Source organism: Pseudomonas sp. S1_G07, assembly GCF_054668565.1.
This window is the reverse complement of the sequence record NZ_CP162778.1, coordinates 2342574-2803946: the sequence shown is the minus strand read 5'-3', so window position 1 is coordinate 2803946 and position 461373 is coordinate 2342574. Positions and strand designations below refer to the sequence as shown.

General features: G+C 60.0%; 427 protein-coding genes, 2 tRNA genes and 12 pseudogenes (1 of these 441 cut by a window edge). 186 read left to right on the top strand and 255 right to left on the bottom strand.

Annotation, left to right across the window (positions count from 1 at the left end; all coding sequences use genetic code 11):
• Positions 1-626 carry the final stretch of an ABC transporter permease gene (locus tag AB4O05_RS12875; RefSeq protein WP_460137180.1) on the top strand. The gene continues 1885 nt to the left of window position 1, outside the view, so 626 of the gene's 2511 nt are visible here — the last part of the coding sequence; its start codon lies off the left edge, out of view; its stop codon occupies positions 624-626.
• A 43-nt stretch (positions 627-669) separates the two neighbouring features.
• Here the strand turns inward: AB4O05_RS12875 and greB are convergent, their stop codons facing one another.
• Together greB and AB4O05_RS12865 are read right to left on the bottom strand one after the other, a co-directional pair.
• Entirely contained in the window at positions 670-1143 is a 474-nt protein-coding gene (gene greB / locus AB4O05_RS12870; RefSeq protein ID WP_460137181.1) for a transcription elongation factor GreB, read from the bottom strand.
• A 125-nt stretch (positions 1144-1268) separates the two neighbouring features.
• A complete protein-coding gene (locus tag AB4O05_RS12865; RefSeq protein ID WP_460137596.1) occupies positions 1269-2432 on the bottom strand; it encodes a hypothetical protein in 1164 nt (387 codons plus the stop codon).
• Positions 2433-2687: 255 nt separating this feature from the next.
• On the opposite strand from AB4O05_RS12865, the gene AB4O05_RS12860 reads away from it, so the two are divergent.
• The 3 genes from AB4O05_RS12860 to AB4O05_RS12850 are packed head-to-tail and all read left to right on the top strand — an operon-like array spanning position 2688 to position 6043.
• Complete coding sequence (locus AB4O05_RS12860) at positions 2688-3614, top strand: ABC transporter ATP-binding protein (protein WP_460137182.1); 927 nt, start codon at positions 2688-2690, stop codon at positions 3612-3614.
• A complete protein-coding gene (locus tag AB4O05_RS12855) occupies positions 3611-4336 on the top strand; it encodes an ABC transporter permease (protein ID WP_460137183.1) in 726 nt (241 codons plus the stop codon). Before AB4O05_RS12860 ends, AB4O05_RS12855 begins: the two co-directional genes overlap by 4 nt.
• A 15-nt stretch (positions 4337-4351) precedes the next feature.
• On the top strand, positions 4352-6043 hold the full coding sequence (locus AB4O05_RS12850) for a Gldg family protein (RefSeq protein ID WP_460137184.1): 1692 nt from the start codon (positions 4352-4354) through the stop codon (positions 6041-6043).
• Positions 6044-6047: 4 nt separating this feature from the next.
• Here AB4O05_RS12850 and AB4O05_RS12845 read toward each other — a convergent pair whose 3' ends face one another.
• The 3 genes from AB4O05_RS12845 to AB4O05_RS12835 form a co-directional block, all read right to left on the bottom strand.
• On the bottom strand, positions 6048-6356 hold the full coding sequence (locus AB4O05_RS12845) for a class I SAM-dependent methyltransferase (RefSeq protein ID WP_460137185.1): 309 nt from the start codon (positions 6354-6356) through the stop codon (positions 6048-6050).
• A 263-nt stretch (positions 6357-6619) separates the two neighbouring features.
• The gene (locus AB4O05_RS12840; protein ID WP_460137186.1) at positions 6620-7054 is read right to left on the bottom strand and encodes a DoxX family protein; all 435 of its coding nucleotides are present in this window, start codon (positions 7052-7054) and stop codon (positions 6620-6622) included.
• Positions 7055-7153: 99 nt separating this feature from the next.
• Entirely contained in the window at positions 7154-8575 is a 1422-nt protein-coding gene (locus tag AB4O05_RS12835; protein ID WP_460137187.1) for an MltF family protein, read from the bottom strand.
• 236 nt (positions 8576-8811) lie between these two features.
• On the opposite strand from AB4O05_RS12835, the gene AB4O05_RS12830 reads away from it, so the two are divergent.
• The 4 genes from AB4O05_RS12830 to AB4O05_RS12815 all read left to right on the top strand — a co-directional run bounded on the left by AB4O05_RS12830 (position 8812) and on the right by AB4O05_RS12815 (position 17123).
• The gene (locus tag AB4O05_RS12830) at positions 8812-9630 is read left to right on the top strand and encodes a TatD family hydrolase (RefSeq protein ID WP_460137188.1); all 819 of its coding nucleotides are present in this window, start codon (positions 8812-8814) and stop codon (positions 9628-9630) included.
• A gap of 83 nt (positions 9631-9713) precedes the next feature.
• The gene (locus AB4O05_RS12825; protein ID WP_460137189.1) at positions 9714-11195 is read left to right on the top strand and encodes a methyl-accepting chemotaxis protein; all 1482 of its coding nucleotides are present in this window, start codon (positions 9714-9716) and stop codon (positions 11193-11195) included.
• A gap of 237 nt (positions 11196-11432) precedes the next feature.
• Entirely contained in the window at positions 11433-16511 is a 5079-nt protein-coding gene (locus AB4O05_RS12820; RefSeq protein ID WP_460164907.1) for an RHS repeat-associated core domain-containing protein, read from the top strand.
• A 249-nt stretch (positions 16512-16760) separates the two neighbouring features.
• Positions 16761-17123, top strand: a complete 363-nt coding sequence (locus AB4O05_RS12815) for an Mpo1-like protein (RefSeq protein WP_460137191.1) — start codon at positions 16761-16763, stop codon at positions 17121-17123.
• 3 nt (positions 17124-17126) lie between these two features.
• Here the strand turns inward: AB4O05_RS12815 and AB4O05_RS12810 are convergent, their stop codons facing one another.
• From AB4O05_RS12810 to AB4O05_RS12800, 3 genes are all read right to left on the bottom strand, one after another.
• On the bottom strand, positions 17127-17924 hold the full coding sequence (locus AB4O05_RS12810) for an acyl-CoA thioesterase (RefSeq protein ID WP_460137192.1): 798 nt from the start codon (positions 17922-17924) through the stop codon (positions 17127-17129).
• A 91-nt stretch (positions 17925-18015) separates the two neighbouring features.
• The gene (locus tag AB4O05_RS12805; RefSeq protein WP_460137193.1) at positions 18016-18777 is read right to left on the bottom strand and encodes a CHAD domain-containing protein; all 762 of its coding nucleotides are present in this window, start codon (positions 18775-18777) and stop codon (positions 18016-18018) included.
• A gap of 45 nt (positions 18778-18822) precedes the next feature.
• Entirely contained in the window at positions 18823-19101 is a 279-nt protein-coding gene (locus AB4O05_RS12800; RefSeq protein WP_460137194.1) for a hypothetical protein, read from the bottom strand.
• A gap of 216 nt (positions 19102-19317) precedes the next feature.
• Between AB4O05_RS12800 and AB4O05_RS12795 the strand changes: the two genes are divergently transcribed.
• Positions 19318-20355, top strand: a complete 1038-nt coding sequence (locus tag AB4O05_RS12795; RefSeq protein WP_460137195.1) for a patatin-like phospholipase family protein — start codon at positions 19318-19320, stop codon at positions 20353-20355.
• Between the two features lie 346 nt (positions 20356-20701).
• Here the strand turns inward: AB4O05_RS12795 and AB4O05_RS12790 are convergent, their stop codons facing one another.
• The 6 genes from AB4O05_RS12790 to kdpF form a co-directional block, all read right to left on the bottom strand.
• Positions 20702-21391 carry a response regulator gene (locus AB4O05_RS12790; protein ID WP_460137598.1) on the bottom strand — a complete coding sequence of 230 codons (690 nt, stop codon included), beginning with the start codon at positions 21389-21391 and terminating at the stop codon, positions 20702-20704.
• A 37-nt stretch (positions 21392-21428) separates the two neighbouring features.
• A complete protein-coding gene (locus AB4O05_RS12785) occupies positions 21429-24080 on the bottom strand; it encodes an ATP-binding protein (protein ID WP_460137196.1) in 2652 nt (883 codons plus the stop codon).
• A gap of 126 nt (positions 24081-24206) precedes the next feature.
• Complete coding sequence (kdpC, locus tag AB4O05_RS12780) at positions 24207-24752, bottom strand: potassium-transporting ATPase subunit KdpC (protein WP_460137197.1); 546 nt, start codon at positions 24750-24752, stop codon at positions 24207-24209.
• 24 nt (positions 24753-24776) lie between these two features.
• On the bottom strand, positions 24777-26840 hold the full coding sequence (gene kdpB / locus AB4O05_RS12775) for a potassium-transporting ATPase subunit KdpB (RefSeq protein ID WP_460137198.1): 2064 nt from the start codon (positions 26838-26840) through the stop codon (positions 24777-24779).
• Between the two features lie 8 nt (positions 26841-26848).
• Entirely contained in the window at positions 26849-28543 is a 1695-nt protein-coding gene (gene kdpA / locus AB4O05_RS12770) for a potassium-transporting ATPase subunit KdpA (protein ID WP_460137199.1), read from the bottom strand.
• Between the two features lie 9 nt (positions 28544-28552).
• Positions 28553-28642, bottom strand: coding sequence for a K(+)-transporting ATPase subunit F (kdpF, locus tag AB4O05_RS12765; RefSeq protein WP_003218754.1), 90 nt, complete (start codon positions 28640-28642; stop codon positions 28553-28555).
• A 395-nt stretch (positions 28643-29037) separates the two neighbouring features.
• Between kdpF and eat the strand changes: the two genes are divergently transcribed.
• On the top strand, positions 29038-30402 hold the full coding sequence (gene eat / locus AB4O05_RS12760) for an ethanolamine permease (RefSeq protein WP_460137200.1): 1365 nt from the start codon (positions 29038-29040) through the stop codon (positions 30400-30402).
• Positions 30403-30513: 111 nt separating this feature from the next.
• Positions 30514-30681 carry a DUF2897 family protein gene (locus tag AB4O05_RS12755; protein ID WP_012722955.1) on the top strand — a complete coding sequence of 56 codons (168 nt, stop codon included), beginning with the start codon at positions 30514-30516 and terminating at the stop codon, positions 30679-30681.
• A 4-nt stretch (positions 30682-30685) separates the two neighbouring features.
• On the opposite strand, the gene AB4O05_RS12750 is transcribed toward AB4O05_RS12755, so the two are convergent.
• Both AB4O05_RS12750 and AB4O05_RS12745 read right to left on the bottom strand, forming a co-directional pair.
• Entirely contained in the window at positions 30686-31534 is an 849-nt protein-coding gene (locus AB4O05_RS12750) for an urea carboxylase-associated family protein (protein ID WP_460137201.1), read from the bottom strand.
• A 15-nt stretch (positions 31535-31549) separates the two neighbouring features.
• Positions 31550-32194, bottom strand: coding sequence for a GntR family transcriptional regulator (locus AB4O05_RS12745; RefSeq protein WP_460137202.1), 645 nt, complete (start codon positions 32192-32194; stop codon positions 31550-31552).
• Between the two features lie 122 nt (positions 32195-32316).
• Here AB4O05_RS12745 and AB4O05_RS12740 point away from each other — a divergent pair, with 122 nt between their 5' ends.
• Positions 32317-32877 (top strand): TetR/AcrR family transcriptional regulator, encoded by a 561-nt coding sequence (locus AB4O05_RS12740; protein WP_460137203.1) that lies wholly within the window; start codon positions 32317-32319, stop codon positions 32875-32877.
• Between the two features lie 35 nt (positions 32878-32912).
• Here AB4O05_RS12740 and AB4O05_RS12735 read toward each other — a convergent pair whose 3' ends face one another.
• The 30 genes and pseudogenes from AB4O05_RS12735 to mtnA all read right to left on the bottom strand — a co-directional run bounded on the left by AB4O05_RS12735 (position 32913) and on the right by mtnA (position 65242).
• Entirely contained in the window at positions 32913-33245 is a 333-nt protein-coding gene (locus tag AB4O05_RS12735) for a ComEA family DNA-binding protein (RefSeq protein WP_460137204.1), read from the bottom strand.
• 110 nt (positions 33246-33355) lie between these two features.
• Positions 33356-35353 carry a polysaccharide biosynthesis protein gene (locus tag AB4O05_RS12730; protein WP_460137599.1) on the bottom strand — a complete coding sequence of 666 codons (1998 nt, stop codon included), beginning with the start codon at positions 35351-35353 and terminating at the stop codon, positions 33356-33358.
• A 283-nt stretch (positions 35354-35636) separates the two neighbouring features.
• Positions 35637-36653 carry an MraY family glycosyltransferase gene (locus tag AB4O05_RS12725; RefSeq protein ID WP_460137205.1) on the bottom strand — a complete coding sequence of 339 codons (1017 nt, stop codon included), beginning with the start codon at positions 36651-36653 and terminating at the stop codon, positions 35637-35639.
• Positions 36654-36665: 12 nt separating this feature from the next.
• Positions 36666-37619: an NAD-dependent epimerase/dehydratase family protein gene (locus AB4O05_RS12720; RefSeq protein ID WP_460137206.1), complete on the bottom strand. Its 954-nt coding sequence runs from the start codon at positions 37617-37619 to the stop codon at positions 36666-36668.
• Positions 37616-37882, bottom strand: coding sequence for a hypothetical protein (locus tag AB4O05_RS12715; protein ID WP_460164887.1), 267 nt, complete (start codon positions 37880-37882; stop codon positions 37616-37618). Before AB4O05_RS12715 ends, AB4O05_RS12720 begins: the two co-directional genes overlap by 4 nt.
• Positions 37883-37889: 7 nt before the next feature.
• On the bottom strand, positions 37890-38612 hold the full coding sequence (locus tag AB4O05_RS12710) for a CgeB family protein (RefSeq protein ID WP_460164886.1): 723 nt from the start codon (positions 38610-38612) through the stop codon (positions 37890-37892).
• A gap of 1 nt (position 38613) precedes the next feature.
• Positions 38614-38934, bottom strand: a complete 321-nt coding sequence (locus tag AB4O05_RS12705) for a serine O-acetyltransferase (protein WP_460164885.1) — start codon at positions 38932-38934, stop codon at positions 38614-38616.
• A 250-nt stretch (positions 38935-39184) separates the two neighbouring features.
• Entirely contained in the window at positions 39185-40318 is a 1134-nt protein-coding gene (locus tag AB4O05_RS12700) for an NAD-dependent epimerase/dehydratase family protein (RefSeq protein ID WP_460137211.1), read from the bottom strand.
• A gap of 52 nt (positions 40319-40370) precedes the next feature.
• Positions 40371-41516, bottom strand: coding sequence for an O-antigen polymerase (locus AB4O05_RS12695; RefSeq protein WP_460164884.1), 1146 nt, complete (start codon positions 41514-41516; stop codon positions 40371-40373).
• Positions 41517-41534: 18 nt separating this feature from the next.
• The gene (locus AB4O05_RS12690; RefSeq protein WP_460137212.1) at positions 41535-42479 is read right to left on the bottom strand and encodes a glycosyltransferase; all 945 of its coding nucleotides are present in this window, start codon (positions 42477-42479) and stop codon (positions 41535-41537) included.
• 14 nt (positions 42480-42493) lie between these two features.
• Complete coding sequence (locus AB4O05_RS12685; protein ID WP_460164883.1) at positions 42494-43747, bottom strand: O-antigen translocase; 1254 nt, start codon at positions 43745-43747, stop codon at positions 42494-42496.
• 83 nt (positions 43748-43830) lie between these two features.
• A complete protein-coding gene (locus tag AB4O05_RS12680; protein ID WP_460137214.1) occupies positions 43831-44931 on the bottom strand; it encodes a DegT/DnrJ/EryC1/StrS family aminotransferase in 1101 nt (366 codons plus the stop codon).
• The gene (locus tag AB4O05_RS12675; RefSeq protein WP_460137215.1) at positions 44928-45767 is read right to left on the bottom strand and encodes a GNAT family N-acetyltransferase; all 840 of its coding nucleotides are present in this window, start codon (positions 45765-45767) and stop codon (positions 44928-44930) included. Before AB4O05_RS12675 ends, AB4O05_RS12680 begins: the two co-directional genes overlap by 4 nt.
• 91 nt (positions 45768-45858) lie before the next feature.
• Entirely contained in the window at positions 45859-46776 is a 918-nt protein-coding gene (locus AB4O05_RS12670) for a glycoside hydrolase family protein (protein ID WP_460137216.1), read from the bottom strand.
• Between the two features lie 11 nt (positions 46777-46787).
• Positions 46788-47462 carry an acetyltransferase gene (locus tag AB4O05_RS12665; RefSeq protein WP_460137217.1) on the bottom strand — a complete coding sequence of 225 codons (675 nt, stop codon included), beginning with the start codon at positions 47460-47462 and terminating at the stop codon, positions 46788-46790.
• Positions 47449-47895, bottom strand: a complete 447-nt coding sequence (locus AB4O05_RS12660) for a sugar 3,4-ketoisomerase (protein ID WP_460137602.1) — start codon at positions 47893-47895, stop codon at positions 47449-47451. Before AB4O05_RS12660 ends, AB4O05_RS12665 begins: the two co-directional genes overlap by 14 nt.
• A pseudogene (gene rfbC / locus AB4O05_RS12655) lies at positions 47881-48429 on the bottom strand (dTDP-4-dehydrorhamnose 3,5-epimerase); the annotation flags it as partial. The gene AB4O05_RS12660 and the pseudogene rfbC, both read right to left, overlap by 15 nt.
• Positions 48426-49319, bottom strand: a complete 894-nt coding sequence (gene rfbA / locus AB4O05_RS12650) for a glucose-1-phosphate thymidylyltransferase RfbA (protein WP_460137603.1) — start codon at positions 49317-49319, stop codon at positions 48426-48428. The gene rfbA and the pseudogene rfbC, both read right to left, overlap by 4 nt.
• A 550-nt stretch (positions 49320-49869) precedes the next feature.
• Complete coding sequence (locus AB4O05_RS12645) at positions 49870-51162, bottom strand: Wzz/FepE/Etk N-terminal domain-containing protein (RefSeq protein ID WP_460137218.1); 1293 nt, start codon at positions 51160-51162, stop codon at positions 49870-49872.
• A 430-nt stretch (positions 51163-51592) separates the two neighbouring features.
• A complete protein-coding gene (locus tag AB4O05_RS12640; RefSeq protein ID WP_460137219.1) occupies positions 51593-51835 on the bottom strand; it encodes a LapA family protein in 243 nt (80 codons plus the stop codon).
• A gap of 24 nt (positions 51836-51859) precedes the next feature.
• A complete protein-coding gene (gene ihfB / locus AB4O05_RS12635) occupies positions 51860-52156 on the bottom strand; it encodes an integration host factor subunit beta (RefSeq protein ID WP_003189779.1) in 297 nt (98 codons plus the stop codon).
• 132 nt (positions 52157-52288) lie between these two features.
• Entirely contained in the window at positions 52289-52573 is a 285-nt protein-coding gene (locus AB4O05_RS12630) for a hypothetical protein (protein ID WP_460137220.1), read from the bottom strand.
• A gap of 159 nt (positions 52574-52732) precedes the next feature.
• Positions 52733-54427 (bottom strand): 30S ribosomal protein S1, encoded by a 1695-nt coding sequence (gene rpsA / locus AB4O05_RS12625; protein ID WP_010566505.1) that lies wholly within the window; start codon positions 54425-54427, stop codon positions 52733-52735.
• Between the two features lie 119 nt (positions 54428-54546).
• Positions 54547-55236 carry a (d)CMP kinase gene (cmk, locus tag AB4O05_RS12620; RefSeq protein ID WP_016971485.1) on the bottom strand — a complete coding sequence of 230 codons (690 nt, stop codon included), beginning with the start codon at positions 55234-55236 and terminating at the stop codon, positions 54547-54549.
• Positions 55233-57443 carry a bifunctional prephenate dehydrogenase/3-phosphoshikimate 1-carboxyvinyltransferase gene (locus tag AB4O05_RS12615; RefSeq protein WP_460137604.1) on the bottom strand — a complete coding sequence of 737 codons (2211 nt, stop codon included), beginning with the start codon at positions 57441-57443 and terminating at the stop codon, positions 55233-55235. The genes cmk and AB4O05_RS12615 overlap by 4 nt, the downstream gene beginning before the upstream one ends.
• 28 nt (positions 57444-57471) lie before the next feature.
• Positions 57472-58584 carry a histidinol-phosphate transaminase gene (hisC, locus tag AB4O05_RS12610; RefSeq protein ID WP_460137221.1) on the bottom strand — a complete coding sequence of 371 codons (1113 nt, stop codon included), beginning with the start codon at positions 58582-58584 and terminating at the stop codon, positions 57472-57474.
• Positions 58585-58593: 9 nt separating this feature from the next.
• Positions 58594-59688, bottom strand: a complete 1095-nt coding sequence (gene pheA / locus AB4O05_RS12605) for a prephenate dehydratase (protein ID WP_460137222.1) — start codon at positions 59686-59688, stop codon at positions 58594-58596.
• On the bottom strand, positions 59688-60773 hold the full coding sequence (gene serC, locus AB4O05_RS12600) for a 3-phosphoserine/phosphohydroxythreonine transaminase (protein WP_460137224.1): 1086 nt from the start codon (positions 60771-60773) through the stop codon (positions 59688-59690). Before serC ends, pheA begins: the two co-directional genes overlap by 1 nt.
• A 212-nt stretch (positions 60774-60985) precedes the next feature.
• Positions 60986-63640: a DNA gyrase subunit A gene (gyrA, locus tag AB4O05_RS12595; RefSeq protein ID WP_057022133.1), complete on the bottom strand. Its 2655-nt coding sequence runs from the start codon at positions 63638-63640 to the stop codon at positions 60986-60988.
• Between the two features lie 525 nt (positions 63641-64165).
• Positions 64166-65242 carry an S-methyl-5-thioribose-1-phosphate isomerase gene (mtnA, locus tag AB4O05_RS12590; RefSeq protein ID WP_460137225.1) on the bottom strand — a complete coding sequence of 359 codons (1077 nt, stop codon included), beginning with the start codon at positions 65240-65242 and terminating at the stop codon, positions 64166-64168.
• A gap of 109 nt (positions 65243-65351) precedes the next feature.
• Here mtnA and AB4O05_RS12585 point away from each other — a divergent pair, with 109 nt between their 5' ends.
• The 4 genes from AB4O05_RS12585 to AB4O05_RS12570 all read left to right on the top strand — a co-directional run bounded on the left by AB4O05_RS12585 (position 65352) and on the right by AB4O05_RS12570 (position 69019).
• Positions 65352-66683 carry a TRZ/ATZ family hydrolase gene (locus tag AB4O05_RS12585; RefSeq protein WP_460137226.1) on the top strand — a complete coding sequence of 444 codons (1332 nt, stop codon included), beginning with the start codon at positions 65352-65354 and terminating at the stop codon, positions 66681-66683.
• Positions 66684-66746: 63 nt separating this feature from the next.
• Complete coding sequence (ubiG, locus tag AB4O05_RS12580) at positions 66747-67445, top strand: bifunctional 2-polyprenyl-6-hydroxyphenol methylase/3-demethylubiquinol 3-O-methyltransferase UbiG (protein ID WP_084378125.1); 699 nt, start codon at positions 66747-66749, stop codon at positions 67443-67445.
• 4 nt (positions 67446-67449) lie between these two features.
• Positions 67450-68121, top strand: coding sequence for an N-acetylmuramic acid 6-phosphate phosphatase MupP (gene mupP / locus AB4O05_RS12575; RefSeq protein WP_460137227.1), 672 nt, complete (start codon positions 67450-67452; stop codon positions 68119-68121).
• Positions 68122-68278: 157 nt separating this feature from the next.
• Positions 68279-69019 carry a YciK family oxidoreductase gene (locus AB4O05_RS12570; protein ID WP_460137228.1) on the top strand — a complete coding sequence of 247 codons (741 nt, stop codon included), beginning with the start codon at positions 68279-68281 and terminating at the stop codon, positions 69017-69019.
• 133 nt (positions 69020-69152) lie between these two features.
• Here AB4O05_RS12570 and AB4O05_RS12565 read toward each other — a convergent pair whose 3' ends face one another.
• Genes AB4O05_RS12565 through AB4O05_RS12540 form a run of 6 tightly spaced genes read right to left on the bottom strand, consistent with a single transcriptional unit; the run spans position 69153 to position 75316 of the window.
• Entirely contained in the window at positions 69153-70667 is a 1515-nt protein-coding gene (locus AB4O05_RS12565; RefSeq protein WP_460137229.1) for an ABC transporter substrate-binding protein, read from the bottom strand.
• Positions 70668-70702: 35 nt separating this feature from the next.
• Positions 70703-71674, bottom strand: coding sequence for an ABC transporter ATP-binding protein (locus AB4O05_RS12560; RefSeq protein WP_460137230.1), 972 nt, complete (start codon positions 71672-71674; stop codon positions 70703-70705).
• On the bottom strand, positions 71671-72627 hold the full coding sequence (locus AB4O05_RS12555; protein WP_460137231.1) for an ABC transporter ATP-binding protein: 957 nt from the start codon (positions 72625-72627) through the stop codon (positions 71671-71673). The genes AB4O05_RS12560 and AB4O05_RS12555 overlap by 4 nt, the downstream gene beginning before the upstream one ends.
• A complete protein-coding gene (locus AB4O05_RS12550; protein ID WP_460137232.1) occupies positions 72624-73481 on the bottom strand; it encodes an ABC transporter permease in 858 nt (285 codons plus the stop codon). The genes AB4O05_RS12555 and AB4O05_RS12550 overlap by 4 nt, the downstream gene beginning before the upstream one ends.
• On the bottom strand, positions 73478-74425 hold the full coding sequence (locus AB4O05_RS12545) for an ABC transporter permease (protein ID WP_460137233.1): 948 nt from the start codon (positions 74423-74425) through the stop codon (positions 73478-73480). Before AB4O05_RS12545 ends, AB4O05_RS12550 begins: the two co-directional genes overlap by 4 nt.
• 3 nt (positions 74426-74428) lie before the next feature.
• Positions 74429-75316: a proline iminopeptidase-family hydrolase gene (locus tag AB4O05_RS12540; protein ID WP_460137234.1), complete on the bottom strand. Its 888-nt coding sequence runs from the start codon at positions 75314-75316 to the stop codon at positions 74429-74431.
• 183 nt (positions 75317-75499) lie between these two features.
• Between AB4O05_RS12540 and AB4O05_RS12535 the strand changes: the two genes are divergently transcribed.
• The gene (locus tag AB4O05_RS12535) at positions 75500-76264 is read left to right on the top strand and encodes a LuxR family transcriptional regulator (RefSeq protein ID WP_460137235.1); all 765 of its coding nucleotides are present in this window, start codon (positions 75500-75502) and stop codon (positions 76262-76264) included.
• A 93-nt stretch (positions 76265-76357) separates the two neighbouring features.
• Positions 76358-77290, top strand: coding sequence for a proline iminopeptidase-family hydrolase (locus AB4O05_RS12530; RefSeq protein ID WP_460137236.1), 933 nt, complete (start codon positions 76358-76360; stop codon positions 77288-77290).
• Positions 77291-77383: 93 nt separating this feature from the next.
• On the opposite strand, the gene AB4O05_RS12525 is transcribed toward AB4O05_RS12530, so the two are convergent.
• A complete protein-coding gene (locus AB4O05_RS12525; RefSeq protein ID WP_460137237.1) occupies positions 77384-78886 on the bottom strand; it encodes a nucleobase:cation symporter-2 family protein in 1503 nt (500 codons plus the stop codon).
• 172 nt (positions 78887-79058) lie between these two features.
• Positions 79059-80237, bottom strand: a complete 1179-nt coding sequence (gene punC / locus AB4O05_RS12520; RefSeq protein ID WP_460137239.1) for a purine nucleoside transporter PunC — start codon at positions 80235-80237, stop codon at positions 79059-79061.
• 122 nt (positions 80238-80359) lie between these two features.
• Between punC and punR the strand changes: the two genes are divergently transcribed.
• The gene (gene punR, locus AB4O05_RS12515; protein WP_460137240.1) at positions 80360-81283 is read left to right on the top strand and encodes a DNA-binding transcriptional activator PunR; all 924 of its coding nucleotides are present in this window, start codon (positions 80360-80362) and stop codon (positions 81281-81283) included.
• Here the strand turns inward: punR and AB4O05_RS12510 are convergent.
• A complete protein-coding gene (locus AB4O05_RS12510; protein WP_460137241.1) occupies positions 81255-82433 on the bottom strand; it encodes an acetylornithine/succinylornithine family transaminase in 1179 nt (392 codons plus the stop codon). The genes punR and AB4O05_RS12510 overlap by 29 nt on opposite strands.
• A gap of 103 nt (positions 82434-82536) precedes the next feature.
• On the opposite strand from AB4O05_RS12510, the gene AB4O05_RS12505 reads away from it, so the two are divergent.
• Entirely contained in the window at positions 82537-83442 is a 906-nt protein-coding gene (locus tag AB4O05_RS12505) for a LysR family transcriptional regulator (RefSeq protein WP_460137242.1), read from the top strand.
• Here AB4O05_RS12505 and AB4O05_RS12500 read toward each other — a convergent pair.
• Positions 83439-84062, bottom strand: a complete 624-nt coding sequence (locus tag AB4O05_RS12500) for an HAD family hydrolase (RefSeq protein ID WP_460164882.1) — start codon at positions 84060-84062, stop codon at positions 83439-83441. The two genes, AB4O05_RS12505 and AB4O05_RS12500, sit on opposite strands and share 4 nt — an antisense overlap.
• Positions 84063-84266: 204 nt before the next feature.
• Positions 84267-85460 (bottom strand): enoyl-ACP reductase FabV, encoded by a 1194-nt coding sequence (gene fabV / locus AB4O05_RS12495; RefSeq protein WP_460137244.1) that lies wholly within the window; start codon positions 85458-85460, stop codon positions 84267-84269.
• A gap of 322 nt (positions 85461-85782) precedes the next feature.
• Between fabV and AB4O05_RS12490 the strand changes: the two genes are divergently transcribed.
• The 5 genes from AB4O05_RS12490 to AB4O05_RS12470 all read left to right on the top strand — a co-directional run bounded on the left by AB4O05_RS12490 (position 85783) and on the right by AB4O05_RS12470 (position 89425).
• Positions 85783-86607, top strand: a complete 825-nt coding sequence (locus tag AB4O05_RS12490) for an aspartyl/asparaginyl beta-hydroxylase domain-containing protein (RefSeq protein ID WP_460137245.1) — start codon at positions 85783-85785, stop codon at positions 86605-86607.
• A 150-nt stretch (positions 86608-86757) separates the two neighbouring features.
• Positions 86758-88131, top strand: a complete 1374-nt coding sequence (gene ppnN / locus AB4O05_RS12485; protein ID WP_460137246.1) for a nucleotide 5'-monophosphate nucleosidase PpnN — start codon at positions 86758-86760, stop codon at positions 88129-88131.
• A gap of 144 nt (positions 88132-88275) precedes the next feature.
• A complete protein-coding gene (locus AB4O05_RS12480) occupies positions 88276-88590 on the top strand; it encodes an AbrB/MazE/SpoVT family DNA-binding domain-containing protein (protein WP_460137247.1) in 315 nt (104 codons plus the stop codon).
• Positions 88587-88982 (top strand): PIN domain-containing protein, encoded by a 396-nt coding sequence (locus tag AB4O05_RS12475; protein ID WP_460137248.1) that lies wholly within the window; start codon positions 88587-88589, stop codon positions 88980-88982. The genes AB4O05_RS12480 and AB4O05_RS12475 overlap by 4 nt, the downstream gene beginning before the upstream one ends.
• Before the next feature lie 71 nt (positions 88983-89053).
• On the top strand, positions 89054-89425 hold the full coding sequence (locus tag AB4O05_RS12470; RefSeq protein WP_460137249.1) for a hypothetical protein: 372 nt from the start codon (positions 89054-89056) through the stop codon (positions 89423-89425).
• Between the two features lie 19 nt (positions 89426-89444).
• Here AB4O05_RS12470 and AB4O05_RS12465 read toward each other — a convergent pair.
• The 3 genes and pseudogenes from AB4O05_RS12465 to AB4O05_RS12455 all read right to left on the bottom strand — a co-directional run.
• Positions 89445-89762: pseudogene (locus AB4O05_RS12465) on the bottom strand (YXWGXW repeat-containing protein); the annotation flags it as partial.
• A gap of 131 nt (positions 89763-89893) precedes the next feature.
• Positions 89894-90808, bottom strand: a complete 915-nt coding sequence (locus AB4O05_RS12460; protein WP_460137251.1) for a DMT family transporter — start codon at positions 90806-90808, stop codon at positions 89894-89896.
• Positions 90808-91785: a 2OG-Fe(II) oxygenase gene (locus AB4O05_RS12455; protein WP_460164881.1), complete on the bottom strand. Its 978-nt coding sequence runs from the start codon at positions 91783-91785 to the stop codon at positions 90808-90810. The genes AB4O05_RS12460 and AB4O05_RS12455 overlap by 1 nt, the downstream gene beginning before the upstream one ends.
• Before the next feature lie 259 nt (positions 91786-92044).
• On the opposite strand from AB4O05_RS12455, the gene AB4O05_RS12450 reads away from it, so the two are divergent.
• The gene (locus AB4O05_RS12450) at positions 92045-92893 is read left to right on the top strand and encodes a LysR family transcriptional regulator (protein WP_460137253.1); all 849 of its coding nucleotides are present in this window, start codon (positions 92045-92047) and stop codon (positions 92891-92893) included.
• Positions 92894-93003: 110 nt separating this feature from the next.
• Here the strand turns inward: AB4O05_RS12450 and mqo are convergent, their stop codons facing one another.
• Entirely contained in the window at positions 93004-94650 is a 1647-nt protein-coding gene (gene mqo, locus AB4O05_RS12445; protein ID WP_460137254.1) for a malate dehydrogenase (quinone), read from the bottom strand.
• A gap of 427 nt (positions 94651-95077) precedes the next feature.
• On the opposite strand from mqo, the gene AB4O05_RS12440 reads away from it, so the two are divergent.
• A complete protein-coding gene (locus AB4O05_RS12440) occupies positions 95078-96265 on the top strand; it encodes an MFS transporter (protein WP_460137255.1) in 1188 nt (395 codons plus the stop codon).
• 149 nt (positions 96266-96414) lie between these two features.
• Here AB4O05_RS12440 and AB4O05_RS12435 read toward each other — a convergent pair whose 3' ends face one another.
• The 3 genes and pseudogenes from AB4O05_RS12435 to AB4O05_RS12425 all read right to left on the bottom strand — a co-directional run.
• On the bottom strand, positions 96415-96636 hold the full coding sequence (locus AB4O05_RS12435; RefSeq protein WP_460137256.1) for a hypothetical protein: 222 nt from the start codon (positions 96634-96636) through the stop codon (positions 96415-96417).
• A 1879-nt stretch (positions 96637-98515) separates the two neighbouring features.
• Positions 98516-99304: a methyl-accepting chemotaxis protein gene (locus AB4O05_RS12430; RefSeq protein WP_460164906.1), complete on the bottom strand. Its 789-nt coding sequence runs from the start codon at positions 99302-99304 to the stop codon at positions 98516-98518.
• A 66-nt stretch (positions 99305-99370) separates the two neighbouring features.
• Positions 99371-100126: pseudogene (locus AB4O05_RS12425) on the bottom strand (MCP four helix bundle domain-containing protein); the annotation flags it as partial.
• Between the two features lie 978 nt (positions 100127-101104).
• Between AB4O05_RS12425 and AB4O05_RS12420 the strand changes: the two are divergent.
• From AB4O05_RS12420 to AB4O05_RS12405, 4 genes are all read left to right on the top strand, one after another.
• On the top strand, positions 101105-102853 hold the full coding sequence (locus AB4O05_RS12420; protein ID WP_460164880.1) for an AAA family ATPase: 1749 nt from the start codon (positions 101105-101107) through the stop codon (positions 102851-102853).
• Positions 102816-103634 (top strand): hypothetical protein, encoded by an 819-nt coding sequence (locus tag AB4O05_RS12415; RefSeq protein ID WP_460137258.1) that lies wholly within the window; start codon positions 102816-102818, stop codon positions 103632-103634. Before AB4O05_RS12420 ends, AB4O05_RS12415 begins: the two co-directional genes overlap by 38 nt.
• A 338-nt stretch (positions 103635-103972) precedes the next feature.
• Positions 103973-104197, top strand: coding sequence for an IS66 family insertion sequence element accessory protein TnpB (tnpB, locus tag AB4O05_RS12410; RefSeq protein ID WP_460137259.1), 225 nt, complete (start codon positions 103973-103975; stop codon positions 104195-104197).
• An 859-nt stretch (positions 104198-105056) separates the two neighbouring features.
• Positions 105057-106130, top strand: a complete 1074-nt coding sequence (locus tag AB4O05_RS12405) for a RelA/SpoT domain-containing protein (protein ID WP_460137261.1) — start codon at positions 105057-105059, stop codon at positions 106128-106130.
• Positions 106131-106156: 26 nt separating this feature from the next.
• Here the strand turns inward: AB4O05_RS12405 and AB4O05_RS12400 are convergent, their stop codons facing one another.
• Together AB4O05_RS12400 and AB4O05_RS12395 are read right to left on the bottom strand one after the other, a co-directional pair.
• Entirely contained in the window at positions 106157-107206 is a 1050-nt protein-coding gene (locus AB4O05_RS12400; protein ID WP_460137262.1) for a phage portal protein, read from the bottom strand.
• Positions 107206-107490 (bottom strand): annotated as a pseudogene (locus tag AB4O05_RS12395) (phage terminase large subunit family protein); the annotation flags it as partial. The pseudogene AB4O05_RS12395 and the gene AB4O05_RS12400, both read right to left, overlap by 1 nt.
• Positions 107491-107651: 161 nt before the next feature.
• Between AB4O05_RS12395 and AB4O05_RS12390 the strand changes: the two are divergent.
• The 3 genes from AB4O05_RS12390 to dusA all read left to right on the top strand — a co-directional run bounded on the left by AB4O05_RS12390 (position 107652) and on the right by dusA (position 109238).
• Positions 107652-107894 carry a CopG family ribbon-helix-helix protein gene (locus AB4O05_RS12390; RefSeq protein ID WP_057013353.1) on the top strand — a complete coding sequence of 81 codons (243 nt, stop codon included), beginning with the start codon at positions 107652-107654 and terminating at the stop codon, positions 107892-107894.
• A complete protein-coding gene (locus AB4O05_RS12385) occupies positions 107884-108168 on the top strand; it encodes a type II toxin-antitoxin system RelE/ParE family toxin (RefSeq protein ID WP_034126662.1) in 285 nt (94 codons plus the stop codon). The genes AB4O05_RS12390 and AB4O05_RS12385 overlap by 11 nt, the downstream gene beginning before the upstream one ends.
• Before the next feature lie 83 nt (positions 108169-108251).
• On the top strand, positions 108252-109238 hold the full coding sequence (gene dusA, locus AB4O05_RS12380; protein WP_460137263.1) for a tRNA dihydrouridine(20/20a) synthase DusA: 987 nt from the start codon (positions 108252-108254) through the stop codon (positions 109236-109238).
• A gap of 144 nt (positions 109239-109382) precedes the next feature.
• On the opposite strand, the gene AB4O05_RS12375 is transcribed toward dusA, so the two are convergent.
• Positions 109383-110129, bottom strand: coding sequence for a hypothetical protein (locus tag AB4O05_RS12375; protein WP_460137265.1), 747 nt, complete (start codon positions 110127-110129; stop codon positions 109383-109385).
• Positions 110130-110546: 417 nt separating this feature from the next.
• On the opposite strand from AB4O05_RS12375, the gene tal reads away from it, so the two are divergent.
• Positions 110547-111473: a transaldolase gene (gene tal, locus AB4O05_RS12370; protein ID WP_460137267.1), complete on the top strand. Its 927-nt coding sequence runs from the start codon at positions 110547-110549 to the stop codon at positions 111471-111473.
• A gap of 132 nt (positions 111474-111605) precedes the next feature.
• Here tal and rssC read toward each other — a convergent pair whose 3' ends face one another.
• On the bottom strand, positions 111606-112088 hold the full coding sequence (gene rssC, locus AB4O05_RS12365; RefSeq protein WP_460137268.1) for an anti-sigma factor antagonist RssC: 483 nt from the start codon (positions 112086-112088) through the stop codon (positions 111606-111608).
• Positions 112088-113269 (bottom strand): two-component system response regulator RssB, encoded by a 1182-nt coding sequence (gene rssB / locus AB4O05_RS12360; protein WP_460137269.1) that lies wholly within the window; start codon positions 113267-113269, stop codon positions 112088-112090. The genes rssC and rssB overlap by 1 nt, the downstream gene beginning before the upstream one ends.
• 277 nt (positions 113270-113546) lie before the next feature.
• Between rssB and AB4O05_RS12355 the strand changes: the two genes are divergently transcribed.
• Positions 113547-113843, top strand: coding sequence for a PilZ domain-containing protein (locus AB4O05_RS12355; protein WP_460137270.1), 297 nt, complete (start codon positions 113547-113549; stop codon positions 113841-113843).
• Between the two features lie 62 nt (positions 113844-113905).
• Here AB4O05_RS12355 and AB4O05_RS12350 read toward each other — a convergent pair whose 3' ends face one another.
• Entirely contained in the window at positions 113906-114595 is a 690-nt protein-coding gene (locus AB4O05_RS12350; protein WP_460137271.1) for an MlaA family lipoprotein, read from the bottom strand.
• Between the two features lie 195 nt (positions 114596-114790).
• On the opposite strand from AB4O05_RS12350, the gene AB4O05_RS12345 reads away from it, so the two are divergent.
• On the top strand, positions 114791-115399 hold the full coding sequence (locus tag AB4O05_RS12345; protein ID WP_460137272.1) for an HAD family phosphatase: 609 nt from the start codon (positions 114791-114793) through the stop codon (positions 115397-115399).
• A 110-nt stretch (positions 115400-115509) separates the two neighbouring features.
• Entirely contained in the window at positions 115510-115776 is a 267-nt protein-coding gene (locus tag AB4O05_RS12340; RefSeq protein WP_460137273.1) for a DUF4404 family protein, read from the top strand.
• Positions 115777-115852: 76 nt separating this feature from the next.
• On the opposite strand, the gene queF is transcribed toward AB4O05_RS12340, so the two are convergent.
• Both queF and copI read right to left on the bottom strand, forming a co-directional pair.
• Complete coding sequence (gene queF, locus AB4O05_RS12335; protein WP_460137275.1) at positions 115853-116683, bottom strand: NADPH-dependent 7-cyano-7-deazaguanine reductase QueF; 831 nt, start codon at positions 116681-116683, stop codon at positions 115853-115855.
• A 66-nt stretch (positions 116684-116749) separates the two neighbouring features.
• Positions 116750-117271, bottom strand: coding sequence for a copper-resistant cuproprotein CopI (gene copI, locus AB4O05_RS12330; protein WP_460137277.1), 522 nt, complete (start codon positions 117269-117271; stop codon positions 116750-116752).
• 156 nt (positions 117272-117427) lie between these two features.
• Here copI and AB4O05_RS12325 point away from each other — a divergent pair, with 156 nt between their 5' ends.
• Positions 117428-118108 (top strand): heavy metal response regulator transcription factor, encoded by a 681-nt coding sequence (locus tag AB4O05_RS12325; RefSeq protein ID WP_460137279.1) that lies wholly within the window; start codon positions 117428-117430, stop codon positions 118106-118108.
• Entirely contained in the window at positions 118105-119460 is a 1356-nt protein-coding gene (locus AB4O05_RS12320) for a heavy metal sensor histidine kinase (protein WP_460137281.1), read from the top strand. Before AB4O05_RS12325 ends, AB4O05_RS12320 begins: the two co-directional genes overlap by 4 nt.
• Before the next feature lie 103 nt (positions 119461-119563).
• On the opposite strand, the gene AB4O05_RS12315 is transcribed toward AB4O05_RS12320, so the two are convergent.
• From AB4O05_RS12315 to AB4O05_RS12305, 3 genes are read right to left on the bottom strand one after another with little or no spacing between them, the layout of a single operon-like run.
• Complete coding sequence (locus AB4O05_RS12315) at positions 119564-120808, bottom strand: lipoprotein-releasing ABC transporter permease subunit (RefSeq protein ID WP_460137283.1); 1245 nt, start codon at positions 120806-120808, stop codon at positions 119564-119566.
• A 59-nt stretch (positions 120809-120867) separates the two neighbouring features.
• Complete coding sequence (gene lolD, locus AB4O05_RS12310) at positions 120868-121551, bottom strand: lipoprotein-releasing ABC transporter ATP-binding protein LolD (RefSeq protein ID WP_019818240.1); 684 nt, start codon at positions 121549-121551, stop codon at positions 120868-120870.
• Positions 121552-121558: 7 nt separating this feature from the next.
• Entirely contained in the window at positions 121559-122809 is a 1251-nt protein-coding gene (locus tag AB4O05_RS12305; protein WP_460137284.1) for a lipoprotein-releasing ABC transporter permease subunit, read from the bottom strand.
• Between the two features lie 95 nt (positions 122810-122904).
• Between AB4O05_RS12305 and AB4O05_RS12300 the strand changes: the two genes are divergently transcribed.
• Together AB4O05_RS12300 and AB4O05_RS12295 are read left to right on the top strand one after the other, a co-directional pair.
• Complete coding sequence (locus tag AB4O05_RS12300) at positions 122905-123489, top strand: PilZ domain-containing protein (protein WP_460137286.1); 585 nt, start codon at positions 122905-122907, stop codon at positions 123487-123489.
• A 44-nt stretch (positions 123490-123533) separates the two neighbouring features.
• Positions 123534-124256: a glycerophosphodiester phosphodiesterase gene (locus AB4O05_RS12295; protein WP_460137288.1), complete on the top strand. Its 723-nt coding sequence runs from the start codon at positions 123534-123536 to the stop codon at positions 124254-124256.
• 42 nt (positions 124257-124298) lie between these two features.
• On the opposite strand, the gene sthA is transcribed toward AB4O05_RS12295, so the two are convergent.
• Positions 124299-125693 (bottom strand): Si-specific NAD(P)(+) transhydrogenase, encoded by a 1395-nt coding sequence (sthA, locus tag AB4O05_RS12290; RefSeq protein WP_032888814.1) that lies wholly within the window; start codon positions 125691-125693, stop codon positions 124299-124301.
• A 214-nt stretch (positions 125694-125907) separates the two neighbouring features.
• On the opposite strand from sthA, the gene AB4O05_RS12285 reads away from it, so the two are divergent.
• Positions 125908-126441, top strand: a complete 534-nt coding sequence (locus AB4O05_RS12285; protein WP_460137291.1) for a chalcone isomerase family protein — start codon at positions 125908-125910, stop codon at positions 126439-126441.
• 190 nt (positions 126442-126631) lie between these two features.
• Here the strand turns inward: AB4O05_RS12285 and AB4O05_RS12280 are convergent, their stop codons facing one another.
• Positions 126632-128095, bottom strand: a complete 1464-nt coding sequence (locus AB4O05_RS12280; protein WP_460137293.1) for a glyceraldehyde-3-phosphate dehydrogenase — start codon at positions 128093-128095, stop codon at positions 126632-126634.
• A gap of 340 nt (positions 128096-128435) precedes the next feature.
• Here AB4O05_RS12280 and mfd point away from each other — a divergent pair, with 340 nt between their 5' ends.
• From mfd to AB4O05_RS12265, 3 genes and pseudogenes are all read left to right on the top strand, one after another.
• Positions 128436-131885, top strand: coding sequence for a transcription-repair coupling factor (mfd, locus tag AB4O05_RS12275; protein ID WP_460137295.1), 3450 nt, complete (start codon positions 128436-128438; stop codon positions 131883-131885).
• A gap of 11 nt (positions 131886-131896) precedes the next feature.
• Positions 131897-132463: a CsiV family protein gene (locus tag AB4O05_RS12270; RefSeq protein ID WP_460137296.1), complete on the top strand. Its 567-nt coding sequence runs from the start codon at positions 131897-131899 to the stop codon at positions 132461-132463.
• A gap of 9 nt (positions 132464-132472) precedes the next feature.
• Positions 132473-135165, top strand: a pseudogene (locus AB4O05_RS12265) (DEAD/DEAH box helicase).
• 49 nt (positions 135166-135214) lie between these two features.
• Here the strand turns inward: AB4O05_RS12265 and nagZ are convergent.
• Complete coding sequence (nagZ, locus tag AB4O05_RS12260) at positions 135215-136225, bottom strand: beta-N-acetylhexosaminidase (protein ID WP_460137300.1); 1011 nt, start codon at positions 136223-136225, stop codon at positions 135215-135217.
• 142 nt (positions 136226-136367) lie between these two features.
• Complete coding sequence (locus AB4O05_RS12255) at positions 136368-137075, bottom strand: TetR/AcrR family transcriptional regulator (protein ID WP_460137302.1); 708 nt, start codon at positions 137073-137075, stop codon at positions 136368-136370.
• A 263-nt stretch (positions 137076-137338) separates the two neighbouring features.
• On the opposite strand from AB4O05_RS12255, the gene lexA reads away from it, so the two are divergent.
• Together lexA and sulA are read left to right on the top strand one after the other, a co-directional pair.
• Positions 137339-137947 (top strand): transcriptional repressor LexA, encoded by a 609-nt coding sequence (gene lexA, locus AB4O05_RS12250; protein WP_003172575.1) that lies wholly within the window; start codon positions 137339-137341, stop codon positions 137945-137947.
• 10 nt (positions 137948-137957) lie between these two features.
• Positions 137958-138431 (top strand): SOS-induced cell division inhibitor SulA, encoded by a 474-nt coding sequence (sulA, locus tag AB4O05_RS12245; RefSeq protein WP_460137304.1) that lies wholly within the window; start codon positions 137958-137960, stop codon positions 138429-138431.
• Positions 138432-138474: 43 nt separating this feature from the next.
• On the opposite strand, the gene AB4O05_RS12240 is transcribed toward sulA, so the two are convergent.
• The 7 genes from AB4O05_RS12240 to AB4O05_RS12210 form a co-directional block, all read right to left on the bottom strand.
• Positions 138475-138708 (bottom strand): hypothetical protein, encoded by a 234-nt coding sequence (locus AB4O05_RS12240; protein WP_010212068.1) that lies wholly within the window; start codon positions 138706-138708, stop codon positions 138475-138477.
• Between the two features lie 118 nt (positions 138709-138826).
• Positions 138827-139348 carry a DUF6586 family protein gene (locus AB4O05_RS12235; RefSeq protein WP_460137306.1) on the bottom strand — a complete coding sequence of 174 codons (522 nt, stop codon included), beginning with the start codon at positions 139346-139348 and terminating at the stop codon, positions 138827-138829.
• A 156-nt stretch (positions 139349-139504) separates the two neighbouring features.
• Entirely contained in the window at positions 139505-142126 is a 2622-nt protein-coding gene (gene topA, locus AB4O05_RS12230) for a type I DNA topoisomerase (protein ID WP_460137308.1), read from the bottom strand.
• 114 nt (positions 142127-142240) lie between these two features.
• Positions 142241-142477, bottom strand: a complete 237-nt coding sequence (locus AB4O05_RS12225) for a DUF1653 domain-containing protein (protein WP_460137310.1) — start codon at positions 142475-142477, stop codon at positions 142241-142243.
• Positions 142478-142573: 96 nt separating this feature from the next.
• Positions 142574-143749 carry an acetyl-CoA C-acyltransferase FadA gene (gene fadA / locus AB4O05_RS12220; RefSeq protein ID WP_460137312.1) on the bottom strand — a complete coding sequence of 392 codons (1176 nt, stop codon included), beginning with the start codon at positions 143747-143749 and terminating at the stop codon, positions 142574-142576.
• A gap of 29 nt (positions 143750-143778) precedes the next feature.
• Positions 143779-145926, bottom strand: coding sequence for a fatty acid oxidation complex subunit alpha FadB (fadB, locus tag AB4O05_RS12215; RefSeq protein ID WP_460137314.1), 2148 nt, complete (start codon positions 145924-145926; stop codon positions 143779-143781).
• A gap of 493 nt (positions 145927-146419) precedes the next feature.
• The gene (locus AB4O05_RS12210; protein ID WP_460137316.1) at positions 146420-146857 is read right to left on the bottom strand and encodes a hypothetical protein; all 438 of its coding nucleotides are present in this window, start codon (positions 146855-146857) and stop codon (positions 146420-146422) included.
• 105 nt (positions 146858-146962) lie between these two features.
• On the opposite strand from AB4O05_RS12210, the gene AB4O05_RS12205 reads away from it, so the two are divergent.
• Positions 146963-147400, top strand: a complete 438-nt coding sequence (locus AB4O05_RS12205) for a universal stress protein (RefSeq protein WP_460137317.1) — start codon at positions 146963-146965, stop codon at positions 147398-147400.
• Between the two features lie 182 nt (positions 147401-147582).
• Here AB4O05_RS12205 and AB4O05_RS12200 read toward each other — a convergent pair whose 3' ends face one another.
• Complete coding sequence (locus AB4O05_RS12200; RefSeq protein ID WP_460137319.1) at positions 147583-149499, bottom strand: ATP-binding cassette domain-containing protein; 1917 nt, start codon at positions 149497-149499, stop codon at positions 147583-147585.
• 213 nt (positions 149500-149712) lie between these two features.
• Here AB4O05_RS12200 and AB4O05_RS12195 point away from each other — a divergent pair, with 213 nt between their 5' ends.
• On the top strand, positions 149713-151641 hold the full coding sequence (locus AB4O05_RS12195) for a transglycosylase SLT domain-containing protein (protein WP_460137321.1): 1929 nt from the start codon (positions 149713-149715) through the stop codon (positions 151639-151641).
• 88 nt (positions 151642-151729) lie between these two features.
• Here AB4O05_RS12195 and AB4O05_RS12190 read toward each other — a convergent pair.
• Positions 151730-152494, bottom strand: a pseudogene (locus tag AB4O05_RS12190) (Fic family protein); the annotation flags it as partial.
• Between the two features lie 62 nt (positions 152495-152556).
• Positions 152557-154359, bottom strand: coding sequence for an ABC transporter transmembrane domain-containing protein (locus AB4O05_RS12185; protein WP_460137322.1), 1803 nt, complete (start codon positions 154357-154359; stop codon positions 152557-152559).
• Between the two features lie 208 nt (positions 154360-154567).
• Here AB4O05_RS12185 and AB4O05_RS12180 point away from each other — a divergent pair, with 208 nt between their 5' ends.
• Positions 154568-154741, top strand: a complete 174-nt coding sequence (locus tag AB4O05_RS12180; RefSeq protein ID WP_460137324.1) for a PA1571 family protein — start codon at positions 154568-154570, stop codon at positions 154739-154741.
• Positions 154742-154794: 53 nt separating this feature from the next.
• Here AB4O05_RS12180 and pdxB read toward each other — a convergent pair whose 3' ends face one another.
• Positions 154795-155937 carry a 4-phosphoerythronate dehydrogenase PdxB gene (gene pdxB / locus AB4O05_RS12175; RefSeq protein WP_460137326.1) on the bottom strand — a complete coding sequence of 381 codons (1143 nt, stop codon included), beginning with the start codon at positions 155935-155937 and terminating at the stop codon, positions 154795-154797.
• 140 nt (positions 155938-156077) lie between these two features.
• On the opposite strand from pdxB, the gene AB4O05_RS12170 reads away from it, so the two are divergent.
• Positions 156078-157466: an MATE family efflux transporter gene (locus AB4O05_RS12170; protein WP_460137328.1), complete on the top strand. Its 1389-nt coding sequence runs from the start codon at positions 156078-156080 to the stop codon at positions 157464-157466.
• 38 nt (positions 157467-157504) lie between these two features.
• Here AB4O05_RS12170 and tusA read toward each other — a convergent pair whose 3' ends face one another.
• Both tusA and rlmM read right to left on the bottom strand, forming a co-directional pair.
• Positions 157505-157756 (bottom strand): sulfurtransferase TusA, encoded by a 252-nt coding sequence (tusA, locus tag AB4O05_RS12165; protein ID WP_065928166.1) that lies wholly within the window; start codon positions 157754-157756, stop codon positions 157505-157507.
• A gap of 27 nt (positions 157757-157783) precedes the next feature.
• Positions 157784-158860 (bottom strand): 23S rRNA (cytidine(2498)-2'-O)-methyltransferase RlmM, encoded by a 1077-nt coding sequence (gene rlmM, locus AB4O05_RS12160; protein WP_460137330.1) that lies wholly within the window; start codon positions 158858-158860, stop codon positions 157784-157786.
• A 190-nt stretch (positions 158861-159050) separates the two neighbouring features.
• Between rlmM and acnA the strand changes: the two genes are divergently transcribed.
• Positions 159051-161792, top strand: a complete 2742-nt coding sequence (gene acnA, locus AB4O05_RS12155; RefSeq protein WP_460137332.1) for an aconitate hydratase AcnA — start codon at positions 159051-159053, stop codon at positions 161790-161792.
• Positions 161793-161866: 74 nt separating this feature from the next.
• Here the strand turns inward: acnA and AB4O05_RS12150 are convergent, their stop codons facing one another.
• A complete protein-coding gene (locus tag AB4O05_RS12150; RefSeq protein ID WP_460137334.1) occupies positions 161867-162805 on the bottom strand; it encodes an aspartyl/asparaginyl beta-hydroxylase domain-containing protein in 939 nt (312 codons plus the stop codon).
• 145 nt (positions 162806-162950) lie between these two features.
• Positions 162951-163925 carry a cysteine synthase A gene (gene cysK, locus AB4O05_RS12145; RefSeq protein ID WP_460137336.1) on the bottom strand — a complete coding sequence of 325 codons (975 nt, stop codon included), beginning with the start codon at positions 163923-163925 and terminating at the stop codon, positions 162951-162953.
• 124 nt (positions 163926-164049) lie between these two features.
• On the opposite strand from cysK, the gene AB4O05_RS12140 reads away from it, so the two are divergent.
• From AB4O05_RS12140 to AB4O05_RS12130, 3 genes are all read left to right on the top strand, one after another.
• Complete coding sequence (locus AB4O05_RS12140; protein ID WP_460137338.1) at positions 164050-165126, top strand: DUF748 domain-containing protein; 1077 nt, start codon at positions 164050-164052, stop codon at positions 165124-165126.
• Between the two features lie 209 nt (positions 165127-165335).
• Positions 165336-166181, top strand: coding sequence for an AAA family ATPase (locus AB4O05_RS12135; RefSeq protein ID WP_460137340.1), 846 nt, complete (start codon positions 165336-165338; stop codon positions 166179-166181).
• The gene (locus AB4O05_RS12130; RefSeq protein ID WP_460137342.1) at positions 166181-167359 is read left to right on the top strand and encodes a vWA domain-containing protein; all 1179 of its coding nucleotides are present in this window, start codon (positions 166181-166183) and stop codon (positions 167357-167359) included. The genes AB4O05_RS12135 and AB4O05_RS12130 overlap by 1 nt, the downstream gene beginning before the upstream one ends.
• Positions 167360-167517: 158 nt before the next feature.
• Here AB4O05_RS12130 and AB4O05_RS12125 read toward each other — a convergent pair whose 3' ends face one another.
• Genes AB4O05_RS12125 through AB4O05_RS12115 form a run of 3 tightly spaced genes read right to left on the bottom strand, consistent with a single transcriptional unit; the run spans position 167518 to position 169870 of the window.
• On the bottom strand, positions 167518-168432 hold the full coding sequence (locus tag AB4O05_RS12125; RefSeq protein WP_460137344.1) for a 5-oxoprolinase subunit C family protein: 915 nt from the start codon (positions 168430-168432) through the stop codon (positions 167518-167520).
• Complete coding sequence (pxpB, locus tag AB4O05_RS12120; protein ID WP_460137346.1) at positions 168429-169133, bottom strand: 5-oxoprolinase subunit PxpB; 705 nt, start codon at positions 169131-169133, stop codon at positions 168429-168431. Before pxpB ends, AB4O05_RS12125 begins: the two co-directional genes overlap by 4 nt.
• On the bottom strand, positions 169130-169870 hold the full coding sequence (locus AB4O05_RS12115; RefSeq protein WP_460137347.1) for a 5-oxoprolinase subunit PxpA: 741 nt from the start codon (positions 169868-169870) through the stop codon (positions 169130-169132). The genes pxpB and AB4O05_RS12115 overlap by 4 nt, the downstream gene beginning before the upstream one ends.
• Positions 169871-170049: 179 nt before the next feature.
• On the opposite strand from AB4O05_RS12115, the gene AB4O05_RS12110 reads away from it, so the two are divergent.
• Entirely contained in the window at positions 170050-170964 is a 915-nt protein-coding gene (locus AB4O05_RS12110) for a LysR family transcriptional regulator (RefSeq protein ID WP_460137349.1), read from the top strand.
• Between the two features lie 35 nt (positions 170965-170999).
• Here the strand turns inward: AB4O05_RS12110 and AB4O05_RS12105 are convergent, their stop codons facing one another.
• Genes AB4O05_RS12105 through AB4O05_RS12095 form a run of 3 tightly spaced genes read right to left on the bottom strand, consistent with a single transcriptional unit; the run spans position 171000 to position 172819 of the window.
• On the bottom strand, positions 171000-171542 hold the full coding sequence (locus AB4O05_RS12105) for a DUF2937 family protein (RefSeq protein WP_460137351.1): 543 nt from the start codon (positions 171540-171542) through the stop codon (positions 171000-171002).
• Between the two features lie 11 nt (positions 171543-171553).
• A complete protein-coding gene (locus tag AB4O05_RS12100; protein WP_460137353.1) occupies positions 171554-172330 on the bottom strand; it encodes a class II glutamine amidotransferase in 777 nt (258 codons plus the stop codon).
• A gap of 30 nt (positions 172331-172360) precedes the next feature.
• Positions 172361-172819, bottom strand: coding sequence for an MFS transporter (locus AB4O05_RS12095; protein ID WP_460137607.1), 459 nt, complete (start codon positions 172817-172819; stop codon positions 172361-172363).
• A gap of 99 nt (positions 172820-172918) precedes the next feature.
• Here AB4O05_RS12095 and AB4O05_RS12090 point away from each other — a divergent pair, with 99 nt between their 5' ends.
• Both AB4O05_RS12090 and AB4O05_RS12085 read left to right on the top strand, forming a co-directional pair.
• On the top strand, positions 172919-174973 hold the full coding sequence (locus AB4O05_RS12090) for a S9 family peptidase (protein ID WP_460137355.1): 2055 nt from the start codon (positions 172919-172921) through the stop codon (positions 174971-174973).
• Positions 174974-175040: 67 nt separating this feature from the next.
• Positions 175041-175514: a cyclic nucleotide-binding domain-containing protein gene (locus AB4O05_RS12085; RefSeq protein ID WP_460137356.1), complete on the top strand. Its 474-nt coding sequence runs from the start codon at positions 175041-175043 to the stop codon at positions 175512-175514.
• Here AB4O05_RS12085 and AB4O05_RS12080 read toward each other — a convergent pair.
• Entirely contained in the window at positions 175511-175789 is a 279-nt protein-coding gene (locus tag AB4O05_RS12080; RefSeq protein ID WP_460137358.1) for a hypothetical protein, read from the bottom strand. The two genes, AB4O05_RS12085 and AB4O05_RS12080, sit on opposite strands and share 4 nt — an antisense overlap.
• A 78-nt stretch (positions 175790-175867) precedes the next feature.
• Between AB4O05_RS12080 and AB4O05_RS12075 the strand changes: the two genes are divergently transcribed.
• Complete coding sequence (locus tag AB4O05_RS12075; RefSeq protein ID WP_460137360.1) at positions 175868-176554, top strand: spermidine synthase; 687 nt, start codon at positions 175868-175870, stop codon at positions 176552-176554.
• 26 nt (positions 176555-176580) lie between these two features.
• Here AB4O05_RS12075 and AB4O05_RS12070 read toward each other — a convergent pair whose 3' ends face one another.
• The gene (locus AB4O05_RS12070) at positions 176581-177501 is read right to left on the bottom strand and encodes a ParB/Srx family N-terminal domain-containing protein (RefSeq protein WP_460137362.1); all 921 of its coding nucleotides are present in this window, start codon (positions 177499-177501) and stop codon (positions 176581-176583) included.
• Positions 177502-177599: 98 nt separating this feature from the next.
• On the opposite strand from AB4O05_RS12070, the gene AB4O05_RS12065 reads away from it, so the two are divergent.
• The 3 genes from AB4O05_RS12065 to AB4O05_RS12055 all read left to right on the top strand — a co-directional run bounded on the left by AB4O05_RS12065 (position 177600) and on the right by AB4O05_RS12055 (position 178968).
• A complete protein-coding gene (locus AB4O05_RS12065) occupies positions 177600-177974 on the top strand; it encodes a YajD family HNH nuclease (protein ID WP_003172528.1) in 375 nt (124 codons plus the stop codon).
• Between the two features lie 108 nt (positions 177975-178082).
• The gene (locus tag AB4O05_RS12060; RefSeq protein ID WP_460137364.1) at positions 178083-178550 is read left to right on the top strand and encodes an RNA methyltransferase; all 468 of its coding nucleotides are present in this window, start codon (positions 178083-178085) and stop codon (positions 178548-178550) included.
• 67 nt (positions 178551-178617) lie between these two features.
• Positions 178618-178968, top strand: a complete 351-nt coding sequence (locus AB4O05_RS12055; protein WP_460137365.1) for a YgaP family membrane protein — start codon at positions 178618-178620, stop codon at positions 178966-178968.
• A 139-nt stretch (positions 178969-179107) separates the two neighbouring features.
• Here the strand turns inward: AB4O05_RS12055 and AB4O05_RS12050 are convergent, their stop codons facing one another.
• The 8 genes and pseudogenes from AB4O05_RS12050 to AB4O05_RS12015 form a co-directional block, all read right to left on the bottom strand.
• A complete protein-coding gene (locus AB4O05_RS12050; RefSeq protein ID WP_460137366.1) occupies positions 179108-180328 on the bottom strand; it encodes a hypothetical protein in 1221 nt (406 codons plus the stop codon).
• Between the two features lie 13 nt (positions 180329-180341).
• Entirely contained in the window at positions 180342-180791 is a 450-nt protein-coding gene (locus AB4O05_RS12045; protein WP_124399843.1) for a YcgN family cysteine cluster protein, read from the bottom strand.
• Positions 180792-180948: 157 nt separating this feature from the next.
• Positions 180949-184182 (bottom strand): OspG family effector kinase, encoded by a 3234-nt coding sequence (locus AB4O05_RS12040; protein WP_460137368.1) that lies wholly within the window; start codon positions 184180-184182, stop codon positions 180949-180951.
• Between the two features lie 163 nt (positions 184183-184345).
• Positions 184346-185278, bottom strand: coding sequence for a D-2-hydroxyacid dehydrogenase (locus AB4O05_RS12035; protein ID WP_460137370.1), 933 nt, complete (start codon positions 185276-185278; stop codon positions 184346-184348).
• Positions 185279-185385: 107 nt separating this feature from the next.
• A pseudogene (locus tag AB4O05_RS12030) lies at positions 185386-185678 on the bottom strand (YcgL domain-containing protein).
• The gene (gene rnd / locus AB4O05_RS12025) at positions 185675-186808 is read right to left on the bottom strand and encodes a ribonuclease D (RefSeq protein ID WP_460137374.1); all 1134 of its coding nucleotides are present in this window, start codon (positions 186806-186808) and stop codon (positions 185675-185677) included. Before rnd ends, AB4O05_RS12030 begins: the two are co-directional and overlap by 4 nt.
• Before the next feature lie 122 nt (positions 186809-186930).
• Entirely contained in the window at positions 186931-187530 is a 600-nt protein-coding gene (locus AB4O05_RS12020) for a class I SAM-dependent methyltransferase (protein WP_460137375.1), read from the bottom strand.
• Between the two features lie 100 nt (positions 187531-187630).
• Complete coding sequence (locus AB4O05_RS12015; protein ID WP_460137377.1) at positions 187631-189001, bottom strand: glutamine synthetase family protein; 1371 nt, start codon at positions 188999-189001, stop codon at positions 187631-187633.
• 409 nt (positions 189002-189410) lie between these two features.
• On the opposite strand from AB4O05_RS12015, the gene AB4O05_RS12010 reads away from it, so the two are divergent.
• Together AB4O05_RS12010 and AB4O05_RS12005 are read left to right on the top strand one after the other, a co-directional pair.
• Positions 189411-190184 carry a transporter substrate-binding domain-containing protein gene (locus AB4O05_RS12010; RefSeq protein ID WP_460137378.1) on the top strand — a complete coding sequence of 258 codons (774 nt, stop codon included), beginning with the start codon at positions 189411-189413 and terminating at the stop codon, positions 190182-190184.
• A gap of 50 nt (positions 190185-190234) precedes the next feature.
• Positions 190235-191074: a cache domain-containing protein gene (locus AB4O05_RS12005; protein ID WP_460164879.1), complete on the top strand. Its 840-nt coding sequence runs from the start codon at positions 190235-190237 to the stop codon at positions 191072-191074.
• 367 nt (positions 191075-191441) lie between these two features.
• Here AB4O05_RS12005 and AB4O05_RS12000 read toward each other — a convergent pair whose 3' ends face one another.
• A complete protein-coding gene (locus AB4O05_RS12000; RefSeq protein ID WP_460137379.1) occupies positions 191442-192959 on the bottom strand; it encodes an MDR family MFS transporter in 1518 nt (505 codons plus the stop codon).
• Between the two features lie 67 nt (positions 192960-193026).
• Positions 193027-194211 (bottom strand): 4-hydroxybenzoate 3-monooxygenase, encoded by a 1185-nt coding sequence (pobA, locus tag AB4O05_RS11995; protein ID WP_460137608.1) that lies wholly within the window; start codon positions 194209-194211, stop codon positions 193027-193029.
• A gap of 189 nt (positions 194212-194400) precedes the next feature.
• Between pobA and AB4O05_RS11990 the strand changes: the two genes are divergently transcribed.
• Positions 194401-195276 carry a helix-turn-helix domain-containing protein gene (locus AB4O05_RS11990; RefSeq protein WP_460137381.1) on the top strand — a complete coding sequence of 292 codons (876 nt, stop codon included), beginning with the start codon at positions 194401-194403 and terminating at the stop codon, positions 195274-195276.
• Here AB4O05_RS11990 and AB4O05_RS11985 read toward each other — a convergent pair.
• Together AB4O05_RS11985 and AB4O05_RS11980 are read right to left on the bottom strand one after the other, a co-directional pair.
• Positions 195269-195445, bottom strand: coding sequence for a hypothetical protein (locus tag AB4O05_RS11985; protein ID WP_460137382.1), 177 nt, complete (start codon positions 195443-195445; stop codon positions 195269-195271). The two genes, AB4O05_RS11990 and AB4O05_RS11985, sit on opposite strands and share 8 nt — an antisense overlap.
• Positions 195446-195512: 67 nt before the next feature.
• Complete coding sequence (locus tag AB4O05_RS11980; RefSeq protein WP_460137383.1) at positions 195513-196451, bottom strand: LysR family transcriptional regulator; 939 nt, start codon at positions 196449-196451, stop codon at positions 195513-195515.
• 108 nt (positions 196452-196559) lie between these two features.
• Here AB4O05_RS11980 and AB4O05_RS11975 point away from each other — a divergent pair, with 108 nt between their 5' ends.
• The 4 genes from AB4O05_RS11975 to AB4O05_RS11960 all read left to right on the top strand — a co-directional run bounded on the left by AB4O05_RS11975 (position 196560) and on the right by AB4O05_RS11960 (position 200609).
• Positions 196560-197426 carry an MBL fold metallo-hydrolase gene (locus AB4O05_RS11975; protein WP_460137384.1) on the top strand — a complete coding sequence of 289 codons (867 nt, stop codon included), beginning with the start codon at positions 196560-196562 and terminating at the stop codon, positions 197424-197426.
• Between the two features lie 34 nt (positions 197427-197460).
• Complete coding sequence (locus AB4O05_RS11970) at positions 197461-198075, top strand: NAD(P)-dependent oxidoreductase (RefSeq protein WP_460137385.1); 615 nt, start codon at positions 197461-197463, stop codon at positions 198073-198075.
• 272 nt (positions 198076-198347) lie between these two features.
• Positions 198348-199535, top strand: a complete 1188-nt coding sequence (locus tag AB4O05_RS11965) for a cyanate transporter (protein WP_460137386.1) — start codon at positions 198348-198350, stop codon at positions 199533-199535.
• Between the two features lie 138 nt (positions 199536-199673).
• The gene (locus tag AB4O05_RS11960) at positions 199674-200609 is read left to right on the top strand and encodes a LysR family transcriptional regulator (RefSeq protein ID WP_460137388.1); all 936 of its coding nucleotides are present in this window, start codon (positions 199674-199676) and stop codon (positions 200607-200609) included.
• A 3-nt stretch (positions 200610-200612) separates the two neighbouring features.
• Here AB4O05_RS11960 and AB4O05_RS11955 read toward each other — a convergent pair whose 3' ends face one another.
• Positions 200613-200975 carry a 5-carboxymethyl-2-hydroxymuconate Delta-isomerase gene (locus AB4O05_RS11955; protein WP_460137389.1) on the bottom strand — a complete coding sequence of 121 codons (363 nt, stop codon included), beginning with the start codon at positions 200973-200975 and terminating at the stop codon, positions 200613-200615.
• Between the two features lie 55 nt (positions 200976-201030).
• Entirely contained in the window at positions 201031-201954 is a 924-nt protein-coding gene (locus AB4O05_RS11950) for a LysR substrate-binding domain-containing protein (protein WP_460137390.1), read from the bottom strand.
• Positions 201955-202148: 194 nt separating this feature from the next.
• Between AB4O05_RS11950 and AB4O05_RS11945 the strand changes: the two genes are divergently transcribed.
• Positions 202149-202541: a VOC family protein gene (locus tag AB4O05_RS11945; protein WP_460137391.1), complete on the top strand. Its 393-nt coding sequence runs from the start codon at positions 202149-202151 to the stop codon at positions 202539-202541.
• A 296-nt stretch (positions 202542-202837) separates the two neighbouring features.
• Here the strand turns inward: AB4O05_RS11945 and AB4O05_RS11940 are convergent, their stop codons facing one another.
• Positions 202838-202981 (bottom strand): hypothetical protein, encoded by a 144-nt coding sequence (locus AB4O05_RS11940; RefSeq protein ID WP_460137392.1) that lies wholly within the window; start codon positions 202979-202981, stop codon positions 202838-202840.
• A gap of 198 nt (positions 202982-203179) precedes the next feature.
• Here AB4O05_RS11940 and tcuC point away from each other — a divergent pair, with 198 nt between their 5' ends.
• From tcuC to AB4O05_RS11915, 5 genes are all read left to right on the top strand, one after another.
• A complete protein-coding gene (gene tcuC / locus AB4O05_RS11935) occupies positions 203180-204484 on the top strand; it encodes a tricarballylate/proton symporter TcuC (protein WP_460137393.1) in 1305 nt (434 codons plus the stop codon).
• Positions 204484-205242, top strand: coding sequence for a substrate-binding domain-containing protein (locus AB4O05_RS11930; RefSeq protein ID WP_460137394.1), 759 nt, complete (start codon positions 204484-204486; stop codon positions 205240-205242). The genes tcuC and AB4O05_RS11930 overlap by 1 nt, the downstream gene beginning before the upstream one ends.
• A 62-nt stretch (positions 205243-205304) precedes the next feature.
• Positions 205305-205460 carry a hypothetical protein gene (locus AB4O05_RS11925; protein ID WP_460137396.1) on the top strand — a complete coding sequence of 52 codons (156 nt, stop codon included), beginning with the start codon at positions 205305-205307 and terminating at the stop codon, positions 205458-205460.
• Between the two features lie 170 nt (positions 205461-205630).
• The gene (locus tag AB4O05_RS11920; protein ID WP_460137610.1) at positions 205631-205843 is read left to right on the top strand and encodes a cold-shock protein; all 213 of its coding nucleotides are present in this window, start codon (positions 205631-205633) and stop codon (positions 205841-205843) included.
• A gap of 67 nt (positions 205844-205910) precedes the next feature.
• Positions 205911-206120, top strand: a complete 210-nt coding sequence (locus tag AB4O05_RS11915) for a hypothetical protein (protein ID WP_460137397.1) — start codon at positions 205911-205913, stop codon at positions 206118-206120.
• Between the two features lie 45 nt (positions 206121-206165).
• On the opposite strand, the gene AB4O05_RS11910 is transcribed toward AB4O05_RS11915, so the two are convergent.
• Positions 206166-206975 carry a methyl-accepting chemotaxis protein gene (locus AB4O05_RS11910; protein WP_460164905.1) on the bottom strand — a complete coding sequence of 270 codons (810 nt, stop codon included), beginning with the start codon at positions 206973-206975 and terminating at the stop codon, positions 206166-206168.
• 48 nt (positions 206976-207023) lie between these two features.
• Positions 207024-207791, bottom strand: a pseudogene (locus tag AB4O05_RS11905) (MCP four helix bundle domain-containing protein); the annotation flags it as partial.
• 458 nt (positions 207792-208249) lie between these two features.
• On the opposite strand from AB4O05_RS11905, the gene AB4O05_RS11900 reads away from it, so the two are divergent.
• Positions 208250-209476, top strand: coding sequence for an MFS transporter (locus AB4O05_RS11900; RefSeq protein WP_460137398.1), 1227 nt, complete (start codon positions 208250-208252; stop codon positions 209474-209476).
• Positions 209477-209537: 61 nt separating this feature from the next.
• Here the strand turns inward: AB4O05_RS11900 and AB4O05_RS11895 are convergent.
• From AB4O05_RS11895 to dapA, 5 genes are all read right to left on the bottom strand, one after another.
• A tRNA-Ser gene (locus AB4O05_RS11895) sits at positions 209538-209627 on the bottom strand.
• 83 nt (positions 209628-209710) lie between these two features.
• Positions 209711-210424 carry a phosphoribosylaminoimidazolesuccinocarboxamide synthase gene (purC, locus tag AB4O05_RS11890; RefSeq protein ID WP_460137399.1) on the bottom strand — a complete coding sequence of 238 codons (714 nt, stop codon included), beginning with the start codon at positions 210422-210424 and terminating at the stop codon, positions 209711-209713.
• Between the two features lie 27 nt (positions 210425-210451).
• Entirely contained in the window at positions 210452-211210 is a 759-nt protein-coding gene (locus AB4O05_RS11885; protein ID WP_460137400.1) for an MBL fold metallo-hydrolase, read from the bottom strand.
• Positions 211211-211214: 4 nt separating this feature from the next.
• Positions 211215-212330 carry an outer membrane protein assembly factor BamC gene (gene bamC, locus AB4O05_RS11880; RefSeq protein ID WP_460137401.1) on the bottom strand — a complete coding sequence of 372 codons (1116 nt, stop codon included), beginning with the start codon at positions 212328-212330 and terminating at the stop codon, positions 211215-211217.
• A 17-nt stretch (positions 212331-212347) separates the two neighbouring features.
• Positions 212348-213226, bottom strand: a complete 879-nt coding sequence (gene dapA, locus AB4O05_RS11875; RefSeq protein WP_460137402.1) for a 4-hydroxy-tetrahydrodipicolinate synthase — start codon at positions 213224-213226, stop codon at positions 212348-212350.
• 273 nt (positions 213227-213499) lie between these two features.
• Between dapA and AB4O05_RS11870 the strand changes: the two genes are divergently transcribed.
• Entirely contained in the window at positions 213500-214060 is a 561-nt protein-coding gene (locus AB4O05_RS11870) for a glycine cleavage system transcriptional repressor (RefSeq protein ID WP_460137404.1), read from the top strand.
• An 11-nt stretch (positions 214061-214071) separates the two neighbouring features.
• Positions 214072-214545 carry a peroxiredoxin gene (locus AB4O05_RS11865; protein ID WP_460137405.1) on the top strand — a complete coding sequence of 158 codons (474 nt, stop codon included), beginning with the start codon at positions 214072-214074 and terminating at the stop codon, positions 214543-214545.
• A 55-nt stretch (positions 214546-214600) separates the two neighbouring features.
• Here the strand turns inward: AB4O05_RS11865 and AB4O05_RS11860 are convergent, their stop codons facing one another.
• Together AB4O05_RS11860 and AB4O05_RS11855 are read right to left on the bottom strand one after the other, a co-directional pair.
• Positions 214601-215671, bottom strand: a complete 1071-nt coding sequence (locus AB4O05_RS11860) for an AI-2E family transporter (protein ID WP_460137406.1) — start codon at positions 215669-215671, stop codon at positions 214601-214603.
• A 30-nt stretch (positions 215672-215701) separates the two neighbouring features.
• Positions 215702-215941 (bottom strand): sulfurtransferase TusA family protein, encoded by a 240-nt coding sequence (locus tag AB4O05_RS11855; protein ID WP_460137407.1) that lies wholly within the window; start codon positions 215939-215941, stop codon positions 215702-215704.
• A 95-nt stretch (positions 215942-216036) separates the two neighbouring features.
• Between AB4O05_RS11855 and AB4O05_RS11850 the strand changes: the two genes are divergently transcribed.
• Entirely contained in the window at positions 216037-217470 is a 1434-nt protein-coding gene (locus tag AB4O05_RS11850; RefSeq protein WP_460137408.1) for a M48 family metallopeptidase, read from the top strand.
• Between the two features lie 86 nt (positions 217471-217556).
• Here the strand turns inward: AB4O05_RS11850 and AB4O05_RS11845 are convergent, their stop codons facing one another.
• From AB4O05_RS11845 to rpoE, 4 genes are all read right to left on the bottom strand, one after another.
• Positions 217557-218993, bottom strand: a complete 1437-nt coding sequence (locus AB4O05_RS11845; protein ID WP_460137409.1) for a DegQ family serine endoprotease — start codon at positions 218991-218993, stop codon at positions 217557-217559.
• A 232-nt stretch (positions 218994-219225) separates the two neighbouring features.
• Positions 219226-220188 carry a MucB/RseB C-terminal domain-containing protein gene (locus tag AB4O05_RS11840; protein WP_460137410.1) on the bottom strand — a complete coding sequence of 321 codons (963 nt, stop codon included), beginning with the start codon at positions 220186-220188 and terminating at the stop codon, positions 219226-219228.
• A gap of 16 nt (positions 220189-220204) precedes the next feature.
• A complete protein-coding gene (locus AB4O05_RS11835) occupies positions 220205-220792 on the bottom strand; it encodes a sigma-E factor negative regulatory protein (RefSeq protein ID WP_003172479.1) in 588 nt (195 codons plus the stop codon).
• 32 nt (positions 220793-220824) lie between these two features.
• A complete protein-coding gene (gene rpoE / locus AB4O05_RS11830) occupies positions 220825-221406 on the bottom strand; it encodes an RNA polymerase sigma factor RpoE (RefSeq protein WP_003172477.1) in 582 nt (193 codons plus the stop codon).
• Positions 221407-221870: 464 nt separating this feature from the next.
• On the opposite strand from rpoE, the gene nadB reads away from it, so the two are divergent.
• Complete coding sequence (gene nadB / locus AB4O05_RS11825) at positions 221871-223487, top strand: L-aspartate oxidase (protein WP_460137411.1); 1617 nt, start codon at positions 221871-221873, stop codon at positions 223485-223487.
• Here the strand turns inward: nadB and AB4O05_RS11820 are convergent.
• Positions 223456-223902 carry a protein YgfX gene (locus AB4O05_RS11820; RefSeq protein WP_460137412.1) on the bottom strand — a complete coding sequence of 149 codons (447 nt, stop codon included), beginning with the start codon at positions 223900-223902 and terminating at the stop codon, positions 223456-223458. The genes nadB and AB4O05_RS11820 overlap by 32 nt on opposite strands.
• Positions 223886-224140 (bottom strand): FAD assembly factor SdhE, encoded by a 255-nt coding sequence (locus AB4O05_RS11815; protein WP_460137413.1) that lies wholly within the window; start codon positions 224138-224140, stop codon positions 223886-223888. The genes AB4O05_RS11820 and AB4O05_RS11815 overlap by 17 nt, the downstream gene beginning before the upstream one ends.
• Before the next feature lie 140 nt (positions 224141-224280).
• Between AB4O05_RS11815 and ygfZ the strand changes: the two genes are divergently transcribed.
• Positions 224281-225222: a CAF17-like 4Fe-4S cluster assembly/insertion protein YgfZ gene (ygfZ, locus tag AB4O05_RS11810; protein ID WP_460137414.1), complete on the top strand. Its 942-nt coding sequence runs from the start codon at positions 224281-224283 to the stop codon at positions 225220-225222.
• 36 nt (positions 225223-225258) lie between these two features.
• Complete coding sequence (locus tag AB4O05_RS11805) at positions 225259-226080, top strand: HDOD domain-containing protein (protein WP_460137415.1); 822 nt, start codon at positions 225259-225261, stop codon at positions 226078-226080.
• Here AB4O05_RS11805 and AB4O05_RS11800 read toward each other — a convergent pair whose 3' ends face one another.
• The gene (locus tag AB4O05_RS11800; protein ID WP_460164878.1) at positions 226081-227466 is read right to left on the bottom strand and encodes a sensor histidine kinase; all 1386 of its coding nucleotides are present in this window, start codon (positions 227464-227466) and stop codon (positions 226081-226083) included. It abuts the gene before it with no gap.
• Complete coding sequence (locus tag AB4O05_RS11795) at positions 227459-228130, bottom strand: response regulator (RefSeq protein ID WP_460137416.1); 672 nt, start codon at positions 228128-228130, stop codon at positions 227459-227461. The genes AB4O05_RS11800 and AB4O05_RS11795 overlap by 8 nt, the downstream gene beginning before the upstream one ends.
• A 486-nt stretch (positions 228131-228616) precedes the next feature.
• Between AB4O05_RS11795 and AB4O05_RS11790 the strand changes: the two genes are divergently transcribed.
• The 4 genes from AB4O05_RS11790 (at position 228617) to AB4O05_RS11775 (ending at position 232846) form a co-directional block, all read left to right on the top strand.
• Positions 228617-229606 (top strand): Bug family tripartite tricarboxylate transporter substrate binding protein, encoded by a 990-nt coding sequence (locus AB4O05_RS11790; protein WP_460137613.1) that lies wholly within the window; start codon positions 228617-228619, stop codon positions 229604-229606.
• A 235-nt stretch (positions 229607-229841) separates the two neighbouring features.
• A complete protein-coding gene (locus AB4O05_RS11785; RefSeq protein ID WP_460137417.1) occupies positions 229842-230300 on the top strand; it encodes a tripartite tricarboxylate transporter TctB family protein in 459 nt (152 codons plus the stop codon).
• 1 nt (position 230301) lies between these two features.
• A complete protein-coding gene (locus AB4O05_RS11780) occupies positions 230302-231816 on the top strand; it encodes a tripartite tricarboxylate transporter permease (RefSeq protein WP_460137418.1) in 1515 nt (504 codons plus the stop codon).
• Positions 231809-232846: an AbrB family transcriptional regulator gene (locus tag AB4O05_RS11775; RefSeq protein ID WP_460137615.1), complete on the top strand. Its 1038-nt coding sequence runs from the start codon at positions 231809-231811 to the stop codon at positions 232844-232846. Before AB4O05_RS11780 ends, AB4O05_RS11775 begins: the two co-directional genes overlap by 8 nt.
• 63 nt (positions 232847-232909) lie before the next feature.
• On the opposite strand, the gene ung is transcribed toward AB4O05_RS11775, so the two are convergent.
• Entirely contained in the window at positions 232910-233602 is a 693-nt protein-coding gene (ung, locus tag AB4O05_RS11770; protein ID WP_460137419.1) for a uracil-DNA glycosylase, read from the bottom strand.
• Between the two features lie 136 nt (positions 233603-233738).
• On the opposite strand from ung, the gene AB4O05_RS11765 reads away from it, so the two are divergent.
• Positions 233739-234851 carry an enoyl-CoA hydratase/isomerase family protein gene (locus AB4O05_RS11765; protein ID WP_460137420.1) on the top strand — a complete coding sequence of 371 codons (1113 nt, stop codon included), beginning with the start codon at positions 233739-233741 and terminating at the stop codon, positions 234849-234851.
• A 4-nt stretch (positions 234852-234855) separates the two neighbouring features.
• Here the strand turns inward: AB4O05_RS11765 and AB4O05_RS11760 are convergent, their stop codons facing one another.
• Together AB4O05_RS11760 and AB4O05_RS11755 are read right to left on the bottom strand one after the other, a co-directional pair.
• Complete coding sequence (locus tag AB4O05_RS11760; RefSeq protein ID WP_460137421.1) at positions 234856-235290, bottom strand: DUF3757 domain-containing protein; 435 nt, start codon at positions 235288-235290, stop codon at positions 234856-234858.
• A gap of 160 nt (positions 235291-235450) precedes the next feature.
• Positions 235451-235795 (bottom strand): hypothetical protein, encoded by a 345-nt coding sequence (locus AB4O05_RS11755; RefSeq protein ID WP_460137422.1) that lies wholly within the window; start codon positions 235793-235795, stop codon positions 235451-235453.
• Positions 235796-236112: 317 nt separating this feature from the next.
• Between AB4O05_RS11755 and AB4O05_RS11750 the strand changes: the two genes are divergently transcribed.
• From AB4O05_RS11750 to AB4O05_RS11710, 9 genes and pseudogenes are all read left to right on the top strand, one after another.
• Complete coding sequence (locus tag AB4O05_RS11750) at positions 236113-237735, top strand: methyl-accepting chemotaxis protein (RefSeq protein WP_460137423.1); 1623 nt, start codon at positions 236113-236115, stop codon at positions 237733-237735.
• Positions 237736-237805: 70 nt separating this feature from the next.
• Positions 237806-238018 (top strand): cysteine-rich CWC family protein, encoded by a 213-nt coding sequence (locus AB4O05_RS11745; RefSeq protein WP_460137424.1) that lies wholly within the window; start codon positions 237806-237808, stop codon positions 238016-238018.
• Positions 238008-238700: a pseudouridine synthase gene (locus tag AB4O05_RS11740; RefSeq protein WP_460137425.1), complete on the top strand. Its 693-nt coding sequence runs from the start codon at positions 238008-238010 to the stop codon at positions 238698-238700. The genes AB4O05_RS11745 and AB4O05_RS11740 overlap by 11 nt, the downstream gene beginning before the upstream one ends.
• 304 nt (positions 238701-239004) lie before the next feature.
• Positions 239005-239889: an alpha/beta fold hydrolase gene (locus AB4O05_RS11735; protein ID WP_460137426.1), complete on the top strand. Its 885-nt coding sequence runs from the start codon at positions 239005-239007 to the stop codon at positions 239887-239889.
• A gap of 156 nt (positions 239890-240045) precedes the next feature.
• Positions 240046-240119: transfer RNA gene (locus AB4O05_RS11730), tRNA-Gly, on the top strand.
• A gap of 229 nt (positions 240120-240348) precedes the next feature.
• Positions 240349-240873: a DUF3833 domain-containing protein gene (locus AB4O05_RS11725; RefSeq protein WP_460137427.1), complete on the top strand. Its 525-nt coding sequence runs from the start codon at positions 240349-240351 to the stop codon at positions 240871-240873.
• Positions 240874-240896: 23 nt separating this feature from the next.
• A pseudogene (locus AB4O05_RS11720) lies at positions 240897-241201 on the top strand (DUF6482 family protein).
• A 141-nt stretch (positions 241202-241342) separates the two neighbouring features.
• On the top strand, positions 241343-241843 hold the full coding sequence (locus AB4O05_RS11715; protein WP_460137429.1) for a methylated-DNA--[protein]-cysteine S-methyltransferase: 501 nt from the start codon (positions 241343-241345) through the stop codon (positions 241841-241843).
• Between the two features lie 113 nt (positions 241844-241956).
• Positions 241957-242382, top strand: a complete 426-nt coding sequence (locus AB4O05_RS11710) for a low affinity iron permease family protein (RefSeq protein WP_460137430.1) — start codon at positions 241957-241959, stop codon at positions 242380-242382.
• A gap of 54 nt (positions 242383-242436) precedes the next feature.
• Here AB4O05_RS11710 and AB4O05_RS11705 read toward each other — a convergent pair whose 3' ends face one another.
• The 9 genes from AB4O05_RS11705 to yiaY form a co-directional block, all read right to left on the bottom strand.
• Positions 242437-242964 (bottom strand): DUF4142 domain-containing protein, encoded by a 528-nt coding sequence (locus AB4O05_RS11705; protein WP_460137431.1) that lies wholly within the window; start codon positions 242962-242964, stop codon positions 242437-242439.
• Between the two features lie 119 nt (positions 242965-243083).
• On the bottom strand, positions 243084-243725 hold the full coding sequence (locus AB4O05_RS11700) for a LysE family translocator (RefSeq protein ID WP_460137433.1): 642 nt from the start codon (positions 243723-243725) through the stop codon (positions 243084-243086).
• 47 nt (positions 243726-243772) lie between these two features.
• A complete protein-coding gene (fos, locus tag AB4O05_RS11695; protein ID WP_460137434.1) occupies positions 243773-244189 on the bottom strand; it encodes a fosfomycin resistance glutathione transferase in 417 nt (138 codons plus the stop codon).
• An 88-nt stretch (positions 244190-244277) separates the two neighbouring features.
• Positions 244278-245606, bottom strand: coding sequence for an MFS transporter (locus AB4O05_RS11690; RefSeq protein ID WP_460137435.1), 1329 nt, complete (start codon positions 245604-245606; stop codon positions 244278-244280).
• A gap of 60 nt (positions 245607-245666) precedes the next feature.
• Complete coding sequence (locus AB4O05_RS11685; protein WP_460137436.1) at positions 245667-246608, bottom strand: hydroxymethylglutaryl-CoA lyase; 942 nt, start codon at positions 246606-246608, stop codon at positions 245667-245669.
• On the bottom strand, positions 246605-247798 hold the full coding sequence (locus AB4O05_RS11680) for a CaiB/BaiF CoA transferase family protein (protein ID WP_460137437.1): 1194 nt from the start codon (positions 247796-247798) through the stop codon (positions 246605-246607). Before AB4O05_RS11680 ends, AB4O05_RS11685 begins: the two co-directional genes overlap by 4 nt.
• A gap of 102 nt (positions 247799-247900) precedes the next feature.
• Entirely contained in the window at positions 247901-248854 is a 954-nt protein-coding gene (locus AB4O05_RS11675) for a LysR family transcriptional regulator (RefSeq protein WP_460137438.1), read from the bottom strand.
• On the bottom strand, positions 248854-249528 hold the full coding sequence (locus AB4O05_RS11670) for an NAD(P)H-binding protein (protein ID WP_460137439.1): 675 nt from the start codon (positions 249526-249528) through the stop codon (positions 248854-248856). The genes AB4O05_RS11675 and AB4O05_RS11670 overlap by 1 nt, the downstream gene beginning before the upstream one ends.
• 92 nt (positions 249529-249620) lie before the next feature.
• The gene (gene yiaY, locus AB4O05_RS11665) at positions 249621-250769 is read right to left on the bottom strand and encodes an L-threonine dehydrogenase (RefSeq protein WP_460137440.1); all 1149 of its coding nucleotides are present in this window, start codon (positions 250767-250769) and stop codon (positions 249621-249623) included.
• Between the two features lie 125 nt (positions 250770-250894).
• Here yiaY and AB4O05_RS11660 point away from each other — a divergent pair, with 125 nt between their 5' ends.
• The 5 genes from AB4O05_RS11660 to AB4O05_RS11640 all read left to right on the top strand — a co-directional run bounded on the left by AB4O05_RS11660 (position 250895) and on the right by AB4O05_RS11640 (position 257271).
• The gene (locus AB4O05_RS11660; RefSeq protein WP_460137441.1) at positions 250895-251911 is read left to right on the top strand and encodes a DUF4917 family protein; all 1017 of its coding nucleotides are present in this window, start codon (positions 250895-250897) and stop codon (positions 251909-251911) included.
• Between the two features lie 164 nt (positions 251912-252075).
• Entirely contained in the window at positions 252076-252615 is a 540-nt protein-coding gene (locus AB4O05_RS11655) for an RNA polymerase sigma factor (RefSeq protein ID WP_460137442.1), read from the top strand.
• On the top strand, positions 252612-253580 hold the full coding sequence (locus AB4O05_RS11650) for a FecR family protein (RefSeq protein WP_460137444.1): 969 nt from the start codon (positions 252612-252614) through the stop codon (positions 253578-253580). The genes AB4O05_RS11655 and AB4O05_RS11650 overlap by 4 nt, the downstream gene beginning before the upstream one ends.
• Before the next feature lie 128 nt (positions 253581-253708).
• On the top strand, positions 253709-256270 hold the full coding sequence (locus tag AB4O05_RS11645) for a TonB-dependent receptor (RefSeq protein ID WP_460137445.1): 2562 nt from the start codon (positions 253709-253711) through the stop codon (positions 256268-256270).
• Positions 256271-256371: 101 nt separating this feature from the next.
• Positions 256372-257271 carry a DMT family transporter gene (locus AB4O05_RS11640; protein ID WP_460137447.1) on the top strand — a complete coding sequence of 300 codons (900 nt, stop codon included), beginning with the start codon at positions 256372-256374 and terminating at the stop codon, positions 257269-257271.
• Positions 257272-257294: 23 nt separating this feature from the next.
• Here the strand turns inward: AB4O05_RS11640 and AB4O05_RS11635 are convergent, their stop codons facing one another.
• From AB4O05_RS11635 to AB4O05_RS11620, 4 genes are all read right to left on the bottom strand, one after another.
• Positions 257295-258497, bottom strand: coding sequence for a class I SAM-dependent methyltransferase (locus tag AB4O05_RS11635; protein ID WP_460137448.1), 1203 nt, complete (start codon positions 258495-258497; stop codon positions 257295-257297).
• Positions 258498-258725: 228 nt separating this feature from the next.
• The gene (locus tag AB4O05_RS11630; RefSeq protein ID WP_460137450.1) at positions 258726-259343 is read right to left on the bottom strand and encodes a TPM domain-containing protein; all 618 of its coding nucleotides are present in this window, start codon (positions 259341-259343) and stop codon (positions 258726-258728) included.
• Positions 259344-259374: 31 nt separating this feature from the next.
• Positions 259375-260103, bottom strand: coding sequence for a TPM domain-containing protein (locus AB4O05_RS11625; RefSeq protein WP_460137451.1), 729 nt, complete (start codon positions 260101-260103; stop codon positions 259375-259377).
• Between the two features lie 18 nt (positions 260104-260121).
• Positions 260122-260733 (bottom strand): LemA family protein, encoded by a 612-nt coding sequence (locus tag AB4O05_RS11620; protein ID WP_460137452.1) that lies wholly within the window; start codon positions 260731-260733, stop codon positions 260122-260124.
• A 242-nt stretch (positions 260734-260975) separates the two neighbouring features.
• On the opposite strand from AB4O05_RS11620, the gene bglX reads away from it, so the two are divergent.
• Positions 260976-263267, top strand: a complete 2292-nt coding sequence (bglX, locus tag AB4O05_RS11615) for a beta-glucosidase BglX (protein WP_460137453.1) — start codon at positions 260976-260978, stop codon at positions 263265-263267.
• A gap of 54 nt (positions 263268-263321) precedes the next feature.
• On the opposite strand, the gene AB4O05_RS11610 is transcribed toward bglX, so the two are convergent.
• The 4 genes from AB4O05_RS11610 to AB4O05_RS11595 form a co-directional block, all read right to left on the bottom strand.
• On the bottom strand, positions 263322-264479 hold the full coding sequence (locus AB4O05_RS11610; protein ID WP_460137455.1) for a phospholipase D-like domain-containing protein: 1158 nt from the start codon (positions 264477-264479) through the stop codon (positions 263322-263324).
• A gap of 1 nt (position 264480) precedes the next feature.
• Positions 264481-265062 carry a YceI family protein gene (locus AB4O05_RS11605; protein ID WP_460137456.1) on the bottom strand — a complete coding sequence of 194 codons (582 nt, stop codon included), beginning with the start codon at positions 265060-265062 and terminating at the stop codon, positions 264481-264483.
• Positions 265063-265232: 170 nt separating this feature from the next.
• Positions 265233-265547 carry an amidase gene (locus AB4O05_RS11600; RefSeq protein WP_460137457.1) on the bottom strand — a complete coding sequence of 105 codons (315 nt, stop codon included), beginning with the start codon at positions 265545-265547 and terminating at the stop codon, positions 265233-265235.
• Complete coding sequence (locus AB4O05_RS11595; protein WP_460137458.1) at positions 265544-266617, bottom strand: serine hydrolase domain-containing protein; 1074 nt, start codon at positions 266615-266617, stop codon at positions 265544-265546. The genes AB4O05_RS11600 and AB4O05_RS11595 overlap by 4 nt, the downstream gene beginning before the upstream one ends.
• Positions 266618-266801: 184 nt before the next feature.
• Here AB4O05_RS11595 and olsB point away from each other — a divergent pair, with 184 nt between their 5' ends.
• Together olsB and AB4O05_RS11585 are read left to right on the top strand one after the other, a co-directional pair.
• Positions 266802-267557: an L-ornithine N(alpha)-acyltransferase gene (gene olsB / locus AB4O05_RS11590; protein WP_460137459.1), complete on the top strand. Its 756-nt coding sequence runs from the start codon at positions 266802-266804 to the stop codon at positions 267555-267557.
• Positions 267557-268345: a lysophospholipid acyltransferase family protein gene (locus AB4O05_RS11585; RefSeq protein ID WP_460137460.1), complete on the top strand. Its 789-nt coding sequence runs from the start codon at positions 267557-267559 to the stop codon at positions 268343-268345. The genes olsB and AB4O05_RS11585 overlap by 1 nt, the downstream gene beginning before the upstream one ends.
• A gap of 78 nt (positions 268346-268423) precedes the next feature.
• Here the strand turns inward: AB4O05_RS11585 and AB4O05_RS11580 are convergent, their stop codons facing one another.
• On the bottom strand, positions 268424-269011 hold the full coding sequence (locus AB4O05_RS11580; RefSeq protein WP_460137461.1) for an acyl carrier protein phosphodiesterase: 588 nt from the start codon (positions 269009-269011) through the stop codon (positions 268424-268426).
• Between the two features lie 154 nt (positions 269012-269165).
• On the opposite strand from AB4O05_RS11580, the gene AB4O05_RS11575 reads away from it, so the two are divergent.
• Genes AB4O05_RS11575 through AB4O05_RS11565 form a run of 3 tightly spaced genes read left to right on the top strand, consistent with a single transcriptional unit; the run spans position 269166 to position 271755 of the window.
• Positions 269166-269492, top strand: coding sequence for an ArsR/SmtB family transcription factor (locus AB4O05_RS11575; RefSeq protein ID WP_460137462.1), 327 nt, complete (start codon positions 269166-269168; stop codon positions 269490-269492).
• A 13-nt stretch (positions 269493-269505) separates the two neighbouring features.
• The gene (locus AB4O05_RS11570; protein WP_460137464.1) at positions 269506-270672 is read left to right on the top strand and encodes an MFS transporter; all 1167 of its coding nucleotides are present in this window, start codon (positions 269506-269508) and stop codon (positions 270670-270672) included.
• A 27-nt stretch (positions 270673-270699) separates the two neighbouring features.
• Positions 270700-271755: an alkene reductase gene (locus AB4O05_RS11565; RefSeq protein WP_460137465.1), complete on the top strand. Its 1056-nt coding sequence runs from the start codon at positions 270700-270702 to the stop codon at positions 271753-271755.
• Between the two features lie 296 nt (positions 271756-272051).
• Here AB4O05_RS11565 and AB4O05_RS11560 read toward each other — a convergent pair whose 3' ends face one another.
• A complete protein-coding gene (locus tag AB4O05_RS11560; protein WP_460137466.1) occupies positions 272052-272684 on the bottom strand; it encodes a TetR family transcriptional regulator in 633 nt (210 codons plus the stop codon).
• 286 nt (positions 272685-272970) lie between these two features.
• Here AB4O05_RS11560 and AB4O05_RS11555 point away from each other — a divergent pair, with 286 nt between their 5' ends.
• From AB4O05_RS11555 to adeC, 3 genes are read left to right on the top strand one after another with little or no spacing between them, the layout of a single operon-like run.
• Positions 272971-274122 (top strand): efflux RND transporter periplasmic adaptor subunit, encoded by a 1152-nt coding sequence (locus tag AB4O05_RS11555; protein ID WP_460137467.1) that lies wholly within the window; start codon positions 272971-272973, stop codon positions 274120-274122.
• A gap of 3 nt (positions 274123-274125) precedes the next feature.
• Entirely contained in the window at positions 274126-277287 is a 3162-nt protein-coding gene (locus AB4O05_RS11550) for an efflux RND transporter permease subunit (protein ID WP_460137468.1), read from the top strand.
• Positions 277284-278741, top strand: a complete 1458-nt coding sequence (adeC, locus tag AB4O05_RS11545; protein ID WP_460137470.1) for an AdeC/AdeK/OprM family multidrug efflux complex outer membrane factor — start codon at positions 277284-277286, stop codon at positions 278739-278741. The genes AB4O05_RS11550 and adeC overlap by 4 nt, the downstream gene beginning before the upstream one ends.
• Before the next feature lie 78 nt (positions 278742-278819).
• On the opposite strand, the gene AB4O05_RS11540 is transcribed toward adeC, so the two are convergent.
• Positions 278820-279260 (bottom strand): hypothetical protein, encoded by a 441-nt coding sequence (locus AB4O05_RS11540; RefSeq protein WP_460137472.1) that lies wholly within the window; start codon positions 279258-279260, stop codon positions 278820-278822.
• 232 nt (positions 279261-279492) lie between these two features.
• Here AB4O05_RS11540 and AB4O05_RS11535 point away from each other — a divergent pair.
• From AB4O05_RS11535 to AB4O05_RS11525, 3 genes and pseudogenes are all read left to right on the top strand, one after another.
• A pseudogene (locus AB4O05_RS11535) lies at positions 279493-279585 on the top strand (hypothetical protein); the annotation flags it as partial.
• Between the two features lie 84 nt (positions 279586-279669).
• Positions 279670-280569 (top strand): polysaccharide deacetylase family protein, encoded by a 900-nt coding sequence (locus tag AB4O05_RS11530; RefSeq protein ID WP_460137473.1) that lies wholly within the window; start codon positions 279670-279672, stop codon positions 280567-280569.
• Between the two features lie 106 nt (positions 280570-280675).
• Positions 280676-282274, top strand: a complete 1599-nt coding sequence (locus tag AB4O05_RS11525) for a M91 family zinc metallopeptidase (RefSeq protein ID WP_460137475.1) — start codon at positions 280676-280678, stop codon at positions 282272-282274.
• Positions 282275-282347: 73 nt separating this feature from the next.
• Here the strand turns inward: AB4O05_RS11525 and pcaC are convergent, their stop codons facing one another.
• The 11 genes from pcaC to pcaR all read right to left on the bottom strand — a co-directional run bounded on the left by pcaC (position 282348) and on the right by pcaR (position 293000).
• The gene (gene pcaC / locus AB4O05_RS11520; RefSeq protein ID WP_460137476.1) at positions 282348-282740 is read right to left on the bottom strand and encodes a 4-carboxymuconolactone decarboxylase; all 393 of its coding nucleotides are present in this window, start codon (positions 282738-282740) and stop codon (positions 282348-282350) included.
• Positions 282741-282750: 10 nt separating this feature from the next.
• Positions 282751-283542, bottom strand: coding sequence for a 3-oxoadipate enol-lactonase (pcaD, locus tag AB4O05_RS11515; RefSeq protein WP_460137477.1), 792 nt, complete (start codon positions 283540-283542; stop codon positions 282751-282753).
• Positions 283543-283552: 10 nt separating this feature from the next.
• Entirely contained in the window at positions 283553-284917 is a 1365-nt protein-coding gene (locus AB4O05_RS11510) for a 3-carboxy-cis,cis-muconate cycloisomerase (RefSeq protein ID WP_460137479.1), read from the bottom strand.
• Positions 284918-284927: 10 nt separating this feature from the next.
• Entirely contained in the window at positions 284928-286223 is a 1296-nt protein-coding gene (locus AB4O05_RS11505) for an MFS family transporter (protein ID WP_460137480.1), read from the bottom strand.
• Between the two features lie 170 nt (positions 286224-286393).
• Complete coding sequence (gene pcaG, locus AB4O05_RS11500) at positions 286394-286960, bottom strand: protocatechuate 3,4-dioxygenase subunit alpha (protein ID WP_460137482.1); 567 nt, start codon at positions 286958-286960, stop codon at positions 286394-286396.
• Between the two features lie 2 nt (positions 286961-286962).
• Positions 286963-287667, bottom strand: a complete 705-nt coding sequence (pcaH, locus tag AB4O05_RS11495; protein ID WP_460137483.1) for a protocatechuate 3,4-dioxygenase subunit beta — start codon at positions 287665-287667, stop codon at positions 286963-286965.
• Positions 287668-287684: 17 nt separating this feature from the next.
• Positions 287685-288887, bottom strand: coding sequence for a 3-oxoadipyl-CoA thiolase (pcaF, locus tag AB4O05_RS11490; protein ID WP_460137616.1), 1203 nt, complete (start codon positions 288885-288887; stop codon positions 287685-287687).
• Positions 288884-289666 (bottom strand): CoA-transferase subunit beta, encoded by a 783-nt coding sequence (locus AB4O05_RS11485; RefSeq protein WP_460137484.1) that lies wholly within the window; start codon positions 289664-289666, stop codon positions 288884-288886. Before AB4O05_RS11485 ends, pcaF begins: the two co-directional genes overlap by 4 nt.
• Entirely contained in the window at positions 289663-290520 is an 858-nt protein-coding gene (locus AB4O05_RS11480) for a CoA transferase subunit A (RefSeq protein WP_460137485.1), read from the bottom strand. Before AB4O05_RS11480 ends, AB4O05_RS11485 begins: the two co-directional genes overlap by 4 nt.
• Positions 290521-290668: 148 nt before the next feature.
• Positions 290669-292009, bottom strand: a complete 1341-nt coding sequence (locus AB4O05_RS11475; RefSeq protein ID WP_460137486.1) for an aromatic acid/H+ symport family MFS transporter — start codon at positions 292007-292009, stop codon at positions 290669-290671.
• Positions 292010-292157: 148 nt separating this feature from the next.
• A complete protein-coding gene (pcaR, locus tag AB4O05_RS11470) occupies positions 292158-293000 on the bottom strand; it encodes a pca regulon transcriptional regulator PcaR (RefSeq protein ID WP_460137487.1) in 843 nt (280 codons plus the stop codon).
• A 555-nt stretch (positions 293001-293555) separates the two neighbouring features.
• On the opposite strand from pcaR, the gene AB4O05_RS11465 reads away from it, so the two are divergent.
• Positions 293556-293756: a hypothetical protein gene (locus AB4O05_RS11465; protein WP_460137488.1), complete on the top strand. Its 201-nt coding sequence runs from the start codon at positions 293556-293558 to the stop codon at positions 293754-293756.
• Positions 293757-294087: 331 nt separating this feature from the next.
• Positions 294088-295563 carry an inorganic phosphate transporter gene (locus AB4O05_RS11460; protein ID WP_460130834.1) on the top strand — a complete coding sequence of 492 codons (1476 nt, stop codon included), beginning with the start codon at positions 294088-294090 and terminating at the stop codon, positions 295561-295563.
• A 152-nt stretch (positions 295564-295715) separates the two neighbouring features.
• Here AB4O05_RS11460 and ccoM read toward each other — a convergent pair whose 3' ends face one another.
• The 3 genes from ccoM to AB4O05_RS11445 form a co-directional block, all read right to left on the bottom strand.
• Positions 295716-295832: a cytochrome c oxidase subunit CcoM gene (gene ccoM, locus AB4O05_RS11455; protein WP_460130837.1), complete on the bottom strand. Its 117-nt coding sequence runs from the start codon at positions 295830-295832 to the stop codon at positions 295716-295718.
• 143 nt (positions 295833-295975) lie between these two features.
• On the bottom strand, positions 295976-296137 hold the full coding sequence (locus tag AB4O05_RS11450) for a hypothetical protein (protein WP_460130839.1): 162 nt from the start codon (positions 296135-296137) through the stop codon (positions 295976-295978).
• Positions 296138-296243: 106 nt separating this feature from the next.
• Positions 296244-296585: an aspartate-semialdehyde dehydrogenase gene (locus AB4O05_RS11445; protein ID WP_460130842.1), complete on the bottom strand. Its 342-nt coding sequence runs from the start codon at positions 296583-296585 to the stop codon at positions 296244-296246.
• A gap of 218 nt (positions 296586-296803) precedes the next feature.
• Here AB4O05_RS11445 and rapA point away from each other — a divergent pair, with 218 nt between their 5' ends.
• Positions 296804-299650: an RNA polymerase-associated protein RapA gene (rapA, locus tag AB4O05_RS11440; RefSeq protein ID WP_460130843.1), complete on the top strand. Its 2847-nt coding sequence runs from the start codon at positions 296804-296806 to the stop codon at positions 299648-299650.
• 245 nt (positions 299651-299895) lie between these two features.
• Here rapA and AB4O05_RS11435 read toward each other — a convergent pair whose 3' ends face one another.
• The gene (locus AB4O05_RS11435) at positions 299896-301242 is read right to left on the bottom strand and encodes a spinster family MFS transporter (protein ID WP_460130846.1); all 1347 of its coding nucleotides are present in this window, start codon (positions 301240-301242) and stop codon (positions 299896-299898) included.
• A gap of 255 nt (positions 301243-301497) precedes the next feature.
• On the opposite strand from AB4O05_RS11435, the gene AB4O05_RS11430 reads away from it, so the two are divergent.
• Together AB4O05_RS11430 and AB4O05_RS11425 are read left to right on the top strand one after the other, a co-directional pair.
• On the top strand, positions 301498-301863 hold the full coding sequence (locus AB4O05_RS11430; RefSeq protein WP_460130849.1) for a YkgJ family cysteine cluster protein: 366 nt from the start codon (positions 301498-301500) through the stop codon (positions 301861-301863).
• Between the two features lie 321 nt (positions 301864-302184).
• Positions 302185-304362, top strand: a complete 2178-nt coding sequence (locus tag AB4O05_RS11425; RefSeq protein WP_460130852.1) for a hypothetical protein — start codon at positions 302185-302187, stop codon at positions 304360-304362.
• Between the two features lie 221 nt (positions 304363-304583).
• Here AB4O05_RS11425 and AB4O05_RS11420 read toward each other — a convergent pair whose 3' ends face one another.
• A complete protein-coding gene (locus tag AB4O05_RS11420; RefSeq protein ID WP_460130855.1) occupies positions 304584-304886 on the bottom strand; it encodes a DUF2288 domain-containing protein in 303 nt (100 codons plus the stop codon).
• 340 nt (positions 304887-305226) lie between these two features.
• Between AB4O05_RS11420 and AB4O05_RS11415 the strand changes: the two genes are divergently transcribed.
• The 9 genes from AB4O05_RS11415 (at position 305227) to AB4O05_RS11375 (ending at position 312939) form a co-directional block, all read left to right on the top strand.
• On the top strand, positions 305227-306354 hold the full coding sequence (locus tag AB4O05_RS11415) for a branched-chain amino acid ABC transporter substrate-binding protein (protein WP_460130857.1): 1128 nt from the start codon (positions 305227-305229) through the stop codon (positions 306352-306354).
• A gap of 228 nt (positions 306355-306582) precedes the next feature.
• Entirely contained in the window at positions 306583-307506 is a 924-nt protein-coding gene (gene livH, locus AB4O05_RS11410) for a high-affinity branched-chain amino acid ABC transporter permease LivH (protein WP_460130858.1), read from the top strand.
• Positions 307503-308756: a high-affinity branched-chain amino acid ABC transporter permease LivM gene (locus tag AB4O05_RS11405; protein WP_131697197.1), complete on the top strand. Its 1254-nt coding sequence runs from the start codon at positions 307503-307505 to the stop codon at positions 308754-308756. Before livH ends, AB4O05_RS11405 begins: the two co-directional genes overlap by 4 nt.
• On the top strand, positions 308753-309520 hold the full coding sequence (gene livG / locus AB4O05_RS11400; RefSeq protein ID WP_460130862.1) for a high-affinity branched-chain amino acid ABC transporter ATP-binding protein LivG: 768 nt from the start codon (positions 308753-308755) through the stop codon (positions 309518-309520). Before AB4O05_RS11405 ends, livG begins: the two co-directional genes overlap by 4 nt.
• A 1-nt stretch (position 309521) precedes the next feature.
• The gene (locus AB4O05_RS11395; RefSeq protein ID WP_460164877.1) at positions 309522-310298 is read left to right on the top strand and encodes an ABC transporter ATP-binding protein; all 777 of its coding nucleotides are present in this window, start codon (positions 309522-309524) and stop codon (positions 310296-310298) included.
• A gap of 179 nt (positions 310299-310477) precedes the next feature.
• On the top strand, positions 310478-310783 hold the full coding sequence (locus tag AB4O05_RS11390) for a BufA1 family periplasmic bufferin-type metallophore (protein WP_460130867.1): 306 nt from the start codon (positions 310478-310480) through the stop codon (positions 310781-310783).
• Between the two features lie 22 nt (positions 310784-310805).
• On the top strand, positions 310806-311684 hold the full coding sequence (gene bufB / locus AB4O05_RS11385; RefSeq protein ID WP_460130869.1) for an MNIO family bufferin maturase: 879 nt from the start codon (positions 310806-310808) through the stop codon (positions 311682-311684).
• Positions 311681-312457 carry an HvfC/BufC family peptide modification chaperone gene (locus AB4O05_RS11380; RefSeq protein WP_460130871.1) on the top strand — a complete coding sequence of 259 codons (777 nt, stop codon included), beginning with the start codon at positions 311681-311683 and terminating at the stop codon, positions 312455-312457. The genes bufB and AB4O05_RS11380 overlap by 4 nt, the downstream gene beginning before the upstream one ends.
• On the top strand, positions 312454-312939 hold the full coding sequence (locus tag AB4O05_RS11375) for a DoxX family protein (protein ID WP_460130874.1): 486 nt from the start codon (positions 312454-312456) through the stop codon (positions 312937-312939). The genes AB4O05_RS11380 and AB4O05_RS11375 overlap by 4 nt, the downstream gene beginning before the upstream one ends.
• On the opposite strand, the gene AB4O05_RS11370 is transcribed toward AB4O05_RS11375, so the two are convergent.
• Positions 312936-313844, bottom strand: a complete 909-nt coding sequence (locus tag AB4O05_RS11370; RefSeq protein ID WP_460130876.1) for a LysR family transcriptional regulator — start codon at positions 313842-313844, stop codon at positions 312936-312938. The genes AB4O05_RS11375 and AB4O05_RS11370 overlap by 4 nt on opposite strands.
• Before the next feature lie 104 nt (positions 313845-313948).
• On the opposite strand from AB4O05_RS11370, the gene AB4O05_RS11365 reads away from it, so the two are divergent.
• On the top strand, positions 313949-314548 hold the full coding sequence (locus tag AB4O05_RS11365) for a short chain dehydrogenase (protein ID WP_460130878.1): 600 nt from the start codon (positions 313949-313951) through the stop codon (positions 314546-314548).
• Between the two features lie 38 nt (positions 314549-314586).
• On the opposite strand, the gene AB4O05_RS11360 is transcribed toward AB4O05_RS11365, so the two are convergent.
• Positions 314587-315015, bottom strand: coding sequence for a hypothetical protein (locus AB4O05_RS11360; RefSeq protein ID WP_460130881.1), 429 nt, complete (start codon positions 315013-315015; stop codon positions 314587-314589).
• An 89-nt stretch (positions 315016-315104) separates the two neighbouring features.
• Between AB4O05_RS11360 and AB4O05_RS11355 the strand changes: the two genes are divergently transcribed.
• Together AB4O05_RS11355 and AB4O05_RS11350 are read left to right on the top strand one after the other, a co-directional pair.
• Positions 315105-315776, top strand: coding sequence for a COG3650 family protein (locus AB4O05_RS11355; RefSeq protein WP_460130883.1), 672 nt, complete (start codon positions 315105-315107; stop codon positions 315774-315776).
• Between the two features lie 107 nt (positions 315777-315883).
• Entirely contained in the window at positions 315884-317497 is a 1614-nt protein-coding gene (locus AB4O05_RS11350) for an NAD(P)/FAD-dependent oxidoreductase (protein WP_460130885.1), read from the top strand.
• A gap of 60 nt (positions 317498-317557) precedes the next feature.
• Here the strand turns inward: AB4O05_RS11350 and AB4O05_RS11345 are convergent, their stop codons facing one another.
• Positions 317558-318652, bottom strand: a complete 1095-nt coding sequence (locus AB4O05_RS11345; protein ID WP_460130888.1) for a PLP-dependent cysteine synthase family protein — start codon at positions 318650-318652, stop codon at positions 317558-317560.
• A 214-nt stretch (positions 318653-318866) separates the two neighbouring features.
• Between AB4O05_RS11345 and nhaA the strand changes: the two genes are divergently transcribed.
• On the top strand, positions 318867-320042 hold the full coding sequence (nhaA, locus tag AB4O05_RS11340) for a Na+/H+ antiporter NhaA (protein WP_460130890.1): 1176 nt from the start codon (positions 318867-318869) through the stop codon (positions 320040-320042).
• Between the two features lie 279 nt (positions 320043-320321).
• Here nhaA and AB4O05_RS11335 read toward each other — a convergent pair whose 3' ends face one another.
• Entirely contained in the window at positions 320322-320786 is a 465-nt protein-coding gene (locus tag AB4O05_RS11335; RefSeq protein ID WP_460130892.1) for an outer membrane lipoprotein, read from the bottom strand.
• A 157-nt stretch (positions 320787-320943) separates the two neighbouring features.
• Here AB4O05_RS11335 and AB4O05_RS11330 point away from each other — a divergent pair, with 157 nt between their 5' ends.
• Positions 320944-321204: a hypothetical protein gene (locus tag AB4O05_RS11330; RefSeq protein WP_460130894.1), complete on the top strand. Its 261-nt coding sequence runs from the start codon at positions 320944-320946 to the stop codon at positions 321202-321204.
• 36 nt (positions 321205-321240) lie between these two features.
• Here the strand turns inward: AB4O05_RS11330 and pdxH are convergent, their stop codons facing one another.
• From pdxH to dinG, 5 genes and pseudogenes are all read right to left on the bottom strand, one after another.
• A complete protein-coding gene (gene pdxH / locus AB4O05_RS11325; RefSeq protein ID WP_460130897.1) occupies positions 321241-321888 on the bottom strand; it encodes a pyridoxamine 5'-phosphate oxidase in 648 nt (215 codons plus the stop codon).
• Between the two features lie 24 nt (positions 321889-321912).
• Positions 321913-323067, bottom strand: coding sequence for an OmpA family protein (locus tag AB4O05_RS11320; RefSeq protein WP_460164876.1), 1155 nt, complete (start codon positions 323065-323067; stop codon positions 321913-321915).
• Between the two features lie 142 nt (positions 323068-323209).
• Complete coding sequence (locus AB4O05_RS11315; protein ID WP_460130898.1) at positions 323210-324355, bottom strand: serine hydrolase domain-containing protein; 1146 nt, start codon at positions 324353-324355, stop codon at positions 323210-323212.
• A gap of 83 nt (positions 324356-324438) precedes the next feature.
• Positions 324439-326736: pseudogene (locus tag AB4O05_RS11310) on the bottom strand (beta-galactosidase).
• Between the two features lie 88 nt (positions 326737-326824).
• Positions 326825-328969, bottom strand: coding sequence for an ATP-dependent DNA helicase DinG (gene dinG, locus AB4O05_RS11305; protein ID WP_460130900.1), 2145 nt, complete (start codon positions 328967-328969; stop codon positions 326825-326827).
• Positions 328970-329068: 99 nt separating this feature from the next.
• On the opposite strand from dinG, the gene AB4O05_RS11300 reads away from it, so the two are divergent.
• A complete protein-coding gene (locus AB4O05_RS11300) occupies positions 329069-329533 on the top strand; it encodes a CopD family protein (RefSeq protein WP_460130902.1) in 465 nt (154 codons plus the stop codon).
• A gap of 265 nt (positions 329534-329798) precedes the next feature.
• Here AB4O05_RS11300 and AB4O05_RS11295 read toward each other — a convergent pair whose 3' ends face one another.
• On the bottom strand, positions 329799-330557 hold the full coding sequence (locus AB4O05_RS11295) for a collagen-like protein (RefSeq protein ID WP_460130904.1): 759 nt from the start codon (positions 330555-330557) through the stop codon (positions 329799-329801).
• 257 nt (positions 330558-330814) lie between these two features.
• Here AB4O05_RS11295 and AB4O05_RS11290 point away from each other — a divergent pair, with 257 nt between their 5' ends.
• Positions 330815-331312 (top strand): DUF6231 family protein, encoded by a 498-nt coding sequence (locus AB4O05_RS11290; RefSeq protein WP_460130905.1) that lies wholly within the window; start codon positions 330815-330817, stop codon positions 331310-331312.
• A 53-nt stretch (positions 331313-331365) separates the two neighbouring features.
• On the opposite strand, the gene AB4O05_RS11285 is transcribed toward AB4O05_RS11290, so the two are convergent.
• Together AB4O05_RS11285 and AB4O05_RS11280 are read right to left on the bottom strand one after the other, a co-directional pair.
• Positions 331366-331767, bottom strand: coding sequence for a type II toxin-antitoxin system MqsA family antitoxin (locus tag AB4O05_RS11285; RefSeq protein WP_460130907.1), 402 nt, complete (start codon positions 331765-331767; stop codon positions 331366-331368).
• 2 nt (positions 331768-331769) lie between these two features.
• Positions 331770-332066 carry a type II toxin-antitoxin system MqsR family toxin gene (locus AB4O05_RS11280; protein WP_460137618.1) on the bottom strand — a complete coding sequence of 99 codons (297 nt, stop codon included), beginning with the start codon at positions 332064-332066 and terminating at the stop codon, positions 331770-331772.
• A 370-nt stretch (positions 332067-332436) separates the two neighbouring features.
• Here AB4O05_RS11280 and AB4O05_RS11275 point away from each other — a divergent pair, with 370 nt between their 5' ends.
• The 13 genes from AB4O05_RS11275 (at position 332437) to pdeM (ending at position 346701) form a co-directional block, all read left to right on the top strand.
• A complete protein-coding gene (locus AB4O05_RS11275; protein ID WP_460130910.1) occupies positions 332437-332907 on the top strand; it encodes a YchJ family protein in 471 nt (156 codons plus the stop codon).
• Between the two features lie 19 nt (positions 332908-332926).
• Positions 332927-333409 (top strand): LEA/WHy family protein, encoded by a 483-nt coding sequence (locus tag AB4O05_RS11270; protein ID WP_460130912.1) that lies wholly within the window; start codon positions 332927-332929, stop codon positions 333407-333409.
• Entirely contained in the window at positions 333406-333606 is a 201-nt protein-coding gene (locus tag AB4O05_RS11265) for an SEC-C metal-binding domain-containing protein (RefSeq protein WP_003189235.1), read from the top strand. Before AB4O05_RS11270 ends, AB4O05_RS11265 begins: the two co-directional genes overlap by 4 nt.
• Positions 333607-333740: 134 nt before the next feature.
• On the top strand, positions 333741-336182 hold the full coding sequence (locus tag AB4O05_RS11260) for a penicillin acylase family protein (protein ID WP_460130914.1): 2442 nt from the start codon (positions 333741-333743) through the stop codon (positions 336180-336182).
• A gap of 129 nt (positions 336183-336311) precedes the next feature.
• On the top strand, positions 336312-337316 hold the full coding sequence (locus tag AB4O05_RS11255) for a ligase-associated DNA damage response exonuclease (protein ID WP_460130916.1): 1005 nt from the start codon (positions 336312-336314) through the stop codon (positions 337314-337316).
• The gene (locus tag AB4O05_RS11250; RefSeq protein WP_460130919.1) at positions 337313-338947 is read left to right on the top strand and encodes an ATP-dependent DNA ligase; all 1635 of its coding nucleotides are present in this window, start codon (positions 337313-337315) and stop codon (positions 338945-338947) included. The genes AB4O05_RS11255 and AB4O05_RS11250 overlap by 4 nt, the downstream gene beginning before the upstream one ends.
• A gap of 385 nt (positions 338948-339332) precedes the next feature.
• A complete protein-coding gene (locus AB4O05_RS11245; protein WP_460130921.1) occupies positions 339333-340112 on the top strand; it encodes a transporter substrate-binding domain-containing protein in 780 nt (259 codons plus the stop codon).
• Positions 340113-340170: 58 nt separating this feature from the next.
• Entirely contained in the window at positions 340171-340899 is a 729-nt protein-coding gene (locus AB4O05_RS11240) for an ABC transporter permease (RefSeq protein ID WP_460130923.1), read from the top strand.
• Positions 340896-341606, top strand: a complete 711-nt coding sequence (locus AB4O05_RS11235; RefSeq protein ID WP_460130924.1) for an ABC transporter permease — start codon at positions 340896-340898, stop codon at positions 341604-341606. The genes AB4O05_RS11240 and AB4O05_RS11235 overlap by 4 nt, the downstream gene beginning before the upstream one ends.
• A 9-nt stretch (positions 341607-341615) precedes the next feature.
• Positions 341616-342734 (top strand): succinylglutamate desuccinylase/aspartoacylase family protein, encoded by a 1119-nt coding sequence (locus AB4O05_RS11230; protein WP_460130926.1) that lies wholly within the window; start codon positions 341616-341618, stop codon positions 342732-342734.
• 13 nt (positions 342735-342747) lie between these two features.
• Positions 342748-343512, top strand: a complete 765-nt coding sequence (locus AB4O05_RS11225; protein WP_460130928.1) for an ABC transporter ATP-binding protein — start codon at positions 342748-342750, stop codon at positions 343510-343512.
• A 58-nt stretch (positions 343513-343570) separates the two neighbouring features.
• A complete protein-coding gene (locus AB4O05_RS11220) occupies positions 343571-346051 on the top strand; it encodes a ligase-associated DNA damage response DEXH box helicase (RefSeq protein ID WP_460130930.1) in 2481 nt (826 codons plus the stop codon).
• A complete protein-coding gene (gene pdeM / locus AB4O05_RS11215) occupies positions 346051-346701 on the top strand; it encodes a ligase-associated DNA damage response endonuclease PdeM (protein WP_460130932.1) in 651 nt (216 codons plus the stop codon). Before AB4O05_RS11220 ends, pdeM begins: the two co-directional genes overlap by 1 nt.
• 15 nt (positions 346702-346716) lie before the next feature.
• Here pdeM and AB4O05_RS11210 read toward each other — a convergent pair whose 3' ends face one another.
• Both AB4O05_RS11210 and dcd read right to left on the bottom strand, forming a co-directional pair.
• A complete protein-coding gene (locus tag AB4O05_RS11210) occupies positions 346717-346917 on the bottom strand; it encodes a hypothetical protein (RefSeq protein ID WP_460130934.1) in 201 nt (66 codons plus the stop codon).
• A gap of 107 nt (positions 346918-347024) precedes the next feature.
• Positions 347025-347591, bottom strand: a complete 567-nt coding sequence (gene dcd / locus AB4O05_RS11205; RefSeq protein WP_003189215.1) for a dCTP deaminase — start codon at positions 347589-347591, stop codon at positions 347025-347027.
• A gap of 389 nt (positions 347592-347980) precedes the next feature.
• Here dcd and AB4O05_RS11200 point away from each other — a divergent pair, with 389 nt between their 5' ends.
• The gene (locus AB4O05_RS11200) at positions 347981-348190 is read left to right on the top strand and encodes a cold-shock protein (RefSeq protein WP_002554837.1); all 210 of its coding nucleotides are present in this window, start codon (positions 347981-347983) and stop codon (positions 348188-348190) included.
• Between the two features lie 142 nt (positions 348191-348332).
• On the opposite strand, the pseudogene rpoS reads toward AB4O05_RS11200, so the two are convergent.
• From rpoS to AB4O05_RS11160, 8 genes and pseudogenes are all read right to left on the bottom strand, one after another.
• A pseudogene (gene rpoS / locus AB4O05_RS11195) lies at positions 348333-349336 on the bottom strand (RNA polymerase sigma factor RpoS).
• Between the two features lie 105 nt (positions 349337-349441).
• Positions 349442-350278, bottom strand: a complete 837-nt coding sequence (locus AB4O05_RS11190) for a peptidoglycan DD-metalloendopeptidase family protein (RefSeq protein WP_460130939.1) — start codon at positions 350276-350278, stop codon at positions 349442-349444.
• Between the two features lie 207 nt (positions 350279-350485).
• Positions 350486-351121 carry a protein-L-isoaspartate(D-aspartate) O-methyltransferase gene (locus AB4O05_RS11185; RefSeq protein WP_169867554.1) on the bottom strand — a complete coding sequence of 212 codons (636 nt, stop codon included), beginning with the start codon at positions 351119-351121 and terminating at the stop codon, positions 350486-350488.
• 41 nt (positions 351122-351162) lie between these two features.
• The gene (gene surE / locus AB4O05_RS11180) at positions 351163-351912 is read right to left on the bottom strand and encodes a 5'/3'-nucleotidase SurE (RefSeq protein ID WP_460130941.1); all 750 of its coding nucleotides are present in this window, start codon (positions 351910-351912) and stop codon (positions 351163-351165) included.
• Positions 351900-352958, bottom strand: coding sequence for a tRNA pseudouridine(13) synthase TruD (truD, locus tag AB4O05_RS11175; protein ID WP_460130943.1), 1059 nt, complete (start codon positions 352956-352958; stop codon positions 351900-351902). The genes surE and truD overlap by 13 nt, the downstream gene beginning before the upstream one ends.
• Positions 352955-353428, bottom strand: coding sequence for a 2-C-methyl-D-erythritol 2,4-cyclodiphosphate synthase (gene ispF, locus AB4O05_RS11170; RefSeq protein WP_012722614.1), 474 nt, complete (start codon positions 353426-353428; stop codon positions 352955-352957). Before ispF ends, truD begins: the two co-directional genes overlap by 4 nt.
• Positions 353429-353482: 54 nt before the next feature.
• Complete coding sequence (gene fghA, locus AB4O05_RS11165) at positions 353483-354328, bottom strand: S-formylglutathione hydrolase (protein ID WP_460130945.1); 846 nt, start codon at positions 354326-354328, stop codon at positions 353483-353485.
• Positions 354329-354417: 89 nt separating this feature from the next.
• A complete protein-coding gene (locus AB4O05_RS11160) occupies positions 354418-355530 on the bottom strand; it encodes an S-(hydroxymethyl)glutathione dehydrogenase/class III alcohol dehydrogenase (RefSeq protein ID WP_017137160.1) in 1113 nt (370 codons plus the stop codon).
• Between the two features lie 108 nt (positions 355531-355638).
• Between AB4O05_RS11160 and AB4O05_RS11155 the strand changes: the two genes are divergently transcribed.
• Positions 355639-356541: a LysR substrate-binding domain-containing protein gene (locus AB4O05_RS11155; protein WP_460130948.1), complete on the top strand. Its 903-nt coding sequence runs from the start codon at positions 355639-355641 to the stop codon at positions 356539-356541.
• Positions 356542-356645: 104 nt separating this feature from the next.
• On the opposite strand, the gene ispD is transcribed toward AB4O05_RS11155, so the two are convergent.
• From ispD to rpsB, 23 genes are all read right to left on the bottom strand, one after another.
• Complete coding sequence (gene ispD, locus AB4O05_RS11150) at positions 356646-357353, bottom strand: 2-C-methyl-D-erythritol 4-phosphate cytidylyltransferase (RefSeq protein ID WP_460130950.1); 708 nt, start codon at positions 357351-357353, stop codon at positions 356646-356648.
• Positions 357350-357628 (bottom strand): cell division protein FtsB, encoded by a 279-nt coding sequence (gene ftsB / locus AB4O05_RS11145; RefSeq protein ID WP_131697248.1) that lies wholly within the window; start codon positions 357626-357628, stop codon positions 357350-357352. The genes ispD and ftsB overlap by 4 nt, the downstream gene beginning before the upstream one ends.
• A gap of 179 nt (positions 357629-357807) precedes the next feature.
• Complete coding sequence (eno, locus tag AB4O05_RS11140) at positions 357808-359097, bottom strand: phosphopyruvate hydratase (RefSeq protein ID WP_027604464.1); 1290 nt, start codon at positions 359095-359097, stop codon at positions 357808-357810.
• Between the two features lie 157 nt (positions 359098-359254).
• Entirely contained in the window at positions 359255-360100 is an 846-nt protein-coding gene (gene kdsA / locus AB4O05_RS11135) for a 3-deoxy-8-phosphooctulonate synthase (protein ID WP_003189190.1), read from the bottom strand.
• A 5-nt stretch (positions 360101-360105) separates the two neighbouring features.
• On the bottom strand, positions 360106-361737 hold the full coding sequence (locus AB4O05_RS11130) for a CTP synthase (RefSeq protein ID WP_460130954.1): 1632 nt from the start codon (positions 361735-361737) through the stop codon (positions 360106-360108).
• Positions 361738-362010: 273 nt separating this feature from the next.
• Positions 362011-363330 carry a tRNA lysidine(34) synthetase TilS gene (tilS, locus tag AB4O05_RS11125; RefSeq protein ID WP_460130957.1) on the bottom strand — a complete coding sequence of 440 codons (1320 nt, stop codon included), beginning with the start codon at positions 363328-363330 and terminating at the stop codon, positions 362011-362013.
• A 162-nt stretch (positions 363331-363492) separates the two neighbouring features.
• Positions 363493-364440: an acetyl-CoA carboxylase carboxyltransferase subunit alpha gene (locus AB4O05_RS11120; protein ID WP_016976871.1), complete on the bottom strand. Its 948-nt coding sequence runs from the start codon at positions 364438-364440 to the stop codon at positions 363493-363495.
• Between the two features lie 138 nt (positions 364441-364578).
• On the bottom strand, positions 364579-368100 hold the full coding sequence (gene dnaE, locus AB4O05_RS11115; RefSeq protein ID WP_460130959.1) for a DNA polymerase III subunit alpha: 3522 nt from the start codon (positions 368098-368100) through the stop codon (positions 364579-364581).
• A 77-nt stretch (positions 368101-368177) separates the two neighbouring features.
• Complete coding sequence (rnhB, locus tag AB4O05_RS11110; RefSeq protein ID WP_460130961.1) at positions 368178-368810, bottom strand: ribonuclease HII; 633 nt, start codon at positions 368808-368810, stop codon at positions 368178-368180.
• Positions 368807-369946 (bottom strand): lipid-A-disaccharide synthase, encoded by a 1140-nt coding sequence (gene lpxB, locus AB4O05_RS11105; RefSeq protein ID WP_460130964.1) that lies wholly within the window; start codon positions 369944-369946, stop codon positions 368807-368809. Before lpxB ends, rnhB begins: the two co-directional genes overlap by 4 nt.
• 2 nt (positions 369947-369948) lie before the next feature.
• Positions 369949-370725: an acyl-ACP--UDP-N-acetylglucosamine O-acyltransferase gene (gene lpxA, locus AB4O05_RS11100; RefSeq protein ID WP_460130965.1), complete on the bottom strand. Its 777-nt coding sequence runs from the start codon at positions 370723-370725 to the stop codon at positions 369949-369951.
• Positions 370722-371162: a 3-hydroxyacyl-ACP dehydratase FabZ gene (gene fabZ / locus AB4O05_RS11095; protein ID WP_003172281.1), complete on the bottom strand. Its 441-nt coding sequence runs from the start codon at positions 371160-371162 to the stop codon at positions 370722-370724. Before fabZ ends, lpxA begins: the two co-directional genes overlap by 4 nt.
• Before the next feature lie 110 nt (positions 371163-371272).
• Positions 371273-372328, bottom strand: coding sequence for a UDP-3-O-(3-hydroxymyristoyl)glucosamine N-acyltransferase (gene lpxD, locus AB4O05_RS11090; RefSeq protein ID WP_460130967.1), 1056 nt, complete (start codon positions 372326-372328; stop codon positions 371273-371275).
• A gap of 3 nt (positions 372329-372331) precedes the next feature.
• Positions 372332-372835, bottom strand: a complete 504-nt coding sequence (locus AB4O05_RS11085; protein ID WP_460130969.1) for an OmpH/Skp family outer membrane protein — start codon at positions 372833-372835, stop codon at positions 372332-372334.
• A 45-nt stretch (positions 372836-372880) separates the two neighbouring features.
• Positions 372881-375268: an outer membrane protein assembly factor BamA gene (bamA, locus tag AB4O05_RS11080; protein ID WP_460130972.1), complete on the bottom strand. Its 2388-nt coding sequence runs from the start codon at positions 375266-375268 to the stop codon at positions 372881-372883.
• Positions 375269-375342: 74 nt separating this feature from the next.
• Positions 375343-376695 carry a sigma E protease regulator RseP gene (gene rseP / locus AB4O05_RS11075; RefSeq protein ID WP_460130973.1) on the bottom strand — a complete coding sequence of 451 codons (1353 nt, stop codon included), beginning with the start codon at positions 376693-376695 and terminating at the stop codon, positions 375343-375345.
• A 53-nt stretch (positions 376696-376748) separates the two neighbouring features.
• The gene (ispC, locus tag AB4O05_RS11070; RefSeq protein WP_460130975.1) at positions 376749-377939 is read right to left on the bottom strand and encodes a 1-deoxy-D-xylulose-5-phosphate reductoisomerase; all 1191 of its coding nucleotides are present in this window, start codon (positions 377937-377939) and stop codon (positions 376749-376751) included.
• The gene (locus AB4O05_RS11065; RefSeq protein ID WP_460130978.1) at positions 377936-378742 is read right to left on the bottom strand and encodes a phosphatidate cytidylyltransferase; all 807 of its coding nucleotides are present in this window, start codon (positions 378740-378742) and stop codon (positions 377936-377938) included. The genes ispC and AB4O05_RS11065 overlap by 4 nt, the downstream gene beginning before the upstream one ends.
• Complete coding sequence (gene uppS, locus AB4O05_RS11060) at positions 378743-379498, bottom strand: polyprenyl diphosphate synthase (protein ID WP_460130980.1); 756 nt, start codon at positions 379496-379498, stop codon at positions 378743-378745.
• 17 nt (positions 379499-379515) lie between these two features.
• Positions 379516-380073 (bottom strand): ribosome recycling factor, encoded by a 558-nt coding sequence (gene frr, locus AB4O05_RS11055; RefSeq protein WP_043049618.1) that lies wholly within the window; start codon positions 380071-380073, stop codon positions 379516-379518.
• Entirely contained in the window at positions 380070-380813 is a 744-nt protein-coding gene (pyrH, locus tag AB4O05_RS11050; protein WP_003189161.1) for a UMP kinase, read from the bottom strand. The genes frr and pyrH overlap by 4 nt, the downstream gene beginning before the upstream one ends.
• A 211-nt stretch (positions 380814-381024) precedes the next feature.
• Entirely contained in the window at positions 381025-381888 is an 864-nt protein-coding gene (gene tsf / locus AB4O05_RS11045; protein ID WP_460137619.1) for a translation elongation factor Ts, read from the bottom strand.
• A 192-nt stretch (positions 381889-382080) separates the two neighbouring features.
• A complete protein-coding gene (gene rpsB / locus AB4O05_RS11040; protein ID WP_003189158.1) occupies positions 382081-382818 on the bottom strand; it encodes a 30S ribosomal protein S2 in 738 nt (245 codons plus the stop codon).
• A 387-nt stretch (positions 382819-383205) separates the two neighbouring features.
• Between rpsB and map the strand changes: the two genes are divergently transcribed.
• The 4 genes from map (at position 383206) to AB4O05_RS11020 (ending at position 388948) form a co-directional block, all read left to right on the top strand.
• Entirely contained in the window at positions 383206-383988 is a 783-nt protein-coding gene (map, locus tag AB4O05_RS11035) for a type I methionyl aminopeptidase (RefSeq protein ID WP_017529698.1), read from the top strand.
• Between the two features lie 63 nt (positions 383989-384051).
• Positions 384052-386754, top strand: a complete 2703-nt coding sequence (locus tag AB4O05_RS11030; protein ID WP_460130983.1) for a [protein-PII] uridylyltransferase — start codon at positions 384052-384054, stop codon at positions 386752-386754.
• A 147-nt stretch (positions 386755-386901) separates the two neighbouring features.
• Positions 386902-388101 carry a succinyldiaminopimelate transaminase gene (gene dapC, locus AB4O05_RS11025; protein WP_460130984.1) on the top strand — a complete coding sequence of 400 codons (1200 nt, stop codon included), beginning with the start codon at positions 386902-386904 and terminating at the stop codon, positions 388099-388101.
• The gene (locus AB4O05_RS11020; protein ID WP_460130985.1) at positions 388034-388948 is read left to right on the top strand and encodes a M12 family metallopeptidase; all 915 of its coding nucleotides are present in this window, start codon (positions 388034-388036) and stop codon (positions 388946-388948) included. The genes dapC and AB4O05_RS11020 overlap by 68 nt, the downstream gene beginning before the upstream one ends.
• 14 nt (positions 388949-388962) lie before the next feature.
• Here AB4O05_RS11020 and AB4O05_RS11015 read toward each other — a convergent pair whose 3' ends face one another.
• A complete protein-coding gene (locus tag AB4O05_RS11015; protein WP_460130987.1) occupies positions 388963-390612 on the bottom strand; it encodes a Na+/H+ antiporter in 1650 nt (549 codons plus the stop codon).
• A gap of 267 nt (positions 390613-390879) precedes the next feature.
• On the opposite strand from AB4O05_RS11015, the gene AB4O05_RS11010 reads away from it, so the two are divergent.
• The 4 genes from AB4O05_RS11010 (at position 390880) to AB4O05_RS10995 (ending at position 393940) form a co-directional block, all read left to right on the top strand.
• Positions 390880-391188: an arsenate reductase gene (locus AB4O05_RS11010; protein ID WP_241092152.1), complete on the top strand. Its 309-nt coding sequence runs from the start codon at positions 390880-390882 to the stop codon at positions 391186-391188.
• Positions 391189-391220: 32 nt separating this feature from the next.
• Positions 391221-392255, top strand: a complete 1035-nt coding sequence (gene dapD, locus AB4O05_RS11005; protein ID WP_460130989.1) for a 2,3,4,5-tetrahydropyridine-2,6-dicarboxylate N-succinyltransferase — start codon at positions 391221-391223, stop codon at positions 392253-392255.
• Positions 392256-392324: 69 nt separating this feature from the next.
• Positions 392325-393530 carry an aminotransferase class V-fold PLP-dependent enzyme gene (locus AB4O05_RS11000; RefSeq protein WP_460130991.1) on the top strand — a complete coding sequence of 402 codons (1206 nt, stop codon included), beginning with the start codon at positions 392325-392327 and terminating at the stop codon, positions 393528-393530.
• The gene (locus AB4O05_RS10995; protein ID WP_460130994.1) at positions 393527-393940 is read left to right on the top strand and encodes a SufE family protein; all 414 of its coding nucleotides are present in this window, start codon (positions 393527-393529) and stop codon (positions 393938-393940) included. Before AB4O05_RS11000 ends, AB4O05_RS10995 begins: the two co-directional genes overlap by 4 nt.
• Positions 393941-394053: 113 nt before the next feature.
• Here the strand turns inward: AB4O05_RS10995 and tcdA are convergent, their stop codons facing one another.
• Positions 394054-394866 carry a tRNA cyclic N6-threonylcarbamoyladenosine(37) synthase TcdA gene (tcdA, locus tag AB4O05_RS10990; protein WP_460130996.1) on the bottom strand — a complete coding sequence of 271 codons (813 nt, stop codon included), beginning with the start codon at positions 394864-394866 and terminating at the stop codon, positions 394054-394056.
• A 218-nt stretch (positions 394867-395084) separates the two neighbouring features.
• Between tcdA and AB4O05_RS10985 the strand changes: the two genes are divergently transcribed.
• The 4 genes from AB4O05_RS10985 (at position 395085) to AB4O05_RS10970 (ending at position 400297) form a co-directional block, all read left to right on the top strand.
• Positions 395085-397676, top strand: a complete 2592-nt coding sequence (locus AB4O05_RS10985; RefSeq protein ID WP_460130997.1) for a glycosyltransferase — start codon at positions 395085-395087, stop codon at positions 397674-397676.
• Positions 397677-397904: 228 nt separating this feature from the next.
• On the top strand, positions 397905-399056 hold the full coding sequence (dapE, locus tag AB4O05_RS10980; RefSeq protein WP_460130999.1) for a succinyl-diaminopimelate desuccinylase: 1152 nt from the start codon (positions 397905-397907) through the stop codon (positions 399054-399056).
• Positions 399056-399865 carry a putative RNA methyltransferase gene (locus tag AB4O05_RS10975; RefSeq protein WP_460131001.1) on the top strand — a complete coding sequence of 270 codons (810 nt, stop codon included), beginning with the start codon at positions 399056-399058 and terminating at the stop codon, positions 399863-399865. The genes dapE and AB4O05_RS10975 overlap by 1 nt, the downstream gene beginning before the upstream one ends.
• 54 nt (positions 399866-399919) lie before the next feature.
• Positions 399920-400297 (top strand): hypothetical protein, encoded by a 378-nt coding sequence (locus AB4O05_RS10970; protein WP_460131002.1) that lies wholly within the window; start codon positions 399920-399922, stop codon positions 400295-400297.
• A 69-nt stretch (positions 400298-400366) separates the two neighbouring features.
• On the opposite strand, the gene AB4O05_RS10965 is transcribed toward AB4O05_RS10970, so the two are convergent.
• Complete coding sequence (locus tag AB4O05_RS10965; protein WP_460131004.1) at positions 400367-400576, bottom strand: cold shock domain-containing protein; 210 nt, start codon at positions 400574-400576, stop codon at positions 400367-400369.
• Between the two features lie 184 nt (positions 400577-400760).
• Here AB4O05_RS10965 and plsB point away from each other — a divergent pair, with 184 nt between their 5' ends.
• From plsB to AB4O05_RS10950, 3 genes are read left to right on the top strand one after another with little or no spacing between them, the layout of a single operon-like run.
• Complete coding sequence (gene plsB / locus AB4O05_RS10960) at positions 400761-403265, top strand: glycerol-3-phosphate 1-O-acyltransferase PlsB (RefSeq protein ID WP_460131005.1); 2505 nt, start codon at positions 400761-400763, stop codon at positions 403263-403265.
• Between the two features lie 51 nt (positions 403266-403316).
• A complete protein-coding gene (locus tag AB4O05_RS10955) occupies positions 403317-403718 on the top strand; it encodes a YbaY family lipoprotein (RefSeq protein ID WP_460131008.1) in 402 nt (133 codons plus the stop codon).
• 25 nt (positions 403719-403743) lie between these two features.
• Positions 403744-404433, top strand: a complete 690-nt coding sequence (locus AB4O05_RS10950; RefSeq protein ID WP_460131011.1) for a DUF4197 domain-containing protein — start codon at positions 403744-403746, stop codon at positions 404431-404433.
• A 69-nt stretch (positions 404434-404502) separates the two neighbouring features.
• Here the strand turns inward: AB4O05_RS10950 and AB4O05_RS10945 are convergent, their stop codons facing one another.
• From AB4O05_RS10945 to AB4O05_RS10925, 5 genes are all read right to left on the bottom strand, one after another.
• Positions 404503-404688 carry a hypothetical protein gene (locus AB4O05_RS10945; protein ID WP_460131012.1) on the bottom strand — a complete coding sequence of 62 codons (186 nt, stop codon included), beginning with the start codon at positions 404686-404688 and terminating at the stop codon, positions 404503-404505.
• 123 nt (positions 404689-404811) lie between these two features.
• Positions 404812-405405, bottom strand: a complete 594-nt coding sequence (locus AB4O05_RS10940) for a LysE family translocator (RefSeq protein ID WP_460131015.1) — start codon at positions 405403-405405, stop codon at positions 404812-404814.
• 49 nt (positions 405406-405454) lie between these two features.
• Complete coding sequence (locus AB4O05_RS10935; protein WP_460131016.1) at positions 405455-406072, bottom strand: LysE family translocator; 618 nt, start codon at positions 406070-406072, stop codon at positions 405455-405457.
• Positions 406073-406104: 32 nt separating this feature from the next.
• Positions 406105-407421 (bottom strand): serine hydroxymethyltransferase, encoded by a 1317-nt coding sequence (locus AB4O05_RS10930; RefSeq protein WP_460131018.1) that lies wholly within the window; start codon positions 407419-407421, stop codon positions 406105-406107.
• Positions 407422-407465: 44 nt separating this feature from the next.
• On the bottom strand, positions 407466-408230 hold the full coding sequence (locus AB4O05_RS10925; RefSeq protein WP_460131019.1) for a HalD/BesD family halogenase: 765 nt from the start codon (positions 408228-408230) through the stop codon (positions 407466-407468).
• A gap of 107 nt (positions 408231-408337) precedes the next feature.
• Between AB4O05_RS10925 and AB4O05_RS10920 the strand changes: the two genes are divergently transcribed.
• The gene (locus tag AB4O05_RS10920) at positions 408338-408883 is read left to right on the top strand and encodes an Lrp/AsnC family transcriptional regulator (protein WP_460131020.1); all 546 of its coding nucleotides are present in this window, start codon (positions 408338-408340) and stop codon (positions 408881-408883) included.
• A gap of 135 nt (positions 408884-409018) precedes the next feature.
• Here the strand turns inward: AB4O05_RS10920 and AB4O05_RS10915 are convergent, their stop codons facing one another.
• Together AB4O05_RS10915 and AB4O05_RS10910 are read right to left on the bottom strand one after the other, a co-directional pair.
• A complete protein-coding gene (locus AB4O05_RS10915) occupies positions 409019-412084 on the bottom strand; it encodes an efflux RND transporter permease subunit (protein WP_460131022.1) in 3066 nt (1021 codons plus the stop codon).
• Positions 412085-412090: 6 nt separating this feature from the next.
• Complete coding sequence (locus AB4O05_RS10910; protein ID WP_460131024.1) at positions 412091-413191, bottom strand: efflux RND transporter periplasmic adaptor subunit; 1101 nt, start codon at positions 413189-413191, stop codon at positions 412091-412093.
• Positions 413192-413284: 93 nt separating this feature from the next.
• On the opposite strand from AB4O05_RS10910, the gene AB4O05_RS10905 reads away from it, so the two are divergent.
• Positions 413285-413938 (top strand): TetR/AcrR family transcriptional regulator, encoded by a 654-nt coding sequence (locus AB4O05_RS10905; protein ID WP_460131026.1) that lies wholly within the window; start codon positions 413285-413287, stop codon positions 413936-413938.
• A 50-nt stretch (positions 413939-413988) separates the two neighbouring features.
• Here AB4O05_RS10905 and AB4O05_RS10900 read toward each other — a convergent pair whose 3' ends face one another.
• Complete coding sequence (locus tag AB4O05_RS10900; protein ID WP_460131027.1) at positions 413989-414771, bottom strand: class I SAM-dependent methyltransferase; 783 nt, start codon at positions 414769-414771, stop codon at positions 413989-413991.
• A gap of 96 nt (positions 414772-414867) precedes the next feature.
• On the opposite strand from AB4O05_RS10900, the gene AB4O05_RS10895 reads away from it, so the two are divergent.
• Entirely contained in the window at positions 414868-415482 is a 615-nt protein-coding gene (locus AB4O05_RS10895) for an energy transducer TonB (protein ID WP_460131028.1), read from the top strand.
• On the opposite strand, the gene AB4O05_RS10890 is transcribed toward AB4O05_RS10895, so the two are convergent.
• The 7 genes from AB4O05_RS10890 to ppc all read right to left on the bottom strand — a co-directional run bounded on the left by AB4O05_RS10890 (position 415479) and on the right by ppc (position 422721).
• The gene (locus tag AB4O05_RS10890; protein WP_460131030.1) at positions 415479-416177 is read right to left on the bottom strand and encodes an extensin-like domain-containing protein; all 699 of its coding nucleotides are present in this window, start codon (positions 416175-416177) and stop codon (positions 415479-415481) included. The two genes, AB4O05_RS10895 and AB4O05_RS10890, sit on opposite strands and share 4 nt — an antisense overlap.
• Before the next feature lie 3 nt (positions 416178-416180).
• Positions 416181-417008, bottom strand: coding sequence for an isocitrate lyase/PEP mutase family protein (locus AB4O05_RS10885; protein ID WP_460131033.1), 828 nt, complete (start codon positions 417006-417008; stop codon positions 416181-416183).
• A gap of 27 nt (positions 417009-417035) precedes the next feature.
• Positions 417036-417896, bottom strand: a complete 861-nt coding sequence (locus tag AB4O05_RS10880; protein ID WP_460131036.1) for a DUF72 domain-containing protein — start codon at positions 417894-417896, stop codon at positions 417036-417038.
• Positions 417896-418195, bottom strand: a complete 300-nt coding sequence (locus AB4O05_RS10875) for a hypothetical protein (protein WP_460131039.1) — start codon at positions 418193-418195, stop codon at positions 417896-417898. The genes AB4O05_RS10880 and AB4O05_RS10875 overlap by 1 nt, the downstream gene beginning before the upstream one ends.
• A 160-nt stretch (positions 418196-418355) precedes the next feature.
• The gene (gene tsaB, locus AB4O05_RS10870; RefSeq protein ID WP_460131041.1) at positions 418356-419042 is read right to left on the bottom strand and encodes a tRNA (adenosine(37)-N6)-threonylcarbamoyltransferase complex dimerization subunit type 1 TsaB; all 687 of its coding nucleotides are present in this window, start codon (positions 419040-419042) and stop codon (positions 418356-418358) included.
• Between the two features lie 90 nt (positions 419043-419132).
• A complete protein-coding gene (gene adk / locus AB4O05_RS10865; RefSeq protein WP_460131043.1) occupies positions 419133-419780 on the bottom strand; it encodes an adenylate kinase in 648 nt (215 codons plus the stop codon).
• Between the two features lie 295 nt (positions 419781-420075).
• The gene (gene ppc, locus AB4O05_RS10860) at positions 420076-422721 is read right to left on the bottom strand and encodes a phosphoenolpyruvate carboxylase (protein ID WP_460131044.1); all 2646 of its coding nucleotides are present in this window, start codon (positions 422719-422721) and stop codon (positions 420076-420078) included.
• Between the two features lie 150 nt (positions 422722-422871).
• On the opposite strand from ppc, the gene AB4O05_RS10855 reads away from it, so the two are divergent.
• From AB4O05_RS10855 to AB4O05_RS10845, 3 genes are all read left to right on the top strand, one after another.
• Positions 422872-423216, top strand: coding sequence for a pilin assembly protein (locus tag AB4O05_RS10855; protein WP_460131046.1), 345 nt, complete (start codon positions 422872-422874; stop codon positions 423214-423216).
• A 299-nt stretch (positions 423217-423515) separates the two neighbouring features.
• A complete protein-coding gene (locus tag AB4O05_RS10850; protein ID WP_460131048.1) occupies positions 423516-423926 on the top strand; it encodes a DUF4398 domain-containing protein in 411 nt (136 codons plus the stop codon).
• 53 nt (positions 423927-423979) lie between these two features.
• Complete coding sequence (locus tag AB4O05_RS10845) at positions 423980-424765, top strand: OmpA family protein (protein ID WP_460137621.1); 786 nt, start codon at positions 423980-423982, stop codon at positions 424763-424765.
• Between the two features lie 62 nt (positions 424766-424827).
• On the opposite strand, the gene AB4O05_RS10840 is transcribed toward AB4O05_RS10845, so the two are convergent.
• The 16 genes from AB4O05_RS10840 to AB4O05_RS10765 form a co-directional block, all read right to left on the bottom strand.
• Positions 424828-425145, bottom strand: a complete 318-nt coding sequence (locus tag AB4O05_RS10840; protein ID WP_460131050.1) for a hypothetical protein — start codon at positions 425143-425145, stop codon at positions 424828-424830.
• 174 nt (positions 425146-425319) lie between these two features.
• Entirely contained in the window at positions 425320-425646 is a 327-nt protein-coding gene (locus AB4O05_RS10835) for a hypothetical protein (RefSeq protein WP_460131051.1), read from the bottom strand.
• Positions 425643-426548 (bottom strand): alpha/beta hydrolase, encoded by a 906-nt coding sequence (locus tag AB4O05_RS10830; protein ID WP_460131053.1) that lies wholly within the window; start codon positions 426546-426548, stop codon positions 425643-425645. The genes AB4O05_RS10835 and AB4O05_RS10830 overlap by 4 nt, the downstream gene beginning before the upstream one ends.
• A 105-nt stretch (positions 426549-426653) precedes the next feature.
• Positions 426654-427931: a flavohemoglobin expression-modulating QEGLA motif protein gene (locus AB4O05_RS10825; RefSeq protein ID WP_460131056.1), complete on the bottom strand. Its 1278-nt coding sequence runs from the start codon at positions 427929-427931 to the stop codon at positions 426654-426656.
• A gap of 21 nt (positions 427932-427952) precedes the next feature.
• Positions 427953-428501: a hypothetical protein gene (locus AB4O05_RS10820; RefSeq protein ID WP_460131059.1), complete on the bottom strand. Its 549-nt coding sequence runs from the start codon at positions 428499-428501 to the stop codon at positions 427953-427955.
• A gap of 124 nt (positions 428502-428625) precedes the next feature.
• Entirely contained in the window at positions 428626-429342 is a 717-nt protein-coding gene (locus AB4O05_RS10815; protein ID WP_460131062.1) for a TetR/AcrR family transcriptional regulator, read from the bottom strand.
• Between the two features lie 106 nt (positions 429343-429448).
• Positions 429449-430951: a lysine--tRNA ligase gene (gene lysS / locus AB4O05_RS10810; protein WP_460131064.1), complete on the bottom strand. Its 1503-nt coding sequence runs from the start codon at positions 430949-430951 to the stop codon at positions 429449-429451.
• A 78-nt stretch (positions 430952-431029) separates the two neighbouring features.
• Positions 431030-432125 (bottom strand): peptide chain release factor 2 gene (gene prfB / locus AB4O05_RS10805; protein WP_108240705.1). Its coding sequence is split into 2 segments (ribosomal slippage): positions 431030-432052 and positions 432054-432125, totalling 1095 coding nucleotides; the frame shifts between segments, so codons are not numbered across the junction.
• A gap of 220 nt (positions 432126-432345) precedes the next feature.
• Positions 432346-433347 (bottom strand): diguanylate cyclase domain-containing protein, encoded by a 1002-nt coding sequence (locus AB4O05_RS10800; RefSeq protein ID WP_460131066.1) that lies wholly within the window; start codon positions 433345-433347, stop codon positions 432346-432348.
• 48 nt (positions 433348-433395) lie between these two features.
• The gene (cheB, locus tag AB4O05_RS10795; RefSeq protein WP_460131068.1) at positions 433396-434406 is read right to left on the bottom strand and encodes a chemotaxis-specific protein-glutamate methyltransferase CheB; all 1011 of its coding nucleotides are present in this window, start codon (positions 434404-434406) and stop codon (positions 433396-433398) included.
• A complete protein-coding gene (locus tag AB4O05_RS10790) occupies positions 434403-436646 on the bottom strand; it encodes a response regulator (RefSeq protein ID WP_460164875.1) in 2244 nt (747 codons plus the stop codon). The genes cheB and AB4O05_RS10790 overlap by 4 nt, the downstream gene beginning before the upstream one ends.
• On the bottom strand, positions 436643-437341 hold the full coding sequence (locus AB4O05_RS10785; protein ID WP_460131071.1) for a chemotaxis protein CheW: 699 nt from the start codon (positions 437339-437341) through the stop codon (positions 436643-436645). The genes AB4O05_RS10790 and AB4O05_RS10785 overlap by 4 nt, the downstream gene beginning before the upstream one ends.
• Positions 437338-438603, bottom strand: coding sequence for a CheR family methyltransferase (locus tag AB4O05_RS10780; RefSeq protein ID WP_460131074.1), 1266 nt, complete (start codon positions 438601-438603; stop codon positions 437338-437340). Before AB4O05_RS10780 ends, AB4O05_RS10785 begins: the two co-directional genes overlap by 4 nt.
• Complete coding sequence (locus AB4O05_RS10775) at positions 438600-439112, bottom strand: chemotaxis protein CheW (protein WP_460131078.1); 513 nt, start codon at positions 439110-439112, stop codon at positions 438600-438602. The genes AB4O05_RS10780 and AB4O05_RS10775 overlap by 4 nt, the downstream gene beginning before the upstream one ends.
• Entirely contained in the window at positions 439112-440734 is a 1623-nt protein-coding gene (locus AB4O05_RS10770) for a methyl-accepting chemotaxis protein (RefSeq protein ID WP_460164874.1), read from the bottom strand. Before AB4O05_RS10770 ends, AB4O05_RS10775 begins: the two co-directional genes overlap by 1 nt.
• Positions 440735-440883: 149 nt before the next feature.
• Entirely contained in the window at positions 440884-441594 is a 711-nt protein-coding gene (locus AB4O05_RS10765) for a tellurite resistance TerB family protein (RefSeq protein WP_460131083.1), read from the bottom strand.
• A gap of 190 nt (positions 441595-441784) precedes the next feature.
• Here AB4O05_RS10765 and AB4O05_RS10760 point away from each other — a divergent pair, with 190 nt between their 5' ends.
• The 8 genes from AB4O05_RS10760 (at position 441785) to AB4O05_RS10725 (ending at position 452041) form a co-directional block, all read left to right on the top strand.
• Complete coding sequence (locus AB4O05_RS10760; protein ID WP_460131086.1) at positions 441785-442696, top strand: LysR family transcriptional regulator; 912 nt, start codon at positions 441785-441787, stop codon at positions 442694-442696.
• A gap of 102 nt (positions 442697-442798) precedes the next feature.
• The gene (locus AB4O05_RS10755) at positions 442799-444283 is read left to right on the top strand and encodes a gamma-aminobutyraldehyde dehydrogenase (RefSeq protein WP_460164873.1); all 1485 of its coding nucleotides are present in this window, start codon (positions 442799-442801) and stop codon (positions 444281-444283) included.
• A gap of 144 nt (positions 444284-444427) precedes the next feature.
• Positions 444428-445579: a putative ABC transporter substrate-binding protein YdcS gene (gene ydcS, locus AB4O05_RS10750; RefSeq protein ID WP_460131090.1), complete on the top strand. Its 1152-nt coding sequence runs from the start codon at positions 444428-444430 to the stop codon at positions 445577-445579.
• A 205-nt stretch (positions 445580-445784) separates the two neighbouring features.
• Entirely contained in the window at positions 445785-446819 is a 1035-nt protein-coding gene (locus AB4O05_RS10745) for an ABC transporter ATP-binding protein (RefSeq protein ID WP_460131093.1), read from the top strand.
• A 1-nt stretch (position 446820) separates the two neighbouring features.
• A complete protein-coding gene (locus tag AB4O05_RS10740) occupies positions 446821-447750 on the top strand; it encodes an ABC transporter permease (RefSeq protein WP_069075375.1) in 930 nt (309 codons plus the stop codon).
• Positions 447740-448549 carry an ABC transporter permease gene (locus AB4O05_RS10735; RefSeq protein WP_460131095.1) on the top strand — a complete coding sequence of 270 codons (810 nt, stop codon included), beginning with the start codon at positions 447740-447742 and terminating at the stop codon, positions 448547-448549. The genes AB4O05_RS10740 and AB4O05_RS10735 overlap by 11 nt, the downstream gene beginning before the upstream one ends.
• A 171-nt stretch (positions 448550-448720) precedes the next feature.
• Positions 448721-450145, top strand: coding sequence for a gamma-aminobutyraldehyde dehydrogenase (locus AB4O05_RS10730; protein WP_460131097.1), 1425 nt, complete (start codon positions 448721-448723; stop codon positions 450143-450145).
• A gap of 270 nt (positions 450146-450415) precedes the next feature.
• On the top strand, positions 450416-452041 hold the full coding sequence (locus AB4O05_RS10725) for a glucan biosynthesis protein D (protein ID WP_460131098.1): 1626 nt from the start codon (positions 450416-450418) through the stop codon (positions 452039-452041).
• A gap of 84 nt (positions 452042-452125) precedes the next feature.
• Here the strand turns inward: AB4O05_RS10725 and AB4O05_RS10720 are convergent, their stop codons facing one another.
• The 3 genes from AB4O05_RS10720 to AB4O05_RS10710 form a co-directional block, all read right to left on the bottom strand.
• Positions 452126-452311, bottom strand: a complete 186-nt coding sequence (locus AB4O05_RS10720; RefSeq protein ID WP_460131100.1) for a hypothetical protein — start codon at positions 452309-452311, stop codon at positions 452126-452128.
• Between the two features lie 269 nt (positions 452312-452580).
• Entirely contained in the window at positions 452581-453687 is a 1107-nt protein-coding gene (locus AB4O05_RS10715) for an NADH:flavin oxidoreductase/NADH oxidase (RefSeq protein ID WP_460131102.1), read from the bottom strand.
• Between the two features lie 225 nt (positions 453688-453912).
• Entirely contained in the window at positions 453913-455814 is a 1902-nt protein-coding gene (locus tag AB4O05_RS10710) for a potassium transporter Kup (protein ID WP_460131104.1), read from the bottom strand.
• A 411-nt stretch (positions 455815-456225) separates the two neighbouring features.
• Here AB4O05_RS10710 and AB4O05_RS10705 point away from each other — a divergent pair, with 411 nt between their 5' ends.
• From AB4O05_RS10705 to tsaA, 7 genes are all read left to right on the top strand, one after another.
• Positions 456226-456549 (top strand): type II toxin-antitoxin system RelE/ParE family toxin, encoded by a 324-nt coding sequence (locus AB4O05_RS10705; RefSeq protein WP_460131106.1) that lies wholly within the window; start codon positions 456226-456228, stop codon positions 456547-456549.
• On the top strand, positions 456546-456881 hold the full coding sequence (locus tag AB4O05_RS10700; protein ID WP_460131109.1) for an addiction module antidote protein: 336 nt from the start codon (positions 456546-456548) through the stop codon (positions 456879-456881). Before AB4O05_RS10705 ends, AB4O05_RS10700 begins: the two co-directional genes overlap by 4 nt.
• Before the next feature lie 182 nt (positions 456882-457063).
• On the top strand, positions 457064-458404 hold the full coding sequence (gene rimO, locus AB4O05_RS10695) for a 30S ribosomal protein S12 methylthiotransferase RimO (protein WP_005785474.1): 1341 nt from the start codon (positions 457064-457066) through the stop codon (positions 458402-458404).
• 103 nt (positions 458405-458507) lie between these two features.
• On the top strand, positions 458508-459041 hold the full coding sequence (locus tag AB4O05_RS10690; RefSeq protein WP_460131112.1) for a GNAT family N-acetyltransferase: 534 nt from the start codon (positions 458508-458510) through the stop codon (positions 459039-459041).
• Positions 459042-459068: 27 nt separating this feature from the next.
• On the top strand, positions 459069-459779 hold the full coding sequence (locus AB4O05_RS10685) for an rRNA pseudouridine synthase (RefSeq protein ID WP_460131114.1): 711 nt from the start codon (positions 459069-459071) through the stop codon (positions 459777-459779).
• A gap of 68 nt (positions 459780-459847) precedes the next feature.
• Positions 459848-460309 carry a YehS family protein gene (locus tag AB4O05_RS10680; protein WP_460131117.1) on the top strand — a complete coding sequence of 154 codons (462 nt, stop codon included), beginning with the start codon at positions 459848-459850 and terminating at the stop codon, positions 460307-460309.
• 176 nt (positions 460310-460485) lie between these two features.
• The gene (tsaA, locus tag AB4O05_RS10675; RefSeq protein ID WP_460131120.1) at positions 460486-461181 is read left to right on the top strand and encodes a tRNA (N6-threonylcarbamoyladenosine(37)-N6)-methyltransferase TrmO; all 696 of its coding nucleotides are present in this window, start codon (positions 460486-460488) and stop codon (positions 461179-461181) included.
• Positions 461182-461373: the final 192 nt, after the last annotated feature.

Genomic DNA, 461373 nt, shown 5'->3' with positions numbered 1-461373 from the left:
GGGAAAACCGTGAGGCCCGGGTCACCAGCCTGCGCACCATCAACTGGGATAACTTCCAACCCAACTTCTTCATGATTTTCCAGCCGGGCACCTTGAAGGACCTGCCGGCTACCTACCTCACCAGCTTCTACCTGGCGCCTGGGCATGATCAACAGATCGTCGATCTGTCGCGAGCGTTCCCGGCAGTCACGATCCTGCAGGTCGAGGCGCTGCTGGAGCAGTTGCGCAGCATCCTCGCCCAAGTGACCCTCGCGGTGGAATATGTGCTGTTGTTCGTGCTGGCGGCGGGGATGGCCGTGTTGTTCTCCGGCCTGCAGGCCACCCTGGACGAGCGCATCCGCCAAGGCGCCTTGCTGCGCGCGCTGGGGGCGGAACGCAAATTGTTGGTCAAGGCCCGACGCATCGAGTTCGGTTTGCTCGGCGCGGTGAGTGGCTTGCTCGCGGCCCTCGGCACTGAGCTGGTGACAGGGGTGTTGTACCGCTATGCCTTCGATCTGGCCTGGCACCCGCACCCATGGCTACTGCTGCTGCCGGTGATTGGCGCCCTATTGATCGGTGGTGCGGGAGTATTCGGAACGCGTCGCGCACTGAATGCCAGCCCGCTGACCGTACTGCGCGAAGGCTGAAAACACGCTGGCCCGCATTCTTCAATGAATGCGGGCCAGCTGCCTACTTCTGATACTCGATGGCCGTGATCCACCAGCACACCTCGCCACTCGGGGTCTGCACAATGGCCTCGTCGTCGACCTCCTTGCGCAGCAGGGCACGGGCCATCGGTGAGTCGATGGAGATATAGTCCATACGCTCATAAATCTCGTCATAACCGACAATGCGAAAACGCTTGGTCTCGCCCTGCTCGTTTTCAATAGCGACCCAGGCGCCGAAAAAAACCTTCCCTTCCTGCTCCGGCATGTATTCCACCACGCGCATGTCTTCCAGGCGCTTGCGCAAATAACGCACCCGCCGGTCGATCTCGCGCAGCAACTTCTTGTTGTACTGGTAGTCGGCGTTTTCGCTGCGATCCCCCAGGGAGGCGGCCCACGTCACCTTGCGCGTGGTATCCGGACGTTTTTCTCGCCACAGGTAGTCCAGTTCTTTTTTAAGCGCCTCATGACCTTCTTTGGTAATCAGCTTGGTACTCAAACGCGTACATCCCCACGAAATGTCCATTGATCCCAATACGCCGCGGCATCACAACCCCGCGTCGACGAACAGACGGTGATGATAAATGAACGCGGCAAAGTAGCCAGACCAGCGGACACATTGCGTCAAACCGGAGTCGTCCAAGGATCCTGGCTGGGCTCAGCCTGTTCAGGCTCGGCCAGGCTTTCCAAGGCCTGATCCAGTTCACTGAACATTGCCTGCACGTTCTGCCGCAGGCCCGAAAAATGCGTCAGCAAGGCCGCCAACTTCTCTTCTCTGCGGTGAGCCAACTGTGCCTGGCGCTGAACCTCTGCCTCTCGTGCATCAAGGGCGCGAGCGCGCTCATCCATGCGCTGCTGCTCGAGTTGCTGCGCGACCGAAGCGTTTTCCACCTGGGCTTCACGTCCCTCAAGTACCTGGGCTCGCAATTGCAGGACGGCTTCCTTTTCCCGAGTTCGATCAACCAGCTCCTGACGTTTCTGGTCAAGTTCGGTCTGGTTCTGCTGCAACTGGTTACGCCACAGTTCAAGCGCCTCCTCTTGCTTGAGCGCCGCCAGTTTTTGTTGCGCCAGCTCCTGGGAAACACGCGCCAGGTTGGTCAAGGTACTGTCCACCTCAAAAAAAGCGTCCTGCTCGGTCTGCACGCGCGACACCGGTCGCTCCTCGAATGCGACGGGAACAGACGGCTCCGCCGACACGGCCACGGATGCCGGTGGCTGGAACTGAGGCTCGACCGCCTGTTCCAGTAACGCGGGCTGGCTCGCCTCAGGTAAGTTTTTAACCTTGGGTGCTGAGATCATCCGCGAAGAAAAGCGAATGGACGGGACAATCAACCCGGCGCTTTCAATGGCGGTGGACGCGGGCGCGGAAGTTCCCAGGGTAATGACCTTCATCACCAACACTTTCTTAATGATCATGGAATGATGATCGGCGGGCCTGGCGGGAGGTAATTTACAGCCTTTCAAATCGACAAAGTGATAAGGAACCTGGCTATCGCTGACACTGGCGGATTTGGCACCGGAAGCGGCCAACATTAATATCTGTTTGAACACTCGCATGGCGACTTGCAAGTCCTCCTGCGACTCAACGCCACTCAAGAAGTAACGCTCAAGTTTTTTTTGCAATGCCGCGACATACACTCTGGAACTACCAGGTTCGGCTTCTTCATCAAGACTGTAGACAAGAAAGTTAGAGGCAATCTGAGGCACGGCAAAGCCACAGAGCAGCGCGCCGTTGACCGGAGCATCCTCCCCGGAGCGTTCGAGAACAAGGGTACGTAATAGCATCATGGTCATCAGGCCTCATAACGATAAGTAAACTTTATTTAAACGTCAGATAAAACCTGACCATTAACAAACACTCATCACCCTGCAATTGTTTCAGCGAGCCACAAAACTGACCGTAGGACTTATCCCATTAATAGACTTTTACGTTTTAAAAACTTTCCAAGCCTCGTACACTTTTTTAAGCCCGTGCCCAAGGCTGCCCTAAGAAGGCACAAGCTCTTCATTTATCTTTTGATACTAACCCAGCAGAAAATCCTAATGATCGAGATCAGTAATCTGACTAAATACCTGGGTAAAAAAAGCGTCATCAACAATTTCTCGTTTTCTGCGCAGTCGCAGGAATGCATCGCAATACTCGGCCTCGAGGGGGCCGGCAAATCCACCCTGCTCAAGATGATCGCCGGTTCGCTACGGCCTTCTTGCGGGCAGGTGAAGATCCTCGGCTTCGATACTCAAACCCACCGCCTGCAAGCCAGCAGGGCTTTAGGTTATCAACCCGAATCCGGCATCGACCATCCCACGATGTCCGTCAGGAGCCTGCTCAACTTTATCGCTGCCCTGCGTGGTTTCCATGGCGCGGAGAAACACAGCCGGGTGGAAAACGCCGCGATCCGGCTGGACCTGTGGCCGGTGCTCGATCATCCGATCCAAGCACTCCCCCTGAGCCTCAGGCGTAATGTCGCCCTTGCCCAGGCCATCCTGCATACCCCCAGCATCCTGCTGCTGGACGAACCCGGAGAAGGGCTCGCGCCGCATCAACAAGGCAAAATCAGGACACTGGTCAAGTCATTGAGCCAAGAGATGACCGTCCTCATCGCCGCTCGTGATTGCGACGCGCTGGCAGGGGTGTGCACACGCGCCTTGGTCATTGGCGAGGGGCGCCTGCTGGCGGATGCACCAATACTCGAACTGCAGCGCAGTTCCCGGCACTTCCAGGCCGTCACGCTGGCATCGGAAACTGCCCTGGATCTGCTGGCCCTCGCCGTACTGCCCGGTGTCGCCGGTATTGAAGAGAACCGCTATGGCGCCGGCACAGTGACCGTTCTGGCGATGCCAGGGCACAACATTTACCCCGCCATCAGCGCGTTGGTTGCCAACCGGCGATGGCCAATAAACTCATTGCATCTGGAGCCAGGTCGCCTGAGCGATGTCGTCCATCATCTGAGCCAAGAGGCGCCACATTGAAGCTGCTTTACCCGGTTTTCAAACGCCAACTCGCCACCTATTTATCCGCACCCGCCACTTACCTGAGCATTGCCGCTTTCCTGGTATTGTCCGCCGCGTTGGGGCTGCATGCGAGTCAGTGGCTGGAACGAAACAGCAGTGACTTATGGGCGTTCTTTGACTGGCACCCGTGGCTATATCTGATACTGGTTCCAGCCCTCTCCACCCAACTCTGGGCCCACGAGCACCAGAGCGGTTTCGGCGACTTCATGAAAACGTTGCCCATTACCCCGATGGAACTGGTATTCGGAAAATTTCTGGCCGCCTGGGTCGTAACCGCGCTGGCGCTCTTGCTGACGTTTCCCAATGTGGTGGCGGCCAATGTGCTCGGCACCGCAGATAACACACTGATCGCCTCACAACTTCTGAGTAGTTGGTTGTTAGCCGGCAGTTATCTCTCCGTGGGGGGCTTCATGTGTGCGCTGAGCCGTCAGCGACTCGTCATTTTCATCATGACCGCGAGCCTGCTGATAATGGCCAACGGATTACCCTCCATACTTGATACGCTCGAACACCAGGTACCAGGCTGGGTCATCGAGAACTTGATAACCCTCAATCCACTCCTGCGCTTCGGCATCATCGACCACGGCGTGATCACCCTGAGGGAGAGCCTGTATTTCATCAGTACGATGGCTGCCTTCCTGGCCGCGACCACTGTTGTCCTCAACTATAAAAACAGCTGAGAAGGAACATTTACAATGCGATACGCCCTGCGCGCCGCCATGACATTAAGTGTCATCCTGTTAGTGTTCCTGGCATTCAACCTGGTATGGGCGGTCAAACTTCCCGATCTGCGCTGGGACGTCTCGCAAGAAAAAATCAATACCTTATCGCCCGCAGTACTAAAGTTGCTCGCCCCACTGGAGAGTCCGCTGGCTTTATATTATTTCAACTCAAAAAAACCGACATTCAATAGTCATTCACTGAAGGATTACGGCAAGGATGTTGAAGAAAAACTGAAGGCATTCGAGCAAACGGCCAACGGCAGGATCACGCTGCACACGATCAACCCGGCCGCGTTTTCAGAAGAGTCCTACAAAGCTGGCCTGTACGGCCTTGACGACAAACCGGGATTCTTCGGCCTTATCGGCACCCGGGACGGCCAGGTGGCGCAACGTATAGCGTCATTCAGTCACGACAGGGAACCGCTGCTTGAATATGAAATCAGCCATCTGATTACCCGCTTGCTCCAACCCGCTCCCGCCGAGATCGGCCTGCTGTCCGGGCTGCCGACACAAGCGACCATGGAGCCACTGCTGCAGGAATTGCGCAGGCACTTCGACCTCACGGCATTGGAGCCGAACATTCTCGATGTCCCGGCGCACATCAAAACCCTGATGCTCATCCACCCACGCAGGCTACCCGAACGGGCCCTGTATGCGATTGATCAGTTTGTGCTGGGCGGAGGCAAGCTGATGATGTTCATCGACCCCGAGGATGCTGCAGACACGCAGGCAACACCCACTGTCTCGGCATTGGACGGACTGCTTGCCGGCTGGGGCGTCCAGATGCCCAGCGGTAAGGTACTGGTCGATAGTGCCTATGGCTCCCCGCAGCATCGTCCCACCCGGCTGACCCTGGGGCGGCAGGCCATGAATACAAACGATCTCAGCACTTGGAAGCTGGGGTCCGTGACCGTATCGAACAGCGGCGCCCTCTTCCCCCTGGAAAAAAGCCGGAACACTTTCACACCGCTGCTGCGCAGTTCGGCATACGCCACGCTGGCAGATCCAGGCACGCCGCCTCCCGCAACGTCCAAGCGCGGTGAACGCTATGTGATCGCGGCGCGCATTGAAGGGGCAGCGTATTCGGCATTCCCCGACGGCGTCGATGGGCAGCAGCCGCCACTGCAGAAGGCTGAGCAGATTCATGTGGTGGTGGTCGCCGACACGGATTTGCTCAGCGAAAGACCCGGCAGTTCGACGCACCACAGCAACAGCCTGTTTGTATTGAACACATTGGATAACCTGGCCGCTCCCGATGCGCTCGCCAATATTCGGCCGCGTGCAGCCACGAACTACTCGTTACACGTGCTCAGAAACATGCGCGAGGTGGCCGCGACAACCTATCAAGACCAGGCTGGCGATCTGGAACGCCAGTTGGCGCAGACCGAAAAGGAATGGCAGCGCTTGAACCCCACGCATACCGTTCTGGGCTCCGAAGGGGTGGATACCAGTACCCAGTTGCAAGTGCTGAACAAGGAACGCCTGCGCTTACCGATAGAATTGCACGCCTTGAGGGTCGAAGCCTACGCGCCGGTTCATCGCCTTGAGCTGGCCGTGACGTTGCTGATGATAGTCCCATTGCCGGCACTGCTCTGCGTGATTGCCTGGGCGCTATTTCGGTGGCGTCATCGTTGTCGACCGGTGCCGCCCGCCGCGTTTTACTGAGGGCTCAGCGGCGCGCAATCAGCCCTTGCCGCGCAATACGTGTCAGGTGGTGGATGACCTCGCCTGCATCACGGGCATTCGGAGCCTGGATAACCGCGAGGTCAAAGCTGTTGTTGGCAAAGCGCGCAAGGGAATCGCCATCTTCTACAAACTGAATCAGGAAGGCCGAAGGTCGCCCGGTGCGACGCGGCCAGCCGTCCAGGTAACGCAACAGCGTCGGCTGGTGCTTGCCGCCCAGGAGAATTTTCGGATTGCGTTGAGTGAGGTCCGCGGTGATCGGGGCCAGGCGTATCAGAGGGCGTATTGCATTCATCGTGTCGTGTCTCTGCCTCAAAAGTCTGCGGGCAGGTGAGAGGCAACACCGAACCAGCGCTTTAGCGGTATTTCGAAGCCGTCTCGGCAAGGGAGACCAGGCTTCTGTCGGGCTGAATGGAGTCCCGGTGGCGCCCCGCAATTAGCTGTTTAAATCGGCGCATGAGCAGCATCCTAGAGAAGCCGGTGGGCCGGTGTCAAGAATCCCGAGCAACGAAAAGGCCCCACGCAATGGTGGGGCCCTTTCAGTATTTCATGCCGCTGTCAGTTGGCGATGGCGCGGTCCGCAGACAGTTTGCCGGCGCCTTCCAGCAACACCGCCAGGGAACCGCCCAGCAACGCTAACGCGAACTCATAACCGTTGTTGGCCATGAACAAGCCATTGTGGATGTGCACCGAGAAGATCGCCACCAGCGTCAGGATGGTCAAGCCCAATGCCGCCGGGCGTACCAGCAAGCCAATGATCAGCGCCAGGCCGGCAAAGAATTCGGTGCCGCCCGACAGCAGCGCCATCAGGGTACCCGGTGCCAGGCCGATGCTTTCCATCCACTGCGCCGTACCCGCGAGGCCGTAGCCCCCAAACCAGCCGAAGAGCTTTTGTGAACCGTGGGCAGCGAAAATGATACCGACAACGATGCGCAGGGCAGTCAAGCCGTAGCCGGCGCGGGTGGACAGGATGTTCTTGATCAATGGGCTCATGGTGCGGATCCTTTTGAAGTAGGGGGTTGGCCGCTATATTAATCAGTTAATGGAATGATAAAAGCGCAAAAAATGCCTTATTAACATCGATAAAACCGATTATTTCCGCGATGCGATTTTAGATGCCGCCGGCTCCAGAGACTCCCGTTCCCGATCAAACGCCAAGTAGTATTTGTTGACGCTATTAACATAGCTGACACCGCTCATCCCCACTTGCTCCATGGCAATGCGTTCAACCTGGAAGAACCACTGGTTGGGGTTCAGCCCCCGCCGCTTGGCTTCGGTGCGCATCCCCTGCACTCGCTCCGGCCCCATGTTGTAGGCCGCCAGCACAAAGGCCATGCGCTCGCGCTCGTTGAGCTTGGGGCTGGCGAAAAACTTGCGGCGGATCAAGGCGAGGTAACGCGCGCCCGCCTGGACGTTGCTGTCGAGGCTTTCGATATTGTTGACGCCCACCCGCTGCGCCGCCGCGGGGGTGATCTGCATCAGGCCGGTAGGGCCGCCGCTGTTGCGCGCGCCTGGGTCGAAGGCCGATTCCTTGAAGGCCAGTGCCGCGAGGTTCAGCCAATCCATGCCCTGCTCGCGGGCGTGCTTTTGCAAGACCGGGCGCAGTTTTTCCAAGCGCTTGCGGTCAGCACGCGCCAACGGGTTACGTACCTGATAAAGGCGTCGATAAATACGCTGAAACGCCACGTCCTGGTCGGACGGGGTTCGATAGGTCTTGAGAAATCGATCAATACTGGCGCGCAGCATCGAGGCGTCCTGGCCCACAAACCAGTACTCATTACCCGGCTCGCTGATTGCCACCTGCTTGTCGAAACGCAACTTTGGCAGGATCTTCGCCCAGCGTTCGGCAATCGGCTTTTCGACAATGGTCAGGTGGAAAATGCCGGCTTGGACCATCTCCAGCACATCCTCCACAGCCAAGCTCGGATCGACCCATTCCACTTTGATCGGTGGCCGCTTGTGCAGGGCCAGCTTCTGGTTAACCTGACTGATGGCATCCGCCGCCACGCTGCCGGTGGTCAGTGCCAGAGTGCGCCCGGACAGCTGCTCCAGCTGGGTGAACCGCCGCTCGCCCTTCACCCCCACCAGCCACAACGCTACGTCGCTGGCGATAGGGTCACTGGCGCTGATCTTGTGCGTGGCTTTTACATCAATCAGTTCACCAGGCGCCACCAGGTCACCTTCGCCACGCGCCAGGGCGCCGAGCAGTTGGTCCTTGGCCTTGGGAATGATCTTGAGGTTGATTTCCTGGCCGTCCCGGGCATGTCCATTGAGGTATTGCTCGAAGGCGCGCAGGCGATGGTACTCGACACCGATGGCCTGGCCCTGCACCTCGCCGGAGCTGTTACGGCTCTGGTTGACCAGCACGCGCAGGGTACGACTGGCGCGAATCTGCGCCAGGTCACGCACTTTGCCGGGCTTGGTCACTTCCAGCGGGCCATCCAGACGCGCGACCGCCGCCATGGGCAGCAGTAACGTCAGGCATAACATCAGCAACGCCGAGGGTCGGATCATCCGCTCTCCGGAAAGAATACTGGCCAACGCCCTCGCTAAAAACGAGGCGGTTGGAGTCAGAAACAGAGCGCTTTAAGCGCGGGCTTTGCGCGCAACGGCGGCACAGGGCGAGACGTCGAGCCCACCACGATGTCGCTTGCGTCGTTCAAAGACAGCTATAACTCATTGTAGTTCTTGGTTTTTCTTATAAATCTACAGCTCTGATATGCTTTCCGGCCGAAGGCGGAGATAGCACCATGCAACTCATTGATATCGGCGTCAACCTGACTAACCCCAGTTTCGACGACAAGCACCAGGCCGTACTCGACCGTGCCTATGCCGCCGGCGTGCAACAATTGGTGCTCACCGGCACCAGCGTCGACGGCAGCGAACAGGCCTTGGAACTGTGCGTAAGACTCGATGAAAGCGGCCAACGCCTGTTCAGCACCGCCGGCATCCACCCTCATTCCGCCAGCGACTGGAACGCTGACAGCGCTCAGCGTTTGCGCGGTTTGCTCGGCCAACCTCGCGTGCGGGCCGTGGGCGAATGCGGCTTGGATTTCAATCGGGATTTCTCTCCGCGCCCACAGCAGGAAAAAGTCCTGGAGGAACACCTGGCTCTTGCCGTGAAACTGAAACGGCCGGTGTTTCTCCATGAGCGTGACGCCAACCAACGCCTGCTGGAGATCCTCAAAGACTACCGTGACCACCTCACCGCCGCCGTGGTGCATTGCTTCACCGGCGAACAGCAGGCGCTGTTCAGCTACCTCGACCTCGACTTGCACATTGGCATCACCGGCTGGATCTGCGACGAGCGCCGTGGGACACACCTGCACCCGCTGGTCAGGGAAATCCCCCGCGGCCGTCTGATGCTGGAAAGCGACGCACCCTACTTGCTGCCGCGTACCCTGCGCCCCAAACCGAAAAACGGTCGCAACGAGCCTGCCTACTTGCCGCAGGTACTGCGCGAAGTCGCCCTGCACCGTAACGAAAGCGTGGAAGACCTGGCCCGGCATAGCACGGCCTGCGCACGCGCGTTTTTCGGGCTACCGCCCGTGGATGATGCGGCGCATTGACCCATGTCAAAACCGTTTTTCTGAGTAGCGGCACAATAATGGCACCTTGCCAATGCTGTTTCCGCTATCAGAGAAAACCTTCCATGGGTGCCTGGCTTAGCAACATCTCACTGAAGTACAAATTCTGGGCCGTCAATGCGGTCGCCTTTATTACCACCCTGCTGTTGGTGCTGTACGCCGTACAGCTCGAACAGCAAGCGCGCAGCGTAGCGTCCCAAGCCTCGGCGCAGGCCCAGGCACGATTGCTCGGTGCCTGGCCAGCCGACAAGGCATTGCCCAAGGGCGACCAGTGGCTGACGTTTGCGCGCGGCCAAGTCCCACAACTGGCCGCTCAGGATCTGTCAGCCCTGAGCGACGCCAGCGGCTGGGTTGAGCTCAATCACATGCCCGTGTTTGGCGACAACCCGTTGTTGGGTGCCGAAGTGATCGCCCGCCCTGACGGCCAGCAACTCGCCGTCCTCGCCTATGCGCCAAGCTTGAGCCAAGTGTTCAGCGACCGTTTCACTCACTACGCTGTGGCGGTCCTGATCCTGATGCTGGCGATGCTCGGCGCTTCGCAATTGCTGATCCGCTTTCTGCTCAGCCAGCTCAACACCCTCAAGGACGTGATGCTGCATGTGGAGAAAACCGGCGACCTGTCGGCCCGCGTGCCATTGGCGTGCAAGGATGAAGTCGGCCAGATGGCCAGCGCCTTCAATGCCATGCAGGCCGGCTACCAGCGCGTGGTCAACACCGTGGCACGCACCGCCCGGCAACTCGACGAAGGGGCCGCACGCCTGGCCAGCAGCATGAATGAAGTGCAGCACGGCATGCTCGGCCAACAAAGCGAAACCGACCAGGCCGCGACCGCCATCAACGAGATGACCGCCACCGTCCACCACATCGCGCAACACGCCGGCGCCACCCGCGACTTGTCCCAGACCGCCGACACCCTCGCCGGCAGCGGCAAGGAAGTGGTGAGCCGCGTGCAGCAGTCGATCGCCGGCCTGTCCAGCGGCGTGCAACAGACCGCCGAGATGATCCAGAAACTCGCCGAAGACAGCCAGAAGATCAACAGCGTGGTCAGCGTGATCCACAGCATTGCCGAACAGACCAACCTGCTCGCCCTCAACGCGGCCATCGAAGCTGCCCGCGCGGGGGAAATGGGCCGTGGTTTTGCCGTGGTCGCCGACGAAGTTCGCAACCTGGCCAAACGCGTGCAAAGCTCCACCGACGAAATCACCCGCATGGTCTCGGCACTGCAAGCCGGCACCCGCGATGCGGTGGACTTCATGCAGGAGAGCTCGTTCAAGGCCGACGACTGCGTGCAACAAGCGCAGGAAGCCGGCGCCGCGCTTGCCGAAATCACCGGTGCCGTAGCGCAAATGCGTGAAAGCAACACCCAGATCGCCGTCGCCGCCGAACAACAGAGCCATGTGGCCGAAGAGATGAACCGCGCGGTGGTGAGTATTCGCGATGTGACCGAGAACACGGTGCAGCAGACTGTGGACTCGGCGACGACCAGCAATGAGCTGGCGACACTGGCGGGGGAACTGAGCAAGGCGATTGGGCAGTTGAAGCTGTAGGACTGCTCAACCTGTAATCCGGCTCCTACGACCGCCCCTCCATTTACCCGAAGCTTTGGCGAACCCTCCTAGCCGTCCTGGCGAATAGCGCCGACTTCTTTACCTCACAAACCACTCCAAAGTCTCTCGCCTGATCACACAGTGCGAGGGATTGCAGATGGTTATTGTCGTTATGGCCCTGGTTGTCGACGGGGCTGTGTCTTGAACCCGGCCATTGGCCGGCTGGCCCTGACTCCAATGGACGTAACGACGGTCGATATTGAAGCCGTCTTTCGTGATTTTCGTGAATGCCTGAATACGTTTGACGACTGGGCCGAGCGCTTTTGGAGCTTCTCGGCCCTGGACGTCGAACAGGTATTCAAGGTCGGCGATGAGGTGGCGCTAGTCGCGCCGCTCAGTCGCTCGATCTTTCCCAGCAGCACCGTCGCCACTTGCCGGGCCAATGGCACCTTGACCCTGGTGCATATGTTTCAAAGTACGCGGTTCGTGCCCATCGGCAATACGCCGGTGGTGCTGCAACGCGTCGATCCAAACGGTGGCCCGCTGGGCGAGCCGATCCACAAGACTATTGGCCCGAGCGGCGTCCTCGAAATCACCGAGTGTGATCGCAACCAGCAGTACCGAATCCATTTCTACCCCAACGTTTCCAGGGATCACGTCAAGGCGCTGTATGCGTCTTATCAGTCAGTCACCGTGGGGTTGGAGGTTCGCCTGCGTGAAGCGTGGACCGGCACCTTCCAAGACCGCTGGAAAGACTACGTCGATGCCAAGCCGCTTGATCAGCGTCGGACGCTGGAAGTGGCGTTTATCAGTGGGCTTGGAAAAGCCCTCTTCAACCTGTGGGACAACGTCACGCAGTTGTGGGACCTGCTGGCGGACATCCAGCCCAACAGCGAAAAGTTGCTGCAATACATCTCCCAGACCGAACTCGATGAACTGCTCAAGCTCGGTAGCGCCAAGATTGCCAACGGCTTGCTGCTGCTCAGCGATGAGCCGCTGCTGTTTATCTACCTGTCGGCGATGGTCAGTTGGATGCGTCTGCTGCCGCCGCCCCAGATGAATGAACTGTGGGGAGAGATCACCGGTGAGGTGCTGATCAATCTGCTGTTGATTCGTGCGTTGGGTGCGATGGGAGTAGCGGTGCGGCTGGGGCCCCAGGTGCTGAGCCATATCAAGTCCGCGCAGGCGCGGGAATTATTGGAGCTGCTGGCCAAGCAGATAGTGGCGCCGGATTTGGAACCGCATGTCGAAGCGGTTAAGCCATTGCTGCTGGGTAGCACCGCGACGCCGATCAAGGCAGTGCCGGTTGTGCCGTTGAAAACTGGCGAGAACGTCGTTTCAAATGCGGTGCCGGCGGTTCGTAAAAAGTCGCAGCGGACAGTGTTGGTTCGGCAGGAGGCTGTTGACGATGCGCCTGTTTCGGGGAAGAACCCGAACGGGGATGCGGCGGCCTCCTCGGAAAAAACCGTTACTAATGGCTGCCCGGTGTCGATGGTCACCGGCGAGGAACTGCTCACCCTCACCGAGGGTGTTTTAGACGGAATCTTGCCGTTTGAGTGGACGCGGTTGTATCGCACCAGTGCGGTGGAACTGGATGTTGGGCTCGGGTTTGGCTGGAGTCATTCGCTGGCGCAGCGGCTGGTGGCTTCAGGCGACTCAGTGGTGTGGACCGACCATGAAAACCGCTCGACTGAGTTTCCGCTGCCTAGCGCTGCTCGGCCGGCGATTACCAATAGCCTGGCTGAAGCGGCGATTTACTTGGGGACTTCGCCGGACGAGTTGGTGCTGGCCCAGGCGTCGCGGTTTTATCACTTTCGCGATGGTGTGCTGTTCTCGATCAGCGATGCGTATGACAACCGCCTGCGGATTTCCCGGGATTTTTCCGGGCGCATTGAGCGGCTGGATAACGGCGTGGGGCGTTCGCTGTGCTTGCGTTATGAGGCGGGTCGCATCGTCGCGGTGGATTACCAGGTTCAGCGGGCCGAAGGCCGTGAAGAGTATGCCTGGATCACCGAGCAGAACGTCGTTTCCTATGCCTATGACGACGCAGGCCGACTGGTTGGTGCGACCAATGCTGTAGGTGAGCGCGAGGTTTATCGCTACGACGAGCAGCACGTCATTCTGGAGCGTGGGCTGGCCGGTGGGGCGAGTTTCTTTTGGGAGTGGGAAAGGTCCGGCAAGGCGGCGCGATGCGTGCGGCACTGGGCCAGTTTTTCGCAGATGGACACGCGGTATGTGTGGGGTGACGACGGCAGCGTTGTCGTTCACAACGCCGATGGCAGTCAGGAGCTGTATGTCCATGACGACCGGGCGCGCTTGGTGCAGCGCGTCGATCCGGACGGTGCTCAGCATTTCAAATCCTACGATGAAAAAGGTCGGCTGACGGTCGAGCAGGATCCGCTTGGGGCGGTGACGGCGTATCAGTACGACGACGCCGGACGTTTGGTGGCGGTGTTTCCGGGGGACGATGAGCCGACGTCCTACGAGCATGACAACGGCTTCGTACGGGTGGTGCGACGGGGTGAGGCGGTTTGGAAGTATGCGCGTAACGATCAGGGCGACGTAACGCGTAAGACCGATCCCGATGGTCAGGTTACCGACTACAGCTACAACAAGTACGGGCAGTTGATTGGAGTTTGGTATCCGGATCGCGGCTGTCACCGCCTGGTGTGGAATGAGCGCGGCCAGCTCATTGAGGAGCAGCTGCCGAACGGTACTATCACGCGTTATCGCTATGACGATCTGGGCAGGCAAATTGCCCGCGAGGATGAACACGGCGCGCTGACCCAATATCAATGGGACAGTGTCAGCCGGTTAGTTCGTGTCGTAATGCCCGGCGGTGCAACCCGCGAATACACCTACAACCCCTACGGCAAAATCACCGCCGAACGCGACGAACTCGGCCACGTCACCCGCTACGAATACGCCGACGGCCTGCACCTGATCAGCCGCCGTATCAACGCCGATGGCACCCAGGTCAACTACCGCTACAACAACGCTCGCTTAATGCTGACCGAAATCGAAAACGAAGTCGGCGAAACCTACCGCCTGGACTACCACGCCAACGGCCTGATCCAGCAGGAAGTCGGCTTCGACGGCCAGCGCACCGCCTACGTCTACGACCTCAACGGCAACCTGCAGGAAAAAACCGAACACGGCGACGATGGCAGTCAGCTGATGACCCGCTACGAGCGCGACCATGCCGGCCGCCTCGTACGAAAAACCCTGCCAGACGGCAGCAAGGTTGATTACGCCTACGACCGCCAAGGCAATCTCCTCAGCGTCAACGACGGCCACTGGGCGTTGGCCTACGAGTACGACCACCAGAACCGCCTCACCGCCGAACATCAGGGCTGGGGCACCTTGCGTTATGGCTATGACGCCTGCGGTCAACTCAAACACCTGCGCCTGCCGGACAACAACCGCCTCAGCTTCAACCACGACAAAGGCGGCGAGCTCGCCACTGTTGAGTTGAATGGGGAAACACTCACATCGCACCTATTCAAATCAGGCCAGGAACACCAACGCCAACAAGGCCAACTCCTCAGCCATTACCACTACGACGATCAGCAGCGCCTGCACGCCCACACCATCACCCAGCAGGAAAACCACCTCTACCAACGTCACTACGACTACGACAAAACCGGCAACCTCACCCGCCTCCACGACACCCGCAAAGGCGAACACCGCTACCACTACGACCCCTTAGGCCGCCTGACCCGCGCCGACCACTCCCAAGACCTGCAGGAACGTTTCGGCCACACCCCCGCCGGCACCCCGCTCATGCAAGACCGCCCCGGCCCCGACATCGTCGCCGGCAACCGCCTGATGATCCAGGGCGACCGGCATTACGACTACGACGCCTTCGGCAATCTGATCCGCGAACGGCGTGGCAAAGGCCAGCAACTCGTCACCGAATACCGCTACGACTGCCAACACCGCCTGATCGGCATCACCCAACCCAACGGCCAAACCGCCAGCTACCGCTACGATCCATTTGGACGGCGCATCAGCAAAACCGTCGATGGCATCACCACCGAGTTTTTCTGGCAAGGCGACAAACTCATCGCCGAACACCATGCGGAGCGCCACCGCAGTTACCTCTACGAACCCGACAGCTTTCGCCCGTTGGCACTGCTGGAAGGCTTCGGTCCAAATGAAACCCAGCCCTATCACTACCAACTCGACCACCTCGGCACGCCGCAGGAACTGACCACCCCCGACGGCGAAATCGTCTGGTCCGCCCACTACCGCGCCTACGGCCAGATCAGCCGCCTCGACGTCGGAAAAGTCGACAACCCACTGCGCTTCCAAGGCCAATACTTCGACCCGGAAAGTGGGCTGCACTACAACCGCCATCGCTACTACAATCCGGATATCGGTGGTTACCTGACGCCGGACCCGGTGAAGTTGGCGGGTGGGATCAACAGCTACCAGTACGTGCCTAATCCTACGGGGTGGGTGGATCCTTTAGGGCTCAGCGCAAATTGCCCTGGGTCAAAAACAAAGGATCCCGCCTGCGTCACGCCCACTCAACCGGAGATCCCTAATGTTTCTCGCAAGGGGGCTTTCAGGCAAGCTAAAAGAGATGCTCATATACCGATGAATCAGAATCCAGACGTGATGACCCACCCAAAAACCGGACGGATGGCGCAGTACAAAAAAGAAAACATGACCGATTTGAACGATAAAAAAATATTGAGTACGACCGGTCACCCCATTGAGACGAGGGTATATCAATTTACAAGAGAAGATGGTTCACAAGTTCTTATTCAAGATCACTCGGCCGGGCATAAATATGGCAGACCTGATGGGCTTGGAGATCAAGTAACACATTTTAATTTGCGACCGATTGAACAACCCCGTAACGGTAAAGTCATCGGCGCAGAAGCGCACTATTTTTTCAGGAAAAAAATGAAATATTGGAATGAATTAGATAAGAATATATTTTTTGAAAAAATCTTCACACAGCCTGTCAAGATAGGAGAAATTACGCTATTTTCTTTGCAAATAGACAATGATCGGCCGTCCTTGGGTATTGGTTTCGACATACCTGAATTCCCAGACGCTCTACCGGAAAAATGGAAAAACAAAGGTTACAACGTTTGCAGACTTGGTATTGACTGCTATGACATTAGCGAACTAAAAATACTAAACATACCCATCCGAGATACTTTTAATTTAAGGATAACAAAGGAAAATGATCAGTTTTTATTTCAAGCCACCAACAAAAATTCTTTAGTCGAGTTCAAAGCTCAGAGTATCTCAATTTGCAACCCTAACGTGTATGCCAGAGGCAAAGATGAAGACTTTTAAATCAACAAAAGCCAGTAATAAAAAATAAAAAACTCATTAAAAAACCTGGAAACCAACTACAAAAATCTTGAATCAAACAAGATCCAAAATCGGTTTATATGAACAATCATATACGTGTTATTTAGGGACAAAGATGGTCATGTCACAAATTGCTGTCTATAGACCCCATAGCCAACCCCAATTCGCCGCCCCGCCCTCCCCCACCTAAACTCCATCCAAGTTGTTTCAACGGACAGAGGATTCACCATCATGGGCAAACGTCATCCCAATCTCCCCGCCTGGCAATGGCGTCACTACCCGCAGAACCATCAGCACCCGACCAACCTGGCGCTGCACCTGATTGCCGTGCCGCTGTTCATCATCGGTTTTCTGCTGATCGTGTCTGGCGTCTTCAGTCTGAGCCTGGCCAGTTTTGCCGTAGGCATTGTCGGCATCCTGGCTGGCCTGGCGTTGCAGCGTCATGGCCATCGCCTGGAAGCCGAGGCGAGTGAGCCGTTCAGTGATCGTAAAGATGCGGTTCAGCGCCTGGTGCTGGAGCAGTTCGTAACGTTCCCGCGCTTTGTGTTGAGCGGTGGTTGGTGGCGCGCCTGGCGGCAGCGCCCTCGGCACTGAGACTCAGGCGAAGACCACCACGGTCTGGCGGCTGAGGGCGATCAGCTCGCCGCTCGGGCTCCATAGCGCGGCGGCGGCATGGCCGTAACCGTCGCGGGCGTGTTCGATGTTGACGTGGTACTGGCACCAGTCGAGGGTGGTGAGGTGCGGCAGTGGCTGGATGAACTCGATGGTCCAGGTCAGGGTGCTACCCGGCGCCGGTTTTTTCAGGTGCGGCAACAGGGCCGGTGGCCACGCATCGACCAGGGCGAGGATATGCGCCTCGGTCAGGGGCTCTTCTTTCACCTCTCCACGTAATCGAACCCAGCCCCCCATCTCGCGGGATTTATTACCGGTAAACGGCAGGCCGCCAACACTCCAGCGCATTGCCAGATGGCGCATGAACTCAGGCGTGACGCCTTTGATATAGGGCAGCTCCTGGCATTCCTCCCAGTGCTTGAATGTCGGCGCAGGTTCGCTCGCCACATCAATTTCCGACGCCCGTGATGCGCCGAAACTGGCCTGCACCAGCGTCGCCACTTCACCGTTCTGCACTACCCGCCCCAGCAATTGGCTGACCGCCTTGCCTTCGCGCAACACTTCGACTTGATAGCTGGCTGGTACATCCGGCGCCACCGGACCGACGAAGGTGACGGCCAGCGAACGCAGTGGGCGATCCTCTGGCACTTGGGCGCGCAGGGCTTGGTATTGCAACGCGGCCACCAGGCCACCAAAGGTCGCGCGGCCCTGGGCCCATTCGGCTGGGATGGTGACATCCAAGGGGTTGCTGCGGGCAGCGTCGAGCAAATCACTAAAGCGCATGGCGACCTCACGTCAAGAAAACCGATGACGGGGATATTAACCATCGCGCCAAGCCGGTACAGCGCCTATTCCGGCCAAAAACCGGACCGCCTCAGAAACAATCGGCGCTGAGCTTGTCCAGCACCCGATCCGCCTGCCCTTGCGCCTTGGCCATGGTGCGATGCCATATTGCAACGCAAGGCTGCAGGTCGGCCTGATGTTCGGCCTGTGCCAGCCATTGCCAGCAGTCATGCCAATCCCCCAGGGCAGCTTGGGCACTCTTCAAGCGCGACAAGGCCTTGCCAGGAAGTTTGTCCAGTTCGGGATAGGCTTCGGCGGCGTAGCGTACGCGCTTGATCAACAATCGCAGGCGGTGGCGATCATGATCAGGGTTATTCAGCGCTTCATCGAGCTTGCGCCATTGCTTGGCCAGGCGTTTCTCGATGCGTGAGCGCAGGCCCTTGAGCAACTTCTGGTGTTGGGAGGCGCGAATAAAACGCGGGAATGCATCGAGGATCTGCAGCAACTGCGCCAGCTCGGGCCCTTGCGCCACGTGGCGATAGGCCTCGGGTTGCAGGCGCAGGCGTCGGTCCGCCGCTTCGTGGTGACCATGCTGATGCAAATAAGCCGCCAGCACTTCACGATCACGCAGTGGGGTGGTCAACTGACCGACGGCACTGGCGGCCGACTCCAGTTGTTCGACGCCGGGCAACCCCCGCAAGGGTCGCAATAGACTGCGCAGACGCCGCACGGTGGTGCGCAGGTCATGCAGTGCTTCATCATCGGTGACGGCGGCAAGGCGAGCCTGGCAGCTCAGTAACCCTACTTCCAGGCCAATGACCTGGGCGACTAGCTGATCGACCAACGCTGACATCTCGCCCTCACTCCCCAATGAAAGATCCTACGCGCAACGCACGACTCAACGCCCGGCGCGCGACTCACGAATATAGAAACGTGCCTTTTCGGCCTTGTTGGCACAGCCCTCAAACGCTTCGAATTGCTGTTGGGTCTTGGCCCCCGTCAACAGGGAAAGCGCCTTGGAGTAGCTGACGGTGCCGGCAAACCCTTCGGCCTTGGCCAGGTCCAGTTCTTTCCAGGCGGCATCCAGTTGCGAGCCACAGCTATCACGATAGGCAGTTTTCCCGGCACAGCCGGCAAGAGCCAACATCATCACAGGCACACACATCCAGGCTTTCATCGATGACACCTCAAAATAAAGAGAAACAGTCGTACCGTGTAGACGTTGCCTACAACAAAAAGTGCCTTGTCCTTAGCCTGAAATCGGTAGTACCTATTGCCAGAGCATACCCGAGACTAGTCGCTATTCTGGAAAAATATTGCGCAGTTCAACGAAGATTGAAGCGCCCCCCTCAATAGGTGCATTGTGGGCACCTGCCGATAAAGGACATGGACCATGAAGAAGCGTGTTGCCTTAGTGCTGGGCTCCGGTGGGGCCCGGGGCTATGCCCACATCGGGGTAATCGAGGAAATCGAACGGCGCGGCTACGACATTGCCTGTATCGCCGGGTGTTCCATGGGGGCCGTGGTGGGCGGGATCTACGCCGCCGGCAAACTGGAGGAGTATCGACGCTGGATTGAAAGCCTCGACTACCTCGACGTGCTGCGCCTGGTGGACGTGAGCTTTCGTCTGGGAGCGATTCGTGGCGAGAAGGTCTTCGGGCAGATCCGCAAGATCGTCGGCGAGATCAATATCGAAGAGCTGCGCATCCCCTACACCGCGGTGGCCACCGACCTCACCAACCAGCAGGAAATCTGGTTCCAGGAAGGCTGCCTGCACCAGGCCATGCGCGCCTCCGCGGCGATTCCCAGCCTGTTTACCCCGGTGATGCAAGGCAACCGCATGCTGGTCGATGGTGGCCTGCTCAACCCGTTGCCGATCGTGCCGGTGGTGTCGAGCCACTGCGACTTGATCATCGCGGTCAACCTCAATGCCACCAACCAGAAGCACTATCACTTGCCGGTAATCCAGCGGCCGCCGGCGTTCAAGAGCCGCTTCAACAGCCTGGCCAAATCACTGGGTTCGCATTTGCCGTTTCGCCGCAAGCAGGCCGAGCAATTAATGAAGCTTGAGCAGGAAGCCTTGCAGGCCCAGGCGGCCGAGATCAACCCATGGCTGGAGTCGGCCGAGCCCGAGTCCCAGCAACCCGCTGCCGCGCCGGAAAAACCCGGGGCACCGAAGTCGGCCACCGGGTCGTTCATCATCGACAACGTGGGGCCGGCGTCGTTATTGGACCTGATCAACCAGAGTTTCGAAGTGATGCAGACGTCACTGGCCCAGTACAAGATCGCCGGCTATCCGCCGGATGTGCTGATCAACGTGCCCAAGCGGGTGTGTCGGTTTTTCGAGTTCTACAAGGCACCGGAGCTGATCGCCCTGGGGCGGGAAATTGCCAGTGATACATTGGACCGCTATGAAAGTGAGCAGCCCTGAAACCGGGGGCGCCATCGCAGCCAAGCCCCAATGCCGATCAGTTAAGCGAACGCAATGCTCAAAGCAACGAAGATCAAATGTGGGAGCTGCGGTGCGACGATTCGACTTGCCCATGTGTCCCCGCTTGGCATGGGCACTGACCGGTAACCTTTGTAGGAGCGAGCTTGCTCGCGAAAAACCCGAGGACGCTGCGGGGAAACAGGTTTACCGCGTTATCGTTGACGTTCTTCGCGAGCAAGCTCGCTCCTACAGGGGTACATGGGCGGCCGCCCGGTTCCCACAGGGACATGCGTTCCAAAAGGGGAACTGGCTGGCCTGCGATGCCGTCGGAGCAGGCAATAGAAATCTAGGCCCCTAACAACCGATACCCCACCCCCGCCTCAGTCACGATAAACCGTGGCTGCATCGGGTCATCCGCCAGTTTCTGGCGCAGATGGCCGACCACGATGCGCAAGTAATGGCTGTCCTCGGTATGGGTCGGCCCCCAGATATCCTTGAGCAGTTGCTGCTGCGTGATCACCCGCCCTGGATGCCGCGCCAGCTGCGCCAGCACCGCGTACTCCTTGCGGGTCAACGCCACTTCCGCGCCGTCAAGCAACACGCGGCGGTAGGCCAGGTCTACCGTCAACGGGCCGAAATGCAACGCCGCTTCCTGCGCCTCGCCGGCGGGCGCCTGGCGCAGCAACGCGCGGACCCGGGCAAGGAACTCCTGGATGCCAAACGGTTTGGTCACGTAATCATTGGCGCCGGCGTCGAGCGCCTCGACCTTTTGCCCTTCGCTGGCCCGCACCGAGAGCACCAGCACCGGCACCGTCGACCACTCGCGAAACTCACGCAGCACCTGCTGGCCATCCATGTCCGGCAGGCCAAGGTCGAGCACCAGCAAGTCCGGTTTGCTCAGCGCCGCCTGGGCCAGCCCTTCGTTACCGGTGCCGGCCTCGATCACTTTGTAGCCCTGGGAGGCCAGGCTGATACGCAGGAACTTGCGGATCTGCGGTTCGTCATCAATGACCAAAATCGTCGCGGTCTGGCTCATGGTGTCCATTCAAAACCCGTGGAGCAAAGAGGGTAGCTCACGACTCGCGCTCCAGGCCAGGCTGGGTTGGCAACGGCAAGTACAAGGTGATGCAGGTGCCGCGCCCGTCGATGCCCTCGGTCACGCTGATATGCCCGCCGTGCGCCCCGACCATGCCCTGGCAGATCGCCAGGCCCAGGCCGGTGCCCTGCCCGCCTCGATCACCGCGTGCCGCGGTGTAGAACATATCGAAGATCTTCGCGCGCTCATCTTCGGGAATGCCCGGCCCTTCATCGGCCACGGCAAAGAACAGCTGGTTATCCGTCACCCCGGCGCTTACCTGCAAACGGCCCTGGGCTGGCGAAAAGCGCGCGGCGTTTTCCAGCACATTGACCAGCGCCTGTTCGATCAACGCCGCATGCACATACAGCAACGGCAACTCAGATGGCACATCTGTACTCACCTGTAGCGGCGCCAGCACCGCGCGCAAGCGGCCGAGGGCGCTGCCGACGATATCGCCCGGCGACACCCAGTCTCGCGCCAGCTTCAACGCGCCATGGCCCAGGCGCGTCATATCCAGCAGGTTCTGGATATAGCGGTCGAGGCGTTCGGCTTCATCGCGCGTGCCTTCGAGCAACTCACGGCGGTCCTCCAGGGGGATGGCTTCACCCAGCGCCAGGAGGCTGTCGATACTGCCGCGCATGGAGGTCAGCGGCGTGCGCAAATCGTGGGACACCGAGGCCAGCAAGGCGCTGCGCAGTTGCTCGGTTTCACCGTGCAGGCGTGCGGATTCCAGCTCCTGGGCCAACTGCGCACGGGCCAGGGCCTGGGCCAGCGGCTGGCTCAACGCGGTGAGCAAGCGCCGCCGCTGGCCGCTCAACTCCAGACCCGGTTTGGCGCTGACGCCAAGCAGGCCCAGGGGCCCTTCTTCACCCGAAAGCGGCCACCACCACCAACGCCCGAACGGCAAGGTGCCGGTGCCCTTGCCCGCTGGCTGATCATGTTGCCAGGCCCAATCGGCGGCAGCGCGTTCGGCGTCGGTGAGGGTCAGCGGGCCGCCGGTCTCGATCTTCCAGCCGCCCTGGCCGTCACGATTGACCAGGCACAGATCCAGGTCGTTCCAACCCTCCAGATGATGGGCCGCCGCGCTGATGACGGCCTGGCGATCGGTGGCGGCGGTGAGTTTGCGTGACAGATCCAGCAACTCGCCGGTTTCTTCCTGGGTGTCGCGCAGGGCCTGCAACTGCCGGCGCTGACGCGCGGCCAAGTTGCCGGTGAGGGCCGCCATCAGCAGGAAGAACAGCAGGGTCAGCACGTCCTCTTCACGCTGGATGGCGAAGGAAAAATTCGGCGGAATAAACAGAAAGTCATACGTGATAAACGATAACGCCGCACACACCAGCGACGGCCCCAGACTGCTGCGCACCGCCACCAGCAACACGGCGGCCAGGAACACCAGGGAAATGTTCGGCAGCGGCAACACGCTGGCCACCGCCCAAGCCACGGCCGCCGCGACAACCGTCGCCACCACCGCCAGGGCGTAATCGAACCACACCAGCCCACGCACCTCCGGCAGGCGTGGCGATGCCGGAAGGTCATCGCTGTCGAGCACATTGATTTCCAGGCCACGGGCGCTGCGCAACAGGCGCGCGGCCAAGCCTCCCCCGAATAACCGACGGCGCCAGCTCATCCGTGACTGCCCCACCAACAGCAGGCTGGCGCGGCGTTCGGCGGCATGCTGGATCAAGGTCTTGGCCACCTCTGCCGCGCGCAGCAGTACCACGTCTCCCCCCAGGCGTTCGGCCAATTGCTGGGCGTTTTGCAGGCGCAGGCGCGATTGCTCATCCCGCGCGCGACCGTTATCAATATGCACCAGGCTCCAGGGCAAATGCCGCCGCTGTGCCACGCGACTGGCATGGCGCACCAGGCGTTCGGCCTGCGCATCGCCATCCACTCCCACCAGCAAGCGACCGCGCACAGCCGGCGCGGCCTGGCCGAGTTGGCGATAGCCCTGGGCCAAATCATCGTCGACGTGAGCGGCGGCGGTCTGCATCGCCAGCTCGCGCAGGGCCATGAGGTTGGTCTGGGTGAAAAACGCGTCGATGGCCGCTCGGGCCTGTTCCGGCACATACACCTTACCGTCGCGCAGGCGCTCCAGCAGCTCGCGGGACGGCAGGTCGATCAGCAGCAGTTCATCGGCCTCCTGCAACACCCAATCCGGCAGGGTTTCGCGCACTTGCACCCCGGTGATGCCGCGCACCTGATCATTGAGGCTTTCCAGGTGCTGGACGTTGACCGTGGTGAACACGTCGATACCGGCGGCGAGCAATTCCTGGATATCTTGCCAGCGCTTTTCATGGCGACTGCCGGGGGCATTGCTATGGGCCAATTCATCCACCAGCACCAGCTTGGGCTTGGCAGCGAGCAGGCCATCGAGGTCCATTTCTTCGAGCATCACGCCGCGGTATTCGCTGCGCAGCAGAGGCTGCTGCGGCAGGCCACTGAGCAGGGCTTCGGTTTCGGCGCGGCCGTGGGTTTCGACCACACCCACGATCAGCTTGACGCCCTGTCGCAGTTGGGTGTGGGCGGCCTGGAGCATGGCAAAGGTCTTGCCCACCCCCGGTGCGGCGCCAAGGAAGACTTTGAGCCGGCCACGGCCGTCCCGGGGCAGATCGGCTAACAAGGCATCGGCGCGGCCGGAGTCGCTCATGCGCGGGGGTTCCTTCAGGTGTGGGTGGAGTGTCTTTCAGTGCGCTCTCGCGGGCAAGCGCGGCTCCCACAGGTGAGCGCATTCCCCTGTGGGAACCGGGTTCGCCCGCGATAGCGATATCAAGCGTTACAGCTTTTCCAGGGCCATGTTCAGCGCCAGCACATTCACCACCGGCGGGCCCACCAGCGGGCTTTCGATATGTTCATCGAGCAACCGCTGCAAGGTGGGCACCGGCACATTCCGCGCCGCCGCCACACGCGCCAGTTGATAGGCAATCGCCTCGGGTGGCAAGTGTGGATCAAGGCCGCTGCCGGAGGTAGTCAGCAATGCCAAAGGCACTGGGCCCTGGCTCGGTACCCACTGTTTATTGGCGTCATCGAACACGCGGGTGGCCAATGCCGGGTTGCTTGGGCCAAGGTTGCTGGCGCTGCTGGAAACCGTCGCGAAAGCGCCGGCGGAAGGACGCGGGTGGAACCAGCTGTCGCCGGTAAAATCCTGGGCGATCAGGCTGGAGCCGCGCACCTTGCCACTGGCATCGCGCACCAGGCTGCCATTGGCCTGGTCCGGGAACGCGACCTGGGCGACACCGGTGACGACCAATGGGTAGGCGACGCCGGTGATCAGCGTCATGAGCACCAGCAGGCTCAGGGCGGGGCGGATGATGTTGGACATTTCAGATTCCTCAACTCAGTGGGTTTACACCAGGTGCAGCGCGGTCAGCAGCATGTCGATCGCCTTGATGCCCACGAACGGCACCAGAATTCCGCCCACGCCGTAGATCAGCAGGTTGCGCCGCAGCAACGCCGCCGCACTCGCCGCCTGCACGCGCACACCACGCAGCGCCAGCGGGATCAACACCACGATGATCAGTGCGTTGAACACAATGGCCGAGAGGATCGCGCTTTGCGGGCTCTGCAGGTGCATCACGTTGAGCACGCCCAGTTGCGGGTAGATCGAGGCAAACAGCGCCGGCAAAATCGCGAAGTACTTGGCCACGTCGTTGGCGATGGAAAAGGTGGTCAACGCGCCACGGGTCACCAGCAATTCCTTGCCGATCTGCACCACGTCCAGCAGCTTGGTGGGGTCGCTGTCGAGGTCGACCATGTTGGCCGCTTCGCGCGCGGCCTGGGTGCCGTCGTTCATCGCCATGCCGACATCCGCCTGGGCCAGCGCCGGTGCATCGTTGGCACCGTCGCCGCACATCGCCACCAGGCGGCCGTCGTTCTGTTCATGGCGAATGCGTGCGAGTTTTTTCTCCGGGGTGGCTTCGGCCAGTACGTCATCCACGCCCGCTTCGGCGGCAATCGCAGCGGCGGTCAGCGGGTTGTCGCCGGTGACCATCACGGTCCGAATGCCCAGCTTGCGTAACTCGGCGAACCGTTCACGGATACCGGGCTTGACCACGTCCTTCAAATGAATCGCACCGAGCAATTTGCCATCGGCGCAGACCAGCAACGGCGTGCCGCCGCTTTGGGCGATCTTGTCGACTTCCCGCGAGAGTGCCGGCGGCAGGTCGCCGCGTGGCTGGCCGATAAACGCCAGCAGCGAATCGACGGCGCCTTTGCGGAACACACGGCCCTGGTAGTCGACACCGGACAAGCGGGTTTCGGCGGTAAATGGCACAGCGGTCAGCGCGTCCAGGGCCGGCTCGGCCTGCGGGTGCAGAGCGCGCAGGTATTCAACGATGGATTTGCCTTCCGCCGTATCGTCCGCCAGCGACGCCAACAGCGCGCCTTCGGCGACCTCGCGACCACTGACGCCAGGCGCCGCAACCACCGCCGCACAGCGACGGTTACCAAAGGTGATGGTGCCGGTCTTGTCCAGCAGCAGCACATGCACATCCCCCGCCGCTTCCACGGCGCGGCCGGATTTGGCGATCACGTTGAGGCGTACCAGGCGGTCCATGCCCGCGATGCCGATGGCCGACAGCAAACCGCCGATGGTGGTAGGAATCAGCGTCACCAGCAGTGCGACCAGGAACACCAGGGGCAAGCTGCCGTTAGCGAAGTGGGCGAACGGCTGCAGGGTCACCACCACCAGCAGGAAGATCAGCGTCAGGCCGATCAGCAGGATATCCAGCGCGACTTCGTTGGGGGTTTTCTGGCGTTTGGCGCCCTCCACCAATGCGATCATACGGTCCAGTGTCGACTCACCGGGGTTGGCGGTGATGCGGACCAACAGCCAGTCGGAGACCAGCCGGGTGTTGCCGGTGACCGCCGAACGGTCGCCGCCGGACTCGCGGATCACCGGCGCGGATTCGCCGGTAATTGCCGCTTCGTTGACCGCCGCGATACCTTCGATGACTTCGCCATCACCCGGAATCATCTCCCCAGCGGCGACGCGCACCACATCACCTTTGCGCAGGCTGGTGGCCGGTACGACCTTGAAGCTGCCGTCGGCCTCCTTACGCCGTGCGCTAAGGCCTTCGCTGCCGGCCTTGAGGCTGTCAGCACGGGCCTTGCCACGCCCTTCGGCCAAGGCTTCGGCGAAGTTGGCGAACAGCACGGTGAACCAAAGCCACACGGCGATTTGCACCGCGACAAACGTGGGCACGGTGGTGTCGGGCACGAAGCAGAGCACAGTGGTGAGGATCGCGGTCAGTTCGACCACCAGCATCACCGGCGAGCGTTGCAGTTGACGAGGGTCCAGCTTGACGAACGCCTGGACCAGCGCAGGGCGCCACAAAGCCGAGATGGCGGTTTTGGCGGGCTCCTGGGTTTTGACCGGGGCCGCATTTTTTGCAGGCATATTCATGTTCATATCGCCTCTTAGAAGCCCATGCTCAAGTGTTCAGCAATGGGGCCCAGCGCCAGCGTTGGCAGGAAAGTCAGGCCGCCCACCAGCAAAATGGTCACGGTCAACAGGGTCACGAACAACGGGCCATGGGTGGGGAAGCTGTTCTGGCCAATGGGTGCGGTCTTTTTCATCGCCAGGCTGCCGGCCAGGGCCAGTACCGGGAGGATGTAGCCAAAGCGGCCGATCAACATGCCCAGGCCCAGCATCAGGTTATGGAACGGCGTATTGGCGCTGAAGCCACCGAATGCCGAGCCGTTGTTGGCACCGGCCGAGGTGTAGGCATACAGCAACTGGCTGAAACCATGAGGGCCGGGGTTGCTGATGGCACCGGCCGGGCCCGGCAGGCTGGCGGCGATGGCGCCAAGCACGAGCACGGCTACCGGCATCACCAGCAGGGTCACCACCAGCAACTGCACTTCCTTGGCCTGGAGTTTCTTGCCCAGGTATTCCGGCGTGCGACCGATCATCAGGCCGGCCAGGAACACGGCGATCAACACGTTGAGCAACATGCCGTACATACCGGCGCCGACGCCGCCGAAGATCACTTCGCCGACCATCATGTTGACCAAGGCCACCATTCCACTGAGGGGGTTGAGGCTGTCCTGCATGCCGTTCACCGAACCGTTGGATGCCGCCGTGGTGGCCACCGACCACAGCACGGTGCCGGTAGTACCGAAGCGCGACTCTTTACCTTCCAGCGGCGCAGTCTGTTCCACGGCCGGGTTGTGCAGGGTTGGGTTGGGCTGGTATTCCGCCCACAGCGAGGTCGCGCCGCCGATCAGGAAGAGCGCCAGCATACAACCGAGGATCGCGCGGCTCTGACGCAGGTCTTTGACGTAGTGACCAAAGGTGAACACCAGCGCCACCGGGATCAGGATGATCGACGCCAGTTCGAACAGGTTGGCCCAGGCAGTCGGGTCTTCAAACGGATGCGCCGAGTTGACGCCGAAGAAACCACCGCCGTTGGTGCCCAGTTGCTTGATCGCAATCTGGCTGGCCGCCGGGCCGAGCGGGATCACTTGATCCACGCCCTGCATCGTCACGGCATCCACATAATGGGCGAAGGTTTGCGGCACGCCCTGCCACACCAGGAACAGTGCCAGCACCAGGCACAACGGCAACAGGCCGTAGAGCGTGGCGCGGGTCATGTCGACCCAGAAATTACCCAAGGTGTTGGTGGATTTGCGACCGATCCCACGGCACAACGCGACGAGGACTGCGAGACCGGTGGCCGCACTGACGAAGTTCTGCACAGTGAGGCCAGCCATCTGGCTGAGATAGCTCAGAGAGGCCTCGCCACTGTAGTTCTGCCAGTTGGTGTTGGTCATGAAACTGACGGCGGTGTTGAATGCCAGGGTCCATTCCTGGCCCGGCAATTTCTGCGGGTTCAGCGGGAGGGAGCCCTGGAATAACAGGATCGAGAACAACAGCAAGAAGCCTGCAAGGTTGAACGCGAGCAGCGCCAGCAGGTATTTCTGCCAGCTTTGCTCCTGCTGCGCGTCCACGCCCGAGAGGCGATAGCAGGCGTTTTCCACCGGCCCCAGCACCGGCGTCAACCAGGTGCGCTGGCCTTCCATCACCTTGTAGTAGAACCGCCCCAGGAACGGCGCTGGCACCAATACCACGGCAAAGAAGGCGATGATCAGCCAATAGTCATAACTGTGCATAGCCTGCTCCTAGTTCCGATCCGCGCGTAACAGCGCAACCAGCAGATAAATGAACAGCGCCACGGCCAATAGCAGTGACACCCCGTCCAGAACACTCATGGAAGTCTCTCCGTTTTGCGGCGAGTGCCGCGTGTAAGGCAATTGTCGGCAGGAGTGGCGTAAAGGAACGAGAGCGAGGGGGTGGGTGAGGCGTAAAGACGGCGTAAAGAGTGGGTTTATGCGCGGTTTACAGGGAGATTTGTAGCGCCTGGAATGGCCTCATCGCGGGCAAGCCCGGCTCCCGCAGTGAAGTGAGGTGACCTGTAGGAGCCGGGCTTGCCCGCGATGGCGGCAGATCCGGCGCCCCTGCACCTGCCTGGTGCAATGTCGTGAAATTTCAAACGCCAAACCATCCCCCACGCGACAGTTGCGCGCCTTTACGACAACGATTCTCAGGCTGGCATGGCCGCTGCAACACCTTGAATCATTCCAAACCGTTCAGGGAGCGCAGCACGATGAACACACAACTCAAACCCACCTTGGGCACCCTGCATTTATGGGGCATTGCCGTCGGGCTGGTGATTTCCGGGGAATACTTCGGCTGGAGCTATGGCTGGGGCGTGGCCGGGACCTTGGGCTTTCTGGTGACGTCGTTGATGGTCGCCGCGATGTACACCTGTTTTATCTTCAGCTTCACCGAACTGACTACCGCGATTCCTCATGCCGGCGGGCCGTTTGCCTACAGCCGTCGGGCCTTCGGCGAAAAAGGTGGATTGATCGCCGGGCTGGCCACGTTGATCGAATTTGTCTTTGCACCGCCCGCCATTGCATTGGCCATCGGTGCTTACCTGAATGTGCAGTTCCCGGCACTCGACCCGAAACACGCGGCCGTCGGCGCCTATATCGTGTTCATGGGCCTGAACATCCTCGGCGTGAAGCTTGCCGCCACCTTCGAGTTGGTGGTGTGCGTGCTCGCCGTCGCCGAACTGTTGGTGTTCATGGGGGTGGTCGCACCGGCCTTCAGCTTCAGCAACTTCGCCCTGAATGGCTGGGCCGGCTCCGATACCTTTGGCGCGCCGGCAATTGCCGGGATGTTTGCGGCGATTCCGTTTGCGATCTGGTTCTTCCTGGCGATCGAAGGCGCCGCCATGGCGGCTGAAGAAGCGAAAGATCCGAAGCGCACCATTCCAAAAGCCTACATCAGCGGCATCCTGACCCTGGTGATCCTCGCCATGGGCGTGATGTTCTTCGCCGGCGGCGTGGGCGACTGGCGCACCCTGTCGAACATCAACGACCCTCTGCCGCAAGCGATGAAAACCGTGGTGGGCGACAGCTCCGGCTGGTTGCACATGCTGGTGTGGATCGGCCTGTTCGGCCTGGTGGCGAGTTTCCACGGCATCATCCTCGGTTACTCGCGCCAGTTCTTCGCCCTGGCACGCGCCGGCTACCTGCCATCGTTCCTCGCCAAATTGTCGCGTTTTCAGACACCGCACCGCGCCATCATCGCCGGGGGCGTGGTCGGTATCGCAGCGATCTACAGCGACGGCCTGATCAACCTGGGTGGCATGACACTGACCGCAGCGATGATCACCATGGCCGTGTTCGGCGCCATCGTCATGTACATCATGAGCATGCTCAGCCTGTTCAAGCTGCGTAAGACCGAACCGCTGCTGGAGCGCACCTTTCGTGCACCGGGTTACCCGCTGGTCCCGGGCATTGCCTTGGTGCTGGCGGTGGTGTGCCTGGTGGCCATGGCCTGGTTCAACACGCTGATCGGCCTGATCTTCCTCGGCTTCATGGTGGTCGGTTTCATCTACTTCCAGATGACCGCGCAGGACCGCGCCGACGCACCGGCAGACGCGATGTTGACCGGGCTCTAAGGTTGACGAGGCAGAACAGGCCTACAATGAACTCCTGAGAAAGCCTGTTACTCAAAGCAGTTATTACCGTGGGAAAGTTCTCCCACGGCAATCTGCCTCAAGGAGAGCGTTATGCCGTGGTATGCATGGTTGATTTTAGTGGTCGCAATCGGGTCGATCGTCGGTGGCCTGATGATGCTGCGTGACAGCGCCAACAAGGTGGAACTGACCGACGAACAACGCAAGCGCGTGGCCGAGCGCAACGCCCAGGCAGATGCCAAGGATGCGCAGGACCGCTAGGTGTTCACTCCCACGCCGCCTTGGCAATATGCAACCCGTGCTGCCCCTTGTAGGCAGCACGTTCGGGCTGGCTCCAACCCTTCAGCAGCTCATCCTCCAACGTATAGATCTCAACCCCCAGCGGGCGGCATACCGTCAGCGGGTCCTGTGCATCCGGCCCCCACATCGGCAACGACAGATCCCCACCCGGGCACGTCGACAGCGCGCACAACAAATCAATCTCGGCAAAAAACTCCAGGTAGTCGCCCTTCTGCGCCGGGCAGGCTTTCATGAAGTACATGTCGTCGTGATTGAGGCCCGTGCACTGGAAAATATTCAGCACGTCATGCACGTCGAACTCCGTCAGCCCATGGGGCAGCACCGCGCGGGTCAGGTTTGAGTGACAGTGGTGATGGAAATCTTCACCAGTGAGCATGCGGTTCACATACGGATCGCAGCGCGTGCCGAGCAAATCATGGAGGCGCCCGCCGTGCTCATCGATGCCGTAGCTGGCCAGGCTGTCATCGGTGATCGTCACCAGAGGCCTTAGAAAGGGCAGGTTCGACCACAGGCGGTCATGGGTGCTGACATGGGCGCCTTGTAACTGCCGCGTGCGCGCCGCCCACAGGCGTTCGCGCGGGTCGTTGGCGTTCCATACGTTGAAGTCCCCCACTTGCGGCCCCACCGGCGTGGTCACACGGAACACATGCCCGGCCGGCACTTTCCACGCCCTGCCCGTGCGGATCGGCACTTCGAACTGCTCAATCAAGGTGCGTTGATCCTTGCGCTCACGAATACGCTCATAAAACGCCGTGTCGACCTGCAACGCCGAACCTTTGCTGACCTGATAAGCGGCCGGATAGTCTTTGTACATGATGCGAATCCTCACTCAGGGGTGGGTAAACAGGGCCAACGACAGACGCTCCGAATCATCCAGGTACACGCTCATCGCCTCCCCTGCTGCCGGTTTATCCTGCTGGATCAAGAGTTGGTAAATCTGCCGATCACGCTCCAACCACGGCGACTGGAAACGTTGTTCATCGGGCGCCGCGCAAAACACCAGGCGCAACTGGGCGATGACCTGGGCGAAAAACTCATCGAGCAAAGGGCTGCGCATCAGCCCGACAATCTGTTGGTGAAATACCAGGCTGTGAGTGGCCACGGCGCGCCAGTCTTCACGCTCCCGCGCCAAGGTGGTGGCGTCGATCGCGTTTTGCATGCGCTCGGATTGGTCCTTGCTGAGCGGGCTGCTCTGGGCAATGGCCTGCAACTCCAGCGTGCGACGGACCACAAACAAATCACGCACCTCGTCTCGCTCCAAGCGGCGGACCATCACGCCCTTGTTGCGCACATAACGGGCCAGCCCTTCCTGCCCCAAACGGTGCAACGCTTCGCGGATCGTATTGCGCGACGCGTTGTAGGCCTTGACCAGATCCGCCTCGACCAATGCCATCCCCGGCAACAGCCGACCGCCGATGATATCGGCGCGCAACTCCAAAGCGATCTGGTCGGCTAAAGACAAACTGAGCGTCATGAACACCTCATGATTGTTGAACAATCTCTTACTCAGGTGTAATCACTTTTCATGCCAATGCCCGCACATAGGTAAAAAGGCCCAAGTTGGTTAAACTGCCCGCCTGCCACCGAGGCCGCCCTATGCGCTACTCACAGCACCATAAAGCTCAGACTCGCCAACGCATCATCAAGGAAGCCTCCGCGCGCTTCCGCCGCGACGGCATCGGCGCCACAGGCTTACAGCCTTTGATGAAAGCACTGGACCTGACCCACGGCGGGTTTTACGCACACTTCAAGTCCAAGGACGAACTGGTAGAAACCGCCCTGCAGGCCGCGGCAACAGAACTGGACGCACATTGTGAAATGCTGTTCAGCCAGGAACGGCCCCTGGACGCGTTTATCGATAGCTACCTCTCGGAATGGCACCTGACCTCTCCGGACCAAGGATGCCCACTGCCCACCATGTCCTCCGAACTGGGCCTGAGAGGCCAGCCCAGCGCGACGACAGACGAAGTACTCGGCGCAAGACTCAAGCAAATCGAAACGGCGTTGGGGGATGGGCGAGGTGATGCGGAGAGTGTGGTCATGATGTCGACACTGGTCGGCGCACTGGTCCTGGCCAGAAGTGTCGAAGACCCACAATTGGCGGCGCGGATCCTGGATAAGGTGCGCCAAAGCCTGAAGACGCAGAGCCCTGAATGATAAAAGGCCGGTCAATGACCGGCCTCTCGCGTGGCTTAGTTGATGGCCAACCTATCGCGATTCTTCTCCAGCAACGCCTTGCCGATGCCCTTCACTTCCAACAGTTCATCTACAGCCGTAAACGGACCATTGCTTTCGCGGTAGGCGATAATCGCCCTGGCCTTCGCAGCACCGATCCCGAACAGATCCCGACGCAGGGTCTCGGCGTCAGCGGCGTTCAGGTTGACCTTGGCGGATTGTTCGACCTTGGCCATCTGCGCAGCGATCGGGGCCGGGGCTTCGGGTTTGATGGACGGGGCTGCGGTGGTGGTGACGGAGAGAGTGGTGAGGAAGGCGAAGATTAGGGAGGTAAGGTAGGTGTTTTGCATTGGTGACGCTCCATGACATCGGTAGAAGAAAAGCAGCTTTCCGAAGCTGCTTTTCAAAGTTAGGTGATGTTGGGCATTCGTCAAAAACGCTTGAGTTACAGAGTGTTAAATCATGGCTCCAGGCGGCGTTGCTGGTAGATCCAGTCGACTATTTCGCCATCCGGGGAGTAACCGCTGACGGTGTCGCGCAGGAGCTGGCGGACTCGGGTGTAGTCGTCCTCATCTACCGCAGCCAACAACTCTGTCAGTTTGGCTTTGAGGGTTTCCCAAGACAGGTGGTCTTCATTCGCACTCATAATCATCGGGTGCTGAGTGGCAACGACGTTATCGCCAATGAGTAACTCTTCGTACAGTTTTTCGCCAGGACGTAGACCCGTGAACTCGATGGCTATATCGCCGTGGGGGTTCTTATCAGAGCGCACACTCAGCCCCGACAGGTGAATCATCTTCTCAGCCAATTCCACGATCTTTACCGGCTCGCCCATGTCCAACACGAACACGTCGCCGCCCAGGCCCATGGATCCGGCTTGGATGACTAGCTGTGCGGCTTCGGGGATGGTCATGAAGTAGCGGGTTATTTTGGGGTGGGTAACCGTCAGCGGTCCACCGGACTTGATCTGCTTGTGGAATAGCGGGATCACTGAGCCGGACGATCCCAGTACGTTGCCAAATCGGACCATTGTAAAACGTGTTTTGTTAACCCTTGAGACATTCGACTTATCGCCAAACAGTACCGGCGCCAGCTCACGACTCAACGCTTGCAATGTCAACTCAGCCAGACGCTTGGTACTGCCCATTACATTAGTAGGACGCACTGCCTTATCCGTGGAAATAAGCACAAAGTTGCTCACACCCGCCTGAAGCGCCGCTTGGGCAGTATTGAGCGTACCGATCACGTTGTTCAATACACCTTCGGCGATATTGTGTTCAACCATAGGCACATGCTTGTAGGCAGCAGCATGATAAACAGTGTTCACATGCCAGGTCTTCATGACGTCCAGCAATTTGGAAGGATCACGAACAGAGCCTAAAATAGGCAGAATCCGGATCGACAACGACTCACGGCTCACTCGTTGTTCAAGTTCTGAAAGAATGCTGTATAGATTGAATTCGCTATGCTCGAACAACAGCAGCGTAGTCGGCTGCAGGGAAACTATTTGCCGGCAAAGCTCAGAACCAATCGATCCTCCGGCTCCGGTAACTAAAACGCTTTGCCCTTTGATGCAGTGTTCGAGCAATTCGCCTTGCGCGGGTACAGAGTCACGCCCGAGGAGATCAGCGATATCGACCTCCTGAATATCATCAACCTTGACCCGCCCACTCGCCAAGTCCATAAATCCAGGAACACTGCGCACGTGCAGGGGGAAACCCTCCAGAAGCCCAAGAATCTCCCGACGTCGGCCACGGTTCGAGGAAGGGATCGCTAAGAGTATCTCTTGAGCCCCTGTCACATCGATCATTCGCTGGATGTGCTTAGGTTTATACACCTGCAATCCTGCAATGACCCTATCTGCGATACCGCTGTCGTCGTCGATGAAGGCCACCGGTCGCATAACTCGGCCCATACGCAGTGCCGCTACCAACTGGTTGCCTGCTGCCCCGGCCCCATAAATCGCGACCTTCGGCAGCCCATCATCTCTGTTAGTGAAAGGTACATGCTGCGCGGCGGTAAACCAGTCTCCCAGGAAATATTGACGCATGGCTAACCGTAATCCTCCCACCATGATCAAACTCAACCACCAATAGTTGAAAATGATTGATCGCGGGATCACATTCGCATGATTGCTATACCAAAAAACAACCACACCAAGGATAAGCGCGGACAAACTTACTGCTTTTATAATAGCGATCAACGCATCATTGCCAAAATAGCGCATGACCGCCCGATACATACCAAATCTAATAAAAAGAGGAATAGTGATAATTGGCGCGGTAAAAAAAAGCCACGAATGCAAAACAACGGGATTCACAAGTTCGTCAATACCAAGCCGGACGACAAATGCCATCCATAATGAAAGCCAAACCAGAAAAATATCAGTGATCACTTGCAGAATACGTTTCTGCCGACGCGGAAGGCTCAGCAAATAGGCACGTAATTTATCCATAATATCTACAACGCCCTTTTCACTTAATTAATTTAAACTCTCATCATAAAACGTATCTTAGACTGCATGAAAACCTGCAACCTACGTGTAGCGCTAGCCTGCTGATGCACGCATAATGCAACAGTCTATACGCCTCACCGCCAGATAGGTAGTACGCCGAAAGACGCTCTCTATGACAATTCCATCCTTTAAAATGGTGAGGAGGCGCTAATTAACACCACATTCCAGCCTGATCGCGGCAAACTGGCCAAATATCAGACTCAACCAGCCCGTTCTTGCTCGGAGCCTACCCCCTGTGCTCTGGCTGTCCGGCATTGAACTTAAAGGCTAGCCATACCAGTGGAGTGTAGGCGATCAGCGTCATTGCCAACCCATCAAGTTGGAAATACATCATGCAAAATGCAATGGGCAACAACCAAAAAACGTTGATCAAAAACGCCGTTATTGTGACTGGCAGATGCTTGCCATAGTTCCGAGAAGCGAATTGATACGCGTGGCTTCGATGAGCCTCATACACCTTTTCACCGCGAATCAGACGCCGAAATAACGTCAGCGTGGCATCAACAATAAAGACGCCCAGTAAAATAATCCACACCCAGAGCAAGCGTGAATCGGTCCATGCAGCCTGTAGCGATAGCGTGGCCAGGATTATCCCCAAAAAGCCACTACCAGCATCTCCCATGAATATCTTTGCGGGAGGAAAGTTCCAGAAGAGAAAACCCAGTGACGCCATTGATAGAACCAACGGTGACCATATCAATTGATCAAAACCAAGGACTGAATAAATCAAACTTGCGCCCAAACAGACGCAAACGACCTCACCGGCTGCTAACCCGTCGATCCCATCCATGAAATTATATAGGTTGAGCATCCAGACTAGATAAAACGCACCAAGGACAGCACCGATGTAGCCATGCTCAAGAGTGAACCCCAGTATTTTTATGGAGGGTACTCCACCCAGCCAGTAGAGGGCCCAGGCGCCAGCGCTGAAATGGCCCAGCAAGCGCCAGCGCGCGGCAATGTGGCCGTGATCATCCATGAACCCGATCAACGCAGTCAAAGTCCCCGTACCTAAGAGGGCGACAGCAACAAGGGGGTCGATCCATTCCTCGACACAGGCAATCAACAATGCGCCCAGAAAACTGACCACAATCGCAACTCCGCCGCCTCGCGGAGTCGGTATGGAATGCGAGCTGCGCGCGTTCGGCACATCAATCAACTTGCGAGAAATCGCATAACGGCGCAAAAGGCCCGTGAGTAAAAGCGAGATCAGTAAAACGATGAGCAAAAACCAGAAGTTCATTAAAATAGCCTATTACAGTTTTACTGTTCGTTGCTGTTTGTAAAGCTTACCTGCGTTCACAAGCGCTTGCTCGGTTGAGATCACCGGCTCCCACCCAAGAAGAGCCTTAGCCTTTCCACAGTCCACGACGAGTGAGCCACACAGCTGAATATAGAGTGCCTCTCTACGTAATAAACGGGCGCCCAACTTCATGATGATCAAAGGAAACGGAAAAATTATTAAGCGCTTGTCCATCCCACGGGCCAGGTAGCGAAATATATCTGAAGTGGAAACCTCCACATTGTCACTGATCAAGAAGAGCTCGTTAGCCGCTGCTGGATGGATTGTGCACAAACGGATGAAATCAACCAAGTTCTCAAGGGCAATCATGCTGCGCCGATTTTTCAGTGTTGCAAATGGCATTGGGATACCCAACGACACCAGTTTCAAAAGGCGAGCAAAATTCCCAGGAGCATGCGCAGCATAAACTAATGGCGGCCTGATGATGACCACTTCAAAATTATCGCTCCTCAAGGGCAGCAAACCTTCTTCCGCTTCAAGCTTCGAGATCGCATAGTCAGCATGAGGGGCTGGTATAGCATTTTCAGAAAAAGGCACATCGGTAGTGGAAGAGCCGCTGACCCCGATCGAACTGATAAAAACGAACCTTTTTACCCCCGCTGCCTTCGCGCATTTAGCAAGCAATAAGGTTGTATCCCGGTTGACTGCACGAAATGCCGCTAGGGGATCGGTGGCATCGTCATTCAGTTGGTGAGCACGTCCCGCCAAGTGAACAACACAGTCAATTTCAATGAGAGCGGATGCAAGAGCTACTTCATCATCGAGCTCACCGACAACGACTTCCACGCTCTCCCACTTATGGTGGTCGGCGCGAACCAGGGCTCGCACTTTGTTTGTGCCGCAGGCCAACTGTGAACACAACGCGTTGCCGACAAATCCCGTCGCACCCGTGACCAAGATATTCATGCTGTGACTACCTCCAGGATTTCGTCTAGCCATCCTTCCAGGCGATAACGCTGATAAATCTCAGCCGGGATATCCACGTACTCTGACGCCAAGAAACCTGAAGGAATGGCCGGTGCCCGGCGATCAATCACACAGATATTTTCTTCGGAAAAAAAATCGTATTCGCGCACTGCAGCGTTGGTCGTGATCAGTTTTTTCTTCGCGCCCAGCGTCTCCAACGACCTCATCGTCAACCCCGTCTGCTGTGGGTGTTCAATATCCAATATCGTTTTAGAGGAAAAAAACTCGCTGCACGGTGCCTTTATCAAGCGGATCGTACTTAAAGTCTGAAATGCTTGCTCCTTTAAAACCTCTGTTCGTCAGCTTATAAGTTAAATAAACCCATTTGGCCTGAAGAAACAAATACCAATGTTTATTGATCGATGGCCCAAGTGCTTTATCAACTTTTTTCAAAACCTGATATCGATCAGTGTGGGCGGTGCCGATAAAACTGATATCAAATTCGGCCTGTACGGGAGCGACCACCTCAAAACCACGAGAGAAGAACAGCGCTCTGAAGTTAAGGCCATACTTAGCCGCGTCATTACGATCGAAGGTGAAGACGTGGTGAAAGTATTTTAAGTTTTCCAGCACCCAGCGACGGTTACCAAAAGAGTCCCACATATAAAGCACGAATACCGCGCTGGGAAACATTTTTTGCCAGCACTCGAGAATGGTCGTGGAAAGCGTCTGGCCATTCACGACAAAAATGTAATCGTATTCGCTGGATTTAATCTGTTCCATCTGGTGTGTGTAGTAACGATCAGCAGCCTTGATCACCCACTGACGACGTAAACGAGTGACAGCTTTCATCAAGGGTGAGGCGAAAGGCCGGTCAAGCAGGAAATCCACCTTGGCCCCACGACGTTTCAACTCATCGCAGATTTCCGTTTCATAGCCAAAGAACTGAGGTGCGACAACCAAGACCTTTTTTCCATCCAGTAGATATTTCATTCTAACCGTTCCGAGACTTGAGAATTTTGGCGGGGATTCCTCCCACCACTACATTGTCCGGGACGGACGACAACAGCACGGCATTGGCTGCCACCGTTACACGGTGACCCAATTCGATACCGCCGAGCACCTTGGCGCCTGCGCCAAGAAGGACATTGTCCCCTATACAAGGTCGATGAGCAGCGTCGTAGGTAAAATCCAGATCCTTGGCACCGACTGTGACTCCCTGATAGATCACGGCATTCTTCCCAATCGTGAAGGCCCCGATGACAGTGCCGTGAGTATGAGGGAAGAAAAGACCTGGCCCGATCTTGCATGCCACGGCAATTTCAATTCCAAAAAAAGGAAATTAATCAACGAGAAAATCTTCGCGAACAGCGCCAGAGGCCCCCGGTGGCAGCGATGCGCGAGACGATAGAGCATTACAGGCGCGAATCTTGGAGACAGCATGCCGGCCCATAATTTTAAGCCTGAACCAATGGTACTTCGCCCCAACAATTCGCGATGGCGTATAGCATCAGAGATCAGTAACTGTCGAAGACCTAATGGTCGCTCGGACATGGAGTAGCCCCTCAGTTCATCAGTTTCCGATCGCGAAGTTCCTTGTTGGCCTTCTCGAGTTGATCTTCAGGAAGAGGTTGTTCCAGCACCCAATTGGCGAAACGTTGCAAGCCTTCCTTGAGAGAAACTTTGGGTTCTAGACCAAGTAAATTTTTCAACCGGGTAATATCTGCATAGTTGTGGCGGATATCGCCTACGCGAAACTGGCCAGTCACGACAACATTAGGTTCCTTGCCAAATGCGCGAGTCAACTCCTGCGCCACAGTCCTGACGGAGGTGGCCACACCGCTACCGACGTTGATTGCCGTATTGGGTGCTGTATCGACCAAAAGCCCCTTCAACAAGGCGTCGGTCACATCATCGACATGCACAAAGTCTCGGCTTTCTTCCCCATCTTCGAAAAGTGGCAATTGGCTGTCCATACGAATTTTCGTCGAAAAGATCGATAAAATTCCGGTATAAGGATTATTAAGCGACTGACGTTCACCATAAACGTTTTGTAAGCGGAAAATGGCAAAACCGATCCCCATTGCCTGACAACCAATACGCACTAGATCTTCTTGAGCATACTTGGTCGCTGCATAAATCGAAGCCGGCGAGATCAGATCATTTTCCTTGGTAGCAACCAGCTTGAGCACTTCACCTGTCTCAGGGCATACCGGCTCCCATTGCGCATTCGACAGTGTCTCTGCGCTACGAGCAATTGGGTAGATTCTCTGGTTAGTTACCGGATGGACATAGGCGCCTTCACCATAGATCGAGCGACTGGAGGAAAGGACGATCCGCTTGACCTGATGACTCACTCTTCCCAACGCATCAAGCATCAGTGCCGTAGCCTGAGTATTGACTTCATTGTATTTAGCTACTTGATACATCGATTGCCCAGTGCCGGTTTCGGCCGCCAGATGCACGATACCATCCACACCGACGAGGGCACGCTCCCAGTCCGAATGTCTGGTGACATCGCCACGAATGAACTCAATGCCCTCGCTAGAAAGCCATTCAAGGTCGGCGGGGACTTGACCGTGAACTTGAGCAGAGAGGGAATCAAGAATGCGAACCTTAAAACCCGAGGCAAGCAGCTTAGGCACCAAATGCGAGCCAATGAAACCCGCACCACCCGTTACCAACACTAAACCAGACATTTTGACACTCCTATTAATACGTATTAACCAGCGGTTTCAAAACCCGCTCCACTCAAGATCTTTTGCGACTGAAAGCCCTGTAAAAAAAACAGAACATCATCGCCAGTACGAATTGAAACAAAATAGGCAAGAGAAAAAACATATCATAAAATATTGAAAAGATAAGAATCTGTAGGGCAACAGCATAAGCAAATATGCCCCAGGGCCGTCCCTTACGCGCTACCGCGTAGGTGAAACAGCAGCAAAACTGAATAAAGAAAACGATAAAAAAGGCACCTATGGGACCGAAATCAGACACAAAACCTGAATAGAAAGTCGCCGCGTTCAAATTCCCATCCACAAATACAAACAAATCGCTTCGTTGATCAAACCCGAACCATACCTTAAGTGCGCTGGGTATCAGATTGTAGAAAGAATAACCAAAGCTATAGGCTGGTTGCAATGTATCTACATTGTAAAAAAGGTTGCTCATGCCAGACGTCAAATAAACATAAAACCAAAGAAATCCACTTGGTAGTGCATTGAAGAACGTTACGTAATCTTTACTGACAAGATAAGAAAACGGGTTCAGAACCTGGCGTAAGTCGCCCACGTAACCGAAAAGAAAAATAGCAGTAATTGCTGAAAAAAATAGCGTCACCACTACTCTAAAACTCAGCGTGCGCATCAGGAAGAATACGGCGACCACTTGAATAATTGCACTCAATAAAATGCCACGCCCTAACATCATGATCGGCCAGCATAACAACAGTAAGACAAAGAGCACAATTCGAAATCTGGGTTTAATAAAGTATAAATATGCAAGCGCCGTAACAACCTGCAAATACATTGCATTCATTATCCCGTGAAAAGACGGGATACCAAAATCGGTATACAACCGACCATCTCCAACGTAATTCCAGTACAAAGGAAAGCCACGCTGTATATAAATTTCAAAGAAAGTACCTAACAACCAGATCCAAAACAAGATTTTTAGATAGACTCGCACACCGGCCTGATAATTCGCCAATGTTTCGGCATCGGGCCTTCGAAAAGCGCCACCTACCAATAGATAAATTAACAGCACGCTCATCATATTCATAATAATGAGCGTCAAACCAACAGAGTTTATAGGAACCAGATTAGTAGTGGCACCCAAGCAATAGAGGAAAAACACCCCCCCCCAGACTGAACAAAAGACAAATACAGGATTACCCATTAAATAATGACTCCCATACTACCCCATGAAGCGTTTAATAAAATATTTAAGACGCTCGCCTAAAAGCTTAATCACCGCATTTCCGCCAGGCACGTAACGATTACCCCATGCGAGCGCATACAGCCCAATATAACTGGGTGTCTTGGGCGCGTACCCCAAGGTCTGGGAAGCGAGCGAAAGTGCCAATGCACGATTCATATTCAGCTGTCGGAAACTCTCGCCAGCGATATAACGAGCTTTAGCTCGCGCTACCAGTGGTGGCAAATTTTGACTTTTATCGAACTTATCGAGGAAAAAATCGAGTGCCAACAGCGACTCAGATAGCAGACCGTAAGTTTGCATGCTCGCACCACCCGCATGCTTGCGGTATCGCGCCAACACCTCATCGATTTTATACAAGCGCCCACGCATGGAGATCTCTAGGAAGAACAGCCAGTCGCTCACAGTCTTGAGTCGACCGTCATAACCACCTTCGGGGATAACATCCCGACGAATCATGATTGAGCAACCACCTGGAATTCCACCTTTGAGCAGCAAATCCTCAGTGGAGTACACGTCCTCACGAGCCTGTTGATTCGTTGTAAAAATCGTCTTATCTGTTTCTGAGTCGAAAATCTCTACGGGGTGATATGACAACACAATATCAGGAGAGGAATCCATGACAGCAACTTGCTTACTGATTTTACCCGGCAACATAAGATCATCCCCAGCAAACAATGAGATATAGTCACCTTCACATAAGCTGAGTGCTTTGTTGCAATTGAGTGTTACACCAAGATTTACAGCATTGACAACTGCTTTTATTTTGTCCGGATGACGTAAGCTGTAAGCTGTAATAATTTCTGCTGTTTTATCTTGTGACGCATCGTCACAGACAACTATCTGAATATTATCATAATCTTGACTCAGAATAGACTCCAATGCCGCCGCCACATAACGCTCTGCGTTATAGGTCGGCATCATTACACTAACCTTTTTCATTTCATACCTCTAATAAACCGGTTCGCCACATATGCCGTAAATACAAAATAGAAAAAATAATTTACTACGAACGCATACATCGCACCAATCAAACCGAAGGTGAGAGTTAGGAAGTATACCCAAGCAACATACGTCATACCAAAAAATATCTCGGAAATAAGAAATGTCTTGGTCATCGCCTTGGCCAGCATGATGAACGACAGAATGAAAGAGGCTACTTTGACGACATCACCGATCAATTGGGGAGCATAGAGGTAAAGAGAGCCAGTGAACTCGTCAGAGAACAGAATCCATGTAATCAAATCACGAAAGCAATAAATACCTAACCCCAGCACGCTAACAATAGGAATTAAATACTTATAGGCTGTTGTAATTTCGCGAATGAAGGGCTTCTTCTCCGTAATTGCGGACAGCTTTGGCAAGTAATAAATACTGATGGCCATGGTCACAAATAACAGATAAGCCTCAGACACTTTGCTCACTGCCTGCCAATATCCTACCTGCTCCCAGGTAAACCTATCCGCAAGAATATTCCTTACCAGAATTTGTAATAGCGGTGCCAGTAACGCCGAGGTCAATGTCATCAATGAATAGTAAGAAAGCTTTTTAAGCATATCTCTATTCAGTGCGGGCTTTAAATATTCGGAATTGAAGTATGTACTCTTATAATAAAATGTGAAGCTGATGATCAGAAGGCAAGCCTGCGCAATCAAAAATGCAAGCAGCACCCCGAACAACTGATAAAAGTATCCCAATATCAGGGGTGCCAGAATCCCTATTACAGCACCACCGACATGAATATAGGCAAGGCGCTTTACGTCCATCATTCCATTAACAATGGCAATAATCAAATTATGCAAAGCGACGAAAATCTGAGCAAATGCAAGCACCACGATCAAGCTTTGGTATCGAAGATCACCGAGTAGCCAGTCGGTAATCTGCTCACTCAAGATCAGCACAGCCGCGCACATAATCACCGAAGATACCAAAGAAAAGCAGAATGCTGAATTTATCAGCACTTTTACGTAAGTCTCTTCTTCACGATGCTCCGCAAGGTATTTAATAACCCCTGGGCCCACCCCTCCTCCAGCAAACACTACAAGCAGGGCCGTCAAACTCATGAATTGGCCCAGCTGAGCAACCCCTTCAGGACCTGCCAGAACTGCAACCAGCTTCATCACCAGAAACCCGGAGAGCAGTCTCGCAATCGTGGCGATAGAAGTTAACGCTCCCGTCCGTAATATATTCAAGTTGTACTCAACCTAGCACCGCGTCGCCAACTACTAGTTGAGCGACGTGTACAGTAATTCACAAACCTGGAAAATAAAGTCACTTAGGAAAACCGATTCAAACTTTCAATAACGCAATCAACTTCCTCAACCGATGTAGCGGTACTGAGCGGTAAGCTCAACACTTGCTGATGAATGGCCTCGGTGATAGGGAATTGGTTACCGGAAAGCTCTTTATAGGCTTGCTGACGATGTGCAGGTATTGGGTAATGAATGAGGGTTTGTACACCTTGCGCATACAAATATTCCTTCAATTCGTCACGTTTTTTACTTTTTACAACAAATAGGTGCCATACATGTTGCTCTTGCCGAGTTACGGTAGGTAATAGCAATACATTACTGTCTACACCTTGGATGTATCGAGTTGCCAATTCACGCCTTACACTGATTTCGTGGCCGAGATGGCGCAACTTGATTCTAAGCATTGCAGCCTGGATTTCGTCCAAGCGGCTATTTACGCCTTTATATTGATTCTCATATTTTTTATAACTACCGTAGTTACCGAGAGCGCGTACCACAGACGCAAGTTCTTCATCATTGGTTGTGACCGCTCCACCATCACCGAGCGCGCCGAGATTTTTCCCAGGATAAAAGCTGAATCCCGAAGCATCCCCCCAATTTCCCGCTCGGCGACCATCAATACTCGCGCCATGGGACTGTGCCGAATCTTCAAGCACAAGCAAATTATGCTTTTTAGCAATAGCGCACAACGCAGGCATTTCAGCCAATAGGCCATAGAGGTGAACAGCCAATATAACCTTGGTGCGCGGTGTGATCGCTCGCTCTACACACTCGGGGGACAGGTTAAAACTTACCTCATCAGGCTCTACCAATATAGGTACCAAACGATTCTCAGTAATCGCAAGGATGCTGGCGATATAGGTGTTAGCCGGAACGATCACTTCATCGCCTTCAGCCAACTTGCCCATCTCTTTCCAAGCACGCAGCGTCAGAGTCAACGCGTCAAGACCGTTCGCTACTCCGATGCAATATTTAACGCCACAGTATTCAGCGAATTCGCGCTCAAAACTCGACAACTCCTCGCCACCGATATACCAGCCTGAATCAATAACCCGCGAGCAAGCCTGCTTCAACTCTTCGGAATACACATCGTTAATTTTCTTTAAGCTGAGAAAGTCTATCACTTTAATGCAACCTCATAAGAGTCGATGGCCATACCGCGAGCGCCGAAGCTTTCTTTTTGCGCTAAAAGACCAGGATTAACATATCGACCTTGATCTTCTGTAGAGATGCCGAAACTAAAATATTCGAACTCATCAACTTGACTTTTTTGAATACAGAACTCGATCAGATAGTCTAACGCACCTAACTCTTTGCCCTCTTCACTGGTCGCTAGATATTGTGTATGAACTACATTTTCAAACTTGAACAGCAGCGTTGCTGCCAGCATTTTACCTTCATGTTCCACCGCCATTAACGAAATCTGGCCGGGGAAAAGAGATTGCAGGCTAATAAGCTCTTGCGCCGTATGAACAGGCACCGCGTCGTGCCTTTCCAGCACGCCACTCAACAGCCCAATAAACCCGTCCCAATCATTAGAAGGCATTGCAGACAGGTTATTTTTCTTCGCCCGGGCGATTAACCACTTCCGCCCCTTAGACAGCTTTAATCTATCCTTAAGATAGATAACACTCGATAAATCCCGGCGAATTAATCTTGCATCCACTCGAAACAATGCGTAAAGATCTTCCTGTGCCCCCTGGCGAGCAAATACATAGGGGATTGCTTTATAGATTAGCTTTTCAAAACCATGCTGGACACTGAACTCTTTGAGCGTTTCGAAGCATTCCAAAGTGCTCACAGCCCTGACTTTTTGCGATAAGACCAAACCGCCATAAGTCAGCCCGCCGTGACTCGCCAAGACATCCGCTTTCTGTGATGCTGGCATTACCGCGATCAAAGTGTCATCTTCGTAAAACATGATCGAAGCATCCACAAACCGATCGGCATGGTACTCCATGAAATCTCTTTTAAACATAAATAACGGCGTTTTGGACTCCGTAATAAAACGGTCCCATATTTCTTTTTTTCCGCAGAGTAAAACTCACAAACTACCATTCAAGTAACTCCGCGACGCCAAACCCCTCCGCCCCCATATTATTGCCATTGTAAAAGCAAAACGTCTTCCCGTGAGCGTTGACCAAGCGAGGATAACAAAGATGAATAGAGTCAAATCCTTCCTCTGATAGGGTCAAGCCGAATTCTACATCTTTGCGAATCCAGTTTTTTCCATCATCCGAGACCGCGACGCCCGGGAAATAATCTTCACCTGAAGTACCGCCTTTCGTATAAAACATGTAGTATTTATCATAATGCTTATATACAGACGGCCGACCGATGCGATACTCATCACCTTCGACATCAATACATAGTTTCCCAAGCTTATCAAATACAACACCATCTGCCGACTCGGTATACCAAATATTGTAATTCGGAAAATACTTACCTTTGATCAGCTCCCAAGAGTCACCGACCGCATACCAAGCCTTCCATATACCATCTTCGAACAAAACAGAGTGAATAGCACGAATGGTCGTGCCGCCCTGAGCTCGATCCATTACTGGCGCTTCGGAGACGCGCTGAAAACTGTTACCGCCATCGGTGCTTTCTGCAAGGCCTGTAAACGCCAAAAATTTGGCCCGCTTGACCAATTGGAAACCAACGTAATACATGCGCAAAGTATCGCCAATCTTGACGATATCCCCCATGATCACGCCATTATCGTCAAAACACCCATCGCGCCCTCTGTCGAGAACCGGTTTTTCTGATACGCCCAGAATCCTTGTAGGATCTTTCGCGCAAACATCTACATAACCGATTCTACTGATGCCCTCTTTATCACGAAAACCGGCGTATATGCGAATGACGTTCTCATTAAGGAGAATCGGCATGGGCGTCAGCGCTGAGCTACTTTTCCAATCATCACCTCCTGACTGGGAAAATACGTGACCTAATTTATTCCATTTCATAGTATGCCCCCTCACAATTTAACCGAGAGCGAACTTTTTTTAGGCATTTCTTTTGCTGGTGCCCCGTAATAGATTCGCTCAGGCTCCTTCAAGCTTTTTGACACCAAGGAGCCTGATGCCACTATACAGTCACGTGCAACGGTAACGTGATCGTTAAACGTCGAATTGACACCAAGAAAGGATGAATTTCCTATACGGCAATATCCGGAGACAACAACATGTGAAGAGAGAAAACAGTTATCTTCGATAACTGAGCGATGACCGATATGGTTACCACTCCAAAGAATTACGTTATTACCGATCTCGACAAAAGGCTGCACAGTATTATTTTCAAATATAAAGCAGTTTTCACCAACAATCGCGTTTCGCCAGACAAATGCGCGAGAACTGATATAAGTTGCGCATGTATAACCCATTTCTTTAACTGCCAGGTACAGCCGAGTTCTCAAGCGATTCAGCTGCGAAGCGGGAATAGCAACAAAAACTTCATATTCAGCGACAGGAAAATGCTGTTGCAGATCTTCGAAAGGAACAATTGGCAAGTCATACATGACTTTACTGTCCAAATATTCTCGTTCAACAGCAAAGCCAGAAACTTCATAAGCGGAATCGTAGGTAAAGTACTCATAGGCAATCATCGCTAACTCGCCTGCCCCCACGATGACTATCTTCTTATGCTTTTCCATTTTTGACTTCCTTAATAAATTGATGGTAGCTTCGGATATAATCAGATTCATCATAGTGTTCACTGGCGAAAACCAGCAAAACACAATCCGGGCTAAATTCATGCATTTCACGCCAAATCATGTTTCTGATAATCAACGCCTTAGTACTTGAATCCAATAGAACAGACTCTTTAGTCTCACCATCATCAATTATCATTTTACAGCTACCAGAAACGCAAATTGCCATTTGCTCAAGGCGACGATGAGCATGGAACCCACGATTAACGTCCGGCAAAGTACCAAATATATAATAAGCACGTTTTATAGCGAACGGGATGTTCTGTCCTTGTTCAAGTGCTATCAGGCTTCCACGCTCATCACCAATAACGCGTAGATCTATCAGCTCGATTGTCCCAGGCAGAAACTCCGAGTGCCGACTAGCATCCTTCAACACGGGGGCAGCTGCGTCTTTGGCGCTGACCAGAACATTTGCGATCGCTGGCCAGGATATTCCAATTTCCGGGTCGTCCCAGCGGATGCTTCGCTCAGAAGCTTGATGGTACACATCTGTAGTTTTGTATAGAAAATGCGTGTCGTCTTCAAGCGCAACGAAGCCGTGCGCGAACCCTTCTGGAATCCACAGCATCCGCTGATTGACCGCACTAAGCTCCACGCCCACCCATTTACCGAATGTCGGGGAGTCAAGCCGTATGTCCACAACCACATCATAAGCAGAACCACGACTCACGCGCACCAGTTTGCCTTGAGCATGTGGAGGCAGCTGATAGTGCAATCCTCGAATTACGCCTTTTTTTGAGCAAGAGTGATTATCTTGAATAAAAGCGCGAGGTATTGGCAGGCCTATCGCCTTAAGCCCATCGTGGAACGCGGGCTCATTGAAGGTTTCCAAAAACCAACCGCGGTCATCGCTAAATATTTTTGGTTCGATGATCACAACGTCAGGTATTGATGTTTGTATTAAATTCATTCGCCTGGTGCCTCTTCCGAGAGCATTTTCAAATACTGACCATAGCTGGTTTTTTTCAACTTTTCTGCCTGCATGACAAGTTGCTCTCGGCTGATCCAGCCATTACAAAATGCAATCTCTTCCAAGCAGGCGACTTTAAGACCCTGGCGATTTTCGATGGTATGGACAAATTGACTGGCTTCTAACAACGACTCATGAGTACCTGTGTCCAGCCAAGCAAACCCACGGCCCAACATTTCTACGCTTAACGATTTATCATCCAAGTAGGCTCGATTCACATCAGTGATTTCAAGCTCTCCCCGCGGCGATGGCTTAATGCCCCTAGCAATCTCCACTACACGATTATCGTAGAAATACAATCCGGTCACTGCAAAATTTGACTTAGGTGTTTTTGGTTTTTCTTCAATACTTAAGGCTTTACCATTAGCATCAAACTCAACCACACCAAACCGCTCTGGATCGGAAACGTGATAACCGAAGATCGTGGCACCTATCTGCTGCGACATGGCCGACTTCAAATTATCCGAGAAATGCTGACCATAGAAAATATTATCCCCAAGGATCAAGCAGCATGGATCATTCCCAATGAACTTTTCACCGATCAAGAAAGCTTGAGCCAGTCCGTCAGGGCTTGGTTGTTCAGCGTAACTCAACTGAAGGCCGTACTGACTGCCATCGCCAAGCAGTTTTTTAAAACTTGGCAAATCATCAGGCGTGGAAATGATCAAAATTTCTCGCATCCCGGCAAGCATCAATACAGACAGCGGATAGAAAATCATCGGCTTATCGAAGACCGGTAGCATCTGCTTCGACACGCCCAGCGTAAGTGGGTGCAAGCGCGTGCCTGAGCCGCCAGCAAGGATAATTCCTTTGCGTTTGATGTCCATCATATCTTTACCGCTTCCTAAAATATCCAAAGTGCGCCACATGACCTACCGACCATGCGGATAAAAATATTATGTAGTTTCTCGGTATTGCTGCGGAAATTCAATGGCCGGTTTGGCCATATCGACGCAGTTGCGCAATCCGAAGTTCAACACGGCTCCGGAAAATCGCTGACATTGAGTTGAAATGGATAGAGAACCCAATACGCCCGTGATAAAGCTGTCACTTTTAACACCCCCCCCCATAAAACGTAGCGGTCTCGGGCCTTCACGCAGGTTTTTCCGGCACCCAACAAGATATAGCCCAAGATATATACAGTTCCTCAAGCAGTCCTTGAAAGCGACAAAGTCTGTATGCTGCATACTTAACAGGTCGCCCCATCGTCCTACCCATGATTAGCTCAGGATAGCAAATTATGCTCTGCCCAGAAGAGAATAGCTGCTAGATCTATAGAATATCCTGACTAGCGATGCCCACCTGTATTGACCAACATCTACTGAGTCCGTTACGTGCGCCCCCCCCCCCCATCGAGAACGAGGCGTTATATCTATAGGCCTATCTACCAACACCGGTCACTGCACGCTGCTTCCACTCTCTGAATAAGTGAAGCAGCGAGAAATAGAGGCAACTAGCCATCACCCCAAAGATAACGCCAAACAGAATAATCTTGAATTTCTGAGGTCTTATGGGCTGAGTTGGCTCCAACGCTCTCCTATCAATAGCAACCAGATTTAACCGGCTCATATCAATATTCAGATTACGAAGACGCGCTTCTTCAGCACGCAATGGCTGTACCCCTGCAAGAAAAAGATCATCCTTCTGACGAAACTTTAACACTTCAATTTCGCGGTTTGCTCGCAAGAGCTGCAACTCCTTGGCAATCTGGGCGATCCGGCTCTCCGTGAAGTCATCCGATTTACGTTGCATAAGTGCATTTTTTTCGGCTTCTAGGGCATCGACACCAAGGAAGTACAAAGGAACCTGCTGGCTATTGACCTCGGTGCGCATCACGCTGCCGGAGACAGAATGGTCGGGATCGCCAAACGAAGACGGCGTACTGGGTTTCTTGATCCCCAAAGCCTTGGCGATACCAATTGCCTCATTTAGTTGAGCCACACGATCACTGCGCAGTGTTTTCAACTGATTCCGCAAAGCCTTCAGCTCATCCTGCAACTGTGCGCGACGAAGGGTGTCCGACTCGTTCAGAGTTGCAATCTTGGCCTCTTTCTCTACGTCGTAACTTGAACGAGCAGCACTCAGCTTCCCCTCAATCTCTCTCAGTCGGTTTTTTACTATCACAGTCATGTCGGCTGCGATCTGGTCACGCTCTGTTGCGATTGCGTAATCGACAAATCCATTTAGAATCGCTACTCCATCAATCCCTGCTGGATAGCTCATACCAATTTTTATATAAGCACTCAGAGCGCTGGATTTCGAATCAGGAAGTGTGAGATTGATAGAGTTTCGATTGAACTCTTCGAAGCCTTGCTCTAGGGTCCGCCCAGGCTGCTCAAAAGCCTTGAATAGCTTTTGATTTGATCGAAAGAAACCCAGACGGGTGTCGTACGACTCCAGTGCTGCGCCGACCCTTGTAAGAGCTTCGCCAGGAGGAAGTTTATACACCTCAGAACGGTTCAACGCGTCGAGCTCATTGATAGCCGAAGGTCGCAATACGCTGCTGACCTCAAACTCAGGAGTCGCCAGAAATGCATAGGCGGTAGCGAGAAGACCTACCCCGGCAGTAATAAGCACAATCAGTTTTTTATGTCGCCAAACGCCATCAAAAAAAACGCTAACATCTACTTCTTTCGAAGATTGAGCCGGTGGAGCACGGAAGCTACTACTCACAACAAAAACCTGCCTTCAAAAAGAAACTGCGGGCTCGTTATGCAGACAAAATTGTGTCTTTTTTATTCTAATTAGATGACCGTCAAAACCCAGCGTCTCTGCCAAATTTTGAGCGCACAAAATGCCCGTTATCGAGAACAGATTTCATTCTGCCATCTCTCTGACATATTACAAGTCTTGACAGAGCCGTCAGATTTTTCACAAACAGGCAGGTTAACCCGCCAGAGGCCATGTCTGAGGAGGCTGAAAGCAGAAGGAAAATTCCGAATTGGTGGGTTAAGCTCAATGAATCCGGGAAAGGGACCTACTTGAGGAGGACCGCATCATTACAAGGCAGCGGCGAAATTAATGTGCGATGTTAGGGCGATTTTCTGACGAGTGGTGGTCTCAGCGTGTGCTAAATCGTTTTACTAAAAGAAAGAGCATCCCCCTAGGCACGCCCTGCAGGAACCGACTTATGACGCCTGGTGCGCGCCAACACACCTAACAACGGCCCTATCAGCATGCCGAAAATCAACGCCACGATTACAAATACCGACACCGGCAACTGCCCAGTCGCCATCCCCAGGAACGAGAGAGACACGCCCTGCTGATTCTCCAGCACAAACGCCAGCACCACTAGCGCAACCACCAGCACAGTCAGCACCACTACAACGCGCTTAACCCCACGCATAACCGTCTCCTACCCCAAAAATGATCAGACGCCTTCTTCCTCTTCTTCGTTCACCCGATCACGCAATTCTTTGCCCGGCTTGAAGTGAGGAACGAACTTTCCGTCGAGGCTGACGGACTGGCCTGTCTTTGGGTTACGGCCTACACGCGGAGCACGATAGTGCAGCGAAAAACTGCCAAAGCCACGGATCTCAATTCGATCCCCGGTCGCCAGGCATTGGGACATTTGCTCAAGCATGGTCTTGATAGCCAGCTCCACATCCTTGGATGAAAGCAGCCCTTGATGGGTGACAATTCGTTCGATCAACTCCGACTTCGTCATATTTTTCCCTTCTTTTTCAAGCAGCTAGGAAAAGCGCTTCGAAGGTTTTAGCATGACTTGATGAATTTGAACAGCCCACTCGTTAACTTATCTGCGGGATAGATGACAGGCAATTGAAGGCGCTTTCGCTCTTCAATTACAGATCACCAACATGGTGCGCGTTACGGCGCCAGCAGGGTTCCAACCGAACAGATAGTCACCCTCTTCGTCCTTGGCGTCGCTGGACCTGGTGATCACCTTATAGCCCTGCATCTTGCACTCACGGGCAGCGCGCTTCTCGCACTTCTCCCAGCGGTTGCCAAGGCCCGAGCAATCGATCTCAATGCCGCTGACGCCGCGCTTGGCGTGGGTTTTGGCGCTGGTGGAGGAGCAACCGGCGAGCACTATCATTGCGAGTATCACGATAAGCCTGTTCATTCAAACCCTTACTGAGACAACACACCGAAGCAGCTTTTATAAAACTATAGTCAGTTCTGACACGGAGCTGTACGCCTTGGTTCTCAATAGTTGAGTCAATGAATTTCAAGCACAAAAAAGGGCGACCGAAGTCGCCCTTTTTCTATGGTCTGACAGAACTTAGTTCTGCTTTTCCATTTGTGCACGCAGCAGGTCGCCCAGAGTGGTCGGACCCGAAGCGATGTCAGAGGTAGCTGGCTTGTCACGCAGGCTCTGGATAGCTTCTTTCTCTTCGATCTCGTCTTTCGACTTGATGGAGAGTTGGATCACGCGGCTCTTGCGGTCAACGCTGATGATCTTGGCTTCTACTTCCTGGCCTTCTTTCAGAACGTTGCGCGCGTCTTCAACGCGGTCACGGCTGATTTCGGAGGCTTTCAGAGTCGCTTCGATATCGTCGGCCAGAGTGATGATGGCGCCTTTGGCGTCAACTTCTTTCACAGTGCCTTTAACGATTGCGCCTTTGTCGTTCTCTTGAACGTACTCGGAGAACGGATCGCTTTCCAGTTGCTTGATACCCAGGGAAATGCGCTCGCGCTCTGGGTCAACCGACAGGATAACGGTGTCCAGCTCGTCGCCCTTCTTGAAACGACGAACAGCTTCTTCGCCAACTTCGTTCCAGGAGATGTCGGACAGGTGAACCAGGCCGTCGATGCCGCCGTCCAGACCAATGAAGATACCGAAATCGGTGATCGACTTGATGGTGCCGGAGATTTTATCGCCCTTGTTGAACTGGCCAGAGAAATCTTCCCATGGGTTAGATTTGCACTGCTTGATGCCCAGGGAGATACGACGACGCTCTTCGTCGATGTCCAGAACCATAACTTCCACTTCGTCGCCGACTTGTACGACTTTCGAAGGGTGGATGTTTTTGTTGGTCCAGTCCATTTCGGAAACGTGTACCAGGCCTTCAACGCCTTCTTCCAGCTCAGCGAAGCAGCCGTAGTCGGTCAGGTTGGTAACACGCGCGGTGACGCGAGTGCTTTCTGGGTAACGGGCTTTGATAGCGACCCATGGATCTTCACCCAGTTGCTTCAGGCCCAGGGAAACACGGTTGCGTTCGCGATCGTATTTCAGAACCTTGACATCGATCTCGTCGCCAACGTTGACGATTTCGGAAGGATGCTTGATACGCTTCCAAGCCATGTCGGTAATGTGCAGCAGGCCATCGACGCCACCCAGATCGACGAATGCGCCGTAATCGGTGAGGTTCTTGACGATACCTTTGACTTGTTGGCCTTCCTGCAGGGATTCCAGCAGAGCTTCACGCTCGGCGGAGTTCTCTGCTTCCAGGACGCTGCGACGGGAAACGACAACGTTGTTGCGCTTCTGGTCGAGCTTGATGACCTTGAATTCGAGTTCCTTGCCTTCCAGGTGCGTGGTGTCGCGCACAGGACGAACGTCGACCAAAGAACCTGGCAGGAACGCACGGATGCCGTTAACGTCGACAGTGAAGCCGCCTTTAACCTTACCGTTGATAACGCCCTTGACCACTTCTTCAGCTGCGAAGGCTGCTTCGAGAACAATCCAGCATTCAGCGCGCTTGGCTTTTTCACGGGACAGCTTGGTTTCACCGAAACCGTCTTCAACCGAGTCCAGAGCAACGTGAACTTCGTCACCGACATTGATTGTCAGATCACCAGCATCGTTGTAGAACTGTTCCAGCGGGATCAGAGCTTCAGACTTCAGACCAGCGTGAACGGTTACCCAGCGAGCTTGGTAATCGATATCAACGATAACACCGGTGATGATGGAGCCTGCCTGAAGGTTCAGGGTTTTTAGGCTTTCTTCAAAGAGTTCCGCAAAGCTTTCGCTCATTTTAATTCCTGTTGATAAGGGCGAAGAATACGCCCATCTCCACACCCCAGACGGTATGGGTCAGTTTCAATTAAAAGAAGCACCACAGGACTATGACTGGTCCCCTGCGGCCTTCTTGGTCACCCGGCGATATCGCGAATGGCGATCTCGCTCAAGATGCGTTCCAGCACCTGCTCGATGGACAACTCCGTGGAATCCAGCTGTATGGCATCAGCCGCCGGCTTGAGCGGGGCTACTGCACGCTGGGTATCACGCTCATCGCGTGCACGGATCTCATCTAGCAGACTCGACAGACTAACACCATCGACTTTGCCCTTCAACTGCAAGTAGCGGCGGCGAGCCCGCTCCTCGGCGCTGGCGGTCAGGAAAATCTTCAGCGGCGCATCGGGAAACACCACCGTGCCCATGTCGCGGCCATCAGCCACCAGCCCCGGTGGCTCCTGAAACGCCCGCTGGCGCTGCAGCAATGCATCGCGCACGGCCGGCAGCGCGGCGACCTGGGAAGCCCAGGAGCCGACCTGTTCGTTACGCAGATCATCCGTTACATCATCGCCTTCAAGGATGATGCGCTGGGGATGACCTTCCGTCGCGCCGACGAATTGAACGTCCAGATGCGCGGCCAGCAGCTTCAGGGATTCTTCGTTGGTGAGGTCCACGCCATGGTTGCGCGCAGCGAACGCCAGCAGGCGGTACAGCGCGCCGGAATCCAGCAGGCACCAGCCCAGGCGCTTGGCCAGGATGCCAGCGATCGTGCCTTTGCCCGAGCCGCTTGGCCCGTCGATGGTAATCACCGGTGCTTTGATATTCACAATTGAGCCTCTTGGGCAACACGGATGCCGACTTGGGCACACAGTGTAAGAAAGTTCGGAAAAGACGTAGCAACATTGGCACAGTCATGGATACGAATCGGCGTCATCGCCCGCAGGGATGCCACACTGAACGCCATGGCGATCCGGTGATCGCCATGGGCATGGACTTCACCGCCGCCGATCAAGCCGCCATCAATGATAATCCCATCGGGGGTGGGTTCACACTTCACGCCCAGCGCCAGCAGACCGTCGGCCATGACCTGGATACGGTCAGATTCCTTCACGCGCAGCTCGGCAGCACCCCGCAACACGGTTCGCCCCTCGGCACAGGCCGCGGCGACAAACAGCACGGGGAATTCATCGATCGCCAGTGGCACCAACGCCTCGGGAATCTCGATACCCTTCAACGGCGCCGCACGCACACGCAGGTCGGCGACAGGCTCGCCCCCCACTTCGCGGCGGTTTTCCAACGTGATATCGGCCCCCATCAACCGCAGGATATCGATGACCCCGGTACGCGTCGGGTTAACACCCACATGCTCCAGCAACAGCTCGGAGCCTTCGGCAATCGAAGCGGCCACCAGGAAAAACGCCGACGAGGAAATATCCCCCGGCACCTCGATATGGGTAGCGATCAGCTCATGCCCCGACTCAACCGACGCGGTAGCCCCCTTCACAACCACCGGGCAACCAAACCCGCGCAACATGCGCTCGGTATGGTCACGGGTCGGCGCAGGCTCGGTCACCACGGTCTTGCCTTCGGCATACAGACCGGCCAGCAACAGGCAGGATTTGACCTGGGCACTGGCCATCGGCAGCGCATAGTTCAAACCTTTGAGCTTTTGGCCACCACGAATGGTCAGCGGCGGACGCCCTTCCGGACCGGTCTCGATCACCGCCCCCATTTCCCGCAGCGGCTTGGCCACGCGGCTCATCGGGCGCCTGGACAGCGAGGCGTCACCAGTCAGCACACTGTCAAAGCGCTGCGCCGCCAGCAACCCGGACAACAAGCGCATCGACGTACCGGAGTTGCCCAGATAGATCGGCCCCGGCGCGGGCTTCAAGCCATGCAGCCCCACGCCATGAATGGTCACGCGCCCATGGTGCGGCCCTTCAATCACCACTCCCATGTCGCGGAACGCCTGCAGGGTCGCCAGGGCATCTTCGCCCTCAAGAAAACCTTCCACCTCGGTCACGCCCTCGGCCAACGAACCGAGCATGATCGAGCGATGGGAAATCGACTTATCACCCGGCACCCGAATACGCCCGCTCAAGCGGCCACCTGGGTTGGCGATAAAAGTCAGGTCATCGGCGTTCACAGCGGTTTCCACATAGGCCCGGCGCGCCAGGATCTTGCTGAAATGTTCACGCGCCACCCGCGCACGGGTGAACACGCCCAACAACTGATGGCCATCACCGGCATCTACCGCGTCGCGCAAGGCGTCGAGGTCACTGCGGAAGGTGTCCAGGGTGCGCAACACCGCTTCGCGATTGGCGAGAAAGATGTCATGCCACATCACCGGGTCACTGCCGGCAATCCGCGTGAAATCGCGGAAGCCGCCGGCGGCATAGCGGAAAATCTCAAGGTTTTCGTTGCGCTTGGCCAGCGAGTCCACCAACCCGAACGCCAGCAGATGGGGCAGATGACTGGTCGCCGCGAGCACTTCGTCGTGACGCTCGACCTGCATATGCTCCACATCCGCGCCCAGCTCTCGCCAAAGGCGATCCACCACCGCCAACGCGGCCGGATCGGTTTGCGCAAGCGGCGTCAAAATCACTTTATGCCGACGGAACAGCTGCGCATTCGACGCCTCCACCCCGCTCTGTTCGGAGCCGGCGATCGGATGCCCCGGCACAAAACGCGCGGGCATGCCGCCAAAGGCCTGTTGCGCCGCGCGCACCACATTGCCTTTGGCACTGCCGACATCGGTGAGAATCGCCTGGCCCAGGTCCATGCCGGCCAGCACCGCCAGCAACTTTTCCATGGCCAGGATCGGCACGGCGAGCTGGATCACATCCGCGCCCTGGCATGCAAGCGCCAGGTCCGCTTCACAGCGATCCACCACGCCCAACTCCACCGCCAGCTTGCGCGATTGCGGGTCCAGGTCCACGCCGACCACTTCGCCACACAGCCCGCTTTCGCGCAGGCCCTTGGCGAACGAGCCACCGATCAACCCCAGACCGACCACCACCAGGCGACCGATCATAGGCACAACAGGTTGCAATGCAGTGACATCAACCACGAGCCAGAACCTTGGCCAACGCCTCCAGGAAACGACTGTTTTCAGCCGGCAAACCAATGGTGATACGCAGGTGGTTCGGCATGCCGTAATTGGCCACCGGGCGCACGATCACGCCTTCGCGCAGCAGCCCCTGGAATACCGGAGCGGCTACCTGGCCGAGGTCGACGCAGATGAAGTTGCCCTTGGACGGAATCCAACCCAGGCCCAATGCACGAAAGCCTTCCTGCAACTGCAGCATGCCGCTTTCATTGATACGACGGCCCTCCTCCAGGTACTCGGCATCCTTCAGTGCCGCGCAGGCCGCCGCCAGGGCCAGGCTGTTGACGTTGAACGGTTGACGCACGCGGTTCAGCACGTCAGCCACAACCGCCGTCGACAAACCATAACCCACCCGCAGCGACGCCAGGCCGTAGGCCTTGGAGAAGGTACGCGACACCAGCAGGTTCGGGTACGCCGCCAGGAAGTCCAGGCCGTCCGGCAGGTCGCTGCCTTCGGCGTACTCGATGTAGGCTTCGTCCAGCACCACCAGCACGTGCTCCGGCACATCCTGCAGGAAGTCGTTCAACGCCTGCGCGTCGAACCAGGTGCCGGTCGGGTTATTCGGATTGGCGATAAACACCACACGCGTGTCAGCGTCGATGGCCGCCAGCATCGCCGGCAGGTCATGGCCCCAGTCCTTGGCAGGAATAACCCGCGCGTCGGCCCCTACCGCCTGGGTCACGATCGGGTAGACCGCAAAGGCATGCTCGCTGAACACTGCATTCAGGCCAGGCGCCAGATAGGCGCGCGCCACCAGCTCAAGAATGTCGTTGGAGCCATTACCCAGGGTTACCTGGTTCAGCTCGACACGGCACTGCTGCGCCAGCAGGGACTTGAGGGCAAAGCCGTTGCCATCCGGATAGCGAGTCAACTCGGCCAGTTCTTCACGAATCGCCGCCAGCACTTTGGGGCTCGGGCCCAGCGGGTTTTCGTTACTGGCCAGCTTGACGATCTTCGATGGGTCGAGGTTCAGCTCACGCGCCAACTCGTCCACGGGCTTGCCCGGAACGTATGGCGACAGTTGTTGCACGCCCGGTTGAGCCAGGGCGAGGAAATTGCCACTCATGTTAACGCCTCACAAAACCGCTTTCGGGTAAGAGCCCAGCACCTTGAGTGCCACCGCTTCCTGGCTGATCTTCTCGAGCACCCCCTTGACCAGTGGGTCGCGGTGATGGCCGATGAAGTCGATAAAGAACACGTACGTCCATTTACCGCTGCGCGAAGGCCGCGTCTCGATGCGCGTCAGGTCTATCCCGTTGTCGTGGAACGGCACCAGCAGCTCATGCAGCGCGCCGGGCTTGTTGCTCATGGAGACGATGATCGAGGTCTTGTCGTCGCCGGTCGGCGGCACTTCCTGGCTGCCGATCATCAAAAAGCGCGTGGAGTTGTCCGGGCGGTCCTCGATTTTCTCGGCCAGACGCGTCAGGCCATACAGGCCCGCAGCCATGTCACCGGCGATCGCCGCCGAGTTCCACTCGCCCTTGACCCGCTTGGCCGCTTCGGCGTTGCTGGAGACCGCCACGCGCTCGACATTCGGGTAATGGGCATCCAGCCATTTGCGGCACTGGGCCAGGGACTGGGCGTGAGAATAAATACGGCTGATGCTGTCGGTCTTGGTGTTTTCGCCCACCAGCAGGTGGTGGTGGATACGCAGCTCAACCTCGCCACAGATCACCATGTCGTGCTCGAGGAAGCTGTCCAGCGTGTGATTGACCGCGCCTTCGGTGGAATTTTCCACCGGCACCACGCCAAAATTCACCGCGCCGGCCGCCACTTCACGGAACACTTCGTCGATCGCCGCCATCGGCTTGCTGATCACCGCATGGCCGAAATGCTTCATGGCCGCCGCCTGGGTGAACGTGCCCTCGGGGCCGAGGTACGCCACTTTCAGCGGCTGCTCCAGGGCCAGGCACGAGGACATGATTTCACGGAACAACCGCGCCATTTCTTCGTTGCCCAACGGCCCCTTGTTGCGTTCCATCACGCGCTTGAGCACCTGGGCTTCACGCTCGGGACGATAGAACACCGGCACTTCGCCTTCGGCCAGGGAGGCCATCTTCACCCGTGCCACTTCCTGGGCACACCGCGCACGCTCGCTGATCAGCTCCAGGATTTTCTCATCCAGGCTGTCAATGCGTACGCGCAGGGCCTTGAGTTCTTGCTCAGACATTAGCCATGTTCCTTTTCGAACTCTGCCATGTAGGCCACCAGCGCGTTGATCGCGTTGATATCGACAGCGTTGTAGATGGAGGCGCGCATACCGCCCACCGAGCGGTGACCCTTGAGGTTCAGCAGGCCACGCGCGTCGGCGCCGGCCAGGAACGGCTTGTCCAGGCGGTCGTCAGCCAGACGGAACGGCACGTTCATCCACGAGCGATCGCTCAGGTTGATCGGGTTGCTGTACAAGCCGCTGGCGTCGATGAAGTCGTACAGGGTGCGCTTCTTCACTTCGTTGAGCTTGCCCATGGCCGCCACGCCGCCCTGCTCCTTGAGCCACTCGAACACCAGGCCCGACAGGTACCAGGCGAATGCCGGCGGGGTGTTGTACATCGAGCCGTTGTCGGCCGCGACCTTGTAGTTGAGCATGGTCGGGCACAGCGAGCGGGCGCGGCCCAGCAGGTCTTCACGGACGATGTTGACCACGATGCCGCTCGGGCCGATGTTCTTCTGTGCGCCGGCGTAGATCATGCCGTAGCGCGATACATCGATCGGCCGCGAGAGAATGTCCGAAGACATGTCGCATACCAGGGGAACGTCACCGACTTCCGGCACCCAGTCGAATTCCAGGCCGCCGATGGTTTCGTTGGCCACGTAGTGCACGTAGGCCGCGTCCTTCGACAGCTTCCATTCGTTCTGACCTGGAATAGCGAAGTAGTCGTAGGGCTTGGCGGTGCTGGCCACATTGACGTGACCGTAGCGCGAAGCTTCTTCAATGGCCTTCTGCCCCCAGATACCGGTGTCGATATAGTCGGCGGTGCCGTCTTCCGGCAGCAGGTTCAGCGGGATCTGCGCGAACTGCTGGCTGGCGCCGCCTTGCAGGAACAGCACTTTGTAGTTGGAGGGGATGTCCAGCAAGTCGCGCAGGTCCTGCTCGGCCTTGGTGGCAATGGATACGAACTCATCGCTGCGATGGCTCATTTCCATCACGGAGAGGCCTTTTCCATGCCAGTCGAGGAGTTCACCCTGCGCGCGCTGCAGGACTGCTTCAGGAAGCGCCGCGGGACCGGCACAGAAGTTATAGGCTCTCTTGCTCACATCCAATCTCTCTGATCTGGTGGGACTGAAATCAAACACGGTAGGAGCGAGCTTGCTCGCGAAAAACCCGAGAGCGCAAGGGCGCATCAGGCAGCTCGCGTTATCGTTGACGATTTTCGCGAGCAAGCTCGCTCCTACAGGGGGCGGCGTTGTTCTTTCAAAGGGGACAAACAACAAGGGGGCGAATCTTCATCCGCCCCCTGTGTGTCCGCTTATTCCTGCGGTTCTTCTTCGTCTGCGGCAGCATCGAGGGTTGGCTCGTCGACGTTGTCATCGCCGGCTGCGATCACCTCGCCATCGAACTCCTCGCCTTCCAGCTCTTCGCCTTCGACTTCCGATGGCTCCTGCACGCGCTCCAGGCCAACCAGTTTTTCGTCCTTGGCCAGCTTGATCAGGGTGACGCCCTGGGTGTTACGACCCAGGCTCGACACTTCAGCCACACGGGTACGTACCAGGGTGCCCTGGTCGGAAATCAGCATGATCTCCTCGCCGTCGAGCACCTGGACCGCGCCAACCAGGCGGCCGTTGCGATCGTTGCTGACCATGGCGATCACGCCCTGGCCACCACGTTTGTACTCAGGGAACTCGCTGATAGCGGTGCGCTTGCCATAACCACGCTCGGAAGCGGTAAGGATCTGGCTGCCTTCTTCCGGGATCAGCATCGAAATCAGCTTCTGCCCTTCCGGCAGGCGCATGCCGCGCACACCGCGGGCGGTACGGCCCATGGCGCGCACATCGGATTCCTTGAAGCGCGTCACCTTGCCGCCGTCGGAGAACAGCATGACTTCGCGCTCGCCATCGGTGATGGCCGCGCTGATCAATACGTCGCCTTCGTCCAGCTCCAGGGCGATCAGGCCCACGCTGCGCTGGCGGCTGAAGGATTCCAGCGGGGTCTTCTTCACGGTGCCTTTGGCGGTGGCCATGAAGATGAAGTGACCTTCGGTGTATTCCTCGACCGGCAGCATGGTGGTGATGTATTCATCACTGTCCAGCGGCAGCAGGTTGACCAGCGGACGACCACGGGCGGCACGGGAGGCTTCCGGGATTTCGTAGGTTTTGAGCCAGTACACCTTGCCCTTGCTGGAGAACAGCAGCAGGGTGGTGTGGCTGTTGGCGACCAGCAGGTGAGCAATGTAGTCCTCATCCTTCACGCCGGTAGCCGATTTACCTTTACCGCCACGACGCTGGGCCTGGTACGCAGCCAGTGGCTGGGTCTTGGCATAGCCACCGTGGGAGATGGTCACCACGCGCTCTTCTTCCGGGATCATGTCACCCAGGGTCAGGTCGAGACGGGCATCGAGGATTTCGGTGCGGCGCACATCGCCGTATTCGGCGCGGATCACTTCCAGTTCTTCGCGGATCACTTCCATCAGGCGCACGGCGCTGCTGAGGATGCGGATCAACTCGCCGATCTGGTTGAGGATCTCCTGGTACTCGGCCAGCAGCTTCTCGTGCTCCAGACCGGTCAGGCGGTGCAGGCGCAGTTCCAGGATGGCCTGGGCCTGCTCCGGCGACAGGAAGTACTTGCCTTCACGCAGGCCGTATTGCGGGTCCAGGGTCTCCGGACGGCACGAGTCGGCGCCGGCGCGTTCAACCATGGCCACCACGGCGCTGGACTCCCAAGGCGTGCTGATCAGCGCTTCCTTGGCTTCCGACGGGGTTGGCGAAGCCTTGATCAGGGCAATCACCGGGTCGATGTTCGACAACGCAACGGCCTGGCCTTCCAGGATGTGCCCACGCTCGCGGGCCTTGCGCAGTTCGAACACGGTACGGCGGGTGACCACTTCGCGACGGTGGCGGACGAAGGCTTCCAGCAGGTCCTTGAGGTTCAGGATGCGTGGGCGGCCATCGATCAGTGCAACCACGTTGATACCAAACACGCTTTGCAGCTGGGTCTGGGCATAGAGGTTGTTGAGGATCACCTCAGGCACTTCACCACGACGCAGCTCGATCACCACGCGCATACCGTCTTTGTCGGACTCGTCGCGCAGTTCGGTGATGCCTTCGAGCTTCTTCTCTTTAACCAGCTCGGCGATCTTCTCGATCAGACGCGCCTTGTTCAGCTGGTACGGGAGTTCGGTGATGACGATCTGCTGGCGACCACCGACCTTGTCGATGTCTTCGATCATCGAGCGGGCGCGCATGTAAATGCGGCCACGGCCGGTGCGGTAGGCTTCGATGATGCCGGCGCGACCGTTGATGATCGCGGCGGTCGGGAAGTCCGGGCCGGGGATGTATTGCATCAGCTCGTCGACGGTCAGCTCAGGGTTGTCGATGAGGGCCAGGCAACCGTCGATGACTTCACCGAGGTTGTGCGGCGGGATGTTGGTGGCCATGCCCACGGCGATACCGCTGGAGCCGTTGACCAGCAGGTTGGGAATGCGGGTCGGCATGACCGCCGGGATCATTTCGGTGCCGTCGTAGTTCGGCACCCAGTCCACGGTTTCTTTATGCAGGTCAGCCAGCAGCTCGTGCGCCAGCTTGGTCATGCGCACTTCGGTGTATCGCATGGCTGCGGCGTTGTCGCCGTCGACCGAACCGAAGTTGCCCTGGCCGTCTACCAGCAGGTAGCGCAGGGAAAACGGCTGGGCCATCCGAACGATGGTGTCGTACACCGCAGTGTCGCCGTGAGGGTGATACTTACCGATCACGTCACCGACAACACGGGCAGATTTCTTGTACGGCTTGTTCCAGTCGTTACCCAGCTCGCTCATCGCGAACAGTACACGCCGGTGCACGGGCTTCAAGCCATCGCGTGCATCAGGCAGTGCCCGACCGACAATAACGCTCATCGCGTAATCGAGGTAGGACTGTTTCAGCTCGTCTTCGATATTGACCGGGAGGATTTCTTTGGCCAGTTCGCCCATGAGAAGCCTGATTCCTTTTTCGGGTGAAACCTCGTCGCATCCATATGGGACGAACGAAGCTCGCCGCCGCCGGCACGGTGCCTGACAACGACTTACGACAAATCAACGAGTTATGACACGGATCTGCACGTTACAGGCAACCCCTCGGGGCAGCCCTGGAAACCGCCGGATGTTATCACAATCGCCGCCACGCACCTATCCCTCTGATGCGCATGGAGCATAGTAAGTTGACGGATGACAGGCTTGAGGAGGACGAGAGAGGCTCAGAGCCGGATGGAGACGATTTTTTGAGGGCAGATCCGAAGGTTTTATTGACTTGGGAGGTCAATCGAGGGCATACCCCCTGCTACCTCAATTTAATGCCGATCAGTTAAGCGAACGCAACGAAGATCAAATGTAGGAACTAGGCGCCCCCCCTCGCTCCTACAAAAATTACCGGTCAGTGCCCATACCGAGCGCGGGCACGTGGGCAAGCCAGCCCACAGGGGATCTGCGCTTAAAGCCATTTCACAGCCGCCACAACCCTCAATGCAAACGCTTACGGCACATCAATTTGGCCAGCTTTGCGGTGTCGGGGCGCTCGACGATGCCTTTTTCGGTCACGATCACATCGATAAGGTCGGCGGGAGTCACATCAAACACCGGGTTGTAGGCCTTTACATCAGCGGCAAAACGCTGGCCTGCGACTTCCAGCAACTCGCCGGCATCACGCTCTTCCAGCGCTACGTCGTCGCCCGTGGCCATCATCAAGTCAAGCGTCGAACTCGGCGCCACCACCATAAAGCGCACACCGTGGTGCATGGCACACACCGCCAGCTGGTACGTGCCGATCTTGCCGATCACATCGCCGTTGGCGGCAATGCAATCGGCACCGACGATCACCCAGGTCACGCCCTTGGTCTTGAGGATATGCGCGCCGGCCGAGTCGGCATTCACGGTAACCGGGATGCCCTCGCCCGCCAGCTCCCAGGCGGTCAGCCTTGAACCTTGCAGCCAGGGACGGGTTTCGTTGGCGTACACCTGCTCGACCATACCTTCCAGGAAGGCAGCACGAATGACGCCAAGGGCGGTGCCGACGCCGCCGGTGGCCAAGGCGCCCGCGTTGCCATGGGTGAGAATCGCCTGGGCATTCCCCTGATGCTTGCGGATCAGTTCCACGCCCAATTGCGCCATGGTGAGATTGGCTTCGCGATCACTTTCATGGATCGCAATGGCTTCGGCTTCCAGCATTGCCAGCGGGTCTGCGTGTTTCCTGAGGCGGTCCAGGCGGTCGCGCATGCACTTGAGGGCCCAGAACAGGTTCGACGCAGTCGGGCGGGTATCGGCCAGCAGTGCGTAGTCTTCTTCCCATGCCACCTGCCAGTCGCCCCCCTCGGCGATGCGCTCACGGGCGGCCAGCACCAGGCCATAGGCTGCACTGATGCCGATGGCCGACGCACCACGCACCACCATGGCGCGAATGGCTGCGGCCACTTCATCGACCGTGGAGCAGGCGACCCAGCTTTCCCGGGACGGCAAGGCACGCTGATCAAGCAGGTGCAGCGTACCGTCGCGCCAATCGATGGCCTTCACTTTCTCCACAGCCAACAGTCGATCGCGCATCCCTTACTCCGCACTCATGAACAAAAGCCGCCGATTATAGCGATCCGCCAGCCAGGACGCTCGGGTATACTTCGCCCTTCTTTGATTGCTGCCCGGGAAGAAGCCTGCGATGACCTCCACTGCCGCCCCGCTCGACGTGTTGCTGCTGCCAACCTGGCTGGTGCCTGTCGAACCCGCCGGCGTGGTGCTCAAGGAACATGGCCTGGGCATCCGCGATGGGCGCATCGCCTTTATCGGGCCACGAGCGGCGGCGTTGAAGCTTGCCGCCACCGAGGTGCGCGAACTGCCGGGCATGCTGCTCAGCCCCGGCCTGATCAACGCCCACGGGCACGCGGCGATGAGCCTGTTCCGCGGCCTGGCCGATGACCTGCCGCTGATGACCTGGCTGGAAAAACACATCTGGCCGGCCGAGGCCAAGTGGGTCGATGAAGCCTTCGTACGTGACGGCACCGACCTGGCTATCGCCGAGCAGCTCAAGGGTGGCATCACCTGTTTCTCGGACATGTACTTCTACCCCAAGGTCGCCAGCGACCGCGTACATAACAGCGGCATGCGCGCGCAGATCGCGATTCCGATCCTCGACTTCCCGATCCCCGGCGCCAGTACCGCCGATGAGGCCATTCGCCAGGGCATCGAGCTGTTCGGCGATCTCAAGTACCACCCGCGCATCAAAGTCGCCTTCGGCCCCCACGCGCCCTACACCGTGTGCGATGCCAACCTGGAAAAGATCCGGGTGATCGCCGAGGAGCTGGACGCCGCGATCCACATGCATGTGCACGAAACGGCCTTCGAGGTGCGGCAAGCCGTCGAACAGACTGACGAGCGCCCACTGGCGCGCCTGGGCCGTCTAGGATTGCTGGGCCCGCGCTTCCAGGCCGTTCACATGACCCAAATCAGCGAGGAAGACCTGGCTTTGCTGGTAGAAAGCAACACCAGCGTCATCCATTGCCCGGAATCCAACCTGAAGCTGGCCAGCGGCTTCTGCCCGGTGGAACGCTTGTGGCAGGCTGGCGTCAATGTGGCCATCGGCACCGACGGCGCCGCCAGCAATAATGACCTGGACCTGTTGGGCGAAACCCGCACCGGCGCGATGCTGGCCAAGGCCGTCGCCGGCTCGGCCACCGCCCTGGACGCTCACCGCGCCCTGCGCATGGCCACGCTCAATGGCGCCCGCGCCATGGGCCTGGAACGCGAGATTGGCTCGCTGGAGGTCGGCAAGGCCGCGGATATCGTGGCCTTCGATCTTTCCGGGCTGGCGCAACAACCGATCTACGATCCGGTCTCACAGCTTATATATGCCACCGGACGCGACTGTGTGAAACACCTTTGGGTCGCCGGCAAGCAGTTGCTCGACGACCGGCAACTCACCCGCATGGATGAACAACAGTTGACCGCCACGGCCATTGCCTGGGGCAAACGCATCAGCGGGCACACCGAATAACGTCGGCGTTGAAGCCACGCTTGAACACCGGCAAACCGATTTATCAGATTCAGAGGATGCACCATGAGCAACGTTGACCACGCCGAAATCGCCAAATTCGAAGCCCTGGCTCACCGCTGGTGGGACCGCGAAAGCGAGTTCAAGCCCCTGCACGACATCAACCCGCTGCGGGTCAACTGGATTGACGAGCGCGTCAACCTGGCCGGCAAAAAGGTCCTGGATGTGGGTTGCGGCGGCGGCATCCTCAGCGAAGCCATGGCCCTGCGCGGCGCCACGGTGATGGGCATCGACATGGGCGAAGCACCGCTGGCGGTGGCCCAGTTGCACCAGCTTGAATCCGGCGTAAGCGTGGAATACCGCCAGATCACCGCCGAAGCCCTGGCCGAAGAAATGCCCGAGCAGTTCGACGTGGTCACCTGCCTGGAAATGCTCGAGCACGTGCCGGACCCGTCCTCAGTGATCCGCGCCTGTTTCCGCATGGTCAAGCCCGGCGGCCAGGTGTTCTTCTCCACCATCAACCGCAACCCCAAGGCTTACCTGTTTGCGATCATCGGCGCCGAATACATCATGAAGCTGCTGCCGCGCGGCACCCATGACTTCAAGAAATTCATCCGCCCGTCCGAGCTGGGCGCGTGGAGCCGCCAGGCCGGGCTGACCGTCAAGGACATCATCGGCCTGACCTACAACCCGCTGACCAAGCACTACAAGCTGGCCAGCGACGTTGACGTCAACTACATGATCCAGACCCTGCGCGAGGAGTAAGCCTGTGAAGTTGCGAGCGGTTCTCTTCGACATGGACGGTACCCTGCTGGACACCGCGCCGGACTTTATCGCCATCTGCCAGGCCATGCGCGCCGACCGCGACCTGCCACCGATCAACGACCAACACATCCGCGATGAAATCTCCGGCGGTGCGCGGGCGATGGTGGCAGTGACCTTCTCGATGGACCCCGAGTCGCCGGGCTTTGAAGCGTTGCGCCTGGAGTTTCTGGAGCGCTACCTGAAAGGCTGCGCCGTTCACAGCAAATTGTTCGACGGCATGGCCGAGCTTCTGGCGGACATCGAGAAGGCCAAGCTGGTCTGGGGCGTCGTCACCAACAAACCCTTGCGGTTTGCCGAGCCGATCATGCAGCAGTTGGGCCTGGCCGAGCGTTCGGCCCTGCTGATTTGCCCGGACCACGTGAAAAACAGCAAGCCGGACCCGGAGCCGATGATCCTCGCCTGCAAGATGCTCGACCTGGACCCGGCCAGTGTGTTGTTCGTAGGCGATGACCTGCGCGACATCGAGTCCGGCCGCGATGCCGGCACACGCACGGCGGCGGTCACCTATGGCTACATCCACCCGGATGACAACCCACGCCACTGGGGCGCCGATGTGGTGGTGGACCACCCGCTGGAATTGCGCAAGGTGCTGGATCACGCACTGTGCAGTTGCTGATGGGCTGCCCTCCTCTGTAGGAGCGAGCTTGCTCGCGAAGAACCTGAGAACGCCGCGCCTATCCAGAAGCCCCGCGTTATCGTTGATGTTTTTCGCGAACAAGCTTGCTCCTACAACGGTTACATGGACTGTCATCTGAATTTTGTCGAGGCTATTTATGTTTGATTACTCTGCACGCCCGGAACTGCTCAAAGGCCGAATTATCCTGGTGACCGGCGCCGGTCGCGGGATTGGCGCGGCAGCGGCAAAAACCTATGCCGCCCATGGCGCCACCGTATTGTTGCTGGGCAAGACCGAAGCCAACCTGGCCCAGGTGTACGACGAAATCGAAGCCGCCGGTCACCCTCAACCGGTGGTGATCCCGTTCAACCTGGAAACCGCCCTGCCCCATCAATACGATGAGTTGGCCGCGATGATCGAAAAAGAATTCGGCCACCTCGACGGCCTGCTGCACAACGCCTCGATCATCGGCCCACGCACGCCGATCGAGCAGTTGTCCGGGGAAAATTTCATGCGGGTGATGCACATCAACGTCAATGCGATGTTCATGCTCACCAGCACCCTGCTGCCGCTGCTCAAGCTGTCCACGGATGCGTCGGTGGTGTTCACCTCCAGCAGCGTCGGGCGCAAGGGCCGGGCATATTGGGGCGCGTATGGCGTGTCGAAATTTGCCACTGAAGGCCTGATGCAGACCCTGGCCGACGAGCTCGAAGACGTGGCGGCGGTGCGGGCCAACAGCATCAACCCGGGCGGCACGCGCACCAGCATGCGAGCCCAGGCGTATCCGGGGGAAAACCCGATGGAAAGGCCGGCACCGGAGGAGATCATGCCGGTGTACCTGTACCTGATGGGGCCGGACAGTGCCGGGATCAATGGGCAGGCGTTCGACGCGCAATAAACCTCGACACACCGCAAAACAAATGTGGGAGCTGGCTTGCCTGCGATGCAGATACCTCGGTGCTTCAGTGGCACCCAGGTGATGCTATCGCAGGCAAGCCAGCTCCTACATTGCTTTGCGGTGGATTGAAGATTTAGTTTTTCACGACTTCCTCAAGGGTGAAGCGGCCCAGCGGGTTTTGCAGGAAGTTACTGACGTTCTTGCGTGAGATGTTGATATACGGGCTGTAGTACAAGTCGATCCAGTTCACATCCTGCTTCGCCAGTTTCTGCAGTTCAACGTACATCTGCTCACGTTTGACCGGGTCGGCCTCGATGCGGGCTGCCGCCACCAGATCCTTGACCTTGTCGTTCTTGTAGCGGGTCATGTAGTTCTGGTTGGTGTCGTGGCCGAGGACGAACGTGGTCTTCTGGTCCGGGTCGAGGATGTCGTTGGTCCAGTACATCACCGAAATATCGTAATCACCGTCCACCAGCATCTGCCAGCTTTGGGTCGGGTCGACTTTCTGCAGGTTGGCCGTTACGCCGACCTTGGCCAACTGATCCTTGATGATCACCGCAATCTGCTCGTCGGCCTCGTTGCCGGCGTTGACCACGTAGTTCAGCTTCAGGTCCTTGGCGCCGGCGGCGGCCAACAGTTTCTTGGCTTCGGCAGGGTCGTATGGACGTTGCAGGTTGTTGGCGTAGTGGTAGAGCGAACCTTTGGGAATGTAGGAATAAGCCACGGTGCCTTGACCGTAAGTGACGGCCTTCACCAGCGATTGTTTATCGATGGCCATGTCCAGCGCCTGACGGACTTCCGGCTTGGCCAGCAGGCCATGCGCGTGGTTGATCAGCAGGTGATCTTCACGGGTGGACGGGTCGGCATGAATCACCACGTTCTTGTCTTTCTTCAGTTCCTTGACCCGCGAGAACGGCACGAAGATCGCCGTGTCGAGTTCGTTGTTCTGCACCATGCGCATGCGCGTGTTGTCATCGGTCACCGAGACCCATTCCACGCCGTCGAGGCTGACGTTCTTGGCCTGCCAGAAGTTCGGGTTCTTCTTCAGGATCACCCGATCCCCCTTGCGCCACTCGTCCACGGTAAACGCGCCAGAGGTCACCGGGTTTTCCGAGTAGGCGTCTTCACCCATTTTGGTCATGGCCTTTTCCGACAGGATCGACACTGTCGGCGAAGCCAATTGCGATAGGAAGGCCACCGCCGGCGTCTTCAGGGTGACGACCAGGGTTCTCGCGTCGGCGGCCTTGGCCGTATCGATCAGGTTGAAAGGGTCTGCCCACAACGAGGCTTTGTTATCGCGAATGCGCAACAGGCTGAACGCGGCGTCGGCGGCAGTGATCCGCGTGCCGTCGGAGAACTTCGCCTTGCGCAGCTTGAAGGTGTAGGTCAGGCCGTCCTTGGAAATCTCCCAGCGTTCTGCCAGGCCCGGCTCCATTTTGGTGCCCAGGTTATCCACGCGGACCAGGGTGTCGTAGACGTTGGCGAAGACCCAGGTGTCGCGGTTTTGCGCGCTTTTGATCGGGTCGAACGTGGTGCTGTCTTCACGGCAACCGATGGTCAGGACGCCGGCGGCCTGGGCCAGCCCGGCGGTAAGGGACCAAGCGGTCAGCATGGCGGCGGCGAGTAACTTCAAGTGGCGCGATTGCATGTCATAACTCCTTGTCTATGAATGGCAGTGGTGGGTTAAAGCAAAGGTTCTTCAAGCACGCAACTGTACCGATGCTCGTGCAGGAAATGGGTCGGCGGCAACACCACGGAACACATGGCTTGCGCATACCGGCAACGCGGGTGAAACGCACAGCCCGCAGGCAAGTTCAGTGGGCTTGGTGGCTCGCCCGGCAACGGCTGCGCAGGCAAGGGCCGATGGGGGTCGATCTCTGGAATCGCCTGGATCAACGCCGCCGTATAAGGATGACGCGGCGCAGTGAACACGGCCTCCACCGGCCCTTCCTCGACGATCTTGCCCAGGTACATCACCGCCACGCGGTCGCACAGGCGCCGCACGATGGCCAGGTCATGGGCGATAAACAAGATCGCCAGGTTCATGCGCTGTTGCAACTCCAGCAGCAGGTTGATGATCTGGCCCTGGATCGACACATCCAGCGCCGCCACGCATTCATCGGCGATGATCAGCCGCGGCTCCACCGCCAGCGCCCGGGCAATGCCGACGCGCTGGCATTGGCCACCGCTGAGGGAGCCCGGTTTGCGGCTGGCCAATTCGGGGCGCAGGCCTACCAGTTCGAGCAGTTCATCGACACGACGCGACACCTGATCCGGCGCCACCTTGCGCTGAACCCGCAGCACTTCGGCGATGGTTTCGCCGATGGTGTGGCGCGGGTTCAGCGCCGCATATGGGTCCTGGAAAATCATCGCGGTTTCATGCCGCAGGCGGGTGATATCGACGGCGCTGCCATGGGCCATATCGATACCGTCGAACACCACCTGCCCGGCGCTGATCGGGTTCAGATGCAGGATCGCCCGGCCCAGGGTGCTTTTACCGCTGCCGGACTCGCCCACCAACCCCAGGGTTTCGCCCGCCGCCAGGTTCAACGACACACCGTTGACCGCCCTCACCCACTGCTTGTCGAGGCCGAACAGGCCACCGCCGGATGCCGCAAAGCGCACCTCCAGGTCCTTGATCTGCAACAGGCTCATGGTCGTGCTCCCAACGGATAGTGACAGGCCACGCGCGTACCTTGCGGCAAGCGCTCGGTACACAACGCACCGACCTGCGGGCAACGCGGGTTGAAGCGGCAGCCATCGGGCAAGGCGTCGAGCAAGGGGGGTTGACCGGGGATGGTGCGCAGCAAGGCGTGGCCGCTGCTGTGGGCCGGCTGGCAATCGATCAAGCCGGCGGTGTATGGATGTTGCGGATGCGCCAGCAACTCGTACTTGCTGCCGTGCTCGCACAGGCGCCCGGCGTACATCACCGCAATGGAGTCACAAGTTTGCGCAACCACGCCAAGGTCGTGGGTAATCATGATGATCGACAGGCCGCGCTGATCGCGCAGCTCCAGCAGCAACCGCAGGATTTGCGCCTGCACCGTCACATCGAGGGCGGTGGTCGGCTCGTCGGCGATCAGCACTGTCGGGTTGCAGCCCAGGGCCACGGCGATCATCGCGCGTTGGCGCATTCCGCCGGAAAATTCATGGGGATAATTGTCGACCCGCGCCAGGGGATCGGGAATGCCGACCTGGCGCAGCACGTCGATGGCCTGGCGGCGCGCGTCCTTCTTCGACGCACCCTGGTGCAGGCGAATGCCCTCGGCGATCTGCTCGCCAATGCGCATCAGGGGGTCGAGGTGGCTGCTGGGGTTCTGGAAAATCATGCCCAGTTGCCCGCCACGCACGGCACGCATGCCGGCCTCGTCCAGTTGCAGCAGGTCCTGGCCCGCCAGCCGTACCGCGCCGCCCTGCACACGCAGGTTGGGCGAAGGCAACAGGCGCATCAGGCCGCGACAGGCCATGGTCTTGCCCGAGCCACTCTCACCCACCAGCCCCAGGATCTCGCCTTCGGCCAGGTCGAAAGACACGCGGTCGACCAGGGTGACATCGCGCCCGGCGTTATGGGCGATCACACTCAGGTCCTGAACCTGCAACAGACTCATGAGCGTTCCCCCAACACTTGCGCCACGCCATCGGCCAGCAGGCTGAAGCCCATGGCCAGGGTCACGATGGCGACCCCAGGAAAGGTGCAGATCCACCAGGCCGTGGTAATGAACGCCTGGCCTTCGGCAACCATGGTGCCCCACTCGGCGGTCGGCGGCTGCACGCCCAAACCCAGGTAGCTCACGGCGGCGCCATTGAGCAGCACCAGCACCGCATCAGACATGGAAAACACAATCGAGCCAAACATGGCATTCGGCAGCAAATGCCGGAACAGAATGCGCCCATGGCCGAAGCCCAGGCTCTTGGCGGCCAGGGCAAAGTCGCTTTCCTTGAGCACCAGGATCTGCGAGCGGATCAGCCGCGCGTATGACACCCAGCCCACCAGTGCCATGGCAATGTAAAAGCTCTTCAAGCCAGGTCCGAGGATAGCCATGATTGCCAGCATCAACACCAGGAAGGGGAACGCCAGGATCACGTCGATCACGCGCATGCAGAAGCTGTCGAAACGCCCGCCGATATAACCGGAAACCGCGCCAATGAAAGTGCCGATCATGAACGGGAAGATCACCCCGACGACCGCCAATTGCAGGTCGATGCGCGCGCCCCATATCACCCTCGAAAGAATGTCACGACCGTAATTATCCGTGCCAAACGGATGGGCCAGGCTGGGGCCCAGCAGGCTGATATCGGTGTTCTGCGCAATCGGGTCATAGGGCGCGATCCACGGCGCAAACAGCGCCAGACCAAACCACGTCAGCAGGATCAGTAGCCCCCACGCCGCCGTCAGCCGGCCATTGCGAAAACCGAAACGCAGGCGCACGCGCCATGGAGAAATCAGCGGGCGACTGCTCATTGCATCTTCACCCGTGGGTCGAGCGCCACGGTCACCACGTCAGCGACGAAGTTGACCACCACCGTCGCGCAGGCCAGCACCATCGCCACACCCTGCACCACCATGTAATCGCGGGTGAAAATGCCGCGCACCAGTAACTGGCCAATCCCAGGAATGGCAAACAGGCTTTCGATCACCACCGTGCCGCTGATCAGCCAGCCGATATTCACTGCCAGCAGGTTCACCGCCGGCACCAGGGAATTGGGCAACACATGGCGACGAAACACCGCCGCTTCCGGCAACCCACGCGCCCGCGCAGCGGTGACGTGGTCGGCCTGCAGCTCCATCAACATGCTCGCGCGCAGGTTGCGCACCAGCACTGCCGACAGCGCCAGGGCAATGGTCAGGCACGGCAATACCATGTGGTGGGCCTTATCCAGCCAGGTACGCCCATACCCCGAGACCGGGAACAACCCCCAGCGCACGCTGAGCAACAGGATCAACATCAGGCCCAGCCAGAACGCCGGCATACCCAGGCCCAAGGTGGTGAACACGCGAATCAGGTTATCCGCCCAGCCGCCTTTGTGACGTGCGGCCAACGTCGCCAGTGGCACCGCGATCAGCAGCGCCAGCACCACGCTGCCCAGCACCAGCACCAGGGTCGGTTCGATACGGGTGGCGATCAGCTTCAGGGCGTCGACCTTGTACAACAGCGATTGACCGAGGTCGCCCTTGAGCAGGTTCTTCAGGAAATAGAAATACTGCAGCCACAGGGGCTGGTCGAGGCCGTACTGGGCGCGGATTTTCAACAAGGCGTCCGGTGTGCTGCGCGAGCCCAGCAGCGCGCGCGCCGGGTCACCCGGAATCGAGCGCACCAGCACAAAGGTGATCAGGCTGATGCCCAGCAGCACCGGCAGCAATTGCAGCGGCCGGGACAGGACAAAACGGTAACGCGTCAGGTTCATCCGTCAGCCTCGATGACGTGCGAGAAAGTCCAGCAACACCGGGAAATACGCCTGGGGCTCTTCATAGAACGGCATATGGCTGCTGTTGGGGAATACATGCAGTTCGGCGTGGCGAGCCGCCATCTTCATGCGCATGGCGCAGGCCGGGGTGAGTTCGTCGTGCTGGCCGGTGGTGATCAGGATGGGCATCTTGAAATCGGCCATCTCGGGGATGCGGTTCCAGTCCTTGAGGTTGCCAATGTAGAGGAATTCGTTGGGGCCCTGCATGGTTTCGTAGGGGCCCATGTTCCAGTCGCCGAGGGAGCGCTTGACCGGCTCGGGCCATTCATCCAGGCGGCAGACGTGGCGATAGTTGAGCAAGGTGATGGCAGCCTGGTACTGGGGGTGGTCCAAAGTGCCCATGGCTTCATGGCGCTGCATCATCGCCACGGTTTCACTGCCCAGGGCACCGCGCAGGCGCTCCAGCTCCCGGGACAGGTGCGGGATATCGCCGACCGTGTTCTCAAGGATCAGGCTTTTCAGCGCGCCGGGGTAATGAATGGCATATTCGATGCCCAGCCAGCCGCCCCAGGAATGCCCGAGCAGGTGCACGCGGCCCAGGCCCAGTGCCTGGCGCACGGTTTCGACTTCTTCGACATAACGGCGGATTTCCCACAGGGAAACATCGGTCGGTCTGGCTGATGCGCCCGTGCCAAGCTGGTCGAATGCAACCACTCGCAGGTTATGGTCCTTGAGCCAGCCATGGGCGTCGCGCAAGTAGTCACATGGCAGACCCGGCCCACCGTTGAGGCACAAGAGCACCTCATCGCCTTCGCCAAAGCTGTAGACCACGAGGTTGTGGCCGTCGACTTGCACGTTGTACCGCTGGTCGGGGGCAATTTCACGCCACATGCATACATTCCTTGTGTTGTATCGGCCTGGCGGGTAGCGGCCGTGTATCAGGCCAACACTACCGAGGATGCCGTGCGTCCATAACCTAGTATTTCTTATAGGTTTGGCCTGGCAGTCCTTCGCCGGGGCGTGGCATTCTACTTGCCGCAAGTCGAGATTCAAATGAAAACGGGAGCAGAACGGATGCTGGCCAAGCTAACTGCGTTCAATAATCGTCTGATGCCGGGCAGGAGCCTGGATGAGCAGATGGACAATACCTTTATCCTGGCCCAGCAATTGGGCTTCGATGCCTTGGTCTATGACTACACCCCAGTGCCCATCGACCTCAACGGCGCATTGATCACCCCTTCGGTGCTGGCATTGCGCAACACCCCGCCAGGCTGGCACGCCTTATGGTGCAGCGAAGGGTTTTACCAGATCGACCCTGTGCAACACCTGGCCCTGAGCACGGTATCGCCTTTTGTCTGGTCGTACGAGGCCAAGGCCGATACTCCCCTGCAAAAAATCATCGACCCGTGCCACGCGCCCGTCTCATCCTACTTGCATGATCAGCAACTGACCTGCGGCGTCAGCGTGCCGATCCACCTGCCCCGTGGCGGTTTTGCCTCGCTGACCGGCCTGCGCACAGGCAAAGCCCACAGCGTGCTGCCGGATTCACAACGGGCACTGTCGGATTTCAGCCTGATTTCCCATGCCTTGCAGGAAGCGGCCTACCCACTGTTCAGCAAGGAGCTGCGCACCTACCCGCATATCCACCTGACCAAACGCGAACGCGAGTGCCTGAAATGGGCCGCCGACGGCCTCACCGCCGCGCAAATCGCCACGCAGTTGAGCCGTTCTTTGGCAGTGGTCACCCTGCACCTGGCCTCGGCGATGCACAAATTGGGGGCAAAGAACCGCGTCCAAGCGGTGGTTCGCGCCACTCATTACCGCCTGCTCGAAGACTGACCCACCGACAAAAACCTAGCTGTTTTGCTAGTTACTTAAATTTCGCCTGCGACTTATCGTCTCCCTGATCCTTTTTTCAATGCAGGGTGCGAAATGGAATTCATCGACAACATACATGAAGGGTATGCGACCTTTGGCGACTACCAGACCTGGTACCGCGTCACGGGCGACCTGTCCAGTGGCCGCACGCCACTGGTGATCATTCACGGCGGCCCTGGCTGTACCCATGACTACGTCGACGCCTTCAAGGACGTCGCCGCCAGCGGTCACGCCGTGATCCACTACGACCAGTTGGGCAATGGCCGCTCCACCCACCTGCCCGACAAAGACCCGTCGTTCTGGACCGTCGAGCTGTTCCTCGCCGAGTTGAACAACCTGCTGGATCACCTGCGGATCAGCGACAATTACGCGATCCTCGGGCAATCCTGGGGCGGCATGCTCGGCAGTGAGCACGCGATCCTGCAACCCAAGGGCCTGCGCGCGTTCATCCCGGCCAACTCGCCGACGTGCATGCGCACCTGGGTCAGCGAAGCCAACCGCCTGCGCAAACTGCTGCCCGAAGGCGTGCACGAAACCTTGCTCAAGCATGAAGCCGCCGGTACCTACCAGGCCCCGGAATACCTCGCCGCTTCACGGGTGTTCTATGACCAGCATGTGTGCCGGGTCCACCCATGGCCGGAAGAGGTGGCGCGCACCTTTGCCCAGGTCGATTCAGACCCGACGGTGTACCACGCCATGAGCGGGCCGACAGAGTTCCATGTCATCGGCAGTTTGAAGGACTGGACATCCATTGGCCGCCTGTCGTCGATCAAGGTGCCGACCCTGGTGATCTCCGGTCGACATGACGAGGCCACGCCGCTGGTGGTCAAGCCGTTCCTGGATGAGATCGCGGACGTGCGCTGGGCGCTGTTTGAAGACTCCAGCCACATGCCCCACGTGGAAGAGCGCCAGGCATGCATGGGCACCGTGGTGAAGTTTTTGGACGAGGCGTGTTCTGTCCCGCACAAAACACTCAAGGCTGGCTAGATCCCAATGCGGGCTTGCTCGCGAAAGCAGTGGATCAGTTGAAACATTTGTACCTGACACACTGCATTCGCGAGCAAGCCCGCTTGCACATTTTTAGACTTCGGTGGTTTCCCGTTTCGAGGTTTGCCTTGGGGAGTCGGCCAGCAACGGAATCTCCTTGCCCTCGGCATCAAACAACTTGCCGCCCCTGAAATAATCCCCATCACGCAGCGCCGCCACGTCGTGGAAACACAGGCTGCGCTCGGTCCCCGCCACAAACACCGATTGCTGGTCCGAGTTACCTGTCGTGAAATGGTTGAATGCCAGGTTCAGCAGGATCGCCATGATCGCCGACGAGCTGATGCCCGAATGGAAAATGGTCGCAAACCCGCTGGGGAACTGGTCGTAAAAACTCGGCGCGGCGATAGGGATCATGCCAAAACCGATGGACGTGGCAACGATGATCAGGTTCATGTTGTTGCGATAATCCACTTTGGACAAGGTCCGAATACCGCTGGCCGCCACCGTACCGAACAACACAATCCCGGCTCCGCCCAGCACCGACGTCGGCACCGCCGCGATCACCCGCCCCATAAAGGGCAGCAGGCCAAGGATCACCAGGAACAGCCCGCCGGTAGCCACCACAAAGCGGCTCTTCACCCCGGTAACCGCCACCAGGCCGACGTTCTGCGCAAACGCGCTCTGGATGAACGAGCCGAAGATCGGCGCGAACAGGCTCGACAGCATATCGGCGCGCAGGCCGTTGCCCAGGCGTTTGGAGTCGACCTTGGTGTCGATGATCTCCCCCACCGCCAGGATGTCGGCCGAGGTTTCCACCAGGGTCACCATCACCACGATGCACATGGAGATGATCGCAGCGATGTGGAAGGTCGGCATGCCGAAATGGAATGGCGTAGGGAACCCGAACATCGGCCCTTGGGTCACGCCGGAAAAGTCCGCCATGCCGAGGAACACCGCGATCACCGTGCCGATCACCATCGCCAGCAGGATTGATAAGCGTGAGAGGGTCGCGCTGCCAATCTTGCTCAACAGCAGCACCAGCACCAGGGTCAACGCCGCCAGGCCGATATTGGACATGCTGCCGAAATCCGCCGCGCGGCTGTTGCCGCCCATGGCCCAGCGCGCCGCAACCGGCATCAAGGTCAGGCCAATGGTGGTAATCACGATACCGGTCACCAACGGTGGGAAGAACCGGGTGATCCGCGAGAACACCGGTGTGATCAGCAGCCCGATCAACGACGCGGCCATCACCGCCCCGAGGATCGCCGGCACCCCGCCGGCACCGTCGCTGCCGACAATCGCCACCATGGTGGCCACGCCAGCAAACGACACGCCCTGCACCAGCGGCAACTGACAACCAAAGAACGGCAGGCCAAGGGTTTGCAACAAGGTGGCCAGGCCACCGGCGAACAGCGACGCGGCGATCAGCAGGCCAATATCCGCTGGCGCCAACCCGGCCGCCTGGCCGACGATCAAAGGTACCGCGACGATGCCGCCGTACATGGTGAGCACATGTTGCAGGCCGTAAGCCATGTTGGCGACGACGCCAAGATTCTCATCTTCTGGCCGTTGCAATGACGCCTTCGGGATAGTCATGGTGAGGGGGTTCTCTGTTTTTGTTGTGCGAACACTGTATGCAATTAAAGGACTACATGTCCATATAGTTGTATACAATCAACAAAACAAGATGCACGCCGCGCGGATGGAGATAACGCTCAAGGATTGCCGCTCAATCAGTTGCGCAAACCCAGCGCCCACCGTTTTGAGTTCAAGCCTTTGCCAGTTCAGCCGGTTCAGGCTTCGGCCGCGCCAGCCAGTAGCCGAACACTGCCAGCGGCGCGGTCGCCAGCATCACGATCACGGTGATCAACAGCGGTTGATCGATCATAGCCGACACCAGCAGGCTGCTGAGAAAGCACAGGCCCAGTTGCAGGGTATTTTGCAGCGCCGCTGCCTTGCCGGAGTTTTCCGCAAACGGCATCAGTGCATTGGCCACCACGATCGGGTAGCTGGCGCCGTTGACCAGCGCCATCAGGCAGAACGGAATCAGCAAGGTGGTCAGGGTCGGCATGGTCAAGGTGGCGACCAGGTACAGCGCCACCATGCTGATGCAGTAAGCCGCCAGCAACCAGGGCAGCAATGTCTTGCCCTGCAAACGCTGCAAGGCACTGCGGCAACTGTAGCCGCCCACCAGGAACGCCAGGGTCGGCAGCACGTAACTCAGGCCAATGTCATTCGGGCTGTAGCCCATGTCGCCAAGGATGAACGGAGATGCCGTCAACCAGGCGAAGAAACTCGCGGAGCACGCAGCGAAGATCATCACATTGCCGGTGAACACGCGGGACGAGAGTAACTGCACATAACCCAGGCGCGAAGGCGCTTGCGTCGCCTTTTTTGGCACGTTGCGCAGGCACAACGTCGGCAGCAGCAACAACAGCGACACCCCCAGCAACACGCCGAAGATCGCCTGCCAGCCAACATGATTCAACACCAGCGCCCCCAATAGCGGGGCCAGGGCTGGCGACAGCGACATCAGCGGCATGATGCTGGCGAACACACGATGAGCTTTGTCGGCCGGGTAACGGTCAATCACCAGCGCCTGCCAGCTCACGGCTGCGGCACACACACCTATCGCCTGCATAAAGCGCAGGGCCAGCAGTTGCGGCGCGGTCTCAACCCAGAACATCCCGGCGCAGCCCAGCACGAACAAGCTGAGCCCCGCGAGCAGGATCGGTTTGCGCCCCAGGCAGTCCGACAACGGCCCCCACACCAACTGCCCCAGCGCAAAGCCCGCGAGGAAGATACTCAAGCTCGCCCCTACCGCACCCGCGCCAATATGCAACTGCTCGCCCATGGCGCCGAACGCCGGCAGGTACATGTCCATGGCGAGATAACCGAGCATGCTCAGCCCCGCCAGGTACCAGGTAAAACCAAAAGAATTTTTCATTGAAGCCTTGTTGATCTTGCCATCAAACTATTTGCTGACTGCCGCCTATTATGAAGCTGACATATCGTGTGTGAAGCGATAATAATTGGACGCTCATATCAATAATTTTGAAGGCAATACCTATGTGGTCGGAATACTCCCTTGATGTGGTCGACGCGGTGGCGCGCCATGGCAGCTTCAGCGCCGCCGCCCAGGAGTTGCACCGCGTACCGTCGGCCATCAGCTATACCGTGCGGCAGCTTGAGGAATGGCTGGCGGTGCCGCTGTTTGTGCGACGCCATCGTGATGTGGAACTGACCCCCGCCGGCCGCCTGTTTATCGACGAAGCCCGTGGTGTGATGAAAAAAATGCTCGGCACGCGGCGGTTGTGCCAACAGGTGGCCAATGGCTGGAGTGGCCAATTGAAGGTGGCGGTGGACTCCATCGTCAAACCCCAGCGTTGTCGGCAGTTGGTGCTGGATTTTTATCGGCAGTTTCCCGAGGTGGAACTGCTGTTGGAGTACGAGGTGTACAACGGTGTGTGGGATGCCTTGGCCGATGAACGCACCGACATTGTGATCGGCGCCACCAGCGCGGTGCCGGTGGCCAGTCATTTCACCTTTCGTGATATGGGGCTGTTGAACTGGTTATGCGTGGTCAGTGCGAAACATCCGTTGGCAACCATTGAAGGTTTGCTCAGTGATGACCAACTGCGCCCATTCGCTTCCCTGTGCATGACCGACACCTCGCGCAACCTGCCCAAGCGCGACACCTGGACCCTGGATAACCAACGCCGGCTGGTGGTGCCGAATTGGGCGTCCGCCATTGATTGCCTGCGTGACGGCCTGTGCGTCGGCATGGCGCCGGCGCATCAGGTGTGGCCATGGATCGAACGCGGTGAGCTGGTGGCACTGCAACTGACCCGGCCCTTCCCCGCCAGCCCCTCGTGCGTGGCCTGGGCACAGAGCAAACTGTCCCCGGCCATGGCGTGGTTGCTGGAGTACCTGGGCGACACCGAGACGATGAACCAGGAATGGCTCAATGGGCCTGACCCAATAACCGCGTGATCGCCCGCACGATCATCTCGACCTCCTTGGCATCCAGGGTCAGTGGCGGCAACAGGCGGATGACCTTGCCCCGCGTCACGTTGATCAGCAACCCGTGCTCCTGGGCGGCGCGCTGGGCCAGGTCGCGACAAGGGCTGGCCAGCTCGATGCCGATCATCAGGCCGTGCCCGCGAATCGCCAGCACCTGCGGGTGCTCATCCAATTCCACCCGTAACCGCGCCAGCAGGCGCTCGCCCTGTTGCGCCGCGTTCTGCAACAAGCCTTGCTCCTCGATGATGTCCAGCACAGTGCAGCCCACCCGGCAGGCCAGCGGGTTGCCGCCAAACGTGCTGCCGTGACTGCCCGGCGTGAACAGCTGGGCCACTCCGGCGCGGGCCAGGCAGGCGCCGATGGGTACGCCGTTGCCGAGGCCTTTGGCCAGGGTCATCACGTCCGGGACAATGCCTTCATGCTGGAAGGCGAACCAGGCCCCGGTACGGCCGATGCCGGTCTGGATTTCATCGAGCATCATCAGCCATCCGTGCCGCGTGCAATGATCGCGCAAGGCACGCAGATAACCAGGCGGCGCTGGCAAGACGCCGCTTTCGCCCTGGATCGGTTCCAGCAGGACCGCCGCGATACGCGCACCAAACGCCTGGGTGAGTGCCTCGATCGCCGCGATGTCACCAAACCGGACCTTGAGAAAATCCCCCGGTAACCGCTGGAAACCCAGGCGCACCGACGGCCCATCGCTGGCCGCCATGGTGCCGAGGGTACGACCGTGGAAGGCATTTTCCATCACCACCACCAACGGCTCTTCGATGCCTTTTTTCCAGCCATGCAAGCGCGCCAGTTTCAGCGCCGTCTCGTTGGCTTCGGCGCCGGAGTTGTTGAAGAAGGCGCGGTCCAGGCCGGACAACCGGGTCAGGCGCCGGGCCAACTGGTGCTGCCAGTCGATGCTGTAGAGGTTGGAGGTGTGCAGCAACAGACCGGCCTGTTCGCTGATGGCCGCCACCAGCCTGGGGTGGGAATGGCCGACATTGGTCACCGCCACACCGGCTACCGCATCAAGGTACTCGCGCCCCTGCTGATCCCACAGACGCGTGCCCAGGCCACGGGTGAAACTCAAGGCCAAGGGTTGGTAGGTGGTCATCAGGCAGGCGGCGGTCATGGTGGCGGGCTCCAGTGCATCGTTGGGTAGCCAGCAGTATCGTTAGCCACCTCAGCTGGATAAACTGTGCATTCCTGCAATGACTTTAAACCAGGACTTGATAATGGATCTGTTCCAGGCGATGTCGGTGTATGTGAAAGTGGTAGAGGCCGGCAGCATGACCGCCGCTGTCCACGCCTGCGGGATGTCGACCACCATGGTCGGCAATCATCTGCGCGCCCTGGAACAACGCCTGGGCGTCAGCCTGCTCAAACGCACCACGCGTAAACAAAGCCTCACGGAATTCTGTGGCCAGTATTACCAGCGTTGCCTGGAAGTACTGGGGCTGGTAGCCGCCTCCGAGCAACTGGCCGAACAGGCGCACAGTGACGTGCCCCAAGGCACACTGCGCATCACCGCCCCGCCGGCATTCGGCACCGAACGCCTGGCGCCGGCCTTGAGCGAGTTTTCCCAACGCTACCCCTTGGTCAAGCTGTACGTGGTACTCAGCAACCAGCGCGCGGACATGGTCGACAGCGGTTTTGACGTGGCGATCCGCCTGGGTGAACTGGAGCCGTCGAGCCTGATCGCCCGGCCAATGCAGGACTACACCATCACCCTGTGCGCCTCACCGCTCTACCTGGCTCGACGCGGGACACCGCATACACCCGAAGACCTGCAACAACATGACTGCCTGGCCTTCGCCTACCCCTCCACCGACGATTGGCGCAACGCCGACAAACTGTGGCGCATGACCGGCGCCGAGGGCGAAGTGGAAATCCCGGTGTCCGGCTCGATGACCATCAACAGCTCCCAGGCCCTGCGCCAGGCAGCGGTACAAGGCATGGGCATCGTCATGTTGCCCGATGCCCTGGTGCAGCCCGACCTGCAAAGCGGAAAGCTTGTCGCCCTGCTGACCACGTATCAAATGCCGAGCCGCCCCATGCATCTGCTGTACGGCCAGGACCGTTACCGCCTGCCGAAACTGCGCGCCTTCGTCGACTTCGCCATGGAAAAGTGGGCGCGCTAAAAGCCCACGCCCAACTCACGCAATCGCGCCGCGGTGCGCTCGGCCGACACGTGGTGAATACCCTGCCAACCGAGGGCGACGGCGGCCTCGATATTGCCGGCCACGTCATCGATAAACACCACTTCGGCGGGCTGGATATCCGGCAAATGCGCGCGCACCTGGCCAAGGCTGGCGTGGTAAATCGCCGGATCTGGCTTGATCAACTTCAATTCGCCCGACACGACAATCTCGCGCAGGCACTGGAGAAATGGGTAATTGGCCCGCGCATAGGGAAAGGTTTCGGCCGACCAGTTGGTGAGCCCGAACAATGGCATGTTGGCTGCGTGCAACGCCTTGAGAATCGCCACCCCTTCCGGCAGCGGGCCGCGCAGCATTTCATGCCAGCGCTCGTAGTACGCCGTGATCAAGGTTTTATGCTGCGGGTATTGGTCGATCAGGGTTTGCGTACCTTCGGCCAGGGGCCTGCCGGCATCCTGTTCGGTGTTCCAGGCCTGGGTACAGATGTTGTCGAGGAACCACTGGCGCTCGTGATCGTCGGCAATCAGCTCGCGGTACAGATGCTGCGGGTTCCAATCGAACAGGACACCGCCGAAATCAAAAACTACTGCACGAATTGTCATCGGATCCTCCGTTAGCGTGGGATAGCGGGAGGAGTCTGGCAGATTTGTAAGGAGGGAAGCGCGCGCCGAAGCGTAAGAAGGTTCTGAAAAAGACGACTACCAAATGTAGGAGCTGGCTTGCCTGCGATAGCATCACCTCGGTGCGTCAGGTGCACTGTGGTGATGCTATCGCAGGCCAGCCAGCTCCTACTTTTTTGACTGTGTTCAGGCCTGGATCAGGCCATTGATCTTCACGGTCGGGTTTACATCGGCGTCGTAGTCCACGCCGTCAATCTCGAAACCGAACAAGCGCAGAAATTCAGCCTTGTAGCCGGCAAAATCGCTGATCTCGTTAACGTTTTCGTCGGTCACCTGGTTCCACAGGGCTGCCACGGCGTCCTGGACTTTCGGTTCCAGCTCGGCCAGGTCGGCACGCAGGCGGCCATCGGCGTCAAGCCTGGGCGCCTTGCCGTACAGGCTGTCCTTGAACAGGCCGTAGACCTGCTCGATGCAACCTTCGTGGGTGCCCTGCTCTTTCATCACCTTGAACAGCAGCGACAGGTACAGCGGCATGATCGGGATCGCCGAGCTGGCCTGGGTGACCACCGCCTTGAGTACCGACACACGGGCGTCGCCCTTCAGTGCCGCGAGGTTGTCGCGCAGGGTCAGGACTTTCTTGTCCAGATCCTTCTTGGCTTCGCCGATGGAGCCGTTCCAGTAAATGTCCTGGGTCAGCTTCTCGCCGAGGTAGGTGAACGCGGTGGTCTTGGCGCCTTCGGCCAGTACGTCGGCGTCACGCAGGGCGTCGATCCACAGCTGCCAGTCTTCGCCGCCCATGACTTTCACGGTGCCGTCGATTTCTTCCTGGGTCGCAGGCTCAAGGGTGGTGTCGACCACTACGCCCTTGTCGGTGTTGATACCGCGCAGGGTCACGGCCTTGCCGATCGGCTTGAGGGTGGAGTTGTGCACCACGCCTTGTGGGTCGGTACGGCGTGGCGCGGCCAGGCTGTAGACCACCAGGTCGATCTTGCCCAGGTCTTTCTTGATGGTGTCGATGGTCAGGCGCTTGATTTCATCGGAAAACGCGTCGCCGTTGATGCTCTTGGCGTACAGGCCTTTTTCGACGGCAAACTTCTCGAACGCGGCGCTGTTGTACCAGCCGGCGGAGCTGAGCTTGCCTTCTTCGCCTTCTTTCTCAAAAAACACGCCCAGGGTGTCGGCGTTGCTGCCAAACGCGGCACTGATGCGCGCGGCCAGACCGTAGCCAGTGGACGCGCCGAGGACCAGCACCTTCTTCGGGCCGCCTTCGATGATGCCGTGTTGAGTCACGTAGTCGATCTGTTCCTTGACGTTCGCTTCACAGCCAACAGGGTGAGCGGTCACACAGATAAAGCCACGAACCCGCGGTTTGATGATCATAAAATTTCTGCCTCTTCCAAGGTGCCGAAGGCCAGTGGTGGCCATTCAACTTCAATCGTACCGGTCTATGACGCCCGAAAAACCGAAGCGTCACGATAGTCGTAAATCTTCCGTTTACAAAATCCGCCCCACAAAACCCGCACGACGCGCCGGCAACGGCTGAACATTGTGTAAAACCTGCGCGATTTCGCTGTATTTAAAACGCCTTTGTGGCGCATAACACTTTATTATGACGTAGTTGTTTCATTATGTTTCAAACACCCAACCACTCGCAGCCACGGATCCGGACCTGTCGAATGGCGTCCAGCTGGAGCTGAGTTGCATGAACAAGCCTGCTTTGCGTAAAAAAGCGGTATCGGTCGCCTGGGTACTCGGCGTCTTGCTGATTATTGATCTATTCCCCGAGACCACCCTGGTGTTCCTCTGCCTGGTCCTGGTCTGCGGTATCTACGACTTCCTGCGTAACGGCTTGTATGACAAGCCCACTTTCAAGAAGTATTTCATCGGCAGTGGTCGCAATACATGGCTGCTGGCGCCCTTCAACACGCTGTTCGACCTGCTGAGCTCGCCTAACCGTCACGTCTATACGCTGCCAGACCTGCCACCGGCCTGGCGTGCCGACCTGCAACAAGTGCTCGACGACGCCATGGCCCACAAGGACGAGATCATCACTTACCTGGATGAACGCATGGCCGAAAAGAAGCGCGGCATGTTGTTTTTCCAGTGGTATGGGCGGCCGATCGAGACCACCCTGGATATTCCCGAACTGCGCAAAAAGCTGCCATTCGTGAAGACCATCGGCGTATCGGTATTCAATGAAAACCGCTCCACCTCCTTTCACTTCGGCCCCTTGCGCATGATGTTCCGCGTGCTCTACAACATGGCGCCCGCGCGCCATCACGAGGGCGTGTACATCCAGGTCGGCAACCACAAGCATTACTGGCATGACGACCCGCTGTTTATCTTTGACGACACGCTGATGCATGCGTCCTTCAACAAGAACGACGCCAAGCGCTATTGCCTGTTCATCGACATCGTGCGGCCGACCCCATTGCCGTTGGTGCTCAACGCCGTGATCGCTGGGTTTGCCGGCCTGGTCTTTACCCTGCGTCGGGTTTTCTACAAAAACTGGAAGCTGATCCAGTAAGTTCTGCGGCATGATGGTGGCGGACGGTATTTGCGCTCGGCCTTGCGCCTGAGGTAAATAATCGGCTCGTGCGCCCTTACAATCGGCGCCCACCATTCTCAAGCCATCGCGCCTCACTGGGTGCGGTGGCTGTGCTTTCAAGGAATCAGAATGCCCCAACGTCAAGTCATCAATGCCTCGGTCAGCCCCAAAGGCAGCCTCGAAACCCTGTCCCAACGTGAAGTCCAGCAGTTGAGCGAAGCCGGTACCGGCAGCATCTACACCCTGTTTCGCCAATGCGCCCTGGCGATTCTCAACACCGGCGCGCACATCGACAACGCCAAGACCATCCTCGACGCCTACAAAGACTTTGAAGTCCGCATTCACCAGCAGGACCGTGGCGTACGCCTGGAGCTGTTGAACGCCCCGGCCGACGCGTTCGTCGATGGCGAAATGATCGCCAGCACCCGCGAGATGTTGTTCAGCGCCTTGCGTGACATCGTCTACACCGAGAACGAACTGGACAGCCAGCGCATCGACCTGAGCAATTCCCAAGGTATCACCGACTACGTGTTCCACCTGCTGCGCAACGCCCGTACGTTGCGCCCGGGTGTAGAGCCGAAGATCGTGGTGTGCTGGGGCGGACACTCGATCAATACCGAAGAATACAAATACACCAAGAAAGTCGGCCACGAACTCGGCCTGCGCAGCCTCGACGTGTGCACCGGTTGCGGCCCCGGCGTGATGAAAGGCCCGATGAAGGGCGCGACCATTTCCCACGCCAAGCAACGTATTACCGGCGGGCGCTACCTGGGCCTGACCGAGCCGGGCATCATCGCTGCCGAAGCGCCGAACCCGATCGTCAATGAGCTGGTGATCCTGCCGGACATCGAGAAGCGCCTGGAAGCCTTCGTACGCGTGGGCCACGGCATCATTATCTTCCCGGGCGGCGCCGGTACGGCCGAAGAGTTCCTGTACCTGCTGGGCATTCTGATGCACCCGGACAACCGTGACGTGCCCTTCCCCGTCATCCTTACCGGGCCGAAGCAGGCCGCGCCATACCTGCAACAACTGCACGCATTCGTGGGCGCTACCCTCGGTGAAGCAGCGCAAGCGCACTACCAGATCATCATCGACGACCCGGCCGAAGTGGCGCGCCAGATGACCACCGGCCTCAAGGCGGTGAAGCAGTTCCGCCGCGAGCGCAACGACGCCTTCCACTTCAACTGGCTGCTGAAGATCGACGAAGGTTTCCAGCGCCCGTTCGACCCGACCCACGACAACATGGCCAGCCTGCAACTGAACCACACGCTGGCGCCCCATGAGCTGGCGGCCAACCTGCGCCGGGCGTTCTCGGGCATCGTGGCGGGTAACGTCAAGGACAAGGGCATTCGCCTGATCGAACAGTACGGCCCTTACGAGATCCACGGCGACCCGGCCATCATGCAGCCGCTGGATGAGCTGCTGCAGGCGTTTGTCGCGCAGCACCGCATGAAGTTGCCAGGCGGCGCGGCGTACGTGCCGTGCTATCGCGTGGTGCAGTGAGTTAGCGTCGCCGTCTTACCGCCGCCAGCAGAAGTTGGCGGTCGGTCATCGTTTGTATCGCTTTGGTGCCTGGGCAAGGGTGCGGGTACGTAGCGTTCGGTCTAGGGTTTTGATTCCGACCTACTCATATCTGCGAGCCCCCCCATGGACCAACGGATCTTGTCCTCCATCACTCCTTACCCTAGGGTAAGGAGCATCATGTTGGAGAGACTTACTATGGCGACCGCTACACTGACCTCAAAAGGGCAAATCACCATCCCCGTCCAAGTCAGGACCGCACTGGGCCTGGAAACAGGCGACCGCGTCGAGTTTGTCGAAATGGAAGATGGAAAATTTTCCATCATCGCAGCGAGCAAGACCGTTCAGGACCTCAAGGGCCTGATCCGCAAGCCTGCCGAGACGGTTTCCATTGACGATATGAACCGCGCCATCGCTGCGCGGGGAGCGAACGCCGGATGATTGGGCTGGATACCAACGTATTGGTGCGCTATGTCACTCAGGATGATCCTGTCCAATCCCCGAAGGCGTCCGCCCTGATCGAGTCCCTCACCAACCTTTCACCAGGCTTTGTCAGCCTGGTGTCCGTGGTGGAACTGGTGTGGGTTTTACAAAGCTGCTACCAATCGACCAAGAACGAAGTAGTCACTGTGCTGGAAACGCTCTTGCGCACCCGTGAATTGACCGTCGAACATGCCGAAGTCATCTGGCAGGCGCTGCGAAGATTCGCGACCAACGGAGCCGATTTCGCCGATTGCCTGATAGAACGCTGCGCCCACGCAGCCGGCTGCGAATACACCGCCACCTTTGATCTCAATGCCGCCAAAGCGACGGGTATGAAACGACTGACCTGAGCCGCGGCGTTGCGGCGACTGGCAGGCTTTGATAGAAATCGCCTTCACCCACTGATCGAGAGAAAGCTCACGTGCGTACGCTTCTTCTTGCTGCCCTGGCCCTGTCGCCCTCCCTCGCCCTGGCCGACATCGTCTGGCCGGACCTGCCGAAAACCTGCTTCGTCAGCGGCCGCTCTGCCACCAGCGCGGATGTCGATACGGGCTGTGCGGCGTTTCTGATCAATGTGAAAGGCAAGGCAGCGGGCACGCCGATCAAGGTGGATATTCCCCAATACGCACTGCACGTCGACGAAGCCACTGGCCAGGAAACGCCGGTGTTCATTATCCAGGCGGAAGAAAACGGCGAGGTCAAGGCGGTGGGATACAAGGAGCTGGGCACCGATCAGCTCGGTGCCGCGCTGCTCCGGGAAGTTCGACTATTGGGAACGAAAAAGCCCTCTTGATACAAGACTCAGCGAATCCACCCCCTACCTGCCAGTGATACCCGTCATTGCGCTGCACCCAGTGCGGATGCACATAGCGATAACCTTCGCGCACCGGCTCCCAATGGCCATGCACCGCAACATAGCGCCCGCCTTCCCAGCGCCAGTAACCGCGTGACCATATATAACCTTCGCGCACAGGCGGCTCGACTTCAATCACCTGCACCGGGGGCGGTTGCGGCGCAACCACCTCGACATACTCACGTTGCATCGGCCGACGCTCATGCACAACACGCTCTTGCACACACCCGGATGCCGCGACGACAACCGCCGCCAATGCCGCATAACGTAGCAACATACAAAACCCTCGGGCGCTGACGCCCAACACTTGCACCAGTAAAAAATCCCCCCGTGTTTCAGCCGCGCTCCTGCTTGGCCTGGGTACTTTTTTAACAAGTGGTGTCTGTCAGATTGCTGAACCCAAGAGCATCAAGAAGTACAAGCGACGGTCGGTCGTTTGAACCGCACCAGCAGCAGCCCCGCGACCACCACCGCAATACCGGCGTAGGTCGAGGCGTGAATCACATCGCCAAACATCAGTGCTGCCCACACTAACGTCACAGGTGGCTCCAGGTAGACCAGTGCTGCCACGTGCGTCGCAGTCATGACGCGCAGCAGCATCCACAGGCTCAAATAGGCGACAAAGGTGGAGAAGACCGTCAGCCACACAATGGAGATCAGCACGTCAGGTTCATGGGGAACGCTCAGCGTATCGGTGTACAGCACGGCACCGGTGAAACCGATCAAGGTCAGCAGCGACTGAATGAACAACGGCAAAACCAAGTCGCCGCTCTGGGTTTGTACCGAGCGGCGCTCATATAAGGTGGCCAACGTGAGGCCCAACGCCGATACCAATGGCAGCAGGTACATGACCAGTCCAACACTTTGCCCGCCGCTGTTGTACTGCCCGAAGATAACAATCGATACCCCGCCAAAACCGATCATCAACCCCAGCCACTGCCAACCTCCGCTGCGCTCCCCCACGTTGCCTGTCGATAACGCCGCCGTCATCAAAGGCTGCAACGCCGCGATGATCGCTGCAATGCCGGGAGGCAAACCATTTTGGATCGCTACGTAGACACAACTCAGGTACAGGAACTGCGATAGAAAGCCGATCACGGCGTAGTGGCGAATCTGTACCCAGGAAACCTTCAACAACCGGACGTTCAAAAACAGCGCCAGGCAAACAGACACCAACAGGAAACGCCAAAACAACAGGTTGAAGGCCCCGGCACTCTGCGCACCCAACTTGGCGCCGATAAAGCCGGAACTCCACGAGAGGACAAACACGGCTTGAAGAAACAACAATTTCAAAAGCTTACCGGCTGAAGCGCTATGAAACATCATCGAGCCCCCTGCAAGGCTGCCAGGTCATCAAAGGTGATGGGCTCAATCCCTAAACGCCGATATTGATCACAGGCCGGGCGTGCCAAATCACGCTTGAGCTGGAGCCAAGGCCTGATGGTCGTCAGCACACCGTCATCGGATGCAAGGTGCCAGAACTTATTCACATCCTCTTTGCTGTAAGGGCAGTGGAATGAAAGCACCAGTGACATGCGCCGGCCATGGGTGAGCGGCCGGACGCCATGAAAAACCATGCTTCCATAGATGTACACCGCATCCCCGCTGGCCTTGACTGAACTGGTGCGCACACGGTCGCCCAAACCTTCGACATTGAACCGCTGTATGGGCCCATCGAAATAAACGAACTCGCCGCCGTCGTACTCACTGGGGTCGGACAGCAGGATATTCAGCACAAAGCTGGTCCCGTCGGTATGCCACATCCCGATCTGCGCCTTGGCATCCGGGATTTGGGGCGGATAGAAATAGTTGACCTGAGATCGCGCGCGCACATAGGGATGCGGCACCAGTGGAACACCCGCAACTCTCGACACAGCCAGCAAAAACGCTCGACTGCTCATCATCTCCCGAATAAGTGTCGACGACTCTGTCACCGCGCGGGTGCGGTTGGAAATAATCCAGTCGCTGACACTGGAGCCCGTCTCCAGTTGATAACACGCACGCTTTAACTCCACGATCCCCTGCTCACTGAAGAGCCCGGACACCTGAGCCACCGCCGCCAACTGCTGAGGCGTGGCGATGGGCTGCGGCGAGGTGGTGTAGCCAAAATCAGCGAGGCTGCGATAGACAGGTAAGTCCAGCCGCTCACTTTGCAGATAGCTGTCGCTCCAGTGCTGCAGTGTGTCCAGCAATGCTCCAGGGTGTTTACACCTGGATGCCGGTGAGAGTGACGCCTGCAAGGCTGACTTCAAGCGTGCCGCGCCCTGGGCAAATACGGGCAGTTCACTGTGTCGTCTCATGATGATGCACCTCAGTTGGCAACTCGGTCGTCCGCGCAATACTCCGCCAACCGATACAGGACGCTTCCACCGCCACTGCAATACTCGCCAATGACACGGCACGCACCGTAATCCTGGCGCACGCGGATAAACTGGACTCCCGCTTTTTATTGTTTGACGTCGACGTGCCTGCGCTCGCCTGTTTGACTCAAAGCCTAGGGTGGCCGCATGATTTTGTATATTTGAATAATCTGCACAACTAATTCCCAAAAGAGGAATCATGAGCAAGCAATTGAATATCGACTTGTTGCGTACCTTCCACGCGGTTGCACGCTTTCGGCGCTTCAACGAAGCGGCCAATCACGTGCATCGCAGCGCATCGACCGTCACTACACAGATCCAAAAACTGGAAGATCTGGTAGGCCAGCGCCTGTTCAGTCGCAGCAATCAGGGGGTTGAGTTGACCATGTATGGCAAAAAATTGCTCAGTGAAACGACAGATTTCCTCAAGAGCCACGATCGTTTACTGGCCTCCCTGACCCCACAACGCATGCAGGGAAAGATCCGCCTGGGACTGCCCGACTCCTACGCCCCAGCCTTTATGCGTGATTTTCTGCCGCAACTCATTGCCGAAAACCCAATGTTGGAACTGGAACTGGAAGCCCGCTCCAGTGGCGAGCTATTCACGATGTTCAGCCGGGAACAGATAGACCTGGCGCTGATCGTCAGCGCACACCCTTTGGAACAAGGAGAACATGTGGGCTCGATACTGCCGGTATGGGTGGTCTCTGAGCAGTTCAAAACCCCAGAGCAAGCCCCACTGCCTATCGCCGTGCAATTGACCGGTTGCCCTTATCGAGCCTCGGCCATCCGGGCGCTGAAAGACCACGGGGTCTACTATCGAATCCTGCTTGAAAGCGCCAGTTCGACCGCCGTAGAAGCAGCGATCATGTGCGGTATGGCTGTGGGCATGATTGAGGAAAGCCGAATCACTACTGGATTGACTAAAACCATTGCGGGCGTGCAGTTGCCGGAGTTGCCGCGACATCACCTCTACTTGCTTTCCGACAGCGCAAACCACTTGGCGCTGCATCTGCATGAACAACTGAAAAAAGGTTTCAATATTTGAATAACGTCCGGGTGGTCACGCAGGAACCCGGTAATCTCGTCCGTAAATACGACACCCACAGAAAAAGCCCGCTGACCGTCGCCGGTTCAGCGGGCTTTTACTCAGCTTTCTTACAGCGCCAGATCAGACGCCGGCTTGCTCGGCTGAGCCGCAGGCTTGGCAGCCTCGGTCGCCTTTGGAGCAGCCATCTGCGGGATCACAGGCGGTGGCATCAGTTGCAGGACGCCGGCGGTGTAGGCCCATTCCTTGGCAACCGCCTCAGGGCTGTCGTTCAGCTTGGTGCCGTAGCTCGGTACGATCTGGTGCAGTTTTGCCTGCCACTCAGGGGTCGCGACCTTGTCCTTGAACACTTTCTGCAGCACGGTCAGCATGATCGGAGCCGCGGTGGACGCGCCTGGCGATGCACCCAACAGGCCGGCAATGGTGTTGTCGGCGGAGCTGACCACTTCGGTGCCGAGCTTCAGGACGCCGCCCTGTTCTTCGTCACGCTTGATGATCTGCACGCGCTGCCCGGCCTGCCACAGACGCCAGTCGGATTGCTTGGCGTTCGGGAAGTACTCCTGCAGTGCCTTGAAGCGGTCGTCATCCGACAGCATCAGTTGGCCAGCGAGGTACTCGACCAGTGGGTATTCACGAATACCGACCTTGGTCATTGGCCAGATGTTGTGAGTGGTGGTGCTGGTCAGCAGGTCCAGGTACGACCCTTCCTTGAGGAACTTGGTCGAGAAGGTGGCGAATGGGCCAAACAGGATCACGCGCTTGCCATCCAGCACGCGGGTGTCCAGGTGCGGAACCGACATCGGCGGCGAACCTACCGAAGCTTTACCGTAGGCTTTGGCCAGGTGCTGCTCCGCGATTGTTGGGTTATCGGTGACCAGGAACGAGCCGCCAACCGGGAAGCCCGCGTACTCCTTGGCCTCAGGGATGCCCGACTTTTGCAGCAGGTGCAGGGCACCGCCGCCGGCACCGATGAACACGAACTTGGCGTCGGTTTCAGTCTTGGTGCCGTCTTTCAGGTTTTTGTAGCTGACACGCCACGAACCGTCGGCGTTCTTGGTGATGTCCTGCACTTCACTCGACAGTTTCAGGTCGAACTTGGGGGTGGTTTGCAGGTGAGCGACGAACTGGCGGGTGATCTCGCCGAAGTTCATGTCGGTACCCAGCGGGCTCCAGGTGGCCGCGATTTTCTGGTTCGGGTCACGCCCTTCCATCATCAGCGGAACCCACTTGGCGATCTGCGCCGGGTCTTCGGAGTACTGCATGCCGGCGAACAGCGGGCTGGCTTGCAGCGCCTCGTAACGCTTCTTGAGGAACTTGATGTTGTCATCGCCCCACACAAAGCTCATGTGCGGTGTGGAGTTGATGAACGAACGCGGGTTCTTCAGCACGCCCTGCTGGACCTGCCAGGACCAGAATTGACGGGAGATCTGGAACGCTTCGTTGATCTCGACCGCTTTGGGGATCTCAACGTTGCCGTTCTTGTCTTCCGGGGTGTAGTTCAGCTCAGCCAGCGCGGAGTGGCCGGTACCGGCGTTGTTCCAGCCGTTGGAGCTTTCTTCGGCCACGCCATCGAGGCGCTCGACCATCTCCATCGACCAGTCCGGCTCCAGCTCGTTAAGCCACACGCCCAGGGTCGCACTCATGATGCCGCCGCCGATCAGCAGCACATCGACTTTCTTTGCCTCTTGCGCTTGAGCGGAAGTGATCCCCATCGACAAAGCCAGCCCCAGCAGGGCAGTGTTTACTTTTTTAAACATCAGTAGCACCTATGATAAAACGCCATCCGCCCCGCTGCCCCTGACTCATTTCAGGGCCGCAGGGTGGGCACACAAGACCGACGTATCGACCTCACTTTTATGTCCCTTCTGCGCTGACTTCTTATCATTATTGGCTTCAGCTACCTGGGCGACAGCCAACCGCCGGGACGTATACAGATGTATGCACCGGGGAAAGGCCAGACCAAGATGGCGCGCAGAATATCACGCTAAACAGCGTTTATGCGCCGTTTGGCCAATTGACAGCTCTAAATCGCGGCTTTTAACGCATCGGTGTCAAGTGCAATGGGCGCGACGTGGCGTCACAGCCTCGGAACTCCCGTGCAAAACGCGGTTCTAGACACCTTCACCGTGGCTTGCGTAGCATCGACGGTTCTCCTTCGTGTCACCCTCCAACCCAGAGCGATCCATGTCTATCCACTCAAATCCCGGGCACCTCTTGCCCGCGCGCAGTGCCGCCAAAATGGAAGCTGCGATGGCCGTGGGCGCTTTCGCTATCGGTACTGGCGAATTCGCCATCATGGGCCTGATGCCCGACATCGCCCAGAACCTGGGTTTAAGCGAACCCCAGGTCGGCCACGCCATCAGCGCCTACGCGTTGGGCGTGATGGTCGGCGCACCGCTGCTGGCCATCCTCGGCGCCAAACTGCTGCGCAAACACATGCTGCTGTTGTTGATGGGGCTGTATGCCCTGGGCAACCTCGCCACGGCATTTACCCCAACCTTTGGCTCGCTGGTGGTGTTCCGCTTTATCAGCGGCCTGCCCCACGGCGCCTACTTCGGCATTGCCGCCGTGGTCGCCTCCAGCATGGTGCCCACCGACAAACGCGCCGGTGCCGTCGCGCGGGTGATGATGGGCCTCACCTTGGCGATGTTGCTCGGTAACCCCATTGCCACCTTCCTCGGCCAACACCTGGGCTGGCGCTCGGCATTCGGGCTGGTGAGCGTGATCGCTTTGTGCACCATCGCCCTGGTCTGGCAATTTGTCCCGCACCGCCACGACGAACAACGCAGCGACCCGCGCAAGGAAATGCGCGCCTTCACCAAACCCCAAGTGTGGATGGCCCTGTCCATCGGCGCGATCGGCTTTGCCGGAATGTTCTGCGTGTTCAGCTACCTGGCACCGACCATGCTGGAAGTGACCCACGTGTCACCGCAGTGGATTCCGTTTGGCCTCGCCGCGTTTGGCGTAGGCGGGATCATCGGCAACATCGCCGGCGGCAAGCTGTTTGATCGCATGCAGTTTCGTGCGGTGGGTTTGATATTGGTGTGGTCGATCGCCGTGTTGCTGTTCTTCCCCTTCGCGGCATCGTCGCTATGGGGCGTGCTGCTGAGCATGGGCCTGGTCGGCACCATGGTGGCCTTGGCCGCACCCTTGCAGATCCGCCTGATGGACATCGCCCACGAAGCGCCGAGCCTGGCGGCGGCGTCCAACCATGCAGCGTTCAATCTGGCGAACGCGCTGGGGCCGTGGTTTGGCGGGATGGCGATTACCGCAGGGCTAGGCTGGACCAGCACTGGCTACATCGGCGCGGCGACGGCGCTGATCGGACTGGGCATCTACCTGATTGCCCGGCGCATGAAAGGCGGCCATTAGCTTTATCTGTAGGAGCGAGCTTGCTCGCGAAAATCGCCAACGATAACGCGGGCCTCCTGATTTAACGCGCAGCCCTCGAGTTTTTCGCGAGCAAGCTCGCTCCTGCAAGTCATGCCCCCCGCTGGCCTGCACGGCAGACCAGCGGGGAATCAATCATCATGCAACAACCCCGACCCGTACTCCCCATAACTGCTCCCCAGCCCACTGCCACCAAAATTCATCTTGGCGGCTTTGCTGGGGCTGCGGTCGCCAAACGCCTGGCATCCGCCTGAAAAACATGGGTCGCTGCTCACGCCAGACGAACCGGACGAACAAGCGCTCAACAACAACGTGCCGGTGACCATCACGACTTTGACGAGGTTGGAGATCATTTTAATTCCCTATGGACTGGAGGCACGGGGGCCCTCTGTTGAAGAGGATCGTAGACCTCAACGGCACAGGGAATTATGAAACTTGGCTGGGTGACAGGAGGGATTCAGGTTATGAAGGTTTCCAAGCGACTGGACTTGATGGCGCCACCTGTTAACTATTCCTATCTGCGCCCTTGGTAGCACAAGACCTTATAACCTCTCTAACCCGCCCAACGACCTAAAAGATCAGACCTATAACTGACTTTCTGTTGCATCCACACCAAAATTCTTAATTACTAGAATTTAAAGTTATATAAAACATCTCGCATGATACCTCATTGACATCATGCGCGACGACAAAGTAAAAAAACCATTCAAAAAAACAATAAAAAAACCAAAGCCACCCAAACGAATTATTTTTAACAAAACCATTACAGGCAATCCAACTTATCACTACTTTAGGACCAATTGACGTATTAGTTTGCTAGCACTATCTTTAAGCAGGCCAGACAAAAAATATTTACGAGGACTCCTCCGACTCTATTTTTGCTGACGCTTTAAAGCCCAACCAAGCTAATACACCGTATCAAAAAGTAGAGGTACAACCAATCGCCCGTCTTGCTGATGCGAATCCCCCATCATAATTAACTACAATTCTCAGGAGCATAATTATGCTCAAAACATGTACGTGGATTCTGAAAAATGATGAAAGAATGCTCATAAGCAGCACACTTTCGATGAAGCTAACAAAAATGGAGCTAACGATACTGATGATATTTTTAGAAGGGCCTAGAAAACCTATGAGCCACGTCGCGATCACTGAGCGTATTGAAAAGAACCCTGACACATACAAAGGTATTTGCATGTGCATAAGCCGGTTAAACAAGAAATTCAAAAAACTCACTCGAGGAGACCGATTATTCATTTCCATAAGAAACAAAGGATTTTACCTTACACAAGTCATATTACCCTGTGGAGAAAATATCTCACTTCAAAATAAAATTTAGAAAACAGTAAAAACTCTATAAAATCAACAAGATATAAAACAATCGCTAAAACTAAATTTACACCTCCGCTCATTTTATATGGCAAAGGCTTAGATCCAGATGAATAAAACTGATGAATCCGACTTGATTTTGTCAGCATTATCGTCGGCCAGCAAAAATCAATAACTTATAATAATTTCACTTGAATACCTAACGCACTGGCTATTACAACTTTCAGATAAAGAAGCCGACCTTACGGCCTTTAGAATACAGACCACACTTGCCGACATCAATAAAAGCGTATTTCCGCTAATTCAATCAGCCATAAAGCTGAGAGAGTTAGAGAAGGCAAATTCCGACAACTTATAACCCCATATTAAAACTCATGGCATGGATGCCAAAAAAACCTGCACTGATGCATTAATACTTTTACCCCCCTCTACTTTCTAAATGATTACCCCCACCTAGCACACTATTTTTTCGACTATGCCGCATAGCCTCCGCTAATAGCCCACTTTTTATAACCATCCTTTTTACATCACATAAAACACAGCCATACTTAGCCGCATCGAACCAGTCAATACTGGACCGTCTTGTCGTCGAGACTTTTGGTCGTACCGCGGAGCCACCAACTTTCCCCACCAATGACGAAAGGTCAGTTCATTAGCCAGGCGATGTTGGTGGAGATGATGGGTAGCCAGAAATTAGAGGCCAACTATCCGACAAATCAATCTGTCCGAAAAGGCTATAGTCTAAAAAGGAAGTCGGCGATAAGCCTGGCCACTAGAGACGACAGCAAAACAGCCTGCCGTTTTTGATTCAGTTGCAAACAATGCGGCGGAGCCTGCGATCTGCTCCAGCATCCCGCTCAATGGATACGCTACCGCAAGCACACGCCATGACAACGATGTATGTCAGACCTTGAAGCGCGCCACCAGCCGATTCAGTTCAATCGCCAGGTTGGCCATTTCACCGCAGGCGCTAGCGGTCTGACTGGCGCCGGCCGAACTCTGGATTGACAGCTCGCGGATACTGGTCAGGTTCTGATCGGCCTCGCGGGCCACCTGCGCCTGCTCTTCGGAGGCGGTGGCGATCAGCAGGTTGCGCTCGTTGATCTGGGCGATGGCCTCGGCGATCTGCTTGAGCGACAGGTCGGCATTCTGCGCCACCGAGATTGAGCTGCTGGCCATCTGCGCACTGACGTTCATGGCGCTCACCGCGTGGGTCGAGTCGGCCTGAATCGCGCTGATCATCTGTTCGATTTCCTGGGTCGACTGCTGGGTGCGGTGGGCCAGGGCCCGCACTTCATCGGCCACCACCGCAAAGCCACGGCCTTGCTCCCCGGCACGGGCGGCTTCAATGGCTGCGTTCAACGCCAGCAGGTTGGTCTGCTCGGCAATCGCACGAATCACCTCGACCACCTTGCTGATGTCCTGGGCCTTGCCTGACAAGGCCTTGACCTGGTCCCCAGTGCTGGCCACATTGCTGGCCAGACCTTCGATGGCGTTAAGGGTCTTCGCCACGTTCTCGATACCCGAGCGGGTGAATTCCAAGGACTCACGGGAAGATTGAGCGGCGGCTTCGGCATTGCGTGCCACCTCGTCCACCGCAGCGCTCATTTCGGTCACCGCGGTGGCGGCCTGGTTGACCTCATCGTTCTGGCGTACCAGCCCGCGGCTGGCTTCTTCAGTGACCGCGGTCATTTCTTCAGAGGCTGACGCCAGTTGGGTTGATGAGTCGGCGATGCGGGCGATGGTTTCCCGCAGGTTACTCTGCATTTTCGCCAGGGCGGTCAGCAGGCGGCCGGCCTCGTCGCGGCCACTGACCCCGACCTCCTGGGACAGATCGCTGCTGGCAATTCGCTCGGCCACGGCCAAGGCATCGCTGATGGGCGACGTAATACTGCGGGTCAGTATCGCAGCCAGCACCACGGTGAGTATCACGGTCGCCACCAGCAGGCCGATAACCAGCGTTAGGCCACTACTGTAGGTGGACGCAGCATCCAGGCCTGCATGTTTGGCGCCCTCATCGTTAAAGTCCGAGAGTTTGTTCAGCTTTTCCTGTAAGGCATTGGTCATCGGGCTGATGCGGGTATTGATCAGGACAATGGCTGCGGGGTTATCACCACTTCGCAGCAACGGGTCCAACTCATCCAACAGCTTGAAATACTGCTGCACATCGCCGGCCACTGGCTGATAGAGCTCACGCTCTGCCGGACCGGTAAGCAAGTGTTCATAATGGCTGATGGTGTTCTGCAGCGTGCTGCGGTAACCGCTCAACGCGGCAATGCGGGTTTGGCGCTGTTGTTCGTCGGTAATGATGGTAATGCGGACGCTTTCAAGGCGCAGGCGCAAGATGTCTGTCTGCATCTTGCCGATCTCACGGATGCTCGCCATCCAATTTGTTTCGACATCCTGCTCCGACTCCCGAAGCTTGCCCATTTGCATCACGGCGACAACGCCCAGAGCAAAAACCACCAGAATAATGAGTGAGAAGAAGCTGGCAGACCTTGGAGCGAGGTTCATATTCCTGACGTTCATTTTTTTCTCTCTTAAAAAGGTCGGTACGTCATGGACGCTACTTCGGTAGCCAGCATCAGTAAAAGTTGAACAATCACCGCAAGGCGCGCGAGCTGGCTGGCAACCCTCACGGGAAACCGGGCCAAAGCGACAGAAGGGTTAGGGTGAGTTGGCTCACGGTTTATGGTTTATCTCCCACTCAAAACCTGTCGCCGCCGGTGGATCGGCAGCTACTAGATGTTCTGACGGGATAGTGGCGCAGTGATGGCATTACAACCATCAGATCATCCCTATTCTGGGGTAGGGATACTGGAAAACCGGATAGGAAAATCCCTACCCTAATGCGCGGGTCACAAAGTGACGAATGTCAGGGATATCGGGTCCAGACCACAATCTCCGACAATGATCGCCTGCAGGCCCTCAGCGCGTGCTCCACATGCGGCAACGTAGGTGCACGAGATGGTGATGAGCGCAATACAAGCCTCCCCTACACCCAGGATGCATCCCTGATAAACTGCGCACCATTCGCCTCGCTGACTCAGATTCCCAATGCCCCTACAAACCGCTGCACTCTCCCGCCGCTTCTCTGTTGCTCCGATGATGGATTGGAACGATTAACAACAAAGGTCTTTAAAACAAAGGCTTCTATCGACACCCAATTCCCGCCCGTACCAATTTTGTACCACCAGTATTATCAACTGAGCTTTGCACACCGGAAAACTGCGCTTAACGACATAAGCAACTCAGGACCGGCAGAGACGTTCGTAACTCCGAAATGCTGAAGCTAAAATAAAATGAGCCAGTGGTTGAATTGGTGCTTGGGAGCATGTGCTTGCACCAATTCGCGATTAACCCAGGGAGGCAAAGCGCCTCCCCTAACCAAAATGTGCTCAAGGAAGGTACCTAGCGTAGACGCTATGATGTCGCTCTGCTACCTTCCGCCTTGGATACCATAATCAAAGTATGCAAGGACGGTAAGATATTATGTGGGAAATTGGTTTCCATTTAGACGCGCCGGCTATTACCAACCCTAAAAAAGTGGGTATATTTGCCGTCGGTACAGGCTGGAATGATTTTGGATTTACTTTACAGGCAATTGTTAGATTAAGAATCAATGGTAAACATAAAGACATATCGATCAGACTCCTGCCATTTGTTGAGGACAAACCGCAAGGATCCGTTCAAGACTGGATTAAATATTTACATAGCGTCAAAGATGGGAAAATTGAATGGAAACCCGCCAACAAGATATTCCCACACTACATCATTGTGTTTGCTACCGAGGAGTCGTATCGAGAACTCGCAACTTCAATGCCCACCAAAGAGTATGAACAGCTACTAATCGAACTAAACGAAATTAATGCAATTCACAAATCAGAAAAAATCACTAACGACACCTTTAAAAAAATAATTGAAACCCCACAATTCTCAGTTAGTGTACTTCGTGAAACAGCACCTTACAGGTCTTTCCGCTTCGGTTACGCATCTGCGTTTCGGGCTCCGCCGTTATCGGATGCACGAATGGAATTTTCGTTTAGCACTCAACTCGACGGCTTCAAAAACAAACACTCAATCGACTTCACATACAAAGAAATGCAGCTCATCTCGGATCGAGTACATACTGTTATCGGAGTAAATGGAATCGGAAAAACGCGCTATTTAAATAGTTTAATCATTGCAGCCCTTCAGAAACTAAACTCTACCTATCCTGCCGAGCAAGTTTCAGAATTGTATGACAGCAAAGCAAAGTCGATGCAAGCGTCAGCATTTGGTGTACGCCAAGAAGATTGGGCAGAACTCCCCCTATATAGCAAAATAGCAGCATACTCTTCTGACCCGAATAATATTTTACCTAGGGCAGTGAGTTTACAAGGGCCTTTCGACTATAAGTATTTTGACATAGGAATTGAGAGCTCACAAAAACTCTCACAACTTATAGTAGATATAATGCGAAATGACGTAGACTTAATAGATAGTGAAAGTCGATTCATTTTATTAAAGAAAATACTTGCAAAAATAACACCTACTGCCTTATTACTTGTTCCGACTATCTCAACGTCCAAAGACCCTTCTCACATCGTCGACGCAGATGGCAACCGCTGGATTGCATTAAAGTCAATCTTAGGTGGAGAGATGAGAAGACTTGAGATTTTGAGCCAGATAGATTTCTCAAGGGATCTAGCTTTCCAGACGCACGAAGGTAAAGTCATTCCGCTTAGCAGCGGGCAAAAAATGTATTTCCGTTTTGCCACTCACTTTTTAACAGTCGCAAGCCAAGGCATGCTTGTAATAATCGATGAGCCGGAAACACATTTGCATCCAAATCTAATCACAGAATTCATGGATCTGCTTTACTTAGTATTGGAAGCAACGTCATCTGTGGCGATTATCGCTACGCACTCTGCTTATGTAGTACGAGAAGCGCCCTCGCATTGTGTTCATGTAATAAAATCTGATGAGACCCAAACCGTCCGAACTGAAACTGTTTACATGAACACATTAGGAGCAAGTGTCACATCGCTCTCAAACAACGTATTTGGTGACAGCCTAGTAGAATCCTTTCATAGCAAAATAGCGACCTATATTGCTGAATCCAACTTGCCTCTAGATGAAATCATAGATCGCTATAGCGACACATTAAGCATGGAGATGCTAGTAAAAATCAGAGAACTCATGAGAAAAAAGGAGAATAATTTTGCGAGCACTGAATTACAAAATTATCCCCGACCGTAAGTTACTACCAAAACTTACCTCTCACTACGCTAGCCTGGAAATCATACATGACTCGATTAAAACATCTTACAAAGAATACATACTAAAAAGAGCCTCCCCTTCCATTATACCAATAGCCGTTACTGACCAACAAAGAAATGACTTTGAAAACGCCTATCTAAATAAACCTGTAAAGGCTGGTTTGGATTGGATTCCTAGCATTTACATTAATGGATTGAGCAGCTGCCCATTTTGCGGCGGAGATGGTGGACGAACAATTGAACACTTTTTACCTCAAGCATCATATCCAGAGTTTGCAGTATACAGTTTAAATCTGATGCCATCGTGCGCAAACTGCAACAGCAAAAGAAACGCCTTAAACGCCTACGGAGCGAAAATTAAACTTCTACACCCATTTTTTGACAAGGTACTTCTCGAAAAACTAGACGTTTATACGCACATTAGCTTTGCTTCTGGAATAATTGGCTTCAATCTAATTTACGACCGAACACCTTTTAACGATGAGCAACAGGAAAGAATCGACCACCACCTTAATACTTCTATAGATGAAATATCCCATATAAATAAGTGCCTATCATCACTGGAGAGCTTAACGATAACCGCCGAACTGCATAAAGACTTACCTTCCTTTATGGAACACGTAATTAAAGAAGAGATTTATACATGCGTACGTAAAAAAGATTTTAACTCTTGGCATCATGCCTTATGCAAAGGAGTAACTCGACTTCCGGCCGCTCAGGTCCTCGCCATTTTCTCTCCGCATTTTGGTCGTCGGTGTTGATGCAACTTTGCAACATCTATAGATCGAGTTGGGACACCGTGCGAAACGGTGTCTTTTGGTTTATACCCGATCGGTATGGCTTATGGGCGGATCACAGGTCTTACGTCAGTCCAAAACCGATCCATTTTTTAATGAAGCAAAAACGAAAAACCGATGGTAATAATTGGACAATTGCGGGGGGGGGCGGCGGCGGGGCTTGCTTCTCCCCGCATTCGCGTCGAAAAAAAGGATACACATTCATGATGTGCGGGTACGTAACCGCTCCACGAACCTCACATTCAAAGCCGCGATTTGATGCCTGATGCTGTGCTCCCGATCTCTTTCAGAAGCCAGCGGCTATGATGCGTCCCGATACCAAAGTTGAAAAAGTGTACCTCTATCCTAAACCCGTAGACTTTCGAAAATCCATCGACGGCCTAGCCGCACTGGTGGAGCTGGATATCAAAGTGGCGATGTTCGATCCGGTGCTTTTCGTCTTTCTCAACAAACCCCGCAATCGGGTGAAGATTTTGTATTGGGAACGCAACGGCTTTTCGATTCCCTTCACCCGCTCCATTATTTAAAGCTTCCAGCGGTACCGATGTGACGTTGCGTAAAGCTGACGACAGTTTTGGTGACAGTTACTGAAATCCTAGAGTATTTGCGCACCAGCGTGCGCGCACAAAACTCTGATGGACCTGGACCAGCACCCTCCCAATCAGGACTTTCAGCTTTTCATGTTGACCCACGGAAAAGAGGTTAGGCAGGTTAGCTTTTTTCTGAACTCCCTGAAAGCCTTGTCTGATGCTGGCTTGCGGAAGATCTACAGGGTTAGTTCTGTGGTTATGTTTGGTTAATTACTAACCTTTGGTGATGTTAAACACTAAATATATTAAACCCTTTAAAAACATACACTTACAGAATTTCAACTTTCGACTTAACCTTTACTAACCCCTCAAAGTTAGCGCTCAAGCCCAACAAATACGGGCCTTCCAACTCAATACATCTCCGCTTCAAAAAAACTAACCCTTTTCCCGAGCCGACTCCTGAATACGTCTGCCTGCTCGTTCACATGAGCATCATTGAAAAGCACCCACCATCGCAGGGTTCCGATAACCTGAAAACGTTCCGACAGCCCCCAGCCGGCGTAATTTTGATGGGGGTGCAGAAGTGCAGAAAAAGAGCCCCATTTAGCCCGCAGGCGAGGTGGGGGGACGACGGCGCGCGCCGGGTGCAGAACTCTTGCCCGAGGCCAGCGCGGCCCTATATTGGTGCTCTCGAAAATATGCGCCCTTGTCGAAAATAGTCGTGAATGGTAGGTTTCACAGAATCGTACGAAAGACTTCATGTAAAGCCAATCTCACTCTCTAGCCCGCAGTGAATTCCACCTGCTGACCATCCACAGCTAGAAGCCTCATAAATCGTTCTGAAAGGAAGCAGGAAATGGCCCAAGAAGCAATTTATCCGGGTGGTTCAAGGAAGCGTGTCAGTCGGGCTGGGGATAACGTAAGAGCTGCAACTGCAAGTAAGGAAGACTTAGATACAATCGAAGAGTGGCGAGCAGCCCATCGTGGGGTGTTGAACACTTTTCAGGCCATTTTGCGAACCAGAACCAAGCTCACTCAAATTATCGTCGCTCAACGTCACAAGCGTAAGAATACGATTTTTGACAAATTAAGACGTCTTCCAGGAATGAAACTGGCTCGAATGGATGATGTAGCAGGTTGCCGACTTATCTTTCAAAGCATTGAAGAGCTTTACGCATTCCGAGATGAATTTCACAAAGCACGGTTTAAGCACAAGCGCCGAAATGACGAAAGTAAGTATCACTACATAAACTTCCCTAAAGATACGGGCTATCGGGGAATCCATGACGTTTATGAGTATGACGTAAATTCAGTAGCTGGGCAGAATCTTGCTGGATTATATATCGAAATTCAGTATCGAACTTTGGTTCAACACGCGTGGGCTACGGCCATTGAGGTAATCGGTTTTATCACCGAAAGCCAGCCAAAGTTCAAACAAGGGGATAGGCGATATGAGCACGCGATGGCGCTTGCGAGCGAAATACTTGCACGAGCACACGAGGATTTAAAAGGCCCGTTTCCTGAGCTTGCTGACCGGGAACTACTTGAAGAGTTTTTAACGCTAGATAAGGAACTATCACTACTGCAAACACTTCGCGGACTCAATGAAGCCAAAGGTGAGATCTCAGACAAACGCAATACAATTCTAATATTTTCTGAGACTGGCGAATTGGAAGTAAAGAGTTACCGAGACGCGCCTGATGCATTGCGAGCACTTTTTGATCTTGAAAAGCAAATGCCGAACAAGGACATCGTGCTGGTAAGGGCAGACTCAAGCGAGGAAGTTAGATTAGCGTTCCGAAACTACTTTTCTGATGCCCGTGAGTTTATCCGATTGCTGGACGATGCATGTGACAAACTCGGCGGACATCAGGGCGATCGACTCGCTGAGTTTGAAGATCTGATAGGAAAGTTTGATGAGGCGGATTGACAATCTGCCAATTACTTGAGGGAGGATTAAGCTACTCCATCAAGTCTATAACTTTTGAACCGCATCACTTCCTCACCAAGCCAATCATTTAATTGCGCCATACGCGCCTGAATCGGCTCCAGCTCATTGGCCGCATAGATCTGCGCGGCCTCCCTGATCGACCCAAACCCACCCGCGTTCTGCGGCACGATGCCCATCAGCTGCGGCGGAATGCGCAAGCTGGCCAGCACATCGTCGCGGGTCTGGTTTTTGATCGAGTTGAATTCGTCCTTGGCCGTCACCTCGCTAACCGGGATGATCTGCAACCCGTCCTTTTTGCCGTTCGGCGAGTACACGAACAGATTGCGGAAGTTGCCCGGCCCCTTGGAATCCTTGAGCGCCTTGCGCAGGGAGTCGACGTCCGCTTCGTTCTGCGCGGCGTCGGTCATGTAGAGGATGAAGCCGGCATGACTGCCGTTTTCGTAATATTTGCGACGAAACAGCGTGGCCGACTCGTTCAACAATGCCGACTGCAAGGCGCTGATCCACTCGGGCAGGCCGTACACTTCCTGGTGCAGATCCGCCTCCCGCAGATGGAAAACGGTGCCCGGCTCAAATTCGTGTTCTTCCTTCCAGCCCTGCACCATTAACTGCCGACCATCCTTGCCCGAGCGCATGTACTTCGCCAGCGGCGGTACCAGCTCGCGCACCGGGCCGAGCATCGAGCGCCGTCCTTCCAGATAGCCGTTACCCAGGCACAGGAAGTCCAAGGCAAACTGTTCGAACGCTGCCCGCGACAGTAGCCGGTGTGGAATGAAGGTTTTGCTCAGCAAATTGCGCTTGAACATCAGCCCCGAGTGAAGGTGCACGCTGGAACCCACAGACCGTGCCAAACCGTCTAGCGACAGCGGCGGTTCGTACCACCGCCCGTTAAACCAGCACTCCAGATAATCAAACACCTCCCGGCCACTCAGCACCGGTGACGGGTCGCCAAAACTGAACGCCTCCATCTTGGTGTCACTGCGCGGGATAAATTCCTGCGTTGCCACGATGGGCGCCTGGGTCAGCTGCTTGGTACTTCTGCGGCGGTTCGACATCAAAAAATCTCCATCCGCCCGGTGTTGGCAGAGGTCTGCCCCTCCAGCGGTTCGTTGTGCAATGCGTGAAAGAGCGCCCACGCCAGGTCGGCGTGGCCGGTGTTGTCGTTGCGGCCGGCGGTGTAGGTGAATTGGCGACCGCCTGCGGTGATAGTCTTGCGGATCGCCATCAACGACTGCGCCATGTCGGTCCAGCCAGCGTCGAACTCCAGCCGGCCCCGGTGGATCACGTCGTAGGCCTTCAGCACCAGGCGGGTCTTGACCTCGGGCGAATGAACAAAAGTGAACAAAAGGGGACAGATTTATTTATCCGCCATATCGGGTTTTGAGTTGGCAAAGGAAAAGCGAACGACTCACTCCCTGACACACCTCGCGACGGCCTGCTGCGTCAACCCGACGCTTCACGGTGTAAGATGCCTCACAACCGTCCACCATCGAGACCGCCATGACTGGGATATCCCTAAACCTGCCGGAAGACCTATCCAACTCTCTCGCCGACCTGGCCAAAACCAACGGTCAGACCGCAAGCTACCTGGCGATGGACGTTCTTCGAGACTACATCGAGCACGAAAAAACGCTAACCGCTCAGATCGAGCTGGCGGTAAAAGACGCCGACGAAGGCAAATTCGCCACTGATGACCAAGTGGCGGCCATGCGCGCTAGGCGCTGGAGCAGGAATGCGGGTTGAGTGGCTTGAAAAAGCCCTCAAGAATCTGGAAGACGAAGCGAACTATATCGCTCTTGAAAATCCAAAAGCCGCCGACGACTTCTCGGATGCCATTTTCACCAGTGTCGACAGGCTGGCTCAGTTTCCTTCCATGGGGCGCGAAGGTCGGGTGAAACATACCCGCGAATGGGCAGTTCCCAACTGGTCCTATCTGATCCCGTATAGAGTGCGAGGTGATCGACTGCAGATCCTTGGCGTATTCCACACACGGCAACGTCCTCGCTCGAAGTGGTAATGCGCGCAAAACTTGCCTCTCCGGCACCCGAGATCCGTTCCTGATAAACTGCGCCCCATTCGTCTCGCCAACTCAGATCCCCCATGCCCCTACAAATCGCTGCACTCTCCCGCCGCTTTTCCGTTGCTCCGATGATGGATTGGACCGACCACCACTGCCGGTTCTTCCTGCGCCTGCTCTCCAAACACGCTCTGCTCTACACCGAGATGGTCACCACTGGCGCGATCCTGCATGGTGATCACGAACGGTTCCTGCGCCACAACGAGGCCGAGCATCCGCTTGCGTTGCAGTTGGGCGGTAGCGTGCCGGCGGATTTGGCTGCTTGTGCGCGCATGGCCGAGGTTGCTGGGTATGACGAGGTGAACCTGAACGTCGGCTGCCCCAGTGATCGTGTGCAGAACAACATGATCGGCGCGTGCCTGATGGGCCATCCGGCCCTGGTGGCCGATTGTGTGAAGGCGATGCGCGATGCGGTGTCGGTTCCGGTCACGGTGAAGCATCGCATCGGGATCAACGGCCGGGACAGTTATGCCCAGCTGTGTGATTTCGTCGGGCAGGTGAAAGAGGCGGGTTGCACCAGTTTTACCGTGCATGCGCGGATTGCGATTCTGGAGGGATTGTCGCCGAAGGAGAACCGCGACATTCCCCCCTTGCGCTATGACGTGGCGGCGCAGTTGAAGCAGGACTTCCCTGAGTTGGAGATTATCCTCAACGGTGGGATCAAGACGCTGGAGCAGTGCCAGGAGCATTTGCTGACGTTTGATGGGGTGATGTTGGGTCGGGAGGCTTATCACAATCCGTATCTGCTGGCGGAAGTGGATCAGCAGTTGTTTGGCAGTGCGCAGCCGGTGATCAGCCGGGCTGAAGCGCTGGCGCAGTTGCGGCCTTATATTGCTGAGCATTTGGCTGCGGGCGGAGCGATGCATCATATAACTCGGCATGTGTTGGGGCTGGGGACTGGGTTCCCCGGGGCGCGCAGGTTCAGACAGTTGTTATCGGTGGATATTCATAAGGCTGCGGATCCGTTGGTTTTGTTGGATCAGGCGGCGGAGCTGCTGGAGGGGCGGTGAGTGTCAGTTGATGGTTTTGATAGCTGGTCTACCGCTATTCGGAGCAAGCCCCCACATTTTGCTCAGTGATCGGCCCATGCTTGGCGTGGCGGTGGTCAAGTGCAAGGGCGCGGCATAAGCTGCCGGCCCTTGCTACAGCGTTGCTTAGTTTTCCGGCACTGTTCCTTTGGGAACAGTTACCCATTGCTGGGTGTCGCGGTTATAGCGCTTCCAATCTTTCTCAGTTCTAACTTTTCGGTAAAGCGTGTTGAACGTTGTGCCACCAAGAATTTGAACTTGAACTTCACCACCTGGAGTTTTGCAGTTAACCAATCCCAGAATGGGTGAATTCGGGTTCACCTGAAGTGCATACACGGCTTCTCCAAAGGTCCCGGTTGTGGCGTAGTCCAGTGCAAAACTTACAAACTGACTTTGCGGAGTGTCGCTGGACTGTAACGCGAGCAGTCGCATTGTCGTGTAAGTAGCACTGCTAAAACCCGGCTCGTGCAGGTCAGGCCCATCGACCGCCCAGTACTCTTCAGGTGTACCGCCTCGTTTGATGTATTTCTCCAGGTCATTCTGGGCTTTGGCATAGATCACGCCCTCCTTCAGCTTCTGGACATGCCAATTGTTGGTGTCTGGCCCCTCATAGGCGCGGTAAACCCAGGTGGCAGGCGCGGTCACTCTGGAATCCGTGATCTTGCCGCCGTAGGTGGAGGTCAGTTCATTCTCCTTTTCAAGGGTACGGCGCCCTATCGGCTTGCCGGCCTTGGCGATGCCAATGATTTCACTCATCTCATGGTTATCGTAGCAACCGCCGCTAAGTGCCTGCTGCACTGTTACATCGGCAAATACCGCCGTTGAACATATAAAACCCATGGCAGCGAATAGCGTTGATATATTCCGTTTCATCACATCTCTCCTTTGCTTTTCCAACAAGCGAACAAGCAGATTTTTAATGGATAGGCAAACACGCGCTTCGCCGCGGACAGTTAAGTCATCAGAGTTTTTATCGGCCTACTTTAGCGTCTGCGACTCAGGTATAGCACAGGTAAAATCAGTAACAACCAAACTTATAAAAAATAAAGTTTTTCACAACTTCAATTTATTGAAATTGACTATATCAAATGGCTTAAAGACAGGAACGCCGACCGCATTCAATCAGGTTGAACCTACCACCGATTTTGCCCTCCTATTTACCAGCAAGGCTCGCCATTCAAACGGCTGTTTTCAGGTTGTTGCCCTCGCAAACGATCGAACGCATTTGCGCCCTTGAGCGCTTGTCGGCGCTCGGGTAATGTCATCAGACCCACAGGACAGAGCACGCCCATGACTTCCAAGCTGGAACAACTCAAGCAATTCACCACCGTCGTAGCCGATACCGGCGATTTTTCCACCCTCGCCAAGCTCAAGCCACAAGACGCCACCACCAACCCTTCCCTGCTGCTCAAGGCCGCGTCGATTGCAGGCTATGCCAAGCTGCTGGATGAGTGCGTGAAGGACTGCAACGGTGATGTGGGCCTGGCCAGCGACCGTTTTGCGGTAGCGGTGGGTCAAGAGATTCTGAAAGTCGTACCGGGGCGTATTTCCACCGAGGTGGACGCCCGCCTGTCGTTCGACACCGACGCCGTACTCAAGCGCGCGCACCGTCTGATCGACCTGTACGAAAAGGCCGGCGTAGGCCGTGACCGTGTGTTGATCAAGATCGCTTCCACCTGGGAAGGCATCCGCGCGGCAGAGACGCTGGAAAAAGAAGGCATCCAGACCAACCTGACCCTGCTCTTCTCTTTCGCCCAGGCCGTGGCGTGCGCCGAAGCCGGCGTGTTCCTGATTTCGCCGTTCGTGGGTCGTATCTACGACTGGTACAAGAAGGCCAACGGCAACGACTACACCGGTGCCGATGATCCAGGCGTGCAGTCGGTGACACGTATCTACAATTACTACAAGGCGAATGATTACAAGACGGTAGTGATGGGTGCGAGCTTCCGTAATCTGAGCCAGATTGAAGAGCTGGCTGGGTGTGATCGCTTGACCATCAGCCCGGACCTGCTGGAGAAACTGGCGGCGGATACTGGCAAGCTGGAGCGCAAGCTGGCCCCAGGCAATGCTGGCGAAGCCCGCGTGCACATGACTGAAGCGCAGTTCCGTTGGGAGTCCAACGAGGATGCGATGGCGACCGAGAAGCTGGCGGAGGGGATTCGTCAGTTTGCCCGGGACCAGGAGAAACTCGAAGCGTTGTTATCTGCCAAGTTGTAAAAACGGCGGTGGCAAAAAGGGCGGTCACCCTCACAGGTACCGCCCTTTTTGTCTTTCGCCTATCTGAAGCGTAACGCAGCTAACTGTGGGAGCAAGCCCGTTCACACATTTGGAATGCGTTTCAAGTCAGGATCAGTGGCGTTCGAGAGCGTTGACGAGGTCGTGGAAGGCTTCGCGGTTGGACTCGTTAAGGCCCATCAGGATCTTGTGCGCTTCCAGCACCTTGACCCGTACCACTTCCTCGGACTGATCCTGCGAGGGCAGGTCGGTCAGGCATTCCGGGCACGGTATCGGGCGATTAACAATGTTGAACACCTGATCGAAGCCCATGGACTGCAGCAAACGGGTGATGTCGTCATGGGTCGTCACGACCGTAGGCAACAGGCCGACCTTCTGCCGAGACAGAATGGACAGCTTGGCCAGCAGCCCCAGGGTGGTGCTGTCGATGCTGCGGGTTTCGGTCAGATCGATCACGATCGCCGAGAAATTCAGCGCAGTGAAGATCTTCTCAATCGTCGCATCCAGCGCCGAACACAAGGTCAGGCGCACTTCACCGACAAACTTCAGGACAAAGGTCCCGTTTTGCTCGGCGAATTGGATTCTTCCGGTACTCATCAAAGATTCCTGCTCAACACCAATAGGGCGATATCATCCGGCATCTCCCCTAGCGTGGCCAATCCAAAAACCTGCCGCAGGCCATCCAGGCTGCCGCCCGCCGCCTTGACCCGTTGGGGCAAGGCCGCTTCTTTCTCTTTGAGTGTAGGCTCTGAAAGAAGGTCCAGGATGCCGTCGGACATCAGCGTCAGGCTGAACGTCGGCGGCAACTCCAGGATGTGGTCTTCGTAGGTGGCTTCATTGAACAAGCCTACGGGCAGACCACGCCCTTCCAGGTAACGCACACTGTCGGGAGTGTATAAAACAGGCATCGGCAGGTGACCGCCAATACTGTAGGTCAAAAGACCGGTTTCTTCGTCAATCACGCCGCCGACCATCGTCACGTGCTTGCCCAGCTTGCAGCTGATCAGGCCCCGATTGATATGGCCCAGCACCTGGGACGGGGTGAACTCCGGCAAGGTACCGTTGCGCTTGGACTCGAACAACAGCCGCGTAGTCATGAACTTCAACAGCACGGTCACAAACGCGGAGGAAGCACCGTGGCCGGAAACGTCGGCCAGGTAGAACGCCACGCGGCGCTCGTCGACGCGGAAATAGTCGACAAAATCACCCGACAGGTACAACGATGGGATGATCTGGTGGGCAAACTTGAATTCGTCGATAGCCCACGGGCTGACCGGCAGCATGTTCATCTGCACCTGCCGACCGGCGTTCTGGTCTTCCTGAAGCAGGTTCAGGCTGGCTTCGAGTTCACGGTTGGCGGTTTCGAGCTTTTCGCGGTAGCGCTGGTTTTCCAGCAGCAGGCGTGCACGGTCCAGGGCACGGCGCACCGAATGCTCCAGCACCGCCAGGTCTTCCAAGGGCTTGATCAGGTAATCGGCGGCGCCCAGGCGCAAGGCTTCGACGGCATCGTTCATCACCCCGGCACCGGACACGACAATCACCGGCGTCTGCGGAGCAAGCTCGGTCACCTGCCGAATCAGCTCGAGGCCCCCCATCTGGGGCATGCGCAGATCGCAGATCACGAGGTCGGGCTTGTCGCGCTCGAATACCTGGAGACCCTGTTGACCATTGCTGGCCTGCAGGACGCTGAAGCCACTGTCTTCCAAATAGGCCGCAAGGCTTGCGCGCACTACTTCGTCGTCATCGATTATCAGCAGCGTGGCACTGGTTTTTTGCATGTGGGCAAACGGCGCCAGAATTAGGTTGGCGTAGGCGACTCGGCAAGGGCCGGGCTCACACTACTGGATTCGCTTTCTAGCCTCTCTGTCCTACAAAGCATAGGCGTTTTGCCCACGCACAACTGTAAAGCAGAGGTGCCCTTCTAAGGCGCAGACGGTACTCCCATCCGCCAGGTGTTTCAAGCTCATGCCGATGGTCGCCGGGCGTCTTTACATCGCAAATCACCGGGAGTTATAAGAACAGCGGCCACCACAACACAAAGTAAGGATGGAACCGATGAGCGAACATGAGCGCGACTACGCTGAAAAACGCGATTTCATCCGCATGCGCGTGGATGCCAATGTCTCGTTGATCCACGCTGGGCAAGAGATTACGGGGGTTTGCGTGGATCTCTCCAGCACGGGAATGCAAGTACAGACACCGCGCCAGTTCAGGGTGGGAGACCTGTTGACCGTACGCATCGATTCGGAGCACGCCACGCTTGATGGCCTGAAGGCGGACACTGAGGTGGTATGGGCCAAAGCCGAGGGCGAGGAACAGCGCCTGGGGCTCAAGATATTGAAAATGCACTGAATTCCGCACACAAAAAAGACGACCGCCAGGGATCGCCTTTTTTCATTTCAAAACGTCACAACTTAGAAGTCGTCGACAACCTTGCCATCCTTGACCTTGAACTCGCGGTTTTGCAGGTAGGCATTGCGAATGAAGGTGTACTTGTCGCCGGTGATCAGCTTCTCGCTGTCGAGCAGGCTGGCACGCGTGTCAACCACATTCAGGCCGAAGGTGCTGTTGCGCCAGCCGATATCGTTCATGTAGCGATACGGCTGGGTGTAGCTGTCTACGTATTTGGACGGCGCATCCCGCAGGGTGCTTGGCCCCAGCAGCGGGATCATCACGTACGGACCGCTGCCCACGCCCCAGTAACCCAGGGTCTGGCCAAAGTCTTCATCGCTGCGTTGCAGCCCCATTTTGGTGCCGACGTCGATAAAGCCCAGCACACCAAACGTGGTGTTGACCAGCAAACGGGCCGTGTCGACGCCTGCGTTATGAGGCTTGAGTTGCAGTACGTTGTTGGCCAGGTTGCCGACATCGCCGATATTGCGGAAGAAGTTATGGATACCGTCTTCGACAAACTGTGGCGTAATCCACTGATAACCCTGGGCCAACGGCTTGAGGGCATAGGTGTCAACGGTGTCGTTGAAGGTGAAGATCGGGCGGTTGATGCTTTCCCATGGATCGTCTTCCGTTGCAGCTTGTGCGGCGAACGGCGCCAGCATCACAGTGGCACACACCGACAGCTGAGCGAAGTAGTGGCTCCAGCGCATAGCTTTTGCTCCTTGAATGGTCTGTCATGGGCGCTACGCCCTGAATAAGGCCGTCAGTATATGATGGAAGTGTCCATTTAGGCAGCCAGTAGGAAACGTCATGCTATAAATGCACAAAATTCCTACAATTAACCTGCCTGTCATCTGCTTGTCATCCGACCCCGATAGCGTCACAGCTATTTCAGGGACGTCGATATGCCTCAAGCCGAGATAGCCATCGCCAGCGCCCCCGCGTTGACTGCCGTGTTGTTTGGCCTGAGTGGCTGCCTGGTGGATTTTGGTTCCCAAGCGCGTACCGATGTGCCGCCCCTCGTCTCCCAAGCCACGCCGGGCGCGCTGAACATCCTGCGCAGCCTCAGGGAGCAAGGCGTTCCCTGCGCCTGGCTGGATGAACTTCCCCCCTCGGTCACCACGCCACTGGCTGCCGCCCTGCCCGACTGGCTCAAAGCCGCCTCCCCCTCCTCCATCCGCTGGCCCGCGCCCCATGCATGCTGGCAAGCCTTGATGGAATTGAACATCGAACGCCTGGAAGGCTGCGTACTCGTCAGCGGCGAGCCGCGCCTGTTGCAATCGGGCCTGAACGCAGGGCTCTGGACGATCGGCCTGGCCTCCTGTGGTTCACTGTGCGGCCTGGCGCCCGAGCAGTGGCAGGCGCTGAGCGACAAGGAACGCGAGCACAAGCGCGGCAAGGCCACCGTGGCGCTGTATGGGCTGGGGGTGCACTCGGTGATCGATCACCTCGGTGAGCTCGGCAGCTGCCTGGCGGACATCCGCCTGCGTCAGCTCAAAGGCGAGAAGCCCTGATCGAGATCATGCACAGTTGACGGCGGTAGATTAATCTACAGATCAGTCCGTAGACCTTTCCCGGCGTGCCGTGGTCTATGCCAGTGCCTATCGATAAAAGGAAGAACGTCATGCCTGATCGCAAAAAACTGGAAGAACAGGTCGAGATCCTGCGCGGGCAGTTGGAACAGGAACCGCCGCTGTCGGCAGAAAAACGCGAAGCGCTGGAAGAGTTGATTGCCAGATTCGAAGTGCAGCTTGAATTGGAACCGGCCACCCAGACACCGAGCATCGCAGACGATGTGAAGCGGGCTGCTTTTAGGCTCGAATCCGAACATCCGCTCATCGCCGGGACGTTACGAGATATCGTGAATATCTTGGGCGGCATCGGGATCTAATCCGCCGCCAAGCCAAGACCAGAACCTGAATGTGGGAGTGAGGCGGCTCCCTCCCACATTTTAATTGGCGTGACGCTTACTGGCGCGCCAGACGCACGTTCTGGAACGCCACCTCCTCAGTACTGCGATACGGGTTGATATCCAGCCCACCCCGCCGCACATATCGCGCATACACCGTCAATTTTTCCGGTTTCAGCAGGCGCTGCAGGTCGAGGAAGACGCGCTCTACGCACTGCTCGTGGAAGTCCGAGTGCTGGCGAAAACTCACCAGATATTCCAGCAGGCTCGCGTGATCCAATGCCGAACCGCGATACTCCACCACCACACTGCCCCAGTCGGGCTGGCTGGTCACGGGGCAGTTGGATTTGAGCAGGTGGCTGTGCACGCTCTCCTCGACGATGCGCGCATCATCGCAGCGCAGCAACTCCGGGCGTGGGTGTTCGTAACTGCTGACGTTGATATCCAGGTCGTCAATACACACGCCCGGCAACGCCATCACACCTTCGGCCTCGACCTCGGCCAAGCTGCGGATACGCACGCTCACCGGTTTGCCCGCGGCAGCGCTGAGGTCGGTGCGCAGGGTGGCTTCCAGGCGTGCGGTATCGGAAAACGCAGTCTGGTTCAACGAATTGAGGTATAGCTTGAAAGACTTGGACTCGATGATATTCGGCGAATCGGCTGGAATGCTGAACTCACCGATCGCCACCACCGGCTTGCCCGACGGCAGCAACCAGGACAATTCAAAGCAGTTCCAGAAGTCCACCCCCTTGTAAGGCAGGGTTTCGGCGCTCAGGCCCAGCTCGGCCCACTTGGCGGCACGGGGAATCGGGAACAGCAACGAAGGGGTGTAAGTGGAGATGTATTCACTGGACTTGCCCAGCGGCGAATGTTCGGCTGCGGGATGCATGACGGAAACCTGACTGAATGAACCGCGCCAGTCTACCAGCCTTTGCACCCGCCCTTAAGAATGGACTCACTCAACAGTCAGTTTGCCGACCATACCCGCCTGGTAATGCCCGGGCAGGTTGCAGGCGAACTCCAGGCCCGTCGCCTTGCTGAAGGTCCACGTCAGTTCGGCTGTCTTGCCGGGCTCTACCAGTACGCTGTTGGGGTCATCGTGTTTCATCCCACCCATCGCTCCGTGGTCCATTGCACTATGATCCATCTTGCCCATGCCAGTGGCGGTAAGCATGCCGCTGGCCTGCATCTGCAGCATTTCCTTCTGGTGCGCGGCGTGCATTGCCGCGTTACCCAGGTTGAATTCGTGGAGCAACCGGCCTTTATTGACCAGCACAAAGCGCACGGTCTCACCGGCCTTTACCTCGATGGACTTGGGCGAAAAGGCAATATCCTGCAGCGTCACTTCCACGGTGCGCGTGGCTTTGTCAGCCGGGGCTGGCTGACCGAACGCGTAGGTAGAGGCCCCGTCGGCCATCGCATTGAAACTCAACGCCAACAGGCAACTCGCCAACAACAAGGGTGTACGCAATGCCATCGTTCTTCTCCAAAAATGTGTAACCCGCTTGGACAGCACTTTAAGATGGTGTCACTGCCAGCCAACTGACTGCCAGATTACAACTTTGTCAGGTTGCGCCCCTCGCCTGGCCCCCACGGTATAACGCCCGTTGTTACTCGCTGCCAAGAGCCGCCCATGAAACTGCTGATCGTCGAAGACCAACCGAAAACCGGCCACTACCTGCGCCAGGGCCTGGCCGAGGCAGGGTTTACCACCGAGCTGGTCGCCGACGGTATCACTGGCCAACACCTGGCATTGACCGGTGACTACGACCTGCTGATCCTCGATGTGATGCTGCCGGGCCGCGACGGCTGGCAAATCCTGCAAGCGGTGCGTAGCGCCGGACTGGATATTCCGGTGTTGTTCCTCACCGCCCGCGATGCGGTGGAAGACCGGGTGCATGGCCTGGAACTGGGCGCCGACGATTACCTGGTCAAGCCCTTCGCTTTTTCCGAACTGCTGGCGCGGGTGCGCAGCCTGTTGCGCCGTGGCAGCAGCACACCGCAGGAAACCACCCTGCAACTGGCGGACCTGCGCCTGGACCTGATCCGCCGCCGCGTCGAGCGCGACGGCCAGCGCATCGACCTGACCGCCAAGGAGTTCTGCCTGCTGGAACTGCTGCTGCGCCGCCAGGGCGAAGTGCTGCCCAAGTCACTCATCGCCTCCCAGGTATGGGACATGAACTTCGACAGCGACACCAACATCATCGAAGTGGCGATTCGCCGCCTGCGCCTGAAAATCGACGACAACTTCCCCAATAAACTGATCCACACCGTGCGCGGCATGGGTTATGTACTGGAGGAACGCTGCAATTGATCAAGCGCCTGTCCCTGGCCAGCCGTCTGGCACTGCTGTTCGCCGCCTGTACCGCAGTGGTGTCGTTGCTGGCCGGCGTGCTGTTCAACCAGGCCAGCGAGGCGCACTTTATCGAGCTGGACCAGCAACAGCTCGACAGCCAACTCGTGGCGCTGCGCAGCACCTTGCAAGGTGTCGATTCGGCGCAATCCTTTGCCCAGCGAGCAGCGCAACTGCGCGTCGAACTCAATCGCCAGCCCGACCTTGCGCTGCGCATCACCGCCGCTGGCCAGCGCTGGCTCGACGATGCGCCGAGCGTCACCCTGCCCACGGCACCTGGCCTGCACAGCCTGCGAAACGCCGGCACCGACTACCGGGTGTACAACGCGCCGCTGGTGGCGGGCCAACCCGACTCGCCGCAACTGAGCCTGATGCTCGACATCACCCACCACCAGCACTTCCTGCAACGCATGCAGCATTTGATCTGGCTCACCGTTGGCCTTTCGGCCCTGGCCACGGCGCTGCTCGGTGCCTGGGCCGCGCGCAGTGGGTTGCGGCCATTAAGGCGCATGAGCGACGTGGCGGCCGGCATCTGCGCGCATTCCCTGACCCAGCGCTTGCCCCAACAGCAGATGCCGGTGGAACTGGCCGAACTGGCCCAAGCCTTCAACGCCATGCTGGGCCGCCTGGACGACGCGTTCCAGCGCCTGTCGGCGTTCTCCGCCGATATCGCCCATGAACTGCGCACGCCGCTGTCGAACCTACTGACCCAGACCCAGGTCATCCTCACCCAGCCGCGCTCGCTGGAGGATTACCGCGAGGCGCTGCACAGCAACCTGGAAGAGTTGCAATGGATGGCGCAACTAGTCAACGACATGTTGTACCTGGCCAAGGCCGACCACGGCTTGCTGACACCCAAGCGCGAACCCTTGGCGTTGGCAGACGAAGTGGAGGCGGTGCTGGAGTTTTTCGCATTGCTGGCCGAAGACGCACAGGTCAGCCTGTTGCGCGAAGGCACCGCCTGCACCGAGGGTGATCGTGGCATGTTGCGCCGAGCATTTTCGAACCTGCTGGATAACGCACTGCGCTTTACCCCGCCGGGCGGCGAAGTGCGTGTACACATGAAGCAAGACGCACGAGGCGCGGTGCTGACCGTGGAGAACACGGGCGACGGCATTCCGCCAGCGTTGTTACCGAGGTTGTTCGACCGGTTCTACCGGGCAGACCCGGCACGGCATGAAGGCAGCAGCGAGCACGCGGGGCTGGGGTTGGCGATTACCCAGTCGATTGTGCGGGCGCACGGGGGGAGGATTTTTTGTGAGTCTGGGGCGGGTTGGACAAGGTTTGTGATTGAGTTGCCAAAGATAGACTGATGCCAGCTGTTGCTGCCTTTATCGCCCAAGCCAGCACCCATTTCGAGCGGTGAATACATTCAAAATGTGGGAGCTGGCTTGCCTGCGATAGCGGTCTCAACGACTACGAATATCTCAGCGCATGCGCCGGCTCAATCTTCGCCGCCCGATACGCCGGGTAAATCGTTGCCAGAAAGCTCAGCACAAACCCCGCCGTGCAAATCAGCAACACATCGCCACCTTGCAGCTCCGAAGGCAGGTTGCTGACGAAGTACACATCCGAACTGAAGATATGCTGCCCGGTCACCCGCTCAAGCCAGCCCACCAGTTCACTCACGTTCAGCGCGGCAATCACGCCCAACACGCCGCCGATCAAGGTACCGACAACCCCGATCACCGTGCCCTGCACCATGAAGATCGCCATGATCTGCCGTGGCGTGGCGCCGATGGTGCGCAGGATCGCGATGTCCGCACCCTTGTCGTTCACCACCATGATCAGCGTGGCGATGATGTTGAACGCAGCCACGGCGACAATCATCAGCAGCAACAGACCGATCATGGTCTTTTCCATCTTCATCGCACTGAACAGGCTGCCCTGGGTGTGGGTCCAGTCATCGGGCTTGTAACCCGCGCCCAGGCTGGCGGCAATGTCCGTCGAGACCTTGGGCGCTGCGTACAAGTCCTTCACCGCCAGGCGCACGCTTTGCACCTGGTTCGGCTGCCAATGCTGTATTTCTGCGGCGTCGGCCATGTGGATCAACGCCATGGAGCCATCCAGCTCGGCGCCGACCTTGAAGATCCCGACCACATTCAAACGCTGTATACGCGGGGTGATGCCACCCGGTGCGCTGCTGATTTCCGGCACGATCAGGGTCAGCTTGTCGCCCACGTTCAGGCGAAAACGCCGAGCCGTGATGTCGCCAACCACCACGCCGAACTCTCCGGGTTTCAAGTCATCCAGTTTGCCCCGCACGATGTGCTGGGCCACGATCGACACCTTGCCTTCCTGGGCCGGATCGATGCCACTGATCTCGATGGGCTGCATCGCGCCCTTATAGGAGAACATACCGTCCATTTGTGTGAACGGGACGGCGGCAGTCACTTGCGGATTCTTCATCGCGGCGGCGGCCACCGGCCGCCAATCATCGATCGGGTTGACGCCCACGATGGTGGCGTGGGGCACCATGCCGAGGATGCGCGAGCTCATTTCGCGCTGGAAGCCGTTCATCACCGACAGCACCACGATCATCGCCAGCACGCCCAGGGCGAGGCCGATCATCGAGGTCATCGAGATAAACGAGACAAAACGGTTGCGGCGCTTGGCGCGGGTATAGCGCGTGCCGATAAAAATCGATAACGGTCTGAACATTCGCGGACACCGTTGAAAAATTGAAAAAGCCCGACGCCTGGCGCCGGGCTTGAAACGGGTCAGATGGCGACCAGATGACCTTCCTGCAAGTGCAACACGCGGTCCATCTGCCGGGCCATGCTCATGTCATGGGTCACTACCAGGAACGCGGTGCGCATCTGGGTGCTCAGTTCCAGCATCAAGTCCTTGATACCCTGGGCGGTGTGGGAATCGAGGTTGCCGGTGGGCTCGTCGAGCATCACCAGCCCTGGGTTGTTCACCAGGGCACGGGCAATCGCCACACGCTGACGCTCGCCACCGGACAATTCCGCCGGTTTGTGCTCCAGGCGATGGCCGAGGCCCACACGCTCCAGCAGCGCCGTAGCGCGTTGACGCGCCTCCGGGATCGCGGTCTTGCCGATCAGCAGCGGCATACACACGTTTTCCAGGGCGGTGAATTCCGGCAGCAGATGGTGGAACTGGTACACAAAGCCCAGCGACCGGTTACGCAGCTGGCCACGGGCCTTTTCATTCAGGGCTGACAGCTCTTCGCCGGCCAGCCACACACTGCCTTGTGACGGCGTATCGAGGCCGCCCAGCAGGTTGAGCAAAGTGCTTTTGCCGGAACCGGAACTGCCGACGATCGCCACGCGCTCGCCCGGATGCAGTTCAAGCTGCAGGTTGGACAGCACCACCACCGATTCCGGGCCTTCCTCGTAGGATTTGCCCAGGTTGCGGCAGCTCAGGATTGCTTTTTCACTCATGCCCGATTCACTCATAACGTAAGGCCTGTGCTGGCTGGGTACGCGCCGCGCGCCAGGCTGGATACAGGGTGGCAAGGAAACTCAAGACCAACGCGGCACCGCCCACCATCAACACGTCCTGGGCCTGAACCTGGGACGGCAAGTAGTCGATGAAGTAGACGTCGGCGTTGAGGAACTTGTGGCCGATCACTTTTTCAAGCAAGGCAATGGCGGCGCTGACGTTCAGCGCGGCCAGAATCCCCACCGCGGTGCCGATCAGGGTGCCGACCACACCGATCACGGTGCCCTGCACCATGAAGATCGCCATGATCTGCCCCGGGGTGGCACCCAGGGTACGCAGGATAGCGATGTCGCCTTTCTTGTCATTCACCACCATCACCAGGGTGGAGATGATGTTGAACGCGGCGACAGCGACGATCAGCAGCAGCAGCAGGCCGATCATGGCTTTTTCCATGCGAATGGCCTGGTACAGGTTGCCGTGGGTGCGGGTCCAGTCGCGGGCGTAATACTGGCTTTCGCCCAGGTGCTGAGCGATTTCCCAGGCGCCGCGCGGCGCATCGAACAGGTCGTTGAACTTCAGGCGCAGGCCCTGCACCTGGTCCGGCTGCCAGCGATGCAGGCGCGCCAGGTCGGTGAGGTTGGTCAGGCCGAGGTAGCCGTCGATCTCGCCGGCGCCGACATGGAAGGTACCGACCACGGTAAAGCGCTTCATGCGCGGGAACATACCGGCCGGGGTCACGGTGACTTCCGGCGCGACGAAGGTCAGCTTGTCGCCGAGGCCCACGCCGAGCTTGGCCGCGGCCTTGTCACCGATCACGATGCCAAAGCTGCCGGGCGACAGGTCGTCCAGTTTGCCCTGCAACATGAACGTGTCGATGATCGAGACCTTGCGCTCCTGGGCCGGGTCGATGGCATTGAGCAAGATCTTCTGCACCTTGCCATCATGGGTCAGCAGCCCCTGCATCTGGGTAAACGGCGCAACGGCCAGCACCTCGGGGTTCTGCTTGACCTTGGCGGCCAGGCTTTGCCAGTCGCTGATCGGTTCACCCGACTCGATGGTCGCGTGGGGCACCATGCCCAGCACACGGGTACGCATCTCATGATCGAAGCCGTTCATCACCGACAGCACCACGATCATCACGACCACGCCGAGGGCGAGACCGATCATCGAGGTCAAGGAAATGAACGACACAAAATGATTGCGACGCTTCGCACGGGTATAACGCGTGCCAATAAATACGAAGAGAGGTCTGAACATGTCGGGGCTTGTTCGGAGGAAAAGAAGACGTCCCTGGTGGCGGGGTCTGGTAAGCAGCTTTACACTCAGACCATTACCGCCAGCTGGGGTTCGCCATGTCGACATTAGATGAAGAAGAACGCCGCGAATACTACCGTATCAACGACATGATCGCACTCCAAATCAAAAGCCTGTCTGCCTCCGAGGCGACGAGCAAGGAAGTGTTGCTGGATGATTCGCCACTGTTCAACCTGCTGAGTGAACTGCACCTCAGCGAATTCGAAGCCCAGCACCTGCTGCGCCAGCTCAGCGAGAAAGATCGCACCCTCGCGGCCTTCCTGCGCGTGCAGAACAAACGCGTGGATTTGCTCAGCCAGATCATGGCCCGCGGCCTGCTCGACGAAGTCGGCGCTCCGCAGCCGGTGATCATTTCCGAAGGCGGTATCGACTTCCAACACCCAGTCCCATTGGCCACCGACACCCACCTGGCCGTCAAGCTGGTACTGATGCCCCAGGCGCTTGGCCTGTTGCTGCGCGCCCGCGTCACCCATTGCGATCCCAAGGGCGACGGTTTTGACGTGGGTACTGAATTCGAAACCATGACCGATGCCCAACGCCAGCTGCTGGCGCGCTACATCCTGCAGAAACAAGCCCAGGAACGACGCCTGGCGCGGGAACAGAGCGATACCCAAGACACCTGATTTCGTATTGACCTGGCCAGAAGACCTGGCATTAAGGAGCAACTGTGACCCTGATTTACGGCCACCGCGGTGCCAAAGGCGAAGCACCGGAAAACACCCTGACCAGCTTCCAGGAGTGCCTCAAGCACGGTGTACGCCGTTGCGAACTGGATTTGCACCTGTCCATGGACGGCGAGCTGATGGTCATCCACGACCCCACCCTCAAGCGCACCACCGACCGGCGCGGCAAAGTCGTCGAGTATTCGGCGGCGGACCTGATGAAAATGGACGCGCGCAAAGGCGGCCCAGGCTGGGTCAAGCCGTGCCCGATTCCCCGCCTGGAAGACCTGTTTGAACACTGCGACTTCGACCACTGGCAACTCGAAGTCAAAAGCGCCTCGCGCACCCGCGCGGCGACCACCGTGCTGGCCATTCGTGAGATGGCGGTACGTTTCGGCCTGATGGACAAGGTCACCGTGACCTCGAGCTCGCGGGAAGTGTTGAAAGCGGCGGTTGAACTCACCCCGGACCTGTCACGCGGACTGGTTGCCGAATACGCCTGGCTTGACCCGCTGAAGGTCGCGCAAAACTACGGCTGTGAAATTCTGGCGCTGAATTGGACATTGTGCACCCCTGAACGCCTGGAAAAAGCCCAGCGCCAGGGCTTGCACGTGTCCGTGTGGACGGTCAACGAACCTGCGCTGATGCGCAGGCTCGCCGACTTCGGCGTAGATAGCCTGATTACAGACTTTCCCGGTTTGGCCACTGCCACCCTCGAGAATTACTGAAATCGGTCTCCCCGGCCGGCTCAGGCCACCGGCCGGAGCCGCTCAAAAAAGCCGGTTGAGGCCGTCGTAGGCTGCTACCCGATAGGCTTCGGCCATGGTCGGGTAGTTGAACGTGGTGTTCACAAAATACTTGAGGGTATTTTGCTCACCCGGCTGGTTCATGATCGCCTGGCCAATGTGCACGATCTCCGAGGCCTGGTAACCGAAGCAATGCACACCGAGCACTTCCAGGGTTTCGCGGTGGAACAGGATCTTCAGCATGCCTTGCGGCTCACCGGCGATCTGCGCACGCGCCATACTCTTGAAGAACGCCTTGCCCACTTCATAAGGCACCTTGGCCTTGGTCAGTTCGTGTTCGTTCTTGCCGATCGAGCTGATCTCGGGAATCGTGTAGATCCCGGTCGGCACGTCGTTCACATAACGCCAGCTGCCGTTGTCGACAATGCTGCCGGCGGCCGAACGGCCCTGGTCATGCGCGGCACTGGCCAGGCTTGGCCAGCCGATCACGTCACCGGCACCGTAGATGTTGGTCACGCAGGTACGGTAGTTCTCATCGACTTCGATCTGGCCACGGTTGTTGACCTTGACCCCGATGTTTTCCATGCCCAACTTGTCGGTGTTGCCGGTACGGCCGTTGCACCACAGCAAGGCGTCGGCCTTGATCTTCTTGCCGGACTTGAGGTGCAGGATCACCCCATTGTCCAGGCCTTCGACCCGCTCGTATTCTTCGTTATGGCGCACGGTGATGTTGTTGTTGCTGAAGTGGTAGCTCAACGCCTGGGAAATTTCCGAATCGAGGAAGCTCAGCAATTGGTCGCGGTTGTCCACCAGTTCCACCAGTACACCCAGGCCGCTGAAGATCGAGGCGTATTCACAGCCAATCACGCCGGCGCCATAGATGATCAGTTTGCGCGGGGTGTGGCCCAGGCTCAGGATGGTGTCGCTATCGTAGATACGCGGGTGGTGGAAATCGATATCCGCCGGGCGATACGGGCGCGAACCGGTGGCGATGATGATGTGCTTGGCCACCAGTTTCTCGACCACGCCATTGGCGCACACCACTTCGACAGTTTGCTCGTCGGCGAAGCTGCCGGTGCCGAAAAACAGGTCGACACGGTTGCGGGCGTAGTAACCGGTACGCGAGGCGACTTGCTTGGAGATAACTTTTTCTGCGCTTTTCAACACGTCCGGGAACGAGAACCAGCGCGGCTCGCCAATGGCCCGGAACATCGGGTTGGTGTTGAACTGCATGATCTGGCGCACCGAGTGACGCAGGGCCTTGGACGGGATGGTACCCAGGTGGGTGCAGTTACCGCCGACCTGGCGACGGCTATCGACCATCGCCACCTTGCGCCCTGCCTTCGCGGCGTTCATCGCCGCACCTTCTCCAGCCGGGCCGGAACCCAGTACCACCACGTCGTAGTTGTAGACAGCCATGCGTACTCCTCAGAACAGGCCAGGCGTACGGTAGGACGCCTGGCTAAATCATGCCGCGGCCAGCGGTCATGAAGGACAATTTGGCTCAAGTGTGTGAACCGGGGCACAGTCTATATAAGGCTCAACGCCGCGCACATTAACCCTTGGTCGCGTCGTAGGCCAGTATTGCCATACTACATGACGCAAATCAGCGTCGATTTCAGGATGAGCCATTATGCGACAACTATTTTTTTGTTTGATGCTGATGGTGTCGATCACAGCGCACGCCAATGAAGCGGAGCGACTCAAGCAAGCGGGCTTCCCGGCACAGGTTGAGGGACTGACGCTGAAAAACCAGGCGGTGCTCAACTATCTCTGGGCGGATGTGTATGCGGCGGCGCTGTATGCCCAAGCGGGGCTGAATGCAAGGCACGCCTGGGACCAGCAGACGGCGCTGCGTCTGACGCTGTATTACTTTCGCGACATCGACCGTAGTGACGTGATCAAGGCCGCCACGACCACCCTGGAGCGCCAACAAGCCAATGCTCGATTAAAGCCGGAACTGGATAAGTTGCATGCCAGCTTTCGCAACATCCGCAGCGGTGATCGTTATGCCCTGGATTTTCATCCGGGTCGTGGTTTGAAGCTGGAGATCAATGGGCAGGTGGTGTTCAGCAGTCGAGATGACGAACTGGCACGGGCCTACCTGGGTATCTGGCTGGCGCCCAAGGGGTTGTCGGACAGTTTGCGCGGCCGGTTGCTCAATTGAGGATTTGCGCTGGATGAACGATCGCCTTCGCGAGCAAGCCCGCTCCCACGATTGACCGAGTACATCCTGACGGAATGCGGCCAACTGTGGGAGCGGGCTTGCTCGCGAAGAGGCCCTCCCAGACAACACCATGCCACCAGGCATAAAAAAGCCCCGAACCAGTCGGGGCCTTTTCATTCAGCACTCAGGCTTAGCGCGGGAACGCCGGCGGGTTGACCCCAGCCATGTCTTCCATCACGCGAACCACCTGGCAGCTGTAGCCGAACTCGTTGTCGTACCACACGTACAGCACAACGCGGTTGTCCTGGCTGATGGTTGCTTCCGCATCCACCACGCCGGCGTGGCGCGAGCCAACGAAGTCGGTGGACACCACTTCCTGGGAATTGACGAAGTCGATTTGCTTATGCAGATCGGAGTGCAGCGCCATGTAGCGCAGGTACTCGTTCATCTCTTCACGGGTGGCCGCTTTCTCGAGGTTCAGGTTGAGAATGGCCATCGATACGTTAGGCGTCGGCACGCGGATCGCGTTACCGGTCAGCTTGCCGGCCAGTTCAGGCAGAGCCTTGGCAGCCGCGGTGGCGGCACCGGTCTCGGTGATCACCATGTTCAACGCGGCGCTACGGCCACGGCGATCGCCCTTGTGGAAGTTGTCGATCAGGTTCTGGTCGTTGGTGTACGAGTGAACGGTTTCAACGTGGCCGTTAACGATGCCGAACTTGTCGTTCACTGCCTTGAGCACCGGCACGATGGCGTTGGTGGTGCAGGAGGCGGCGGACACGATCTTGTCGTCAGCGGTGATTTCGCCGTGGTTGATGCCGTGCACGATGTTCTTCAGCTTGCCCTTGCCAGGCGCGGTCAGCACAACGCGGTCGATACCCGGGCAGGTCAGGTGCTGGCCCAGGCCTTCGGCATCACGCCATACGCCGGTGTTATCCACCAGCAGGGCGTCCTTGATGCCGTACTGGGTGTAATCCACCTCAGTCGGGTTGTTCGCGTAGATCACCTGGATCAGGTTACCGTTGGCGGTGATGGTGTTGTTTTCTTCATCGATGGTGATGGTGCCGTTGAACGAACCATGCACCGAGTCGCGGCGCAAGAGGCTCGCGCGCTTGGTCAGATCGTTGTCGGCGCCTTTGCGCACCACGATGGCACGCAGGCGCAGGCCGTCGCCGCCACCGGTTTTCTCGATCAGGATGCGCGCCAGCAGGCGGCCGATACGACCGAAGCCGTACAGCACCACGTCGGTGCCTTTGCGGGCAGCGGCGCTCTGCTGGCCAACCACGTCGGCCATTTCTTCACGCACGAACTGCTCGGCGGTGCGGCCGTTGCCTTCCTTGCGGAATTTGTAGGCCAGCTTGCCCAGGTCTACCGACGCCGCGCCGAGCTTGAGCTCGCTCATGGCCTTGAGCAGTGGGAATGTTTCGTGGACGGAGAGTTCGCTGTCGTCGGCGGAGCGATGGCGAGCAAAGCGATGCGCCTTGAGAATCGCGATGACTGACTGGTTGATCAGGCTGCGGCCATAGATCGAGCTCACCACATTGTTATTGCGGTACAGCTGACCGATAAGCGGGATCATCGCTTCTGCGAGTGCTTCACGGTCGATCCATTCACCAAGACACTGGTCGGGCTTCTGAGTCACGGGAACCTTCCACATGTAGGGGCTGAAAAAAGGGGCTACATTATGTCGTCCGACCGCCCGTTGAGCAATGCGCCAATCACAACAAAAAGCCCTTGCAAAAAAATACCACCCCGCTACAGGCCAGGAAACACGCGGGTTTCAGAAGGCCACCAATGGCGCCGTGCTGCCAACTTGTCCGTAACCCTCCGAAACATCCGTGCAAAACGGCACTACATAATGAGTCAAAAGGCTGCTTTGTTTGTCTTAGCCACTACATTTCCTACAAACCGTATTAGGCACAGTCAGCAACTGACAGGCGGCACCTTGCCCCGTTACAATTACCGACTTTGTCGCAACGCTTGGAGCTCAACCTTCCGTGCCCGTTCTGCGTCTACCGCTACTCCCTGCCGCGGCAGGTAAACAGCACTGGGGCAACCTGCCCGGTGCCGCCCTGAGCCTGGCCATTGCCGAGGCTGCCAGCGCAGCCAAGCGCTTTACCCTGCTGCTCACCGCCGACAGCCAAAGCGCCGAACGGCTGGAGCAGGAGCTGAGCTTCTTCGCCCCCGATTTGCCGGTGCTGCATTTTCCCGACTGGGAAACCCTGCCCTACGACCTGTTCTCGCCGCACCAGGACATCATTTCCCAGCGCATCGCCAGCCTGTACCGCCTGCCGGAACTGGCCCACGGCGTACTGGTGGTGCCGATTACCACGGCCTTGCACCGCCTGGCGCCGACCAAGTTCCTGCTGGGCAGCAGCCTGGTGCTGGATATCGGCCAGAAACTCGACGTGGAACAGATGCGCACCCGCCTGGAAGCCAGCGGCTACCGCTGCGTCGACACAGTGTACGAGCACGGTGAATTCGCGGTGCGCGGTGCACTGATCGACCTGTTCCCGATGGGCAGCAAGCTGCCGTATCGCATCGACCTGTTCGATGACGAAATCGAGACCCTGCGCACTTTCGACCCGGAAAACCAGCGCTCCATTGATAAAGTCGACTCGGTCAAGCTGCTGCCGGCGCGGGAATTCCCGCTGCAGAAAGATGCGGTCACGCGCTTCAAGGCGCGTTTCCGGGAACGCTTCGACGTGGACTTCCGCCGCTGCCCGATCTTCCAGGACCTGAGCAGCGGGATTACCCCGGCCGGTATCGAGTACTACCTGCCACTGTTCTTCGACGAAACCTCCACCCTGTTCGATTACCTGCCCCAGGACACTCAGGTGTTCTCACTGCCTGGCATCGAGCAGGCGGCGGAAAATTTCTGGAACGACGTGCGTAATCGCTACGAAGAACGCCGCGTCGACCCGTCCCGTCCTTTATTACCGCCCGCCGAGCTGTTCCTGCCGGTTGAAGACTGCTTCGCGCGCCTGAAAAACTGGCCGCGCGTGGTCGCCAGCCAGCAGGATGTGGATGCCGGCAGCGGCCGCGAGCGCTTCCCTGCGGGGACGCTGCCGGATCTGGCGATCCAGGCCAAAGCCACGCAGCCGCTGGAAGCGCTGTCCAACTTCCTCGGCGACTTCCCCGGCCGTGTGCTGTTCACCGCCGAATCCGCCGGGCGCCGCGAAGTGCTGTTGGAACTGCTCGAACGCCTGAAGCTGCGCCCGAAAACCGTCGACAGTTGGCCGGACTTCGTCGCCAGCAAAGAGCGCCTGGCGATCACCATTGCGCCGCTGGATGAAGGCTTGCTGCTGGATGATCCGGCCCTGGCCCTGATCGCCGAAAGCCCTCTGTTCGGGCAGCGCGTGATGCAGCGCCGTCGCCGTGAAAAACGCGCCGACGCCAACAACGATGCGGTGATCAAGAACCTTACCGAGCTGCGCGAAGGTGCGCCGGTGGTGCATATCGACCACGGCGTGGGCCGCTACCTGGGCCTGCAGACCCTGGAAATCGACAACCAGGCCGCCGAATTCCTCACCATGGAATACGCCGAGGGCGCCAAGCTCTATGTGCCGGTAGCCAACCTGCACCTGATCGCGCGCTACACCGGCAGCGACGACGCCCTGGCGCCGTTGCACCGCCTGGGTTCCGAGACCTGGCAGAAAGCCAAGCGCAAGGCCGCCGAACAGGTGCGCGATGTCGCCGCCGAGCTGCTCGACATCTATGCCCGCCGCGCCGCCCGCGAAGGTTACGCGTTCGCCGACCCGAAAGCCGATTACGCCACCTTCAGCGCCGGCTTCGCCTTCGAAGAAACCCCGGACCAGCAAACCACCATCGAAGCCGTGCGCGCCGACATGCTCGCGCCCAAGCCGATGGACCGCCTGGTGTGCGGCGACGTGGGTTTCGGCAAGACCGAAGTGGCCATGCGCGCAGCGTTCATCGCGGTACATGGCGGCAAGCAAGTGGCGATCCTGGTGCCCACCACCCTGCTCGCCCAGCAGCACTACAACAGCTTCCGCGACCGTTTTGCCGACTGGCCGGTGACCGTCGAAGTCATGAGCCGCTTCAAGTCCGCCAAGGAAGTCAACGCCGCCGTCGCCGAGCTGGCCGAAGGCAAGATCGACATTGTGATCGGCACCCACAAGCTGCTGTCGGACGACGTGAAGATCAAGAACCTGGGCCTGGTGATCATCGACGAAGAACACCGCTTTGGCGTGCGCCAAAAGGAACAGCTCAAGGCCCTGCGCAGCGAAGTCGACATTCTCACCCTCACCGCCACACCGATTCCGCGCACGCTGAACATGGCGGTGTCGGGCATGCGCGACCTGTCGATCATCGCCACGCCGCCGGCGCGGCGCTTGTCGGTGCGCACCTTCGTGATGGAGCAGAACAAAAGCACGGTCAAGGAAGCGCTGCTGCGCGAACTGCTGCGCGGCGGGCAGGTGTACTACCTGCACAACGACGTGAAAACCATCGAAAAATGCGCCGCCGACCTCGCCGAACTGGTGCCGGAAGCGCGTATTGCCATCGGCCACGGGCAGATGCGCGAGCGCGACCTCGAACAGGTGATGAGCGACTTCTACCACAAGCGCTTCAACGTGCTGATCGCCTCGACGATCATCGAAACCGGCATCGATGTGCCGAGCGCCAACACCATTATCATCGAGCGCGCGGACAAATTCGGCCTGGCCCAACTGCACCAACTGCGCGGTCGCGTCGGGCGCAGTCACCACCAAGCGTATGCGTACCTGCTGACGCCGCCACGCCAGCAGATCACCGGCGATGCCGAGAAGCGCCTGGAAGCCATTGCCAACACCCAGGACCTGGGCGCCGGTTTTGTGCTGGCCACCAACGACCTGGAAATCCGCGGCGCCGGCGAACTGCTGGGCGACGGCCAGAGCGGGCAGATCCAGGCCGTAGGCTTCACCCTGTACATGGAAATGCTCGAACGCGCGGTCAAAGCCATCCGCAAGGGCGAGCAACCGAACCTTGATCAACCCCTGGGCGGCGGCCCGGAAATCAACCTGCGCCTGCCGGCGTTGATTCCCGAAGACTACCTGCCGGATGTGCACGCGCGGCTGATCCTGTACAAGCGCATCGCCTCGGCCACCGACGAAGAAGGCCTCAAGGACCTGCAGGTGGAAATGATCGACCGCTTCGGCCTGCTGCCGGAACCCACCAAGAACCTGGTGCGCCTGACCCTGCTCAAATTGCAGGCCGAGCAACTGGGGATCAAGAAGGTCGACGCCGGACCGCAGGGCGGGCGCATCGAGTTTGAAGCGCAGACGCCGGTGGACCCGTTGGTGCTGATCAAGCTGATCCAGGGCCAACCCAACCGCTACAAGTTCGAAGGGGCTACGCTGTTCAAGTTCATGGTGCCGATGGAGCGCGCCGAAGAACGCTTCAACACCCTGGAGGCGCTGTTCGAGCGCCTCATTCCGAAATCTGTTTGAAGGACGCCCCGATGCGCGTGTTTCGCATGCTGAGCCTGTTGTTGGTCGTATTCGCGCCTTCGGCGTTTGCCGACAGCCTGTATCAGGTGGAAATGATCCTGGTGCGCCAAAACGCGGAGCCGGCACTCAATAGCCGCCCCGCGCCGGAAGACTGGGACGCCGGTGCCGTGCGCCTGGGCGACAACATGAGCCCGCCGCGCCTGAACAACATCGTCGACAAGCTCAGCGCCGATAACAGCTTTACCGTGCTGGCACACAAGGCCTGGGAGCAGAACCTGGGCGAGCAGCCGGTAAAGATTGCCATCACCGATGGCCAGGAGCAGTTCGGCCAGTACCCCATCGAAGGCGTGCTGAGCCTGCAACTGGGCCGCTTCACGGATATCGATGCGGACTTCTGGATCAACACGTTCGACAGCAACGGCAGCGTGGTCGCCAGCGAACACCTGGCCCAGAAAGACGTGCGCACCAAGAATAACCAGCTCAATTACCTGGACGGCGGCCACCTGGCGCTGCTGATCAAGATCACCTCGCTGACCGCCAAACCACCCAGCGCACCACCGCCCGACCTCCAGGACTGATCCAGCGCCATGCCCCTGACGTCGTCGTTGACTAAACCCCTGGCCCCTTCGTGGGCCAATCGCTTCAAAGAGCAAAGCCTGGAGCGCGGGCGACGTTATGCCTTGGAGAACCGCGTGCGCATCGTCGAATCAGGCGACAGCACCATTCTTGCCAGTTGCGAAGGCTCAGGCGGCAACGTTTACCGACAGACCATCTCGCTGCGTGAATCGGCCAAGGGCATGCTGATCCTGGTGGACAGTCGCTGTACCTGTCCGGTGCACACCAACTGCAAACACATCGCGGCGGTACTGCTCAAGGTCCAGGAAACCCTGGCCTACCCGGCCGCCGTACAGGATGCCGAACTGCTGGAAAAACTCCAGGCCGTGCTGGAAAACCGCGTGGCGCTGCCCCAGGTAGTGATGGAGGATGTGTTGCCAGTGCCACGCCTGTGGCTGGCCAGTGTCGAGTTCAGTGCGTTTGAACCGCGTAATGGCAAGATGCAACGCTATATCCAGCACCGGGCGGCACTGTCGTTCAACTACCTGGGTAATTATGTCAGCGGGCAGAAAAACGCCGACATCATTGTGCGCCAGGAAACCCAGAGCCTGCGCATCAAGCGACATCCCGAGCGGGAGCAACCGTACCGTGAACAGCTGCGCCTGCTGGGGTTCAAGATCGCCACGCGCCAGAGCAAGGCCCTGCCGGAAAGCGCTGGCGAATTGTTCGAAATGGTCAATGACAGTGCCTGGCTGAACTTCACCCTCAACGCTTCACCGACGCTGCGGGCCGAAGGCTGGGAATTGCAGATCGACGACGACTTCGGCTTCGACCTGAGCGCGATCGACGATTGGTACGCCACCGTCGATGAAGCCCCGGAACGCGATTGGTTTGACCTGGAGCTGGGGATCATCGTCAACGGTGAGCGGCTGAGCCTGTTGCCGATCCTGTTGAACCTGATGCGCTCCCACACCGAGCTCCTCAACCCGGAGAAACTCGCGCGGCGCCGCAACGATGAACTGATCCTGGTGAACATTCCCGGCCTGCCCAACGGCGGCCATGGCCCATTGCAAGTGGCACTGCCCTACGGTCGCCTGAAACCGGTGCTGGCCACCCTCGGCGAGTTTTACCTGCAGGAGCCCGGCACCACCACGCTGCGCCTGGCCAAGGCCGATGCGATTCGCCTCAACCCGCTGCAAGACCTGCCCCTGCAATGGGAAGGCGGCGAGAGGATCCGCACGTTCGCCCAGCGCCTGCGGGACATCAAGGACTTCACCTGCGCGGCGCCAGAAGGCTTGAACGCGACCTTGCGCCCCTATCAACTGGAAGGCTTGAGCTGGATGCAGTCGCTGCGCCAGCTCGAAGTCGGTGGCATTCTTGCCGATGACATGGGCCTGGGTAAAACCCTGCAAACCTTGGCGCATATCCTCAGCGAAAAGATCGCCGGGCGCCTGGACCGTCCGTGCATGGTGGTGATGCCCACCAGCCTGATCCCCAACTGGCTCGACGAAGCGGCCCACTTCGCCCCGCAACTCAACGTACTGGCGCTGTACGGTGCCACGCGCAAGAAACACTTCGAGCACTTGCAGGACTATGACCTGTTGCTCACCACCTACGCCCTGCTGCCCAAAGACATCGAGCGCCTCGCCGCCCAGCCCTTGCATGTACTGATCCTCGATGAGGCCCAGTACATCAAGAACCCGTCCAGCAAGGCCGCCCAGGCGGCGCGCGAACTGAATGCGCGGCAGCGCCTGTGCCTGAGCGGTACCCCCCTGGAAAACCATCTGGGTGAGCTGTGGTCGCTGTTCCACTTCCTGTTGCCGGGCTGGCTGGGCGACGTAAAAAGCTTCAACCGTGATTACCGCGTGCCCATCGAAAAACGCGCCAGTGATGTGCGACTGCAGCACCTCAACGGTCGGATCAAACCCTTCCTGTTGCGCCGCACCAAGGAACAGGTGGCCACCGAACTGCCGCCCAAGACCGAGATTATCCACTGGGTCGACCTCAACGAGGCCCAGCGCGACGTGTACGAAACCATGCGCCTGGCCATGGATAAAAAGGTCCGCGACGAGATCACGCGCAAAGGCGTGGCCCGCAGCCAGATCATCATTCTTGAGGCGCTGCTCAAGCTGCGCCAGGTGTGCTGCGATTTGCGCCTGGTCAATGATGCCCCCCGCCCACTCGGGGCAGCAGCTCGGGCAAGCTCGATAGCCTGTTGGAAATGCTCGATGAGCTGTTTGCCGAAGGTCGACGCATTCTGTTGTTTTCCCAGTTCACGTCGATGTTGAGCCTGATCGAAGCCGAGCTGAAAAAACGCGGAATTGCCTACGCGCTACTGACCGGCCAGACCCGCGACCGACGTACGCCGGTGAGGGATTTTCAAAGCGGCACGCTGCAGATTTTTCTGATCAGCCTGAAAGCGGGTGGCGTGGGGCTGAACCTGACCGAAGCCGACACCGTGATTCACTACGACCCGTGGTGGAACCCGGCCACGGAAAACCAGGCCACCGACCGTGCGTATCGCATCGGGCAAGAGAAGCCGGTATTCGTTTACAAGATGATTGCGCGGGGCACGGTGGAGGAAAAAATCCAGCACCTGCAAAAGGAAAAATCCGACCTGGCAGCGGGTGTGCTGGATGGGCGCACCACTGGGGATTGGCAATTGGGCAATGAGGAGATCGAGGCGTTGTTTGCGCCGTTGCCCAATAAGCAAGAGAAGCGCTGACTGTCGGAGAGCTATCGGGGGCTTGCCCCCGATGGGCGCGACTCAGTCTTCAGTCGATCAACTGAGCCTCCCGCAACGCGGCAAGCGCTGCCAACCAACGCGGATCCTGTTTGTACTCCGTCGAAGCAATCGCTTGCCCGCGCATCCGCGCAATACGAGCAGACGGTGTGACCTTCATGCGCTGCGCCGCACTCAGCGCCAACTCGGCCGCCGCGCGATCGTTGCACACCAGCCCCATGTCGCAACCGGCGGTCAGCGCCGCTTCAATCCGACTGGCCGCGTCGCCGACCACATGGGCACCGGCCATCGACAGATCGTCACTGAAAATCACCCCGTCAAATTGCAGCTCGCCGCGCAGGATGTCCTGCAACCAGCGGCGCGAGAAGCCGGCGGGCTGGTTATCGACATGCGGATAAATGACGTGCGCCGGCATCACCGCCGCCAGTTGCTTGCTCAGGCGTGCGAAAGGCACCAGGTCATTGGCGCGAATCTGTTCCAGGCTGCGTTCGTCATTGGGAATGGCGACGTGGGAATCGGCCTCAGCCCACCCGTGACCGGGAAAGTGCTTGCCGGTGGCGGCCATGCCGGCGCTGTTCATGCCACGGATAAATGCTCCGGCGAGCACGGCAGCGCGCTCAGGGTCGCCTTCGAAGGACCGGGTGCCGACCACGGCACTGCGCTGGTAATCCAGGTCCAGCACCGGGGCGAAGCTCAGGTCCAAGCCAACGGCCAGCACTTCGGTGGCCATGATCCAGCCGCACTGCTCGGCCAGGTATTCAGCGTTGGGGTTATCCGCCAGCGCGCGCATCTCCGGCAGGCGTACAAAGCCCTGGCGCAGGCGCTGTACGCGACCGCCCTCCTGATCAACGGCCAACAGCAGGTCCGGGCGCACCGCACGAATCGCCGCGCTCAACTCGCGCACCTGGCGCGGATGCTCGATATTGCGCGCAAAAATGATCAGGCCGCCCACTTCAGGTTGGCGCAGCAGGTGACGATCCTCGGCCGTCAGCCAGGTACCAGCCACATCGACCATCAAAGAACCTTGCAGGGCAGCAGTCATAAACCTTCCTTAAATAACGCACACAACCCGTCGGGCTCACGGCGTGCGATACGCACGGCAAGCACAACGGGTTGCGAGTAAATAGCTGAAATCGGCATGGCGGCTAGCTTAGCGGATGCAAGCGGCCGCGCACACCCAGCGGTCAAACCTTGGCGAGGGCTGGCGCGGTTTTGCTGCGCGGACGCAACTGGGCAGCCGCCATGGTCGGGTCGGTCACACCGGTTTCGGCACGCATGCCGGCGGCGAGGAACGGCACCATCAGGCGCATCACTTGTTCAATGGAGGTGTTGACGCCGAAATCGGTCTCGGCAATCGCGCGCAAGGCCTTGATGCCGGACATGCTGAACGCCGCCGCACCCAGCATGAAGTGCACGCGCCAGAACAGCTCGATAGGCGGGATACGCGGAGCGGCTTCGTTGACCAGCAGCATATAGCGGCGGAAGACCTTGCCGTACATGTCTTCCAGATAGCGGCGCAGGTGCCCCTGGCTCTGGCTGAACGCCAGGCCCAGCAGGCGCATGAAGATCGACAGGTCATTGCCGCTGCGTGGCTGCACCACCAGGGCTTGCTCAACGAGAATTTCCAGCAGTTCTTCCAGGGTCGGCTTATGGTCGGCCTTGGCCTGACGGCGCTCGAGCTCACGGTCGAGGCTGGCGCAGAACGGCCCCAGGAAGCGCGAGAACACTGCCTGGATCAGGGCTTTTTTCGAGCCGAAATGGTAATTCACCGCCGCGAGGTTCACCCCGGCCTTGCTGGTGATCAGCCGCAATGAAGTTTCGGCAAATCCTTTTTCCGCGAACAATTGCTCGGCAGCATCGAGGATGCGTTCAACGGTTTCCGACTGGGCCATGGCTACTCCGCCTGACAAACACTTGTTTGAAACATACGTTTCAGGGTGTGTCTTGTCAAGCCTGAGGGTTCGCTTTCCGGCCGGGCAGTCATCGGTGCGGGTGCTATTTAATCACATCCTTTCAACTCTGTAGGCAGCGCTATCTCTTCCCTGTAGGACGGTTGACGAATGACCGTCCAGCGGAGTCATGGAAAAGGATGATTGCCAAGCGCAGTCCACTGTATATAATCCCAGTCACTGTATAAAAAGACAGAGCGATCAACATGCTAAAACTGACGCCACGCCAAGCTGAGATTCTGGCTTTTATCAAGCGCTGCCTCGATGACAACGGCTACCCGCCGACACGAGCGGAAATTGCGCTGGAACTGGGGTTCAAATCTCCCAACGCCGCCGAAGAACACCTCAAGGCCCTCGCTCGCAAAGGTGCGATCGAAATGACCCCCGGTGCTTCGCGGGGCATTCGCATTCCTGGCTTCGAAGCCAAGGCCGACGAATCGACCCTGCCGATCATCGGCCGCGTCGCCGCCGGTGCGCCGATCCTGGCGCAGCAGCACGTCGAGGAATCCTGCAACATCAACCCGACGTTCTTCCACCCTCGCGCCGACTACCTGTTGCGGGTCCACGGTATGAGCATGAAGGACGTGGGCATCTTCGATGGCGACCTGCTGGCCGTGCACACCACCCGCGAAGCCCGCAATGGCCAGATTGTCGTCGCCCGTATCGGCGATGAAGTCACCGTCAAACGCTTCAAGCGCGAAGGCAGCAAGGTCTGGCTGCTGGCCGAGAACCCTGAGTTCGCACCGATTGAAGTGAACCTGAAAGATCAGGACCTGGTGATCGAAGGCTTGAGTGTCGGCGTTATTCGCCGCTAAAGGAGGCATCATGCAGCTCGTGCACACCCCGCCACACACCCAACTGTCGTTGTTCGAGGCCTTTATGGCCCAACCCCTTGCGCCCCTTCTCAAGGAAACGGTCGAGGCGCCTTGGAGCGCCGAGCCTGAGGCGTTCAGTGAACTGTCGTTGCGCGGTGCAGCAGGGAGCTGCCTGAGCCTGCTGGCACCGATCCTGCGTGAGTTGAGCGAAGAGCAGGACGCCCGCTGGCTGACGTTGATCGCCCCACCCGCCAGCCTGACCCAGGCCTGGCTACGGGACGCCGGCCTCAACCGCGAGCGCATCCTGCTGCTGCAACCGCGTGGCGCGCAAAGTGCCCAGCAACTGACCTGTGAAGCGTTGCGCCTGGGCCGTAGTCATACGGTGGTCAGTTGGTTGAACCCGCTGAATGCAACAGCCAAGCAGCAGTTAATCAGTGCCGCACGCACGGGTGATGCACAAAGCTTGAACATTCGATTGGGATAAGTGATGACCAGGCTTGCTGTTGCAGTGAGCCCGCCGCCTACACTCAGTGAAGCACCCGCGGCCCGTCTTCTTTTTCCGGCTCGCCTTCCGCCAGGCGGCCTGCCATCTGCACACCCACGCTCAACATGGCTTTTGCCACTTCCACGTGTTGGCCCTGCAGGAACACCTTGGCATCTTCGGAAAAATCCAGAATAACCAGAGAACCTTCGTCCTCAGCCCGGCGCAGCTCGATTCGGCCGTCAGGCAACTCAACAATTTCCAGAAAGGACGTCGGCATAAAAGTCTGTTCTCCACGAAAGGCGCGGATTATATCAGTCATCCACCCGGACTCGCTGAGGATCTGAACAGGTTTCTTTACCGCTTGATGAACGGTGCTGTCTGAATCCGAGCCGGTTTTAGCACTCGTTCAGGCCTTCGCGAAAGCGCAGTGCCATCTTCTTCAGCTCCTGGCGCCAGCCTTCCAGCTCTTCACGGCTCAACGGCTGCGGCTCTTCCTCCTGCACCGCAACCGCCACGATCAGTGGCTGGGTCACATCGCCCTTGGGCACGTGGGGAATGCGCGGAGGCTGGAACATATCTGCGTGAGCCTTAAGTAAGCGCGCCACCCAGCTGTCCGGGCTCTGGGCCATTTCCACCAGTTCGGCCAGCTCAGGGATTGCCATGGTGTCCAGCACTTCGCGGCTCATGATCATTTCCGCGCGGGGCGAACCGGCCTGGGGCAAACGATAAAACCCGGCGATTTCATGGCACAGCCCCAGCAAGGCGCCGTACAGATGGAACAACGCCGCTTCACGCCCCGCCTGGAGCAGTGCGATAGCATTCATCTCCCTGCCTTCCTCGGCACGGCCAAGGGCTTCCAGGGACAAACCCGCGAAGTAAATTTTCTGGTTGGTACGGGTATAGAGTTCGTTGGCCATAGGGGCAATCTCCACAACGACATAAACGTGATGCAGGCTTTGTAGGAGCGAGTTTACTCGCGAAAAACCCGAGAACAACGCAGTGCTTCGGGTTTATCGCGTTATCGTTAAGGACCTTCGCGAGCAAGAACCAGGCGTCCCCCTCGCTCCTGCAGATCAAGCGCCCTGACGCTTGTCCTCGACCTTCCACTTGCCGCCGTCGTAGAACGCTTTCCAGCCGGTAGGCTTGCCGTCCACTTCGGTCTGCACGTACTGCTCCTTGGTCTTGCGGCTGTAGCGGATCACGGCCGGGCGACCATCCGGGTCCTTTTTTGGTGCTTCGCACAGGAAGTGGTACTTAGGATCGATCTCGTCCTTGTGCGGCACGATCTCCAGCACCAGCGGTGCCCGGGTCTCGCGGTTTTTCGGGAACTGGCTGGCTGCCAGGAACAGGCCCGAGGCACCGTCACGCAGGATGTAGGTGTCGTTGACCTTCTCGCACTTGAGCTCCGGCATCTTCACCGGGTCCATCTTCGGCGGCGCCGCGTCACCGCTTTTCAGCAGTTTGCGGGTGTTCTTGCAGGTCGGGTTGGTGCAGCCGAAGAACTTGCCGAAACGGCCGGTCTTGAGTTGCATCTCGCTGCCGCACTTGTCGCATTCCAGGCTCGGACCTTCGTAGCCCTTGATGCGGTAGGTGCCCTCTTCAATCTCGTAGCCGTTGCAATCGGGGTTGTTACCGCAGATGTGCAGCTTGTGCTTCTCGTCCAGCAGGTAGGCGTCCATCGCCGTGCTGCAGATTGGACAACGGTGCTTGCCACGCAGCACCAGCGATTCGGACTCACCCTCGTCATCGGCGGCGATTTCGTCACCCGGCACCAGGTTGACGGTGGCCTTGCAGCGCTCTTTCGGCGGCAGGCTGTAGCCCGAGCAACCGAGAAACACGCCGGTGGACGCAGTACGAATCTGCATCGGGCGGCCGCAGGTCAGGCACGGGATGTCGGTCATCACCGGTTGGTTGGCACGCATGCCGCTGTCAGGGCTTTCGGCCACTTCGAGTTTTTTCTTGAAGTCGCCGTAGAACTCGTCCAGCACGTTTTTCCAGTCGCGCTCGCCCTGGGCCACGTCATCGAGATTCTCTTCCATGCCGGCGGTGAAGCCGTAATCCATGAGGTTGGAGAAGCTCTCGGACAGACGCTCGGTGACGATGTCGCCCATCTTTTCCGAATAGAAACGCCGGTTGTGCAGCGCTACGTAGCCACGATCCTGGATGGTGGAGATAATCGCCGCGTAGGTCGAAGGACGACCGATACCGCGCTTTTCCATCTCCTTGACCAGGCTGGCTTCCGAATAACGCGCCGGCGGCTTGGTGAAATGCTGGGACGGGTCGAGCTTGATCAGCTTCAACGTATCGCCCTGGGCCATGTCCGGCAGCACATCGTCGTCGCCTGGCTTGGCAATTTGCGGCATCACACGGGTGTAGCCGTCGAACTTGAGGATACGGCCCTTGGCGCGCAGCTCGAAGTCACCAGCGCCCACGCTGACGGTGGTGGACAGGTATTGCGCCGGCAGCATCTGGCAAGCCAGGAACTGGCGCCAGATCAGCTCGTAAAGGCGCTCAGCGTCGCGTTCCATGCCGCTCAGCTTGCTTGGCTCGGTGTTGGCATCGGAAGGACGGATCGCTTCGTGAGCCTCCTGGGCGCCTTCCTTGCTGCTGTAGACGTTGGGCTTCTCCGGCAGGTACTTCTTGCCGAATTCGCTTTCAATGTACGTGCGCGCCATCGCCACTGCGTCTTGCGACAGGTTGGTGGAGTCGGTACGCATGTAGGTGATGTAGCCAGCTTCGTACAGACGCTGGGCCATCATCATGGTTTTCTTCACACCGAAGCCCAGGCGGTTACTCGCGGCCTGCTGCAGGGTGGAGGTGATGAACGGTGCCGACGGCTTGCTGCTGGTCGGTTTGTCTTCGCGCTTGACGATGCTGTAGCTGGAAGCCTTGAGCTTCTCCAGCGCGGCCATGGCCTGGGCTTCGTTCAGCGGTTTGAACGCCTCGCCTTTCTCGCGGGCCACTTCAAAACGTACATTGGCGCCTTTGGCGGTGCCGAGGTCGGCGTGGACTTCCCAATACTCTTCGGGGTTGAACGCACGGATCTCGCGCTCACGCTCCACCACCAGCTTGACCGCTACCGATTGCACACGGCCGGCGGACAGGCCCCGGGCGATCTTCGCCCACAGCAACGGCGAGACCATGTAACCCACGACACGGTCGAGGAAACGACGGGCCTGCTGGGCGTTGACACGGTCGATATCCAGCTCGCCCGGCTTGGAGAAAGCTTCCTGGATGGCTTTCTTGGTGATTTCGTTGAACACCACGCGCTTGTAGCGGCTGTCGTCACCGCCGATGGCTTCCCGCAGGTGCCAGGCAATGGCTTCCCCTTCGCGGTCCAAGTCCGTTGCGAGATAGATGGTGTCGGCATCCTTGGCGAGCCGGCGCAGCTCTTCGATGACCTTTTCCTTGCCCGGAAGGATTTCGTACTTGGCCTTCCAGCCATGATCCGGGTCCACACCCATGCGCGAGACCAGCTGCTTGCGCGCTTTCTCTTTAGGCGTGAGCACCGGACCTTCGCCCGCAGCCGCCTTGCCGCGCTTGGCGGCAGGCTCCTTGCTGGCGCTAGCCGAACCGCTGGTGGGCAGGTCTCGGATATGGCCGATACTCGACTTCACCACGTACTCGTTGCCCAAGTACTTGTTGATGGTCTTGGCCTTAGCCGGGGATTCCACAATGACCAGCGATTTGCCCATGGATCGGAAAATTCCTGAATTCGAGAAGTGAAAGGCAGTTGGCGCCTGACGCGGCAACGCTATATATAGTGGCAACCGGGTGAGGTCAAGCGCAGTATTCTGCGCGACCTGCCGTTATTGCCCTTTAAAAAGACTGGGTTCGGCCTGGACCAAAGCAAAGCGCGGGACCTGCTCGCCGTCAACTTCGACGGTCTCCAGGAACATGCTCAAGGGGCGTACCCAAAAGCCGTAATCACCATACAGTGCTTGGTAGAACACCACTTGCTCTTCAGTCTCGGAGTGGCGCGCCACACTGAAAACGCGGTACTGCGGACCTTTATAATGCTGGTAGAGCCCCGGTTCGACTTTCATGCTCTGGCCCCCTTACAAAATTTGTTAAAAAAAAATATAAAATCGCCAAAAAACAAAAACCGGGGCACTAGGCCCCGGCTTCCGTCAAGCCAACGCTTAAACGCGTTCGAAGACGGTGGAAATGCCTTGGCCGAGACCAATGCACATGGTGGCTACCCCGAGGTTGCCGCCATTTTGCTTCATTACATTAAGCAAAGTACCGGAGATACGCGCGCCGGAGCAACCGAATGGGTGGCCCAGAGCGATTGCGCCGCCGTGCAGGTTAACCTTCTCATTCATCTTGTCGAGTACTTTCAAATCTTTCAGCACCGGCAGGGCCTGTGCGGCGAAAGCTTCGTTGAGCTCGAAGAAGTCGATATCGGCAATGGTCAGGCCCGCGCGCTTCAAGGCTTTCTGGGTGGCCGGGACAGGACCATAGCCCATGATCGCCGGGTCCACACCCGCCACGGCCATCGAACGAATCACCGCCAGCGGCTGGATACCCAGGTCCTGGGCGCGCTGCGCCGACATCACGATCATGCACGAGGCACCATCGGTGATTTGCGATGACGTACCGGCTGTCACGGTGCCGCCCTTTGGATTGAACGCCGGCTTGAGCGCCGCCAGGCTTTCCAGAGTGGTATCCGGACGAATGGTCTCGTCGTAGTCGAACAGTTTCAGGAAGCCGTTCTCGTCATAGCCGTTCATCGGGATGATTTCATCCTTGAACTTGCCTTCCACGGTCGCCTTGTGGGCGAGTTGGTGCGAACGCACGCCGAACGCGTCCTGGGCTTCACGGGTGATGCCGTGCATCTTGCCGAGCATTTCCGCGGTCAGGCCCATCATGCCCGAGGCTTTTGCCGCGTACAGCGACATGTGCGGGTTAGGATCGACGCCGTGCATCATGCTCACGTGGCCCATGTGTTCCACGCCACCGACCACGAACACATCGCCGTTACCGGTCATGATCGCCTGGGCGGCCGTGTGCAGCGCGCTCATGGACGAACCGCACAGGCGGCTGACGGTCTGGCCGGCCGCGGTGTGTGGAATCTGGGTCATCAGCGACGCCATGCGCGCGATGTTCCAGCCCTGCTCCAGGGTCTGGTTGACGCAACCCCAGATCACGTCCTCGACCTCATTGGGGTCGACCTTGACGTTGCGCTCCAGCACTTTGCTGATCAGGTGCGCCGACATGTCTTCGGCACGGGTGTTGCGGTGCATGCCGCCCTTGGAGCGGCCCATCGGCGTGCGACCGAAGTCGACAATCACCACGTCTCTTGGATTCAAGCTCATAAATATTCTCGCTCTAGTCGTTTGGGCGCTTAACCGAAGAAGCTCTGACCGTTCTTGGCCATTTCACGCAGCTTCGCGGTCGGGTGGTACAGCGGGCCCAAATCAGCGTATTGATCAGCCAGGGCAACGAATTCGGCCACACCGATCGAGTCGATGTAACGCAGCGCACCGCCACGGAATGGAGGGAAACCAATACCGTACACCAGGCCCATATCGGCTTCGGCGGCGGTCTCGACGATGCCGTCTTCCAGGCAACGCACAGTCTCCAGGCACAGGGCGATCATCATCCAGTTGATGATGTCCTCGTCGGACACCTCACGCTGTTCGTAGATGACCGGCGCGAGCACTTCGTGCACCGACGGGTCGGCCACTTTCTTCTGCTTGCCCTTCTTGTCGGCCTCGTAGGCGTAGAAGCCCTTGCCGTTCTTCTGGCCCAGGCGCTTGGCCTCGTAGAGCGCATCGATCGCCGAGCGGCGCTCGTCTTTCATGCGGTCCGGGAAGCCTTCAGCCATGACGTCGCGGCCGTGGTGGCCGGTGTCGATGCCGACCACGTCCATCAGGTACGCCGGGCCCATGGGCCAGCCGAATTTTTCCATGACTTTGTCGATGCGCACGAAGTCCACACCGGCGCTGACCAGCTTGGCGAAACCGCCGAAGTACGGGAACAACACACGGTTGACGAGGAAGCCCGGGCAGTCGTTGACCACGATCGGGTTCTTGCCCATTTTCTTGGCGTAGGCAACGGTGGTGGCAATCGCCAGTTCGCTGGACTTCTCGCCACGGATCACTTCCACCAGCGGCATCATGTGCACCGGGTTGAAGAAGTGCATGCCGACGAAGTTCTCCGGACGCTTGAGGGCCTTGGCCAGCAGCGAGATGGAAATGGTCGAGGTGTTGGAAGCCAGGATGGTGTCATCTTTGACCTGGGCTTCGACTTCAGCCAATACAGCCTGCTTGACCTTCGGGTTCTCGACAACGGCTTCGACCACCAGGTCGACGTGGCCAAAATCACCGTAGGACAGCGTAGGACGAATGCCGTTAAGCACTTCAGCCATTTTCGCTGCGGTCATGCGACCTTTATCCACGCGCCCCACCAGCAGCTTGGCGGCTTCCGCCAGGCCCTGCTCGATACCGTGTTCGTTGATGTCTTTCATCAGGATCGGCGTGCCTTTGGACGCCGACTGATAAGCGATGCCGCCGCCCATGATGCCGGCGCCGAGTACGGCAGCCTGTTTCACGTCCTTGGCGACTTCATCGTAGGCCTTGGCCTTTTTCTTCAGCTCCTGATCGTTCAGGAACAGGCCGATCAGGCTTTGGGCGGCCGAGGTTTTCGCCAGTTTGACGAAGCCTGCCGCTTCCACTTCCAGGGCTTTGTCGCGACCGAAGTTCGCGGCCTTCTGGATAGTCTTGATCGCTTCAACCGGCGCCGGGTAGTTCGGGCCGGCCTGGCCTGCCACGAAACCTTTGGCGGTTTCGAACGACATCATTTGCTCGATGGCGTTGAGCTTGAGTTTTTCCAGCTTCGGCTGACGCTTGGCCTTGTAGTCAAATTCGCCACTGATGGCGCCCTTGATCAGGTTCAGTGCAGCCTCGGCCAGTTTGTCCGGGGCAACCACGGCGTCGACGGCACCGACTTTCAGCGCGTCTTCGGCTTTGTTTTCCTTGCCGGCGGCAATCCACTCGATGGCGTTATCGGCCCCGATAATGCGCGGCAGGCGCACGGTGCCGCCAAAACCTGGGTAGATGCCCAGTTTGACTTCCGGCAGGCCGATTTTCGCGGTGGCCGACATGACGCGGAAATCCGCGGCCAGGCACATTTCCAGGCCGCCGCCCAGCGCAATACCGTTGATTGCAGCAACGGTCGGCACGTTGAGGTCTTCGAAATCGCTGAAAATCTTGTTGGCTTCGAGGTTGCCAGCCACCAGCTCGGCATCGGGCAGCTTGAAGTTGTCGACGAATTCGGTGATGTCAGCGCCGACGATAAACACGTCCTTGCCGCTGGAGACGATCACACCCTTGACCGAAGCATCTGCTTTGAGGGCGTCTACGGCCTGACGCAGTTCGTTCAGGGTTAGACGGTTGAACTTGTTGACGGACTCACCCTTGAGGTCGAATTTCAATTCGACGATGCCACTTTCAAGAGCCTTAACCGTGATGGCTTTACCTTCGTAAATCATCAACTGATCTCCACGATATGGAAGCTGAACAGTACACATCGGACGCTGGCCTCTGGTTGGGCATTGATAATTGCGTCAATGCTCACGCCAATCCGCCAGGCACACCCGCCAATGCGATAGTCGGGATTCTGTATGAGCGGTCTGACAGACAAACGCTCAATTCATACGCCCGTTTGATTCGGGTACGCCACCTTCATCCAATTCAGGGCAATTGTCAATCGCTCGAAAGGCCAGGAAAAAACCGACTTTCCAGTCATTTCAGAACCCCGCCCCCAGGCCGGCGCTTCGTCAATATTCCAACATTCACCCGATCAATAGAACCAACGCTGTGGGAAAAGGCTGTACAGATAAGGATATCCAGCTAGGCTAGCGGCACCTTTAACAGGATAGTCAATGCGCCGGATGAACATCCGGCGTGGGGAACCACAGATTTACCGGCCTGCCTGGCCAACTCCAGCCCGATGATGTTTTCGGGCTTTTTATTGCCTGCGGGTCAGGCCAGGGCCTTGAGCAATTTATCAATGGCCAGCAGGTCACGCGCCTCGCCCTTCTCGCCCCAATACAGGGCAATCATTTGCTTATCGGCCTCGACCTTGTAGACGTTGGCTGGCAACGTCGCAAAATGCGGCAACAACTTCTCGTCGACACACACTTCGCGCCATTGGTTGACCCACACCCCCGGTTCCAGCTGCCAGTAACTCCAGGCCGCCGGCACACTGCCGCGCCGTGGCCGGCAGTACTGCGCACACGGGCTTGGCGGTTCCTGCTTGAGCCAATGCGGCCAATCCTGGGGCGCCAGTTGCATGGCCAGGCCCATGCGACGCGCCTCCATGCGCAGCGCCATGCGTCCGCTCTGATGACGCGACGGGCGCAGCCATGCCAGGGGGCTCAGAACCACAACAAGGATTGACACCACTATCCAGACCGTCATATGTGTACTCCCGAATTTCTAGATGAGCGGATATGACCTGACGCAACTCCATCCGCTTGAAAGCAGCCATACTGAATTTATTGCAGCCCCCTGGAGGAACGCCCCATGTCATACGAACATATTCTGGTCGCCGTAGACTTGACCGAAGAGTGCGATCCAGTGATCAAGCGCGCCCGTGAGCTTGCCAAGGCCAGCGGCGCCAGACTGTCGCTGGTGCATATCGTCGAGCCCATGGCCATGGCCTTCGGTGGCGACGCCCCCATGGATTTTTCCCAGTTGTATGAGCAACAGGTTAAGCAGGCCGAAGAGCGCATCAAGAGCCTGACCATCAAATACCCAGTGATCGAAGGCAACTCCCACGTCAGCTACGGGCAACCACGCAAGGAAATCCACGAGCTGGCCAAGAAACAGAACTGCGACCTGATCGTGGTCGGCAGTCATGGCCGCCACGGCCTGGCACTGCTGCTGGGTTCTACCGCCAATGATGTGCTGCATGGTGCGCCATGCGACGTCCTGGCCGTGAGATTGATGAAGAACCCGTAAGGTTGATGGAGACCCAATGTGGGAGCGGGCTTGCTCGCGAATGCGGTGTGCCAGTCGCCAGATGCATCAGCCGATAGGCCGCATTCGCGAGCAAGCCCGCTCCCACATTTTGAATCGCATTTCATATAGAAAACCCGGTGTTCATCAGATGAACACCGGGTTTTTTAATGCCTTGGAATCAATCAGCCATCCAACTCGGCCCAACGCTCAACCAGCACTTCCAGCTCCTGGTTCAGCGTCTCCAGGGAGGCGATGACCTTGGCGGTTTCCGCCGCAGGACGCAGGTAGAAACCCGCGTCAGCCATTTCTGCTTCTACCGCCGCGATCTGCTGTTCCTTGGCGTCGATGTCGCCCGGCAAGGCTTCCAGCTCGCGCTGGAGCTTGTAGCTGAGTTTCTTCTTGGCCACCGGCGCAGCTTCCTGAGTAGGCTCCGCCACAACAGGAGTAACCACGGCCGAGGTCAAGTCAGCCTTGCCGGACTTACTCTCGGTGACGCCCAGCAGACGCGGCGAGCCGCCCTGGCGCAACCAGTCCTGATAACCACCGACGTACTCGCGCACCTTGCCTTCACCTTCGAAGACCAGGGTGCTGGTGACCACGTTGTCGAGGAATGCCCGGTCGTGGCTGACCATCAGTACGGTACCGTTGAAGGTCAACAGGACCTCTTCCAGCAGCTCCAGGGTTTCAACGTCGAGGTCGTTGGTCGGTTCGTCGAGCACCAGCAGGTTCGCCGGTTTGCTGAACAGCTTGGCCAGCAGCAAACGCGCACGCTCGCCACCGGACAGGGCTTTGACCGGTGTACGTGCACGCTGCGGGCTGAACAGGAAGTCGCCCAGGTAGCTCAGCACATGGCGGCTCTGGCCGTCGATATCGATAAAGTCGCGGCCTTCGGCGACGTTGTCGATCACGGTTTTTTCCAGGTCCAACTGGTGACGCAACTGGTCGAAGTAGGCCACGTCGATACGCGTGCCCTCTTCCACGGTGCCGCTGGTCGGTTGCAGGCCGCTGAGCATCAGCTTGAGCAAGGTGGTCTTGCCGGTACCGTTGGCGCCCAGCAGGCCGATACGGTCGCCGCGCTGCAGGACCATGGAGAAATCCTTGATCAGGAACGGGCCATCCGGGTGATGGAAGCTGACGTTCTCCAGCACCATCACCTGCTTGCCCGACTTGTCGGCGGTATCCAGCTGGATATTGGCCTTGCCGGTGCGCTCGCGACGCTCGCTGCGCTCGACACGCAGGGCCTTCAGCGCACGCACGCGGCCTTCGTTACGGGTGCGGCGCGCCTTGATGCCCTGGCGGATCCAGACTTCTTCCTGGGCCAGTTTTTTATCGAACAACGCGTTGGCGGTTTCTTCGGCGGCCAGGGCGGCTTCCTTGTGCACCAGGAAGCTGGCGTAGTCGCCGTTCCAGTCGATCAGGCCACCACGGTCCAGCTCAAGGATGCGAGTGGCCAGGTTCTGCAGGAAGGACCGGTCGTGCGTGATAAACAACACCGCGCCCTGGAAATCCTTGAGGGCTTCTTCAAGCCAGGCGATGGCGCCGATGTCCAGGTGGTTGGTCGGTTCGTCGAGCAGCAGCAGGTCCGGCTCGGACACCAGGGCCTGGGCCAGCAGCACGCGACGACGCCAGCCGCCGGACAACTCGGCGAGGGTCTTGTCGGCCGGCAGTTGCAGGCGGCTCAAGGTACTGTCGACCAATTGCTGCAGGCGCCAGCCGTCACGGGCTTCAAGGTCTTGCTGGACATGCATCAGCTTGTCCAGGTCTTCCTCGGTGACGCAGTTCTGCGCCAGGTGGTGGTATTGCGCAAGCAACTCACCCACACCATCCAGGCCTTCGGCGACCACGTCGAACACTGTCCGTCCGTCGGCCACCGGCAATTCCTGCGGCAATTCGCCGATCTTGAGGCCTGGAGCGCGCCAGACAGAGCCGTCATCGGGCTTCTGGTCGCCCTTGACCAGCTTCATCATGCTGGATTTGCCGGTGCCGTTGCGGCCGATGATGCACACCCGCTCACCACGGGCGATCTGCCAGGACACCTTGTCCAACAACGGCATAGCGCCGAAAGCAAGGGACACATCGCTGAATTTGAGCAGGGTCATACGCTTCTCCAAAAACTGGGCGCGCATTCTACCTGACTTGAGGGTGGGATGCGGCCAGCATTTTCGCTGCCGACACGTTCTGTAGGACATTTCCGGCGAACTTGAACGAACCCGCTGGCAAAGCTTTCGCCGGTCGCTGGCAAAAGGCTAAGCTAGGGGCAATCAGTGTCGGCGGTGCCGGTGCTAGTCGTGATTTCTCTGCACGGACGTATCATGCGCAGTCGCCTTTTCAACTTTTTATCTTGTCTGCTTCTCTCCGCCACCGCCGTTCAATCCGCCCAGGCCGTGGACCTCACCACCCAACGTCAATATTACGATGAGGCCAAACGCGCCCTGGCCAAGGGCGATACCGGCCCGTACATGCAATACAGCCAGGCCCTGGCCGACTACCCGCTCACACCGTACCTGGCGTACGACGAACTGACCGCCCGCCTGAAGACCGCGAGCAACCAGGAAATCGAACAGTTCCTCGCTAAGAACGGCGACCTGCCCCAGGCCAACTGGATGAAACTGCGCTGGTTGCGCTGGCTGGCCGAGCGTGGCGACTGGCAGACCTTTGAAAAGTACTACGACCCCAAGCTCAACTTCGTCGAACTGGACTGCCTGCATGGCCAATTCCAGTTGACCCACAACCTCAAGGCCGAAGGCTACAAGACCGCCGAAGCGCTGTGGTTGACCGGCAAGTCCCAACCGGCTGCCTGTGATGCCACCTTCGGCCAGTGGGCGGCGGATGGCCAACTCACCGAACAGAAAATCTGGGAGCGCACCAAACTGGCCGCCGAAGCGCGCAACTACGCGCTGGCCAACAGCCTGGTGAAGACCCTGCCGACCCTCGGCGCCCAAGGCCGCCTGATGGTGGACGTGGCGCAAAAGCCCGACATGCTCAGCGACCCGTCACGTTTCCTGCCTGCCACCGAGGCCATGTCGGACGCCGTGGGCCTGGGCCTGCGCCGCCTGGCGCGCCAGGACCCGGACAAGGCCATGGCCCTGCTCGATGGCTATGCCAGCAGCATGCACTTCTCCCGTGACGAAAAAGTGTCGATCGCCCGCGAGATCGGTCTGACCCAGGCCAAACGCTTCGACCCGCGCGCGCTAGAGGTGATGACCAAGTACGACCCCGAGTTGCGCGACAACACCGTTTCCGAGTGGCGCCTGCGCCTGCTGTTGCGCCTGGCGCGCTGGGAAGATGCCTACCAGTTGACCCGCAAACTCCCGCATGACCTGGCCATCACCAACCGTTGGCGCTACTGGCAGGCCCGCAGCCTGGAACTGGCCGAGCCGAAAAACCCGCAAGCGCTGGTGTTGTACAAGAACCTGTCGCGGGAGCGGGATTTCTACGGTTTCCTCGCCGCCGACCGCTCCAAGGCGCCGTACCAGTTGAACAACAAGCCGCTGGTGATGAGCCAGGCGCTGATCAATAAGGTACGCAACACCCCCGGCGTACGCCGTGCCCTGGAATTCTATGCACGTGGCCAAGTGGTGGATGGCCGCCGCGAGTGGTACCACGTCAGCCGTCACTTCAACCGTGACGAGATGGTCGCCCAGGCCAAACTGGCCTACGACATGAAGTGGTACTTCCCGGCGATCCGCACCATCAGCCAGGCGCAGTACTGGGATGACCTGGATATCCGCTTCCCGATGGCCCACCGCGACACCCTGGTGCGCGAAGCCAAGGTCCGCGGCCTGCATTCGAGCTGGGTATTCGCCATCACTCGCCAGGAAAGCGCCTTTATGGACGACGCCCGCTCCGGCGTCGGCGCCAGCGGCCTGATGCAACTGATGCCCGGCACCGCCAAGGACACGGCGCGCAAGTTCAGCATCCCCCTGGCCTCCCCGGCCCAAGTGCTGGACCCGGACAAAAACATCCAGCTCGGCGCCGCCTACCTGAGCCAGGTGCACAGCCAGTTCAACGGCAACCGCGTGCTCGCCTCCGCCGCCTACAACGCCGGTCCTGGCCGCGTACGCCAGTGGCTGCGGGGCGCCGACCACCTGAGTTTCGACGTATGGGTGGAAAGCATCCCGTTCGACGAAACCCGCCAGTATGTGCAGAACGTGCTGTCTTATTCGGTCATCTACGGGCAGAAGCTCAACTCGCCACAGCCGTTGGTGGATTGGCACGAGCGATATTTCGATGATCAGTAAGAGGGGCAGCTTCAAGCGGCAAGTTTGAAGCTTCAAGAGCAATGCCTGCATTGAAGGATGCGGGCATTTTTTATGAAACCGCCGGACGTTCGCTTTGCACCGCTTCGGCCAACGCCAGACTCAGCGCCTGCAACATGAACTCAACGAAGGGAGTCGCCTCGGCTCGCTGATCGGCCGCCGACAACGCGGCATAGTAGGCGTCCTGCTGTTCCCGAATCACCGCTTCCACCGGCAAGTAAGCCAATACAGGGCGCCACTGGCTAAGGATCAAGGTTTGCCATAGACGCCCCATCCGCCCATTACCGTCTGCAAATGGATGGATAAACTCAAACTCGTAGTGGAACACGCAGCTCGCGATAAGCGGATGCCAATCAGAAACAGATAGCCATTGCAGCAAGTCATCCATCAGATGCGTCACGCGACTGGCGGGCGGAGCCATATGAACTAACTGCTCGCCGCGATAAATGCCGACGCCCGACTGGCGAAACCGTCCGGCATCATCGATCAATCCAAACATCAGCAGTTCATGCGCCTTAAGCAGATCAGCACGATCACCCGCCGCCCACTGCGGCATCGCCTCGTAAGCAGAAAATGCATTACGCACTTCCTGGATTTCCCGAGGCAAACCCAACACCCGCTTACCCTCCAGCACAGCAGTCACTTGCTCGACGCTAAGGGTATTGTTCTCGATAGCCAGCGAGGCCTGGATGGTGCGGATTCGATTGCCACGTCTTAACTGAGGCGTCTGACGATTATCATCACCGACTGAAAGTTGACCAATCTGCTCACTGATGTCGGCAACCAGAGCCAGCATCTTTGTAGTCAGTGTCAACGGAGGTTGATAACGGCTCATGTCCTCATCCAGCTCAATAACGAAAGGTCACATGATGCCTTAGGAACAAGCTAACCGCAGCTTCATTCCGCCTCAGCTCCATCACTGAACTGCAACGCCGCCAGCCTCGCATATAGCGGATTACTCGCAATCAACTGCTGATGCGTACCCACCGCCACCAGCTTGCCTTGGTCCATCACCGCAATCCGGTCGGCATTCTTCACCGTAGCCAAGCGATGGGCGATGACCAACGTGGTGCGCCCTTGCATCAGTTGCGGCAAGGCTTGTTGTATCAAGTGCTCACTCTGGGCATCGAGGGCGCTGGTGGCTTCGTCCAGCAGCAGGATCGGCGCGTCCACCAGCAGCGCGCGGGCAATGGCCAGGCGTTGGCGCTGGCCGCCGGAAAGGCCCATGCCGCCATCGCCGAGGTGGGTCTGGTAGCCCTCGGGCATTTGCAGGATGAAGTCGTGGGCGTGGGCAATGCGCGCGGCAGCTTCGACCTGCTCGCGGGTAGCGCTCGGGTTGCCGTAGCGGATGTTTTCTTCGACGCTGCCGAAAAACAGCGCCGGGCTCTGGGACACCAGGGCGAAGTGGCGGCGCAGGTCCAGGGGGTCGAGCTCGGTCAGCGCATGGCCCTCAAGCAGGATTCGGCCTTGCTGGGGGTCGTAGAAGCGTAGCAGCAGGTCGAAGAGCGTCGATTTGCCCGCACCGGACGGTCCCACCAATGCCAGGGTTTCGCCGGGCTTGATGGTCAGGTTCAAGCCGTCGATGGCGTAGCTGTCTGGCCGTGAGGGGTAGGAAAAGCGCAGGTCTTGCAGTTCCATGCGGCCACTGACCCGCTCCGGCAAGCGCACGGCATCGGTTGCGGGTGCTTGAATTTCGTTGGTTGACTGCAACAGCTCACCGATCCGCTCGGCTGCACCCGCGGCGCGCTGCAGCTCGCCCAGCACTTCACTCAGGGTGCCGACGGCACTGCCGACGATCAGGCTGTAGAACACAAACGCGGCCAGTTCACCGCCGGAAATGCGCCCGCTGATCACGTCCATACCGCCGACCCACAACATTACGCCCACGGCGCCAAGCACCAGCATGATCACCAGGGTGATCAGCCAGGCGCGCTGCGCGATGCGTTTGCGCGCGGTGGCAAAGGCCTCTTCCACGGTCACGGCGAAGCGCTGCTCATCCTGGACCTGGTGGTTGTAGGCCTGCACGGTCTTGATCTGGCCGAGGGTCTCGGCCACATAGCTGCCCACATCGGCAATACGGTCCTGGCTCAGGCGCGACAAACTGCGCACGCGGCGACCGAAGATCAGAATCGGCGCCAGCACCAATGGCAGCGCCACCACCACGATGCTGGTGAGCTTGGGGTTGGTGATAAACAGCAGCACGATACCGCCGATGACCATCAGCGCATTGCGCAGGAACAGCGACAACGACGAGCCGATCACCGATTGCAGCAAGGTGGTGTCGGTGGTCAGGCGCGACTGGATCTCCGAGCTGCGATTGTTCTCGTAAAAGCCGGGGTGCAGGTAGATCAGGTGGTTGAACACCTGGCGACGAATATCCGCCACCACCCGTTCGCCGATCCACGACACCAGGTAAAACCGCGCAAACGTGCCCACCGCCAGGCCCAACACCAGCACCATGAACAGGCCGATGGACTGGTTGAGCAGGTGCGGCGACTGGGTCATGAACCCTTGGTCCACCAGCAGGCGAATACCCTGCCCCATGGACAAGGTGATGCCGGCGGTGACGATCAGCGCCAGCAAGGCACCCAACGCGTGCCAACGGTAGGGCGCGATAAAGCGGCTGGCCAGGCGAATCGCGCGGCGTTGACGGGTTGAGAACATAGGGGGATCACCGATGAGGAACCTGTACCTCAACATTGGGGGAACTTGGGCAAATAACAATGAGTCAGGTTAATTATGCCCACCGATGCAGGCGCCTAGAGGCTATCGGTCTAACGTCCGGCTGGAAATCCCTGGAGGTTTCTGATGGAGTGGGTGTTCGAACCGGTGACCCAGCAGGGAGTTGTAACAGCGTGGTCACGCGGGGGGTCTAAAGTAGGTACACAACCTGATGAGGAGACAGGCCATGACCTTGCAAAACAGCAGCGATGCCAAGATTGAAGTAATCCGCCAACCGCAGCACTTGCCTTGCTCCGTCATCGACGCCCAAGGCCGCGAAGTGCAGATTACCGAAGAGATGATCCAGCAAGCGTGCCGCGAACTGGAAGAAAAGCTGGTCAAGCCTGCCCGGCAAGGCTGAAGCACCCGGGATCTTTCAGAACCGGCCTTTGAGGGCCGGTTTTTTTATGCCGGTTAAACCAATTCGGCGCCCAACGCACAGACGATAGTCGACAACACCGCCGACTCCCCATTGATACGCACCTTCAAGCCATCAATCTCGCGGCGCTCTGGATAATGCTTGCGCAGCAGGTCGAACGCCTTGCGTTGCTCCTCGACAGTTCCCACAAGACTGCGGCGAAAATCCGCATCGTCACGGCGTGGGTCATACACGCTGCGGCACAAGGTTGCCAGCGCCCAGGCGGGGTCGGTCGAGGCATTCAAGTGCACCTCGGCCAGCCACGGTGGTGGCAAGAGGTCACTCAGTTGAATACTCGGCGCCTGGCCCAGGTGCGCGCAGAACGCCTGGTAAATCTGCGCCGTGCCGCGCTGTTTGCCGTCCAGGCTGTAACCGGCGATATGCGGAGTGGCCAGTACGCACAGGTCGGCCAGGTCAGCGTCCACCTCCGGCTCGCCTTCCCACACATCCAGCACCGCTTGCAGGTCTTCGCGCTCCAGCAGGGTGTCGCGCAGGGCGGCATTGTCCACCACCGGGCCGCGGCTGGCGTTGATCAGCCAGGTGCCAGGCTTGAGGCGGTTGAGCCGCTCGCGATCCAACAGGTGCCAGGTGGAGCCGTTGCCGGACTTGGTCAGCGGCGTATGCAGGCTGATCACATCGCACTGCTCGATGATTTGCGCCAGGCTGACGTAATCACCGTCTTCGGCGATCTGCCGTGGCGGGTCGCACACCAGCACGTTCCAGCCCAGGCCCCTGAGTACGCCGACCAGCCGCCCGCCCACTTCACCCGCGCCGACCACGCCATAGGTGCGCTGGTTGAGATCGGCACCTTCGATCTCGGCCAGGGTCTGCAGGCTGCCCAGCACATAGTCCACCACGCCGCGCGCGTTGCAGCCGGGGGCGCTGGACCACTGGATACCGGCCTGCTTGAAGTACTCGAGATCGAGGTGGTCGGTGCCGATGGTGCAGGTGCCGACAAAACGCACCTTCGTGCCCTCCAGCAGGGCACGGTTGACGTTGGTCACCGAGCGCACCAGCAACACGTCGGCCTGCTCGACCGTGGCGCGGTCGATGGAACGGCCGGACACTCGGCGAATCTCGCCAAATCCTTGGAAGAACTCATCGAGCAGCGGGATATTTTCGTCGGCAACAATCAGCATGGCAGGCTCCTTTGGCGGACCCGCAGTGTACAGGCATCGCAGCCGTCGCTTACAAATCGCTAACACAGGTTTTTTCCTGACCATTGTGTCAAGGCGTAGAATCCGACGTTTTTGCGCGCCCCTGAACTGGACACCTTCACGTGAATACCGCCACCGCTGCCCTCACCCGCCCCGCCCGCATCAGCCGGGAAGTGCGCGGCCTGCTGACGCTCGCCCTGCCGATCATGATCGGCCAGTTGGCGACCACGGCCATGAGTTTCGTCGACGCGGTGATGGCCGGTCGGGTCAGCCCCCAGGATTTGGCGGCAGTGGGCCTGGGCAACTCGATCTGGATCCCGGTGTACCTGCTGATGACCGGCACCCTGCTGGCCACCACGCCGAAAGTCGCCCAGCGCTATGGCGCGGGCCAATTCAGTGAGATCGGGCCGTTGGTGCGTCAGTCATTGTGGCTGGCCATAGTGGTCGGTATCATCGGCGCGCTGTTGCTGCTGTGCGCCGAACCGATCCTGCACGCAATGAAGGTCGAACCCGACCTGATCGAGCCGTCCATGGGCTATCTGCATGGCATCGCCGCCGGTATGCCGGCCATCGCGCTTTACTATGTGCTGCGGTGTTTCAGCGATGGGCTGGGCCGCACACGGCCGAGCATGGTCATGGGCCTGGTCGGCCTGGCACTGAATATTCCGCTGAACTACATCTTCATCTACGGCCACTTCGGCGTGCCGGCGATGGGCGGCGTAGGCTGCGGCTGGGCCACGGCCATTGCGATGTGGGTGATGATGCTCGGCCTGGCCGGCTGGACGCGCTGGGGGCCGGCTTATCAAAGCAGCGAACTGTTCAAGCGCTTCGATTGGCCGCAGTGGGCGGTGATCAAGCGTGTATTGGGGATTGGCTTGCCGATTGGCGTGGCGATCTTTGCCGAATCGAGCATTTTTGCGGTGATCGCCCTGCTGCTCGGCAGCCTGGGCGCCACCGTGGTGTCCGGGCATCAGATCGCACTGAACGTCAGCTCGCTGGTGTTCATGATCCCCTACTCCCTGAGCATGGCCGTCACCGTGCGGGTCGGCCAGGCCCTTGGGCGCGGCGAACCTCGGGAAGCGCGCTTCGCTGCCGGGGTCGGCATGGGCACCGCACTGGCGTATGCGTGCTTTTCCTGCAGTTTGATGCTGGTGTTTCGTGAGCAGATTGCCGCGATCTATACCCCCGACCCGGTGGTGATCCACCTGGCATCCATGCTGATTGTGTTCTCGGCGCTGTTCCAGTTCTCCGACTCGATCCAGGTGACCGCCGCTGGCGCACTGCGCGGCTACCAAGACACCCGGGTGACCATGGTGCTGACCCTGTTTGCCTATTGGGGCGTGGGGTTGCCGGTGGGTTACGCCCTGGGGCTGACCGACTGGCTCGGCGAACCGAGCGGCCCAAGCGGTTTGTGGCAAGGGCTGATCGTTGGCTTGAGCTGTGCGGCGGGGATGTTGCTGGTGCGCCTGGCGCGCAGTGCACGCCGGCGCATTCGCGCCAACAAGGCATAAGCACAACGCGTACCCCCTCGCTCCTGCAGGGACCGGTGTTAGTCGAGTTTTTTGCGGATCCAGTACAGATAGGTACCGGCCTGCTCCTGTTGATCCACCAGTTCATGGTCAAGGAACACGCAGAACTTGGGGATATCGCGGCGCGTTGACGGGTCGGTCGCGATGACCTTGAGCAAGCCGCCAGGCGGCAGGTCGCGTATGTGTTGGTGCAACATCATCACCGGCTCAGGGCAATTGAGGCCCGTTGCGTCGAGGGTGCCATCCACGGCGGTGTCGAAAATATCGCTCATTGTCTACTCCTGAAACCGGCGCTCAGTTCAGCGGGCCTTGGTTTTCTTCACATCCACCAGCCGACGCAGGTGGCACGTCACTTCCTCGCGGTCGTGGTACAGCTGCTTGCAGCCGATCTCCACCCGAATACCACGCGCCTTGAAGCCGTCTTCGATGCGCTCCAGCAAGCGCTTCACTTCGGCATACCGCTGCTTCATCGGCAACTTCAGGTTCACCACCGCCTCACGGCAATACCCTTCGCCGATCCAGGTTTCCAGCAGCGCGGCGTTGCGCGCCGGTTTCTCGACGATGTCGCACACCATCCAGTCCACCGGTTGCTTGGGCACAAAGGTGAAGCCATCGGCCATCAAGTGTTGCACCAGGCCGGTGTCCATCAGGCTTTCGGCCATGGGGCCGTTGTCGATGGCGGTCACCAGCATGCCCCGGTTGACCAGTTGCCAGGTCCAGCCGCCGGGCGCTGCGCCCAGGTCGACGCCGGTCATGTCGCTGTGCAGGCGCTCGTCCCACTGGTCGCGGGGGATAAAGTGGTGCCAGGCCTCTTCCAGCTTCAGCGTCGAACGACTCGGCGCTTCACGCGGGAATTTCAGGCGTGGAATGCCCATCGGCCACATCGCCGAGTTGTTCGACTCGGCCAGGCCCATGAACACTTCGCGGCCGCTCTTGAAGGTCAGCAACAGGCGCGGCTTGCTCGGGTCGTCGACCAACTTGCCGGCGTTGAGCAAGGCCTTGCGCAGGTGCACTTCGAACTTTTTGCAGAAGTTCGACAGCTCCTTGCCGTCGTTGGTGTCGACCATCTCCAGCCACAGGCTGCCACACACCGGGAATTCGCGCAGATGGGCGAGGATCACGCTGATGCGATCGGTGTCCGGCAGGTCGATAAACACCCCGCGCGCCCACTGCCTTGGGAAGATCAGTTCGGCAAAGCGCTGGCCGTGCATCAGGCGCTGGGCGCCGTCTTCTTCAGTGCAGACAAATTCGGCGCAGGCGCTGCCGGTCTTGGCCTTGGCGTAGCCGGACACGTTCAGCCGTGCGGCGTGCTCCGCGATCTCGGAGCAGACTTCGCCTTCAAAACCTGGGCGGCAGTGCATAAAAAGGGTGTTCATTGAATCTCCTGGCAACTGGCTTGCGCTATCGCACGACCTGTCATGAAAACGCGCGCATGATAGCCGAGTTCGGAACCTTGGACTTAACGATAGGGTCCAGTTATTAGCCTGCTAATGAAAACAGAGCTAGTTTTAAAGCTCTGTTTGTCCCGTCAGGTCCGTAGCCGTGCGGACCATAAGGAGTCGCGTCATGTCATCGCTTGATAGCCTGAGAACCCTTAAAACCCTGGAAATAGACACTAAAACCTACCACTACTTCAGCCTGCCCGAAGCCGCCAGGAGCCTGGGCGACCTGGACAAGCTGCCGATGTCGCTCAAGGTGCTGCTGGAAAACCTGCTGCGCTGGGAAGACAACAAGACCGTCACCGGCGCCGACCTCAAGGCCATTGCCGCCTGGCTCAAAGAACGCCAGTCCGACCGCGAGATTCAATATCGCCCCGCCCGCGTGCTGATGCAGGACTTTACCGGCGTGCCCGCCGTGGTCGACCTGGCCGCCATGCGCGCCGCCGTGGCCAAGGCCGGTGGCGACCCGCAGCGCATCAACCCGCTGTCGCCGGTGGACCTGGTGATCGACCACTCGGTGATGGTCGACAAGTTCGGCAACGCCGACGCCTTCGGGCAAAACGTCGACATCGAGATGCAGCGCAACGGCGAACGCTATGCCTTCCTGCGCTGGGGCCAGAGCGCTTTCGATAATTTCAGCGTGGTGCCGCCGGGCACCGGCATCTGCCATCAGGTCAACCTCGAATACCTGGGCCGCACCGTGTGGACCAAAGATGAAGACGGCCGCACCTACGCCTTCCCCGACACCCTGGTCGGCACCGACTCCCACACCACCATGATCAACGGCCTTGGCGTACTGGGCTGGGGCGTGGGCGGTATCGAAGCCGAAGCGGCAATGCTGGGCCAACCGGTGTCGATGCTGATTCCGGAAGTGATCGGCTTCAAGCTCACCGGCAAACTGAAGGAAGGCATCACCGCCACCGACCTGGTGCTGACCGTCACCCAGATGCTGCGCAAGAAAGGCGTGGTGGGCAAGTTCGTCGAATTCTACGGCGACGGCCTGGCAGACCTGCCCCTCGCCGACCGTGCCACCATCGCCAACATGGCTCCGGAATACGGCGCCACCTGCGGCTTCTTCCCGGTGGATGAGGTGACGTTGGACTATCTGCGCCTGTCCGGCCGCCCCGCCGAAACCGTGAAACTGGTGGAGGCCTACACCAAGGCCCAAGGTCTGTGGCGCCACGCCGGCCAGGAGCCGGTGTTCACGGACAGTCTGGCGTTGGACATGGGCAGCGTCGAAGCCAGCCTGGCCGGGCCGAAACGCCCGCAGGACCGCGTGTCCCTGCCGAACGTGGGCCAAGCCTTCAGCGACTTCCTCGACCTGCAATTCAAACCCACCAACAAGGAAGAGGGCCGCCTGGAAAGCGAAGGCGGGGGCGGTGTGGCCGTGGGCAACGCCGACCTGGTGGGTGAGGCCGATTATGAATACGAAGGCAGCACCTATCGCCTGAAAAACGGCGCGGTGGTCATCGCGGCGATTACGTCGTGCACCAACACCTCCAACCCCAGCGTGATGATGGCGGCGGGGCTGGTGGCGAAGAAGGCGGTAGAAAAGGGCCTGACCCGCAAACCATGGGTGAAAAGTTCGCTGGCCCCCGGCTCGAAGGTGGTCACCGACTACTACAAGGCCGCCGGCCTCACCCAGTACCTGGACCAACTCGGCTTCGACCTGGTGGGTTATGGCTGCACCACCTGCATCGGCAACTCCGGCCCGTTGCCCGAGCCGATTGAAAAAGCCATCCAGAAAGCCGACCTCACCGTGGCTTCGGTGCTGTCCGGCAACCGCAACTTCGAAGGCCGCGTACACCCCCTGGTGAAAACCAACTGGCTGGCTTCACCGCCGTTGGTGGTCGCGTATGCCTTGGCCGGTACCGTGCGTATTGATATCAGCAGCGAGCCGCTGGGTAACGATCAACACGGTAACCCGGTGTACTTGAAGGACATCTGGCCCAGCAGCCAGGAGATTGCCGACGCGGTGGCGCAAGTCAGCACCGGCATGTTCCACAAGGAATACGCCGAGGTGTTTGCCGGCGACGAACAGTGGCAGGCGATTGAAGTGCCGCAGGCCGCGACCTATGTGTGGCAGCAGGACTCCACCTACATCCAGCACCCGCCGTTCTTCGACGACATTGCCGGTCCGCTGCCGGTGATCAAAGACATCAAGGCAGCCAACGTGCTGGCGTTGCTGGGAGACTCGGTGACCACCGACCACATCTCCCCCGCCGGCAACATCAAGACCGACAGCCCCGCCGGCCGCTACCTGCGCGAGCAGGGCGTGGAGCCGCGCGACTTCAACTCCTACGGCTCACGCCGGGGTAACCATGAAGTGATGATGCGCGGCACCTTTGCCAATATCCGTATCCGCAATGAAATGCTCGGCGGCGAGGAAGGCGGCAACACGCTGTACATCCCCACTGGCGAGAAAATGCCGATCTACGACGCCTCGATGAAATACCAGGCGTCGGGCACGCCGCTGGTGGTGATCGCGGGGCAGGAATATGGCACCGGCTCCAGCCGCGACTGGGCGGCCAAGGGCACCAACCTGCTGGGGGTCAAGGCGGTGATCGCCGAGAGTTTCGAGCGGATTCACCGCTCCAACCTGGTGGGTATGGGTGTGTTGCCGTTGCAGTTCAAGCTGGATCAGAACCGCAAGTCGCTCAAGCTGACCGGCAAGGAGAAAATCGACATCCTGGGGCTGACCGATGTGGAGATCGTGCCGCGGATGAACCTGACGCTGGTGATTACTCGAGAGGATGGCAGCAGCGAGAAGGTCGAGGTGCTGTGCCGGATCGATACCTTGAATGAAGTGGAATACTTCAAGTCGGGGGGGATTTTGCACTATGTGCTGCGGCAGTTGATTGCGTCCTGAAGGACAGCAGCAAGTGACAAGCTTCAAGCTGCAAGTGAGTTATCAGCTTGAAGCTTGCCTCTAGAAGCTGCTTTTTATCCGAACAACCACTTCCACAGCAGTACCAGGACAACCACCGCCAACACCGGCCGCGCAATGCGGTAGGCCTTGGGATGCTTGCGCTTCCACTGCTTGACCATACCGCTGAATTTGTCGCTGAAGGTCTTGCTCCAGGCATACGCCTGGTTGATCCCGCCCACGCGCTCGTCGTCCAGGTTCTGCGGCGCGGTGGCGCGGCCCAGTTGCATGCTGACCCAACGGTTGATACGGGTCATCAGGCGGTTGCTCAGGGGGCGCTCGATGTCGCAGAACAGGATCACGCGGGTCTGCTCGGTTTCGTTCTTCACCCAGTGCACGTAGGTTTCGTCGAACATCACGTCTTCACCATCGCGCCAGGCGTAGACCTGACCGTCGACGAAGATGCGGCAGGCATCGGAGTTCGGCGTGGACAACCCCAGGTGATAACGCAGGGAGCCGGCAAACGGGTCGCGGTGCGGGTTGAGGTGGCTGCCGCCCGGCAACAGCGCGAACATCGCCCCCTTGACGTTGGGAATGCTGCTCACCAGGGCCACAGTCTTGGGGCACAAGGCCTCGGCCGAAGGCAGGGGTTTGTCGTACCACTTGAGGTAGAAACGCTTCCAGCCTTTCTTGAAGAACGAGCCAAACCCGGCATCGTTGTTCTTTTCGGCGGCGCGGATGTACCCCTCGTCGAACAGGTGCATGGCCTCTTCGCGGATCACCTCCCAGTTGTCCTTGAGCACATCCAGTTCCGGGAACTTGCTGCGGTCCAGGTAGGGTTTGGACGGCACCGCCGAGAACAGGTACATCAAAGCGTTATAGGGAGCGAACAGCGCCGAATGGTTGACGAACTGGCGCAACATCGGCAAACGGGCCTTGCCGCGCAGATGTACGTACAGCGTGCTGCCGATAAACAACAGCAGCACCGACAACTTGGCGGTCAACGAAAAGGTCATGCAGCAACTCCTGGAAATAAGCGCCTGGCCAACAACTTCCCGTCACGGGGAAACCAGACATGGCAGCCAGCCATGATAAACAGTTGGGCCATTATGCAGAAGGCCCAGGGCAACGGGGCTGACACACATCAACCCCAAATGCCTATCAGGCCTGGTTTTCCTGCTCGGTAAACAAATCGCTGAACAACATGCTCGACAGGTAGCGCTCCCCCGAGTCCGGCAGGATGACCACGATCGTCTTGCCCTGCATTTCCGGCTTCTCGGCCAAGCGCACGGCCACGGCCATCGCGGCGCCACAGGAGATGCCACAGAGGATCCCCTCTTCCTGCATCAGGCGCAGGGCCATGGCCTTGGACTCATCGTCGGTCACCAGTTCCACGCGATCGACCATCGAGAGGTCGAGGTTCTTCGGCACAAAACCGGCGCCGATGCCCTGGATCTTGTGCGGGCTGGGCTTGATCTCTTCACCGGCCAGCGCCTGGGTGATCACCGGCGACACCATCGGCTCGACGGCCACCGACAGGATCGGTTTGCCCTGGGTGTTCTTGATATAACGCGATACGCCGGTGAGGGTACCGCCGGTGCCCACGCCCGCCACCAGCACGTCGACGGCGCCATCGGTGTCGTTCCAGATTTCCGGGCCGGTGGTTTTTTCGTGGATCGCCGGGTTGGCCGGGTTTTCGAACTGGGCCGGCATAAAGTAGGTGGCCGGGTCGCTGGCGACGATTTCGCCGGCCTTGTCGATGGCGCCCTTCATGCCCTTGGCCGGCTCGGTCAGCACCAGCTCGGCGCCAAGGGCCTTGAGCACCTTGCGGCGTTCGAGGCTCATGGACGCCGGCATGGTCAGCTGCAGCTTGTAGCCACGCGCAGCCGCGACAAACGCCAGGCCGATGCCGGTGTTGCCTGAAGTCGGCTCGACAATGGTCATGCCCGGCTTGAGTTTGCCGGTGCTTTCGGCGTCCCAGATCATGTTTGCGCCAATGCGGCACTTCACCGAGTAACCTGGGTTACGCCCTTCGATCTTGGCCAGGATGGTCACACCACGGGGTGCGATGCGATTGATCTGTACCAGGGGCGTGTTACCGATGGAGTGCGCGTTATCTGCAAAAATGCGGCTCATGACGGGTCCTATTGGGCAATTTCAGGAAGGCTTCAAGGGTATGCCTCGTGTTCCAAGGCGTCCAGTCGGAGGAACGTTGCGGCGTTCACGACAGTCAATCTCCTACAAGCAAGGAGAATGCCCCATGAAACGTCGCTACAGTTGGCCACTCTGGACCATCGCCGGGCTGGTGGTACTGCTGGCTGCCCTGAGCATCGCGCTGCCTTATCTGGTGCGTAACTACCTGAATGACAAGCTCGCCGACATGGGCGACTACCGTGGCCAGATCACCGATGTCGACCTGGCGCTGTGGCGTGGCGCGTACAGAATCAACGGCCTGCAGATCGTCAAGGTCGACGGCAAAGTGCCGGTACCGTTCGTCAAGGCACCGCTGATCGACCTGGCGGTGAGCTGGCACGCGTTATGGTATGACCACGCGGTGGTGGCCAAGGTGCTGTTTATCCACCCGGAAGTGAACTTCGTCGACGGCGGCGCCAACCAGCAGGCCTCCCAGACCGGTAAAGGCACCGACTGGCGCGAACAATTGGGCAAACTGTTGCCAATCACGCTGGATGAAGTGCGCATCGAAGACGGCAAGGTCGCGTTCCATAATTTCAACTCAAAACCGCCGGTGAACATCAACGCTACCGAGGTCAACGCCAGCTTCTACAACCTGACCAACGTGGTCGACGTCAAAGGCAAGCGCGATGCTCGCTTCGACGGCAAAGCCATGCTGCAGGGCCAGGCGCCACTGGAAGCCAGCGCCACCTTCGACCCGCTGAGCAATTTCGAAAACTTCGAATTCCGCTTTCGCGCCAAGGATTTGCAGCTCAAGCGCATGAATGACTTTGCCTCGGCCTATGGCAAGTTCGACTTCAAGGCGGGCACCGGGGATGTGGTCATCGAAGCCCAGGCCGAAAACGGCCAGTTGAGCGGTTACATCAAGCCGCTGATGCGTGATGTAGAGGTGTTTGACTGGCAGCAGGACGTAGAAGACAAAGACAAGAACATCTTCCGCTCGATCTGGGAGGCCGTGGTCGGCGCCAGCGAGACCGTGCTGAAAAACCAGCGCAAGAACCAATTCGCTACCCGTGTCGAGCTCAGTGGCAGCGTGCATCAGCAAGATGTCAGCGCGTTCTCTGCGTTTTTAGCGATCTTGCGCAACGGATTCATCCAGGCATTCAACGCCCGCTACGAACAGCCCAAGCCCAGCGCCGACTGAGCCCCTGTAGGCGCGAGCTTGCTCGCGAAAAATCCGACGACGCGGCGTTAAACCATGCTGAACGCGTCATCGTTGACGTTCTTCGCGAGCAAGCTCGCTCCTACAAGGCAGGGTGACTGGCCATTCAGAGACTGAATGGCCCGCCTGCGTTCACAGTCGCCGGGGCCGCGCGGTATAGTCGAGGCATTGTTGAATTCGAGGAAACACCGATGAAGTTCGAAGGCACCCAGGCCTATGTGGCTACCGATGACCTGAAACTGGCCGTCAACGCCGCCATCACCCTGGAGCGTCCGTTGCTGGTCAAGGGCGAACCGGGCACCGGCAAGACCATGCTCGCCGAACAATTGGCCGAGTCCTTCGGCGCCAAGCTGATCACCTGGCACATCAAGTCCTCCACCAAGGCGCATCAGGGCCTGTACGAGTACGATGCGGTCAGCCGTCTGCGCGACTCACAATTGGGCGTGGACAAAGTTCACGATGTGCGCAACTACCTGAAGAAAGGCAAGCTCTGGGAAGCGTTCGAGTCCGAAGAGCGGGTGATCCTGCTGATCGATGAAATCGACAAGGCCGACATCGAGTTCCCCAACGACCTGTTGCAGGAACTCGACAAGATGGAGTTCTACGTCTACGAAATCGACGAGACCATCAAGGCCAGGAAGCGCCCGATCATCATCATCACCTCCAACAACGAAAAAGAACTGCCGGACGCGTTCCTGCGCCGTTGCTTCTTCCATTACATCGCTTTCCCCGACCGCACCACCCTGCAAAAGATCGTCGATGTGCACTACCCCGACATCAAGAAAGACCTGGTCAGCGAAGCGCTGGACGTGTTCTTTGACGTGCGCAAGGTACCGGGCCTGAAGAAAAAACCGTCCACCTCCGAACTGGTCGACTGGCTCAAGCTGCTGATGGCCGACAACATCGGCGAAGCGGTGCTGCGTGAGCGCGACCCGACCAAGGCCATCCCGCCGCTGGCCGGCGCGTTGGTGAAAAACGAGCAAGACGTGCAACTGCTCGAACGTCTGGCATTCATGAGCCGTCGCGGTAATCGATAATGTTGCTCAACCTGTTCAACGAGATGCGTGCAGCCAAGGTGCCGGTGTCGGTGCGCGAGCTGCTCGACCTGATCAACGCGCTCAAGCAGCGCGTGACCTTCGCCGACATGGACGAGTTTTACTACTTGGCCCGGACGATCCTGGTCAAGGACGAGCGGCATTTCGACAAGTTCGACCGCGCCTTCGGCGCCTATTTCAACGGCCTGGAAAAGCTCGATGACCACTTGCAGGCGCTGATCCCCGAAGACTGGCTGCGCAAGGAGTTCGAACGTTCGCTCAGCGATGAGGAGCGCGCGCAGATCCAGTCCCTTGGTGGCCTGGACAAGCTGATCGAAGCCTTCAAGAAGCGCCTGGAAGAACAGAAGGAACGCCACGCCGGCGGCAACAAGTGGATCGGCACCGGCGGCACCAGCCCGTTCGGCTCCGGCGGCTACAACCCGGAAGGCATTCGCGTGGGCGATGCCGGCAAGCGCCAGGGCAAGGCGGTGAAAGTCTGGGACCAGCGCGAGTACAAGAACCTCGATGATCAGGTGGAACTGGGTACACGCAACATCAAGGTTGCCCTGCGCCGCCTGCGCAAGTTCGCGCGCCAGGGCGCGGCCGAAGAGCTGGACATCGATGGCACCATCGACCACACCGCCCGCGACGCCGGCCTGCTGAACATCCAGATGCGCCCGGAACGGCGCAACACCATCAAGCTGTTGCTGCTGTTCGATATCGGCGGCTCGATGGATGCCCACGTGAAGATCTGCGAAGAGCTGTTCTCGGCCTGCAAGACCGAGTTCAAGCACCTGGAGTACTTCTACTTCCACAACTTCGTGTACGAGTCGGTGTGGAAGAACAACCAGCGCCGCACCTCGGAACGCACGTCCACCCAGGACCTGCTGCACAAATACGGCGCCGATTACAAAGTGATCTTTATCGGCGATGCGTCGATGGCGCCGTATGAGATCACCCAGGCCGGCGGCAGCGTCGAGCATTGGAACGAGGAACCGGGGTATGTGTGGATGCAGCGCTTCATGGCCAAGTACAAGAAGCTGATCTGGATAAACCCGTATCCCAAGGACACCTGGGGCTATACCGCCTCGACCGGGATCGTGCGGGAGTTGGTCGAGGACCAGATGTACCCGCTGACGTTGCGCGGGCTTGAAGAGGGCATGCGCTTTCTCTCCAAGTAACCCGACGCCGCTTCCCCCTGTAGGAGCGAGGGGGACGCCTAGTTCTTGCTCGCGAAAGACGTCAACGATAACGCGTACATCCAGAATCTACGCGGCGCCCTCAAGTTTTTCGCGAGCGAGCTCGCTCCTACAGAAGCGTCAACGAGTCATGCAATGGTTCAGGGCTGCTTGAACTGCTGCAAAAACGCCACATGCTGGCGATGCGCCGTTTCCTGCACCATCGGCGCCAGCCGCACCTTCTGCCCTGGCAGACATTGCGCCAGCCGCGCCAACGCCAAGGGCGTGAGCGCACCCAGACGCGGGTAGCCGCCAATGGTCTGCCGGTCATTGAGCAACACGATCGGTTGGCCATCCGGCGGCACCTGGATCGCCCCCAAAGGGATCCCTTCGGAAATCAGCGAGGGCCCCTGGTACTCAAGCGGCGTGCCCAGCAGGCGCATGCCCATGCGGTCGGCGCGGCTGTCGAGGGTCCATTCGGTGTTGAAGGCATCGAACAGGCTCTGGCCGCTGAACTGGCCGATCTGGGCACCGATAACCACATCCAACGGCGCGTTGGCAGGCAGCGTGGGTACGTTCAACACCTTCATCGCCCCGCCGGTGCCGGAATAAGCCAATCGCCCGCCTTCGCCGAGGGCTTTACCAAAACCGTCCGGCCCGCCCAACTCTTCGCGCACCACCGTGGCGCAACTGCCCAGCACATCCGGCGCATCAAACCCACCCGGCGCCGCCAGGTAGGCCCGCGCGCCATTGAACGGCTGGGTAAAGCGCAAACGTTGCCCCTTTTGCAGGATAAAACCGCGCCCCGGGCTGATTGCGCGCTCATCGATATACGCGCCCAGGTCCGCCCCGGCCAACGCCAGCAGGCAATAATCCTCGGCCTGCACGGTAAAACCGCCGAGGGTGATTTCCACCACCGGGGCATCCAGCGCATTGCCCAGCAGCCAGTTGGCCCAGGACATCGATACCCAATCCAGCGCGCCGCCCTGGGTCACGCCCAGGTGGCGCACGCCAAAACGGCCGGCGTCCTGCACCAGGCACAGCGGCGTGCTGGCCTCAATGATCAAGCGGCTCATGCCTGCGCCTCCAACGGCGTGTCATCGCCACCCAGCTTGATAAATTCGGCGTGATCGACGCACTCAAAGCGCACCGTGTCGCCCGGTTGCATGAGGCTGTAGCCATCGCGCTCACGATCGAACAGTTTGGCCGGGGTACGGCCGATCAGGTTCCAGCCGCCAGGGGAAACCACCGGGTAGGCGGCGGTTTGCCGCTCGGCGATACCGACGCTACCGGCCGCCACGCGTTTGCGCGGAGTGTTGAGCCGTGGCGTGGCAAGCACTTCATCCACCAGCCCCATAAAGGCAAAACCGGGGGCGAACCCCAGGGCAAACACCTGGTATTCGTGGGTGCTGTGGCGGCGGATCACGTCATCCACCGCCAGGCCGCTGCGCCGGGCGAGCAAGGTCAGCTCGGGGCCGACGCTCAGGTCATACCACACCGGCAGCACGTGGCACTGGCCGCTGCCCTGTACCTGGGGTTGCAGGTCGGTAAGCGCCTGGTCGATCAACTCTCGCGCCTGAGCCGGGCTCAACGCGGTGAGGTCGTAATGCACCATCAAGGTGGTGTAGGACGGCACCAGGTCCACCAGCGCCGTGCCGAAACCGCTGCGCAGGCGCTGGGAAGCAGCGAGCATCCACGGCATGTTGGCTTCGGCGATCACTTCAAACAGACGCACCATCAGGCAGTCGATGGCCACCACTTCGATCCGTGGCTTCATGCTGGCTTCAACGCCGCGCGGATGCGCTGCACAGCGGCTACCGAACTGGCGTTATCGCCATGCACGCACAGGGTATTGGCCCGCAACACCAGGGGGCTGCCGTCGCTGGCGGTCAGCGGCTCGCCACGGGCGAGGGATACGGCTTGGCGCACGATGGTGTCGGAATCGTGATGCACCGCGCCCGGCAACTGCCGGGAAACCAGATGGCCATTGGTGTCATAGGCGCGGTCGGCGAAGGCTTCGAACCACAGGATCACCCCGTATTCGTCGCCCAAGGCCTGGGCCGCGCTGTTGTCGCGGGTGGCCAGCAGCATCAGCGGCAGGTCGCCATAGGCGGCGACGGCCTCGATCACCGCACGCAGCTGTGCCGGGTTGGCCATCATGTCGTTGTACATCGCGCCGTGGGGTTTGACGTAGCTGACCCGCCCGCCCTGGGCCCGGCAAATACCCTCGAGGGCGCCGATCTGATAGTGCAACAGGTCCTGGATTTCCTGCGGCGTGTAGGCCATGGAACGGCGGCCGAAGCCTTGCAGGTCCTGATAAGCAGGGTGCGCGCCCACCTGCACGCCGTGCTTGAGCGCCAGGCTGACGGTTTTGCGCATGATGCCAGGGTCGCCGGCATGGAAACCGCAGGCCACATTGGCGCAATCGATGAACGGCATGATCTCCGCGTCCAGACCCATGGTCCAGTTGCCAAAGCTTTCGCCGATGTCGCAGTTGAGTAGAAGGCGGCTCACGCTGATCGCTCCTGTAGGCATTGTTTTTTTGTAGTGTGGGATCTTTTACCAATATCTCGCAACGCTGTTGTCCTTACACCCCAACGACGCTTATCGTGGAATGGCTCGATTTTTGGCGCTTGCCCGCTGCGGCGTCCAACTAATAAAAACCGATCCAGGCATAAGAAAAAGTTGATCCCATGAATTTGAAGTTCCTCGAAACCTTCGTCTGGGTAGCCAGGCTCAAGAGCTTTCGCCTGACCGCCGAGAAACTGTTCACCACCCAGGCCTCGATCTCCAGCCGCATTGCCGTGCTGGAAAGCGAACTGGGCGTGAAGCTGTTTCTGCGTGACTCACGCGGCGTGAGCCTGACCCCGGAAGGCTTGAAGGTGCTCGATTATGCCGAGCAGATGATGCTGACCCTGCAGGGTCTGAAGCAGTCCCTGGAGACCACCAGCAGCCAGGTCGGGCGCATTCGCATCGGTGCGATGGACACAGTGATCCATACCTGGCTCAGCCCATTGGTGGCCGAGCTGATGGACCACTTCCCACGGGTGGAAATCGAATTGGTCGCCGATACGGCACTGAACCTCAGCGATCAGCTGCAAAAAGGCTTTCTCGACCTGATCCTGCAAACCGACCTGCTGCGCCTGGAAACCGTACGCAGCCTGGAGCTGGCCAGCCACCCCATGGCCTGGATCGTCGCCAGCCAGTCCATCTACCATCGCGATTATGCGTCCCTGGCCGAACTGGCCCAGGAACGCATCATCACCTACTCGAAAAATTCCCACCCGCACCAGGATGTGCTGAGCCTGATGCAGGCCAACGGTGTGGCCGCGCCACGCATGAACTGCGTGAATTCGGTGTCGGCGATCACGCGGTTGCTGCGCGACGGCTTCGGCATTGGCGCCCTGCCGCCGGTGCTGGTCAGCGAAGAGCTGGCACGCGGAGAGCTGGTGATGTTGCCAATGGCGCAGAAACTGCCGAACTTGCAGGTGGTGGTGTCGTGGCGCGTGGGGGTGGAGTTGGTGGAGGAGATAGTGGGGTTGTGCCAGAGGGTCGTTGCACGTTATGCCGAGGCAGTCGGCGAAGAGCGGATGGTACTGAGCCACTGAATACACCGCTCCCACCTTTTGGATCTGTGGTGGACCTACAACCCTTTCAGATCCCGCTCTTCGATCGGCCGGCTCTGGCGCAGGCGCTTGCCGCCCAACACCACCCAGTCGATCAGGCGGAACAGGCATTCCAGGCCGAACGACAACAGCATCGCCCCGCCCAGGCCCCAGCCCATGGCTTCGGGGGTCAGCAGGATCTGGTAGCTGTAGCCGTTCCAGGTTTCCAGGCGGATATCCGGGTCGGCGGCCACTGCCACCTGCAGGGCACGGATGTACCAGGGGCCCTGCATGGCCTGGAATTGCTTGTCCAGGGCGACCTGACGGTCGAGCATCGCGCCGAGGCTGTTGGCGTCGCTCTGGAACACCGGGTCATCGCTGGCGCGGTAGTGCGCCACCAGGGCCTGCAAATCGCCCTTGAAGAACTGCTGCGCGGTCGATTCAAACCCGCGCAGGCCGGTCTGTGCCTCGATCAGATGGGCTTCGACGCGCTTGGCGTAGTCGTTGATAAACCCCGGAACCTGCACACCGACCAACAGGCCAATGGCAAACAGCACCAACCGCAGATAGCTGAGCAACATGGTCGATATCCTTACTCGGTAATGCCCTGGCTGACGCATTCACCGCGTCGCCACAGGCTCCATTGGCCCGGTTCGTAGCGGGTCCAGTTTTCGTTGTCGGTCAAAGGCTCGGTGGCGATCACCGTGACCACGTCATTGGGCGTGGTTTCGGCCTGAAAATCGACGATCACGTCGACATCTTTCAGGCGCGCGGGGCCAAATGGCGCGCGCCGGGTGATCTGCGCCAACTTGGTGGAGCAGTAGCAAAACAGCCAGTCGCCGTCGCTCAGCAGGCAGTTGAACACGCCTTTGCCACGATATTCAGCACAGGCGGCGACCAGGTCCGGCAGCACCTGTTCGATGTCCACCGGCTCGGGGAAGGCTTCGCGCACACGGTTGAGCAGGTCACAGAACGCGGCTTCGCTGTCGGTATCGCCCACCGGGCGATAGAACGTGGCACGCGGGTGGAAATCCGCCAACTGACCGTTGTGGGCAAAGCACCAGTTGCGCCCCCACAACTCACGCACGAACGGATGGGTATTGGCCAGGCTCACCTTGCCGACATTGGCCTGGCGGATATGGCCAATCACCACTTCACTCTTGATGGGATAACGCTGCACCAGCAGCGCAACTTCCGACTCACTGCTCGCGGCCGGGTCCTGGAACAGCCGCAGGCCACGGCCTTCGTAGAAGGCAATGCCCCAACCGTCGCGGTGCGGCCCGGTACGCCCACCGCGCTGCATCAGCCCGGTAAAGCTGAACACGATATCGGTGGGGACGTTGGCACTCATGCCCAATAATTCACACATGCCAGGGCTCTCGCTGCAGGGCGGACAACGTTAAAGGCGCGGCTCTACCCGCATACCGCTGACTGGCGCCGGGCGACGAAACGGCTCGTCGTCTTCGTCCTCCGGCTCGGCCGCCAAGGCCGCATCCACGGCGGCCTTGCGCTCACGACGGGCCTTGGCGGCGCGTTCGATGGGCCAGCGGATCAACACGAACGCCAGGTACACGCCAAAGGCGATCATCGTGTACATGAACAGGTCGGAAACGGCTCGCCAGGCGTTATTGCCGACCTTGAGCACCAGGTCCATGGCGGTGATCGCCACGGCCGGCGCGAACTGGGTCTTGACCGGGTCGACGATGGTCGGGCTGAACAGCAACACCGCCATCAGCAATTGCAGCGGTTCGCGCAGCCAGCGCCAGATCCAGCGGGTCATGCGCCACCACACCAACAGGCAGCCCAAAGCGGCAAAGGCGTAAAGGCCCCAAGCGATCAGATAGTCGTTCTCGGTCATGGTGTCCATGGCAAGGTTGGCAAACAGGCCGGTATGATAACGGCTTTTCCTCGTCGCGGCTGCACTGCCTGCGGCAAACCGCCAGACAGAGAGTGATCCATGCCGTCATCGACCCACATCACTGCCGCCCCGATTGCCCGCAAGGCCCCTGGCCAAGACCCGTACGCCTGGTTGCAAGAGCGTGACAGCGCTGAAGTCCTCGATTACCTCAAAGCCGAAAACGCCTGGCAGGAAGCGCAACTCGCCGATCAGCAGGCGCTGCGCGACAGCCTGTTCGAAGAGATCAAGGGCCGCATCCTCGAAACCGACCTGTCGCTGCCCTCCCCTTGGGGCCCGTACCTGTATTACACGCGCACCACCGCCGGCGACGAGTACGCCCGCCACTACCGCTGCCGGCGCCCGGCCGACGACAGCAACCAGGTGGACGACAGCAGCGAAGAGCTGCTGCTGGACCCGAACGCCCTGGCCAACGGCGGTTTCTTCTCCCTTGGCACGTTCAGCATCAGCCCCGACCACCAGCGCCTGGCCTACAGCCTGGACACCAGTGGCGACGAGATCTACACCCTGTACGTGAAGGAACTGGCCAGCGGCAAGGTCAGTGAGCTCGCCTTTGAAGACTGCGACGGCAGCATGACCTGGGCCAATGACAGCGTGACCCTGTTCTTCGGCGAGCTGGACGACACCCACCGCCCGCACAAGCTGTATCGCTATCGCCTGGACGGCACGGCGGCGCAGGAAGTGTTCCATGAGCCCGACGGGCGTTTCTTCCTGCATTGCTACCGTTCCAGCTCCGAACGCCAGCTGCTGCTGGCCCTGGGCAGCAAGACCACCAGTGAAATCTGGGCATTGGATGCCCACCAGCCGCACCTGGACTTCACCTGCATGGCGCCACGGGTGGAAGACCACGAATACGACGTGGACCACGGCAAGCTCAATGGCGAGTGGACGTGGTTTATCCGCAGCAACCGCGACGGCATCAACTACGCGCTGTTCGTCGCCGCCGACACCGGCCATGTGCCGAGCGAAGCCGACTGGCGGAACCTGATCCCCCACAACGAGGAGGTCATGCTCGACGGCGTGAGCCTGAACGCCAGCGCCATGACCCTGAGCCTGCGCATCGGCGGCCTGCCGGTGATCGAAGTGCATCCGCAGGATCTGCCGACATACCGCGTGCAATTGCCCGACGCGGCCTACAGCCTCTATGTGCAGAACAGCCTGGAATTCCCCAGCGACAGGATCCGCCTGCGCTATGAGGCCCTGAACCGTCCGGCCCAGGTGCGCCAGCTGGAACTGGCCAGCGGCGCGCAGCAGGTGCTCAAGGAAACCCCGGTGCTTGGCGTGTTCAACGCCGACGACTACGTCAGCCAGCGCCTGTGGGCCACCTCCGCCGATGGAACGCAGGTGCCGATCAGCCTGGTGGTCAAGCGCGACCAGTTGGGCCAGAACACGCCGTTGTACCTGTATGGCTACGGTGCCTACGGTCAAAGCCTGGACCCCTGGTTCTCCCACGCACGCCTGAGCCTGCTCGAGCGTGGCGTAGCGTTTGCCATTGCGCATGTGCGCGGCGGTGGCGAGCTGGGTGAAGCCTGGTACCGCAACGGCAAGCAGGCACACAAGCAAAACACTTTCAGCGACTTTATCGCCTGCGCCGAACACCTGATCGCCCAAGGCCTGACCACCGCCAAGCAACTGGCCATCAGCGGCGGCAGTGCCGGCGGCCTGTTGATCGGCGCCGTACTCAACCAGCGCCCGGAGCTGTTCCAGGCGGCGATTGCCGAAGTGCCGTTTGTCGACGTCCTGAACACCATGCTCGACCCGGATTTGCCGCTGACCATCACCGAATACGACGAATGGGGCAACCCCGAGGAGCCACAGGTCTACGAACGTATCAAGGCCTACGCGCCATACGAAAATGTCCACGCCCAGGCCTACCCGCACCTGCTGGTGATCGCCGGCTACAACGACAGCCGCGTGCAGTACTGGGAAGCGGCCAAGTGGGTGGCCAAGCTGCGTGACACCAAGACCGATGACCACCTGCTGTTGCTCAAGACAGAACTGGACGCCGGCCACGGCGGGATGAGCGGCCGTTACCAGGGAATTCGTGACGTAGCGCTCGAATATGCGTTTGTGTTCAAAGTGCTGGGGCTGGTGTAAGGAACTTAGCCGGACGGTCCTGTCTGAACACAGGACCGCTTACTTGTTTGATGGACCCAGATCAGTGATGCCTCAACCGACGTTACTCAGCAATGAAATCCGCGACATGCTCATGGACTGCGGCCTGTTCGATCCGTTGCTGCCGGAAGATTTCCACGTGGCCGCGGGCTACTTCAATATCAGCAGCATTGCCCAGGGCGAGGTGATTTTCCTCGAAGGCGATGCCGGCACCTTCATGTGCATCCTCCACAGCGGCCAGGTGGCGGTGCAGAAAACCCACCACGACGGCCAGCGCCTGACCATTGCCACCCTGCGCAGTGGCCGGGCCTTTGGCGAAATGGCGGTGCTCGACGGCGAGCGGCGCTCGGCCAGTTGCGTGGCCGCCAGTGACTGCGTGCTGTTGAACCTGGGCAAGGACGCCCTGGAGAAGATGCTTAACGAAACGCCGAGGGTGGCCGCCAAGATCATCCGCGCGATTGCCATTGCCCTGTCCAAGCGCCTGCGCATGGCCGACGGGCAATTAATGGCACCACCGGTCTAACCGCCTGGCGTCTTCGGCTTACTGTCATTGGGCGGCAGGCCGGGCACCGTCTGGTCCTTCGGCGGAGTGGGCAACACGATGGGAGTCAGGGGCGGTGAGCCGTTCGTCCGGGGTACGGCCGGCGGGGTGACCTGCGGGTACAACGTCGGCGTTGGCGTGCCCGGCGCGCCTGGGGTTGGCGCGGGTGCGACCGGTACGGTTTGCAACTCCTGAGCCTGCGCCGCACTGCAGGCGAGCGCGCTCAACACAATGACCGTTAGAATGCTGCACTTCATCGATGGCTCCATGGCCTGACCGGAATGTCGTAAGGCTACTCCCTACCGCACAAGAATGCCCTTCCCAATGAGATTTCCATGAAACGTTTCGTTCTGCTGGACACCACCCCCATCCCCGACAACGGCGGTGCCTTGTGCCTGTTCGAATACGGTGAAGACTTTGTGATCAAAATCCAGGGCGGTGACGGCGGCCAGTTGATGAACACGCGCATGCACGGTTCCGAAGATGCCCTGGCGGAGATCCCCTGCCGCAAGGTCGCCGGCCGCCCTGGCTCACGAGTGCTGATCGGCGGGCTGGGCATGGGCTTTACCCTGGCGTCGGCGCTCAAGCATTTGGGCAAGACCGCCGAAGTGGTGGTCGCGGAGCTGGTGCCCGGCGTCGTGGAGTGGAACCGTGGGCCACTGGGGGAAAAATCCGGGCGCCCGCTGCTCGACCCGCGCACTGTGATCCGCCTGGAAGACGTGGCCAAGGTGCTGCAAGCCGAGCCCCAGGGTTTTGACGCGATCATGCTCGACGTCGACAACGGCCCCGAAGGCCTCACGCAAAAAGCCAACAGCTGGCTCTACTCCGCCGGTGGCCTGGCCGCCTGCGCCAGGGCCCTGCGGCCCAAGGGCGTACTGGCCGTGTGGTCGGCCAGCGCCGACAAGTCATTCAGCGACAAACTGCGCAAGGCCGGCTTCAAGGCCGAGGAAGTGCAGGTGTTTGCCCACGGCAACAAGGGCACGCGGCATACCATCTGGATCGCGGAAAAGCTCAAGGGCTGATGCCGCTCCCACATTTTTGCTCCCTGTCAGTTGTGGGATTTGCGGTAGTCGATGACGTACGGCACTTTTTTATCGAGGGTCTTCTCCAGCTCATCATGGTCCAGCTGGGTCATGCCGCCCAGTTGATGGGCGGTGAAACCGCTGTCGCCCACCTGTGAGCCCGGCGCCAGGCCGACCATACGTTTGGCAACCGCTTCGATAGCCTCCGTGTAGCCGCCTTTCTTATTCAGGTTGTACTGGCCCAGATCCATTTGCGTGCGCAGCCAGTTACCCCAATAGAACTCCAGGAACTCCGGGGCGATCTGCCCGTCATCCGGCTTGCCATAGGCGGCCTTGCGAGTGAAATACACCAGGCTGCGGAATGTGTCGTCCTGCAGGTTCTTGAAGCCCAGGTGCGCCGGCAGTTGTTGCGGTGACAGAGCCTGGCCTTGATTGTCCTTGAGCCAGACCTTGCGGGCCGCTTCCATACGCTGCCAGAAGCTCGCCATGTTCGGGCTGTTGCTGAAGTCGTCGGTGACCTTGACCCACATTTTCAGATGCGGACCGCCGCCGGGCACTTCCCACAAGGTGGTAAAACTGTGGTGACCGTCAGTCAGGTACAACTGGCCAGCGGGGCCGACCACCACGGTTTTCATGTCTTCTGAATGGGTACCTACCGGGTCCTGGCAAGTGAAGCTGTCGGGCTTGTGCAGGTCAGCCTTCTTGGGCACCTTGCCGGCCTCGCCCTGGCCATTGCTTTCGCAATATTCATCGAAAACCTTGGCCGGTTTGTCGGCGAACAGCCCCAGGCTGTAGTAGATCTGATCAAAGCCCACCACGGCCTGGGTGGGGTGCAGTTGGTCGAGGGCGACCTCGATCACCTGGCCGGGCTTGGCTGTAGAGAATGCCTGAGCTTGAGCAGTCACCACGCACAGCAACAACGCTACGGTCCATGAATGCAGACGCATGAGTTTCAGATCCTTATCGATAAAGTGAAGCGGTTATTTAACGCGCGAGCGGCTAGAATCAACCCTATCCGTGACCCACCAAATAGCCAGGAGCCATGATGAGCTCGACCAATCCGCCCTCCCACACCGCCAAGCTGGACCGCATCCTCGCCGATGCCCAGCGCGACCGGGAAATGGGCTATCGCGACAAAGCCTTGAAAATGTACCCCCACGTGTGCGGCCGCTGCGCCCGTGAGTTCGCCGGCAAGCGCCTGAGCGAACTGACCGTACACCATCGCAACCACAATCATGATGACAATCCCCAGGACGGTTCCAACTGGGAGCTGCTGTGCCTGTACTGTCACGACAACGAACACTCGCGCTACACCGACCAGCAGTACTTCGGCGAAGGTTCCACCAGCAGCCCGACCATTGCCAAGGCCACCCACAACCCGTTCGCGGCGTTGGCGGGGTTGATGAAAAAAGACAGCTGAATTACGCAGCTTCAAGTTTCAAGCAGCAAGCTACAAGAAAAAGCCATGCCGCTTTTACTTGCAGCTTGAAGCTTGCCGCTATACTGCTGCCTTTTTTAAGGCACTCCCGTGGGCAATAAACGCTACAGCTGCATCGGCCTGTATAACCCCAAATCCCCCGAAAACGTCGGTTCGGTCATGCGCGCCGCCGGCTGCTACGGCGTGGCCTCGGTGTTCTACACCGGCGTGCGTTACGAGCGCGCGCGGGATTTCATCACCGACACCAAGAAGGTCCACCACGACATCCCGCTGATCGGCATCGACGACCTGAAAAAAATCCTGCCGCTGGGCTGCATCCCGGTCGCGGTGGAACTGGTCGAAGGCGCCCGCCCGCTGCCCGAGTACACCCACCCCGACCGAGCGCTGTATATCTTCGGCCCCGAAGACGGTTCCCTGGACAAGGACATCCGCGACTGGTGCGAAGACGTAATTTATATCCCGACCACCGGCTGCATGAACCTCGCCGCCACGGTCAATGTGGTGCTCTACGACCGCCTGGCCAAGGGCAACAACACCCGCTCGGGCCCCAAGTACTGATTTATCGGGAACATCCGGCGCCTGCGCGCAGTCAGCTACATACACTTGCCCTTGTTGGAGACAGATCATGAGCGACAGCACAACCCTGCGACCTATCATCGAGCACACACCGTTCCAGGCTCGCCCCACGCAAAACGTGCACGGCTGGGAACGCATCGGCTCGGTGGCCGGTGGCGTGATAATGGTCGGTAAAGGCCTGCGCCGTGGCGGGATTTTCGGCCTGGTGCAGGTGGCGATCGGCGGTGTGGCGCTGGCGCGTGGTTTCACCGGGCACAGCTCGCTCAAAGACAAGCTGGAGCAGGGCCGCCAGGAAATGAATGCAGTGCGCACGAAGATCGAGCGTGCAGGGCAAGAGTTGAAAAACTTGAAGACCAAGGCGGAAGTGGCCGCTGAAAAAGCGGTGAAGACCACCGACTGACCTCGGTTTCCAAGCTATAGCTATTAGGCAACTGCAACCCCCTGTGGGAGCGGCGCTTAACTGAACGACATTGGAGCAAGCCTGCTCGCCACAAAAATACTGTCGTTTAAGTAAAAAATGATAAGAGCATGGCTGTTGATCAGCGCAATAGTTTGGAATCCAGCACCACCGACGACTCGCCGATGATGCCTGCGGCCAGCTGAACGAATTCGGCGGTGGTGATGCCGTTGGCGCGCATCACCGCCTGCGCGAGGTCATCCAGCGAGCGCTTGTTATGGGTTTTCACGCGGATCTCGCGGTCCAGCTCCTGCAACACCACCACCGCACGTGACAACGTCGCACCGCTGATGTGCTCGCCGCGCAGGCTGGTCACAGCCTTCCCCTCGCTGATCAGGCGCGCCTGGACCGCGGCATATCGCTCATCAGTCATGCCACCAGCGCGATGCAGCAATTCAATGGCGTAGAACTGCGCCAGCCCTTCGCTGATCCAGTCACTGGTGTCGTGGTCGTTGAACCGGCCAATCGCCTGCACGACTTCGCGGATCAGCGGGCTGCTGCCGCTCTCGCTGACCAGCGGCGTGCGGCTGTTGAGGTAGATCGAATCACGCGACGAGAACGCACCACGGCGCATCGGGTCGCTGGCGCCCACCACCAACAGCTTGGCCGGATGGCGCGGGAACGCCGCTTCCACCTGGGGCCAGATGAAAGTCAGCAGGGTCAGCACATCCATGCGGCGCATGGCCTGGCCCTTGGGCGAGGCGACGGTGACTTCAGTCTCGCCCAGGCGCACGCGGCGGCTGCCCAGGTTGCCGGCGAGCATCCAGCCGGTAGGCCGGTCGAACAACCGGGAAACGTTGTCGATGCGGAATGTGTGCTTGCCAATGCGCGGCCAGGCGGTTTCCACGCTCTTCCAGCCCGCCGGCAGTTCGAACACCAGCCGCGCGACCAGCTCAACGCCGTCTTGTTGGTCGAGCCGCGCGGTCGGCACCAGGTCTTCGCCACGAAACAGCGCCCAACTCGGGGTCATTCGCGCTTCATAGACGCCAGGCTTACGCGCATGGGCGAGGCGTACGCGGTAGGTGAGGCTGGCCTTGGCGGCACTGGGGTGCCAGTGGCCACGTTGACCGCTGACCGTCCACTGGCCATCGGCCTGGAAATCGCTGTAGTCACCGTCGCGGCCCAGGTCGAAGTCCAGGCTGCGCACCGCCGAGCCCTGCGAGAGGCTCACGCGCACTTGCGCCTGGTCGCTCTGGGGCAACAGCTTGACGTGATAATCCAGGTCGACTTTCTTCGCGCACCACGCCGGCATGCTCAGCGTCAGTAGCACCAGGCCTGCCGCCAGCTGTGTTCGCCCCCTCATACACACTCCTTGTTCAGCCGGCGCGGAAGATCAGGTAATCCTCCCAGTCGTCCTCGGGCACGCTGCCTTCGCTGAGCATGCGCCCGGACTGGGAAATGCGTTCGTGGTGCACGGCATCGCGGTCGCCGCAGACCAGGTGGTGCCACAATGGCAAGTCTTTGCGCTCGCTGACCAAACGGTAGCCGCAGGTCGGCGGCAGCCATTTGAACTGATCGGCCTGGCCTGGGGTGAGCTGGATACAGTCAGGCACCGAGGCACGGCGGTTGGGGTAATCGGTGCACTGGCAGGTTTTCAGATCGAGGAGTTTGCAGGCAATCCGCGTGTAATAGACGCTGTTGTCCTCTTCATCCTCAAGTTTTTGCAGGCAGCACAGGCCACAACCGTCGCACAGCGATTCCCACTCCTCCTGGTCGAGCTGTTCAAGGGTTTTGCGTATCCAGAAAGGTTCGACTTTAGCGGCCATGGCTCTACATCAGTATCGGTAGGTGAAAAGGCCGCCAGTCTAGTGCCCAAGCCCCTTGGGGCCAAGCGCTTACGACTGACGACGTTACAAGACTTGTCAGTCTAGCGGGCGCGCAGCAGCTCTGAGCTGCCGAATTGACGCCCGTACCACCCTGCCGTCAAGGTTCGCGGGCGATAAGCGCATTGAAGCTTCTGCGCAATTGGTTGGCGTGGCTCTCATAGACATCGATGATTCCCGGCCCCATGAATTCACCGGGCACGCCGTTCATGTCGACGGGGTAGACCTTGTTGTCTCTCTTGGAGTACATGAAGTTTTTCAGTTGCAGGTCATTGTGGTAGATGTCCTTGGCCTCCATCTCCGCCAGAGCATCATCCAGTAATGAGCGCACCGAGGGCGGCAAGCTGCCCTTTTCGATCTTGCTCAGGTCCACGCCGTCGATCTTGCCCATTTTTATATACTTACGACCGTCTTCAATGATCAGTTGGGCAAAGCCCTCACCGTAGTATTTGTTCAGGTTGACCACCTCCATATCCTTGCGACCGTCGGCGCTCGTCCTCAGGGTCGGTCCGAAGTCCTTGTAGACGCTTTTCCCGTCAAGGCTTTCATAAATGGTCCCCTCCGCGCCTCCGCCAATCTCAGGCCCGAGGTCTGCTTTGACCGTCACGGGTTCAACTACCTCTGCGGCTGCCGGCACGTGAGTCAACTCGCCATCCACCGCACGGGCACCAGGCACGAAGTCGTCGATCGGGCGTCCATAGAGGCGCATGGTCTGCGTATCCACGGCATACCATTGGCCGCTGTGCAGCACGGCGCCACCTTCAACGGGCTCCCCCGCCACCTTGAAGGTCCCCGTTGCGGCCTCGCCATGCTGCTTGCTGGCGGCCTTGAGCAGGTCGTAACTACCCGCCGTACCGCGAAGCTGGTTGAGCTGCCGTGTCACTTTCGCTGCAGCATAACGTCCGCCGCTCAGCGCCAGTCTGCCGCCACCCACCAGCAAATCGCCCAGGCCGCTCAGGGGATTGAAGGCCTCGACCAAGGCTGCGCCGACAAACCTCGCCGCTTTAGCTGCCTGGCGCGCCGTCGACAGCGCGGCGCCCAGCACCTTGCCGGCGTGGGCCGCCTTGCCCACCCCCAGGGTGATCAGGCCGACGGCATCCACGGCCAGGTCGAACACGCCCTGGCCAACATTGCCCTTTTTAAAATTGACGATGGCCGAGCGCAAAGGGATGAGGTTCAGAAAGAACTGGGAAATCGCCTCGTTCCTGGCGCTGTCCTGATCATAGGAGGTGGTGCCTCGGGCCTCTTTCAACAGGTCGTCGTTCTTCAGGTCCAGCGACTTCACGAACATGTCGGCGATCGACTGGCTGCGCGAGGAGTTGAAGCTGTCAGGCAGCACCGTCCCCTCCGGTTGTTCCAGAAAGCGCTGAGCCAGTCCAACCTCGGGCTCGAACAGCACAGTTTTGGCCAGGATATTGGCCTCGCGTTCCTCCATCTTGCTGGCGGTGTAAGGCGCTGTGCGGCGGCGTAGCAGGAAATTTTCCTTCTCGATGGTGCCGCGTCGCGTGTCGATGGTGTAGAGGTTGACCTGCCCGTTGCGCGTCGTCTTCACCTCCAGGGTATGGCCCCTGACGTGAAGGGTCGGCGGGGTGAATAAATCCCCGGCTATTTTGTACTGGTTGGTATGGAAGAATTCCAGCTTGCCGAACTCCAGGTTTTTGCGGTCTTCCAGCGGCAATGTGGCGATCAACTGCCTGACCTTGCCCTGGTGCCCCTCTTCCTGAGCGCGGATAGCCTTGTCATAGGCGGTCTTGAACGACGTGGCCACGCCCAGCTTGCCCTGCTCGTAGAGCGCGCAGAACGTCGTGATGGGCAGGCGTTTATCGTTGCTGATCCAATGCTCTTCAGCCCCCAGCTTGCCGCCTTCCATGACGATATCCAGCATCGAACGCAAGCCGGGATGGAGACCGGGTCGTCCCTTCTTGAGCCTGGCCTTCTGGATACTCCTTACCTCGAACAGGCTGGGGTCCAGCTCAGGAAACGCCGCCGCAAGCTGGGCAAGTGCCAAGGTCCTGCGGCTGGGAATGGCCGTTTGCAGCAAGGTGCTGGTGGTTTTCAGCGCACTGAGCTGGTGGTTATACGCGGCCCGCACGCGCTCCATATCATTCGCCGATGGCGCCTCGACAGCACTGCCCAGAAAACCGTTGACGACGCCCCAATCCCTGAGTGCGTCATAGTCGATTGCCTGGCCGAGGGCCGGGTCGGTCTTGAGCTGCTCGGCGCTCAGCAAGATCTCGGCATAGCCCATGGAGAGCGTGCGACCGGGGGTGTGCGCTTCGATCCTGGCCACTGCCATCGCCAGTTGGGCCCACATCACGCTGCCGTAGGTCACGCTGGCGGGGATGTCTTTGACCAGATACTCAGGCGCCGTCCTGGCCAGCAGCAGATAAGCGCCCAGCCTGGCGGTTCGCGCGCTGACCCGGCCTTGTTCAAGCAAGTGCTTGCCCAGGCCCTCCATCACCGCCGAAGCCGGTTGCCCCCAGAATTGGCTGTGCGCCAGGTCAAACCCTGCAACGCTATTGCGCGTGGGGGCCACCTGGGATTGCGGGTCCAGGCCCAGATGCAGGGCGGTCATCACATAGTCGTCGCCAGCGCCGGGGGTCGGCGCCCCGCCCAGCCGGGTCTGGAGGGCGCGGCCCAAGGCCTGGGCCTTGGGTGAGGCGAGTAATTTCTCCAGCGCGACAACCGGTTTTTCGAGGTCGGCATCTGACACCGAGCTGCCGCTGAGCAGGTAGCCGAGCGTGCCTTTACCGCCCTCGGGCAACGGCAGGCCTGGCAGCTTGCTGGTGCTGCTGCGCAAAAAGCTGACGAGGCTGTCCTGGTCCTGGCTGGGCATCGCCAGCGGCCAGGACAGCGCGCCACTGAAATTGCCCAGGGGGTGAACCTGCGCTTGCCTGAGCACCGAATCCTTGAGCTCGACCAACGCTTCCAGGGTACTCGGCAGCGTCATGCCGCAGCCAAGCAGATACGCCTCAAGGCTGATAAAGCGGTTGGCAGCCAAGGGCGGTTGCGTGGGGTAGGAAGAGTCTTCGCACACGTACATCAGGGTGCTTTTCAGGCGCGAGGCCAGCGCCGTTTCCATCTGCTCCCTGGCCTTGGGCAGGGACAGCGACGCATCGGCACGTACCTGTGCGGGCAGCGTCTGAATGAGGCTTTGGAGCCTGTCGGCCAGGTTTCGTCGGTTGCAGTGGTCGCCCAAGGCCGTTTTCAAGGCCGATGAAGGCTGGGGAACGGATGTATTGGCAACCGATTCGGGCTTTTCAGCAAGGGCGGCGGGTGTATTAGGAAGCGCCATGGGGCGCGTGCGGATGGCGGGCGGAATGAGGGTAGTCATGATGTTGCCTGTCCTTAGTCAAGTAGATGTCCTTCAGAGCGCGCCACCTGGCGCGCTCTGCGGTCATTGGGTGGAGCGACCGGGGAAGGCGGTTCCAACTTGAATGTGAGGCTTTGTGTACATGACATTGCGAACGAACGCGCCCGGTTGCCGGGCGCTGCCGTCAGTAACCGCGCTCGAAGCTCACTTCGCCGCGCAAGGCGTGCCTGGCTTGATAGGCGCGCAGGTTTTGCACAAACAATTGCACCATCATCGACGGCGAAGTCGGCGCCGAACTGTGCCCCGTCAACAGCAGGCCCCAGGCCGTCCAGAACGGATGACGCTGCGGCAGTGGCTCCTGGCGGCACACGTCGATGACCGCGCCAGCCAGGTGCCCTTCTTTCAAGGCCCCGACCAGATCGGCATCCACCACTGCCACGCCGCGCCCGACGTTGATAAACAAGGCGGTGGGCTTGAATTGCTTGAACAGCGCCGCGTCGTAAAGGTCATGGGTATTCGGCGTGTTGGGCAACAGGTTGATCACGTAGTCCACCTCGCCCACCAGCCGACCCAATTGATCCAGCCCGGCCACTTCGACAAACGGCGCCTGCTCGCGGGCAGTGCTGGCAATGCCGTACAACGTGACACCGAACGGCACCAGGAACTGCGCGACGCTCTGGCCGATATCGCCAGTGCCGACGATCAACACCTTGCGCCCCGCCAGGCTCTGGCCGGTGCGGTTGTCCCATTTACGCTCGACCTGGCTGACCAACCGCGCCAGCACTTCGCGTTCATGGCCGAGCATGTAGGCGAGGACAAACTCCGCCATGACCTGGCCATAAATCCCCACGGCGCGGGTCAGGCGATAGTCGCGCGGCAAGCCTTCGGCCAACAGCGGGGTAATACCCGCCCAGGTCGATTGCAGCCATTGCGGTTTATGGCCCTGGCGCAACAGGGTGGCCAACAGGTCCGGTTGGCCTAGCCATACCGGGCAATCGGCGGCCAGGCGTGACAGTTCGGCCGAGTCGCCGCTGGTCAGTACTTCAAGGTCCGGGGCGGCTTCTTTGAGCAATTGGGCGTAGAGCGGGTGATCCTGTTCAGCAATCAGAACACGCATGGTTCAAACCTTTCAAAAACAGTGCAGACGGCCGCCCGCATCCTTACGGCCACCGCCCACTTATACGATTTCATTGAAGCAGGAGCCCTGCACGGGGCAAGGACCGATCACATGGGGTCGTTGCGGCGCAGCAGCTCTTCGGGCAAGTGTTCGATGTACTCGTCCTCGGCCGGCGGCATTTGCAGGTGGTAGCCCTGCTTGTCGAGGTTTTCCAGCACGACGATGATGTCTTCGCGCGACAGCTTGCGCTCCGGTGTCAGCACCATGTCGAACGCGTGGTGCGGCTTGCCGAAGGCAGCCATCAAGGGCTCCGGCACGCGCTCCAGGGCGTCGCTCTTGAGCACGTAGAGGTACATGCCATCTTTTTCAAGCTGCGATAAATGGAGCAAATATGTTTCACGGCTGTTCTCCGGCAGTGGCCAGGCTGTCGAGCAGTGCCTGGCCCATCAACTCGCGGCGCCAGCCACGCAACGAGTCTGGCAATTGGTAAGGCCCATCGGGGTAGCCACTTTTAACCAGGGCTTCGAGGGTTTTCTTGCGCAGCATCAGTTCCGGCGCCATGTCCAGGCGCTCGGCGAACGTCTGGCCCAGGGCGCGCAGCTGCTTGATCAGCACAGCGGCGTCCACCGGCAGCGGCTCGGCCACGGCGGGCGGCCATTGGTCCATGGGCACGCTGGCCGCACGTTTGATCAGGTCCAGCAGGAACTGGCCGTCCTGACGCACGGTGCGCGGGTGCATGTCTTCGATCTTGCCCAGGGCGGCGAGGTTGTCCGGCTGGGATTTGGCCAGGGGCCACAGCGAGTGCTCGCGCACGATGCGGTTGCGCGGCAAGTCACGGGCGCGGGCTTGCTGCTCGCGCCAGGCGCATAATTCACGCAGCACCGCGAGCTGGGCGCGGGACAGTTTCCACGCCAGCTTGGCGTCGCGGTACACCTCGTACGGGTCGACCTCGCGGCGCAGGTTGGCCACCAGCTCGGCGCCGTCCTCCAGTACCCAGGCGTATTTATCATCGGTCAGTCGCGGACGCAGACGGATATAGACTTCGGCCAGGTGCACCGCGTCTTCGGCGGCGTAGCTGATCTGCGTTTCGGACAAGGGCCGCTGCAGCCAGTCCGAGCGCGTCTCGCCCTTGGGCAATTCGATGTCGAGCACCGCTTGCACCAGGCGCGAGTAGCCCATGGAGAAGCCAAGGTTCAGGTAGGCCGCGGCCAGTTGAGTGTCGAACAGTGGCACCGGCAAACTGCCCGTCAGGCGCAGCAACACCTCGAGGTCTTCGCTGCAGGCATGCACCACTTTGATCACGCCGGGGTTTTCCAGCAACGCGGCCAGGGGCTGCCAGTTGTCGATGGTCAGTGGGTCGATCAGGTAAGCGCGAACGCCATCACCAATCTGGATCAGCCCGGCAATGGGATAAAAGGTATCGACCCGCATGAATTCGGTGTCGAGGGCGACGAATGGCAACTGCTGCCATTCGGCGCAGTGCTGGCCGAGGCTATCGTTGTCGCAGATCCAGTGAATATCGATGGCCACACGGCTCTCCCTTGAAGAATGGCGCGCAGTATATATCGCTAAAGGGCCTTGCGAGCATTCGCAGTGCACAGCCAATCATGAAAACTCCTACAGGAGAGAAAGAATAGCCCTACAGGCTGGAGTTATCCTTTCTTGCGCAGTACATAGACCCGCCACAGGGTGGCGCCCGGAATGAACTCCTGATGGTTCAGGACCCTGAAGCCCGCGTCGCGGAACTCGTCCTCTACGGCGATACGCGAGTTGACGGCGACAATCACCGTGTCTCGGCTGACCCGATGAAACTCACGCAACAAGGCCAGGCGCCCTTCAGAATCGGGCACATGGCGAAACAATTCCAGACAGAAAATGCAGTCCACCGCATTCGCCGACAAGCCGATGGAAAACGCCGAGCCCTGGAAGGTTTTGACCCGTTTGAGCAGCGCCGCCGAGTGGTGGGTGCGGGCATGGTCGAGCATGGCCTGGGAGTTGTCCGAGGCCAGGATCACGCGATTGATGTGTTCGGCCAACACAGGCCAGAACCGCCCCGACCCGCAGGCCAGGTCCAGGATCAACCCCGGCTCACCGGCAACCTTCAATGCCTGGCGCACCAGCCGCGCATCGCGCCACAAGGCCAGGCGCTGGCGCATGCCAGGCGGGCGCGTGTCGCCGCAGACCCTGGCGTGCTCACGGTCACAGCGTTCGGCGTATTCGATCTCGATGGAGGATGGAGGTTGTGGCGACATCGCGGGCTCATGTGGCTGGAACGGTAGAGAACGACTTTGATCGGCAGCTTAACCAGCGCAACGTGAAAAAAGGTCGAAGCCCTCGCCACCGTTAATCCGCTCATGCCTGATGCAAATACCAGCGCCAATCCTGCTCCCCCACCTCGCCCATGAACTGGCGATATTCAGCGCGCTTTACCGCCAGGTACACCCCCAGGAACTCACTGCCGAACGCTTCCCGGGCCCAGTGGGAACCTTCCAGCGCGCGCAGGGTGGTCAGCCAGTCGGTGGGCAATAACGCCTTGGCCTGGGTGTAGCCGTTGCCTTCCACGGGCGCGCCGGGGTCGCGTTGTTCGCGGATGCCACGGTGGATGCCGGCGAGGATTGCGGCAGCGGCAAGGTAGGGGTTGGCGTCGGCACCACAGATACGGTGTTCGATATGCCGGGAATGGGCCGGACCGCCGGGCACGCGCAGGCTGACGGTGCGGTTGTCCACGCCCCAGGTGGCGGCCAGGGGCGCATAGCTGTTGGTTTGGAAACGCCGATACGAGTTGGCGTTGGGGCAGAACATCAGCAGCGAGTCGAGCAGGGTGCTGAGCATGCCGCCCACCGCGTGGCGCAGCAGCGGCGTGCCATCGCTGGCCTCGCTGGCGAACAGGTTGTGGCCTTGGGCGTCCGCCAGGCTCACATGCATGTGCATACCGGTGCCCGCCAGGTCGTCGAACGGCTTGGCCATGAAGCACGCGGTCATGCCGTGTTTGTGCGCCACGCCCTTGACCAGGCGTTTGTAGCGCACCGCTTCATCCATGGCTTGCAGGGCATCGGTGCGATGTTCCAAGGTGATTTCCACCTGACCTGGGGCGTATTCCGAGATCGCCGTGCGCGCCGGGATACCTTGCAGTTTGCACGCGCTGTAGAGGTCGGCGAGGAACGGCTCGATCTGCTCCAGCTCGCGCAGGCCGTAGACTTGGGTCGAGCGTGGGCGACCGCCATCCACATCCCGCGCCGGTTGCGGCCGGCCATTGCTGTCGGGCTGCTGATCCAGCAGGTAAAACTCCAGCTCCGCGGCCATCACCGGGTAGTAACCGTCGGCCTTGAGTCCATCGATCACGTTGGCGAGCACGTGCCGGGGGTCGGCCACGGTGGCGGGCAACCCTTCGCTGGGGTGCATGCTGACTTGCACCGCCGCCGTCGGGATCAGGCGCCATGGCATACGCTGCAAACTGCCGCTGATCGGGTAGGCGCGGCAGTCGATATCGCCCACTTCCCACACCAGCCCGGAGTTTTCCACATCGTCGCCATTGATGGTCAGGCCAAGAATGGTGCTGGGCAACGGCCGGCCGCTTTCATACACCGCCAACAGTTCATCGCGGTGCAACCACTTGCCGCGCGGCACGCCGTTGTTGTCGAGGATAAACAGCTCGAACATCTCGATGTCCGGGTTTTGTTCAAGGAAGGACTGGGCTTCGTGCAGGCTGGCAAAAACACTCATGGGGGAGTCTCTTACGATTGTGTCAGGCAGGCGCGCGGGCGCCGCCGGGCAGATGCGCACAGGTGCGCGTCATCCATAGGCAGATCAATGCAGGAGAAAGGTGTCGGGAGGGCGAGCGTGTCGGCAGTGGAAGAGCGCCCAGAAGGCAAGCTCGGACGGAAGCGTCTCGACATCCGCCGCACGACTCGGCGCACAAGCGCCAGGCAATGTCACGGGGTGAATGTCCGAGGAACCATCCATTGGCCAATCGCAGTGATGTAGATCGACGCAGCGTCACACGCCAGGATAGGCGGTTCAAGTCAGGGTTTACGGAGTTCAGTTACGCCATGGCTAAACTTTCGCCGCGCCTTGCCACCCTGCCCCGCACTGGAAATAATGCCTCCCCACCCTCCCCCAAGGACTCGACCGCATGAAAGCGCCCTTAACCCTGTGTGTACTGGCGAGCCTGGCCACCAGCGCCCTGGCCGACACCTCCCCGTCGCGCCTTGACGAAGTGCTGCAACGCGGCACGCTCGCCGTTTGCACTACCGGCGACTACAAGCCCTACACCTCCCTGCGCGCCGACGGCAGCTACGAAGGCATCGACATTGCCATGGCCGAGTCCCTGGCCAAGAGCCTCAACGCCACAATCACTTGGGTACCCACCACCTGGAAAACCCTGATGCCGGACTTCCTCGCCCAGCGCTGCGATATTGCCGTGGGCGGAATCTCGGTGTCGCTGGAGCGCCAGAAAAAAGCCTTCTTCAGTCAGTCCCTTGGCGTCGATGGCAAAATCCCGCTGGTGCGCTGCGCCGATATACAGCGCTACCAGACCGTCGAGCAGATCAACAAACCCGAGGTGCGGGTGATCGAACCGGCGGGCGGCACCAACGAAGTATTCGCCCGCGCGCACCTGGGCCAGGCGCAGATCCGCCTGCATGACAACGTGACGATTTTCGACGAGTTGCTGGCCGGCAAAGCCGACGTCATGATCACCGACGCCAGCGAAGCGCGTTACCAGCAGAAGCTCAAACCTGGGCTGTGCGCCGTCAACCCTGAACGGCAGATGCAATACAGCGAAAAAGCCTTCCTGCTCCCCCGCGACGATGTGGCCTGGAAGAGTTATGTCGACCAATGGTTGCACCTGAGCGTGGCCACCGGCGTTTACGATGGCATCGTCAATCAATGGCTGGCAGCGCCCTGAGCCATAGCCGTCTACGCTGTGCTCACACCCACAAGAACGAGAAACATGCCATGAAGGGATTGCTGCGCATCACCTGGCTGCTGCTGTTGTGTTGCAGCCAGGTGCTCGCCGATGCGCCTCAGGATGAGGACGCCCAGGCAGCCAAGGCTTTGCTGGAAAAAGCCCTGGCTTATTACCAGAGCAATGGCGACAAGGCCTTCGCCGCGTTCAGCCGCCAGGGTGAGTTTGTCGACCACGACCGTTATGTGTTCGTGGTCGATACCCAAGGCGTGCTGCTGGCCAGTGGCGGCCCCTCTTTCGCGCTGATCGGCAGGGACGTAAACGAGGTCTTGGGGCCGGATCTGCGCCAGTCCTTCAAGGACGCGCTCAACACCCCCGAGGGCCAGGGCATCCAGCAGGCCGATTACCGCTGGCAGAACTGGAACGACGGAAAGGTGGAACACAAACATGTGTTCTACCAGCGCATCGGCGAACGTATCCTCGCGGTAGGTTATTACCTGCCACGGGCCACGCCGGAACAGGCCCGCGCCCTGCGCAACAAGGCGGTGAAAGCATTGCTCAAGGACGAAGCCGGCACGCTCAAGGCCATCAATTCATTGCGCGGCGGCTTCCTGCAGGATGATCTCTACGTGTTCGTGGTGGATTTGAACACCCGGCGCTACGTGGCTCACGGCACCAACCTGCGGCTGATCAACACCGACTTCCGCAAGATCAAGGACCCGGACGGCAAGCCGGTGGGCGAACCGATCCTCCAGATGATGGCGGAGCAGGACCAGGGGGAATACAAATACCGCTGGAAAAACCCGGTGACCGACAAGGTCGAGAACAAACATGCCTACGTGCGCAAGGTCGGGCATTTCATGGTGGCGGTGGGTTACTACAGCCCGTGATCGGGCTTTGGTATGCGATCAAATGCGGGAGGCAAGCCACCTCTTATCAAACTTAAAATAACTTGCTGATTTTAAAGGGTTAAAAATCCACCCTGAACTCTTGAGCCTTGCATAGCCATTTCAGTCGACCACCCTTTTGTGGCGAGCGGGCTCGTCGAATCGTCGCACCGCCCGCGTTGGGCTGCGCAGCAGCCCCAGAACCAGGCGCTGAGGAGTGCCTGACACACCGCATTTGTCTTCATCAGGGGCGCTTCGCCCCCCAACGCGGGCGGTGCGACGATTCGCCAAGCCCGCTCGCCACAGAGGTCGCGTTTGCTGCGCGACAGCGCTGCCTCGAAGAGGGAGTGGGCCTCCCACAGTTTTACCGTCATCCAACCTTGTCTTCGCGGCCACGCAGCACTCGATTGGGCATCGCTATCGCCGCCGCCAACCCGAGCAGCGATACCGCCGCGCTGATCATCAACAAGTGCCGGAACGTCACCGCCAACTCCGCGCGCAAGGCTTCCTGCGCGGCGCCTGGCGCGGCGTTCAGGCCATCGAGCAGCACGTTGCCGGAACCTCCCTCGGCCACCCCCGCACCGCTGGCCAAGTGGGCGAAACTGGAATCCTGCAACAACGCCAGCAACAGTGCCGACATGCACGCCACCCCCACCGCGCCGCCCAGGGAACGGAACAGGTTGGTGGTGCTGGTCGCCACGCCGATGTCGCGTTGCTCCACCGAGTTTTGCGAACCCACCAGGGAGGTGGGGAATTGCATGCCGGCGGCAATCCCGCACAGCAGCATGAAGATGGCCGTGAGCAGCACGTCCTGGGGCGCACTGAAAGCCATGCCCAGGATCGCCAAAGGGCTCAACAGCGCACCGCCGAGGATCAGCGGTTTATAACGCCCGGTCACCGAGGTCATGCGCCCGGCGGTATACGCGCCAATCGGCAGTCCCATCGCCAGGGGCAGCAAGTGCAAGGCGGCGCTGTCTGCACCGCCTCCGGTCACTGTCTGAAAGCGCAGAGGCATCAGCACCGTCAAGGAAATCGCCTGGAAGCTGGTGAAAAAAATCGTGCACCAGCACAGCACCGCGCTGCGATTGGCGAACAGGTGCATCGGCAGCAAGGGTTCCCGCGCACGGCGTTCGTGCCACACAAACACCGTCAACGCCACCAGGGCACAGGCCAGCAAGCCCAGCACTTGGCGGTCACGCCAATGATGGCCCTGGCCGATTTCGGTGATGCCCAGGAGCAAGGCGGTCAGGCCGATGATCATCAGCACCGTGCCGAGGTAATCGATGATCGGCTTGCGCTGGGGCGTCGGCAGCCCCACCAACGTGCGATGGGCCACGTACCAGGCGCCGGCACCCAACGGAAGGTTGATCAGGAACACCCAGCGCCACGACAGGTATTCGGTCATGTAGCCGCCCAGCACCGGCCCGGCCACGCTGGCCACCGCGTACATGCTGCTGAAATAGCCCTGATAGCGCCCACGTTCACGGGGCGGGATGATATCGCCGATGATCGCCTGGCTGACCGAGATCATCCCGCCGGCCCCGATACCCTGCAGCACGCGCGCCAGCACCAGTTGCTCCATGCTGTACGCCATGCCGCAGAACAGCGACGCCAGGGTGAACACCCCCATGCCGATCAGCATCATTGGCCGCCGCCCGAACAGGTCGCCGAGCTTGCCGTAGATCGGCACCACGACCGTCATCGCTACCATGTAGCCGGAGATCACCCAGGCCAGCAGGTTGACGTCGTGGAACCGCGCGGAAATCGCCGGCATGGACACGGCGACGATGGTCTGGTCCAGGGCGCCCAGGAAAATGGCCATCATCAGAGAGACGAGGATGCTGCGCACAGCGGGCATCGGCGCAGCGGGCGGGTTGAGGTGAGTCACGGCAGAACCTTCGAGCAAGGCCCGCGGTAAAAGGTGGACCGCGGGAATGGCTCAGTACGATAGCAGGCTACTCAATAGCTTCGTAAGGAAGTCCGACGTAATTTTCCGCGATGGTTCTACGGCCGGCTTCGGAGTTCACGAAGTACTCCAACTCGCTCTGGGCGATGCGCTGGCTGAAGCCGTCGGCCTCGGGGAACTGATGCAGCATCGAGGTCATCCACCAGGAAAACCGCTCGGCCTTCCACACCCGTCGCAGGCAGATCGCTGAATAGCGCTCCAGCAAGTCCACCCGCCCCTCGCCATAGACCTTGAGCAAAATCCGAAACAGGGTGCTCACATCGCTGGCCGCCAGGTTCAAGCCCTTGGCCCCGGTAGGCGGCACGATATGCGCGGCGTCCCCGAGCAGGAACAGGCGGCCGTACTGCATCGGCTCCACCACAAAGCTGCGCAACGGCGCGATGCTTTTTTCGATCGACGGGCCGGTGACCAACTGTTCGGCCAATTCGCTGGGCAGGCGGGTCTTGAGTTCGGCCCAGAAACGCTCGTCCGACCATTCGTGCAGGGGTTCTTCAGCCGGTACCTGCAGGTAATAACGGCTGCGAGTCGACGAACGCATGCTGCACAGGGCAAAGCCACGCGGGTGCTTGGCATACACCAGCTCGTCGTGCACTGGCGGCGTGTCGGCGAGAATGCCCAGCCAGCCGAAGGGATAGACCCGTTCGAACACCTCCTGGGATTCAGCCGGGATCGACTGGCGGGCCACGCCGTGGAAGCCATCGCACCCGGCGATGTAGTCGCATTCCAGGCGAAACGCTTGGCCCTGATGCTCGAAGGTCAGCCACGGCCGATCACTTTTCAGGTCATGGGGCTGCACATCACGCGCTTCGTAAAGGGTGACGGCGCCGGCGGCGGCACGTGCGGCCATCAGGTCGCGGGTGACCTCGGTCTGGCCGTAGATCATCACCGACTGGCCGCCGGTGAGCGTTTTGAGGTCAATGTGGGTGAGCTGGCCATTGAGCGCCAGTTCGAAGCCGTCATGCACCAGGCCTTCGGCATCCATGCGCTGGTGCACGCCGGCCTGGCGCAGCAGGTCGACCATGCCCTGTTCCAACACGCCGGCGCGGATGCGACCTTGCACGTAGTCGGCGCTCTGGCGCTCCAGGATCAGGGTCTGGATACCGGCATTGTGCAGCAGTTGGCCGAGTAACAGTCCGGAGGGACCGGCGCCGATAATGGCGACTTGGGTTTTCAGGGTTTTCATTATTGTTATCGCCCGCAGGTTCCACCCGAACGTATTGGGTGAAAGAGTTGTCATTGGTTTTGTTGCTGACATTTTTCACTTGAGTGAGCAGCATAAGAAGGTGAAAACTGCGACAAAGCCTGCACTTTCTGCCAATTGGGGCGATTACCGAACGACTATTCTGAGTATCGGATTAAAACCATGACCAAAACCGCGATTCCGGTCTTCAAGCTTTACGGGGAAAGCCAACAATGGCCGACGCCCGATTTGTTGCACTGCGAAACCATTTCTCGGCGCAGCCGGGAATACCAGTGGGAAATCCAGCCCCACCGGCACGCGGATCTGTGCCAGTTGCTGTACGTCCACAAGGGGGAGGCCCAGTTGGAAATCGAAGGCAGACGCACCACACTCAGCGAAGCCACCCTGCAGGTGCTGCCGCCGCTGTGTGTGCATGGGTTTCGCTTTGCGCAGGATGTCGAAGGTTACGTCGTCACCCTGGCGGCGCCGCTGGTCAGCCATCTGCAGGCGCAGTTGGGCGCAACGGTAGACGGCCTGCAGGCTCTGGGCAGTTATCCGGCGGGCAAGGACAGTGACTATCTCAACAGCCTGTTCGCACGCCTGCAGGTCGAATACGCCGATGAACAACCGGCCCGGGACATGATGATGCATGCCCTGGTCAGCGTGCTGCTGGTGTGGATCAGCCGCCAGGCCATCCAGCGCCGGCACCCGCGCATGCCGCGAGGGCGCGAGTATTTCCGGCGCTTTACGCAACTGGTCGAGCAGCACTACCGCGAGCATCCGAAGATCGAAGAGCTGGCCCACAAGCTGGGTATCTCGGTCTCGCACCTCAATGGCACGTGTCGGGAACTGGGCGGCCAGCCGGCGTTGCAGATCATGCATGACCGCCAATTGCTCGAGGCCAAGCGCCTGCTGACCTATACCAGCATGACGATCAATGAAATGTCGGAGGTGTTGGGTTTTTCCGACCCGACCAACTTCTCGCGGCTGTTCCGCCGACGGGTCGGGTTCTCACCCAAGGCGTTTCGAGAACAACTCAAGGCTGAACAGCCTACCTGAGTGCGCTGAAACTGCCGGAGTGGGGCACGCATTGATCCTGATGGCAGCTGATCGCAAAGGTCGGCTGCATTCGGGTCTGCTCCACGCGGTAGGCGGCAGTCCCATACAGTGCGCTGGCCAAGGCGCAGAGGCTGAAAATCATCAGGTACTTTCTGGTTTTAATGCTCATGGCACAGACCTCTGGACGGATCTACTCGGTGCTGTTTACAGCATAGGCCAGCCAGGGCGAGTTGCCATTATCGGGAGACATTCAACTGGCTGATGTCGCCCTGCAACCCCACGTCCCATGCCGGCGCTTCGGGAAACCTCAGCACCAGGAAATCCAGCAGGCTGCGCAGCGCCGACGGCATGTGTTTGCGCGAGGCGTACACGGCGTAGATGTTCATCTGCCGGGGTTCGGCCTGGGGCAGCAGGCGCACCAGTTCACCACGGCGAATGTGATCGCCGGCCTGGTAACTGGGCAGCATCGCCACCCCGGCTCCGGCCAGCGTCAGGTGCAGTAACGTGCTGGCCTCGTTGGCGGTGATATTGCCGTGCACCGGCACCGAGACCTGCTCGCCGTTTTCCTCGAAATGCCACAGGCTTTTGCCGAAGTACGAGTGAGTCAGGCAATTGTGCCGGGCCAGGTCTTCGACTTTGCCGGGGGCCGGATGCTCCAGCAGATAGGCCGGCGTGGCGCACACTACCGAACGGCACACGGTAAGGCGCCGGGCGATCAGGTTGGGGTCAAGATCGTTGCTGGTGCGGATGGCCAGGTCGATGCGCTCGTCCACCAGGTTGACAGTGCGGTCGAGCATTTGCAGGTCGACCGTGACCAGCGGGTAGCGCTTGACGTACTCGGCGATGGCGTCGGCCAACTGCGCCTGGCCGAACGACGTACTCACACTCAGGCGCAACAGGCCACGGGGTGCGTCATCGGGCTCGCGGACGGCGGCTTGCATGTCACCGCACAACTCCAGCAATTGCCGGCAACGCGGCAAGGTTTCGCTGCCGGCGGCCGTGAGGCTGAGCTTGCGCGTGGTGCGGTGCAGCAGGCGCGCGCCAACCCAGTCTTCCAATTCGGCCAGGTAGCGCGAGACCACTGGGCGCGACAACTCCAAATGGTCGGCTGCGGCGGACTGGCTGCCCAGGTCCACCACGGTGACAAACACGCGCATTGCTTGAAGACGATCCATGATTTGCCCGATTTCAGAAACAAACTATGTTCCAGCATCGCATTTTTAGTCTCGTTTGGTGCAACTAAGCTCTGTGCATCCTAATGAATCGATTGCTGGAGCTGCCCGATGTTTTCAACCCTCAAGCGCCTGACCCTGGCAACCGCCACACTGGTCTTCACCGTCCATGCCGTGGCGGCGGACCTGACCCTTGATGTCTACAACCCTGGTGAGGCAGCGATTTTCCCGGTCAGCTCGGTGCTGGTCAGCGGCGCCAAGGACGCGATCCTGGTGGACGCGCAATTCGGCAAGGGCCAGGCTGAACAACTGGTGCAGAAGATCCGCGCCAGCGGCAAGCACCTGACCACCATCTACATCAGCCACGGTGACCCGGACTACTACTTCGGCCTCGATACCCTGACCGCCGCGTTCCCCGACGCCAAGGTGGTGGCGCCGCAACCGGTGGTCGACCATATCCACGCCACGGTGGCCGGCAAACTTGCGTTCTGGGGCCCGAAAATGGGCGCAGACAAACCCGCCAGAACCGTCGTGCCGCAGGTGCTGCAAGGCCACAGCCTGACCCTTGAAGGGCAAACCCTGGAAGTGATCGGCCTGGACGGCGCGCAGCCGGATCGCAGCGTTGTGTGGATCCCTTCGATCAAGGCCGTGGTGGGGGGCGTGGTCGTCGCTGAAAACATCCACTTGTGGATGGCCGACACCCAGTCGGCGCAGTCTCACAAAGACTGGCTGGCGACCCTGCAACGTATTGAAGACCTGAAGCCGCGCACCGTGATTCCCGGTCACTACCTGGGCACACCGTCCCTGGCTTCGGTGACATTTACCGCCGACTACATCAAGGCGTTCGACGCCGAGACCGCCAAGGCCAAGGATTCCACCGCCCTGATCGCGGCCATGAAAAAGCGTTACCCCACCCTGGCTGACGAGAGCTCGCTGGACCTGAGCGCAAAAGTTGCCAAGGGCGAAATGAAGTGGTGAAACCGTTCACACCTGAACCGTACTGGAGAAGATCATGAGCAAGATCGCAATCATTGGAGCTACCGGCCGCGCGGGTAGCCAATTGCTGGAAGAGGCGTTGCGGCGTGGGCATAGCGTGGTGGCCATTGCACGCAATACCGACAAGCTGGCGGCGCGCCCGGGCGTCACCGTCAAACCGGTGGACGCACTGGATGCCGATGCCCTGCAACAGGCGATCAGCGGCAGCGATGTCGTGATCAGTGCCGCTCACTTCGCCACCCTGCCCGCCGACGCCGTGATCGGCCCGGTGAAAAACGCCGGGGTTAAACGCTTGCTGGTGGTGGGCGGCGCAGGTTCACTGTTGCTGCCAGGTGGTGGGCGGGTGATCGATAGCGCAGGTTTCCCTGAGGAATACAAAGCAGAGGCCGGCGCAGGCGCGATGTTCCTGGACAGGTTGCGCCAGGAACAGCAGCTGGATTGGACCTTCCTGTCGCCATCGGCGTTGTTCGATGGCACCGAACGCACCGGTAAATTTCGCCTGGGCCAGGACGATTTGCTGATGAGCAGTGACGGTACCAGCTCAATCAGCTTTGCCGACTATGCCATCGCCATGATCGATGAAGTGGAAACACCGAAGCACTCACGCCAGCGCTTCACCGTCGGCTACTGAGACAACGCGGTCAGACCTGTGGGAGCGGGCTTGCTCGCGAAAGCGGTGGGTCAGTCAAAATCAATGTTTGTTGGGCTGATGTCTTCGCGAGCAAGCCCGCTCCCACATTTGATCTTCGTTGCTTTAAGCGTTGCGTTCGCTTAACTGATCGGGCATTAGGGCTTGGGGGATGGGCGGCGTACGCATTTTTTAAATAGCCCCTGCGACTTTCTCATTTGCCCCCCTTGCGCCCTGCGTGGCCTGATGCGCGCCTGTCTATTCAAGGCCCGCCCATGGAAAACGTTCACGCAAAACCTGCCACCGCCGTTTGGCTGATGATCAGCGTGGTGCTGGTCGCCTTGAACCTGCGCCCGTCGATGGCGGCCGTGGGGCCGTTGCTATCGTCGATTCGCGGCGATGTACCGTTGAGTTTCAGCGGCGCGGCATTGCTGACCATGCTGCCGGTCATGACCATGGGCCTGGCGATGTTTTTCGGCATGGGCCTGGGCAAGCGTTTTGGCGAGCACCGCTGCATTGTGCTGTCGCTGCTGGTGATTGGCGTGGCGACGCTGTCACGGTGGTTCCTCGACTCGGCATGGGAACTGATCGCCAGCGCCATCGCGGCAGGGGTGGGTATCGCCATGATCCAGGCGTTGATGCCGGCGCTGATCAAGTCGCGCTTCAGCGCTGATGTTTCTCTGTTCATGGGCCTGTACGTCACCGCCATCATGGGCGGCGCGGCGCTTGCTGCTTCGTTGTCCCCTTTTGTGCAAGTGCATACCGGCAGCTGGCGCATCGGCCTGGCCATCTGGGCGATGCTGGCGGTGCTGGCACTGGCGGCCTGGTCTGCGCAGCGTTCGGTTTCGCCGCCGTTACCTGATGCCGGCGGCGCTGCGCGGGAGCGGTTTTTCGGCAACGGCCGCGCCTGGTTGCTGGCGATCTTCTTTGGCCTCGGAACGGCCTCCTACACCTGTGTCCTCGCCTGGCTGGCGCCGTACTACGTGGAACAAGGCTGGAGCGAGCAGAACGCCGGCCTGCTGCTGGGGTTCCTGACCGCCATGGAGGTCGTATCCGGCCTGGTCACACCGGCCATCGCCAATCGCCGCGAGGATAAACGCGGGGTGGTCGCGGTGTTGCTGGTGCTGATCATCCTCGGTTTCTGCGGCGTGGTCCTTATGCCCCAGTCGTTGAGCCTGCTATGGCCGTGCCTGCTGGGCCTGGGCATTGGCGGGCTGTTCCCGATGAGCCTTATCCTCGCCCTCGATCACCTCGAGAACCCACGCCGCGCCGGCGGCCTGACCGCGTTTGTGCAAGGCATCGGCTACGTGATTGCCGGTGTGTCGCCGCTGCTCGCGGGAATGCTCCGCGACCACTTGGGCAGCTTCGAATGGGCCTGGTGGGCGCTGACAGCGGTGGTGGCGCTGATGCTGTTGATCGTCACGCGCTTCGACCCCAGGTATTACGCCCGACATATCCGCTGAAGTCGTGTTGCGAACAGTATTTGTCCCACGCCAAACATAGAAACACCCTACAGCGCTTTCTATTGGCACGTCCGTTCCGTTAAGCTTTTGCGCTGCCTTGTACTGAGTTCGGTACAACGGCGTATACGGACGGAACCGATGCTAAACAGCAACTTGCTCAGAAAGCTCGATATGCAGGACTTGATGGTGTTCATCGCCGTCTACGACCAGAGCAGCGTTACCGAGGTGTCCGAAACGCTGTTCGTCAGCCAGTCCACCGTGAGCTATAGCCTGAAGAAGCTGCGCACCAGTTTTGAAGACGAGCTGTTTATCAACACGCGGGCGGGCATGCGTCCTACGTATAAGGCCAACATCATGTACGGCCATGTGCAGAAAATCCTCGAAAGTATCAACCTGTGCCACGCCGGTGGCCAAGCCTTCGACCCGACCCGGCAGGCCGTGACGTTCAATGTGTGTGCGCCGGAATATTTCGAGCAACTGATCCTGCCGCGCCTGTTGAAAAACTTCGACCGCGCCGACCTGCCCGTGATCGTCAACGTACACAAGCTGGAAACCGACATCCCCGCCGACGCCCTGCGCGAAGGTCGCCTGGACCTGGTGATTTGCTTCGGCCCGCACTTTCATCGCCTGCACAAAGATCTCAAGACCCAGATGCTGCTGGAAGACGACCTGGTGTGCGTGTTCGACAAGCGCTCGGCGCCACGGGAGCCGGCATTCAGCCTGCAAGCGTTCGTCGAGCGGCGCCATGTGTTCCCCACGCCGTGGGTCTCCGATACCAACATGATCGACGGCTGGCTGGCACGCCAGGCCCATAAACGTCAGGTGATCGCCCGTGCCAACAGCTACAGCGCCGCACTGAAGATGGTCACCGGCAGCGATTTCATCGTCACCTTGCCGCGCCGTATACAAAAGCTATTGGCGCCGGCGACGGTGTTCGGTCACTGCGAGGCGCCTAACGGCCTGCCGGGGTTCACCCTGGAGATGCAGTGGGATGAAACCAGTGAGCAGGACAGTGCCAATGCCTGGTTTCGTGAGCAGGTGGTGAAGGTGTGCGCCGACCAGGGTTTGCTCTAAGCCTTAGCCGATGGCGACTTTGCTGTAGGTGTCGCGGTCCATATCGCGCAGTTCAACGCTCAACTGCACCGGCACGCCTTCTGGCCAGGGACCGAGGTCCTGCAATACCGCCAGGAGGCTTTCAGACAGCTGCTTCTTGACCTGCGGCGAACGCCCGCTGAGCAACGCCAAACGCACCGCCACGAAGCCACGCTCGTTCATGCCGGTGCCCACGCGAAAGCTCTCGACCTTCATTGCACGGCTTTTGATATCGAACTCGGCCGCGAACTGACCGGAGGCCACCAGCGCATGGTTCAAGCGCAACAGGGCCTTGTCTGTGTCCAGTTGCGTCAGGTTGGCGGTGTATTCCAAGTGCAGGTGTGGCATGGGACGGCTCCAAAGCATGAGTAGGAAGACTTCTACGTATAGCACGGAAAAAGCATCACGCCTTGGCCCCCAGCTTTCGATCACTCATAAACGCCTCCAGCCGCGACCGCACCCAGCGCTCTGCGGGGTCGGTGTCCACGTGGCTGAGCCAGACCATGGACAAATCCAAGGTCGGCGTCTCGAACGGAAACGGCTCACAGAACAGGTTGCCCGACACCGCCATGGCTTCGGCGGTGTAGTCCGGCAGGCTGGCGATCAGGTCGGTACCGGCCAGCAATGCGGGCAACGCGCTGTACTGCGGCACCGACAGCACCACCTGGCGCTTGCGACCGATTTCCGCCAGCCACTCATCGGCAAACCCTGACACATTGGCGGTGTGGGAGACCAGCACGTGGGGGCGTGCGCAATATTCATCGAGGGTCAGCGGTGTGTCCGATACATCGGCGCGCAGCAGGCGTGGGCGGATATGGCGCAACAACTTGCGCTTGGCATTCGCCGGCAGGCCGCGGGTCTGGGTGATGCCCACGGTGATATCGCCGGAGGCCAGCAGGTCGGGAATGCGCCAGTAATCCACATGCTGAACCACGAACACCACCTGCGGCGCCTCCTGGCGCAAGGCGCGCAGCAGCGGCGGCAACAGGCCGAACTCGACATCATCGGACAGGCCGATGCGAAAGGTCATGGTGCTGATGGACGGGTCGAAATCATGGGTCAGGCTCAGGGCCGACGATAACGAGTCCAGAGCCGGAGACAAGTGCTGGATGATTTCTTCGGCGCGCGCCGTGGGTTCCATGCGGTGGCCGACACGAATAAACAGCGGGTCATTGAACAAGGTACGCAACCGGTTGAGGGCCGAACTGATGGTCGGCTGGCCGAGGAACAGCTTCTCGGCCACTCGCGTCACGTTGCGCTCGAGCATCAGTGCTTCGAAGACCACCATCAGGTTGATGTCGGCCTTGCGTAATTCATTGCGATTCATCGGCGCCTGCCCCTCTCCCCAAGACAAGCGGCAGTTTAGAAAGGCAACGGGGCGGCGTCTATGTCGGTGGTGGCAGGCTCCTGTTACCGGCCCTGGCCCATGAGCAATTATTTGCCGACGACGCGACTGTGCTCTTGTCACCCGGCCACGGTCTGTCGATCATGAATGCCCGCCATCGACAAGGACCGCCAACCATGAAGTTCGCCTACACCATCATCTATGTACCCGACGTTGCCGCCTCCCTGGCTTTTTTCGAAAAAGCCTTCGGCTTTACCCGCCGCTTCCTGCATGAATCCGGCACCTATGGCGAACTGGAAACCGGCGAAACCACCCTCTCGTTTGCCGCGCATGAAGCAGGCGAGATGAATTTCGACGGTGGCCATGTACAGGCGCATGCCTCCAGACAGCCATTGGGAATGGAGGTGGGTTTTGTGACCGAGGATGTATTCACGGCGCACGCCAAGGCACTGGTGCATGGCGCGCGGGAGCTGGCAGCGCCCAGTACCAAGCCCTGGGGCCAAGTGGTGTCGTATGTGCGCTGCCCGGACGGGACGCTGGTGGAGTTGTGTACGCCGATCCCGGCCTGAACAGTTGACTGAGCGGGCATGCCCTGATGCCGATCGGTTAAGCGAATGCAACGAAGATCAAATGCAGGAGCGGCGATGCGACGACTCGATTTGCCCGCAATGGCGGTGGGTCAACTGGCATCGGCGGGCGACCGCCATGTACCACTGTAGGAACTAGGCGTCCCCCTCGCTCCTACAAAGGTTACCGGTCAGTGCCCATGCCGAGCGGGGTACGGGGGCAAGTCGAGTCGTCGCACCGCAGCTCCCACATTGGAGCTTCGTTGCGTTGAGCATTGCGTTCGCTTAACTGAACGGCATCAGGGCTTGAGTGGCCGCTCCTGATCTCGCTCGGAAAGCTCCGTACCATCGTCGGGGTGCTTCCAGGTCTGTGGTTTTTCTTCTTCACGCTGCCGGGGTGGCTCATGCTCCGACTTATCGCGCTGCTTGTTTTCGTTACCCATTGCCCTCTCCCATCCGTAAGAATTGGTCACAACATCAAGCATAGAACGGACCGCGCCACTGTGACGTTCGCTCCGTCTGATACCTACCGCGCATTAATAAATCTAAAATATTCACTTATCATTTCTAAATGTGTCAGCCAATATCACCGGTCTTAAGCGAAACACGCACTTTAAAAAGAACGCTGGAGACACAAAACCATGACTAGCCCTACACGGCCCGACTCTGCCCGTTCGACAGTTGGTGCGGTATTCCGCGTTACTTCGGGCAACTTCCTCGAACAGTTCGACTTTTTTCTGTTCGGCTTCTACGCCACCTACATCGCCGCCGCATTCTTCCCCGCCGCCAATGAGTTTGCGTCATTAATGATGACCTTCGCCGTATTTGGCGCGGGCTTCCTGATGCGCCCATTGGGCGCGATCATCCTGGGTGCCTACATTGATGACGTCGGTCGCCGCAAAGGGTTGATCGTGACCCTGTCGATCATGGCCAGCGGCACGTTGTTGATCGTGCTGGTACCGGGTTATCAAAGCATAGGCCTGTGGGCGCCATTACTGGTGCTGCTGGGCCGCTTGCTGCAAGGCTTTTCGGCCGGCGCCGAACTGGGCGGTGTGTCGGTGTACCTGTCCGAAATGGCCACGCCCGGCCGCAAAGGCTTCTACACCAGCTGGCAGTCGGGCAGCCAACAGATCTCCATCATCGTCGCCGCCGCGCTGGGCTATGGCCTCAACGTCTGGATGGAACCGGCCGTGGTGGCCGATTGGGGCTGGCGTATTCCGTTTGCCATCGGGTGCGTGATCATCCCGTTCATCTTCGTGCTGCGTCGCAACCTGCAGGAAACCGAAGAGTTCGCCAACCGCAAGCATCGCCCGACCATGCGTGAAGTGCTGGCGACCCTGACAGCGAACTGGACCGTGGTCATCGGCGGCATGCTGATGGTGGCCATGACCACCACCGCGTTTTACCTGATCACTGTGTACGCGCCGACCTTCGGCAAGACCGTGCTGCAACTGAGCACATCCGACGCCCTGCTGGTGACCTTGCTGGTGGCGGCGTCGAACTTTGTCTGGCTGCCGATCGGCGGCACCTTGAGCGACCGCTTTGGCCGCAAACCGGTGCTGATCGCCATGACGGTGCTGACCGTTCTTACGGCTTATCCGGCGCTGTCTTACGTAGTCAACGCGCCCAGTTTTGCGCATATGCTGGAAACCCTGCTGTGGTTCTCGTTCCTGTACGGCATGTACAACGGCGCAATGATCCCGGCCCTGACGGAAATCATGCCGGTGGAAGTGCGCGTTGCGGGTTTCTCCCTGGCCTACAGCCTGGCGACGGCGATCTTCGGCGGCTTCACTCCGGCGATCTCCACCTGGTTCATTCACATCACAGGGGACAAAGCCTCGCCGGCCTACTGGATGATGTTCGCCGCAGCGTGCGCGCTGTGTTCGACCCTGGCGTTGTATCGCCGCGCCAACGCCCGTGGGCAGGTGATGCAGGGGGCCGCGTGATGAAGCCACTGGTCAAAACCCTGATGGCCCTGGCCCTCGGCACCCTGGCGCTGACGGCCCAGGCCGAGGAGCTCAAGGTCATGACCTCGGGCGGCTTCACTGCCGCGTATAAACTGCTCGGCCCGCAGTATGCCAAGCACAGCGGCGATACCCTCGACACGATCCTCGGCCCATCGATGGGCAAGGCACCGGAAGCGATTCCCAACCGCCTGGCTCGTGGCGAACACGCCGATGTAGTGATCATGGTCGGCTATGCCCTGGACGAGTTGATCAAACAAGGCAAGGTCGATCCCGCATCGCGTGTGGAACTGGCAGATTCGCGTATCGGCCTGGTGGTCAAGCAAGGGGCGGTGAAACCGGCGATCGGCACCGACGCCGAGCTCAAGGCCGTGCTGAGCAAGGCCAAGTCGGTGGCGTATTCGGACAGCGCCAGCGGTGTGTATGTCGAAAAGGAGCTGTTCAAGAAACTCGGCATGCCGGCCAAAGGCACGATGATCGAGCGCCTGCCGGTGGCCGAACAGGTCGCCAAGGGTGACTACGAGGTGGGCTTGCAGCAGGTGGCGGAGTTGTTGCCGGTAAAAGGGGTGACGTATGTCGGCAAGATCCCCGAGGACGTGCAATCGGTGACGCGCTTTGCCGCCGGTATTCCGGTCAACGCCGAACACCCGATACAGGCCAAGGCGCTGCTGCAGTTCCTGGCGTCACCCGAGGCGCAACCGGTGGTACAAGCGACCGGCCTGGACTCGGTGTCACGCTGACGGCATTTCCCCGCACCCATCGCTCCAACGCCAGCGCCGCCGGTGGGCAATGCCCGCCCGCGGTGCTTGATCAACCCCTCATTGCGCACCAGCTGCGGCACATTCACCAGGAGCTGGGCTCGGTGGGCGGTATCGCCATCGAAGCCCCCCTCGCCATTTCCAACGGCATTGCAGACCTCACCGGCCCCGCCGCATCGCGCCGCGATAATGCATCGTAAAAACCGCTCAGTATCGCACTCCTCTACCCTCGACGAACCTGTCAGAAATGACAGTGCCGCTGGTCTTCCAGGGTGTTGACGCGGTGTTGCTTCGAGACTTTCATTATGAATACCGCTACCGAGCGTTTGTCGACGTGCAGCGGGCTATAAGGGTTTCGAGGACAGCCAACATGAGCGGCAGAGAAGAAGGTACGGTGAAGTGGTTCAACGATGAAAAGGGCTACGGTTTTATTACTCGGCTTAAAGGTGAGGATCTGTTCGTGCACTTCAGGGCGATTGAGGGTAGTGGGTTCAAGTCGCTCAAAGAGGGGCAAAAGGTCACCTTCGAAGCAGTGCCAGGGCAAAAAGGCATGCAAGCCGACAAGGTCCAGATAGTGCCCTGAACCCCAACCGCTTAACGATTCCCCAGCCCGCAACGGGGCCTGTATTGCACTGAAAAGGAGCACGGCCATGCCTGATAAAACTCCACAGACTGCAATCTCCATCAGCAGGGGAACTGCCGTCTACGATACCCAGGACGTGTTCTTTCAAAGCCCCACGCCCCGCGATGGCCAGGTGCTGCGCGAAGGCCAGACCGTCACCTACGAACGGGTGAGGGGACCGGGAGGCGAATGGCTGGCGATCAATATCGAGGTGGTTGAAGAGTCGACGCTGAATTAACCCGGCCCGCGTGCCACCTACCTGTGGTCAGTGGCACGCGCTCGACTACAGTTGAAACCGCGCCACCGCCTCATTGAGCGCCACCGCCAGCCGCGCCAGCTCCTGGCTGGAACCATTGATCTGCCCGGCACCGGTAGAGGATTGCGCGGACAGGTCACGAATATTCACGATGTTGCGATCCACTTCCTTGGCCACCTGCGCCTGCTCCTCGGCGGCACTGGCGATCACCAGGTTGCGCTGGTGGATCTGGTCGATGGAGTCGGTGATCTGGCTCAATGCCCCACCCGCCCCCTCCGCCAGGGCCAAGGTATCGGTGGCGCGCTGGGTACTCGACTGCATCGAGGTCAACGCGTCATTGGAACCGGTACGCATCGCGGTGACCATCTGATCGATTTCCAGGGTCGATTGCTGGGTGCGATGGGCCAGGGCGCGGACTTCGTCTGCCACCACTGCAAAGCCACGCCCGGACTCCCCGGCGCGCGCCGCCTCGATGGCGGCGTTGAGCGCCAGCAGGTTGGTCTGCTCGGCGATGGAGCGAATCACATCGAGGACCTTGCCGATGTCCCGCGATTGCTCGGCCAGGTTCTGCACCAGGGTCGAGGTCTGACCGATGTTGGTGCTCAGCGCCTGGATGGCGCTGACGGTCTCGCCCACGCGATGCTGGCCTTCGCGCGCGGTTTCATTGGACAGGCGCGTGGACTCGGAGGTGGACACCGCATTACGCGCCACCTCATCCGCCGCCGAGGTCATCTCGTTGACGGCAGTGGCGGCCTGCTCGATTTCGGCTGTCTGCTGCTGCAGGCTGCGACTGCTTTGATCGGTGATGCCATTGAGGTCAGTGGCCGACGACGCCATCTGCCCGGCCGACTGGCGAATCAGTTGCAAGGTCCCGCGCAGGTTGGCTTGCATGGTCTTGAGTGCAATGAGCAGGCGGGTGACTTCGTCGTCGCCGGTCACGTCCACCGCCTGCGTCAAATCCCCCTGGGCGACATTCTCGGCCGCCCTCACCGCGTGGCTCAGCGGGCCGACAATACTGCGCGTCAGCAACCATGCCAGCGCCACGGTACTCAACGCGGCAAGGAGCACGAAGCCGAACACCATGGTGCGCGACCGACTGTACTGCGACTCGGCCGCCAGGCCCTGCTGGTTGATCTGAGCGTTGTAATAATCGGCCAGGGCATTGAGCTGGGCACCGGAGCCATCGACCACGGTTTTCATGTCCACCAGCAGCAATTTATTGAGCTCGGCGCCCTGCTGCTTATCCGCCAGGATGAACGACTGGGCCAGCCCCTGCTGGTACTGGCGCAGCGAGACCTGGAACTGGTCGTAGAGGGCACGCACCTCTGGCGTGTCGATCACCACATCCAGCTCGGCCAGCCGTTTGGTCAGGTCCTGGCTGCGGGTGTCCATCTGGCTGCGGTACTGCGGGAGGTTCGCGGGGTTGGGGTCCAGCGCCATGCGCAAAGAGATCGTACGAATACGCAGCATGATTTCACGAATGTCCGCCACCAGCCGCATCTTGGGCACCAGCCCATTTTCAACCTGCAACGCGCTTGTGCGGATGCTGGCCATGTTCGAGAGCGCAAAAAAACCCAAGAGGGCCACGAGCAAAGCAATCAAGGCAAAACCCAAACCCGCACGGCGGGCGATGGACAGGCTGCGAAGGGACATTTTTCAGGCGCTCTCTCATAGGTAATATGACGTCGTATGAGATAGTTTCGGCCTGAGGGAGCAGGACTTTAGCGTTATTGCGCAAAGTGCTATCGAGAGGCGGACGCCCTGCTCTGGCCATGGACTACTGGCAAGTCCCCCCTTTGTGATGTGACCCCGTGCCCCCCACCGGATGCGTGCCCTTCGGGCAACCCATAGCAATCATTGGGCTCGCAGCCAATACCATCAGCAACACCACCATCGACAGCTTCTTCATGACATCCCCCCGTGACCATCAGCTCGCGTAATGGCACAAAGATATCACACGACCAACACGCGGCAAGCTTTGCATTGATTGCACTGATGATGACTATCGAAACGAGCACCTGCGGGATTTCGCGACTGGGTTCATATAATCGCCTCCCCTACCCTCTTCCCCTCGCCTTCTTTCGGGCGACATTCCCTTGGAACCCAACACCATGCCAAGTGCCAGCCAGGCCTCCAGCGGCCTTCCCGAACACAACCAACAGAGTGTCAAACAACAGTGGTTGGCGATCCTCTCGGTCGCGGTGGGCGCCTTCGCCCTGGTGACCAGTGAGTTTCTCCCGGTGGGCGTACTCAACGACGTCGCCAGCGACCTCGGCATCAGTGCCGGGCATGCCGGGCTGATGGTGACTTTGCCTGGCATCATGGCCGCCCTCGCGGCGCCGTTGCTGTCTGTCGGCATTGGCGCCATGGACCGCCGTTATCTGCTGATCGGTCTGACGCTGATCATGATCATTGCCAACTCGGTGGTGGCCTTCGCCAGCGACTTCAGCCTGCTGCTGTTTGGCCGCGTACTGCTGGGCATCAGCATCGGCGGCTTCTGGGCCACGGCCATCGCCCTCAGCGGCCGCCTGGCACCCAAGGGGGTGGACGTGGCGAAGGCCACCTCGATCATCATGATGGGCGTGACCCTGGCCACCGTATTGGGCGTGCCCGTCGGCACTTGGCTCAGCGGGCTGATGGGCTGGCGCATGACCTTCCTGGTGACCGCACTGGTGGGCATCCCGGTACTGCTGGCGCAGGTGCTCCTGCTACCGCGACTCACCCCGGAAAAAGCCATCCGCGTCAGTGACCTGCCGGCCTTGTTTATCAACCCACAGGCGCGGGTCGGCCTGATCGCCGTATTGCTGATCGGCCTGGCGCACTTTGCTGCGTATACGTATGTCGCGCCCTTCTTCAAACTCAGTGCCGGTTTCGACGGGCCGACCATCGGCTCACTGCTGCTGCTCTACGGCGTGGCCGGGGTCATGGGGAATATCTTTGCCGGCTTCGCCGCCAACCGCAGCGTACGTCATACCCTGCTGTTGGTCGCACTGATGATCGGCACCAGCACCGCCCTGTTCCCCCATTTCGCCACCGGCATGACCGGCGCAGCCATGCTGATCGCACTCTGGGGCTTCGCCTTCGGCGCCTTCCCAGCCTGCGCCAGTATCTGGATGTTCGTCGTAGCGCCCAAGGATGTCGAACGCGGCATGCCGCTGTTTGTGGCCTTGTTCCAGGTGATTATTGCCCTGGGTTCATTCTTCGGCGGGCGGATCGTCGACCAACTGGGCAGCTCGGTGCTGTTAAGCCTGGCCACGGTCTTGGTGACTTGTGGGTTTGTGACGGTGCTGGTGTTGGGGCGCAAGGTCAGTAATAGCCTGGTGGCTCAACCGGCCTGATCCAAGCGCAGAAACGAAAAAGCCCCGTAGCTTATTCAGCTACGGGGCTTTTTCTATGTTATGGCGGAGAGATAGGGATTCGAACCCTAGGTACCGGTGAAGGTACAACGGATTTCGAATCCGTCCCATTCGGCCACTCTGGCATCTCTCCAACGGCGCGCATCATAACAGCCTGTTTCGTGGAAGCAAAGCGCCAAGGCGAATTTTTTCCGTGCTATCAGATGCTTGCGTCGATTACAGCGGTACGCCGAGGCGTTTGGCGACTTCTTCGTAGGCTTCGATGACGTCACCGAGGCCCTGGCGGAAGCGGTCTTTGTCCATCTTCTTCTTGGTGTCCTTGTCCCACAGGCGGCAGCCGTCCGGGCTGAATTCGTCGCCCAGGACGATAGTGCCGTCGTGGAACACACCGAATTCGAGCTTGAAGTCGACCAGCAGGAGGCCGGCGTCATCGAACAGCTTGCTGAGTACGTCGTTGACCTTGAGGGACAACTCCTTCATGCGCGCCAACTGCTCGGCGGTGCCCCAGCCGAATGCCACGACGTGGGATTCGTTGATGAACGGGTCGCCCTTGGCGTCGTCCTTCAGGAACAGTTCAAACGTGTAAGGGTTGAGCTTGAGGCCCTCTTCCACGCCCAGGCGCTTGACAAGGCTGCCGGCGGCGTAGTTACGCACGACGCACTCGACCGGGATCATGTCGAGTTTCTTCACCAGGCACTCGTTGTCGCCCAGCAGTTTGTCGAACTGGGTGGGGATGCCGGCCGCTTCGAGCTTTTGCATGATGAAGGCGTTGAACTTGTTGTTCACCATGCCCTTGCGATCAAGCTGTTCGATGCGCTTGCCGTCGAACGCCGAGGTGTCGTTGCGAAACAGCAGGATCAGGCGGTTGGCGTCGTCGGTCTTGTACACCGACTTGGCTTTGCCGCGGTAGAGTTCTTCACGTTTTTCCATGATGGGCTCCGCTTTGAGTAAGGTGGGCTAGGCGATGTGTCGCCAGTCGAGCCCTGAATCTTGATCGGCCAGTTGCAGCCAGTCCGGGTCGCACCCAAGGGTGTCGACAAAACATTGCCGGGCAAGCGTCGGCAGGTTGTTCTTGCTGCTCAGGTGGGCCAGGACCAGGTGTTGCAGGTCTTGCCAGCCCAACTCATACACCAGGTATGCCGCCTGGTGGTTGTTCAAATGCCCTCGTTCGCCGCCCACCCGCTGCTTGAGAAAGTAGGGGTAGTGACCACGCGCCAGCAGGTCTCGGCAGTGGTTGGACTCGATCATCAGGGCATCGAGGTCGCGGTAACCGTCCAGCACCTTGGCGCAGTAGGAGCCCAGGTCGGTGAGCACGCCAAAGCGCCGCTCGCCGTCACTGAATACATACTGCGTCGGTTCCTGGGCGTCGTGAGCCACGGCAATCACGTCAATGCTCAAGGCACCGATTTGCAGTTGCTCGCCACCGGCCAGGAAACCCGCGGGTTCAATAGGTTTGCGCATCCCGCGCAAGGTGCCGCGACTCAGGTACACCGGAAGATTGTAGCGCCGAGACAGCAAACCCACGCCATGCACGTGGTCGGCATGTTCGTGGGTCACCAGAATCGCGCTCAACTGCGTGGGGTGAACCCCCAGGCGCAGCAGGCGCCGCTCGGTTTCCTTTAACGAGAAACCACAATCCACCAGCACGTACGTGTCGTCATGTGCGACCAGCGTGCCGTTCCCTTGGCTACCGCTGCCGAGAACGGCAAAACGCATCGGATCAGCCCAGGTTGTCCTGAATCACGCCCAACACTTTACGCGCTGTTTCAGCGGGCGCGACGGTGTTGATGTTCTTCTCGACGGTGACTTGCACGCTTTCGCCAACCTTGCTCAGACGAACCTGATAACGCTCGGCGCGGGTCTCGATTTCTTCCTTGGTCGGTTTGCTGCCGAACAATTTCCCGAAGAAACCAGGCTCTTCATCCTTGCGCTCGGCCTTCTCAGCCACGTTGATGTAGTAGAGGCCCAGGCTGCGGTTGATGTCTTCCACACGCCAAGGGCCTTGCTCCAACGCACGACCAACACTGGCCCAGGCACGGTCCAGGTCTTCACCCAGGTTGAGTACCACGTTGCCGCTGCCGTCTTCGGTGAGGCTGACGCGGCTAGGGGTGTCGTAGTCACGGGCGGCGAGCAGGGAAACGGAACCGCCCTTCTCGGAGATACGGCTCATGCTGGCCAGCATTTCGTCGACCAGGGCGGCGTCAACTCCGCTGTTGACCGAACGGTTGGTGAACTCGACGTTGGCGGTGCTGCCGGCAGGACGCTCGGCGCTGACCACGTAGACTTCACTGGTGTTGCGCTGCACACCCGGCTCGATGCGCACGCGCACGCGGGCTTCGTTGCCGGCGGCGACACCACCGGCCTGCAGGCGCTTGGCCATGGCGGCGGACAGTTCGCTGCCCTGCTGCCATGCCGTGGTGAATTCACCGGTCTGCGGGCGCTGCTCGTCAATACGGAAACCGTTGTCCTGGAAGAACTGCACGGCCACCGGCCAGACTTCGGCGGGTGGGCGCTGAGCGACGATCCAGCGCGAGTCACCGCTCTTCTGCAGGCTGTAGTCGCTGGCATCCGCCACCGCCGAGATCGGCTGTGGACGTGGCACGACGTACTCACCCTTGGCGGTGTCATCAGCGACGTTGCGCGGAATTGGCAGCAACGGGTCAAGACGCTTGGCGACGTTGACGTCCGGCGGCAGTTGCATCGGTTTGGTTGCTTGTGCTTCCAGGTAATCGCTGCCGCGGTCACGGAAGTAGCCTTCCGGGCCCCAGATCCAACCGCAGCCACTGGTGCTGGAGATAATCAAGGCAAGTGCGGAAAGTCCGGCCAATCGCTTCATGCGTAGTGCTTCCTCAATTAAACCAGGACGCCGGACTGGCGCAGGGCCTGTCGCAGCGGTTCGTGAAAGGCTTCGCTGAGGCGGGTGAGCGGCAGACGGATACCGTCCGGCATCATGCCCATCTCGAACAGCGCCCATTTCACGGGAATAGGGTTGGATTCGACAAACAGTGTCTTGTTGAGCGGCATCAGCTTCTCGTGGATCGCACGGGCTTTCTCGGCGTCACCGGCGATGGCGGCGGCGCACAGGTCGCTCATGGCGCGCGGGGCCACGTTGGCGGTTACCGAGATGTTGCCCTTGCCGCCCAGCAGGATCAGCTCGACAGCCGTGGCGTCGTCACCGGAATAGACCAGGAAGTCGCTGCTCACGCCGGCCAGGATGTCCTTGGCGCGTTGCAGGTCGCCGGTGGCTTCCTTGATACCGATGATGTTCGGCACGGTGGACAGGCGGATCACGGTCTCGGTCTTCATATCGCACGCGGTACGAGCCGGTACGTTATAGAGGATCTGCGGGATGTCGACGGCTTCGGCGATGGTGCGGAAGTGCTGGTACAAGCCTTCCTGGGTCGGCTTGTTGTAGTACGGGGTCACCAGCAGGCAGGCGTCGGCACCGGCTTTCTTGGCGTTTTTGGTCAGTTCGATCGCTTCACGCGTCGAGTTGGCGCCCGTACCGGCGATCACGGCGATACGGCCCGCGACACGCTTGACCACGAATTCGATCACCTGGATGTGTTCTTCCACATCGAGGGTGGCCGATTCACCTGTGGTGCCGACCGCCACGATGGCGTTGGTGCCTTCTTGCAGGTGGAAGTCCACCAGTTTGCCCAGGCTGTCCCAGTCGAGATGACCTTGTGCATCCATGGGTGTGACCAGTGCCACCATACTGCCCGCAATCATGCAACCGCTCCTGCCGGAAAAAGAGAGCCGTAATGGTACTGGCGCCAAGATGCTTGTACAAGCGAAGTACCGCCTTGGGATGCGTTCTGGCGCAACTAAACAATGGGCAACGCCATCAACGGGCCAAAGTACCGCCTATGGCAGGGTGAAATCAGGCCGTTCACGCAATGAAAACGCCACCTCCTATCCCTTGGCGACGCTTTTCGCTACCCTTCATGCTTTGATCGATACGGCACTTACAGTATCGACCGCTCATCGTTTTAGGAAGGCTGCATGTCCACCCCCACAGTTCGCGAACAATTCCTTGTTATCAGTGCCCTCGGCGCCAACCCCATGGAGCTGACCAACGTCCTGTGCCGCGCCAGCCATGAAAACCGCTGCGCCGTCGTCACCTCGCGCCTGACCCGCCATGGCGAGTGCAGTGCGCTGGTGCTGCAGATCTCCGGCACCTGGGACGCCCTGGCCCGCCTGGAAACCGGCCTGCCGGGCCTGGCTAAAAAGCATGACTTCACCGTCAACGTGGTCCGCAGCGCCGCGCTGGAGAACCGCCCCCAGGCCCTGCCCTATGTAGCCTACGTCAGCTCGGCCTACCGCTCGGACATCGTCAATGAGCTGTGCCAGTTTTTCATCGACCAGAACGTCGAGCTGGAAAACCTGACCTGCGACACCTACCAGGCACCGCAAACCGGCGGCACCATGCTCAACGCCACCTTCACCGTGACCTTGCCGGCCGGCGTGCAGATCAGCTGGTTGCGTGACCAGTTCCTGGATTTCGCCGATGCCCTGAACCTCGACGCACTGATCGAACCGTGGCGCCCACAGAACCCAATGTAAGGAAGCCCCCCATGGCGGTAGTCATCGACAAACCCGTAGCCGATTTCGAAGCCCAGGCCACCAGTGGCCAGACCTTCAGCCTTGCCGCCCTCAAGGGCAAGCAAGTGGTGCTCTACTTTTACCCCAAGGACAGCACCCCAGGCTGCACCACCGAAGGCCAGGGTTTCCGCGACCAGTACGCCGCGTTCAAGGCAGCCAACACCGAGGTGTTTGGGGTCTCGCGCGACAGCGTGAAGTCCCACGAGAACTTTAAGGGCAAGCAGGCGTTCCCCTTCGAGCTGATCAGCGACAAGGATGAGGCGGTCTGCCAGCTGTTCGATGTCATCAAGCTGAAGAAGCTGTATGGCAAGGAATACCTGGGGGTGGATCGCAGCACCTTCCTGATCGACAAGGATGGCGTACTGCGCCAGGAGTGGCGTGGCGTAAAAGTACCGGGGCACGTGGATGCCGTGTTGGCGGCAGCCCAGGCACTGAACAAAGCCTGACCTGGCGAACGACTGTGGCGAGGAAGCCTGCTCCCTCGCCACAATAGACTTGCCGCTACAACAAAGGCGCTACCACCGGCTCCCGTCTTGGCCACGCGTCCAGCACCGCCTTGAACAACGTGGCCAGGGGTATCGCAAAGAACACGCCCCAGAATCCCCATAACCCACCAAACAACAACACGGCGCAGATGATCGCCACCGGGTGCAGGTTGACGGCCTCCGAGAACAGCAGCGGCACCAGCACATTGCCATCCAGCGTCTGGATGATGCCGTACACCGCCATCAGATAGATGAACTGGTCACTCCAGCCCCACTGGAACAAGGCTATCAGCGTGACCGGTACCGTCACGACTACCGCGCCTACATACGGCACCACCACTGAAATACCGACCAGCAATGCCAACAGGGCCGCGTAGTTCAAGTCCAGGGCGATGAAGGCGATGTAGGTCACACCGCCACAGATAATGATCTCGATGACCTTGCCACGGATGTAGTTGGCAATCTGGCGGTTCATTTCCTCGGCCACCCGGGTGATCAATGCCCGCTCGCGCGGCAGGTAACCACGCACCCAGCGGCCGATCATCGCGCGGTCCTTGAGGAAAAAGAACACCAGGATCGGCACCAGTACCAGGTAGATCATGATGTTGACCAGCAAGGGCAGGCTGGACAGGGAAAAGGTCAGCGCCCATTGCCCGAACTTTCCGATTTCGCCACGTGCCACTTCAATAGCCTGCAACACCTGTTCATCCGACACCAGGTGCGGGTAACGCTCCGGCAACAGCAGCAACAACGACTGCCACTTGGCGAGCATGCCCGGCAGTTCGTTGAACAGCGTGATCAGTTGGTGCCACAGCAGCGGCAGTACCACCACAATAAACACCACCAGAAGCCCCATGAACAAGGCGAATACCAACCCCACCGCCGCCGCGCCGGGCAAGCGCAAGCGTTCCAGGGTAGTAACCAGGCCTTGCATCAGGTAAGCCAGCACCATCCCCGCCAGTACCGGCGCGAGCATGCCGCCCAGGGTGAGAACGGCCGTAAAGGCCAGGCACAGCAGGACTGCCAAGACCACGGCCTCCTCATCGGAGAAGTAGCGCTGGATCCAGTCTCGTAACACTTTGAACATCAATCAACCTCGGGGGGTAGGGGCAACGGTTCAGGCCTTGCGCAACCAGTAACGGTACACACCGACCGCCTCTTCTTCGTGCAGCAGGGTATGCCCGGCCAGCTTGGCGAATGTACGGAAATCACGCTGGGAGCCTGCGTCCGTGGCGGTTACCTTGAGTACCGCACCGCTGGCCAGTCGATTGAGTTCGAGCTTGGCCTTGAGCAAGGGCAACGGGCAATTGAGGCCGCTGGCATCGAGTTCGGCATCAAAGGCTACAGCGTCGGTCATGGTTTTACTCCGGGCAAGCGTTCAGGGTGCTTAGAATATCTGGTCCGAAGCTCAGTGTCCGGCTACAGTAAGCTCTTTGTCGAAAGGCTCTGTGCATGACTTTTTTGCGCCCCACCCTGCTGACGCTGGCTTGCCTGCTGGCCTCCCCAGGCTTCGCTGACGACCTGCCGTCGCTTGGCGACGCCAGTTCTGCCATTGTCTCGCCACAACAGGAATATCAACTGGGCCGGGCCTGGCTGGCGTACCTGCGCGGACAGGTGTCCCAGCTGAATGACCCGCAGCTCAAGGATTATGTCGAAACCAGCGTGTACAAGCTGGTGGAGACCAGCCAAGTCAATGACCGGCGCCTGGAGTTCATCCTGATCAACAGCCCGCAGCTCAACGCCTTTGCCGCGCCGGGCGGAATCATCGGCGTGAACGGCGGCCTGTTCCTCAATGCCCAGACCGAAGGGGAATACGCATCGGTGCTGGCCCACGAATTGGCGCACTTGTCCCAGCGTCACTTTGCTCGTGGCGTGGAGGCGCAGCAGCGCATGCAACTTCCCATGATGGCCGCCCTGCTCGGCGGCATCATTGCGGCCGCCGCCGGTGCGGGCGATGCGGGGATTGCCGCGATTGCCGGCACCCAGGCGGCGGCCATCCAGGAACAACGCCGCTTCTCCCGCCAGAATGAACAAGAGGCGGACCGCATTGGCATCGTCAACCTCGAAAAAGCCGGTTACGACCCGCGCTCCATGCCGACCATGTTCGAGCGCCTGATGCGTCAATATCGCTTCGACGCCAAGCCGCCGGAGTTCCTGCTGACTCACCCGGTCACCGAATCGCGTATCGCCGACACCCGCAACCGCGCCGAACAGGCCAAGCCCGGCGGCAAGGAAGACAGCCTGCGCTACCAACTGATTCGTGCCCGGGTACAACTGCAATATGAGGACACGTCGGGCCTCGCCGCCAAGCGGTTCCAGGCGCAGTTGGACGAGAACCCGAAAAACGATGTGGCGCGCTATGGCCTGGCCATCGCCCAGATCAAAGCCTCGCAGTTCAAGCAAGCGCGTGAAAACCTGCAAGCGTTGCTGGCCAAGGCGCCCAACGACATCACTTACAACCTGGCGCAGATCCAACTGGACATCGACAATAGCCGCCTGGCCGATGCCCAGCAGCGTACCGATCGTATGCTCACCCAGTACCCCGGCAACTATCCGCTGAATCAGATACAAGTCGATCTGCTGCTTAAACAGAATCGCACCGCCGATGCGGAAAAGGCCTTGGATGGGTTGCTCAAGTCGCGCCCGGACGATCCGGACGTGTGGTACCAGGTGGCCGAAACGCGCGGGCTGTCCGGCAACATCATCGGCCTGCATCAGGCACGTGCCGAGTATTTCGCATTGGTGGGCGACTTCGAGCAGGCCATCCAGCAACTGGACTTCGCCAAGCGTCGCGCCGGCAACAACTTCCCACTGTCTTCACGTATCGATGCACGGCAGCGTGAGCTGATCGAACAGGAACGCCTGGTAAAAGGGATGATGGGCTAACCCTTCACCCTGCATCTGAGCGCATTAAAAAGCCCCGCCATCGTTAACCGATGGCGGGGCTTTTTATTGGGCTGCGGGCTAGCGGATTACTCGGCCAGCTTGAAGGTGATGAAGCTGGCACGGCCCTGTCGCAACACACGCATCGATACCGAACGGTTCTTCGGCAGCGCCTTGGCGATGTCGGTGAACTGTTTGGTGGTATCGATCGCTTGATTGTTCAGGTGGGTGATCACATCACCCGGCTGCAGGCCGATCAAGGCCGCGGGACCGTCCTGCACTTCCTTGATCACGACACCGCTCTTGAGATCGAAGGCCTTCTTCTGCTCATCGGTCAGCTCGGCCACGGAAATGCCCAGGCGATTGCTGCTGCGCTCGACACCCGGCTTGGTGTTACCCAGGGCATCCAGGGTCGCACCTTCTTCAGGGATGGCGCCAACGGTCAGTTCAACGTTCTGGCGCTTGCCTTCACGAATCACTTCCAGCTTGGCTTTGCCGCCGGCCTTGAGTGCGCCGACCAGGTGCGGCAAATCGGCGGACATGATGATCGGCTGGCCATTCATGCTCAGGATCACGTCGCCAACCTGCAGGCCGCCCTTGGCTGCCGGTCCGCCATCCTGGATCTGCGCGACCAGGGCACCGGCCGGCTTGTCGAGACCGAAGGATTCAGCGAGGTCTTTGTTCACTTCCTGGATCACCACGCCCAACCAGCCACGGCTGACCTTGCCACCGTTTTTCAGTTGGTTGGAGACATCCATGGCCACATCGATCGGGATAGCGAAGGACACGCCCATGAACCCACCGGAACGGGTGTATATCTGCGAGTTGATACCCACCACTTCGCCCGCCAGGTTGAACAGCGGACCACCAGAGTTACCCGGGTTGATCGGCACGTCGGTCTGGATGAACGGCACGTAGTTTTCGTTTGGCAGGCTGCGGCCGATGGCGCTGACAATGCCTTGGGTCACGGTATGGTCAAACCCGAACGGCGAACCGATTGCGACAACCCACTGCCCGGCTTTCAGATCCTGGGATTTCCCCAGTTTGAGCACCGGCAGGTCCTTGCCTTCGATCTTCAGCAGCGCCACGTCGGAACGCGGGTCGGTACCCACCAGCTTGGCTTTGAGCTCACTGCGATCCGCCAGGCGCACGAGAATCTCGTCGGCGTCGGCAATCACGTGGTTGTTGGTCAGAATGTAGCCGTCTGGCGAAATGATGAAGCCCGAGCCCAGGGACTGCGCTTCACGCTGGCCACCGCCGCCACGGGGCGTGCGTGGCTGGGGCATGCCGCGCTCGAAGAACTCGCGCAGCATCGGCGGCAGGCCTTCCAGGTCAGGCATCTGCTGGTCCGAGACTTTGCGGTCGGGCAGCTTCTGCGTGGTACTGATGTTCACCACAGCCGGCGAAGCTTGCTCAACCAATTGGGTGAAGTCAGGCAGCTCGACCGCTTGCGCGGGCACGGCCTGAGCCAGCACGAACACCGTGGCGATGATGGACAGGTAGGATTTCAAACGTGGTATCGACATACAGCTCCCGTTACAACGAGCAGGGTTGAGCGACAGGGTTCAAGAAACGCCGGAAACTGCGACCGACATCTTGTTCCGCGAACAAAACAAGGCCAGAGCCGACAAGCTCTGACCTATAAAAAACATGGGAGATTTTTGCAAGTGAAAATGCTGATCCAGACATTTCATGTCTCTCGGCAGCCAGCCTGTCAGAGCTACAGTGAAAGCGTTGGATGAACACAGGATTAAGAACTCACGGCTTGTTGATCGCCTTTTTTTCACCGCGCACCGATAGCGCGATACGTTCGGCGGTGCCGATAGGAATTTCGCCAACGACCGTCACCATCATTTCGCCATCTACCGTATTCAGCCGTCGGGATACGGCAACTGTAGGGCCCAACTGGGTGCGGGTCTCGGTCACGCTCGCCTCGTTGATCGGCTCCAGAAACACCGAGAAGCGCGCCAACCCATCCTCATACATCAAGCTGTCGATGATCGCTTTGGTGTGGGCATCCTGGCGAGTGCTGCTGTTGGTCAGCTGGAAACCAGGAGGCAACCATTCCATGTGCCACGTCTCGGTGGACTCCACCTCCCCAGCCTTGCTGTCAGCCACAGCAATAGGCGTACAGTCCCTGCTCGGCTGCAAGTCCTGATCATCAGGAACGGTTGACGTATTCAAGCGCGTAAACTGAAAGCGCTCCAGCAACTGGCCTTGGTCATTCAATAACAGCGACTTGAGCGGCAGCGCGGTCTCACGATCCAGGTGCAACTCAAAACCATAACGGTATTGATCACGCGGCGTGATCGACACAATCACCGCATTACGACCGGCCACGCGGGATTTGCCGATGACGGCCAATTCATAGAATTGATTGAGTTTTTGCGGGTCAAGCGCGCGTGAAGGTGCACCACGCGAATGATCAAGGCCTGCGACCAGAGTGCCGCTGACGCATTGGGTATGGCCGTCCACACGTACCACTTCCTGAGCCGAGCCATCGAGCTGCAAGAGTCGCTCACGAACCTGACCATCGCGGACGCGATGCCAGATATCATGGGTGGAAAAACTGCCACTACGCTCGTAAACGAACGTCCCTTCAAAGCTCTGTTGCTGCTCGGCACGCCCAAGTCGAGTGAGCCAGTCTTGGGCTTCATCGGCATGGGCGGAGAGTGCAAACCAACCACCGAGCAAAAGCGTAAGGAGCGGTATGGCGCGCATAGGGCTCCTTAACGGTTCAGCGGTTTTCCAGACTTGCAGCGCGTGCGTATGGCAGAGCGCTTTCAGTACCTTTCAGGGCAGATTCCTGAGCATGCTGGCGCAAATAGCCTGGAAGACGCTGGTCCTGCCAACCGGATTGCCCTTGAAGCACACCGTTGGCCATGGGGCCGGTGGTGTCCGAGCTTTCCTTGTAGCCGGCCAGTACCGCTGGGCCTTTGACTTGTGGGCCAGCCATGACCGGCTGCTGGGTTTGCTGGGCCAGTTCGGCACCAGCGATCTCGTCCTGGTTGTACAGGCGGACACCGGCCAGCACGGCAACAGTCACCGAGGCAGCAACTGCCAGACGACCCAGGCTACGCCATGGACCACGAGCAGCTTTTGCCGGAACGGCTTCATCAGCCAGCGCGGCAGAAACGGCCGCAGCAATATCCAGACGAGGGATTAGAAGATCCTTGTGCATCACCGCCCGAGCGACTTGGTAACGAGACCAGGTGTCACGGGTTTCGGCATCATCGAATGCATTGAGCACTCGACGAAGTTCCAGTTCATCCGCTTCGTTATCCATCACTGCGGACAGCGATTCCTGCAGGGCATCACGACTCATGGCGGTTCCTCTCTTGGCTGTCGCCGCTGTCTTTAGTTTTCCTGCAACAACGGTTGCAAGGCTTTATCGATGGCTTCCCGGGCCCGGAAAATCCGTGACCTTACAGTCCCCACCGGACACTGCATGACGCTCGCAATGTCTTCATAACTCAGACCATCGAATTCACGTAAAGTTAACGCCGTTCGTAAATCTTCTGGCAGTTGCTGAATTGTGCGATGGACGGTGCCTTCGATCTCGTCGCGCAGCAATGCACGCTCCGGCGACTCGAGATCTTTGAGGCCGTGATCACCATCATAAAATTCTGCATCTTCTGAACTGACATCACTATCGGGTGGGCGGCGTCCGCGAGATACCAGATAGTTCTTCGCCGTGTTGATGGCGATGCGGTATAGCCACGTGTAAAACGCACTATCACCGCGGAAATTTCCAAGTGCACGGTACGCCTTGATAAAGGCTTCCTGTGCAACGTCCTGCGCTTCATGGGTGTCGTGCACAAAACGCACGATCAACCCGAGAATTTTGTGCTGGTATTTCAGCACTAGCAGATCAAATGCTCGCTTGTCGCCGCGTTGAACGCGCTCGACCAGCTGCTGATCCTCTTCCTGGGTTAGCATGAACACTCCTCGTTGTACTTGAAGGAGGCTTGCATAACTAAACGATCAGGCTTGCAAACATAGACTCGGACTTTTCGCAAAAGTTCTCCCCCTCCAAGCAAGTTTCCGGCATGCACTGATTTGGCACACACGAAAAACGCAGCGCGGGCTATGCCGGCTGCGCGAATAATCTTGTCGCCGGTTTTCTGACGCGTCCAATGCTCCCGACGGGCCAATAAACTCAACGCTTTCCCAGCTTTCGGGCAACCTGCTATTGAGTCAGGGCTTATGCAAAAAGTTCCCGATTCAATAATTGGCTGCTTTTGCCCAAGCCGTGCACCGTAATCTCACATTGCCACGAAGGCCCGGCTATTGTGCCGCTCCCCCCCTCTATATACTAGTGGGCCGTGTGACCCTTTGATTCGCCGATCCAGGCGTCCTGTTTGCGCCAGCCCCTTTGGATCGCTTTTTGCGGAATCCTTCAAATGAGCCAACAGTTTCAACACGATGTCCTGGTAATCGGCAGCGGCGCGGCCGGGTTGAGCCTTGCGCTGACCCTCCCCAGCCATCTGCGCATTGCGGTACTGAGCAAGGGCGACCTGGCCAACGGCTCGACCTTCTGGGCCCAGGGTGGTGTCGCTGCCGTGCTGGACGACACCGACACAGTGCAATCGCATGTCGAAGACACCCTGAACGCCGGCGGCGGCCTGTGCAATGAAGACGCGGTGCGCTTCACCGTCGAGCACAGCCGCGAGGCGATCCAATGGCTGATCGACCAGGGCGTGCCGTTCACCCGCGATGAACACGCGAGCAGTGACGATGGCGGATTCGAATTCCACCTGACCCGTGAAGGTGGCCACAGCCATCGCCGTATCATCCATGCTGCCGATGCCACCGGCGCCGCCATCTTCAAGACCCTGCTCGACCAGGCCCGCCAACGCCCCAATATCGAATTACTGGAACAACGCGTCGCCGTCGACCTGATCACCGAAAAACGCCTGGGCCTGCCCGGCGAGCGCTGCCTCGGCGCCTATGTGCTCAACCGCGCCAGCGGCGAAGTCGATACCTACGGTGCGCGTTTCACCATTCTTGCCTCGGGCGGTGCGGCCAAGGTCTACCTCTACACCAGCAACCCCGACGGCGCCTGCGGCGACGGCATCGCCATGGCCTGGCGCTCGGGCTGCCGAGTGGCCAACCTGGAATTCAACCAGTTCCACCCCACCTGCCTGTATCACCCGCAGGCCAAGAGTTTCCTGATCACCGAGGCTCTGCGCGGCGAAGGGGCGCACCTGAAGCTGCCGAATGGCGAACGCTTCATGCAACGCTTCGACCCGCGCGCCGAACTGGCCCCGCGCGACATCGTCGCTCGCGCCATCGACCACGAGATGAAACGCCTGGGCATCGACTGCGTCTACCTGGACATCAGCCACAAGCCCGAAGCCTTCATCAAAACCCACTTCCCTACTGTCTACGAACGCTGCCTGGCCTTCAACATCGACATCACCAAAGGCCCGATCCCCGTGGTGCCGGCCGCGCACTACACCTGCGGCGGCGTGATGGTCGACCAGCACGGACGCACCGATGTACCCGGCCTGTATGCCATTGGTGAAACCAGCTTCACCGGCCTGCATGGCGCCAACCGCATGGCCAGCAACTCGCTGCTCGAGTGCTTTGTCTATGCACGCTCAGCGGCAGCGGACATCCTTGAGCAACTGCCGCGCATCCCCGTGCCCGCTGCCTTGCCACGCTGGGACGCCAGCCAGGTGACCGATTCGGACGAAGACGTGATCATCGCCCACAACTGGGACGAGCTGCGACGCTTCATGTGGGACTACGTAGGAATCGTGCGCACCAACAAGCGCCTGCAACGCGCCCAGCACCGGGTACGCCTGCTGCTGGATGAAATCGACGAGTTCTACAGCAACTACAAGGTCAGCCGCGACCTGATCGAGCTGCGCAACCTGGCCCAGGTGGCCGAGCTGATGATCCGTTCGGCCATGGAGCGAAAAGAAAGCCGGGGCCTGCATTACACCCTCGACTACCCGCAGATGCTACCCGAGGCCCGCGACACTATCCTGGTGCCAGCCACCTACGGCGGCTGAACTTCAGGCGAACCCGCAGGCGCCGATGCACATCGGCAGCCTGCGAGTCCTTCGGCACACAGATCGAGCGCACGCGCCATTGACCCGGCAGCCGGTAGCGCAGCACCACAATCAGCGGCAATGCCAGGCTGTCGGGGCGCAGTTGCACGCCGTGCCAACCTCGTTCGGCGCTGAATAGCTGCCAGCCTTCTTCATCGCGACGCAGGCCGCGAATCGACGAGCGGTGAGTCAGCAGGATGTGACGCGGCAATACCCAGGCAGCATGAGCCAGGCATAGCAACGCGCCAAGGAACGCAAAAGGCAGGTCAAGGACCAGCAAGGCCCCCAGCGCCAACAACTGGGCGAGAAGATACGCCGCCAGCAACAGCCGTGAAGCCTGCCAGCGGCATTCGAAGCGATTACTTGGGCTGGACACGATCCAGGATCATCCGAACCATGCGTTGCAGCTCAGGATCTTCCGATTCGGCACGCTCCATGAACCAGCCGAACATATCCTGATCTTCGCAAGTCAGGAGCCTGACGTAGAGATCGCGATCCACCTGATTGAGGGTCGAGTACACCTCTTTAGTGAAAGGAACCAGCAACACATCCAACTCCAGCATGCCACGACGGCTGTGCCAGTAGAGACGATTGATTTCTACTTCTTCGACCATGGAGCGCTCCTCAAATAGCACGCAAGTATACAGCCCCGACGGCACCCGAACAGTCGGCTTTGGTCGCCCCACATGGAAACTATCCATTTTCCGGGCGCCCCTCTATGATGCACCCATGACTTTTTGACCTGCGATGACCCATGGCTGACTCTGCTTTCTTCTGCCCCCTGTCCCACGAAGGCGTTCTCGCCGTCCGCGGCTCCGACGCTGCCAAGTTCCTGCAGGGCCAACTCACCTGCAACCTCAACTACCTGAACGACACCCAGGCCAGTCTCGGCGCGCGCTGCACGCAAAAAGGCCGCATGCAGTCGAGCTTCCGCATCCTGTTGCAAGGTGACGGCGTGCTGCTGGCGATGGCCACCGAACTGCTCGAACCGCAACTGGCGGACCTGAAGAAATACGCCGTGTTCTCCAAGTCCAAGCTCACCGACGAAAGCGCCGCCTGGGTACGTTTCGGCGTGGTCAACGGCGATCAAGCCCTGAACAGCCTTGGCCTTGAACTTCCAGCCCAGACCGATAGCGTCGCCCGCACGGAACAATGGATCGCCATTCGCGTCTCCCCTGCTCGCGCCGAGCTCTGGGTGCCCGCCGAGAGCGCAGAGAGCGTGCACAGCCAACTGAGCGCGCAATTGAAACAAGCAGGGTTGAATGAATGGCTGCTGGGCCAGATCCGCGCCGGCATCGGCCAGGTCATGCCCCAGACACGCGAACTGTTCATTCCGCAGATGCTCAACCTGCAGGCCGTGGGTGGCGTCAGCTTCAAGAAGGGCTGCTACACCGGCCAGGAAATCGTCGCGCGCATGCAGTACCTGGGCAAACTCAAGCGTCGCCTGTACCGCTTGAGCCTCGAGGCGACGCAAGTGCCCGACCCAGGCACGCCACTGTTTTCACCCAGCCACTCCAACTCGATCGGCGAAGTGGTGATTGCAGCAAAAGCTGATCAAGTGATTGAACTTCTGGCCGTATTGCAAGCCGAAGCTGCCGAGAGTGGCAATGTGCACATCGGCACACTGGAAGGCCCGGGATTGCAGTTGCTTGAACTGCCTTACTCACTTGACCGCGATCTAGAAATCCAGCGTTAACCGCCGTACTTTTTTGCAACACCCTAGAGAACGTGAATGAACGAACTGGCGGAAAAAGTCCAACAGGCGTTGGTTAAGGCCATCGACAATGATGACCTGGTTCTGCCGACATTACCGGAGGTGGCCCTGAATATCCGTCAGGCCGCCGAAGACCCGGAAATCAGCATCAGCCACCTGAGCAAAGTGATCGGACGTGACACCGCACTGTCGGCACGCCTGATCAAGGTGGTCAACAGCCCATTGCTGCGCGCCACCCAGGAAGTCACCGACCTGCACACCGCCATCACCCGGCTGGGCACCAACTACAGCAGCAACCTGGCCATCGGCCTGGTGATGGAACAGATCTTCCACGCCCGCTCCCTCACCATCGAACAGAAAATGCGCGACGTCTGGCGCCGCAGTCTGGAAGTGGCAGGCGTGAGTTATGCCTTGTGCCGCAGCCACAGCCAGCTCAAGCCCGACCAGGCCGCATTGGGCGGCCTGGTGCACCAGATCGGCGTGCTGCCGATCCTGACTTACGCCGAAGATCACTACGAGCTGCTTTCGGACCTGGTCAGCCTCAACCATTTAATCGACGCCATTCATCCGATGCTTGGCGACAAACTGCTGGGTGGCTGGGACTTCCCGGAGATGCTGGCAAAGCTGCCGGGGCAATACCTGAACCTTGAGCGCGACTCCGCCAACCTCGACTACATCGACCTGGTACAAATTGCCGTGCTGTATTGCCATCGCGGCACCGATCATCCTTTGGCAAAAGTGCCGTTCTCAGATCTGCCGGCGATGACAAAACTGCGGGTTGACCCCTACAGCGAAAGCTTGCGGGCAGAGCTGGATGAAGCCCGTTCGATGTTTTATTGATCAGCCCGCGATAAACCTCACCCGCACCTTCAACCCCGCCTGCTCGCCATCATGCAGACTGATCTGTGCCAGATGCGCCCGGCAGATTTCGCCGACAATCGCCAACCCCAGGCCTGAGCCCATGCCCTGTTGGCTGCGTCGGTAGAAGCGCTCGAACACCCGGTCGCGTTCATCCGCCGGAATACCCGGGCCATCATCTTCCACTTCCAGCACCGCTGGCGCTGTCACCCGCAAGATCACGTTGCCGCCGGGTGGCGTGTGGGCCAGGGCGTTATCCACCAAGTTACTCAACAGCTCGTTCAGCAATGTCGGCTCACCGCGCAACCACACCGGCTCATCGGCCTCCAACGCCAATGCCACGCCACGCGCGTGGGCCAACGGCGCCATCGCCATGCCCAGTTCACGGGCCAATTGGCTCAGGTCCAACAACTGCGCGCCGCCTTCGGCAATGGCCCGGGCGCCGTTTTCGATACGCGCCAGAGACAGCAATTGATTGGCCAGATGGGTCAGGCGATCGGTGCCTTGGGCGGCGGTTTCCAGGGTGCTGCGCCAGGTAGCCGGGTCTTCGGCGCGCAACCCAAGCGCCAACCGCGCCTTGAGCGCTGCCAGGGGGGTGCGCAACTCATGGGCCGCATCGGCAATAAACTGCGCCTGGCGCTCGAACTGGCCGCGCAGGCGTTCGGTGAAGTGATTGAGGGAACGTACCAGCGGGCCGAATTCATCCTGCACTTCCACCAAAGGCAACGGCCGCAGGTCGTCGGGCTGGCGCTCTTCCACCGCCGTGCGCAGGCGCTCCAGCGGACGCAGCGCCGCGCTCACGGCGAACCACACCAGCAGCAACGCGCCGATGGCGAGCATGCCCAGGCGCAGCAACGTGTCGGCCATCAGGCTGCGGGCCATGGCGACCCGTGCTTCATCGGTTTCGGCGACGCGAATTTCCGCCATGCCGTTCATGTTCGGCTCCGAAACGGCCTTGAGCAGGCTGACCACCCGCACTTCCTGCCCCTGGTACTTGGCGTTGTAAAACCGCGCCAGCGCCGGGTAGTCATCCGTACGCGGCGTGCCAGGCGGCGGGCCGGGAAGGTTTTCATAGCCGGAAATCAGCTTCTGATGAATGTCATTGACCTGATAATAAATACGCCCGGCGCTGTCATAGGCGAAGGTGTCCAGGGCCACATAGGGCACGTTGGCGCTGAGGGTGCCGTCCACCTGGGTCAGGCCGGCCGCGATGGTGCGCGCCGAAGCCAGCAGGGTGCGATCGTAAGCGGTGTCGGCCGCCTCGCGGCCGTTCCAGTAGGCACTCATGCCGCTGGCCAGCATCAACAGCACCAGCAACAACGCCAGGTTCCACAACAGGCGCCAGCGCAGGCTGCTGGGCTTATGCATCACGGGCTTCCAGCAGGTAGCCGAGGCCACGGAAGGTCACGATGGCGATGGGCTGGCCATCGAGTTTCTTGCGCAGGCGATGTACGTAGATTTCGATGGCATCCGGGCTGGCCTCTTCGTCCAGACCAAACACCTGGGAAGCAAGCTGTTCCTTGCTCATCACGCGGCCCGGGCGAGCAATCAACGCTTCGAGCACGGCCTGTTCACGGGAGGTCAGCGTCATCAACTCGCCCCCCACGCTGAAGCGCCGCGTATCGAGGTCATACACCAGCACGCCGCAGGTCTGCTGGCGCTCGCCGCCCAGCACACTGCGTCGCAGCAGCGCCTTGACCCGCGCTTCCAGCTCCGTCAGCTCGAACGGTTTGGCGAGGTAATCATCGGCACCCAAATTCAAGCCATACACGCGGTCTTTCACATCACTGCGCGCGGTCAACATCAGCACCGGAAGATTTTTCCCACGCGCTCGCAGGCGCGCCAGCACCTCGAAACCGTCCATGCGCGGCAGCCCAACATCGAGGATCACCGCGGCGTATTCCTCACTGCTCAAGGCCAGGTCTGCGGCCACCCCATCGTGCAATACGTCGACGGTCAAACCCGTGCTCTTGAGCGCTTGGGCGACACTTTCGGCCAGTTGCAAGTGGTCTTCAACCAAGAGGACACGCATGGATTTCTACCTCGTTCGGGGGTGGTCGACGCCACGCTTTGCGAGGCAGTTTACAGGCGCCGCCCGGCCTGTGAAGCCCGAAAACATTGAAAGGCAACTGAAAGGTTAGTGAAAGCTTCGCCGTTTAGCATCCAGCAACGGTGGGTGATACCCGCCCAGCTACCAGACCCGTAGCGCCCGAAAAACGCCTCGATGCGTTTTCGCCAAAATAAGAACAATAACGGAGTGCACCACGATGCTGTCGACACAGCCCCAGGCTTGCCCGCCTGTTCGTTGCCCCCACCTTCATCAGAACGCCCTTGCCAGCTTTTTGCCGCGTAGCCAGGCTGCCCTCTTCGAAGACAGCAGCGCGACACAGCCCCCCACAAGTATTTCACCCCCGACGTCGGCGACGACACTGCATGCGCCCCGGATGCGGATGAACTGCGCCTGCAGGTCCGCTACAGCATCACCCCTTGGTAAGCCTCATAACAACAACAGACGGAGATAACCATGACCCTTTCACTGCGTAAATTTGCCCTCGCCGCTGGCTGCATGCTGTTCGCCGGCCAACTGCTGGCCACCGACGAACCCAAGCGCCCGGAGTGCATCGCCCCGGCCTCTCCCGGCGGTGGTTTTGACCTGACCTGCAAACTGGCACAGAGCGCGCTGGTCAACGAGAAACTGCTGAGCAAGCCGATGCGCGTGACCTACATGCCCGGCGGCGTGGGCGCGGTGGCCTACAACGCGGTGGTCGCCCAGCGCCCTGCGGACGCCGGCACCCTGGTGGCCTGGTCCAGCGGCTCGCTGCTGAACCTGGCCCAAGGCAAGTTCGGGCGCTTCGATGAAAGTGAGGTACGTTGGTTGGCGGCGGTCGGCACCAGCTATGGCGCGATCGCGGTGAAAAGCGATTCGCCCTACAAGAACCTTGACGATCTGGTAAAGGCCCTGAAGAAAGACCCCGGCAGCGTGGTCATCGGTTCCGGCGGCACCGTCGGCAGCCAGGACTGGATGCAAACTGCCCTGATCGCCAAGGCGGCCGGGATCAACCCGCGCGAGCTGCGTTATGTGGCACTGGAAGGTGGCGGTGAAATTGTCACGGCGTTGATGGGCAACCACATCCAGGTCGGCAGTACCGATATTTCCGACTCCATGCCCCACATCCAAAGCGGCGACATGCGCATCCTCGCTGTCTTTGCCGACAAGCGCCTGGATGAGCCGGAAATGAAAGATATTCCGACCGCCAAAGAGCAAGGCTACGACATCGTCTGGCCAGTGGTGCGCGGTTTCTACCTCGGGCCAAAAGTCAGCGACGCCGACTACGCCTGGTGGAAAGACGCCTTCGACAAGCTGCTGGCTTCCGAGGACTTCGCCAAACTGCGTGACCAGCGCGAGCTGTTCCCGTTCGCCATGACCGGCCCGGAGCTGGACACCTACGTGAAGAAACAGGTGGCGGACTACAAAGTGTTGGCCAAAGAGTTTGGTCTGATCCAGTAATCGCCCCCCCTGCAATGCCGTTCAGTTAAGCGAAAGTGATTCACTGTAGGAGCGAGCTTGCTCGCGAAGGACGTCAACGCTAACGCGGGTTTCTGCATGAACGCGGCGTCCTTGGGTTCTTCGCGAGCAAGAACTAGGCGTCCCCCTCGCTCCTACAAAAAGCCTTAACTGAACAGCATTGCCCTGTCGTGCGGCCATGTCCTGCTTGCCTGAGGACGTGGTCCAGGAGTTCCACATGCTCTTACAACGCATTTTCGCCGCCGTGCTGTTGCTGGCCTGTGCCGGCCTCGCCCTGATGGCCTGGCCGTATCAAGCGGCATTTTCCTACGAGCCGGTGGGGCCTCGCGCCTACCCGCTGCTGATGCTCGGGCTGATGAGCCTGGCACTGATCTACATGCTGTTTCGCCCGCAGCCCACCCAGCACACCGAAGAGGAGCCTGCTCTGGACCGCGACACCCTGGTCAAGATCGGCATCTGCGTCGTGCTGTTGATCGTGTTTGCCGCCACCTTCGAACCGCTGGGTTTCATCCTCAGCAGCATGCTGATCGGCATCCCCATGGCGCGCCTGTATGGCGGCCGCTGGGTACCCAGCATAGTGATCGTCAGCCTGATGGCCATTGGTCTTTATCTGCTGTTCGATAAAGTCATGGATGTTCCGCTGCCCCTCGGCCTGCTCGACGTTCTGGAGAATTGATATGGATACTTTAGGCTATCTGGGCCAGGGCTTCGGCGTTGCACTGTCCCCGTACAACCTGGTGACCGCCTTGTGCGGCACCTTGATCGGCACCGTGGTCGGCCTGCTCCCAGGCCTGGGCCCGATCAACGGCGTGGCGCTGTTGATCCCCATCGCATTCGCCCTCGGCCTGCCGCCGGAATCGGCGTTGATCCTGCTGGCTGCCGTGTACCTGGGCTGCGAATACGGCGGACGTATCAGCTCGATCCTGCTGAACATCCCGGGCGAAGCCTCCACCGTGATGACCACCCTCGACGGTTACCCGATGGCCCGCAAAGGCCTGGCCGGCGTGGCACTGTCGTTGTCCGCATGGAGTTCGTTCATTGGTGCGTTTATCGCCACCTGCGGCATGGTGCTGTTTGCCCCACTGCTGGCCAAATGGGCAATCGCCTTCGGCCCGGCGGAGTATTTCGTGCTGATGGTATTCGCGATTGTCTGCCTGGGCGGCATGGCCGGTGACAAACCGCTGAAAACCTTTGTGGCGGCGCTGATCGGCTTGTTCCTCTCAGCGGTGGGCATCGACGCCAACAGCGGCGTATACCGCTTTACCGGCGACAACATTCACCTCACCGATGGCATCCAGTTTGTAGTGCTGGTCCTGGGCCTGTTCTCCATCAGCGAGATCCTGTTGCTGCTGGAAAAAACCCACCGTGGCCAGGAAGCAGTGAAGGCCACCGGGCGCATGATGTTCAACTTCAAGGAAGCGGCATCGGTGTTTGTGGTGAACCTGCGCTGTGGCGTACTGGGCTTCATCATGGGCGTGTTGCCAGGTGCTGGCGCGACACTTGCCAGTGCCGTGGCCTATATGACGGAGAAACGTCTGGCCGGTGCCTCGGGCGAGTTCGGTAAAGGTGACAAGCGTGGGCTTGCAGCCCCGGAAACCGCTATCGGCGCAGCCGCTTGTGGCGCCCTGGTGCCGATGCTGACACTCGGCGTACCTGGTTCGGGCACCACGGCGGTGATGATCGGCGCACTGTCGCTGTACAACATCACTCCCGGCCCGCTGCTGTTCCAACAGCAACCGGACATCGTCTGGGGCCTGATCGCTTCGTTGTTTATCGCCAACATCATGCTGGTGATCCTCAACATTCCGATGATCCGCATCTTCACGCGCATCCTCGCGGTGCCGAACTGGGCACTGGTACCAGTGATCGCGATCATTACCGCGATCGGTGTGTACGCGGTCCACGCCACCACCTTCGACCTGTTCCTGATGGTGGGCATCGGCATCTTCGGCTACATCCTGCGCAAGCTGGACTTCCCGCTGTCGCCAGTCCTGCTGGGCTTTATCCTTGGTGGCCTGATGGAGCAGAACCTGCGCCGCGCGCTGTCGATCTCCAACGGTGCGCTGGAAATCCTCTGGTCGAGCCCGATCACCTTTGGCGTCTGGGTACTGACCGTCATCATGCTGTTGGTGCCGCTGCTGCGTATCTGGCGCAAACGTGCGCAACAGCGTCGTGCCCTGGCCGATGTCTGAGGTCACCTTTAAACATTGGTGGGGAACACCGCTGGTCGGCCTGGCCGGCGGTTATCTGGCCAGCCTCGTCGGCTGGCCTTTGCCGTATATGGTCGGCTCGTTGCTGGCGATCATCCTGGTGCGCTGCCTCACGCCGTGGCAGTTGGCGGAGATACCCGGCGGGCGCAAATGCGGCCAATGGGTGGTGGGCATCGGCATAGGCCTGCACTTCACCCCGGTGGTGATCGAACAGGTGATGAGCCATTTCGGCCTGATCTTCTTTGGTGCGCTGGTCACCAGCCTGTCGAGCGTGCTCGGCGTGTGGCTGATGCGGCGCAGCGGTGAAGACCGCGCCACGGCGTTTTTCTCCAGCATGCCGGGCGGCTCCGGCGAGATGGTCAACCTCGGATCGCGCAATGGCGCGGTGCTCAGCCGGGTCGCGGCGGGTCAGAGTTTGCGCGTGCTGGTGGTGGTGCTATGTGTGCCGGCGATCTTCAAGTATTTGCTGGGAGACGGCGCACCGCAGTTTCATCCGGCGCCGGTGAGCTGGGCCTGGCTTGCGTTGCTGTTTCCCGTCGGTGCGCTGGTGGCCTGGGGTTGGCAACGTTTGCGCCAGCCTAACCCATGGTTGTTCGGCCCGTTATTGGTGAGCGCTACCGCCAGCGTAGTGTGGGACCTGCACATCGGCTTGCCCGACGGCGGCAGCCAGATCGGCCAATGGCTGATCGGCAGTGGCCTGGGCTGCCACTTCAACCGGCAATTCTTTCGCAGTGCCCCGTCATTCATGGGCCGCACCTTGATCGGCACGGCCTTGACCATGGCGCTGGCAACACTGGCTGCGGTGGGGTTGAGTGCCATGACCCATCTGGACCTGCGCTCGCTGACCCTGGGCATGATGCCAGGCGGGATCGCCGAGATGAGTTTGACGGCGGAAACCTTGCAACTGTCGGTGCCGTTGGTCACGGCGATGCAGGTGATGCGCTTGTTGTTCGTGCTGTTTCTGGCGGAGCCTCTGTTCCGGTACTGGGATCGCCAGCCGGAAAAATCCTGAAGTCTTGACAGCGTTCAAATGGGGAACGGGCTTGCCTGCTCCCACATTTGATTGCAGTGAACATCAGACCGGCGGCAATCGCCACTCAATCGGCGTCTCGCCGTTCTGCTCAAGAAACTTGTTGGTGCGGCTGAAATGCCCACAGCCCAAAAACCCGCGATACGCCGACAACGGCGACGGGTGTACCGAGGTCAGCACCAGGTGCTTGGTGGCATCGATCAGCTTCTGCTTGCCCTGGGCATGTGCGCCCCACAGCAAAAACACCAGGTGTGGCTGGTGCTCGCTGACCACTTCGATAATCCGATCGGTAAAGAACTGCCAGCCCTTGCCCGCATGGGCGTTGGCGTTGGCGCGTTCCACAGTCATGGTGGTGTTGAGCATCAACACACCCTGGTCGGCCCAGCTTTGCAGGTAGCCATGGTTGGGGATGTCGATGTTCAGGTCGCGCTTGAGCTCTTTATAGATATTGACCAGAGACGGCGGCGCCGGCACGCCCGGCTGCACCGAGAAGCACAGGCCATGGGCCTGGCCGGGGCCGTGGTAGGGGTCCTGGCCGAGGATCACCACTTTGACCTTGTCCAACGGCGTTGAGTTGAGCGCGTTGAAAATCAGCGGGCCGGGCGGGTAGATCTCTTTGCCGGCGGCATGCTCCTGGCGCAGAAACTCACGCAACTGGGCCATGTAGGGCTTCTCGAACTCGTCGCGCAGGGCGTGTTTCCAGCTGGGTTCGAGTTTGATACGGTCGCCATCGGTCATAGTTGAATTGTCTTGTAAAAAAGAATGAGGCGAACCCTAGGAAAGCCGAACCCGCTTGTCAATTGATCTGACACACCACCGGTACTTTCCCACAAAACGATCATACTGATCCTTCACCTTCTCGATTGAGGTCACGATGAACCTGCACTTCGAAGAGCTGACCGGCAGCGCCGGTGCCCGCATCGGCATCGCCAGCCTCGACGCTGAAAAGTCCCTCAACGCCCTCTCCCTGCCGATGATCCTGGCTCTCACCGACCGCCTGGATGCCTGGGCCAAAGACCCCAACATCGTCTGCGTGCTGCTGCGTGGCAACGGCCCCAAGGCCTTTTGCGCCGGCGGCGAGGTGCGCAGTCTGGCCCAGGCCTGCCGTGAACAGCCGGGCGAAGTGCCGGCCTTGGCGGCGCAGTTTTTTGCCGCCGAATACCGCCTCGACTACGGCCTGCACACCTACCCCAAACCGTTGATCTGCTGGGGCCACGGCTATGTGCTGGGCGGCGGCATGGGCCTGCTGCAAAGCGCGGCGGTACGGATCGTCACCCCGAGCAGCCGTTTGGCCATGCCCGAGATCAGCATCGGCCTGTACCCGGATGTGGGCGCCAGTTGGTTCCTGTCGCGCCTGCCAGGCAAGCTCGGCTTATTCCTTGGCCTCACCGGCGCCCACCTCAACGGCCGTGACGCCCTGGACCTGGGCTTGGCCGACCGCTTCCTGCGCGAGGACCAACAAGAGGACCTGCTCGAAGGCCTGCTGCAAATGAACTGGCAGGAACAGACCGCGGTCCAGCTCAACAGCCTGCTCAAGGCCCTGGCCCAGGAAGCTGTCAGCCAGCAACCCGAAGCCCAGTGGCTGCCGCGCCGGGCGCAGATCGACGCATGGTTGGATGTAGGTGATGTGCGCAGTGCCTGGCGCGCCCTGGGCTCATTGCATGAACATGCCGACCCACTGTTCAGCCGTGCCGGCAAGACACTGAGCGAAGGCTGCCCGCTGACCGCGCACCTGGTGTGGGAGCAGGTCCGACGCGCGCGGCATTTGTCCCTGGCCCAGGTGTTCCAGATGGAGTACGCCCTGAGCCTCAACTGCTGTCGTCACCCGGAGTTCAGCGAAGGCGTACGTGCGCGGTTGATCGACAAGGACCAGACGCCCCATTGGCATTGGCCTGATATCAATGCGATCCCGGATGCGGTGGTGCAGGCGCACTTCAACAAGGCATGGGAAGGCCGGCACCCACTGGCGGATCTTCCCGACTATTGACAGCTCACGGCTTCAAGCCCTTGATCGTGAATGAACAATTGTCCGGTTGGCTGTCCTGGCAGATATACACGTCCTGCCCCAGTGCGTCGCTGGCGAGGTGCCAATACAAGGTGCCCGTCAGCGACATGCTGTCGACCTCTCTCGGGCTGCCGTAACGCAGCGCGATAACCTGAGCACTGCCGGTTCGGTACATGCACTTTTCGAGGTAGCCGTTTTCGCGCGCCTGATCCTTGCCAGGCGTAAACACAGCGCCCAGGAAAACATCGACGAAGTCTCGATATTCGACGCGCTGGCTACGCCACAATGCTCGCTCCCCGGACGTCTCGAAATAACCCCCCACATAGTGAATGGACGAGGGATAGGGGCAACCCTGCCCGGCCACTGCCTGCGCAACGCCACCACCTGCCAGCAGGCAGGAACAAAGCATTTTCTTAACCATAGGGAGTTCCATGACCTCACAGGGCACTCGGAAAAACGAGACGTTTCCCTGCCCAGTAAAATACAGCTGCAACTCACAAGATAGCTGTTAAATATGACAGTGCCGTCCTATAACACGCATAAAAAAGCGGCGCTTCATGCGCCGCTTGCCTCAAGACCTGTTAACGGTGACCGTGACGACCGCCGCCATGATCGTCACCGCGTCCATGTCCACCATTGCCCCAGCGGTCCCCCCAGCCCTGGTTCGGGTAAGGCCGGTAACCGGCCCTTGGCCCCGAAGGGTAATAGCGCGGGGCCGGTTGGTAATAACGCGGGGCCGGCACGTAATAGCGCGGCACGGGGTAATAGTCACGCCGGTATTGGTAGGCGGGGCCGCCGTAGTAGTACGCCGGTGCCGGTGAGGTGTACACCTCGGATCGATAGTAACTGCGGCCTCCATCGTAATAAGGCACACATGCGCAAAGGGTTAGACCGAGTAAAGCGCTGAGTAGCAGTCGTCGATACATGGCGGCCTCCTGGACCGCGAAAGAGCACCTGCCGCGACGCGGGAGGGCGGCATTCAGCTTTCACTGAATGACGAAGTATCTGACATCAAAAAACGAAACTGGTGCGTTTCCGCAATAACTTGCAATACGTGCAGTACAGGGCATTGCGCCCGTTAGTTAAGCATCTCTGCCTCTCCAGAACATTGACTTAAATCAAACATATTTATACAAACTGAAACTTTCCGGATTTGAGCAATGTCACAACGCCATCGCACAATGGCACGGAGGCTCTGGCGCGAGCATCCCAACCCTACTCCCCGCCCCCCCGGATTTACGCTATGAAGATATCAACCAAACTGCTGCTCTCCTTTGTCCTGTGCGCATTCATTACCCTGTTGGTGGGTGCATTGGGTATCAAAGGCGTGGTCCGGCTCGCTTCGGCACTTGATTCCACCTTTTCCAACAACCTGGTCTCGGTCAGCAATACATCTGCCACGCTCAACGGGCTGGTCGCTCACAACCGCGGGCTGTATCGCCTGATGGATGCCAGTAAAGGCGATGTCGCCCAGCAGGACCGCGACCGCGTGCGCCAGGACATCGCCAACGAGCTCAAGCGCAGCCAGGCGGCCTACGCCAGCTACCGCGCCACACCGCTGGAGAATGACGAACGTACCGCCGGAGATGCTCTCGACCAGATCTGGCCGAAGTACGTGGCCAGTTCCGCACAGATCATGTCCATGCTCGACACAGGCCAACTCGAACAGGCGCGTACACAGCTCAACACCACCAACAACGAGCTGTTCCGCCAGGCTCGCGAGTTGATCCGCGTGATGGTGGAGTCCAACAACCGCCAGATCAAGGAAGGCGCGGTCGCTGCCGATGACCTGCGCAGCAGCGCCTTGACCTGGATGATCAGCGGCATCGTGTTGGCCTTCATCATCGCCATTGCCATCGGCTTGCTCATCACGCGGCTGATCACCCGCCCCATCGCCCAGGCCGTGGAAAGTGCCCAGTACATTGCCAATGGCGACCTGACGCATGCGATTACCACCGACCGCACCGACGAAGCCGGGCAACTGTTGATGGCGCTGGCCGATATGCAGGGCGGTTTGAAAAGCACCTTGCTGGAAATCGCCAACGCCTCCGACCAGCTCGCCTCGGCCGCCGAAGAACTGAGTGCGGTTACCGAGGAAAGCACCCGTGGCCTGACCCGTCAGAACGACGAGATCCAGCAAGCCGCCACCGCCGTGAACCAGATGACCGCTGCCGTAGACGAAGTGGCGAGCAACGCCGTATCGACTTCGGAGGCGTCCCGCCAGGCCACCACCGAAGCCGAGGACGGCCGACAGCAAGTGGAACAGGCGGTGTCCGGCATGAGTTCGATGGTGGTGGAGATCAACGATTCCACTCAATCGGTTGCCGACCTTGCTGGCCAGGTTCGAGAAATCGGCAAGGTGATCGATGTGATCCGTGGCATTGCCGACCAGACCAACCTGCTGGCCCTCAACGCGGCCATCGAAGCCGCCCGCGCCGGAGAGCAGGGCCGTGGTTTTGCGGTGGTGGCCGATGAAGTGCGGGCGCTGGCCCATCGCACCCAGACGTCCACGGTGGACATCGAAAAAATGATCGGCGAAGTCCAGACAGGCGCCGACGATGCGGTGGCCGCGATGAACAAGAGCCTCAGTTGGGCCAACAACACCCAGGCCATGGCGCAAAACGCCGGTGAGGCGCTGCAACGGATCACCGCCAGCGTGGCGAAGATCAACGAGCGTAATCTGGTGATCGCTTCAGCCTCGGAAGAACAGGCCCAGGTGGCCCGTGAAGTGGACCGCAACCTGCTCAACATCCAGGACCTGTCGACTCAGACCGCCGCCGGCGCCCACCAGACCAGCGCCTCCAGCCAGGACCTGTCGCGCCTGGCCACCTCGTTCAACATGCTGGTCAGCAAGTTCCGGCTGTAAGTAGCCTGCTGTCGGTTAGCGCTGTATCGTGCAAATCCAAGAGACTCCTGCCGATACAGCCTGACCGACAATGACCACGCCAACCCTTTGCCCTGCCTGCGGCGCCCGTAACGATTGCACCCTGGCCGATCCGCGCACCGCCGACCAGGCCTGCTGGTGCTACAGCGTCACCATTGACCCTGCGGTACTCGAAGCGCTGCCCGATACCTTGCGCAACAAGGCCTGCCTGTGCCCGCGCTGCGCCCAGGTGGACGAACAACTGCGTAGCCGCGATGCGAGTTGACCGCTTCCTCAGTAATCTGCCCCGTTTCAATCGTCAGCAAGTACGCCTGCTATTGGTTGAGCGACGGATCAGCGTGGATGGCGTGAAGGTCAGCGACCCGCACCATGAAGTGCGCGAATTCAGCCGCGTGTGCATTGACGATGAAGTGCTGCAGACGGGCAAACCGGCGCGTTATTTCATGCTGCACAAGCCCCGGGGATGCGTGAGCGCGACGTCGGACATGCAGCACCCGACGGTGCTCGACTGGCTGGATGAACCGGATAAAGACGAGCTGCATATCGCCGGTCGCCTGGATTTCAACACCACAGGTCTCATGTTGCTCACCAACGACGGCCAGTGGTCGCGGCGCCTGACGCAACCGCAGACCAAGCTGCCCAAGGTCTATCTTGTGGAGACCGAACAGAACATCGGCCCCGAGTACGCGACCACCTTCGCCGCAGGGCTGTACTTTGCGTTCGAAGACCTCACCACCCAGCCAGCCGAGCTGGAGTTGCTGGGGCCGACAACGGCGCGCTTGAGCATCATTGAAGGGCGCTATCACCAGGTGAAGCGCATGTTCGGGCATTTCAATAACAAGGTCATTGCCCTGCATCGCGAGCGTATGGGGCCCCTTGAATTGGACGCTACGCTTGCACCGGGCGAATATCGGGCGCTGAGCGTTGAGGAAATCCGCCAGGTCTGACGACCGTTCAGCCGGCGCTGGCAAAAACCCATTTGTGCAACTTGCGACATCCCAGGGCTGTGCTTGACTCTCTATCACCAGCCACATGATGACTGGCGCGTCACCTATAACCTCCAAGAACCACCTTGCCCCGCCCGCGCTTGATCCACGGGCCTTCCCGGCAAACAGCCCGCCATAACAACACCCGTCGGCCAGCCGTCATCGGACCGACATGGGCCCTCATCTTCCAGGCGTATGCCTACCTGTCACAAAGCTCGTGCAGAGTGATCTGCGCGCCCTACCCGCTTGCCAGGAGTCTTACGACATGAGGCCAGAAATCGCTGTGTTGGATATACAGGGTCAGTATCGGGTTTACACGGAGTTCTATCGCGCGGACGCTGCTGAAAAGACCATCATCCTGGTCAACGGCTCCATGGCCACCACGGCATCCTTCGCCCAAACCGTGAAAAGCCTGTACCCGCAATTCAATGTGGTTTTGTACGATCAGCCCTACGCCGGTCGTTCCAAAATCCATAACCGTCATGAGCACATGCTGACAAAGGAAGTCGAGGGCCAGATTCTGCTGGAGCTGATCGACCACTTTGCCGCCGAACACGTGCTGTCGTTCTCGTGGGGCGGCGCCGCCGCCCTGGTCGCCCTCGCCCACCGACCGCGTCGCGTGGAAAAAGCCGTGATCAGCTCGTTCTCCCCGGTGATCAATGCACCGATGCGCAACTACCTGGAGCGCGGCGTCGACTACCTCGGCAACCTCGACCGCGACCGCATCGGCCACCTCGTCAACAGCACCATCGGCAAACACCTGCCGTCGCTGTTCAAACGCTTCAACTACAAGCATGTGAGCAGCCTGGCCGAGCATGAATATGGGCAGATGCACTTTCACATCAGCCAAGTGCTGCACAGCGATCGGCTCTGCTACCTCAAGGCCGCCAGGCAGATCGACGTGCCGGTACTGTTCTTGAACGGCGAATGGGACGAATACACCAGCGCCCAGGATGCCAGGCAGTTCGGGCAGTACGTGGCCAAGAGCAGTTTCAGCACCATTCAGGCGACAGGGCATTTCCTGGACATGGAGCACAAGGCGGCATGCCGGGACAGCCGCGACGCGGTGGTGGGCTTTCTGAAACCGGAACGGCAGGTCAGCCGATTGCGCTATCACCAGGGCCAGCCACAACATGCGTTTGCGATTTGAGATGAGAGCCTTTGCAAGCGCGGGCGTGTTATGAAGCGCACGCCCACGCTTGCATTGGCCCCGTTGATCGCCGTATTGAATGCAACCAACCGGCACATTTTTCGAAGAAAAACTTCAAATCAGTGCGCACATCTGGTACAAAGTCAGCCGCTCTGAGCGGGTGTCGTATAATGGCATTACTCCAGCTTCCCAAGCTGATAACGAGGGTTCGATTCCCTTCACCCGCTCCACTCAGACAGTGCTCCCGCGTCAGGTGTTTTTGACGGGGGATGCGTAAAAACCGGTCCTTGATGACCGGTTTTTTTATGCGCGCGATTTAGCATCCTGGGCAGCGTCTGGCAGGCGGCGGTTGGCAAACCCGAAACACTCCGCCGACAAAACCTGTACAAAACTATATTTCTGTACAACTATCTCCCTTGAGCGATGGCGCGGTGCCTCGCGCGTTCGAGGAGCCGGCTCATGACGCGTCTATTGATTTCTCTGTTGCTGGCATTGAGTTTGAGCAGTTGCGGCAACGTGGGTGTCGAGCACTATGCCGACCAGACACCCCAGCTGGACCTTGTGCGGTTTTTCAGCAAGCCCGTGAAGGCGTGGGGGATATTCGAGAAACGTTCGGGTGAAGTGGCCAAGCGTTTTGAAGTGACCATCACCAGCCGGCGCGACGGCGAGGCGCTGATTCTCGATGAACGCTTTCTCTACAGCGATGGTACGCGCCAGCAGCGCGTGTGGACGCTGACGCCGGATGGCCCTGGCCGCTGGCGTGGCCGCGCGGGGGATGTGGTCGGCGAGGCCATCGGCGAAGTGGCCGGGAACGCACTGCGCTGGCGCTACCGCCTCAATCTTGCAGTGGATGGCGCCGTCTACGAAGTCAGTTTTGACGACTGGATGTACCTGATGGACGAGGACACGATGATCAACCGTTCGAGCATGTCCAAGTTCGGTGTCGAATGGGGCCAGGTCACCTTGTTCTTTCGCCGCCAATAACCGACGCAACGTGAGGGGCAATCATGAATCTGCACAGGCTGGCCGAACTGGCTGCAAAGGGCGAAATACGCGAGCTGGAACTGCTGTCGCTGGAGGGCGGCGTGTACCTCGCGCGCGTGCGGCTGGAGCACACTGAAACGACATTGCAGGGCGATGATCAACAGCCGCTGCGCATCCGCTCCACCACGCACCTGCGGGACCTGTTGCAAGGCATTCCACCGTTCCCCTGCGTGCTGTACAGCACAGCGTTCACGATGAAATGTGCGGCACGCGTGAAGGGCCGATTGGCGGGTTGCGGATTGCGTTTACGCTGAACTCGTCTTTTTAGGGTGAGCATCTGAGGTCAGCAACTATCTGGCAAGGGCAGCCCCAGGGTCACTGATCGGCCCGAATTCAACCGCAAGAAACGCAGTTTTCCACGGGGTGAGGTGTTCTATAGTGAGCGCTCACCCAACCCAGGATCCCGCTCATGTCCTCGCCCTGCAAGCTCATGCCCTCCCCTGTCGGTGTGCTCACCCTGGTGGCACGCGGCGACAAGCTCAGCGCCATTTTGTGGGAGTGCGAACGCGCCAACCGCGTACGCCTGGGCGAACTGCACGAGGCCAATAACTGCCCGGTGCTGTTGGAAACCGAGCGCCAGTTGAACGAATACTTCGCCGGCACCCGTCACCGGTTCGAGTTGGAATTGGACTTCACCGGCACCGACTTTCAGAAACAGGTCTGGCAGGCACTGCTCACCATCCCCTTCGGCGAAACCCGCAGCTACAGCCAGATCGCCCGGCAGATTGGCAACCCCAAGGCCGTGCGCGCGGTGGGCGCGGCGAATGGGCGCAATCCGATCTCGATCATTGCGCCGTGCCACCGCGTCATTGGCGCATCGGGCGGCCTGACCGGGTTTGCCGGCGGCCTGGAAGCCAAGCAATACCTGCTGGCGCTGGAGGGTACCGGCCAGGCGGCGTTGGCGTTCTAAGCGCCCGCGTGGCAAAAACGTACAGCGTTGTTCACCGCGCAAATTGTAAAAGGAAATTTCAGCGAGCCGCTGCGGTCCATCATTTCATCACCCCCTCACTAAGGAAAATGGTCATGAAATTCTCCGCAGTCTCACAATCGCTATCCCGCTGGGCAGGCAGTGCCCGGACGTTCTATGCGGCCGTCGCGTTGATTTTCCTGTGGAGCTTGAGCGGGCCGTATTTCCACTACAACGACACCTGGCAGTTGATCATCAACACCTCGACCACCATCATCACCTTCCTGATGGTGTTCCTGATCCAGAACACGCAAAACCGCGACAACGACATCCTGCACATCAAGATCGATGAACTGCTGCGCGTGTCCAAGGATGCGCAAAACGCCGTGTTGAGCCTTGATGGCCTGGACCGCAAAGAGTTGGAAAAACTGCGCCAGGAATACCGCAGCATCGGCAGTACCGGCACGGTCAGCCTCAACAGCAGTTGCGGCCACACCGCCGATGATGCGGCAGCGACCAAGACCGACTTGAACCAGGCATGAAAAAACGGCGGTTGGAGAAGATCCAACCGCCGTTTTTCATATCACGTCACGGCCTCAACCGTCACCTTGATGGCCCTTGCCGTAGGTAGATGCCAGGGCACGGGCTTTCTGCAGACGCTCTTCCAATTTAGGCAGCGTCTCGTCCACCAGCGCTTTGATTTCCGGCACACTCGACGCCGCGCCTTCGCGCTTGAACAGGGCGATGGCGTCTTCGTTTTCCTTGACCTGCTGCGCGGTGTAGGCGGCGTCGAAGGAGTCGCCGTCCTTGAGCTCGGGCATCAGGGTCTCGGCCTTGTCGACGATTTTCTCGCGCGGCGCCACGGGCAGGTCGAGCTTCTTGGCGATGGCCGCCAGGTGCTGGTTGGCCAGGGTCCGCTCGTTGATCACCTCGATGGTGTAGTCCTTGATTTCCTGGGACGAGGTCTTGGCGTGGGCCATGCGGCTGGTTTCGATATCGGCCATGCCTTTGGCCGACGCCTGCTCGATGAATTCAGCAGGCGACTGGGCGAAAGCATTGCTGGCGCCGAGGCCCAGCAGCATCGCGAAACTGGCGGTGCGTAACCGGATAGCCATGCGGCTCATGATGGGTTCCTCCAAGGCAAAAATAGGTGCGGGGGAATACTCCCCGCCCTGAATTCGAATTTTCAGGGCGGCAAAGGTTTAGAAAAAACTTACCCGCGCGACGAACGGTCGTCTGCCGCTCAGGCAGGTTTGCTCCCAAACAGGCCAGGTAAAGCGTGCGCCAGAGCATTGATAGCGAAACCGATAAACATCACGCCGCAGAGCTTGGTGATAAGAATTTCGTGGCGCTGGTACACCGTGCGCACCCGCTGGGCGCCGACCACGCCGATCAAAATCGCGTAGGCCGCCATGCCACCGATGAAGCTCAGGAAAATAAGCGACGGCAGCATCGCCCAGGTCAGCAACTCGGCACGGCTGGACAACAACGCCGTAAACGTTGCCACCGCCACCGGGTAAGCCTTGGGGTTGGTCAGGCCGAACAGGATACCGTGCCAGAACGGGTGCCGCGCCGCGCCCTGGGGCGCATCGCTGCTACGGCGCTGGGTACGGATCGCGCGCCAGCCGAGCCAGAACAGGTACAGGCCGCTGAGCACGCCCAGTACATCGAACGCACCGCTACCGACTTCCCGTGCGCCGACAATCGCAATCAACGCGGTACTGCACCACACCACATCCCCCAGCAAATGCCCGCACAGGAAACCCGCTCCGGCGCGACGACCGCGAGCGGCACCGATGCCAAACACGGCCAACACCCCAGGCCCCGGGGTAATACCGTAGATAAAACCCGAAGCGAGTACGGCGAGCAGCAACGATGGGGTCATGGGGGAACGCTCTGACAGACGTTTGAAGGTGATTGATTCTGCATGTTTCAGTGCGCCGGGTAAAACTTCATTCCGGCGTAAGGCTGGCTGCGGCAGGCTTGCAGGCGCGAAGCCAAGTCGCCGGCATGAGCCTCCAGCTTGTGACCGTCCGGATCGAGAAAATAAAACGACGCGCCCTCGCTGCGGTTGTCGCGCCATTCCCGCACGTTGGCGGCGCGCAGGCGCGAGACCAATGCGGTGAAATGCCCCGCCTCGACCGTGAAGGCGTAATGGGTGTAATCGGCGGCCGGACCGGCCTGGCGCTGGGGGTCAAGCGACAAGCAAAGCCAGAGCCCCGGCAAGGACAGGTAGGCCCCGCCCTCCCAGGTAGCGTCAAGTTGGAGTTGCAACAGCTCATGGTAGAAATCGACGCTGCGCGGTACATCGGTCACGGCCAGGGTCAAGTGGTTGAAGCCCGAGAGCATGGGATGTTCCTTGGTGATCAGTGGCGTTCGAACGATACACCTTGCACCGGCCCCACCACCCCCTGCAACCGCGCCGCGTGAATAGCCGTCAACGCTTGTCGGAACTACGCAGCTTGTGCGGCAGGCCCCACAGCAACAGGGCGGCGGCGATCAAGGCGCACACGCCGATGACATAGAGCGCCGGCGTGGTACTGCCGGTGACGTCCTTGATACGCCCCACCATCACCGGGCTGACGATACCGCCCAACTGCCCCAGCGTATTGATCAACGCAATGCCCCCGGCGGCACCGGCTCCGGCGCCTGCCAGCAGTTTCGGCGGCAAGGTCCAGAATGTCGGGATCGACGCAATGATGCCGGCACCCAACAGCCCCAGGGCAATAATCAGGAAGGTGGTGTGATCATCGAAGATCCCGGCGCAGAAAAATCCGACCGCCCCCATCGCCACCAACCCACTGACAAACTTGCGCCGTTCACCGGTGGCATCCGACCAGCGCCCCACCACAACCATGGTGATCGCCCCGCAGATGTAGGGGATGGCGGTCAACAGACCAATCACCACCGGGCTTTCGATACCGGCACTGCGGATCAATTGCGGCGCCCAGAAGTTGAGGCCGTAGGACGCCACCTGAATCAGGAAGTAAATCAGCCCCAGCATCAGGAAACCGGGAATACGCAGGGCCTGGAGCAGCGAGCCTTTCTTGTGCACTTCATGCACGGCGATGCGGCTGGACAACAGGGTCTTTTCTTCGGCACTCAGCCAGGGCGCATCTTCGATGCGGTCCTTGAATTGCGTGAGCACCAGCCACGCCAACGCGACACAAGGCAAGCCACCCAGCAGGAACAGCCAATGCCAGCCGCGCATTTGCAATACGCCGTCCAAGTGTTCCAACACCAGGCCGGAGAACGGCGCGCCCACCAGCCCGGCGAACGCCGAGGCGAGGAACAGCAGGGAGGTAATCCGCCCGCGGAAATCCTGAGGGAACCACAGCGTCAGGTAATACAGCACACCCGGAGCGAACCCGGCCTCCATCGCGCCGATCACGAAGCGCAGGGCATAGAACTGCCACTCCGCCGTGACAAACACCATGGCCGCCGTGGCCAGTCCCCAGGACACCATGATGCGTGCGATCCAGCGGCGGGCACCGACCTTGTACAACATCATGTTGCTCGGCACTTCGAAGATCACGTAACCGATCACGAACAGACCGGCCCCCAGGCCGTAAGCGGTGTTGCTCAACCCGAGGTCGGCCTGCAACTGGAACTTGGCAAAGCTGATGTTGATACGGTCAAAAAAAGCGAACAGATAGCAGACCATGATCAGCGGCATCAGGCGCCAGGCAACCTTGTTGACTACCGTTTTGATCGGATCGACTGCAACGGCCGGGCGCGCGCCGGCCTCCAACGGATTAGTGCTCATTGTTTTTCTCCAGCGGACGGCTCACAGGCCGCCGATTGTTTTTGTTGTCTGGTACGAGGGTTACAAGGTGGCGATGTACGCCGGGGGTGGATGCAGGTCGCAATTGCGCCCGGCCTTGGCCACCTGGCCGGGCAATTCATGCCCCAACAGTGCCGGTAGACGGCGGGACAGGTGCAGCAGGTGCGGCAGGTCGATCCCGGTGTGAATACCCATGTCGTCACACAGGTTGACCAGGTCTTCGGTACAGATATTGCCCGATGCCCCCGGCGCAAACGGACAACCGCCGAGGCCGCCGAGCGCCGCATCGAAGCGCCGGGCACCGGCTTCGTAGGCAGCCAGTACATTGCACAACCCCAGGCCGCGGGTGTTGTGGAAATGCAGGGTCAGGTCACTGGCCGCGACGCGCTGCAACACGCGCTTGACCAGATGCGCCACCTGGCGCGGGTTGGCCATGCCGGTGGTGTCGGCGAGGCTGATGCCCTGGATGCCGAGTTCCTGATACGCCTCGACGATTTGCACGACGCGGTCTTCATCGACCTTGCCTTCGAACGGGCAACCGAAACCCGTGGCAATACTGCCGTTGAGGTGTACCGGATGCTCGCCGGCAAAGCTGACGATGTCGGCAAACGCCGCCAACGACGCCTCGCAGCGCATGCGCATATTTGCCAGGTTGTGGGTCTGGCTGGCGGACATCACCAGGTTCAGCTCATCGGCGCGGGACGCAATGGCGCGCTGCGCACCCTTGAGGTTGGGGACCAGCGCCACGTAGATCACGCCTGGCCTGCGCTCGATGCCATGGAATACCTGCTCGCCATCGCGCAGCGCAGGAATGGCCTTGGGCGAGACGAACGAGCCGGCCTCGATCCGGGAAAATCCGGCGCGGGAAAGCTGGTCGATCAGCGCAATCTTGTCGGCCGTCTCCACCCAGGTCGGCTCGATTTGCAGGCCATCGCGCGGGGACACTTCCTGCACGATCAACGGGTCACCATAGTCCTGGATCATTGCACCACTCCCGAGTTTTTCAGGCGTTGGATGTCGGCACCGCTCAGGCCCAGGCCGCCGAGAATGTCATCGGTGTGCTGGCCCAGCGCCGGGCCCGGCCAGTTCACCGCGCCGGGGGTTTGCGAGAGCTTGGGCACAATGCCCGGCATCTTCACCGACACCCCACCGGGCAGCTCGGCCTCGAGCAACATATCCCGCGCCTGGTAGTGCGGGTCGTTGACGATATCGGCCACCGAGTAGATGCGCCCGGCCGGCACTTCGGCCGCCTCGAGGGCACTGAGCACCTGGTCGATGGGCAGGCTGCTGGTCCAATGGGTGATCGCCGCATCCAGCACCGCGCTTTGGGCGGCACGACCATCGTTGTGGGCAAACTCGGGGGCCTCGGCCATATCGACGCGGCCGATGGCGGTCATCAGGCGCTTGTAGATCGGGTCGCTGTTGCCGGCGATCACCACATAGGCGCCGTCGGCGGTCAGGTAGGTGTTGGACGGCGCAATACCCGGCAGCGCCCCGCCACTGCGCTCACGCACATGGCCGAGCATGTCGTATTCCGGCACCAGGCTTTCCATCAGGTTGAACACGCTTTCAGCCAGGGACACGTCGACAATCTGCCCATCGCCCTGGCCGGTCTTGACCCGCAGCAGCGACATCAATGCGCCGATCACGCCGTGCAGGGAAGCCAACGAATCCCCCAGGCTCACCCCCACCCGCGCCGGTGGCGAATCCGGGTTGCCGGTGGTGTAGCGGATCCCGCCCATGGCCTCGCCAATCGCGCCGAAACCCGGGCGGTCGCGGTAGGGGCCGGTCTGGCCGTAGCCAGAGATACGCACCAGGGTCAGCTTGGGGTTGAGGGCGTGCAACACGTCCCAGCCCAGGCCGAGTTTTTCCAGGCCGCCAGGGCGCAGGTTTTCGATCAGCACGTCGGCGTCGCCGAGCAGTTGTTTGATCAGCGCCAGGCCTTCGCTGGACTTCAGGTCCAGGGCCAGGGACTTCTTGTTGCGTGATTGCAGGTACCACCACAGCGATGTGCCTTCGTGCAGCTTTCGCCATTTGCGAAGCGGGTCGCCCTGGCCCAGGGCTTCGATCTTGATCACCTCGGCACCAAACTCGGCCATCAGCCGGGCGGCGAACGGCGCGGCAATCAGGGTGCCGATCTCGATCACCTTGATCCCGCTCAGGGGAGCCGTCATGGCGTGTACCTCTTATTCCTGGAATGTGCGCCAAGGCTAGAGGACAGCGACGGGAAAAATCCAACCGTCAGTTGGCAAGAAGCGTTCGCAAAAGGCGAACGCTCAGCGACTTTTCTGTAGGACCAGGCTGTCAGGCTGCTCCAGAGACGGCGTCGAGAGACTCAAGTAATCGAACAACAAGCGGCTCACCGGCGACAATTGCGCTTCGTCGCGCGCCACCAGGATCAAACTGCGATTGGACCAGGCATCTGTCAGCGGCACGGCGTGCAGGCCCAGCGCGCGACCGAATAACTCGTAGGCCTTATGCGGCAGGATGCCGATGCCCATATTGGCCTGGACCATCCGGCACATCGCATCAAAACCCGGCACGTGAATACGCAGGCGCAGCAGCTTGCCGGCCTCGCGCGCGGCCGCGTAGGAGCGCATATTGATCGAGCTGGCGGCGTGCAGGCCCACATAATCGCTGCCGAGCGTGTCACTGAACGCCAGGGTTTCGCGGGCGGCCAATGGATGATCGGCCGGCATCAGCACCACCAGCTTGTCGTGGCGATAGGTCACGCTTGGCAGGCCGCGGGTGTCGGTGTCGCAGGAGCAGATGCCCAGGTCCGCCACGCCGTCGAGCACGCCTTGCACCACGCCGGTACTGGGGCGTTCCTCCAGGTCGGTTTTCACCTCGGGATGCAGCTCGGAAAAATCCCGCAGATCTTCGGGAAGGAACTGAATGATCGCCGAGAGATTGGCCAGCATCCGCACGTAGCCGCGCACACCATGGCTATGTTCGCCCAGCTCCAGGCCCATTTTCTCGACGTTGAACAGCATCTGCCGCGCGTGGTGCAACAGGGTTTCGCCGGCGGCCGTCAGGTCCATGCCCTTGGCCCGGCGCACGAACAGGCTCACGCCCAGCACCTGCTCCAGCTCCATCAGGCGCTTGCTCGCGGCCGACACCGCGATGGCTTCGCGGGTGGCGGCACGGGTCAACGTGCCCTCCTCGAACACCGCGACAAACAGTTGCAGGGTGATCAGATCGAGGCGGCGCACCAGGCTTTTGTGCAACATCAGCGAGGTTCGCTGGCCAGACGGTTGATCTCGGCCTGCTCCACCACCGACTGCGGCGCGCCATGACGCACCACCGTCAACATCGCCCGGCCGACGGTCTCGGTGCTCACCACCCAGCCCGGTTTCACCCGGCGCACCAACGACAACAATGGCCCCAGCAGCGTATAAAAGGCCTGGTACAACGGCGTCTTCGAACGCACGCCATGCAACGGCTGGATCACCCCCGGCCGGAACAGGTACACCGCCTTGAACGGCAAGCGCAGCAAGGCATTCTCGGTCTTGCCCTTGACCCGCGCCCACATCGACTTACCCGTCTCGGTACTGTCCGTACCGGCGCCGGATACATAGATAAACGTCATGTGCGGATTGAGTCGCGCCAAGGTGCTGGCAGCAACCAGCGTCAGGTCATAAGTGAGGTGGGTGTACCGGGTTTCATTCATGCCCGCCGATGAAACGCCGAGGCAAAAGAAGCAGGCATCAAAGCCCTGCAGCAGGTTTTCCAGGGGATGGAAATCCAGCATGTCGCTGTGCAATACCTGGTGCAGCTTGCCGTGCTCCTGGGGCAACGGCGTGCGGCCGACCGCGACAACTTCCTGCACGTCAGCGGCCAACAGACACTCGCGCAGAACGCCCTGACCGACCATGCCGGTGGCGCCGAATAGTAGAACTCTCATAAGGGGGACCTCAGCGGCAAGCCGCAAGCTTCATGCTACAGGTTGAACCTATCCAACTTGTAGCTTAACGCTTGCAGCTTAAGGCTGCCCCCTCAAAACGCGCTGCGAAAGATCTCCTCAATCTGCCGCTGATCCGCGCGCCGTGGGTTGGTCAACCCGCAGGCATCCTTCAACGCGTTAGTGGCCAGCAGTGGGATGTCCTGCAACTTGGCACCCAGCTCGCGCAGGCCGGCCGGGATTTCAACGTCCAGGGCCAGGCTGCGAATGGCGGCGATGGCGGCCTGGGCGCCCTCTTCATCGGTGACGCCCGGGGTGTCGGCACCCAGTGCGCGGCCCACATCGCTCAGGCGCTTGGCGCAGACGCTGGCGTTGAAGCTTTGCACATGGGGCAGCAGCACGGCATTGCACACGCCGTGGGGCAGGTCGTACAAGCCGCCCAGTTGGTGGGCCATGGCGTGTACAAACCCCAGGGAGGCGTTGTTGAAGGCCATGCCGGCGAGGAACTGCGCGTAGGCCATGTTCTCCCGCGCGGCCTTGTCGCTGCCGTCGCGCACGGCCAGGCGCAGGTTGGCGCTGATCAGTTCGATGGCTTTGATCGCGCAGGCGTCGGTAATCGGCGTGGCGGCGGTGGACACGTAGGCTTCGATGGCGTGGGTCAGGGCGTCCATGCCGGTGGCGGCGGTCAGGACCTTGGGCATGCCAACCATCAGTGATGGGTCGTTGACCGACAGCAGCGGTGTGACGTTGCGATCGACAATGGCCATTTTCACGTGACGGGTTTCGTCGGTGATGATGCAGAAGCGAGTCATCTCGCTGGCGGTGCCGGCGGTGGTGTTGATCGCAACCAGTGGCAGTTGTGGCTTGGTTGACTGGTCGACCCCTTCATAGTCGCCGATATGCCCGCCATTGGTCGCGCACAGCGCAATGCCCTTGGCGCAGTCATGGGGCGAACCACCGCCCAGCGACACCACGAAATCGCAAGCGCTCTTCTGCAACAGCGCCAGGCCTTTCTCAACGTTTTCCACATTGGGGTTGGGCTTGGCGCCATCGTAGATCACCGAGTCGATGTCCTGCATTGCCAATTTCTCGGCGATCATGCTGGCCACACCCGCCTTGGCAAGGCCGGCATCGGTGACGATCAATGCCTTGCGAAAGCCATAGTTGCGGATGGCGACCATGGCTTCGTCGAGGCAGTCGGTGCCCATGATGTTGACGGCGGGAATGAAGAAGGTGCTGCTCATGGCGAATCCTCGGATGGCGTTTATACCGATAGCATCAACCTCACCCGCCTGCGGCACCTTGATCAGGATCAACGCCCACTCGTGATAAAGTCACCGTCCAGCCGATTTCGAGTAGACCCGCCGCAATGAAGGATTTCCAGGATATTGACGCCCACCTTGAAGACTGGAGCGCGCTGCGCGACACCCTCGACTTCAGCGGGATTCTGATCGGCAACGGCGCAAGCCGGGCGATTTGGGAAGACTTTGCCTACGACTCGCTGTTCGAAAACGCGCGCACCGTTGAAGAAAAACCCCTGAGCCAGTCAGAACTCAGCGTGTTCGATGCCCTGCAGACCCGTAGCTTCGAGCAAGCCCTGGGCGCGCTGAAAACCACCAGCCGGGTCAACAAGGCACTGGCCGTCAGCTCGGCGGCGCCGCGTAACCGCTACTACGCGATCAAGGAAGCCTTGATCAACACCATCCACGGCGTGCATATCCCGTGGCGCCTGGTGCAACCTTCCACGCTGACGACGATCAACGCGGAACTGGCGCGTTATGCCACGGTGTTCACCAGCAACTACGACCTGCTCAACTACTGGGCGATCCTGCACACACCGGGTATCGACGACCTGTTCCGCGGCGCCGATGCCAGCTTCGACCTGCGCGACATCCGCACCGATACCCCGCGCATCCTGTACCTGCACGGCGGCCTGCACCTGGTGCGTAACCTCGATGGCACCGCGCGCAAACTGCCGTCCACCGACAGTACCTTGCTCAGCAGTTTTGCGATCAACAACACCATCAAAACCCTGGACGATGTGCCGTTGTTTGTCAGCGAAGGCACGGTGCAAGAAAAGCTCAAGACCATCCGCAGCTCGGATTATCTGTCGTTCTGCTATGAGCAATTGCTGAGCCATGAGGGCGCGCTGTGTATCTTCGGCCATGACTTGGGAGCGCAGGATGAACACCTGGTCGATGCCATTCGCCAAGCCAGGCCGACCACCCTGGCGATCTCGGTGTCGGGCCGTAGCGACGGCTTTATTCGCCAGCAGAAACGGCGGTATTCGCAGTTGTTTGACGGCTGCGGTGCGCAGCTGAAATTTTTTGCGGCGCGCACGCATGCACTCGGTAACCCAGCGCTGTCGGTGCCGGTGGAACGCTGATCAAAAGGTGATCGCATTTCCAGCATCCACCGCGGTCATTCTTCGCATCTGCGCACCACCCCCGACAACCGCGCGGGGTAGATGCTTTAAATAGAGACAAATGACAATGATTCTCGATACCATCCACGACTTTCCCACGTCGTGCTTCGCCAAGAAGGGTATCCATGTCTCGTCCCAAGCCCGACCCGTTGTCGGCCGATGCCTTTCGCAGGTTCTATACGGACATTCTGTATTTCCTGCGCAAACGTACAGACAACGCCAGCGACGCCGCGGACATGACCCAGGATGTGTTTACCCAATGGCTGGGTTACCGCGACCGGGCCAAGGTCGAGCAACCCCGGGCGTTTCTGTTCCAGATGGCGCGCAACCTGCTGCGTGATCACTGGCGCAAGCAGCAGATCCGGCACACCGTCCACGCCGATCAGGTCGACAGCGACGCCGAGCCGGTCACCGATGAGCAACACGAGCCCATGGCCGCCGCGCTTCGCCTGCAACGCCTGGAACAGTTGAAAGAAGTCCTCGCCGAACTCTCGCCCCGCAGGCGAGAAGCCCTTATGCTGCACCGCTTCGAAGGCCTGAGCCAGGCGCAGATTGCCAAGCGCATGGGCATTTCGACCAGTATGGTGGAAAAGCACATTGCCTTTGCCCTGCTGCATTGCAAGCGACGCCTTCAAAACGACCCCGGCACGGAGCAGCCAGAATGAACCGCCTGAGCAACAGCGACGCCCTGGACATCGAAGCCAGCGACTCCATCGACGCCCAGGCCGCCAGCTGGTTTGCCCGCAACCGCAACGAGATGAACCGCGCCGACCGCAAGGTTTTTGCCGCCTGGCAGGCCGAACCGGCCCATGCCCGCGCCTACGCCGAATTCGAGCAACTGTGGGCGGACCTGGCCCAGTTGCAGCAACTGAGCAAACCCGTGGCATTGCCCACGCGCAAACCGTCGGTGTGGCGCCCTGCCGTGGCCGTGGCCGCCGCGCTGTTATGCGCCGCGCTGGCCACACCTGTCGGCGCGCCCCGCGAACTTTATCGCACCGAGGTCGCCGCCCAGGCCAAAGGCATGCGCACCTTGGACCTGCCCGATGGCAGTACGCTGTACGTCAACGCCAATACGCACGTGCGCGTGGATTTCAGCGCGCACCAACGCAACCTGTATCTGGACCAGGGCCAGTTATATATCGAGGTTGCCGCCGACAAGGAACGCCCGTTATTCGTCAAGGCGGGCGAGGCCTACGTGCGAGTGGTCGGCACCGGTTTCGATGTGCGCCGCAGCCAGCAGCAACTGGTGGTCAGCGTCGCCCATGGCCAAGTCGGCTTCAAGCCGGATGCGCAAAGCCCGGTCACCCTGCTTGGCGCGCGGCAACGCGCCCGCTACAGCTATGCCAAGGGCACGTTGCAGCAGCAAACCCTGACCGCCGAAGAAGTCGCGGACTGGCGCAGCGGGCACTTGTCGTTTCGCAACCGCGAACTGGCCAGCCTGATCGACGAACTGAGTCTGTACCGCCCCCAAGCGCCGCTGCAGGTGAGTAACGCCGTGGCGCACCTGAAGGTCTCGGGCAATCTTGATGTGAATGATCCAGACGCCTTGCTCAATGCCCTGCCCGCCCTGCTGCCGGTAAAAACCGTGGTGTCGGCCGATGGCGGGGTGCGGATCGAACCTGTCCGGTGAACGGCGAAAAACCACACATGAGAATATTTTGCATTCGCACGTGTGGTTTTTTTGGCCAGCCCCGTCTTCCTCCCGTCTGTGTTTGATACGCACACCTTTCTGGCTATCCAGCCGCACCGGGGGATTTCATGTTTCGCGCGCCTTGCCCTGCTTCGTACCTGTTTCTGCGTCCGACCCTCATCGCCACCAGCCTGGCGTTCAGCCTCAACGCCCAGGCTGAGTCGCTCAACCTGCAACTGCCCGTCCAGCCCCTGGCCACGTCCCTGAGCCAGGTCGCGCAGCAGGCGAAAATCCAGCTGCTGTTCGATGAAAGCCTGCTCAAGAACGTACAGGCGCCGTCACTGAGCGGTCACTTCACACCCGAAGTGGCGATCCGCGCCCTGCTGAAAAACAGCACCGACCTCATCTTGATCAAGGTTGGCAACACTTATGTGGTAAAGCCCGAAGAGGCCAAAAGCACCAACAGCGCTGTCATCCAGCTGGACGCCCTGAGCGTGATCGGCACCGGCAACGAAGTCGACTCCAGTACCGTCGGCCGTTCCACGTTGAGCCAAGCGGATATCGACCGTTATCAAGCCAACAACATCCCCAGTCTGTTGCAGACCCTGCCCGGCGTCAGCCAGGGCGGCTCGCTCAAGCCCGGCGGCCAGACCATCAATATCCGTGGTTTCGGCGATGCCGAGGACGTGCCGCTGACGGTCGACGGTGCCAGCAAGAGCGGCTTCGAGCGCTACCAGCAAGGCACCGTGTTTATCGAACCTGAGCTGATCAAAAGCATCGAGGTCGAAAAAGGCCCCAACTCGCCCTTCAGCGGCAACGGCGGTTTTGGCGGCACGGTCAACATGACCACCAAGGACGCCCCGGACCTGCTCGAGGACGGCCGCAACAGCGGCGCAATGCTCAAATACGGTTATTCCAGCAATGATCACGAACAGGTGTACAGCGGCGCCGCGTATGGCCGTACCGAAGATGGTCGTTTCGACGCCCTGGTCTATCTGACCCAGCGCGACGGCGACGACATGAAGTTGGCCGCCAAGCTGCCCAACGAAGACAATCAATACCCGATCAACCCCCAACGCCTGCCCAACACCGCCCAGGATGTGGACGGCAAGCTGTTCAAGGTCAATGCACACTTCACCGATGAGCACAGTGTCGGCCTGTCTTACTCGCGCTCCCAGAGCGACCGCTGGACGCCGTTTTCCGCCGCCAGTTACCCCACGCCACCGACCCAGGCCAACATCGACCGCTATGGATACGAAGGGGCGTTGAAACGTTTTCTGGCTCACCGCAACACCGTCGACACCACCTGGTCTGGCAAGTATGAATATCAGCCTCTGGACAACCCACTGGTGGACGTGACCGTCAAGTATTCCCAGTCCAATACCGATCAGACCGACGAGCGCGACGCCACGGCGTTTTTCCAGTTGGCCACCGGTGGGCGCAAGATGGACACGTCCTACACCGACAAGCTCCTCGACGTGCGCAACGTCAGCCTCTTCGATACAGGCCCCTTGCAGCATGCACTGACCCTGGGCGGGCAGATCCGCAAGCACGTGCGCGAAACCGAGATGTGGATGCCAGGCACCACCTACAACACCCCGCGCTACAACTACGGGCATTTCCAGCCAGGTTTCATGCCCCACGGCAAGGTCGATACCAACAGCTTCTTCATCCAGGATGCGATAACGCTCGGCGACGTGACCCTCACCCCTTCCCTGCGCTACGACCATGTGCGCAACCGCGGCGAAGCCAACGACGCGCCTTACTACAGCAACCCCAACCCTGCGGTCGGTCACGACTACAGCGACCGCACCTACACCGGTTGGTCGCCGCGCCTGGCGCTGTTCTGGACCGTGACCCCGCAGGTTGGTTTGTTCGCCAACTGGAGCCGGACCTGGCGCGCGCCGGTGATCGACGAACAGTACGAAGTACAAGGCCTGGGCAATCGCACGGCGACCAGCGTCGACCTGGACCCGGAGCGCATCACCTCGATCACCCTGGGTAACATCACGAGCTTCGATAACCTGCTCACCCGGGATGACAACCTGCAAGTACGCACCACGCTGTTCCACAACAAAGTCGAAGATGAAATCTTCAAGTCCACCGGTGTGGGCTGCCAGAACCAGGCGGTGAACGGCGGCACTATAGGCACCGCGTGCCCTCCCGGCGCGATGTCCAATTACCGCAACATCGGCGGCCTGACCATCAAGGGCTTCGAGGTCGAGTCGTTCTATAACTCCACATACCTGTTCGGCTCGGTGTCGTACGCCTACGCCAAAGGCCAGCACGAAGGTGCCTACACCAACCCCTGGGGGCCGGACGTATCGGCTCGGGATATTCCGCCGACCAAATGGGTGCTGGTGCTGGGCACCCACATCCCGGCGTGGGATGCCCAAGTGGGATGGATGGGCCAGTTCATCGGTGCGACCGAGCGCTTGCCAAGTGACAAGTATTCCGGCGGCCCCGGCTCCAGCGTCGGCGACCTGTTCTACGACCAATACGGCAACAAGCGCTACAACACCCAGGGTCTGTTCGCCAAATGGAAGCCGCAGCAGGCGTACCTCAAGGGCACCGAGGTCAACTTCACCCTGGACAATATGTTCAACAACAACTTCCGCCCGGCCTTGAGCGGCGACCGTGCCTACACCAAAGGGCGCGATGCAAGGATCAGCGTTACACGCTTCTTCTAGAACTGTACGGATAAATCCGTACCCAGCTGTAGACCCTAGATCGACGGGGGTTGTGGCTAGATGGGCTTCCCTTGAAGCCCTCTGAATTGCGGTTACCCCCCATGAGCTCGCGCGAAAATACCGGCATGGCCCTCGGCCTGCTGGGCGTCATCATCTTCAGCCTGACCCTGCCCTTCACACGCATCGTGGTGCAGGACCTCCACCCGCTGCTCAACGGCCTGGGCCGCGCCCTGTTCGCGGCGGTGCCGGCGGCGGCGCTGTTGCTGTGGCGCCGCGAGCGCTGGCCCACCTGGCGCCAGGTGCGCGGGCTATGCCTGGTGATTGCCGGGGTGATCCTGGGCTTCCCGGTGCTGTCGGCATGGGCCATGCAAACCTTGCCGGCGTCCCATGGCGCACTGGTCAACGGCTTGCAACCGCTGTGCGTGGCGTTGTACGCGGCGTGGCTGTCCCATGAACGGCCGTCAAAAGCCTTCTGGGCCTGCGCGGCGCTGGGCAGTGCGCTGGTGTTGAGTTATGCGTTGATCACCGGGGCCGGCAGTATCCAGGCGGGTGACTTGCTGATGCTCGGCGCGATTGCCGTGGGTGGCCTGGGCTATGCCGAAGGCGGCCGGTTGGCCAAGGAAATGGGCGGCTGGCAGGTGATCTGCTGGGCGTTGGTGTTGTCGACCCCGCTGTTAATCGGCCCGGTGTGGTACCTGGCGGCGCAACATCAAGGTGCGATTTCAATGCGCACCTGGTGGGCGTTCGGCTACGTGTCGCTGTTCTCGCAGTTCCTCGGCTTCTTTGCCTGGTACGCCGGGCTGGCCATGGGTGGCATTGCGCGGGTCAGCCAGATTCAGCTGTTGCAGATCTTCTTCACCATCGCGTTTTCGGCGTTGTTCTTTGGCGAACATATCGAGCCGATTACCTGGGTGTTTGCGTGTGGGGTGATCGTGACAGTGATGCTGGGGCGCAAGACGGCGGTGCAGCCTGCGCCCGTGCCCAAGGCGAGCACGGTCTGAATGTGGGGCAAGCCCACAGGTATTCAGGCCAGGTAGCCATCCGCGCGCAACAGGGTTTCCAGGCAGTGGTCGGTGATGTGGTAGAACGCCTTGAGTTGCTGGACCTTCTCCAGCAACTGCGCGTTGTCCACCGGCTCGGCGCGCTTGACCGCCAGGATCATCTTGTTCTTGTTGGTATGTTCCAGGGAGATGAACTCGAACACCTTGGTCTCGTAGCCGCAGGCTTCGAGGAACAGTGCACGCAGGCTGTCGGTGACCATTTCCGCCTGCTGGCCCAGGTGCAAACCGTATTGCAGCATCGGCTTGAGCAGCACCGGGCTCTGGATCTGCAGGCGGATCTGTTTATGACAGCACGGCGAGCACATGATGATCGACGCACCGGAGCGGATACCGGTGTGGATCGCATAATCGGTGGCGATGTCACAGGCATGCAGGGCAATCATCACGTCCAGTTCGCTGGGCGCCACACTGCGCACGTCGCCACATTTGAATACCAGCCCCGGGTGTTCCAGGCGCGCGGCGGCAGTGTTGCACAGGGTCACCATGTCTTCGCGCAGTTCCACGCCGGTGACTTCGCCATCGGCCTTGAGGGTGTTGCGCAGGTAGTCGTGGATGGCGAAGGTCAGGTAGCCCTTGCCCGAGCCGAAGTCGGCGACACGCACCGGCTGGTCCAGCTTCAGCGGTGACGAGGTCAACGCATGGCTGAACACCTCGATGAACTTGTTGATCTGTTTCCACTTGCGCGACATCGACGGGATCAGCGCCTGTTTGGCGTCGGTCACGCCCAGGTCGGCGAGGAACGGCCGGCTGAGGTCGAGGAAGCGATGCTTCTCGCGGTTATGCTCGGCCGACGGCGCCTCGCGCAGTTGCTGCGGTTTGCTTTTGAACAGCGCGCTTTTGTTCTTCTTGCTGTATTCCAGCTGGGCTTCGTCGGTCAGCGACAACAGGTGCGCGTTCTTGAACGAGGCCGGCAGCAACTCGGCAATCGCCGCCACACCGTCGGCCAGGGGCAGGTTCTTGGTGATGTCGCGGGTCTTGTAGCGGTAGACGAAGGACAGGCACGCCTGCTCCTTGACCGTCACCGGCTTGATGATCAGCCGTTGCAACTCGGCGTCCTCACCCACGTACTTGGCCAGTACCAGCTTGATAAAGGCGTTCTGCGCCAGGCTTGTGTTCAGCAGTTCGATGAACTGGGCGTGGTGATCCGGTTGAACGGTGACAGACATGAACAAAAACGCCTCGGGCAGTGAATGCCAGGCATTTTAGGGGGGATGGGGTTTTAGGGCACGGGGTTATTTGATCAACGGTCGATAACCCACCGCAAATCAAATGTGGGAACTGCTTTATGTAGGAGCCGGGCTTGCCCGCGATGGCATCGCCTCGGTTGCCTGATAGACCGAGTTGCTTGCATCGCAGGCAAGCCAGCGCCTGCAAGAGCCATTGTGTGGCTTGGGTTATTCGAGTACGACCAGGCGGTTAGGCAATTCATTCCGAGCTTGCGTCACCGGCACATGCACCTTAAGCAACTCCCCGCACGCCTCGATGCAGGTAATGAACCCGGCCAATGTCTGCCCCTGTTTGACCTGCCGGGTAAACACCTTGACGATGGCATCCCAACTGCTGTTATCCAGGCGCGTGGAAATACCGTCGTCCACCAGGATCTCCACATAGCGCTCGGCCTCGCAGACAAAAATCAGCACCCCGGTGCTGCCCACGGTGTGGTGCAGGTTCTGCTCCAGGAACTGCCGGCGCGCCAGGTTGGATGCGCGCCAGTGGCGCACGGAGCGGGGGATCAAGCGGGTGGTGACCTTGGGCAGGCGAAACACCAGGCACAACACGATGAACGTCGCCCACTGCGCCAACAGCAAGGTGTACATGCTCAGGTAGCCCGACACGTAATGCACCACACCCGGCACCACCAACGCGATCAAACTGGCCCATAACAACGGGATATAGGCGTAGTCGTCGGCACGCGCGGCCAGCACGGTCACCAGCTCGGCGTCAGTCTGTTGTTCGACCCGGGCAATCGCCTCGGCGACTTGGCGTTGCTCGTGTTCAGTCAGTAGTGCCATGGTTGTAGATGCTCTTTTCTCGTTATTGTCATTACCAGCCACCCGAAGCGCCGCCACCGCCGAAACCGCCACCGCCGCCGCGGAAACCACCACCGCCACCGCCTCCCCCGCCGCCGCGCCCACTGCTGCTGAGGATCGCCAGCAGGATAGCGCCCACCGGCAAGCCCATGCGGTTGCACAGCCACAACACACCGATCAGCAGGATAAACAGGCCAATGGAAAACCCCGGATTATCCTTGGCAAAGTTGGCATCCGCCACATGGGCCGGCACCGCCAGCGGCTCGCCGCCCACCACCTGGAGCATTGCCGCCACGCCGTCGCTGATGCCCTGGCTGTAATGACCGGCCTTGAACTTGGGCGCGATCACCTGGTTGATGATCACCCAGGACTGCGCATCGGTGAGCACGCCTTCCAGGCCATAGCCGACTTCGATGCGCAACTTGCGCTCATCGCGGGCGACGATCAGCAACGCACCGTTGTCCTTGCCCTTCTGGCCGATGCCCCACTGGCGGCCCAATTGGTAACCGAAGTCTTCAATGGGCACGCCTTGCAGGTCGGGCACGGTGACCACCACGATCTGGTCACCCGTGGTTTGCTCCAGCGCCTGCAATTGTTGGGTCAGCTGCTGGCGCGTGGCAGGGTCGATCATTTGGGCGTTATCCACCACCCGCCCGGTCAGCGCCGGGAAGGTCAACGCCGCCTGGGCCACGCCCACGCAGGCCAACAGCCACAGCGCCAGGCCTATCCTTAATAAACGCATCGACACCTCAATGCAGCCTTATTTGAACTTCACTTGCGGCGCTTTATCGGCATCGGCACTGGTGGCTTCAAACGTGGCGCGGATCGGCAGGTCGCTGTACATCACGCTGTGCCACAGGCGACCGGGGAACGTGCGGATCTCGGTGTTATAGGCTTGCACGGCCTGGATAAAGTCGCGGCGGGCCACGGCGATACGGTTTTCGGTGCCTTCAAGCTGGGATTGCAAGGCCAGGAAATTCTGGTTGGCCTTCAGGTCCGGGTAACGCTCGGACACCACCATCAGGCGGCTCAGAGCACTGCTCAAGCCATCCTGGGCTTGCTGGAACTGCTTGAGTTTTTCCGGATTGTCGAGGGTGCTGGCATCCACCTGGATCGAGGTGGCCTTGGCCCGCGCTTCGATCACGGCGGTGAGGGTATCTTGCTCATGGGCGGCGTAGCCCTTGACCACTTCCACCAGGTTGGGGATCAGGTCGGCGCGGCGTTGGTACTGGTTCTGTACCTGGCCCCAGGCGGCTTTGGCCTGCTCGTCCAGGGTGGGAATAGTGTTGATGCCGCAACCACTGAGCACCGTGCTGATCAATAGCAAAGCCGCGGCTTTCAAGCCCCAGCGGTAACCGTGTGCTGCTTGCATGGTGTTTCTCCTGCCCAACTTGGATGGAATGTGATGACTAACCCTATAAACCACGCGCTTGGGGCATAATCCGCCACCACTGGCATGCATCGAGCCAATCAGCTACAAAGATGCCCAGCGCGATAAAGAGTTCAGAGTGTGCTGCATTTATCTGAACAACACCCGAACAACAATAGACGCTCCCCACATTTTGGCCGACAGCGTTCCCCGGATGCTGTGCAGTGAGCCGAAAAAGGATATTCATGAAAAAGCTGTGTTTGCTCGGCCTTGTTGCAACGCTGGCCACCCACCCCGCCTGGGCAGAAACAAAGCCTGCTGCGCTTAAAGACAAGGACGCCTTTGTCAGCGACCTGCTCAAGCAGATGACCCTCGATGAAAAGATCGGCCAATTGCGCCTGATCAGCATCGGCCCGGAAATGCCCCGCGAGCTGATCCGCAAGGAAATCGCCGCCGGCCACATCGGTGGCACCTTCAACTCCATCACCCGCCCGGAAAACCGTCCGATGCAGGACGCGGCCATGCGCAGCCGCCTGAAGATCCCGATGTTCTTCGCCTATGACGTGATCCACGGCCACCGCACAATCTTCCCGATCAGCCTGGCCCTGGCCTCCAGCTGGGACATGGACGCCATCGGCCGCTCCGGGCGCATCGCCGCCCAGGAGGCCGCCGCCGACAGCCTCGACATCACCTTTGCGCCGATGGTCGACATCTCCCGCGACCCGCGCTGGGGCCGCACCTCCGAAGGCTTCGGTGAAGACACCTACCTGGTCTCGCGCATTGCACAAGTGATGGTCAAGGCCTTCCAGGGCGCCAGCCCCGCCAATGCCGACAGCATCATGGCCAGCGTCAAGCACTTTGCCCTGTATGGCGCGGTGGAAGGCGGGCGCGACTACAACGTGGTCGACATGAGCCCGGTCAAGATGTACCAGGACTACCTGCCGCCCTACCACGCCGCGATCAAGGCCGGCGCCGGCAGTGTGATGGTGGCGCTCAACTCGATCAACGGTGTGCCTGCCACCGCCAACACCTGGCTGATGAACGACCTGCTGCGCAGGGACTGGGGCTTCAAGGGCCTGGCCGTGAGCGACCATGGCGCGATCTTCGAGCTGATCAAGCACGGCGTGGCCAAGGACGGGCGTGAAGCCGCCAAGCTGGCAATCAAGGCCGGCATCGACATGAGCATGAACGACTCGTTGTACCGCAAGGAATTGCCGGGGCTGCTCAAGTCCGGCGAGATCGAGCAGAGCGACATCGACAACGCTGTGCGCGAAGTGCTCGGCGCCAAGTACGACATGGGCCTGTTCAAAGACCCGTACCTGCGCATCGGCAAGGCCGAGGATGACCCGGCCGACACCTACGCCGAGAGCCGCCTGCACCGCGCCGATGCCCGTGACATCGCGCGCCGCAGCCTGGTACTGCTGAAAAACCACGACAACACGCTGCCGCTGAAGAAGTCCGCGACCATTGCCCTGGTCGGCCCGCTGGCCAAGGCGCCGATCGACATGATGGGCAGCTGGGCCGCCGCGGGTAAGCCGGCACAATCGGTGACCCTGCTCGATGGCTTGAATGCCGTGATCGGCGAGAAAGGCAAGGTCATCTATGCCCGTGGCGCCAACATCACCAACGACAAGGCCGTGGTCGACTACCTCAACTTCCTCAACTTCGATGCCCCGGAAGTGGTGGATGACCAGCGCTCGCCGCAGGTAATGATCGATGAAGCGGTCAAGGCCGCCAAGCAGGCCGACGTGGTGGTCGCCGCCGTGGGCGAATCCCGTGGCATGTCCCACGAGTCCTCCAGCCGCACCGACCTGAACATCCCGCAAAGCCAGCGCGACCTGATCAAGGCGCTCAAGGCTACCGGCAAACCGCTGGTGCTGGTGCTGATGAACGGCCGCCCGCTGTCGATCGTGGAAGAAACCCAACAGGCCGACGCGATCCTGGAAACCTGGTTCTCCGGTACCGAAGGCGGCAACGCCATCGCCGACGTGCTGTTCGGTGACTACAACCCGTCGGGTAAACTGCCGATCACCTTCCCGCGTTCGGTGGGGCAGATTCCGACCTACTACAACCACCTGACCATCGGCCGGCCATTCACCCCAGGCAAGCCGGGCAACTACACCTCGCAGTACTTCGATGACACCACCGGGCCGCTGTTCCCATTCGGCTATGGCCTGAGCTACACCACGTTCAGCCTGTCGGACATGGCGCTGTCGTCCACCACCCTGAACAAGACCGGCAAGCTCGATGCCAGCGTCACGTTGAAAAACACCGGCAAGGTCGACGGCGAAACCGTGGTGCAGCTGTATATACAGGACGTGGCCGGCTCGATGATCCGCCCGATCAAGGAGCTGAAGAACTTCCAGAAAATCATGCTCAAGGCCGGTGAAGAACGCACCTTGCACTTCACCATCACCGAAGACGACTTGAAGTTCTACAACACCCAACTCAAGTACGCGGCGGAGCCGGGCGAGTTCAATGTGCAGATCGGGTTGGACTCCCAGGATGTGCAACAGCAGACGTTCGAGTTGTTGTAAGAGCTAGAACACCTGTAGGAACTAGGCGCCCCCTCGCTCCTACAGGTGATCCCGTCAGCCGCGTCTGTCGAGCAGATTGACCACCAACCGATCAACCCACCCCCACACCCGCTGCTTCACCCGCCGCCACAATGGCCGCGACTTCCACGCCTCCAGACTCACCGCCTGGCTCTGGGCAAAATCGCGCTCGAAACTGCTCGCCACCGCCGCCGTCAATTCCGGGTCCAATGCTTCGAGGTTGGCTTCCAGGTTGAAGCGCAGATTCCAGTGGTCGAAATTGCATGAGCCGACGCTCACCCAGTCATCCACCAGCACCATTTTCAGGTGCAGAAAGCACGGTTGGTATTCAAAAATCTGCACCCCCGAACGCAGTAACCGCGGGTAATAACGGTGGCCTGCGTAACGCACGGACGGGTGGTCGGTGCGCGGGCCGGTGAGCAGCAGGCGCACATCCACCCCGCGCCCTGCGGCACGACGCAAGGCACGACGCACGCCCCAGGTGGGCAGAAAATACGGGGTGGCCAGCCAGATACGCTGCTGGCCTTTGTTCAAGGCGCGGATCAGCGATTGCAGGATGTCGCGGTGTTGCCGGGCGTCGGCATAGGCAACGCGACCAAGGCCGGGCCCGGTCGCCGGTACCTTGGGCAGGCGCGGCAACCCGAAATGGGTGGAGGGCTTCCACTCCCGGCGCGCCGCGTTGGCGTGCCATTGGCGGTCGAACAGCGCTTGCCAGTCCAGCACCAGCGGGCCGCTGATCTGCACCATCACTTCGTGCCAGTCGGCGGTGTCTTGCCCTGGTGTCCAGAATTCATCGGTCACGCCGGTACCGCCGACCACGGCAATGGCCTGGTCAATCAGCAGCAACTTGCGATGGTCGCGATACAGGTTGCGCATCCAGCGCCGCCAGTTCAGACGATTGTAGAAACGCAGCTCCACACCCACATCGGTCAAGCGCTTGCGCAGCCCAAGCGTGAATGCCAGGCTGCCGTAATCATCAAACAGGCAGCGCACCTGCACGCCACGCTCGGCCGCCAGGACCAGCGCCTGCACCAGGGCTTCGGCGCAGGCCCCGGCTTCCACCAGGTACAACTCCAGATCAACCTGGCGCTCGGCGCGGGCAATGCCCACCAACATCTGCGGGAAGAAACGCGGCCCGTCGATCAGCAACTCGAACTGGTTGGCGCTGCGCCAGGGGAACACTGCGCCGCTCACGTCAGCGCGCCGTAAAAATCAGCACCGCACCCACCGGCACCGACAAACTGATCGACTTGAGCCCCGCCGCCTGGCGCAACGCCGCCACCCCCGGCGCCAGGTCAAAATCCTCGGCATGCAACACCAGCGGCTCCAGGGTCACCACCTGGAAACGCCGGTCATCCAGGCGCGTGGCCAACAGCTCGGCGCTGTAGGTGTGGGTCTTGCCATGCAAAGTCACGCTCAATGGCAAGCGCAATTCCAATTGCGCACCGGGAGCCAGGTCATTGATCGGTTGCAGGTTGATCTGCGCGCTGATCTGCGCTTCGGGGAAAGTCTTGATCTCGAACAGTTGGTTGCGCATGCGCTCATCGCGCAGCGGGATGCCGCTGTTGACCGACTCCAGCTCCACTTCCAACGTTGCCGCGCCCTGGCTGTCGACCTTGCCGTGCAACACCAGGAAGCGCTGCACTTCGGCCATTTCGGTGTTTTTGGTGGTGACGAAAGAGAGGCGCGAGGATTCGTTGTCCAGGTACCAGTCGGCGTGGGCGGGCACGGCCGCACAGGTCAGCAGCGTGAAGACCAGAGGTTTGACATTGAACATAAAGACTCATGGGGCAAAAAACCTGCACGAACCTTAAGCGCAATGTCACAACAGGCGCAAATCCAATGTGGGAGCGGGCTTGCTCGCGAATGCGGTGAGCCAGTCGGCACATTTTTACCGACAGACCGCTTTCGCGAGCAAGCCCGCTCCCACAGGGGATCTTTGGTGTGTCAGGGGGTCAGGCGACAGCCTTGGCGCTCCCCCATCCACCTTGCCGTATGCGTACGCCCCAACCCACTCGCCGTCACCTCACTACGCTCCGGGCTATCCCTGAACGCACTGGTCGGCACGTATTGCTTCACATACCCCAAGCAATACTCTGCCGGGTTGTTCGCCACGTACCGGCACGAGCAGTATTCCTTGGCAGTGTACGCCGCGATGATGTCGGGGAAGGCTTGCAGGTTGACGCGCTCGTGCCACACCCAGCCCAGCAGGGCGAGCAACAGCAGCACAAAGACGCTGGTAAACGGCCGACGACGGATCATGGTTGCACCGCCGCGAGCACGCGCTTGAGCAGTTCGTTGTGGCGGTAGCTGCTGTCGCGGTCGTCGCCGTAGCGCACGATCACCAGGTGTTCGGCGGGCATCACGTAGAGCGCCTGGCCCCAGTGGCCGAGGGCGGCGAAGGTGTCGGCCGGGGCGTCGGGCCAGGGTCTTGGGGTGCCTTGGTTGAGCCACCAATGGCCGCCGGGAACGGCTTCGTCCTGGCCGGTTTTGTATTTAGCGAAAGGCTGGAGGTTGAAAGCGACCCACTCCTTGGGCAGCAATTGTTGCTCCCCCCAACGCCCCTCCCGCGCCATCAGCAGGCCGACACGCGCCAGGTCGCGGGCGGTGAGGTAGGCGTAGGACGAGGCGACAAAGGTTTCATCGGCGTCGGTTTCCCAAGTGGCGTTGCGAATGCCCAAAGGCTTGAACAACGCATCCCATGGGTAGCTCATGTAGGCCTTGTGGCCGAGCATGCCCTTGAGCGCGGCGGACAATATATTGCTGTCGCCACTGGAGTAACGAAAGACCTGGCCCGGTGCGCTTGAAGCGTCCATATCCGCGGTGAACGCGGCCATATCGCTACGACCACGGGTGTAAAGCATCGCCACCACCGAGGATTTCAGCGGGGCGTATTCGTAGTCTTCCTGCCAGTCCAGGCCCGAGGCCCAGTGCAGCAGGTCGGCCATGGTCACTGTGGGGTGCTGTTTCATCGGCGGATAGAAACGCGCCACGGGGTCGCTGAGTTTGAAGCGATTATCGCCGTAGGCCACGCCAAGCACGGTGGCCATCAGGCTCTTGCTGATCGACCAGGTGAGGTGCGGCGTACTGGCTGTGGTGGGCGCGGCGTAGCGTTCATAGATGACCTGGCCGTCGCGGATCACCAGCAGCGCATCGGTGCGAATGCCCTGGCGGGTGGCATCGTCACGTGGTGGGAAGGCGTAGGCGTCGAGCGCGTCGACGGCGGGACCGGACAGTGGCGTGCCCTTGGCCCAATCCTTGTCAGGCCAGGTTTCGGCGCGGGAGGTGACGGTGACAAGCAGCAGGGCAACACACAACAGGCCTCTGACCATGGACGCAAACTCAAGGGGGCAATCAAGCCCGCGAGCCTAGCCGAGACTGATGACAGATTGGCGACACGAGGGCTGTCATCCAAGCGTCACCATAACTTCATGGAGATGACACCGGGGCTACATAGCCTGAGTTTGGACAAACAAGTCGACCGGCCGAAAAGTGGCTGGCACTCGGAGATTCGCCATGACTCAGATCGCCCGCATCAGCGACACCGGCAATGAACGCCGCCTGCAAGCCGAACGCCTGATTGGCGCGAAGGCTTTGCAGGAAGCCCAGGCCCTGCGTTTCAACGTGTTCAGCGGCGAGTTCAACGCCAAGCTGAAAGGCGCGGAACTCGGCCTGGACATGGATGACTATGATGTTCACTGCAGCCACATCGGCGTGCGGGATTTGAACAGCGGTCGATTGGTCGCCACCACCCGTTTGCTCGACCACCAGGCCGCCAGCACCCTGGGCCGGTTCTACAGCGAAGAAGAATTCAGCCTGCATGGCTTGCTGCACTTGCAGGGCCCGATCCTGGAAATCGGCCGCACCTGCGTCGACCCGGCCTACCGCAACGGTGGCACCATCGCAGTGTTGTGGGGCGAGTTGGCCGAAGTGCTCAACGAAGGCAGCTACAGCTACCTGATGGGTTGCGCGAGCATCCCGATGCATGACGGCGGCATTCAGGCCCACGCGATCATGCAGCGCCTGCGCGAACGCTACCTGTGCAACGAACACCTGCGCGCCGAACCTAAAAAGCCACTGCCGGCGCTGGACCTGCCGTCCAACGTCATCGCCGAGATGCCGCCGTTGCTCAAGGCCTATATGCGCCTGGGCGCGAAGATCTGCGGCGAGCCGTGCTGGGATGAAGATTTCCAGGTGGCCGACGTGTTCATCCTGCTCAAGCGCGATGAACTGTGCCCGCGTTACGCCCGCCACTTCAAGGCGGCCATGTGATGAGCCGCCTGCGCGTCTACGGGCGCATTGCTCGCGTATTGGTGGTGGTGGCGCTGGGCTTGAGCATGGCCAGTGTGTTTGGCCTGTTCGAACGTTTGGGCGTGGCCAACTCGATGGTGCGCCGCCAGCGCTGGTCGCGGTTCTTTATGGCGCGGCTGACCAATGCCCTGCCCTTTCGCGTCACGGTGCACGGTGAGTTGCCGACGCAGCCGATGCTGTGGGTGAGCAATCACGTGTCCTGGACCGACATTCCGCTGCTGGGCGCAGTGGCGCCAATGTCGTTTTTGTCCAAGGCTGAAGTGCGCACCTGGCCGGTGGCCGGCTGGTTGGCGGCCAAGGCCGGCAGCCTGTTTATCCGCCGCGGCTCAGGCGATAGCCAGTTGATCCGCAAGCAGATGACCCGCCATCTGGAGCAACAGCACCCACTGCTGATGTTCCCCGAAGGCACCACCACCGATGGGCGCAGCCTGCGGACCTTCCACGGGCGCTTGTTGGCCAGTGCAATTGACGCGGATGTGTCGCTGCAACCGGTGGCGATTCGTTATCTGCGCGATGGCCAGGTGGACACGCTGGCGCCGTTCATTGGTGATGATGATCTGCTGTCGCACCTGATGCGCCTGTTTACCAACGACCAGGGCGATGTGGAAATCCATGTGCTCAAGCCGATCGCCTGCGCCGGGCAGGAGCGCGCGGCGCTGGCGTATCAGGCGCAGCAGGCGGTGCAGAAGGCGTTGTTCGGTGAAGTGGTGCAACCGGCTGAACCGCGTGGCGCATTGATCGCCGCCTGATCGCTGCCGCTGTAGGAGCGAACTTGTTCGCGAAAAACGAACAGGCGACACGGGCTACCAGATAGCGCTGCGTTATCGTTAACGATCTTCGCGAGCAAGCTCGCTCCTACAGAAGTCTTGCAACAGCGGGTAGAAAACGCTGAAGTCTTCACTGAGTGGCTCGTATAGCCTGCGCAACTCCTGCATGGCATGGCCCAATTCCTCAGGCTGTGTCAGGCGCCGCGAAATCCCCCGCAACACCGGCTCCATCACCGCGAACTCACGGTATGAACCCAGCCAATCATCCGCTGCCATATAGGGCGCGATCTGTGCCAACCGCCCTGGCAACTCAGGTTCGGCCTTCAGTACGCGATACACCTGCGTGGTGAAGTGCTCCAGCGGCTGGTCCGCATACAGCGCCCAATCCCGCGCCAGGCAATGATCGAAAAACACGTCGAGGACGATCCCGGCATACCGCCTGCGGGTCAGGCTGAAGCGCGACAACGCCTCGCCGACCAACGGATGGCTGTCGGTGAAGCGGTCGATGGAACGATGCAGCTGGATCGCCGCTTCGACTTGCGGGCTGAACTGCCCCTGCAGGCGGCCTTTGACGAAGTCGCCATACAGGCTGCCCAGCAGTTGCGCAGGAAGTTGGCCGCCCAGGTGCAGATGTGCGAGATAATTCATGGCGCGCAGTCTAACACCTCCGCCAACGTATCGTTATAACCCGATATACCGATTTAGCCTGTTCTCAGAGCAAAATCATATTGGTATATCGGAATACAACGATTTAAAGTTCGCCTCATCGCGATATAACGCTTTACGACACCGAGCATCTGCCATGTCCATCGACCTCGACGAAATAATAAAAGCCCTGGCGCACCCAGTACGACGAGACATCCTCACCTGGCTGAAAGACCCGAAGGTGCAGTTCCCCGAGCAACTGCACAACCATGAATACGGCATCTGCGCCGGGCAGATCGACCAGCGCTGCGGCTTGTCCCAGTCGACCGTGTCGGCGCACCTGGCCACGTTGCAGCGGGCGGGTTTGATCAGCAGCCAGAAGGCCGGGCAGTGGCATTTTTTCAAGCGCAATGAGGAAGTGATCCAAGCCTTCCTCGCGGCACTTATCACTGAGCTGAGCGCTGAATTCAGCGCCCCGTTGTAACGAGGAAACGACAATGCCCCTCTCGCTACTTATCCTGGCCCTGAGCGCCTTCGCCATCGGCACCACCGAGTTCGTCATCATGGGCCTGTTGCCCGATGTGGCGGCGGACCTCGGCGTGTCGATCCCCGGCGCCGGCTGGCTGGTCACCGGTTACGCCCTGGGCGTGGCCATTGGCGCACCGTTCATGGCACTGGCCACCGCCAAGCTGCCACGCAAGGCCGCCCTGGTAGCGCTGATGGGCATCTTTATTGTCGGCAACCTGCTCTGCGCGCTGGCCAGTGACTACAACGTGCTGATGGTTGCCCGTGTGGTCACCGCGCTGTGCCACGGTGCCTTCTTTGGCATCGGTTCGGTGGTTGCGGCCAACCTGGTGCCGGCCAACAAGCGTGCGTCGGCCGTGGCCTTGATGTTCACCGGTTTGACCCTGGCCAACGTCCTTGGCGTGCCACTGGGTACGGCGCTGGGCCAGGAAGCCGGCTGGCGTTCGACCTTCTGGGCTGTGACCGTGATTGGCGTAATCGCCTTGATCGGCCTGATCCGCTTCCTGCCCGCCAAGCGTGACGAAGAAAAACTCAATATGCGCGCCGAGCTGGCCGCCCTCAAAGGCGCCGGGATCTGGTTGTCGCTGAGCATGACCGCACTGTTCGCCGCCTCCATGTTCACCCTCTTCACCTATGTCGCGCCGCTGCTCGGCGATGTCACTGGCGTGTCGCCCAAGGGCGTGACCTGGACCCTGCTGTTGATCGGCCTGGGCCTGACCGTGGGCAACATCATCGGTGGCAAGCTGGCGGACAAACGCCTGGCGGCCACCCTGGTCGGTGTGTTTATCAGCATGGCGGTGGTGTCCACCGCGCTGAGCTGGACCAGCGTCGCGGTGGTCCCGACCGAGATCACCCTGTTCCTGTGGGCCACCGCCTCGTTTGCCGCCGTCCCTGCGTTGCAAATCAACGTGGTGACCTTCGGCAAGGCCGCACCGAACCTGGTGTCCACCTTGAACATCGGCGCCTTCAATATCGGCAACGCCCTCGGCGCCTGGGTCGGCGGCAGCGTGATTGCCCATGGTTTCGGCCTGACCCGCGTGCCTTTGGCTGCGGCGGCCCTGGCGCTCCTGGCGCTGGTGGTGACGCTGATTACTTTCCGTCAGAGCGGCGATGCCGATCTGGCCCCTGCGACCAACTGATCCACTCAATTGAAAGGGTGTTATCCCATGACGACTATTTTCGATCCAATCACACTGGGCGACCTGCAACTGTCGAACCGCATCATCATGGCGCCACTGACCCGCTGCCGTGCCGACGACGGTCGCGTGCCCAACGCGCTGATGGCCGAGTACTACGTGCAACGCGCCTCCGCCGGGCTGATCCTCAGCGAAGCCACCTCGGTGACGCCAATGGGCGTGGGCTACCCGGACACCCCGGGCATCTGGTCCAACGACCAGGTGCGCGGCTGGGCCAACGTCACCAAGGCCGTGCATGGCGCGGGCGGCAAGATCTTCCTGCAACTGTGGCACGTCGGGCGCATCTCCCATGAGTCGTACCTGAACGGCGACACCCCGGTGGCACCGAGTGCGATCCAGCCCAAAGGCCACGTCAGCCTGGTGCGCCCACTGGCCGACTTCCCGACCCCGCGCGCCCTGGAAACCGCTGAAATCGCCGACATCGTCGATGCTTATCGCACCGGGGCCGAAAACGCCAAGGCTGCTGGTTTTGACGGTGTTGAGATCCACGGCGCCAACGGCTACCTGCTCGATCAGTTCCTGCAAAGCAGCACCAACAAGCGCACTGACAACTACGGCGGCTCCCTGGAAAACCGCGCGCGCCTGTTGCTGGAAGTGACCGATGCCGCCATCGAAGTCTGGGGCGCCGGCCGCGTGGGCGTGCACCTGGCACCGCGCGCCGACGCCCACGACATGGGTGACGACAACCTGGCGGAAACCTTCACTTACGTCGCCAGTGAACTGGGCAAGCGTGGCATCGCCTTTATCTGCTCGCGCGAAAAAGAAGGCGCGGACAGCCTGGGCCCACAACTGAAAAAAGCCTTCGGCGGCATGTACATCGCCAACGAACGTTTCACCAAAGACAGCGCCAACGCCTGGCTGGCGGCGGGCAAGGCGGATGCGGTGGCCTTCGGTATACCGTTCATTGCCAACCCGGACTTGCCGGCGCGCCTCAAAGCCGATGCTCCGCTGAACGAAGCGCACCCGGAAACCTTCTACGGCAAGGGCCCGGTGGGTTATATCGACTACCCGACGATGGCGCTGTAATCGCCTGCGACGCACAACCCACTGTGGGAACGGGCTTGCCCGCGAATGCGATGAATCAGTCAGCTTGGCTGACAGACCGCTTTCGCGGGCAAGCCCGTTCCCACATGTTGTATTTGTACAGCCAGGTAACAATCCTTAACAGCCTTGCAACAAAATCGCTACAAAATACTAAGTCGGCGACCTATCAACCGCCCGCCGGCCCCTATATAAAGTCCCCCCACAAATAAAGCAGAAGGACGATTGATCATCCTTAGGCTTTACTGTTGACATAAGCTGATGCAATTACGCATTTTGTCTTAATTGCGCAGGCTAGGGCTCAGGCGCAGCATATCGAGCCCAGCATCCACCCAGCGTTCGGCCTCCTGATGTAACTGGAAGCTGTCGGGTACCAGCAGCCACTGGCCAATCAGCCCGTTAATGTAGGCATGAATGCATACGGCTCCACGAGTCGTGTCGAGGTTTTCTGGAAGTTGCCCACGATGGACCGCGTTACGCAGTGTCAGGCCGATGCGCAGGTTGCATTCGAGGCTGTGGGTTTGGCGCTGGCGGCGCATGTCGCACATTTCATCGGTGAATTCGCACTTATGAAACAAGATCTCATTGATGCGCCGGGTTTTCGGGTCCAGGGCCACTTGGTGAAACAAATGAATCAACAACTGGCGCATGCAGCCCAGAGGGTCGAGTTCGTCCTCGCTCTCACTGGCCCTGGCCAACTCGTCCAGCGGCTCGTGCAGGGTGTCGAGCAACGCCCGCAGCAGGTCGGATTTATTGCTGAAGTGCCAGTAGATGGCACCCCGCGTCACACCGGCCAGCGCGGCGATGTCCGCCAGCGTAGTCCGCGCAACACCGCGATCGTAAAAGGCTTGCTCGGCGGCTTGGAGAATCTGGCTGCGTGTTTCCTGAGCTTCCTCTTTGGTGCGACGAACCATGGCAATACAACCTCAATCAGGGCACTTAAGACTATCGCCAACGCGTTCTCAACAGACGTTGCCGATCATCTAAATATTTGTGGGACGCCACCGTCATGGGTGACGAACGTAGTGAAAACGAGGCTTTGGGCGTTGCTTTGTCAACATTGCGCCAAACCTGTCAAGAGTTTACAAACAACCATGAACGTAAGTATATTGCGTAGCAAGCTACTTATCTACTCACGACCTGTTTTTTACCCTTCCACCCTTCTTGTGCGCACTGCGCGCGCCTGACCCGAGGATCTTCATGCAACTTAAGCCAGCTGTTACCGCTCTGGTCACTGCCGTCGCCCTGGCATCGCTGCTCAGCGGATGTAAAAAGGAAGAAGCGGCTCCGCCCGCTCAAATCCCTCAGGTCGGCGTGGTCACCATCGAACCGCAAGCCTATACCCTGACCACCGAGCTGCCAGGCCGCACCACGGCCTACCGCATCGCGGAAGTTCGCCCACAGGTCAACGGCATCATTCTCAAGCGCCTGTTCAAGGAAGGCGCGGACGTGAAGGAAGGCCAGCAGCTTTATCAGATCGACCCGTCGGTCTATGAAGCCACCCTGAAAAGCGCACAGGCCAACCTGACCCAGACCAAGTCCATCACCGACCGCTACAAGCAGTTGGTCGATGAACAAGCCGTCAGCCGCCAGGAGTACGACACCGCCGTCGCCAACCGCATGACTGCCGAAGCAAACGTTCAAACCGCCCAGATCAATGTGCGCTACACCAAAGTGCTCGCGCCGATTTCCGGGCGTATCGGGCGTTCCGCGGTGACCGAAGGCGCGCTGGTCAGCAATGGCCAGGCCGACGCCATGGCGGTGATCCAGCAACTGGACCCGATCTATGTCGACGTCACGCAGTCTTCCGCTGACATGCTGAAACTGCGCCGTGACCTGGAGAGCGGCCAACTGGAGAAAGCCGGCGCCAATGCCGCCAAGGTCAAGCTGACCCTGGAAGACGGCAGCGACTACGGTCACGACGGCAAACTGGAGTTCTCCGAAGTGTCGGTCGACCAGACCACCGGTTCGGTGACCCTGCGCGCCGTGTTCCCCAACCCTGACCACACCCTGCTGCCCGGCATGTTCGTACACGCCCAATTGCAGGCCGGCGTGAACAGCAAGGCAATCCTGGCACCCCAGCAAGGCGTGACCCGTGACATCAAGGGCATCCCGACTGCGTTGGTGGTGAACAAGGACAACAAGGTCGAGCAACGCACCTTGGTGGCCAACCGCACTGACGGCGCCTACTGGCTGGTGGAAAAAGGCCTGAACGCCGGTGATCGCGTGATCACCGAGGGCCTGCAGTTCATCAAGCCGGGCATCGAAGTCAAGGTCAAGGACGCCGACAACGCCAAGCCCGCCGGTTCCGCCGCCGCTGCTCCTGCTGCCGCGCCTGGCCAGGGGGAGTAACCCATGTCGAAATTTTTTATCGACCGTCCCATTTTCGCCTGGGTCATTGCCCTGGTGATCATGCTGGTCGGGGCACTGTCGATCCTGAAGCTGCCCATCAACCAATACCCGGCCATCGCACCCACCGCGATCGACATCCAGGTGACCTACCCGGGCGCGTCCGCACAAACCGTGCAGGACACCGTGGTGCAGGTGATCGAACAACAGCTCAACGGTATCGACAACCTGCGTTATGTCGCCTCGGACAGTAACTCCGACGGCAGCATGACCATCACCGCGACGTTCAACCAGGGTACCAACCCGGACATCGCCCAGGTTCAGGTGCAGAACAAGCTGAACCTTGCCACCCCACTGCTGCCGCAGGAAGTGCAGCAACAGGGTATCCGCGTCACCAAGTCGGTAAAAAACTTCCTGATGGTGATCGGTCTGGTGTCGGAAGACGGCAGCATGACCAAGGACGACCTGTCGAACTATATCGTGTCCAACATCCAGGACCCGATTTCCCGTACCGCGGGCGTGGGTGACTTCCAGGTGTTCGGCTCCCAGTACGCCATGCGTATCTGGCTCGACCCGGCCAAGCTGAACAACTACCAGTTGACGCCGGTAGACGTCAGTACGGCCATTGCCGCGCAGAACGTCCAGGTGGCCACCGGTCAACTGGGCGGCCTGCCTGCCCTGCCCGGCACCCAGCTGAACGCGACCATCATTGGCAAGACCCGCCTGCAAACCGCAGAAGAGTTCGGCAAGATCCTGATGAAGGTGAACACCGACGGTTCCCAGGTGCGCCTGCGTGACGTCGCGCGTATCGAGCTTGGCGGCCAGAACTACAGCATCAGCGCGCAGTTCAACGGCAAGCCGGCATCCGGCATGGCGATCAAGCTGGCGTCCGGTGCCAACGCCCTGGACACCGCCAAGGCCATCCGCGCCACCGTGGCGTCCCTGGAACCGTTCTTCCCGCCAGGCATGAAGGCGGTGGTGCCGTATGACACCACGCCGGTTGTGAGCGAATCGATCTCCGGCGTGGTACACACCCTGGTCGAAGCGATCGTGCTGGTGTTCCTGGTGATGTTCCTGTTCCTGCAGAACTTTCGCGCCACCATCATCACCACCATGACCGTACCGGTGGTATTGCTGGGGACCTTCGGCATCCTTGCCGCGTTCGGCTTCACCATCAACACCCTGACCATGTTCGGCATGATCCTGGCCATCGGTTTGCTGGTGGACGATGCCATCGTGGTAGTGGAGAACGTCGAGCGGGTCATGGCCGAGGAGCACCTGTCGCCGAAAGAGGCGACGGTCAAGTCCATGGGCCAGATCCAGGGAGCCCTGGTGGGTATTGCCCTGGTCCTGTCGGCGGTACTGCTGCCGATGGCGTTCTTCGGGGGCTCCACCGGTGTGATCTACAAACAGTTCTCCATCACCATCGTTTCGGCCATGGCGCTGTCGGTACTGGTTGCCCTGATCTTCACCCCGGCCTTGTGCGCCACCATGCTCAAGCCGATCGACCCTGAGAAGCACGGCCAACCCAAGCGTGGTTTCTTTGGCTGGTTCAACCGCACCTTCGACCGTAGCGTGATCAGCTACGAGCGCGGCGTGGGCAACATGATCAAGCACAAGTTTCCGGCATTCCTGGTGTACCTGATCATTTTCGCCGGCATGATCTGGCTGTTCACCCGCATTCCAAGCGCGTTCCTGCCCGAGGAAGACCAGGGTGTGATCTTTGCCCAGGTACAGACCCCGGTCGGCTCTTCGGCTGAACGTACGCAAAAAGTCGTCGACGACATGCGTGCCTTCCTGCTCAACGACAAGGAAGGCGAGCCCGGCGAAGGCAAGGCCGTGAAGTCGGTGTTTACCGTTAACGGCTTCAACTTCGCCGGCCGTGGCCAGAGCTCGGGCCTTGCGTTCGTGATGCTCAAGCCGTGGGGCGAGCGCGACGCTTCACAATCGGTCTTCGAAGTGGCCAAGCGTGCCCAGGGTTACTTCTTCGGAGCCTTCAAGGACGCCATGGTATTTGCCATCGTGCCGCCTTCGGTGCTGGAGCTGGGTAACGCCACCGGTTTCGACGTGTTCCTGCAAGACCAGGGCGGTGTCGGCCACGAAAAACTGATGCAAGCGCGTAACCAGTTCCTCGGCATGGCCGCCCAGAGCAAGATCCTGGCCGGTGTGCGCCCCAACGGCGTGAACGATGAGCCGCAGTATGAGCTCACGGTCGACGACGAAAAGGCCAGCGCACAAGGCATTACGCTGTCGAGCATCAACCAGACCCTGGCGATTGCCCTGGGTGGCAGCTACGTCAACGACTTCATCGACCGTGGTCGAGTGAAGAAAGTGTACGTGCAGGGTGAGGCCGCCAGCCGGATGTCCCCGGAAGACCTGAACAAGTGGTTCGTGCGCAGCAGCTCCGGGAAGATGGTGCCGCTGTCGGCCATTTCCTCGGGCAAGTGGATCTTCGGCTCGCCCAAGCTCTCGCGCTATAACGGTGTAGCGGCGATGGAAATCCTCGGTACCCCGGCGCCGGGCTACAGTACCGGTGACGCCATGGCCGAAGTCGAGCGCATCGCCAAGCAATTGCCGGCGGGCGTGGGCTATGCCTGGACCGGCCTGTCGTACGAAGAACGCCTGTCCGGCTCCCAGGCGCCTGCGTTGTACGCCCTGTCGCTGCTGGTGGTGTTCCTGTGCCTCGCGGCGCTGTACGAAAGCTGGTCGATCCCGATTGCGGTGGTACTGGTCGTGCCGCTGGGTGTAGTGGGTGCGTTGATCGCGACCAGCCTGCGCGGGTTGTCCAACGACGTGTTCTTCCAGGTGGGCCTGTTGGTAACGGTGGGCCTGGCGGCGAAAAACGCCATCCTGATCGTGGAGTTCGCCAAAGAGCTCCACGAACAAGGCAAAGGCATCGTCGAATCGGCCATCGAAGCCTCCCGCATGCGTCTGCGCCCGATCATCATGACCTCCATGGCGTTCATCCTTGGCGTGTTGCCGCTGGCGATTTCCTCGGGCGCAGGTTCCGGCAGCCAGCACGCGATCGGTACCGGCGTTATCGGCGGTATGATCACGGCCACTGTCCTGGCGATCTTCTGGGTACCGTTGTTCTTTGCCACCGTGTCTTCCCTGGGCGAGCGCAAAAAGCCCCACACTTCTGAAACTCCTAAAGAGGCTGGCCAATGAGCAAGTCGCTACTTTCCCTAGCCGTCACCGCATTCGTGCTCAGTGGCTGCTCGCTGATTCCTGACTATCAGCGCCCCGAAGCGCCGGTGGCGGCTCAGTTCCCGCAGGGCCCGGCGTATTCGTCGGCCCAGGCGCCGAACCAGGCCGCTGCCGAGCAGGGCTGGAAGCAGTTTTTCCACGACCCTGCCCTGCAACAGCTGATCCAGACCGCGCTGGTGAACAACCGTGACCTGCGTGTCGCGGCCTTGAACATCGACGCCTATGCGGCGCAGTACCGCATCCAACGCGCCGACCTGTTCCCGGCCGTGTCGGCCACTGGCAGCGGCAGCCGCCAGCGTGTACCGGCGCGCGCTTCGCAAAGCGGCCAAGCGAACATCACCAGCCAGTACTCGGCTACCCTCGGGATCAGCGCTTATGAGCTGGACCTGTTCGGCCGCGTGCGCAGCCTGAGCGAAGAAGCGCTGCAAAAGTACTTCGCCACCGAAGAAGCGCGGCGCAGCACCCAGATCAGCCTGGTGGCCAGCGTGGCCAATGCCTACCTGACCTGGCAGGCCGACAAGGAACTGCTCAAGCTCACCCAGGAAACCCTGGGTGCCTATGAGCAGAGCTTCAAGCTCACCTCGCGCAGCAACGAAGTCGGCGTGGCCTCTGCCCTCGACCTGAGCCAGGCGCGCACCTCGGTGGAAAACGCCCGGGTCGCACTGGCGCGTTATACCCGCCAGGTAGCCCAGGACGAAAACAGCCTGACCCTGCTGCTGGGTACCGGCCTGCCGGCGAATATCGCCAGCCGGCCGCTGTCGGATAACCTGCTCAGCGAAGTGCCGGCCGGGTTGCCATCGGACCTGCTGCAACGTCGTCCCGACATCATGCAGGCCGAGTACAACCTCAAAGCGGCTAACGCGAACATCGGCGCGGCCCGTGCAGCGTTTTTCCCGAGTATCCGCCTGACGGCCAATGCCGGCACCCTGAGCCCGGACCTGGGTGGCCTGTTCAAGGGCGGTTCGGGGACCTGGTCGTTCGCGCCGCAGATCAACATCCCGATCTTCAACGCCGGTAGCCTGCGCGCCAGCCTGGACTACTCGAAGATCCAGAAAGAGATCAACGTGGCCAACTACGAGAAGGCGATCCAGACCGGCTTCCAGGAAGTCTCCGACGGCCTCGCCGCCCGCGAGACCTACAAGCAGCAACTGGATGCCCAACGCGGTTTCGTCGCAGCCAACCAGGATTACTACCGCCTGGCCGAGCGTCGCTACCGCATTGGCGTCGACAGCAACCTGACCTTCCTCGACGCCCAGCGCCAATTGTTCAGTGCCCAGCAATCGCTGATCACCGACCGCCTGGCGCAGTTGACCGCCGAGGTCAACCTGTACAAGGCCCTTGGCGGCGGCTGGAACGAGCAGACCGCAAAGAACGAGCCGTTGAAAGAAGAAGCGCCAGCGACGAAGTTGTTCTGATCGCAGCGCAGTAAACAAAAAACCGCCTCCTTTACAGGAGGCGGTTTTTTTATGTGCCCGCACTTGATCAAAATGTATTCAGGTACTGAGCCGCAGGGTTGAGCATTTGACCTCCATGCCCTCCCCGTTGCCTGTCTGCCACTTGATCGAGAAGCTGACGTCGATCGACGCCTTACCCGCACCATCGTCAGAAAGGTGATTCACGCTCAAATTGCCCGAATAGCTCTTCGGCAAGTATTCCAAGTACCCCTCCAACCCGAAGCTGGCCTGTATGGGGAAAGGTGGTGGGCCGATGTCGTACTTCATACCGGGTTCCAGCGGGAGATTATCGGCCTCAAGCGTCAACTCGTTCTTTGAACCGGGGTTGTCCATGATCCCCAGGCGTATACGTAACTGGTAGCCCTCGATGTAGGAGCTCAACTCGAGGGCATCGAAGTTGATCGGCACGCTCCTAATCACATCTGCCTTGAACTCATTCGAGGCGGTTCGAGACGCCTCCGTATCCGATTCCGTGCCCATCAGTTCTTCTCCCTTAAGCGTTTCAAATAGACTGTTACCGCCCCCAAAATAGCCCCTTGAAACCCGCGCATCTACTGTCATACCTGACAGTAGACGCCTGAGCCCGTATGCCTGAAGCTGGCGCGTTGAGCGCCTTGCTTTCCCTTCAACCTTTCAGGGGCAAAACCGTTGAAAAAAGGCATCGGTGATCAAGGTGTCATCCCTGACATCACGTCCGGGTTCTCCCAGGGAACGCTGGCGTAATTCCAGCATCCGCAGCGACTACAGCAACAACGAATTCGATGAAAACCGGTTGATCGTCAGTTGCCCGATAAGTCTGCTGTGAACCGGCGCGGCACTTACTGTATCGTGCGCGCCTGCCGCTGCTGATCCGCCCAGCAGCGGCCTCTCATTCGAGCCTGCGCACACCATGAAATCCGTTGCCATCGCATCCGCCGTGCTTGCCCTGGCCATCAGCCTCAGCGGCTGTATTGGCGCGCCCATCGCCCTCACGCCGCAGACCGAACAGCGCCTGCAAGCCCAGGCGCCAATCCGCTTCCTGCTGACCTTCGATGACGGCCCCAGTGCCTCGGGCTACAACAACCCGAGCCGTTCGGTGGTGGCCGACCTGGCAGACAACCCAGTCTTGCCGGGGATCAAGGCGGTGTTCTTCCTGCAAACCGAAGCGGCCCGCTCCGGCGGCAGTTTGCGCGGCCGCAAGATCATGGAGCGGGAATACGCAGGCGGGCACATCCTGGCCTTTCACACAGCCACGGCGTTTCATACCAACCACCGCTGGCTGAACGATGCAGAACTGGAACGCACCCTCACCCAGGGCGCAGCCGACATTGCCGCGATCACCGGCACACCGCCGACCCTGGTTCGTCCGCCATTCTGGAACTACGACCGCCGCACCTACGCCGCCTACCAGCGCCATGGCATGCACGTGTTGCTCACCGACTTGAGTGCCAATGACGGCAAGATCTGGGGTTTCAATGCCAGCCCACGGCGTCGTGCCAACCTGTACCGGCAACTGTCGGTGGTGCGCGAACGCATCGCGCTGGGGGAGTTGCCGACGATAGACGGTGTGATACCGGTGGTGGTGACCTTCCATGACATCAACCGCTACACCGCGCGGCATCTGCAGGAATACCTGCAGATCCTGATGGACAGTGCCCACGTCAACAGCCTGAAGACCGCCACCGAGCCGTTCTACACCGACTCAGCCCAACTGGAGCGCGCCGCCTTGGCGCGCACGGTCAAGAATGTGAACGAAGAGGTGCATCTGCCGGGGGTATGGAACTGGGTGTGGGATGCCGACGCCCGCTGAAGAGGGGATAAGCCCCACAGAAACTTACATTACGTGCAGGAACCTCAAACACCGCGCGACGCACTACTCAATGGAATGTTAACTCCCCACAGAGAGTAGAGCGCTAATGATAAGTCCGGTACCGTTCGCCCCCTCCAGCCTGCCACCTGCCTTAGGCGAAGCTTCCAGCAACGCTCCCTCACCGACCCTCAAGGCACCGCCCAGGAGACGTCCAAGCCATGACGATTTCCTGGGGCGTTTCACATCTGCATCCCGATTAACCAGCGATCAATATTACGTACAAAAGTACCCAAAATACGTCAATACCACCCCCGTGTTTCAGGATGACCAAATCAAGGTCTCGTACGAATCCACTTGGCTCACGGAGAAAAAGGGGCCGCCCTTTAACGAGGACGGCCGCTTCGTCATTGAAACGGGGGACAAAGACGACAGGATCGACATCCAATCACTGCCAAACAATGAAATCGGCGTGAAGGTCAATGGCCGTCCTTATCAAATCAAACTTCCACGCAATGACTTCTTCCTTGCAGGGCTACACGTCAAGTCAAAAGGTGGGGATGACGCGATACGGGTCGATCCTTCTGTCAACATCCCTGTCACCATCGAGGCCGGCAGTGGGCGCGACAGGATCGACGCGCTCGGCAGTGGCGAGATGAATGTCTACGGTGGCGCTGGCGATGATGAAATCACGCTCGGCCGCGGTACGTCCTATGCTGAAGGCAATGATGGAAATGACACGATCCGGGGAGGTACCGGAAAAGCCGTCATCTACGGCAACAATGGTAACGACCGGCTGTTTTCCGGCGTGGGCGGCAAGGGCACATTTGCCCATGTGGACGGAGGCAACGGAAACGACCTTATCGTCAGCCAAAGCCCCTTTACCGTGGCTCACGGCGGGGCCGGCGACGACCTGATGATCGGCACCGGCCGAACCACGTTCTACACCGGCCAAGGCCGAGACGTTGTGCTGAGCAGAAGTACCAACGACAAAATCTTTGCAACGGCGGGCGACCGCATTTCACGCGTGGTCGGCTCAACGTTGAAACAAGTCAAGATCGACAACAACGCGGGCAAGGCCGCGTTCAACATTGTCGGCTCCGATGCGTTCAAACAGCGAACCGAGGATGACTTGGCGTTATTAAGAAGTTCACCCACGGCCCAAAAGATGCTGGCTGAGTTGGACAACGCCGCCCAACGCAACGGTGCGCCTATCGACTTGAAGGAAACGGAAGCGGCCAGTTCCAACTACGCATACGCAAACGACTTCACTCGAAAAAAAGATGACGCGTTGGAAGATTACGAGGGTATCGAAGAGTCTCCCCAGCTTGGTTTTATCGAGAACGACCAGAGAGGCGCCGCGGCCAAGGGAGCCAGCGTGCATCACAATGCAAAGTTCACGAACCCTCACTATGATGCTTTGCCGATAAACAGCCTTTACCACGAACTTTCCCACGCTTATAACGGCGCGAACGGTACCCTGCTGCCAGGACGTTCAAATCCCCCAGGCGAGGACTATCCAGTACCCAATCTGGAGCTTCAGGCCTTGGGCCAGGAGACGAATGCTCCTGCGTTCGATATCGACAACGCCCCCTCTACACCTCCCACGAACACCAATCCCAAAGCGCTGACAGAAAATGGCTTGCGCGAAGAAATGGGGTTTCCCTTGCGCACTCGGTATTACATGCTCCCCAACGCCGACGAATAATGACCTGCCATCTGGCAACCGCCTCAGCCATGAGGCGGTTGCCAGGGGCCCGCCGCCGAAGCGCGCCGGATGATCAGGCCCGCGACTCGACGCCCAACTCATCCCACACCGATTCAGCCAAATGGAACGTGGCATTCGCCGCCGGAATCCCGCAGTAGATCGCGCTCTGCATCAGCACCTCCTTGATCTCGGCACGGGTCACGCCGTTGCTGGCGGCCGCACGCAGATGCAGTTTCAATTCTTCATTGCGGTTCATGCCGATCAGCATGGCGATGGTAATCAAGCTGCGCGTGTGTCGAGGCAGGCCGGGGCGGGTCCAGATGTCACCCCAGGCGTGACGGGTGATCATGTCCTGGAACTCGCTGTTGAACTCGGTCAGGGCGTTGAGGCTGCGGTCGACATGGGCGTCGCCCAGCACTTCGCGGCGCACTTGCAGGCCCTCGGCGTAACGTTGTTTCTCGTCCACGAAAGACTCCTCAGCGGGCAAGCAGGAATTTAATCACCCGGTCGCTGAACGCAGCACCGGCTTGAACATTGGACAGGTGCGCGGCGTGGAACTCGACGTACTCGGCGCCCGTCACGTGGCTCTGGATAAAGTGCCCACCGGCCGGCGGCGTGACCGCATCTTCGGTGCCGGCGACCACCAGGGTCGGCACCTGGATCGAGGACAGTTGCTCGCGAAAATCCGCATCACGCACCGCCGCGCAATTGGCGGCGTAGCCTTGAGGCGAGGTGGCCGCGAGCATGTCGGTGATCTGCTGGACCTGGTGCGGGTTGGTCGTGGCGAAGTCGGCGGTGAACCAGCGCGCAATGGAGGCATCGCGCAGCGCCACCATGGCCTTCGCGCCGTCTTGCAAGACCATTTCGATGCGTGGGTTCCAGATCTCCGGCGTACCGATCCTGGCGGCGGTGTTGCACACCACCAGGCGCTGCAGGCGCTCACCGGCGTGGATACCCAGCCATTGGCCGATCAAGCCGCCCATGGACAGCCCGCAGAAATGCGCGCGTTGAATGTCCAGCGCATCCAGCAGTGCGATCACGTCGCGGCCCAGTTGCTCGATGCTGTACGGCCCTGCGGTCACCAGGGATTGGCCATGGCCACGGGTGTCGAAGCGCAATACGCGAAAATGTTCGGTGAAGGCCGGGATCTGGAGGTCCCACATATGCAGATCGGTACCCAGGGAGTTGGACAGCACCAGTACCGGCGCGTCAACGGGCCCATCCAGTTGGTAATGCAGTTCGCCCTCGGCGAGTTGTACAAAAGCCACAGCGGTCTCCTCAGGCAGTCAGTTCAAAATGTTCGGTTACAGCGCGGCTGACCCAGGTGCGCGCCTGGCCCAGGTAGTGGGCCGGGTCGAGCAGGCGGTCCAGTTCGGCGCCTGACAGTTCGGCGGTGACCTGCGGTTCATCCGCCAGTACCGCGCGCAAATGACGGTGTTCGGCAACGGCACGTTTGCAGCATTGCTCCAGCAGATGGTGCGCGGTTTCGCGGCCCAGGCGCTGGGCCAGCACGATGCTGACCGCTTCGGCCAACACCAGGCCCTGGGTCAGGTCGAGGTTGTGCTGCATGCGCTCGGGGTCGACTTCCAACCCCTCGCTCACCAGCAGCGCCTGCTGCAGCGCGCCGGAGACCAGGCGGCAAATCTGCGGCAAGGTTTCCCATTCGGCATGCCACAGGCCCAGGCTGCGTTCGTGTTCCTGGGGCATGGCACTGAACATCGTCGATACCAACCCCGGCACACGGGTGGCGGCGCTGATCAGCACGGCGGCGCCCACCGGGTTGCGTTTGTGCGGCATGGTGGACGAACCGCCCTTGCCCGGCGCCGAGGGTTCGAATACTTCGGCGGCTTCGGTCTGCATCAGCAGGCTGAGGTCACGGCCCAGCTTGCCGAGGCTGCCGGCGATAAGGCCAAGAACACTGGCGAATTCCACCAGACGGTCACGCTGGGTATGCCAGGGTTGTTCGGGCAGGCTCAGTTGCAACTCCGCCGCCAGGGCTTCGGCCACGGGTAGGGCCTGGTCGCCAAGGGCCGCCAAGGTGCCGGACGCACCGCCGAACTGCAGCACCAGCAAGCGTGGTTTGAGTTCGGCGAGACGTTGCCGGTTGCGGGTGACCGCGCCCAGCCAACCGGCGATTTTCATGCCCAGGGTCACCGGTGTTGCGTGCTGCAACCAGGTGCGCCCGGCCAATGGCACATCGGCATAATGCTGCGCCTGGGCGGCAAGTACGGCGCCCAGCCGAGCCAAGTCGGCTTCGATCAATTCCACGGCGCGGCGCAGTTGCAACACCAGGCCGGTGTCCATCACATCCTGGCTGGTGGCGCCCAGGTGCACGTAGCGCTCGGCGCCGGCGTCTTCGCTGGCAATCAACGTGCCCAACGCCTTTACCAACGGAATCGCCGAGTTCCCCGCCGTGGCAATCGCCGCGCCGAGGGCGTCCACATCGTACAGCGACGCCAGGCATGCCTGGGCAATCGGGGCGACGGCGGCCTGCGGGATCAACCCGACCCGCGCCTCGGCTCTGGCCAACCCGGCTTCGAAATCCAGCATGCCCTGCAGGCGGCCCTGGTCACAGAACACCTCGGCCATGCTGTCCGCCGTGAAGTAAGCGTCGAACAGTTGGTTGCTCGTGCGCAGTGTCATAAATCAGTCCTTACAAATCGTGGTGCAGGTACGCCGCCTGCTTGGGCAAACGCAGGCTGAACAGGAAGGCCACCGCCATCATTGCGGTCACGTACCAATAGAAGGCGTTTTCCAGGCCAATGGATTTGAGGCCCAGGGCGACCACTTCGGCTGAACCGCCAAAGATCGCATTGGCCACGGCGTAGGCCAGGCCCACACCCAGGGCCCGGACTTGTGGTGGAAACATTTCCGCTTTCACCAGGCCGCTGATCGAGGTGTAGAAACTGACGATGGCCAACGCCAGGGTGATCAGTACAAACGCCAGGAACGGACTGGTCACGGTCTTCAGGGTCAGCAGGATCGGCACAGTGAACACGGTGCCCAGGCCGGCGAACCACAGCATCGAATTACGCCGGCCGATCTTGTCGGCCAACATGCCGAACAGCGGCTGCATGCACATGTACAGAAACAGCGCACCGGTCATGATGTAGCTCGACGTCTTGGCGTGCATGCCGACGGTATTCACCAGGTACTTCTGCATGTACGTGGTGAAGGTGTAGAAAATCAGCGAACCGCCGGCGGTGTAGCCCAGCACCGTGATGAAGGCTTTACCGTGGTCACGAAACAGCGCGGCAATGCTGCCGGCATCCTTGTCTTCGCGTATTTCCTTGGTGGTGGTTTCTTTGAGGGTGCGACGCAGCAACAGCGAAATCACTGCCGCGATCGCGCCGATCACAAACGGAATCCGCCAGCCCCAGGCGCGCAGCTCTTCTTCGCTGAGGAACTGTTGCAGGATGACCACCACCAGCACCGCCAGCAGCTGGCCGCCGATCAGGGTCACGTATTGGAACGAGGCGAAGAACCCGCGCTGGCCCTTGAGCGCGACTTCACTCATGTAGGTCGCGGTGGTGCCGTATTCGCCCCCCACCGACAACCCCTGGAACAGCCGCGCCACCAACAGTAACGCCGGGGCCCAGGCACCGATGTCCTTGTAGGTGGGCAGGAAGGCAATGACCAGGGAACCGGCGCACATCATCAGCACCGAGATCATCATTGAGTTTTTGCGACCGTGCTTGTCAGCCACGCGGCCAAACAACCAGCCACCGATGGGGCGCATCAGAAACCCGGCGGCGAATACACCGGCGGTGTTCAGCAACTGCACGGTGGGATCGTCCGACGGAAAAAACGCCGGGGCGAAGTAAATGGCGCAGAAGGAGTAGACGTAGAAGTCGAACCATTCGACCAGGTTGCCGGAGGAGGCACCGACAATCGCAAAGATCCGTTTGCCGCGTTCTTCTGCGGTGTAGTGACTGGTGGTGGTTGTCATGATTGTTTTCACTCAGTGGGAACGGTTATAGCCTAGACATACTTTGCAACAACCATGTTCCGCATTTGGTGCAGTTATCAGTTTCAAGCTGCAAGTTTCAAGCTGCAAGAGGAGAGCTGCTTTTCCTTGAGGCTTACAGCTTGCAGCTTGAAGCTTGCAACTAACACCCATCAATAATCGAAGAACACCGTTTCCTTATCGGTGCCCTGCAAGATCACATTCCACTGATACACCCCTGCCCCATCCTGCTGAGCAATCAAGGTGCCGCGTCGCTCTGCCGGCACACAGGCCAGCAACGGGTCGTCGCCGTTCAGTGCCTCACCGTCAAAGTAAATCCGCGTGAGCAGGTGCTTGACCAAACCACGGGCAAATACCAGCACCACCAGGTGCGGCGCCTGGGTGGTGCCCTTCACCCCCGGCACGCTGCCCGGCTTGATGGTGGTAAAGCGAAAGCGCCCTTCGGCATCCACCGGTACGCGGCCGAAGCCTTCAAAATTCGGATCGACCGCCTTGTCCTGCTCATCCTCGGGGTGGTCGTACTTGCCGGCGGCATTGGCCTGCCAGACTTCGAGCATGGCGTCGTTGACCACATCACCGTTGCCATCCACCACTTGCCCGCTGATCGCCACGCGCTCGCCGAGGGTGGCGGCGGTGGTCAAGTCTTCGCGGTTCAGCCAGGTCAGACCAATGTGATAGTACGGCCCGACGGTGTGGGACGTGGTTGCGTAAAGGCTCATGTTCATTTCTCCATCGGCGTGGCGTCGCGGCCGCGCAGGACGATGTCCCAGCGGTAGCCGAGGGCATAGGAAGGAATGGTTTTTTCCAGGTCGAAACGCGCAATCAGGCGTTCCTTGGCGCGGGTATCGGGCACGCAGTTGTAGATCGGGTCGTATTCCAGCAGTGGGTCGCCGGGGAAATACATCTGCGTCACCAGGCGCGTGAGCACACTGGGGCCGAACAGCGAAAAGTGGATATGCGCGGGGCGCCATGCGTTGTGGTGATTGCCCCACGGGTAAGCACCGGGCTTGATGGTTTGGAACTGGTACCAGCCATCGGCGTCGGTGATGGTGCGCCCGGTGCCGGTGAAATTGGGGTCCAGCGGTGCGTCGTGCTGGTCACCTTTGTGCTTGTAGCGGCCGGCCGCGTTGGCCTGCCAGATTTCCACGAGGATGCCCGGCACCGGCAGGCCGTTTTCATCCAGCACGCGGCCGTGGATGATGATGCGCTCGCCCTGAGGTTCGCCGTCGTGCTGGGCAGTCAGGTCGTTGTCCTTCTCGAAGACCCGCTCGGCACCGATGGTCGGGCCGGTGATTTCCGACAAGGAATGGGGCAGGAACACCAACGGCTGGGACGGCGAACGCAGGTTCGTCGACTGGTAGGCCGGATGCAGGTAATCAGGTTGGGTTCCCGCTTGCGGGCGCCGGTAACCGGGCTTATCACTCATGGAGCAATCCTCTCTTATTAGATACGTTCAATCGCCAATGCCAACCCTTGGCCGACGCCCACACACATGGTCGCCAGGCCTTTGCGTCCACCAGTGTTCTCAAGCTGATGCAGGGCGGTGAGCACCAGCCGCGCGCCGCTCATGCCCAAGGGATGGCCAAGGGCAATGGCGCCGCCATTCGGGTTGACCTGAGGCGCGTCGTCGGCGATACCCAACTCGCGCAGCACCGCCAGGCCTTGGCTGGCGAAGGCTTCATTGAGTTCGATGACGTCAAAGTCAGTGACCGCCAGGCCCAGGCGCTCCACCAGCTTGCGCACCGCCGGCACCGGGCCGATGCCCATCACTCGCGGGGCGACGCCAGCACTGGCCATGCCCAGGACGCGGGCGCGAGCGGTCAGGCCGTGTTTCTTGACGGCGTCGGCCGAGGCGAGAATCAGCGCGGCGGCGCCGTCATTGACGCCCGAGGCATTGCCGGCGGTAACGGTCTTGTCGGGGCCATTGACCGGTTTGAGTTTGGCCAGGGTTTCCAGGGTGGTGTCCCTTGGGTGCTCATCCTGTGCTACCACGGTTTCGCCTTTTTTATGGGCGACCCGCACCGGCACGATTTCTTCAGCGAAGAACCCGGCGGCTTGCGCGGCGGCGGTGCGTTGCTGGCTGCGCAGGGCAAAGGCGTCCTGGTCGGCACGCGATACCTTGTAGTCGTCGGCGACGTTATCGGCGGTCTGCGGCATGGCATCCACGCCGTACTGCGCCTTCATCAACGGGTTGATAAAGCGCCAACCGATGGTGGTGTCTTCGAGCTTCATGTTGCGCGAAAACGCCGCATCGGCCTTGCCCATCACGAACGGCGCACGGGACATCGACTCGACGCCGCCGGCAATTGCCAGCTCCATCTCACCGCTGGCGATGGCGCGAAAGGCGGTGCCGATGGCGTCCATGCCCGAAGCACACAAACGGTTGAGGGTCACGCCGGGAATACTCTCCGGCAGGCCGGCGAGCAACAGCGCCATGCGCGCGACGTTGCGGTTGTCTTCGCCGGCCTGGTTGGCACAGCCGAGAAACACTTCGTCCACTGCCGTCCAGTCCACCGACGGGTTGCGCTCGATCAGCGCCTTGATCGGCAATGCGGCCAGGTCGTCGGCGCGCACGGTCGCCAGGCCACCGCCGAAACGGCCGATGGGGGTACGGATGGCATCACAGATAAATACGTCGCGCATCAGGCTTCTCCGGGGGCTTGGCCATGGGCAGCGGCCGTGCGGGCTTCAAGATCACGCAGGGCGGTCAACTCCCCCTCGGTGGGTTCGGCGGTGGTGCTCACCTGGTCGGCAAAGCGGATCGCCCAACCGGTGGCGGCCACCACTTGCTCGCGGGTCACGCCTGGGTGCAGTGCGGTGACCACGAATTCATGGGTGCCCTCTTCCGGCTCCATGATGCACAGGTCGGTAATAATCCCGACCGGGCCAGCACCCGGCAGGCCCAGGCGCTTGCGCGAATCGCCGCCTTCGCCGTGGCCGACGGAGGTGATGAAGTCCAGCTTGTCGACAAACGAACGGGAGGACTGCTTGAGAATGATCAGCACGCTCTTGGCCGAGCCGGCGATTTCCGGCGCGCCACCGGCCCCCGGCAGGCGCACCTTGGGCTGGTGATAGTCGCCGACCACGGTGGTGTTGATATTGCCGAAACGATCGACCTGGGCCGCACCGAGGAAGCCCACGTCAATGCGCCCGCCTTGCAGCCAGTAGCGAAAGATCTCGCCGGTTGGCACGACGGTGTCGGCGGTTTCCGCCAGTTCGCCATCACCGATGGACAGCGGCAGTACGCTGGGCTTGGCACCAATCGGGCCCGACTCGTAGATCAACACCACGTCGGGCGACGAGGTCAGGCGAGCCAGGTTGGCCGCCTTGGAAGGCAGGCCGATGCCGACAAAGCACACCGAACCGTTCTGGAGGCGGCGCGCGGCGGCGACGGTCATCATTTCATTGGTCGAGTAAGCCATCACTTGGCCTCCTGCGCGGTGGCCAGCTTGGCCTGGAATTCACTGAAATCAGCCGTGCCGTGGATGTATTCGTCGATCCAGGCGGTAAAGGTCGCACGGTCGCGGGCGATCGGGTCCCACGCCTGGTAGAAGCGATTATCACGCTCGTTGTAGCCGTGGGCGTAGGACGGGTGGGCGCCACCGGGCACATGGCACACCGCAGTCAGGGCCCAGGTCGGCAAGACGCAGCTGTTCATCGGTGCATTCAGGTCGTCGACGATTTCTTCCACGGTGACGATGCAGCGCTTGGCCGCCAACGCCGCTTCCTTCTGCACCCCGAGAATGCCCCAAAGCAACACGTTGCCCTTGCGGTCGGCTTTCTGGGCGTGGATCACACTGACATCCGGGCGTACCGAGGGCACCGCCGCCAGCACTTCGCCGGTGAACGGGCAGGTCACAGTCTTGATCAGCGGGTTGACCTTGGGCAGGTCGGAGCCGGCGTAGGCACGCAGTACCGCGAACGGCAGGCCGGAAGCCCCGGCGACGTAGGCATTGGCCAGGTCGGCGTGGCTGTGCTCCTCGATCTCCAGCGCCTGCGGCCACTGCTTCTCGACCGCGTCACGCAGGCGGTGCAGGGAGCCCACGCCCGGGTTGCCGCCCCAGGAGAAAATCAACTTGCGCGCACAGCCGGCACCAATCAACTGGTCGTAGACCAGGTCGGGAGTCATGCGCACCAGCGTCAGGTCTTTCTTGCCCTGACGAATGATTTCATGACCTGCCGCCGTTGGAATCAGATGGGTAAAGCCTTCAAGGGCGACGGTATCGCCGTCGTTCACGAAGCGCTTGACCGCATCACGCAGGGTGAGGATTTCAGCCATGGGGGGTGGGCTCCCGGTGTTGATTGAAAAAGGCGCTGAGGTGGCGCCGAAGTGCTTGAAGATTAAGCCGGGGACATGCACCAAACAATCCGATAATCGACTAAGCGTTCGATTATCGAACCAATTGTTGGCAAGCTATCAATCATCTTCACGTCGCATCCGCATGGCTGACCATGCCCTTGATCACCACGGCTGCGGTGGCCAGGGCAGCCGGGATCACCAGCGCGGTGAGCACCTGCTCGAAGTTCCACCCCAGGCCCAGCAAGGTGGCGCCCATCCAGGCACCGAGGATCGCGCCGAAGCGGCCGATGCCGAGCATCCACGATACGCCGGTGGCGCGGCCCTGGGTCGGGTAGAAACGTGCCGCCAGGGAGGGCATCGCCGATTGCGCCCCGTTGACGCACATGCCGGCAATCAACACCAAGGTGGCCAACAGGGTAATGTTGCCCAGGCTCTGCCCTACCGCGTAGGCAAACACCCCGGCCAGCAGGTAGAAAGTGCCGATGACCTTGTGGGGATTGAAGCGGTCCATCGCCCACCCCACGCCGACCGCACTCAATACGCCTCCCAACTGGAACAACGCACCAATAAACGCGGCCTGTTCCATGCTGGCGCCGCTGTCACGCATCAGGGTCGGCAGCCAACTGGTCAGCAGGTAAACAATCACCAGGCCCATGAAGTAGGTGAGCCACAACAGTAAGGTGCCGGAGCTGTAAGTGCCGGAGAAGATCACCGCGAACACGTTGCGGGCCTTGACGGTTTTTTGTTCCGGCACGCTGAAGGCAACGGCCTGGGCGACGAGCACAGGCTCGATGGGGGATAAGGTCTTGCGCACCTTGTCGGTACCACGGTTGCGCACCACCAGGTAACGCGCCGATTCCGGCAACCACACCAACAGCACCACGACCAGGATCAACGGCAGAATGCCGCCGATCAGCAGCAGGCTATGCCAGCCGAACGCCGGGATCAGCTTGGCCGAGATAAACCCGCCACCGGCCATGCCCAGGTTGAAACCGCAGAACATGCTGGTCACCAGCAACGACTTGTGGCGCTCGGGGGTGTATTCAGAGAGCAGCGTGGTGGCGTTGGGCATTCCCGCGCCCAGGCCCAGCCCGGTGAGAAAGCGCAGCACCAGCAGTTGATCGACGTTAGCGCTGTAGGCAGACGCCAGGCTGAAGGCGCCAAACACCAGCACCGCGCCCACCAGCACGACTTTGCGGCCAAAACGGTCGGCCAGCGGCCCGGAGCCCAGCGCGCCAAATACCATGCCGATCAACGCGGCGCTCATCACCGGGCCAAGGCTGGCGCGGTCGATGCCCCAGTCCTGGGATAACGCAGGCGCGATAAAGCCCATCGCCGCAGTATCGAGGCCATCGAGGAAAACAATCAGGAAACACAGGATCACCACGCGCCACTGGTAGCGGGACAGTGGCTGGGTGTTGATAAAGGACTGCACGTCCAGGGTGGTGCCAACAGAAGGCTGATTCATTATTTTTATTCCACACCAATGGCGGGCTGACAACCTGAGGTCGTCGTTATTATGAGTCACGCCCCCCCTGGAGCGCTGCCGCACAGTAATAAGCCTGGGGAAACAGCGTCAATTGATCCAGCCGGGATCTGTGCGATCACCGAACAGCTTAAGCAAACAGTTGCGCACTCAACTCACGGCTGGCGCTGAGCATGCTCGGCAGGAAGCGTTGCTCCAGCTCGCTGCGGCTGACCCGCCCGGCATGGGTGCTGACATTGAGCGCGGCCAACACCTGGCCCGACGCGTCATACACCGGCACGGCGATGGAGCGCAGGCCCTGTTCCAGTTCCTGGTCGACGATACACCAGCCCTGCTGCCGCACCTGCTGCAGGCATTCGAACAAGGCTTCGGGGGTGGTGAGGGTGCGGCTGGTCTTGGTCGGCAGGTCGGCGTGGTCGAGGTAGTCCTGCAACGAGGCATCGTCCAGCGCTGCGAGCAGGATGCGGCCCATGGAGGTGCAATAAGCCGGCAAACGCCCGCCCACCGACAGGTCCACGGAAATCAGGCGCTGGGTGGTGGCAGAACGGGCGATGTAGAGGATGTCATCGCCTTCGAGGGTGGCCATGTTGCAGGCTTCGTGCAACTGCTCGCTCATGCGGTCCAGGTAGGGTTGGGCCGACACGGCCAGCGGTGTGGACGACAGGTAGGCATGGCCCAGGGTCAACACTTTGGGCAGCAGCGAGTAGGTACGCCCGTCGGTGGTGGCGTAGCCGAGTTTGATCAGGGTATGCAGGCAACGGCGTACGGCGGCGCGAGGGATTTCGGTGCGGTGGCTGATCTGGGCGATCGTCAGGTGGCGCTTGCGTTCCTGGAACGCCTGCACCACGGCCAGGCCACGGGCCAGGGAGGTCATGAAATCCGGATCACCAGTAAACGCCTGGATACGCTTGGCCGGTGAGGCAACGATCGGCGGCGCCGCTGACGCGAAAGAGTTGCGCAATTGATCGTTCATGTGTGGATCCTTTCTCTTATTGTCAACCGCAGGAATTGGGCTGCCATTACAAGCCGCGCTGGCCGGGATGCACAAGGCAAGGGCGAAAACACCGGGGCGATTATCGGACAAGCATGCGATTATCGCAATTTAATGGCGCAAGAGCGCTGCACACGCGCCTGCCACGGCAAAGTTAAGCGGTATTTTATAGCGTCTAATGTGGGGTGCTACTCATGACGCCAGAGTTTGTACAACTACTGACGCACGCGTGTAACAAAACACTCACATAAAGTTGACGGTTTTTAACTTTATGCCGATAGTGTTATTCAAATGCGCCGCTATAATGCACCCTGTGCGGAGGTCAGCCCGGTTTCCATCGGGATCGGAACTCGCCAAGTCATGCACATGCCGTGCATTGCAGACTGCAACTACCTGCTTCGAATGACCGCCATAACAAGTGGCCCCTCGTATCTCTTTCAAAGTTGAATCGATCATGGGTTCAACTTTGAACATGTCGAGGGCGGCATTCAGGCACAACGCTGCAACGTAATTACACTCACTCAATTAGGTAACAATGTGACGAAAGATGAACTGCGCGCGGAACTTGAGCGCCAGGAGCAACGTTACAAGGAAGTTTACGGCGGGGAAGTCACCACCTACGCCGCCCAGCCTGAACCCGAGCGCAAACCATGGCGTAAACGCGCCAGCCTGCTCGACCAGGCATTTGCCCAGGAAATCCAAAAGATTGAACAGGAACTCAAGGCAGAAGAGCCATAAGCGCTTCGATTCGAGCCTCTGGGACCGTGCTGTCTCCGTCGACTCATCATCGGCGGGGGGCACCTCCTGCGGGGTTGAAGGCCAGCATCCTGCTATAGCCTGTAAAATTTCATACAAATGTTTCAGATATGACGCTTCGATGACGAAATCGTGTCATTTCGCCCGCGCACTATATAAATCAAAGACTTGCCAAAGCCCCGAAAACCCTGGGATGGCCGCCTTTCGCCGGTTTTTTTTCAAGGAAGATTGTTACCGATGAGCAGCTAGTGCATCGATTAGCGAGGTTTTCTGGCATAATCGCGCCCCCTTACGACCGGGTCAGAAAACCTTCATGATCGATTTATTCAGCGGACTGGATGCTTGGGTTCTCGTGAGCCTGTTGCTCGCCCTGGCCTTTGTCCTCGCCTTCGAGTTCATCAATGGCTTTCATGACACCGCTAACGCGGTGGCCACAGTCATCTATACCAAAGCCATGCCGCCGCATCTGGCCGTGTTCTTCTCCGGGGTGTTCAATTTCCTCGGCGTGTTGCTCGGTGGTGTCGGCGTCGCCTACGCCATCGTGCACTTGCTGCCGGTGGAGTTGCTGATCAATGTGAACACCGGCCACGGCCTGGCCATGGTCTTCTCTTTATTGGCGGCGGCGATTACCTGGAACCTGGGTACCTGGTACTTCGGCATCCCCGCCTCCAGCTCCCACACGCTGATCGGCTCGATCCTCGGTGTCGGCCTGGCCAATGCCTTGATCAACGATATCCCTTTGGCTGACGGTGTGAACTGGCAGAAGGCTATTGATATCGGCGCGTCGCTGGTGTTCTCGCCGATGGCCGGCTTTTTGGTCGCGGCGCTCGTGCTGCTCGGCCTGAAGTGGTGGCGTCCGCTGTCGAAGATGCACAAGACCCCGGACCAGCGCCGCAAGCTCGACGACAAGAAGCATCCACCGTTCTGGAACCGCCTGGTATTGGTGATTTCCGCCATGGCCGTGAGCTTCGTGCACGGTTCCAACGATGGCCAGAAAGGTATCGGTCTGATCATGCTGGTGCTGATCGGTATCGTGCCTGCGCAGTTCGTGCTTGACCTGCGCAGCACTACCTACCAGATCGAGCGGACTCGCGACGCTACCGTGCATTTGAGCCAGTTCTACCAACGCAATAACGACACGCTCGGCGAGTTCCTCGCGCTGGGCAAGAGCGTGAAGGACGATCTGCCGGGCAAGTTCCGATGCAACCCGCAGCAGACCGAGCCCACCATCAACGCACTCGTCAGTACCTTGAAAGGTGTCTCCGACTACCACTCGCTGAACGCCGATCAGCGTATCGAAGTGCGTCGCTACCTGCTCTGCCTGGACGACACGGCCAAGAAAGTCGGCAAGCTGCCGGGCCTCGATGCACGCGAGAAGGCTGACCTGGACAAGCTGCGCAAAGACCTGACCGCTACTACCGAGTACGCACCGTTCTGGGTGATCCTCGCGGTCGCACTGGCCCTCGGCCTGGGCACCATGGTCGGCTGGAAACGGGTGGTACTGACCATCGGCGAGAAGATCGGCAAGCAGGGCATGACCTATGCCCAAGGCATGTCGGCGCAAATCACCACGGCCACCATGATTGGTTTCGCCAATATCTTCGCCCTGCCGGTGTCCACCACCCACGTGCTGTCTTCTGGCGTGGCTGGCACCATGGTTGCCAACAAAAGCGGCCTGCAAGGCGGTACGGTCAAGACCATCCTGATGGCTTGGGTGCTGACCTTGCCGGCGACCGTCGGCCTGTCGGCCGGGCTGTTCTGGCTGGCCTCCAAGGCACTCGGCAACTGATAGCCAGCAACTGAAAAAGAAGGTGCGGCCCCCCAGGGGACCGCACCTTTTTTTATGCGCCGGTATTCATCAACGGCGTTAAATCATAAGCAAAAAAAAGGGCGACCGAAGTCGCCCAAAATGCCTTGCGTGCTCATGTAATCCGGAAAAACTTATGGTTTTTTACGCTTGTGCGCGTCTTTCCAGATAAAAATCCCAAACCCTACAAAAAACAGCACCATGAGGCCTACAGTCAGCACTCCGGCGAACACCACATTATCGATAAACATGACCGGCCTCCCGTGCTTGCCCTGTTGCGATAGGGCTAAGTTAATAGAGAAGGCACAATGGAAAATTGACGAAGATCAATGTCGCCCGCAACGGGGCGTAAAGAAGGGCAATAACTGACCTGCATCAATAAATGCAGGTCGGTTTAACGCTTTTTCGGTTTGTTCTTGGGCTTTTTCTTGGTTTTACCCAGCGGCATCGCGTGTTCAAACGCCTGGCGAACTTCATTCAGGCGCTTGTCATTGAGGTCATGCACGCGCTTGGCGCGTTCGGCATTCAGGTCGATCAGCTTGTCATCATCACTCATGGCTTGGCTTACGTCGTGGCGAGAAGGGCTTAATCATGCGGGCTCCTGCGCTCGACGGCAAATCAGCAGGCGACAAAAGGCAGGCTCTCGCCCGGGAACTACACGGTTAAACCTCGACGTCTACCCATAAGCCCTGGCGCGGCGCATCTTCGATCAGCGGCACCACGGGCACGGTGTTGTCGGCGTTGAGCACGTCCCCCGGGATCGCCAGGTGCTGGTCCGGGTCGTCATCGGCTTCGCGCCGGCGTTTCTGTTGTTCCTGCTGGCGGCGTTGTTCTTCACGCAGCAAAAAAGTCGACTGCTCGGCATCGCCTTTTTTCAGGTCGATGGTGCTTTCGTTGGAGCCCGCCTGAACAGGAACCACGGGCGGGATATCCGGTTTCTGGCGAACCGGATCGAGTTGCGAGGTAACCGGTACGACGCTGACGGGCAGCATAGGTGGCAGCATGATAGTTGTTCTCCTGTCAGCAGGCTGTCGGCGGGCCACGCGGCGACTTGAGCGCGGGCTCGCCAACCTGTGACCCAGTCGACACTCGCAAGTGCCCGCCACCCGTCGATTCCGTGCGCACACCGCCACCCGAACGGCGTTGTTTTTGTCAGAATCCTTTGGCTCAGGACCTTGTTCCGTTAAGATAGTCGGCTTTTTCACGGCGGGAGTCAGGCAGCATGGCGCAGCAGTATCAACCGGGGCAACGCTGGATTAGTGACAGCGAAGCAGAGCTGGGGTTAGGCACCGTTCTGGCACAGGACGGTCGCTTGCTGACCGTGCTCTATCCGGCCACTGGCGACACCCGCCAGTATGCGCTACGGAATGCGCCCCTCACCCGCGTGAGGTTCTCGCCGGGCGACAGCATCACCCATTTCGAAGGCTGGAAAATGACCGTACAGGAAGTCGACGACGTCGACGGCCTGCTGGTCTACCACGGCCTCAATGGGCAGAACGAGCAGGTCACCCTGCCGGAAACCCAACTTTCCAACTTTATCCAGTTCCGTCTGGCCAGCGACCGCCTGTTCGCCGGGCAGATCGACCCGCTGGCCTGGTTCTCGCTGCGTTATCACACCCTGGAACACACCAGCCGCCAGTTGCAGTCCTCGCTGTGGGGCCTGGGTGGCGTGCGTGCGCAACCTATTGCTCACCAATTGCATATCGCCCGTGAAGTCGCCGACCGTATCGCGCCGCGGGTGTTGCTGGCCGACGAAGTGGGCCTGGGCAAGACCATCGAAGCCGGCCTGGTGATCCATCGCCAGCTGTTGTCGGGCCGCGCCAGCCGCGTGCTGATCCTCGTGCCGGAAAACCTGCAACACCAGTGGCTGGTGGAAATGCGCCGCCGCTTCAACCTGCAGGTTGCACTGTTCGACGAAGAACGCTTTATCGAAAGCGATGCCGCCAACCCGTTCGAAGACACCCAGCTGGCCCTGGTGGCCCTGGAATGGCTGGTGGACGATGAAAAGGCCCAGGACGCGCTGTTCGCCGCGGGCTGGGACCTGATGGTGGTCGACGAAGCCCACCACCTGGTCTGGCATGAAGATAAAGCCAGCCCGGAATACAGCCTGGTCGAGCAACTGGCCGAGGTCATCCCCGGCGTGCTGCTGCTCACCGCCACCCCGGAACAACTGGGCCAGGACAGCCACTTCGCGCGCCTGCGCCTGTTGGACCCGAACCGATTCCACAACCTGCTGGCCTTCCGCGCCGAGAGCGAGAACTATCGCCCGGTGGCCGAAGCCGTGCAGGAGCTGCTCGACAAGGGCCGCCTGTCACCCGCCGCGCACAAAACCATCCAGGGTTTCCTTGGCAGCGAAGGCGAAGCGCTGCTCACCGCCGTCAACGATGGCGACGCCGAAGCCAGTGCGCGCCTGGTGCGTGAACTGCTCGACCGTCATGGCACCGGCCGCGTGCTCTTCCGTAACACCCGTGCCGCCGTGCAGGGCTTCCCGGAACGCAAGCTGCACGCCTACCCGTTGCCGAACCCGGACGAATACCTGGAATTGCCGCTGGGCGAACACGCCGAGCTGTACCCGGAAGTCAGTTTCCAGTCGCAACCGGACATTGAAGAAGAAAACCGCTGGTGGCGCTTCGACCCACGGGTCGAGTGGCTGATCGACCAGCTGAAAATGCTCAAGCGCACCAAGGTGCTGGTGATCTGTGCCCACGCTGAAACCGCCATGGACCTGGAAGACGCACTGCGCGTGCGCTCCGGCATCCCGGCCACGGTATTCCACGAGGGCATGAACATCCTCGAGCGTGATCGCGCCGCCGCCTACTTCGCCGATGAAGAATTCGGCGCCCAGGTGCTGATCTGCTCGGAAATCGGCAGTGAAGGCCGCAACTTCCAGTTTGCCCATCACCTGGTGCTGTTCGACCTGCCGTCCCACCCCGACCTGCTGGAACAGCGGATCGGCCGTCTGGACCGGATCGGCCAGAAACATGTGATCGAGTTGCACGTGCCATACCTGGAAACCAGCCCGCAAGAGCGCCTGTTCCAGTGGTACCACGAAGCACTGAATGCCTTCCTCAACACCTGCCCGACCGGCAACGCCCTGCAGCATCAGTTCGGCCCGCGCCTGCTGCCGCTGCTGGAGAATGCCGACGACGGCGAGTGGCAAACCCTGGTCGACGAAGCCCGTGCCGAGCGCGAGCGCCTGGAACAGGAACTGCACACCGGCCGCGACCGCCTGCTGGAACTCAATTCCGGCGGCGCCGGTGAAGGCGATGCGCTGGTGGAAGACATCCTTGAACAAGACGACCAGTTCGCCCTGCCGATCTACATGGAAACCCTGTTCGACGCCTTTGGCATCGACAGCGAGGACCATTCGGAAAACGCACTGATCCTCAAGCCCAGCGAGAAGATGCTCGACGCCAGCTTCCCCCTGGGCGACGACGAAGGCGTGACCATCACCTACGACCGTAACCAGGCGCTGTCGCGCGAAGACATGCAGTTCATCACCTGGGAACACCCGATGGTGCAGGGCGGCATGGACCTGGTGCTGTCCGGCTCGATGGGCAACACCGCGGTGGCGCTGATCAAGAACAAGGCGCTCAAGCCAGGCACCGTGTTGCTGGAACTGCTCTACGTCAGCGAAGTGGTGGCCCCGCGCGCACTGCAACTGGGCCGCTACCTGCCGCCGGCGGCGCTGCGCTGCCTGCTGGATACCACTGGCAACGATCTGTCCGGCCGCGTCTCGTTCGAAACGTTGAACGACCAGCTCGAAAGCGTGCCACGGGCCAGCGCCAACAAGTTCGTGCAGGCCCAGCGCGATCAACTCACGCCGCGTATCAACGCCGGTGAAGAAAAGATCGCCCCGCGCCACGCCGAGCGTGTGGCCGAGGCAAAACGTCGCCTGGCCGCGGACACCGACGAAGAACTCGCCCGTCTGACCGCGTTGCAAGCGGTCAACCCGACCGTGCGTGACAGCGAGCTGGTTGCCCTGCGCAACCAGCGCGAGCAAGGCCTGGCCATGCTCGACAAGGCGGCGTTGCGACTGGAGGCGATTCGGGTATTGGTGGCGGGTTGATGACCGCCCTGCCCTGCTGACTAGGAGGCCGTGGCGAGCAAGCTCGCCCACGCGCCCCCGCTCGGCATGGGCACTGCCCGGTCACTGTTGTAGGAGCGAGCTTGCTCGCGAAAAACCCGAGAACGCCGCGCTGGATCAGGTTTCCCGCGTTATCGTTGACGTTCCTCGCGAGCAAGAACTAGGCGTCCCCCTCGCTCCTGCAGTGCTACATGGGCACGCCCGCTCGCCACACACCACAAATAGCCCTAAGCAGTCGCCGCAGCAGCCGGTACCTCCATCGCCACCAACCCCTCCTTCATCCGCTTGGCATCGCGCACAAAGCTGCGCGAAGCCTGGAACAGGAACAGCATGGTCAAAAACAGCGCCACCGGGATCAAGTACATGGCGTCGTGCAAACCCACCGCTTTATAAGCCTCGGTCATCTGCTCAGCCCCCGCCGCATACATCGCCGAATGGGCGAAATAGTCGGACAACCCACCCACCACAATCGGCCCCATGCCCCCGCCCAGCAAGTACAACCCGGCAAAGAACAACGCCATTGCCGTCGCTCGCAAGCGGGGCTCAACCACGTCCTGGATCGCCGTGTACACGCAGGTGTAGAAGTTATAGGCAAACAGCCAGCCCACGCTGAACAGCGCGACAAACACGCCGATCTCGATGCGCCCGGCATGCAGAGCCCAGGCGGTGGTGACGGTGGAAATGATCAGGCTGAACGCGACGAACAACAGCCGGCCATTAGCGATGCGCTGATGGATCTTGTCGGCGATCCAGCCGCCCAGGGTCAGGCCCACCAGGCCGGTCACGCCGACGATGACGCCGGTGGCAACCGCCGCCTCTTGCAACGGCATAAGGAAGTAGCGCTGCAGCATCGGCACCAGAAACGAGTTGCAGGCATAGGTGGCGAAGTTAAAGCACAGCCCGGCCAGCACCAGCCACAGGAAGGTCGGCACAGCCAGCACGCGGCGGATCGGGCGATCAACGCGCACCTGGGAGACTTGCACGGTTTCTGCCGCGCCGCGCTTGGGTTCTTTTATATAGAACATGAAGATCGCCAGGATCAGCCCCGGCACCGCCGCAATAAAGAACGGCGCGCGCCAGCTGTCGAATGCCTTGACCATCGCACCGATGGTAAAGAACGCCAACAACAGGCCAAGCGGCAGGCCCAGCATGAAAATCCCCATGGCCCGGGCGCGGCGGTGCGCCGGGAACAGGTCGCCAATCAGCGAGTTGGCGGCCGGCGCATAGCTGGCTTCGCCGATTCCGATGCCCATGCGCACCAGCAAAAACGTCCAGAAACTGCCGACCATGCCATTCACCGCCGTGAGCCCGCTCCAGGCGAACAAGCCCCAGCCCATCAGCTTGCTGCGCGAGCCGGTATCGGCCAGGCGTCCGAGCGGCAGGCCGGCAATGGCGTAGACGATGGTGAAGGCGGTGCCGATGATGCCCAGCTGGAAGTCGCTCAGGTGCCACTCCATGCGGATCGGCTCGATGATGATTGCCGGAATGGTGCGGTCGAAGAAGTTGAACAGGTTGGCGAGGAACAGCAGGAACAGAATGCGCCAGGCATTCGCCGCTTGGGTCGAGTTCTGCATGGGTCCGTCTCTTTTTATTGTTATGAGCGCTGCGATGCCCGATGCATCCTGCTCAGGTCAGTGCAACATAGTCAGGCGCGCCGCCGTTGTCTGTAATGATTCGTAAGGCTGATAGGGCGTAATTTCACCCAGCGCTATGGGACTTCGCCTACACAAAATATAAGTGTGCCCCCCTCTTCCCAACGGCCATGGCGTGGATAGAATGGCGAGCCTTCCCAAGCCCCTCCTTTCTTACTTTTCTTATCGATGACGCCCATGTCCGAAGCCAGTCCGTGTCTGAGTTGCGGTGCCTGCTGTTCCTATTTTCGCGTGTCGTTCTTCTGGGGTGAGTGCGCCTCATCGGGGGGCACGGTGCCCGATGATCTGGTGGTACAGATCAACCCCACCCGCGTGGCGATGATCGGCACCGACCAGAAACCCGCGCGCTGTTGCAGCCTTGAGGGCGAAGTGGGCACAGGCACCCGTTGTACAATTTACGAGCAACGCTCCAGCGTATGCCGCGAGTTTGACTCGTCGTGGAGCCAGGGCGTGCAGAACGTCGATTGCGATGCAGCCCGCGCCGCCTTTGGCCTGGCCCCGCTGGAGGCCCCCTTCGAACTGGAATTACCCATCAGCGCTTAGCACTGAACGCTACGTAAAGCATTCCAAAATCATATAAAGCCGAGCGCGACCGGCGCGCCAAAAGTGCCATCTCCCAGCCTTGTCGGGCATCAATCGATCATCCGGCCAATCCGATGACGCCCATTTTTTGGCATTTAGCCATCATTTACCTAAAGATCGGCGACGAACGGCCGATCCAACAGAACCCGGCCAGGTTTTCCTTAGAGAATATAGGGTCAATCTGGATATTCCGGACAAGGACGCACTGCAAAGTCGCGAATTACCATTCAGTGATGGCTATTTGACATTTTTCAGCCATCCGTCCCAGGCACATGGCGCACAATGACTTCTAAAAATAATCCTGCCACCGTGGTACCCGATGTGTTGCTCCCAACTCCTGCGCAAAAGCACTCAGGTGAGAAGTCATTGAGCACCACCCGCGCGTTGGCCACCCAGCAATACCTGTACTTCACCGAAACCAATACCGACCGCATCCTCGATAACCTCGATGGCCTGCGCGACATGGTGTTCCCGCGCCCACCCCATGTGGAAGACGACGGCGAGCTGCGCAACGAGCAGGAATTCCCCTCGGTATGCTTGATCGGCCTGGGCCGTTGCGGCTCGAATATCGCACTGGACGTGGCGGAGTTGGTGTACAACGCGCGCAAGTTCTACCTGAACGAATTCAGTAACGAAGACAAGTCCTTGGATAAGGGTTACAGCCCGGCCCAGTGGATTCGCAACAACCTGCGCCTGGGCGGCGGCAAGGCCAGCAAGCCGGTGTTCCTGGTGGAGCCGCTGGTGATGCTGGGCGACCTGGACAAAGACATCGCCGGGCGCATCCGTTTTTCGCGCAAGGGTGAAAAAAGCGGATTCCTGCGCGACTACAGCAAGATGAAGATCATGGACCTCTCCGAAGTCCATGCCGGCGGCGCCGGTAACGCACCGATCCTCGGCCAGTACCTGGCCAAGATCATCCTCAACAAAGACACCCAGCGTTTTTCCAGCCCCGACTGGAAGATGATCCACTCGTACCTGATCGACTCCTGCGGCATCAAGGCCAACCAGTCGCGCCTGTACTTCTCGATCTTCAGCGCTGGCGGCGGCACCGGCTCGGGCATGGCCTCGGAGTTCGGTCTGGCGCAGCAACACTCGTACATGAACAAGACATTCGACACCAAGCCTGCCGACGAGCACGACAGCAAGAGCGGCCATGCCTTCGTGTTCGAACCGATCTTTACCAGCGGCATCTGCGTACTGCCGAATATTTCCGACCACCGCAGCGAAATGTCCGAAGCGCTGCACATCAACGCCGGGCGACTGCTGTGCAAGTACCTGTCGGAAGAATGGGATTTTTCGTACAACTTCGCCAATGAAGACAGCAGCGAAGCCAGCGTGAAGGGCCGCATCCGCCCCTGGAACGCGATGATGCTGATCTCCAATGACATCATGCGGTATGCCGAAGAGAGCGATGACGGCAACATCCAGAACATTGACGTCAATGCCATGGAAAAACACGCCAACCAGTACATATCCCAGCAGATCTTCAACATCCTCACCGCCCAGGCGGTGACCACCGATTACGACCAGAACTACTTCCGTCGCGCGGGTATCGATATCGGTGAAACCATCCGCCTGGATGCCAACGACCTGTTCATGAGCCTGGCCGGTCCGGTGGCGATTGCCTATGCCGAATCCGTGGTCCCGGAAACCCCGGCCCCGTCGAACGACAAATTCAAGGTCTTCGAAAAAGAGCCGCAACGCCTGAACATCGACGACCTGTTCTTCCGCTCCATCGACCTGCCGCACTTCAACAAAGTCACCCAGGCCATCGAGGGCATCAGCCTGCTGCCGATCGAGTCCAAGCGCTACAAGGCGTCGCTGGAACAATACAAGAACTCCGGCTACGACGCGGCGGCGCTGCACGACCTGCACTTCTTCAAGAACTGCTCGTCGGTGGTGTCGATCGTCTCGCTGCCCAAGGACTACAAGCTGTCCTACATGGACCTGAACCGACTCAAGACCCATCTCAACAGCCTGTTTCCCAACACCACCCTCAAGCGCTACGCCCTGGTGATCGGTGCGTCGGCCAACCTGTCGCTGACGACCCTGATCGCCAAGAGCCCTTGCCTGTCGGATGACTTCCTGACGCTGATCGTGGCCTTTATCAAGCGCTGCTTTGCCCGCAACCCGTACCGCTTCGACGACACACTGGACAACTCGATCCTGGACTTCATCATTCACGAGGACTTCGACGAAGACCGCATCGACGAGTTGCTCAACGAATTCGAGAACCCGGCGAAGATCCTCGATACCAACTGGTATGCGATCAAACCGATGTATGAGAAGAAGTACCGCGAGCTGATCAACGACAAGGATAAGTTCGTGTCGATCAACGATATTCGCCTGTCACGAGAGTGTGTGAAGAAGGCAATCAAGTACTTGCGCGAGATTTACCGCCATCGCATCGGCAAGACCAAGGTTATTTCGTTGAATAACCATACGGGCAAAACCGCCTAGCCGTATGTGGCGAGGGCGCTTGCTCCCTCGCCACAGCGATATGCTCACACCCAGAAACAATTCTCCCGGCATTTCGCCATCCGCAAAACTGTTCCCGTGACGCGCACGTCACCCTGACCTGTGACCTTTCTCCACGGCAAGATGCCATCACCGCATCAGCGGTTACTCCGCTACACACTTGCAGCGGCGCAAACTGCGCACCTTTTTTGTGCGGCGCTTTCTTACACCGCCCTTTCCTGGATCAGAATCCATGGCGAAACCACCACCGCCCACAGTCTGGGATTGCGTTCCAGCAGGTCCAATGCCCGCGTCGCAGACACTTCGCCAAGGCTCCCCGAGGCCAGCCAGGCAGCGACTTTATCGCGGTTGTCCTCGGCCATGCCCTCGGCGGCCTCAAGCAAATCCAGGCCAGCATCGACCCACAATAGGGCACCCTTGGCAAAGAACGGTTCAAGCTCCTTCCAGGAAATTTCAGCCGTTTCCCCGAGCAGCTTGGCATAGAGGGTGCTAGGTTCTTGCGTCATGGGAGTTCACCTTGGGAAAAAATCGGCGCAATCATAACGTCGTGGCCGGGGTAGAAAAACCCAGTTGCAAATGAGTCATCGATAGAAAGTGTCAGGAAAGCCAAGGATTGCCGAGAATCTGGCCTCAGCCCCGCCGCAATTCTGTCTTTTTCTTTCATTTAAGCGACACGCCCGGGTTTTGCCCCCAGCAGCCAGCTTTTCAAGCGATCAACCGGCGCTCTACACTGTACCGGTACAGTTGCCAGGCCGCTGCCGGGGGATATCCGAGATATCTGATCCGGTTCTGCAGCTCACAAGGCCGCTAGAACTATAAAAAATACAACAGTAAGAGTGGAGCACTATGAATAAGGCTACTAAGCAGATTTCCAAACTGTTTGCCGCTATGGTCCTGGCTGGGGTTGCCGGCCATTCTTTCGCAGCCGACACCATCAAGATCGGTATCGCAGGTCCCAAGACCGGTCCTGTGACGCAATACGGCGACATGCAGTTCATGGGTGCCAAGCAGGCCATCGCCGACATCAACGCCAAGGGCGGCGTCGACGGTAAAATGCTTGAAGCCAAGGAATACGACGACGCTTGCGATCCCAAGCAAGCCGTGGCCGTCGCCAACAAAGTGGTCAACGACGGCGTCAAGTTCGTGGTCGGTCACCTCTGCTCCAGCTCCACTCAGCCAGCGTCCGACATTTATGAAGACGAAGGCGTGATCATGATCACCCCGGCAGCCACCAGCCCGGACATCACCGCCCGTGGCTACAAGCTGATCTTCCGCACCATTGGCCTGGACAGCGCCCAGGGCCCAGCCGCCGGCAACTACATTGCCGACCACGTGAAGCCGAAAGTCGTTGCTGTCATCCACGACAAGCAGCAATACGGTGAAGGCATTGCCACCGCCGTTAAACAAACCCTCGAGAAGAAAGGCGTGAAGGTTGCCCTCTTCGAAGGCATCAACGCTGGCGACAAAGACTTCGGCTCGCTGATCCAGAAGCTCAAGCAAGCCAACGTCGACTTCGTCTACTACGGCGGCTACCACCCAGAGCTGGGCTTGATCCTGCGCCAGGCCAAGGAAAAAGGCCTGAACGCCAAGTTCATGGGCCCTGAAGGCGTCGGCAACGACTCCATCTCGCAAATCGCCCAGGGCGCTTCCGAAGGCCTGCTGGTTACCCTGCCGAAGTCTTTCGACACCGATCCGGCCAACAAGGCAATCGTTGAAGAATTCACCAAGAACAAGCAGGACCCAACCGGTCCGTTCGTCTTCCCGGCCTACTCGGCTGTTGAAGTGATCGCCGGCGGTATCGCTGCCGCGAAGAGCGAAGACACCGCCAAGGTGGCCGAAGCCATCCATGCCGGCACCTTCAAGACCCCTACCGGCGACCTGAGCTTCGACGCCAAGGGCGACCTGAAGGACTTCAAGTTCGTGGTCTACGAGTGGCACTTCGGCAAACCTAAAACCGAAGCTTCCCCTCAGTAAGCCAGGCGTTACTGGTCAACAAGCCCACTGTGAAAGCAGTGGGCTTTGTTTTACGAGGTTTATGGGCCTGTCACCCGCGATCCGGGCGCTGGCTCACCTGAAAATCTTAAAACCGTCACCAGCGGTTCGCTGGCAAACGCTTTGTGCAAATGTGCTCACAGAACACAGCCCAAGGCCGGAACATGACTCCACCAGTGAAATGCGTATCGGGTTTTTAGGAGCGCTGTAATGCCTGAGATCTATCATTTTTTCCAAACGCTGGTTAACGGCATGACCGTTGGCAGCACCTATGCCTTGATAGCCATTGGCTACACAATGGTTTACGGCATCATTGGAATGATCAACTTCGCCCATGGCGAGGTGTACATGATTGGTTCCTACGTGGCCTTCATCGCCCTTGCCGGGCTGGCCATGCTGGGTATCCACTCCCTGCCGCTGTTGATGACCGCCGCGTTCCTTGCGTCGATCGTCGTAACCAGTGCCTATGGCTACAGTATTGAGCGCGTTGCCTACCGCCCCTTGCGTGGCAGCAACCGTTTGATCCCGCTGATTTCCGCCATCGGCATGTCGATTTTCCTGCAGAACACCGTATTGCTGTCCCAGGACTCCAAGGATAAATCCATCCCCAACCTGATCCCGGGGAGCTTCTCCTTCGGTCCGGGTGGCGCGCAAGAAGTGCTGATTTCCTACATGCAGATCCTGGTCTTCGTGGTCACCCTCGTGGCCATGCTGGGCCTGACGCTGTTCATCTCCCGCTCCCGTCTGGGGCGCGCCTGCCGGGCCTGCGCCGAAGACATCAAGATGGCCAACCTGCTGGGCATCAACACCAACAACATCATCGCCCTGACCTTCGTGATCGGTGCCGCGCTGGCGGCCGTCGCGGCCGTGCTGCTGAGCATGCAATACGGCGTGATCAACCCCAACGCCGGTTTCCTGGTGGGCCTCAAGGCCTTTACCGCGGCGGTATTGGGCGGCATCGGCAGTATTCCGGGCGCGATGCTCGGCGGGCTGGTGCTGGGTGTGGCCGAGGCGTTTGGCGCCGATATCTTCGGCGACCAGTACAAGGACGTCGTGGCGTTCGGCCTGTTGGTTCTGGTGCTGTTGTTCCGTCCGACCGGCATCCTGGGCCGTCCGGAGGTTGAGAAAGTATGAGCAGATATCTTAAATCGGCGTTTTTCAGCGCCTTGCTGGTCTGGGCCGTGGCCTTCCCTGTACTGGGTCTCAAGCTGAGCATTGTCGGCATCAACCTGGAAGTGCATGGCACCGGTCCCGTGACCCTGACCATCATCGCCCTGTGCTCGGTACTGATGTTCCTGCGTGTGCTGTTCACCCAGCAGGTCGGTGCTCTGTTCAAGCGTAACCGTGGCCCGTTGGTCTCGCCCAAGGTCAGCCAATTCCTGACCCTGCCGCGCACCCAGCGCTACATCATCATCGGCCTGATCGTGGCCGCGCTGATCTGGCCGTTCTTCGGCTCGCGCGGTGCGGTCGACATCGCCACCCTGATCCTGATCTACGTGTTGCTGGGCCTGGGCCTGAACATCGTGGTGGGCCTCGCCGGCCTGCTCGACCTGGGTTATGTGGGTTTCTACGCAGTGGGTGCCTACACCTACGCGCTGCTCTCGCATTACCTGGGCTGGAGCTTCTGGATCTGCCTGCCGCTGGCCGGCATGGCGGCCGCTACATTCGGCTTCCTGCTGGGCTTCCCGGTGTTGCGCCTGCGCGGTGACTACCTGGCGATCGTGACCTTGGGCTTCGGGGAAATCATCCGTCTGTTCCTGCGTAACCTGACCGACATCACCGGTGGCCCCAACGGCATCAGCAGCATCCCCAAGCCGACCTTCTTCGGGCTGTCGTTCGACCGCACCGCTGCCGAAGGCATGCAGACCTTCCACGAGTACTTCGGGATTGCCTACAACCCGGTGAGCAAAGTGGTGTTCCTGTACCTGGTGGCGCTGTTGCTGGCACTGGCGGCACTGTTCGTGATCAACCGCTTGCTACGCATGCCCATCGGCCGTGCCTGGGAAGCATTGCGCGAAGATGAAATCGCCTGCCGTGCCCTGGGCCTGAACCCGACCATCATCAAGCTTTCCGCGTTCACCCTGGGTGCCGCGTTCGCAGGGTTTGCCGGCAGCTTCTTCGCCGCTCGCCAAGGCCTGGTGACCCCGGAGTCGTTCACCTTTATCGAGTCGGCGATCATCCTCGCCATCGTGGTACTGGGTGGCATGGGCTCGCAACTGGGCGTGATCCTGGCCGCGATCGTGATGATCCTGTTGCCGGAAATGATGCGTGAGTTCAGCGAATACCGCATGTTGATGTTCGGCGCCATGATGGTGCTGATGATGATCTGGCGTCCTCAAGGCCTGCTGCCCATGCAACGTCCACACATGGAGCTGCGCAAATGAGCCGCGAGATCCTGAAAGTCGAAAACTTGAGCATGCGCTTCGGCGGCCTGCTGGCGGTCAACGGCGTGGCCCTGACCGTGAAAGAGAAACAGGTGGTGGCGCTGATCGGCCCCAACGGCGCCGGCAAGACCACGGTGTTCAACTGCCTCACCGGTTTCTACAAGCCGAGTGGCGGCAGCATCCTGCTGGACGGCCAGCCGATCCAGGGCCTGGCCGGTCACGAGATCGCCCGCAAGGGCGTGGTGCGGACCTTCCAGAACGTGCGGCTGTTCAAGGACATGACGGCGGTCGAGAACCTGCTGATCGCCCAGCATCGTCACCTGAACACCAACTTCTTTGCAGGCCTGTTCAAGACCCCGGCGTTTCGCAAGAGCGAGCGCGAGGCCATGGAATACGCCGAGTACTGGCTGGACAAGGTCAACCTCACCGAGTTTGCCAACCGTCCCGCCGGCACCCTGGCCTATGGTCAGCAACGTCGCCTGGAAATCGCCCGCTGCATGATGACCCGCCCGCGCATTCTCATGCTCGACGAACCCGCCGCCGGCCTGAACCCCAAGGAAACCGAAGACCTCAAGGCGCTGATAGGCGTGCTGCGTGAGGAAAACAACGCCACGGTGCTGTTGATCGAACACGACATGAAGCTGGTCATGAGCATCTCCGACCACATCGTGGTGATCAACCAGGGCACGCCATTGGCCGATGGGACGCCGGAGCAGATCCGCGACAATCCTGACGTGATCAAAGCCTATTTGGGGGAAGCGTAAAATGCTGCAATTCGAAAACGTTTCCACTTTCTACGGCAAGATTCAGGCCCTGCACGACGTCAACGTGGAAGTGCGCCAGGGCGAGATCGTCACCCTGATCGGCGCCAACGGCGCTGGCAAGTCCACCCTGCTGATGACCTTGTGCGGTTCGCCGCAGGCTCACAGCGGCAGCATCCGCTACATGGGTGAGGAACTGGTGGGCCAGCAGTCGTCGCAGATCATGCGCAAGAGCATCGCAGTGGTGCCCGAAGGCCGCCGCGTGTTCTCGCGCCTGACCGTGGAAGAGAACCTGGCCATGGGCGGGTTCTTCACCGACAAGGGCGACTACCAGGAACAGATGGACAAGGTGCTGCACCTGTTCCCCAGGCTCAAGGAGCGCTTCAGCCAGCGCGGGGGCACCATGTCCGGCGGCGAGCAGCAAATGCTCGCCATCGGCCGTGCGCTGATGAGCAAGCCCAAGCTGTTGCTGCTGGACGAACCGTCCCTGGGCCTGGCGCCGATCATCATCCAGCAGATCTTCGACATCATCGAACAACTGCGCAAGGACGGCGTAACGGTGTTTTTGGTGGAGCAGAACGCCAACCAGGCGCTGAAGATCGCCGACCGGGCCTACGTGCTGGAAAACGGCCGGGTGGTGATGCAGGGCACGGGGGAGCAGTTGCTGACCGATCCGAAGGTGCGTGAGGCGTACCTGGGGGTTGAAGAAGAGGTTGCTGTAGGAACCGATTCTGAATGTGGGAGCGGGCTTGCTCGCGAAAGCGGTGAATCAGTCGAATAAGTGACTGACACACCGCATTCGCGAGCAAGCCCGCTCCCACATTTGTTTTGTGCACATCGTTAAATGTGCGTTGTTTGAAATTATTTTCGGCTGACTTGTAACGAATATCATCCGGCCCTCTCTAGTGGTGTAAGCAGGCACTCAAGCCCGCTACCTCAACCCACTGCTGGAGAAATACCATGACCACTCACACCCGCTCGCTGTCCGCCGCTACCCTCATCCTGGCCCTGGGTTCCGCCCTGAGCCTGTCCGCTTTGACCACCACCGCCCACGCCGCCGACGACATGCAGAAATGCTTTGGCGTCGCTGAAGCCGGCAAGAACGATTGTGCCGCTGGCGCTGGCACTTCCTGCGCCGGCACCTCGAAAACCAAGGACCAGGCCAACGCCTGGAAGCTGGTCCCGGCCGGTACCTGCACGAAAACCCCAAGCACCACCTCGCCGACTGGTTTCGGCCAGGAAGCGGCCTTCACCGCCAAGTCCTGAAACCCTGCGCACCTGAGCACTGATGATGACCCTTTCATCCCCGCAAACCGTCTACCAAGCTCAGGCGCCTGGCCTCCCCTATCGGGCCGGGTTGGGGCTCAAGCACGAGCACTTCACCGAAGTGCTCCAGACCTGCCCCGACCTTGGCTTTTTTGAAGTGCACGCCGAAAACTACATGGTGGCCGGCGGCCCGTTTCATCACTACCTGGGGTTGATCCGCGAGCAGTACCCGCTGTCATTGCACGGTGTGGGCCTGTCCATCGGCGGCGAAGGCGCGCTGGACCGCGAGCACCTGGCCCGCTTGGCCAGGCTGATCGAGCGCTACCAACCCCAGTCTTTTTCCGAGCACCTGGCCTGGTCCAGCCACGGCCCGGTGTTTCTCAATGACCTGCTGCCTCTGGCCTACGACACCACGACCCTGAACCGCGTGTGCGAACACGTCGACCAGGTACAGAACGCGCTCAAGCGCCCGATGCTGCTGGAAAATCCATCCACCTACCTGCTGTTCCAACGCTCCACCTTGGACGAGACCGACTTTATCAGCGAGATCATCCGTCGCACCGGCTGTGGCTTACTGCTCGATGTGAACAATGTCTATGTGTCGTGCATCAACCATCAGCGCGCCCCATTGGCCTACATCGACGCCTTGCCCTTGCACGCGGTGGGTGAGATTCATCTGGCCGGTTTTGCCGAAGACACCGACAGCCTGGGGGATCGCCTGCTGATCGATGATCACGGTGCGCCCATCGACAACGCGGTATGGCAGTTGTATGAACAGGTACTGGCACGCATTGGCCCGATGCCCACCCTGATCGAGCGAGATAACCAGGTACCGCCCCTGGGCGTGCTGCTGGCCGAAGCCGCGCAGGCCGAACGGCATCTGTCGCAGGTACGCTTATGAGCCTTGAAGACGCATTTGCCCACGCCCTGCTGGCACCTGACCACGCCTGCCCCGACGGCCTGTTCAGCATCAACGGTGCCGATCCGGCCAGCCGTTTTGCGGTGTACCGCAACAATGTGCACAGCTCATTGATCAATGCGTTGTCAGCGGCGTACCCGGTGACGCTGCAACTGGTGGGCGACGACTTCTTTCGCGCCATGGCCGGGCTGTACGTGCAAGCGTCTCCCCCCACCTGCCCGCTGATCAGCGAGTACGGCGGCACCTTTGCCGACTTCATCCAGGGGTTCGAACCGGCGGCCAGCGTGCCTTACCTCGCGGACATCGCCCGCCTTGAACGCTTGCGGGTGCGCGCCTATCACGCGGCCGATACGCAGGCACTGGAACAACAGGCGGTTATTCACGCGCTGCAAAGCCAGACGGACCTGGGCCAACTACGCCTGCAACTGCATCCGTCCCTCGCCACCTTGAACGCCGCCTATGCAGTGGTGGCGGTATGGGCGGCACACCAGACCGAGGGCGCCATGGACAGCTTGAACCCCTGGTACGCCCAGAGCGCCTTGGTCCTGCGCCAGGGCCTGGCGGTCAAGGTCTTTGCCATCGATCGCGGCTCGGTGGCGTTCATCGACAGTCTGAACCACGGCACGCCCCTGGAAATAGCCGTGGCATACGCCCTCGAGGCTTCGGCCGAATTCGACCTCAGCGCCTGTCTCTCACTGCTGATTCGCCACGACGCCATCACCCATTTACTCGCCGAACAAAAGGTCTCGCCATGAACACCCCACCCGCTCTGCTGATCAAACGGGCCATCGCGCTGTTTGAGAAAATCCCCTACAGCCTGATCGCCTTTCTCGCACGTTTCTCGGTTGCAGCGGTGTTCTGGAAGTCCGGGCAAACCAAGGTCGAGGGCTTTGCCATCGACCTGGTCAGCGGCACCTTCGAACTTGGCGAACCCAAGCTCGCCGCCTCGACGCTGCCGCTGTTTCGCAGCGAATACCACGTGCCGTTACTGTCGCCGGAAGTGGCCGCGCACCTGGCGGCGTTTGCCGAGCACTTTTTCCCGGTGCTGATCCTGGTGGGGTTCGCCACGCGCTTCTCAGCCCTGGCCTTGATCGGTATGACGCTGGTCATTCAACTGTTCGTCTACCCGGACGCTTACCCCACCCACGGCACCTGGATCGCCTTGTTACTGCTGTTGGTCGCCAAGGGACCGGGGCGTTTGTCCATCGATCACCTGATTGCTCGGCGCTACCGTTAAAGCCGATCCAACGCTTCGCCGCTGCGCTTGAACCAATCCATCAGGTAGTCGGCCAACACTTGGGTGCGACGCGGCAGACCGCCTTGATAGGGATGCACCAGATACATCGGCAGGCTCCGCGTCTGGTAATCACGCAGAAGCCAGCGTAACCGACCGTCAGCCAATTCCGCCGGCAACACGTAGGACGGCAGGCGTGCAATACCGGCGCCGACCAACGCGGCCTTCTTCAACAAGTTGTAATGGTTGGAGGCAAAGGTGCCACTGACCCGCACGCGCAATAACTCATGTTGCTGGTGATACAACCATTCTTCGCGACCGCTGTAGTGACTGTTGAGCAAACAACTGTGCGCGGCCAGGTCGGCGGGGGTCTGGGGTTCGCCGTATTGTTCCAGATAGGCCGGGCTGGCGCAGGTCATCTCGTGCCAGGCCAGCAGCGGCTTGGCCACCAGGCGCTCGTGTTCAATCGCGCCGGAGCGTACCCCCAGGTCAAAGCCATCCCGTGCCAGGTCGCGGTAGCTGTTATTGAGCTCCAACTCGATCTGCACGCGCGGGTATTGCTTGGAAAACTCCAGCAACAAGCCATCGAAGAAGGTTTCCCCCAACGAGACCGGCACGGTCATGCGCACCGGCCCGGCCAGATCGTCCTTGAGCCGCGCCAATGCCTGACGCGCGCGCTCCACCTGCACCACCAACGCCTGGGCTTGGGGCAACAACGCCGCCCCGGCGGCGGTCAGGCTGAGCTTGCGGGTAGTGCGGTGCAGCAACACCACGCAAAACTGCGCTTCCAACTGGCTGATGCGCTTGGACAACTGCCCCTTGCTGCAGCCCAGTTGCTGCGCCGCCAAGGTAAAGCTGCCGGCTTCGATCAACACGGCAAAGGCCGCCAGATCATCCATCTCGCTCATGGATTGTTTCCAAATGAAAACCAAAGGTTGCCTATTAGCACGTTTATCCGCCAGAAAAGCCACTCTAGACTGAACCTTCACTTATCCTCTGGAGGAACAGCACCATGAAAATCCTGTTGATTGGCGCCAGCGGCACCGTGGGCTCAGCGGTCAAGGCAGAACTGGCTCAACGTCACGAGGTGATCAGCATTGGTCGCCGCAGCGGTGACTTGCAAGTGGATATCAGCGACAGCGCCTCGATCCGCCAACTGTTCGAACAGACCGGCCAGTTCGATGCCCTGGTCTGTGCGGCAGGCCGCGTGAATTTCGTGGCGCTGGGTGACATGAGCGAAAGCGATTTTGAACTGGGCCTGCGTGACAAACTGATGGGTCAGGTCAACCTCCTGTTGATTGGCCGCGAGTATGCCAACGATGGCGCCTCGTTCACCTTCACCAGCGGTATCCTCAACCGCGACCCGATTCGTACCGGCGCCTCGGCGGCGATGGTCAACGGCGCAATCGACGCCTTTGTGAAAGCGGCGGCGATCGAATTGCCACGTGGCCTGCGCATCAATGCAGTGAGCCCGACGGTGCTGCTGGAAGCCATGGACAGCTACGCGCCGTATTTCCGTGGATACAAACCGGCGGCGGGAGCCGATGTGGCCCTGGCCTACGCGAAAAGTGTCGAAGGCTTGCAGACAGGCCAGACCTTTATCGTAGGCTGAGAGTTTTCGCAGCGCGGTTGACGCGGCGCCGCACATCGCTACTGCATCAGCGACGGCATCATTTCAAGGAGCCTGTCGCGGGGAATTGAAATGCTCAATTGCCCGCTGTCCATGACGCTCTTGACGGTGCTCGTGGTCAATTGCCGGCCGTTGAGATACAGCGTCAGCGACTTGTCCATGGCCTGTGCGCTCAATGCGGCAGTGCGGGCTTTGGCTTCAGGGCTGAGGACCACCTTCATCTCGATGTAGGGGGCGTTGGCGTCATGCTCTTTTTTCAACACCAGCCGCATGTCCACGAAGTCCGCTCGCGAGTTGTAGTAAAGCTGCGTGGGTTGTTCTGCCCATGCGGTGGGCGCCACCACCAGCAAAAAAGCGCAGAGGCCTGTTCGAAGATGCATGGTTAGAGCTCCAGAGGTAAAACCAAAGGTTTGCACAGAATCTCGCACTGCGCTGTAGGACAAACCCACGTTTTTTCTTACTGTATGCGATCGTGTTAACTGACTTGTGATGCATCGCCAGCCTGCGTAACGTGACGGCACCTGTCTGGAGACCCCTTATGCGTGCCGCCCGTACCTTCGCCCTGTTTGCCTTGCTTCCCCTGTTCGCTGCCTGCCAGTTGTTCGAAAGCGAGCCCGCCAAGCCGTCTATCGCCGGGCTGACCCGCATGCAGGGTCAGCTTTCAACGGTGGATGGCAAGTTGCTCTTCCAACCGTGCCATGACTCGCGTAACTACGTGGTCAAGGACACCGCGGGCACCAGCATCCTGCAGGAAGCCGCCGCCCTCGCCGGCCAGCAAGGCACTGTGTTTGCCGACCTGCGCGGCAAGTTCTCCGGCGTTGCCACCGGCACCCAGGGCGAGGTGGAGTTGCAGCAGTTGTACCGCGTCGAGCGCTCCACCTCGGCGTGCGACGACCCCGATTTCAAACGCATGATCCTGCGCGCCAACGGCCACACGCCGGCCTGGACAATGAACGTCACGGGCAAAGGCATGGTACTGGAGCGTGAGGGTCAGCCGCCGCTGGCGGTACCTTACGTGGAAGAGCAGATCGGCGACGGTCGCTTCAACCTGATGACCGAAGCCAATAACCAGCACATCGAACTGTGGGTGGCCCCGCAACGTTGCGTGGACAGTGCCAGCGGCAGCCTGCAACACATGACCGCCGAATTGCGGATCAACGGTCAAGTCCAGCGTGGTTGCGCGGCTTTCGGCGGCTCGCGGGACGATTGAGTGTCGCCGATGCTGTTTTTAGCATGACGGGAAACCACGGTTGGGGCTTATAATCGCCGGTTTGCAAAACCGCCGGCCTTACCAGGCGCCGCACACCGGATCCCGTCATGTTACGAATCACCGAACTCAAGCTGCCCATCGACCATCCCGAAGAAGACCTGCGGCCAGCCATCGTGCAGCGCCTGGGCATCGCCAGTGATGACCTGCTCGATTTCACCCTGTTCAAGCGCAGCTACGACGCCCGCAAAAAATCGTCGGAGCTGTGCTTCATCTACACCATCGACCTGAACGTGAAGGGTGAGGCCGCCCTGCTGCTCAAGTTTGCCGATGACCGCAACGTCAACCCGGCACCAGACGTCAGCTACAAAATCGTGGGCCATGCGCCGCAAGGCCTGGTCGAACGGCCGATCGTGGTCGGTTTTGGCCCTTGCGGCATTTTCGCCGGGCTGTTGCTGGCGCAGATGGGCTTCAAGCCGATCATCCTCGAGCGCGGCAAGGAAGTGCGCCAGCGCACCAAGGACACCTGGGGCCTGTGGCGTAAAAGCGTGCTCAACCCCGAGTCCAACGTGCAGTTCGGCGAAGGCGGCGCGGGGACCTTTTCCGACGGCAAACTCTACAGCCAGATCAAGGACCCGAAATTCCAAGGCCGCAAAGTGCTGCACGAATTCGTCAAGGCCGGCGCGCCAGAAGAAATCCTCTACGTCAGCAAGCCGCATATCGGTACATTCCGCCTGACCGGCGTAGTGGAAAACATGCGCCAGCAGATCATCGCCCTGGGGGGTGAAGTGCGCTTCGAACAGCGGGTCACCGACGTGCTGATCGAAGACGGTCAACTCAATGGCGTGGTCATCGATGGTGGCGAGCAGATCCTGTCCAGGCACGTGATCCTCGCCCTGGGCCATAGCGCCCGCGACACCTTTCGCATGCTGCATGGCCGTGGCGTGTACATGGAGGCCAAGCCGTTTTCGGTAGGTTTCCGTATCGAACACCCGCAGTCACTGATCGACGCCGCGCGCCTGGGCAAATACGCCGGGCACCCGAAACTCGGCGCCGCCGACTACAAGCTGGTGCACCACGCCAAGAACGGCCGTTCGGTCTACAGCTTCTGCATGTGCCCGGGCGGTACCGTGGTAGCGGCCACCTCCGAGCCGAACCGCGTCGTGACCAACGGCATGAGCCAGTATTCGCGCAACGAGCGCAATGCCAACTCCGGCATCGTGGTCGGCATCACGCCGGAAGTGGACTACCCCGGTGGCCCGCTGGCCGGTATCGAATTGCAGGAGCGCCTGGAGTCCCACGCCTACATCCTCGGCGGCAGCAACTACGAGGCACCGGCGCAGCTGGTAGGCGACTTTATTGCCGGCAAGCCATCCACGGCCATTGGCAGTGTGGAACCGTCCTACAAACCCGGCGTATCCCTGGGAGACCTGGCCCTGGCGCTGCCGGCGTTCGCCATCGAAGCCATCCGCGAAGCGCTGCCGGCATTCGAGAAGCAGATCAAAGGCTATTCGCTGCACGATGCCGTCCTGACCGGCATCGAAACACGCACCTCGTCGCCGTTGCGGATTACCCGTAACGAATCGATGCAGAGCTTGAATGTGAAAGGCCTGTTCCCGGCCGGTGAAGGCGCAGGTTATGCCGGCGGGATTCTGTCGGCAGGTGTTGACGGGATTCGAATCGCCGAGGCGTTGGCGCGGGATATGTTGGGTATCGAGGCTTGAAGCGTCGATGACCCACTGTGGGAGGGGGCGTGCTCCCTCCCACAGTGGTTTTGCGCTGTATCAGATATTGGCGCGCAGGATGTTGGCGGGTAATGGCTCGCCCTGCTCCACACTGGCTGCAACGGCAGCGATCAATCCCTCCAGCGCATAGCCCTGCCCCGTCAACCACGCCTGATTGTAATAGGTGGTGGCATACCGCTCGCCTCCATCGCACAAGATCGCCACGATCGAGCCCGACTCCCTCGCCGCTTTCATCTGCTGCGCCGCCATCAGCGCACCAATCAGGTTGGTCCCACTGGAGCCGCCGACTCGTCGCCCAAGCCGCTCGGCCAGGTAATGCATGGCAGCCAGTGACAACGCATCGGGCACCTTGACCATCGCATCGATTACCTTGGGCAGAAACGACGCCTCGACCCGAGGCCGGCCAATGCCTTCGATCCGCGAACCGCAGTCCAGGCGCAGGCTGGCATCGCCGGTCTGGTAATAGTCAAAAAACACTGAACGCTCGGCATCGGCGCACAACACACGGGTGCAATGCTGGCGATAACGTACATAACGGCCGAGGGTCGCGGTGGTGCCCCCGGTGCCTGGGCTGGAAATCAGCCAGCTTGGCTCGGGATGCCTTTCGAAGCGCATCTGCTGGAAGATCGACTCGGCGATGTTGTTGTTTGCCCGCCAGTCGGTGGCGCGTTCGGCGTAGGTAAACTGATCCATGAAGTGGCCGCCGCTTTCCTGGGCCAGGCGTTCGGACTCTGCGTAGATTTGCGTCGGATCCTGTACCAGATGGCTCTTGCCGCCGTAGAAGGCGATCTGGGCGATCTTTTCCTGGGAGGTCGTCGCGGGCATCACCGCGATAAACGGCAGGCCCAATAGCCGGGCAAAGTAAGCTTCGGAGATGGCTGTCGAACCGCTGGAGGCTTCGATTACCGGCGCGCCTGGCTTGAGCCAGCCGTTGCACAGCGCGTACAGAAACAGCGAACGAGCCAGCCGATGTTTGAGACTACCGGTGGGATGGCTGGATTCGTCCTTGAAGTACAACTCGATACCCGGCAACCCCGGCAGGGGTAACGGAATCAGATGGGTGTCAGCGCTGCGCTGGAAGTCCGCTTCAATAATACGGATGGCTTCGCGGGCCCAGGGACGATGGTCGCTCATGAGGGAATCTCTATAGGTTCATCGACAATCTTAAGGTGTTTCCTACACTGCACACAGACACAGTAACGACTCAATTGGACACACAATTGCTAGGCTTCGGCGCAATACCCCGCTTACCCGTCGCTTATAACAAATAAGAATATAACTTTTGTTTTAACAACTAACGGTACGGGTTAGGGTATCCATCTATTGAACCTGGATTGGAGAGCATCCCTTGGCTCTGCGTAGCACTTTCACCCGTTTCTTCCAGCTGGAAGCCGCCAGCGGTCTGCTATTGATCGCCGCTGCTGCCTTGGCGTTGATCATCAACAACTCACCCTTGTCGCACCTGTACGGCGCGTTTCTCGATGTGCCGGTGGTGGCGCAGATCGGCGCGTTGAAAATCGCCAAGCCGGCCTTGTTATGGATCAATGATGGCCTGATGGCCCTGTTCTTCCTGCTGATCGGCCTGGAGGTCAAGCGCGAACTGCTTGACGGCCACCTGTCCAAACCCTCGCAAGTGGTATTGCCCGGCGCAGCGGCCATCGGCGGCATGGTGGTGCCAGCGCTGATCTACTGGGCGATCAACAAGGACTACCCCGCCGCGCTCTCCGGCTGGGCGATCCCGATGGCCACCGACATTGCCTTCGCGCTGGGCGTACTGGCGCTGCTGGGCAAGCGCGTTCCGGTGTCGCTGAAGCTGTTCCTGATGACCCTGGCGATTATTGACGACCTCGGCGCCATCATTGTGATCGCGGTGTTCTATTCCGCCGACCTGTCCGGTGCCGCACTGGCGGGCGCGGGAGCCTGCCTGATTGCCCTGATCGCGATGAATCGCCTGGGCGTGATCAAGCTCGGAGCGTACCTGATCGTTGGCTTGATTCTGTGGGTCTGTGTGCTCAAGAGCGGTGTGCATGCCACCCTCGCCGGTGTGACCCTGGCATTCTGCATCCCCATGCGCACCAGGAACGCCGAGCCTTCGCCCCTGCTGACCCTGGAACACGCCCTGCACCCGTGGGTCGCGTTCGGCATCCTGCCGCTGTTCGCCTTCGCCAATGCCGGCGTTTCGCTCACTGGCGTGAGCCTGGAAAGCTTCACCCATCACGTGCCCATGGGCATCGCGGCCGGCCTGCTGATCGGCAAGACCATCGGCGTGCTCGGCTTCACATGGGTGGCCATCAAGATCGGCCTCGCCGCACTACCGGGTGGCGCCAACTGGGGCCAGGTGTTCGGCGTGGCGATCCTGTGCGGCATCGGCTTCACCATGAGCCTGTTCGTTGGTTCCCTGGCGTTTGTGCCGGGTGCCAGCGAGTTTGCCGGGGAAGATCGCATGGGGATCTTGACCGGCTCGATACTGGCAGCGTGTATCGGTTATATGGTGATGGCGATGGCGAGTCGCAAAAAGGCCTGATTTTTTGCAGGAGCCGGCAAGCCGGCTCCTGATTCATCCAATTCCCCATCTTTCGCAATTCCTTCCTACACCCACCCTCCTCGGCTTGTTCTAACGTCAGCCCCCGGCTTCGACGCTGGATTTCGTTAAGCACCCAGCCAGGAGGGCAAAATGGCAAGCAACAAGGACGTACTTCAAGTAATAAAAAACCGCCCTACTAAGGCGGTTTTTATTGCCTGCATAAAACCACAAACCCCAGCCGGTCACCCGGTTGGGGTTTTGTGCTTCTACGACCGACGTTTAGCGGGTAACGCGGCTGGTGCCATCAACTGTCATGATGCGCACGCGGTCGCCAATGCGGAAGATTTCATTTTCCTGCACCGCCTGTACGTAAGCGCGAGTGCTGCCGTCGTCTTCGCGCACGGTGATTTCCACGCCCTGGGTACGGGTCAGGCCTTCTTCGGTGGCCGAGCCCAGCAGGCCGCCGGCCACGGCGCCAATGACCGCGGTGACGATACTGCCACGGCCGCCGCCAATGGCGCTGCCGCCCACGCCGCCGATGACTGCGCCAGCTGCGCCGCCGATCGGGGTCTTGGTACCTTCGATTTTCACCGGGCGCAGAGCTTCGATGGTACCCATGCGCACGGTCTGCACACGGCGCGCTTCATCACGGGAGTACGAGTCGCCGGTCAGACTCGAGGCGCAGCCACCCAACAGCAGCGAAAGGGTGGTAAAGCAGGCAACCAGTAAAACGGACTTACGCATAGCATCAACTCCAAAGGACAGGTATTCATTAAACGCCGCAGCTTGACGCCTGTCACGGCAAGCCGGGCAGAAAATTGCTTTCATTCAGCCTTAGTACAGACTGCCAGCACCACAAAACTCGACGAGCGGTAGCATTCTTCTCGTTACCAGGAGCTTCATGGATTACTTCATCATTGTAGTCACTACGCTTGCCGGCCTGTATTTCCATGCCTGGCTGTACCTGCGCATCAAGCGCTGGATGGACCGCGACCTGGCACTTTCCCTGGCAGGCGACGACGTGCGCAAGCGTGACTTTATGCTGCGGCAACTGGATAAAGCCCATGCCCTGAAGGTGAAGCGAAGCGACCTGCCGCAGTGGCTGAAGAACGCTGCACAGCACTACACACCCGACGTCTCAATAACAGAGACGTCGGGGTGAGGCGCATCATTCAGGTGAGGTGACGAAAGGTGTGGATCAGGGCGCCAGGCGCTCGCGAGCCCAGCCGTCCCCTTGCAGGCGGTAGTTCAGGCGGTCGTGCAGGCGGCTGGCGCGACCTTGCCAGAATTCGATGCGCTCCGGCAGCAGGCGATAGCCACCCCAATGCTCGGGGCAGTCAGGCTGAGTATCGCTGAAACGCTGTTCGGTGGCCTTGAGCAGGTCTTGCAGTTCCTCACGATCACGAATGACCTGGCTTTGCGGCGAGGCCCAGGCACCCAGACGGCTACCCAGCGGACGTACCTGGAAATAGGCGTCCGACTCCTCGGCAGTCACCTTGACCACCCGGCCCTCGATACGCACCTGGCGTTCCAGGGTCGGCCAGAAAAAGGTCATGGCCGCAAACGGTCGCGCCGCGAGCTGTTCACCCTTGGCGCTCTGATAGTTGGTGAAGAAGGTAAAGCCCTGCGCATCCAGGCCCTTGAGCAACAGGATGCGGCAGTGCGGGCGACCGTCCTGGTCGACCGTGGCCAGCGTCATGGCATTGGCTTCCACCGGGGGCTGCTCGGTGTTCACCGCGTCGGCAAACCACTGGTGGAACAACGCAAACGGCTCGCTCGGGGCCTGGGCCTCGCTCAAACCGTCTCGCGTATAGTCACGGCGCATATCAGCCAGTGCCTGGGTCATGCGACTTTATCCTTGTTCAGCGGATCAGTTTTTCGCCTGGTCGTTTGCAGCCGGTGCCGCAGCCTTGGCCTTGGCTGGCGCGGCTTTCTTGGCCGCAGGCTTGGCCGGCGCTTTTTTAGCGGCTGGCTTGGCGGCGGCCTTTTTGCTGGCGGATGCTTTTTTCGCCGGGGCTTTGGCCGCCGGAGCCGGTGCGGGAACATCCTGAACGGCGACCATTTCGGCCACAGGTGGAGTCTTGCCCGAGTTGTACTTGCTCAGCAGGGCCAACATGGTGCTGCGCTGGGTGAACATGATTTCCATCCGACGGTTCAGGGCGCGGCCCTGGTTGCTGTCGTTGGCTGCACGTGGCATCAGGTCGCCCATGCCGCGCAGCATCAGACGGTCTTGCTTCAAGCCGCTGAGGCTGAAGATCGACGCGATGGATTGCGCACGTTCCTTGGTCAACGCCTGGCTGGCCGGAGCCGTGCCGGTGGCATCGACGTGCCCCAGGACCAGCACGGCAGTCTTCGGATCGGCCTCGACCGCCTTGGCAACACGGGTGAACGGGCCAAGCGTGACTGGCAGCAGCATCGCCGGGCGTTTCGGGTTGTAGGAGCCGTCCACCGGGGCAATCACCACCAGTACGTTGTCACGACGCTCCAATTGCAGGTTGCTGTCCTTGATGGCCGCCCGCAGGCGCGGCTCATAGTCGTCCAACCAGGCCTGGGTGATTTTCGGGTCAGGCATCTGCACGTTGCTCACGTCGACCTTGGCCAATGGCTTGGGCTTGCTTTCGAACGGCCACCACCAGTGGGTTTCGCTGTCGGATTTGGCGACGACAGGGGGGGTGGATGGCGCCGGCGTGGCGGCCTTGAGGTCGGCTTTCAAGTCGGCGGTCTTGGCATCGGCGGCTTTTTCGTCGTCACTTTTGGAAGAGAACGGCCACCAGCTGGAACCGGTATCGGCCTTGGCGACCGGCGCTGGAGCAGCGGCGGCGGCGGTTGCGGGTGCCGCAGGCTTGGCGCCGGCGGCGGGTTTGACATCCGGCTTGGCGTCGGTTTGGGTCACTGCGTCCTTGGTAGCGGCCTTATCAGATCCAAATGACCACCAATGCCCACCCTCGGCATCATTTTGTGGAGTTTGTGCGCAGCCAGTCATAGTAAGGCAAAGAGCCAGGGCCAAGGACTTGTTCGATAACATGAGATATCCACAAAATGAGAAAAGAAACGGGGGTCTGATGACCCGTTAAACAGACGCTTACAGAATATTAAAGTTACAAAATTTCGCTCAGCATCTTCTTATAGTTGCCTTTGTAACAAAAAAACGTGAAACAGCAAGGGGTTTACAGACAACCGGCCAATATTCTGACCAACTTCTGTGCACGTGGGTCCATAAGTACATAGGGCCCCAATGTATTGGTCACAAAACCAAACGCTACATCACGCTCAGGGTCGGCAAACCCCACCGAGCCACCGGCACCAGGATGCCCGAAAGCACGCGGCCCAAGGCCGAAGGTGGCATTGGGCAATTGTGGTTGATCCAACATGCAGCCCAGGCCGAAACGTGTGTGTGTCAATAATGTTTTATCCGGCCCGAGACTGTGTTCACGGGTCAATTGTTCGAGCATGTCGGCTTCCAGCAAACTACCGTCCAACAAGCCACTATAAAACCCCGCCAGGCTGCGCGCATTACCGTGACCATTTGCCGCTGGCTGCTGCATGCGTCGCCATTCGGGTTTATTAGTGCTGGTCAAAATAGACGGTGGGTTGGCAAATGCCCGCGTGGTCATGGCCGTCGGTTCACGCATCATTACTTGCAGTAAGCGTTGTGCCGCTTCATCACCCATATTGCCTTTGCTGCGGGCTACATGCGCAACACGATAAAACTCTTCATCGGCCAGCCCCACATGAAAGTCCAGCCCCAATGGCCGTGCAACCCGCGCGACGATGGACTCCCCCGGCCCACGCCCATCGGCGCGGCGCAGCAACTCGCCGATCAGCCAGCCGTAGGTGATCGCTTCATAGCCATGGCCCTGGCCCGGCGTCCACCACGGCGCTTCAGCGGCCAGGGTGTCGACCATCAACTGCCAGTCATAGAGGGCTTCGGCGGGCAGCATCTCGCGGATCGCCGGTAACCCGGCCTGATGGCAAAGCAACTGGCGCAGAGTGATGGTTTCTTTGCCGGCGGCAGCGAATTCCGGCCAATACCTGGCCACCGGCGCATCCAGTTGCAATTTGCCCTCGGCCACCAATTGCAGGGCCGTGACGGCGGTGAAGGTCTTGGTGCAGGAGAACAGGTTGACGAGGGTATCGCTGTGCCAGGCCTCGGTACCGTCCTTATCGGCGGTGCCGGCCCACAGGTCGAGTACGGTTTCGCCACCGATCTGGATGCACAGCCCGGCGCCACGCTCCTGCGGGTCATCGAACAACGCGGCGAACGCTTCACGTACCGCTTCGAACTGGAGCTCGTAATGACCCTGAACCTGCACCTAAGTCCCCTCGAAAAACCGCATGGAAAGTGGCCGACATTGTTCCAGTCCTTGTGGGTTTTGTGAACCCACCAACGCTGCAATCAATGCCCATTTCCCGAATGCCCGCCAGCGTGTCCGGCGCCCTGCCCCGCACCTTTGGCGTCACGCCCTGGCTTGCTGCCCTCGCCTTCACGCGCGGCATCGGCAGCCTTGGCCTTTTGCGCGGCCTCACCCAGTTGGGCGAGCGCCGCCAGGTTGCTTTTACGCACGCTGTCGACAAAGCCCTGGAACGGCACATCGGTGATACCGACCAGGCCGAAGTGGCCATTTTCACCGTCCAGCAAACGACCGGTCACCGGTTGGTCCAGGTACTGGAACCAATGCACGCCGACAATCGACGGCTCGGCCATGGCTTGCTTGAGGAAGTTGGCATACGCCGCGCCACGCTCCTCTTCCCTGGCCAGCTGCGTGACGCCGCCCCAGAACGGGCCACGGTCAGCCGAGCCAAAGTTGAATTCGGTGATCAGTACCGGCTTGTCCAGCGCGCGCAGGGCGGCAAAGTCGTAACCGTCCTGGGGTTTGAGGGTGTACATATTGAAACTCAGCACATCGCAATACTGCGCACAGGACGCCACGGCTTCCGGGGTGCTCACCGCATAACGACCGCCCAGCAGCAACTGGTTGGGGGCATGCCATTTCAGCGAGTCGGAGAGGGTCTTGAAGTAGGCATCGGCGAACGTCTTCTGGAAGTATTTGAAGTCCGCTTCGATCTCCGGGTGCTCGGGGTTGGGCAAAGGAGGCTCGAAGCCCGGGTCTTCCATCAGCTCCCAGCCCGCCAATTCAATACCCCAGGCTTTCGACAGGCCTTGCTCATTGCGGTACTTGTCACGCAACTGCTTGAGAAACGCGCGCTTGGCCGGCACATCGGTGGTCATGCGCAACGTGCCGTAGGCCAGGGCATAGCGGGATTTCGGATCATCGCCGGGGCCGGCCCAGGCCAACTCATTGTCGGCAAAATAGCCGATCAACCAAGGGTCATCACGGTGGTCGCGCGCGGCAATGGCCACGGCGCGCTCAGTGGCCATGGCGAAGCGCGGGTCGAACGGATCGGGCATGCCGCCCCACCAGTCGGTGCCGGTGCTGATGCTGGCATAGTCGCCGACGATCGACAGCGGCAAGGTGTAAGGCACGCGGTCGGCGCTGGCCAGCGCGGGGTCGCTCCAGTTGCCTACGGTGTTGAAACCCCAGGCTTGCAGGCGGTCGAGGGTGTGGTTGACCCAACGCTTGTGGTCAAAGCCTTCACCGCCATAGGTACGCTGCAGGTTCGCGCCGTAGAAGTCATACCAACGCCCGACCCCGAAGCTGCGGCCTTCGCCCGCGCCGTTCCCGGTACGGTGATCGTCACTGCCGTAGTACTTGTCGAAGGGTTCACCGGGCTTGGGCAGCGCCGCGAACATCCACTCACGACCGGCCACGTAGGTCTGATTGTTGTCCGGGGCCACGGTGTTGACACCCAGGGAGTAGAACGGATGCCCCTGCGGCGTCACCAGGTACCAGCGACCGTCACGTTTTTCGGTGCGGAAAAAACCGCTGGCCTTGAACGCCGGGCCTTTGTTCCAGCCACCGTAGGGGTCCAGGGAGGATTTATCGCGCGCGGCCAGCCAGCCCTGGAGCTGGGTTTGCTCCTTGGCCGCGGCGGACTAGAGCTGCTCGTCGCTGCTGACCTTCTCCGGCCAGCGTGCACGGGTCGATTGGCCATAAGCGTCGACCAGCTCGCTGTAGGCGGCCTTGAGCACCGGCTCGCTGTCCTGCACGCCGAAGCGTTCCAGCAGAATACTTTGGGCGGCATCGGGTTTGAGCATCGACAGGGTGACCGATACCACCTGGCTACGGTCGATTTCGCCGGCGCTGGCGGCCAGCAGTACACGTTGGCCGTCCACGGTGATCGGCATTGGCGGGCCGGCCTTCATGCCCTGGCTCAAGGGAGAATTGGCTTGCAGCGGAATCAGCAGGGTCTGGGCTGGGCCGGCCGGCAGGTCGATGCGGCTGACCAGGGTCCTGCCATCGTTGCTCTGCACCTTGACGTAGAGCGTCAGCGCCCAGTCCATGGCGCTCTGGATACGCAGGCTCATGGCGCTGGATTGCGACCAGTCCCAGGAACCGGTCTGCGGGCTGAGTACCAGCCGGGGTTCAGCGGCCGGGTTGAACGTGATACGGCGCAGCACCTCGCCTTCGGGGGTTTGTTCGGCATTGTATTGCGGCAGGCTGGCGTCCTGGGTCGCCACCTTGACCACATCGGCAGGCCGGACGAAGTTGAACAGCGTTTGTTGCCCGGCGGGCGCGGCCATCGAGGGCGCGGCGAACAGCAGGGCAAAAAGGGCGGGCAGCGTGCGAATCATACGAACAAGGTTCTCCCAAACGGCCGGTGAACGGCCTGTTGATATCCATGAGATAGACCACGAAGTGGGCGAATTCGCCCACGGTGGCTTAAGAAATTTCGCGCCTGAAAGGCGGCAAAGCATTCAGGATAGCTTTGCCATAGCGCTGAGTGACCAAACGGCGGTCGAGCAAGGTGATGGTGCCGCGGTCTTCTTCGGTGCGCAGCAAGCGCCCGCAGGCCTGAACCAGCTTGAGTGAAGCATCCGGCACCGAGATTTCCATGAACGGGTTGCCACCCCGCGCTTCGATCCATTCGGCCAGCGCCGCCTCGACCGGATCATCCGGCACCGAGAACGGGATCTTGGCGATCACCACATGTTCGCAATAGGCACCGGGCAAATCCACGCCTTCGGCGAAGCTCGCCAGGCCGAACAGCACGCTGGAATCGCCACCGTCGACGCGCGCCTTGTGCTTGTTGAGGGTTTCCTGCTTGGACAGGTTGCCCTGGATAAACACCTGCTTGCGCCAGTCGCGGTCGAGGCCGTCGAACACGTCCTGCATCTGCTTGCGCGACGAGAACAGCACCAGCGTGCCGCGCGAGCCCTCCACCAACTCCGGCAGGTCACGGATGATCGCCGCGGTGTGCGCCGCCGCGTCCCGTGGGTCGGCCTTGAGGTCGGGCACACGCAACACGCCAGCGTCGGCATGATGGAACGGGCTCGGCACCACAGCGGTGACCGCCGTTTTCGGCAGGCCGGCGCGCATGCGGAAGCGATCAAAGGTGCCCAGGGCGGTCAGTGTGGCGGAGGTCACCAGGCATCCATAAGCCACGTTCCACAGGTTACGACGCAGCATTTCGGCGGCGAGGATCGGGCTGGCATTGACCTCGATATCAAACAGCGCGCCGCTTTCCGACAAGGTCAACCAACGGGCCATGGGCGGGTTGTCTTCCGGGTCTTCGACGGTAAAGGCGGTCCACAGCTCCCAGTTGCCCTGGGCACGGGACAACAGGCTGCCGAACAGCGGGTACCACTCCTCGGCCTGGTTGCTGGCGATGCCGATATTGACCTCGCCATCCATGCCTTCCTTGAGCAGGTCGGTCAGGCGCGTGAACAGGTCGGTCAGGCGCGAGAAGCCCTTCTTCAACTCAATGCCCATTTCACGCATGTGTTCGGGGATCAGCCCACCGACGAAACGGTGACGCGGCCGCTCACGGCCTTCGACGTCTTCGCCGGGCTTGAAGTCGGCCACCTGTTCGCAGGCACTGAACATGAACTGCTGCTGGGTCTTGATCTCACGCGCCAGCTCCGGCACCTGTTCGATCAACTTGCCCAGGTCACCGGGCAGCGGGTGCTGGGCCAGCAACTTGGTGAGATTCTTCGCGGTGGTCTCCAGCCAATCGGCGGTGGAGCGCAGGCGCGTGTAGTGGGCGAAATGGCCGATGGCCTTGTCGGGCAGGTGATGGCCTTCGTCGAACACGTAGAGGGTGTCGCGCGGGTCGGGCAGCACGGCGCCGCCGCCCAGGGCCAGGTCGGCCAGGACCATGTCATGGTTGGTGACGATCACGTCGACCTTGCCCATGCCTTCGCGCGCCTTATAGAAGGCGCACTGCCCGAAGTTGGGGCAGTGGCGGTTGGTGCACTGGCTGTGGTCGGTGGTCAGGCGCGCCCAGTCGGCATCTTCGAGGGCGGTGGGCCAGCTGTCGCGGTCGCCGTCCCATTTATTGCCGGCCAGTTTCTCGATCATGCTGGTGAACAGCTTCTGGCTGACTTCATCCACCTCGATCTTGAAGCCTTCTTCTTCGAACAACGAGGCCGTGGCGGTTTGCGCGTGGCCTTCCTGCAACAACACGTCGAGCTTGGACAGGCACATGTAGCGGCCACGGCCCTTGGCCAGGGCGAACGTGAAGTTCAAGCCGCTGTTGCGCATCAGGTCGGGCAGGTCTTTGTAGACGATCTGCTCTTGCAGGGCGACAGTGGCGGTGGCGATCACCAGGCGCTTGCCGGCGGCCTTGGCGGTAGGGATCGCGGCCAGGCTGTAGGCCACGGTCTTGCCGGTACCGGTCCCGGCTTCGACGGCCACGACCGCGGGCTCACCCTCGCGGCGGCCTTCGTCGTCGGTGTCGATATCCCCGAGGACCTTGGCCACTTCGGCGATCATCAGGCGTTGGCCGTAGCGCGGTTTCAAGCTCTTGGCTTCGAGAAAACGCGAGTAGGCGCCCTGGATCGTGGTTTTGAGTTCAGTGCTGATCATGGATAGTCGGGCGCAAAAAACGCTGGATAAATTTTCAGTGGTTCGGATCGGCCGCTATCATACCCCGCTAATTAATCCCGCGCAGAACGGAGTACCACAATGACCGCGTTTAGCCTCGCTTACACCCTGCATGTATTGGCCGCCCTGATCTGGGTCGGCGGTATGTTTTTCGCCTGGATGATCCTGCGCCCTGCCGCCGTGGCGGCACTTGAGGGCCCTGCCCGGCTCAAGTTGTGGGTAAATGTGTTTCAACGTTTTTTCGTGTGGGTATGGCTGGCCGTGCTGGTTTTGCCGATCAGCGGTGTTGGCCTGCTGCATCTGCGTTTCAGCGGGTTTGAGACCGCACCGCGTTATGTACAGGTAATGATGGGCTTGTATCTGGTGATGACCGCGCTGTTTATCCGCATCCAGGCGCTGAAATTCCCGGAGTTGCGCACGGCGGTGGCGGCTGAGGATTGGCCGGCGGGCGCGACTGCGCTGGGGCAGATCCGCAAGTTGGTGGGGATTAATTTGATCGTGGGGTTGTTGGTGGTTGCGATTGCTTCGGCTCGGCCGATGTTCTGAAGCGACCCTGACACCGTCTTCGCGAGCAAGCCCGCTCCCACATTTGAGATGCATTCCTGTAGGAGCGAGCTTGCTCGCGAAGAACGTCAATGATAACGCGGGAAACCTGATCCCCCGCGGCGTTCTCAGGCTTTTCGCGAGCAAGAACTAGGCGTCCCCCTCGCTCCTACAAAAGTGACCGGTCAGTGCCCATGCCGAGCGGGGGCACGTGTGCCTTGTGAAGTGTGGGAGCGGGCTCGCTCGCGAAAGCGTCAGGCCAGGCGATTCAAAGTCGCTGGATTGTCACAGTGCCAGCAGGCCCTGCCGGCCCTGGCTGCCCCTCCAACCCTGGGCGCCCTTTCTCGCCCCCATCGGCGCGGTACACCAGGCACCCCTTCGACTGTCCGCCTTTACCGGGCTTGCCCGCCGTACCGGCCAAACCACCTGCGCCACCATCGACCCAGACTTTGATCTGCTGCGCCGGGAAGTCCTGCGGCAACTCGACCCGCACCTGCGCACCCGCGGCGCCGGGCAAGCCGTCGCCGCCGTTATCGCCATTGGCACCACGCCCGGCCGAACCCCAGGTGCAACCCGGATCTTCACCGTTGGCGCCATCCAGCCCGGCATAACCTTGGGCGCCTGCGCCGCCACGGGCATCCACCGAGAGATCTTCTGCCGTCAATGAATTGATCCGCAAGGTCAGATCACGCCCGGCCTTGGCCGGTTTTTCATGGGTGCCCGGCGCGCCGCGCGAGGTGATCTGGCTGCCCTGGTCCAGTTGCGCATGACGCACCTGCAATTGCAGCCCGGTATTGCCGGGGACAATGGCGATTCGTGCATCGCGCCCCAGATGCAGTTCATCCACCGTGACCTGGCTGATGGTGGCCGGAATCAGCAACGTGCCGTAGTCCGCCACGTCCAGACGCTCCAGTTGCAACACGCTGGTGCTGCTGGGCAGGCGCATCAACGAGTTGGTGTCGACACTGATATTCTGAGCCAGGGCAATGGGGCTGACCAACAGGGCCAGCAGAAAAACCTTATGCATCATGGGGCTCCTGAGTGTTTTTTAAATTTTTCTTTGAACGCACAGTAACGACTTCTACCGGCGTTTTGCCAGTGAAGGATCAAAAAAGTTAATAAAGGGGCGGTTTAAGAGACGCTCACCGACAATGCCGCTGTGGATCCCTGAGGGGCAAGGGCTGCCAGCGGTTGATGCGGATTTTCGTACGACGGTTCAGGACGCGGACTAGGCCAGCACGCTCAGCCGCGCTAGTCTCTACGGCCCTGATGTGAGGATCTCTGATGATCGCTGGTATTTCCGCCCGCACACCCCAGCAAGCCGTGGCCGCCTTGCTTGATTTGCACCAGCCCAACCGCCTGTTGCTGTTGGGTGCCAGCCAGTTCCCTGCGCTGGATGCGTTCAAGGCGGCGCATCCCGACGTGCAGGTATCTGTCGCTGAACCCGGCCCGCTGCCTGCGGAACTCGCGGCGCAGCGTTTTGACCTGGCGTTGGTGGTCGACTGCCTGGAGCACCTGCCAAAACCGCAAGGCCTGACCTTGCTCGGTGGCATCCGCAACCTCAATGCCAGTCGCATTGCGGTGCTGGTGGACTTGGGCGCCTGCGCCTGGAAAGACACCGACTTCTTTTCCCTGGCCCTGCAGGCCAGCGAACGGTTCCAGCGCGATCAACAAGTGCTGACGCTGTTTACCTACGATCTGCTTGACTATAAACAGGTGCCGGACTGGCTCAACGCCCGCTTCTGGGCAAACCCGGAAAACTTCGGAAAGTATTGGTGGTAACCCCGATGAGTACATCCATTTGCCCCTGCGGCAGCGGCAACCTGCGGGAAGACCTACGCCGTTCGGACCTCGTTGAGTAACTCTGGATGACGATCGAGCAACTTGAGGAGCTTTATAAGTGCCAGTGGTGGCTTAGTCTTTCCATTCTCATAGCGAGAAAAGGCGTTGACCCCACCGCCGAAAATCTCAGCCGCTTCCCGTTGGTCCAATGCAAGTTTCTTACGCACCATGGCAATAAAACCAGGGTCTACGAGATCCCCATTGACCCTCTTTGAGAATGCACGCATCGCCTTCATGACACGATCCGACTCCGGCAGATTCAGAACCGACTCGGAGCAAGACGGACAAAACTCCCCCGTCACATTCTCGATCAGCGTGGTCTCGCCCTTATAGGAATAGGGCACGTCGCGGGTGTCGTGGACCAAACCCGCAGCGCCGCACACCGGGCATTTCATGTTCATAGCTCCTTGAAGGACACGATCAGTACGTCATCGATAACCGTGAGTTTCAGGTACACATGCCCCACCTTCGTATGTGGCCTGTACACGTCTTGCCATATCGTGTGGTCGGCGTAGGTGGTCATGCTCTTGTAAAAATCCATTGGTTTAAGGGCCAGTATCACGGCCAGCATCTCGGAGAGATCAAGGTCAAGTGCATCGGCCCTCACTCGGGCAGCGTTCGTGGTGCGTACTTTGCCGGATTCAATCAGGGCCTTGAGGGTGGTCAGCTTGCAGTGCGGAGTCGTCTTCTCCAGGGGCAAAATTAACCTAATAGGTTTTAATTTGGCAAATAGGTTGAAATCAACTCTTCTCGCAACAGTCCCCCCAATGGAACCTCAGCAGGTTTCAGCGAGCCAGCGACGAAGTGTCTCAACGAATAACCAGAAGGTCGCCGCAAGACGCCAGCCGCTCTTTCGCAGCCACTGGCCGTCGAGTTCCCCAGCGTTCGTCTGTAGTATCTGGTCATATGCGGTTACCGGACCTTCCACCGTCAGTTCGAGGTATGGTCCGGTGGCCCTCTGTGGAAAACGACGGCGTCGATAGGTGAAGAGAGACCGCTTGCGTGGTCATACCAAGGCTTAGCTAACGTTACGTCTAATAGAACGAGTATGGGTGGTAACCCCGATGAATACATCCATTTGCCCCTGCGGCAGCGGCAACCTGCTGGATGCCTGCTGCGGTCATTATCACGCCGGCCACCCGGCACCTTGTGCCAGCGCACTGATGCGCTCGCGCTACAGCGCCTATGTGCTGGGCCTGGTGGACTACCTGGTCGCCACCACGTTACCGGCGCAACAGGCCGGCCTCGACCGCGACGCCATCGGCGCCTGGAGTGCCCAAAGCACTTGGCTTGGCCTTGAGGTGGAAAGCTCCGAGGTGTTCGGCGGCCAGCCCGAGCATGCCTTCGTGACCTTTACTGCGCGCTGGCATGACAGCAACGGCGAACATAGCCACCGCGAGCGGTCTTCTTTCGTACAGAATGAAGGGCACTGGTACTTTATCGACCCTACGGTAGAAGTGAAGATCGGGCGCAACGATGCGTGCCTGTGTGGCAGTGGGCAAAAATTCAAGAAGTGCTGCTCCAGCTACCTTTGATCACAACAGGACTCACGCCATGCTTCGGATCTACAGCTTGATGCTGGCGTTAATCTTCGGCCTGACCGGTTGCGCGTCGTGGTTCGAAGACGATTCACCACCGCCCCACGTCGCCTTGGTGAAAGTCGAAGTGGTGCGTGCCAAGCTGCTGGAGCAGAAATTCAAACTGTACTTTCGCGTGGACAACCGCGACGACGCAGACCTGACCGTGCGCGGCCTGATCTATAAGGTCACCCTCGGTAATTTCGTGCTCACCGAAGGCGAGTCCAACGAATGGCTCACCGTGCCACCCAAGGGCCATGCGTTTTTCAAGGTATCGGTGCGCACCAACCTCTGGCCGCAAATCCGCGAGGTGGTGCAAATGCTGAAAAACCCCCGCAAGCCCGTGCCCTATCGCCTGGAGGGTGAACTGAAAACCGGATTATTCATCGGTTATGACGTGCAGGTGGCCCACAATGGCGAGATAATCCCCGGCAATTTTATTCCGGAGCGACATCGATGACTCAGCAACCCCACGTCCATGGCCCTGACTGCAACCACGATCACGATCACCATGATCACGACCACGGCCATGTCCACGGCCCGAACTGCGGCCACGCTCACCAGGAGCCGGTGCGCAATGCCCTCAAGGATGTTGGCCGCAACGATCCTTGCCCATGCGGCAGCGAGAAAAAATTCAAGAAGTGCCACGGGGCGTAAATCGCGCTCTGGCCCAAGTGTGTGAGGGCACTGACTCAAGATCTCAGGCTTAACCCAAACTCCTGCTTGCGTCGTTTCGCCGCGCTCACTAACGTAGCGCCTTTACTGACGCTACCCCCCGCAGGAGCTTTGCCATGGCCTCGCCAGCCCTCTCACATTTTTTCCCCCGGTTCGGCGTTGCCGCGGCAGTGGCCAGTGCGTTAAGCCTGGCCGGTTGCCAGCTCCATAGCACCCAGGACACGCTGCCGCCGGTTGCCGGCGTGCAACCGATCAAGGGCCTGGCACAGAATGTGTCGGTGCGCCGCAATGCCCAGGGCATGCCGCTGATCGAAAGCAACACCTTCCACGACGCGCTGTTCAGCCTCGGTTATGTGCACGCCAGTGACCGCATCACCCAGATGGTCACCCTGCGCCTGCTGGCCCAAGGCCGCCTGGCGGAAATGTCCGGGCCTGAGGTGCTGGATGTCGACCGTTTCATGCGCGCGGTCAACCTGAAAAAAAGCGCCGGCGAGCTGTATAACGCCTCATCGCCACGCCTCAAGCGTTTCTTTGAGGTATACGCCCGTGGCGTGAATGCCTACCTGTTCCGCTACCGTGACAAGCTGCCGCCGGACCTGGCCCAGACCGGCTACAAGCCTGAATACTGGAAACCGGAAGATTCGGCGCTGCTGTTCTGCCTGCTGAATTTCAGCGACTCAGCCAACCTGCGGGAAGAGCTGGCCTCCCTGGTGCTGGCGCAAAAAGTCGGCGTCGACAAACTCGCCTGGCTCACCCCTAGCGCGCCGGATGAGCCGATCCCGCTGGCCGAAGCCGACAAGCTCAAGGGCGTGAACGTGAGCCAGATCACCGGCCTGGCCGGGCTGGACACGGTCAGCCAGCAACTGAGCAGCCTCAACTCGCTGGCGGTTACCACGTCGAGCAACTGGGCCATCGGCCCGCAACGCAGCCGCAGCGGCAAAAGCCTGCTGGCCAACGACCTCGCCGCCCAGCCGCAAGCGCCGTCGCCGTGGAGCTACGTGCAGATTCGCGCGCCCAAATACCAGGCGGTCGGCGCTTCGATTGCCGGCCTGCCGACCCTGTTGTCCGGGTTCAACGGCAAAGTGGCGTGGAGCATGAGCACGGTCAAGGGCGACACCCAGGACCTGTTCCTGGAGAAGGTCAAACGCCAAGGCAACGCGCTGTACTACGAAAACAACGGCAAATGGCTGCCCGCCGGTGTGCGTAACGAAACCTTCTTCGTCAAAGGCCAACGCCCGATCCGCGAAGTCGTCTACGAAACCCGCCACGGCGCCCTGCTCAACAGCAGCCAGGCGCTCGCCAACGGTTTGGGCCTGGCCCTGCAAAGCGCCGATTTCAAAGACGACAAGAGCCTGGATGCGTTCTTCGACCTGTCCCGCGCGCAAGACGTCGGCAAAGCCTCGGACGCCACCCGGGAAATCCGCGCCATCGCCTTGAACATGATATTTGCCGACGCCACGCATATTGGCTGGCAAGTCACCGGCCGCTTCCCCAACCGTCGCGAAGGCGAAGGTCTGCTGCCCTCGCCGGGCTGGGATACGCGCTTTGATTGGGACGGTTACGCCGACGCGATGCTGCACCCTTATGACCAGGACCCGGCCCAAGGCTGGATCGGCACGGCCAACCAGCGAACCGCGCCGCGCGGTTATGGCATGCAGTTGTCCAACTCCTGGGATGCACCGGAGCGCAGCGAGCGCCTGGCGCAACTGGCCAATGCCGGCAAGCATGACAGCCGCAGCATGATTGCCATGCAATACGACCAGACCACCCCCTTCGCCGCCAAGCTCAAGACCATGTTCCAGGCACCGGGCATGGCCCAACCGCTGAAACAGGCGATTGACGCCCTGCCGGCGGCCGAACAGGCCAAGGCACGCGAAGCGCTGAGCCGCCTGATGGCCTTCGACGGCCGCCTCGCGCCCACCTCCGCCGACGCCGCGCTGTATGAGCTGTTCCTGCAGGAAAGTACCCGGCAGATCTTCCTCGACGAGCTGGGCCCGGAAAACAGCGCCAGCTGGAAGGCATTCGTCAGCAACGCCACCCTGTCCTACGCCGCCCAGGCCGACCACCTGCTGGGTCGCGAAGACAGCCCATTCTGGGACGACGTGCGCACCGCCCAGAAAGAAGACAAACCGGCGATCCTTGCCCGCAGCCTGGCCGCCGCGATCAGCGCCGGCGACAGCCAACTGGGCGCCGATCACAAGGCCTGGCAGTGGGGCAAACTGCATACCACCACCTGGAAAGACACCAACGGCCAGATCATTCGCGGCCCATTGGCCAGCGGTGGCGACCACAACACCCTGAACCCCGCGCCCTACCGCTGGGGCCAGGACTTCAACACCACCGAGGTGCCGGCGCTGCGCATGATCGTCGACTTCGGCCAGGCGGAACCGATGATGGGCCAGGATGGCATCGGCCAATCCGGCAACCCGGCCAGCCCCAACTACGCCAATGGCATCGAACCGTCGCTGAAGGCGCAATACCTGAGCTTCCCGATGCAGCCGCAGAACTTCGAGAAAGTGTATGGGAAGGCACGGTTGACCCTGACGCCCGCTAAATAACCGGGTACTCCCTGAAGAAATGTGGGAGCTGGCCTGCCTGCTCCCACATTTGCCCGGTATGTATCCGGATAGAACTTCTGCGTTCGGCCCCGCCTCATAAGTAACAAGCCCATCGCCCCCGGCACGCCCATGGACCTTGTCATCGCCCGCCCCGAGGGCCTCTATTGCAGCGCCGGAGATTTCTATATCGACCCCTGGCGCCCGGTAGAACGCTCGGTCATCACTCACGCCCACGGCGACCACGCCCGCACCGGCAATGCGCATTACCTGGCCGCCGCGCCCGGCGAAGGTATCCTGCGTTCGCGCCTGGGCCAGGACATCAACCTGCAAACCCTGGCCTACGGTGAAAAGCTGCTGCATCACGGCGTCACCTTGAGCTTCCACCCGGCCGGGCATGTATTGGGTTCAGCTCAGGTACGCCTGGAATACCAGGGTGAGGTATGGGTGGCCTCCGGCGATTACAAAGTCGAACCGGATGGTACCTGCGCGCCCTTCGAACCGGTGCGTTGCCATACCTTTATCACCGAATCCACCTTTGGCCTGCCGATCTACCGCTGGCAGCCTCAGGCGCAGGTCTTCGCCGGGATCAATGATTGGTGGCAAGCCAATATCGCCGCCGGCAAGGCCAGCGTGCTGTTCTGCTATTCCTTCGGCAAAGCCCAGCGCATCCTGCATGGCATCGACGCCAGCATCGGCCCGATCCTCAGCCACGGCGCGGTCGAGCCGTTGAACCGGGTGTACCGCGAAGCCGGTATCCATATTCCCGAGACGCTCTACGCCGGCGATATCCAAAAAACCGACCCGTTGCTGCGCCAGGCGCTGATCATTGCCCCACCCTCCGCCGGCGGCAGCAGTTGGATCAAGCGCTTTGGCGACTACAGCGACGCCTTCGCCAGTGGCTGGATGCGCCTGCGCGGCACCCGGCGGCGACGCGCAGTAGACCGCGGCTTCGTGCTATCGGACCATGCCGACTGGCCCGGCCTGTTATGGGCAATCGAACAAACCGGCGCCGAGCGGGTAATGGTCACCCACGGATCTGTCGACGTACTGGTACGCCATCTGCGGGAAAAGGGCCTGGACGCCCAGGGTTTCACCACCGAATACGGTGATGACGAAGAAGAGGCCACGGCATGAAAGCCTTCGCCGAGTTGTACGCCAACCTCGACGCCACCACCTCCAGCAACGCCAAGCTCGCCGCCCTGCAAGCCTACTTCCTGCAAGCGCCACCGGAAGATGCTGCCTGGGCGGTGTATTTCCTCTCCGGCGGGCGCCCCCGACAATTGGTTCCGACGCGCCTGCTACGGGACATGGCCACCGAAGCGTCCGGTATCGAGCCGTGGTTGTTCGAAGAGAGCTACCAGTCGGTGGGTGACTTGGCCGAGACGATTTCCCTGCTGCTACCGGAATCGCCCTACACCTCTGAAGACGGTCTCGCCGTGTGGCTGGAAGAAAAACTCCTGCCCCTGCGCGGCCTGTCGCCGCAGGACCTGGCCGACCGCCTGCCAGCGTTATGGGCACAGCTGGATCAACCCAGCCTGATGGTGTGCATCAAGTTGATCACCGGCAGTTTTCGCGTCGGCGTGTCCAAATTACTGGTCACCCGTGCGCTCGCCGCCCTGGCCGGCCTCGACAGCAAGCGCGTGGCCCAGCGGCTGGTGGGCTACACCGATCTGTCCAACCGCCCTACGCCTGAGAGCTACCTCAAGCTGATCGCCGCCGAATCGTCAGACGAACATGCACAGCGCGGAGGGCAGCCTTATCCGTTTTTTCTCGCCCATGGGTTATCGCAGCCAGTGGAGCAATTCGACGCCCTGCTCGGTTCACCGTCCGACTGGCAGGTGGAATGGAAATGGGATGGCATTCGCGCGCAATTGGTCAAGCGCGAGGGGCGCCTGTGGATCTGGTCGCGGGGCGAAGAGCTGGTGACCGAACGCTTCCCCGAACTGCACAGCCTGGTGAGTGGCCTGCCCGATGGCACGGTGATCGACGGCGAAATCGTAGTGTGGAAAGACTCGGTGCAACCCTTCGCGCTGCTGCAACAACGCATTGGCCGCAAGAGCCTGAGCAAAAAAGTCCTCGAGGATGCGCCGGTGGCGGTCCTCGCCTATGACTTGCTTGAATACGCGGGCGACGACTGGCGCAACCGCCCCCAAAGCGAACGCCGCGCGCAGCTTGAACAGGTGATTGGCGAATGCAACCGTCCCGTGTTGCTGCCCTCGCCGTTGTTGCAGGGAGAAACATGGGCAGCGTTGGCCGAACAACGCGAAGCCTCCCGCAGCCTCGGTGTAGAGGGCATGATGCTCAAGGAGCGCAAAGGCCTGTATGGCGTGGGCCGTACCAAGGACATGGGCCTGTGGTGGAAGTGGAAAGTCGACCCGTTCAGCGTCGACGCGGTATTGATCTATGCCCAACGCGGGCATGGCCGGCGTGCCAGCTTGTACAGCGATTACACCTTCGCCGTGTGGGACGGCCCGCCGGGCAGCGAGCGAACCCTGGTGCCGTTCGCCAAGGCGTATAGCGGGCTGACCGACGAGGAAATGCGCAAGGTCGACGCGATCGTGCGCAAGACCACGGTGGAAAAGTTCGGCCCCGTCAGCAGCGTCACGCCAAGCATGGTGTTTGAGTTGGGGTTTGAAGGAATTGCCCTGTCCAAGCGTCACAAAAGCGGAATCGCCGTGCGGTTTCCACGGATGCTGCGCTGGCGGCAGGATAAGGCGGTGGATGAGGCGGATAACCTGGCAACGCTGCAGGACTTGTTGAGCTGAGCGCAGATCCCCTGCGGGCCGGCTTGCCAAGGTGCCACCACTCGGCATGGGCACTGACCGGTAACTTCTGTAGGAGCGAGGGGGACGCCTAGTTCTTGCTCGCGAAAAACCCGAGAACGCCGCGGGGGATCAGGTTTCCCGCGTTATCGTTGACGTTCTTCGCGGGCAAGCCCGCTCCTACACCTCGTCAGACCCAAAATGGTGCACCGAAGATTCAGTGCCCATTTTCGGGCATCTCTTACACTTAGGCGTCCCTCGTCCCGCCTTTTAAAACGCTCATTCGGAACTATGGTGCAGAAATTGCTACCAGTGATCCGTCTGATACCGTTCAGTAACAGTCCTAACCGCGCCACAAGCGCTTATCTTGGTTTCCAGGGATTACATAATGAAAAAAGCATTGCTGACCCTTTCTGCACTGGCTCTGTGCATGGCCGCCGGTACCGCGCTGGCCAAGGAATACAAGGAATTGCGTTTTGGTGTCGATCCGTCCTACGCGCCGTTTGAATCCAAAGCCGCCGATGGCAGCCTGGTGGGCTTCGATATCGACCTGGGCAATGCCATCTGTGCTGAGCTGAAAGTGAAGTGCAAGTGGGTCGAAAGTGACTTCGACGGCATGATTCCGGGCCTCAAGGCCAACAAGTTCGACGGTGTGATTTCCTCCATGACCGTGACCCCGGTGCGTGAAAAGGCCATCGACTTCTCCAACGAGCTGTTCTCCGGCCCAACCTCGCTGGTGTTCAAGAAAGGCGCTGGCTACTCGACGCCCGAGTCGCTCAAGGGTAAAACCGTGGGCTACGAGCAAGGCACCATCCAGGAAGCCTATGCCAAGGCCGTACTGGACAAAGCCGGTGTGACCACCAAGGCCTACGCCAACCAGGACCAGGTTTACGCCGACCTGACCTCCGGCCGCCTCGACGCTTCGGTGCAGGACATGCTGCAAGCCGAACTGGGCTTCCTGAAGTCGCCAGCAGGTGCCGGCTATGAAGTCAGCGCGGCCATCGATGACCCATTGCTGCCATCGAAAACCGCAATCGGTATCAAAAAAGGTAACACTGAACTGAAGGCCCTTTTGGATAAAGGTATCAAAGCGTTACACGACGATGGCACCTACGCCACCATCCAGAAGAAACACTTTGGCGATCTGAACCTGTACAGCGGCAAATAATGCCTGGGGCGCCCCTCTGCGTGGAGGGGCGCTTTTTTATCGCCATAGGTCCTGATTTATGTTCGAAGATCTGTTGCAAACCCTCGGGCTGAGCGCGTTCAGCTTGAAGGGTTTCGGCCCGCTGTTGCTGCAAGGCACCTGGATGACCATCAAGTTGTCGGTGCTGTCCCTGGCCGTCAGCGTGTTGCTGGGCTTGCTAGGCGCCAGCGCCAAACTCTCCAGCCTGCCCTTCCTGCGCATTCCCGCCCAGCTCTACACCACCTTGATTCGCGGGGTGCCCGACCTGGTGCTGATGCTGCTGATTTTCTACAGCCTGCAAACCTGGCTCACCGGCCTTACCGACTTTATGGAATGGGAGTACATCGAGATCGACCCATTCAGCGCCGGGGTGATTACCCTGGGCTTTATCTACGGTGCCTACTTCACCGAGACGTTTCGTGGCGCAATCCTCGCCGTGCCCCGTGGCCAGTTGGAAGCTGCCACCGCCTATGGGCTCAAGCGCGGCCAGCGGTTTCGCTATGTGACCTTCCCGCAGATGATGCGCTTTGCCCTGCCGGGTATCGGCAATAACTGGATGGTGATGCTCAAGGCCACCGCGCTGGTGTCGATCATCGGCCTGGCCGACCTGGTCAAGGCCGCCCAGGATGCCGGCAAGAGCACTTACCAGCTGTTCTACTTCCTGGTACTGGCCGCGTTGATCTACCTGTTGATCACCAGCGCCTCCAACTTCGTGTTGCGCCGTCTTGAACGTCGCTACTCCGCAGGCTCACGGGAGGCCGTGCGATGATCGAACTCTTGCAGGAATACTGGCGCCCATTCCTTTATAGCGACGGCCAGCACATCACCGGCCTGGCCATGACGATGTGGTTGCTCAGCGCCGCGTTGGTCATCGGCTTTGTGGTGTCGATCCCGCTGTCCATCGCCCGCGTGTCGCGCAAGCGCCTGGTGCGCTGGCCAGTGCAGTTCTACACCTACCTGTTTCGTGGCACGCCGCTCTATATCCAGCTACTGATCTGCTACACCGGCATCTACAGCCTCGCCGCCGTGCGCGCCCAACCGCTGCTGGATGCGTTTTTCCGCGATGCGATGAACTGCACGATCCTGGCCTTTGCCCTCAACACCTGCGCCTACACCACGGAGATCTTCGCCGGGGCGATCCGCAGCATGGCCCACGGTGAAGTCGAGGCCGCCAAGGCCTATGGCCTCAGCGGCTGGAAGCTGTACGCCTATGTGATCATGCCGTCGGCCTTGCGCCGCTCGTTGCCGTACTACAGCAATGAAGTGATCCTGATGCTGCATTCGACGACCGTCGCGTTTACCGCGACGGTGCCGGACATTCTCAAAGTGGCGCGGGATGCCAACTCGGCCACCTTCATGACCTTTCAATCATTCGGCATCGCTGCGCTGATCTACCTGACCGTAACCTTTGCCCTCGTCGGGCTGTTCCGACTGGCGGAGCGTCGCTGGCTGGCGTTTCTCGGACCGAGCCATTAAGGAGCCTTCATGCGTCATCAGGTACATGATCTGATCGCGCCGGTCCCCGGCACCGCGCGGCAGATTCACAGTTTTCACTTCGGCCCCGAGCAGGCTGAAGGCAAGGTGTACATCCAGGCGTCACTGCATGCCGATGAACTGCCGGGCATGCTGGTGGCCTGGCACCTGAAAGCGCGCCTGGCGGAACTGGCGGCAGCCGGGCGCCTGCGCAGCGAGATCGTGCTGGTGCCCATCGCCAACCCGGGGGGCCTGGAACAGGTGTTGATGGATGTGCCGCTGGGCCGCTATGAGCTGGAAAGCGGGCAGAACTTCAACCGCCTGTTCGTCGACCTCAGCGATGAAGTCGGCGACCGGGTCGAAGCGCTGCTCGGCGATAACCCGCGGCAAAACGTCGAACTGATCCGCGCCGCGCTGGTCACCGCGCTGGCCGCGCACACCGCCGACACCCAGTTGCGCTCCCAGCGCCTGGTGCTGCAACGCCTGGCCTGCGATGCCGACATGGTGCTGGACCTGCATTGCGACTTCGAAGCCGTGGCGCACCTGTACACCACGCCCGAGGCCTGGCCGCAGGTAGAACCGCTGGCGCGCTATCTCGGCTCGGAGGCCAACTTGCTGGCCACCGATTCCGGCGGGCAGTCCTTCGACGAGTGTTTCACGCTGGTGTGGTGGCAATTGCAACAACGCTTCGGCGAGCGCTTCCCGATTCCCATGGGCAGCTTTTCGGTGACGGTCGAGCTACGCGGTCAGGGCGACGTCAACCACGGCCTGGCCAGCCTCGATTGCCAGGCGATTATTGACTACCTGATTCACTTCGGCGCGATTGCCGGTGAGGTGGCGCCGCTGCCCGACCTGCCCTACCCGGCCACCCCGCTGGCGGGCGTGGAGCCGGTGGCCACGCCCGTCGGCGGCCTGCTGGTGTTCAGCGCCCTGCCCGGCGAATACCTGGAGGCCGGGCAATTGATTGCCGAAATCATCGACCCTATTACCGACCGCGTAACGCCCGTGCACTGCCAGAACGCAGGCCTGCTTTACGCCCGTTCGCTGCGCCGCATGGCCACTGCCGGGATGGTCGTCGGCCATGTTGCAGGCACCCAGGCCTACCGCAGCGGCTACCTACTTTCGCCTTGAGGATGCATGCCCCATGTACAAATTGACCGTTGAAGGCCTGTATAAAAGCTATGGCGACAATGAGGTGCTCAAAGGTGTCTCGCTCAAGGCTAAGACCGGTGACGTGATCAGCCTGATCGGTGCAAGCGGCTCGGGCAAGAGTACGTTTTTGCGCTGCATCAACTTCCTGGAAACCCCTAACGACGGCGCCATGACCCTCGACGACCAACCGATCCGCATGGTCAGCGATCGTCATGGCATGCGCGTGGCTGACGACGCCGAACTGCAGCGCCTGCGCACGCGCCTGGCGATGGTGTTCCAGCATTTCAACCTGTGGAGCCACATGAGCGTGCTGGAAAACATCACCATGGCCCCACGCCGCGTGCTGGGTTGCAGCAAAAAAGACGCCGAAGACCGTGCCCGCCGTTACCTCGACAAGGTGGGGCTACCGGCGCGAGTGGCCGATCAATACCCGGCGTTTCTCTCCGGCGGCCAGCAGCAACGGGTGGCCATCGCCCGCGCCTTGGCCATGGAGCCTGAGGTGATGCTGTTCGACGAACCAACCTCGGCGCTGGACCCGGAGCTGGTAGGGGAAGTGCTGAAGGTGATCCAGGGCCTGGCCGAAGAAGGCCGCACCATGATCATGGTGACCCATGAAATGAGCTTCGCCCGCAAGGTATCGAGCCAGGTGCTGTTCCTGCACAAGGGCATGGTGGAAGAGCAAGGCCCGCCGGAGGATGTGCTGGGCAATCCGAAGAGCGAGCGCCTGCAGCAGTTCCTGAGTGGCAATTTGAAATAAACCTTTGCGGTGCCTGGAGGGTCTGTGGGAATAGACCCTCCGGAATGTCAGCCACCGTATGGCAAAACCCGCCGACTTCGCCAAGCAATGGTTTGCCACCCAGGGCTGGAAGCCATTCGCCTTTCAAAAGGCGGTGTGGGCAGCGGTCAAGGACGGCCAGTCGGGCCTGCTGCATGCCAGTACCGGCGCGGGTAAAACCTATGCCCTGTGGTTTGCCGCGCTCAATCGCTTCGCCATCACCCGCCCGCCGGCTACCGCTAAACGCAAACCACCCGCTGAACCACTGACCGTCCTGTGGATCACGCCGATGCGTGCGCTGGCCGCCGACACCGCGCGCGCCCTTGAAGCGCCGCTGGAGGCCCTGCAGATTCCCTGGAGCGTCGGCTTGCGCACGGGAGATACCAGCCATAACGAACGCGCACGCCAGGCCCGTCGCCAACCCACCGCACTGGTCACCACTCCGGAAAGCCTGACCTTGATGCTCGCCCGCGCCGACAGCGAGCTGAGCCTGGCGCACCTGCGCATGGTGGTGGTAGATGAGTGGCATGAACTGATCGGTAACAAACGTGGCGTGCAACTGCAACTGGCCCTGGCGCGGCTGCGGCGTTGGCATCCGGGCTTGCTGGTGTGGGGCATCTCGGCGACCTTGGGTAACCAGGCGCACGCGCTTGAAGTATTGGTCCCACAGGGCAACGGGATAAACGTGCAGGGGCAAACGGCGAAGCAACTGAAAGTCGACACCTTGTTGCCGCCGATCGCCGAGCGATTTCCCTGGGCCGGGCATATCGGTTTGAAAATGCTCCCGCAGGTGGTCGCCGAGGTCGATGCCAGCAGCAGTTGCCTGGTGTTCACCAACACGCGGGCGCAAGCGGAAATCTGGTATCAGGCGCTGCTGCAGGCCCGACCGGATTGGGCCGGGTTAATGGCCCTGCACCACGGCTCGCTGTCGCGTGAAACCCGCGACTGGGTGGAGCGCGCGCTCAAAGACGGCCAGCTCAAGGCCGTGGTGTGTACCTCGAGTCTCGACCTGGGGGTGGATTTCTTGCCAGTGGAGCGGGTGTTGCAGATCGGCTCGGCCAAAGGCGTGGCACGCCTGATGCAACGCGCCGGGCGTTCAGGCCACGCACCCGGCCGCCCATCGCGGGTGACTCTGGTGCCGACCCACAGCCTGGAATTGGTGGAAGCGGCGGCGGCGCAGGATGCGATCGCTGGGCGGCGCATCGAAGCGCGTGAATCGCCCCACAAGCCACTGGACGTGCTCGTACAACACGTGGTCAGCATGGCCTTGGGCACAGGCTTCACCCCGCAGGCGCTGCTGGCGGAAGTGCGCGGCGCCTGGGCCTATCGTGACCTCACCGAGGCCGATTGGGCATGGGCCCTGGGGTTTGTACGCCATGGCGGCCTGTCGCTGAGTGCTTACCCGGATTACCGGCGGGTGGAGCCCGATGATCATGGCATCTGGCGCGTCCCCGATGCACGCCTGGCGCGCCGCCATCGCATGAGCGTGGGCACCATCGTCAGCGATGCCAGCCTGCAGCTGAAATTATGGAGCAAGGGCGGCGGCGGCAAGCATCTGGGCAGTGTCGAGGAAGGCTTCATCGCACGGCTCAAGCCCGGTGACGGTTTCCTGTTCGCCGGGCGTTTACTGGAGTTGGTGCGAGTGGAAAACATGACGGCCTATGTGCGCCGCAGCACCGCGAAAAAGCCCGCCGTGCCACGCTGGAACGGTGGGCGCATGCCGCTTTCCAACGAGCTGGCCCAGGCCGTGGTGGAGCGCTTCGATGCCGCAGCCCACGGAGTGTTCGCCGGCCCCGAGATGCAGGCGGTGCAACCCTTGCTGCACACGCAGTTGCGCTGGTCCGGCTTACCCACCCGTGCGAGCTTGCTGGCCGAAACCCTGAAGTCTCGCGAGGGATGGCACCTGTTTCTCTACCCGTTCGCGGGGCGCCAGGTGCATCTGGGGTTGGCGAGTTTGCTGGCGTGGCGGGTCAGTCAACGCCAGCCGCTGACCTTTTCGATTGCGGTGAACGATTACGGGCTGGAACTGTTGAGCGCGACACCGGTGGATTGGCCGCCGCTACTGGATACAGGGCTGCTGAGCCCGGCGAACTTGCTGCAGGACGTGGCGGCCAGCCTGAATGCCGGTGAGTTGGCCCTGCGCCGCTTTCGGGAAATTGCACGCATCGCCGGCCTGGTGTTTGCCGGTTACCCCGGCGCGCCGAAAAGCACCCGGCAGGTGCAGGCGTCCAGCGGGTTGTTCTTTGAGGTGTTCAAGCAATATGACCCGCAGAACCTGCTGCTGGCTCAGGCCGGGGAAGAAGTCCTGCGTGATGAGTTGGATATTCAACGACTGGAAGAGACATTAGTGCGCCTGTCGGCGCTGCAACTGGACCTGCATAGGATCGAACGCCCCACGCCCCTGGCCTTCCCCTTGCTGGTCGAGCGGATGCGCGAAAGCATGAGTTCGGAAAAACTCTCGGAGCGCATCGCACGGATGGTCAAGGACCTGGAAAAAGTCGCCGATAACGGGAAACGTTGATGGTTTGCTCAGTGACGCTGGAAGGCGAAGAGCTCTGGCTGCTGGCGGACAAGGCGGTTTATTGGCCCGCGCGCCAGTGCCTGTTGATTGCCGATGCGCACTTTGGCAAGGCGGCGGCTTATCGCAGCCTGGGGCAGCCGGTGCCGCAGGGCACCACTACCGAGAACCTGCAGCGCCTGGACCGGCTGTTGGCGGCCGTGCCGTGCGCTCGGGTGATCTTCCTGGGCGACTTCCTGCACGGCCCCGGCTCGCACGCCAGCGGCACTCTGGGCGCGCTGCGGGCCTGGCGTGAGCGCTATCCCGACCTGCCCATGACCTTGATTCGCGGCAATCACGATACACGCGCAGGCGACCCACCCGCCGACCTGAGGATCGAGGTGGTCCCGGAGCCGCTGCTGATGGGTCCGTTTGCCCTGCAACACGAACCGCACGCGCATGCCAGCCACCATGTGCTCGCGGGCCATGTGCATCCGGTGTATTGCCTGCGCGGCAAAGGTCGGCAACGTTTGCGCCTGCCGTGCTTTCAGCTCGGCACACGCGTCAGCCTGCTGCCAGCGTTCGGGGCGTTTACCGGGGGGTATGCAGTGGAGCAGGACAATGACCGCCGAGTCTTTGTCATCGGCGATCATCAGGTGTGGCCCGTTCGCTGACCGGCCCTGCGGGTATCAGGCGACCGGCGCGGGCGGCGGCTCGTCTGGAAGGGTTGGCTCACCGGGTTCGGTGGGCGGCTGCGGCCAATCTTCATCCGGTTGGCCGGGGATGCCGCCCGCATACGCGGGATCGGCCATCAGGGACCAGGCCAGAACGCCTATCTGGTTGGGTTCAAGCCGGGCAAGTTCTGCGCTGATTCGCGGGTCGATCTTCATAAGGCACTCCTCAAGCGTGGCTCGGCGCGTTTTGCACGCACCGAGGCAGTACACCCAATAGAGTCACTTTCTTCGGACTAATTCCCTTTACGCGTAGGACCTTTCGATCAAGCGCGAGGCAAGGTGACGCCGCGCTGGCCCTGGTACTTGCCGGCTCGGTCTTTGTAGGACACTTCACAGGCCTCATCGGACTGCAGGAAAAGCATCTGCGCCACGCCTTCGTTGGCGTAGATCTTCGCCGGCAACGTGGTGGTGTTGGAGAACTCGAGGGTCACGTGACCTTCCCACTCAGGCTCAAGTGGCGTGACGTTGACGATAATGCCGCAACGCGCGTAGGTGCTTTTGCCCAGGCAAATGGTCAGCACGTCGCGGGGAATACGGAAAAATTCCACGGTGCGTGCCAAGGCGAAGGAGTTCGGCGGGATGATGCACACGTCGCTCTTGACATCGACGAAGCTCTTTTCGTCAAAGTTTTTCGGATCGACGATCGCCGAATTGATGTTGGTGAACACCTTGAACTCATCGGCGCAGCGCACGTCGTAGCCGTAGCTGGAAACCCCGTACGAAATCACGCGCTCGTCGCCTTCACCACGAATCTGGCGCTCAACGAACGGTTCGATCATGCCGTGCTCTTGCGCCATGCGGCGAATCCACTTGTCCGATTTGATGCTCATGGCGGGTGTCCTGAAATAGCGAGGTGGAAAATTCTGTGTGGCATCTTACCGGGGCCGGCGTTGGGGTTCAAAGGCCGTGGGGCTTTTCTTGCTGAATGCGCTGCGCGCCACAAGCCACGACCAGCGGGGCCGGGCCCCGGGCGACCAAGCACGGCGACTGTAAATACCACCGCCAGTCACGAAAATAGAGAAACCTTCGGAAATACCATTGGCACGTTCCGGAAAAAGGGTTAAGGTGGCGCCACTGTGCTGCTTGTGTCACTGAGAATCTCTACACGATATGTTGAATTTCGATCCAACCATCTCCAAGAATTTTTCCTGCTCTTTGCACTCAGTCTCGGCCAGGGCTTTTCCTGAGTCGCAGTTAACTTTGTCCAAGGAGATACACCATGTCTAATCGCCAAACTGGTACCGTTAAGTGGTTCAACGATGAAAAAGGCTTCGGCTTCATCACTCCACAATCCGGTGACGACCTGTTCGTTCACTTCAAAGCTATCCAATCCGACGGCTTCAAAAGCCTGAAAGAAGGCCAACAGGTTTCTTTCATCGCTACCCGCGGTCAGAAAGGCATGCAAGCTGAAGAAGTTCAAGTTATCTAACTTGTACTGACTCAGTCGAAAGAACCCCGCCCTTAAAAGCGGGGTTTTTTTATGCCCGGGATTTGGTATCAGGCAATATAGCGCCAGACACAAAAATGGGAGCTGAGCTTTATGCCCGCCCCCACCTTCCATCATGCGTCGCTTACTGGAACAACGACTCACTCGACAAGCCGTTCTTCTCCAGGATCTCCCGCAAGCGCTTGAGCCCTTCGACCTGGATCTGCCGCACCCGCTCACGGGTCAGCCCGATCTCCAGGCCTACGTCCTCCAGGGTGCTGCTCTCATGGCCGCGCAGGCCGAAGCGGCGAATCACCACCTCACGCTGCTTATCCGTCAGCTCAGACAACCACTGGTCGATGCTTTGAGAGAGATCATCATCCTGCAACAGCTCGCAAGGATCCGTAGGACGATCATCCGTCAGGGTGTCCAGCAGGGTTTTATCCGAATCCGGACCCAGCGAGACGTCGACCGAAGAGACCCGCTCGTTAAGGCCCAGCATACGCTTGACCTCACCTACCGGTTTTTCCAGCAGGTTGGCGATTTCTTCGGGTGAAGGTTCATGGTCGAGTTTTTGTGTCAGCTCACGCGCCGCCCGCAGGTAGACGTTGAGCTCCTTGACCACATGGATCGGCAACCGGATCGTGCGGGTCTGATTCATGATCGCCCGTTCGATGGTCTGGCGAATCCACCAGGTGGCGTAGGTGGAAAAGCGGAAGCCCCGCTCAGGGTCGAACTTCTCCACCGCCCGGATCAAGCCCAGGTTGCCCTCCTCGATCAGGTCCAACAGGGACAGCCCACGATTGACATAGCGTCGGGCGATTTTCACCACCAGGCGCAGGTTGCTTTCAATCATGCGCTTGCGCCCAGCCGGATCGCCCTTTTGCGACAAGCGCGCAAAATGGACTTCTTCTTCGGGGGTAAGCAGAGGGGAAAACCGATTTCATTGAGGTACAACTGGGTCGCGTCAAGCGCCCGCGTGTAATCAATGTACTTGTGTTGCTTTAACGCAGTGGAGTTCTTGGATTTGGTGCGAACTGAAGGTGTTACAGGTCCCTCATTCGACATCGATTCCGTATCGATGACAGCCTCCATAAGGAGAACCTCATCGTCGATGTCAAACTCCGGCGCTTCTTTACTGAGAGCCATTGTTATAGTCCTTTGGTGAGTTCGACCTCAAGCTCAAGCGACGCCTTTATCCTTGGCAACGCTGGAGCCTGTTCCTTCTACGTGAGGAACAGGCTGTGCAACATATCAACGACGGGGTAGGAATTGCAGTGGATCTACAGGCTTCCCTTGACGGCGAATCTCAAAGTGCAGTTTCACCCGGTCTGTACCAGTTGACCCCATTTCGGCAATTGTCTGTCCGACTTTGACCTGCTGCCCCTCCCGAACCAACAGCCTACGGTTGTGGCCGTAAGCACTGACGTAGGTATCGCTGTGTTTGATGATGACCAGCTCGCCGTAGCCCCGCAAACCACTCCCGGCGTAAACCACTGTCCCATCAGACGCAGCTAAAACAGGCTGTCCCAAATCCCCCGCGATATCAATGCCTTTATTCAAACTACCGTTTGAAGAGAATTTTCCAATCAGCACCCCATTTGAGGGCCATCCCCAACCGGTCGGCGCAGGCCCTGCAGGAGGTAACGGCGTGGGTACCGGCTTGCTTGCAGGCGCCGGTGAAACCGTGCCGGCAGGGCGTGTAAAAATGGTGGTTTTGCTCGAAGACGACGGCGAAGATCCGGTGTTTGTCACAACGGCCGTAGGCGTTGAACCGGTGCGACCGTCAAAGCGAATCGTCTGACCGGGATGAATCGTGTAAGGCACAGGAATATTGTTGCGGGCAGCGAGCGCCTTGTAGTCCCAGCCATACCGAAAGGCGATGGAGAACAACGTATCACCCTTGCGCACCACATATTGCCCGGTGGTCACCGTCGGCCTTTGCGGTGCCGCGTTATTGCGATCGACCACCCGCGCGCCGCCGCCTGGCGAACTGGAACACCCTGCCAGAAGGGAACCAAAGACAAGGCCAAGCACCAGTCGCTGAAAACTTGTTTTACTCATACGCTGCGCAAGACCTGTGAGACTCACCCGCCGCTCCCTTTGTGGTGGCTGAACATGAATGCCTGTATCAGGCTTGAAAGATGACGCAAGTATAACTGGGCATTGAAGTTTTACCGGCACGCAACTGAAACGAATCACTCAGCGTGTTGAATCGCGGTGCCTATCGTGTGGACTTGATAGACCCCGCTGTAAGACACATCCCCACCAGTAGAATTCACTGCCAGCGAAAATTGATCAGGCCAGCGGGCCATTGAGCAACGGAACAAAGCGTACGGCGCCCAGTACGTGCCGGGAAAAACCTTCGTCTTCGCGCACAATAAGCATCAATTGTTGCACTTCGCCCGAGCCGACTGGAATGACCAGGCGCCCGCCCGGCGCCAACTGGTCGAGTAACGCTTGCGGAACATCGGTGGCCACCGCCGTGACAATAATGCCGTTGTAGGGCGCCAGTGCCGGCCAGCCTTCCCAGCCATCGCCCCAACGGAATACCACGTTGCGCAGGTTCAGCTCCACCAGGCGCTCTTTGGCGCGGTCCTGCAGCACCTTGATGCGCTCCACCGAAAACACCCGCTCCACCAGTTGCGAGAGCACGGCCGTCTGGTAGCCGGACCCGGTGCCGATCTCCAGCACCTTGTCCAAAGGCCCCGCCGCCAGCAGCAGCTCGCTCATGCGCGCCACCATGTAGGGCTGGGAGATGGTCTGGTTGTGGCCGATGGGCAGCGCCGTGTCTTCATACGCGCGGTGCGCCAGGGCCTCATCGACAAACAAGTGCCGAGGTGTGCGCCGGATCACTTCCAGCACCTGGGCATTGGACAAGCCCTCTTCGTACAGGCGCTGGATCAAACGCTCACGGGTGCGCTGGGAGGTCATCCCGATGCCACGACGCAGCAGGTCGTCTTGTTCACGAGCCATCAGCGCAGCCTCTCCAGCCAGCCATCGAGACTACTGAAGGCATCACTGAAGGTGCGATCAAGCTGCAACGGGGTAATCGATACATAGCCTTGCATCACCGCATGAAAGTCCGTGCCCGGGCCACCGTCTTCGGCATCGCCCGCCGCAGCGATCCAATACCCTTCCTTGCCGCGCGGGTCGACTACCTTTAACGGCGCCGCCGCGCGAGCGCGATGGCCCAGGCGTGTGAGCTGGATGCCACGAATGTGGTCGAGGGGCAGGTTGGGAATGTTGACGTTGAGCACCGTGCGCGGCGGCAGGTCCAGGGAGCCATGAGCCTCCACCAGCTTGCGCGCGAAATAGGCGGCGGTGGGCAGGTTGTCCAGTTGGCGGGCGGCGAAGGAAAACGCGAACGAGGTGCGGCCCAGGAAACGCCCTTCGAGGGCCGCCGCCACGGTACCGGAATACAGCACGTCATCCCCCAGGTTGGCGCCGAGGTTGATGCCCGACACCACCAGGTCCGGCTCCTGTGCAAGCAGGCTGTTGATTGCCAGGTGCACACAGTCGGTGGGGGTGCCGTTCACGCTGATAAAGCCATTGGCCAGAACCTGCGGGTGCAGCGGACGGTCGAGCGTCAGCGAACTGCTGGCGCCGCTCTTGTCCTGGTCGGGGGCAACCACCACGCACTCGGCGTAGTCTTCCAGCGCGGCATAGAGCGCGGCAAGACCGGGTGCGGTGGCACCGTCATCGTTTGATATCAGAATACGCATGGGCTGTCCGTCTGCCCCACCGGCACCAGATCCACAAGCTCGCGCACCAAGACAGTGGCGAAGCATCCGGCCGGCAGGACGAATTCCAATTGCAGAATGTCAGGCCCGGGATAATGCCACGTCAACCCGCCAATGGGCAGCCGCAGAATGCGACGTTCCTGGCTCATGCCGGCATTCACCAGCCAATCGCGCAGGTCGGCTTCACTGGCGGCGACCGCTTGCTCGAGTGCGTGGGTAGCCCCTGTGGCCGGCGAATCGCCCTCGCCCCACTGCGGCCCGGTAGGGTGCAGGTCGAGGATCGCCAGGCGTGGGTCGCTGCATTCAGCCTCGCCCGCCGGGAAAAAACTGCGACTGTCGGTAAATGCCAGCAGGTCGCCGACCTGGGCATGCTGCCACGAGCCATCGGCAACGCGCGCCGCGAGCACCTTGTTGAAGAGGAAACTGCGCGCGGTGGACAGCAGCCGCGAACGCACGTTGCGTTGCTCGGGCAACGCCTTGCGTGCGGCCCACTCACGGGCGTCAACCACGTTGCCACCGTTGTGGCCAAAGCGCTGGGCGCCGAAGTAGTTGGGAATGCCGTGCCGGGCGATCAACTGCAAGCGCGCGTCGATGGCCGCGTGATCGCCCGCCAATTGAGTCAGGCGCAGGGTAAACCCATTGGCCGAATGTGCACCGCGTTGCAGCTTGCGCTTGTGGCGGCCGGTTTTCAGGATCCTGAGGGTGTCGTTTTCCGCCCCGCTCATGTCCGGGTCGGCCTTGCCTGGCAATTGCACGCTGAACCACTGGCGGGTCAACGCCTGGCGATCCTTGAGGCCGGCATAGCTGACGGTGCGCAACGGCACGCCGGCGGCCTTGGCGATACGCCGCGCGGCCTCTTCAGTATTAAGGCCGCGCTTTTCCACCCACAACCACAGGTGCTCGCCCTCGCCGCTCAGTGGGATATCCAGCACTTCGTCTACCTGGAAATCTTCGGCGGTAGCCTTCAGCACCGCGCGCCCCAAGGCCTCGCCATAGGCTCGCGGGCCCAGCAGTTCCAGGTCATTCATGCGCGCAGCAACAAGGCGACGGAGTGCACCGCGATGCCCTCTTCACGACCGGTGAACCCGAGCTTTTCGGTGGTGGTGGCTTTCACGTTCACTTGATCCAATTCAATCTGCAGGTCCGCGGCAATCAGTGCGCGCATCGATTCGATATGGGGGGCCATTTTCGGGGCCTGAGCCACGATGGTGTTGTCGACGTTACCGACCTTCCAGCCTTTTGCATGGATCAGGCCAACCACATGGCGCAGCAGCACACGGCTGTCCGCGCCCTTGAAGGTGGGGTCGGTATCCGGAAAGTGCTTGCCGATATCACCCAACGCCGCCGCGCCGAGCAAGGCATCGCTCAAGGCATGCAGGACAACGTCACCGTCGGAATGAGCCAGCAACCCATGGTGGTGCGCAATGCGCACGCCGCCCAGGGTGATGAAGTCGCCTTCAGCGAAACGGTGCACATCGTAGCCATGGCCAATACGCATAAAAAAACGCCCCGATTTAATTCAGGGCGTGATTCTACCTACTTTTGCCTCACTTTAACCGAGCAAAGCACGACCATGATGTCGCAAATGGTCCTCGATGAAGCTGGCGATGAAGAAGTAGCTGTGGTCGTAGCCTGGCTGCAGACGCAGTTCCAGCGGATGGCTCGCAGCCTTGGCCGCTTGCATCAGGGCCTCCGGTTTAAGCTGCACGTCGAGGAAATCGTCGCGGTCGCCCTGATCCACCAGCAGTGGCAGCTTTTCCGAGGCTTCGCTGATCAGCACGCAGGCGTCCCATTCGCGCCATTTAGAGCGTTCTTCGCCCAAATAACGGGAAAACGCTTTCTGCCCCCACGGGCAATCCATCGGGTTGTTGATCGGCGAAAACGCCGATACCGACAGGTAACGCCCGGGGTTGCGCAAGGCACACACCAAAGCACCGTGGCCGCCCATGGAGTGGCCGCTGATGCCGCGTTTATCCGACGCCGGGAAATGCGCTTCAACTAACGCCGGCAATTCCTGCACCACGTAGTCATGCATTCGATAGTGCTTGGCCCAGGGCTCCTGGGTGGCATTCAGATAGAAGCCAGCGCCCAGGCCGAAATCCCAGGCGTTATCCGGGTCGTCCGGTACACCAGGCCCGCGCGGGCTGGTGTCCGGCGCCACGATGATCAACCCCAGCTCGGCGGCCATGCGCTGGGCGCCGGCCTTCTGCATGAAGTTCTCGTCGGTGCAGGTCAACCCGGAAAGCCAGTACAACACCGGCAGCTTGCCGCCCTGCTCCGCTTGCGGCGGCAGGTAGACGGCGAAGGTCATGTCACAGCCGAGCACGAGGGAACTGTGTTTATAGCGCTTATGCCAACCGCCAAAACTCTTTTGGCACGAGATATTTTCCAGGGACATGGGAGTTCTCCCAGCTACAAGCCGCACGCTATAAGCAGCAAGAAGGTGTAGACCTTCCTGCAGCTTGAAGCTTGCAACTTGCCGCTGCTTCAAAAATGAATGACGGTACGGATGCTCTTGCCTTCATGCATCAGGTCAAACGCTTTGTTGATGTCTTCCAGGCCCATGGTGTGAGTAATGAACGTGTCCAACGGAATCTCGCCGGTCTGGGCCATTTCCACGTAGCTTGGCAACTCGGTACGGCCGCGTACGCCACCGAATGCCGAACCGCGCCAGACGCGACCGGTCACCAGTTGGAACGGACGGGTGGAAATTTCCTGGCCGGCACCGGCCACACCGATGATGACCGACTCGCCCCAACCCTTGTGGCAGCACTCGAGGGCGGCACGCATCAGTTGCACATTGCCGATGCACTCGAAGGAAAAGTCCACGCCGCCGTCAGTCAAATCGACAATCACGTCCTGGATCGGGCGATCGTAGTCTTTCGGGTTGATACAGTCGGTAGCGCCCAGTTGCTTGGCAATTTCGAACTTGGCCGGGTTGATGTCGATGGCGATGATACGGCCGGCCTTAGCTTTGACCGCACCGATCACGGCTGACAGGCCAATACCACCGAGCCCGAAGATGGCAACGGTGTCGCCCGGCTTGACCTTGGCGGTGTTGATCACCGCACCGATGCCGGTGGTGACGCCGCAACCGAGCAGGCAGACTTTTTCCAGCGGCGCTTCTTTTGGAATCTTGGCCACGGAAATTTCCGGCAGCACGGTGTACTCGGAGAAGGTCGAGGTCCCCATGTAGTGGAAAATCGGCTGACCCTTGTAGGAGAAACGCGTGGTGCCATCCGGCATCAGGCCTTTGCCTTGGGTGGAGCGAATGGCCTGGCACAGATTGGTCTTGCCCGACAGGCAGAATTTGCACTTGCCACATTCCGGGGTGTACAGCGGGATCACGTGATCGCCTACGGCAACCGAGGTGACGCCCTCACCGATAGCCTCAACCACTGCGCCGCCTTCGTGGCCCAGGATAGACGGGAAGATGCCTTCCGGGTCCGCGCCCGACAGAGTGTACGCGTCGGTGTGGCAGACGCCGGAAGCCACCACGCGCAGCAGGACTTCGCCAGCCTTGGGCATCGCGACATCCACCTCCACGATCTCCAGTGGTTTTTTGGCTTCAAAGGCGACAGCGGCGCGTGACTTGATCATCCGGGTTTCTCCAGGCACTGAAAATTGAGAGAAGCAGTGTAAAACATGGCTAACTGATTAATAATCTGACACAAAGCAAAACATTATTGCTGCACAGGGACAATCTTCATGCTGGAGAACCGCTGGGAAGGCATCGACGAGTTCGTCGCCGTGGCCGAATGCAGCCAATTCACGGCCGCAGCCGAGCGCCTGGGCGTATCGTCATCCCATATCAGCCGCCAAGTCGCACGCCTGGAAGAGCGATTGCAAACACGTTTGCTGTATCGCAGTACGCGCAAAGTCACCCTGACCGAAGCCGGACAAACGTTCCTGCAACATTGCCAGCGCCTGCAAGACGGCCGCGAAGAAGCGCTGCGAGCGGTGGGCGACTTGGCCAGCGAACCCAAAGGCATGTTGCGTATGACCTGCGCCGTGGCTTACGGCGAGCGTTTCATCGTGCCGCTGGTGACACGGTTCATGGGACTTTATCCGCAGTTGCGGGTGGATATCGAACTGAGCAACCGTCAACTCGACCTGGTGCACGAAGGCCTGGACCTGGCAATTCGCCTGGGGCGCTTGCAGGATTCGCGCATGGTCGCCAGCCGCCTCGCGCCCCGGCGCATGTATTTGTGCGCATCGCCGTCCTACCTGGAACGGTACGGGCGCCCACATAGCTTGTCTGAATTGAGTCGGCACAACTGCCTGATCGGCAGTTCGGATATCTGGCAACTGGCCCAGGATGGGCGGGAATTTTCCCAGCGGGTGCAAGGCAACTGGCGCTGCAACAGTGGGCAAGCGGTGCTGGATGCGGCGTTGCAAGGGGTGGGGTTGTGCCAGTTGCCGGACTATTACGTACTGGAGCATCTGCATAGCGGCGCGTTGGTATCGCTGTTGGAGGCGCATCAGCCGCCGAATACGGCGGTGTGGGCGCTGTATCCGCAGCAGCGGCATTTGTCGCCGAAGGTCAGGAAGCTGGTGGACTATTTAAAGGCAGGGTTGGCCGAACGGCCCGAGTACGGTGCTGAGCATTGATGGCGTTTGTGTAGGAGCGAGCTTGCTCGCGAAAAACTTGAGAGCGCCGCTTCAATCCAAATTGTCCGCGTTATCGTTGACGTTTTTCGCGAGCAAGCTCGCTCCTACAGCCGATTGGCCCAGCGTAGTCGCAGCCATTCCAGGTCCTCGGGCCGGGTCACCTTGATATTGTCCGAGCGCCCTTCGATCAGGCGCGGCGCCTGGCCAGACCATTCCATGGCCGACGCTTCGTCGGTAATGACCGCATCGGCCACCAGGCTGTCGGCCAATGCGCGATGCAACGCGCCCAGGCGGAACATCTGCGGCGTGTAAGCCTGCCAGATCAGGCTGCGGTCGACGGTCTCGATGACGCGCCCAAGCTTGTCTACACGCTTGAGGGTATCGCGGGCCGGCACAGCCAGCAGGCCACCCACCGGATCGTCCGCGAGTTCGGCGAGCAGTTTGTCGAGATCATCACGACTCAGGTTAGGCCGCGCCGCATCATGCACCAAGACCCAATCATCATCGCTGGCACCCAGGGCATTGAGCTGCAGCAACGCATTGAGTACCGAGCCCGAACGCTCCGAGCCACCGTCCGCCCGTTGGATACGCGGGTCAGCGGCACACCCAAGGTGAGGCCAGTAAGGGTCATCAACAGCAAGACTGACCACCACCCCCTTGAGAGTGGGATGGTCGAGAAAACAGCCAAGGCTGTGTTCGAGAATAGTGCGCCCGCCCAACTGCAAATACTGCTTGGGACGGTCCGCAGCCATACGGGCACCGACGCCCGCGGCAGGGATCACGGCCCAGAAGGCCGGCAAACGCTGACTCATTGGGCCAACTGGTAGAGGGTTTCACCCTCCTTGACCATGCCCAACTCATGACGAGCCCGCTCTTCAACGGTCTCCGTGCCTTTTTTCAGCTCGAGCACTTCGGCATAGAGCACACGGTTGCGCTCCAGCAGGCGTTCATTCTCGGCATGCTGGTCGGCAATTTGCTGGGTCAGGTCTTTGACCTGCGCAAAGCTGCCATTACCTACCCATAGGCGGTACTGCAGGCCAGCCAGCAGCAAGAGCAAGACGAGGAACAACCAATTGGGACTGCGCATCGAATATCGGGTATCCAGTGAAAAAAGACAGTCATGCAAACTTTTGCAGCAACTGATAGCACGAAGCCTGGAAGAACCAGGCTTGTGCTTGATAGCCATCAGATTAGCGTTGAAATCTTCACTTTCGTGATTTTTCTGACGCAATCGGTCGACTTTTTACCATTTCTATCATGTAGCGATCAGCCGCGAAACTCGCCGCGACCGTTGTATTTGGCCTTGCCAGCCAATTGCTCTTCGATACGCAGCAGTTGGTTGTACTTGGAAACGCGATCGGAACGGCACAGCGAACCGGTCTTGATCTGGCCCGCCGAGGTGCCCACGGCCAGGTCGGCAATGGTCGAATCTTCGGTTTCGCCGGAGCGGTGGGAGATCACGGCGGTGTAGCCCGCGGCCTTGGCCATCTGGATGGCTTCCAGGGTTTCGGTCAGGGTGCCGATCTGGTTGAACTTGATCAGGATCGAGTTGGCGATCTTCTTGTCGATGCCTTCTTTCAGGATCTTGGTGTTGGTCACGAACAGGTCGTCGCCCACCAGTTGGACTTTCTCGCCGATCTTGTCGGTGAGGATTTTCCAGCCATCCCAGTCGGACTCGTCCAGGCCGTCTTCGATCGAGATGATCGGGTAGCGCTGGGTCAGGCCCTTCAGGTAGTCGGCAAAACCTTCGGAGTTGAACACCTGGCCTTCGCCGGACAGGTTGTATTTGCCGTCTTCATAGAACTCGCTGGCGGCGCAATCCAGGGCCAGGGTCACGTCGGTGCCCAGGGTATAGCCGGCATTGGCCACGGCTTCGGAGATCACTTTCAGTGCATCTTCGTTGGACGCCAGGTTCGGGGCGAATCCCCCTTCGTCACCCACGGCGGTGCTCAGGCCACGGGCCTTCAGTACTGCCTTGAGGTGATGGAAAATCTCGGTACCCATGCGCAGGCCTTCGGAGAAGGTCTTGGCGCCAACCGGCTGCACCATGAATTCCTGGATGTCGACGTTGTTATCGGCGTGCTCGCCACCGTTGATGATGTTCATCATCGGCACCGGCATCGAGTAGACGCCCGGAGTGCCGTTCAGGTTGGCGATGTGCGCGTAAAGCGGCAGGTCCTGGTCCTGGGCGGCGGCCTTGGCGGCGGCCAGGGACACGGCGAGGATGGCGTTGGCGCCCAGGCTGCCTTTGTTTTCGGTGCCGTCGAGTTTGATCATCGCGTGGTCCAGGGCTTTCTGGTCCAGCGGGTCCTTGCCCAGCAGCAGGTCACGGATCGGGCCATTGATGTTGGCTACCGCCTTGAGTACACCCTTGCCCAGGTAACGGCTCTTGTCGCCATCACGCAGTTCCAGCGCTTCGCGCGAACCTGTGGAAGCACCGGACGGCGCGCAGGCGCTGCCGATGATGCCGTTATCGAGAAGCACGTCGGCTTCGACGGTGGGGTTGCCACGGGAGTCGAGAACTTCACGACCTTTGATGTCGACGATTTTTGCCATTGTTGTAAACACTCCAAAGTTGACGAAAACGACGCAGCTGAAGGAAATCTTTTGACCGACCGCAAGAGTGGAACAACGGGGCAGGCTTGCAGGCGACAAGGCTCAGGCCCAAGGGCCTGAGCAGAAAGCGTGGGAAAGTCTACCGGAGAAACGACGCTTACGCGGTCTCTACCGTCGGAAAACTCTTGACCAGTTCGTCCAACTGCTTGAGCTGGGCCAGGAAAGGCTCCAGCTTGTCCAGGCGCAGGGCGCATGGGCCATCGCATTTTGCGTTGTCCGGGTCCGGGTGGGCTTCCAGGAACAGGCCGGCCAGGGACTGGCTCATGCCGGCCTTGGCCAGGTCGGTGACCTGGGCACGACGCCCACCCGCAGAATCCGAGCGACCACCGGGCATTTGCAGCGCATGGGTCACGTCGAAGAACACCGGGTACTCGAACTGTTTCATGATGCCGAAACCGAGCATGTCCACCACGAGGTTGTTGTAGCCGAAGCTCGAACCACGCTCGCAGAGGATCAACTGGTCGTTACCCGCTTCCACGCATTTGCTCAGGATGTGCTTCATTTCCTGAGGCGCGAGGAACTGGGCTTTCTTGATATTGATCACAGCGCCGGTCTTGGCCATGGCGACCACGAGGTCGGTCTGGCGCGACAGGAAGGCCGGCAACTGGATGATGTCGCACACCTCGGCGACCACGGCAGCCTGCTCAGGCTCGTGGACGTCGGTGATGATCGGCACGCCAAAGGCTTGCTTGATGTCCTGGAAGATCCGCATGCCTTCTTCAAGACCGGGGCCGCGATAGGAGGTCACGGACGAACGGTTGGCCTTGTCGAAGCTGGCCTTGAACACGTACGGAATGCCCAGTTTCTGGGTAACGCGCACGTATTCTTCACAGACCTGCATGGCCATGTCGCGGCTTTCCAGCACGTTCATGCCGCCGAACAGCACCATGGGCTTGTCGTTGGCAATCTCGATGTCGCCTACGCGAATGATCTTCTGGGCCATCAGGGTTACGCCTTCTTCTGGTGTTGCGTCAGTGCCGCCTTGACGAAACCGCTGAACAACGGGTGACCGTCGCGCGGCGTCGAGGTGAACTCCGGGTGGAACTGGCAAGCGACGAACCATGGATGATCCGGCGCCTCGACCACTTCAACCAGCTTGCCATCACCGGAGCGACCGGAGATTTTCAGGCCGGCTTCCTTGATCTGCGGCAGCAGGTTGTTATTCACTTCGTAGCGGTGACGGTGACGCTCGACGATCACGTCCTTGCCGTAGCAATCGTGAACCAGCGAGCCCGACTCCAGCAGGCAGTCTTGCGCGCCAAGGCGCATGGTGCCACCCAGGTCGGAGCTTTCGGTACGGGTTTCAACAGCGCCGGTGGCGTCTTCCCACTCGGTGATCAAGCCCACGACCGGATGGCCGCTCTTGCTGTCGAACTCGGTGGAGTTGGCGTCTTTCCAGCCCAGCACATTACGGGCGAACTCGATAACGGCCACCTGCATGCCCAGGCAGATCCCCAGGTAAGGCACTTTATTTTCGCGAGCGTACTGCACGGCGGTGATCTTGCCTTCCACGCCACGCAGGCCGAAACCACCCGGTACGAGGATCGCGTCGACGCCTTCGAGCAGCGCGGTGCCCTGGTTCTCGATGTCTTCGGAATCGATATAACGCAGGTTCACCTTGGTCCGGTTGCTGATACCGGCGTGGCTCATCGCCTCGATCAGCGACTTGTACGCATCCAGCAGCTCCATGTACTTGCCGACCATGGCGATAGTGACTTCATGCTCGGGGTTGAGCTTGGCATCGACAACCGCTTCCCACTCGGACAGGTCGGCACCGCCGCACTGCAGGCCGAAACGCTCGACCACAAAATCATCCAGGCCCTGAGAGTGCAGGATGCCCGGGATCTTGTAGATGGTATCGGCGTCTTCCAGGGCAATTACCGCGCGTTCTTCAACGTTGGTGAACTGCGCGATCTTGCGACGCGAGGAAATATCGATCGGGTGATCGGAGCGGCACACCAGCACGTCCGGCTGCAGGCCAATGGAACGCAGTTCCTTGACCGAGTGCTGGGTAGGCTTGGTTTTGGTTTCGCCGGCAGTGGCGATGTACGGCACCAACGTGAGGTGCATCAGCATCGCGCGCTTGGCGCCGACTTCGAAACGCAACTGGCGGATGGCTTCGAGGAACGGCTGGGATTCGATGTCACCCACGGTGCCACCGATTTCGACCATCGCCACGTCGGCGTCGCCCGCACCCTTGATGATGCGGCGCTTGATTTCGTCGGTGATGTGCGGGATCACCTGGATGGTTGCACCCAGATAGTCACCACGGCGCTCTTTGCGCAACACGTGCTCATAGACACGGCCGGTGGTGAAGTTGTTGTTCTGGGTCATGGTCGTGCGGATGAACCGCTCGTAGTGGCCCAGGTCCAGGTCGGTTTCGGCGCCGTCGTGTGTGACGAACACTTCACCGTGCTGGAACGGGCTCATGGTGCCCGGGTCGACGTTGATGTACGGGTCCAGCTTGAGCATGGTGACTTTAAGCCCCCGCGCCTCCAGGATGGCCGCCAATGAAGCGGAGGCAATGCCTTTCCCCAATGAAGAAACAACACCGCCCGTGACGAATATGTAGCGCGTCATGAAAAACCCTAGAAGTCTGCGTTAAAGCGGTCCGAGCCGCCGGGGAAAGCGAAGAGAGGCCGAAGCCCCCGATCACCTGCATTAATCACAGTGCACCTTTCAAAAAAACCGCCGCGTTGTGACAGACCGGCAATGACACGCCGGTACGTTGATCGCTACACATTTTTTGGAATCGCCCAGCAAAGACTGCTTGGTAATCGGCAACCGCTGCGATTCAGGCGAATCCACAGAAGTTGTATCAAGAAGGGAGCGTAGTCTACCGGAAAGGCTCTATCAGCTCAAACCTTGATCGCAGGTCCGTGGCATCCAATGTAATTGCCAGTCGCCGGACGGTGCGCGCCATAATCCCTCCAGGCTGGGTACCCCCAGCAATTGTTCACCCCGATACAGCAGCGGCAATCTGCCACGGACGAACCCCGGCAGCCCACTTTCGTTAAGCAGACGCTTCAAGTCACGCCGGCCTCGGCCGGGCACTTCAAGCTGTTCACCGCCCCGGCGATAACGAACCTCCAAAGGCCCCTCGGGCGCCTTGCCGATAAACTCCAGCTGACCATTGCCGGGTAACTCTAGTGGATTTTGCGGGCGGGGCCAGCTCACCGTTGCGTCGGAAAATTCCGACCATATGCATGGCACCCACCAGATGCGCCCGTCACAACGGTGCAACTCGCCGCCGGCCAGGCGCCATAGGGGTTGTCCGTCATCCTTGGCATCTCGCAGCGACTGCCAGCCGGCCCAGTGATCACTGTCTGGTAAACGGGTCAGTGGGCTCAGCCAATGACGCAGGGCGTTGCGCTGGCGGGCGTCGGAAAGCGCGCACACTGGCGCCAGCGCCAATGACGGCAAGGGCAGCCAGGGAAACGGCGAAGGTTGCTCGGCGGCTTGCAGGTCCAGACGGGCCAGTTCGTCCAGCAAGCCCTGGGCTTCGCGCAGATGCTCGGCAGCGCGGGCCAGGCCAGCGGCGGCTTGGGGCCACCGCTGCGTCAACGTCGGGAATACGCGATGGCGCAGGTAGTTGCGCGAGAAACGTGGATCGACGTTGGACGGGTCTTCGACCCACTGCAATTGATGCTCATCGGCATAGATCTCCAACTCATCGCGCGAGACATCCAGCAAAGGCCGCACCAGATAACCGGCCGCCAGTGGCCGAAACGCAGGCATGGCCGCCAACCCTCTGAGGCCCGCACCACGCAGCAGGCGAAACAACAGCGTTTCGGCCTGATCCTCGCGATGCTGCCCCGTCAGCAGCACCTGCCCCGCCCCGATCACAGCGCCGAACGCCTGATACCGTGCATCACGGGCTGCACGCTCGAGACTGGCGCCAGGCTGTACCTGCACGCGCATGACGCGCAACGGCACACCCAGGCTGTCACATACCGATTGACAATGATCTGGCCAGGCATCAGCGGCAGCTTGCAGGCCGTGATGCACGTGCACAGCACTCAGGGCCGGGAGGGATTCGGATGTTGCCAGGCGGGCCAGCAGATGCAGCAGGACGGTGGAATCGAGGCCACCGGAGAAAGCGATATGCCAGGCCGGGGCATTGCGCCATGGGGCCAGGGTTTGCAGGAGTTTGGCGGGTAGAGTTGGTTTCATGACACATTGCCGCCGCAGTTCTGAAATACGTTAGCCAAGCATACACAAAGCAAATGTGGGAGCGGGCTTGCTCGCGAAGGCAGCGAATCAGTCACTTATAAGTCGACTGACACTCCGCCTTCGCGAGCAAGCCCGCTCCCACATTTCAGTATTACGTCGCTCTTAGAGGCCGTAGCTCATCAGGCGCTCATAACGGCGGGCCAGCAGCGCTTCGTTGTCCAGCTTCTTGAGCATCGCCAGTTGCGAACCCAGCTCGGCACGGATAGTCGCGGCAGCGGCAGCCGGATCGCGGTGGGCGCCGCCCAGTGGCTCGGCGATGACTTTGTCGACAATGCCCAGGCCCTTGAGGCGATCGGCGGTAATGCCCATGGCTTCGGCCGCATCGGGTGCCTTTTCCGCGGTTTTCCACAGGATCGAGGCGCAGCCTTCCGGCGAGATCACCGCGTAGGTGGAATATTGCAGCATGTTCAGTTGATCGCAGACACCAATGGCCAGCGCGCCGCCGGAGCCACCTTCACCAATCACGGTGGCGATGATCGGGGTTTTCAGGCGGGCCATGACGCGCAGGTTCCAGGCAATCGCTTCGCTCTGGTTGCGCTCTTCGGCGTCGATCCCCGGATACGCACCCGGGGTGTCGATGAAAGTCAGGATCGGCATCTTGAACCGTTCGGCCATTTCCATCAGGCGGCAGGCTTTGCGATAGCCTTCCGGACGCGGCATGCCGAAGTTGCGGCGGACTTTCTCACGCACTTCACGGCCCTTCTGATGACCGATGACCATCACCGGTTGGTCGTCCAGGCGCGCAATACCGCCCACAATGGCCGCGTCGTCGGAGAAATGGCGGTCGCCATGCAGTTCGTCGAACTCGGTGAAGATGTGCTGAATGTAGTCCAGGGTATACGGACGGCGCGGGTGGCGGGCAAGGCGCGCGATCTGCCAGCTGGTCAACTTGCCGAAGATGTCTTCGGTGAGCGTGCTGCTCTTGTCTTGCAGGCGGGCGATCTCATCGCCGATATTCAGCGAATTGTCATTGCCGACCAGGCGCAGCTCTTCGATCTTGGCTTGCAGGTCAGCGATCGGCTGTTCGAAATCAAGAAAATTCGGGTTCATAAGCGTCCGTCTTGGGTCGACGGCCAAGGAGTGCCTGGCCAGCCGGTTGTCTATTCGCGCCCTACCTTAAGGGAGAGGCGCGTCTAGGTCGAGATTAAATGTTTGGTCGAGACCAGGCGATTTGCCACTACCTGATCGTCAACGGTATTGGAGGAAGACGTTGTCACGACCGAACTGGTCACGCAATGCTTGAATCAAGCCGTCAGCCGGATCAATTCGCCAGGTCTCGCCGAACTGCAGCATGGCCTTGGCGTCGTTGCCGGTGTATTCCATGGTCACCGGGCATGCACCACGGTGGCGCTTGAGCAGGTCGCCCAACCAGCGTAGTTGATCGCCCTTGAGCGCTTCGGTCTTGACCTTCAGCCGCAGGCTTTCGGCCAGGTTGGTGCGCGCATCTTCCATGCTCATCACCCGCTTGATGCGCAAGCGCAGGCCGCCGGAGAAGTCATCGTTGCTGACCTCCCCTTCCACCACCACCATGGCATCGGTCTGCAGCAGCGACTGCGCGGAATGGAAGGCGTCGGCAAACAATGACGCTTCGATCCGGCCCGAGCGGTCATCGAGGGTGATGAAGCCCATCTTGTCGCCCTTTTTGTTTTTCATCACCCGCAGGGCGATGATCATGCCCGCGACGGTCTGGGTATCCCGTGCCGGTTTCAGGTCGATGATGCGCTGACGGGCGAAACGGCGGATCTCGCCTTCGTATTCGTCAATCGGGTGACCGGTGAGGTACAGGCCCAAGGTGTCTTTTTCACCTTTGAGACGCTCCTTGAGGGTCAGTTCCTTGGCCCTGCGGTGGTTGGCGTACACATCCGCGTCGTCCTCGACGAACAACCCACCGAACAGGTCGGCGTGACCGCTGTCATGGGTGCGGGCGGTCTGTTCGGCGGCCTTGATCGCTTCTTCCATGGCGGTCAGCAACACCGCACGGTTGCGGTCGATATTCGCCTGGTAAGCCTTTGGCTCGTCATGGAAGTAAGGACCGAGGCGGTCGAGCGCGCCGCTACGGATCAAACCGTCGAGGGTGCGTTTGTTGATGCGTTTGAGGTCAACCCGCGCGCAGAAGTCGAACAGGTCCTTGAACGGCCCGTCCTGACGCGCTTCGGTGATTGCCTCCACCGGGCCTTCGCCCACGCCCTTGATCGCGCCCAGGCCATAGATGATGCGGCCTTCGTCGTTCACGGTGAACTTGAACTCCGAAGCGTTCACGTCCGGCGCGTCGAGGCGCAGCTTCATGGTGCGCACTTCCTCGATCAAGGTCACGACCTTGTCGGTGTTGTGCATATCCGCCGAGAGTACCGCCGCCATGAACGGCGCCGGGTAGTGGGCTTTCAGCCAGGCGGTCTGGTAAGACACCAGGCCGTAGGCGGCGGAGTGGGATTTGTTGAAGCCATAACCGGCGAATTTCTCCACCAGGTCGAAAATGTTACCGGCCAGGTCGGCGTCGATATTGTTGGTGGCGCAACCTTCAATGAAACCGCCACGCTGCTTGGCCATTTCCTCGGGTTTCTTCTTACCCATGGCACGCCGCAGCATGTCCGCGCCGCCAAGGGTGTAGCCCGCCATCACCTGAGCAATCTGCATCACCTGTTCCTGATACAGGATGATGCCGTAGGTCGGCGCCAATACGGGCTTGAGGCCTTCGTACTGATAGTCGGAGTGCGGGTACGCCAGCTCGGCACGTCCGTGCTTGCGGTTGATGAAGTCATCCACCATGCCCGATTGCAGCGGGCCCGGACGGAACAGGGCCACCAGTGCGATCAGGTCTTCCAGGCAGTCGGGCTTGAGCTTTTTGATCAGCTCTTTCATGCCGCGCGACTCAAGCTGGAACACCGCCGTGGTTTCGGCTTTTTGCAGCAGGGTGTAGGTCGGCTTGTCGTCCAGCGGGATAAAGGCGATATCCAGCGGCGCTTCGCCGACCTTGGCGCGGTCGCGGTTGATGGTCTTGAGCGCCCAGTCGATGATCGTCAGGGTCCTGAGGCCCAGGAAGTCGAACTTCACCAGGCCGGCCGCCTCCACGTCGTCCTTGTCGAACTGGGTGACCAGACCACCGCCTTCTTCATCGCAATAGATCGGCGAGAAGTCGGTGAGCTTGGTCGGGGCGATTACCACGCCACCGGCGTGCTTGCCGACGTTACGCACCACGCCTTCAAGCTTGCGCGCCATCTCCCAGATTTCGGCGGCTTCTTCGTCGACCTTGATGAAGTCACGCAGGATTTCTTCCTGCTCGTAGGCTTTCTCCAGGGTCATGCCGACTTCGAAGGGGATCATCTTCGACAGACGGTCGGCCAGGCCATAGGACTTGCCCTGCACCCGCGCCACATCGCGGATCACCGCCTTGGCCGCCATGGAGCCGAAGGTGATGATCTGGCTGACCGCATTGCGGCCGTATTTCTCGGCCACGTATTCGATCACGCGGTCACGGCCGTCCATGCAGAAGTCGACGTCGAAGTCGGGCATGGACACCCGTTCGGGGTTCAGGAAGCGTTCGAACAGCAGGTCGTATTCCAACGGATCAAGGTCGGTGATCTTCTGCACATAGGCCACCAGCGAACCGGCACCCGACCCCCGGCCCGGACCTACCGGTACGCCGTTGCTCTTGGCCCACTGGATAAAGTCCATCACGATCAGGAAGTAACCGGGGAACCCCATCTGGATGATGATATCCAGCTCGAAATTCAGCCGGTCGACGTAGACCTGGCGCTTGGCTTCGTAATCTTCAGTGGTGTCCTTAGGCAGCAGGACAGAGAGGCGCTCCTCCAAACCGTCAAACGACACCTTGCGGAAATACTCGTCGATGGTCATGCCATCGGGGATCGGGAAGTTGGGCAGGAAGTGCTTGCCCAGCTTCACCTCAATATTGCAACGCTTGGCGATCTCGACGGAGTTTTCCAGGGCCTCGGGCAGGTCGCTGAACAGCTCGGCCATCTCCTCGGCGCTTTTAAGATACTGCTCTTCGCTGTAGTTCTTCGAGCGACGCGGATCATCCAGGGCCCGGCCTTCGCCGATGCACACGCGGGTTTCGTGGGCCTCGAAATCTTCCTTCTTGATGAACCGCACATCGTTGGTCGCCACCAGCGGCGCGCCCAGCTTGTCGGCCAGGGCCACGGCAGCGTGCAGATGCTCTTCATCGTTGGGGCGGTTGGTGCGCTGCACTTCCAGGTAGAAGCGGTCGGGAAAAACCTGCATCCACTCACGCGCCAGCACTTCAGCTTCATGGGGGTTGCCGCCCAGCAACGCGAGACCGATCTCGCCCTCTTTGGCGGCCGACAACATGATCAGGCCTTCGCTGGCCTCGGCGACCCATTCGCGCTCGATGATGATCGAGCCATTGCGCTGGCCATCGATAAAGCCACGGGAAATCAGCTCGGTAAGGTTGCGATAGCCGACGCCGTTCATCGCCAGCAGGCTGATGCGGCTCAGGGCGTTATCCGGGTCTTTGTTGGACAGCCACAGGTCGGCGCCGCAGATTGGCTTGATACCGGCGCCCATGGCGTTCTTGTAGAACTTGACCAGGGAACACATGTTGTTCTGATCGGTCACCGCCACCGCAGGCATGTTCATGCCCACCAGGGTTTTGACCAGGGGCTTGATCCGTACCAGGCCGTCGACCAGGGAGTACTCAGTGTGCAGGCGTAGATGAACGAATGAAGCCGGCATAGTGATCCTGTCTAGAAACTTAGAAACAACAAGGCCCGGGATTGTACCGGGCCTTGAGCAAAACATCAGCCTCGCGGCTAAACCTCGCTGAAGCTCTCGCGCAGCGCGTAAGCCTGACGCACCGGGGCAAACGAGCGGCGATGGATCGGGGTCGGGCCAAGGCGCGCCAGGGCTTCCAGATGAACGGGCGTCGGGTAGCCTTTATGACCGCCAATGCCATAGCCGGGGTAGATCAATTCGAACGCGGCCATTTCACGGTCGCGGCTGACTTTGGCCAGGATAGAGGCGGCGGCAATTGCCGGCACCTTGCTATCGCCTTTGACCACCGCTTCCGCCGGCATCGCCAGTTTCGGGCAGCGGTTGCCATCGATCATCGCCAGTTTGGGCGTGATATGCAGGCCCTCTACCGCACGCTGCATGGCGAGCATGGTGGCGTGGAGGATGTTCAGTTCGTCGATCTCTTCGACTTCGGCCCGGGCGATATGCCAGCTCAGGGCTTTCTCACAGATTTCATCGTAGAGCTTCTCACGACGAGCTTCGGTGAGCTTTTTCGAATCATTGAGGCCCAGGATCGGACGGCTCGGGTCGAGAATCACCGCCGCCGTGACCACCGCGCCGCATAGCGGGCCACGCCCTACTTCGTCAACGCCGGCCACCAGTGCGTGAGCGTCGGCGACCAGGCTGAAATCCAGGCCCATTTGCGTGGTCATAAGGCTTCCTGTTGATGGCCGATCAAGGTCAGTACGGCGTCGGCCGCCTGGTTCGAGGCATCACGACGCAAGGTGCGGTGGATGTCATCGAAACCGCGGGTTTGTTCTTCGCCGCCGTCGATCAAGGATAGCAGGGTGCGCGCGAGAGCCTCGGGCGTTGCATCGTCCTGCAACAACTCCGGCACCAACAGGCGCTGGGCCAGCAGGTTGGGCAGGGAGATGTAGGGGCTCTTGACCATGCGCTTGAGAATCCAGAAGGTCAGCGGCGCCAGGCGGTACGCCACAACCATCGGGCGCTTGTACAGCAAGGCCTCGAGGGTCGCGGTGCCCGAGGCGATCAGCACCGCGTCGCAGGCCGCCAGGGCCAGGTGCGACTGGCCGTCGAGCAAGGTCAACGGCAGGTTGCGCCCCGCCAGCAACGCTTCGATTTGCGCGCGGCGTTGCGGGCTGGCGCAGGGCAGTACGAAACGAACACCGGGCTTCAAGGCCTGCAGACGCTCGGCAGCCTCGAAAAACACACTGCCCAGGCGCCCGACTTCACCGCCCCGGCTGCCGGGCATCAGCGCCACGAGCGGACCGTCGGACAAGCCCAGCTCGGCGCGGGCCGCCGCGCGGTCGGCTTGCAAGGGGATGGTATCGGCCAGGGTGTGCCCGACAAACCGCACCGGCACGCCTTTCTCTTCGTAGAACCTGGCCTCGAACGGCAGCAAGGTCAGCATCAGGTCACAGCCTTCGCGGATCTTCAGCACACGCTTCTGCCGCCATGCCCACACGGAGGGGCTGACGTAGTGCACGGTCTTGATCCCGGCCTGACGCAATTTGAGCTCGATCGTGAGGGTGAAGTCCGGCGCGTCGATTCCGATGAACACGTCGGGCTTTTCTTCGATCAGCGTCTGGATCAGCAGCTTGCGACGAGCCAACAACTCACGCAGGCGCCCCAGCACTTCCACCAGGCCCATGACCGACAGACGTTCCATGGGAAAGTAGGACGTGAGGCCTTCGGCCTGCATCAATGGACCGCCGACACCGATGAATTCAACCGCGGGATGCCGGGCCTTGAGGGCTCGCATAAGACCTGCACCCAGAATGTCGCCAGAAGCTTCCCCGGCCACCAGCGCAATACGCAAATTGGCCATGATCAGCGGGTGATGCCGCGAGTCGACGCCTGGATCGAGTCACGGAAAACCGCGACTTCCGGGAACAACGCCGCCGGCTCGGTCAGTTGGATCAACGCCTGTTCCATTGTCAGCCCCTGGCGGTACACCACCTTGTAGGCGCGGCGCAGGGCATGGATGGCCTCTTCGCTGAAACCGCGACGGCGCATGCCTTCGAAGTTCATGCTGCGGGCTTCGGCCGGGTTGCCGAACACGGTGACAAATGCCGGAACGTCCTTGCCGATGGCAGTGCCCATGCCAGAGAAACTGTGGGCGCCGATATGGCAGTACTGGTGCACCAGGGTGAAACCGGACAGGATCGCCCAATCGTCAACGTGCACATGGCCCGCCAACGCGGTGTTGTTGACCAGGATGCAGTGGTTGCCGATCACGCTGTCATGGCCGATGTGGGCATAGGCCATGACCAGGTTGTGATCACCCAGGGTGGTTTCGGCACGATCCTGCACGGTACCACGGTGAATGGTCACGCCTTCACGGATGATGTTGTGATCACCGATTACCAGGCGGGTTTCTTCACCCTTGTACTTCATGTCGGGAGTGTCTTCGCCTACCGAGGAAAACTGGTAGATACGATTGTATTTGCCAATGCGGGTCGGACCTTTAAGGATCACGTGTGGCCCGATGACAGTCCCCTCGCCGATTTCCACACCTGCGCCGATGATCGACCAGGGGCCGACCTCAACGTCGGCGGCCAGAACGGCCGACGGATCGATGATTGCGCGAGGGTCAATCAAACTCATAGTTTGCGTTCCGCGCAGATGATCTCGGCGGAGCACACCGGCTTGCCATCCACCGAGGCCTGGCATTCGAACTTCCAGATCTGGCGTTTGCAACTGATGAACTTGGCTTCCAGGATCAACTGGTCACCCGGCGTGACCGGGTTGCGAAAACGCAATTTGTCCGAGCCCACGAAATAGTAAAGCGTACCGTCGGCAGGCTTGAGGTCGAGCATTTTGAAACCAAGAATACCGGCGGCCTGGGCCATCGCCTCAATGATCAACACACCCGGCATGATTGGATGCGCGGGAAAATGACCGTTGAAGAACGGCTCGTTGATGCTGACATTCTTGTAGGCACGAATGCGCTTTTCCTCGACATTGAGGTCCACTACGCGGTCCACCAGCAGGAACGGGTAACGGTGAGGCAGGTATTCGCGAATCTCGTTGATGTCCATCATTTCGGGGGGAAGCCTGTAATAAAGATTGGGGGCGGGCGACTAAACGCACGCCCCGCTAGCAAATCAAGGAGGCAGTCTAGCGGCTGTGCACACTTGATATGGAAATGGTATCAGCCTTCTGATGAAGCATTACCGCCAGGGGTCACGTCCCCAACACGCTTTTCCAGCTGCTTGAGACGTCGAGCCATGTCGTCGAGCTGTCTCAAACGCGCTGCACTCTTGCGCCATTCAGCCGCGGGCTGCATGGCTGTCCCGGAAGAGTAGGCACCCGGCTCGGTAATCGAGTGGGTCACCATGGTCATGCCGGTGATGAAAACGTTGTCGCAAATATCGATATGCCCCACCAGCCCGACGCCACCGGCGAGCATGCAATGCTTACCGATCCTGGTACTGCCGGAAATCCCCACGCACGCCGCCATGGCGGTATGATCGCCGATCTGCACGTTGTGGGCGATCTGGATCTGGTTATCGAGCTTCACGCCGTTGCCGATCACGGTATCAGCCAACGCCCCGCGATCAACGGCCGTGTTCACGCCGATTTCCACGTCGTCGCCAATCAGTACGCCGCCGACCTGAGCAATCTTGTGCCAGACACCCTTGGCGTTGGCAAAGCCGAAGCCTTCACCTCCAATCACGGCGCCGGACTGGATAACCACCCGCCGCCCGATACGTACGTCGTGGTACAGGGTAACGCGAGGCGCCAGCCAGCCATCGGCACCGATCTCGCAGCGCGCACCGATAAAGCAGTGAGCCCCTACCGTGACGCCTGCGGCGATGCGCGCACCACTTTCGATCACCGCAAAGGCGCCAATGCTCGCAGCTGGGTCTACCTGAGCGTCATCGGCGATCACCGCTGACGGATGAATACCGCCGGCTGCCTTGGGTTTGGGATCGAACAGGTGCGACACCCGCGCATAGGCCAGGTACGGGTCGGCTACCACCAGCGCTTCCCCGGCAAACCCTTCGGCGTCAGCGGCCTTCAGCAACACGGCTGCGGCTTGGCTGTCTACCAGGTATTTACGGTATTGGGGATTTGCGAGGAAGCTCAACTGAGCTGGGCCAGCCTCCTGCAAAGTGGCTAGCCCAGTAATTTCCTTCTCCGGGGAGCCACGCAAGGTGGCCCCCAGGAACTCGGCCAACTCGCCGAGCTTGATAGTCGCGGTCATGGCTTACTTCAGCTGGTTCATGCGCTCGATCACCTGGCGGGTGATGTCGTATTGAGGCTTGACGTCGATGACCGCGCCACGTTCGAACACCAGGTCAAAGGCACCTTTCTTGATGACTTCTTCCACAGCGCTGTCGAGTTTCGGCTTGAGCTGCTTGAGCATTTCGCGGTCGGCAACAGCCTTGGCTTCGTTCAGTTCCTTGGATTGGAACTGGTAGTCACGGGCCTTTTGCTTGAATTCAAGCTCCAGGCGCTCGCGCTCGCCTTGCTGCATCTTGTCGCCACCGGCTACCAGGCGGTCCTGGATACCCTTGGCACTGCTTTCCAGAGTCTTGAGCTTGTTCAGTTGCGGACCGAACTTTTTCTCGGCATCCACGGCGTATTTCTTGGCCGCGTCGGATTCCAGCAACGCCATCTGATAGTTCAGGACGGCGATTTTCATTTCGGCGAAGGCCGGTGTGGTTACCAGCACGGTGGCCAGCAGAACCAATTGAGTCAACTTACGCACGATGTACTCCTACAGAATCCGTTGTCGTTATCTTGGGTCAGACGCTTAGAACGTCTGGCCGAGGGAGAATTGGAAAATCTGGGTTTCAGCGTTATCCGGTTTCTTGATCGGCATGGCCAGAGCAAAGCTCAATGGGCCCAGCGCAGTCACCCAAGTCACTCCCACGCCCACGGAGCTCGCCATGTTGCTGAGGCTCACGTCGTTGCACTGAGTGTTGGACTTCACGCCACTCGGGTTGGTGATCTGCTCGCACTTGGAGTCGAACACGTTACCCACATCCCAGAAGACCGAGGTCCGCAGGGAGCGCTGATCTTTCACGAACGGCAGCGGGAACAGGATTTCAGCACCGCCCTGGATCAGCACGTTACCACCGAATGGCAACGGTTTATTGTCCGAGTCAACAGAGGTGCCCTGGTTACCGGTTACGCCAACACCGCGGCTCGGGGTACCACGTGGACCGAGGGTGCTGTCCTTGAAGCCACGTACGGAGTTGAAACCACCCGCATAGTAGTTTTCATAGAACGGCAGACCGCTGGTCGAACCGTAACCGTCGCCATAGCCCAACTCAGTGTGCAGGCGCATGGTGTAGTTATCGCTCAGCGGCTGGAACAACTGGCCACGGTAGTCGAGTTTGAAGAACGACAGGTCGCTGCCCGGCGTGGTGGTTTCCAGGGTCAGGCTCTGGGAGTGGCCACGGGTTGCCAGTACGCCTTTGTTCAGGGTCGACTCGGACCAGCCGGCAGACGCCTTGAAGTTCAGGAACTTGTCACCTTCACGACGGGTAAAGTCGAAGATCTCGTCCACGGTGAACACACCGGTCTTGATCTCATCCTGCTGGGCGGTCAGGCCAAACGTCAGGCGAGACGTCTCGCTGATCGGGTAACCGATGTTGACACCAGCACCCAGGCTGTCGATCGCATAACTTGCCACATCGACATCGAGGTCTTTGTAGTCGGTGGTGCGGTAGAAGGCGTTATAGCCCAGGCTCACGCCGTCGGCGGTCCAGTAGGGGTCGACATAACCGAAGTTATAACGGCTCTGGTATTGGCTTCGGGTCAGGCCGATGGAGACCTTGTTACCGGTACCAAGGAAGTTGTTCTGGGTGATCGAACCACCAAGGATCAGACCGGCGCTCTGTGCGAAGCCGACGCTGGCGGTGATGGAACCCGACGCTTGTTCTTCCACGGCGTAGTTCACGTCAACCTGGTCATCCACGCCCGGTACGGCCGGGGTCTCGACGTTGACTTCCTTGAAGAAGCCCAGGCGTTCAAGACGGGTCTTGGACTGGTCGATCAGGTAAGTCGACGCCCAGCCGCCTTCCATCTGGCGCATTTCGCGGCGAAGCACTTCGTCGGCGGACTTGGTGTTGCCACGGAAGTTGATGCGGTTCACGTAGGCACGCTTGCCTGGGTCGACCACAAAGGTAATGTCCACGGTGTGGTCATCGTCGTGCGGGGTCGGTACACCGTTGACGTTGGCGAAGGTATAGCCTTCGTTACCCAGGCGGCGGGTGATCAGTTCGGAGGTGGTGGTCATCAGCTTGCGCGAGAACACCTGGTCCTTCTGCACCAGCAGCAGGGACTTGACCTGGTCTTCAGGCACTTTCAAGTCGCCGCTCAGCTTGACGTCACGAACCTTGTACTTCTCGCCTTCGTTGACGTTGACGGTGATATAGACGTGCTTCTTGTCCGGGGTGATGGACACCTGGGTCGAAGCGATATCCATGTTGATATAGCCACGGTCCAGGTAGTAGGAACGCAGGCGTTCCAGGTCACCGGAGAGTTTTTCGCGGGCATACTTGTCATCGTTCTTGAAGAACGACAGCCAGTTGGTGGTCTTGAGCTCGAACAGGTCGATCAGGTCTTCATCAGCGAACTTGGTGTTGCCCACCACGTTGATGTGCTGGATGGCCGCCACGGTTCCTTCGTTGATGTTGACCTTGAGGCCCACACGGTTACGAGGCTGCGGCACCACTTCCGTTTCCACGGTCGCGGAGTAGCGACCCTGGGCAACGTATTGGCGTTGCAACTCGTTACGCACGCCCTCAAGGGTCGCGCGCTGGAAGATCTCGCCCTCGGCCAGGCCGGATTGCTTGAGCCCCTTCATCAGGTCTTCAGTGGAGATCGCCTTGTTGCCCTCGATCTCGATACTGGCGACGGAAGGTCGCTCGACGACAGTGATGACCAGGACGTTGCCTTCGCGACCCAGTTGGATGTCTTGAAAGAACCCGGTTTTGAACAGCGCACGAGTGGATTCCACCAGGCGACGATCATCCGCCTGTTCCCCAACGTTCAACGGCAAGGCACCAAAGACGCTACCCGCGGAAACCCGCTGGAGGCCATTGACGCGAATATCGGAGATGGTGAAGGACTCGGCGTGAACTTCGGCGATCATCAATACGGTGAGAACCGCAGTTAGCAGCAGACGTTTCATGAAGTCCTTTCTTATTCCAACTGGCAATAAACAAACTGCCGCAAAATGCGGCAGATTCGCAATTCAGCGAAGCGTTACAGTCGACCCAGATCGTTGACCAGGGCTAATAACATCACCCCGACCACCAAACTGATACCGATCTGTATCCCCCAACCTTGCACCCGATCCGACAAGGGGCGACCACGCACCCACTCGACCAGATAAAACAACAGATGCCCCCCATCCAATACTGGAATGGGCAACAAATTCAGAACACCCAGGCTGATACTCAGATAAGCCAGGAAATTCAGGAAATCCACGACGCCCGACTGGGCAGAAGCGCCCGCCACTTTAGCAATGGTTATCGGCCCACTCAAGTTTTTTACCGAGAGCTCGCCGAACAACATTTTCTTGAGCGACTCGAGGGTCAGCACACTCATGGTCCAAGTGCGTTTTGCACCCTCGCCAATTGCCGCCAATGGCCCGAAGCTGACTTCGCGCACCATCGATGGCGGCCATTCGACAGCTTTGACGCCAGCACCCAGGTAACCCCCGGCCGCCTTGGCTTCCCCACGAACCGCCAGGGTCACCGGGACGTCAATTTGAGCACCGTCACGCTCAACTTTCAGCACAATTTTGGTATCGGGACGCACACGCACCAGATCGACAACTTGCTGCCAGTCACCCAGCGCCTGCCCATCGAGGGCCAACAAGCGATCGCCGGTTTTCAGACCCGCGGCCTGTGCGGGGCCCTTCGGATCCAGCTCGGCGAGGACCGGCGGCAGCGCAGGGCGCCACGGGCGGATCCCCAGGGACTTGATCGGATCGGGCTCATCGGCGCCTTTGAGCCAATGGTCCAAGGCCAGCGACCGTGGGGTTTCAGCGCTGGAATCCTGCTCGCGCACCACCACATTCACGGTGCCGCTCTCGCCCAGGCGACGCACCAACTGCAGATTGACGGCACCCCAGCCCGTGGTGGGCTCGCCATCAATGGAAACGATTTCCTGCCCCGCCACCAGGCCGGCCCTGGCTGCGATGCTGTCCGCCTCGACCGCGCCGATCACCGGCCGCACCTGCTGGCTGCCCAGCATGGCCAACACCCAGAAGAACAGCATCGCCAACAGGAAGTTGGCGATCGGACCGGCGGCGACGATGGCAATACGCTGACGAACGGTCTTGCGATTGAAGGACTGGTCCAACTGATCGGCCGGCACTTCGCCTTCGCGCTCATCGAGCATCTTGACGTAGCCACCCAACGGAATCGCCGCAATCACGAACTCAGTGCCACGACGATCATGCCAGCGCAGCAACGGCATGCCGAAACCAATGGAAAAGCGCAGTACCTTGACGCCGCAACGACGCGCCACCCAGAAGTGGCCGAATTCGTGGAAGGTAACCAGCACACCCAGAGCAACCAGGGTGCCGACAATCATGTAAAGCGCACTCATCTAATTTCTCCGCATTCCAATCCAGTGCCTGAAGGCTCAAACACGCCCACAAGCTAACGCGCCTTGCGGTTCAACCATTGTTCGGCCAAGGCCCTGGCCTTGGTATCCGCCTCGAACACCGCCGCCAGGTCATTCACCGCCACCACAGGTTCAAGACTCAGAACGTCCTCGATGATACTCGCGATCTGCGGAAAGCGGATGCGCCGTTCGAGAAACGCCGCCACAGCCACTTCATTGGCCGCATTGAGCATCGCCGGCGCGCTGTCGCCAGCCTCTGCCGCTTGCCGCGCCAGGCGCAGACAAGGAAAACGTTGCTCGTCCGGCGCCTGGAAGTCCAGGCGGGCAATCGCGAACAAATCCAATGGCGCCACGCCAGAATCAATCCGCTCCGGCCAGGCCAGGGCATTGGCGATCGGCGTGCGCATATCGGGGTTACCCAATTGGGCCAACACCGAACCATCCACGTAGTCGACCAGGGAATGAATCACACTTTGGGGGTGAATCACCACCTCGACCTGCTCCGGTCGCGCGTCGAACAACCAGCAGGCCTCGATCAACTCCAGACCCTTGTTCATCATGCTGGCCGAATCCACGGAGATCTTGCGCCCCATGGACCAGTTCGGATGGGCGCACGCCTGATCCGGAGATACATGTTCCAGCTCAGTCAGCGGCGTCTGTCGGAACGGCCCACCCGAGGCCGTCAGCAGGATGCGGCGCACCCCCACCTGGCTCAGGCCACGCGCATAGTCACCCGGCATGCACTGGAAGATCGCGTTGTGCTCACTGTCCAGGGGCAGCAGAACGGCACCGCTTTTGCGCACCGCCTGCATAAAGAGCGCGCCGGACATTACCAGCGCCTCCTTATTGGCCAACAGGATTTTCTTGCCGGCATCGACGGCGGCCAAGGTTGGCCGCAGACCGGCGGCACCGACAATCGCCGCGACCACCGTATCCACCTCGGCATCGGCCGACACCTGGCACAACCCCTCCTCCCCCGCCAACACCTGAGTGGCCAGCCCCGCAGCCCGCAGATCATCCTGCAGGCCGCGAGCCGCCGCGGCTTCAGGGACGACGGCAAAGCGCGGCGCATGACGCACGCATAGCGCCAGCAACTCGCTCAAGCGGCTGAAGCCGGTCAAGGCGAAGACCTGATAGCGATCAGGGTGGCGAGCGATCACATCCAGGGTGCTCAACCCTACCGAGCCGGTAGCACCGAGCACGGTCACTTGTTGCAGGCGGCTCACGAGGCGGTCATCCACAACAGCACGGCAAAGATGGGGATGGCGGCGGTAAGGCTGTCGATACGGTCAAGCACCCCACCATGGCCCGGCAGCAGGTTGCTGCTGTCCTTGATCCCGGCCTGGCGCTTGAACATGCTTTCTGTGAGGTCGCCCACCACCGAGATGAACACGACGATGGCAGTGCCCAACAAGGCCAGCAAGATGTTCTGGACCGACCAATCGCGCACCACGCCGACTACCAGCGTGATCGCCAGGGTCAAGGCCAGGCCACCATACACGCCCTCCCAGCTCTTACCGGGACTGACCGCCGGCGCCAGCTTACGCTTGCCGAACGCCCGCCCAGAGAAGTAGGCACCGATGTCGGCGCCCCAGACCAGCACCATCACCGCCATGATCAGCCAGTTGCCCATCGACGAATGCTTGATCAGCACCAGCCCCTGCCAGGCCGGCAGCAGGATCAACAAGCCAATCACCAGCTTGCAGGCCACGCTGGACCAATGACCACTGGTCTGCGGGTAGGTCAGCACCAGGAATGTCGCCACCCCCCACCACAATACCGCCGCCCCCAACACCCAGGGCGCAACATCCGGCAGGATATACATCAGAAACAGCAGCAGCGCCACGACAGCGGCGTACACCACGCGCGGCAACTGCGCGCCGAACCCCGACAGGCGTGCCCACTCCCAGGCGCCCAGGGTCACGACCAGGCCGATAAACAGCGCAAAGCCGGAACCCTCCAGCAGGAAAAAGCCACACAAGGCAATGGGCAACAGGATCAATGCGGTGATGATTCGTTGTTTAAGCATTTAAACCCGGGCTCCAGCTTCGATCTGCTCGCTCGTTTTACCGAAGCGACGCTGACGGGAAGCGAAATCAGCCAGCGCAGTGCGCATGGCATCGTGTTTGAAGTCCGGCCAGAACAGGTCGGAGAAGTACAGCTCGGTGTAAGCCAGCTGCCACAAGAGGAAATTGCTGATGCGGTGCTCGCCACCGGTACGGATGCACAAGTCCGGCAAGGGCAGGTCGCCCGTCACCAGGCAGGTTTGCAACAGTTCGGGCGTGATGTCGTCCGGACACAGATGACCGGCCTGCACTTCGCGGGCAAGGCGCTGCGCCGCCTGGGCAATATCCCACTGGCCGCCGTAGTTGGCTGCAATCTGCAACACAAAACGGTTGGCACCAGCAGTGATGGTCTCGGCTTCGCGCATGGCCGCCTGCAGTTCCGGATGAAACCGCGAGCGATCGCCAATGATGCGCAGGCTGATGTTGTTGTCATTGAGGCGCTTGGCCTCACGCCGCAACGCCTTGAAGAACAGATCCATCAAGGCGCTGACTTCTTCGGCGGGCCGCTGCCAGTTTTCACTGGAAAAAGCGAACAAGGTCAGCACTTCGACCTTGGCCTCGGCGCATACCTCAATCACCGCCCGCACCGCGTCGACACCCGCTTTATGCCCGGCGACACCCGGCATAAAGCGCTTTTTCGCCCAGCGATTATTCCCATCCATGATGATCGCGACATGGCGCGGCACCACTGAGGGTACAGTCTGCTTGGTCTTTTGCATGAAGGCGTCCTGACCCCTTATACGGCCATCAGGTCCTTTTCTTTTTCTTCCGTGGCCTTGGTGATCTGGGCCTCGGCGTCCTTGGTCAGTTTATCGATATCGGCGACAGCACGACGCTCTTCGTCTTCACTGATTTCCTTGTCCTTGACCAGTTTTTTCAGGTCACCCAAGGCATCACGACGGATGTTACGCACGGCGACGCGTGCATCTTCCGCCGCACTGCGCGCCTGCTTGGTGAAGCCCTTGCGGGTTTCCTCGGTCAGCGCTGGCATGGAGATCAGCAGCAATTCGCCCAGGTTGGTCGGGTTGAGGTTCAGGCCGGCGCTCTGGATCGCTTTGTCGACCGCTGCAAGCATGTTGCGCTCGAAGGCCACGACCTGCAGGGTACGCGAGTCCTTTACGGTCACGTTGGCCACGCTGCTCAGCGGAGTATCGGCGCCATAGTAAGGCACCATCACGCTGCCCAGGATGCTCGGGTGCGCCTTGCCGGTACGAATCTGGCCGAATGCGTGGCTCAGAGACTCCAGGGATTTCTGCATACGCGCTTGGGCGTCTTTCTTGATTTCGTTGATCATTGTTGGCCTTCCTCGATCAGAGTCCCTTCCGCGCCGCCGTGTACGATATTCAGCAGGGCACCGGGCTTGTTCATGTTAAATACGCGCAGCGGCATCTTGTGGTCGCGGCACAGGCAAATAGCCGTCAGGTCCATGACACCCAGCTTGCGATCCAGCACTTCATCGTAGGTCAGATGATCGAACTTCTCGGCATGCGGGTCTTTGAATGGGTCCGCGGTGTACACGCCATCCACCTTGGTCGCCTTGAGCACCACGTCAGCATCGATCTCGATGGCGCGCAGGCAAGCCGCCGAATCGGTGGTGAAGAACGGGTTACCCGTGCCGGCAGCGAAGATCACCACTTCCTTGGAGTTCAGGTGGCGCATGGCTTTGCGGCGATCATAGTGATCGGTCACGCCGACCATGGAAATAGCCGACATCACGATAGCCGAGATATTGGCACGCTCCAGTGCGTCGCGCATTGCCAGGGCGTTCATCACAGTGGCCAGCATGCCCATGTGGTCACCGGTGACCCGATCCATGCCGGCCGCACTCAGTGCCGCACCGCGGAACAGGTTGCCGCCGCCGATCACCAGGCCCACTTGTACGCCAATGCCAACCAACTGGCCGACTTCCAGCGCCATGCGGTCGAGCACCTTGGGATCGATCCCGAACTCTTCCGAGCCCATCAGGGCCTCGCCGCTGAGCTTGAGTAGAATGCGTTTATAGCGAGCCTGATAACCACTGCCCTGCTGAGCCATTGCGAATCTCTCCTGCGGCGTATTTTTTGAAAAATCTTGGCGAGCCGTTTACGGCTTGCGTTCACTCTAGCTGGACGCTGTCACAGCGCCATCGGAACACGGCTTTGTAAGCCAGTTCCGGGAAGAAGCCAAATAAAATCAGCCTTCCCATTTGAAAAGAGGCTGCGCGCGTGAGCGGGCAGCCTCTTTCGGGCGACAGTTGAAAACTGTCTTATTGCTTGGCGGCAGCCAGCTGGGCAGCAACTTCTTCAGCGAAGTTGTCGACCGGCTTCTCGATGCCTTCGCCTACTTTGAAGTAAGTGAAGGAAACGATTTCAGCACCGGCCTTCTTGGCCAGCTCGCCAACCTTGACTTCAGGGTTCTTGACGAACGCCTGCTCAACCAGGCTTGCTTCGGCCAGGAACTTGCTGATACGGCCTTTGACCATGTTTTCAACAATATTGTCTGGCTTGCCTTTGATTTTCTCTTCGTTCAGCTGCAGGAACACAGCTTTTTCACGCTCGATCGCTTCGGCAGAAACTTCCGAAGGCAGCAGGAACTCAGGGTTGCTGGCCGCTACGTGCATAGCGATGTCTTTGGCCAGTTCAACGTTGCCGCCTTTCAGGACAACTGCAACACCGATCTTGTTGCCGTGCAGGTAACCACCGACAACATCACCTTCAACGCGAACCAGGCGACGGATGTTGACGTTTTCGCCAACCTTGCCGACCAGTACCAGGCGATCGGCTTCTTGAGCTGCGATCAGCGGAGCGACGTCAGTCAGTTTGTCGGCGAACGCTTTTTCAACGCTGGCGGCAACAAAAGTCTTGAAGTCGTCCTGCAGGGCCAGGAAGTCGGTCTGCGAGTTCACTTCCAGCAGAACAGCGGATTTGCCGTCTTCTTTCAGAGCGATAGCGCCTTCAGCAGCCACGTTGCCTGCTTTTTTGGCAGCCTTGATCGCGCCGGAAGCACGCATATCATCAATGGCTTTTTCGATGTCGCCGCCAGCCTTTTCCAAGGCCTTCTTGCAATCCATCATGCCTTCGCCGGTACGCTCACGCAGTTCTTTAACCAACGCTGCAGTAATTGCTGCCATTTTCAAATTCCTCTTGGATAGGTTTTCAACCATTCCACCCGATCGAACGGGCGTTCAATTCTTCCCGAACCACCCTTGTTAACCGCTGCACGTTACAACTGCTGTAGCTGTGCTGCTCACAAATGGTTTTCGAGGTGGCAAAAAGGGGGCCAAGCCCCCTTTTTGCTTACTGAGTCAACGCCAGGGCGTCAATTACTCAGCTGCGGCTACCGGAGCTTCTTCAACGAACTGCTCGGTACCACCAGCAACGTGGTTGCGACCACGGATAACAGCATCAGCCATCGAACCCATGTACAGCTGGATAGCGCGGATTGCGTCATCGTTGCCTGGGATGATGTAGTCAACGCCTTCCGGGCTGCTGTTGGTATCGACTACGCCGATAACAGGGATGCCCAGCTTGTTGGCTTCGGTGATCGCGATGCGCTCGTGGTCAACGTCGATAACGAACAGTGCGTCAGGCAGACCGCCCATGTCCTTGATACCACCCAGGGAACGATCGAGCTTTTCCAGGTCACGGGAGCGCATCAGCGCTTCTTTCTTGGTCAGCTTGGCGAACGTACCGTCTTCGGCCTGCACTTCAAGGTCACGCAGACGCTTGATGGAAGCACGGATGGTTTTGAAGTTGGTCAGCATGCCGCCCAACCAGCGGTGATCGACGTACGGCGAACCGCAACGTGCAGCTTCTTCAGCTACGATCTTGCCAGCGGAACGCTTGGTGCCGACGAACAGAATCTTGTTTTTGCCCTGGGCCAGGCGTTCTACGAAAGTCAGCGCTTCGTTGAACATCGGCAGGGTTTTTTCAAGGTTGATGATGTGGATCTTGTTACGCGCGCCGAAAATGTATTTACCCATTTTCGGGTTCCAGTAACGGGTCTGGTGACCGAAGTGCACACCGGCCTTCAGCATATCGCGCATGTTGACTTGGGACATGATAGTTCCTTAATAAGTCGGGTTTGGCCTCCACGTATCCCAATGACCAACCAGCGGCATCAAGGCCTCCGGCACCCAGGTCATCGTGTCGACACGTGTGTGGATTTAAGCTTTACGGGGTATCCCCGGAAAGCGGCGCATTTTATACCACACGAAGGGCGAAAACGAAACCTGCAATCACATTTTGCCTGCGCGACTTCTACGCAAGCCGTTGAATAGCGCGGATATAACCCCATCTCATAGAGAGAAGCGATCGTCAGGGGCTCATGGTTTGCTGCCCGCGTCTGTTAGAATCGCGTTTTTTGGCGCTTGTGCGAATTGCGCAACCTTTTATCGCACGCCCGTAAACCGTATTGATTTCAGCGCGTCGCGCTAGAGAGAGCCTGTATGACCGTTAGTTTGAAAACCGCCGAAGACATCGCCGGCATGCGCATTGCCGGCAAACTGGCCGCCGACGTGCTGGAGATGATTGCCGAACACGTCAAGCCCGGCGTCACCACCGAAGAACTGAACCAGATCTGCCACGACTATATAGTCAATGTGCAAAAGGCTATCCCTGCGCCGCTGAACTACAAAGGCTTTCCCAAGTCGATCTGCACCTCGGTCAACCACGTGGTCTGCCACGGGATTCCGGGCGACAAGCCGTTGAAGGACGGCGACACCCTGAACATCGACGTCACCGTGATCAAGGACCGCTACTTCGGCGACACCAGCCGCATGTTCCATGTCGGTACCGTGCCGGTCTGGGCAGAGCGCCTGTCCCAGGTCACCCAGGAATGCATGTACAAGGCCATCGAAATCGTCAAGCCCGGCTGCCGCCTGGGCGATATCGGTGAAGTGATCCAGAAGCACGCCGAAAAGAACGGCTTTTCGGTGGTACGCGAATTCTGCGGCCATGGCATCGGCACGGTGTTTCATGAAGAACCGCAGATCCTGCACTACGGCCGCGCCGGCACCGGTATGGAGCTCAAGGCAGGCATGACCTTCACCATCGAGCCGATGATCAATCAGGGCAAGGCTGACACCAAGGTGCTGGGCGACGGCTGGACCGCCATCACCAAGGACCGCAAGCTCTCGGCCCAGTGGGAACACACCCTGCTGGTCACCGAAACAGGCTACGAGATCTTCACCCTGCGCGCCGACGACACGATCCCACGCGTTTCGGCCTGAAGATTTGCCAGGTTTTCCCACAGCGTGTTGTGACTGACTGATAGATAGAAGGAAAGCCGATCGATGCCCCAGGTGGACCCCGAACTCTTCGACCGTGGCCAGTTCCAGGCCGAACTGGCCCTGAAGGCGAGCCCCATCGCCGCTTTCAAGAAGGCGATCCGCCAGGCCCGCGAAGTGCTCGATGCGCGCTTTCGCAGCGGCCGGGACATCCGCCGGCTGATCGAGGACCGCGCCTGGTTCGTCGATAACATCCTGCAAAAGGCCTGGGAACAGTTCAACTGGAGCGAAGACGCCGATATCGCCCTGGTGGCCGTCGGCGGCTACGGTCGCGGCGAACTGCATCCCTACTCCGACATCGACCTGCTGATCCTGCTGGACAGTGCCGATCATGAGATCTTTCGCGATTCCATTGAGCGTTTTCTCACGCTGCTGTGGGACATTGGCCTGGAAGTCGGCCAAAGCGTGCGCTCGGTGGACGAATGCGCCGAAGAAGCCCGCGCCGACCTGACCGTCATCACCAACCTGATGGAAAGCCGCACCATTGCCGGCCCCGAGCGCCTGCGCCAACGCATGCTGGAAGTCACCAGCACCGCTCACATGTGGCCGAGCAAAGACTTTTTCCTGGCCAAGCGCGCCGAGCAGAAGGCCCGTCACCACAAATACAACGACACCGAATACAACCTGGAGCCCAACGTCAAAGGCTCGCCGGGCGGGCTGCGCGATATCCAGACGATCTTGTGGGTCGCCCGTCGCCAGTACGGCACCCTGAACCTGCGGGCCCTGGCCGGCGAAGGTTTTTTGGTGGAGAGCGAAAACGCCCTGCTCGCCTCCTCCCAGGAGTTCCTGTGGAAAGTGCGCTACGCCCTGCACATGCTGGCGGGTCGCTCCGAAGACCGCCTGCTGTTCGATCACCAGCGCTCCATCGCCACCCTGCTGGGCTTTGAAGGCGAAGACGCGAAGACCAGCATCGAAAGCTTCATGCAGCAGTACTACCGGGTGGTCATGAGCATTGCCCAGCTCAGCGACCTGATCATCCAGCACTTCGAAGAGGTGATCCTGGCCCCTGAAGACGAGGCGCCGCCGCAGCCGATCAATGCGCGCTTTCAGCTGCACGACGGCTATATCGAAGCGCGCAGCGACCATGTGTTCCACCGCACGCCGTTCGCCATGCTGGAAATCTTCGTACTGATGGCCCAGCAGCCGGAAATCAAGGGCGTCCGCGCCGACACCATCCGCCTGCTGCGGGAAAACCGTCATCTGATCGACGACGACTTTCGCAACGATATCCGCAACACCAGCCTGTTCATCGAGCTGTTCAAGTGCAAGATCGGTATCCACCGCAACCTGCGCCGCATGAACCGCTACGGCATTCTCGGGCGCTATTTGCCGGAATTCGGCTTTATCGTCGGGCAGATGCAACATGACCTGTTCCACATCTATACCGTGGACGCCCACACCCTGAACCTGATCAAGCACCTGCGCAAATTGCAATACACCCAGGTATCAGAGAAATTCCCGCTGGCCAGTAAGCTGATGGCCAAGCTACCCAAGCCCGAGCTGATTTACCTGGCCGGGCTTTACCACGATATCGGCAAGGGCCGGCATGGCGACCACTCGGAGGTCGGCGCGGTCGACGCCGAGGCGTTCTGCCAGCGCCACCAGTTGCCGCAGTGGGACAGCCGCCTGATCGTCTGGCTGGTGCAGAACCACCTGGTGATGTCGACCACCGCCCAGCGCAAGGACTTGTCCGACCCGCAGGTGATCCACGACTTCGCGCAGATCGTCGGCGATGAAACCCGCCTCGACTACCTGTACGTGCTGACCGTCTCCGACATCAACGCCACCAACCCCACCTTGTGGAACTCCTGGCGCGCGAGCCTGTTGCGCCAGCTGTACACCGAGACCAAGCGCGCCCTGCGCCGCGGCCTGGAGAACCCGGTGGACCGCGAAGAGCAGATCCGCCGTACCCAAAGCGCAGCCCTGGATATCCTGGTACGCGGCGGCAACGACCCGGATGACGTCGAGCAACTGTGGTCGCAACTGGGTGACGACTACTTCCTGCGCCACACCGCCGGTGATGTGGCCTGGCACACCGATGCGATCCTGCAGCAGCCCGCCGACGGCGGCCCACTGGTGCTGATCAAGGAAACCACCCAGCGCGAGTTCGAAGGCGGCACGCAGATCTTCATCTACGCACCCGACCAGCACGACTTCTTCGCGGTGACCGTGGCAGCCATGGACCAGCTCAACCTGAACATTCATGACGCTCGGGTCATCACCTCCAGCAGCCAGTTCACCCTCGACACCTACATCGTGCTCGACACCGAAGGCGAGTCCATCGGCGATAACCCGGCGCGGGTGAAAAAGATCCGCGACGGCCTGAATGAAGCCCTGCGCAACCCGGACGACTACCCGACCATCATCCAACGTCGAGTGCCGCGCCAGCTCAAGCATTTTGCCTTTGCACCGCAGGTCACCATCTCCAACGATGCGCAGCGCCCGGTCACGGTGCTGGAACTCAGCGCCCCGGATCGCCCGGGCCTGCTGGCCCGCATCGGCGGGATCTTCCTGGAATTCGACCTGTCGTTGCAGAACGCCAAGATTGCGACCCTCGGCGAGCGGGTGGAAGACGTGTTTTTCATCACCGATGCCGATAACCAGCCGCTGTCCGACCCGGAACTGTGCCTGCGCCTGCAGGCGGCGATCGTGCAGCAGCTGAGCGTGCCCCAGGAACCGGGCGTCGAACTGACCAGACTGACCATTTGAATTAATTTAACGTCCCAGTGGGCACGGTCCTGTGGGAGCTGGCTTGCCTGCGATGGCATCGACTCGGTATGGCTGATACACCGAGTGCCCGCATCGCAGGCAAGCCAGCTCCCACAAAAAGCCGTCCTCATCCTGATCGAGGCCCTTATGAACAACGCCCTGAACCAACTGCAGCCCTACCCGTTCGAGAAATTGCGCGCCCTGCTGGGCAGCGTCACGCCGACCCCGGACAAGCGCCCGATTGCACTGTCCATCGGCGAGCCCAAGCACACATCCCCGACGTTCGTGGCCGAGGCCCTGAGCAACAACCTCGACCAGATGGCGGTGTACCCCACCACCCTGGGCATTCCTGCACTGCGCGAGGCCATTGGTGCCTGGTGCGAACGCCGCTTCAACGTGCCCAAGGACTGGCTGGACCCGGCGCGCAACATCCTGCCGGTCAACGGCACCCGCGAAGCACTGTTCGCCTTCACCCAGACCGTGGTCAACCGTGGCGACGACGCGCTGGTGGTGAGCCCGAACCCGTTCTACCAGATCTACGAAGGCGCCGCGCTCCTGGCCGGGGCCAAACCGCACTACCTGCCCTGCCTGGACGCCAATGGCTTCAACCCGGATTTCGACGCCGTGACGCCAGACATCTGGAAACGCTGCCAGATCCTGTTCCTGTGTTCCCCCGGCAACCCGACCGGCGCGCTGATCCCGGTCGAAACCCTGAAAAAACTCATTGCCCTGGCCGACGAATACGACTTCGTGATCGCCGCCGACGAGTGCTACAGCGAGCTGTACTTCGACGAGCAAACCCCGCCGCCAGGCCTACTGAGCGCCTGCGTCGAACTGGGTCGCCAGGACTTCAAGCGCTGCGTGGTGTTCCACAGCCTGTCCAAGCGCTCCAACCTGCCGGGCCTGCGCTCCGGGTTCGTAGCCGGCGACGCCGAGATCCTCAAGGCCTTCCTGCTGTACCGCACCTATCACGGTTGCGCGATGCCGGTACAAACCCAGCTGGCCAGCATCGCCGCCTGGCAGGACGAAGCCCATGTACTGGCCAACCGTGACCTGTACCGCGAGAAATTCGACGCGGTGCTGGCGATCCTCAAGCCGGTGCTGGATGTGCAACACCCCGACGGCGGGTTCTACCTGTGGCCCAATGTGAATGGCGACGACGCGGCGTTCTGCCGGGACTTGTACGTGGAAGAACACGTGACCGTGGTGCCGGGCTCGTACCTGTCGCGGGAAGTGGATGGTTTCAACCCGGGTGCCGGGCGCGTGCGCCTGGCGCTGGTTGCGCCGCTGGCAGAGTGCGTGGAAGCGGCTGAGCGAATCAGGGACTTTATCCAGCGCCACAAATAAGCACTTCGACACCCGCACTGTGCAATGCAGTGCGGGCCCGTTTGTTGATCAGAACAAGGAACTCTTTACTCGACGATCACCACCACCTGAAACCTATTTCAGGAGTCGAGTCAATGAACATCACCATCCCGACATCGTTCACCCCTCCCGCGCCCACTCACGACGACGGCAATGCAGCGCCAGCGCGCGTCGAACGAAAAAAAGAGGCGTTGCCGAGACCAACAAACGATGGCCCGACGGCGTCATCACCGTTGCACTGGATTTGAGAGATGCGAAAAGCAATGCGCTGGTAATCGATGCGCTCAGGGAGTGGGCTCATCACACCCCCGCGCTTCGCTTTCAAATTACCCATGGCAAAGAGGGTGACATTCGCATCTCCGATGACGAAGGACTGAAAGGCAACTGGTCCATGTTGGGTACCGACGCGAAAGACGTGCCCCAAGGTGAGCCCACGATGCATTTGGACAGGAACGACAACTCAAAAGAGTTTCGTCGGATAGCCTTGCATGAGATCGGGCATGCACTGGGACTTGAACATGAACATCAACATCCAGAGCACGACATCAATTGGAACGAGGAGGCTGTATCCACAGCCGCCAAGCAAAACAACAACTGGGACCAAGAATACGTTTACCACAACCTGTTCAAACTCCTGACCGGAGACGGTCTGCTCATCACGGCCTACGATAAAAAATCCGTGATGCACTATCCCATCGACCCCAGCGCAACTACAGATAATAGAGGGGTTGCGACCAATGATTCCTTATCAGACGCAGACAAGAAAATCATCCGCAAGCTTTACACTCCCGGACGCTTTCAAAGCGATGATTCCAAGTCGGCGCAATGACCAGAAGCCGCAGGCTATCCAGGGGTCAACGTCCCCAGGTTCGCCTCGCTCATGTCCAGTTCTGCCAATACCTCTCGCAACACGTCATCACCAATCTGGTGATGACGGCTCAGGCTGTACAACTCCAACCGCTGCGCGCGCAGGGCCTTGAGGCGTAATTTGCGCTCAAGCAGGTCCATCTGCCGTGCCAGTGCCTGGGCTTCGGCCGAGTCGTTGAACACATCAAGCTGATGGCGATACTCCGACATCAACCGCGCCTTGAGCTCAGCGGCCAATGCGGCCTGGGCCGCATCCTGGGTGTCGCCCCCCGCGGGCTCGTCGGTCTCCAAGGCATGGATGGCGGCCACCGCAGTCTTTTTCCACGCTTCACGCACTTCATTGTGACGCTTCTCATCAGGGCTCTTTTCGATGCCACGCAACAACAGTGGCAAGGCGATGCAGGCGGCGATCAGTGAAAGCAGGATCACCCCGGCCGCAATAAAGATCAGCAGATCGCGCTCGGGGAAGTCTTTGCCCGGCGCCAGCCACAAAGGCACCGACATCACACCCGCCAACGTCACCGCACCGCGCACCCCGCCGACCGTCAACAGCCAGCAGGACCGGGCGGTGGGTACCAGCGTCAGCTCGCTTTTCCCACGCAGGCGGCGCAATAACCCCGACAGCCTCCAGATGCTCTGTACCCAGATAAAACGCAGCACCACCAGCACCAGGAAAATCGCAATCACGTCCAGGCAGCGATACAGCAGGGTCGGCCACAGCGTCGACTCATGGCTGACCACCGCCTTGATAATGTCCGGCAGTTGCAGGCCCAGCAGCAGGAAGATCAAGCCATTGAAGGCAAACTCCAGCAACGACCAGACGCTGCGGTTGAGCAGGCGCGTACTGGTCTGGCGTGGCAGCAGGTCGAGCCAGCTTTGCATCATGCCCGCCGCGACGGCCGAGAGAATGCCCGATGCGCCCAGGCGCTCAGCCAATACATAGGCAGCAAACGGCAACAGCAACATAAACACCACATGCGTTGCCGGGTCGTCCCAGCCCCGAGCGATCATCCAGGCACGCAAGCGACCGACCAACCAACTTAATGCCACCCCAACCGCCAGGCCACCGACGGCCACCAGCACAAAGGTCAGGCCTGCATCGGCCAGGGAAAACACGCCCGTCAACGCCGCGGCCAAGGCGAACTTGAACGTCACCAGGCCCGACGCATCATTCATCAAGGCCTCGCCCTGGAGCATGTGCATCAGTGGCGTGGGCAAGCGGTTCTGGGAAATGGCCGACACCGCCACGGCATCCGTCGGCGACAACACGGCTGCCAGGGCGAAGGCTACCGACAGCGGAATCGTAGGCAGTATCCAATGAATGAAGTAACCGGCTCCCACCACAGTAAACAGCACCAACCCCACGGCCAGCGTCAGGATCGGCCCGCGCAGGCGCCACAACTCACGCTTGGGCATGCGCCAGCCATCGGAAAACAGCAACGGCGGCAGGAACAGAAACAGGAACAGCTCCGGGTCCAGTGCCACATGCAACCCCAGCGTCGGCCAGGCCAGCAGGGCACCGGCAGCGATCTGCACCAACGGCAAGGGTAGCGGAATGACACGCCCGACCAGACGCGAAACACTGACCAGCATCAGCAGGATAAGAACGGTGTAGGCGGTTTGCATAACGCGGGGTTCCCGGACAATCGACTTGCAACGACACACATCAGGCAACACATCGCCGTTGAAGTGCCATATTAGCTGCCTATGCTGCGCGAAGGCTTTTGCACAAACGTCGCACGCGGGTGCAGGCGCGGTTGACAAGCGGCACCCAAAACCGCTGGGCGTGGCATAATCCGTGACCTTTTCACTTTCATCAGCCCAAAGGGGGGCAATTCCTTGACCGCTTCAAGCAAAACGTTGCACCTTTTCGGCATCAAAGCCTGCGACACCATGAAGAAAGCGCGCACCTGGCTCGATGAGCACGCGCTGAGCTATGAGTTCCACGACTACAAAACAGCCGGTATCGACCGCGAACACTTGACCCAATGGTGCAACGAGCACGGTTGGCAGGTGGTGTTGAACCGTGCGGGCACCACCTTTCGCAAACTCGAAGACGAACGCAAAGCCGATCTCGATCAGTCGAAAGCCATTGAATTGATGCTCGCACAACCGTCGATGATCAAGCGCCCAGTGCTCGATCTCGGTGACAGAACCCTGATTGGCTTCAAGCCAGATAGTTATTCGGCGGCCCTCAAGTAGGCCAGCCATTCCATTTTTGTAGAGGTAACAGCATGTCCCATTCCCTGTTCAGCCTGGGCTTCGGCGTCGGCACTCAGAACCGCCAAGGTGCTTGGCTGGAAGTGTTTTACGCACAACCGTTGCTTAACCCGTCGGCTGAAATCGTCGCAGCCATCGCGCCGATCCTCGGTTACACCGAGGGCAATCAGGCCATCACCTTCACCGTCACCCAGGCCCTGCAACTGGCTGACGCCCTCAAAGGCGTCGACACAGCTCAGGCCGCCCTGCTGAGCCGTCTGGCAGAAAGCCACACGCCGCTGGTCGCCACCCTGCTGGCCGAAGACGCGGCCCTGACCTCCACCCCCGAGGCCTACCTCAAGCTGCACCTGCTGTCCCATCGCCTGGTCAAGCCCCACGGCCTGAACCTGGCCGGTGTGTTCCCGCAACTGCCGAACGTGGCCTGGACCAGCCAGGGCGCGATCGACATCGCGGAACTGGCCGAACGCCAACTGGAAGCGCGTCTGCGTGGCGAGCTACTGGAAGTGTTCTCGGTGGACAAATTCCCGAAAATGACCGACTACGTAGTCCCCGCCGGTGTGCGTATCGCTGACGCCGCGCGTCTGCGCCTGGGTGCGTATGTGGGCGAAGGCACCACTGTGATGCACGAAGGCTTCGTCAACTTCAACGCTGGCACCGAAGGCCCGGGCATGATCGAAGGCCGCGTCTCGGCGGGCGTGTTCGTCGGCAAGGGCTCGGACCTGGGTGGCGGTTGCTCCACCATGGGCACTCTGTCGGGCGGCGGCAACATCGTGATCAAGGTCGGCGAAGGCTGCCTGATCGGCGCCAACGCCGGTATCGGTATCCCGTTGGGCGACCGCAACACCGTGGAATCGGGCCTGTACGTCACCGCCGGCACCAAGGTTGCACTGCTGGACGAGCAGAACCAACTGGTCAAAGTGGTAAAGGCGCGCGAACTGGCCGGCCAGGCGGACCTGCTGTTCCGCCGTAACTCCGAGACCGGTGCCGTGGAATGCAAAACCCACAAATCGGCCGTCGAACTGAACGAAGCGCTGCACGCTCACAACTAAGCAGCCACTCGATGCCACTGGCGGGCCGTGTCTTTCGGGGCACGGCCCGCTTATACGAGTATTGATCACATGCTTGTGCCCTCCCTCTGGCGCGCCGACTTTCCGGCCATCGCCACGCTGCAACGGCAAGACCAGACCTATCTGGACAGCGCCGCCACCACGCAAAAACCTCAAGCCCTGCTGGACGCAATCAGCCATTACTACGCCAATGGCGCCGCCAATGTGCACCGTGCCCAACATCTGCCGGGGGCGCACGCGACCCAGGCCTTTGAAGACAGTCGCAGCAAGGTTGCACAGTGGTTGAACGCAGGTGACAGCGGGCAAATCGTGTTTACCCACGGCGCAACCTCTGCGCTGAACCTCCTGGCCTATGGCCTTGAGCACTTATTCAATGCGGGCGATGAGATTGTCATCAGCGCCCTGGAACACCACGCCAACCTGCTGCCCTGGCAGCAACTGGCCAAACGTCGAGCACTCACGCTGGTGGTATTGCCGCTGGGTGATGACGGCGTGATTGACCTGCAAGCCGCCGCCGAATTGATCGGCCCACGCACGCGGTTGCTGGCGGTGAGCCAGCTGTCCAACGTGCTGGGCGCCTGGCAGCCCCTGCAGGCATTGCGCGCGCTGGCTCAGGCACACGGCGCCCTGACCGTGGTGGACGGCGCCCAGGGCATCGTCCATGGCCGCCACGACGTGCAGGCCCTGGGCTGTGATTTCTATGTCTTTTCCAGCCACAAGCTCTACGGCCCGGACGGCGTCGGCGTGCTCTACGGCCGCCACGACGCCTTGCATCACCTGCGCCACTGGCAGTTCGGTGGCGAAATGGTGCAGCAGGCGGACTACCAAAGTGCCAGCTTTCGCCCCGCGCCTCTCGGTTTCGAAGCCGGTACTCCGCCGATCGCCAGCGTGATCGGCCTCGGGGCAACCCTGGATTACCTGGGCTCGCTGGATCAACCGGCGGTGATCGCCCACGAAGCCGCCCTGCATGACTACCTGTTGCGCGGTTTGAAAGCACGCAACGGCGTGCGCGTGCTGGGCTCGCCGCAGGTGGCGCTGGTCAGCTTCGTGGTGGACGGCGTGCACAACGCCGACCTTGCACACCTGCTGACCGAGCAAGGCATTGCCGTGCGTGCCGGGCACCACTGCGCAATGCCGCTGCTCAAGGCGATGCACTTGTCGGGCGCGATCCGGGTATCCCTGGCGCTGTACAACGACTCCGACGACCTGGAACGCTTCTTCGAAGCGCTGGACCAGGCGCTGGAGATGCTGCGATGAGCCTGCCGGCGGAAGCGGTGGCCGCGCTCGAGGCTTTTCAGGCCGTCGGCAGTTGGGAGCAGCGCGCGCGAATGCTGATGCAGTGGGGCGAGCGCCTGCCTGCGTTGGCGACTGAAGATAAGGTCGACGCCAACCTGGTGCAAGGTTGTGAAAGCCTGGTGTGGCTGGTGGGGCGCTTGCAGGAAGGCCATTGGCAATTTGCCGCCAGCAGCGATGCGCGGATGATTCGTGGTTTGGTGTCGTTGCTGCTGGCGCGGGTCAATGGCTTGTCGGCGGCTGAGTTGCAGGCGGTTGATTTGCCGGATTGGTTTGCGCAACTAGGCCTGTCGCGACAGTTGTCGCCGTCGCGCAGCAATGGTTTGAATGCAGTGTTGCAGCGCATGCGCGAACTCAGCCATACACAAAACTAAATGTGGGAGCTGGCTTGCTCGCGAATGCGCTGGATCAGTCAATGATGCAGCGACTGACACTCTGCTTTCGCGAACAAGCCCGCTCCCACATTTCGATCCATATCAGGCAGTAATCATTCAGTGGGTTTGACCCGCTCCGAAGGCCTACGCACCCCGGCCACAATCTTGTCCACCGCCTTGGTCGCCGCCACCATGCCGAAGGTGGCCGTGACCATCATCACCGCGCCAAACCCGCCGGCGCAGTCCAGCTTCACCCCGTCACCGACAAAGCTCTTCTGCAAACAAATGCTGCCGTCCGGCTTGGGATAGCGCAGTTGCTCGCTGGAAAACACGCACGGCACGCTGTAGTGGCGGGTCACGGTACGCGAGAAACCATAGTCGCGGCGCAAGGTAGAGCGCACCTTCGAAGCCAGCGGGTCGTTGAAGGTGCGGTTCAGGTCGCACACTTGGATCAACGTCGGGTCAATCTGCCCGCCAGCGCCGCCGGTGGTAATGATCTGGATCTTGCGACGTTTGCACCAGGCAATCAGGGCGGCCTTGGCGTTGACCGCATCGATGCAGTCGATCACGCAGTCGATGTCAGGAGTGATGTACTCGGCCATGGTGTCGCGGGTGACGAAGTCCGCCACCGCATGCACGGTGCACGCCGGGTTGATAGCGCGCAGGCGCTCTGCCATCACTTCGACCTTGGGTCTGCCAACGGTGCTGTCCAGAGCGTGCAACTGGCGGTTGCTGTTGCTGACGCAAACGTCGTCCAGGTCGAACAGCGAAATCTCGCCCACCCCGCACCGGGCCATGGCTTCGGCTGCCCAGGAGCCGACGCCGCCGACGCCGACGATTGCCACATGGGCCGCTTTCAAGCGTTCCAGGCCTTCAATGCCATACAAGCGGGCGACGCCTGCAAACCGTGGATCTTCTGTACTCATGACCATTACCCCAAAAACCGGCGCGCATTATAGGGCTACGCAGCGACAAGTTTTAAGCTACAAGCTACAAGTAAAGAACTTAGATGTCCTTTCGCTGACTAACGTCCGGCTTTTCTCTGTCTGCTATACGCTTAGAGGAAGGCCGGTGTAGGATGCGCGCCGTTCGGCGCAGGCCGGCACCTCTTTTCGTTCCACACCTTTTGGAACCCGACATAACCATGGCATCGCGTAAATTTGGACTCAACCTGGTGGTGGTGCTGGCAATTGCCGCGCTGTTCACCGGCTTCTGGGCGCTGATCAACCGCCCGGTCAGCGCTCCCAACTGGCCTGAGCAGATCTCCGGTTTCTCTTACTCGCCGTTCCAGCAAGGCCAGTACCCGCAAAAAGACCAGTACCCCACCGACGAGCAGATGCGTCAGGACCTTGCGATCATGAGCAAGCTGACGGACAACATCCGTACCTACTCCGTCGACGGCACCCTGCAGGACATTCCCAAGCTGGCGGAAGAGTTCGGCCTGCGAGTGACCCTGGGCATCTGGATCAGCCCGGACCTGGAACGCAACGAACGCGAGATCCAGCGCGCCATCGAGATTGCCAACACTTCGCGCAGCGTCGTGCGGGTGGTGGTGGGTAACGAAGCGTTGTTTCGTAAAGAAATCACCCCTGAAGCACTGATCGTGCTGCTCGACCGGGTACGCGCCGCCGTGAAAGTGCCGGTGACCACCTCCGAGCAATGGCACATCTGGGAAAAGAACCCGCAACTGGCCAAGCACGTCGATCTGATCGCCGCGCACATCCTGCCGTTCTGGGAATACATTCCGATGGACAAGGCCGGCCAGTACGTACTCGACCGCGCCAGGGACCTGAAGAAAATGTTCCCGAAAAAGCCGCTGCTGCTGTCGGAAGTGGGCTGGCCAAGTAACGGCCGCATGCGCGGTGGCAATGAATCGTCCCCGGCGGACCAGGCGATTTACCTGCGCACATTGGTGAACAAGCTCAATCGCCAGGGTTTCAACTACTTTGTGATCGAGGCCTTCGACCAGCCATGGAAAGTCAGCGATGAAGGCTCGGCAGGCGCCTATTGGGGCGTGTTCAACGCCGCGCGCCAGCAGAAATTCAACTTTGAAGGACCGGTGGTCGCGATCCCGCAATGGCGCGTGCTGGCCATCGGTTCGGTGGTGCTCGCGCTGCTGTCGCTGACCCTGCTGATGATCGACGGCTCGGCCTTGCGACAGCGCGGCCGTACCTTCCTGACCTTTATCGCGTTCCTGTGCGGTTCGGTGCTGGTATGGATCGGCTACGACTACAGCCAGCAATACAGCACCTGGTTCAGTGTCACCGTGGGCATTCTCTTGGCTCTCGGCGCCCTGGGCGTGTTTATCGTGCTGCTGACCGAGGCCCACGAACTGGCGGAAGCGGTGTGGACCCACAAACGTCGGCGTGAATTTCTGCCCGTGGTAGGGGATTCGGACTACCGCCCGAAAGTGTCGATCCACGTGCCGTGCTACAACGAGCCGCCGGAAATGGTCAAACAGACCCTCGATGCCCTGGCCGCCCTCGATTACCCGGACTACGAAGTCCTGATCATCGACAACAACACCAAGGACCCTGCCGTTTGGGAACCGGTGCGCGACTACTGCGAAACCCTGGGCCCGCGCTTCAAGTTCTTCCACGTCGCGCCCCTGGCCGGTTTCAAGGGCGGCGCGCTGAACTACCTGATCCCGCATACCGCCAAGGATGCCGAAGTGATCGCGGTGATCGACTCGGACTACTGCGTGTCACCGAACTGGCTCAAGCACATGGTGCCGCACTTCGCCGACCCGAAAATCGCTGTGGTGCAGTCGCCGCAGGATTACCGCGACCAGAACGAAAGCACCTTCAAGAAGCTCTGCTACGCCGAATACAAAGGTTTCTTCCATATCGGCATGGTCACCCGCAACGACCGCGACGCGATCATCCAGCACGGCACCATGACCATGACCCGCCGCTCGGTCCTCGAGGAACTCGGCTGGGCCGACTGGTGCATCTGTGAAGACGCCGAATTGGGCCTGCGCGTATTCGAGAAAGGCCTGTCGGCGGCGTATTACCACGACAGCTACGGCAAAGGCCTGATGCCGGATACCTTTATCGACTTCAAGAAACAGCGTTTCCGCTGGGCCTACGGCGCCATCCAGATCATCAAGCGGCACACCGCCAGCCTGCTGCGCGGCAAGGACACCGAGCTGACCCGTGGCCAGCGCTACCACTTCCTGGCGGGCTGGTTGCCGTGGGTGGCTGACGGCATGAACATCTTCTTCACCGTCGGCGCGCTGTTGTGGTCGGCGGCGATGATCATCGTCCCGACGCGGGTCGATCCGCCGCTGTTGATCTTCGCAATCCCGCCGTTGGCGCTGTTTGTGTTCAAGGTCGGCAAGATCATCTTCCTCTACCGTCGTGCGGTAGGCGTGAACCTTAAGGATGCGTTCTGCGCGGCACTGGCAGGCCTGGCGTTGTCCCACACCATCGCCAAGGCGGTGCTGTATGGCTTCTTCACCACCAGTATTCCGTTCTTTCGTACACCGAAAAACGCGGATAACCACGGCTTCTGGGTAGCCATTTCCGAAGCCCGCGAAGAAATGTTCATCATGCTGCTGTTGTGGGGCGCGGCACTGGGGATCTACCTGGTGCAGGGCCTGCCGAGCAATGACATGCGCTTCTGGGTGGTGATGCTGCTGGTGCAATCACTGCCGTATGTGGCGGCGTTGATCATGGCGTTCCTGTCGTCGCTGCCGAAACCGGCACCGAAGGCAGAGCCGGTCACCGCCGTGTAAAAACTTGCGCAACGCACTAAACGGCGGCCTCTGGCCGCCGTTTTGCTATAAGATAACGGCCGTTTTGCAAGCCTTGCACCCGACGACTGTAGGAGTGAGCTTGCTCGCGAAAATCGTCAACGATCACGCGAACATCCTGAATGAACGCGGTGCTCTTGCGTTTTTCGCGAGCAAGCTCGCTCCTGCAGTCAATTAGAACGTCGCCGCCTTGATTTTCGGAGTTTCCCCATGACGGCCCATGCCGACCTTTCGCCGACCCTTCAACTTGCCATCGACCTGATCCGTCGCCCCTCGGTCACGCCGATCGATGCCGACTGCCAGAAGCTGATGATGCAGCGCCTGGGCGACGCTGGTTTTGCGCTGGAGCCGATGCGCATCGAAGACGTGGACAACTTCTGGGCCACCCACGGCAAGCATGACGGCCCGGTGCTGTGCTTTGCCGGCCACACCGACGTGGTCCCCACCGGCCCGGTGCAAGCCTGGCAGAACGACCCGTTCGACGCCCTGATCGACGAAAACGGCATGCTCTGCGGGCGTGGCGCGGCAGACATGAAAGGTAGCCTGGCCGCGATGCTGGTGGCGGCGGAGCGCTTCGTCAGCGACTACCCCGACCACAAGGGCTCGGTCGCCTTCCTGATCACCAGCGATGAAGAAGGCCCGGCGCACCACGGCACCAAGGCCGTGATCGAACGCCTGGCCGCGCGCCAGGAGCGCCTGGACTGGTGCATTGTCGGCGAACCGTCGAGCACCACCCTGGTGGGCGATGTGGTCAAGAACGGCCGCCGCGGCTCCCTCGGCGCCACCCTGACGGTGCGTGGCGTACAAGGCCACGTCGCCTACCCGCACCTGGCGAAGAACCCGATCCACCTGGCCGCGCCGGCCCTGGCGGAACTGGCCGCCGAACATTGGGACGACGGCAATGCGTTCTTCCCGCCGACCAGCTTCCAGATCTCCAACCTCAATGCCGGCACCGGTGCCACCAACGTGATCCCCGGTGACCTGAAGGCCGTGTTCAACTTCCGCTTCTCCACCGAGTCCACCGTTGAAGGCCTGCAACAGCGCGTTGCGGCGATTCTCGACAAACATGGCCTGGACTGGCACGTGGAGTGGGCGCTGTCGGGGCTGCCGTTCCTTACCGAACCCGGCGCCTTGCTCGATGCCGTCTCCGCCAGCATCAAGGCGATTACCGGCCGCGAAACCCAGGCCTCCACCAGCGGCGGGACCTCGGATGGGCGTTTCATCGCCACCCTCGGCACCCAAGTGGTCGAGCTGGGCCCGGTCAACGCGACGATCCATCAGGTCAATGAGCGCATCCTCGCCAGCGACCTCGATGTGCTGACCGAAATCTATTACCAGACTCTGATCAAGTTGCTCGCCTGATGCTCGCCTGCCCCATTTGCAACGCCCCGCTCAACGCGGTGGACAATGGCGTGGCGTGCCCGGCCGGGCATCGTTTCGACCGCGCGCGCCAGGGTTACCTGAACCTGTTGCCGGTGCAGCACAAGAACAGCCGTGACCCGGGCGACAACCTGGCCATGGTCGAGGCGCGACGTGACTTCCTCAACGCCGGGCACTACGCGCCGGTGGCCAGACGCCTGGCGGAACTGGCTGCCGAGCGTGCGCCACAGCGTTGGGTCGACATCGGTTGCGGCGAGGGTTACTACACCGCGCAAATCGCCGACGCCCTGCCCCAGGCCGACGGCTATGCGCTGGATATCTCCAAGGAAGCGGTCAAGCGCGCCTGCAAGCGCAACCCGGCGCTGACCTGGTTGATCGCCAGCATGGCCCGTGTGCCGTTGGCCGATGCCAGCTGCCAGTTCCTCGCCAGCGTGTTCAGCCCGTTGGACTGGCAGGAGGCCAAGCGCCTGCTCAGCCCTGGCGGCGGCCTGATGAAGGTAGGCCCCACCCGCGGCCACCTGATGGAACTGCGCGAGCGCCTGTACGACGAAGTGCGCGAGTACACCGACGACAAGCATCTGGCACTGGTACCCGAGGGCATGAGCCTGGCGCACAGCGAAACCCTGGAATTCACCCTGAGCCTGGCCGAGCCCAAGGACCGCGCCAACCTGCTGGCCATGACGCCTCATGGCTGGCGGGCCAGCGCCGAGCGCCGCAGCGAGGTGATCGAGGCTGCCGAGCCGCTGCTGGTCACCGTGTCGATGCGCTACGATTATTTCGTGCTTCAATAACCGACTTTCAAGCATCCGCGAATGGATTTTCGAATCCCGCAACGAGGAACATCCATGCGCCAACCCGATATTGAGATTTACCTGAAAGACGCCGACGTCGATTACAAGGCCATCGCCGCCTGGCTAGGCGCCGCCCTGGGTCCATGCACCGAGTGGGTCCAGAAGGGCCAGACCTACAAGTGCAAGGCCGGCGACGTGCCAGTGACCTGGCTGCCCAAGGCCGTCGGCAAATGGAACAGCCTGTACCTGGAAAGCGACCAGACCCCGTGGGAAGACGACATCGCCTGCGCCCGCGCCGCGTTTGCTGCGCTGAACGTGGAAGTGCGTTGCGCGCCGGGCACGTGGGTCGAGGAAGAAGGTGAGGACAGTGCTGACACCTGGATTCGCATCAGCGCAGACGGTGAAGAGCAGATCACCTGGAAGACGGCTTAAAAGCAGCTTAAAGCTACAAGCTGCAAGTCAAAGCGCTTGCAGCTTGTAGCTTGAAACTTGCCGCTCGGCCTACAGGCCGACCACATCCTCCGCCTGCAAGCCCTTCTCGCCGCTCACCACGACGTATTCCACCTGTTGGCCTTCGGCAAGGGAACGATGACCGTCACCGCGAATGGCGCGGTAGTGCACAAACACATCCTTGCCGTCTTCACGCTGAATAAAGCCATAGCCCTTTGCATCGTTGAACCACTTCACACTACCGGTCTCGCGCGTTGCCATCTGTTTTTCTCCCACCTGCGTTTTTTATTGTTGAGTCAGTCGCGTTGAACTGCCGAGTATAAGACAGGCTCAAAAACGAGCAACTCAAGTTTACATCGCTGCTTTTTTGCCGATTTTCGGCGAATACGGCACACTACTCGCCCGAGCGCCCGCTCGGTTTTTTTCCACCTCACGCAGTTCGCCTATGACCCGTTCCCCGTTCCGCCGTCTGGTGTTTGGCACCTTGCGCCGACTGTTATACCTCTGGGTTCGCTCGGAGACGATCAACCAGTCGTCCCTCACCCTTAACCTGGACCGCAGCCGGCCGGTGTTTTACGTCCTGCAATCGCCCTCCCTCAGCGAACTGGCCGTCGTCGACGCCGAATGCACCAAGGCCGGCCTGCCGCGCCCGGTGCTGCCGGTATCGGTGGGCCCGCTGATGGAGCCAGCGGCATTCTTCTACCTGACGCCGGAGCCGGACTGGCTTGGCCGCCAGGACAAACGCGGCGCGCCGCCGCTGCTGACCCGCCTGGTCAACACCCTGACCGAGCGTGCCGAAGAGAATGCACAAATCATTCCGGTCAGCGTGTTCTGGGGCCAATCCCCCGAGAGTGAGTCCAGCCCGTGGAAATTGCTGTTTGCCGACAGCTGGGCAGTCACCGGGCGCCTGCGCCGGCTGCTGAGCATCCTGATCCTGGGGCGCAAGACCCGAGTGCAATTCTCTGCGCCCATCAACCTGCGTGAATTGATCGAGCACAATAAAGGTCAAGAACGCACCGTGCGCATGGCCCAACGCATCCTGCGTGTGCACTTTCGTAACCTGAAGACCGCAGTGATCGGCCCCGACCTGTCCCACCGTCGCAACCTGGTCAAAGGCCTGGTGAACATGCCATTGGTGCGCCAGGCCATTGCCGACGAGGCCGAGCGGGAGAAAATCTCCCCGGAAAAGTCCAAGGCCCTGGCCCTGCGCTACGGCAACGAAATTGCCTCGGACTACACCTACACCGCGATCCGCTTTCTGGAAGTGGTGCTGAGCTGGTTCTGGAACAAGATTTACGACGGTATCAAGGTCAATAACATCGAAGGCGTGCAAAACGTTGCCCAGGGCTACGAGGTGATCTATGTGCCCTGCCACCGCAGCCATATCGACTACCTGTTGCTGTCCTACCTGTTGTTCAAGAACGGCCTGACCCCGCCGCATATCGCCGCCGGTATCAACCTGAACATGCCGGTCATCGGCAGCCTGCTGCGTCGTGGCGGTGCGTTTTTCATGCGCCGCACCTTCAAAGGCAACCCGCTGTACACCTCGGTGTTCAACGAATACCTGCACACCCTGTTCACCAAGGGCTTTCCGGTGGAGTACTTCGTCGAAGGCGGGCGCTCGCGCACCGGGCGCATGCTGCAGCCGAAAACCGGGATGCTGGCGATCACCCTGCGCAGCTTCCTGCGCTCCTCACGCATGCCGATCGTGTTCGTTCCGGTGTATATCGGCTATGAGCGCGTGCTCGAAGGCCGTACTTACCTCGGTGAATTGCGCGGCGCGAGCAAGAAGAAAGAGTCGATCTTCGATATTTTCAAAGTGGTCGGCGCGCTCAAGCAGCGCTTTGGCCAAGTGGCGGTCAACTTCGGCGAGCCGATCAAACTGGCGCAATTCCTCGACGCCGAGCAACCCGACTGGCGCACCCAGGAGCTGGGCCCGAACTACAAACCGGCGTGGCTCAACGCAACCACCCACCGCCTCGGCGAACGGGTGGCGCGCCACTTGAACGAAGCGGCGGCGGTAAACCCGGTGAACCTGGTGGCCCTGGCGCTCTTGTCGACCACGCGCCTGGCCCTGGATGAGCAGGCCATGGCCCGCCAGCTGGACCTGTACCTGGCGCTGTTGCGCCGCGTGCCGTACTCGCCGCACACCACCTTGCCCGAAGGCGATGGCCTGGCGCTGATCAAGCACGTCAAGGACATGGACCTGCTGTCGGAACAGAGCGACGCCTTGGGCAAGATCCTGTACCTGGATGAGCAGAATGCCGTCCTGATGACCTATTACCGCAACAACGTGCTGCACATCTTCGCCCTGCCGGCATTGCTGGCGAGCTTCTTCCAGAGCAGCTCGCGGATGAGCCGCGAACAGATCCTGCGCTATACCCACGCACTCTACCCATACCTGCAATCGGAGCTGTTCATTCGCTGGTCGCTGGAAGAACTGGATACGGTCATCGATCAGTGGCTGCAAGCATTTGTCGAACAGGGCCTGCTGCGCTTCGAGAAAGATATGTACCTGCGCCCGGCGCCGAGTTCGCGACACTTCGTGCTGCTGACACTGCTGTCCAAGGCTATCGCCCAGACCTTGCAACGCTTCTATATGGCGATCTCGCTGCTGCTCAACAGCGGCCAGAACAGCATCAGCGCCGAAGAGCTGGAAGACCTGTGCACCGTCATGGCCCAGCGCCTGTCGATTCTGCATGGCCTCAACGCCCCGGAATTCTTCGACAAGAGCCTTTTCCGACATTTCATCCAGACCTTGCTGGAGCAAGATGTGCTGCGCCGTGATGAGGCGGGCAAGTTGAGCTATCACGACCTGCTCGGCGAGCTGGCCGAAGGCGCAGCCAAGCGCGTGCTGCCGGCCGAGATTCGCCTGTCGATCCGCCAGGTGGCCTTGCACCGTGTGGATGGCGCGGCCGAAGCTGCGGTGGAAGCCGAAGAAACCCGCTAGATTGAACAAGGCGCCAGTTGGATGCTGGCGCCGCTGATAAGGAGCGACACCATGAAAAAGATCATCCTTCTGGGCCTCACCGCCCTGCTCGGAGCCTGCCAATCCATGAGCCCCTCCCCGAAGGCCAGCCTCGACGGCGAAGTGTTCTACCTGCAACGCATCGCCTTGCCGCCAACAGCGACCTTGAGCGTCAGCCTGCAAGATGTGTCGCTGATGGATGCCCCGGCCGTAACCCTGGCCGAACAGAAAGGCCCGGTCAAAGGCCAGGTGCCGCTGCCGTTTCACCTGAACTACGACCCGGCGCAGGTCAAACCCGGCCACAGTTATTCGGTGAGCGCTCGCATCGAACTGGATGGCAAGCTACTGTTCATCACCACCCAACGGCACGCGGTACAGCTCAACGGCCAGGACCCACAACCCCTGCGCCTGCGGGTTGATGCGGTCGCTCACTGAATTTATCGAACATAAGGAAGCGCCCATGCTCCGCAACACCCTTCGCCTCACCGCCCTGTGTGCCGGCCTGCTGCTCGGTGCCAACGCCATGGCACTGTCCCTTGGCAGCCTGTCCCAGGGCGACGCCACTGGCGGCCTCAAGGACGCACTGACCCAAGGCGCACAGATTGCCGTGAAACAACTGGGCGTGCCCGGCGGTTTCAGCAACAACCCCGAAGTGAAGATCGGCCTGCCGGGCAAACTGGGCAAGGTGGCCGACAAACTGAAAATGTTCGGCCTGGGCGATCAGGTCACCCAGCTGGAAACCAGCATGAACAAAGCGGCTGAAACCGCCGTGACCCAGGCCCAGCCGATTCTGGTCAATGCCGTCAAGAACATGAGCGTCACCGACGCCAAGGGCATCCTCAGCGGCGGCCAGGACTCGGCCACCCAATACCTGAACAAGAGCAGCCGCGAAGAAATCCGCGCCAAGTTCCTGCCGATCGTCAAGGCCGCCACCGACAAGGTCGGCGTGGCCCAGCAGTACAACGCCCTGGCTGGCAAGGCGGCAGCCTTTGGTGCCGTGGATGCCAAAAGTGCCAACGTCGAAAACTACGTGACCGAACAGGCGCTGGACGGTTTGTTCAAGATGATTGCGCAACAGGAAGAGACCCTTCGCAAGAACCCGGCCGCCGCAGCCACCAGCCTGGCTAAAAAAGTGTTTGGCGCACTCTAGACAGTTGTCGCCCCTTCGCGCCGCGATAAAAAACGCCCCGACCAGTCGGGGCGTTTTCTTGCACGAGGATCAGTATTTTATGTTCATCTGAATACTGAGGCTCTTTCCAGCAAACTGATCATTGCCGCCGCAGGGCTTGGCGGGTTCAGGTGGCGGTGGTTTGCAGCAGCCACCGGCGTTGGTTTGAGAGCGTTTGAAAGCGCCCCCAAGCAACGAGAAAGGATTCATCAGAATAGGGATAGGCAAAACAATCATGGTGACTCCTTGCGTTCCAATCATTCCCGCATCTGCCCCAGGCAGTAGCAGGTACCTGCCAATCAGGTAATGGTGAGTGGCCGTTGGACAGGAATGGTTCCTTGCCAGGCGCCGCCCCGTGTCCTAGTGCAGCAGCGAGTCAGCCAGCCGCCCCATCATGAGCGTGGCGAAACAGCAGATCGCCAAGGAGGTTGCGCGGTTGATCTTCAAGGGGCTCAACCACACCGTTTGCATTCCGGCGAACCGGCTGCCGAACAGGATCCACGCCGACCCTACCGGTACGATGACCACTGCCAGCGTGGTCATGAAGGTCGCATAGCCAGGCAAGGTGACGAAGGCATCCATCGGTGCGATAAACGACACGATCAGCAAACCCTTGGGGTTCATCACCGTCAGCAAAAAGAAATACGCGCCGGAGAACCGGTCGTGGGTCGGGCTGATCACACTGTTCTTGCGTTGCCATAACCTGTACGACACATACAACAGGTAACAGGCCGCCGCCAGTTGCGTGGCTTTCACCGCCCACGGCGACCAAGCCGCGATATAGAGCAATGCCGCGCCCCACGCCGAGACCTGCAACAGGTAAGCCAGACACTCGATAAACGCCAGCCGCCACGACGCCGCATAACCAAACAGTACCCCCGCGCGCAGCAACAAGGTATTGGTCGGCCCAGGCACCACCAGCAGTAACAGCAATGCAGAAACGGTCCCAAACATGGGGATTATCCTCGGTCGGAAATGATCAAGCGTTTTTGCATCCACACCGCTACTGCGTCAGCGTGAACGACCAGGCCACCGTCGCGATCATCAAAACCGCGAAGCTTACGTTAAGTACGCGACTCCACGTCGGATGGATGAATAACTTGCGCAATTTGCTGCCGGCGAACAGCCACAGAAAATCGAATACCACACACACCAACAGACAAATCAGCGCCTTCGTCCCCTGCTCCCAGGCCGGCGGCGTGCCCAAGGTGAAACTGCCCAACAGCGCTGCAAACGCCGCATACGCCTTGATATTCGCCACCCCCAGCACAAACCCCGCGCCGTACCCTGGCGTGACCATGGCCTGCTCGTCCTGGATGGGCGGTGCGGTGCCGATGCTGTAAGCCAGCGACAAAATGTAAACAACGGAGATAATCGTCAGCGCCGTCGCCAGCAGCGGAAAACTGCGCAGCACCACATAAAGCCCCGTGGCCACCAGGGCCATGGCGATCATCAGGCCCAGGGTAATCCCGGCAAAAAACTGAATCGAGCGCTTCATACCATAGGCCGCCCCACTCGCCGCCAGCGCCAGGGTCGCAGGGCCGGGGCTGGCCAACAATGCGATGGCAGCGATGGCGAAGGTCAGCGTCGCCTGGTAAACGGACAGCATGGCATCTGGCATACAGACCTCCTCTGAGGACAAGGGGTGAGGGCTTAGCGGGGCAGGCCGTTGTCGTGGCAGTAGTAGACGGTTCTATAGTTCTTCATAAAGTCGATCACGCCGTTGGCCACTGCCATCGGGTCCTCGTTATGCAGCAGTACCTTGGCAATCTGTTCGGCTATCCACTCCATCTCCCGCTCTTTCATCCCAAGTCGCGTGGCTTCGACGGTGCCCAGCCGAATGCCGGACTCCTTATAAGGGTCTGTATCCCACGGCAGCGGCATCTCATTGGCAATGATATTGGCTGCCTCCAGACGCTGTACCGCCTCGCGGCCACTGGCAAAGGGCTTTGAGTCGATCACAATCTGATGAGTACGGGTGTAGCCCTGTTCACGATAGAAAGCGGTCACGCCGCGATGCTCCAAGTGCATGGCCAATGCCTGTGCGTTGCTCACCACTTGCTTCATATAGGCCTGTCCGTATTCCAGCATCTCGGTCGCCGCCACGGCGAGTGCCGCGACCCGATTGATTTGATGGCTGCCGGTCAGCGTCGGGAAAATCGCCTCGTGCAATAGCGGGGTCAAACTCGCGTCGTTCCAGGCAATCACCCCGCCTTGCGGGCCACTGAAGGTCTTTCCGGACGAGCCCGTCATCACGTCGGCACCTTCCGCCAGCGGGTCCTGGAACAGCCCCGCACTGATCAGGCCCAATTGGTGGGCCGCATCGAAATAGACCTTGCCACCCCAGGGCGAAACGATGCCCTTGATATCGGCCACGGGCAGCGGGAACAGGGTCAAGGTCATGCCCAGACCAATCACCGCTGGCTTCACGGCACGGGCAATTTCACTGAATCGCGTGAGGTCAATCTCGGCGCTCTTGTGCGCAAAGGGAATGTCCCAAACCTTGAGCCCACGCACGCCGGGAGGCCCATTGGTGCGATTACTGGTGTCGCCGCCCCGTATCACCGGTACGGTCATCACACTGTCTTCCGGGCGCGCCAGGGCTGTGTAGGCCGCCAGCACGGCGGCCATACCGCCCATCAAGCGATGATCGGCGTACTGGGCACGAAACGTAAGCTTCAACAGCTCGACGCAAAGCGACTCCAGTTCATCGATATTCTTCATTCCTGAGAAAAACCGGTTGTCACGCCCAATATGCCCACCCGAAGCGCGGGTGCCGACCTCACTGGCCAGCAAGGCGCGCACGGACGGGCTGGTGGGGGACTCTGCGGCCACAAGGTTAATGCACTGCTGCCCACGCCACTGCTCATTGCGGACCACGGCTGCCCGTACCAGATCAGCCATGGCCGCGTGTGATTGCGCTTGTTCAAGTAAGGCACTGGCGTGCTGCAAGCAGTGAATATCGTGCATGATCATCGTCCCTTGGATTCATGTGATAACGAAAAAGCCAAACGTTACGTCAGGTTTTTCGCCGCCTCGACATGCTGGTCTTCCCACCAGCGATCATTCCCATGCAGGTTCCTGTCGAGGTATTTTTCATCCGCCCAGGTCATGTTCAGAATGATGCGAGTGGCATCCTCATTCAGCGGGATGGTGCGGTGCAAGGTAGTGTCCGTGCGCAGGAAATAGATGTCGCCGGTGTTGAAGCCGTAGGTCGCGATCGGGTTATTGCACAGGAGTTCGTGGATCCTGGGGTTGGATTTATCCCACGTGGTGTGGGGCACGCATTGCAGCATGCCGCCCTTGGACACAGGAGGCGTCTCGATAATCCAGATCAACGCGAAGCTGTAATCGCCCCAGTGCCAGCCGTGGGTATCACCTTTGCGCTCTTGCTTGGTGATCAAGTACTCCTCGTCCGCCGACACCGAGGCCACGATCCGGGTGTCGGCGATCAACGACAAGGTGTCGAGTAGCACGCTGGATTTGGACAGCGTGCCGATCAACGGGCTATTTTCAGCAATGAACTCGCTGCGCACCACGCTCATATAACGTGGCGTATTATCGGTGGTCGCCAAGTGCAGGTCGCGCCGTTCGATTTGACGCTCAATCAGACTGTGGACCTCTGCGGTTATTGTTTCGCGCAACGCGTCGTCGACGATATTGCGCAACTTTATAAAACCATTACGAGAAAACTCATTGCGTAGAGCAAACACTTTTTCTTCGGGAAAATTATCATGATGGTGTTGCTGCAGGCGTGCCTCATCAAATACGTAGTTCATGTCAATCCCTCGGCAGAACAAATCGAAATTGAAATAGCGATATAGCAGTCCACACTGATCAGATGAAAGGCACAGTACTGCGTGCAACTGCCTGCCAAACGATAGGTATGCCCTTTAAAAAAATCCATTCTTTTTTTGTTAATCTATGGTATGTAAGATTTTCTCGCTATTTCATCACTGTTCGTAAGGTTCATCTAATGAAAAAGCTTACAAAGAGCGGCCAGAAACTGGACCCGATAGATCGTGCGTTGGTTCTCGCCCTGCACCAGAACGCGCGCGCATCCATTCGCGCGCTCGGACGACAGGTTGGATTATCCGCGCCCGCGTGCAGCGAGCGTATAAAGCGCCTGGAAGTGGCAGGGATGATCAGCGGTTTCAGCGTGGAACTGGGGGCCGAGGCCTTGGGCTTTGCGCTGCAGGCACTGGTTCGGGTCAAGCCTTTTACGGGGCAGTTCCAGGCGGTGGAGCAATTGCTCAAGGACATGCCTGAGTGTGTGGTGTGCTACAAGATCACAGGTGAAGATAGTTTCGTTTGCCACTTATATACCGACTCTGTCGGCCACTTGGACCAGACCCTTAAACAAATCTCGCCACTGGCCGACACCAATACATCGATCATAAAAACCGTGGATAAAAAGCCACCCGCACTTTAAATACAGCCGGGAAAGATATCCAGGCTTTAATAGCAGTTATCGGATATCAGGTTGTCCCCCCGCCTTGCCCCTCTCTGAAAAAGACCCATATCTTTTATATACGGGTCAGTACACATAACATACTTATACATACCCTTATCGAGGGTCTTTCCTGACACCAAACCAGGCAGCATAAAGTGCCGGCAGAAACAGTAACGTCAACGCCGTCGCCACAATCAACCCACCCATGATCGCCACCGCCATCGGGCCGAAAAACACGCTGCGTGACAGCGGGATCATCGCCAGCACTGCAGCGAGGGCCGTCAGAACAATCGGTCGAAAACGTCGCACAGTGGCTTCGATAATCGCCTGCCACGGCGCCAGGCCTGCCTTGATGTCCTGTTCGATCTGGTCCACCAGGATCACCGAGTTGCGCATGATCATGCCCGACAGGGCGATGGTACCCAGCATGGCCACGAAGCCGAAGGGTTGGCGAAACACCAGCAGGAACAAGGTGACGCCGATCAGGCCCAGGGGTGCGGTAAGAAACACCATCGCCGTGCGTGAGAAGCTGCGCAGTTGCAGCATCAGCAAGGTCAGCACCACCACAATAAACAGCGGCACACCGGCTTTCACCGAATTCTGCCCGCGGGCGGAGTCTTCGACGGTGCCGCCGACGTCCAGCAGGTAACCGTCGGGCAACTCGGCGCGCACGCCTGCGAGGGTCGGCAGGATCTGCTGGACCAGGGTCGCCGGTTGTTCCTTGCCATAGATATCGCCGCGAACAGTCACGGTGGGCAGGCGGTTGCGGTGCCAGATGATGCCTTCTTCGAAGCCATACTCGAGGGTCGCGATTTGCGACAGCGCCACGCTTTTACCATTGTCGGTCGGCACGGCCAGGCTGGGCAGCAGCGACAGTTCCGTGCGTTCGTGGACGGTGCCGCGCAGGAGGATTTCGATCAACTCGTTATCCTCGCGGTATTGGCTGACGCTGGAGCCGGTCAGCGAACTCTGCAGGAATTTCGACAGATTGGCGGTGCTTACCCCGAGGGCACGGGCGCGGTCCTGGTCGATATTGAGGTAGACAATTTTGCTCGGTTCTTCCCAGTCCAGGTGCACGTTGGCCACGTGCGGATTTTCGCGGACCTTGGCCGCGACCTTGCGTGCCAGGGCGCGGACCTCCTCGATGTGCTCGCCGGTCACGCGAAACTGCACCGGGTACCCCACGGGCGGGCCGTTTTCCAGGCGGGTGACGCGCGAACGAAGCGCGGGGAATTGCTCGTTGAGGGTCTCGATCAGCCAGACACGCAGGTTTTCGCGCTCCTCGATGGTCTTCGACAGCACGACGAACTGGGCGAAACTGGCGGCCGGCAGTTGCTGGTCCAGGGGCAGGTAGAAACGCGGCGATCCCGTGCCGACGTAAGCCACGTAGTTGTCGATGCCGGCATGTTCCTTGAGCAGGGCCTCCAGGCGCTTGACCTGGTCGGCGGTGTTGCTCAGGGAGGCGCCTTCGGCCAGTTTCAGATCGACCATCAACTCCAGGCGACCGGAAGCGGGGAAGAACTGTTGCGGCACAAAGCGGAACAGCGCCACCGAACCGATAAACAACAGCAAGGTCAGCACGATCACGGTTTTGCGTCGGCGTACGCACCATTCCACCAAACGTCTTACTCGCTGGTAGAACGGCGTGCCGTAGGGATCAGGCCCGTCTGTACCGTGCTTGGCTGCGTGAATCTTCGCCAGGTCCGGCAGGAGCTTTTCCCCCAGGTACGGCACAAACACCACGGCGGCGACCCAGGAGGCCAGCAAGGCGAGGGTCACCACCTGGAAGATCGAACGGGTGTATTCGCCGGTGCCCGATTGCGCAGTGGCAATCGGCAGGAAGCCGGCCGCCGTGATCAACGTACCGGTGAGCATCGGGAACGCCGTGCTGGTCCAGGCGAAACTCGCGGCTTTGAGCCGGTCATAACCCTGCTCCATTTTGATCGCCATCATTTCCACGGCGATGATCGCGTCATCCACCAGCAAGCCGAGGGCCAGGACCAGGGCGCCGAGGGAGATCTTGTGCAGGCCGATGCCGAGGTAATACATGCTGGCAAAGGTCATTGCCAGCACCAGTGGAATGGCCAGTGCCACTACCAAGCCGGTGCGTACGCCCAGGGAGAAAAAGCTCACCAGCAACACAATCGCCAGGGCCTCGGCCAACACCTGGACGAATTCGCCAACGCCGGTTTTCACCGCGGCCGGCTGGTCCGATACCTTGCGCAGCTCCATACCGGCCGGAAGGTTCTTCTGCAGGCGTGCGAATTCACCTTCAAGGGCCTTGCCCAGCACCAGGATGTCGCCACCGTCGCGCATGGCCACGGCCAGGCCGATGGCGTCTTCGCCCATATAACGCATGCGCGGCGCGGGCGGGTCGTTGAACCCACGGTGGATGTCGGCCACATCGCCGATACGGAAGGTGCGATCACCGACACGAATCGGAAAGTTGCGAATTTCTTCCACCGTTTTGAAGTTACCCGACACACGCAGCTGCACGCGCTCGCTCGGGGTTTCAAAGAAGCCGGCGGTGGAGACCGCATTCTGTTCCTGTAACGCCTGCTGCACTGCCGCCAGGGGCAAACCGAGGGTGGCCAGCTTGAGGTTGGACAGTTCGATCCAGATTTTCTCGTCCTGCAGGCCGATCAACTCGACCTTGCCCACATCCGCCACCCGTTGCAGTTGGATCTGGATGCGGTCGGCGTAGTCCTTGAGCACGGCGTAGTCGAAACCGTTGCCGGTCAGGGCGTAGATATTGCCAAACGTGGTGCCGAATTCGTCATTGAAAAACGGTCCCTGGATATCCGGCGGCAACGTCTGGCGAATATCGCTGATCTTCTTGCGTACCTGATACCACAGCTCGGGAATCTGCGCTGAGCGCATAGAGTCGCGGGCGATGAAGGTGACCTGGGATTCGCCGGGGCGCGAGAAGGAGACGATGCGCTCGTATTCGCCGGTCTCCATGAGCTTTTTCTCGATGCGCTCGGTGACCTGTCGCGAGACTTCCTGGGCCGTGGCGCCGGGCCAGTTGGTCTTGATCACCATGGCCTTGAAGGTGAACGGCGGATCTTCGCTTTGCCCCAGTTTGGTGTAGGACAAGGTGCCGACAACGGCCAGCAGTATCATCAGAAACAGTACGATCTGGCGATTACGCAACGCCCATTCGGAAAGATTGAAACCCATCGGGAACTACTCCTTGGCCGCCAGATTCACCACACGATTGGAGCGATCCACCGGGCGCACCTGCTGGCCCTCGTGGAGCACATGCACACCGGCGGCGATCACCCAATCCGTCGGGCTCAAGCCTTCCAGCACCGGCACGCTCTTTTCACCGAAGGCGCCGATTCGCACCGGGGTACGCTTGAGGGTGTTGTCCGGCTGTACGCGCCAGACGTAGGACTCACCGTTCTGCGCACTCAAGGCAGACAGCGGCACCGACAGCGCAATAACGCCAGCGGCCTGTACGAATACGCGAGCGCTCTGGCCCAGTTCAGCCGGGACCCTGCCGCTGGTGAACGCGACGCGGGCGGCGAAGGTGCGCGACTTGGGATCGGCGGCCGGTGACAACTCACGAATGAGCCCGGCAAAACGTTGGTCCGGCTGGCTCCACAACTCCACCGCAACCGGCTGGCCGATCTTGAAGCGACCAAAAGCCTGTTCGGGCAGGCTGATCAACACCTCACGTTCACCATCGGTGGCCAGGGTGAACACGGTTTGCCCGGCGGACACCACTTGGCCGACTTCCACCGCGCGCTTGACGACCACGCCATCCTGCGGCGCGCGCAACACGGCGTATCCGGTCTGGTTACTGGCCACGTCGAACTCGGCCTTGATCTGCTTGAGGCGCGCTTCACCGGATCGGTAGAGATTTTCGGCATTGTCATATTGGGAACGGCTGACCATCTGACGGTCCATCAGGGTCTTGTAGCGGTCGCGTTCGGCGCGTACCAGCTTCAGGTTGGCCTCGGCGGCGGCCACCTGGGCGCGGGCGGCTTCCAGTTGCAGGCGCACGTCCTGGGGGTCGAGCTCCGCCAGCGCCTGATTGGCCTTGACCCGTTCGCCCTCCTCCACCAGCCGCTTGCTGACTTTGCCACCGATGCGAAAGGCCAGGTCCGGCTCATAGCGTGCGCGCACTTCGCCGGGGAAGCTGTCCATCGCCTGCGCCGAGGGCTGTGGCTGCACCACCATGGCCGGGCGGACAGTGGTCTGGGCCGCTTCTTCATGGCCACAGGCGGACAGGAGCAAGAGCAGACTGACAGGCAACGCAAGGGGTAGGAAAGAGCTGCGCATGCTGAAGGACCTTTCGCAAATGAAGCTAGGAATAATTATACTGGCTGGTATGTTATTAATACCAAACTCGCCAGTCCAGTATTAAAGGTAAAAATGTCCGACAATCCCGTAAACACCAACAGCCCTGGGCGTCCCAAGGACATGGCAAAACGCCAGGCAATTCTCGAAGCCGCGAAAATCCTGTTTTTGAGCAATGGCTACGCCAGTACCAGCATGGATGCGGTGGCCCTTGAGGCCGGAGTGTCGAAACTCACCGTCTACAGCCACTTCACCGACAAGGAGACCTTGTTCACCGCCGCCGTGGTGGCCAAGTGCGAAGAACAGTTGCCGGTGATGTACTTCGAGTTGCCCGACGACGTGCCCGTGGAGACGGTGCTGTTGAATATCGCCCGAGGGTTCCACCGGCTGATCAACAGCGAAGAGTCGGTGAACCTGCACCGGCTGATGATGACCACCGGCAATCAGGACGTGAAACTCTCACAGATATTTTTCGAGGCCGGGCCGATGCGCATGTTGCAGGGCATGGAACGCCTGCTCAGCAAACTCGATCAGAACGGCGCCCTGAGCATCGACAAACCGTTTACGGCGGCCGAGCACTTTTTTTGCCTGCTCAAGGGCACGGCGAATTTCTGCCTGCTGTATGGCTGCGGCGGAAAACTGAGTGAGGAAGCCGCCGAAGCCCATGTGCAGGATGTGGTGGGATTGTTTATGCGAGCGTATAGGAGAGGGGCGGTTGCAAGCTATTAGCTGCAAGCTGCAAGGGAAAAGCGCTTTGCTTGCAACTTGGAGCTTGCAGCTTAAGACTTGAGCGCTTTTTTAGGATAGATGTCATAGCGGCTGGACTTGCCATCCAGCGCGTGGCTCGGCTTGGGCCCCTCGATACACGGCGCCTTGCGCGGGCGCTTGACCACCACGCGGTGGCTGGCCAGGGCCAGGGCGGCGGCCAGCAAAGCGGGTGCGTCCGGATCATCGCCTACCAAGGGCCGGAACAGGCGCATTTCCTTCTTCACCAGGGCGGTTTTTTCACGGTGAGGGAACATCGGGTCGAGGTAGATCACCTGGGGCGGCTCGCCTTCCCAATTGAGCATCACGTCGATGGAGTTGCCCTTGAGCAACTTCATGCGCGCCACGATCGGCGCTACGTCGAAATCATCCGCGCCGCGCGCCAGACCATCCTCGAGCAAGGCGCCGATCAGCGGCTGGCGTTCGATCAGGCTCATCTCGCAGCCCAGGCTGGCCAGCACAAACGCGTCCTTGCCCAGGCCGGCCGTGGCGTCCAACACCCGTGGACGCACGCCTTGGGCGATGCCTACGGCCTTGGCGATCATCTGGCCACTGCCGCCGCCGTACAAACGGCGATGGGCCGCGCCACCCTCTACGAAGTCCACTCGCACGGGCCCCGGTGCGTCAGGCCCGAGCTGCTGCAACTGTAGGCCGTGCTCGCCAACCTGCAGCGAAAAATCCGCATCCGCACAGTGCAACGGCAAGTCGAGCAACTGTGCCCACTGCTCGGCGCGGTCCTTGAAACCTTCGGCCATGGCCTCGACCTGGATGCGGCTGGCCGCTGGTTGTTCGCTCATCAATCGCTACGCTCAAAAATATTAAGGATCGGCAAACAACGGCCGATAAAACCAACAGTCAGGTATTTTGCCAGAGCTGAGCGGCGACCGAGAAAAATGTCAGACATTCTCCCCCTAACCATCGGTGTACTGCCGACCCACAACCACTACGGCCTGCGCAATACTCAAGCGCTGGCCGGGGTGAGCCATGTGTGGCAGGACTTCTTCGCCCGGGCGCTGGCCGAACAGCTCGGCGATACGCCCGGCGCTCCGGTCGCCCGGACACCGGCGGACCCGGCGGTTGAACCCAGCGCCGGCGCCGACCTGCTGTCACAGATCCTGACCCAGCGTGAGTGCGACGTGAAAGACACCAAAATCGCCCCGCCTGAACCGTTGTTCCTGCCCATCGCCGAATTCGAGACCGAGTTGCTGCCACCGGCCGCCACCCCATTCCCGGAAGAAGAAATCATCGCCCAGCAACGTCAGCAGAATTTTGAAAGCGGTTGGGTTCGCCCGATCGTACTGACCGCAGGCCAGCCACTGCCAGAGCCAGGCCCGGCGCCGGAACCACGGCCATTGCACCTGCCGATTGCCGAATTCGAACTGGACCTGTTGCCGCCGCCGGCCACGCCTTACCCAACCGAAGAACTGGTGGCGCAGCAGAAAGCCCTGGACTTCGACTATTACTGGGCGCGCCCGCTGATCACACACAACCTGCGCCTGGCCGCCTAGCGACATACCCACCAGCGCCCCATGTCCAAGTGGAAATGGTTGCGGTGCGCGGCGTTGTAGTCCGGGCTCAGCACCACATTGAAATCATCACAGGCCGCCTCGCGCACCTGGCGCAGGAACCGCGCGCTGTCGCCCTGCCCCGGCCAGTCCTTGAGCACACTGATGCTGCGCCCATCCGCCAGACGGAAACCGGCAATATCCAAGGCATTGGCCGACGCATGCTGGCTCAGCCGCCCTTCAGCACGGTTATACACATTGCGACAGGCGAAGCTGCCCAAGTGATCGACCCGCGTCACCGCCTGGCCGAATATCGCCTGGGCCGCCGGTTGCAGGCTGTGGCGCTCGAACAGGGCGAACGCCACGGCCAGCGGGCAACTGGCGAGAAAGCTGCTGCTTAATCCCACGTCGGCCCCTTGTACGCGCAAGGTATTGCGCAAGGGGCAAGCCGCATCGACGGGTGAGTCAGCCTGATGGCTCACACGCAGGCCCGAGGTTTTCAGCACCTGATCGCACAACGCGGGGTCATCCCGCAGGCGGCCGAGCTTGTAGCGGGTCAACAGGTTCGGGCTGGCCCGCACATCGAGCGGCGCCCACGGGTTCCATGCCGCCGGCAGCGGCAACCAGCCACGCCACACCCCGAGGGCAACGGCACCGCCGAGCAACAGCAGCGTGCCCATCACCTTGAAAAAACGCATCGCTTAGCCCTTGAAGAACTGATTGGCCTGGCTGAACGGCATCGAGCGCTCGGTAAAGGTGAAGGTGCCCAGCTCGAACACTTCCTGGGCCGCGCGATAAAACTCGCCATAGGCCGCCAGCGCCATGGCCGAGCCGACGCTGATGCGCTTGACGCCCATGGCGCTCAATTGCGCCACGCTCAGCTTCAGCCCGCCGGACATCAACACATTTACCGGCTTGGGCGCCACCGCCTTGACCACCGCCAGCACCTCCTCGGCATTGCGCAGTCCCGGCGCGTACAGCACGTCGGCACCGGCCTCGGCGTAGGCTTGCAGGCGCCGAATGGTGTCGGGCAAATCCAGGCGCCCATGCAGGAGGTTTTCCGCGCGAGCGGTCAGGGTGAAGGCGAATGGCAGGCGGCGGGCGGCGGCAACCGCGGCTTCCACACGCTCAACCGACAAGTCGAAAGGATAGATCGGGTCAACCGCAAGGCCGGTGGCGTCCTCGATGGAGCCACCGACGATACCCGTGGCGGCAGCGCGCAGGATCGTTTCGGCACAGCCGGCGGGGGTGTCGCTGAAGCCGTTTTCGAGGTCCGCCGCCACCGGCAGCGCCGTGGCCTTGGCGATCATCTCGGCATTGAGCAACGTGTCTTCCAGGGACAACGCCCCTTCGGCATCCGGGCGCCCCATGCTGAAGGCATAACCTGCACTGGTAGTGGCCAAGGCTTCGAAGCCCAGGCTGGCGAGCATCACAGCGGAGCCGGCGTCCCACGGGTTGGGCATCACAAACGCACGATCGCGCTCGTGCAGGGCCTTGAAAGTTTCGGCGCGAAGGGTTTGGGCATCCATGACTGACTCCTGGCGGGAAAAGGAGCCCTAGAGTAACCCCAGTTGTTCGGCTTCGGGCTGCCGATCCAAGGTCGGCAGTGCCGGAAGGCCGGGCAGACGCGCCATCAACCTGGCGTGAAAACGCAGCGCCAGTTGCGCGGCCAGGCGATTGTCCGAGGTGTGCAGGAACACGTAGGGCGTGCGGCCTTCTTCGATCCAGCCGGCGATTTTTTCAACCCACGGGAGCAGGAATGGATCGTTGGCCTCCAGCTCCGGATGGCCGATAAAGCGCACTTGGGGAAACGCAGTCAGCGCTGCCGGGCGTGGCGGCACCTTGGGCTTTTTCGATTGGGCATGCAGCACCGCCGCTGAAGTGGAGGTGCAACTGAACAGCGCGCGCGGGTCGAGGCAGATGCGCTCCACACCCCGATCGCGCAGCAGGCGGTTGAGCATGCGCTCGGCATCGCCCTTGGCGAAGAACTCCGGGTGGCGCACTTCCACGGCCAGCGGGCGTTCCAGGCCATCAATGAAGCCGGCCAGCTCAGCCAGGCGTTGCGGCGAGAAACTCGCAGCCAATTGCAGCCACAGCGGCGACACCCGCTCACCCAGGGGGCTCAACAAACCGACAAAACTCTGCGCCGCCGGCAACTGCTCACGCAAGTCGCCACCGTGGCTGATATCACCGGGGAACTTGGCGGTGAAGCGAAAATCTTCGGGCATGATGTGCGCCCAGCGCTGCACCGTGGCGGCCGAGGGTCGAGCGTAGAACGTGGTGTTGCCTTCAACGGCGTTGAAGACCTGGGAATAAAGCGCGAGATAATCGCTGGAGCGGGCATCGGCCGGGTACAGGTACTCGCGCCAGGCGTTTTCGCTCCAGGATGGGCAACCGATGAAGTAAGGCAGGTGCATCAGATGTGGATGTCGAGGCCCAGCACTTCCATATCCCATTCGACAAAGCCGGCGGTAGTCAGGTAGCTGGCCAGGGCAGTGGCCACGCTTTTGCTCATGGAACGCGGGAAGACCATGTCTTGCTGACGGGCAGGAACACCACTGATACGCGCGCTTGCGGCACCTTGAGTGCTGGACGCCTCAGACTGCACTTCGATGAAGTCCGGTGAATCCTCGACGGATTCGTCTACCGTGACGTTCGCCTTACGTGGCTTACGCTTGAGGGGGTAGGACTGTGAGGAAAATCCGTCTATACGCATCGATGCGAACTCAGTATCGGTGATGGCATTTTAGTGGCGCAATCCGTAACGCGCAAATGCTCTGGTGATAACTAGAACACATAATTTGAAAAAGGTTTAAAAACCCGAGCACATTCTGACGATTGGCGATTTTTGCGCCACATTGCCATCATTTTTGACGTCAAATAATCCCGCGTTCGGCCTTGGTTTGCGCAACTTTGTCGCGCAGGTAAACCGGTGCGGCCTGGTCGGCGGCAATTGCTTCGCCGCGTTCAAACGCAAAGCGGGCCAAGGTCAGCAAGTCTTCAGCGTGGGGCAGCATTGCCGCGTCCCGGCCCGTGGGCTGTACGGCGATGCGCTCGCCATAACCCCAACCGGTGCCGGCACCAAACCACTCACCGCTGGCATCTGCCGGCAGTACGGAGGCTTCAGGCGACTGCACGGCTTCTACGCCGACCAAGCGCATCTCGCCTGCGGTTTCGCGATAGCAGCCCCAATAGACTTCATCCATGCGCGCATCAATCGCCGCCGCCACCTGGCGGGCACCGTGCTCACGCAGGGCGCGCTGGGCCAGCACGGCAAGGTTGGAGACCGGCAATACCGGGCGCTCCAGCGCAAAGGCCAGGCCCTGGACCACGCCAATGGCGATACGTACGCCGGTAAAGGCCCCCGGACCACGGCCAAAGGCAATGGCATCGATGGCCGCCAGGCTGGTGCCCGCGTCTTCGAGCAGTTGCTTGATCATCGGCAACAGTTTTTGCGCATGCAGGCGCGGAATCACCTCGTAGTGGCTTGTGACTTTGCCATCATGCAGCAAGGCAACGGAGCAAGCTTCAGTCGCGGTGTCCAGGGCCAGCAGGGTGCTCATCGGTGTGGGTGTCCAAGTCGAAAAAAAGTGCGCCAGTATAAACAACAACGGCCCGCAAGCGGGCCGTTGTACGTGAAGCCGATCAAAGGATCAGCTCAGTGCTTGCAGCACCTTGGCGGTGATGGCTTCCACCGAACCGACGCCAGGGATATGGCTGTACTTCGGCTTGCCGTGGGCAGCGGACAGCTTCTGGTAGAAATCCACCAGCGGTTTGGTCTGGGAGTGGTAGACCGACAGGCGATGACGCACGGTTTCTTCGGTGTCGTCTTTGCGCTGTACCAGGTCTTCGCCGGTCACATCGTCCTTGCCTTCAACCTTCGGCGGGTTATAGACGATGTGATACACGCGGCCCGAACCTTCGTGGACACGACGGCCGGCAATACGCTGGACGATTTCTTCGTCTTCAACGGCAATTTCGACCACGGCGTCCAGCTCGACGCCGGCCTTCACCAGGGCTTCAGCCTGGGGAATGGTGCGTGGGAAGCCGTCGAACAGGAAACCGTTCTTGCAGTCGTCCTGGCTGATGCGTTCCTTGACCAGGTTGATGATCAGTTCATCGGAGACCAGGCCGCCGCTGTCCATCACGCTCTTGGCGATCAGGCCCAGCTCGGTGCCGGCCTTGACGGCAGCGCGCAGCATGTCACCGGTGGAGATTTGTGGAATGCCGAATTTTTCAGTGATGAACTTTGCCTGAGTACCTTTACCGGCCCCGGGAGCTCCCAGCAGAATGACGCGCATCGATGTGCTCCTCAATTTTTTATAGAGATGACGCTCGGATTCGCCGCGAGGGGCCAATCTCGTAAAAATATGGCTCGTAAAAATATGGGCCCATGCCGCCCAAACGGCCAAAGGCTGATCAAGATACACAGCGGGCCCTAACCACACAAGCCGCCAAAAGTCGCAGGAACCCGCACCGCGCATGCCTCATAGGTAGGGTATGCCTGAGTGCAACCCGAGCCCATAAACGCCGACCGCCCTGTTTGAGGCGGTCGGTGTGGTTTATCCGCAAGCTATTGAGAACATGCCAAAAACCTCAGCCGGTATTGCGCAAACCGGCGGCAATACCCGCCACCGAGACCAGCAGCGCCTGTTCCAGAGGGCTGTCCTGCGCGGCTTCCTGACGCCGTGAACGTGCCAGCAACTCGGCCTGCAACAGGTGCAAAGGGTCCAGGTAGGTGTTGCGCAGGCGGATAAACTCCAGGGTGTCGGGGCTGTGGGCCAGCAGCTGCGACTGGCCAGTCAGGCCAAGCACCACGCCACAGGCCTGCGACAATAGGTCGCGCAGGTGCGCACCTAATGGCAACAGGTCAGGCTGCACCAGGCGCTCGTCATACAGGCGCGCGATATCGGCATCGGCCTTGGCCAGGACCATTTCCAGCATGTCGATGCGGGTGCGGAAGAATGGCCATTGCTCGCGCATCCGCCCCAGCAGTTCGCCTTCACCCCGTGCCAGGGCTTTGCTCAACGCGGCTTCCCAGCCGAGCCAGGCCGGCAGCATCAGGCGGGTCTGGGTCCAGCCGAAGATCCACGGGATGGCCCGCAGGCTTTCTATCCCCCCGGCACGGCGTTTGGCCGGGCGACTGCCCAAGGGCAAGCGCCCCAGCTCCTGCTCGGGGGTGGACTGACGAAAATACTCGACGAATTGCGGATTCTCCCTCACGACCGCACGATAGGCACTGACACCGTCGGCAGCCAATTCATCCATCAAATGCCGCCAGGCCGGTTCCGGTGGTGGCGGTGGCAACAGCGTCGCTTCCAACACCGCCGCCAGGTAGAGGTTGAGGTTCTGCTCGGCGATGTCCGGCAGGCCGAACTTGAAGCGGATCATTTCACCTTGTTCGGTGGTGCGGAAACGCCCCGCCACCGACCTCGGCGGCTGCGACAGAATCGCCGCATGCGCGGGGCCACCACCCCGTCCGACGGTGCCGCCGCGACCATGGAACAGCAGCAGTTCCACCTGTTGCTCACGGCAGATGTCCACCAGGCGTTCCTGGGCACGGTACTGCGCCCAGGCGGCGGCGGTGGTGCCGACATCCTTGGCCGAGTCCGAATAGCCGATCATCACTTCCTGCGGGCCCTGCAACCGCGCGCGGTAGCCCGGCAGCAGCAGCAGTTGCTCGATCACCGGGCCGGCGTTATCCAGGTCGGCCAGGGTTTCGAACAGCGGCACCACACGCATCGGCCGTTGGACGCCCGACTCTTTAAGCAGCAGTTGCACCGCCAGCACATCCGACGCGGCGCCAGCCATGGAGATAACGTACGAGCCCAGCGACGCCGCCGGTGCCGCCGCCACTTCCTTGCAGGTATTGAGCACTTCGGCGGTATCGGCCGAGGGCTTGAAATAGCCCGGCAGCAGCGGACGACGGTTGACCAGCTCCTTCATCAGGAAGCTGATGCGCATCTCTTCGTTCCAGTCTTCGTAACGACCCAGGCCGAGGTAGTCGGTGATTTCGGTCATGGCCGCCGAGTGGCGACTGGCGTCCTGGCGCACGTCGAGGCGTACCAGGAACAAGCCGAAAGTCACCGCCCGGCGCAGGCAATCGAGCAGCGGGCCATCGGCAATCACCCCCATGCCGCATTCATGCAGCGACTGGTAGCACAGCTCCAGCGGCTCCAGCAGGTCACGGTTGTGCTGCAACACTTCGGCAGGCGCCGGCGTACTGCTGCTCAATGCGGTATGCGCCCATTGGCGCGTGGCGCGCAGGCGTTCGCGCAGTTGCTTGAGCAACGCGCGATAGGGTTCAACACTGTCGCCGACCTTGGCCTGCAACGCCGGGCTGGCCCGTTGCATCGACAGCTCGGACGCCAACTGATCGATGTCACGCAGGTACAGGTCGGCGGCCATCCAGCGCGCCAGCAGCAAGACCTCGCGGGTTACCGGCGCCGTGACATTCGGGTTGCCATCGCGGTCGCCGCCCATCCACGAGGCAAAGCGAATCGGCGCGGCTTCCAGGGGCAGGCGCAGCCCTGTGGCGGCGTGCAAGGCATGATCGGCCTTGCGCAAGTAATTGGGGATGGCGTGCCACAGCGAATGTTCGATCACCGCAAAGCCCCACTTGGCTTCGTCCACCGGGGTGGGCCGAGTACGACGGATTTCTTCGGTGTGCCAGGCTTCGGCGATCAACCGTTGCAGGCGCTCGCGGATCTGCTCGCGTTCGGCGCCGGTGAGGTCGCGGTGATCCTGCAGCGCCAGTTGCGCGGCGATGGCGTCGTATTTCTGGATCAGGGTACGGCGCGCCACTTCAGTGGGGTGGGCGGTGAGCACCAGTTCGATCTCCAGGCGCCCCAACTGGCGGGCCAGGGATTCGTTGCTGTGGCCTTCGCTTTGCAGGCGGGCCAGCAACTCCGGGAGCACACGGGCCTCAAAGGGCGCCGGTTGCGACTCATCGCGCCGATGAATCAACTGGTACTGCTCGGCGATATTGGCCAGGTTGAGGAACTGATTGAAAGCCCGGGCCACGGGCAGCAATTCGTCTTCCTGCAACTGGTTGAGGCTGGCGCTCAGCTCATCGCCAGCGGCTTTCTCCGGGACGGCACCGCGACGATCGGCCTTGGCGCCCTTACGGATCTGCTCGATCTTGTCGAGAAACTCATCACCGTACTGCTCTCGAATGGTGTTGCCCAACAGCTCACCCAGCAGGTGAACATCCTCACGCAAGCGTGCATCGATATCACTCATCAGCCAATCTCCAGCCAGAAATCCGGGACGCGCAGGCCTGCCAGAGTGCCGCCAGCATCGTTTTAAGACAAGACTTTAAACCTTGTGGGTTGCAGCTAGTCTCAACAGTGAGTCGCCGTGTTATCTACCGCAGGCTTTATTGAGGTTGCCATGAAAATTCGAGAACTGGCCCAGCATTGGGAAGAGAACGCCAAGGGTCGCTTGACCAAGACCGAATACGCGATCCGTCTGGATGTGGAGGCCGCTGCCAGGCTGGCAGCTATCGCCGAAATGTACCCCAAGCGCCACCCCGAAGAGCTGCTCGGCGAGCTGATCGGCGCCGCCCTCGAAGAGCTGGAAGCCAGCTTTCCCTACATCAAGGGGCAACACGTGATCGCCACCGATGAAGAGGGCGACCCGCTCTACGAGGACGTCGGTCCCACTCCGCGCTTCCTGACGTTGTCCCGTCGCTATCTGCACGATTTGTCCGCCAGCGCTGACGACCAGCAGCACTGACCGACCTCGACCGATACCGATCTACCCCCGTATTCCGGGCCTGTGCAAGGGCTCGGAGTACCCCTGTGCGTGGCAGAAGTTCCAACTTTTTACCCTGACCATTCAGTCAGTTATTTTTTTAGGCCAATCGCCATCTTCGCTGAACTATTCAAAAAAGCCTCGGGTCACAACCAGTAAGCCATCACTTTGGAACGGCCGTTTGAAAGGGCGCCGCGTGCCGTATCGCTGGCCCCGCGACCGCTGTCCACGCGAGATGGATGTTGATGTTTTTCAGGAGCTATCCAATGGAGTTGAAGACGATGAAGACCAGCACTGCCAAATCCACGTTTAACCACCTGCGCGGGCTCAAATTGGCCGCGCTGGCAATCGGCACCAGCTTCGTTCTGGCTGGCTGCGCCGGCAACCCGCCCACCGAGCAGTACGCAGTCACTCAGTCTGCGGTGAACAGCGCGGTCAGCGCGGGCGGCACCGAGTACGCGGCCGTGGAAATGAAGTCGGCCCAGGACAAGCTCAAGCAGGCTGAAATCGCCATGCATGACAAGAACTACGACGAAGCCCGTCGCCTGGCTGAACAGGCCGAGTGGGACGCTCGCGTCGCCGAGCGTAAAGCCCAGGCCGCTAAAGCCGAGCAGGCTGTGAAGGACTCCCAGAAAGCTGTTCAGGAGCTGCGTCAGGAAGGCATGCGCCCGGCTGCCATCCAGCAGAAATAAGCTGCCCCCTGATTGCATTGCACCCGCTATCGAATTGAAAGGACGACATGACTATGCGTAAACAATTGATGATCCCTGCCCTGCTGGCGATGAGCGTTGCCCTGGCGGCCTGCTCGACCCCGCCGAACGCGAACCTGGAAAATGCACGGACCAACTTCTCGGCCCTGCAAGCCAACCCGAATGCCACTAAAGTGGCGGCCCTGGAAACCAAGGACGCCCAGGATTGGCTGGACAAGGCTGACAAGGCCTACCGCGACAAGGAAGATCAGAAGAAGGTCGACCAGTTGGCTTACCTGACCAACCAGCGCGTTGAAGTGGCCAAAGACACCATCGCGCTGCGCGAATCCGAAGCCAAGCTGAAAAATGCCGGCGACGAACGTGCCCGCGCCTTGTTGGAAGCCCGTGATGCGCAGATCAAGCAACTGCAGGACAGCTTGAACGCCAAGCAAACCGAACGCGGCACCCTGGTGACATTTGGCGACGTGCTGTTTGCCACCAATAAGTCCGACCTGAAATCCAGCGGCCTGGTCAACATCACCAAGTTGGCGCAGTTCCTGCGCGATAACCCGGATCGCAAAGTGATTGTCGAAGGCTACACCGACAGCACCGGTTCCGATTCGTACAACCAAAGCCTGTCCGAACGCCGCGCGGCGTCTGTACAGCGTGCACTGGCTCAGCAAGGCGTGGACATTTCGCGCATCGTGACCCAGGGCTATGGCAAGGAATATCCGGTTGCCGATAACGGCAGCGTATCGGGTCGTGCCATGAACCGCCGCGTTGAAGTGACCATCTCCAACGACAACCAGCCGGTCAAGCCGCGTTCGTCCGTCGCTAACTGAGGGGTGGATGCACCCTGAAGAACCCCGCCAATCGGCGGGGTTCTTTGTTTAGAGTGGATCAATCAAAAGTTGATCGAGCCCTGGCCCTGGGGCGACCCCGTCGGAATCTGGCCGCCGCCCTGCTCGCCGCCTTGGCCGCCCGGGTTACCTTGAGACAGTTGCGCGAGCAATTTCTTGAGCAACTCTTCGATGCCCTCCCCCCCCTGAGACCCCTGGCCTCCCTGGGAGCCCCCACTGCCTTCACTGCCTTTAGCTTGAAGCTGGTTCTGCAAACGCTCGATTTGCTGCTTGAGGTCTTGAGAGCCGCCGCCCTGTTGAACACCGCCGCTCCCAAAGTTGCCCAGACTGCCACCACCCGAAACGCCATTGATCCCGTTCATAAATTCCGACTCCAGACTCAGTAAAAAATTGGACTGATCAGCGATAGCCATCAGTCCGAAGTCTGTGGCAGGCGAGCCAAAATGGTTCCGACCGGATCAATAGAAAGCTGACATGTCTTGAATGGCTGATCGGCAACATTCAAGGCCTTTTCCCACGGTTGTCATGCAGCGGGCTTACTGCTGCAGTTGCGGCGTGTCCTGGCCCAGGCAGCGCACCGCCTGCTTCTTGTTGTTCACCAGCACGCCACTGAGGCCCTTTTGTTCGGTGTCGAACATCACCAGTACGCCATCGACGCATTGCGCCACCTGTGCGGCCGGCGTCAGGGAAATCTTGTAGTCCTCGCCGGGCACGGTCTTGAGCATGGTGAATTCACTGAGCAGCAGCGCATCTTCCGGCTTGGCGAAGTGCAGGTAGCCGTAGTACCACAGGCAGCCAACGGTGCCGATGATGGTACCGATGCCAGTGAGGATCAGCGGGATCATGTTGCGTTCTTCGCTCATTGCGGGCTCTCTGATGAGTCAACGTTGGGAGTGGGGTAATTCGGAATCTCGCCCAGCCGGCGCAGGCCGTTGAAGTGCTGTGGATCGTCCAGATAGCGCAGCATCACGGTTTGCCAGGTCTTGTCGGCAAAGGTCTGCACATGGCCACCCCGGGTCAACTGCAACACCCTCGGCGGGGGCGCGGCCTGGTACAGGCGGATGCCGTTGGCCAGAGGCACGATCGGGTCATCCAGGCTGTGGAACAGCAGCTTCGGCACCCCGGTCAACCGTGGCATGGCATTGATTGCACTGTCGGCATCCGGTACCAGCCAGGACAAGGGCACCTGGAACGGCCATGTTAACCAGGAGGTGCTCAGCGCGAATTGTCCTACGTCACGATAACTGGCGGGCACGCCGTCCAGCACCAGGGCCTTGAGCCGGGCCTGCCGCTCGGGATGGGCCGCCAGGTAATGCACCGCCAGCGCACCGCCCAGGCTTTGACCGAGGACGATCAATGGCTGCCCCTGAGTTTCAGGGGCCGTGTCGAGCCAACGGAACGCCGCATCGACATCCTGATAAATCGCCGGCAATGACGGCTTGCCTTCCGACAGGCCATAACCGCGATAGTCCAGCAGCAGCACTTGATAGCCCTGCTCCGGCAACCACCAGCTGCCACCCAGGTGCCAGGCCAGGTTGCCGCCGTTGCCATGCAGGTGCAGCACCGTGCCCTTGAGCGGTACACCGGCCTTGGCCGGCAGCCACCAGGCGTGCAGCTTCAGGCCGTCGGCGGTGGTGAGGGTGACGTCGCGGTACGCCAGGCGGGCTTTTTCCGGCGTGAACGGCAGGCCCGGTTCAGGGTAGAACAGCAGTGAGCTGCAGCCGTTCAATGTGAGTAGCAGGCATAGAATGCCGAGGATTCTCATCCGTTGAAGCCTCGTAATTGAGTTGAAATTTGCACACGTGTGGAGATCCATTGTGGGAGCAAGCCCGCTCCCACACTTCATGACCCGGCTCCTTCAAGAAAATCCCTAAAGGATATTCGAATAATCCGCCTCGATCCGATCCAGGCTCAGGTGGTTGAGGAAGTTGGAGAAACACATCCACGCCGCCAGGGCGTTCATGTCGCGGAACTGCTCGGGCAGGTACTTGGGCGGCACCACCAGGCCTTCGTCCACCAACTGGCGCAGGGTGCGCATGTCTTCCAGGGTGGTCTTGCCGCAGAACAGCAGCGGCACCTGCTCCAGCTTGCCTTTGCGCACGGCCAGCTGGATGTAGTTGTAGACCATGATAAAGCCCTTGAGATAGGACAAATCCTTGGTAAACGGCAGGCCGTCCGGTACCGAGCCACGGAACACGCGGCTGGCATTGCCGTAGCTTTCGGCCATTTCAAAGCCTTGCTCGCGGAAAAACTCGAACACCTGCAGGAAGTCGGCGCCCTCTTCCACCATGTGGATGGCGCGGGTGCGGTTGGTCAGTTTACGCAGACGGCTGGGGTAGGACGCGAACGTGATGATCTCCATCAGGATCGCCAGGCCTTCCTGGGTCACGGTGGACGACGGCGGCCCCTTGGACAGGAAGGTGCAGATCGGCTGGTTCTGCCCGTTGAGGGTGGTGCCGACGTGCACCAGGCCCTCATGCACTTCCAGGGCACGCACGTCGCGGCTGTTGAACATCGCATCGGCGCGGATCTTGATGTAGTCGGCACCCGCGGCGGCGTCGGCGACGATGCCATCGGACTCGAACACGCGGATGGTTTCTTCCGCTTCACCGAACACCTTGTTCAAACGGGTTTGCAGCAGGGCGACGGCGTCCTTGGCGGTGAGGGTCTTGGCTTCGTCTTTGAGGTCGCCACGGCCGTCGATATTGTTCAGGTAGTCTGAGAGCATCAGACCCAGGTCGGCCAGGGTCGGGTCGCCGGCGTGGAATGCATCGGAGGCGGCGCCGTACAGTTCCTGGGAGATCAGGCCGAAGTCCTCGGTGCCACGCGCCTCGAGCATGCGCACTACCATGCGGTATTCGCGGCACATGCGGCGCATGATCTGCCCCACCGGGCTGAACTGGCCGAGACGGCGGGTGATATCGCGCTCTATGTTCTGGAACTCCAGCTTCACCGCGCTGGAGTCGAATGACAGGGGCCGGTTCAGGTAATAGCCGCGATCCACGGCGGGCATTTGCTTGCCCTTGCCCTTTAAGAACCCCTGGCGAATGTTGTCGTCCCACTTCACGGCGTCGAGGACGCGAATCGGTGTTTGCGCCAGCACAATGCGATCGGACAAGGTGCGTATCGTCTGCTGGTAATCGTCCACCCGGTGCTTCCTCTTTAAACGTTATTTACCCACGCGCCGATAGCGCGCGGCTTCAACGAACACGTCGGCATTGGCCGGATCATCCAGGTAGGCAAATACCTGCTCCATGGCGCTGTCCACCAACACCCCGTCGCCTTCGACGGTTTCCACGGTGTGGCCGCGCAACGCCTGTTGGCCGATGGCTTGGCGGATCTGTTCCAGATCCAGGTTGTAGACCACCAATTCGTGCTTTTCGTCGAACTCAAAGCCGGCCAGGATGAAGTTTCCACCGAGCTTGGCCGGTAACGGCGCCGACAGGTACCAACGGTTGCCATGGCGCGACACGGTAAACAGGTACTCATCGCGCTGGCGAGGCGTGGCTTCAGGGTAGCTCACGGCTTTATAACGGTGGTCACCCGCGCGGGTGATGCGCAGGTTGAGTGGCTCGCCCCATGCATTGTTGCTGGCCCATTGGCCCAGCAGTTCATCCGGTGCAGCTTCATGGGTCGCCAGCGGTTCCTTGAATGTCACCAGGCAACCGCTGAGCAGCAGGAACGACACGACGATTGCGACGACACGCCAGGCTTTCATGTAATACCCCGTCAGATGTGGGAGCTGGCTTGCCTGCGATAGCATCACCCTGATTTATCCGAAGCACCGAGCTGCCTGTATCGCAGGCGAGCCAGCTCCTACACACAGCAGATCGTGCACCGGCTCAAACCGAGGCCAACACCAAATGCATGTAACGCTTGAGGATCTCAAGCATCTCTTCACCGGTCAGAGGCTCTGCGCCGCCCAGCAGGCCCTGATATTCCATCCGACTGATAATCGCCGTCAACACTTTGGCATCCTGTTGCGGCTCGCGGGAGCCCAATACCTGGAAAAACTGCCCGGTGCCCTGCAACAGGATCTGCTGGTGAGAGCGTACCAGTTCAGCCAGGCGCGGGTTCAGCAGGGCTTCCTGGCGGAAGGCCTGTTCGGCCATCAGGTATTCGCGCCGGTTGCTCAGTTGACGCAACACGTAGTCGGCGGTCAGCCGCGCGATGTCGTCGGCCAGTTGCGAGCGCGACTCCGGGCTGCCATCGCCGTAGGCGACCATCTCGCGCAGCAAACCTTCGTTGCGCACCCACAGCTTGCCCATGAAGGCGGCGCTGCGCTCGACATACTGGGCGAAGGTATCGGTGAGCAGGTCATCGATATCCTTGAAGTAGTAGGTGGTCGCCGACAACGGCACCCCCGCCTCCGCCGCCACCGCACGATGGCGCACGGCACGCACACCGTCACGCACCACGATGCGCATGGCCGCATCGAGGATGTCTTGCCTGCGTTGCTCGCTGCCCCGACGACTGGCCTTGCGGCCCTGGTACTGGACGCTTTCAGCCACGGCAGCAGCAATGCCGGCGGCGCCTTCTTGAGCCATTACGCGGTTCACGACACACATCCTTGAATAGATCAAAACCTGGCGCTGTTCGCTTGACGCTTATAAACGCCGCATAAAAAAGCCGCCTTATAAAAGGCGGCTTCGGATTTCGCTACGGTTACGCTTGTGGCCGCATGTGCGGGAACAGGATCACATCGCGGATCGACGGCGAGTTGGTCAACAACATCACCAGGCGATCGATGCCGATGCCTTCACCTGCCGTTGGCGGCATGCCGTATTCCAGGGCACGCACGAAGTCGGCGTCGTAGTGCATGGCTTCGTCGTCGCCGGCGTCCTTGTCGGCCACCTGGGCCATGAAGCGCTCGGCCTGGTCCTCGGCATCATTGAGCTCGGAGTAGGCGTTGGCGATTTCGCGGCCGCCGATGAACAGCTCGAAGCGGTCGGTGACGTTCGGGTTGTCGTCGTTGCGACGGGCCAGCGGCGACACTTCGAACGGGTACTGGGTAATGAAGTGCGGCTGTTCCAGCTTGTGCTCCACCAGCTCTTCGAAAATCATCACCTGCAGCTTGCCCAGGCCTTCGAAGCCCAGCACCTTGGCGCCGGCTTTCCTGGCGATGGCGCGCGCCTTGTCGATGTCGTTGAGGTCGTCGGCGGTCAGTTCAGGGTTGTACTTGAGGATCGAATCGAACACCGACAGGCGCACGAACGGCTCGCCGAAGTGGAACACCTTGTCGCCGTACGGCACGTCGGTGCTGCCCAGGACCAGCTGTGCCAGTTCGCGGAACAGTTCCTCGGTGAGGTCCATGTTGTCTTCGTAGTCGGCGTAGGCCTGGTAGAACTCCAACATGGTGAATTCGGGGTTGTGACGGGTCGAGACACCTTCGTTACGGAAGTTGCGGTTGATCTCGAACACCTTCTCGAAGCCCCCGACAACCAGGCGCTTGAGGTACAGCTCCGGCGCAATGCGCAGGAACATTTCCAGGTCCAGTGCGTTGTGGTGGGTTTCGAACGGCTTGGCCGCGGCACCACCGGGGATGGTTTGCAGCATCGGCGTTTCCACTTCGAGGAAGTCACGCTGCATCAGGAAGCTGCGGATGTGGGCGATGACTTGCGAACGCACGCGGAAGGTCTGGCGCACGTCTTCGTTGACGATCAGGTCAACGTAGCGCTGGCGATAGCGCTGCTCGGTGTCGGTCAGGCCGTGGTGCTTGTCCGGCAGCGGGCGCAGCGACTTGGTCAGCAGGCGCACGCTGGTCATTTCAACGTACAGGTCGCCCTTGCCGGAACGGGCCAGGGTACCTTCGGCGGCAATGATGTCGCCCATGTCCCAGGTTTTCACCGAGGCCAGGGTTTCTTCCGACAGGGTCTTGCGGTTGACATAGACCTGGATGCGCCCGGTCATGTCCTGGATCACCATGAACGAGCCACGGTTGAGCATGATGCGACCTGCCACCTTGACCGGGATCGCTGCTTCCGCCAGCTCTTCCTTGGTCTTGTCCGCGTACTGCTTCTGCAAGGCATCGCAGTAGTTTTCGCGGCGGAAGTCGTTGGGGAAGGCGTTACCCTTGGCGCGCTCGGCAGCAAGCTTTTCCTTGCGCAGGGCGATCAGGGAGTTTTCTTCCTGTTGCAGGGCTTGCGGGTCGAGTTGTTGGTCGCTCATGTCTTAAAATTTTCCATCAGGTTCGTTGCCCCCGGCCTGCGGCCGGGGATCGCGGGCAAGCCCGCTCCTACAAGGGTATTACAAGCCGGACTTGAGGCTGGCTTCCAGGTATTCGTCGATATCGCCGTCGAGTACCTTGTCGCAGTCGCTGCGCTCGATGTTAGTGCGCAGATCCTTGATCCGCGATGCATCGAGTACATACGAACGGATCTGGTGACCCCAGCCGATATCCGACTTGGTGTCTTCCAGCGCCTGGGAAGCGGCGTTGCGCTTCTGCATTTCCTGCTCGTACAACTTGGCCCGCAGCATTTTCATGGCGGTGTCCTTGTTCGCGTGCTGGGAACGTTCGTTCTGGCAACTGACCACGGTGTTGGTCGGTACGTGAGTGATACGTACGGCCGAGTCGGTGGTGTTTACGTGCTGACCACCGGCACCCGAGGAGCGGTAGGTGTCGATGCGCAGGTCGGCCGGGTTGATCTCGATTTCCACCTTGTCATCGATCTCTGGCGAAACGAACACAGCCGAGAACGAGGTGTGGCGACGGTTGCCGGAGTCGAACGGGCTCTTGCGCACCAGGCGGTGCACGCCGATCTCGGTACGCAGCCAGCCAAAGGCGTATTCGCCCTTGATGTGCACGGTCGCGCCCTTGATACCGGCGACTTCACCGGCCGACAGTTCCATGATGGTGGCGTCGAAACCGCGCTTGTCAGCCCAGCGCAGGTACATGCGCAGCAGGATGTTGGCCCAGTCCTGGGCTTCGGTGCCACCGGAACCGGCCTGGATGTCCAGGTAGGCGTTGTTCGGGTCCATTTCGTGGCTGAACATGCGACGGAATTCAAGCTTGGCGAGGTTTTCCTCGAGACGGGCCAGCTCGGCGACGACATCGCCCACTGCGCCTTCGTCGTTCTCTTCGACGGCCATGTCCAGCAGGTCGCGGCAATCGCCCAGACCGGTGTTCAGTTCGTCGAGCGTATCGACGATCTGCGCCAGCGCAGAGCGTTCGCGGCCCAGTTCCTGGGCGTATTCAGGTTTGTTCCAGACACTCGGATCTTCAAGCTCGCGATTGACTTCGGTCAGGCGCTCATGCTTTTGATCGTAGTCAAAGATACCCCCGAATAGTTTCGGAGCGCTCGGACAGGTCCTTGATGGTGTTAAGGATCGGGTTGATTTCCATGGCGGGCAGCACTCGTTGGCGAACTTTTTCAAAGCCGGCGAGTATAACGACAAACAAGCTGAAACGGCAGCCCGCTTGGCGAAAAGGCGGTCACAGGAACAATGCAGATCCAATGTGGAGGCTGACTTGCCTGCGATAGCGGCGAATCAGATACCGATGTGGTGACTGACCGTCCGCCATCGCAGGCAAGCCACACACAAGGACTCGGCGTCGCTTGTAATTACTCGATAACAACCTGATTGCGCCCATTGTGCTTGGCCATATACAGCCCCTTGTCCGCCGCCATGATCAGTTGGCGACAATCGGTGCCCTGCACCGGCGTCATGGTCGACAGGCCGATGCTGATGGTCAGGCAGGAACCTTCCGACGGGGCGTTGTGCGGGATTTTCAGGGCGGCCACGGACATGCGCAGTTTTTCCGCCACCAGCCGCGCGCGCCCCGGCGAGGTATTGGGCAGCACCAGGGCAAATTCCTCACCGCCGTAGCGCGCAGGCAGGTCCGAAGGGCTACCACTGGCTTCGCGGATGCTGGCGGCAACCTTGCGCAGGGCTTCGTCGCCTTCGACGTGGCCGAAGCTGTCGTTATAGGTCTTGAAAAAGTCCACATCGATCATCAGCAGCGACAGCTGGGTCTGGTCACGCAGGGCGCGGCGCCACTCCAGCTCCAGGTATTCATCGAAGTGCCGGCGGTTGGACAGCCCGGTCAGGCCATCGGAGTTCATCAGCCGCTGCAGCACCAGGTTGGTGTCCAGCAACTGTTGCTGGCTGACCCGCAGCGCGCGATAGGCGGCGTCGCGCTGCAACAGCGTCATGTAGGAGCGCGAGTGATAGCGAATGCGCGCCACCAGCTCAATGTTGTCGGGCAGCTTGACCAGGTAATCATTGGCCCCGGCCGAGAACGCCGCGCTTTTGATCAGCGGGTCTTCCTTGGTGGAAAGCACGATGATCGGTATGTTCTGCGTGGCCGGATGGTTGCGGTATTCGCGCACCAGGGTCAGGCCGTCGAGGCCGGGCATGACCAGGTCCTGCAGGATCACCGTGGGCTTGATGCGGATGGCCTGGGCAATCGCCTGATGCGGGTCGGCACAGAAGTGGAAGTCGATGTTTTCTTCATGGGCCAGGCCGCGCCGTACGGCTTCGCCGATCATGGCCTGGTCGTCGACCAGCAACACCATGGCGGCATTTTCGTCGGTCTTGATGGCGTCGATCTGTAAATCAATCATGTGCAGTTACCTGAATTACTACCTGCAAGCCAGCAGCGGAGGTAGGGATCACTTTGCAAATACCTCCAGCAATCGGGGCGCAATTCTGTCCAGTGGGCGAATTTCAACAGCGGCGTCAATCGCCGCCGCCGCTTTGGGCATGCCATACACCGCGCAGCTTTGCTGATCCTGGGCGATGGTCAAATATCCTTGTTCTCGCATCAGCTTGAGGCCCTGGGCCCCGTCGCGCCCCATGCCGGTCAGCAGTACGCCGACGGCATCGCCATTCCAATGGCTGGCCACGCTTTCGAGAAACACGTCGATCGAAGGCCGATAGATCTCGTTCACCGGCTCCGCGGTATAGGCCAGCGTGCCGTTCTTCAATAAGCGGATGTGATGGTTGGTGCCGGCCAGCAGCACCACCCCGCTTTGCGGTGGTTCGCCCTCACGCGCCAGGCGTACTGGCAGGCCGGAGGCGCTGCTCAACCATTCGGCCATGCCGGCGGCGAACACCTGGTCCACATGCTGCACCAGCACAATGGCGGCGGGAAAGCCGCGGGGCAGGCCCTTGAGCAGGATCTCCAGGGCCGCCGGCCCACCGGCCGAGGAACCAATGGCCACCAGGCTCTGGCGTATGCCGGAGTGGCGCGACGGGGCGGCTTCGGCACGCACGCGGCTGCCGCGCTGACCGATCAACCAGCCGATATTGAGGATCTTGCGCAGCAACGGCGCCGCCGCATCCTTGGGGTTGCCCACGCCGAGCGCCGGCGTGTCCACCACATCCAGGGCGCCATGGCCCATGGCTTCGAACACTCGGCCCATGTTGGCCTGGCGGTCGACGGTGACAATCAGGATCGCGCACGGGCTCTGGGCCATGATCTGTCGCGTGGCCTCCACGCCGTCCATTACCGGCATGATCAGGTCCATCAGGATCAGGTCCGGGGTCAGCTCGGCGCAGCGCTGCACCGCTTCCAGACCATTGCCGGCCACCCACACCACCTGATGCGCGGGCTCGAGGCTCAAGGCACGGCGCAGCGCCTCTACCGCCAGGGGCATGTCATTGACGATCGCTATCCTCATGCCCGCGCGCCTCCAATCAGCTCGACCACGGCGTCGAGCAGCGCATCATCGTGAAAACTGGCCTTGGCCAGATAATAGTCGGCACCGGCGTCCAGCCCACGACGGCGGTCTTCTTCACGGTCTTTGTATGACACCACCATCACCGGCAACGATTGCAGGCGACTGTCACGGCGCAAGAGTGTGACCAATTCAATACCGTCCATACGAGGCATATCAATATCAGTGATCAGCAGGTCGAAGTCTTCGGAGCGCAGGGCATTCCAGCCATCCATCCCATCCACCGCCACCGCCACTTCGTAACCGCGATTAAGCAGCAGTTTACGTTGCAATTCACGCACGGTAAGCGAGTCGTCCACCACCAGCACGCGTTTACGCGGCGTTTCGGTGGCCTGTTGATTGCGCCGGGCGATGCGTTCCAGGCGACCGGTGTTGAGCAGTTTGTCCACCGAGCGCAGCATGTCTTCCACATCGACAATCAACACCACCGAGCCGTCGTCCAGCAACGCGCCGGCGGAAATGTCCTGGACCTTGCCCAAGCGGTCATCCAGCGGCAGCACCACCAGGGTGCGCTCGCCGACAAAGCGTTCGACGGCGATGCCATACACTGCATCGCGCTCACGAATCACCACCACTTTCAAGGTTTCGTCATGACTCTGCCCCGGCGGGCGCTGCAGCAACTGACTGGCAGCGACCAGGCCGACATGCCGGCCCTCGTGCCAGAAATGCTGGCGGCCTTCCAGTTGCACGATGTCATCGGGGGCCAGGTTGCACATGCGCTCGATATGCGCCAGCGGGAACGCGTAGGCCTCTTCGCCGACTTCCACCACCAGACTGCGCACCACCGACAGGGTCAGCGGCACCTCCAGGTGGAAACGGCTGCCCTGCCCCGCCGTCTGTTCCAGCACCACCGCGCCGCGCAGTTGGCGCACCATGTGTTGCACCGCATCCAGGCCGACACCACGCCCTGACACCTCGGTGACCTTATCGCGCAGGCTGAAACCCGGCAGGAACAGGAACGTCAGCAGTTCCTCTTCGCTCAGGCGCTGGGCGGTCTCCAGCGGCGACAAGTGGCGTTCGACAATGCTGCCGCGCAGGCGCTCCAGGTCGACGCCATTGCCGTCGTCGCTGAGTTCGAGCACCAGCAGGCCGGCCTGATGGGAGGCGCGCAGGCGAATCAGGCCCTCCGCCGGCTTGCCCGCCAGCACGCGCTGTTCAGGCGTTTCGATGCCATGGTCGACGGCATTGCGCAATAAATGGGTCAGCGGCGCTTCGAGCTTTTCCAGCACATCGCGGTCGACCTGGGTCTTTTCACCTTCGATCTCCAGGCGTACTTGCTTGCCCAGGCTGCGGCCGAGGTCACGCACCATGCGCGCCTGCCCGGCCAGCACATCGGCAAACGGGCGCATGCGGCAAGCCAATGCGGTGTCGTAGAGCACCTGGGCGCGCTGCCCGGCCTGCCAGCCGAACTCATCCAGCTCGGCGGTTTTGTCCGCCAGCAGCGCCTGGGCTTCGCTCAACAGGCGACGGGCATCGGCCAGCGCCTCCTGGGCCTCAAGGCTCAAGCCCTGGGTCCTGAGTTGACCGTCCAGGGTCTCCAGGGCGCGCACGCCCTGGCCTTGAATACGCTTGAGGCGCTGCATGCTGGCCAGGTATGGCTTGAGCCGCTGGGTTTCCACCAGGGATTTGCTCGACAGGTCCAGCAGGCTGTTCAAGCGCTCGGCCGTGACGCGCAACACGCGTTCGCCGCCTTCGGTCATGCGTTTGTGCTGGCGCGGCACGTCACTGGCCACCGGCGCAGGTTCGGGCTCCGGCGGCGTATCGATGACCGGCGCGACGTTGGCGGTCGGCGGCGACGAATCGAGCAGGCGTTCCATCAGCGCCACATAAGCTTGGATAGCCGCCGGCCCCACATCATTGCCAGGCGTGGCGATGCGCATCAGCAGGTCGGTGCCTTGCAGCAAGGCGTCGATATGCTCAGGCTGCAGGTACAGGCGGTTTTCCTGGGCGCTGACCAGGCAGTCTTCCATGACGTGGGCCACGCTGACCCCGGCGTCTACGCCGACAATGCGCGCAGCGCCCTTGAGCGAGTGGGCGGCACGCATGCACGCTTCAAGCTGGTCGGCCTGGGTCGGGTTGCGTTCCAGGGCCAGCAGGCCCGCGCTCAATACCTGGGTCTGCGCATCGGCTTCCAGGCTGAACAGTTCCAGCAGCGAGGCGTCGCGCATCTGGTCGGGGGTCATGTGAGGCTCCGGGTCACGGCGGACAACAATTGCGCCTCGTCCAGCCAACGCAGGCTGCGGCCTTTCCATTGCAACACACCCTGGGTGAAACGCGCGCTGGCCTGAGTGCCGGAAGCCGATGCCGCCGTCAAGGTGCGCTCATCGATGGCGTGGATGCCGTCCACTTCGTCCACCGGCACCACCACCGGGCCGTCCTGGGCAGCGATGATCAACATACGCGGCATGACCCGCCCACCGCTGGCGCCATTGCCGGCGTCCTCCAGCCCCAACAGCTCCACCAGCGACAGGCACGCCACCAGCGCGCCCCGCACATTGGCCACGCCGAGCAAGGCGCGGGAGCGCTGGTGCGGCAGGGAGTGAATCGGTTGCAACGGCGCCACCTCCACCAGACAGCGGGTGGCGATGCCCAGCCATTCTTCGCCGAGGCGGAAGATCAACAGCGAGCGGGTGGCGATATGCTCATCCACCTCGGCCCCCATCCTTTGCTGATCGTCCTGCCGCAGGGCGTAACGGTCCAGCAGGCGCGTGGCCGCCGCCGAGTACACCGCGCAGTTGCGGCAGTGGATATGCTCCGCCAGCAGCGGACACGACCTGTCGCCATGAATACCGATACGGTTCCAGCAGTCGTCGATGGCGTGGGTATCGGCCAGGGTCAGGTCAAGGCCGGTGGTGTCGAGCACGTCTGGGCTACTCATCGTTTGGGCTCACTGTCAGCTCGCTCGCTACGCGCGGCCCGCGCCTGCAAACGGCGCGCCCCCGCACTGTCGCCCAGGGACTCGAGCAACACGGCCAGGTGCATCAGGGCCTGTGGATGCTGAGGTTCCAGGTACAACGCTTTTCGATAATAGCCCTGGGCTTGCAGGGCACTGCCGGCCACATCGCTGAGCAAGCCCAGCCAGTAGAACACCTGGGCAACAGGTGGGTGGCTATTCAGATACTGCTCGCATGCGGCCCGGGCCTCGGCGCTTTTGCCCTCGTTGGCCAGGGTGGCGATGCGGTCGAGCAAGGCGTGCGCATCAGACGGCGGCGCCTTGAGCGGCACCACCTGGGCGCTGACCGTGCTGAACGGGCGCGGCCTGGCGGGAATCGATGCTGCGCTGCGTTGCGGCATGGGCGGGCGGGCGGTAAGGGGCACGAAGACCGGCTCCGGCTTGACCGGTTCGACATGCCGGCTGAAGGCAAATGACTGCGGCGCGCCAATCGAACGCATGCCATGACGCCCCAGCAGGCTGCCCTCGGCCGGGCCGATAAACAGCACACCGTCCACGTGGGTCAGGCCCTTGAGCACCTCGAATACTTGCTTCTGGGTCGGCTGGTCGAAGTAGATCAGCAGGTTGCGGCAAAACACAAAGTCATAGCTTGCCTCATTGGCCAGCAGCGCCGGGTCGAGCAGGTTGCCGACTTGCAGACGCACCTGCTCACGCACGCGGTCGGCGATGTGGTAGCCATCACCGTACTCGATGAAATGCCGCTCACGGAACGCCAGGTCGCCGCCCCGAAACGAGTTCCGGCCGTACACGCCGCGCCGGCCGCGCTCTACCGACAGCGGGCTGACGTCCAGGCCCAGCACCTTGAACTGGTGCGGCGCCAACCCGGCATCGAGCAGCGCCATGGCAATTGAATAAGGCTCCTCGCCCGTCGAACACGGCAGGCTGAGGATACGCAGCGCGCGCATCTGCTTGATATCGGCCAGGCGTGCGACGGCTAATCGGGCCAGGGTCGCAAAAGATTCGGGGTAACGGAAAAACCAGGTTTCGGGGACGATCACCGCTTCGATCAGCGCTTGCTGCTCGTCCTCGCTGCATTGCAGGTGCTGCCAGTATTCGCCTGGCGTCTGCGCCTGGACGGCCTGGCTGCGCTGGCGCACCGCGCGCTCAATGATGGCTTCGCCGACCGACGCGACGTCCAGGCCGATGCGTTCCTTCAGGAAGGCAAAGAAGCGCGGGTCGTTGCTCATAGGCTCAACTCGGCGGCAAACAACAGCGCGCGCACGTCAGCGGTGAGCAAGTCATTCACGCCGATCCACTGCATCAGGCCCAACGCATCTTCGCGCACCGGCCCCAGGTACGGTGCCTGGGGATTGTCCAGGCCATAGGGCTGGAACTGCGCCGGGTCACAGCGCAGCGTGTCGGTGGCCTGCTCCAGAATCAACCCCAGCCGGCACGGTTTGACCCAGGGCTGCGGCTGATAGTTGACCAGTACCAGCCGCGTGCTGGTACGGGCCCGGGCCGGCGCGCCAAAGGTCAAGGCACTGAGGTCGATCACCGGCACCAGCGCGCCGCGATGGGCAAAGATGCCCGCCACCCACAGCGGTGCATGGGCGATGGGCTTAAGTGGCAGGCGCGGCAGCACCTCGGCCACTTCGGTGGCCTTGAGGGCATAACGTTCATCACCGATGTGGAACACCAGGAACAATGCCTTTTTCGCTGCCGGAACGGCGCCGCGTTTAGCCGCAAGGTCGCTCATCAGACTTTGAAACGCGACACGCCGCTGCGCAGACCTACCGCAACCTGGCTCAGTTCATCAATGGCGAAGCTGGCCTGGCGCAGGGACTCGACGGTCTGGCTGCTGGCATCGCCCAATTGCACCAGGGCGTGGTTGATCTGCTCGGCGCCGGTGGCCTGGGCCTGCATGCCCTCGTTGACCATCAACACCCGCGGCGCCAGGGCCTGTACCTGGTGGATGATCTGCGACAGTTGCTCGCCGACTTGCTGCACTTCGAACATACCTCGGCGCACCTCCTCGGAGAACTTGTCCATGCCCATCACGCCGGCGGACACCGCCGACTGGATTTCCCGCACCATCTGCTCGATGTCGTAGGTGGCCACGGCGGTCTGGTCGGCCAGGCGGCGCACCTCAGTGGCGACCACGGCAAACCCGCGCCCGTATTCACCGGCCTTTTCGGCCTCGATGGCGGCATTGAGCGACAGCAGGTTGGTCTGGTCGGCGACCTTGACGATGGTCACCACCACCTGGTTAATGTTGCCGGCCTTCTCATTGAGGATCGCCAGTTTGGCATTGACCAGTTCGGCGGCGCCCATCACCGAGTGCATGGTCTCTTCCATCCGCGCCAGGCCTTGCTGGCCGGAACCGGCGGCCACCGACGCCTGGTCGGCGGCGGTGGACACTTCGGTCATGGTGCGGACCAGATCCTTGGAAGTTGCAGCGATTTCCCGCGAAGTGGCGCCGATCTCGGTGGTGGTTGCGGCGGTTTCAGTGGCGGTGGCCTGTTGTTGCTTGGAGGTGGCGGCAATCTCGGTGACCGAGGTGGTGACCTGCACCGACGAGCGCTGTGCCTGGGACACCAGGGCCGTGAGCTCGGTCATCATGTCGTTGAAGCCGGTTTCCACCGCGTTGAATTCGTCCTTGCGCGCCAGGTTCAGGCGCTTGCTCAGGTCGCCGTCGCGCATGGTGCCGAGGATGTCGACGATGCGCTGCATCGGCGCCATGATCGCGCGCATCAGCAACAGGCCGCAAAGGCCGGCGGCGAGGATGGCCACGGCCAGCGACACGAACATACTGACCTTGGCCGACACCACGGATTGGTCAATGGCCGCCGTCGCGTTATCGGACACCGCCTTGTTTTCGGTGATGATGTCATTGAGCTTCATGCGCCCTTCGGTCCAGATCGGCGTCAACTGCTCATCCAGCAATACTTGCGCGGCTGGCAGGTCATTGGCTTCGATGCGATCAAGCACCTGGGCCAGGACCTTGTTGTAATTGATATGAGCGGCCTTGAAGTTATCGAACTCCATGCGATCGGCCTGGTTGCGGATGGTTTTTTCGTAGTTGCTCATCTGTTGTTCGATGCGCATTTCGAACGTTCGGTAGTCGGTCTTGTCGGCACTGCTGAAGGTTTTGTCTTCCCGCAGGCCAATGATATCGACGGTGTGCAAATAGCTGTCGACCCATGCGCTGCGGATCATCGAACTGAGGTAAACGCCTGGCACCGCGTCATCACGGACCACTTCCTGGCTGGCTTCGATCTTCATCAAGCGTGTATAGGAGACCACTACCATTAACAGCATGATGGCGATAATGACCGCAAAGCTAGCCAAGATCCGTTGGCGCAAGGTCCAGTTCTTCACAGTAATTCCTCGAAGGGCCATTCAAATGGGGGGCAGTATAGCTGAGCACAAGCCCTCATTTATCAATGGGTTTCGAGGCTGCACGCCCAGCCTGCAAAAACACCCCGGAGCGTTGTCGCAACCGGGGTGCTCGAGGAAGATTGACGGGTTCAGAGAGCCGCTTGGCGCACTTGCTTTTCCAGTTCGGCCTTCAAACCCGGCTCAAGCTTCAATTGACGGGCCAACTCATCCAGATAGGCCTTCTCCATGAAGTTTTCCTCATCCACCAACATCACGCTGGCGATATACATCTCGGCGGCCATTTCCGGCGTGCCGGCGGCGCGGGCGACGTCGGCCGGGTCCAGGGGTTTGTTGAGTTCGGCGTGCAGCCAGCTTTGCAGTTCGCGGTCGTCGTCCAGCTTGGTGAACTCGCCCTCGATCAGGGCACGCTCACGCTCGTCCACATGGCCATCAGCCTTGGCGGCCGCCACCAGAGCCTTGAGAATGCCCTGGCTGTGTTGCTCGACCTGGGCCGCCGGCAGGCGGTCGATGGTCTGCGGCTCGCCTTGAGGTGCATTGGCCTGGCTGGCCTGCCAGTTGCCGTAGGCTTTGTAGGCGATGACACCCAACGCGGCCAGCCCGCCATAGGTCAGGGCCTTGCCGCCGAACTTGCGGGCTTTTTTATTACCCAGCAACAGGCCCATGGCGCCCGCCGCCAGGGCCCCACCACCGGCGCCGCCGAGCAGGCTGCCCAGCCCACCGCCACCCAGCAGGCCGCCGAGGGCGCCTTTATCGGCCGGTTTACGCTGACCGCCGGCTTTGTTCTGCAACATGTCCTGGCCCGACTTGAGCAACTGGTCGAGCAATCCACGGGTGTTCATAAAAGCCTCCAGACACTTGGGTTCATAGGACCAATAGGCCTCCAGCGTAAAACTAAGTGCCAAAAAGCCCCTATCTAGAGTGCTTCCAGATGTAACGCAACGCTGGCAGCTTGAAGCGTGCACCTGCCGTTCGCTTAATTCGATATACACTCGACTGCATCTATAAAAACACCCCACTGGTAATTCCAGCATGATGACCTTGCGTCAAATCCGGCACTTTATCGCCGTGGCCGAGACAGGCTCTATCTCGGCCGCCGCGCAAACCGCGTTTATCTCCCAGTCGACATTGACCCTGGCGATCCAGCAACTGGAGCAGGAAATCGGCGTCAACCTGTTCAACCGCCACGCCAAGGGCATGACCCTGACCCACCAGGGCCATCAGTTCCTGCGCCAGGCGCACTTGATCCTCGCCACTGTCGACAACGCCAAGCGCAGCCTGCAACAGAGCACCGACCAGGTGGCCGGGCAACTGATCATTGGCGTGACCAGCCTGGTGGCCGGTTATTACCTCGCCGATCTGCTCACGCGTTTCCAACGGGCCTACCCCAACGTCGAGATCCGTGTGATGGAAGACGAGCGACCGTATATCGAGCACCTGCTGGTCAGCGGCGAAATCGATGTGGGCGTGCTGATCCTCTCCAACCTCGAAGACCGTCACGCGCTGCAGACCGAAGTGCTGACTCACTCCCCGCACCGCCTGTGGCTGCCGGCCCAGCACCCGCTGCTGGAACACGACAGCATCAACCTGGCCGATGTGGCACGCGAGCCGCTGATTCAACTGAACGTCGATGAAATGGGCCACAACGCCCAGCGCATGTGGGCCGCTGCCTGCCTGCAACCGCACGTGACGCTGCGCACGGCGTCCACCGAGGCGGTGCGAAGCCTGGTGGCGGCGGGCCTGGGGGTGTCGATCCAACCGGACATGACCTACCGGCCCTGGTCCCTGGAAGGCGACATTATTGAAGCGCGAACGATTGCCGACCTCAGCCAGACCCTGGATGTGGGCCTGGCCTGGCGCCGTGGCACCGCGCGGCCGCCCCTGGTGGACCCCTTCCTCACCGTGGCCCGCGAGCAGCCGCACCCACGCAAGCCATCTATTTAATCGAATGCTGCTTTCAGTATTTAGTATTTGTTGAGCTCGCGCCCGACCTCTAGTCTCTGTGCAGACATAAGAGAAGGTAAGGCGCCTTGTAAGAGAACGCCCATGACCACACAAGAAAAGAGATCGCGAAAAATGTCCGGCGCCCCCACCCCGCTGCTCACTGCGTTGTTGATCGACGGCGAACTGGTCCAGGGCCAAGGCTGTGTCGAGGCGATCCTCAACCCGGCCACCGGTGAAGTACTCACCCAGATCGCCGAAGCCAGTACCGAGCAGGTCGAGGCCGCCATCCTCGCCGCCCACCGCGCTTTTGCCGGCTGGTCGCGTACCACGCCACAACAGCGCTCGAACACGCTGCTGGGCATCGCCAACGCCATCGAAAAACAAGCCGACTACCTGGCACGCCTGGAATCCCTGAACTGCGGCAAGCCGTTGCATCTGGCGCGCCAGGACGACTTGAGCGCCACCGTCGATGTGTTCCGCTTCTTTGCCGGCGCGGTGCGTTGCCAGACCGGCCAGCTCAGCGGCGAATACCTGCCGGGCTACACCAGCATGGTGCGCCGTGACCCGATTGGCGTAGTGGCGTCGATTGCGCCGTGGAACTACCCGCTGATGATGGCCGCCTGGAAAATCGCCCCGGCCCTGGCCGCCGGTAATACGTTGGTGTTCAAACCGTCGGAACACACGCCGCTGTCGATCCTGGCATTGGCTCCTGTGCTGAAGGACCTGTTACCACGCGGGGTGATCAACATTCTGTGTGGCGGTGGCGAAGGCGTCGGCAGCCATCTGGTCAGTCACCCGAAAATACGCATGGTCTCGCTGACCGGCGATATCGTCACCGGACAAAAAATTCTGCAAGCCGCGGCCAAAACCCTTAAACGCACGCACCTGGAACTGGGCGGCAAGGCGCCAGTCATCGTGTGCAACGATGCCGATCTGCAAGCCGTGGTCGACGGTGTGCGTACCTATGGTTACTACAACGCCGGCCAGGACTGCACCGCCGCTTGCCGCATCTACGCGCAGGCCGGCATCCACGACACACTGGTCGCCGAACTGGGCGCAGCCGTCAGCAGCCTGCGTTTTGCCGGCAAGCGCGACGCCGACAATGAACTGGGCCCGTTGATCAGCACGCGCCAGCGCGACCGTGTCGCCAGTTTTGTCGAGCGCGCCCTCGGCCAACCGCATATCGAGCGGGTCACCGGTGCCGCCGTGCATTCCGGCGCGGGCTTCTTTTATCAGCCGACATTGCTCGCCGGCTGTAAACAAAGTGATGAGATCGTTCAGCGTGAAGTGTTCGGCCCGGTGGTTACCGTGACCCGCTTCGACGCGCTGGAACAGGCCGTGGACTGGGCCAACGATTCCGAATACGGCCTGGCCTCGTCGGTATGGACGCAGAACCTGGACAAGGCCATGCAAGTGGCGGCGCGCCTGCAATACGGCTGCACCTGGATCAATAGCCACTTCATGTTGGTCAGCGAGATGCCCCATGGCGGCTTGAAGCGCTCGGGGTATGGGAAGGATCTTTCGAGCGATTCCTTGCAGGACTACAGCGTTGTCAGGCACATCATGGCCCGGCACGGGGAGTTGTGAGCTTCAAGCTACAAGCGTCAAGTAAAAGCCGATGCGCTTTCTCTTGCAGCTTGCAGCTTGACGCCAAGAGCCACACTAAAACAACAAACAACACGTATCACTGCTTCTACTGCCCCGACCATAATTAAAGAAGAGGGAACCCCCATGTCCGCGCATAAGACCGCACTGCTCAGTGCTTTGACCACGGCGCTGCTGACCAGTGTCAGCCTCCACGCCGCCGAACCGCTCAAGGCGGTGGGCGCTGGCGAAGGCCAGTTGGATATCGTCGCCTGGCCCGGCTATATAGAACGTGGCGAAAGCGATAAGGCCTACGACTGGGTCACCGGTTTCGAGAAGGAAACCGGCTGCAAGGTCAACGTGAAAACCGCCGCCACCTCCGACGAAATGGTCAGCCTGATGGCCAAGGGTGGGTATGACCTGGTCACTGCATCGGGCGATGCCTCGCTGCGCTTGATCGTCGGCAAACGTGTGCAACCGATCAATACCGCGCTGATTCCCAACTGGAAAAACATCGACCCGCGCCTTAAAGACGCGCCGTGGTATGTGGTGGGCCAGCAAACCTTCGGCACCCCGTACCAGTGGGGGCCGAACGTGCTGATGTACAACACTCAGGTGTTCAAGACCGCGCCCACCAGTTGGAGTGTGCTGTTCAATGCGCAGAACCTGCCGGACGGCAAGCCGAACAAGGGCCGTGTGCAAGCCTATGACGGCCCGATCTACATCGCCGACGCCGCGCTGTACCTCAAATCGACCAAGCCGGAACTGGGGATCCAGAGCCCATACGAACTGACCGAAACCCAATACAAGGCGGTGCTCGACCTGCTGCGCGCCCAGCAACCGCTGATCCACCGCTACTGGCACGACACCACCGTGCAAATGAGTGACTTCAAGAACGAAGGCGTGGTGGCCTCCAGCGCCTGGCCGTATCAGGTCAACGGGCTGCAAAACGAGAAGCAGCCGATCGCCTCGACCATCCCGAAAGAAGGCGCCACTGGCTGGGCCGACACCACCATGCTGCACAGTGAGGCCAAGCACCCGAACTGCGCCTACAAGTGGATGGACTGGTCGCTGCAGCCGAAGGTGCAGGGCGACGTCGCCGCCTGGTTCGGCTCGCTGCCTGCGGTGCCAGCGGCCTGCACCGCCAGCGAACTGCTCGGCGCCGAGGGCTGCAAGACCAACGGGTTCGACCAGTTCGACAAGATCGCCTTCTGGAAAACCCCGCAGGCTGAAGGCGGCAAGTTCGTGCCGTACAGCCGCTGGACCCAGGATTACATTGCGATCATGGGCGGCAGGTAACGCCTGAACTGAAGGTGATCCTGTAGGAGCCGGGCTTGCCCGCGATGCAGGCAACTCGGTCTTTCAATTGCACCGAGTTGCTGCCATCGCGGGCAAGCCCGGCTCCTACAGACAAGCCCCCCACCTTTCGACTGTGTTTACAGATTTATTCAGAAGTCCAGGCCGGGCCGCTGCGACGACCCGCGCCTTTTCGGAGCTCCGCACCATGACGCTTGCAGTCCAATTCACCCACGTTTCCCGTCAGTTCGGCGAAGTGAAAGCCGTCGACCGGGTTTCCATCGATATTCAGGACGGCGAGTTCTTTTCCATGCTCGGCCCTTCCGGCTCGGGCAAAACCACGTGCCTGCGCCTGATCGCCGGGTTCGAACAGCCGAGCGCAGGCTCGATCCGTATTCATGGCGAGGAAGCCGCCGGCTTGCCGCCGTATCAGCGCGACGTGAACACGGTATTCCAGGATTACGCGCTATTTCCGCATATGAATGTGCGCGACAACGTGGCCTACGGCCTGAAGGTCAAGGGCGTGGGCAAGACCGAACGCGTGAAGCGCGCCGAAGAAGCCTTGGGGATGGTCGCCCTTGGTGGCTATGGCGAGCGTAAGCCGGTGCAACTCTCCGGCGGCCAACGCCAACGCGTGGCCCTGGCCCGCGCGCTGGTCAACCGCCCACGGGTATTGCTGTTGGACGAACCCCTGGGCGCCCTCGACCTCAAGCTGCGCGAACAGATGCAAAGCGAGCTGAAGAAGCTGCAACGCCAGCTCGGTATCACGTTTATCTTCGTGACCCACGACCAGACCGAAGCGCTGTCGATGTCCGACCGTGTGGCGGTGTTCAACAAGGGCCGCATCGAACAGGTCGACACCCCGCGTAACCTCTACATGAAACCGGCTACGTCGTTCGTCGCCGAGTTCGTCGGCACCTCCAACGTGATTCGCGGCGAGCTGGCCCAGCGCCTCAGCGGCAGTGTGCAAGAGTTCTCGATCCGCCCGGAACACGTGCGTTTTGCCGAAGGCCCGCTGGCGGCCGGCGAAGTGGAGATCAGCGGCCTGCTGCACGATATCCAGTACCAGGGCAGCGCCACCCGCTATGAACTGAAATTGGAAAACGGCCAGGCCCTGAATATCAGCCAGGCCAACGACCAGTGGCTGGACATAAGCAATGGCCATCATGTCGGCCAGTCCATCACTGCGCGCTGGGCACGGGAAGCCATGACCCCGCTGACCGATACCGCAGGCGAGGTGTGACATGAGCCTGGCCCTTTCCCAACCACCGATGCGCAGGTTTTCCAACCTGCTGTACCGCAAGCCCAACCTGTACCTGGCGATGTTGCTGGTTCCGCCCTTGATCTGGTTCGGCGCGATCTACCTGGGTTCGCTGCTGACCCTGCTGTGGCAAGGCTTCTATACGTTCGACGACTTCACCATGGCGGTCACGCCAGACCTGACCCTGGCCAACTTCGCCGCGCTGTTCCAGCCGTCGAACTTCGACATCATCCTGCGCACCCTGAGCATGGCGATCGTGGTGTCGATCGCCAGTGCCATCGTCGCCTTCCCCATCGCCTACTACATGGCGCGCTACACCACCGGCAAGACCAAGGCGTTCTTCTATATCGCGGTAATGATGCCGATGTGGGCCAGCTATATCGTCAAGGCCTATGCCTGGACCTTGCTGCTGGCCAAGGGCGGCGTGGCGCAGTGGTTCGTGCAGCACCTGGGCCTGGAGCCGGTGTTGCAGTTCGTGCTGGGCATTCCCGGCGTGGGCGGCAGCACCTTGAGCACCTCGCACCTGGGGCGGTTCATGGTGTTCGTGTATATCTGGCTGCCGTTCATGATCCTGCCGATCCAGGCGTCGCTGGAGCGTTTGCCGCCGTCGTTGCTGCAAGCCTCCGCCGACCTGGGCGCCAAGCCGCGCCAGACCTTCATGCAGGTGATCCTGCCGCTGTCGGTACCGGGCATTGCCGCCGGTTCGATCTTCACGTTTTCACTGACCCTGGGCGATTTCATCGTGCCGCAGTTGGTGGGCCCGCCGGGCTACTTCGTCGGCGGCATGGTCTACGCCCAGCAAGGCGCCATCGGCAATATGCCCATGGCTGCGGCGTTTACCCTGGTGCCGATCGTGCTGATCGCGGTTTACCTGTCCATCGTCAAACGCCTGGGGGCCTTCGATGCACTCTGACAAATCATCACTGGGCTTGAAGATCGCAGCCTGGGGCGGCTTGGTGTTTCTGCACTTCCCGATCCTGATCATCTTCCTCTACGCCTTCAACACCGAAGAGGCCGCGTTCAGCTTTCCGCCCCAGGGTTTGACCCTGAAGTGGTTCAGCGTCGCCTTCGCACGGCCCGATGTGCTGGAAGCGATCAAGCTGTCGCTGCAGATCGCCGCCATCGCCACCCTGATCGCCATGGTCCTCGGGACCCTGGCGTCGGCGGCGCTGTATCGCCGTGAGTTCTTTGGCAAGCAAGGCGTGTCGCTGATGTTGATCCTGCCCATTGCGTTGCCGGGGATCATCACCGGTATCGCCTTGCTGGCGACCTTCAAGACGCTGGGCATCGAGCCGGGGATGTTCACCATCATCGTCGGCCACGCCACCTTCTGCGTGGTGATCGTCTACAACAACGTCATCGCCCGCCTGCGCCGCACGTCCCACAGCCTGATCGAGGCGTCGATGGACCTGGGCGCCGACGGCTGGCAGACCTTTCGCTACATCATCATGCCCAACCTGGGCTCGGCGCTGCTGGCCGGCGGCATGCTCGCCTTTGCGCTGTCGTTCGACGAAATCATCGTCACCACCTTTACCGCCGGCCACGAGCGCACGTTGCCGCTGTGGCTGCTCAACCAGCTCAGCCGCCCACGGGATGTACCGGTGACCAACGTGGTGGCGATGCTGGTGATGCTGGTGACGATGTTCCCGATTCTGGGTGCCTATTACCTGACGCGTGGCGGTGAAAGCGTGGCCGGGAGTGGTGGTAAATAACTTGGCCACTGAAGGAATGCGGTTCAAATGTGGGAGCGGGCTTGCTCGCGAATGGGGTCCATCAGACACACATGTGTCAACTGAAACACCGCTTTCGCGAGCAAGCCCGCTCCCACATGTAAATCCGCTTTCTTCAGGGCAATAACACTCGTTTTTTTGGAGGACTGAACCATGCAAACCAAACTGCTGATCAACGGCCAACTGGTACAAGGCGAAGGCCCGGCCCAGGCCGTCTTCAACCCGGCATTGGGCCGGGTGCTGGTGGAAATCAACGAAGCCAGCGAGGCCCAGGTCGACGCCGCCGTGCGCGCCGCCGATGCAGCCTTTGAAGGCTGGTCGCAAACCGCGCCGAAGGATCGCTCGCTGCTGCTGTTGAAACTGGCGGATGTGATCCAGGCCCATGGCGAAGAGCTGGCCAAGCTGGAATCGGACAACTGCGGCAAGCCCTACAGCGCCGCGCTGAACGACGAGATCCCGGCGATTGCCGACGTGTTCCGCTTTTTTGCCGGCGCCAGCCGCTGCATGAGCGGCTCGGCCGGTGGCGAATACCTGCCCGGCCATACCTCGATGATCCGCCGCGACCCGGTGGGCGTGATCGCCTCCATCGCGCCGTGGAACTACCCGCTGATGATGGTCGCCTGGAAAATCGCCCCGGCCCTGGCCGCCGGTAATACCGTGGTGCTCAAACCGTCGGAACAAACCCCGCTGAGCGCGTTGCGCATGGTCGAACTGGCGTCGCAGATTTTCCCGGCCGGTGTGCTCAACCTGGTGTTCGGCCGTGGGACCACCGTGGGCAGCCCACTGGTCAACCACCCGAAAGTACGCATGGTGTCGCTGACCGGCTCCATCGCCACCGGCGCAAACATCATCGCCAGCACCGCCCACAGCGTTAAGCGCACGCACATGGAACTGGGCGGCAAGGCACCGGTGATCATCTTCAACGACGCGGACATCGACGCGGCCGTGGAAGGCATTCGCACCTTCGGCTTCTACAACGCCGGCCAGGACTGCACCGCGGCCTGCCGCATCTATGCCCAGGCGGATATCTACGATGCGTTCGTCGAGAAGCTCGGTGCAGCGGTCGCCAGCATCAAGTACGGCTTGCAGGATGACCCGACCACCGAGTTGGGCCCGCTGATCACCGCACAACACCGCGACCGCGTGGCAGGGTTTGTCGAACGCGCCGTGGCGCAGCCGCATATCCGCCTGGTCACCGGCGGCAAGGCGGTGGACGGCAACGGGTTCTTCTTTGAACCCACGGTTTTGGCCGATGCACAGCAGGACGACGAGATCGTGCGCCGCGAGGTGTTCGGGCCGGTGGTGTCGGTGACCAAGTTCTCCGATGAAGCCCAGGTGCTGGGCTGGGCCAACGACTCGGACTACGGCCTGGCGTCATCCGTATGGACCGCCGATGTCGGCCGTGCCCATCGGCTGGCCGCCCGTCTGCAATATGGCTGCACCTGGGTGAATACCCACTTCATGCTCGTCAGCGAAATGCCTCATGGCGGTCAGAAACTGTCGGGTTATGGCAAGGATATGTCCATGTACGGGCTGGAGGACTACACCACCGTTCGCCATGTGATGTTCAAGCACTGAACCCGAGGTGGGAGGGAGCAAGTCCCTCCCATATTTTGATCTTCATAATTTCTGAGTAGGGTGCTCCACTCAGAGGCTCGGAAACGTCTTGTTTCACATGCACTGCAATCACCTCGCCATCAATCATTTTTCCTACACCATCGAACCGCTTAAGCTATCCGGCGTCTGTTTAATGTCCGTTGCGTTTGGCCGAAGGCATGTCCGAACCGTTATTTCTGATCCGCTACGTGCCAGGAACGGCGCGGGATTTGCTCACCACAGGTTGTCTCTATGCACCGCAGGAATTTGCTCAAAGCGTCCATGGCCATTGCGGCTTACACCGGTTTGTCGGCCAGCGGCCTGCTCGCCGCGCAGGCCTGGGCGGGAAACCGTGCCGCCGATGGCAAGGCCGTGGCGTTCGACTTCGACGCACTGAAAGCCCAGGCCAAACAGCTGGCCGGGACCGCGTATAAAGACACCAAACAGGTGCTGCCGCCCACGCTGGCGACCATGACCCCGCAAAATTTCAATGCCATCGGCTACGACGGCAAACATTCGCTGTGGAAGGAGTTGAACGGCCAGCTGGACGTGCAGTTTTTCCACGTCGGCATGGGCTTCAAGACGCCGGTGCGCATGCACAGTGTCGACCCGAAAACCCGTGAAGCCCGCGAAGTGCACTTCCGCCCTTCGCTGTTCAACTATGAAAAAACCACCGTCGACACCAAACAGCTGACCGGCGACCTGGGGTTCTCCGGCTTCAAGCTGTTCAAGGCCCCGGAGCTGGACCGCCATGACGTGCTGTCGTTTCTTGGCGCCAGCTACTTCCGCGCCGTGGACTCCACCGGCCAATACGGCTTGTCGGCCCGTGGCCTGGCCATCGACACCTACGCGAAAAAGCGCGAGGAGTTCCCTGACTTCACGCAGTTCTGGTTCGAAACCCCGGACAAGAACGCCACGCGTTTTGTGGTCTACGCCCTGCTCGACTCACCAAGTGCCACCGGCGCCTACCGCTTCGATATCGACTGCCAGGCCAACCAGGTGGTGATGGCCATCGACGCGCATATCAATGCGCGCACCGCCATCGAACAACTGGGCATCGCGCCGATGACCAGCATGTTCAGTTGCGGCACCCATGAACGTCGGATGTGCGACACCATCCACCCGCAAATCCACGACTCGGACCGCCTGGCGATGTGGCGCGGCAACGGCGAATGGATCTGCCGGCCGCTGAACAACCCGGCCAAGCTGCAATTCAACGCGTTCGCCGACACCGACCCGAAAGGCTTCGGCCTGGTACAGACCGACCATGAGTTCGCCAGCTACCAGGACACCGTGGACTGGTACAGCAAGCGCCCAAGCCTGTGGGTAGAGCCCACCACTGCCTGGGGCGAAGGCTCGATCGACCTGCTGGAAATCCCGACAACAGGCGAAACCCTGGACAATATCGTGGCCTTCTGGACCCCGAAAAAGCCCATAGCGGCTGGCGATTCGCTCAACTACGGCTACAAGCTGTACTGGAGCGCCCTGCCCCCGGTGAGCACACCGCTGGCCCAAGTGGACGCCACCCGTTCAGGCATGGGCGGTTTTACCGAGGGCTGGGCGCCGGGCGAACATTACCCGCAGGTCTGGGCGCGACGTTTTGCCGTGGACTTCAAAGGCGGCGGCCTGGACCGCCTGCCGGAGGGCACCGGGATCGAGCCGGTGGTCACGTGCTCCCACGGGGAAGTGAAAGATTTCAGCGTGCTGGTGCTCGATAACATCAAGGGCTACCGCATTCTGTTTGATTGGTACCCCACCAGCGACAGCGTGGAACCGGTGGAGCTGCGCCTGTTTATCCGCACCCAGGACCGCACCTTGAGTGAAACCTGGCTGTATCAGTATTTCCCGCCGGCACCGGACCAGCGCAAGTACACCTGATGCGCTGATGTCCACCGACGGGCTTGCCGTGGCGAGCGCGCTTGCGCCCTCGCCACAACAGCCTGCGCAGTATGTTGCCGCGGCTTAGAACCGCGACACATTCTTCATCGCCCCAATCAAATAGCGCATCGCCACCTGATCACTCTCGTTCAGGGAGCGATACTGCTCGAGCAATTCGGCTTCATCCGAGCTCAACCGGCGGCCACGCATAGACACCCTGCGGGTCAGAAAAGACGCCACCACACCCGCTACACCATAGGATTTGGCCATGGACTGCTCTCCCAATATCAATCAAATACGCCTGGCGCCCATTACCTGCGTCCCGTGAAGCGCTATGCCTCGGGGCAAACCGACGGGTTCCCTGGGCCAGGAACCCGCCTCACCCTAAGCGTAGAAACAATCTTGTTACGTGTGGGATTTTTTTAGAGTATTCACTTAAAAAATTACTTCGGTAACAAATACCTACAACCCTCTCCCACAGTACCCGCCCATAAAAAACCCACCGGGCCAGGGTGGGTTTGGGTAGCACGCGGCGCTGATCAGTCCCGCAGGTCAGACTCATGAATCGGCTGGTCCCGATGCGTGGCGCGCTGGTACTGCGCCGGCCAGGTTGCCTTGCGCCCACCCAGGTCATCATCGGCATGCAACGGCCAGTAGGGGTCGCGCAGCAGTTCACGGGCCAGGAAGATGATATCGGCCTGGCAGGTGCGCAGGATGTGCTCGGCCTGGGCCGGTTCGGTGATCATGCCGACGGTGCCGGTGGCGATGCCCGATTCCTTGCGCACACGCTCGGCAAAGCGCGTCTGGTAACCAGGGCCGGTGGGGATCTCGGCGTTGACGGCGGTACCACCGGACGACACGTCGATCAGGTCGACGCCCAGGTCCTTGAGGCGACGCGCCAGCTCCACGGTTTCATCGGGGTTCCAGCCATCCTCCACCCAGTCGGTGGCCGACACTCGCACAAACAGTGGCAGCTCCTCAGGCCACACGTCGCGCACGGCGCGAGTCACCTCAAGCACCAGGCGGATGCGGTTTTCAAAGGAGCCGCCGTACTGGTCCCGCCGCTGGTTGCTCAACGGCGAGAGAAACTGGTGCAGCAGGTAACCGTGGGCCGCGTGGACCTCCACCACTTTGAAGCCGGCGCTGAGGGCGCGCCTGGCGGCGGCGACAAAATCAGCGATCACTTGCTGGATCTGCCCTTCGTCCAGCGGCTGCGGTTGTGTGTGCTGGGGGTCGAAGGCAATCGGCGAAGGCCCGACCGGCACCCAGCCGCCGTCTTCAGGCTTGACGCTGCCATGCTTGCCGATCCACGGCCGATGGGTGCTGGCCTTGCGCCCGGCATGGGCCAGCTGGATCCCTGCCACCGCGCCTTGGGCGGCGATAAACCGGGTGATGCGTTGCAGTGGTTCGATGTGTTCATCGTGCCACAGGCCCAGGTCCTGGGCGGTGATGCGCCCCTCGGCGGACACGGCGGTGGCCTCGGTGAAAATCAACCCGGCGCCACCGACGGCGCGACTGCCGAGGTGGACAAGGTGCCAGTCATTGGCCAGGCCATCGACACTGGAGTATTGGCACATCGGCGACACCGCAATGCGATTGAGCAGGGTCAATTGGCGCAGGGTATAGGGTTCGAGCAGCTGACTCATGGCGCACCTCTTCTTGGCTTTTTGGGCACTTCTGCAGGAGCGAGCTTGCTCGCGAAAGCCTCATAGACACCGCGTTCATCCAGAATCGACGCGTTACCGTTAACGTTTTTCGCGGGCAAGTCCGCTCCTACACAACAGTGCTTAGAGCCTAGTCGACAACAGGGGATCGCACAGGGTTCAGACGGCAAAGCGGGAGCCGATTGCCGGCTCCCGTGCAGCGCTGGCTTACATTTCGACCTGGGTACCCAGTTCGATCACCCGGTTTACCGGGAGCTTGAAGAAGCGCAGGTTACCGTTGGCGTTTTTCAACATGAACGCGAACAAGCCTTCGCGCCAGCGCGCCATGCCTTCGATTTTCGAGGCAATCACCGTCTCGCGGCTGAGGAAGTAGGTGGTGCGCATCGGGCTGAAATCCAGGTCGTCCAGATGGCACAGCTTCAACGCTTCGGGCACGTCCGGCTCGTCGGTGAAGCCAAAGTGCAGAATCACGCGGAAGAAGCCTTCGCCGTAGGCATCCACCTCGAAACGCCGTGAGGACGGTACGCGGGGGATGTCTTCGTACACCACGGTCAGCAATACCACTTGCTCATGCAGCACCTGATTGTGCAGCAGGTTGTGCAACAGCGCGTGGGGCACTGCATCCGGCCGCGCGGTAAGGAACACCGCAGTACCTTGCACGCGATGGGGTGGCTGCATGCGGATACTGCTGATAAAGATCGGCAATGGCAGACCGCCTTCGTCGAGGCGCTCCACCAGCAATTGCTTGCCGCGCTTCCAGGTGGTCATCAGCACAAATAGCACGATGCCCGCGAGCACCGGGAACGCGCCCCCCTGGATGATCTTCGGTACGTTGGCCGCAAAGTACAGCCCGTCCACCAACAGGCAGCAGAGCAACACCGGCACGGCCAGTACCGGCGGCCATTTCCACAGCAGCAACATCACCGCCGACACCAGAATCGTGGTCATCAGCATGGTGCCGGTCACTGCCACGCCATAGGCCGACGCCAGTGCGTTGGAAGACTCGAAGCCCACGACCAGCAGGATCACACCGACCATCAGCGACCAGTTCACCGCACCGATATAGATCTGGCCCTGTTCGGCGCTGGAGGTGTGTTGAATGTGCATACGCGGGATATAACCCAGCTGGATCGCCTGGCGCGTCAATGAGAACGCCCCGGAAATCACCGCCTGGGATGCGATCACCGTGGCCAGGGTGGACAACACCACCAGCGGGATCAACGCCCAGCTCGGCGCCAGCAGGTAGAACGGGTTACGCGCGGCTTCCGGGTCGCCGAGCAGCATGGCGCCCTGGCCGAAATAATTAAGCACCAACGCTGGCAGCACCAGGATGAACCAGGCGCGGGCGATGGGTTTGCGGCCGAAGTGGCCCATGTCGGCGTACAACGCTTCGGCGCCGGTCAATGCCAGCACCACGGCACCGAGAATCGCCACGCCAAGGCCGGGGTGAGCCTCGAAGAAACGCACGGCCCACATCGGGTTCAGCGCACGGAGCACTTCGGGATGCTGGGCGATGCCATAAATACCGAGGCCGCCCAACACCAGGAACCAGGTCACCATCACCGGGCCGAACAGTTTGCCGATGCGATCGGTACCATGTTTCTGGATCAGGAACAGCGCCACCAGCACCACCAGCGCGATGGGCACCACCCATTTGTCCAGGCCGTCGAACGCCAGTTCCAGGCCTTCAATGGCCGACAATACGGAAATCGCCGGGGTGATCATGCTGTCGCCGTAAAACAGCGCCGCGCCGCAAAGGCCACACACCACCAGGAAGCTGCGTAAACGCTTGCGCTCCCCCGCCGCCCGACGCGCCAACGCGGTAAGGGCCATGATGCCGCCTTCGCCCTGGTTGTCGGCGCGCAGCACGAACAGCATGTATTTGATCGACACCACCCAGATCAGCGACCAGAAGATCAGCGCTAGAATCCCCAGCACGCCGTCGTGATTGACCTGAACCCCATAACCGCCAGTGAACACCTCTTTAAGGGTGTAGAGCGGACTGGTGCCGATATCGCCGTAAACCACCCCGACCGCTGCCACCAGCATGCCAATCGGCTTGGCATTGGAATGCTCGGCACCCGCTGCCTGACTACTTGCCTGACCCATCAACCACTCCTGCCCTTTGACCTGAGGTCTTTTATAAACAATGCATCTAAGCGAACCCTAGCATGCGCTGTTTTACTTCTCGTAACAGACGTTTTATTGACCCACCGGTTTTACCCGTGTGCAACGGCGCGAAGCATAGCGCAGCACTCGTCGCATTTCCCTGCTCACGTGCTGTGGTTCTCGCTTTAGGCAACCCGTAATGGTGGACACGGCTCTTTGCAGCCTTTTTGCCTGCATTGATCACATTTACGACCAACCGTATATTTTTGCCCGAATTCGTGGTGCTGCCTTAACGATACGGGCGGGAACTCCCTAACCGGCTTATTCGTTCATCAATCGTGCCCACGCACGGTGCTCCCAGTCGATATAGAAACTCAATCATCGACATGTCTCTTTTAAAGTACATTCCTTATGTACGAGGTGAAACATGTACTGTTTGCCAATGGCGTGGATATCTACCAGGCTTGGCTAGACACCGTGCAAGACAATCGTTCAAAAGCAAGAATCACCACCCGAGTGGACCGAGCATCCCTCGGTCACTTTGGCGTAACCGAGCCGGTGGGTGATGGAGTCTTTGAGATGAAGCTCGACTTCGGGCCTGGGTTTCGCGTGTATTACGCAATCCACGACCGGAAAATTGTTTTCCTATTGGGCGGTGGCTCAAAGGCCAGACAGCAGAACGACATTAATCAAGCCAAGGCTCTCTGGAAATCTTATAAGGTGCCGAAAAAATGACTATTGGTACTCGCTCTCATGAAGATAGCGTTCTTGAAATGCTCCGAGACGACGAAGCATTTGCCCTCGAGTATCTGTCTGCCGCACTTGAAGAAATCGACGAAGCGGGTGGTGAGGACGCCTTCCTTGTCGCCATCCGTCGAGTGGCGGAAGCCCGTGGCGGAATGCTCAATTTGTCGCAAAACACGGGGCTTAACAGGGCAAACCTTTACCGCTCTATCGCAGTCGGTGGCGACCCAAAGCTCTCCACCCTGCTGAAAGTGCTTCAGGCGTTAGGTGTGGGTATGTCTAAAGTCGTATCCCTCCGCACAGAGCAAGACGTTCGCGCTTGAAAGCATGCTAAGCGTGCTTCGAAATCACCTGACGCAGCACTCGTCGCATTTCCCTGCATAAAGCTGGTCAAGTACGCTGCCCGTCGCTAGAATTGCGCACTTTTTGATCAGAGGCACACCCAGTGCCCGTCCGCTGCCTCGTCGTGCACGATCGGCAGCGTCATTCAATACCGAGGTTAGACATGTCCACCACCATCGCAAAAGCCAACCCCAAGGTTGGCTTTGTTTCCCTGGGTTGCCCGAAGGCTCTGGTCGACTCCGAACGCATCCTGACCCAACTGCGCATGGAAGGTTATGACGTGGTGTCCACCTACCAGGACGCCGACGTGGTGGTGGTCAACACCTGCGGCTTCATCGACTCGGCCAAGGCGGAGTCGCTGGAGGTGATCGGTGAGGCGATCAAGGAAAACGGCAAGGTCATCGTGACCGGCTGCATGGGCGTGGAAGAAGGCAATATCCGCAACGTGCACCCCAGCGTGCTGGCCGTGACCGGTCCGCAGCAATACGAGCAGGTGGTCAATGCCGTGCACGACGTGGTGCCGCCACGCCAGGACCACAACCCGCTGATCGACCTGGTGCCGCCCCAAGGCATCAAGCTGACCCCGCGCCACTACGCGTACCTGAAGATTTCCGAAGGCTGCAACCACAGCTGCAGCTTCTGCATCATTCCGTCGATGCGCGGCAAACTGGTGAGCCGCCCGGTGGGCGACGTATTGGACGAGGCCCAGCGCCTGGTCAAATCCGGTGTCAAAGAGCTGCTGGTGATCTCCCAGGACACCAGCGCCTACGGCGTCGACGTGAAGTACCGCACCGGTTTCTGGAACGGCGCGCCGGTGAAAACCCGCATGACCGAACTGTGCGAAGCCCTCAGCAGCCTGGGTGTGTGGGTGCGCCTGCACTACGTTTACCCGTACCCGCACGTGGACGAGCTGATCCCGCTGATGGCCGCCGGCAAGATCCTGCCGTACCTGGACATCCCGTTCCAGCACGCCAGCCCGAAAGTGCTCAAGGCCATGAAACGCCCGGCCTTCGAAGACAAGACCCTGGCGCGCATCAAGAACTGGCGCGAGATCTGCCCGGAGCTGATCATCCGTTCGACCTTCATCGTCGGCTTCCCTGGCGAAACCGAAGAAGACTTCCAGTACTTGCTGGATTGGCTGACCGAGGCCCAGTTGGACCGCGTTGGCTGTTTCCAGTACTCGCCGGTAGAAGGCGCCCCCGCCAACCTGCTGGACCTGGCCGTGGTGCCGGACGACGTCAAGCAAGACCGTTGGGAGCGCTTCATGGCGCACCAGCAGGCGATCAGCTCGGCGCGCCTGCAACTGCGCATCGGCAAGGAAATCGAAGTACTGATCGACGAGGTCGACGAGCAAGGCGCGGTGGGCCGTTGCTTCTTCGATGCGCCGGAAATCGACGGTAATGTATTTATCGACGACGCCAGTGGCTTGAAGCCGGGCGACAAGGTCTGGTGCACCGTGACCGACGCCGACGAGTACGACCTGTGGGCCGAAAAGCGCGACTGACCCGGTAAGGAAATGCAAAAGCCCTGCTCTTGGACAAGATGCGGGGCTTTTTTAGGTCTATTGTTTTGCCCATCAGCACCGTTCATAGCAAGGGGCAGCGGACATGCGTCAGCATTCGGTTATCCACACACCCAAAACCAGCGACTACCCGGAGTTGGCGCGGATCTGGGAGGCTTCGGTGCGGGCCACCCACGACTTTTTGCCGGACAGTTACATCGTGTTGCTCAAAGACCTGGTGCTGAGCCGTTACCTGGACTCGGTGATGCTGATCTGCACCAAGGACCCGCGCCAGCGCATCACCGGGTTCGCCGGGGTCGTGGCAGGCAAGGTGGAGATGCTGTTTATCGACCCGCAGCACCGTGGCCAGGGCCTGGGCAAGCAATTGCTGGGTTATGCGGTCGAGCACATGAACGCCGATAAACTGGACGTCAACGAACAGAACCCCCAGGCGCTGGGGTTCTATGTCAAACAGGGCTTCGAAGTGATCGGACGCACAGAGCATGATGGCCTGGGCCAGCCTTATCCGTTGCTGCATCTGCGGTTGTGCCAGCAGCCGCTCCCACACAAGCCGGCGCCCACAAAAAACCAACACGCTGAAATGGGGCCGGGATTAACCGGCGCCAGGCAGGTACAATAGTCGCCCCCTTTTGTTACGGCCCTTGTCATGACTGACCCCATACGCCTCTCCAAACGCCTTATCGAACTGGTCGGTTGCTCCCGTCGGGAGGCTGAGCTGTTTATCGAAGGCGGCTGGGTCTCGGTGGACGGTGAAGTGATCGACGAGCCGCAGTTCAAGGTCACCACCCAGCAGGTCGCGCTCGACCCCGAGGCCAAGGCCACCGCGCCGGAACCGGTGACCATCCTGCTGCACGCCCCTGCCGGTGTGGACGCCGAGACAGCCATGGCCTCGATCAGCGCCGAGACGCTGTCCGAAGAGCATCGCTTCAGCAAACGCCCGCTCAAGGGCCACTTCCTGCGCCTGACCGCCAGCGCCGACCTGCAAGCCAAGGCCAGCGGCCTGATGGTGTTTACCCAGGACTGGAAGATCCTGCGCAAGTTGACCGCCGATGCCGCCAAGATCGAGCAGGAATATGTGGTGGAGGTCGAAGGCGACATGGTTGCCCACGGCCTTAACCGCCTGAACCATGGCCTGACCTACAAAGGCAAGGAACTGCCCGCCGTAAAAGCCAGCTGGCAGAACGAAAACCGCCTGCGCTTTGCGCTGAAAAACCCGCAGCCCGGCGTGATCGCGCTGTTCTGCGAAGCCGTTGGCCTGAAGGTCGTGGCCATTCGCCGCATCCGCATCGGCGGCGTCTCCATCGGCAAGGTGCCGGTCGGTCAATGGCGTTACCTGTCCGGCAAAGAGAAGTTCTAAGCCGCTCCCCTTTTCTCGACACCGCCTGACACGGCGGTGTTCTCAGTTGAAAACCAGGATTGCCCATCATGATTCACAACGACGTACTGCGCAGCGTGCGCTACATGCTCGACATCAGCGACAACAAAATGGTCGAGATCATCAAAATCGGCGGCATGGACGTGACCAAGGAAGACCTGCTGACCTACCTCAAGAAAGATGAGGAGGAAGGCTTCGTGTTCTGCCCGGATGAGGTCATGGCCCACTTCCTCGATGGCTTGGTGATCTTCAAGCGCGGCAAGGACGAAAGCCGCCCGCCGCAGCCGATCGAAACTCCGGTGACCAACAACATCATCCTCAAGAAACTGCGCGTGGCCTTCGAACTGAAAGAAGACGACATGCACGCCATCCTCAAGGCCGCCGAGTTCCCGGTGTCCAAGCCGGAACTGAGCGCGCTGTTCCGCAAGTTCGGCCACACCAACTACCGCACTTGTGGCGACCAGTTGCTGCGTAACTTCCTTAAGGGGCTGACGCTGCGCGTCAGAGCTTGAGAACAGCCATAAGCGCCAAGCTGCAAGTTAAGTGCTTGTGGCTTCTGGCTTGCGGCTTGCGGCTTGTGGCTTGTGGCTTGTGGCTTGTGGCTTCTGGCTTCTGGCTTCTGGCTTGCGGCTTGCGGCTTGCGGCTTGCGGCTTACAACATTGAGACTTACAACTTGAGGCTCCCGCAATGACCTACCAGGTCTCCCCCGTCGGCTTCGTACGCTCCTGCTTCAAGGAGAAGTTCGCCATCCCGCGCCAACCGCAACTGGCACCCGCTGCCCGGGGCGTACTGGAGTTGGTGGCGCCGTTCGATCAGGGTGAGGCGATACAGGGCCTGGAGCAGGTCAGCCATGTGTGGCTGCTGTTTCTGTTTCACCAGGCCCTGGAAGACAAGCCGCGCCTGAAAGTGCGCCCGCCGCGGCTGGGCGGCAACACGTCCATGGGTGTGTTTGCGACCCGCGCGACCCACCGCCCCAATGGTATTGGCCAGTCGGTGGTGAAACTGGACAAGGTCGAGCCAGGGCGGCTGTGGATTTCCGGGATCGACTTGCTGGATGGCACGCCGGTGCTGGATATCAAGCCGTATGTGCCGTATGCGGACATCGTCGACACGGCCACCAATGATATCGCCAGCGCCGCGCCGCAGCTGATCCCCGTGCAGTGGTTGAAGACTGCCCTGCAACAGGCACAAGGCCATGCGCAACGCCTTGGCGAGCCGCTGGTGGAGTTGATCGATCAGTGCCTGGCACAGGATCCGCGACCGGCGTATCAAACGCCGGGGCCAGAGCGGGAATATGGCGCGCAGTTCTGGGATGTGGATGTGCGTTGGCACTATCCCGAGCCTGGGGTGATTTGCGTGCTGGAAGTGCTTACGGCCCAATAAATCGCAGAAATGAAAAAGCCCGCGCTGCCTTAACAGGCAACGCGGGCTTTTCTTTGTAAACACATTCAACTGTAGGAGCGAGCTTGCTCGCGAAGGATGTCAACGATAACGCTTGCATCCTGAGTTAACGCGGTGTCTTGGCGTTTTTCGCGAGCAAGAACTAGGCGTCCCCCTCGCTCCTACAGCGGGTCG

Bases quoted from the DNA above. Each gene is read 5' to 3' on its own strand.
- AB4O05_RS12460 (WP_460137251.1), bottom strand. From the start codon at position 90,808: ATGTTTCATAGCGCTTCAGCCGGTAAGCTTTTGAAATTGTTGTTTCTT.
- AB4O05_RS11155 (WP_460130948.1), top strand. From the start codon at position 355,639: ATGCTGGAGAACCGCTGGGAAGGCATCGACGAGTTCGTCGCCGTGGCC.
- AB4O05_RS10920 (WP_460131020.1), top strand. From the start codon at position 408,338: ATGCCCTTTAAAAAAATCCATTCTTTTTTTGTTAATCTATGGTATGTA.
- AB4O05_RS11270 (WP_460130912.1), top strand. From the start codon at position 332,927: ATGCTTCGGATCTACAGCTTGATGCTGGCGTTAATCTTCGGCCTGACC.
- AB4O05_RS12055 (WP_460137365.1), top strand. From the start codon at position 178,618: ATGAGCGACAGCACAACCCTGCGACCTATCATCGAGCACACACCGTTC.
- AB4O05_RS11415 (WP_460130857.1), top strand. From the start codon at position 305,227: ATGAATAAGGCTACTAAGCAGATTTCCAAACTGTTTGCCGCTATGGTC.
- AB4O05_RS10840 (WP_460131050.1), bottom strand. From the start codon at position 425,145: ATGAACGGGATCAATGGCGTTTCGGGTGGTGGCAGTCTGGGCAACTTT.
- truD (WP_460130943.1), bottom strand. From the start codon at position 352,958: ATGAATGACCTGGAACTGCTGGGCCCGCGAGCCTATGGCGAGGCCTTG.
- AB4O05_RS10985 (WP_460130997.1), top strand. From the start codon at position 395,085: ATGGCATCGCGTAAATTTGGACTCAACCTGGTGGTGGTGCTGGCAATT.
- AB4O05_RS11550 (WP_460137468.1), top strand. From the start codon at position 274,126: ATGTCGAAATTTTTTATCGACCGTCCCATTTTCGCCTGGGTCATTGCC.
- AB4O05_RS11285 (WP_460130907.1), bottom strand. From the start codon at position 331,767: ATGAAATGCCCGGTGTGCGGCGCTGCGGGTTTGGTCCACGACACCCGC.
- AB4O05_RS11275 (WP_460130910.1), top strand. From the start codon at position 332,437: ATGAATACATCCATTTGCCCCTGCGGCAGCGGCAACCTGCTGGATGCC.
- AB4O05_RS11765 (WP_460137420.1), top strand. From the start codon at position 233,739: ATGAACCTGCACTTCGAAGAGCTGACCGGCAGCGCCGGTGCCCGCATC.
- fadB (WP_460137314.1), bottom strand. From the start codon at position 145,926: ATGATTTACGAAGGTAAAGCCATCACGGTTAAGGCTCTTGAAAGTGGC.
- AB4O05_RS12475 (WP_460137248.1), top strand. From the start codon at position 88,587: ATGATTGGGCTGGATACCAACGTATTGGTGCGCTATGTCACTCAGGAT.
- adk (WP_460131043.1), bottom strand. From the start codon at position 419,780: ATGCGCGTCATTCTGCTGGGAGCTCCCGGGGCCGGTAAAGGTACTCAG.
- tnpB (WP_460137259.1), top strand. From the start codon at position 103,973: ATGATGCGTCCCGATACCAAAGTTGAAAAAGTGTACCTCTATCCTAAA.
- eno (WP_027604464.1), bottom strand. From the start codon at position 359,097: ATGGCAAAAATCGTCGACATCAAAGGTCGTGAAGTTCTCGACTCCCGT.
- AB4O05_RS12565 (WP_460137229.1), bottom strand. From the start codon at position 70,667: ATGCAATCGCGCCACTTGAAGTTACTCGCCGCCGCCATGCTGACCGCT.
- AB4O05_RS12300 (WP_460137286.1), top strand. From the start codon at position 122,905: ATGTCGACATTAGATGAAGAAGAACGCCGCGAATACTACCGTATCAAC.
- AB4O05_RS12530 (WP_460137236.1), top strand. From the start codon at position 76,358: ATGGAATTCATCGACAACATACATGAAGGGTATGCGACCTTTGGCGAC.
- AB4O05_RS11675 (WP_460137438.1), bottom strand. From the start codon at position 248,854: ATGTTGCACAAAAGCCTGGTGCGCCGCCTCGATCTGATCACCCTGCAA.
- AB4O05_RS11940 (WP_460137392.1), bottom strand. From the start codon at position 202,981: ATGGGTAACGAAAACAAGCAGCGCGATAAGTCGGAGCATGAGCCACCC.
- AB4O05_RS11300 (WP_460130902.1), top strand. From the start codon at position 329,069: ATGACCGCGTTTAGCCTCGCTTACACCCTGCATGTATTGGCCGCCCTG.
- AB4O05_RS11355 (WP_460130883.1), top strand. From the start codon at position 315,105: ATGCGTGCCGCCCGTACCTTCGCCCTGTTTGCCTTGCTTCCCCTGTTC.
- AB4O05_RS11775 (WP_460137615.1), top strand. From the start codon at position 231,809: ATGTCTGAGGTCACCTTTAAACATTGGTGGGGAACACCGCTGGTCGGC.
- AB4O05_RS12375 (WP_460137265.1), bottom strand. From the start codon at position 110,129: ATGAAACGGAATATATCAACGCTATTCGCTGCCATGGGTTTTATATGT.
- AB4O05_RS11920 (WP_460137610.1), top strand. From the start codon at position 205,631: ATGAGCGGCAGAGAAGAAGGTACGGTGAAGTGGTTCAACGATGAAAAG.
- lpxD (WP_460130967.1), bottom strand. From the start codon at position 372,328: ATGACCGCGACTATCAAGCTCGGCGAGTTGGCCGAGTTCCTGGGGGCC.
- fghA (WP_460130945.1), bottom strand. From the start codon at position 354,328: ATGTCCCTGGAAAATATCTCGTGCCAAAAGAGTTTTGGCGGTTGGCAT.
- sthA (WP_032888814.1), bottom strand. From the start codon at position 125,693: ATGGCTGTCTACAACTACGACGTGGTGGTACTGGGTTCCGGCCCGGCT.
- AB4O05_RS11290 (WP_460130905.1), top strand. From the start codon at position 330,815: ATGATCGCTGGTATTTCCGCCCGCACACCCCAGCAAGCCGTGGCCGCC.
- bamC (WP_460137401.1), bottom strand. From the start codon at position 212,330: ATGAAGCGATTGGCCGGACTTTCCGCACTTGCCTTGATTATCTCCAGC.
- lpxB (WP_460130964.1), bottom strand. From the start codon at position 369,946: ATGGCCAATTTGCGTATTGCGCTGGTGGCCGGGGAAGCTTCTGGCGAC.
- ccoM (WP_460130837.1), bottom strand. From the start codon at position 295,832: ATGTTTATCGATAATGTGGTGTTCGCCGGAGTGCTGACTGTAGGCCTC.
- AB4O05_RS11200 (WP_002554837.1), top strand. From the start codon at position 347,981: ATGTCTAATCGCCAAACTGGTACCGTTAAGTGGTTCAACGATGAAAAA.
- AB4O05_RS10845 (WP_460137621.1), top strand. From the start codon at position 423,980: ATGCGTAAACAATTGATGATCCCTGCCCTGCTGGCGATGAGCGTTGCC.
- cheB (WP_460131068.1), bottom strand. From the start codon at position 434,406: ATGAGGATAGCGATCGTCAATGACATGCCCCTGGCGGTAGAGGCGCTG.
- AB4O05_RS11245 (WP_460130921.1), top strand. From the start codon at position 339,333: ATGAAAAAAGCATTGCTGACCCTTTCTGCACTGGCTCTGTGCATGGCC.
- AB4O05_RS11800 (WP_460164878.1), bottom strand. From the start codon at position 227,466: ATGCATAAGCCCAGCAGCCTGCGCTGGCGCCTGTTGTGGAACCTGGCG.
- AB4O05_RS10710 (WP_460131104.1), bottom strand. From the start codon at position 455,814: ATGGGTCAGGCAAGTAGTCAGGCAGCGGGTGCCGAGCATTCCAATGCC.
- mtnA (WP_460137225.1), bottom strand. From the start codon at position 65,242: ATGCGCGATCGACTGTTGGCTGTGGAGAAAGTGAAGGCCATCGATTGG.
- AB4O05_RS12860 (WP_460137182.1), top strand. From the start codon at position 2,688: ATGATCGAGATCAGTAATCTGACTAAATACCTGGGTAAAAAAAGCGTC.
- AB4O05_RS10955 (WP_460131008.1), top strand. From the start codon at position 403,317: ATGAAAAAGATCATCCTTCTGGGCCTCACCGCCCTGCTCGGAGCCTGC.
- AB4O05_RS11430 (WP_460130849.1), top strand. From the start codon at position 301,498: ATGTCCGAAGCCAGTCCGTGTCTGAGTTGCGGTGCCTGCTGTTCCTAT.
- AB4O05_RS11015 (WP_460130987.1), bottom strand. From the start codon at position 390,612: ATGCAAACCGCCTACACCGTTCTTATCCTGCTGATGCTGGTCAGTGTT.
- AB4O05_RS12750 (WP_460137201.1), bottom strand. From the start codon at position 31,534: ATGTACAAAGACTATCCGGCCGCTTATCAGGTCAGCAAAGGTTCGGCG.
- AB4O05_RS11700 (WP_460137433.1), bottom strand. From the start codon at position 243,725: ATGACCCCATCGTTGCTGCTCGCCGTACTCGCTTCGGGTTTTATCTAC.
- AB4O05_RS11525 (WP_460137475.1), top strand. From the start codon at position 280,676: ATGATAAGTCCGGTACCGTTCGCCCCCTCCAGCCTGCCACCTGCCTTA.
- AB4O05_RS11390 (WP_460130867.1), top strand. From the start codon at position 310,478: ATGACCACTCACACCCGCTCGCTGTCCGCCGCTACCCTCATCCTGGCC.
- AB4O05_RS11555 (WP_460137467.1), top strand. From the start codon at position 272,971: ATGCAACTTAAGCCAGCTGTTACCGCTCTGGTCACTGCCGTCGCCCTG.
- pdxB (WP_460137326.1), bottom strand. From the start codon at position 155,937: ATGCTGATTGTTGCCGACGAAAATATCCCGCTGCTCGATGAGTTCTTC.
- fos (WP_460137434.1), bottom strand. From the start codon at position 244,189: ATGCTCTCGGGCTTCAACCACTTGACCCTGGCCGTGACCGATGTACCG.
- AB4O05_RS10945 (WP_460131012.1), bottom strand. From the start codon at position 404,688: ATGATTGTTTTGCCTATCCCTATTCTGATGAATCCTTTCTCGTTGCTT.
- purC (WP_460137399.1), bottom strand. From the start codon at position 210,424: ATGGAAAAACGTGAAGAACTCTACCGCGGCAAAGCCAAGTCGGTGTAC.
- AB4O05_RS12315 (WP_460137283.1), bottom strand. From the start codon at position 120,808: ATGTTCAGACCGTTATCGATTTTTATCGGCACGCGCTATACCCGCGCC.
- tsaA (WP_460131120.1), top strand. From the start codon at position 460,486: ATGACCTACCAGGTCTCCCCCGTCGGCTTCGTACGCTCCTGCTTCAAG.
- rssB (WP_460137269.1), bottom strand. From the start codon at position 113,269: ATGCAAAAAACCAGTGCCACGCTGCTGATAATCGATGACGACGAAGTA.
- AB4O05_RS12755 (WP_012722955.1), top strand. From the start codon at position 30,514: ATGCCGTGGTATGCATGGTTGATTTTAGTGGTCGCAATCGGGTCGATC.
- ispD (WP_460130950.1), bottom strand. From the start codon at position 357,353: ATGAGTCAGCGTTTGCCGGCCTTCTGGGCCGTGATCCCTGCCGCGGGC.
- AB4O05_RS11260 (WP_460130914.1), top strand. From the start codon at position 333,741: ATGGCCTCGCCAGCCCTCTCACATTTTTTCCCCCGGTTCGGCGTTGCC.
- pdeM (WP_460130932.1), top strand. From the start codon at position 346,051: ATGGTTTGCTCAGTGACGCTGGAAGGCGAAGAGCTCTGGCTGCTGGCG.
- AB4O05_RS12080 (WP_460137358.1), bottom strand. From the start codon at position 175,789: ATGAAGTGCAGCATTCTAACGGTCATTGTGTTGAGCGCGCTCGCCTGC.
- AB4O05_RS12090 (WP_460137355.1), top strand. From the start codon at position 172,919: ATGCCGTCATCGACCCACATCACTGCCGCCCCGATTGCCCGCAAGGCC.
- AB4O05_RS10740 (WP_069075375.1), top strand. From the start codon at position 446,821: ATGAGCCTGGCCCTTTCCCAACCACCGATGCGCAGGTTTTCCAACCTG.
- AB4O05_RS11690 (WP_460137435.1), bottom strand. From the start codon at position 245,606: ATGAGCACTAATCCGTTGGAGGCCGGCGCGCGCCCGGCCGTTGCAGTC.
- pcaH (WP_460137483.1), bottom strand. From the start codon at position 287,667: ATGAGTGATAAGCCCGGTTACCGGCGCCCGCAAGCGGGAACCCAACCT.
- AB4O05_RS11655 (WP_460137442.1), top strand. From the start codon at position 252,076: ATGTCTCGTCCCAAGCCCGACCCGTTGTCGGCCGATGCCTTTCGCAGG.
- AB4O05_RS10850 (WP_460131048.1), top strand. From the start codon at position 423,516: ATGAAGACCAGCACTGCCAAATCCACGTTTAACCACCTGCGCGGGCTC.
- AB4O05_RS12305 (WP_460137284.1), bottom strand. From the start codon at position 122,809: ATGTTCAGACCTCTCTTCGTATTTATTGGCACGCGTTATACCCGTGCG.
- AB4O05_RS11395 (WP_460164877.1), top strand. From the start codon at position 309,522: ATGCTGCAATTCGAAAACGTTTCCACTTTCTACGGCAAGATTCAGGCC.
- AB4O05_RS11575 (WP_460137462.1), top strand. From the start codon at position 269,166: ATGTCCATCGACCTCGACGAAATAATAAAAGCCCTGGCGCACCCAGTA.
- tsf (WP_460137619.1), bottom strand. From the start codon at position 381,888: ATGGCAGCAATTACTGCAGCGTTGGTTAAAGAACTGCGTGAGCGTACC.
- olsB (WP_460137459.1), top strand. From the start codon at position 266,802: ATGACTCAGATCGCCCGCATCAGCGACACCGGCAATGAACGCCGCCTG.
- bamA (WP_460130972.1), bottom strand. From the start codon at position 375,268: ATGAAACGTCTGCTGCTAACTGCGGTTCTCACCGTATTGATGATCGCC.
- AB4O05_RS11235 (WP_460130924.1), top strand. From the start codon at position 340,896: ATGATCGAACTCTTGCAGGAATACTGGCGCCCATTCCTTTATAGCGAC.
- tcuC (WP_460137393.1), top strand. From the start codon at position 203,180: ATGACTAGCCCTACACGGCCCGACTCTGCCCGTTCGACAGTTGGTGCG.
- AB4O05_RS11370 (WP_460130876.1), bottom strand. From the start codon at position 313,844: ATGAGCGAGATGGATGATCTGGCGGCCTTTGCCGTGTTGATCGAAGCC.
- AB4O05_RS11835 (WP_003172479.1), bottom strand. From the start codon at position 220,792: ATGAGTCGTGATGCCCTGCAGGAATCGCTGTCCGCAGTGATGGATAAC.
- tusA (WP_065928166.1), bottom strand. From the start codon at position 157,756: ATGAGCGATATTTTCGACACCGCCGTGGATGGCACCCTCGACGCAACG.
- AB4O05_RS12075 (WP_460137360.1), top strand. From the start codon at position 175,868: ATGAAACGTTTCGTTCTGCTGGACACCACCCCCATCCCCGACAACGGC.
- AB4O05_RS12480 (WP_460137247.1), top strand. From the start codon at position 88,276: ATGGACCAACGGATCTTGTCCTCCATCACTCCTTACCCTAGGGTAAGG.
- AB4O05_RS12560 (WP_460137230.1), bottom strand. From the start codon at position 71,674: ATGAGCCTGTTGCAGATCAAGGACCTGGAGGTGCGCTTTGCGGCATCC.
- AB4O05_RS12700 (WP_460137211.1), bottom strand. From the start codon at position 40,318: ATGTCTGGTTTAGTGTTGGTAACGGGTGGTGCGGGTTTCATTGGCTCG.
- AB4O05_RS12435 (WP_460137256.1), bottom strand. From the start codon at position 96,636: ATGATCTCCAACCTCGTCAAAGTCGTGATGGTCACCGGCACGTTGTTG.
- yiaY (WP_460137440.1), bottom strand. From the start codon at position 250,769: ATGAGCAGCACCTTCTTCATTCCCGCCGTCAACATCATGGGCACCGAC.
- AB4O05_RS10715 (WP_460131102.1), bottom strand. From the start codon at position 453,687: ATGAGTCAGCTGCTCGAACCCTATACCCTGCGCCAATTGACCCTGCTC.
- AB4O05_RS11570 (WP_460137464.1), top strand. From the start codon at position 269,506: ATGCCCCTCTCGCTACTTATCCTGGCCCTGAGCGCCTTCGCCATCGGC.
- AB4O05_RS11795 (WP_460137416.1), bottom strand. From the start codon at position 228,130: ATGCGTGTCCTCTTGGTTGAAGACCACTTGCAACTGGCCGAAAGTGTC.
- AB4O05_RS11010 (WP_241092152.1), top strand. From the start codon at position 390,880: ATGAAGAAAGCGCGCACCTGGCTCGATGAGCACGCGCTGAGCTATGAG.
- topA (WP_460137308.1), bottom strand. From the start codon at position 142,126: ATGGGCAAATCGCTGGTCATTGTGGAATCCCCGGCTAAGGCCAAGACC.
- AB4O05_RS12830 (WP_460137188.1), top strand. From the start codon at position 8,812: ATGCAACTCATTGATATCGGCGTCAACCTGACTAACCCCAGTTTCGAC.
- punR (WP_460137240.1), top strand. From the start codon at position 80,360: ATGTGGTCGGAATACTCCCTTGATGTGGTCGACGCGGTGGCGCGCCAT.
- AB4O05_RS12640 (WP_460137219.1), bottom strand. From the start codon at position 51,835: ATGCGTGGGGTTAAGCGCGTTGTAGTGGTGCTGACTGTGCTGGTGGTT.
- AB4O05_RS12725 (WP_460137205.1), bottom strand. From the start codon at position 36,653: ATGAACTTCTGGTTTTTGCTCATCGTTTTACTGATCTCGCTTTTACTC.
- AB4O05_RS12850 (WP_460137184.1), top strand. From the start codon at position 4,352: ATGCGATACGCCCTGCGCGCCGCCATGACATTAAGTGTCATCCTGTTA.
- AB4O05_RS11620 (WP_460137452.1), bottom strand. From the start codon at position 260,733: ATGCAAGCAGCACACGGTTACCGCTGGGGCTTGAAAGCCGCGGCTTTG.
- AB4O05_RS12010 (WP_460137378.1), top strand. From the start codon at position 189,411: ATGAAAGCGCCCTTAACCCTGTGTGTACTGGCGAGCCTGGCCACCAGC.
- AB4O05_RS11320 (WP_460164876.1), bottom strand. From the start codon at position 323,067: ATGTTATCGAACAAGTCCTTGGCCCTGGCTCTTTGCCTTACTATGACT.
- AB4O05_RS11420 (WP_460130855.1), bottom strand. From the start codon at position 304,886: ATGACGCAAGAACCTAGCACCCTCTATGCCAAGCTGCTCGGGGAAACG.
- AB4O05_RS12815 (WP_460137191.1), top strand. From the start codon at position 16,761: ATGGGCAAACGTCATCCCAATCTCCCCGCCTGGCAATGGCGTCACTAC.
- AB4O05_RS12015 (WP_460137377.1), bottom strand. From the start codon at position 189,001: ATGAGTGTTTTTGCCAGCCTGCACGAAGCCCAGTCCTTCCTTGAACAA.
- AB4O05_RS11435 (WP_460130846.1), bottom strand. From the start codon at position 301,242: ATGCAGAACTCGACCCAAGCGGCGAATGCCTGGCGCATTCTGTTCCTG.
- AB4O05_RS12070 (WP_460137362.1), bottom strand. From the start codon at position 177,501: ATGCGTCTGCATTCATGGACCGTAGCGTTGTTGCTGTGCGTGGTGACT.
- AB4O05_RS11985 (WP_460137382.1), bottom strand. From the start codon at position 195,445: ATGAGCATTAAAACCAGAAAGTACCTGATGATTTTCAGCCTCTGCGCC.
- sulA (WP_460137304.1), top strand. From the start codon at position 137,958: ATGCAGCTCGTGCACACCCCGCCACACACCCAACTGTCGTTGTTCGAG.
- livG (WP_460130862.1), top strand. From the start codon at position 308,753: ATGAGCCGCGAGATCCTGAAAGTCGAAAACTTGAGCATGCGCTTCGGC.
- plsB (WP_460131005.1), top strand. From the start codon at position 400,761: ATGACCCGTTCCCCGTTCCGCCGTCTGGTGTTTGGCACCTTGCGCCGA.
- rpsB (WP_003189158.1), bottom strand. From the start codon at position 382,818: ATGTCCCAAGTCAACATGCGCGATATGCTGAAGGCCGGTGTGCACTTC.
- AB4O05_RS10830 (WP_460131053.1), bottom strand. From the start codon at position 426,548: ATGAGAATCCTCGGCATTCTATGCCTGCTACTCACATTGAACGGCTGC.
- AB4O05_RS12280 (WP_460137293.1), bottom strand. From the start codon at position 128,095: ATGTGGAAGGTTCCCGTGACTCAGAAGCCCGACCAGTGTCTTGGTGAA.
- tsaB (WP_460131041.1), bottom strand. From the start codon at position 419,042: ATGAGCACCCTGCTGGCCCTGGACACCGCGACTGAAGCTTGCTCCGTT.
- pyrH (WP_003189161.1), bottom strand. From the start codon at position 380,813: ATGGCTCAGCAGGGCAGTGGTTATCAGGCTCGCTATAAACGCATTCTA.
- AB4O05_RS12185 (WP_460137322.1), bottom strand. From the start codon at position 154,359: ATGTTGAGGTACAGGTTCCTCATCGGTGATCCCCCTATGTTCTCAACC.
- AB4O05_RS11230 (WP_460130926.1), top strand. From the start codon at position 341,616: ATGCGTCATCAGGTACATGATCTGATCGCGCCGGTCCCCGGCACCGCG.
- tcdA (WP_460130996.1), bottom strand. From the start codon at position 394,866: ATGAGTACAGAAGATCCACGGTTTGCAGGCGTCGCCCGCTTGTATGGC.
- pdxH (WP_460130897.1), bottom strand. From the start codon at position 321,888: ATGACCCAGGCACTGGCTGATATGCGCCGTGACTATACGCGAGACGGT.
- AB4O05_RS12695 (WP_460164884.1), bottom strand. From the start codon at position 41,516: ATGGGTAATCCTGTATTTGTCTTTTGTTCAGTCTGGGGGGGGGTGTTT.
- AB4O05_RS12020 (WP_460137375.1), bottom strand. From the start codon at position 187,530: ATGTCGCCACAACCTCCATCCTCCATCGAGATCGAATACGCCGAACGC.
- AB4O05_RS11760 (WP_460137421.1), bottom strand. From the start codon at position 235,290: ATGGTTAAGAAAATGCTTTGTTCCTGCCTGCTGGCAGGTGGTGGCGTT.
- rnhB (WP_460130961.1), bottom strand. From the start codon at position 368,810: ATGACCACGCAAATGGGCCTGGATTTCAGCCTGGTCGCCGACGCTCAC.
- AB4O05_RS11595 (WP_460137458.1), bottom strand. From the start codon at position 266,617: ATGGTCAGAGGCCTGTTGTGTGTTGCCCTGCTGCTTGTCACCGTCACC.
- AB4O05_RS11635 (WP_460137448.1), bottom strand. From the start codon at position 258,497: ATGTCTGTCACCGTTCAACCGGATCACCACGCCCAGTTCATCGAACTG.
- AB4O05_RS11120 (WP_016976871.1), bottom strand. From the start codon at position 364,440: ATGAACCCGAATTTTCTTGATTTCGAACAGCCGATCGCTGACCTGCAA.
- AB4O05_RS11600 (WP_460137457.1), bottom strand. From the start codon at position 265,547: ATGATCCGTCGTCGGCCGTTTACCAGCGTCTTTGTGCTGCTGTTGCTC.
- rpsA (WP_010566505.1), bottom strand. From the start codon at position 54,427: ATGAGCGAAAGCTTTGCGGAACTCTTTGAAGAAAGCCTAAAAACCCTG.
- dapD (WP_460130989.1), top strand. From the start codon at position 391,221: ATGTCCCATTCCCTGTTCAGCCTGGGCTTCGGCGTCGGCACTCAGAAC.
- AB4O05_RS11475 (WP_460137486.1), bottom strand. From the start codon at position 292,009: ATGAATCAGCCTTCTGTTGGCACCACCCTGGACGTGCAGTCCTTTATC.
- AB4O05_RS10700 (WP_460131109.1), top strand. From the start codon at position 456,546: ATGACTATTGGTACTCGCTCTCATGAAGATAGCGTTCTTGAAATGCTC.
- AB4O05_RS10885 (WP_460131033.1), bottom strand. From the start codon at position 417,008: ATGGATGCCCAAACCCTTCGCGCCGAAACTTTCAAGGCCCTGCACGAG.
- rseP (WP_460130973.1), bottom strand. From the start codon at position 376,695: ATGAGTGCGCTTTACATGATTGTCGGCACCCTGGTTGCTCTGGGTGTG.
- mqo (WP_460137254.1), bottom strand. From the start codon at position 94,650: ATGTTTAAAAAAGTAAACACTGCCCTGCTGGGGCTGGCTTTGTCGATG.
- AB4O05_RS10890 (WP_460131030.1), bottom strand. From the start codon at position 416,177: ATGCGTTTTTTCAAGGTGATGGGCACGCTGCTGTTGCTCGGCGGTGCC.
- AB4O05_RS11240 (WP_460130923.1), top strand. From the start codon at position 340,171: ATGTTCGAAGATCTGTTGCAAACCCTCGGGCTGAGCGCGTTCAGCTTG.
- AB4O05_RS11330 (WP_460130894.1), top strand. From the start codon at position 320,944: ATGGATTACTTCATCATTGTAGTCACTACGCTTGCCGGCCTGTATTTC.
- AB4O05_RS10975 (WP_460131001.1), top strand. From the start codon at position 399,056: ATGCTCGCCTGCCCCATTTGCAACGCCCCGCTCAACGCGGTGGACAAT.
- rssC (WP_460137268.1), bottom strand. From the start codon at position 112,088: ATGAGTACCGGAAGAATCCAATTCGCCGAGCAAAACGGGACCTTTGTC.
- AB4O05_RS10730 (WP_460131097.1), top strand. From the start codon at position 448,721: ATGCAAACCAAACTGCTGATCAACGGCCAACTGGTACAAGGCGAAGGC.
- AB4O05_RS10950 (WP_460131011.1), top strand. From the start codon at position 403,744: ATGCTCCGCAACACCCTTCGCCTCACCGCCCTGTGTGCCGGCCTGCTG.
- AB4O05_RS11295 (WP_460130904.1), bottom strand. From the start codon at position 330,557: ATGCATAAGGTTTTTCTGCTGGCCCTGTTGGTCAGCCCCATTGCCCTG.
- AB4O05_RS11030 (WP_460130983.1), top strand. From the start codon at position 384,052: ATGCCCCAGGTGGACCCCGAACTCTTCGACCGTGGCCAGTTCCAGGCC.
- AB4O05_RS11585 (WP_460137460.1), top strand. From the start codon at position 267,557: ATGAGCCGCCTGCGCGTCTACGGGCGCATTGCTCGCGTATTGGTGGTG.
- AB4O05_RS10915 (WP_460131022.1), bottom strand. From the start codon at position 412,084: ATGGGTTTCAATCTTTCCGAATGGGCGTTGCGTAATCGCCAGATCGTA.
- AB4O05_RS11605 (WP_460137456.1), bottom strand. From the start codon at position 265,062: ATGTTCAATGTCAAACCTCTGGTCTTCACGCTGCTGACCTGTGCGGCC.
- copI (WP_460137277.1), bottom strand. From the start codon at position 117,271: ATGGCATTGCGTACACCCTTGTTGTTGGCGAGTTGCCTGTTGGCGTTG.
- AB4O05_RS12050 (WP_460137366.1), bottom strand. From the start codon at position 180,328: ATGAGGGGGCGAACACAGCTGGCGGCAGGCCTGGTGCTACTGACGCTG.
- AB4O05_RS11650 (WP_460137444.1), top strand. From the start codon at position 252,612: ATGAACCGCCTGAGCAACAGCGACGCCCTGGACATCGAAGCCAGCGAC.
- ispF (WP_012722614.1), bottom strand. From the start codon at position 353,428: ATGCGTATTGGCCATGGCTACGATGTGCACCGTTTCGCTGAAGGCGAC.
- map (WP_017529698.1), top strand. From the start codon at position 383,206: ATGACCGTTAGTTTGAAAACCGCCGAAGACATCGCCGGCATGCGCATT.
- hisC (WP_460137221.1), bottom strand. From the start codon at position 58,584: ATGAGTGGCAATTTCCTCGCCCTGGCTCAACCGGGCGTGCAACAACTG.
- dapA (WP_460137402.1), bottom strand. From the start codon at position 213,226: ATGATTGCGGGCAGTATGGTGGCACTGGTCACACCCATGGATGCACAA.
- dnaE (WP_460130959.1), bottom strand. From the start codon at position 368,100: ATGCCGGCTTCATTCGTTCATCTACGCCTGCACACTGAGTACTCCCTG.
- AB4O05_RS12180 (WP_460137324.1), top strand. From the start codon at position 154,568: ATGACCTTGCAAAACAGCAGCGATGCCAAGATTGAAGTAATCCGCCAA.
- AB4O05_RS12105 (WP_460137351.1), bottom strand. From the start codon at position 171,542: ATGTTGCTCAGCTATCTGCGGTTGGTGCTGTTTGCCATTGGCCTGTTG.
- AB4O05_RS11445 (WP_460130842.1), bottom strand. From the start codon at position 296,585: ATGCTGCCACCTATGCTGCCCGTCAGCGTCGTACCGGTTACCTCGCAA.
- AB4O05_RS11750 (WP_460137423.1), top strand. From the start codon at position 236,113: ATGAAGATATCAACCAAACTGCTGCTCTCCTTTGTCCTGTGCGCATTC.
- AB4O05_RS10970 (WP_460131002.1), top strand. From the start codon at position 399,920: ATGCGCCAACCCGATATTGAGATTTACCTGAAAGACGCCGACGTCGAT.
- AB4O05_RS12340 (WP_460137273.1), top strand. From the start codon at position 115,510: ATGCCTGATCGCAAAAAACTGGAAGAACAGGTCGAGATCCTGCGCGGG.
- rpoE (WP_003172477.1), bottom strand. From the start codon at position 221,406: ATGCTAACCCAGGAAGAGGATCAGCAGCTGGTCGAGCGCGTTCAACGC.
- AB4O05_RS12585 (WP_460137226.1), top strand. From the start codon at position 65,352: ATGACCTCCACTGCCGCCCCGCTCGACGTGTTGCTGCTGCCAACCTGG.
- AB4O05_RS11840 (WP_460137410.1), bottom strand. From the start codon at position 220,188: ATGCGCGCCATACCGCTCCTTACGCTTTTGCTCGGTGGTTGGTTTGCA.
- AB4O05_RS12065 (WP_003172528.1), top strand. From the start codon at position 177,600: ATGAGCTCGACCAATCCGCCCTCCCACACCGCCAAGCTGGACCGCATC.
- lolD (WP_019818240.1), bottom strand. From the start codon at position 121,551: ATGAGTGAAAAAGCAATCCTGAGCTGCCGCAACCTGGGCAAATCCTAC.
- AB4O05_RS11725 (WP_460137427.1), top strand. From the start codon at position 240,349: ATGACGCGTCTATTGATTTCTCTGTTGCTGGCATTGAGTTTGAGCAGT.
- AB4O05_RS12130 (WP_460137342.1), top strand. From the start codon at position 166,181: ATGTTGCTCAACCTGTTCAACGAGATGCGTGCAGCCAAGGTGCCGGTG.
- AB4O05_RS10940 (WP_460131015.1), bottom strand. From the start codon at position 405,405: ATGTTTGGGACCGTTTCTGCATTGCTGTTACTGCTGGTGGTGCCTGGG.
- AB4O05_RS11345 (WP_460130888.1), bottom strand. From the start codon at position 318,652: ATGAGCGACCATCGTCCCTGGGCCCGCGAAGCCATCCGTATTATTGAA.
- AB4O05_RS10785 (WP_460131071.1), bottom strand. From the start codon at position 437,341: ATGAGTAGCCCAGACGTGCTCGACACCACCGGCCTTGACCTGACCCTG.
- queF (WP_460137275.1), bottom strand. From the start codon at position 116,683: ATGCATCCCGCAGCCGAACATTCGCCGCTGGGCAAGTCCAGTGAATAC.
- AB4O05_RS11745 (WP_460137424.1), top strand. From the start codon at position 237,806: ATGACCACGCCAACCCTTTGCCCTGCCTGCGGCGCCCGTAACGATTGC.
- lexA (WP_003172575.1), top strand. From the start codon at position 137,339: ATGCTAAAACTGACGCCACGCCAAGCTGAGATTCTGGCTTTTATCAAG.
- AB4O05_RS10835 (WP_460131051.1), bottom strand. From the start codon at position 425,646: ATGAGCGAAGAACGCAACATGATCCCGCTGATCCTCACTGGCATCGGT.
- AB4O05_RS12325 (WP_460137279.1), top strand. From the start codon at position 117,428: ATGAAACTGCTGATCGTCGAAGACCAACCGAAAACCGGCCACTACCTG.
- gyrA (WP_057022133.1), bottom strand. From the start codon at position 63,640: ATGGGCGAACTGGCCAAAGAAATCCTCCCGGTCAATATCGAAGACGAG.
- AB4O05_RS12430 (WP_460164906.1), bottom strand. From the start codon at position 99,304: ATGACCGCGGTCACTGAAGAAGCCAGCCGCGGGCTGGTACGCCAGAAC.
- AB4O05_RS11160 (WP_017137160.1), bottom strand. From the start codon at position 355,530: ATGATCAAGTCACGCGCCGCTGTCGCCTTTGAAGCCAAAAAACCACTG.
- AB4O05_RS12405 (WP_460137261.1), top strand. From the start codon at position 105,057: ATGGCCCAAGAAGCAATTTATCCGGGTGGTTCAAGGAAGCGTGTCAGT.
- kdpB (WP_460137198.1), bottom strand. From the start codon at position 26,840: ATGAACATGAATATGCCTGCAAAAAATGCGGCCCCGGTCAAAACCCAG.
- AB4O05_RS12420 (WP_460164880.1), top strand. From the start codon at position 101,105: ATGTGGGAAATTGGTTTCCATTTAGACGCGCCGGCTATTACCAACCCT.
- fadA (WP_460137312.1), bottom strand. From the start codon at position 143,749: ATGAGCTTGAATCCAAGAGACGTGGTGATTGTCGACTTCGGTCGCACG.
- eat (WP_460137200.1), top strand. From the start codon at position 29,038: ATGAACACACAACTCAAACCCACCTTGGGCACCCTGCATTTATGGGGC.
- AB4O05_RS12490 (WP_460137245.1), top strand. From the start codon at position 85,783: ATGAACAAGCCTGCTTTGCGTAAAAAAGCGGTATCGGTCGCCTGGGTA.
- AB4O05_RS11860 (WP_460137406.1), bottom strand. From the start codon at position 215,671: ATGTTCAAAGTGTTACGAGACTGGATCCAGCGCTACTTCTCCGATGAG.
- AB4O05_RS11210 (WP_460130934.1), bottom strand. From the start codon at position 346,917: ATGAAGATCGACCCGCGAATCAGCGCAGAACTTGCCCGGCTTGAACCC.
- AB4O05_RS12825 (WP_460137189.1), top strand. From the start codon at position 9,714: ATGGGTGCCTGGCTTAGCAACATCTCACTGAAGTACAAATTCTGGGCC.
- AB4O05_RS12355 (WP_460137270.1), top strand. From the start codon at position 113,547: ATGAGCGAACATGAGCGCGACTACGCTGAAAAACGCGATTTCATCCGC.
- ung (WP_460137419.1), bottom strand. From the start codon at position 233,602: ATGACCGATGGCGACCGTATCAAACTCGAACCCAGCTGGAAACACGCC.
- AB4O05_RS11405 (WP_131697197.1), top strand. From the start codon at position 307,503: ATGAGCAGATATCTTAAATCGGCGTTTTTCAGCGCCTTGCTGGTCTGG.
- ppnN (WP_460137246.1), top strand. From the start codon at position 86,758: ATGCCCCAACGTCAAGTCATCAATGCCTCGGTCAGCCCCAAAGGCAGC.
- AB4O05_RS12400 (WP_460137262.1), bottom strand. From the start codon at position 107,206: ATGTCGAACCGCCGCAGAAGTACCAAGCAGCTGACCCAGGCGCCCATC.
- AB4O05_RS12840 (WP_460137186.1), bottom strand. From the start codon at position 7,054: ATGAGCCCATTGATCAAGAACATCCTGTCCACCCGCGCCGGCTACGGC.
- AB4O05_RS10745 (WP_460131093.1), top strand. From the start codon at position 445,785: ATGACGCTTGCAGTCCAATTCACCCACGTTTCCCGTCAGTTCGGCGAA.
- AB4O05_RS12535 (WP_460137235.1), top strand. From the start codon at position 75,500: ATGCTGGCCAAGCTAACTGCGTTCAATAATCGTCTGATGCCGGGCAGG.
- ygfZ (WP_460137414.1), top strand. From the start codon at position 224,281: ATGGCTGACTCTGCTTTCTTCTGCCCCCTGTCCCACGAAGGCGTTCTC.
- AB4O05_RS10855 (WP_460131046.1), top strand. From the start codon at position 422,872: ATGAAAATTCGAGAACTGGCCCAGCATTGGGAAGAGAACGCCAAGGGT.
- AB4O05_RS12225 (WP_460137310.1), bottom strand. From the start codon at position 142,477: ATGAAAGTCGAACCGGGGCTCTACCAGCATTATAAAGGTCCGCAGTAC.
- AB4O05_RS11975 (WP_460137384.1), top strand. From the start codon at position 196,560: ATGTTTTCAACCCTCAAGCGCCTGACCCTGGCAACCGCCACACTGGTC.
- AB4O05_RS12040 (WP_460137368.1), bottom strand. From the start codon at position 184,182: ATGACTACCCTCATTCCGCCCGCCATCCGCACGCGCCCCATGGCGCTT.
- ftsB (WP_131697248.1), bottom strand. From the start codon at position 357,628: ATGCGCAGTCCCAATTGGTTGTTCCTCGTCTTGCTCTTGCTGCTGGCT.
- AB4O05_RS11865 (WP_460137405.1), top strand. From the start codon at position 214,072: ATGGCGGTAGTCATCGACAAACCCGTAGCCGATTTCGAAGCCCAGGCC.
- nagZ (WP_460137300.1), bottom strand. From the start codon at position 136,225: ATGACTGCTGCCCTGCAAGGTTCTTTGATGGTCGATGTGGCTGGTACC.
- AB4O05_RS10910 (WP_460131024.1), bottom strand. From the start codon at position 413,191: ATGCGCAGCTCTTTCCTACCCCTTGCGTTGCCTGTCAGTCTGCTCTTG.
- tal (WP_460137267.1), top strand. From the start codon at position 110,547: ATGACTTCCAAGCTGGAACAACTCAAGCAATTCACCACCGTCGTAGCC.
- AB4O05_RS10925 (WP_460131019.1), bottom strand. From the start codon at position 408,230: ATGAACTACGTATTTGATGAGGCACGCCTGCAGCAACACCATCATGAT.
- AB4O05_RS12805 (WP_460137193.1), bottom strand. From the start codon at position 18,777: ATGTCAGCGTTGGTCGATCAGCTAGTCGCCCAGGTCATTGGCCTGGAA.
- AB4O05_RS11735 (WP_460137426.1), top strand. From the start codon at position 239,005: ATGAGGCCAGAAATCGCTGTGTTGGATATACAGGGTCAGTATCGGGTT.
- AB4O05_RS11970 (WP_460137385.1), top strand. From the start codon at position 197,461: ATGAGCAAGATCGCAATCATTGGAGCTACCGGCCGCGCGGGTAGCCAA.
- AB4O05_RS10875 (WP_460131039.1), bottom strand. From the start codon at position 418,195: ATGCGTATAGACGGATTTTCCTCACAGTCCTACCCCCTCAAGCGTAAG.
- ihfB (WP_003189779.1), bottom strand. From the start codon at position 52,156: ATGACGAAGTCGGAGTTGATCGAACGAATTGTCACCCATCAAGGGCTG.
- AB4O05_RS12210 (WP_460137316.1), bottom strand. From the start codon at position 146,857: ATGACGGTCTGGATAGTGGTGTCAATCCTTGTTGTGGTTCTGAGCCCC.
- AB4O05_RS10800 (WP_460131066.1), bottom strand. From the start codon at position 433,347: ATGATTGATTTACAGATCGACGCCATCAAGACCGACGAAAATGCCGCC.
- AB4O05_RS11845 (WP_460137409.1), bottom strand. From the start codon at position 218,993: ATGTCGATACCACGTTTGAAATCCTACCTGTCCATCATCGCCACGGTG.
- AB4O05_RS11785 (WP_460137417.1), top strand. From the start codon at position 229,842: ATGCTCTTACAACGCATTTTCGCCGCCGTGCTGTTGCTGGCCTGTGCC.
- AB4O05_RS11580 (WP_460137461.1), bottom strand. From the start codon at position 269,011: ATGAATTATCTCGCACATCTGCACCTGGGCGGCCAACTTCCTGCGCAA.
- bglX (WP_460137453.1), top strand. From the start codon at position 260,976: ATGAAAAAGCTGTGTTTGCTCGGCCTTGTTGCAACGCTGGCCACCCAC.
- AB4O05_RS12125 (WP_460137344.1), bottom strand. From the start codon at position 168,432: ATGAGCCGCTTGATCATTGAGGCCAGCACGCCGCTGTGCCTGGTGCAG.
- AB4O05_RS11805 (WP_460137415.1), top strand. From the start codon at position 225,259: ATGAACGAACTGGCGGAAAAAGTCCAACAGGCGTTGGTTAAGGCCATC.
- tilS (WP_460130957.1), bottom strand. From the start codon at position 363,330: ATGAAACCAACTCTACCCGCCAAACTCCTGCAAACCCTGGCCCCATGG.
- AB4O05_RS11530 (WP_460137473.1), top strand. From the start codon at position 279,670: ATGAAATCCGTTGCCATCGCATCCGCCGTGCTTGCCCTGGCCATCAGC.
- AB4O05_RS12790 (WP_460137598.1), bottom strand. From the start codon at position 21,391: ATGAGCCAGACCGCGACGATTTTGGTCATTGATGACGAACCGCAGATC.
- AB4O05_RS12820 (WP_460164907.1), top strand. From the start codon at position 11,433: ATGGACGTAACGACGGTCGATATTGAAGCCGTCTTTCGTGATTTTCGT.
- AB4O05_RS12005 (WP_460164879.1), top strand. From the start codon at position 190,235: ATGAAGGGATTGCTGCGCATCACCTGGCTGCTGCTGTTGTGTTGCAGC.
- AB4O05_RS12865 (WP_460137596.1), bottom strand. From the start codon at position 2,432: ATGATGCTATTACGTACCCTTGTTCTCGAACGCTCCGGGGAGGATGCT.
- AB4O05_RS12735 (WP_460137204.1), bottom strand. From the start codon at position 33,245: ATGCAAAACACCTACCTTACCTCCCTAATCTTCGCCTTCCTCACCACT.
- AB4O05_RS10930 (WP_460131018.1), bottom strand. From the start codon at position 407,421: ATGCACGATATTCACTGCTTGCAGCACGCCAGTGCCTTACTTGAACAA.
- AB4O05_RS10725 (WP_460131098.1), top strand. From the start codon at position 450,416: ATGCACCGCAGGAATTTGCTCAAAGCGTCCATGGCCATTGCGGCTTAC.
- AB4O05_RS10895 (WP_460131028.1), top strand. From the start codon at position 414,868: ATGTCAGACATTCTCCCCCTAACCATCGGTGTACTGCCGACCCACAAC.
- AB4O05_RS12745 (WP_460137202.1), bottom strand. From the start codon at position 32,194: ATGACGCTCAGTTTGTCTTTAGCCGACCAGATCGCTTTGGAGTTGCGC.
- nadB (WP_460137411.1), top strand. From the start codon at position 221,871: ATGAGCCAACAGTTTCAACACGATGTCCTGGTAATCGGCAGCGGCGCG.
- dapC (WP_460130984.1), top strand. From the start codon at position 386,902: ATGAACAACGCCCTGAACCAACTGCAGCCCTACCCGTTCGAGAAATTG.
- AB4O05_RS12455 (WP_460164881.1), bottom strand. From the start codon at position 91,785: ATGAGACGACACAGTGAACTGCCCGTATTTGCCCAGGGCGCGGCACGC.
- AB4O05_RS11450 (WP_460130839.1), bottom strand. From the start codon at position 296,137: ATGAGTGATGATGACAAGCTGATCGACCTGAATGCCGAACGCGCCAAG.
- AB4O05_RS12810 (WP_460137192.1), bottom strand. From the start codon at position 17,924: ATGCGCTTTAGTGATTTGCTCGACGCTGCCCGCAGCAACCCCTTGGAT.
- rfbA (WP_460137603.1), bottom strand. From the start codon at position 49,319: ATGATGGACATCAAACGCAAAGGAATTATCCTTGCTGGCGGCTCAGGC.
- AB4O05_RS11915 (WP_460137397.1), top strand. From the start codon at position 205,911: ATGCCTGATAAAACTCCACAGACTGCAATCTCCATCAGCAGGGGAACT.
- AB4O05_RS12390 (WP_057013353.1), top strand. From the start codon at position 107,652: ATGACTGGGATATCCCTAAACCTGCCGGAAGACCTATCCAACTCTCTC.
- rlmM (WP_460137330.1), bottom strand. From the start codon at position 158,860: ATGAACACCCTTTTTATGCACTGCCGCCCAGGTTTTGAAGGCGAAGTC.
- pxpB (WP_460137346.1), bottom strand. From the start codon at position 169,133: ATGAAGCCACGGATCGAAGTGGTGGCCATCGACTGCCTGATGGTGCGT.
- AB4O05_RS11900 (WP_460137398.1), top strand. From the start codon at position 208,250: ATGCCAAGTGCCAGCCAGGCCTCCAGCGGCCTTCCCGAACACAACCAA.
- dapE (WP_460130999.1), top strand. From the start codon at position 397,905: ATGACGGCCCATGCCGACCTTTCGCCGACCCTTCAACTTGCCATCGAC.
- AB4O05_RS10685 (WP_460131114.1), top strand. From the start codon at position 459,069: ATGACTGACCCCATACGCCTCTCCAAACGCCTTATCGAACTGGTCGGT.
- AB4O05_RS12500 (WP_460164882.1), bottom strand. From the start codon at position 84,062: ATGACAATTCGTGCAGTAGTTTTTGATTTCGGCGGTGTCCTGTTCGAT.
- fabZ (WP_003172281.1), bottom strand. From the start codon at position 371,162: ATGATGGACATCAACGAGATTCGCGAATACCTGCCTCACCGTTACCCG.
- AB4O05_RS12235 (WP_460137306.1), bottom strand. From the start codon at position 139,348: ATGGCCAACGAACTCTATACCCGTACCAACCAGAAAATTTACTTCGCG.
- AB4O05_RS11375 (WP_460130874.1), top strand. From the start codon at position 312,454: ATGAACACCCCACCCGCTCTGCTGATCAAACGGGCCATCGCGCTGTTT.
- AB4O05_RS11560 (WP_460137466.1), bottom strand. From the start codon at position 272,684: ATGGTTCGTCGCACCAAAGAGGAAGCTCAGGAAACACGCAGCCAGATT.
- AB4O05_RS11000 (WP_460130991.1), top strand. From the start codon at position 392,325: ATGCTTGTGCCCTCCCTCTGGCGCGCCGACTTTCCGGCCATCGCCACG.
- bufB (WP_460130869.1), top strand. From the start codon at position 310,806: ATGATGACCCTTTCATCCCCGCAAACCGTCTACCAAGCTCAGGCGCCT.
- fabV (WP_460137244.1), bottom strand. From the start codon at position 85,460: ATGATCATCAAACCGCGGGTTCGTGGCTTTATCTGTGTGACCGCTCAC.
- AB4O05_RS12545 (WP_460137233.1), bottom strand. From the start codon at position 74,425: ATGAACCTGACGCGTTACCGTTTTGTCCTGTCCCGGCCGCTGCAATTG.
- AB4O05_RS12255 (WP_460137302.1), bottom strand. From the start codon at position 137,075: ATGGCCCAGTCGGAAACCGTTGAACGCATCCTCGATGCTGCCGAGCAA.
- rapA (WP_460130843.1), top strand. From the start codon at position 296,804: ATGGCGCAGCAGTATCAACCGGGGCAACGCTGGATTAGTGACAGCGAA.
- AB4O05_RS11425 (WP_460130852.1), top strand. From the start codon at position 302,185: ATGACTTCTAAAAATAATCCTGCCACCGTGGTACCCGATGTGTTGCTC.
- surE (WP_460130941.1), bottom strand. From the start codon at position 351,912: ATGCGTATTCTGATATCAAACGATGACGGTGCCACCGCACCCGGTCTT.
- AB4O05_RS11850 (WP_460137408.1), top strand. From the start codon at position 216,037: ATGACTTTTTTGCGCCCCACCCTGCTGACGCTGGCTTGCCTGCTGGCC.
- adeC (WP_460137470.1), top strand. From the start codon at position 277,284: ATGAGCAAGTCGCTACTTTCCCTAGCCGTCACCGCATTCGTGCTCAGT.
- AB4O05_RS11710 (WP_460137430.1), top strand. From the start codon at position 241,957: ATGAAATTCTCCGCAGTCTCACAATCGCTATCCCGCTGGGCAGGCAGT.
- AB4O05_RS12085 (WP_460137356.1), top strand. From the start codon at position 175,041: ATGCCTCAACCGACGTTACTCAGCAATGAAATCCGCGACATGCTCATG.
- AB4O05_RS12035 (WP_460137370.1), bottom strand. From the start codon at position 185,278: ATGCGTGTTCTGATTGCTGAACAGGATCACCCGCTCTACGCCCAATTG.
- AB4O05_RS11955 (WP_460137389.1), bottom strand. From the start codon at position 200,975: ATGCCACACCTGCACTTGGAATACACCGCCAACCTGACGCAACTGGAC.
- AB4O05_RS10900 (WP_460131027.1), bottom strand. From the start codon at position 414,771: ATGAGCGAACAACCAGCGGCCAGCCGCATCCAGGTCGAGGCCATGGCC.
- AB4O05_RS11255 (WP_460130916.1), top strand. From the start codon at position 336,312: ATGGACCTTGTCATCGCCCGCCCCGAGGGCCTCTATTGCAGCGCCGGA.
- AB4O05_RS12615 (WP_460137604.1), bottom strand. From the start codon at position 57,443: ATGATCGGTCGCCTGGTGGTGGTCGGTCTGGGGTTGATCGGTGGCTCG.
- kdpA (WP_460137199.1), bottom strand. From the start codon at position 28,543: ATGCACAGTTATGACTATTGGCTGATCATCGCCTTCTTTGCCGTGGTA.
- AB4O05_RS12555 (WP_460137231.1), bottom strand. From the start codon at position 72,627: ATGAGTCTGTTGCAGGTTCAGGACCTGAGTGTGATCGCCCATAACGCC.
- AB4O05_RS10880 (WP_460131036.1), bottom strand. From the start codon at position 417,896: ATGCACCTGCCTTACTTCATCGGTTGCCCATCCTGGAGCGAAAACGCC.
- ubiG (WP_084378125.1), top strand. From the start codon at position 66,747: ATGAGCAACGTTGACCACGCCGAAATCGCCAAATTCGAAGCCCTGGCT.
- AB4O05_RS12540 (WP_460137234.1), bottom strand. From the start codon at position 75,316: ATGTGGCGTGAAATTGCCCCCGACCAGCGGTACAACGTGCAAGTCGAC.
- AB4O05_RS12385 (WP_034126662.1), top strand. From the start codon at position 107,884: ATGCGGGTTGAGTGGCTTGAAAAAGCCCTCAAGAATCTGGAAGACGAA.
- AB4O05_RS11870 (WP_460137404.1), top strand. From the start codon at position 213,500: ATGTCCACCCCCACAGTTCGCGAACAATTCCTTGTTATCAGTGCCCTC.
- acnA (WP_460137332.1), top strand. From the start codon at position 159,051: ATGTCATCGCTTGATAGCCTGAGAACCCTTAAAACCCTGGAAATAGAC.
- rimO (WP_005785474.1), top strand. From the start codon at position 457,064: ATGTCCACCACCATCGCAAAAGCCAACCCCAAGGTTGGCTTTGTTTCC.
- AB4O05_RS11755 (WP_460137422.1), bottom strand. From the start codon at position 235,795: ATGTATCGACGACTGCTACTCAGCGCTTTACTCGGTCTAACCCTTTGC.
- AB4O05_RS10720 (WP_460131100.1), bottom strand. From the start codon at position 452,311: ATGGCCAAATCCTATGGTGTAGCGGGTGTGGTGGCGTCTTTTCTGACC.
- AB4O05_RS11680 (WP_460137437.1), bottom strand. From the start codon at position 247,798: ATGACGGCTCCCCTGAGCGGGATCAAGGTGATCGAGATCGGCACCCTG.
- AB4O05_RS11645 (WP_460137445.1), top strand. From the start codon at position 253,709: ATGTTTCGCGCGCCTTGCCCTGCTTCGTACCTGTTTCTGCGTCCGACC.
- AB4O05_RS10690 (WP_460131112.1), top strand. From the start codon at position 458,508: ATGCGTCAGCATTCGGTTATCCACACACCCAAAACCAGCGACTACCCG.
- AB4O05_RS12710 (WP_460164886.1), bottom strand. From the start codon at position 38,612: ATGAAATATCTACTGGATGGAAAAAAGGTCTTGGTTGTCGCACCTCAG.
- AB4O05_RS11960 (WP_460137388.1), top strand. From the start codon at position 199,674: ATGCTAAACAGCAACTTGCTCAGAAAGCTCGATATGCAGGACTTGATG.
- AB4O05_RS12200 (WP_460137319.1), bottom strand. From the start codon at position 149,499: ATGACCCTGCTCAAATTCAGCGATGTGTCCCTTGCTTTCGGCGCTATG.
- AB4O05_RS10755 (WP_460164873.1), top strand. From the start codon at position 442,799: ATGACCACACAAGAAAAGAGATCGCGAAAAATGTCCGGCGCCCCCACC.
- AB4O05_RS12270 (WP_460137296.1), top strand. From the start codon at position 131,897: ATGCGCGTGTTTCGCATGCTGAGCCTGTTGTTGGTCGTATTCGCGCCT.
- AB4O05_RS11740 (WP_460137425.1), top strand. From the start codon at position 238,008: ATGCGAGTTGACCGCTTCCTCAGTAATCTGCCCCGTTTCAATCGTCAG.
- AB4O05_RS10995 (WP_460130994.1), top strand. From the start codon at position 393,527: ATGAGCCTGCCGGCGGAAGCGGTGGCCGCGCTCGAGGCTTTTCAGGCC.
- AB4O05_RS11640 (WP_460137447.1), top strand. From the start codon at position 256,372: ATGAGCTCGCGCGAAAATACCGGCATGGCCCTCGGCCTGCTGGGCGTC.
- AB4O05_RS11565 (WP_460137465.1), top strand. From the start codon at position 270,700: ATGACGACTATTTTCGATCCAATCACACTGGGCGACCTGCAACTGTCG.
- AB4O05_RS12350 (WP_460137271.1), bottom strand. From the start codon at position 114,595: ATGCGCTGGAGCCACTACTTCGCTCAGCTGTCGGTGTGTGCCACTGTG.
- AB4O05_RS11130 (WP_460130954.1), bottom strand. From the start codon at position 361,737: ATGACGCGCTACATATTCGTCACGGGCGGTGTTGTTTCTTCATTGGGG.
- AB4O05_RS12740 (WP_460137203.1), top strand. From the start codon at position 32,317: ATGCGCTACTCACAGCACCATAAAGCTCAGACTCGCCAACGCATCATC.
- AB4O05_RS10905 (WP_460131026.1), top strand. From the start codon at position 413,285: ATGTCCGACAATCCCGTAAACACCAACAGCCCTGGGCGTCCCAAGGAC.
- AB4O05_RS10935 (WP_460131016.1), bottom strand. From the start codon at position 406,072: ATGCCAGATGCCATGCTGTCCGTTTACCAGGCGACGCTGACCTTCGCC.
- AB4O05_RS12845 (WP_460137185.1), bottom strand. From the start codon at position 6,356: ATGAATGCAATACGCCCTCTGATACGCCTGGCCCCGATCACCGCGGAC.
- AB4O05_RS12345 (WP_460137272.1), top strand. From the start codon at position 114,791: ATGCCTCAAGCCGAGATAGCCATCGCCAGCGCCCCCGCGTTGACTGCC.
- AB4O05_RS12800 (WP_460137194.1), bottom strand. From the start codon at position 19,101: ATGAAAGCCTGGATGTGTGTGCCTGTGATGATGTTGGCTCTTGCCGGC.
- AB4O05_RS11630 (WP_460137450.1), bottom strand. From the start codon at position 259,343: ATGGCACTACTGACTGAACACGAGCAACGCCAAGTCGCCGAGGCGATT.
- AB4O05_RS12550 (WP_460137232.1), bottom strand. From the start codon at position 73,481: ATGAGCAGTCGCCCGCTGATTTCTCCATGGCGCGTGCGCCTGCGTTTC.
- dcd (WP_003189215.1), bottom strand. From the start codon at position 347,591: ATGAGCATCAAATCGGACAAGTGGATTCGCCGCATGGCGCAAGAGCAC.
- AB4O05_RS11380 (WP_460130871.1), top strand. From the start codon at position 311,681: ATGAGCCTTGAAGACGCATTTGCCCACGCCCTGCTGGCACCTGACCAC.
- livH (WP_460130858.1), top strand. From the start codon at position 306,583: ATGCCTGAGATCTATCATTTTTTCCAAACGCTGGTTAACGGCATGACC.
- AB4O05_RS12670 (WP_460137216.1), bottom strand. From the start codon at position 46,776: ATGAAATGGAATAAATTAGGTCACGTATTTTCCCAGTCAGGAGGTGAT.
- AB4O05_RS11950 (WP_460137390.1), bottom strand. From the start codon at position 201,954: ATGAATCGCAATGAATTACGCAAGGCCGACATCAACCTGATGGTGGTC.
- AB4O05_RS11335 (WP_460130892.1), bottom strand. From the start codon at position 320,786: ATGCGTAAGTCCGTTTTACTGGTTGCCTGCTTTACCACCCTTTCGCTG.
- AB4O05_RS12570 (WP_460137228.1), top strand. From the start codon at position 68,279: ATGTTTGATTACTCTGCACGCCCGGAACTGCTCAAAGGCCGAATTATC.
- AB4O05_RS11705 (WP_460137431.1), bottom strand. From the start codon at position 242,964: ATGAGCCGCATGGCTATCCGGTTACGCACCGCCAGTTTCGCGATGCTG.
- AB4O05_RS12795 (WP_460137195.1), top strand. From the start codon at position 19,318: ATGAAGAAGCGTGTTGCCTTAGTGCTGGGCTCCGGTGGGGCCCGGGGC.
- frr (WP_043049618.1), bottom strand. From the start codon at position 380,073: ATGATCAACGAAATCAAGAAAGACGCCCAAGCGCGTATGCAGAAATCC.
- AB4O05_RS12195 (WP_460137321.1), top strand. From the start codon at position 149,713: ATGCGCAGTCGCCTTTTCAACTTTTTATCTTGTCTGCTTCTCTCCGCC.
- AB4O05_RS10965 (WP_460131004.1), bottom strand. From the start codon at position 400,576: ATGGCAACGCGCGAGACCGGTAGTGTGAAGTGGTTCAACGATGCAAAG.
- cysK (WP_460137336.1), bottom strand. From the start codon at position 163,925: ATGAGCCGCATTTTTGCAGATAACGCGCACTCCATCGGTAACACGCCC.
- dusA (WP_460137263.1), top strand. From the start codon at position 108,252: ATGCCCCTACAAATCGCTGCACTCTCCCGCCGCTTTTCCGTTGCTCCG.
- AB4O05_RS12240 (WP_010212068.1), bottom strand. From the start codon at position 138,708: ATGCCGACGTCCTTTCTGGAAATTGTTGAGTTGCCTGACGGCCGAATC.
- pcaR (WP_460137487.1), bottom strand. From the start codon at position 293,000: ATGAACGATCAATTGCGCAACTCTTTCGCGTCAGCGGCGCCGCCGATC.
- uppS (WP_460130980.1), bottom strand. From the start codon at position 379,498: ATGCAAAAGACCAAGCAGACTGTACCCTCAGTGGTGCCGCGCCATGTC.
- AB4O05_RS12110 (WP_460137349.1), top strand. From the start codon at position 170,050: ATGAATTTGAAGTTCCTCGAAACCTTCGTCTGGGTAGCCAGGCTCAAG.
- kdpC (WP_460137197.1), bottom strand. From the start codon at position 24,752: ATGTCCAACATCATCCGCCCCGCCCTGAGCCTGCTGGTGCTCATGACG.
- AB4O05_RS10820 (WP_460131059.1), bottom strand. From the start codon at position 428,501: ATGAAAGCCTGGCGTGTCGTCGCAATCGTCGTGTCGTTCCTGCTGCTC.
- AB4O05_RS11670 (WP_460137439.1), bottom strand. From the start codon at position 249,528: ATGAGAGTTCTACTATTCGGCGCCACCGGCATGGTCGGTCAGGGCGTT.
- AB4O05_RS12835 (WP_460137187.1), bottom strand. From the start codon at position 8,575: ATGATCCGACCCTCGGCGTTGCTGATGTTATGCCTGACGTTACTGCTG.
- AB4O05_RS11930 (WP_460137394.1), top strand. From the start codon at position 204,484: ATGAAGCCACTGGTCAAAACCCTGATGGCCCTGGCCCTCGGCACCCTG.
- AB4O05_RS11350 (WP_460130885.1), top strand. From the start codon at position 315,884: ATGTTACGAATCACCGAACTCAAGCTGCCCATCGACCATCCCGAAGAA.
- AB4O05_RS12510 (WP_460137241.1), bottom strand. From the start codon at position 82,433: ATGACCGCCGCCTGCCTGATGACCACCTACCAACCCTTGGCCTTGAGT.
- AB4O05_RS10765 (WP_460131083.1), bottom strand. From the start codon at position 441,594: ATGAACACCCGTGGATTGCTCGACCAGTTGCTCAAGTCGGGCCAGGAC.
- AB4O05_RS12095 (WP_460137607.1), bottom strand. From the start codon at position 172,819: ATGACCGAGAACGACTATCTGATCGCTTGGGGCCTTTACGCCTTTGCC.
- AB4O05_RS11185 (WP_169867554.1), bottom strand. From the start codon at position 351,121: ATGACCTCCCAGCGCACCCGTGAGCGTTTGATCCAGCGCCTGTACGAA.
- AB4O05_RS12150 (WP_460137334.1), bottom strand. From the start codon at position 162,805: ATGACCTTTTCGTTGACCGCCAAGTTGTCGGTGCTGCTGTTGTTTATC.
- AB4O05_RS12440 (WP_460137255.1), top strand. From the start codon at position 95,078: ATGTCTATCCACTCAAATCCCGGGCACCTCTTGCCCGCGCGCAGTGCC.
- AB4O05_RS11885 (WP_460137400.1), bottom strand. From the start codon at position 211,210: ATGCGTTTTGCCGTTCTCGGCAGCGGTAGCCAAGGGAACGGCACGCTG.
- AB4O05_RS11365 (WP_460130878.1), top strand. From the start codon at position 313,949: ATGAAAATCCTGTTGATTGGCGCCAGCGGCACCGTGGGCTCAGCGGTC.
- pheA (WP_460137222.1), bottom strand. From the start codon at position 59,688: ATGTCTGAGCAAGAACTCAAGGCCCTGCGCGTACGCATTGACAGCCTG.
- AB4O05_RS10760 (WP_460131086.1), top strand. From the start codon at position 441,785: ATGATGACCTTGCGTCAAATCCGGCACTTTATCGCCGTGGCCGAGACA.
- ydcS (WP_460131090.1), top strand. From the start codon at position 444,428: ATGTCCGCGCATAAGACCGCACTGCTCAGTGCTTTGACCACGGCGCTG.
- AB4O05_RS12525 (WP_460137237.1), bottom strand. From the start codon at position 78,886: ATGACTATCCCGAAGGCGTCATTGCAACGGCCAGAAGATGAGAATCTT.
- AB4O05_RS12665 (WP_460137217.1), bottom strand. From the start codon at position 47,462: ATGGAAAAGCATAAGAAGATAGTCATCGTGGGGGCAGGCGAGTTAGCG.
- AB4O05_RS12285 (WP_460137291.1), top strand. From the start codon at position 125,908: ATGCGACAACTATTTTTTTGTTTGATGCTGATGGTGTCGATCACAGCG.
- lysS (WP_460131064.1), bottom strand. From the start codon at position 430,951: ATGAGCGACCAACAACTCGACCCGCAAGCCCTGCAACAGGAAGAAAAC.
- AB4O05_RS11220 (WP_460130930.1), top strand. From the start codon at position 343,571: ATGGCAAAACCCGCCGACTTCGCCAAGCAATGGTTTGCCACCCAGGGC.
- AB4O05_RS11945 (WP_460137391.1), top strand. From the start codon at position 202,149: ATGAAGTTCGCCTACACCATCATCTATGTACCCGACGTTGCCGCCTCC.
- AB4O05_RS11265 (WP_003189235.1), top strand. From the start codon at position 333,406: ATGACTCAGCAACCCCACGTCCATGGCCCTGACTGCAACCACGATCAC.
- AB4O05_RS11510 (WP_460137479.1), bottom strand. From the start codon at position 284,917: ATGACACTGCGCACGAGCAACCAACTGTTCGACGCTTACTTCACGGCG.
- AB4O05_RS11660 (WP_460137441.1), top strand. From the start codon at position 250,895: ATGAAGGATTTCCAGGATATTGACGCCCACCTTGAAGACTGGAGCGCG.
- AB4O05_RS11990 (WP_460137381.1), top strand. From the start codon at position 194,401: ATGACCAAAACCGCGATTCCGGTCTTCAAGCTTTACGGGGAAAGCCAA.
- AB4O05_RS12045 (WP_124399843.1), bottom strand. From the start codon at position 180,791: ATGGCCGCTAAAGTCGAACCTTTCTGGATACGCAAAACCCTTGAACAG.
- AB4O05_RS12100 (WP_460137353.1), bottom strand. From the start codon at position 172,330: ATGTGTGAATTATTGGGCATGAGTGCCAACGTCCCCACCGATATCGTG.
- AB4O05_RS12135 (WP_460137340.1), top strand. From the start codon at position 165,336: ATGAAGTTCGAAGGCACCCAGGCCTATGTGGCTACCGATGACCTGAAA.
- AB4O05_RS11065 (WP_460130978.1), bottom strand. From the start codon at position 378,742: ATGCTTAAACAACGAATCATCACCGCATTGATCCTGTTGCCCATTGCC.
- pcaG (WP_460137482.1), bottom strand. From the start codon at position 286,960: ATGAGCCTTTACGCAACCACGTCCCACACCGTCGGGCCGTACTATCAC.
- AB4O05_RS11855 (WP_460137407.1), bottom strand. From the start codon at position 215,941: ATGACCGACGCTGTAGCCTTTGATGCCGAACTCGATGCCAGCGGCCTC.
- AB4O05_RS10775 (WP_460131078.1), bottom strand. From the start codon at position 439,112: ATGAGCGACCTTGCGGCTAAACGCGGCGCCGTTCCGGCAGCGAAAAAG.
- AB4O05_RS12450 (WP_460137253.1), top strand. From the start codon at position 92,045: ATGAGCAAGCAATTGAATATCGACTTGTTGCGTACCTTCCACGCGGTT.
- ppc (WP_460131044.1), bottom strand. From the start codon at position 422,721: ATGAGTGATATCGATGCACGCTTGCGTGAGGATGTTCACCTGCTGGGT.
- AB4O05_RS11815 (WP_460137413.1), bottom strand. From the start codon at position 224,140: ATGGTCGAAGAAGTAGAAATCAATCGTCTCTACTGGCACAGCCGTCGT.
- AB4O05_RS12690 (WP_460137212.1), bottom strand. From the start codon at position 42,479: ATGATGCCGACCTATAACGCAGAGCGTTATGTGGCGGCGGCATTGGAG.
- AB4O05_RS11540 (WP_460137472.1), bottom strand. From the start codon at position 279,260: ATGGGCACGGAATCGGATACGGAGGCGTCTCGAACCGCCTCGAATGAG.
- AB4O05_RS12630 (WP_460137220.1), bottom strand. From the start codon at position 52,573: ATGAACAGGCTTATCGTGATACTCGCAATGATAGTGCTCGCCGGTTGC.
- AB4O05_RS11780 (WP_460137418.1), top strand. From the start codon at position 230,302: ATGGATACTTTAGGCTATCTGGGCCAGGGCTTCGGCGTTGCACTGTCC.
- AB4O05_RS11625 (WP_460137451.1), bottom strand. From the start codon at position 260,103: ATGCGTTTATTAAGGATAGGCCTGGCGCTGTGGCTGTTGGCCTGCGTG.
- lpxA (WP_460130965.1), bottom strand. From the start codon at position 370,725: ATGAGTTTGATTGACCCTCGCGCAATCATCGATCCGTCGGCCGTTCTG.
- AB4O05_RS11965 (WP_460137386.1), top strand. From the start codon at position 198,348: ATGGAAAACGTTCACGCAAAACCTGCCACCGCCGTTTGGCTGATGATC.
- AB4O05_RS11225 (WP_460130928.1), top strand. From the start codon at position 342,748: ATGTACAAATTGACCGTTGAAGGCCTGTATAAAAGCTATGGCGACAAT.
- kdpF (WP_003218754.1), bottom strand. From the start codon at position 28,642: ATGAGTGTTCTGGACGGGGTGTCACTGCTATTGGCCGTGGCGCTGTTC.
- dinG (WP_460130900.1), bottom strand. From the start codon at position 328,969: ATGATCAGCACTGAACTCAAAACCACGATCCAGGGCGCCTACTCGCGT.
- AB4O05_RS11250 (WP_460130919.1), top strand. From the start codon at position 337,313: ATGAAAGCCTTCGCCGAGTTGTACGCCAACCTCGACGCCACCACCTCC.
- AB4O05_RS11460 (WP_460130834.1), top strand. From the start codon at position 294,088: ATGATCGATTTATTCAGCGGACTGGATGCTTGGGTTCTCGTGAGCCTG.
- AB4O05_RS11980 (WP_460137383.1), bottom strand. From the start codon at position 196,451: ATGGATCGTCTTCAAGCAATGCGCGTGTTTGTCACCGTGGTGGACCTG.
- AB4O05_RS10735 (WP_460131095.1), top strand. From the start codon at position 447,740: ATGCACTCTGACAAATCATCACTGGGCTTGAAGATCGCAGCCTGGGGC.
- AB4O05_RS12675 (WP_460137215.1), bottom strand. From the start codon at position 45,767: ATGGAGTACCATGCCGATCGGTTTGTGGATGCTTCGATCATGTTTTAC.
- AB4O05_RS11505 (WP_460137480.1), bottom strand. From the start codon at position 286,223: ATGACAACCACCACCAGTCACTACACCGCAGAAGAACGCGGCAAACGG.
- punC (WP_460137239.1), bottom strand. From the start codon at position 80,237: ATGAAAAATTCTTTTGGTTTTACCTGGTACCTGGCGGGGCTGAGCATG.
- AB4O05_RS12720 (WP_460137206.1), bottom strand. From the start codon at position 37,619: ATGAATATCTTGGTCACGGGTGCGACGGGATTTGTCGGCAACGCGTTG.
- kdsA (WP_003189190.1), bottom strand. From the start codon at position 360,100: ATGGCCCAGAAGATCATTCGCGTAGGCGACATCGAGATTGCCAACGAC.
- AB4O05_RS12505 (WP_460137242.1), top strand. From the start codon at position 82,537: ATGGATCTGTTCCAGGCGATGTCGGTGTATGTGAAAGTGGTAGAGGCC.
- AB4O05_RS10780 (WP_460131074.1), bottom strand. From the start codon at position 438,603: ATGAGCAACGACCCGCGCTTCTTTGCCTTCCTGAAGGAACGCATCGGC.
- AB4O05_RS12140 (WP_460137338.1), top strand. From the start codon at position 164,050: ATGAAACGTCGCTACAGTTGGCCACTCTGGACCATCGCCGGGCTGGTG.
- AB4O05_RS12785 (WP_460137196.1), bottom strand. From the start codon at position 24,080: ATGAGCGACTCCGGCCGCGCCGATGCCTTGTTAGCCGATCTGCCCCGG.
- AB4O05_RS11685 (WP_460137436.1), bottom strand. From the start codon at position 246,608: ATGATCCAGGACTATGGTGACCCGTTGATCGTGCAGGAAGTGTCCCCG.
- AB4O05_RS10790 (WP_460164875.1), bottom strand. From the start codon at position 436,646: ATGACCCCCGACCAGATGCGCGACGCCTCGCTGCTGGAACTGTTCAGC.
- AB4O05_RS10705 (WP_460131106.1), top strand. From the start codon at position 456,226: ATGTACGAGGTGAAACATGTACTGTTTGCCAATGGCGTGGATATCTAC.
- AB4O05_RS12205 (WP_460137317.1), top strand. From the start codon at position 146,963: ATGTCATACGAACATATTCTGGTCGCCGTAGACTTGACCGAAGAGTGC.
- AB4O05_RS11715 (WP_460137429.1), top strand. From the start codon at position 241,343: ATGTCCTCGCCCTGCAAGCTCATGCCCTCCCCTGTCGGTGTGCTCACC.
- AB4O05_RS11910 (WP_460164905.1), bottom strand. From the start codon at position 206,975: ATGGCGTCGTCGGCCACTGACCTCAATGGCATCACCGATCAAAGCAGT.
- AB4O05_RS11480 (WP_460137485.1), bottom strand. From the start codon at position 290,520: ATGGCTGAAATCCTCACCCTGCGTGATGCGGTCAAGCGCTTCGTGAAC.
- AB4O05_RS10680 (WP_460131117.1), top strand. From the start codon at position 459,848: ATGATTCACAACGACGTACTGCGCAGCGTGCGCTACATGCTCGACATC.